The following is a 461,373-nucleotide window of genomic DNA, read 5'->3' on the forward strand; positions in this document are numbered from 1 at the left end:
CAAAGTAACAATCTGAAAGCAAAGATGATTTTACAGGTCCATGACGAACTGAATTTCAGCGTTCCCGAGGCAGAAAAAGAGATTATACAGAAAATTGTAATCGAAGAGATGGAGCGGGCATATCGCATGCTGGTACCCCTGAAAGCCGATTGCGGTTGGGGAAAGAACTGGTTGGAAGCACACTGATCTACTTAATATTAGACACATAATAGACCACTTTGCTATGCTTTAGTTTTCTATTGTGTGTCTAATCATCTTTTCAAATAATTATTTATAAGCTGAGTCACACTTTTCACTTAAGACATCCCCTAAAGAGAGATTAAATATCTTAGCCTTAACCCATGCTGTAAAATCAAATCTCCGCAAAATTTGAATTTCATACTTATCTTCATACAAAGCATGAACTTCCTCTTCTACATTTTTCCATATTTCCACTCGTTTTTTTCGATTTTTATCTGCAAAAGAGTAATTCAAAAATTTGAGTAAAAAAGATTCCACTTTCAAATTATATCCCTTATTCTTAGACATTTCCCGCTTAATAGAACGAATTTCAGATTGAATATAGTCTACATCTCCTAGCTCGTAATGAATCATAACATTTACAATTCTAATAGTACGAAATAACGGAAGAGAATATAAATGGCCTCTGCCAATGGCTGTACTTAATCGTTTTCTAGCTTTCCTATACTCTTCATTCCCCAAATGAGTTAAAGCAATATACAATGACATCTCTGCCTGTTGTTGTTCCTTCAATAATAATATTTTATCAATTAATGATACTTGATATTCATCAATCCATATTCCTGCTCTCTTAAAGTTACCTACATCAATAAATGAAAATAGTCGATAAATAAAGATCACATACGTTACATTTAACTGAAAACTGGATGATGGTGAGGACAACTTTGTTAACTTTTCAATAAAATAATCCATACCCTCGTAATTATGCATGATACGTAAGCTTTCCAGCATACCTTCTACTGTCATTAAGTAATAGACCGGAGGATTATTCCATAAGTGACTATTCTCTTCAAAAAGCTTATTTAATTCTACAAATGAATTAAACGCTGCTTTATAATCTCCTACTGTAATAAAGTAATTAGCTTGGAATAACTGATGATTCTTTTTTATCTCAAAGTTTTCAATACCTGCACTTGCTACAATACTTATTTCACTAGTTACCAAATCATCTAAATCTTGGGTTTCTTTCAAAGATCGTGACGCCCCCTTGTTTATCATCCTATATTTTAACAATTCATATAATGAAGATTGTTCATTCAACTGACGAATATTTTTTAATGTATTATTCATCTTATATTGTTTATTCAATAATTTTTGTTCATCCACATTCTCAAAATCCAATGTCAGAAGATAATTCAATTCCAACCTTTGAGCTACTAATAATGCAAAGTTATTTTCGTAATAAATCGCTTTTTCTTTTACTTTCCTCAATACATGAAAACATTCCTTATACATAGATTTCTCATACAAAACCCTCGCATGCAATAATTCATTGAATAAGAGATAATAACTATCTTGTTCTGTTCGTATACGAGTCAATATACTGATTAGCAAATCAAACAAATAGATAACAACCGTATTAAATGAAGAGGTAGGTTTAGCAGTAAGAAAAGATTTTTTCAATTCTTCAGGATCACTAATCTTTTTATCATCAATTAACCTAAAAAGAAAGATATAATCTTTTTCTGATTTATTGGAAATATACAAAGAAAACTCTTTTTTCTCTTGTTTTGTAAGATTATTAACCAACTGAATAAGTGATTTCGACTTTAACATAGTATTAGCATATTTTTTGACATACATTTTTGCGATAGCAAGGTAAAGAAAAAAATGAAAATAAGTAATATTTAAATGTAATAATATAGAGAGTATCAATATTACAAATATAATATTTTATAGTAATATACCAATATTATAAACTGTATATCAACTATTTAATTAAATAAATTTATAAATACATCTAATTTACTAGTATTAAAAATAATTATTTTTTGTTTGCTTATATACTAAGTATCATATACTTTTGAAATAGAAAAAGAAAGCACAATATTCAATTATTCAATCTTAAAACTAATAAAGTAACCATGAGCAAAGATATCATTGTAATAGGCAGTTGTAATACGGATATGGTCATCAAAGCTGACCGTCTTCCTGTACCAGGAGAAACAATCATAGGCGGTAGTTTCATGATGAATCCCGGAGGCAAAGGAGCCAACCAGGCTGTAGCCGCTGCCAGATTGAAAGGAAATGTGCATTTCATAGCCAAAACCGGAAATGACTTGTTCGGCAAACGTTCCATAGAACAGTACGAAGACGAAGGTATCCATGTTGAAAATATCTATTCAGACCCCACACTCCCCTCGGGCGTAGCATTAATTATGGTGGATATGAACGGAGAAAACAGCATTGCCATCGCTTCCGGAGCCAATGGTTCATTGAGTCCCGAAGACATCCGGAAGGCACAGCCTACCATAGAAAAAGGCGATATCCTGCTGATGCAATTGGAAATCCCTATTGAAACAGTGGAGTATGCCGCCCAGATAGCCAGCGAACAAGGCATCAAGGTGATACTGAACCCTGCACCTGCCCGTGCACTCTCCAATAAACTACTACAGAACCTGTACATGATTATCCCCAATGAAACGGAAGCTGAAATCCTCTCAGGTATCAAAGTAACCGATTGGGAAAGCGCACGCAAGGCTGCGGATATCATCAGTGCCAAAGGAGTGGACATCGTAGTTATCACCCTTGGTTCCAAAGGAGCATTGATTAAAGAAAAAGATACATTCCATGAAGTACCCGTACCCAAAGTCAAAGCCGTAGACACAACAGCAGCGGGAGATACTTTCTGTGGTGCATTGTGCGTTGCTTTATCCGAAGATGTAAATGTGTTGGATGCAGTTAAATTCGCAAATAAATGTGCGTCCATCACTGTGACCCGAATGGGAGCCCAGCCTTCCCTACCCTATCGTAAAGAAATTGATGTTTTATAAATAGTAATTTTAAAATCTAATACCATGTTTATAGTCGACAGTTATTCATTAGCAGTTATTTTCTGCGTTGTCACGATGCTCTGTTGGGGTTCGTGGGGTAATACACAGAAACTTGCCGGGAAAACCTGGCGTTACGAATTGTTCTACTGGGATTACGTAATCGGTATCCTTGCCTTCTCTCTCCTCTTAGGTTTCACCCTGGGCAGCACGGGAGATGCCGGACGCGGTTTTGTTGAAGATTTGAAGCAGATCAGTATGGAGAACTATGCAAGTGCTTTTGCAGGGGGCGTCATATTCAATCTGTCCAACATCCTTTTATCAGCTTCCGTCTCTATGGCAGGGCTTACGGTAGCATTCCCGTTAGGAGTCGGCATAGCCTTGGTATTAGGTGTTTTCGTCAATTATTTCGGTGAACCTAAAGGCGATGCAGTAATCCTGTTCAGTGGTGTGGCACTCGTCGTATTGGCTATCATATTTAATGCCATAGCTGCCGGAAAGATGAATCAGAAAGGAAGCAGCATCAATAAGAAAGGGATTATCATTGCCATTATAGCCGGTATACTGATGTCTTTCTTCTATCGGTTTGTTGCTGCCGCCATGGACTTGAACAATTTTGAGTCACCTACCCCCACAATGGCTACTCCGTATTCAGCATTCTTTATATTCGCAATAGGTATCTTCATAAGTAATTTCATTATCAATACCATCGTGATGAAAAAACCGTTTGTAGGTACTCCCGTGAGCTATAAGGAGTATTTCCAAGGCAAGTTCAGCACACACATGGTCGGAGTGCTGGGAGGAGCTATTTGGGGATTGGGTACGGCTCTCAGTTATATTGCAGCAGGAAAAGCCGGTGCAGCTATCTCTTACGCATTAGGACAAGGAGCACCCATGATCGCAGCCCTATGGGGCATATTTATCTGGAAAGAATTCAAAGGTTCTTCCCGCGCGGTAAATATTCTTCTGGCTTGTATGTTCGTTCTGTTTATATCCGGTTTAGGAGCAATTATCATCTCCGGAGCCAATTAACCGGCTCCTCACTCTTATTAATAAACGCTTTCTTTTTCTACTTCTCACGGAGTGAAAAAGGAGAAGAGAATTGCCTGAACTAAAATATATTTTTCGTTCAACCTCTAAAATTTTAATACATGAGACCGATTCAAATAATAGTATTCTGTCTATGCATGTGCTCGCTCAATTTGTACGCACAAGTCAGCGTCACAGGTACTGTAAACGATAATACCGGGGAAAGCCTTCCCGGAGTATCCATTCTGGCGAAGGACGGTAACCGTACCTTTGGAACCACCACCGACATCAACGGTAGATATGAAATAAGAGTAAATCAAGGTGCTATCCTCGAATTCAGCTTTATCGGATTTGCTATTCAGAAAGTAAAAGTAGGAACTAACCACACCATTAACATTGTGTTAGAACCTGAAAATAAAATATTGGATGAAGTAGTTGTAATTGGTTATGGTTCTGTTAAAAAGAAAGACCTCCTTGGTTCTATCTCTACTGTGAAAGAAGATGCTCTAACCGAACGTATTTCAGGCAATGTCGTAGAAGCCATGCGTGGACTTACTTCCGGCGTAAAAATTACAAGTAGCGGACAACCGGGCTCTAGTGCTACTATCAATATTCGCGGACTAGGCAGCCTCACTAACAATAATCCACTATTTATTATCGATGGCGCCTATGGTGGCAATGATTTAGGTGTCAATATAGAAGATATCGAATCTATCCAAATATTAAAAGATGCCTCTTCAGCAGCTATTTATGGCTCTCGTGCAGCCAATGGAGTTGTAATCATCACTACCAAACAAGGTAAAGAAGGTGAACTAAAAGTAAAGTTCGATTCCCAATTAACGCTGAGCTGGTTACCTCGCTATGACCTAATGGATGCGGAAACTTACAGAATTTACGATGATCGGGCCTATGATGAAGCTATTCTAGCAGGAGTTGCAGATATCACAAAACGCCAAAATCATTACGATGGAAATACAGATTGGCAAGACGAGATGTTAGATACAGGTATGTTACAGAACTATAATGTTTCACTCTCTGGTGGCTCCAAAACAATAAAGTACTACGCATCTCTAAATCGTATGGTTGATGATGGTGCTCTCTATCGTACTGGTTACGACAAATACGGTTTCCGTATCAACACTAGTGGACAAAAAGGTATTTTTTCATATGGCGAGAATTTCTATTATACTAAATCAGACCGAAAAATACTAAACGGAAATCCTTGGAGTGATTTTATCGGTATGCCCCCCACCATCCCAGTATATGACGAATCACATGCCGGAGGATACGGATATGGCGATGTAGACCATGCCAATTCTTATGGACTAAATCCTATAGCTATGCAAGATTTATATATACAAAATAATGAAGAAGAGTATCTAACTGGGAATATATACGGACAACTCTCTTTTTTCGGTATGTTTGATGCCAAACTAAATGTTGCTTACAAAAGTTATATGGGCATTACGAACTCATTACGTAAAAAAGGAAACTGGACAATGGGACAAGGAGATGATGCAGCAAGCTTGGGTTACGATAGTGCCAAGAATCATGATATACTGATTGAGCAAACCTACAATTTTAAGCATAAATTCGGTAAACATGATGTGAATGCGCTGTTTGGTATCACTTACAATAAGTTCCACGAAGAAAAGCGTTGGATTACCAAACTCGATCCATTGATGATAGGCGACAAGTACATCACATCTCTGGATGCTGCCACCGGAAATACCACCGCAGGCGGTAGCTATGGCGAATCAGCATTGATATCCTATCTCGGACGTATCAACTACTCCTATGCCGACAAATACCTGGCACAAGTAACAGCCCGTCGTGACGGTACTTCCCGCCTACCTAAGAATGACCGCTGGGGAAACTTCCTTTCCGTTTCATTGGGCTGGCGCATCAGTGGCGAGAAGTTCTTCAATGTACCCTGGATTGATGACCTGAAAATACGTGCCAATTACGGTACTCTCGGTAACAGTAGTATCGGTTATTGGGATTACCAGTCCACCATCAACACAGCTCCGCGTGCCGTATTCGGAAGCCCGGAAAACATATTGATTGGTATGACTCAATCTCAATTAACCAACAACGACCTGGTTTGGGAGAAGAAGACAACCGCTAACGTCGGTTTCGACCTGGTTGCATTCAATAACCGTTTCCGTTTAAGTGCTGAGTATTTCTATTCAAAGAGTAAAGACCTCTTGGTTTACCTCCCCATCCTGATGAGTTCGGGTAATGAAGGTGGTGCACCTGCCGTGAATGCCGGCAGCCTGGAAAATAAAGGATTCGAAATGGAAATCGGCTGGAACGATCAGATTCGCGACTTTGCTTACTCCGCTTCACTGAACATTTCGCATATTAAGAATAAAGTACTTGATTTGGGATACGGACAAACAGTCTACAATACGACTCTTGCCAAAACTGTAATTGGTGAACCGCTCGGTATGTGGTATCTCTACAAGATGAATGGTATCTTCCAGTCAGAAGAAGAAGTACGGAACTACGTAAACTCAGAAGGTAAGATCATACAACCTAATGCTTTGCCGGGTGATATTAAGTATGACGACTATAACGGCGACGGTAACATATCATCCGAAGACCGTCAGATAGTAGGCAGCCCCTGGCCCAAACTTGAATTAGGAATAAGTCTCGGTGCATCCTACAAAGGCTTCGACCTGAACATCAACGGTTACGGTCGCTTCGGACAGAAAGTATGGAACGGTTCGGCATCAGCAGCCGGTGACTTTACCAACAATCAGAACAACTTCAACGGTATTATCCCTTGGACACAAGAGCACCCGGTCAACGACCGTCCACGTATTGTATACGGAGACTCCCGCAACAGTCGAAGCGATCAGGACCGCTGGTTGGAAAACGGTTCATTCTTCCGCCTGAGCGATATTACGTTAGGCTATACAGTACCTACCCGTTACATTAAGAAGATCGGATTGGAAAGACTCCGTGCATCGGTTACTTTACAGAACCTGGTGACCTTTACCGGATACTCCGGTCTGGATCCTGAATTTGCAGACAGCGGCATCTTCACTATGGGAGCAGATTATTGTTCATTCCCTAACCCACGCGCTGTTCAGTTTGCATTATCATTCACCTTCTAAATACTGCTGAAATGAAAAAAATAGCTCTTTATATATTATGCGGTGTCACGGCATTATTTACGTCGTGCGACCCTTCTTTGCTCGATCTGCAAAATGAAAATACCCTGAGTACAGGCGTATACTGGAAGACGGAATCTGACGTTGAAGCCGGTGTAGTAGCCGTATACGGGATGTTCTACCGTCAGGGAACCTGGACACGTAATATCTATACACAGATGATAGGTATGGCGGACGAAGGCGTAAGTTATGCCGGATGGACCGAATTGAACGAGTACACCAAGTTCATCTTTACCGATTATAACTTTTCAGAAGTCAACGCCAAGATATGGCGGGAACACTATACAGCCATTTTCCGTGCCAACCAGGTACTGGACAACATTGGCAATGTACCGTTCAGCAATGAAACACACAGGGATGACCTCATTGGACAAACTAAGTTCCTACGTGCTTTCTATTACTTCTATCTTACTGCCTTGTGGGACAATGTACCTCTCGTGTTAAGCACTTCTTCAGCCGCCGATAAGCCTATGCAGGCCACTGCCGATGAAATCTTAACCCAGATAGAAGAAGACCTGGAAGATGCCATCACCAAGCTCCCTTCCACACGTGACGCCAATAACTACGGCCGCCCAACGAAAGGCGCCGCCTACGGATTATTGGCCAAAGCTTATGCACAGCATCACAAATGGGAGGATGCCAAAAGATGCCTCGAATGGCTTGTTGATGGCGAAGGAAAGAACTACTACACACTGGTACCCAATTGGGCTGACAACTTCAGCAACTATACGGAAGATAACAAAGAGTCACTGTATGAGATTCACTTCTCTCTGACCAACAAGGTGGGCTTCGACCAGACAGACAACTACCTGGATCCGAATGCACAACTGGGTACACAGATTGAAATGAACCAGGCTCCTACCGGAATTGGCTGGAACAACATTGAAGCAAGGCGCTGGCTGGTGGACTACTACAAGCGCGAACAAACAACGGATGGAAAGAACGATTCCCGCTTGTTCTACACACTATGGTATGACGGTGCAGCTTCCGACTTCCCCGAATATCCCAACCAGTTGATATACGGCTCTCCATGGAACAGCGACTGGGGTAACCGCGTCTTCATCAAGAAATATAGCACAGATGCCTCCCCACTGTATTATTGGAATGATAATAATTTCCGTTCCTTGCGTTATGCTGATATGCTGTTACTGTATGCCGAAGCACTCAACGAACTGAATGCCACACCGCCTTCAAAAGCCATTGAATGCCTCAACCGCGTACGCAACCGTGTCAATCTGCCCAAAATAGAGGATAGCAAATACTACAACGGTTCCCAGATCAGCACCAACAAGGATGCTTTCCGTGAACACCTGAAGATAGAACGCGCCCTGGAGCTTGCCATGGAGTGCGTGCGTTGGGTCGACCTGAAACGTTGGGGCATCAACGACCAGGCCACATTGGACGAATTGAAAGCACGCGACAGCGACTTCAATAACTTTATAATCGATAAATCCATCCGCATGCCAATCCCACAAAGCGAAGTGGACAACAATCCGAATTTGAACCAGAATGACCAATACTAATTGAAGACATTTGAGCTATGATCAATACAAAATACTTAATAGGAGCAGTCATTATACTGCTGACATTATGGGGATGCGGAAACGATTCCGATTATGTCATCGAAAGCAATCCCAATGAGTTCGCCATATTCCCGGTAGCCATACCTGTAAGCGCTGATGGCGGAACTTATGAACTGACGGTCAACGGCAATGAGTCGTGGACAGCCGAACTGACCAATTCCAATAGCTCAGCCCAGGGCTGGTGCACACTGAGTGAAACATCAGGAAGCGGCAGAAAAGTAATCACCGTTACTGTAAAGCCGACCACCTCTTTTGTAAAGAACCGTTCGGTTATCGTTGAAGTAAGCTCCGGTACCCGGATATTAAAATCAAAGGTATTGCAGGAAACAATGGTACTGGGTGAAGACGAAGTGCTGATAAACGGCCTTGTATGGTCTACCAAGAATGTAGGCACTCCGGGAACTTTCGCAACCTCTCCCGATGATATAGGACAACTATATCAGTTCAACCGCAAAGTAGGTTATCCGGCTGGCCCGCAGGACGATCCGGCACCGGCTAACTGGCCTTCCAGCTATACAAACGACGGCACCAACTGGACTACCGAAAACGACCCTTCTCCCGAAGGCTGGCGTGTACCTACCACGGAAGAGATGGCAGCTCTCTGGGAAAAAGGAGCAACATGGGTTACAGCAGCCCAGACCGGATTTAAAACCGACGGTATCATTATCGGTGTTGACGAGGCTACTGCCAAACGTGCCACTAAAGATAACCTGAAACAACTCGGTTGCCTCTTCCTGCCCCAAAGCGGTTGGAGAAATGAAACCGGAATGATGGACCGCACCTGGCTCTGCGCCGTTCGCAGCGGAAATTCATTAAGTCCTACCCACGGCGGCATGTCATTGGGAGATTCCGGCGGTTACCGCGACACATGGGGTTGGGGCGACGGACAAAAAGCACGTGCAGCCATGATCCGGCCCGTCAAAAACATACAAGTCGAGGATTGATTTTATTATTAACGAACTAAATCTAAGGAGATGAACAGCTATAAGACCTATATATACCTTGCCTTGCTCACACTCTTGGGTTGTAAGGGCAATGACGGCAATGAACCGCAGGCACTCACACCGCAAATCCGGTATGAATTCAGCGGCGGTGCCGGGCATTATAACTATGCTCCGAGTATCATAGAAGACCAGTACGGCATCCGGTACGGCTTTGTATGTGAGAATCGTGATCCGTTCAAGATTGTGGACTATGTTTATCTATACAAAGGAATCCCCACGGAAAAAGGCTATGTATGGCAACCCGGCACACAGATCATCGAACCTTCCGAAACAGGTTGGGATAACTGCCACATCTGCGACCCGGACGTACGTGAGTTTAAAACGACTTATAAAGGAGAAACTTACAACTGGATTATGACCTATCTGGGCGTAGACCGCTGGGACTGTAATCACAACCAGATAGGACTGGCCATTTCCAAGAACATCGAAGGCCCGTATATCAAGTTCGACCGGAATCCGCTGGTGGCTTACGAAGATACCACCAAATGGGGTGTAGGGCAAAGTACAACAATCGTCAAAGACTCTACGACCATCCTGTTATTCTATACCTCAACCACCGAAAACAGACCTTTCTGTATGCGTGAGATTAAGTTGAACGATCTGGATAACATCGTACTGGGCGAAGAGCGGAAAGTTCCATTCATCGGCGGTAACAGCTATCCTGCCATGTCCAATAAGAATATATACATGGTTTCGGAAACCCGTGTATCCCCCATCAAGGAGATACCGACCTGGGTAGGGGATGTCTGCCGGCTGGCATACAAACCAAGAACAGAAGGTTTCTTCACCGAAGAAGACGGATGGATTGAAATAGGCCATGCAGGACCGGAAGAAACAGGATTCCCGAGAAATCACAATCCGGGTATCCTGACGGATACGAAAGGTTACATGCTTAATGACGATGAACTGGTGATGTACTTCACTCCCGCCATGACAGGCGAAAACTGGCTATGGTCATACGACCTGTATTCGGCTACGTTTAATCTCAAAAACTATTTCAAATGAATAAAACAATTCTGCAAATAGTATGCATTGCTCTTATTCTTGCCTTCCCCTGTGGGAAGGCATCAGGGCAATACAAAAAGATTCCCGTAGTAGTAATCACCGACTTGTATCATCCGTATCAGGACCCGGGAGATAACATGGACCTCATTATGGGCTTCGGACTGCCCGATGTAGACCTGAAAGCCGTCTTATTGGACATCACAGACGCATTCAGGAAAGATACCGCCGACCATCCCACCCTGTGGAAAGACCCGCGTGGTCCGAGGGAAGCCGGAATTATCCCTGTGGAACAATTAAGTTATATCTTCAACAAAAGGATACCTTATGGCATTGGTCCGCTATCCATGATGAAATCGGAAGAAGACCGGATGGAGTATCTGCCAGGCTATGAGCAGGAAGCAATCGATATACTGCTGGAAGTTCTGAAAAAGAGTAAAGAACCCGTAGAAGTATTGTCATTCGGTTCGGCAAGGATACTGGCAGTTGCCTACAACCGTGCCCCAAAGCTGATGAAACAGAAGATACACAAAATTCATCTGAGTGCCGGGACAGCAAGCAAGAACCATGAATTGGGAAGCGATGCAGGGGCAAATGCTATTCCGGGCGGTGAGTGGAATGTAGCACTGGACGTGTTCGCTTTCAACAGAATATTGAAATCAGATTTACCCGTAGCCATCTATCCGTGTGCAGGCAAAGACGGAGGCTTCGTAAAAGACTGTAACAATACCTACTGGAAACTACCCGATATGGATTTTATCCGAAAGATGAATCCCCAATTGCAACGGTATCTTGATTTTGCTTTCACCCAGAAACTGCAATATGACTTCCTCCGTGCCATGAATACCGACTATCCGGTTGATATAGACCTCAACCGCTACCCCCGTCCATTCCACGTATGGGAAAGTGCCATCTGGCTGAAAGCAACACAAAGGGAGATCATTTGCACTCCCACCGGAGAATACCGCCTCGTCAAAGAAGGGAAAAGCAACAAAGGCGACCGCATTGTAGTAAACGAACTGCGCCGCTGTAACCTTGATGAGATAAGAGACGACGGACGATTCCAGTTTTCATACACCGATAAGTCCTCCGATAAAGAGATTTACTATCGTCCGGACCTTGACGAGAACGAGAAAGCACTCCAACAGGTGATTCCCGAACTCTATATATCCATTTCACCCAGTCACTAATTTTTTAAATATACCGTCATGAAAAAAAGCAAACTTTATTTGATTGGCTTGTTAGTATTGGCTCTATCAAGCTGCACTTCCAAGAAACAACAAACTGCGGAAGTCACCCCGAATGTACCCAAAATTATTCTGGAAACGGATATAGGTAACGACGTGGACGATGCACTGGCACTGGATATGCTTTACAAGTATCTGGACGCAGGAGATATCGACTTATTAGGCATCACCATCAACAAAGAAGGAATCTATCCGGCCGAATACACCGACATCATGAATACCTGGTACGGCTATCCTCAAATCCCTATCGGAATCATACACAACGGAGCCGACTGTGAGAACGATGCTACAAACTATGCCAAAGCCGTATGCCTCATCCAGAAGGATAACGGTGAACCGGCTTTCAAGCGCTCACTGAAAGGTGACTATAACCAACTGCCGGAAGCACCTGCCCTCTATCGTAAGCTATTGGTACAACAACCGGACAGTTCCGTTACCATCATCTCCGTAGGTTTCTCCACGAACCTTGCACGCCTGTTGGATACTCCGGCTGACGATGTATCTCCGCTGACCGGAAAAGAGCTTGTTGCCCAAAAAGTAAAACTGCTGTGTACCATGGCAGGTTGCTTCAACAATCCCAACCTGTTTGAATACAACGTAGTTAAAGACATTCCGGCGGCAAAGAAGATATTCTCCGAATGGCCTACCACACTGGTGACCTCTCCTTTCGAAGTAGGTATCGCCATCAACTATCCCAGCAACAGCATTGAAAACGATTTTGGATGGGCTCCTATGCACCCAATGGTAGAAGCATATAAAAGCTACCAGCAGATGCCTTACGACCGTCCTACATGGGACCTGACTTCCGTATTGTATTCTGTTGAAGGTCCGTCCTATTTCAGCGTTTCTCCGGCAGGTAAAATAAACGTAACGGACCAAGGTGCTACTGAATTTACTCCCGATGCCATAGGAAACCGTTACTACCTGACAATAGATTCCATTCAGGCTGAGAATATCAAACAACATTTCGTCCAGTTACTGACCAAGCAACCGGCTCACTTCAATAAATAATAAGCATTATGACTAAATATCTATTGGGTTTCATAAGTTTATGGCTCATGTGTTCCTGCTCGGACACCGACCCCGGAGAAACCCCTCCGATAGACCCTCCAATACCTACACCTACCGTAACCATCACAAAACCGGAATTCGTATTCGGTTTCCAAGGCCAAAGCAAGTACTCTTACTGCCCAAGTGCCTTGAAACAAGCTGATGGGACAGTTCACCTATACTTCTGCGGCAATCCGGAAAACCTGATCATGGTCGATAATATCTTCCATATCAAGATCAACCCGGATGGTACACAGACTGCTGCCAAAAGTGTATTGCAGCCTGGTGTATCAGGTTCATGGGACGATCACCATACCTGTGACCCTTCTGTTATCAAAGGTAGCTTCGCTTGGAAGAATACTACCTACAAGTATGCCATGTTCTTCCTGAGTAATATGTACGGGGTATATTACAATGAAATCGGTGTCGCGTTCAGCAACGACCTTGATGCAGATAGCTGGGTGAAGTATCCGCAACAGATTGTGAAGAAAACATGGTCGAGCGAAGGTGACCAGGAAATAGGTGGAGGCGGTAAGTCATGGGGAGTAGGCCAGCCTTCTGTCGTATCTTTGGACGGAAAAGGTAAGCTACTGCTGACATATACCGTAGGTGATATCGGTGGTACACGCATCGTCTGGGCCGAAGCAGATTTTAGTAATATGGATACATATTCCATCAGTACCCCGCAAACAATTGTACAGACAGGTTTAAAAGCCATTGACAACCAGTCACAGGATTATACCTGCAACTCGGAATTTGCAATTGACAAGGATGCGGATAAAATCGTCATGATACGTCCGGTACAGCCTATGCCCAGTGATTATCCCAATTACCTGAATTCTTCATTGGAAATAGACTACATGAACCTTTCTGACTTCACCAATCAAAGAGGTAGCTGGACACCGATTTACCGGATCACCCCGAATGATACCGGCTATCCAAGAAACCACAATGCCACTTTGCTGAGGGATAATTTCGGCCACTTACAAGACTGGGAAGAACCGGAATTCTATTTTACGGTCAGCAAGGCAGCCCCCGATGTACAACCTTCGGGCAGCAGCCATGCGGAGTGGACGTACCATATCTGGAAAAGCAAAGTAATAAAGTAACAATCTGAAAGCAAAGATGATTTTACAGGTCCATGACGAACTGAATTTCAGCGTTCCCGAGGCAGAAAAAGAGATTATACAGAAAATTGTAATCGAAGAGATGGAACGGGCATATCGCATGCTGGTACCCCTGAAAGCCGATTGCGGTTGGGGAAAGAACTGGTTGGAAGCACACTGATCCGTTCTATAACTTTATTTAACTTACAATCAGAAAGCAACAGAAGTAATCGCTTTAAAATACAGTTTGCTCACCAGAATATCCGGCATCCTCACTGCCGGATATTTTTTATTAATTAATCTTTCCAAAAAGAAAGCATATCCCCTCCGTACAATCTGACATATTGATAAAATAAATCCCTATTATTTTATTTATGTCAATTTATTACGTACATTTGCAGCGTAATCAATGACATATTGATAGAAAATAGCAAGTACAACTCTAAAAACATAAAGCCATGAAAACTTTAAAAACTTTGATTTTATTCTCTTTTCTTTTTGTGTGTGGAATGAGCGCATCGGCAGACAACAAAAGTAACCTTATTTACAATTCGGAAGAAGTGAATGGAGTGAAGGTTGCTGAAACAGTTTATAAGATGGACGGCAGCACGCTTGCCAACTATATGAAGTACAATTATAAGTATGACGACCAGAACCGCATGACAGAAAACGAGGCACTGAAATGGAATGCCGTAAAGAATACATGGACCAATGATATGTGTATCCGTTATGCTTATCAGGGTAAATCGGTTACCACCACCTATTATAAATGGAACAACAAAAAGAATACATACATCCTCATCCCTGAGATGACGGTGACAATGGACAACCCTAACATGTAATCTATTCATTCTCTCTTAAATACACTTTAGTTGCTAACAATAACCCAAAACCTTTCTATAAACTAAAGAGCCGGAATACAAATGTATTCCGGCTCTTTTTGTATTTCCGCCTTCATAAGAGAGAAACGGCAGGCTTTGTGAAATTAGGATGGTGGTGCCATAACAAGTGCATCACACTCTATAAATAAAGGATAAATTCGCCGCATACCGTCTTGTACGGCACAACGATTTTCTCCCTTTGGTTTATTTCAGATTTTCATTGAAGAAACTTTCTATCTTATCGAAAGGGATTACGCTAAGTCCATCATACAAATCTGTATGGTTTGCGCCTGCGACAACGACAAACTCCTTATTATCGCCTTTCAAAAGGGCATACGTATCTTTACCGAAATAGAACGAATGCGCTTTGTCGCCATGTACAATCATCACCGCGCTTTCCAATTCATCGGCATAGTCAAAGAATTTGAAATTAAGAAAAGGAAGATTGGAGGTGACGTTCCAGCCGTTATTTGAATTGAGCGAACGTTTGTGATAGCCACGTGGAGTTTTGTAGTAAGCGTAATAGTCTTTCACGAACCGGGGCGCATCGTCAGGGAGAGGACTGACAACTCCACCTCCCGATTTGTAAAAGCCGCTCTTATAATCTTCGGTACGCTGCGCAACCATGGCCGCACGTTTGAAATTACGTTGTTCTGCCGTGTTTTCAGAGTCAAAATATCCGTTGGCATTTACGCGTGTCATGTCATACATGGTAGATGCCACAGTAGCTTTTATGCGTGGGTCGTTGATAGCTGCCTGTATAGCTATTCCTCCCCAACCGCAGATACCTAAGATACCGATTTTTTCGGAATCTACATCCTCACGGTTCATCAGGCAATCAACGGCTGCACTAAAATCTTCCGTGTTAATATCGGGAGAAGCCACATAGCGCGGTTCTCCTCCGCTTTCTCCGGTATATGAGGGATCAAAAGCGATGGTAAGGAAACCTCTTTCGGCAAGCTGTTGGGCATACAATCCGGAAGACTGTTCTTTGACAGCTCCGAACGGTCCGCTGACAGCGATTGCCGGAAGTTTCCCTGAGGCATTTACGGGCGTGTAAAGGTCTGCCGCCAGCGTGATGCCATAACGATTATGGAAAGTTATCTTACTATGGTTTACTTTGTCGCTTTTTGGAAAAGTCTTGTCCCATTCTGAAGTCAGATTAAGTGTATTCATTTGATTGGCAGAACTTGTCTCATCGTTTGTTCTGTTACTATTACATCCCATAAGCATACAGGAACTTATGAAGGAGGTAATAACTGCCGATTTGAAGATTTTGGTATTCATTGTTAGTCGGATTTTATGTTATCAAAGCGTGTCCGAATTGCCACCACGACGGGGACTGCTGGACTTTTGAATACAAAAGTAGCGGAAAGCATATCATGGCATGGTAGATAGATTACGGATATTATAACCCAAATTACATATTCGAAGGAAAGATTACCGTAAATCTGTGGTTGAGGTTATATTATCTGCTATCCGGGTTGTGGCTGAATCCATATAAATCACTAATTTTGTATTCTTGAGCAAGAATATAGAAACATGATACCCCAGACACTTATCCGCTACATCGAAACAGAAATCATTCCCCGATATGAACACTTTGACAAGGCTCATAACCTCTCGCACGTACAGACAGTCATCGACGAAAGCCTCGCTCTCGCCAAACTCTACCCCCAAGCGGACGAACGTCTTGTCTACACCATAGCGGCCTATCACGACACAGGACTGTGCCGCGACCGTGCCACGCATCACCTCGTTTCGGGAGAAATCATAGCGGCAGACGCCAACCTTCTGCAATGGTTCGACAAAGCAGAGATAAAGATTATGCGTGAAGCCGTAGAAGACCACCGGGCATCCACCGACCATGAGCCACGCAGCATCTACGGTAAAATCGTAGCCGAAGCCGACCGCATCATCGACGCTGACATCACCCTGCGCCGTACCGTACAATACGGATTGAAACAAAATCCTACGGCGGACGAAGCATGGCACTACCAACGTTTCCACAAACATCTGATGGAGAAATACGCTCCCGGCGGCTATCTGAAGCTCTGGTTTCCCGACTCAAAGAACGCCGGACGACTGAAAGAGCTGCAAACCATCATAGCGGATGAGATACGCCTAAGAAGCATTTTTCACCAAATGTTCGAAGAAGAGAAAAGATAAAAGACTATCTTTGCAGCCAATTAGCTGAATAATAATTAAAAAACAAGATATACTTATGGCATTAAAAGCAGGTATAGTGGGACTGCCCAACGTAGGGAAATCCACTCTTTTCAACTGCCTGTCCAGCGCAAAAGCACAGGCGGCAAACTTTCCTTTTTGTACCATCGACGCCCAAATGGGACAGGTATCCGTACCCGACGAGCGACTGACCAAACTCGCCGAAATCGTTCATCCGGGACGTATCGTGCCCGCCGTATGCGATATTGTCGATATTGCCGGACTGGTGAAAGGCGCCAGCAAAGGTGAAGGACTGGGTAATCAGTTTCTGGGCAACATCCGCGAGTGCGACGCCATCATCCACGTACTGCGCTGCTTCGACAACGGCAATATCGTACACGTGGACGGTAGCGTAGACCCTGTACGCGACAAGGAAATCATCGATACCGAGCTCCAGCTGAAAGACCTCGATACGGTGGAAAACCGCATCAAGCGCGTGGAAAAGATAGCCAAAGTAGGCGGAGACAAAATGGCGAAGGTAGAGTACGAACTCCTGCTCCGCTACAAAGACGCGCTGGAACAAGGACAGAGCGCCCGCACCGTAATACCTCAGAACGACGATGAAGAACAGTGCGCCAAGCAGATGTTCCTGCTCACAACGAAACCGGTACTCTACGTCTGCAACGTAGACGACACCAGCGCCGCCGACGGCAACCAATACGTAGAGCAAGTGCGCGAAGCCATCAAAGGCGAAGACGCCGAGCTCATCATCATCTCCGCACAGACCGAGGCCGACATTGCCGAACTGGAAACTTACGAAGAAAAGCAAATGTTCCTCGAAGACCTCGGCCTGAAAGAAAGCGGCTGCAACAGACTGATTAAAGCCATCTACAGCCTGCTGAACCTCGAAACGTTCATCACCGCCGGCGAAATGGAAGTAAAAGCATGGACCTATCGCAAAGGCTGGAAAGCCCCGCAATGCGCCGGCGTTATCCACACCGACTTTGAGAAAGGTTTTATCCGCGCGGAAGTCATCAAGTACGAAGACTACATCAAATACGGCAGTGAAGCCGCCGTGCGCGAAGCCGGAAAACTGGGTGTGGAAGGCAAGGAATATGTAGTGCAGGACGGAGACATCATGCACTTCCGATTCAACGTATAAAGACATGAGCCAGACTAATACACTACAAATGACAAATAACAATCTGAAGTACCTCATCGCAGGCACAGGCGGCGTGGGCGGAAGCATTGCAGGTTTTCTCGCATTGGCAGGAAAAGACGTTACTTGCATCGCACGCGGCGAGCACCTTGCCGCTATACGCGAGTACGGCCTGCGGTTACATTCCGACTTAAAAGGCGAGCAAACCCTGAAGATACCCGCTTATACAGCGGAGGAATACGCCGCTCTCGCTTCCTCGTCAGCCGACTGCAAGGCAGACGTTATCTTCGTATGCGTCAAAGGCTATTCCGTAGACTCCATTACGGAACTAATCAAACGCGCCGCGCACAAAGATACGGTGGTAATCCCCATTCTGAACGTCTACGGCACAGGGCCTCGCATCCAGCGGCTGGTTCCCGGCGTTACGGTACTGGACGGTTGCATCTACATCGTAGGATTCGTTTCCGGCAAAGGCGAAATCACACAGATGGGAAAAATATTCCGTCTGGTTTACGGAGCCCACAAAGACACCGTTGTTTCCCGTGAAACATTGGAAGCCATTCAACAAGACTTACAGGAAAGCGGCATCAAGGCGGAAATATCTCCCGACATCAACCGCGACACTTTCGTAAAATGGTCTTTCATCTCGGCTATGGCCGTAACCGGCGCTTATTACGACGTGCCTATGGGCGAAGTACAGAAACCCGGAAAAGTACGCGACACCTTCATCGGACTTTCACAGGAAAGCGCCGCACTGGGACGGAAACTGGGCATTGACTTCAAGGAAGACATCGTAGAGTACAACCTCAAGGTCATCGACAAACTTGCCCCCGAAAGCACCGCTTCCATGCAAAAAGACATAGCGCGCGGGCATCAAAGCGAAGTGCAGGGATTACTTTTCGACATGATTACGGCAGCCGAGGAACAGGGAATTGACATCCCCACATACAGAATGGTAGCGGAGAAATTCAAATAATTTTATACCTTCGCTTAATTGTCCCATACTGTTTTTATCACCCGGAGCGTAGCGCGGAATCTCCTCTTCTGATGTAAGGGGAAACGGGAGAAAAAGAAAAAAGGTTCTTCGCTGCGCGCTGAATGACAGACAGCCTTGATATAAGCCGAATTTCAACATTTACTTACTAATTTTTACTACTTATGAATATGCTGACTCTCCTCTCCATCAACTGGAATCCCAACCCGGAACTGTTCAACCTTTTCGGCAGCCTTCCAATCCGATATTACGGCCTGTTATGGGTTGTCGGTATCGCTCTTGCCTACGTAATAGTACACCGCCAATACCGCGACCGGAAAATCGACGAAAAGACATTCGAGCCGCTGTTCTTCTACTGCTTCTTCGGCATCCTGATAGGAGCGAGATTAGGACACTGCCTGTTCTATCAGCCGGATTATTACCTGAACCATTTCTGGGAAATGATACTCCCCGTGAAGTTCCTTCCGGACGGCGGCTGGAAATGGACGGGATACGAAGGACTTGCCAGTCACGGCGGTACGCTGGGACTGATTATCGCCCTCTGGATGTACTGCCGCAAAACAAAGATGCACTATATGGACGTGCTGGACATGATAGCCGTGGCCACGCCTATCACCGCCTGCTTCATCCGCCTTGCCAACCTGATGAACTCCGAGATTATCGGCCAGCCGACCGATGTACCCTGGGCGTTCGTCTTTGAGCGGGTAGACATGCTGCCCCGCCATCCGGCGCAGCTCTACGAGGCAATCGCCTATTTCATCTTCTTCCTGGGCATGGTCTACCTATACAAGCGCGGGCAGCAGAAGCGGGAGAAAGCTTCCCTACCCTATCACCGCGGCTTCTTCTTCGGCCTTTGCCTGACAGAAATATTCGTATTCCGCTTCTTCATCGAGTTCCTGAAAGAAGACCAGGTGGATTTTGAAAGGACAATGGCGCTGAATATGGGACAGTGGCTCAGTATTCCGTTCATACTTATCGGAGTTTACTTCATGTTCTTCTACGGTAAGAAAACGGCAGGAAAATAACATCCCCGCAACACTAAAAAAGTTTCAAGGCATGAAACCGGCAGTTCCACCTGAGGAAACTGAAAGTTCCATGCCTTGAAACTTCTTGTTCCACCGGGCGAAACACTTTGTTCCCCACAGGGGAACACTTCGTTCCATCCTTTGAAACAGAATCTATATCGCAGGCTACTTTCCTTTAACTATCCGTTTAATGTCATTCAGCTTATTCAACGCTTCGAGCGGCGTCAGGTTGTTGACATCGAGATTCAGTATTTCGTCGCGTATCTGGCATAATATCGGGTCGTCAAGCTGGAAGAAGCTGAGCTGCATACCGCCGCGCGTCTCTCCCACCTCGGCCATCGGCTTGCCCGATATACCTTGCTGACGATTATCCGTCTCAAGCTGCTTCAAGATATCGTCGGCGCGTTTCACAATGCTTTTGGGCATACCGGCCATTTTGGCTACATGGATACCGAAGGAGTGCTCACTGCCGCCGCGTTCCAATTTGCGCAGGAAAATGACCTTATTGTCGACTTCCTTCACCGACACGTTATAGTTCTTGATGCGCTTGAAGGACTTTTCCATCTCATTCAGCTCATGGTAGTGCGTGGCGAAGAGCGTGCGCGCCTTGGCGCGCGGATGTTCGTGGATATACTCCACAATGGCCCACGCAATGGAAATACCGTCGTAAGTAGAAGTACCGCGCCCCAATTCGTCGAAGAGCACCAGACTCCGGGAAGAAAGGTTGTTCAATATGTCCGCCGCCTCGTTCATCTCCACCATAAACGTAGACTCGCCTACGGAGATATTGTCGCTGGCTCCCACACGGGTAAATATCTTGTCCACCAAACCGATATGCGCGCTTTCGGCCGGAACGAAGCTGCCGATTTGCGCCATAAGCGTAATCAAAGCGGTCTGACGGAGCAACGCCGACTTACCCGCCATATTGGGACCGGTGATGATGATTATCTGCTGCGTGCTGCTGTCCAGCATTACATCGTTCGCTATGTACTTCTCGCCTATCGGAAGCTGCTTCTCGATGACCGGATGACGTCCCTGGCGTATTTCCAGCACTTCGTCGTCGGAGATTACGGGACGGATATAATTGTTTTCGCGGGCCGCGGTGGCAAAGGAAAGCAGACAGTCCAGACGCGCTATCTGGTTCGCGTCAATCTGAATGGCGGAAATGAACTTGTTCAGCGATTGTACCAGCTCTGTGTAAAGCTGTGTTTCCAGTACCAGTATTTTGTCCTCAGCGCCGAGTATCTTCTCTTCGTACTCTTTCAATTCCTGCGTAATGTAGCGTTCGGCATTGACCAGCGTCTGCTTGCGAATCCATTCTTGCGGCACTTTATCTTTGTGCACGTTGCGCACTTCGATATAGTAACCGAACACATTGTTATAACCTATCTTCAAGCTGGGAATCCCCGTCTGTTCACTCTCCCGCTGCTGTACCTTCAAAAGATAGTCCTTACCGGAATAAGCTATCTGACGCAACTCGTCCAGCTCGGCATTCACGCCGGATTTTATCACGCCGCCTTTATTGATGAGCAACGGGGGATCGTTGTTGATTTCCTTATCGATGCGGTCACGAATGGCGCGGCAGATGTCCAGTTGCCCGCCAATGTGGTTCAGACTGGCGTTATCGGCACCCATACAGGCTTCCTTAATGGGCTCGATTGCCTGCAAGGCTACTTTCAAGGCAACCACCTCACGAGGAGAGACACGCCCCACGGCTACTTTGGAGATGATACGTTCCAGGTCACCTATCAAATGCAGCTGCTCTTCAATCAGTTCCTTGAAGTCGGGTTGGCGGAAGAAATACTCCACTACGTTCAATCGCTCATTAATGGGCTGCACATCTTTCAGGGGGAACACCATCCAGCGCTTCAACAGACGGGCTCCCATCGGACTGATAGTTTTGTCTATCACGTTCAACAGGCTGCTGCCGCCGTCGTTCATACTGCCCATCAGCTCCAGGCTGCGCACCGTAAACTTATCCAGGCGGACGTATTTGTCTTCTTCTATGCGTGCCAGCGAAGTGATATGCCCTATCTGCGTATGCTGCGTCAGAATGAGGTACTGCAAGACAGCCCCCGAAGCAATGATACCGTTCTTGAGGTGTTCCACGCCGAATCCTTTCAAATTCTTTACTTCAAAGTGTTTCAGCAGCTTCTCGCGGGCGGTGGTTTCCGTAAATACCCAGTCTTCCAGCTCGAATGTAAAGAACTTGCTACCGAAGTTACCCTCAAACATTCCCCGACGGCCACGTTCAAAAAGCACTTCTTTCGGAGCAAAGTTATTCAACAGCTTGTCCACATAGTCGAAAGGCCCTTCGGCGGTCAGGAACTCACCCGTAGAGATGTCCAGAAATGCCACGCCGCAAGCGCCTTTACCGAAGTGAACGGCGGCAAGGAAGTTGTTTTCCCGGTAATTCAGTACGTTGTCGTTAATGGACACACCCGGTGTTACCAACTCGGTGATACCGCGTTTCACCAGTTTCTTGGTGAGCTTCGGGTCTTCCAGCTGGTCGCAAATGGCTACGCGCTTGCCTGCACGTATCAGCTTGGGCAGATACGTATCGAGCGCATGATGAGGAAAACCGGCCATTTCAATCGTTTTCCCTTTGCCATTGGCACGCTTTGTCAGGGTAATGCCTAAAATTTCAGAAGCTACAATAGCATCGGTGGAATAAGTCTCATAGAAGTCGCCACAACGAAACAGCATGACGGCATCGGGATGTTTCGCCTTCAAATCAAGGAACTGTTTCATCATCGGGGTAAGGACAATATCTTCGTTCACAGCGGTATCTGTTTAGAGTTTTAATGTAATTTGATTAAGCAGGACAAAGATAATCCTTTTTTAGAAAATACGTATGTAGAGGGTTTAAATCCTTAGTAAGCCTTAACAAAGTGGGTATTTTTGCTAAAACGTGTTATAAAACACACTTTTTTATTTGTTTTATTTGGAGATTTCCCAAAAGTCCGTACCTTTGCAATGTGTTTTTCATAGTATTAGATTTAAGGTTAACAAAGGTTGGAGTACAGCGGTACTCCTTTTTTTATGCCTGTATGTCTCATTTCACACTTGCCAGCATCAAAGTAGCGTCATTGTGATTCAGTTCGTAAACGCTGGTTTCAATATTATCATTGTAAGCATTGTCCTTGGAGTTCCAACGAGCATAGCTCAAAGAAACCTCATCACCCGTATATTCGATATCCAGCTTGAAGTAAGGAACCCACGCTTCTTTTACACTGTCCCATTTGGAAGCTTCTTTGCTGATTACACGATTCTCATTGTCATAGCCATAAGTATAACGCAGGTGACGGAATAAATAACCATCCTCATTACGGAAGATTGTCCGGGCTGTTACCAGTTCGCCGCTCATTTCCTCGTTCTTTACGTAATCCGTAGGATTCATTGCATTCGCAGAGAAGTTTAATACGCTTGCCATTACTACCGCTACCATTACCACTGCCTTAAGAATTACATTTGTCTTCATAATCGTTATGTTTTTATTGTTATTATTAGTTTGAGTTATTCAGGCTTTCTTTGCCGAGCGCCTTCGGCTATATATAGTCAATTGCTGTGCCAAACTTATAAACAGCTGAAAATCAACGATTATCTAAAACAAAGCTGTGTTCATTTCCGAACAACTGTCCGCGCAAAAGCGAACATTATAAAAAATGCAACTGCCGAAAAATATCTTTCGACAATAGCGTATTCAAAAACAGATTTAAAGTTATCTATTCTTTCGAATAGATAACTTCAACTTTAACTCCTGTGGAGCATTTTATGGCAGGAACCTCGACCGTAGTACATCTTTTATCTTTGTCATAAACATACGATACAGCAGTATTACCGTTCACCTTTACGGATACGGGTGCGGCAGTATCAAATATCCGCAACGTATATGAACGTACAGACGCGCCACCCTTATAATTACCCCGACGTGCAGAAATAATATACTTACCTCTATTTCCATCAGCTATTTGTTTCAGAGCTGTTGTAGAGTACATAGTGGCATAATCACTATTATTTCCACTGTCTTCATATAAAGAACTTTCACCATCAGAACCGGCTACAATATTCAGGATTAGATTATCCGGACGTTCGGTAACATTCATTACAGTAGGAGGGTTGTAGGGTATGATAGCCCCTTGTCTGAAAAAATAGGGTATTTGCTCGTGTGTGAAATTCATAACCTTTTTACACGGTCCCTCAATAAGTTCATTGGTAGATACGCTCCACCATTTTCCTTCAGGAAACCAGATTTCCTTGGCACTGATACCCTCAACAGCAGCTTCAGTGATAGGAACTACAAGGATATCATCACCGAAAAAATACTCGTTCTCATAAACATAAGCTTCCTCACTCTCCGGATATTCATAATACAGAGGACGACAAACAGATATACCGGTATCATAAGCTTTACGGGCCATAGTGTAGAGATAGGGAAAAAGCGAGTAGCGAAGCCGTACCGCCTCAAGCATCGTCGGAAAATTATCAAATTTCCAAATTCGACGTTCTATGCGTGCATCGTTTGTCGCATGTGTACGGAAAATCGGTGTAAACACTCCGAATTGTATCCAACGAAGTACAAGTTCCGGATCATTTACAATACTCTCATCTGTGAATGCATGTCCGCCAAGATCGTGCCCCCAATAGCCATACCCTACATTCGAAGCTGTAGCCGTAAAATAAGGTTGGAAGCCAAGAGTCTGAAAGTTTATAAGAGCATCGCCCGAAAAACCAATCTGATAACGATGGCTGCCCAAGCCTCCCCAACGGTGGAAAATTACAGGTCTGCGGTCTGTACGTTTTCTCACCATATCGTTAAAGAATATATGATTGCACCAGAATGTTTCACTCAATCCGTAAGTATCATTGCTTGTAAGATGTTGCTGCCAGTCAATCCACCAGAAGTCAACTCCCTCACTTTCGTGATTACGGATGATATTTTTAAAGAATGATTTTGTAAAATCCGTATAGTCAATGCTCCAAGAGATATTATCTTTTTTGTCGTTAAGATACTTACCGTTAAGTTCCGAGTTCATTGCCGCGAAATAGACAGGCGATTCATTCTTGTTTATACCGTCGGCAGGATGAAGATTAAGGGCAATCTTAAAATTATTATCATGGATATCCCGGAGCAAGCCCTTAGGATTCGGAATCAGATTGGTATTCCACGACCATCCTGTCCAACCACCTTTATCTCCGGATTGTCCATTTCCTACGTTCCAGTGCCAATCCATATCCAGAATCATTACATCGGCAGGAATCTTATTATCCTTGATTTCAGACATAATCCGGCGGTAGTCATCTGCCGAATAAGCAGAGTATTTGCTATACCAATATCCGAATACATAATCGGGCGGCAATGGTATCTTACCCGCAATTTTAGTGTAGTCGGAAATAGCTTTCTTATAATCATTACCATAACCCAGATAATAGATGTCAAGAGCATCCGTATCGGAGCGTTCCGCCCACCAGTCAAACTCCATATCCGCATTGGGCCGGAGAGCATAAGAACGCCCACCGTCAGAGCGTATGGCAGCCCATGAATCGTCTATGACAGCCCATCCGGAACGTGATATCAATCCGTTCTCCATTTCGGCACGCTTATTATCTCCATTACTTCCGTCAAGAGTGCGGCAGGTACCTTTAAGATTCAACGAATCTGATTTACCGGGATACCACACAGACTCACATCCATTGTTATCGATAGTTATGGTCAGATTTTCAGGAGACGCAGGAGTTGTCACCGGATTTGTACTTTTGCGATATTTCAACCTTACCTTATCGGTAACTATATACAAATACGTATTGTCTTCCCTCTTCCTGAAACGTGGCACCTTCAGTCTACGATTGGTTACGGTAAACGTAGCTTGGTCCTCAAATATACCTTTAGCACTGTATTCAATGCGAATCATTTCCGGTGTAAGAACAGTGAAGCGCGCTTTTCCGCAAATCACCACCGCTTCAGGATTGGCAACCGGATTATTATCGGACGCTGAAGTCTTTGCGGTTGCCAGCATTAGTAGGGCAACCAAACAAATAATTGTTTTCCCCTTTTTAAAATTCAAAAGAAACCCTTGCAACAAGGGTTTCTTTTGAGAAGAAGATTTCTTAAATCCATTCATTGGGCATTCAATGTTTCAATTAAAATATTATTTCAGATTCTTCACTCCTTTCATTGCAGCCTTATCCGTAACTTCCATGATACTGATAGCATAACCGCCACCCGGCGCTGCTTTCATTTTCAATACAGATTTGGCCGACACAATTCCTTTCCGAATGGTATAAGCTTGAGGATTAGTTCGATAATGGGCATCCTTACTGTCTTCATAGACAGTGGCAATATACTTCTTATCCTTATCAAGGAAGTCCAACTTCAATGCTGAAATATGACCGTCCTCGTTACTGGTGCAGCCTACAAACCAATTATCCGTTCCCTTAGCCTTACGGGCAACCACAATATAACGTCCCGGTTCGGCTTCAAGATAACGGCTTTCATCCCAATCTACCGCTACATCCTTGATGAACTGAAAAGCATCCATAAAACGTTCGTAATTCTCCGGAAGGTCGGCAGCCATTTGCAAAGGGCTATACATAGTGACATACAATGCCAGTTGACGCGCAAGAGTGGAGTTTACATGAGAATGACTGTTGGGATTCAATTTATTCATATCCATTTCGAAAATACCAGGGGTATAATCCATCGGGCCGCCTTGCAGACGAGTAAACGGAAGCACAGTGGTATGAAAAGGTTTGTTACCGGCAAAAGCCTCGTATTCCGTACCTCTGGCAGACTCATTACCAATCAGGTTTGGATACGTGCGACAAAGTCCCGTAGGACGTACTGCCTCATGGGCATTAACCATGATACGATGCTTCGCAGCTTCAGTCACAGCATACAGATAATGATTATTAAGCCACTGTCCGTAATGATGTTCTCCGCGGGGAATCATATTCCCCACATAACCACTTTTGACCGAGTTATATCCATATTTATTCATCAGCTGATAAGCCGCTTCCATATGCCGTTCGTAATTACGTACAGAGGATGATGTTTCGTGGTGCATCATCAGTTTCACCCCTTTTGAATGAGCATATTCATTCAGCATTTTAATATCAAAATCGGGATAAGGAGTTTGGAAGTCGAAAACATAATCTTTAGAATTGCCAAACCAATCTTCCCAACCAATATTCCAGCCTTCCACCAATACTTGGTCGAAGCCATGTTCGGCGGCAAAATCAATATATTTCTTTACATTAGCATTGTTAGCCGGATGAACCCCGTTGGGTTTCACCCCGGTATAATCCGTTTCATCGAGTTTCACCGAAGGTATATCCCAAGTATACGCCCATGGCTTTCCACCGGCAATCATTTCCCACCACACACCGATGTACTTCACCGGCTTAATCCAAGAAGTATCTTCATATTTACAAGGCTCATTCAGGTTAAGAATAAGATTCGATGCCAATATCTTCCGTGCGTCGTCACTCACCATCACCGTACGCCAAGGAGTATGGCAAGGACTCTGCATATATGCTTTGTTTCCTACCGCATCCGGAGTCAGCCATGATTCGAATATTAAATTCTTATCATCCAGATTAAGATGCATGCATGAATAATCAACCAACGCAGCCTCGTGCAAATTGATATAAAGTCCTTCAGCCGTTTTCATCTGAAGGGAAGTCTGCACACCGGTAGGCGAGAAAACAGTCTGCGAAGCATTACCGCTGACAGCGCCTTGCAGCAACCCGCGGATTTCAGAAAGTTTAGACTCCGTATAATCATATTCTTGTGTATCATAATCTCCCGGAATCCACCATGCAGTATGGTCACCGCTCATGGCAAACTGCGAATGTTCCTCCCTGACAACGAAATAGACTAAATTCCTCTGCTGAGGGAATTCGTAACGAAAGCCTATCCCATCGTCGTACACGCGGAAACGAAGATTCATAAAACGGCCGGTCGATGTTTGCTTCAGTTCCACCAGCAGTTCGTTATAATGATTACGTATATCCTTATTCTCTCCCCACACCGGTTGCCAAGTTTCATCGAACGAAGATGTAGAGGTATTTACTACTTCAAATCCCTCCTGCAAGCTTTCCTGCCCGTTCAGTTCAAGGCCCAAGGTACTGGGATTGATAACCTGAGATTTCTTGTATTGTAAAGAATAAGAGGGTTTGCCTTTTTCTTGCAGTTCAAAAGAAAGATGGACATTATTGTCCGGAGAAACCTGTTGGTAAACCTTGGTAGCATTCTGCGCTTGCACCGTCAGTGCCATAAACAACGCACAAGTTACCAATACTATCATTTGAAAAGTTTGTTTCATATTCAAAAGTACCTGTTTAAGTAAATAATAAATAAATCTGTATGATTTATCTGAATTCATATCACTAACTGACAGTTTGTATAACCTATGTCTATTCCTTGATTATACCTCCCCGCCCCTTTACTATATGAGCCTTTATTAAAAGGCTTTTAATAGCACAAAAAATATCCTCATTCATAGATTATTCCGTTAATATAGACATGTATTTATGAATGAGGATATAAGCTTTTTATAAAATCCTGAAAACTGTTATTTCACCCTGTTGATTCAGTTGTTGCTGATTATAATTTCTCTGCGGTTAATGTTACATTTTCCAATTCGGAAGTATTCAGAGTGAGTTTATAAGTACCGGTTTGGGCTTCAGTTACTTGCCATTTGTAATCTCTACCATTCTCCTGACGACAATCTACATTCATGTTACTTCCTGTTACAAATGGAGTATTTGCCTCAGGAGCATAATAATCATCATTAGTATTAGTATATTCTATTTTGGAGAGTATTTTAAAGTCACCCTCATGCAAGTTGATTATCAATTCATATTTATCGTTATCTATCTTTGTAAAATAGGGAGCTCTTTTCAAATCATAACCATTGTTTTGATTTTCACCCTCTTCCACTGATAAAACACTTCCAACCAAATAAACAACATCTAACTTTTCCACTTCTACTTTCATAGTTTCCACATTAACAGTGACAGTATATGTACCTTTTTCTTTTATCACCCACTTATTATCACGTTTAATGGATTCATTATCATAATATATCACAGGATATGCATTCATTTCCACATTTAATTCTACTTTTTTATTAGTTGTTCCATTCATATTAGGCATTAATTGTACATCTCCAATAATACTTTGTTGAAGGAGAGCAAATTTCATTTCTTGGTTATCATCTTTTACATTTCCTGTCCAAGTAAAGGTTTTCCCATCTTCGCTTTTCATCATTTCATACGGCCGTCCCCAATCCGTGAAACCACTTGCCAAGTATAATCTATCAAATTTCAATGTTCCAGGAACTATTATATTATCATCACTTATATCACCATCGTCCCAATTCTTAATGCTTACTCCTGTAATACTTACATTTATATTTCCTGAAGGAGTTGTTTCAAATTTAACTTTATAAGTATACTTCTTACCAGCTTCAAATGTAGTACTGTTACTAATCGTCGCATTAAATATTTTTTCATTCAATTGAAATGTCAATTTACGATCTTCTGCACTATTGTTTTCTTCATTGGGTAACACAATAGCTTCTGTAAAACGATAATTACTCAAATTCCAATATTTCATAACTATGTCTTTTTTTTCACTCCCATCAGCAGTCAACAACTTATCATTCAAAATATCATACTGAATATCAGTATATTGATTGCCTATTGCAGCATATATACCATCGGTATTGACATCACCTTCTATTTCAAAAAAAAGTTTAGTCAAACGGTGTTTAAATCCAAGATTAATAATAGGAGTACTTTTACTTGCACCTTCTGCTTTTGCTGACATTAAATCTATACGTGGCTGCTCATCCTGATTAGCTAAATCCAACGATAATTTATTTTCAACTACATTTCCTTGCGGATAATAAGCCACTACATTCACAACATCATCACTTTCGGGAAAATAAGCCGTATTAGTTTCCCCGTCAGGAGAAAAATTACCATTGTTCTTATCAATTACTACATAACGATAATTACTTACATCACCTACTATGCTATTTTCTGCACTTACCATATACACACCGATAGCGTCCTTCTCATCCCAATGGTCATCTGCCGCACGTGTCATCAGCATATTGATATCACCATTTATTTGCAGTGGTACCCGTCTGCTATCCATTACCTGTTCGTCTATTTCATTGTTGCAACCTGCCATCATCAAAGCAGCCAGCATAACAAAACATGTATTCTTTTTCATTGCTTAAGTCTTTAAAGTTCTTAATTATTTTAACCAATCTAAATCTCCTTTTTCTTCCACAACCCAATTTATGACATTACCGTTGAACCCACCTCTTCCTTCTATATCCAACGGCGTATTACCGCCTTCGTCAAGTTTAGACAATGCTTCAGTAAGGTCGGTAGTTATTGTCTCAGTTGTTTCATCTTCTTTAGTTATCTCCACCGTCATTATCTGCCGCTGGGCTTTTTCTTGAGATACCCCCAATAGACGCACAGTACCTTTGAGCCGCATACTTGCCTCACCTTCTGCTACCGGTGACGCAGTAAAACTGACAGAAGCTTTAGCCACACTCAGCAGTTCACCGGTAGTTAGGTCTATACTCGAAACTACATTATCCAGCATACCTGTCACCGATTTAATACTCTCCACATCGGTATCCATTGTTATATTAACTTGACGTGTACGCTGTTGCATCTTTACAGTCAGCCGCAATGTATCTCCTGTCAAAGCAAGTAGTTCATCCTGTACTAAATCCTCCGAAACAGAAAACAAATCATCGGGATTACCTGTAACGACAGAACTTCTCTCACTCCTTGTAGCTACCGCATTCAGGGTAGCTATATTACCGTTAACACTAACTCCTTGCGGTTCATTATACGCCACCATGCCATAATCACTTGTGGAAAGCAATAAAAAACTATTTACATTACCGGTTACTTCCTGTGTCTCATTGCCTATACGCACCATATATTTCGCCGGTGCTGCCGAAGAGCATTCCGACCAATCTGCCGTAAGTTTTACCACAGTCCGCGCTTTCTTCATCGGTGCCGGTAATTCGTCTTCGGCACAACTGCCCATCACGCATAGTCCTGCCAAGAGAAGTAAAGCATTGAATTTACATAATCCTATTCGTCTCATTTTTCAATAAATATTAGTTGGTAAACTTTTCATTTTCCTTAACTCTGCTTTATCTTGCACTTCTATCAAACTAATGGCATAGCCTCCACCCGAAGCCGCCCTAAGTTTCAGTTTGGTTTTGGAAGTAGCAATCCCTTTGCGAATAACATAAGCCTGCGGATTTTTCTTCCAATCGGCATCTTTTGCATCGGCATAAACAGTAGCGATATACTTCTTACCAGGAATCAAAAAATCAAGTTTAAGATTGGATACATGTCCATTCTCATCGGCCGTACAGCCTACAAACCAATTATTTGTACCTTTGGCACGTCGTGCTACAGTGATATAATCACCCGGTTCGGCTTCCAAATACCTGCTTTCATCCCAATCTACCGCCACATCCTTGATAAACTGGAATGCATCTATAAAACGTTCGTAATTCTCAGGCAAATCCGCAGCCATTTGAAGCGGACTATACATAGTACAATACAAAGCCAATTGACGGGCCAATGTAGTACGTGCCTGCTGATCCTTTTTATAACCGTTCTCGTAATAACTCAAATCTCCCTGAAAGATACCCGGAGTATAATCCATCGGTCCGCCCATTAAACGGGTAAAAGGTAAAATAGTAGTGTGATCCACCGGATTACCGCCCATTGATTCAAATTCGGTTCCACGGGCAGATTCCTGCGCCAACCAGTTTGGATAAGTACGGCACAACCCCGTAGGACGTACAGCTTCGTGACTGTTTACCATAATATTAAAATCCGCTGCGCGCTTTGCCACATGGATATAATGATTATTCATCCATTGCGAAGCATGATATTCGCAACGCGGAATTATAGGGCCTACATAACCCGTTTTTACTGCATTATAACCATGATTCACCATAAAATTGAAAGCATCATCCAATTGTCGTTCATAATCAGCGGCATTGGCAGACGTTTCATGATGCATCATTACACGCACCCCCTTTTCATGAGCATACCGCTGCAATTCATCTACATCGAAATCCGGATAGGGAGAAGTAAAACTAAACTGGCGATTTTTAGTATAAGCCGTCCAGTCTTCCCAACCTTCGTTCCATCCCTCCACCAATACGGCGGCAAAACCATGTTTGGCAGCAAAGTCAATATATCTTTTTACATTATCGGTATTGGCCGCATGACGCCCATTAGGAGTCAGCTTGCTATAATCGGTCACTCCCGGTTTTGCACGATTATAACTGCTGTATGCCCAATCTTTCCCTGTCCCGATAAACATCTCCCACCATACACCGATATATTTCATCGGCTTAATCCAAGATGTATCTGCATATCCGCAAGGCTCATTCAGATTCAGAATCAGCTTACTGGCAAGGATATTCCTTGCGTCATCGCTTACTACCACTGTGCGCCAAGGCGAGAAGCAAGGGGTTTGCAAGAAACCTTTATCACCGTTTTTATCCGGTACTAAGCAGGCAGTCAAACAAAAAGACTTATCATTTACATTCAATTCCATAGCTGCGTAATCCACCAAAGCAGCTTCATGGATATTAATGTACAATCCGTTACTCCCTTTCAGCATCAGAGGCGTCTGTACTATCAAATCACCCGCCGATTTCGCTTCATACGACTTCATGGCCACGGATTGTTTAGGCATCTCTTCACGTATCTGAGAAAGAGGAGCTGTGGTGTAGGTAAACTCATTGGTGTCATAATCACCCGGCATGCAAAAAGCCGTATAATCATGCGCCAAATTGAACTGAGTTAGTTCCTCATTGATAACGAACTTATTCAAAGTAGGTTGTTCGGGAAACTCATAACGAAATCCCAAACCATCATTAAAGAGACGAAAACGTATATTCAACGTGCGCCCGCTAAAACCTTGTTCCAATGTAAGCAGCATTTCGTTATAATGGTTACGGATAAGCGATTGCTCACCCCATACCGGTTTCCACGATTCGTCCAATGAATCCGTCTGTACCGATTTCACACTGAAATCGTTCATTAATCCGCGTTCATATTTAATATCCAATCCGAGACGACTCGGTGCAAGCACAGCTTTACCTTTGTAAGAAAGCTCGTAATAGGGAATTCCCCTTTCTACTACTGTCTTCAGTAATAAATTACCGTCCGGTGAGGAAAGATTCTGCGCTTTCCCCACTGCTGCCAGAAGTAGAAATAACACTATATTAATTGTATTTTTCATATTTCTCTATCTATTCATAAGTGAGACAATCAGAGTTTGGTCAACCTCACAATCTTGCAGGCATGCGCCTCAAGTTCCACATTCAAGTTATCAGCTTCTCCTTCATCTGCATGTTTCCACAAGTCACGCACTTTCATCTTACCCTCAATACCTAAATCGGAGAATTTCACCGAACGAAACTGCTTGGAATCTTCGCGATTGAACAGGCCTATCACCCAGTCACCGTTTGTCATCTGTCCATACCATATCTGACTGTTCGTACTATTTAAAACATCGGATAAAGGTTTACCGGCAAAACCATCCTTATTCAAAGCCAGCATTTCTTCGTTCTGGCAAAACTTCAAATCTGAATTGGCAAAACTATCTCCCGGCACATCGGCAATCGCTACCGGACCGCCCGCCATGAGTTGCAGAGAAATGACACTTTCCTTTTCCGCATCGGAACCGAATGTATTCAAGCGGATAAAGTCACCGTCCATAATCATTTTACCACGTCCGGAGTATTTAGACCAGTGCGTAAAGCCATCGAACATATTGCCACAACTGGGCCAATCTTCAAATACTTTGCCGCGATCGGAATTAGACACATGATGCCAGCCACCGCTCCACGTATCACCAACGATACGCGCCATATTACCATACTCGCGCTCCAGAGCCGCGTCCTCATGCATATTGGGCATTACCAACGAAGTAAATACACCGTATTTCTTTGCAGCCTTACAAATATATTGCAGAGCAAGCTTATAATTCTCTCGTCCGTACCCTTTACCTTTTATGGCATTCATACCGCGGTCGTACCCGTTTTCATAATAACAAAGAAAGTCCATACGGATAAAGTCCACACCAAGATTCTTATAATATTTAAAGAAGCCGTCGATGTACTCCTCAGCGCCTTTATGACTTGCTACTACCCACCAGAAGCCATCGTCGGCGTCAGGATAAAGTACATTATCTTCACCTTGCTTATAACGCAAATCCTTGAAGGTAATATTATCAGTACCCTCTATAATGGTTTCTTCCGGACCATGTATCCACAAAGGATTGTCATAGACACCCAATTTCAGTCCCTTAGCCTTGCACATTTCCGAAAGTTTCTTCAGTTTTACCGATCCGTATTTCGTCATATATCCCATAGGATCGGGCTCGGAAGTACCATCCATCGCCATAAAACCATCCGTACAAATCATATTGTAACCATAAGGAAGCAGATTTTCCGCCACATAGTCGATTATATTCTGCCAGGAACCTTCAGACATATCAATAGCCTGTCCTTGCCCACCGGCATTGACCAATTCTTCATTTCTGCGCTCCAATTTCCAACAGTATTCATAGACACTCCAATAGAGAGGGGCGTTATAAGTATGTATTCCTTCCGTATCAGCGTCATCACCGGGAGTTATCACGGGATCATCGGGAATCATATCCGGTGTCCAGCCTGTACCCTTATCCTCGCATCCTCCGAAAAAGAATGTCAATGCCATCAAAAACAGTTTCATATTCAAATTCTTTATCATATCATTATTTTTACCTGAATTTCTCAAACAAGACAATACTTGTTTTATTATACTTTCATTATCACTCAGATTTTGTCAGCCGTACAATCTTGCAAGAACGCCCGGGAATCTTATAACTCAAAGAAGCTTCAGCTTCCCCCTCATCCTGATGTTTCCACAAATCACGCACTTTTACCTTGCCCTCAATACCTATTTCAGAAAAATCGAGTGTACGGTCATATTCATTATCTTCTTTATTGAAAAAACCTACGATATAGTCTCCGTCGGACATCTGTCCGTACCATATTTGATTTTTTGCATTCCACAAATCATCCGACAAAGGTTTTCCTACAAATCCGTCTTTGTTCAAAGCCAGCAATTCTTCATTCTGATAAAACTTTAAATCACCGCTGACAATCGTATTATACTGATCGGCTACGGCAATCGGACCACCCGCCATCAGTTGCAAAGAAATCACGCTCTGTTTTTCACCTTCCGTATCAAATGTATTCAAACGGGTAAAATCAGCATCCAGCACTACCTTTCCCCTTCCCGCAATGTGCGACCAACTGATAAGGCCGGTAAACATATTAGAGGTAGACGGCCATCCATCGGGATTGAACCATGTAGGGCCATTGCTTGCAAAGTGTTGCCACCCGCCTTTCATTGTATCGGCATCTACCCGAATCATATTACCATATTTCTTCTCCAACTCCGCATCATTTTTCAGATTGGGCATCACAAGCGAAGTGAATACCTGATACTTTGTGGCGGCCTCGGAAATATACTTCAGAGCGAGTTCGTATTCTTCACGTCCATATCCTCTACCGGGCATTCCGCCGGCACCATCTGCCGTTTCAAACAGACAGAGGAAGTCCATACGGATAAACTCTACTCCTATTTTCTTATAATATTTAAAAAAGCCATCAATAAACTCCTTAGCACCTTTATGGCTGGGAACTATCCAAGTAAAGACATCCCCTTTATCCGGATAAAGAACATCATCTTTGGCGGAATTGTACACTAAACTCCCCACTGTAATACCTTCCGTACCTTTTACTACCGTTTCATACGAGCAGTGTACCCATAACGGATTATCATAAACACCCAGTTTCAAACCTTTGGCCTTACATTTAGCTACTAAATCCGTCAGTTTTATACCGGCATAATGGGTCATATACCCACCCGGATCAATACCGGGATCGTTTGTCATTGACATAAAGCCGTCCGTACAAATCATACCGTAACCATAAGGCAGAAGATTCTCCGATACCCAATCAATATTCGCATCCCAAGTCACTTCAGGCATATTCGTATTACTACCGGCCTGTTCGGCTACCCAGGCATACTCATATACACTCCAATATAAAGGAGCGTTCAAACTGATAGGTGCATACACCTGTTCATCGTCATCATCATCATCAGACGGCAAATTCTCGTCAGGAATCATATCAGGCGTCCATCCGGTTCCTTCATCTTGACATCCCCCAAAAAGGGATGCCACAATCAATAAAAATTGTATAATAAATATTTTTATCATAATTACCTGGTATTACGGTAGTTTTTCAAATTTAACTGTCATATCTATCACATTCAGAGATATCTTATATTTCCCGGCTTCATCCACTCTCCACTTATAGTCGTTCTCATCTGTATTATCAGGATAATTTTTACGTACCATTTTCAGGGCATTGGTAACTGAAGTACCATTTACCTCAGGCATCAAATAATCACACTCAAAACCTTCAGTATTACTCAGGGGAAATTTTATTTCTCCTGAGTCGAGATGTCCTTCCCATACAAACGTACCTTCCTTTTCATCCGGATTATACAGGAAAGCTATTTTAAATGGTGTATTCCATTTGGTTACAGTAGCGTCACCCGTCATCCAAACAGCTTTAATAGGGAGATTATCAGGTATTTCTATTTTCGGTTTCTTTTCAAATGTTATTTCCATCAGATAAGTATCCAAAATTATTTTATAACTGCCTGCCTGAGATTCTGTAATTTTCCATTGATAATCATGAGTTTCTACTTTTTCTTTCTCTACATACTCCATAGTATTATCACCGCCAGGCTCTGTATCATGCGTCTTCGGCATCAAATAAGGTATATTCCAATCCTCACGTAATTCCAACGGAAACTTTAAATGTCCTCCATATAAATCCCCTTCATAAACAAACTGTATATTATTAATTTTCGTCAATCCAACCGCATTCATAATAGTCCAACCTGCCGGAGTAGCATCACCTATCGCCCAAACTTTTTCATATTTATTTTCCGGATATTCACTTGCAATAGTTAATTTCTCCACATCGACAGTAATGAAATAATACCCTTCCGTATCTATGTGGAACAATGTTTCCGTACCATCATCCGTTTCATTATAAACCAATGTATTGTTATCGGCGCCTCTTGTATAAGAAGGTGTCAGACTTGTCCGGCTCTTTATGAACTTAAAGTCACCTTGTTTCAAATGTCCGCCCCATTCATATTTTTGTTCGGAAAGCACCTCGTTCATTTTAAGCGCTTTAGTTGCATCCATCCCTTCAACGGCGCTACCTACAATGAAAAGATCTCTCGCCGCAATATAATAACCTGTCACCGAAAACTGTATCTTGGATATTTCCGGTTTCATATATACACTGCCTCCTGAAACTTCAGCTATGATTTCTGCCTCTAACATGGCGGTTTCTCCCGCTGTTACCTTCCACCCGCTCAATAAAGCGTTCATCTCCTTGTGCGTATAACTGATACTTTGTACACCTTCCGGAATTTCTACTTTTGCGATGGAAGTCTCAAAGTTATTATCGGCCATATCCATCTTAAAATAATATGTGAGTTTCATTCCTTCTCCTCGATTGGCAGCACTTCCCCATGTAAAGGATATTGCTTCTTCATTACCCAAATCCTGATTCAATACCACATCACTCGAAGAAACTTTCAGTCCCATCGTGTCTTGTGGGGAATCCAAAGTTATCCGCTCCGTTTCATCTTGACAGCCCATAATTACGAAGGGTAATGTCATTAGAATATTTTTTATCGCATTCTTCATAATAATCAATTGCATTTTTAACCGTTAATTCCAATAAGGGCTTTGAACAAGTTTATCATTCTTATCTATTTCCGACTGATGGATAGGGAACCAATAATAGGCTTTCTTGTATACCCGTTTTAGATAAGGCGTACGTACATAGAAAGAAGAATTATCTTTTCCGCTGAAATTCATTCCGTAGAAATCACCGTTCAATACATTTTCCGCTTCTTTCCAACGGCGAAGATCATCATAACGGATTCCTTCACAGCTCAATTCCACACGACGTTCGGCACGAATCAACTTGCGCATTTCCGCCTGGTCGTTCAAATCAACATGAATAAAATTATCATCCGTAGCACCTGTGGTATACTGACGAATGCCCGCACGTTCACGAATTTTATTCAGATAGACCAAAATGTCTCCATTACCCGGATCGGATTCGTTCAATGCTTCCGCATAATTCAGATAAGCCTCGCCCAAGCGATAGACAATACCCGGACGATACTTATAAGTACCCTGTTTTACATTTAAGTCCGGAGAGATTTTTTTACGTATCAAATAACCATTTTGCGGAGCATCATGGGTATGCGGATTGTCGGCACTTCCATTGAAAAAATTAAATACACGCTTTTCCTGTGTGAAATAAGAGTTATTATAGCTCACCGTAATATAGAAACGAGGCTCACGATGACAATACATATTATAAGTATTTTTCTTGCTTATCGCTCCTCCGTTCACTTCCGTATCCCACACTGTATTATCACGAGTTTCATCAGAAACAGAATAACCTGTTTCCACATATTCGGAATTATCATCATTGATAGGCAGACCGTTTTCCATAAAGAATGCATCCACCAACGACTGCGTAACGCCTAAGCCGCCGCTACCGCCACTGGCAGCCGGAGTAGCATGTTTTTCGTATTCCCCATATTCCGAACCACCGGGACGTGCAAATAGAATTTCAGTATTTCCTTCGTCATATCTTGTCAGGAAAAGATTTTGATAAGACATAAACGGGTCTATTGTACCATCATCATTCTTCTCCGTATACAATTTATGTCCGGCAGCTTCAGCGGCATCAATCAGTTCTTTACAAGCCTGCGCTGCATACGCCCATTTAGTCTTGTCGGCAGTAGTACTGAAAAGATTCTCGCCGTCCTTATTCTTATGATTTGCATAATCAGGATTTCCATTTACCAACGGACTGGCGGCAAAAAGTAACATACGGGCACGTACTGCAAGACACATGATAGAAGTAGTACGGCCGTATTTACGTGCTTCGGTATATTTGGCAGGAAGAATTTCGGCCACTTCCTTCAACTCTTTATCCACCCAATCCACCACTTCATAATAGGGGCGTTGTCCTTCCATTAAATCCGCCAAATTAAAGTCTGTTGGCGCTATATAGTTCGGTTTGAAAGGAACCGGACCATACGTATTTGACAGCAGATAATAATAATAAGCGATCATAAACCGCATCTCCGCTTTCATATACGTCACTTCAGTAGCACTGATTCCCTGATCGGGCAGCGGATGTACGTTTTCTATAAAAATATTAGCCTCGCGTATCAGCTGGGGCAACCGTGACCAATAGTTACCGTCCCAATCCGTAGAAGGTGTCCATTCGCCCAATAGCATCGGAATTACTTTCCAATCCCATTGCCGCCACCGTTCAGAGGCCGTCATATCATCACTGAGAATATCCCATCCTAATTTCCGCGCGTATCCCCAATAAGGATCAGGAACATGAGAATATACATTGGCAAGCCAACCCTCTGTACGGGTTTTATCTTCGAATACCATAGGGAGTGTCAGTTCCGTATCTGATTCTTTATCCAGATAATCGACGCATGAAGTCAAGAGCTGCATACCCAAAACTCCGGTTATAATATATTTAAATAGTTTCATAATATGATTGTATAGTTGGTTATCATTAAAAATTCAAGTCAAATCCCACCATCAAAGAGCGCATGGACGGATATTTCAAACCGTCGACGGTATCCAGTTCAGGATCCCAAAGTTTGAATTTGGAAAGATAGAACAGATTGTTACCGCTCACAAAGAAGCGGATGCTCTTGGCATGAATTTTACGCGTAACAGACTGAGGAATACTGTAACCCAATTCTATTGATTTCAGTCGCAAGAAACTCATATCTTTCTTCCACCAGGTAGAAGCACGGTTATTATTGGTATTCGTACTCTCTGATAGACGAGGCCAGAACACATCCTGCGAAGGATTCTTTTCTGTCCAGCAATCGGTATAATTATCGTATACATTACCCAATACGCCTTGTCCGCTCCCCGGAATAAAATAATCGGAACCACCGATAACGCGATACGCATCTGCAGAGCCCTGGAAGAAGAAGCTGAAATCCCATTGCTTGTAATTCAGGTTACCACCGAAACCGTATACCATACGCGGATCTTTTGTTCCGCCTATATATCCTTCATCCGCTTCCGTAATGACCCCATCATCATTCATATCGACATATTTGATATCTCCCGGACGTACCTCCGTTCCTAATTCAGGTTTCGGTATACCGGGTTTCAGTTCCCCGTTTATAAAATCATCTTCCGTAAAAAGGCGTTCTGCCTGCAATCCCCACAGGGTATTAATGGAGCGTCCCGTAATGGAACGGTAAGTTCCTTTGACCGATTCCGGCTCGTCTTTCTCCAATATCTCATTTTTAGCATAAGTGACAGTACCTCTCAGGCTCATTGCCCAATCATCATTGAACCGTTTGTTGTAAGTTACCGAAAGATCATATCCCTGATTATTCACTTTACCATAGTTGGCATACGGATTAGACACGAAACCTGCTTGGGTAGGGATGGTAGAACGTTGCATAAAAATACTGGTACGTTTTTCTTTAAAGAAATCCAGTTGTACATCCAACTCGTTCCACAACCCCAATTCAAGACCGATATTCATTTTAAGAGCTTTTTCCCAAGTCAGATCGGAAACCCCTACTTCACCTTCCTGAATACCTGTGTAATAGTTGCTATCGGTATATCCGAAATGATAACCGCTGGAATTACTGTTAATGGTAGTGATATATGCAAAACGACGACCGCCGATATTATCATTACCTACCGAACCGACAGAAGCTCTCAACTTCAATTTTGTAATGTCTTCCTGCAAATTCCTCATGAAGCTTTCTTCTGAAATCAACCAACCGATGGCTACGGAAGGGAAGAAACCGAAGCGCTTGCCTTTTGCAAAGTTCTCCGAACCGTTGTAACCGAAATTAAATTCACTGATATAACGGCGGTCGAAAGTATAAGAAAGACGACCGGCGATACCTTGTGTACGATTAGGTTGTACATCACCCCAGTCATAGCTACGCTGGTTGTATAAGAAAAGCGCATCGAGCGCATGTTTGTCAAAAGTACGGTTATATGTAACGGCAGCTTCCAGATAAGTACTTTGGTTTCCGTAATTGGCGTTACTTGAATGGTCTAAAAACTCACTACCATAACTCAAAATACTGTGCACCAATTCTCCTTCATCATTACGCGACTTGGCCACACTGTAATAATCAGGTTCCTTACCGCGAGTAACAAAATTCTCATTATATGTATCGAATGCAAACGTCACTTTCATTTTCAGCCCCGGAGTAATCATCTTTAAATTCTGTTCCAAAGAAAAAAGAGATTCCAGCTTACTTTTTCCACCGCGGTAATAACCGTTCTGCGTATTCATAGCCCACGGGTTTTTACGGGTATTGCTGACACGAGGAATGGTACCGTCCGAATAAACGGCAGGATGTATAAACGGCGGAGTCTCGAAAGCAGCTTGAAACAGTTCATCCGTACTACTTCTCGATTTACGAAGATTCTGTAAATAACCTCCCACATTGAAACGTAAAAGCGTTGTTTTCGTCAAATCCAAATCCACATTGGCACGAATATTATAACGGTTCAGTTTGCTTTGCGTATCGTAAGGCAGTGTTTTATCAGACCCCATAATTCCGTTTTCATGGTAAAGAGAAGCTGTCAATGAATAGCGAAGTATTTCCGTACCGCCGGATACCGTCAGATTTGCACGCGTAGAATTAGCGTAATCCTTGGTTATCGCATCTATCCAGTCTACATCAGGATATAAATCTTTATCATATCCATAATAAGTCTTCAAAATCTGGTCTTTCGTAAACAGCCTTTTGTTCGGGTCGGACTGAAGCGTATTCAGCAAACTCATATATTCGGCAGCTCCTATGAACTGAGGAAGCTTTGTAGGAGCCTGAATAGATTGCTCCACACGTAAATTTACGGAAGGAGCAGATACCGAACCGCGTTTGGTATTAATCAAAATAACACCGTTGGCACCTCGCACACCATACATGGCGCTGGCCGATGCATCTTTCAATACTGAGAACGATTCTATTTCCGCCGGATCGATATCATTCAAACTACGCTCTACGCCATCTACCAAAACCAACGGAGACGTATTTCCGCTGAATGAAGATATACCACGAATCCAAAAATTTGAGTTATCATACCCGGGCTCTCCCGAAGGCTGTACGGCAATGACACCTGCCAGTTGTCCCGCCAGATTATTACTCATGGAACGGGATGAACCTACCTGTAATTTCGCAGGCTCTAAAGTTTGTACGGAACCGATAACCGAGAGTTTCTTCTGATTACCGTATCCCACAACTACCACTTCATCCAATGCTTCTACATCTTCCAATAAAGTAATATTAAAATTGATATTATTACCAACCGGAATTTCCTGAGTTTTAAATCCTACATAGGTGATGACAAGAATACTGCTTTTATCAGGTACTTCAATATAAAAATGACCGTCAATATCGGTAATAGTCCCCCCTGAAGAACCTTTTACCATAATATTTACACCCGGTAAAGTGTTTTTTTCTTTGTCGATGACAGTACCACTGACACGGATACCTTTTTGCTGCTCGATAGTCTCACTTTCGGAATATGGAGTCTCCGCATATAACGGAAATACATATACCCCACAAAATAAAGAACCTACAAGCAGTGTTTTCTTTAAATTCATAGTAATTACATTTATTGGTTATTAAATGATATTATAATCAGTCCTTGTTATAATTCAAAGGCTGATGCAAAAATCATAAATTAATCTAATACAAATAAATATATAAGATTAAAATACAAAGACAGTTTACTATCAAATACCTGAAAATCAAATATTTGACAGTAATCTCAAGACATAAAAATATAAATGCCGTACAATACTTAAAAGGATGTAATCTGCATAATATTTTCTTCAAAATGCTCCGGATTCAGCGATTTCAGCCTTAACCGCGAGCGATAAGAATAGATGGTAGCTTTAGAATAGCGTAAAAAAGATGCAATGCGTTCACTATCGGTAATTCCCAAACGAATCAGAGCAAAGATACGCAGTTCCGTAGTCAGACGACCCTCTTGCTTAGGCACAATGGAGTCGTTTGCGGGTAACAATGAATTGAATGCTTTTACAAAAGACGGGAACAGGTGCAGGAAAGTTTCATCAAAGGTATTATAAAACGCTTCGAGTTCCTCTTCGATAATGACGGAAGATTTCAATGTTTTAAATAAATCCTCAAGTTTACCGGACGCCGCTTTTTTATTGAGCATTCTGCGGTAATTATCCATCTTGTCGATGTAAGAAGAACATTCCGTCATAAACTTGGTAATGTAAAGCTCCTTAATATTGTTAGCTTCCGAAAGCGACTGGTTCATATCCGACAATGCGTGATTGGTTTCATGGAGTTCTTTATTGGCAGATTGAAGTTGTTCGTTTACAGAATTAAGCTCCACATTCAACTGTCTTAACCGTTCATTGGCCTTGTTCAGCTCGCTTCTTGCCGCCGATAGTTTTTTTATTTGCCGCCGTACATAAATTACCAAACCGATAAGAAACACAGACAATATGCTGATACATGCCAATGCAATCATCATCTGTTTCTTTTCTTTCTTCGTTTTGACTTGATAGGCATTATCGATAATAGGCAATGTTTGTGTCACTTCAATAGTACGCAGGCGGGCATTACAGAATGTAGCATCATCCAACGAACGACGCATATAAATATATGCCCGGTTGATATCGCCTTCTTCATAGAGGATAGTGGCCAATCGGCGCAGCGAAATATATTCTTTTACCGCCCATTTCATATCAGCCATTGCAGAGACAATCAAGTATTTCTTTTCTTCTTCCCTGTTTCCTTGTCTTCTGTAAAAATCGGATATGGAGTAGGCCACATAGGCTACATCACGGTTATCAGGATCCAGTTGGCGATAAAAATCGAGTAATATCTGCAATCCTTTGCTATAATCTCCCTGTTCCAACAATCTGTCAGCACGTATATAAACATCGGTAGAATCATTTTTCTGCATAATCGAATCTTTATAAAGCATGGCTTTTGCCCGATATTCCTTGCTTTGAGACTCGATAATGGTATACTTTACCATAGCTTCATACAGTGTATTGTAAATGAGGAAATAATACCTCTCCAGATATTCTGCCAGCGTAGCCCGGTTAATATTTTGTAAAATATCCGATGCTTCTTTATACATACCGCCCTGTATCAGCACATAAGCCATATTCAATCTTGAATCGTCAATGTAATCCTGGCGATTCATCTTATAGGCAGATACCAGTTTTTCCTGCGCATAATGAAGTGCGGAATCAACCACATAAGAAGAATATTCATTGAAAAGAAAGTTCTTCAACTGATAGCGTTCTTCTTCCGATGCGGTTTTGCGTAATTTTGATTTTACGTCAGAAATACGTCCCTCGCGAATATCAACATATTTCTGTTGTTCAGCCACTACTCTATCCAAATCTTCCAAAGAGGGAAAAGCGGTGTTTTGAGCCTGTCCAGCACAGAAATGTAACAATATCGATATGAAGAAGATGATTCTTTTCATTTTTATAGGTTTTTCAGCAACAAAGATATGAAATTTATTACATTCTTGGTGTTAATACCTCTTTCTATCTTCTTCCCGCGCAATACACTCCACCTAATATCAACATCGCACCCATGAGCGAGATTACGGTAAACCGTTCGTCAAGCAGTACGGCAGACCCTATCGATGTAAAAAGCGGATTTAAATAAATGTAGTTGGAAGCCCGTACCGTACCCAATTTTTTCAAAATCATATTCCATACCACAAAACAAATTAAAGAAGCCAGCACCCCTAAAAAAAGGAGATTCATCCAAACCGCCGGTTGCAAAAATCCGGAAAGAGAAAATTGCCAGGGACGAACAAGGAATACGGGAAGTATAGTCAGTACCCCATAAAAGAAAATCTTGCGGGTTATGAAAGCCGTACGGTAACGACCTGACATTTTTTTCATTATCAAACTGTAAAATGCCCAGGAAAAAGCGGCAAGCAAAGTCAGGAAATCGCCAAGGGGTGAAATCTTCAACACAAAATGGCCGTTATACACTACTAACGCCACCCCTACTAATGCAAGCAAAGAACCGCCTATCAGCGCGGCGGTGGCTTTCTCCCTTTTATAAATCAGCAAAGACAGAATAGTGGTGAGCAACGGAGCCGTGCAAACAATGAAAGCCACATTGGTAGCCAGTGTAATTTCCAATGCCGTATTTTCCGTCAGAAAGTAGAACGAACCACCCGTAACGCCACCCGACAACAACCAAAGTTCATCTTTCCAATTATCGGCAAACAGTTTGCGCGGAGAGATAAACCAAATACCCAGATAAGCCATCAGAAAACGAAGCAAAAATATCTCTTGCGGAGAAAGTCCGTATCCTATCAATACCTTCGTAGAGATGAACGTCAGCCCCCATATTCCCACTACAAGAATGGCAATAATATGATAAATGTAATTTTTCTTCGCATTCATATACGACACGGATAAGTTGCCGGCAAAGATACGCTATTTCTATTTTCAATACAATGAAATAACACCTTTAATAAACGCCTTCGGAAATTTACTATAATTCTGAAAAAATTATAGTAAAATTCTCTCTGAATTTATTAACGGCCTATTTCTCCCCTATCAGGGTTTTTACAATAAAAATAAACAAAAAGGGATGCAATCTTCACAGATTACATCCCTTGAAATATCCTAAAAAATCTTTTTTGTAAAATCCTATTGAATTAATTCAGCCATTATTTGTATTACAAACAAAAAATTAGTTTTAAAAGCACTTTACAAATATAGTGAATAAAAAGCGTATTGTCAAGTATTTCATGCTGTTTTTTTACACTACTTCGCTACAAATCTGAAAATAAAGACTTAACTTTGCACCGTTTAATTAACAGGATATAAACCGAATTAAGCAAACTATCAACAAGTTTTCAACAATATAATAAAAACCATTATGGAATACAATTTCAGAGAGATTGAAAAGAAATGGCAGAAACGATGGGTAGAAAATAAAACCTACCAAGTGACGGAAGACGAAACAAAGCAAAAATATTATGTACTGAACATGTTCCCCTACCCCAGCGGCGCAGGTCTGCATGTGGGACATCCGTTGGGATACATCGCTTCGGACATTTATGCCCGTTACAAACGTCTGCAAGGTTTCAATGTCCTGAATCCCATGGGATATGACGCTTACGGCCTGCCCGCAGAGCAATACGCCATACAAACGGGGCAACATCCCGCAATCACTACCGTCAACAATATCAACCGCTATCGCGAGCAATTGGACAAAATAGGTTTCTCTTTCGACTGGAACCGTGAAATACGTACTTGCGATCCGGAATACTATCATTGGACACAATGGGCTTTCCAGAAGATGTTCAACAGCTATTACTGCAACGAAGAAAAGCAGGCGCGTCCCATTGAAGAACTGACAGAAGCATTCGCCAAATATGGAAACGAAGGACTGAACGCCGCATGCAGCGAAGAACTGCGCTTCACTGCCGACGAATGGAACGCCATGAGCGAAAAAGAACAGCAGGAAGTCCTGATGAACTACCGTATCGCCTATCTGGGTGAGACAATGGTAAACTGGTGTCCGCAACTCGGTACCGTGCTTGCCAATGACGAAGTGGTAGACGGCGTATCCGAACGCGGCGGTTTCCCCGTAGTTCAGAAAAAGATGCGTCAGTGGTGTCTCCGCGTGTCCGCCTATGCGCAACGCCTGCTGGACGGACTGGATACCATCGACTGGACCGAATCCCTGAAAGAAACACAAAAGAATTGGATAGGCCGCAGCGAAGGCGCCGAAATCCAATTCAAGGTAAAAGACAGTGATTTGGAATTTACCATTTTCACCACCCGTGCAGATACCATGTTCGGAGTTACCTTTATGGTGCTGGCTCCCGAAAGCGAATTGGTAGCCCAAGTAACCACCCCGGAACAAAAAGACGATGTAGACGCTTATCTGGAACGTACCAAGAAACGTACCGAACGCGAACGTATCTCCGACCGCAGCGTAACAGGCGTATTCTCTGGAAGCTACGCCGTCAATCCTTTTACGGGCGAAGCAGTACCCATCTGGATTAGCGATTATGTATTGGCAGGATACGGAACAGGCGCCATCATGGCAGTGCCTGCACACGACAGCCGCGACTACGCTTTTGCCAAACATTTCGGATTACCCATCGTTCCGTTGGTAGAAGGCTGCGATGTGAGCGAAGAAAGTTTCGATGCCAAGGAAGGTATCGTATGTAACTCACCGATTATAAATGAAGAATTAAGAATGAAGAATGAAGAATCGGGCTGCGATGTAGAGGCGAACGGTAATTCTTCATTGAATTTGAACGGGCTGACTATCAAGGAAGCTATCGCTACTACTAAAAAATACGTGAAAGAGCATAATCTGGGACGTGTAAAGGTGAACTTCCGCCTGCGCGACGCTATTTTCTCACGCCAGCGTTACTGGGGTGAACCGTTCCCCGTTTACTACAAGGATGGTATGCCTTATATGATTGATGAAAGCTGTCTGCCTCTGGAACTTCCCGAAGTAGCGAAATTCCTGCCTACCGAAACAGGTGAACCGCCGTTGGGGCACGCCACCAAATGGGCCTGGGACACAGCAAACAAATGTGTAGTGGACAACAACAAGATTGATAACATAACTGTCTTCCCGCTGGAACTGAATACAATGCCGGGATTCGCAGGTTCGAGCGCATACTATCTACGTTATATGGACCCGCGTAACCATACTGCCCTGGTAGACAAGAAAGTGGATGAATACTGGCGTAACGTCGACCTTTACGTAGGCGGTACGGAACACGCTACCGGTCACTTGATTTACTCCCGTTTCTGGAACAAATTCCTGTACGACCTCGGTATTTCCGCTGTCGAAGAACCGTTCCAGAAATTAGTGAACCAGGGTATGATTCAGGGAAGAAGCAACTTTGTATATCGCATCAAGGATACCAATACATTCGTATCGCTCAACCTGAAAGACCAATACGACACTACCCCGCTCCATGTGGATGTCAATATCGTATCCAACGACGTTCTCGATACGGAAGCGTTCAAGGCATGGCGTCCCGAATATGAAACGGCGGAGTTTATTCTGGAAGACGGAAAGTACATCTGCGGATGGGCTGTCGAGAAGATGAGCAAATCCATGTTCAACGTCGTCAATCCCGATATGATTGTGGAAAAATACGGTGCGGACACACTTCGTATGTACGAAATGTTCCTCGGTCCCGTAGAACAGTCCAAACCCTGGGATACGAACGGCATCGACGGTGTACACCGTTTCATCAAGAAATTCTGGTCTTTGTTCTACGACCGTAACGATAATTATCTGGTAACCGATGAACCCGCCAACAAAGAGGAATTGAAATCTTTGCATAAGCTCATCAAGAAGGTTACGGGAGACATCGAACAATTCTCTTACAATACAAGCATCAGCGCCTTCATGATTTGCGTAAACGAACTGTTTGCGATGAAATGCAGCAAGAAAGAGATATTGAACCGGCTCACCGTCACGTTGGCTCCTTTCGCTCCGCACGTATGCGAGGAATTGTGGGAAACATTAGGAAACACAGGTTCGGTATGCGATGCGCAATGGCCTGCATACAATGAGGAATACCTGGTGGAAAATACGGTGAACTATACCATTTCATTCAACGGAAAAGCGCGTTTCAATATGGAATTTCCCGCCGATGCCGCATCGGACGCTATTCAGGAAACGGTATTGGCAGATGAGCGTTCCATCAAGTGGATAGACGGAAAGAATATCGTCAAGGTAATCGTAGTGCCCAAGAAAATTGTAAACATTGTTATCAAATAACAAATATGCAGATTACAAAACCAACCAAAACGGAAGTGATGAGAGAGTTGAAAGACTATATTTTCATCACTTTCGGACTGATTTCTTACGCTATGGGATGGGCCGCGTTCCTTATCCCCTATCAGATTACGACCGGCGGTACCACAGGTATCGGAGCCATCATCTATTATGCCACGGGATTTCCCATCCAATGGTCGTATTTCATCATCAATGCGGTCTTAATGACGTTTGCCATTAAGATTTTAGGACCGAAATTCAGTATCAAGACCACATTCGCCATCTTCGGACTGACTTTTTTCCTATGGTTCTTTCAAATGTTGGTAAACGGACCGGATGGAGTGCCACCGCAAATTCTCGGACCCGGACAGGACTTCATGGCTTGTCTGATAGGCGCCGCCATGTGCGGTGTCGGCCTGGGTGTAGTATTCAACTGCAACGGAAGTACGGGCGGTACGGATATTATCGCCGCCATCATCCACAAATACCGTGATGTTACCTTAGGCCGTATGATTATGGCTTGCGACGTGATTATCATCAGCTCCTGCTATTTTATATTCAATGACTGGAGACGGGTTATTTTTGGTTTTGTAACGCTGTTTGTCATTGGTATCGTATTGGATTACATCGTTAACGGCGCACGACAGTCGGTGCAATTCTTTATCTTTTCCAAAGATTATGAAAAGATTGCCGACCGTATCACCAAAGAGACCCACCGGGGTGTGACAGTGCTCGACGGTATAGGCTGGTACAGCAAACGTAATGTGAAAGTATTGGTTGTATTGGCATACAAACGTCAGTCTGTCGAGATATTCCGCCTGGTTAAGGACATCGATCCGAATGCTTTTATCTCTCAAAGTTCTGTTATCGGTGTGTATGGAGAAGGTTTCGATAAATTGAAAGGAAAATGAAAAAGAAATTTGTATTTGCAACCAACAATGCTCATAAGTTGGAAGAAGTAACTGCCATTTTAGGAAATAAAATAGAGCTTCTTAGCATGAAAGACATCAATTGTCACGCAGATATTCCTGAAACTGCAGATACACTTGAAGGAAATGCCTTGCTGAAAGCAAGATATATCTTTGAAAATTATCAGCTGGATTGTTTTGCCGATGATACCGGTTTGGAGGTGGAAGCACTGAACGGAGCTCCGGGAGTATATTCCGCACGTTATGCCGGTGACGCGCACAATTCGGAAGCCAATATGAAGAAATTATTGCAGGACATGGAAGGCATAGAGAACCGTAAGGCACAATTCCGTACCGTTTTCGCCCTTATCATCAATGGAAAGGAACATCTGTTCGAAGGTATCGTAAAAGGCGAAATAACGAAGCACAGGCACGGTACTTCCGGTTTCGGATACGATCCTGTTTTTATTCCCGAAGGATATACGCAAACGTATGCCGAAATGGGTAATGAATTGAAGAATAAAATCAGCCATCGGGCACTGGCTACGAATAAACTTTGCAATTTTCTTTCAAAGTAAACAGTATTCGCCATTCAGAGCGAAGCGAAGAATCCACTCTCTCTTATATCTCAATGTATATAATACAAAGAAGGAATTCTTCGCTTCGCTCTGAATGACAGATATCTTTGAATAATATGATTATGCCTGATTATAAGGGATATAATTAATTATAATCTCAATCTACAACCCCAGTTTTGCGGAAATTTCCAACATCTTCTTGATTGGTTTCACTGCTTTTTCCGCTATTTCAGCATCTACCTTGATTTCGGGAGACTCGTCTTTTAAGCAATTATAGAGTTTTTCCAATGTGTTTAACCGCATGAAGTTACATTCATTGCAAGCGCAAGTGCTATCATTGGGCGGAGCCGGAATAAACTTAGTCTGCGGACACTTCTTTTGCATCTCGTGCAGAATACCGGATTCCGTAGCAACGATATATTCCTTTTCGGGATGAGCAACCGCATACTTCAATAAAGCTGCCGTAGAACCCACTACATCCGCCAGTTTCAAAACCGTACTCTTACATTCGGGATGAGCCAGTACTACTGCACCGGGATGATGCTGCTTTAATTCAACAATCTTTTCAACCGAGAATTGTTCGTGTACATGGCATGCGCCGTCCCATAACAACATGTCTCTACCGGTGACGGAGTTAATATAATTTCCTAAGTTTCTATCGGGACCGAATATTATTTTCTCATCTTTGGGGAAGCTTTCAACGATTTGCTTGGCGTTGGTGGACGTTACCACTACGTTTGTAACAGCCTTTACGGCAGCTGTCGTATTCACATAAGATATAACCGTGTATCCGGGATGCTCCTTGACAAACTGTGCAAATTTATCCGCCGGACAGCTGTCGGCAAGCGAACAACCTGCCGCCATATCGGGCACCAATACCTTTTTGCCGGGACAAAGTACCTTTGCCGTCTCACCCATGAAGTGAACGCCGCACATCACGATAATGTCGGCTTCCGTTTTTGCCGCCCACTGCGCCAAAGCCAGACTGTCTCCAACGTAGTCGGCTATGTCCTGTATCTCACCCTTCTGGTAGTAGTGCCCCAGAATGACCGCATTCTTCTCTTTCTTCAGCTGCTTGATAGCTTCTATCAGATTATTCATAATAATAATTTTTATTTCTCTTCTTTCTTTAAAAATCCTTTGATAGTAATGATAGGCTGTTAATAGTGTGGACAAATTAATATGATTTTTCTTGCCCATGAAGTTATTAGTATCAGATAAAATTTTATCCTAAGGTTATTAACGTAAGAAATCAAAGTTATATCTATTGATAATAAGCCCCCTACTCTCTCATAACTTCACTTCATTAACATCTTGTTGATAAACTGCAAAGTTAATAACTTTAGAGAGATTAATCAGTGAAATAGGACTTAAAAATGTGTTTATACAGCCTTTGAAAATTCAGCTTAACTTTTTTGGTTTGTTCGTTATGCCTATCTGATATGCGTTACTTTGAATAATGCAAGTATTATTTCTAAAAATCTTTCCATACACTATTGACACCTTTTCAACGGTTATTAACAGGGATGTGAACGGAAAGAAGTATCTTTGCGCAGTGTGAGTCATTACATATTACACAGATTGACATAAAGCATATGAGCATGAATAGAAAACTGAAAATAACCGAACTCAATCGTATTAGTACAGAGGAGTTTAAGGAAGCGGAGAAGTTGCCGTTGGTAGTTGTATTGGATAATATTCGCAGTTTGCATAATATAGGTTCCGTATTCCGCACTTCGGATGCTTTTCGTATCGAATGTATCTATCTGTGCGGTATAACGGCTGTTCCACCCCATCCTGAAATGCATAAAACGGCTTTGGGAGCCGAATTTACCGTTGACTGGAAATATGTTGATAACGCTGTTGAAGCTGTTGATAACCTCAGGAATGAAGGATATACGGTTTATTCCGTGGAACAGGCGGAAGGTAGTATTATGCTGAATGAGTTGACTTTGGATAGAACCGGGAAATATGCCATAGTAATGGGAAATGAGGTGAAAGGTGTTCAACAGGAAGTTATCGACCATTCTCACGGTTGTATTGAAATTCCGCAATACGGCACGAAGCATTCTTTGAATGTATCGGTTACGGCAGGTATCGTTATTTGGGATTTATTCAATAAACTGAAATAAGAATCAAGAGGGTGTCTAAAAGCATACTGTAATCAACAAATATATGCTTTGATTATTAACAGAATTATCTAATTGATTTTTATTAGTTTATACTCTTACTTGTTTACGTTGCTAACAACGTTATCAACATGATATGAACCGGATTTACAGTTGTCCGCTCTCTACCATCAGAATAACCCTTTCGGTGAGAGCATCATCTCCCGTAGGGTCATATTGTTTTTTCAGGCTGGCTCCGAACAATGCGGCAAAGGTTTGATAGAATCCGGCTTTGAAAGGTCCCATAAACGCTTTGACCAGTTCATAAGAAGTTGAATTGGTTTGCCGGTCTACCAACTTTATCAACAGCTTTCCCTGAGCAAAAGACAGTTTTTTCATGCGGGGGGTATATTGTTCTTTCAACCCTTTCTCCACAGCTTTCAAATGCTTTTGCCGTTCTTTTTCAGTAGGGATGGTTTGCAGATATTCGTAGGTTTCAATGATGGCACGGTTGATTTCTTTGGAAATGGGCAATACTTTTTTTACATCACGGATGAGTTTATAGTACTTTGCTATTTCACGCTTGTTTTTGAACTTAAGCGGTTTGAAGATATAGACGGTAGGAAGTTTTACATATGGAATCGTATCGCCGTTATAAATGCACATGGGGGTGAGGTAGATACTTTCGGACATATCGGTTTTGGGTTGTCGCTGGGCATGGCAGGTCAGGCTTCCCAATGAGAGAAACACAATGAGTATTACTATATTAAGCCGTATGTTCATGTCGCAAAAGTACACCATTCTGTGTAATGTTGTTGCATTGCTTCCGTTTTTCCTTGTTCAATTAACTAATTTAAGGTAACTTCGCTGTCCGTAAATTTGGAATATCCTATTATCAATGACAATAATCAAGGTAGGAGTTTTTATGAGTATGCTGTTAATAACTCCTATGCTTGTAGCTCAAAACGCAACTGTCTCTCTGTGGGAAGAAAATCTGGAACAGCTTTCTATGGATGAAGAAGAGAAAAATTGGGAAGATGAGTTGGAAGAACTTTCCAACCGCTTGCAAGAACCGGTTAATATCAATGTTGCCACTAAACGGCAATTGGAAGAATTTCCTTTTCTGACGGAACTTCAAATAGAAAATATTTTGGCATATGTGTATATACACGGACAGATGCAGACTATTTATGAACTGCAGATGGTGAAAACAATGGATAAGCAAACTATTGAATTGTTGTTGCCTTTTGTTTGCGTAAAAGTGGTTGAAGACGCTTCCCGTTATCCTTCTTTAAAGACGATATTGAAATACGGTAAACAGGAAGTGCTGACACGTATGGATGTTCCTTTCTATACCCGTAAAGGATATGAGAAAAACTATTTGGGACCTGCCGTTTATCATGCGTTGCGTTATGGTTTTCGTTACGGGGATTATTTGCAAGCGGGAATAGTGGGGGAGAAGGATGCGGGAGAGCCGTTCTTTGCTCTGCAGGATAAAAAAGGATATGATTACTATTCTTTTTATTGTCTGTTCAAAAATTTGGGTAGAATGAAATCGTTGGCGTTGGGTAATTATAAGTTGAGTTTCGGCCAGGGGTTGGTACTCGGTACTGATTTCGGGTTAGGAAAGACTTTTTCTATGTCTGCGTCGGAATATCGTACGGGGGGAATCCAGAAGCACGGTTCTACGGATGAATACAATTATTTTCGAGGGGCGGCGGCAACAGTGGAAATTCTTCGTTTTTTGGAGTTTTCCGCTTTCTATTCACATCGTTCTATGGATGGAGTGGTAAAAGACGGAGAAATCGCTTCTATTTATAAAACAGGGCTGCATCGTACGGAGAAAGAAGCGGATAAGATGAATGCTTTTACCCTGCAATTGACAGGCGGTAATCTGACTTATGAGAAGAATAAGTTGAAGGTGGGTATAACCGGTATTTATTACTTTTTCAATCACCCTTATGAACCGGACTTGAAGAAGTATGCAAAATATAATTTGCATGGAAACGATTTTTATAATTTAAGCGTGGATTATAAATACCGTTCGGGAAAATTGGTATGGGTAGGAGAGGGGGCGGTGGGAAAGCAAGGTTATGCTTTGCTGAACCGATTGAAATATAAACTATTAACAGGTTATCAACTATTGTTGATTCACCGTTATTATTCACATGATTATTGGTCTTTCTTCGGTCGTTCATTCGGAGAAGGCAGTATGCCTCAGAATGAGAATGGCTGGTATCTGGCTGCGGAAGCAACTCCTTTGACGCATTGGACGTTTTTCGCTTCGTTGGACTTGTTTTCTTTTCCCTGGTGGAAATATCGTATCAGTAAATCCTCAAAAGGAATGGACGGGATGTTTCAGGCGGTTTATTCTCCTCGCAGAAATTTGAGCGTATATCTTAATTATCGTTACAAACAAAAGGAGAGGGATGTGTCGGAAACAGGAGGAAAGGTTACATTACCTGTTTATCATCATAAACTCCGATGTAGGCTTATTTATATGCCGGGAGCTTTTATGCATCGTATTACAATTGATTATAATCATTTTCGGCAGCAGGACGGAAAAGGTTATAGTTTTGAGGGAAAACAAGGATGGCAATGTACACAATCTTGTGCTTATACGTTTTCCGGTTTTCCTTTGGCTGTATCTGCACAAGGTACTTATTTTTATACGGATGATTATGATTCCCGTATCTACGCTTCCGAAAAAGGGTTGCTTTATACATTTTATACTCCTTCTTATTATGGCAAAGGTTTTCGTTATTCGGCTCATGTACGCTATGATATGAACAAAACTTTTATGTTTCTCGTTAAGTTCGGGCAAACTGTTTACCGAAATCGCAAGACTATCGGTTCCGGTAACGATTTGATAGAGGGGAATAAAAAAACAGACTTGCAAATGCAGTTCCGTATTAAGTTTTGAATAATAAGTAAATACGCATAATTAGCTTATACTATCTGATATAAAATTTTCAATATTTACTTAACCGCGCTGTTTTTAGAAGTACTTATATGTTTATTTTCTATATTTGCCGCATTAATATAAATCATAGATAAGATGACTGTTATTTATCCGTCTCCCATATTCGGTCCTGTCCATTCCCGCCGTTTGGGAGTATCTTTGGGAATCAATCTGCTACCGGAAGACGGTAAGGTGTGTAGTTTCGACTGTATTTACTGTGAATGTGGATTTAACTCTGATCATCGTCCTAAAAAGCCATTGCCTACGCGTGAGGAAGTACGTATTGCATTGGAAGCCCGGTTGCAGGATATGCAAAAGAACGGACCTGTTCCCGATGTACTGACCTTTGCCGGGAACGGAGAACCGACCGCACATCCGCATTTTCCTGAAATTATAGAGGATACGCTTGCTCTGCGTGATAAATATTTTCCGAAAGCGAAGGTGAGCGTACTTACCAATTCTACTTTTATTCATCGTCCCGCTGTGTTCGAGGCTTTGAACAGGATAAATAATAATATTCTGAAATTAGATACGGTGGATGAAGCTTATATCCATGAGCTTGACCGCCCGGCGGGACACTATTCCGTGCGTGAAATAATCGAGGGGATAAAAGCTTTTAAAGGTAATTGCATTATTCAAACCATGTTCCTGAAAGGCGGTTTTCAGGACAAGGACATGGATAATACGTCTGATAAGTATGTTTTACCCTGGTTAGAGGCCGTAAAAGAGATTTCTCCCCGCCAGGTAATGATTTATACTATTGACAGGGAAACTCCCGACCATGACCTGCAAAAAGCTACACACGAGGAATTGGACCGTATTGCGGCATTAGTGAAAGAGGCGGGAATAGCGGTAAGCGTTTCTTATTGATAAAACTTATCGGATTTATGCCTTATAAAAAACAGTTAAGGGGGATATCCTTCGCAGACGTCCCCCTTATGAATTTTGTAGAGTAATTTTATGAAAAAAAAATGAAAATTTGAGTTTTAGTTTTCGTCCTCGTCAATCTTTGCTTCCGCAATGATTTCTTCGGGAACTTTATCGCAACGAATGTATTTGTTCACATCATTTTCGTCATCTTTGGCTGTCCAAATCATTGAACCGCTTTCCAATAAGTCGGTTACGATATATTTATTGTTCCAGTCACCATTACCGAAATCATAGTCACCGCTGATGATAGAGCCCAGATAAGGGTCTACTTCGATGCTGAAATTTCCGGTGATGTAACGGGCATACATACTGTCGAACTTCTGATACATCTCAAAAGTTTGTTCTTTACGGTTGAAAGTTATATAGCAGTATGTACCTTCTGCCAAAGGGGCTCCGTTCCATTCGGAGAGTTCCCACGTACCGTTCAGGTTGGCAGGGGTAACTTCCAAAGTCGGGATTACCGGTTCGTCGTCATCACAGGATGTAAGACAGAACAGGAAGGCGAATAAAGCCATCAGTTTGAAAATATTCTTCATATCGAATTTCTTATTTTTATCGTTACTTAATACAGTTTACTTTTATATTCAATGTCCGGTCTGACGGGCGCGCATCTATTCCTTCAAGGATAATCGGAAAGGTAAACGATTTACCTTTTTCTGCAGGAATCAGTGATGCGTTGATTGTTACTACAATATCGGCTTCACCGCCCGGCTGAATAACTTCCGGTTCCGTACGGAAAGTCGCGAATTTAGGGATGATGAGAGCTGACAGGCGTAGCGGCTTGTCTCCGCTGTTTCCACATAAAATCCGTTCCGAGGACTGACTGCCGCCACCCACTTCACTAAATTTCATTTGGTTTTGTTTCAATCTCAGTTTTCCCATCGCATACGGATAACGTGCCCACTCGTCTGCTCCGGGAACGACATTTCCTACCAGCGTCAGGCGTGCCACCGGAGTTTTATCCGAGGAAGACAGATAAACGAAAGCATTCGTATCTATCGTTCCGGGGTGATTTTTTGGGTGATAAGTCAGAGAGATTGTCCGTGTCTCACCCGGTAATATATCTCCGGTACGTACATCCGCTACTGCACATCCGCAAGTGGTTCTTACACGTGTAATGGTAAGTGTTTTTTTACTTATGTTCTTGCATGTAAAACGGTACGTTTGCGGAGCGTCGTCCTCAGTCAGAGTTCCAATATTCAATACAGTTTTATCGAAACGCAGGATTTGTTCCGCCTGCTTCATTAAAGGCGGGTTTATCAGCAAATCGATTTTTTCCTGTGAACGGAAAGGGAAATCCTGGGCTGTCAAAGCCCAGGATTGTCCGACTCCCGCACAGAATATCAGTAACTGTATCCAAGTAATTGGTTTCATTGGTAATCTAAATTACATCCATCCGTTATCATTAGCATTCTTACGAACAGTAACGGCAATAGTCTGTTCGCTTCCGTTGCTTACTTTCACTGCGATATGGGCAGTACCGGTCTTTACTCCGGATACTTCCATGAATGTACCGTTAACGGCTACTGTTGCAATGGCTGCATCACTCGATGTACAAGTATACGTCAGGTTTTCACCGTTTACAAAATAGTAGGCAAGGTTGATAGTGGATTTATTGCCTTCGGCTACATAAACATTAGGTACTTTCATGTCCGAACCGCTTCCTTCGATATTGTTCAGCAGTAAGGCGGCATCTGTCAAACCTGTACCCATTTTACCTATATAGCTCAGCAAATTCATTTCATCGATAGAACCGCCTGACGGAGAAAGATGATTGCGGTAATATTTCTTTGTTTTTACATTCTGATACCAGCCGTCCACATCTTTTACGGATCCCTTCATCAGTTCTATAAACTCAGGTGCTTTGAAATGACGACGTTGCTTTACGGCGTACGACAGGCCTAATGCGGCTACGCCTGATATGTGAGGACAAGCCATGGAAGTACCGTCCATATAGCCGTAAGTGGCATTACCGTTCTTTATCCAGGTAGAAAGGATAGAACCGGATTTTGTCCTATTGATTTCTGTCCATTCTTCGGGATCGTCCATCGCAGGTGTATTGTGATATTCAGTGTCACCGCCGGGGGCACAGATATCTACGTTCTCACCATAATTGGTATAAGAAGCCGGAGTGAAATCAGCAGCTACGGCAGCTACAGTAACGCATTTGGTATATCCACCCGGATAACCCGGTATACCCGCATATTCATTACCTGAGGCAAAAACAGCGATACCACCGTCAATTACTCCGTTAGGAGAGCCGGCATTGTTGAGGAAGTAATCTATTGCGTCTTTTTCCAATGGATAGGTTTCTTCCCATTCTTTCTGAGTGGCCGGACCGGGTGTATAACCGTCTACCAGATTGGCATCGCCGGAGTTGTAACCCCAACTGCATTGCAAGATAACTGCACCATTGTCGGCAGCATATTTTATGGCTTTGGCTTCACCGTCCAATGTTACGCCACCTTCACCGTCGAATACCTGGCAAGACATGAGCTTGACACCGGAGTTCGGTGTACCGTCTCCACCGGCTATTCCGGAAACACCTTCGCCATTGTTATTGACAGCGGCGATTATACCGGCTACGTGAGTTCCGTGACCGGTATCGTTGGCATCAGTCCAAGATATCAGCCCGCTGTTTTTCACGAAGTTATAACCGTATCTGTCGTCTTTATATCCGTTTCCGTCAGCATCTTTTCCGGCACGAAGCTGTTCTTTCTCATTAACCCACATGTTGGCAGCAAGGTCGGGATGTGTATACATTACGCCTTCGTCCAATACGGCAACGATAATGGAAGGATCACCTGTACATTTTTTCCATGCTTCCAGACAGTTAACGTCACATCCTGTTACCGATTTGGCATTTGAATTACCAAAATCAATGTCTCCTACGTTATTGAGATTCCATTGGGTTACAAATCCCGGGTCATTGGGCGCTGTACTAAGTGTACGTGTAGCTGCTGTTTTTTGCAGTACAGCTTCACTGGTATAAGTACGGTAATTACCGGAGTAAGCGCGTCTGATACGGCTGTTACCCTGTACTTTAGAAATTTCTCCCAATTTGGAAAGACGGTTGGCTGCTTCCTGTAAATCCGTATTTTCATCGAATTTCACCAAATACCACAGGTGTAATCCTGCGGCACGGGTACGTTCTTCGTTTTGTTGGTCTACAGGGAAGATGCGCTCAAAGTGGTATCCACCCAGAATTTCCAGAACTTCGTCGGTAGATGGGATTCCTGAGCGGGTCATTGCTCCGCCGCTTCTTGTGGCACGTGTCATTGTTTGGTCGAGGATGTCGGTCATTTCAGGTTTGAACTTAATCAGCAACTCACCTGAAGTGACATCCGCCGGAAGTTGAACTTCCGTCCCCCCGGTCGGGGTGGACGGTTGTTCAATGATTTCCTGATCCGAACAAGATGCCAGTGTCAAAGCAAACAGTGCTACGTATAAGAATTTTTTCTTCATTGTTTCTTTTTAAAAATTGTTCTTGTTAATGATATACTCATTTCGGAGCTTTTAGTTGGCTACATATCTCTTATAGTATAATGGATATGCTACACCTTCTTCGTCCTTTTCACCTGTAGTACCGTAATAATATTTATAATTAAATTTTACGTTATCTATATTATTGAATCCTACAGGTTGAGATTTTGAGTCTTTTGCTTCATCTTCTTGAGCGAAAATGAAAGTTTCCGGACTCCATTCTACAAAGTAAGGATGGAATAATATCCATTTTGGTAATGCTCCTGTCAGATAATTTAAATTGAAAGAGAATGCACGAGCGTTTGGAAGTACACGTGGAACATCTTGTCCTGTTACATTTTCAAAGACCACTGTTTCACCATTACTATAAGTTACTTCCTTAATTTCTGTACTTGGTTTTAACCAACCACAGGTATCTGCAGATATTTTAGTAAGGTAGATTGAAGGCTCAGCTTTAAGTTGATCTTCTGTGAAGAAATCTTCATCTTGGTAATGTTGAATGGTTAAAGCATTGCTCACTTCATCATCATCAGGTAACTCTCCCTCAATATAATTATAAGAAAGTGACAGTTCTCTCAGGCTATCCCAAGTCAATAACTTCATAAATGCATTCTTGTCTGCTATATTATTGAGGTTAATATGTAAACCGACTTTCTTACCATTGTATTCATTAGTTCCGCTGATTTGGCTCAATTCTTTTATTATATCTACACGGCGACATCCGGTTAAGCTTAATGCAGTTAATTTAGGGAAGTTTTCTTGATTTACTATATCGGTAACATCCGATAATTTATTGAAACCATTACTTGCCAAATTCAACGCCTCTAAACCTGCATAACTTTCGTCAACTTTACCACCTAATTTGATGAAGTCTTCAGGTAATCCATTCAGACCTAAAGCATATACAGATAGTTCTTTCAGATGTTTTAATCCACAGATTTCTTCACCTAAAGAAATGTTACGGATTTGCCAGTTTGCATTACTTTGAATAGAGAATGATTCCAGATACTTCAGATAACGAACTTCTTTAGGTAATGTTTCACCGTCCTTTAGGTCGATTAACATGAACTGTACAGAACGTACACGGCCGATGGCGTTCTTATCTCCGTTAGGAAGTTCATCGGTAGCCTCCCAAAGTTTTACGTAGCTCCAGTTCAGCATGCTTTCACTGGTATCGAATCCTACCATACTCTGAACTTTTTCATTGATGGCAAGGATAGCGATTGAGTCACCTGCGCGGTCATCTGTAATTCTCAAAGCAGGTTTCTGATTTACGGTTAAGATAACTTCACCGGTAGGATTACCTTCGTTGTCTACCAACTGTTCATCAGCATCTTGAGGAACTAAACGGATTTTTGCAACGCGTGTGTAAGGAGCAATATTCGTTTTCCATTTGAAGCGTACTTTAACGGTACGTGGACGATATCCTCTGTCTAAATCAATCTTTAAATCAGATTCTTTAGGTAGGGTAATCCAATCTTTTCTATCGGATTCCATTTCCTCTTTCTCTTCATCTGTCATTGATTCGGCAAAAGAATACTCTATGTCACTTTCTATTTTGAAAGCGACGTTGGCAGAAATCGTTACATCAAAATAACGGTCGTCATATCTGGCGGAGTTTTCTATTTCTATTGTAGGTTCTTTCAACAAGATTTGTTTGCCATAACCAAATTGAGTTACTTTAATCAATTTAGGCTCTTGCCCCTCTACAGAGAAACGTATCTGTGCTTCGCGGGATACTTCCAATAAGGTAGAGTCAATAGCCAGGCTACAGTCTGCCGAACCCAAACCATTAGCAGGAGATATAGATATCCAGGGCTGGGATGAGCTTGCTACCCAGCTGTTATTAGACGAAACAGCAATCTTTTCTGTTCCTCCTTCGGCAGCGATTGTAATTTCCTCTCTGTCTACCGCAATGCCACCGGAAATTCCTGTTTCATCATCATCTTTACACGAAGTCATAAACCCCGTGCAAAGAATCAGTCCTAATGTTATTTTACTTAAATATTTCATTAATCGAATCTTTCTTATTGTTTATCGTTTAATATCCAAAGCGTCACAACCGCGAATGTCCTGTGTTTTGTCATAAATCAGCATATACATGCCTGCTTCAATGTAAGGACATATACTGGTGAGGTCGATAGAGATATTCGGATTGTCTTTGATATCCAAAATCCAAAGTTTAGGTGTCATTTCCTCATTTACTTTACGGATATCGTTTGAACCGATTTGTAATTGAAGAAGGCTCGGACATTTTGTGATTCCGGTCGGCCAGTCACGCAAGCAGCGTTCGCCGGCGGCATTACGCTGATGGCGAATACCGAAAGCTTGTAATACACTGCTGTTCAATGGTTGGGTCGGAAACTCTGAGAAACGGTTGAAACTTACGTCCATATTGGTTAAGTAGGGCAGTGTTGTAGCGCGGAAGTCATCGGACAATTCTGTCAACTTATTGAAGCGCAGGTCGATAGTGCCTAACAGATACGTGTTCTTAAACTCTTTGCCATTCCCTTCTTTGCTTGTCAATGAATATTGGGGAATTTTCTCCATCAGATTATTGTTCAGCGTAATCGTAGTGATTGGTGAGTTTGCTTTGAACAACTCTGTAGGGAACTTGCTTATTTTATTGAACGACAATGTTACAGTAGAGGCGTTGATTCCTGTATAAGAATCGGGGTCTTTAATGTTCTTTCCATCGTTAATACCAATGTTATTGTAAGAGAAATCAACTGATCCCATTACATATACTGAATTGGCATTAAAGATGTTGGGAATATATTCCAATTCATTATGCGCAAAACTCAAAGTTTCTACTTGGTCGGTGAATCCGCAGAATTTTTCCGGAATTTCTTTGATTTTATTGTAGTTCAGATTCAACTGCGTCAATTTAATATCCGATCCGAAAGGATGTAGTGTTGTAATCTTATTAGACATACAATCCAACAATCCTAACTTTTCCATATTCTTTAAATATTCATTTTCCGGAAATACTTCCAGATTATTATAACTCATATAAAGAATCTGGATTTTCTTTGCAGATTCACTTTGGGTGGGATCGGCTAATCTTTCCCAATCCTCAGTTAATTGTGTCCCCTCAATACCTTTGGAACAAGCAATATTAAGTACTTGCATTTCTGGAATCTTATACAAGAATTCCGGTAATGTAGTTAGTTTAGAACAGTTATACAATTCGATATCTGTCAACTCTGTCATGTTCTTCCAACTCCAATTTGCAGCTTCGTCTTTATACAGTTTGGCGTATTCCGAATTTTCATCTGCCCAGTCTGTACAGATGTTTTCAGCAAGGAACGGAGAGTTACCCATATAGAATTGCTGCAATTTGGTAAGGCGCATTACAGCTTTTGATATATGTGTAATCTGATTGGTATAGTTCCCTATCTGCGTATCTTTCAAATGGATGCGGTTGTCTTTTTTGACAGCTTTCATTTTCGGATTACGGTTGACTGAACTTTGTAACAGTTCGGACATTTCGATACGCGGGTCATAATCCAGAAACATCTCTTTGTAGTTCATACGTACTTTCTGCTTCTGTGACTCTTGCATATTTTCGTTGGTAAACAGTCTGCCACCTGCAGTTTCGCTATGCGAACCAAGGGCAAGAACTCTCAACTCGGTTAATTGTCCGATAGCATCAGGTACTTTACCTTTTGCACCAAAACCTTCAATACTAAGTCCTGTTACACGGCCTTCGTCATCCAGTGATACGCCCGGTTGGTCACCCCACATATCCAGTTCTTTGTTGAAGTTCCAATTAGTACCTTCAGGACTGCCGATACCATGATATCCCCAGTTCTTACCATCCAAATTTTCCCAAATTTCTTTCAGAGCTAAATAGTCTTTAATATATTCAGCTGTTTCAGAAAGTTTAATAGGAACAATAGCTCCCTCAGTGAATTCATTATCTATAATAGTAAACTCATCACCTTTAATATTAGTAGCTGCTCCAAGAGTGGAAACTATAGCACCTTTTTTGGAATAAGTAATGTATTCGGTAACTTGGTAAGTACCTACCGGTAACCATACCGCAGAGTCACATTTTGCCGTACCGATGTCCATATACTTATCATCGGCATTGTCGGGATTTTGGTGTTCTATGGATTCTTCTTTATACTTTACTTTTAATCCTTTGATGGTAGTAGGGACACGTGTAAAAGTATTGGTTACGGTTACATCTATGATAGCAATGTTGCTAAATAGATATTCTTTTTCGTCATCTAAGCTGGCACGTGTGGTAAGCCCGTCTTTAATAAGTTTAAAAGTAACGCTTCCACGAGCTTGTACATCTGCTGTCAAATCTTTTATGGTAAGTCCTTGTGAGATAACAGAGAATGTTTCGTTATCACTGGCAGATATACTTATAACAACTTTATCCAGTTTATCCAGTAGTTTGTAGCCAATGATTTTATAGTCACCTACTAATAACTGTAATTTGTCACTTCGCATGCCATATTCAGCATTGCTTTCATTATAGGCATTCAATACTAAAGTTTGAGTAATACTCTTACCGTTGTATTGCATCTCTATTTCAACTTTTTGTACATCACCCAACTTACTCAGAGTTGTTGCACGGGTTGTCGTACTCGATTGGTTTTCCTCCTCTTGTACATAGGATGCTGACTTGTAAATCTTGAATTGTACGTAGCCATACTGACTGCCTTGCAATTCGTCTTTATCATCAGAACATCCACTCATCACCATGCCAAATAGCATGGTGAAGAGCGGTACAAGAAATAGTTTCCAATTTATAGTTCTTTTTGAATTCATGTATATTCTTTGTATTTTTCTATTAAAATACGTTTTTAATTTAGATACTTTTTTAAAAAGAAGTCTTTTCTTTTCAATTAATTAAAAAGAAGGAAATAATTAGTCATAACAACCAATAATACATTCGGCTGCTGCTGTATAACCATAATCATCTGATATACTTACCCCAACGCTCATTTGACTGTAAGGAGATGTAGTATTTATTTCATCAGTACCTGTAATGACAACATATTCTTTCTTATTGATAATTTTCTTTTCAATAGTTACATAAGTATGAGATGCGCCATCTGCCCAATGACCAATCCAATTATAACTAGATATTTGATCAAAAGTATAATTGTCAGGAATGGTTCCAACGGCTAAAAAAAGGATAGATTTTTTATTTGTTAATAATGATTTGGTGATACTGGCACTCCAAATATTGTTACTAGGATTGTTTGCTGGTTCAAGGCTACCATTTTCCGTATACATATTATAATTTACGAGCATATTCTCATCACCATCAAATTCCTTTAAATCGTTCTCTGTTATACTATTCCAATTACTAACAGGATTTTCTATATAGAAAGCTTTGAATGTAATATTTGATGTTATTTCTTCTTCTTTGGGTTCTTGAGTAAAATGAGTCCACATATAATCGAGATACTCGTCATTCAGATAATCCATCGGTGCGCCATTATCATTATCTCTAGTGAATAAGGTTGCTTGGAGATCAGTATCTTTTATTTTGTTCCAGATTACTTCAGGAATTACTAATATTGCCGCTCCTCTTAATTCAGCTCCTTCCGGAAGGGTAGCAACTGTTAAAGTCAACTTAGTACCTTCTTCTACTACTGTTACCCAATCAGGTTCTTGAGTTACATCATAAGTATAGAAATAAGTACCCATTGCAGGAGTTTTTATTTCTGTGATTTTTAATACATGGAACTTATCATCACGAACAGTTATAGTTGAACTCAATTGATTTTCATACTTAACTCCTTCAGTACCCTCCATACTTCCACTACTTGTTTCTGTGAATACTGTTCCCTCGGGATTTACAGTAAGCGCATTGATATATTCAGGTTTAAACAAAAGAACGTTTTCTTTTAATCCTTCATAAGCAACAGGAACTGAAACATTAATAAGTCCTTCATTGGTAGTTTGTACACCAAATACTAACTTGTGACCTTTTTCGGTAGAGATTGAATATTTAGGATCAATACCTTCTGTGTTATCGTTGTTGAAAGTCAAATTGAATTTACCTTCTCCTTTATTTTCAACTTTTATCCAATCCGGATTTTCAGAGGTAGAAATACCTACTTCGAATTCAGATTCGGTAAGGATTGTAGTATAGACAACATCTATTTTTTCATAGCCGCTACCTTTAATGATGATTGGGTTTTCTGTATTATAAACATTACCATTCTCATCTTTGATGGTTAAGCCATTGAATACTTTTTTAGGGCGAGTAATTTTGTAAATTACCTGCTCTTTTTCACCCAGTGTTAATGTGATTTCTGCCACATTATCATCCGAATAATTTTGTCCGTCACCGGAAATTTTAGCGGTGATAGTTTGCTCACCGGCTTTACCTGTTATACTGCTTTGCGTAAACTCACCATCAACAAATTTACACCATCCGGCATTACTTGTGAGTTTCCAGTCTACAGTTGCTTTGAAAGAAATAGTTATAGTTCCATCTGCATTACAAGTGGCTTCCTGTAATGTAGGAAATTCAATTTTTTCACCTGGAGTATTTTCTCCATCATCGTCTGAACAACCTGTGAATGACACAATAAACATCATAGCTAATGCCATGATCCAACTCATACTTTTTAAATTTAATGCTTTCATAATTGTATGATTTTAAATGTTAATATCCTTGTTCTTTTAATTTTTCGGCCTCTGCTTCACTAATCCATTCGATTACATTAATGAAAGTACCTACTGTACCATATTCCGAACCATCTTTATTATCGACACTTACTGTAACGAACTGTAAAAGGTAATTCTCGCAAGTTCTATAATAAGAAGTATAGCTTGTAGGCTGATTCAATAATAAATTGCCATTACCGTAGATAGTTCCGAAAGCTTCTCCTGTACTACCGCACACTTGCTCTTTCATTTCAATCAGTGGTTTAAGCGGGTCTTTGGTATTGAACTTTATCTTTGTATCATATCCATCGTAGTAGATGCCGTGTAGGATAATTGTATTTTCTTCTTCCGCAACGTCGGAAGTAATCAGACGCATATCCACATTTTGATTGGGTATGTCGTTACCGCCAAAGAAAGTAGAAGTAACTGTACAGTATCCTGTAAAGTTGTTGATGTCGAACGGACAAACTTTCTGCAGTACAACTTTAGTTTCGGTGCCGTACATTTCCCACTCGTTAGATTCGGGAATGATGAGGTGCAGGGCAAATCCTAATGAATCGGTAGGCTCGATACTCTCATAGTTACCTTGTACTTCCACATTGGCTGCCATTTCACCGGCTTTGATAGTCACTGTATTTGAAAGGAGTTTATAGTGCTTTCCTTCGACAGCGTTGCTCTTCTTGTCTAATATCTCGACAGCGAAAGTACGATCGTAATCGGCAGGTACAGTGGCTGAAACGGGGACATTGAATATCTCATTGCTTTCTTGCACACCATACTGGTAGAGCGTGTCGGAAAACATAAGATAATTAGGTCCGCTGTATACCACCTTGTCCTGTTCGCATCCGACAAGGGCTATCAGTGCAGCAACGGCTGTAATACATCCAAATAATAATTTTTTCATTATCGTATGTTTTTAGTCTTATTTGTTACTTTCATTAGGTTCCACTTCCGAGCCCGGAGCATCCAGTTCGTGCTGAGGTATCGGCCATACGAACATAGGATCGTCCGCTTCCACTTTCAGACTGCTGCCATTGGAAAGTGACTGGTCTTGCGGTTCACGTTTGAAACCTTTGTGCCAGCGCTTCAGGTCTTGCAGGCGGAAACCTTCCATATAGAGCTCTTTTACGCGTTCTTCCTCAATGACTTTCATTGCGTTTTCTTTGTCACCCATAGGGGTAGAACCACCATACGTAGCATAACGTGCCGCACGGATAGCGGTAATGTCTTTTCCTGCTTCAGCGGTCTTTCCTGATTGTACGTATGCCTCGGCACGTATCAGATATTGTTCCGACAAACGGAGTACTTTCGGCATGGTAACGTGAAGAATCTTGTAGTTGGTGAACTCTTCGTTACCGAAATACTTAATCAACAACGGCCAGGTAAGTCCGTGGCTGTATCCGGTAGTGAAAGACTGGAAGAAAGTGGAAGCACGCAAGTCATTTGCATCGTATAGATTGATAGCCCACTTTGCAGGAACATAATCCGGACGCAGAGTGGTGTAATCGTAGTTCGCAAAAATAGTTCCTAAACGGCCGCCATAGGAGTTGATAGTGAAACCAACTTTCCAGATAGCCTCGGTGGAGTGGTCGTTTGTCCACATATATTTATAATAGCTGATGCCGGAAGAAATCTGCTGTGTACAGCTTGACAATGTGTAATAGCCGCTTTCAATAACCTTGGTAGAGTATTTGATAGCTTCGTCCCACTTTTTCATGTAAAGGGCTACACGGGCACGCAATGCGTAGACGGTGTATTCGTTGAAGTACGGAGTATCGTATAATGCACCGCTGAAATCTTCTTCAAGTTCCAGCAAATCGGCTGCACGGTCGAGGTCGTCCAATACAAACTGATAAGAGTCTTTTAATGAAGAGCGTTTCATTTCCTCATCACCGCGATAGTGTTGACTAAGGATAACACCCAGTTGATTGGCGGCATCTTCGTCGCTTTCGTATGCCTTGCAGAACAGTTTAATCAGTTCCGAGTAGGCCAGTGCACGAGCGAAATAGGCTTCACCGCAACACTGATCCAATTTGTCGAGGGCTGTATCGTCCGTTGTGTTCTTTCTTACATTGTCTACTCTGTCGAGCAGGAAGTTACAACGGTTGATAACTTCGTACAATGAACCGTATACGGCTTCAATATCGGTATTGGTAGCCAGGATGTCTTTCCAACGCCAGATATCGCCGTAGATATTCGTATTGCCGTTTATTCCATAAACGAGGTCGGTCTGCAAATCGGGCAACAATGTAAGGTTACCGGAGTACAGGTATTTGCTTTTGTAAGCGTCGTAAATACCGATAACAGCCAGGTTTACATCGTCTACCGTCTGAATGGCCTGGTCGAAAGGCACTTCGTCTTCAGGCAGTTTGTCCAAACAGGAAGTAGCGGACAACATCACGGCAGCCAACATTATATATAATCTGAATTTTTTAATCATCTTTCTTTCTGCTTATAATATTAGAATGAAACTTCAATACCCAATGTGAACTGGCGTGATGCCGGATATTGTGCTCTGTAAATATTGCTTGCAACTTCCGGGTCGAGTCCTTTGAAACCGGTAAAGGTCAACAGATTCTGACCTTGCAGGTAGACACGTGCGGATGTGAAGAAGTTGGTTTTCTTCAGCAACGGCTGAGGAAGTGCGTAAGCCAGCGTCAGGTTCTTCAAGCGAAGGAATGAAGCGTTTTCGAGGAAACGGTCATCGAGTTGGGCAACCACTCCGTAACGGGGAATGTCTGTAATGTCACCCGGCTTTTTCCAGCGGTCGTACAACAGGCGTCTTGACTGGTTGTATGCGCTGTACAATCCGTTGCTTTCTTCGAAGAAACGGTCGTTGTTCATTACCCAACGGTCGGCCATCCAGCTGAATTGGGCAGATAATGACAAGCCTTTCCAACTGAAAGTTGTTCCGAAGCCGCCGGCCCAAGGAGAGTCGAAAGTTTTTCCGGTCATTACTTTGTCTTCTTCGCGGAACTCGGTGGTTATTTCACCGTCTTTAGTGTACCACAAGGCATCACCGTTGGCAGGATTTACTCCGGCATAGCGGTTCAGGAAGAATTCGTGTACCGGGTGGCCTACTACGTATTTCAATCCGGTAGTAGAGTTCACATATTCCTGTACACCGTTATAGAGTTCTACGAGCTTGTTCTTATTATAAGATACATTGACATTCAAATTCCAGGCAAAGTCTTTGGTACGGATTACATCACCGTCTATTGAGATTTCGACACCACGGTTTATCATTGCGCCGATGTTTTCCCAACGGGAACCTTCGCCGGTTACGGCGTATGATTCTGGAACGTACATCAACATATTGCTTGTCTTCTTATGGTAGAAGTCGATGTTCAGGTTGGCACGGTTGAAGAAGCCCAGACGCAGACCGACATTGTTTGCCCAGGTCTGTTCCCAGCCTAAATCTTCATTTCCGCTCTGTTTCGGATAGATTCCGGCTTCGTCATTGTAGTTAGGACCGCCGGCAACCAATGCCAAGTGGTCGTAATTGGGTATTTCCGAGTTACCGGAAGTACCGGTACTCAATGCGACTTGTGCGCTGGTAAGCCATTCGATGTCTTTCAGGAAAGCCTCGTGCTTAACATTCCACATGAAACCCAACGACCAGAACACACCCCAACGGTGGTCTTTACCGAAACGTGAGGAAGCATCGGTACGGGTGGCAACTTCTGCGTAATACAAATCTTTATAATTGTATTCACCACGGAAGAAGAATGACAGGTATGAATAAGAGTCATTGGAATCCGCCCATGAAGAAGCGCGTGTACCGGAAGTTACATTCGTTAATTTGTCATTGGCTTGCCCGCGGGTAATTACCTGGAAGCCTGTTGACTGATAGTCCACCGCTTCTTGTCCCAACAGGAAGTTGAGCGAGTGGTCATCGTTCAATGCCCAACGGTAATTGACGGTAGTAGTTTCACTCAATGTAAGAGCGTCTGAGGAGTTACGTCCGGCAGAACCGTTTCCGTCATTAATAATATAGCTGGGATATGACCGCATGAAAGCCGTAGAGTGAGAGTAGTCTGCACCGAATTGCGTATGAATGGTCAGGTTCTTAATCGGAGTAATGTCTGCAAATACGGTAGACAGTACTTTATACTTCTTATAATTAACCGGATTGTTGTTCATCCACTCAATAGGGTTCTGACCTGTTCCCGCCCAAGTTCCGTTGTTTTCGGAAGCTAAAGAACCGTCTGCATTGTACGGGCTCCAATAAGGCAACATAAAACGGGAACCGGAAATAGGAGTATAGAGCGCCATTTCTCCCTCTTCCGCCTGCTGAACTTCTTCGTAAGCGGCCATGGTGTTGGTTCCGATTTTCAACCAGTTGCTGGCTTTTACTTCTGCGTTGGCGCGCATATTGTAACGACGGAAGGAAGAGCTTTGGGCAATACCGTCCTGGTCGTAGAAACCTCCGGAAACGTAATAGTTCAAGCGTTCGGTAGCGCGGTTTACGGAGAGTTCGTAGTTCTGCAGCGGAGCGCGGTCGTTAAATACTTCGTTCAGCCAGTTTACATTGGTACGTGAAAGGATTTCATAATCCTGTCCGGTATCCAGACCGATTTCTTTCTCAAACTGAATACGTTCGGGAGTGTTCATCATTGTCCAGTTGTCGTTAGACGCCAACTGTGAGAAACCGTACTGAGCACGCAGCGTTACTTTAGCCTTATCCATTGCCAGACCGCGTTTGGTAGTGATTACAACCACACCGTTTGCGGCACGCGCACCGTAGATAGATGTTGAAGAAGCATCCTTCAACACGGAGATAGATTCGATATCTCCCGGGCTGATCGTGTTAAAATCCGAACTGGAAATAGGCACACCGTCCAGAATAAACAACGGGGATGTACCCGAATTGATAGAGTTGGTACCGCGAATCTGGAATACCGCCGCTTTGCTGGGCTCTCCGGAATTGGAGATAACTGACAAACCCGGCGTCTGTCCCTGCAATGCCTGGTCGAACCCGGCTGCCGGTACATTTTCCATTTTTTCCGATTTTACGGTTGATACAGAGCCGGCAATCGTCCCCTTTTTGCGGACTCCATACGCTACTACCACTACCTCGTCTATTAACGCGGCATCCGGAGCAAGACGAACATTCAGCGTACCGGTCTTGGCACTGACTTCATGTTTTTGCGATTGCATACCGATGTACGAGAACAGTAAAGTGGCTCTTGCCGTACCTTTAATCTCAAGACTGTAGTTACCGTCAACGTCGGTTACTACACCATTTGTGCTTCCCTCTTGCAAAATCGACACACCAATCAACGGTTCATTGTCCTCTTGGGAAATGACCTTACCTTTTACAAAGAATCCTTGTGCAAAAGCAGATTGAATAGTCAATAATGTAAGAAAGACAAACCAAAGAATTGATTTTCTCATCCTTGTCTTTAAATTATTATTGATTAAAATTAAAATTGATAAATATGCTGTTGTAGAATTTTTGGAATAGTCTTCTTCTTAACGTGAAATCTCATCACGCTTTTTTACGTTTCTCCAAACAAAAGATAGACTGTGTACAGTATTGTATTTCATTTTTTAGCTGAAAATAAAATCTATTATATAAACTGTTGCAAAGGTATTAAATAAAGTAACAGCATCATTAATAAAATAGCAAATAATTATGTATCGAATTGTAAGTTTATAAAGGGCTTATGTTATTAAAAAATAGAAAAAGGACAGATGATTATAGAATGTATATCGAAAAAATAAAAAAATAAGTGATATAAAGTGTGAAAAGCAAGTGGATGTGTGACAATATGTTTGTATAAATATGTAAGGTTAAAAAGTGTTTCGTTTTTATCGCTTTCCCCATAAATTCAAATTATAGGTTGCTTCTACCCGTTTTTCAATATTATCGGGTAGGGCAGGGAAGAAATCCATGCCGGTAATACGCTCTACTTCATCCACACTATTAACATAAGCATCTAAGGGATGATTTCCTGATGTATTTTTATAAATAAACCCGATAGCTTTAGGCGGATTGCTGTTTGTGCAGAGTATTACTTTGAAAAAGGCTTCAGGTACGGTGATTTTATGCTTCTTACCGATAGTACGATGCTTTTGCCGATAAAGGACAGGTCCGCAAACAATATAGATTTTTCCTTCTTTCTTCGCCCATAAGCGACAGGCTTCTTCCAACTCTTTCCAGTCGCCTCGGTTCAGATTGTGATTTTGAGGACAGATATTGGTCATGTAGAAACTTTCCTGCATGGCTTTCCAATGCCAGCGATTATCGCCTGCAGGACACATATGTCCTCTGTCCATGCCGCTGCGTTTATAGTCATCGGTGGTTACAGCCTGGCTTTCGGGCAGGTCGGGATCAGGCAGGAATTTGTCGGTACGGCTTTCACGTTCTATCAGTTTTTCGGGAGTAAGTTCCCAGGCTACCCAGTTCGGTATTTTTGTTTCTTTGTTATAAGACACTGTATAGCCTTTACGGTACAATATCTGCTCCGGTGTGTTTTTTAGGGGAGCGGGGTAGAGTACGTTCTTTACGGATATTGCTTCGGTGGAGGTTGCTTTTACCGGTGTTTTTTCACTGAGTTCCGTTACGGCAGCAGGAAGATTAATATGCAAGGCTCCCGCTATGGGCTCATAGCAGATGCAAACGATGCATATTAATATAATCAAATAGAGTAATCCTTTGGATTGCTTTTGTTTTCTTCCTTTTCTTGCCATAATGGATAGTGGTGAACAGACTTTTATAGCAATTGTTTTGCTTTTTCCAGCGCTACATTGATGTTGGGACAAATATTATCTTTTCCAAGCAATTCATAAAAACCGGATTTCTCCAGGACATTATGTACTTTTTCGTTAACGCCGGACAATACAATCGTAATTTTCTCTTTTTGAGACATCTTACAAAGGCTTTCCAGATTATGGATACCCGTAGAGTCTATGAAAGGAACTTTACGCATACGTATAATACGTACCTTGGGACGGTCACCGAGTTGCGCCATCACCTCCTCGAATTTTGTGGCGATACCGAAAAAGTAGGGACCGTTGATTTCGTATACCTCCACGCCTTTCGGTATAATCAGATGCTCTTCGCTTGTGGTAATATCCGATTCGGCGTTCGGATCTATCTCGTCTTTGATAACCGATATTTCGGTTGTCTCCATGACACGGCGCATGAAGAGTACACAGGCAATAACCAAACCTACTTCAATAGCGATTGTCAAATCGAAGATAACCGTCAGGAAGAAAGTTATCAATAATACGGTGACATCCGATTTGGGGTTCTTCATCAATGCCCTGAATACGCGCCAACCACTCATATTATAAGATACGACTACCAGTACGCCTGCCAGACATCCCATCGGAATGTATTGAGCCAGCGGCATAAGCAGCAACAGAATCAAAAGCAGCACTACCGCATGCACTATGCCGGCTACGGGCGACTTACCGCCATTATTGATATTAGCCATTGTACGGGCAATAGCGCCTGTGGCGGGAATACCTCCGAAAAGCGGAGTAGCCATGTTGGCAACACCCTGAGCTATCAATTCGGTATTGGAGTCGTGTTTGTCACCGATAACACCGTCGGCTACGGTAGCCGAAAGTAAGGATTCTATGGCTCCCAATACAGCAATCGTAATGGCAACGGGGAATAGATTCTTAATCGCTTCCCAGTTCAGTGCGGGCATCACAGCGTCGGGAAGTTCGGCTTTAATGCTGAAACGGTCGCCAATGGTGTCGATGCAGTCGATACCGCCGTACATCTTCATCAGATAAACGGCTATGGTCACTACGATAATGGCAATGAGCGAGCCGGGAATCTTCTTCGAGAATTTCGGAGTAATGGCAATGATAAAAATACTGGCAATGCTGACAACCGTATTCCACCAGTTGACAGTGTCGAAATGACGGAAGTAGATTATCCATTTTCCCACGAAGTCTCCCGGGACTTTTTCCCCGCCGAAGCTCAATCCGAATATATCCGCAATCTGAGTGGTAAAGATAGTAACGGCGATACCGCTTGTAAAACCTACGATAATGGGATAGGGGATAAATTTAATGACTGCCCCCAGCTTGAATATTCCCAGAAGAATAAGGATGACGCCCGCCATTAACGTGGCGACAATCAGCCCCGCTTCTCCATATTGCTGGATAATGCCGTAAATAATAACGATGAACGCACCGGTAGGGCCGCCAATCTGAACCTTACTTCCTCCTAACAGTGAGATGATAAAACCGGCAATGATGGCCGTAATAATACCTTTTTCGGGCGATACGCCTGATGCAATACCGAACGCAATGGCAAGCGGTAAGGCAACGATACCCACAATGATACCGGCCATCAGGTCTGCCATGAAAAGTTCTTTTGAGTAATTTTTTAAAGCCGTGTACAGTTTTGGCTTGAATTCGAACGCTTTCATTTTATTTTAGAAACTTTATTTTACCTGAAGTTGTGTCAAAATGAATTTCAGTTATTAAAAAGAGAGTGCAAAATTAGGTAAAATAATGCAAATAGCTATAACTATTCCATTCTTTTTGTTTTTATGTATCCTTTGGGGGAGACAGCCGATTGTTTTTTGTGGATATTTGAACATAAACAGGTTGTTTCTTGTTATTAACATCAGACTGCTTGTTATTAATTAGAGATTAAAAAATAGCCTCATTGGATTTATGGAACGAAATAGATTTTACCTATGAAGTGATAGACAAATCCAATGAGGCAAAGTGTGGTTTTATTAAACTAAATTCGTATTTTTGTCCGGTTGACATAAGGAAATACGAATAATCTATACGTAATTACATTAACTAATAAAAAAAGAATTTATGAGCAAGAGTATCAAAGGAACTCAGACAGAAAAGAATCTGTTGACTTCATTCGCCGGTGAATCACAAGCAAGAATGCGTTACACTTATTTTGCAAGCGTGGCAAAAAAGGAAGGTTACGAACAAATCTCAGCCATCTTTACTGAAACAGCCGATCAGGAGAAAGAGCATGCAAAACGTATGTTTAAGTTTCTGGAAGGCGGAATGGTAGAAATTACCGCTTCTTATCCTGCAGGCGTTATCGGTACTACATTGGAGAATTTGCAGGCTGCCGCTGCAGGCGAGCACGAAGAGTGGTCTTTGGACTATCCTCACTTTGCCGATGTTGCCGAGCAAGAAGGTTTCCCCGCAATCGCTGCTATGTACCGTAACATTGCCATTGCTGAAAAAGGACACGAAGAACGTTACCGCGCTTTCGTACAGAACATTGAGAATGCTACTGTTTTCGCTAAAGAAGGTGAAGTAGTATGGCAATGCCGTAACTGCGGTTTCATCTACACAGGTAAGGAAGCTCCTGAATTGTGTCCTGCTTGTTTGCACCCGCAGGCTTACTTCGAGGTAAAGAAAGAAAATTATTAATATTCGGCATACTTGTCTGAATATTAAATTCAGGCACGGATTACACGAAAGCTCACGGAATGCTTTGTCCGTTGAATTCGTATAATCCGTGCCTTTTTTTCATTTTTTCTGTGATGTATTCTTATTTCTTCAGTACTACGGAAAGCGCTTCATAGGCTTTGGAAGCGTCTTGGATTTGAAGCAGCTTTTCCCAATTGGCAACCGGTTCTACCTTATGATTATACCGTTTGAGGATATTCAATATAAGTTTGCCGTTTTCTGTAACAGCTTTTGCGGTGAAAGTGCCACACTCGTTTTCTACTTTTACGTTCAGCTTCTCTACTCCTTCGGGAGCCGCTTTGTAGCCTGCCGGAAGATTTACAGTGATATTCCATTGGAAAGTACGGGGAGCGGACATATAGATGTCGGCGGAACGTTTACGTTCCTTACCTTCAATCCGGATCTGTTCACCGATTAGTTTGCCTGCGGAAAGTACATAGTTAGGACCTGCTTTTCGGATATAGCCATCCATTGTATAGCGGACATTATAAATAAAGGCTGCGCTGTCCGGGCGATTACCCAGACATTGCATCTGATAGTCGAGCAGTTCTTTGGCGTTTTCACCGTGATAGAAATCTATTTCCCATTTATAATTTTCCTTTTCCTGTTCGCAACCTTTGCGGAATGCTTCTTGGAGGTCATCCGCATATTTCTTGCCTACTTCTTCGGCAAATTCTTTGTCAATGCTAAGCAGACGTCGGTAAGCGGCGTCCACATCTTCCATTTTTACTAACATCTCCTGCATATACTCTTTTTGTGTTCCGGTGCGATATTCGTTCCGGTTAACGGTGAGTAACGTATTATCAAGGTCGGCTTGTATGGCGGTAATGTTGCAGTTGTCATCGGCTGTACCTGCCGGCAGATTGAGGCGCTCTCTTTCTGCCTTTGTTTTCAACTTTTTGGCTTTCTCTTTATCCGGTTCCAAGATAGCTTGCCTGCCTTGGTAACGGACGGGGATTTCATGGGGAATGAGATATCCTGAAGGTGGGAGATAATATTTCTTACTTTCCGGAAGTGCAAGAAACCATGTGGTATTGCGATAGTTTGTCAATTTATCAAGAGGCTCTTTATTTTCGTGGGTAGTCATTCCGAGCAGATTGGGAACATCTACCCAATTCAGCAATCCTTGAAAATAGATAATGAACAATTCATTATTACAATTGCTCTTGAGGTCTGTCATCAGTGCAAAATGATAGTAATTGTAGATGAAGTCGGCTTTCTTCTCATCTGTCCAGTCTTTTTTCTTTATCTTTTTCACGTTACGGAGAAGCCGGATTCCTTTTTTGGTGTTACTCAATCCGCCGTATCCGGTATATTTCTTCGCTTGTTTCATAAAATCCCAGTCGTCCTCTTGCATGGCTGCCGCATCGGGATTGGCCTGTAGTCCTTTTTTCGTGGTACTTTCGGGAATATAGGTGTATTTTTTCATCTTGCTATTGGTGATGTACATCAATGTCATTGGAGTTTGCTGCATAGGGTTGTACCATAAACCAGGTTCGGTTTGTTCTATATCCTTCATTTCGGCATCGAGCAGGATGTTTCCGTCTTCGTCTTTACTTTGTTTGAAGTCCGGTGCGCCGTTCAGAGTACGGTATTGGGTAGTAAGTTTATCGTCTATCTCGCAATGCACCGTGTAAGAAAGCATCGGATGGCTTTGGCGAAACCGGAAGATGAACGGATCGAGATTATGATTTTCCAATGAAGTGTAGTTGAAGAAAAAAATATCTATCTTATCACCGATTTCCAGTCCGGGTACGGCAAGTTTCTGACGTTGTTCCCGGTCTTTCCTGCCTTCGGTGGCTGTCATATATTCATCCGTGCTTACTTCGTTTACGGTACCGTCCGGTTTGATAATTCGCACGCCCAGTACTTGCTGGTAGTTTTCGTCATACCGCCACTCTTTTTTACGTATTTCCGCTTTGTAATCAAATTCGGAGAATTCTTTCAAAGCAGCCTTATCGTTGATTTGCACAAGCATACGATACAAGTCGCGACAATTTACTTCACGGTCAATATAGTGAAATCCTCCGAGAAAGGCGCCAACGTTGAAACGGGTCTTTTTGGTGACTTCTAACCGGCTGTGCGCAGCCAGAATGACAGCTGATTCGTCCTTGTATTTTTCGGGAACAGCCGTGTTGGTAAATTCAGGCAGTTCCAGTGCCCAGACTTCTTTTCTCGTTTCCTCCGCAAAGAGTTTGTATTTCTCTTTGTCATCGGCATTGGCATTAGGGGTGATGAATAAAAGCGCCAACACCCCCATCAGGAATAACATGTTCTGTTTCATTATTATTGTTTTTTGAGGATGATTTGTTCGTTGGATGCATCGGCCCATTTCCGCAAGTATGCGTTCCAGGTTGTAATTTCGTCGCGGGGAATACGTTTTTCGGTTATCTCCATTACTTTCCGGAAAATGATTTTGTTTCCTTCTGTTTTATATGAGCAGCAGAGTATGCCTTGCGGCGTATGGATTGAGATGCCTTCGGGGCAATAAACAAGTACATAGCCTGAGGGTATTTCCAGCTCCGTATGGCGTACGATGCGGCAACGGAGCGGGAGCTCGTAATCATGAATACGTTTAGCGGTGTCTATCGGTTGGTCGAACAGGTCATTGTGGAGGTCCAGTTCTATGTAAAACTCACCATCGGCTACTTGTACCGCGCTGCTGTTTATTACTTTTCCGGTCAGTATAGCCCATTTTTGTTGAGGCTTCTGCTGTATCCAACTGACCGAATCAACCTGATAATTATGATTATTCCCTGTCAAGATACGGGGAAGATATTCTTCCTGGCTGCTTTTATCGTTTTCGTGGTAGGCCGTGAGGAAAAATTCCTTCATGTCTCCGCTCCAACTACGGGTTGCATTACCCTGCAATACTTTGTTCGTTTGTTTGTCGGATAGGGTGCAGGTATAAGACAGGCTGTCTGTAGACGCGTTACTGTTCAGTATAGGCAATATGTGTACGATACAGTCTTCTCCATTCTCTATTACGGCTTCCCTTCCTTGTATACTTCCGGGTATGAATTCCGGGTTGATATATTCGTTGGTGGCATCCAGATAATAGGTCTTTCCCCGGTAGATAAGGCTGCATATCATATGGTTGACGGACGCAAGTGTAGCTATTTCGCTCATTCGGTAGGGAATGTCTATGGTGCCTATATCGGTCAGGCGGGCATCGAAGCCTTGTGCTTTCAGCAATGTACGGAGCAGGATTGCCATTCCTTTGCAATCGCCGTACCGTTTGCGCAGCACTTCTGCCGGAGTATCTGGCTTGTGTCCCGATATACCTGCTTCAAAAGCGATATAACGGATGTTTTGTTGTACCCAGGTATATGTATTACGTATTTTTTCCATATCCGTGCGGCAACCTTCGGTAATCTCCGCTAATAGCTTGTCGAGTTCGGGTATGTCACAGTCTACCTGTGCCAGTCCGTTAGACCAACGATACATATCGTGACAATCTGTAAATGATCCTGTTATCAGTATGTGCGGATATACTTTACCTGATGCCGGCATATGTTGCTCGTCTTTCATGGCCGGCATATCCGTTACGGTATAAGTGAATAAGGAATCTCCCGAACTGTTGATACCGCGTTCGCAGTGAATAGAAGGAGTAAAGTTCTTTTCTGTCAGCCGGAAATGGGAAAGGGATTGTGGAATGATGAATGTTATTTGTTTTTCTTTGATAAAATAGTCTTCACCCAAATAGATTCGTGTAAAATAACGCAGGTCGTGAAAAGTACGTTTAAATGTTACCTCTGTCTTTTTTCCTTTACGGTCGAGATTGATGTTGAAGAAGCAGACCTTGCTGTCGTCAAAGAAAACATTTTCCGGTGTAATACTTTTATACTCAGCCTTTCCCCCGCCTTTGGCGGAAGCTCCGTCCAACGAGATGAATTCTCCGTAGTAGGTGTAAGGTTGCAATGTAGTTCCCATTCTTGTGGCTTCATAGGAAGTCTCTTTCCGGTTGCGTACGGCAGGAATACCGTCTTTTTCCATAAAGACGTAGGAATCGTTGCATTGTGTAATGACAATGTTGTCATCAAGCGTCTGTCCGTATGAGTTGTAAACGTACAAACACAAAAGTATACATGTGTAGATACAACCGCTTTTCATTTTAGCTTGCTATAAGGTTCTGTAAGAAGTACTTGCAAAGATAGCGACCGGCAATATTTTAACAAAAATAAATATATGGAAAATTTAATTTCTTGCTTTAAAGCAAGAAATTAATCCTTTTGTCCGAAAGTTATTTCCCGTCGGATACGGCTTAAGGTATATGGAGAAATATTGAGAAAAGAAGCGATTTCTTTCAGGCTTGTTTGATGAACGATGTCGGGACATCTTTTCAGCAATTCCTGGTAGCGTATTTTGGGGGAAGCCGAATACAGATTCAATAGTCGGTGGTAAGTCATACAGAACAGGTTTTCTGCAATCTTACGGCCTAATAACTGGTTCTGCCGGGTTGCCGCCCAAAATTCTTCCAGTTGGTTATAAGATAACTGATAGACGGTACTCGCCTTGATTGCTTCCGTATAGATAATGGCAGGTGTCTGCCTGGTGAATGACTCATAGTCTGCCACGAAATCCTTTTCAAAGCTATAGCCGATGATATGTTTGTTTCCTTCCGTATCAAGGTAGAAGTAGCGGAAACTTCCCTGGGAAATATAGGCAATGTTATGACACACCTCACTTGTCTGACAAAAGAACTCTCCTTTCTTATAAAGACGTTTTTTCCCGTTTTGCAGGCAATGGTTAACCAAAGGAGAAAGTTCCAACAAGTCCAGATACTCGTTGAAGTGCGCCATAACCGTTATTTTTGAGCGTGCGGATAGTCTATCGTATAGTGCAGGCCGCGGCTTTCCTTGCGTTCCATGGCCTGACGGGTAATCAGATAACCTACGTTAATCATATTGCGCAGTTCGCAAAGCTCACGGGTTGCCTTGCTGCTCTTGAACAGTTTTTCCGTCTCCTCATAAAGAATATCCAAGCGGTTCCACGCGCGGGTCAGGCGGGTATTGCTGCGGACGATGCCCACATAAGATTCCATAATCTGGTTCACCTCTTTCATACTTTGCGTAATCAATACCCGTTCTTCGTTGGAGATAGTTCCTTCATCGTTCCATTCGGGAATATCCTCATTGAAATCATAGCGTTCCAATACGCTCAGTGCATGCTTGGCGGCTGCGTCGGCATAGACCACCGCTTCAATCAGCGAGTTGGAAGCCAAACGGTTTCCGCCATGCAGGCCGGTACACGAACATTCGCCGATGGCATACAGGCGGCGGATGCTGGATTGCCCGTCCAGGTCTACTTTGATGCCGCCGCAGAGGTAGTGTGCGGCAGGGGCTACGGGGATGTAGTCTTTGGTAATATCGATACCGATGCTGAGGCATTTCTTATAAATATTCGGGAAGTGCTTCTTGGTTTCTTCAGGGTCTTTATGGGTAACGTCCAGATAGACATGCTCGTCACCGCGCTGCTTCATTTCATTGTCGATGGCACGCGCCACGATGTCGCGCGGGGCGAGTGACAGGCGAGGGTCATACTTCTGCATGAATTCCTTTCCGTCCATGGTACGGAGCACGCCGCCATATCCGCGCATGGCTTCCGTTATCAGGAAACAGGGGCGGTCGCCCGGATGATAGAGGGCGGTGGGATGGAATTGGATGAATTCCATGTCTTTTACGGCGCCTTTGGCGCGATAGACCATGGCGATGCCGTCACCTGTGGCAACCAACGGGTTGGTAGTGTTACGGTATACGGCTTCGCAGCCGCCGGTTGCCATGATAGTCATTTTTGAAAGGAATGTATCCACTTCCCCGGTATTCTCGTTCAGAACGTAAGCGCCATAGCATTTGATACCCGGAGTATAGCGGGTTACGATAATGCCCAAATGGTGTTGGGTGATGATTTCCACCGCAAAGAAATTTGTGAATACGGTGATGTTAGGATGTTGTTTTACGGCTTCAATCAGGCTGTCTTGTATCTCCGCGCCGGTATTGTCCTTGTGATGCAGGATGCGGAACTCCGAGTGCCCGCCTTCTTTATGCAGGTCGAATTCTCCGTTATCTTTCTTGTCGAAGTTCACTCCCCATTTGATAAGCTCGTTGATTTGTTCGGGAGCGTTGCGTACCACTTTTTCCACAGCTTCACGGTCGCTTATCCAGTCTCCGGCAATCATGGTGTCTTCAATATGCTTATCGAAATTGTCTACCGCCAGATTGGTGACGGAAGCGATGCCGCCTTGTGCGAAATAAGTGTTTGCTTCTTCCAGACCGGCCTTGCAGATGAGGGCTACTGTTCCTTTATGCGCCACTTTAAGCGCAAAGCTCATACCGGCAATTCCGGAGCCGATAACGAGGAAATCGAACTTTCTTACCATAGTTTCGTGTATTTAACACCGCAAAACTACAAAATAAGTACGTTCCTTGTCTCCCTTGCGGGCATTAATTCATAAAAATACCTACCTTAGCGGCAAAAACCGGATAAAATGAATCGAATTTTTCATGCGCGTATCGCTGCCGGACAGTATTTGTTTGTCATTCTGGCAGGCACAATCGCTGTTTACGGCCTTTGGGAAAAGAATATTCTTGTTGCTGTTCTTTTTATGCTCCTGCTGGTTGTCAGTATCGAGAAGCTGATTCATACTACCTATATCGTTACTACCGATAATAAACTGTCGTTGTTCTTCGGACGCTTTTCACGAGGAAAAGAAATCCCGCTGAAGGATATTACGTCGGTAGAACGCGCTTCCTCCATGCGGATAGGCAGATTTGCCGTTATGCGCTATGTACTGATAAGGTATGGAGAGGGTAAGTGCGTGGCGCTTCTTCCTGTTAAAGAGGAAGAGTTTATCCGTCTGCTCGAGCAGCGTATATCACGATAAATTATAATTATGTGAGGTATCATGCTTTTTTTCTGAATTTCTTGTTGTATCTTGCATGCAGAAATCTATAAATGTAAGAACTATGAAATATCAAATTGCCATTATCGGTGGAGGTCCGGCGGGATATACGGCTGCGGAAACAGCCGGAAAGGCCGGCCTGAATGTTGTGCTTTTTGAGAAGCGAAGCCTTGGCGGGGTGTGCCTGAATGAAGGGTGTATTCCTACCAAGACTTTATTGTATTCGGCAAAAACGTATGACAGCGCACGTCACGCGTCCAAATATGCGGTCAATGTATCGGAAGTTTCGTTCGACTTGCCCAAAATCATAGCACGTAAACAGAAAGTGGTACGTAAACTGGTGTTGGGTGTCAAAGGAAAGCTGACCGCCAATAATGTGACTATTGTAAATGGCGAGGCCTCAATCGTAGATAAGAATCATGTTCTGTGCGGTGACGAAACGTATGAATGTGATAATTTATTGCTTTGCACAGGCTCGGAAACTTTTATTCCGCCTATTCCCGGAATAGATACGGTGCCTTACTGGACGCATCGTGATGCGTTGGACAATAAAGAGCTTCCGAAATCGCTGGTTGTCATCGGCGGTGGAGTCATCGGCATGGAGTTTGCCTCATTCTTTAATAGTCTGGGGGTGGAGGTCACTGTTATCGAGATGCTGGATGAAATATTGGGCGGAATGGATAAGGAACTGTCCGCCATGCTTCGTGCGGAGTATGCCAAGCGCGGTATTAAATTCATGCTGAATACGAAGGTGGTGTCATTGGACGGAAGTGCGGGAGAAAACGGCGAAACTCAGGTACGGGTAAATTATGAAAATGCCGAAGGTACAGGTTTTTCAGTTGCGGAGAAATTATTGATGAGCGTCGGCCGTCGTCCGGTAACGAAAGGTTTCGGATTGGAAAATCTGAATCCGGAGAAAACAGAACGTGGAAACATACGGGTTGACGGGCAGATGCGGACTTCGGTTACGGGTGTGTATGCATGCGGGGATTTAACCGGATTCTCTTTGCTGGCACATACTGCTGTACGCGAGGCGGAAGTGGCGGTACATGCCGTTTTGGGCAAGAAAGACTGTATGAGTTACAGGGCTATCCCCGGCGTGGTATATACCAATCCTGAAATTGCGGGTGTGGGGGATACGGAAGAAGCCTTGCAGAAAAAGGGTATTCCCTATCGTACGGTAAAGCTGCCTATGGCTTATTCCGGTCGTTTTGTCGCGGAGAATGAAGGGGTTAACGGTATGTGCAAGTTACTATTGGCAGAAGATGATACTGTTTTGGGAGCACATGTGCTGGGTAATCCGGCTTCGGAGATTATCACGTTGGCAGGTATGGCTGTCGAACTCAAGCTGACTGCTGCGGAATGGAAAAAAATAGTATTCCCGCATCCTACGGTAGGCGAAATCTTTAAGGAAGCTCTTTAACCGGATGACGGATATTTTGTAATACTCACTTAAATGGAATACATTATATTATGAAAATCGTAAAGTTGATAACTTGCGATTCTGCAACTCAAGCCCACATTGTTCAGGGAGCGTTACAGAATGAAGGAATTGATTCCATGTTGCGGAATGAGAATATGTCCACACTACTGGCCGGATTGCAAGTAGGTGATCTGACAGGAGTGGATATATTGGTGGGTGAAAAAGACTATGAGGCGGCAATCAGCCTGTTGGAACAAAACCAGATGATTCCTGAACAATTGAAATACTGTCCTTTCTGCGGTTCCCCCGATATTAAGTTCGTATTGAGGAAAGGGCATCGGATGAGGGCTGTTGCCGCGGTTATTGCCTCTTTGTTGGCCAGTGCCGCTCCGGGCACCAACCATTGGGAGTATGTTTGTAATCAATGTAAAGGAAGATTTGAGAAACCGGTTGCCAAAAACAGTCGGACAACTGACGAACCTGAATGATAGCTTGTAAGAAGATGAGAAAGTATACCTTATTCCCGATTGTATTGGTTTTGACGTTAATTCCCAGTATATTGTCTGCACAGGGAGTATCACCTGAAACAAACTCTCTTTCTTCGCGGTTGGATACATTGATAAAGTATCGGTTACCCGTAGGTTCTAATGTATCTATTTCAGTGTATGACTTGACCGCTGATAAGGCTCTGTATAGTTATCAGGCGGATAAGCTTTCCCGTCCGGCCTCTACAATGAAGTTGCTGACTACGATTACGGCGCTTGCGCGCCCTGAAGCGGACGAGCCTTTTTGTACGGAGGTTTGGTACAAGGGCGTGATTGAGCGTGATACGCTGAAAGGAGATATATACGTTGTCGGAGGTTTCGACCCGGAATTTGATGATGAAGCGTTGGATTCTTTGGTCGGTAAGGTGTCTCGTTTGCCTTTCTCTGTGGTTCAAGGCAAGATATATGGCGATGTTTCCATGAAAGACTCTTTGTATTGGGGAAGCGGTTGGCTGTGGGATGATACGCCCTATTCTTTTCAGCCATACCTGTCGCCGCTGATGCTCGATAAAGGAGTGGTTACGGTAACAGCTTTTCCCGGTGTGCAGGGTGATACGGCACGTTTGGAATGTACTCCCGCTTCGTCTTACTATACGTTGACCAATACAACAAAAACCCGCGCTCCCTCTGCCGGACGTTTTCGTGTATCCCGCGATTGGCTGGAGAATGGCAATGACATAACGGTATCGGGTAATGTGGACGGGAAGCGTACCGGTACGGTGAATATCTATTCTTCGCAGGACTTCTTTATGCATACGTTCCTGGAGCGTTTACGGGCAAAAGGTATCCGTTGCCTGCCGGATTATTCTTTCAGCGAGTTTCAAAAAGACAGCGTTTCAGTGCGAATGGCATCTTATAACACTTCTGTACAGGCAGTAGTCAATCAAATAATGAAAGAGAGTGATAACTTGAATGCAGAAGCTATGTTATGCCGTTTAGGTGCGCAGTTTACGGGCGGGAGGCATATCTCTGCCGAAGACGGACTTTCGGCTATCCGCCGGTTGATAAAAAAGCTGGGCTATGTTCCCGACCGTTATAATCTGGCGGACGGTTGCGGACTTTCCAACTATAACTATGTCTCATCGGAACTTTTAGTTGCCTTCTTGAAATTCGCTTATTCACGTACGGATGTGTTCCAGAAATTATATAAGGCATTGCCTATCGGCGGAGTGGACGGAACACTGAAAAACCGTATGAAGAAAGGGACGCCTTCTTATAAGAAAGTGCACGCTAAAACCGGTTCTTTTACAGCTATAAATTGCCTGGCAGGTTATTTAAAGGCAAATAACGGGCATCAGATCGCTTTTGCCATAATGAATCAGAATGTGCTTTCCGGCAGGGAGGCACGTAAATTCCAAGATACTGTCTGTGATATACTTATCCGATGAATGACCGGTATCGGTTGGTATGGATTGATAAGGAGCTGTTAAAATAACGCTCTGATTAACCTGTCATTCTGCTATTCGGAACGGAGTGAATAATCTCTTCCCCTTATATAGCTAAGAGAGGAGATTCTTCGTCGCAAGCTCCTCCGAATGACAGAATGATAGGTTGATCAGAGCGTTGTCAGCCTCTTATCAAAGGCGTATTTAGCCTTTATTTGTACTGTGCCCAGTCGATATTCTTCATATCCCCGCTTTTTGCCAGTTCGGCGTGCATAGCCAGGGCGGCACGCATGGCATGAGGAGTCTGTGCCTTACCATCGGTCAGTTTCAGATAATCCCACAGGATATTCTTATAATCCGGATGAACACAGTTCTCAATGATTGCCTGAGCACGTTCTTTCGGGCTCTTGCCGCGCAGGTCGGCAACACCTTGTTCGGTAACGATGATGTTGACATCATGCTCGCTGTGGTCTACATGAGAAACCATCGGGACGATAGCGCTGATTTTGCCTTCTTTGGCGACAGACGGGCAAGTAAAGATAGAGATATAGGCGTTGCGCGTAAAATCGCCCGAACCGCCGATACCGTTCATCATCTTCGTACCGCCGATATGGGTGGAGTTTACGTTTCCGTAGAGGTCGGCTTCAATGGCTGTGTTGATAGAGATAATACCTAAACGGCGTACTACCTCGGGACTGTTGGATATTTCCGACGGACGGAGAACCAGCTTGTCGCGGAAGAAATCCATATCCTCGTATATACCGTTCAGGCAGTCGTTGGTTACGGTCAGTGAACAAGCGCTGCCAAACTTCACGCGACCTTCGCGAATCAGTCCGATAACGGAATTCTGGATGACCTCTGTGTACATCTCGAATGCCGGAATGGTCTTGTCACGTCCTAAAGCGCCTAACACCGCGTTGGCGATATTTCCTACGCCCGACTGCAACGGCAGGAAGGTGGAAGGAATAATACCGCGCTTCATATCTGCGGCAAGGAAGTCGGCTACGTTCTGTCCGATTTTGTCGGTCAGCGGGTCGGCGGCGGCAAATGAGCGTGCTTCGTCCGGCCAGTTGGTTTCTACGACACCTACAATCTTCTTCGGGTCAACCTGGATATAAGGCTGTCCGATACGGTCGCTCGGCTTGAAGATAGGTATTTCGCGGCGGTAAGGCGGGTCAAGCGGTTCGTAGACATCGTGCAGCCCCATGGCGTTTTTACTGTGTGCGGCATTCAGCTCTATGATAATCCGGTCGGCGAGGCGGCAGATGGTAGGAGCGATACCGCCGGCGGCGGTCAGGTAGATTTTACCGTCGGGTGTCACTTCGCAGGCTTCGATGATGGCGACATCTACTTTTCCCATAAAGCCGTAGCGCACTTCTTGCGCCATTTGCGACAAATGGATGTCGTTGTAGGCAATCTCGCCGTTGTTTACCGCTTTACGGAAATCGGGATTGGTTGTGTAAGGAGCACGGTAGCGGATAGCTTTGACGCGTGAAAGGATACCGTCGCAGGAGTCACCGGTAGAGGCTCCTGTAAAAATGCCTATCTGGAAAGGGTTTCCTTTGGCATGTTCCGCTTCTGCTATTTTTGCCAGTTCGGCCGTAACGGCTTTGGCTGTTCCTGCGGGAGTAAATCCGCTCAGGCCGATATTGTAGCCATGTTTAATCAGGCTCGCAGCTTCTGCTGCTGAAATGTAATTAAATGCCATAATGTATAGTTATTTTTCGTGTAAGGAATCAACTCAACTTTCAATCGCGTTAATATTTTCGTTGTAATATCTCTCCCCAGATGATAGCCTTGCGCGCTTCCTCTGCCGAGTGTATTTCAAATTCGGATGAGGCGTCGGCAGGTTCGGGAAGTGTATTGTCGGTATCTTGCTGAATGAAAGGCTGTTTCTTGGCGGGCTTATGCTTTTTTTCTGTTTTCTTGCGTATTACGGCGGTTTCGGGTTTGGGGCCTTCCGGGATGTAACCGCCGTAAGTTCCGTCGCTCCAGCTTTCAGGAAGGGGATTTTCTTCATCGAACACAGGCATGGCGGGGCTGTTGCCAGCTTTCTTTTTTGCTTCTTTCTTTGCTTGTCTGACAAAACTTATAACAATAATGCCTGCAATTAACAGAAATTTGAAGATGTCTTCCATAAGCCTTTCTTTGTTTTTTCACCGCCAAAGGTAATTATTTAATCTGATTGTAGCCAACAAATTGGCATTAAAAAAGGGCAGCTTCACAGCTCCCCTTGTTTTTTTAACCTAAACCTTAACTATGAAAAAATCTAATGTTTCTTTCATTCCACAAAATTGGAAATTTATTCCAACAATGCCAAATTAACACTCGGAAAATGTTTACTCGCTTAACATAAATTAGTAGAAACACATCAAATAGAGGGGATTATGTGTTATTTTTCCATGGTTTCATCACTTTATTGGAAGGGAAGAAGTATCTTTGCACGCTGTCATTCAGAGCATGGCGAAGAATCACTTCCCTCTGACTACATAAAGGGAGCAGGTTTTTCGCTACGCTCTGAATGACAAAATGTAACTAATGTAACTTGATTTTAAACAAACTGATTATGGAAAATGTGACGGGAGCAGACTTTAAATCTGCAACTGCCGATGAGAACAAAAAGTTGTTCATCGAAACCTATGGCTGCCAGATGAATGTGGCCGATAGTGAAGTGATAGCCTCTGTGATGCAGATGGCGGGATATTCGGTGGCCGAAACGCTGGAAGAGGCGGATGCGGTATTCATGAATACCTGCTCTATCCGTGATAATGCCGAACAAAAGATTTTAAACCGCCTGGAGTTTTTTCATTCGCTCAAGAAGAAGAAAAAGAATCTGATTGTCGGCGTATTGGGATGCATGGCGGAGCGTGTCAAAGACGACCTGATTACGAACCATCATGTCGATCTGGTGGTAGGTCCGGATGCTTACCTTACTTTGCCCGACCTGATAGCTGCCGTAGAGGCGGGCGAGAAAGCCATCAACGTGGAGCTTTCCACAACGGAAACTTATCGTGATGTGATACCTTCGCGCATTTGCGGAAATCATATTTCGGGTTTTGTTTCCATTATGCGCGGCTGCAATAACTTTTGTACCTATTGCATCGTTCCCTACACCCGCGGACGGGAACGCAGCCGGGATGTGGAAAGCATCCTGAATGAAGTTGCCGATTTGGTGGCTAAGGGTTATAAGGAAGTGACCTTGCTGGGACAGAATGTCAACTCTTACCGCTTTGAAAAGTCGGATGGGGAAGTGATAACTTTCCCCGCGTTGCTGCGTACCGTGGCCGAGTCGGCTCCGGGCGTCCGTATCCGTTTCACCACCTCTCATCCCAAAGATATGAGCGACGAGACCCTGCAAGTCATCGCGGAAGTTCCCAATGTATGCAAGCATATACACTTGCCCGTGCAGAGCGGAAGCAGCCGTATCCTGAAGCTGATGAACCGTAAATATACCCGTGAGTGGTACCTGGAACGTGTTGACGCCATTCGTCGCATCATTCCGGATTGCGGCTTGTCTACGGATATTTTCTCCGGCTTCCATTCGGAAACGGAAGAAGACCACCGGCTTTCCCTCTCCCTGATGGAGGAGTGCGGTTATGACGCCGCCTTTATGTTTAAGTATTCCGAACGTCCGGGTACGTATGCCAGCAAGCATTTGCCGGATGATGTGCCTGAGGAAGTGAAGATTCGTCGTCTGAATGAGATTATCGCTTTGCAAAACCGTCTTTCTGCAGAGGCCAACGCCCGTTGCGTAGGAAAAACTTATGAGGTGCTGGTAGAAGGCGTTTCCAAACGCTCGCGCGACCAGCTCTTCGGACGCACCGAACAGAACCGGGTAGTTGTTTTCGACCGGGGAACGCACCGGACGGGCGATTTTGTGACGGTTAAGATTACAGAAAGCAGTTCGGCGACGCTGAAAGGTGAAGAAGTTTAGTTTGATATAAAAAAGGCAGGGGAGCACGAACCTCGCGGTCTATGCTCCCCTTATTAATGTATTGTTAACTTTAATTTTTCTGTTATTCCGCCATTGCCAGCAAGTTTGCCGTATGGTCTATACGGTTGTAGCTTACCAGTGTCCAGTTGGATTTTTCACTGTTCTTTTCATAGCTTTTGTAAGCTACCGGCATGTTCTCTTCGTTCATTTCATATACGCTTTTCTTCATATCCTTGTCATAAGCCTTGTGAGCCTTGTTCCAACGTGCGTATGACATGATGATTTCATTGTTTTCGTATTGGTAAGACATCTTGAAGTAAGGTGTCCATCGGCTTTGCAGGCTGTCCCATTTGGAAGCGGTCTTGCCGGTCAGACGGTTTTCGTTGTCGTATGTAAATTCATAACGCATGTGGTTGTAGAGGTATGTGCCGTCTTGCTTGAAGATTGTTTTTGCTACTACCAAGTCATTCTTTACTTCTTCATTGGTGATGAAGTTGTCCTGAGCCCTTACTTCCGAGTTCATTACGCTTACGATAATCATTGCTACGAATGCGATTGCTTTGAATAAATTTGTAGTTTTCATAATCTTTATTTTTTTATTGTTACTATTTCCGTTTTATTTTTAGACGTTGTTTCCGATATAAAAAGTTGCCTTTTCGGTTCATCTTTTTTTCGAACGCCTTCGCCTGATAAAAGTCAAATCCTGTGCCAAAGATATAAATCGTTGATTATCAATTGTTATTATGTTTATGTGTCTGTTCGTTATCGGACACTTGTCCGCTCAAGACCGAACACAAAGGCTGTGATTAGTTTATTCTGCAGGAATAACAGGTATCTCCCCGCTCTCTGTTATCTTCTTTGTTTGCGAATTTTAATTCGTCAGACAGTTGTTATCCTTTCGTTAGACAGCCGTTGACTTTGCGTTAAACAGCTGTCTAACGAAAGGGCGACAATTGTCTGACGCAATAATAACTACCGTTTAACGGATTAATGTCTGCCTGTTTCTTGGTTGTATTCTTAATGCGCGACTCTTAATTGCGGTGAATTCCTTCCTTGTCACTTTCGGCGCAGCATTACTTTTATTAAATCTCCTTAATGAAAGCCTTGTAAATCACTTTTTATTTGTTATTTTGCACCAAATTTAGGATAAGTGCGGTCTGTTCGGTTCAGACTGCACTTCCTTATTGGTAAACGTTCGATGAATAAACTCACTATAAAAGCTTGTCCGGTATGTGGCGGAACGCATTTGGAGCGTACCCTGACCTGCATAGACCATTATGCCTCGGGTGAAGTATTCCACTTGTGCCGTTGCAGGGACTGTGGTTTTATATTGACCCAGGATTTTCCCGCAGAAGCGGAAATCGGACGCTATTATGAAACTCCCGATTATATATCCCATTCAGATACGAAGAAAGGGGTGATGAACTCCGTATACCATTGGGTGCGCAGCTATATGTTGAAGCGCAAGGCGCGCTTGGTGGCGCATGAAGCGCATCGTAAAACAGGACGTCTGCTGGACATCGGCACGGGAACCGGTTATTTTGCCGATACAATGAAGCGTTGCGGCTGGCAGGTGGAAGCCATTGAAAAGAACGCCCATGCACGCGCTTTTGCCAAGGAGCATTTCGGCTTGGAGGTAAAGCCCGATACGGCTTTGAAGGATTTTGAACCGGATAGTTTTGATGTCATTACGCTGTGGCACGTAATGGAGCACCTTGAACCGTTGAATGAGACTTGGGAAACGCTTAACTCGTTGCTGACGGAAAAAGGGGTGCTGATTGCAGCCGTACCCAACTGCTCTTCGTACGACGCCAGGAAATACGGAGCTTATTGGGCTGCCTACGATGTGCCCCGGCATTTGTGGCATTTTACTCCCGGCACTATCCAGCGGCTGGGTTCCAAGCATGGCTTTATTTTGGCGGAGCGTCATCCCATGCCGTTTGACGCGTTCTACGTATCCATGCTGACAGAGAAAAATATGCGTCGTTCATGTCCGTTCATACGGGGCATGATTACCGGTACATTGGCATGGTTCCATGCATTGGTAAGGAAAGAGCGCAGCAGTTCCATGATTTATGTGTTTCGTAAAAAAAAGGTGATTTAATGAAAGCTAAACGTAATTCGGTATCCTATTTTGATATGCAGTTCATCACATCCAGCATAAGTACTACATTGGTATTGCTGTTGTTGGGCTTGGTGGTGTTCTTTGTATTGGGGGCTCACAACCTTTCCGTATACGTAAAGGAGAATATCAACTTCTCTATTCTTATCAGTGATGATATGAAAGAGAGTGATATCCTGAAACTGCAGAAGAAACTGGATAAAGAGCCGTTTGTGAAGGAGACGGAATATATCTCCAAGAAACAGGCGCTTCGCGAACAAACCGAGGCGATGGGGACAGACCCGCAGGAGTTCCTCGGCTATAATCCTTTTACGGCGTCCATCGAGATTAAGTTGCATTCCGATTATGCCAATTCGGACAGCATTGCCAAGATAGAGAAGAAAATCAAGAGGAACACGAATATTCAGGAAGTACTTTACCAGAAAGACCTGATAGATGCGGTGAATGATAATATCCGCAATATCAGTCTGATGCTGTTGGGTTTGGCTGTCATTCTGACTTTCATTTCCTTTGCGCTGATTAACAATACAATCCGTCTGACTATCTACTCCAAACGCTTCCTTATCCATACGATGAAGCTGGTAGGGGCGAGTTGGAGCTTTATCAGGCGTCCGTTCCTGCGGCGTAATTTCTGGATAGGAGTATTGTCGGCTGTCATTGCCGATGCCGTTCTGTGGGGAGCCGCCTATTGGCTGGTTTCTTATGAACCGGAGTTAATCAGGGTGATTACGCCTGAGGTGATGTTGCTGGTTTCCGTTGCCGTACTGGTGTTCGGAGTGCTCATTACCTGGTTGTGTGCATTGCTCTCTATCAACAAGTATCTGAGGATGAAGGCGAGTACATTGTATTATATATAAGAGGTAAGAAATAGTAAATCATTAAATAGTAAATAAATAGATGAGTAAACAGAAGTTCGCTTTTGACAAGACCAATTTTATTCTGCTTGCTGTCGGTATGGCGGTGGTAATACTTGGTTTTATTCTAATGACCGGCCCTGTATCTACACCGACACACTTTGAACCGGACATTTTTAGTGTAAGACGTATTAAGGTGGCTCCATTGGTTTGCCTTTTGGGATTTGTATTTATGATATATGCCGTATTGCGTAAACCGAAAACGGAGAAGGAATAGCGGTTGTTTTTAACTTTTAATTTTATTTGAAGAAGTGGATTGGTTTGAAGCGCTTATTCTTGGGCTTATTCAAGGATTGACAGAATATTTACCGGTTAGCAGCAGCGGACATTTGGCTATCGGATCGGCATTATTTGGAATTCAGGGGGAAGATAATCTGGCTTTCACCATAGTAGTTCATGTAGCTACCGTATTCAGTACATTGGTAGTGCTTTGGAAAGAGATTGAATGGATTTTCCGCGGATTGTTTAAATGGAAAATGAATGAAGAAACCCGTTATATCATCAATATCTTGATATCTATGATACCCGTTGGTATTGTGGGAGTATTCTTTAAGGAGGAAGTAGAGATGATTTTTGGTTCGGGGTTGTTTATTGTGGGATGTTGTCTGTTGCTGACCGCTTTGTTACTGAGTTTTTCCTATTATTACAAGCCGAAACAGAAAGACAGGATTTCCATGAAAGATGCATTCATCATAGGTTTGGCGCAGGCTTGTGCTGTGTTGCCGGGGCTTTCACGTTCGGGCAGTACCATTGCCACCGGCTTGCTTTTGGGAGATAACAAGGCCAAGCTGGCGCAGTTTTCTTTCCTCATGGTGATGCCGCCTATTTTGGGTGAAGCGTTGCTGAACGGTGTCAAGATGATAAAAGGAGAAGCCGTTGCGGGAGATATTCCGGGATTCTCGTTGCTTATAGGTTTTTTGGCGGCTTTTATCTCAGGTTGTCTGGCATGTAAATGGATGATTAATATAGTGAAGAAAGGTAAGTTGATCTACTTTGCTATTTATTGTGCAATAGCCGGTATCGTTACGCTGGTAGTTTCACAAATGCAGGGATGAAGCAGATGAATTTTAAAGAAGGAGAAGTTCTGTATTTCAATAAACCGTTGGGATGGACATCGTTCAAGGTCGTAGGCCATGCGCGCTATCACATCTGCCGGCGGATGAAGGTAAAGAAACTGAAAGTAGGCCATGCGGGTACACTCGATCCTCTCGCTACGGGAGTGATGATAGTGTGTACGGGCAAGGCTACAAAACGGATTGAAGAATTTCAGTATCATACCAAGGAGTATATCGCCACCATCCGGCTGGGCGCTACCACCCCTTCCTATGATTTGGAACATGAGATAGACGCTACCTATCCTATGGAGCATATCACGAGGGAGCTGGTAGAGGAGACTTTGAAGAAGTTCATCGGCGAGATACAGCAAGTGCCGCCTGCTTTCTCGGCCTGCATGGTGAACGGTAAACGCGCCTATGACCTTGCCCGCAAGGGCGAGGAGGTGGAGCTGAAGCCCAAGTTACTGGTGATTGACGAGATTGAACTGCTGGAATGTAATCTGCCGGAAATCAAGGTTCGGGTAGTGTGCAGCAAGGGTACGTACATCCGTGCTTTGGCGCGTGACATCGGTGAGGCGTTGAATAGCGGCGCTCATCTTACGGCTTTGGAGCGCACCCGCGTAGGGGATGTCCGCATAGAGGATTGCCTTAATCCGCTTGATTTTAAGGAGTGGATAGACGGGCAGGATATAAAATACGAAGAACTATAACAGAACTGTTATTTGTTTATAGTTCTTTATTTTTCCTTTTTATATTATATGCTTTTATATAATATGTATGAACATACTCTATCTTTCTGCTTCTATTGTATATGTGAAACTTTCTGCTCTGTAATAACCAATGTTATACTCTACAGGTATGTTGTTAATATCATATACAAATCTTTTGCGAATTAGGATTGGATCATTAGCTTTAATTTCTAATTTATCAGCTATGATTTCACCTGCTAAGCGGGCGGATATTTCTTCTTTACTTGTTTTTACTATAATATGGTAATTTGTTTCCAATAACTCATAAAGTGGTTTTGTGAAGTTCTCTTCACCTGTTAAAGGAATTATTGGGTTAAAATAAGAAATGAAGTAGACAAAAGGGAATTCTTTATTTCCTCTAACCCTTTCTAACACTACACATCGTTTTATATTATTTTCATAAGGTATCTCAAAAAAACTAGCAATTTCTTTAGAGGGTTTTTTTAAACTAACATGGAGTTCAAAATTGCGGACCTCTATGCCTAACATCTTCATTTCCTGAGAGAAACTTAGCCAATTTTTTACTCCTCCTACTATTCCTTTTTTAGCCACTTTTGTACCATATCCTTTTTTTCTGGTTAAAAGGCCTTCGAATACTAATTTATTAATAGCTTGTCGTAGTGTGTTTCTAGATATGTTTAATTGTTCAGACAATTCTACTTCATTTGGAAGTAGTTTCCCATTTTTGTACTCTTCTTTGTCTATTAACTTTCTTAATACCTCTTCTGCTTGAATATGAAGTGGTTTACTGCTAGTATGATCTATTTCCATAATCGTTAATTAAGTAAATATATAGCAAAAGTAGCTTTTTTTTAAAAAATATCCAAATTTTATTTTGAAATAAAAATGTAATTTATATATTTGCACAATCATATATATGTTCATACATACAAAACAAATAAGAAGTGTCTGTAAGAAATAAAATATAGAAAGGGCGTTTCTTGAATTTTTTTAGTCATTCTAAATCAGATGTGGTTATAAAATAGAATATTAACTTATTAATTATCATACAGTATGGAAGATGCACTAATATTTTTACCTAAATTAATTTTTACGGGTAAGGAACTCATAGGTGAAAATGTAGAAAGAATAACTCGTAGGATGGGTGATTTGCGAGATGTGTTTGAGGATAAGGCAGCATTTGAGGTTATGGATCCAAATTTAATCGCTTACCATGTTTCTAGTATATTTCCCGTGAAAGAGGGAACGCCTGGTGGTCTGTTTATGGGAATAACCTATCTGATGCCTGGAAAAGTAGGAGATGAATATTTCATGACGAAAGGACATTTTCATTCTAATATTGATCGTGCTGAATTTTATTGGGGTGTGGAAGGTGAAGGTATGCTTATCCTGATGAATGAAGCACGTGATGTTTGGGCTGAGCGCATGTATCCGGGAAGTTTACATTATATCCCAGGGGGAATTGCTCATCGTGTGGCTAATGTAGGTAATAGTATATTGACTTTCGCGGCCAGTTGGCCCTCAGATGCTGGGCATAATTATGGTATAATAGCTCGTGAGGGATTTGCTCGCCGTCTGAAAGAAGTGAATGGAAAGCCAGAATTAATCTAAGTGGAGAGATAATATGCATTATATAGGAATAGACTTAGGTGGTACTATCATAAAAGTGGGATTGGTGGAAGACGGTAAGGTAGTAGATGTCAAAAAACTTGATGCAGGATCGAAATATGGTTTAATGCCCCGTTTGGATTTCATAGCGAATGCTATTGATAATTTGTTATTGGAGAATAATATTTCTTCTAATGAGTTAGGTGGAGTGTTTCTTGCATTTCCGGGTATTGTAAATGTACGTTCTAAACGGATAGTGTCAACCAATGCTAAATATGATGATGCCCCTTCTATTGATTTACAGTGTTGGTGCTGTGAACATTGGAATGTACCGTTTGCTATTGATAATGATGCTCGTGCCGCTACGGTAGGTGAATGGCAGTTTGGAGTAGCTTATGGTAAGAAGAATGTTGTAATGATGACTATTGGTACAGGAATTGGTACCGGGGTGATTCTTGAGGGGAAATTACTTTATGGGCAACATTATCGAGCCGGTTCTTTAGGTGGTCATTTGATTGTCAATTACCAGGGAAGAAAATGCAGTTGTGGTAATGTGGGATGTGTAGAAGCTCATGCATCTTCTTTCTTCTTACCACAGATAATTCAAGAAAATGAGTTTCTCAGCCAGAATTTTCGAAATGATATAGCTAACTATAATTTTAAGGAACTGTTTGCGCAGGCTGCTGCTGGTATAGTAGATGCTAAATTGGTGATCGAGAACTGTATGGATGTATGGAGTGCTGCAATCGTGAATTATATTCATGCTTATGATCCACAGGTTGTAATTTTGGGTGGAGGTATAATGAAGAGCAAGGATGTAATATTACCTTATATACGTAGAAAAGTGAATGCATTAGCTTGGTGTCCCGATGGGAAAGTGGAGATTATGGCTTCTATATTAGGTGATGATGCGGCATTGATAGCTGCCGGATATTATTTTTTTAAATAGGTTTTTCTTTTATTCAATAAAACTATGAACAAGTATTTACTAAATAATAAAAAATCGAATTATGACAAGTTTCCGGTAGTGCAAGTACCGGGAGAAGAACATAGTTGTGTAACAGGCTGGGAGAACGTAACCGCTGAGTTACGTTCTCTGTTACAACAGAAAAAAATTTTGGTAGTAGAATGTTATCAAGGAGTGCATGATGATGAAGTATTAAAGGCATTGTATGAAGGTTTTCCCGAGGCTTGCATTCTTGAATCTGTAGCAGCGATGAAAGGTCAGGACGCTTTGTATAATACAATCAAAGATGATGTGACTGATGATGAGATATTTGGCTATATGACGCGATATACAATGGAGGTTTATTTCGATAATGCCAAAGTAGAGCATATGCGTAAATTGATAACCTCTTCTTCTGCAGAATATATCATAATTTATGGTGTAGGAGCTTCTTATATTTGGCAGGAACCTGCTATCTTGGCCTATCTTGATATGGCACGTTGGGAAATCCAACTTCGTTTTCGTCGTAATGAAGTTACAAACATAGGATTTAAGAATCAGGCAGAACGTGCTTCTCTTCAGTATAAACAGGCATTTTTTGTTGATTGGCGTATCTGTGATCGTTGGAAAAAGCAGATCATGAAACAAATAGATGTTTTTATAGATACTAATAAAACCGGAGAACCTAAAATGGCGTCTGCTGCAGCTATTTTTAAAGGGTTGGATATTGCTGCATCGCGTCCATTTCGTGTCGTACCCTATTTTGACCAGGGCCCATGGGGCGGACAATGGATGAAAGAAATATGTGACCTTGATAAAGAGGCAATAAACTATGCTTGGTGTTTTGATTGTGTTCTTGAGGAAAATAGTCTTCTTTTGGGGTTTGGCGATGTGTGTTTTGAAATACCTTCTATTGATTTAGTGTTTACTCATCCCGTACAATTATTAGGCCCCAATGTATATGGACGTTTTGGTGATGAATTTCCTATCCGTTTTGACTTTCTGGATACGATGGAGGGAGGCAATCTAAGTCTTCAGGTTCATCCGTTGGTAGAGTATATCCAAGAGAAATTCGGGATGCATTATACTCAGGAGGAGAGTTATTATATTTTAGATGCAAAAGAAGATGCAAAAGTCTATTTGGGATTGAAAGAGGGAGTAAATCCGGAAGTCATGGTAGATGAATTATGCCAAGCGCAGAAAAGTGGTGTATTTGATGTTGAGAAGTATGTGGGTGTATATGAGGTAAAGAAGCATGATCATGTGCTCATTCCACCTGGTACGATACACTGTTCCGGTTCGAATAGTATGGTATTGGAAATCAGTGCTACTCCTTATATTTTTACTTTTAAACTTTGGGATTGGGGCAGATTAGGTCTGGATGGACGTCCTCGCCCTATCAATATAGAACATGGAAAACATGTGATTCAATGGGATCGCACGGAGAGTTGGGTAAAGAAGGAAGCTATCAACTGTTTTGTTACGATTGCGGAGGATGAAGGATGGCTTGAAGAACATACCGGATTACATGAACGTGAATTTATTGAAACTCGTCGTCACTGGTTTACTGGTAAGGTACTTCATAAAACTAATGGTTCTGTACAAGTTCTGAACTTGGTAGAGGGACGTGAAGTTATTGTGGAAAGCCCGGCGGGTGCTTTTACTCCTTTTGTGGTTCATTATGCTGAAACATTTATAATTCCGGCAGCGGTAGATACATATACCATTCGTCCTTATGGCGAATCGGAAGGGAAAGAATGTGCAACCATTAAAGCTTATATACGAAAATGACAAACAGTAGAGAAATGCCTTTTAATCCAGGTTTTGAAATCAACCCGACATTTTCACCAATGGGTTTTGAGTATGGAAATGATGTGTTCGGTCCAAAGGTTGAAAACAGAATGTTGAATGATATCCGAAAAAGTCTGATGAATCCCACTTGTGAAGGACCTGAAATCGTTTATTCTATTGCGATGGATGTAGGTAAGAAAGAGCATAAAGCTCTTTTGGAAAAAATGCATTTACTATATGGGGTGGTGACTTATGCTGCCGGACGTCTGGGTGATGAACCTATCCGCAGTCAGGGACATATACATAAAGTATCACCTTACAGTGGATGGTCTACTCCCGAAGTGTATGAAATCTGGTCGGGTGAAGCTATTATTTATATGCAGGAATATGCTGAGGACCATCCGGGGCGTTGTTTTGCTGTATATGCAAAAGCTGGAGAAGTAGTAATTGTACCACCCTATTGGGCACATGCCACAATTAGTGCAAATCCCAAACTTCCGCTTACGTTCGGGGCTTGGTGTGACCGTGAGTATGGGTTTGTTTATGACGGAGTGCGTGCTCATGGAGGTATTGCTTGGTTTCCTGTTTTCAATAGTGAGAATAAAATAGAATGGAGGGCAAATTCCCAATACCAAACTTCTGAATTAATCTGTAAAACACCTAATGATTATTCTGCATTGGGAATAGAGGCTGGCAAGAGTATTTATGAAATTTTTGAAAAAGACCCCGATACTTTTCTATATGTCCCTTCTCCTCAACTGAGAGAGGATGTCTGGAAGAATTTTATACCTTAATTATTAATACTTTACGAGAATGAAAAACACTAATCAACATAAAAATCCTGTTCTGGTTTACATTATAGCCATTATTGCTGCTACAGGAGGATTATTATTTGGATTTGATACTGGTGTCATTTCAGGAGCCATTCCTTTTCTGCAGAAAGACTTTGGCATTGATGACGGTGTAATTGAACTTATTACTACAGCCGGACTTGTTGGTGCTATTGCCGGAGCATTATTTTGCGGTAAAGTTACTGATTATTTGGGGCGTAAGAAGGTGATACTTGCTTCCGCTGTGATATTTGCGATAGGAGCTGTTTGGTCCGGGATTGCACCGGACTCTACGAACTTGATTCTGGCACGTCTTTTTCTGGGTATAGCCATTGGAGTATCTTCATTTGCAGTACCTCTTTATATTGCAGAGATATCACCAACCAATATTCGGGGAACTTTGGTTTCAATGTTTCAGTTGATGGTAACATTAGGAGTGCTTGTTTCTTATTTATCAGACCTGTTTTTTGCAGATGAAGTAGATGTAACTTGTTGGCGTCCGATGTTTTATGCAGGCATACTTCCGGCTCTTATCTTATTGATAGGTATGTTCTGTATGCCCGAGAGTCCCAGATGGTTAATGAGTAAAGGGCGTAAGCAGAAAGCAATGCTTATCCTGAATAAGATTGAAGGGCATGGAGCAGCTGAAGAAGTGGCACATTCTATTAATGAAGAGATAGAAAAAAGTAAGAATGAAATTTCAAAATGGAGTGAGCTTATAAAGCCTACATTGCGTACACCGCTTTTCATAGCTATTGGAATAATGTTCTTTCAACAGTTTGTAGGTATTAACACTGTGATATATTATAGCCCTAAGATTTTCTTTATGGCTGGTTTCGATGGAGCTGTTTCTGCTATTTGGGCAGCTGTCGGTGTAGGTGTTGTTAATGTGGTTGCAACTCTTGTTTCTATCTATTTTGTAGATAGGCTGGGACGTCGTAAACTCTATTTCACAGGGCTTACCGGTATTATTTTATCCTTGATAACTTTATCTTTAAGTTTTGTCTTTGTCAATGAGTTGGGTAATGCCGGACAATGGCTGACGGTTATTTTTATGTTCCTGTATGTGGCCTTCTTTGCTATTAGCATCGGTCCGTTAGGCTGGTTGATAATCTCGGAGGTATTTCCACAGAAAGTACGCGGATTGGGAGCCTCAGTAGGTTCACTTTCAGTGTGGGTATTCAATAGTATCGTATCCTTTACTTTCTTTAAAATAGTGAATGCTTTGACCATACCCGGTACTGAAATAATGGTTGATGGGGAACAAGTGGGAAATCCTGCCGGTGCATTTGGTTTCTATGGACTTATAGCTTTGCTGGCACTTATATGGGGATACTTCTATGTTCCGGAAACTAAGGGAATATCATTGGAGAAAATAGAAGATTACTGGAGGAAAGGCGGCAAGCCGCGCAATCTAAAATAATAGATATTTATTGAATTATATAAACTGTAAGAATATGAAAAAACTCATGCTTATCTCTTTACTGTTTTGTATAAGTACTATACCCATAGCTTCACAAACAGTATCTGAATGGATGTTTCATATACGTGGAACAGATGAATATATGTATGCCAATAAGCATACGCTAAAGACAGGCAAAGACCCTTATGATGATAATTTTCTGTGGGTGATAGAAGCCATGAATAATGAGGCAGTCCGTATTCGTAATAAACAGACAGGCGAATATTTACAATTGGGCGACAATGGACATGTACGACTTATGCCAATGTCAGACAGCCAGGATCAATCTTTTATCTGGTCTTATGCAGGTTTTACTCATGATCACATGACCAATTGTGGATGGTTTACTTTAAGTAATTCCGAAGGAGATAAAGATTCGTACCTTGTTGCTCAAAATGGGGGAATCTACTATTTGCCCGTAGATCGTAATACAGAGTTCAAAGCCCATTGGACACCGGTTAGGAAAAATAGTGCAGGTTTACCGTTTGTTCTTTCTCCCAATGAGGTTACAGAATCTTCGTTTTTAGGAGAACGTAAGGCAATAGCCTTGTCGGAGGGGGAAATAGTGTCAAACTATCATGGAACCAACCACTGGAAACTTTCACGTGATATTTCTGCATTTCCGCGTTTTACAGCTAAAGGAAATATGCTGGTGCCTGCTCTTTATAATATGGCACTCGAAGAAATGTTACAGGATGTTCGTACGGATTCTACTTATATGGCAGGAGCTTTATGGCCTGATACCTGGACACGTGATGCAGTATATAGTATTTATTTTTCCTATTCTTGGATCATGCCCGAGGTATCTCGTCGTACTTTGGAAAAACAGACTTTAAAGAATCCAAGTGAAGCCCTGCAAGATACGGGTAGTGGTGGCTCTTATCCTATTTCTACAGATCGTGTTGTGTGGGCTATTGCTGCCTGGGAATATTATTTGGTGACGGGTGATAAGATATGGCTGCAGGAAGCTTACGAAGGATTACGCAATACTGCATTAAAAGATTTGCACGTTGCTTTTGATTCTAATGTGAACCTCTTCAAAGGTGAGACTTGCTCTATGGATTGGCGTACCCATACCTATCCCAATTGGTTTACAAATGTAAATATAGGAGAGTCTTTCTCTTGTGGTACGAATGCATTGCACTTCTTTCTCTATCGCTTTCTTACCAATGCGGGAAGTATCCTTAAAGTGCCGGCAGAGGAACGGGAACTGTGGAGTGGTGTTAGCGAAAAGTTGAAAAAGGGAATGAATGAGCATTTCTGGAATGAAGAGAAAGGTTTATTCGAATGCTATTTGTATCCTGAGATTTTAGGATATGTTTCTTCGCAGAGAGTAGGTTGTATGTCAAATGGGCTGGCTGCTATTTTAGGAGTTGCCTCATCCGAACAAGTTGGTAAAGTCGTACAAAATTCACCGATGTATGCATACGGGGCAGCAGTTTTATATCCCAGTATTCCCGATGATTTTGCCTATCATAATAAAAGTATATGGCCGGTTTGGCAGACACCGCTAATGTATGCAGCCAAGTCTTCAGGGAATTCTGTAGTAACTGAACACCTGATGAAATCACTCATTCGCCAATCGGCTCTTTTTTTAACCCACAAAGAAAACCTAACTTACGACACAGGCTATGATCGTAACACTGCATTGAATTCTGACAGGCAACTTTGGTCGGTTGCTTCTTATATCAGCATGGTGTATCGTGTACTTTTCGGAATGGAACTGACAATGGAAGGAATACATTTCAATCCTGTATTGCCGGCATGGGTAGGAACTGAAATCAAGTTGGAGCATTTTAAGTATCGTGATGCCGTCTTAAATATTACAGTGAAGGGGGAAGGAACGAAAATTGCATCACTTATTGTAAATGGCAAGAAGAAGACCACATCCTATATATTGCCTGCCGGAGCTAAAGGCATTTATGATATAGTTATAGCTGTGACTAAAGAGAATGAAAGTAATGAAAAGATAAATAGAGTGCCTGCAGGTCCGCATAATTGTTGGTCACCTATAGAACCTGTCATCCGTTTGGAAAATAAATATATTCATTGGACTATGCAGCCTGGAGTAACTTATCGTCTGAAGGGTATGGGTGTGGATAAAGAGGTACAGTCTCCTTATAATCTGCAAAAAGAAAAGCCAGGATATTATTCTGTATGTGCAGTTGACGAACAAGGAATTGAATCCGATCTTTCCAATCCTGTACTTTATACTTCTTATGAGAGACGGTATGAGGCAGAGGATTTTACTGAGACAGTATTTATAAAAACTGATGAAAAAGGTTATTCCGGTAACGGCTATGTGAAAGACTATTCTGTTAATCCGGCCAATCTTTCAATAGCAATAGACATTCCTGAAACAGGTGATTATGTGATTCGTTTCACGGGAGCTAACGGACATGGACCTCATAATACTTTTTGTACAATTCGTTCTTTGTTTCTGGATGAAAAGGATTGTGGAACAATCATCCTGGAAGCTTATGGTGATTGGGAAGAATGGACACAATCCAATCATATTGTGTTGCGTAGCCTATCCGCCGGAAAGCATACATTGTCTTTAAAGATTAACCCGGAAGGGAAGGGATTTGATAATAACATGTCTTTCAATAAAGAAAACCTTAATGATTGGCTTATTGACTACTTAACCGTCGTACGATTATAATATTCGTACAGATAATTCATATATAAATTAAATCTTGAATACCATGAAAAGAGTTTTTTTAACTTATCTGTTTTTATGCAGCATGCTGGGCAATATACTTGCCCAGGAAATTACAGGAAAAGTTCTCGAACAGGAGACTTCAGAACCATTGATAGGTGTTAGCGTTTCGGTTGAAAATTCTACAAAAGGGACAATCACGGGTTTAGATGGTTCCTATTCGGTTCCCGCAAAAAAAGGGGATGTTCTCGTCTTTTCTTATATTGGTATGATTACTCAGAAAGTAACAGTCCAAAATGAAAAGGTGATCAATGTTCATCTGTCACAAAATGAAAATATGCTGGAAGAGCTGGTTGTTGTAGGATATGGTACCATGAGGAAAGAAGATTTGACTGGTGCTATTTCATCTCTTAAGGGGAAAGACATTGAGGCAACCACATCTTCGAATGTATTAGAAGGAATTGCAGGAAAGCTTCCGGGAGTTCAGGTAGTTCAAAACTCAGGGACTCCTGGTGGAGATGTAACCGTACGAATAAGAGGTATCGGTACTATAAATAATGCAGATCCTTTGTATGTAGTAGATGGAATGCCTGTTAATGGGGGAATCTGGTTCCTAAATTCTAATGATATCCAATCTATCGATGTCTTGAAAGACGCCTCGGCAACCGCTATTTATGGTTCAAGGGGTGCTAATGGAGTGGTTATGGTCACTACTAAAAAAGGTATTAAAGGAAAGACGCAGGTTTCGGTAGATTATAGCTATGGTTTCCAAAAGATAGCGAAGAAATATGATATGATGAATGCGGCTGATTATGCAGCTCTGCACAATGAGATGCGGAAAAATGCAGGTTTTGAACTGAATCCTGATTTTGCGAATCCCTCATCATTAGGTAATGGAACTGACTGGTTGAACCAAATATTCGAGACGGCTCCTATCCATAAAGTTTCAGCTACTATTTCCGGAGGTAATAAAACTGTCCATACTACCTCACTGGGATATTATAAGCAAGATGGTATTTTGAAAAGTACAGGATATGAGAAGGTTACTCTTCAATCCAATTTATGTTCTGAAATTAGTTCTAAGTTCAGACTGACTACCAATATTGCGTTAAGTGGAGAAAAAAGGGATAACCAAGATGCCTATACAGTAATAGCAAATGCTATGAGAATATTACCTTCTATTCCGGTTTATGATGGAGACAATAATTATGGAGGCCCGACAGGGAGTTCTGAATTGAATGGTTCGGCGATCAATCCTGTTGGAATATTGAATACACAAACCAATACGGCCAATGCATATCGCGGAATTGCAAATGTTTCCGGAGAATATGATATTGCAAGTTTTCTTCAATTTAAGACGGTAGTGGGTGTTGAAGCCGGATATAACTATAATGATAGTTATATTCCTAAATATAAATGGGGAAATGCCCAGCAAGATGAAACTAAACAAACGACTTCTTCTGCATATGAGGTTCTAACTGTATGGGATAATACTCTTACGTTTAATAAAACATTTAATAAACATGCTATTACGGCATTGGTGGGAACGTCTTTCCAAAATTATACTAAGCGTTGGTTGAGTGCATCGGGTACCGGGCGTTCCAGCGATGCTACTGTTGAATTGGATAATGCATTGGAAGCAGAATCGGTAGGTGGTAATCGTTCTGACTGGGCAATCATGTCTTATTTGGGAAGAATAAATTATTCTTATGATAATAAATACTTTCTGACTGCTTCCTTAAGGGCTGATGGTTCTTCGCGTTTCGGTCCTAAAAACAGATATGGTTATTTTCCTTCGTTTTCAGGTGCATGGACTATTTCGAATGAAGATTTTATGCAAGACAATAAAGTTTTTAGTTTCTTGAAATTGCGTGCGGGGTATGGTATGACAGGAAATCAGTTAATAGATAACTTTATTTATACAGATAGACTGGATGCTTTGGGACAATACAATTTTGGTAGTTCATCCAATTCATCTTCAAATACAGTAGGCTTAATTTATCCCGATAAATTGTCTAATCCTGATATAAAGTGGGAGAGTGTGGAACAGTATAACTTAGGAATAGATATGGCATTCTTAAATAATCGTATTTCGTTTACCGCTGATTTTTATCTCAAGAATACGAATGATATGTTAACTCAGGTACCTGTACCGCAGACCAGTGGCTCTTCATTGAATTCGGCGGATTGGCCTTATGTAAATATTGGGAAAGTAAGGAATACAGGTATGGAGTTTAGCATTAATACTGTCAATTTTGAAACAAAAGACTTTAAATGGAATAGTGGTTTTAATATTGCATTTAATAAAAATAAGGTAATTAATATAGGAGGTTCCGATATATTTGAGTATCTTTTATTGTTAAGAGAAGGAGAACCTATTAATGTCTTTTATGGATATGCAGTAGACCATATATACCAAAATTTGGATGATGTATTTACCGGTCCTGCCATGGAAATGCGGGCTTCTGATAAGAATAGCCACAATTCACAAACAAACACCTCACCGGGTGATATCGCTTTTAAAAAGTTTACTGATGGGGATGTTATAACAGAAAAAGACAGAACCATAATAGGAAATCCGCACCCTAAGTTTACAGCTGGATTAAATAATAGTATTTCTTATAAGAATATAGATATCAGCTTCTTCTTGCAAGCTGTGTATGGCAACGAAATATTTAATGAAATTCGTCGTGAACACGAAAGTATGTCAACTACTTACAATCAATTAGCTTCTACTTCAAACAGGTGGACTGGCGAAAACTCAAGTTATAGTATGCCAAGAGCAATATATGCAGACCCGAATGATAATAACAGACGTTCTGATCGCTATGTGGAAAATGGCTCTTTCTTGAAATTGAGGAATTTGAATATCGCATACCGTTTGCCGGAGAGATGGACAAAATCACTTTCATTGCAAGGTGTAAAAGTTTATGCAAATATTGATAATCTTTTTACTATTACTAAATATTCCGGTTTAGATCCGGAAGTAGGTGTTAACGGGTATGATTATGTGATTTACCCTCCTGCAAGGACCTTTATGTTTGGTGTTAATATTAACTTTTAAAATTGAGTACAATGAAAGCAATGATTAAATATAGCATCTGCAGCATTTTGTGTATATGTTTTGTCTCCCTATCAGGATGCGAAAGTTATTTGGAGAAATCTCCGACAGATAAGATTATTACGGGTAACTTTTTTACAACTGGCACTGCGGAAGAAGTTGAGAGTGCCATAAATTCTGTATATCAACCTTTACAGCGGTCATATATGTACAATCTGCGTATGTGGACTTTGGATATTATAGCAGGAGAAGGTCGTGTCGGAAATGAGGCTGGCGGTAACGGCATAGAAACGGTACAATTGTCTAATTTTATTGCAAATTCAGATAATAATGGAGCTAAAGAATTATGGCGTGGTCCTTGGGCGGGCATTAATCGTGCTAATTGGGTGATTGATAATATTGATCTTTCGAAGAAAAATATTAGTGATGATAAAATATCTCAATATAAAGGGGAAGCTCATTTTTTAAGGGCCTTATATTACTTTAATATGGTGAGGCTTTTTGGCAATGTCCCATTGATATTGCATCAACAAACAGCTAATGATAATCTGAAAGTTTCAAGAACAGATAAAAATGAAGTATATCAAGTAATTATTCAAGATCTTCAAAATGCATCTGATTATTTACCTCAAAGATATACAGGAGAAGATATTGGACGTGCTACAAGTGGGGCGGCATTGGGATTATTAGCTAAAGTATATTTAACATTAAAACAGTATAATGATGTTATTGATGTTATCGAACGACTTATGGCTACGAATGTATATTCTTTGAATGAAAATTATAAAGATAATTTTGATGATACCAAAGAAAATGGACCAGAGAGTTTATTTGAAGTTCAATATGAGAAAGGATCACCTTATGCACCATTTGATGTACTTGGACAAGGGGCATGGCATAATGAGTATCTTGCTCCATTGGCACCTGTAAATATAGGTGGTCCTTGGGGAAATTTTGGTTGGTTTCATGTCTATTCAGAATTTGCTGAAAGTTTTGAACCTAATGATAAAAGAAAAATTGTTTCTATTTTTTCTGAAGGGGATGATTATCAAGGTTGGATATATGATCCTGCTGTTTCAACAACCGGATATAATGTCAAAAAGTTTATGTGTACTAATTATGGCACTACGAATCCAATGGACAGTCCATTAAATTTTCCTGTATTACGCTACTCTGATGTGTTACTGATGTATGCTGAGGCTTTGAATGAAGTAGGAAGAACTGCAGAAGCTTGTGCAGTTGCAACTGCTCCCAACGTTGGTGGTCCATTAAATAGAGTCAGGGTACGTGCAGGGTTACCAAGCGTGTCGGGGCAACAAGCAGAAGTCCGTGAAATTATACGTCACGAACGTCGTATGGAACTAGCTTTTGAGGGGGGACATCGTTGGTTCGACCTGATAAGATATGATGAAGGGGAATATGCAAAGAACTTCTTCCATAGTATTGGAAAGACGAATTTCACACTTCCCAAACATCTTTTATTACCTGTACCTATTGATGATATCGATGCTAATCCGAATTTGCTACCTCAAAATTCAGGTTATTAACCCTAAATATTAAATAGAATTATGAGAAGTGTATATATATTAATTCTTCTTTTCGTTGCTTCATGGGCTTATTCACATGATGATGTAGCATATCGTACTTCAAAAGGATGGTTTATTGATTTCAACAATGATTCATCCATTGATAAAAGTTTGCCTAGAAATTTTTCAGAAAAAGAAATGGCTTTCTTTGCTGATTATGACGGTGATGGATTTTTAGACTTATGTGAGGTTAAAGTAAAGGGAAATAATCTGGAGTGGAGTTGGTTCATAAAAGCTCATCAAGGAGATTTTAAGAAATCTGTTACTACTGTTTTTGGTACTCCTCAAGAGCAGTGCCTTGTTGGTGACTTTAATGGAGATGGTAAAACAGATATTGCTGTAATAACCTCTAATGGAGATGGTAAATTGGAATGGAGCATTGATTATTCTCCTTGTGATGGAGTTAGCGATATTTCTGGAAGTAGTTTTGGACAGGTTGGTGATAAAGTATTGGCGGGAGATTTCAATGCTGACGGAGTGGACGATCTTTGTATATACAGACCTGGGACCTCACAGTGGTTTGTCTCATTGTCGGACTTGGCAGGGAAGCCCAGCTTCAGTTCTCCTTATGCAATCGACGGACTTATTTTTGGTACTCCGTACGATATTCCTCTTGTTGGTGATTTTAATGGAGACGGCTATGACGATATGGCTGTATATCGTCCCAAGGACAATAAAATATATATAAATTATTTTAGTCCTGATAAACCTAAAATGGAAGGCTACGGAAATATTCATGGTAAAGGGGAGGTAAATCAAAGCATTACTTGTCCGGTAAAAGACATCTTAGGATTTGCTATTGCAGATTTCAACTATTCCCGTCCACAAGTTTTGCCTCTTGCTACGAAACAAGCTTTGGGTAAAAAAGTCAATTTAAGACATGGATGGACCTGTATATTTGATGAATCTTTAGATGTAGATAAATGGATTGAAGCGTTGAAGGCTTTAGGAATAAATACTTTGGAATATCATCCATGGATGCGGGCCCATGAAGAAAATGCAATGATAGGTAGTTCTTGGAATACTTATGTCGGAGACGATCGTTTATGGACTAGTAAGGCCAAGATGTTGGAGAAGATAAGGAAGTTTCAGGCGATAGGTGGGCGTAATATCTGCTACAACGCTATATACGCTTCTTCTCCGGCTTTCGCTCACAACCATCCGGAGTGGGCCATACGTAATCCTGAAAACCAGAATTTCTTCATGTATGGAGAGAACTATCTTTACTTGATGGGTATTAATCAGAATATAAATCACTCATATACAATTAATGGCAAGAGTTTCAGGAATTTTAATGATTATTTAAAGGATCAGGCTGAAATGGCTCAATTGGAATTTAACTGGGATGGTTGGAGATGGGACTGGTATGGATTACCGGATGTATACGAGTGTAATGCATTGAGCGGAAAAGGAGATATTTCACATGAGATCTCTGTATTGACAGATACGCTGAATACACATGTAAAACAGATACGCCCTGATGTAACCACTACTACATTGCAATTACCGTATGCCAACAATAATATTCCTTTTGAAATGACGGCAGCTGTAGTAGATCATCAGTTTCTGGAAATATGGCCGGAAGCATGGGGTACGGGAGATCGGTATAGCCAGATGTATGATGTAATGTACAAAGCTAAATCCAAATATCCAGATAAGCCATTGTTTGCAAATTTCTATCCGCCAACAGCTATGAAGCTGACTGCTAGTTGGCCACAAGCTAATATCCGCTATCAGTTTGCCACTTGTCTTGCTGCTGGAACTTATCCTGCAGCTCAGGTCGTAGATGGAATTGCCGGATTTACAGACCCTGTTCCATTTCATGCAACTAAATATCCTAAAGAGGTATTGACTGAAATATCCAAATGGAATAGATTCGCTGAAGCGTATGGGGGGTATTTCTATTACTCTAATCCTGTTTATTTATTTAGGGATATCAGGGAAAGTCGTGTATCTGTAAAAGAACAATTCCCAGGGCTCGTGATAAAAGCAAAGGAACGGATAGATAAGCGTACGCGTCGGATAGATGCTTTGGTGATTAATTTAATTAATTATGGTGTTGATGAGCTTAAGTGGACGGAAGTAAATTTTGAACCACAGACAATTTCTGCAACAGTAGATTTTCAGCTTCCTCAAGGTTTGAAAGTCCATAAAGCTTATTATATTTCTCCCGAAGGAAAAATGGAAATACCTTTGAACCGGAATGGGCGATCTTATCAGGCAATAATTCCGCAACTCAGCTTGTTTGGTAGCCTCGTAGTTACTACGAATCGTAATAGGGATTTACCGGAAGTTCCTAAAGATTATGCACGTTCATTTCCCGACTATGAGTTTACATATGATAGTTCCGGAAGTACACTTTCCAAAGGTGCGAAGGAAATTATTGTACTTGATGAAGAGATCCCTCTTCCTATAGATAACTATTACAATGGTAAGCTTTCAACTTGGGAACTATCTGAAGATGCTTATAAAGGAAATACCTCAATAAAGGTTACACCGGAAAAATTGTATATAACAAGTACAAGTAAAAGTGCAATCAGGGTGCCTATTGAGATATATAAAAACTTTGAAATAGCAATTAAGAGTAATGAGGCGTCCGCTACATGGTTCGGTTTCCGGTTGTTGAAACCTTCAGAAACTTCGCCGATATGGGAAGCTAAGAATATATTTTATCGGGTGGGTACTGCACAAGCTGATACCCCTTGTATTACTCTGACTGAAAATAAACCTAAGCTTGAATGGACAGTATTTAAAAGAGATATTTATAATGATATAATTAATCATCCGGAATTTACGGGCGAATGGTCGAATGCGATTGTTACTGCTATTTTACTGGGTCCTATAGAAGGAAATAGCGCTAATTTTGATGATTTGAGGTTTATCCGGGAATAGTATTGTTTTTATTTCGGCACTGTACATAATTCAGAGTCAAATTATTATCTTGCTGCATTTAATTATTATTAACTATGAATGTCTTGACATCGCCTATCCTCAGTTTGTATCTTTGCAAACTATTGTGCGTAAAGAGCGAGAATAGAGAATAAATATAATAAATGTCTGATAATCAACTGCAATATGAAACTGTCGCAATTTAAATTTAAACTTCCTGAAGAGAAGATCGCCTTACATCCTACAAGGTATAGAGATGAGTCGCGCTTAATGGTATTACACAGAAAGACGGGCGAAATCGAACACCGTATGTTCAAGGATATTTTGGAATATTTCGATGATAAGGATGTATTTATCTTTAATGATACGAAGGTGTTTCCCGCCCGTTTGTACGGCAACAAGGAAAAAACCGGTGCGCGTATCGAGGTATTTCTGTTGCGTGAGTTGAATGAGGAGTTGCGTTTATGGGATGTGTTGGTGGATCCTGCCCGTAAAATCCGTATCGGTAACAAACTCTATTTCGGCGAAGACGATTCTATGGTGGCCGAGGTGATTGACAATACTACCTCGCGCGGACGTACCCTTCGTTTCCTTTATGACGGGCCGCATGACGAGTTCAAGAAAGCCCTGTATGCATTGGGTGAAACGCCGCTGCCGCACAGTATCATCAACCGTCCGGTGGAACCGGAGGATTCGGAACGCTTCCAGTCTATTTTTGCCCGTAACGAAGGTGCCGTAACGGCTCCGACGGCCAGTCTTCATTTCAGCCGCGAGTTGATGAAGCGCATGGAGATTAAGGGAATAGACTTTGCTTATATTACGCTGCATGCAGGTTTGGGTAACTTCCGCGATATCGATGTGGAAGACCTTACCAAGCATAAAACGGATTCCGAGCAAATGATTGTTACGGAAGATGCCGTAAAGGTTGTGAATCGCGCCAAGGATTTGAACAGGCAGGTATGCGCCGTAGGTACTACGGTGATGCGTGCGATAGAGAGCACTGTCAGCACAGACGGCCATTTGAAAGAATACGAAGGCTGGACGAATAAGTTCATCTTCCCGCCGTACGACTTTACGGTTGCCAACGCGATGGTGTCCAACTTCCATATGCCGCTTTCCACCCTGTTGATGATTGTTGCCGCTTTTGGCGGTTATGAGCAGGTAATGGAAGCCTATAATGTAGCGTTGAAAGAGGATTACCGTTTCGGTACTTATGGAGATGCAATGCTGATTACGGATAAATAAAATAAAGGTTGGTAATCCCTGTTTTTATTGATGTACGTTTACTTTAGTTTAGGGACTAATCTTGGCGATAAGGAGCATAATCTCCGTCTCGCCGTTCAGAAAATAGAAGAGCGGATAGGGAAAGTGATTTCCCTGTCCGCTTTTTATGCTACCGCTCCGTGGGGCTTTTCCTCTGAGAATACATTTTTGAATGCCGCTGTTTGTGTGGAGACGCTTCTTCCGCCGTTGTCTGTTCTGTATCTTACTCAGGAGATGGAACGTGAGATAGGACGTACTCATAAATCTGTCGGCGGGGTATATAGCGACCGGCTGATAGATATAGACTTGCTTTTGTATGATGACCGGGTGATGGATACCCCCGAACTGAAACTGCCTCACCCCTTGATGCACGAACGCCGTTTCGTGATGGAACCGTTGGTGGAGATTGCACCGGATTTAGTTCATCCGGTATTAAAGAAAAAAATGCGGGAATTGCTGTAAAAAATTGTATCTTTGTTTCCGCGCATAAATCAGTTTGCTCATGTTCAGATATTCGGCTTTCATAGTGTTTCTTCTGTGTTTTTATTCGGGCTTGACGGCCGGGGATAAAACGGATGATGATATTTTGCTTTTGAAGCTGGATAAGATGATTCAGCAGCGTGAGACATATCAGAAAAAGGTGGAAAAGGATATTGCGGAGCTTCGCAGGACGTTGGATTATGTAGGAGATGATAGAGCGAGGTTTGATATTTTGGGTGATTTGTTTGTCAAATACCGTTCCTTTAGGGTTGATACGGCGTTGATTATAGCGGAAGAAAGGCTGGAACTTGCAGACGGATTGGGTGAAGAATACGTTAATCAAGGGTTGATGAATCTGGCTGATGCTTTGAATAAAATAGGAAAGCATGAAAATGCATTAGGTATTCTGGATAAAGTAAAGAGAACTGAGGCTGTGCGAAAGGATACCTATTTTTATTATTTGTATCATACTACCTATTTGTCCTGTTACAGTGATGAAATGGAAGTGTCCAAGAAACAGTTGTTCATGCGGCAGATAAGGGCTTATAAGGATACGTTAGTGGCTATCAGCGATCCTAATACCGCCAGCTATGTGACGAATAAATGCGGCAGTCTGAGCCTGCAGGGAAAATGGGATGAGGCTATCCGGATATTGACCGGATATTATGAACGTTGTACGGATGATGATCCCGACAAGGCGAGAGTGGAATATCTGTTGGCGGAATTATATTTGGGCAAACGTGATGTACAGTTGGCAAAGCATTATCTTATCCGGGCTTCCATTACCGATATAACGAATGCCAAAAAAGTGTATATGTCGTTACAGCAATTGGCAATTTTGCTTTTTCAGGAAGGAGATATCGAAAGAGCTTATAATTATATTTCTTGTTCACTGGAAGATGTGAATTTTGGGAAAGCCCGTTATCGTATCGTGGATATAGCTGAATATCTCCCTATTATTAAAGCCGCCAATGATAGTCGTGTAAAAGCTGACAGGGACAGGGTGTTGTTTTTTCTTTTAGTTTTGTCCATTCTCGTTATTACACTGATTATCGCTTTCTTTGTTCTTCGCCAAAAGAACCGTAAACTGCTGAGGGTAAAGCAATCGTTGGCGGAACAGAATCAGCGTCTGCAGGAAATGACGGAGAATCTTACCCGGATGAACGAGGAAATTAAAGAATCCAACCATATTAAGGAAGAATATATTGGCTTGTTGTTTAATATCTGCTCTGAGTATATTTATAAACAGGAAACCGAGCGCAAGAGCTTATTGAAAATTGTCAATACCGGTTCTATGGCGGATATTTCCAAGATGCTTCATAATCAATCCTCTACTACGGAAGACTTTAAACTGTTCATCAGTAAGTTTGATACTATATTCCTGTCTATCTTTCCGGATTTTGTGGAATCTTTCAATACTTTACTGAAAGAGGACGAACGCATACAGCTAAAAGAAGGTGAATTGTTAACGCCCGAACTGCGTATCTATGCCCTTATCCGTTTGGGTATTGATGATAATTCTAAAATCGCCAATTTTCTTCATTATTCGCTTCAGACAGTATATAACTATCGTTTAAAAATGAGGAATAAAGCGATTATTCCCGGAAAAGATTTGGTTGTTCAGGTACAAAAACTGTAAAAAGCGTCTCCTTTGAATTTACTTTTATTGTGTATGACTTTTTTGTTAATTTATTGATAATAAGGGTGCTATATTTTTATTATCTTTCCTTTTACTTACTTTTTCATTCATAACCTTTGTCAAGCGAAAGTATAATATCTACTTTCGCCTACAATCTAATTTTTATACCGAATGTGGTATACTTTGTTACACTTTAATTTAAAACATTATGAAAGGCAAGAAAAATCCAGAAGCTTTTGGAAGAAAGTGGCGGTATCTGTTTATGATGCTCGCTTTGGTTTTCAGTGTAGGGGTTTCTGCACAAAAAACAGTTATTAAAGGTAATATCTCTGATAGGGAAAATTTACCCGTTATCGGAGCAAATATCTTGGAAAAAGGGACGACAAATGGAACTATCAGTGATGTGGACGGTAATTTTACAATCACCGTCAGCAGCCCCAAGGCTGTTTTACTTATTAAATATATCGGCTATAAAGATGTGGAAAAGGTCGTTTCTCCAATGATGAAAATCTTGATGGAGGAAGATAGTGAGATGCTCGAAGACGTAGTCGTTATAGGTTATGGAAGTGTGAAGAAATCTGATGCGACAGGTTCGGTAACCGCTATCAAACCGGATGATTTTAATAAAGGCTTACGTACTACCGCTCAAGATGCTTTGGTGGGTAAAGTACCGGGTGTAAATGTCGTTTCAAGCTCCGGCGCTCCGGGAGCGGGCGCCACTATCCGTATCAGAAGCGGCGCATCACTATCTGCATCCAATGATCCGCTAATTGTTGTTGACGGTGTACCGGTGGACAACTCCACTATTGAAGGTGGCGGAAATGTAATCGGAGGTATCAACCCGAACGATATTGAAACATTTACCGTATTAAAAGATGCTTCAGCCACTGCTATCTACGGTTCCCGCGCATCTAATGGCGTGATTGTAATTACTACTAAGAAAGGTTCCGATTCCAACCTGCGTTTCAACTATTCTACTAACCTTTCTGTAAGCACCATTACGGAAAAATTGGATGTACTTTCCGCTGATGAGTTCCGTGAGTTCGTTCCTACGGTATCGGGTGTTCCGGGCTCCGTGACTTTGGGTACGGTTTCTACTGATTGGCAGGATGAGATTTACCGTACGGCATTCGGACAAGAACATAACTTTTCCGTTTCCGGTAAGGTAAAGAAAAATGCACCTTACCGTTTGTCGGTAGGTTATAATAATCAGAATGGTGTGGTAAAGACAAATAACTATGAACGCTTTACCTTTAATGGAGGTATATCTCCTAAGTTTTTTGACAATCATCTTACCGTTGACCTGAACGTTAAAGTTTCGTATGAGGATAATCAGAAGGTGGATGAAAGCGTCGTTAATAATGCGCTCCGATACGATCCTACCCGTCCTGTCATGACCGGAAGTGCAACGGGAGCCGATGAGCCGGGATTGGGTTATTTTATTTGGATGAATGGAAATTCTCCTATGGCTATTCAAACCGATAACCCTGTGGCGCAACTCGAATTGCAGAATTTGCATAATAAAGTAACCCGTTCCATCGGTAATGCTGCCATCAATTATAAAGTGCACCGTTTGGAAGATTTACAGTTGAACGCCAATTTGGGTTATGATGTATTGAGAAGTAAATATACTAAGAATGTGCCCGATATGGCCGGCATGATGTATACATCTAACATGAAAGACGGTACGGGACTTATGTATGATTCTAAACAGAATAAGCGTAACTATTTGTTGGATTTATATGCCAACTACTCTCATGTGTTCAATGAAAAGCATAATTTCAGCGCAATGGCGGGATACGGTTGGCAACATTTCTGGAAAAAATTCGATGCGACCACTCTCTCTCCGGAAGGCAAAGAACTGTTCTCACCAAATCATTATGAGTCTGAATATTATCTACTTTCATTCTATGGACGTTTAAATTACTCGTATGATAATCGTTATATGATTACAGCCACTCTGCGTTCAGATGCTTCTTCACGTTTTGCCAAGGATAACCGTTGGGGCTTATTCCCTTCCGTTGCATTGGGATGGAAGATCAGTCAAGAGGCATTTTTACGCGATTCGGAAGTGTTGTCAGACTTGAAGTTGCGTTTGAGCTATGGTCAAACCGGACAGCAGGATATTCTGAATGACTATCCGTATATGACTACCTTTACGGTATCTTATCCGGAATCTTGTTATCAATTCGGTGACAAATGGTACTATACTTATCGCCCGAACGGTTATGATTCTGATATTAAATGGGAAACTACCGAAACTTATAATATCGGTTTGGATTACGGTTTTCTTAACAATCGTATTTACGGTTCTATTGATTACTATCAACGCCACACAAAAGATTTGCTGAATACTATCAATGTAATTTCAGGAACCAACTATTCCTCCGTCATTACAACCAATATCGGTGAGATGGATAATAAAGGTGTGGAATTTGCCATCAATGCGGTGCCTGTGCATACAAAAAACTGGAAATGGACAGTGGGCATGAATTATACATGGAATGATTCTGAAATAACCAAGCTGAATGTTATTGATTCGGATGCCAATTTTGTGCAGACAGGAGCTATTTCTGGTACGGGTAAGACGGTTCAGGTATTTATGGTAGGTCAACGTCCCTATACTTTCTATCTGGCAAAACAGGCTTATGATGATGGAGGTAAACCTATCGAAGGGCAATATGTGCAACCGGATGGCTCTATCTCTGCGACAGAAACAAAATATGCCACGAGCAAAAGCGCATTGCCGACATCCTATCTGGGATTCAATACCCAGCTTACTTATAAAAACTGGGATTTTGCCATTAGCGGACACGGGGCATTCGGTAACTATGTATATAATTATGTGGCTGCCGACCAGTATGTGCAATCGGTGTACAGCGATCAAGGAAATTTCTCCAATATATTACGCAGAACTAAAGACTCCGGTTTCCAGAACCAACAACTTTATTCGGATTATTTCTTGGAGAAAGGCAATTTCTTCCGCATCGACAATATTTCTTTGGGATATACGTTCCAGAAGTTATGGAATAGTTCCAGCTCTTTGCGCCTGACGTTCGGTGTGCAGAATGTTGCTACCTTTACAAGCTATTCCGGTATTGATCCGGAGATTTACAGCGGTATCGATAAAGAGGTATATCCCCGTCCGCGCGTATTTTCATTAAGTGCTAATTTAAATTTCTAACGGCTTAAAACTATACAATATGAAAAATATAATTGCTTATTCGTTTATTTTGTTTTTCGCGGGCATAAGTCTGGTCTCTTGTCTGGGTGACTTGGACACGATGCCTTTGGATGATAACCAACTGGTAAGTGAAAAGGTATATCAGACAAAAGACGGTTATACCGGTGTCTTGGCAAAGTGTTATGCCTCACTGATTTTGACGGGGCAACAAGGTGGTGATGGAGGAGATGGCGACCTTGAAGGCGCTAATGAGGGATATTCCGGTTATGTACGCCTGCTGTTCTATTTGCAGGAGTTGAGCACGGATAATTTCCTGATGCCTTCCTCTTCCAACGGATTGCGTAAATGCTTGAACTTGCAGTGGGATGCTTCCAATGCTTCAGTCATTACATGGACCTACCAGAGACTTTATATGAGTATCGCTTATTGTAATGAACTTTTGCGGGAATGCACAGAAGGCAAATTGCAAGGCAGAGGACTTTGGGAAGAGATGAAAGACGACTATATGAGTTATCGTGCAGAGGCTCGTTTCATACGTGCTTATTGCTATTCGATGCTTTGTGATTTATTTGGCGCGGTTCCTTATGTAGATGAAAATACGGGTGTGAAAGAAATTCCGGTACAATATACGCGTAAGCAGATTTTTGAGTTTGCGGAAAGTGAGTTATTGGCTATCGAGAATGAGTTGAAGGCTCCGGGAACCAATGAGTACGGACGTGTCGATAGGGTAGCCGGCTGGTTTTTACTGGCCCGCATGTATTTGAATGCACAGACATGGATTAATGAGAATAAATACCAGGAAGCATATACTTATGCTACGAAAGTCATTGCCGATGGGCATTATCCGTTGGCTTCTGACTATCGCGAAATCTTTTTGGCCGATAATAATACCTGTAAGGAGATTATTTGGCCGTTGGTACAGGATGGTCTGCGCGCACAGAGTTCTGCCGGAACGAACTTCTATGTGAGGGCTTTTGTGAATGGTCCTATGGATGAACTCTATAAAACAGGTGTTGGTTCCAGAGGTTGGGGCAATGTTCGCGCTAAAGTGTCATTGGTGGATGCGTTCGATGCGGATGATGTTATGTTCGATGGCAATGATACCTGGGGAAATAACAAGAAAGATAAAAGAGCACAGTTTATGACCGCTCTTCCTAATCAGGTAAAAGATACATGGGATGTAAATATGGATATGACGAGTACGTTTACATGCGGTTATGGTTACATTAAGTGGAGAAACGTAACGAAAGAAGATGAACTTAGCGCTTCGGGGGATGCTTATACTTCTATTGATTTCCCGTTGTTCCGTACTGCTGATGCATATTTGATGGCTGCTGAGGCTATTTTGCGCGGAGCAAGTGGCACACAAAGCGAGGCGCTGGGATATGTAAATGAAGTCAGGACAAGAGCTTATATGTCTGGAAAATATGCGAAAAGCGGTGTACGTTCCGATGTGTCCGGCGAGATTGGTGCCAATGAGCTTGATTTGGATTTTCTGCTGCTTGAGCGTCAGAAGGAATTGGCTTCCGAATTGATAAGACGTACCGACCTGATCCGGTTCGGTAAATATACGAAAGGTAATAATTGGGATTGGAAAAATGGCGTACGTTTGGGAGAGGATGTGGATGATAAATATAATCTGTTCCCTATTCCGGAGAGCGAATTGACAAATAATCCTACTTTAGTACAAAACGATGGTTATAAAGTAATAAAGTAAAGATATGATGAAGCTGAAACAAATTCTATTATGTAGTTTGATAGTAATGTGCTGTGCCCCGCTTGGGGCGCAGACATCTAAAGAAGAGATGTTTGCTACTCCTGAGAAAACGGGAGGAGTATATTGGGCGTATCCCTTGGATTTTGCTCCGCAGACCAAAGCGCCTAAGGGATATAAACCTTTTTATATCAGTCATTACGGACGGCATGGTTCTCGTTATCTGATTGCCGACCGTGATTATAAATGGTTGGTAGACCTTTTTGAGGAGGCGCATCGTGCGCAAGCGCTTACCGGTTTGGGAGAAGATACGTATCAGCGTTTGCTCACAGTTTGGGAGGAAGCGAAAGGGCATGGTGGGGATTTAACCCCATTGGGAGTAAGGCAACACCGGGGCATTGCTGAAAGAATGTATACCTCATTTCCAGAGGTGTTTAAAGGAAATCCCTTTATATCTGCCCGTTCTACCGTTGTGTTGCGCTGTGCTATGAGTATGGTGGCTTTTGGTGACCGTTTGAAAGAATTAAATCCCGGCTTGCGGATTTCTTATGAGGCGAGCGAGAAGTATATGGATTATTTGAATTATCATACAGATGAATCTAACCGTTTCACTTCTTCTCATGACGGTCCTTGGGCTGAAGAATATAGGAAATTTGAAGAAGCTCATACCAATCCGGAACGTCTGGTCGCAGCTTTATTTAAAGATAAGCATTTTATTGTAAAGAAGATAAATCCCAAAGAACTGATGTGGGGAATGTACTGGGTGGCCAGTGATATGCAGAATGCCGAAACAAAAGTTTCTTTCTATGATTTATTTGAGGCGCAGGAATTGTTTGATTTGTGGCAATGTGTCAATTATCGTTTTTATGTAGGGAATGCCAATCATGCCGATGGAAAGGGTGTTGTAGTAGCCAATGCCAAATCATTGTTAAGAAATATTTTGGATAGTGCTGATGAAGCAATCCGAAAAGGTGGTATCGCTGCCACTCTCCGTTTTGGACACGATGGTAATGTGATTCCTTTGGTGGCACTGATGCAAATAGAGAATTGTAATGTTGCAGTCAACGATCCGTATGAAGTTTATAAGGTATGGAGTGATTTCAAGGTGGTTCCTATGGCTGCCAATGTGCAGATTATCTTTTTCCGGAATGAGAAATCCGATGATATTCTGGTAAAGATTATGCATAATGAAAATGAAGTGCATATTCCGGTACAAACCGATATGTTCCCTTATTATAAATGGAGGGACGTTGAGAACTACTATCGGGGAATGTTGCAATAAGAATATTTTTTGAAGTTAACAATATAGAAACTATTGTGAGAAGTGCGACGATGGGATATCGGCGCACTTTTTTATATTATATGTCCGCTTCCTTCGTACGATATTAGTATATAATCGTTCTATTTTTATATTTGTGATAGTCTCTTCTCGCTATTTTTGCTATAAGTTGGCGCAAGATGGAAAGGAGGTTGTCTTAGTTAAACCGGCTGTTTTATTGGATATACCTCGGGAATAATTCATAAGTTTGTTTTTCGTATTAAAGGAAGTCTGTTATATGTATAAAAAATATCTTACTTTTCTCTTCTGTTTCTTCTCTTCTTTTTCGTTTGCACAGAATATACATTTTCAGGCAATCGGAGTAGAAGACGGTATCTCGCAACCGACAGTAACATCTATCTATCAAGATGAATTCGGAATTATCTGGATAGGGACTAAGGATGGATTGAACCGCTATAACGGTACCGATTTTTATGTTTTCCGTCCGGTAAAGGATGATAAGAATAGTTTGTACAATAATAATATAGGTACAATCTGCGGTGACAAGCAAGGGCACATTTATATCCGCTGCAAATATGCGGTTGTTGAGTATGATATAAAGAAAAATACTTTTCATACAATTCGTGATAATGATATTCAGGCTATCAGTTACGGTAATACGCAATTGTGGGTTTGTACGAGAGATTCCTTGTTTACTTATAATCGCGTAGAAGATAAACTTGATTATTATTATAATCTGGAAGGTACGCGTATGTCTTGTGTAAGTGAGGACAGTGATGGTAATTTATATGTGGGAACCATGAACAATGGTTTGTACATGATAGACGGTAATAAGAAATGGCTGAACTATCTTCCTAAGAAAGATATAACATGCATCTATGAAGATTCTAAAAAAAGTATTTGGGTAGGAACTAAAGATGACGGTCTTTTCCGATTAGACAGGAATGGTGGAATAACCAATTATGGGACTGCTCCTCACCAGAATATGCTATCCAGCAGTTATGTCCGTTGTATTGTGGAAGATAATTTGGGTAATTATTGGATTGGAACCATTAAAGGTTTGGATAAGCTGAATGCTGCTACCGGTACTTTCACTCATTACAGTAAAGATAATAAACCGTATAGTCTAAGTAATTCTTCTATTATCTGTATGATGAAAGACAGGCAGGGTACTTTCTGGATCGGTACGTATTATGGCGGGGTAAATCTGTTTAATCCCGACTATGAGATATATACATATTATTATCCTGATGAAGCGCAAAAGGGAAAACTGACCTCTCCTTTTGCCGGAAGGATGATAGAGGATTCTAAGGGAGGAATATGGATTGCGACCGAAGGTGGCGGAGTGAATTATCTCGACAGAAAAACAAGAACCTTTACTGAATATAAGCATGATGTAAGTAAGAACTCTCTTGCGTCTAATACGATTCAGAGTTTGTTTCTAGATGAGGATAACCAAGCTTTGTGGATAGGAACATTACGGGGCGGATTAGACCGTTTGGACCTGAAAACATATCGGTTTACCAATTACCGGTATAATGCTGAGAAAAAGAATTCATTGATTAATGATATAGTTCGTAAAATTATTCCTTATAAAGGGAACCTGTTATTGGCTACTCATAATGGGATTGGTCTTTTCAATCCTGAAACAGGAGAGTGTGTGAAGCTATTGAATGACAGTCGGCTTAATAACAGACAAATTATAGATATGCTTGTTGATAAGAAGAATAATCTGTGGTTTTCTTACTCATTGGGATTGATAAAGTATAATCTGGAGACTCAGAAACGTAATGAGTATTTTGTTCCCAATACTTCGAAACAGGCCATTGGGCCGAACTTGATTAATGTACTTTTTGAAGATAAGAAAGGTAATATCTGGGCAGGCTCTTCAGGGGATGGCATATTCCTGTACGAACAAGACTCCAATACATTCAAATCGTTTAACTCGCATAATTCGGATTTAATCAATGATTATATACTCGATATAAAAGAGTCGCTTTCCGGCTATCTCCTGATAGCCAGTAATCAAGGATTCTCACGTTTTGATATGGAGAATCAGCGTTTTTACAACTATAATAAGCAGAATGGTTTTCCTATGACGGCATTGAATCCATATGGCTTGTTTGTGGCCAGTGATAATGAGATATATCTTTCCGGTCCTAAAATGATGATTTCTTTCTTCGAGAAAGAGTTGAATTCCTATGTGAAGCCTTATCAGTTGAATTTTACTTCATTGGAAGTAAATAATCAGCAGATTTTGCCCAATGACGGTTCCGGAATTCTTACGGAATCGATTCTGTATCAGCCACAGATCACTTTAAATCATAATCACTCCATTATAACCGTTAACTTCTCATTATCCAATTATGTATCAGTATTGAAAAATAGAATCTATTACAAGTTGGAAGGGTTTGATAAAGATTGGATGAGTGCAGGTTACCGTAAAGCCATTACTTATACAAACCTTAATCCGGGTGAATATAAATTGAAGATTAAAAGTTCGGAAGAATATTCCGGTAAGGAGAGTATTTGTAAAGAAATAGATATTATAGTAAAACCACCTTTTTATAAATCTACTTGGGCATATTGTATTTATGTTGCTATTATTATCATATCGGTCTATTTGGTGGTGAGTTTCTATTCATCAAAATTGAAACTGAGGGCTTCGCTGGAGTATGAGAAGAAAGAAAAGAAACAGATTGAGGAACTGAACCAATCCAAACTTCGCTTTTTTACCAATATATCACATGAGTTCCGTACTCCGCTTACGTTGATTGTGAGCCAATTGGAAATGCTGATGGAACGAAGCGATATTCAACCTTTGGTGTATAGTAAGCTGGTGAATATCCATAGGAATACATTGCGTATGAAACGTTTGATAACCGAACTATTGGATTTTAGAAAACAGGAACAAGGCTTTGAAAAGTTTAAATACAGTAAGCAGGATATTTACGCTTTTCTGGATGAAATTTATCTGTCTTTTAAAGAGTATGCGCGGGGTAAGCAGATTAATCTTGAGTTTCTTAACAAGGATAAGAATCTTGAAGTCTGGTTCGATGTGGTACAATTGGAAAAGGTGATTTATAATTTGTTGTCCAATGCTTTTAAATATACTCCTTTGGGCGGTACGATTTCACTGTCGGTACAGGAATATGAGAACAGTGTTGTGGTTACTGTGTCGGATACGGGAGTGGGTATTGCTGAAGAGAGCCTGGATAAGATATTCGACCGTTTCTATCAAGTGGACAGTATGAATAACCAGAAAGGTACAGGCATAGGTCTGGCGCTTGCAAAGAGTATAATCGAAGCCCATAAAGGGAAAATCAGTGTCCGGAGTATGGAAGGGAAAGGAACGACTTTCGTTGTTGAACTACCTTTAGGAGACAGCCATATTACCGATGCACAGAAAATAGCTACTCCTGATATTGATTCATCGTGTATCTCTGAACTGACAGTATATGGTTCGCAGGTACCGGCGGATGTGGTGGATGATGAAAATATGGATAATCAGTCGGACGAGACAAGAAGCAAGATTCTTATTGTAGAAGATAACGAAGAACTTAGAGGTTTATTGGCGCGTTTGTTCTCTAAAATATATACTGTTTATGAAGCTCAGGATGGTGAGGAAGGATTTGAAAAGACAAAAGAAGTACAACCTGATATTGTACTGAGTGATATTATGATGCCCAAAATGTCCGGTATAGAGATGTGCAGGAAGATAAAGAGTAATTTCGAGACTTCTCATATTCCTGTGATATTGCTTACGGCACAAACAGCTGAAGAATATACCATGCAAGGGTTAAAAATGGGAGCGGATGACTATGTAACCAAACCTTTTAATGTGAAACATTTGTTTATGCGTTGTAACAACCTGGTGAACAGTAGAAAATTGTTACAGCAGAAATATGCGAAACAAATGGATAATAATGTAGATATACTGGCAACCAATAGCGCGGACTATCAGTTCATGGAACAATGTGTAGCCTGTGTTGAACAGAATCTGGATAATCCGGATTTTGATGTGAATATGTTTGCCCAAGCTATGAATACGGGACGCACCAAACTCTTCCTGAAAGTTAAAGGTATTACGGGACAGACACCGAATGACTTTATTCTGAATATCAGGTTGAAGAAGGCGCAAATGCTCCTCAAGCAAATGGATACGAAGACTGTTTCAGAAATAGCGTATGAAGTAGGCTTTAATTCCCCAAGCTATTTCATCAAGCGCTTTAGAGAATTGTTTGGAGTGACTCCTGCCCAATATCAAAAAGGTGAAGAATAAACTTACTTATTATATATACACTATGAAGACAAAATTACTATGCACGCTGTATTTTTTGTGTCCATTGGCCGTGTCGGCGGCAAATGTTCATAAACTTACTCCGATTACTACTGATAAGGATGTCAGAGTTGAAATAAGTTTGTCCGCTGAGGCAAACGAACACCTGTCTCTTGATGCAGTCATTTCTAATACCCGTAATGGTGAGGTATTGTGTAATCGTTCAAAAGAGTTTTCTTTTAAGAATAAAGTCGATACGACAATAGTATGGAAAATAGATGGTTTGAATCCGGAATTGTGGAGTCCGGTTACTCCTGTTCTTTATAACCTTGAGATAAAGACGAATACTGAGGTTTTACGCAAACGGATCGGTTTCAGGAGATTTGAGATGCGGGATGGGGTGTTCTATCTGAACGGGAAACCTATCTATTTGCGAGGTAATGCCATTAATCCGCCGGAAAGAGGGATACCTGAGCCCTTGGAAAGAAGTAAGGAGTTTGCTCGTGATTATGTCCGTTTTATGAAAAGTTTGAATATAAATATCATTCGTATTCCTGATGACCAAAACTGGATGGATGTATGCGATGAAGAAGGCATGATGATTTTTGCCGGTCGCTATGGACGTCCTAAGCATGGAACCAAGACTGCACCGCCGGCAGACTTTGATTTATCGCTTAAGACATATAAGGAAATAGATTTAGGCCCGTTTAGCCCTCACCCTTCTGTTGTCATTTATATATTGGCTAATGAAATGCCGCCTGAAGGTGAAGTTGGAGCTCGGTATCGGGAGTTTCTGACAAAAATGTGTGGTGAACTCAAGAAATGGGATGATACCAGGTTGTATATAGGTAATACTGGCTATGGACTTGGAAAATCAGGTGATATTTATGATGTACACCGGTATTGGGGGTGGTATTACAACACTTTTCTGACTTATCTAAACATGCGTGATAAAAGTATGTGGCAGAATCCGGGTAGAGTTCAGCCTATTACATTTACTGAGTGTGTGGGTAACTATACGGGGATAGACGGACGTTTTAACCTTTGTTCCCGGACTAAGCAGCCCGGTTCGCAAAAGTGTTGGACCGGCCATCTGCCAAATGAAGAACAAGCTGAGGCTGCTATGTCATATCAAGCCTTTGTCCTAAAAAATGCTACGGAACTGTTTCGTCGGTTGAGATGCCAGAATGGTAATCTTGCAGGTACTATGCCTTTTACCATAATATTCCATAATTGGGATGGAGTAAAGTCGTTTGCAGAAATGAAACCGAAACCTGTGGCATGGCAGTATCAGACAAGTTATCAACCGATATTGCTGAGTTGGGAAAACTGGCAGTCGCAGATTTATGCAGGAAATAAGTTGTCGGTCGTTGCTCATGTGGTTAATGATGATGACTATTGCAATGATTTGAATGGCGCTCGTTTGCAATGGTGGATTGAGAAAGGAAATGAGAAGTTTTTGTCAGGAGATATCGAACTGCCGTCTGTTCCTTACTATGGGACATATAAGAGTCCTCTTTCAATTGATATTCCCCGGGGTTTAACTTCGGGAGATTATGTATTGAAAGGTGAAATTTGGGTGGATGGCAGGAAGATATCCCATAATGAGAGCGAGATTTTCATTGCAGGACAGGATTGGAATAATAAGGATGCAATTGGAAAAACGATTTATGTATATGACTCTTCGGCGGGGGAACAAACCCGCAGTCGCTTGCAAAAGCTTGGTTATATGGTGAAGCCGATACGTACGGTTATGGATTTACCTCGCAATTCCATTTTAGTTTTGGGAAAGGATTCTTGGGACAATAACATAAACAATCAGGTTGAACAATTAAGGGAGTATATAAAGAAAGGAGGACGCGTTGTTTGTCTGGAGCAGGATCCGGCTAGATTCAATCAATCATGGCTACCGATTTCGGTTAAATTCTTGGAAGACAGTAATAATAATCCGGTCTACCTGTCTCCTTCTTTGGCATATAAAGACGGTATGAATATTAATCTTGAGCGTCCTTATCATCCGGTCTTTAAAGGGCTGACACCGAAACGTTTTAAACTTTGGTCTGATTATACTTCTTATGATGAGTCGCAAAAGGGATTTCCTGCTATTTATCCGGTGGATAGAGGATATGACTTGCATGCAGCTGATTTGAAAAACGTGGCAATTCTTGCTAATTATAGTCGTGCGTTATCGGCAACTGCTTTGTCGGAGATGTTTATGGGTAAAGGGTCTGTGTTATTGTCGGGTTTCGATTTGATAAATCATTGTGGAACGGATCCGGTGGCAGATAAACTTCTTTCAAATGTATTACATTATATGGCTACTGATAAAAAGCATGAACCATATGTGGCAGTGAGTGACTCTATTGTTTGGGGAGATTATGCGTCTGAGCGAGGTATTGTGAATGCTCTTTGTAATGGCTTGATGGTAAATACGGTTCCTATTATTCCGAAAGGGCAGGAGAAGGACGCCAAATATAAGTTGAAGATTGATGAGTATGGCTATCAATATGCCGGGGCATATGGTGGCTGGAATTCAAAACCGGGTGTACAATATGTACCCTATGGGAGAAGACCGATGGCTCCGTTCACGTTTTCGCGAGGAGGAAGCCCGCTTATTGAAAAATCATCTGTAACAGGCGAGGGGTATTTTTACATAACTTTACCGGAAAAGAAGAATATAATGATTACTGTATTAGAGAATCCTGTGGATGAACCTATCCGTATCAGTCTTTCCGTAAACAATGAAGCGGGAAAGGAGTATGTAATTTTGCCTAAGCAGCAATTAAGTATTGAAACGGATATTTCTCATATAAAGAATGCGATGAAGGTATCTTTGAAAGGAGATAGGCGCACGATTCTGCTGAAAACCATATTAAGTATGAAACAGACTCGGAAATAATGTTTAATCGAATAAGTTGTACTGCTTGAATGGTGCAACTTATTCTGTTTATAGGCCCTTTGTACAACTTTGCTGTACAAAAGAACGATTGTTATATGCTTTCATAGGATAAACGGACACTTTTGCAGAGGTATTTAAAATCCGAATAAAACTATGAAACGCATTTTATCTTCTTTATACTTATTACTGATAAGTATTGCTCTTTTGGCAAATGACAGATTTGCCGTTGCTGATATTTTTACAGACCATATGGTGTTGCAGCGTAATGCTAATGTAAAGGTTTGGGGTGAAGGAACGGACGGTTCGCAGATTGAAGTCCGTTTTGAAGGACAAAACCGGAAGACCGTGGTTGCAAAAGGCAAATGGAAGGTCGATTTAAAGACCGGAGAGGCCGGAGGACCATATAAGCTGGAAATTGTAAATGGTAATCATAAGATTTGTTTCAAGGATGTTTTCGTAGGTGACGTATGGCTGGCGGGTGGTCAGTCAAATATGGAATTTGCCCTACGCAGGGTAAAAGATGCGCAGGCAGAAATTTCTTTGGCTGATTATCCTCAGATACGTTATTATAAGGTACCGAGGAAATTTTACCCGGAACAAAAAGTACCCGGAACATCTTGGAAGACATGCTCGCCGGAAACAGCGACAGATTTTGCAGCTATAGCCTATTATTTTGCCAAGAACATACATAAAGAGCTGAATATTCCTATCGGTATCATTCAAGTTCCTGTGGGTGGGACGACGGTTGAGGCATGGACAAGCCGGAAATTATTGATGTCTGATAAAGATTTTCGTCCGCTGCTGGAATACTATGATAGTATTGCCAACTCTTATCGTCCTGGCGAATATGAGAAATTGTATAATAATTACCACAGTTCTTTGGCAGAATACAACAAGTTGAGCGCAGAGAAGAAACGATACATTAACAAACCGTCGGAACCTATGGGAAAATGGAATTTCCGCCGTCCGGTAGGTTTGTCCGAAACAATGTTGAGTGCAGCTTGTCCATACACATTGAAAGGATTCATTTTTTATCAGGGAGAATCGAATACTGCTAGAGGGGCGCAATACCGCAAATTATTCCCCGCTATGATTAAAGAGTGGAGGACTTCATGGGGACAGGGAGATATTCCTTTCTTATTTGTACAGCTACCTCGATTTGAAACAAAAACCCGCTATTGGAATGAATTGCGTGAGGCACAATATTTAACTTCACTTCGTGTGAAAAATACGGGAATGGCGGTCGCCTTTGATCAGGGAAACCCTAAAGATATTCATCCGATTGTAAAAGATACGGTAGGTTGGCGATTGGCGCAGTTAACCTTAGGGAAAGTATATGGTAAAAAGACTATTTACCAAGGGCCTGAATTTAAGAAATTATCAAAAGCGGGAAATGGCAGTTTACTTCTTGATTTTATAAATACAGGTACCGGGATTATTGCTAAAGATGGAGCTGCTTCACTCTCCGGATTTATGGTTGCAGGTAAGGATGGTAAGTTCTATCCTGCCGAAGCGGTCATCGTTAGTAATAGTCAGGTACGAGTAAGCAGTGAGCAGGTGCAGGCTCCTATCGATGTCCGTTACCTGTGGGTAAATAGTGCGAATACTAATTTCTTTAATAGAGAGGGATTTCCTGCATGTCCTTTTCGTACCGACAGTTATCGACTGGAAACGGAAGGTGTATATGTCAACCCTGAACCGGTGATGCCTAAATTGGATTTATTCCTTTTCATAGGACAGTCTAACATGGCAGGTCGTGGATATATTACTGATAATTATAAAAGTAGTATTAAAGATGTGTATTTGCTGACCCCTACCGGCACAATGGAACAAGCAAGGAATCCTTTGAACAAATATTCTACTATTCGCAAGCAGTTGGATTTGCAGGGTGTAGGCCCTGCCTATTCTTTTGCAAAGACAATAACAGAGAAAACCGGACATCAATTAGGGCTGGTAGTGAATGCACGTGGTGGCAGTTCTATTAACTCGTGGTTGAAAGGGGCACGGGATGATTATTATGGTGAAGCTTTATCGCGCATACGTCAAGCCATGAAATATGGTAAGTTGAAAGCTATTATTTGGCACCAGGGTGAATCGGACAGTCGGGAACCGGGACTGTATATGGAGAAACTAAAGAAGTTGGTCGCTGATTTACGGCAAGATGTGGGAAATGAGAACCTTCCTGTTATAGTAGGTGAGATTGCCGATTGGCGGGCAAATGGAACTTCGGAGGCATTTAATAAAATGTTACGTACAGTTCCTCAACATATTCCATATTCTTATTGTGTGTCATCCAGAGAACTGGTTCCTTTGATTAATGAAAGTGATCCTCACTTTAGCGCAGACAGCCAAATAATTTTAGGCAGGAGATATGCTGAGGCTGCTTATGAGGCTTGTTATTCTCAAAAGTAAATAGTTCATTAAAAAATAATTTATGAGTTTTAAGAAACAGCTGTTTTTAATATGCGGAGTTCTTGCAGTACCATTTTTAGGATTGCAAGCCGATGACGTAAATGTGGCGTTACGTAAGCCGGTGACTGCATCGTCACAACAGGAGAAATTTCCGGCATCTAATGTGACGGACGGAGTTATTTCACGTAAATCAACTTGGATGAGTGCCGAAAGTGCGCGACCTCCTCATATGTTGGATATTAATTTGGAGCGATATTATGATATCAATAAGATTGTTATCTATACTGGTATTCCGGAAAATGAGTTGACAGAATCGGAAAAAGGTAAAGCTCCGGGATTTTGGTCGATGAAGAATTTTAAGATTCAGTATTGGGATGATGCCAACTGGACGGATTTACCGGATACGGAACGTACGGAAAACCGGTTGGACAAACTTGAATTTATTTTTAAACCTACCTTACAGACTTTTCAGATTCGCCTGGTGTCCACAGATGGTGAGCCGATTCGGATTAATGAATTTGAAGTGTATGGTAAGGAAAAGGTTAATATGCCTGTACCTGTGACAATAAATGAAGTACAGACAACCGTTCAGGAGCCTTCGAAGACAGAAATGCAGGTAACAATAACCAAAGAGGTTATTGGGAAATCAATGAAGTATGTGGCTTATAACCAAGGATATTATTTCCCGGGAAGTAATATTTCCGGTTGGCTTGAATATTCCAATGTAAATAGTTTGCGAGTTTGGACATCCTTGAATGATTATGTTCCTCAGTCAGCCGTACTGAATGATGAAAGAGTGGCTACTTTGGATGATTTTGAAGTATGTAAGACTGAATTGAGAAATAATCCGGAACGTAACCGCTTTATTCGTTGGGAACCGGTTTTGGAAAATTGTCGTAAAAAACAGTTTTCTACTAATTCGATGGTTTTTGAATATGCATTGAAAGAATTGAAACGTCTGAATATAGAACCTGTTCTTCAGATAAATTCTACAGATTTCGATGGTACGTGGAGTAATAAATGGAAGCAGTGGCAACGTTTCTATGCACTTACTTTTTATGCGGCCAAGACCGGAGATGTAACCATGTATGCTATGCATAACGAACCGAACCATCGCCATGCGGGTCCCATGAAGATAACACAGTATGTGGATGCCATGAAGATTGTTTCGGATGCTGTGTATTGTGCAGTACAGGATGTGAACAGACTGTATGGGAAATGTTTGAAGTCGCGTTTTGTAAGCCCTGTTACAGCAGGCTCGAATGCGAATTGGTGGGCGGAAGTAGTGAAAAATTTGCGTATAGACTATCGTGGCTTACCCTCAGACAGAGATTTATTGGATATATTTTCCACTCATTCTTATAATCTGCCGGCTGCGGGTTATGCATCTAAGGTTTCTGATATAAGAAAAATTATCGTGGAAAACCATCCGATGAAACAATCTCTGCCAATAGTCTATACAGAGACCGGACGCTGGATGAATGCTTATCTGATAGATAAGGAAGAAACAATGGATTCTCCCTCTTTATTTACGGAATGGGCAGGTGAATATGCGAATAATACGCTTAATCAAGGCTATGGCATGTGGGCTTTTAAGTTTGCAAATACTACCAGTGGCACATATCCGCGCGGAATCAAGTCAGGGCATCATTTTATCTGGCAGGGAAAACGGATTGTAGAGGATGCTTATAATAATGTGGCATTGGGTAAGAAAACATCAGACTTGACTTCCTCTCATAGAGTAACCGTGAAAACAATAACAGATGGAGATAAAACAGATGCCTCCATGTGGGTTTCTTCAGATACGGATGAAGAAAAGTGTTTGGAAATTAATTTGGGTAAAAGTTACTCTTTGGGTGGGGCAGTCGTCTATACAGGTTCTTCCTATGGAGTTTATACTTCTCCTGACCGCGTGAAAAACTTCAGTTTACAATATTGGGATGGTACCGCTTGGACGGATATAAAGGAAACAATGGAAAAGAATGCACGTTACGCTCAGTCTTTCTTCTTGTTTGATACTCCTGTTACGACTTCTAAAGTTCGGTTTGTGTCAACCGATAAGGGAAGTATAAAGGTGAGAGAGATTAAATTATTTGATTCGGAATCAGTAAAAGATATTCCTTCTTCTTATGATATAAGCGGTATTCAGCGCACTGGTGAAGTAGTCCGTCTTTTTGCAAAAGGATTTAAGAATGAACGTCCTTTATTAAGTACGGTGAAATCTGCTGCTGATAATGATGTGGATGCCATTACCTGTTTTAATCCGGAAGAAATGAGATACTATATATGGCTTGTACAACGCAAACACTTTTCAAATAATCTGACTTTGAATATGAAGTCATTAGACCTACCCACCGGCACCAGAGTAATTGCTGAAGAAGTAAGTGCAAATGCTTATGGTGAGGTGGTTTGGTCGAAAGAAATCTCGGAGAATGGGCAACTTTCTTTTGAACTTCCGGCTCAAAGCGTAATGCTTCTTACTATTCCTGTTCGCATGAATGCGCTAAACACATTAGTAGCTGTAGATGATGCGGTGGTAAAAGCCGGTAGGAATGATAAAAAGAACTTTGGTAAAGCTAAAATGATGAATGTGGAGATGAATGCTTCCCGGATAAATGGAAACCAGGTAAGCTACGTTAAGTTTGATTTGTCTGGAGTGGATAGACAAAAAATAAATGCTGCCATATTCCAGATATATGGTAATTCTATTGTCGGACATCCTTATCGTTTCCATGTTTACGCTTTGGATAATAATAATTGGGATGAGAATACTTTAAACTGGAAAAATGCTCCTAATTTGGAAGGAAAACAGGTTCGTATAACGGACGTTGGGGGTACTGCACATGTAGCAGGTGAAATTGTAGTGGACGAAACAGTTGCTTATCATCAACTGGATGTTACAGAATTACTCCGTAATTGTAGGGAACAGGAAATAACTTTTGTATTAATAAGGGAGGTCAGACAATTGGGTGATGATTCTGATAATGGCAAAAGTTGTTCTTTTGGTACGAAAGAATCTAAAAATGGGCCGAAACTGGCTATTTGGTAGTATGAAGTGTGGGTTCGTATGATAGTGCTTTCTTTTCGTACAATCCTTTTATGATAACTTTATCTTTTTTGTGACTTTTGTTCTATCATATTTAAATAATTTTAATCTTAATGTATAAATGAAAAACAGTCGTCTAAAACTAATTGTGTCTGTCATGTTTCTATTGATCATGGTGGGCATACATGCACAAAATGTACGAGTGACAGGTGTTGTATCTGATGCACAAGGTTCATTGATCGGAGTGAATGTTCATGTGAAAGGGGGAACCACCGGTGTGATTACCGATACAAACGGTAAATATTCTATTGAGGTACCCGCTAGTGCTACACTTGTATTCTCTTATATAGGTTATGTAGAACAGGAACTCAAAGTCGGTAATAAACGAGTTATTAATGTAACTTTAGTTGAAGACTCCGAATTATTGGATGAGGTGGTAGTGGTAGGTTATGGCTACCAGCGAAAGAGTGATGTAGCAACTTCTGTGGCTTCTGTTAAGACTGATGAAATGAAGAGTTTTCCGGCAGGTAATGTTGGTGATATGCTTCGTGGACGTGTAGCAGGTGTCAATGTAACGAGTGCTTCGGGCAGACCGGGTTCTGCACCGGAAATTACTATTCGCGGTAATCGGTCTATTAGTGCACAGAATACTCCTTTATATGTAATTGATGGCTCTGTATCAGATGGAGAAGAATTTAGCACATTGAGTGCTGAAAGTATTGAGTCTATTGAGATTCTGAAAGATGCTGCTTCACAGGCTATCTATGGTGCACGTGCTAGCGATGGTGTCATTTTGGTGACTACTAAACGTGGGGCACAAGGTAAGATGGAAGTAAATTATAACGGATATGTAGGTATTCAATCCTTGTGGCGTAATTTTGATTTTTATTCTCCTGAAGAGTATGTGATGTTGAGACGTGAGGCTATGGCAAATGATAAAGGTATCATTGATGCTCGTGAGATGTCTATTTCAGAAGCGCTTAGTGATGATGTGATGAAAGAAGTATGGGCAAGCGGGCAATTTGTTGATTGGGAAGACTTAATGTTGAAGAATGCCTTATATCAAAACCATGATATAACTGTACGTGGTGGAAACGACAAACTTCGTGTTTCTGCAGGACTTAATTATTTTGATCAGGACGGTATGGTAACTACTGGTTCCGGCTATCAAAAGGCCGCTTTTCGTTTGAATGTAGACTATAAGGTTAATAAATGGATTAATTTTGGTGTAAATACTTCTTATGCTTTAACGAAGAGCGAACGTGAAGATGGGAATTTTACAGAATTTATTACCCGTACACCATTAGCCAAGGTGTATGAGGAGGATGGAACTTATACTAAGTATATTAATTCAGCCAATGACGTCAACCCTCTTTATAGAGCGCAAAATTATAATCGTGAAATAAAAAACAACAGCTATCGTGTTAATTTATTCTTGGAACTGAAACCGTTTAAGGGATTTAATTATCGTTTGAATACATCTTTTTATAATAGACAACAAGAAGATGGGGAAGCAAAAAAAACAGATTATCCCGGTGGAGGCGCTACTGCAAAATTAGCAAATAATGAGAAAAGAAGTTATTTGATAGAAAACATATTTACGTATGATGTTCCTTTCAGAGACAAAAATCATAAATTAGTTTTGACTGCTGTACAGTCTGTAGATCATACTCAATCCAAAGAGTTAGGATATTCTACAGCTTCACTACCAGTGGATATGGGGTGGGATTTTATTGCAAACGGTGAGTTTAGCGGAAAACCGGTCAGAACATTCTCTGAGAATAATTTGGTGTCGTTTATGGGACGTGCCTCGTATACGCTTATGGATAAGTATATTATGAATATAGCGGTCAGACGCGATGGCTCAAGCCGTTTTGGTAAAAACAATAAGTGGGGTACATTCCCTTCTATAGCTTTAGCATGGCGCATAAATCAGGAGGAGTTTCTTCGCAATGTGTCTTGGATTGATAATTTGAAATTGCGTTTGAGCTATGGTATTGTAGGTAATCAAAATGGTATTGGAAACTATACAACTCTTGGTTTGGCTAATGAATATCGTTATGAATTTGGCGATAATATGTATATGGGTTATCTTCCAGGAAAGGAATTGTCCAATCCTAATTTGAAATGGGAGCAATCTCGTACTACGAATGTGGGAGTTGACTTTGCTTTTTTCAAAAATAGATTATCCGGAACAATAGAATATTATCAGACTAGAACAACGGATTTACTTGTAAAACGTGAGATCAATTCAGTATTAGGCTATGAAAATATGCTTGATAATTTGGGGGAAACCAAGTCTCATGGGGTAGATATAAATATTAGTGGCGATGTTATCCGTACAAAAGATTTGACTTGGAGTTTAGGTGCCAATTTTAGTCATTATGCTAATGAAATTGTGAAGATTGATGATCAAGTTGATGAAAACGGTAAGCCATTGAGTCAGCCCGGAAATAAATGGTTTGTTGGTGAGCCTATCAATGTTTATTATAATTATGTACCGGATGGCATTTATCAGTATGAAGATTTTGATATTAAACGTAATCCTTATAATGAATTGGAGTATACTCTGAAACCCACTATTGATACGGATGGGGATGGTATTGCGGATAAAGCACTTTCACGAGAAGACGATGTAAAACCCGGTTCTGTGAAGATTAAAGATATAAATGGTGATGGTAAAATTAATGCGGATGACCGTACCCCGATATCTAAAGATCCTGATTTTACATTATCTTTGAATACATCTCTAAAATGGAAAGGTTTTGACTTTTACATGGATTGGTATGGTGTGTCCGGTCGTAAGATCCAGAATGCCTATTTGAATGAATCTAATAGTGGCGGTTCTTTGCAGGGTAAATTAAATGGTATCAAAGTTAACTATTGGACTCCATTTAATCCATCGAATGAATTTCCGCGTCCCAGCCATAATACGAATGTACCCTATCATGGTGCATTGGCTATTCAGGATGCTTCCTATATCCGTTTACGTACATTGCAGTTAGGATATACTTTCCCGACAGAGTGGATAAAACATATTTCTCTGTCACGTCTGAGAGTTTATGCCACAGCAACTAACCTATTGACATTTACAGACTTTAAGTCTTATAGTCCTGAGTTGACACCGGGAGCTTATCCTGAATCAAGACAGTATGTATTTGGAATTAATGTTTCATTCTAATCAATACGTGTAAAACATGAAAAAAATATTATATATAGCGGCTTTGGCAGTATCATCTGCCATGCTGTTGTCTTCTTGTGAAGATTTTCTGAATCCTGAGTCAAAAACAAATATAACAGTTGATTACCTGACTAACTCTCCTGATGGCTTGAATCGTGCAGCAATAGGTTTATATGCGCTGGATAGAGAAATTGCCAAAGGTGCAGATAATGGCGGAAGCGGTAATTTGTATGTTGTGAGTATGTGTGATTATACAACTGATCTTATGGCTTTTCGTGCCGGAACCAGTACTGCCATTGCTAAACTTGAAAATTTCATGCCGAATAATAGTGATGTAGAAGCTTTTTGGCAACAGCATTATTTTATTATTGGTAAAGCTAATGAGGTGATAGCGGGAGCGGAAGCGCTGGGAATAGAAGATCCAGATCCTTTGACACGTCGTGCTTATGGAGAAGCCAAATTCTTTCGTGGACGAGCATATTTTGAATTATGGAAGCGCTTTGAACGTCTGTACTTAAATACTGAGCCTACTACCGTAAGCAATTTGGAACGTGATTTTACTCCAGCCAGTAAAGAGGACATATTTACTGTGATTCGTGGCGACCTGGATGCTGCTATTGAGATGCTTGACTGGAAAGCAGAGGGCGGAGATTATGGTCGTATAACAAAAGCTACTGCTAAGCATGTGCGTGCACAGGTGGCTATGTGGGATAAAGATTATGATAGAGCCATCGAAGAGTGTGAAGATATCTTTGAGGATGGTACATACTCTATGGAAGATAAAACCGGTGATGTGTTTAATGGTCCGGACTTTCGTTCAAAAGAGGTATTGTGGGCATACCAGTTTTCAACAAACTTAGGTGGTGGCGGAAGTGGTACACCGTTGATGGGACATCGTGCGGCAATTATTACGACTACTCGTTATCAGTCTAATGCCGATTGTACTTTTGAAGCTAAGAATGGCGGATATGGTTGGGGACGTGTATATCCTAATACTTATTTATTCAGTCTTTACGACCAGGCTAAAGATAATCGTTATAAAGACCTTTTCATTCATACGTTCTATTATAATGATCCTAAATCTGCAAAATTCGGTCAAGAGATTCCAAAAGATTTGTATGGAACATCTGCCGGTTATATGGAAAAACTGCATCCTATGTCAAAAAAACATTTTGATCAATGGACTAATGCCGACCAGCCTGACCGTACTACAAGTTTCCGCGATTTGATAGTATACCGTTTGGCTGAAACCTATCTGATGTGTGCTGAAGCCTATTTCCATCGTGATGGAGGTAGTAGTCCAAAGGCTATTGAATATTACAATGAAACGTGGGAACGTGCAGGTAATGATCATGAAGACGGCCCTTTAACACTTGATATGCTTTTGGATGAATATGCTCGTGAACTTCATTTTGAAGGAGTGCGTTGGCCGTTACTGAAGCGTTTAGGTATTTTGGGTGAACGTGTTCGTTTGCATGGTGGCGATTTGAAATCGGAAGATCCTTATTTGGATAAAGATTATGCCGAGTGCCGCCGGAATTTTGTGGATGGTAAACATGAAACATGGCCTATTCCGCAGAATCAGGTGGATTTGATGGGAGCGGATGTTTTCCCTCAAAGTGACCCGTGGAAATAATGTGTGACCTATTTTATTTATAAATCTAAGAAAAGAAATTATAATATGAAAAAACTGACATGGATTTCATTCCTTCTGTGCCTAATTCTCGCCTCTTGTAAGGAGTATAATGAAGTGAGAATTATGCCGGAATTCAATAATAGTGAAACAGAAGTTACACTATATAAAAACATAGGGTCTTCAGCTACTGTAGTTATAAATACAACGGCGGATGATATAACAGCTGAATATGATGCTGATTGGCTTTCGGTAGATGTAAATAAGCGTCGTGTTATTTATACTATCACGGCTGCTAATGAGACTGGAGAACCGCGCATTGCACTTGTTAAGCTTTATTCTGGTGAATGGATGCAAGAGATAACTGTTACACAGCGTGAGTTGGAAGAGTCAGAAATCAAATTATTGAAAGTGGGTGATTTGACGGAAGACGGTTTGGGTATGATATTTTGGGTGGATCCTGAAAATCCTGAGGTCGGTAAGGCTATTTCTTTACAACGTCGGGTAGGCGCATGTGAATTACCTTATAAGATGAACGGTGCTTTTTCCACTGTAAATGGTATAGAAAACACAGCTCTTTTTGCTAGTCCTTCACCTAATGATGCAGTGGTGTTCTGTACCAGTATCGGAGAAGGATGGTATATGCCTGCATCTGAAGAGCTTGCTGAATTATTTGATGCCTATAATGGTATTGCTCATGATGATCCGGCATTTGTCGCTAATAATACAGAAGCCATTACAGATACAGAAAAATCAGCTCGTGCTAAATTTGAGAAGATGCTGGCTGACTTAGGAGGTGATCCGATTAACTCGGCAGCTACAGGAGCAGGTGAAAGTTACTGGTCTAGTACAGAGGTCTCTACAGTAGCCGATGGAAAGAACGCTATTTATGTACGTTTTGGGAAGTATTTGTCACAAGGTGGCTCTAAAGAAGGCTCAACTCGTTATGCCCGTGCTATGAAGCTAGTAGGTAACTATAAATTCCCTGAAGAACCAGCTACTTTGAAAGTGTCCCCTTCTAAGGTTGATTTGACAAGTGAAGAAGGAGCCTCAAAGGAAGTGACTGTAACTACAAACAAAGATACATATACTTATATTGTTGAAGGTGAAGATATTACTTGGATTAAAGCAGAGCAGAATGAAGATATCGTGACTTTTACTGCGCTTTCTGCTAATACAAGTGATAAAGAACGTTCTGTTACTGTTACTTTTACCACAGGTTCTGAAGATAATCAAGCTACGGTGGAAGTAATTGTTACTCAGGAAAAAATGCCGGTTGCATCAGCATTCACTATTGGTGAATATGTAGATATGGATAAGGGTGTACAGCTTGCTGAAGGTGGTATTGTTTTTTGGGCCGAGGGTAATGAGGCTAAGATACTTGCGTTGAAACGTATTGAACAGCCGTTAAGTTGGGTATCTGATGAATCTGTTAAATCTACTGCTGTTGGATGTACAGATCGTAATGATGGGGCTGTTAATACAGAGATGATGACACTATGTGGTTTTGCTGATAAAATTCCTGTGCTGAATTATTGCCATGATGGTTGGTATGTTCCTGCCATAGAGGAAATGAATGATGTATTTATAGCTTATAATGGGGGACCTGCATCAGCTCCAGGTTTGAAACCTGATGCTATTACAGATACAGAAAAATCAGCACGTGAAGCTTGGGATAAATTGTTTACGGATCGTGGTGGCGATGTGATGAACTCCAATCTTACTACTATTGATGTTTATTGGACAAGTACGGAAAGTGCTGACCCCTCAAAAGCTTTCTTTATTCGTTTGGGGCAATGGGAGGCAGACAAAACGGGTAGTAAATACCAGTCAAAACCTACTCGTTATTGGCGCTTAGTTCGTAAGGTATCAAAGTAAAATAATGTCATTAACAAGAATTGATTATGAAAATGAAATCTTTCTATATAGTAGCACTTCTAACAAGTGGAATATTCTTTGTTTCATGCACAGATTATGAAGTAAAAGATCCAAACTTTATGCCACCTGATGTGGTTCTCAATGAAGATCCTAAATATAATGAGATAATTGAAGGATTGCCTGAGCCTGGTAAGATGCAGGCATACAAGCCTTCATTGATAGGTAAGCCTTATCGTCCAATAACGGTAAATTACTCTAATGAATTTAAGCCTGTAAGTCGTTGGACACCTGGAGAGACTCGGATAGTAGCCTATATGGCTGATTATGAGCCTCAAGTAGTAACGGAAGAAGATTATAAAGCTATTACCAATAAGTATGGTAGTCTTACTACCGGGATTAAATTTGAAGCGACGGGTCGTTTCCATGTTACTAAAGGGGCTGATGGACGTTGGTGGATTGTTGATCCGGAAGGCTATCCCCGTTATGAAAGAAGCGTAACTTCGGTACGTTATGGTAGTTCTGAACGTAATCGTGCGGCATGGATGGAACGTTTTGGGTCGGATGAAAATTGGTTAGCTACTTCACAAACGGAGCTGGCATCTATTGGTTTTCATGGTACGGGAGCTTTCTGCACAGATACATATGAAAAGATACAAGCACATAATTCGGCGCATCCTGATGCGCCGATGACACTTGCACCTTCTTTTGGCTTTCTTAGTAAATTTAAATCAACGAATGGGTATGCATATCCGGGAGGCAAATCGGAAAATATATTGGGTTTGGTGCTAAATGAAGAGGCTTGGATGAAATTCTGTAAAGAGTATGTAGAAGAAGCATTAGCTCCTTATAAAGGTGATGCCAATGTCTTGGGCTTTTTCTCCGATAATGAGATTAATTTTTCTACACAAGGTAGCAATATATTAGATCAGTTTCTGAAAATTACGGATAATGATGATCTTGCTCGTAAAACAGCTGATGCTTTCATGGAAGAAAAGGGGGCTGATAAAGTTACAGCAGCATTGAATACGGAGTTTGCTGGGCGTTTAGCAGAAATTTATTATAAGGGGGTGAGAGAGGCTATTGATGCATTTGATCCTGGTATGATGTATTTGGGAACTCGTCTACATGGTACACCTAAATATATGAAAAATGTAGTAGAGGCTTGTGGTAAATATTGTGATATTGTATCTATTAACTATTATAGTCGTTGGAGCCCTGAACTAGATACTTATGTACAAGATTGGGCTACATGGGCTGGAAAGCCTTTTCTTGTGACCGAGTTCTATACTAAAGGAACAGAAGATTCTGATTTAAATAATCTTTCAGGAGCTGGTTTTTCAGTACCGAGACAAGAGGATAGGGCTTATGCTTATCAACACTTTACATTGGGGTTATTGGAAGCTAAGAACTGTGTGGGCTGGCATTGGTTTAAATATCAAGATGATGACGGTAATGATAATACCGGAAAACCGGCTAATAAGGGAGTGTACGATAATTACTATCAGATGTATCCTTATCTATCTAAGTTTATGCAAGAGGTGAATTATAATGTATATAACCTTATTGATTTTTTTGATAATTGATAAAATATTAAGTACTTAGTAATATAAGTATTCACTAATTTGATTAAAAAGTTCCCGACCTGTATTATATTCCTTTTCAGGCCGGGAACTTGTGGATAAACTGTAATGTATATCAAGCTATGAGAAATAGGCGCTATATCTTTTTATTATTTTTTATTATCCATTCTGTGTGGATGTCTGCAGGTATAGATTTTCTCGTTTTGAGTAAAGGTAATTTTCGTATGGTTGTTTCTGACGGAGAATTATCCCCCATCAAATTGGCAGTTGAAACGTTACAACGTGATTTCAAGAGTGTGATGGGCTTCTGCCCACCTATTGTTTCTACTTCAACTGATGGAGAAAAAGAATTGATTGAGTTGATTATAATCAATGAATCTATTGTTGATTCTTCTATGAATAAATCGGAGCTCCGTCCTTTGGACGGTTTTGAATCTCATCGTTTATATGCAGAGACCTCATCCAGGCGGATTTATTTGACAGGAAAAGATATGCGCGGAACGATTTATGCTATATATACCTTTAGTGAGAAATTTTTGGATGTTCCTCCTTTGTGGTTCTTTTCTTCATGGGAACCTCAAAAGAAAAAACAGATTGAGGTTCCTTGTAACCTTGATTATTTTTATAAATCTCCGCAAGTACGTTACAGAGCCTGGTTTCCTAATGATACGGAACTTTTTACACCATGGCGGCAACTTACAGTACAAAATAATGAGGTATGGTTAGAGACAATGTTACGTTTAAAATTGAATACGGTAGAGATGGAACAGACGATTACCTATCCGGATTATAAACTGGAGGAATCGGTGTCTTTACTCCGTAAATATGGTTTGATACTTTCTTCAACTCACCACACAGCTTGCAATAATAATTTAGTAACTTGGAAAGAATATTGGTACAAAGTACATGGAATTGCTCCTCCCAAGCTGTTATTGTCTGATGAAAAATCGTTGTGTGAATTTTGGCAATATAGTATTGAGACGGTATGCCGTTGTGAACAGGAAAATCTTTGGACCATTGCTTTCAGAGGTATAGGTGACCAACCTTATTGGGCGGCTTTTGAAGATGCCCCTGTGAGCGAAGAGGAACGTGCGGAAGTTATCAATCGGATGTTACATATTCAGCTTGCGATGATAAAAGAGAAGACGGGTAATCCTAATCTTTTTGTTCGTGTCACTTTTTATGATGAGCTTTCGGATCTTTTGGCTAAAGGCTATTTGAAACCGCCTGTTGGTAATAATATTTTGTGGACCTTTGTTGCGGCTCGTCGTGATCATTATCCTTATGATGATATTGTAACTTTTGATACGGCGACTCAAATTAATTTAGGCTACTATATGAATCTTCAGTTTACTTCTACCGGAGCTCATTTAGCTGCGGCAGAGGGACCTTGGAAGATGGAATTCAATTTTCGATATGCTAATAGTCGTTGTCCGTTAGCGTTATCAGTAGTTAATGCCGGAAATCTTCGTGAATTTGTAATGGAATTGGCTGCTAATGCATCTATGATGTGGGATATGGCTACTTACGATACGGATAGATTTCTTTATGATTTTTGTGTTCGCTATTTTGGAAAGGAGCATGCGGAAGAGGTAATGCAGCTTTATCGTGATTATTACTATGCGTATTGGGAACAGAAATCCGCTGATTTTCCCGGATTGGAGCGTCAGTTCATATTTCATGATTTACGTTATGCACGAGTGTTTAAACAGATTGGTGAAGGTTTCGAATGTTTCTCTTCTAATCCTTTAAAAGATATTATACGTGAGCGTGTACCGGGGCGTTCATTTCGTATCGAAGGGAACAATCAGGTAGATTCATTATTATCCGGCATGGAGCGTACTTTCGATAGATTTGATAAAGTGGCTCAACGTTGTGCTCAACTTATGCCTCAGTTACCTGAACAATATCGTTGTTTTTTTCTTGATAATTTAAGTGCACCTTGTCATTATATGGCAGCATTAAGTCATTCACTTTATCATTTTCTGAGGGCCTATAAATATACGGAGAAGAGGACCAAGAATCTGGACTTATCCATAGAGTATTTAGAAAAAGCACAAGAAGCGCTTTATTCTACTCAGCATGGTGTATTTACCGATTGGTACGCAGGAGACAAATTACATGGCAAATTTAACATTCCGGTAAAATTAAAATTGTTACATAAACTTCGTGATAAATATTGTGAAAAACAAATGTAAGAAGAGAGTTTCAGAGCTTGTACTAAATATAGAGGTCACTTTATTATTTAATCTATTATAATGTCTGTTGTATGAAAAAACTTTGCAATTTATTAATTCTGATCTTTTTGGGAATATTTCAAGCGTATTCTACAGAAAATAACCCTCGCATAACATATAGTATTAATGATTCTTGGCAGTTTCGGTTAGGTACTTCTGATATTGGTAAAGAGGGTTGGAGTACAGTTTCAATTCCACATACTTGGAATGCGGAAGACTGTGTCGATGATTTTCCGGGTTTTTATCATGGTACAGGATGGTATCGCAAGAATATACAAGTGGATAGTGCTATGTTGAGCAGACCTTTGTATATTTTCTTTGAGGGAGCAAATCAGCGCACTGAACTTTTTGTTAATCGCCATAGGGTTGGCGAACATATCGGAGGATATACTTTCTTCTGTTTTGATATCACTCCTTATATAAGAGAAGGAGAAAATCAGTTGGTTGTGTGTGTTGATAATTCTTATGATTCTGAAATTCCACCCCTTTCTGCTGATTTCACTTTTTTTGGTGGAATTTATCGTGATGTCTCCCTGATTTCTGTTTCTCCTATTCATATTTCTACTACTCACTATGCTTCTTCAGGGGTATATGTGCATACGCCGGAAATAACAGAAGAAAAAGCCTTGGTAGATATATGTACAATGTTGAGTAATACGCAGAAAGTGCGTAGCAAGATTTTTGTGGAACATAAAATTTATTCAGCTACAGGTGAATGTGTAGCTGCAAGTAGAAAGAAAGTAGCTGTAGATACTGAAAGAGAACAGGCCTTTAATACTCAGATTGTAGTAAATCATCCTGAATTGTGGGAGATAGGGCGTCCTAATTTGTATAGATTGCAAACATATCTTTGGGACAATGAGGGAAAGTTGCTTGATGAAGTTAGTAATACTTTTGGTATCAGAACTTGTTCGTTTTCTGCAGAAAAAGGTTTTGAACTGAATGGAAAAGCGGTAAAGTTATTGGGAACTAATCGTCATCAATGCCATTCAGGTATGGGAAATGCTCTAAAAGATGAAATGCACGTCCGTGATATAGAATTACTACATGAGATGGGAGGTAACTTTTTACGTATTGCCCATTATCCTCAAGATGAAATGGTATTGGCTGCTTGTAATCGGTTGGGAATTGTGACTTCTGTGGAAATTCCGGTGATTAATGCTATTACTATGAATCAGAATTTCTCAGACAATTGTGTCGAAATGATGAAAGAGATGATTTATCAATGTTTTAACTCTCCCTCTGTTTGTATTTGGACATATATGAACGAAATTATGCTACGTCCTCCTTATAATTCGGAACCTTCTATAAAAAAAGATGAGTATCTGAAATATCTGTATCATATAGCGGAACGTATAGAGAATACGGCTAAAGAGATTGACCCGGGACGGGCTACAATGCTTCCATGTCATGGAAACCTAGCTGCTTATGAAGAAGCAAATCTAATAAATTTATCTGATATATTAGGAATGAATTTATATAATGGCTGGTATGGGGGAGACTTCAGTGGATTTGAAGCGACTTTGGATAAAATACATCAAAAATATCCGGATAAGCCTATTATAGTAAGTGAATATGGTGCAGATGTTGATGCCCGGATTCACTCATTTAAACCAGAGCGTTTTGATTTTTCTGTAGATTATGGAGTTATGTATCATCGTCATTATTTACCTCAGATAATGCAGCGTAAATTTGTTGTAGGTTCGGCTGTATGGAACTTGAATGATTTCCATTCAGAGGAAAGAATGGATGCTATTCCTCATATTAATTGCAAGGGTTTGGTTACTTTGGATAGAGTACCCAAAGATACTTATCGATATTATAGGGCTATGCTTAATAAAGAACCGTATGTAGCAATAGGTGGATCGGATTGGTATAATAGGTCTGGTGTTGCCGATAATTCGGGAGTTTGTTATTATCCGGTATCTGTTTATACTAATTTAAAACAGGTCAGCTTAAAAGTAAATGGAAAAATGCTCGCAGTATCGGAGGTACAAAATGGAGCTGCTCAATTTAATGTCCCGTTTATTGATGGTATTAATCAATTGGAAGCGGAAGGAACGTTCCAGGGTCGCTATATTAAAGATTTTTGTAGAGTGAGTATGAAATTGGTTCCTGGCTCTTTTGATAATAAAGAGTCTTTTACAGAGTTGAATATGCTGTTTGGAACAGCCCGCCATTTTGAGGATAAGACTGCTTCTTTAGCTTGGCAACCAGAACGGGAATATGTATCTGGTGGTTGGGGGTATGTAGGAGGAAAAGCTTTCCGAGCGCGGACAAAAAGGGGGTCACAACCGGCTTCTAATCTAGATATCTATGGAACGGAACAAGATCCGATTTTCCAAACCCAACGGCGTGGGTTGAATAGTTTTAAAGCGGACTTACCTGATGGAAGATATGTTGTCTATTTGTATTGGGCAGAACTGTCTGGTGCGGATGTTGTCGATTTGGCCTATCAGCTGGATAATATAGTACAGAAGGAGAAAGCTACTGAACGGTTATTCCATGTAGATATCAATGGAGTGCGTGTATTATCATCACTTGATGTTGCTAAAGAAGTGGGTGTGAGAAGGCCGATGATTTGTAAGATACCGGTAACTATTTCGGATAAAAAAGGACTTACCGTTGATTTTATTCCAATAAAAGGGGAAACAATGATTACCGCTATACGGATTCTCAAAATGGATTAATCGAGTAAAATGGAATGAAGAAAGTATTTATCCTACTATATATATTTATATGTACTAATGTTTGTATACAGGGTCAGGAAAAAGATAGGGCTACGCTTTCCGATTTGCCTCCGTTACTTCCTTATTCTGAGAGTACATTAGATGCTTGGAATGCCCGAAGAACAAAAATCCTAAAATTGTTACAAGAGTATGAATATGGAGCCATTCCGAGGCATCATGGAATTTCTGTTGAATATCGGCAGAGAGGTATAGATACAATGGCGTTAAGCGGATTAGCTAAGCGTAAGGAGGTAGACATTGTTTTTTCGAAAGGAAATAATAAATGTATTTTGCATTTATTAATGTATCTTCCTAAAAAGGTAATTCGCCCTGCTGTTTTTTTGGGTGTTAATGCCATGGGAAATTATACAGTACATAAAGATGAAGGGATTTCTATGTATTATGATTCGCAAAAAGGCTTGTCCATACAACGTGGATGCGATAGTTTAAGCTGGAATATAGTAGAAACTTTACGACGCCAGTATGCATTTGTTACTTTCTGCAGTAAAGATATTTGCGATGATACTGTAACCGGTATTGAGAATAAATTAGGAGAAATGTTATATGGAGCTCAAAGAGATTCTACAAGTTGCGGGTTCATAGGTATTGTAGCCTGGGGAATGTCGCAAGCTATGCATTACTTAGAAACAGATTCTGATATTGACCCTCAAAGAGTTATAGCTATAGGTCATTCTCGCTATGGAAAAATTGCACTTTGGGCGGCAGCGCAGGATGAACGTTTTGTTGGGGTAATAGCTAATAGTTCAGGCTCGGGTGGAGCTTCTTTGTATAGAGGCAATCGTGTGGAAACTCCATATGATATTTATAAACGTTTCCCGCATTGGATGTGTAAACGGTTTTATAAATATGCAGATAGGGTGGAAAAGGTAGGATTTCCGATTGATCAGCATATGGTTTTATCTTTGCTTGCTCCTCGGCCAATGTATATTGCTAATTCCGATGAAGATGCATATGTCTGTCCTAATTTAGAGTATGCAGCTCTGTTGGAAGTTGTACCAATATATAACTTATATGGTTATTTATTGAACTATTGGAAAGAGTTACCTGCAACAGGAAGTGTCATATGTCAGAGAGTTGGTTATCATTTGAAACCGGGGGCACATTCCATGACTCCTTTTGATTGGAGATGTTTTTATGAGTTTGCAGACCGCTATATTATGGATAATAATTAATAAAATTTTAAATTCAGATATGGTTTAATATCAATTCTATTTAAAACATAAAGAATTGAATAAAAGAAACTGTTATTCTAGTTCGGTTTTGGGGTGAAATAATGTAGTAGAGCGGCTTAGAACAGGTCATGTACGATTTTTATTTAAATCAGAACTATTGTGTTATGTTAGGAATATAGATTCGGCTTCCTTTGTATCGTTCAGAAATAACAAAAAAGTAAAGTCAAACCTTAAAATGAGGGTAATGGGAAACAAGAAAAAAACTTTAATTATCAGTTTAGTCCTGTTGGTGTGTTTCGCGTCATCGGCGTGTGCAGTATCGAAAGGCATGAAAAAAGTAGTAGATGAGGCTCTTGACTTCTCTGTCAAGCAGTCAATGTCTATGTTCAGTGAGATGCAAGGTCAAGTAGGCATACTTCCTAGAACAGCAAAAGACGGTAAAATGATTACTTGTGAATCTCCTTGGTGGACAAGTGGTTTTTATCCCGGTACATTGTGGTATTGTTACGAATATAGTAATGATCCACAGGTTAGGGCTGCTGCAGAAGAAATGACATCACGTGTGGAAAGGCAGAAATATACAACAAGTAATCATGATGTCGGATTTATTATTAATTGTAGTTTTGGGAATGGTTACCGCCTTACACACAATGAGGCTTATAGAGAAGTGATAGAAACGGCTGCAAAGTCTTTATCTACACGCTTTCATCCGGTTACAGGATGTACTCGTTCATGGAACAGTAAAAAATGGCAATTCTCCGTAATCATTGATAATATGATGAATTTGGAATTGCTTACAGTAGCTTCTTCCATGACAGGGGATAATTCTTATTATAAGAAAGCGAAATCACATGCGGATCGTACGATGATTAATCATTTTCGTCCGGATGGCAGCTCTTATCATGTAGTTAGTTATGACACGATTACCGGTAAAGTATTAAATCAGGTTACTCATCAGGGAGTAAATGACCAGTCGGCTTGGTCCCGTGGACAGGCATGGGGATTATACGGATTTACTATGATGTACCGCCAGACTGGAAAAAAAGAATATTTGGACCATGCTATAAAGGTTGGTAAATTTATCATGAATCATCCACGTCTGCCAAAGGATAAAATACCTTATTGGGATTTTGATGCTCCTAATATTCCAAAAGCGGATAGAGATGCTTCTGCCGGTGCTATTATGGCATCCGCTTTCGTTGAATTGAGCACATATGTATCTGGCGAATTGGGTAAACAATTTCTTTCTATTGGAGAACAACAGATAAAATCATTGGCCTCTCCCGCATATCGGGCAAAGAAAGTGGGGGATAACAATCATTTCATCATACAGCATTGTACCGGTTTCATGGGAAAACAATATGAGATAGATGCGCCTCTTACTTATGCGGATTATTATTTTGTAGAGGCTCTTATCCGTTATAAGAATTTGTTGGAAGGCCGTCCTGTGGTACAAACTATTACGGCATTTTCAGAAAATGAGGATCGTTCGGCATGGTTGAGCGCGCTGCATCGTATTTCTTACCCATTGCTCAGTAATATGGCAAAAGGTGAACTTCGTAAGAATATGCCGGTTGAATCCATTGCTGCCGATATGCAGAAAAGAAGAGAAGTGACTCATCTTGAGGCTTTAGGACGATTGATTACGGGTATTTCCGCTTGGTTAGAATTAGGACCTGACAGTACAATAGAAGGTAGGCTACGTGCCGAATATATTGATTTGTCTTTAAAATCAATTGCTAATGGTGTAAATCCGGCTTCTCCTGATTATCTTAATTTTAACAAAGGCCGTCAACCGTTGGTAGATGCTGCATTTTTGGCTCATGGTTTATTAAGAGCACGTACGCAATTGTGGGATAAGCTTGACAAAACGACACAAGAAAGGGTAATTAAAGAACTGAAATCGTCAAGAGTAATTAAGCCTTCCGAAACCAATTGGTTGTTCTTTGCTGCCATGGTAGAAGCTGCGTTAAAGGAATTTACGGGTGAATGGGAATATGAACGAGTGAAATATGCTTGTGATCGTTTTGCTCAATGGTATAAAGGTGATGGTTGGTATGGTGATGGTGCAGATTTCCATTTGGATTATTATAATAGCTTCGTTATCCATCCGATGATGGTTGAAGTCTTGACTGTTATGAAAAAACATGGCTTGGAAGGAGCTATTCCTTATGAACTGGAACTTAGTCGTTATGCGCGTTATGCAGAACAACAGGAAAGATTGATTTCTCCTGAAGGTACTTTCCCGATAGTAGGTCGTTCATTGGCATATCGTTTTGGTGCTTTCCATGCGTTGTCTGATGTTGCATACAGAAAGTTGCTTCCTAGTAAAGTAATTCCCGCTCAAGTGAGATGTGCGTTGACAGCTGTGATTAATCGTCAGATTAATGCTCCGGGGACATTCAATCCGGAAGGATGGTTGCGGGTCGGTTTTGCCGGTTATCAGCCTCATATTGGAGAAACTTATATTTCTACAGGTAGTTTGTATTTATGTACTGCTGTATTTGTTGCCCTTGGTCTGCCGGAATCTGATGTATATTGGTCCTCCCCAGCTACAGCTTGGACTTGTAAGAAAGGTTGGGAAGGTATTGATTTGGATGTCGATAAGGCCTTGAAGAAATAATTGAATTAAATGAAATAGATATGATGAATTTAACGGAAACCATATTGTATAGCTGTGGCATTTCATTATTCTCTTTCTTTGGTATACAGAAAGTGGAAGCAAAGAGGCCGAATATTCTTTTCATTATGACCGATCAGCAGAGATATGATATGCTGAGTTGTGCAGGTAACCGTTATGTCCACACTCCTTCATTAGACCAGTTAGCAGAAAATGGTGTCCGGTTTGAGCGTAATTATTGCGCAAATCCTGTTTCTATGCCGTCACGTTTTGCAATGATAACGGGACGTTTTGCTGGTGAAATAGGTTATACGAATAATTCGACTAAACCGGATACTTTGAGAGTACTGCCTGTTGTACGTGAAAGTTCGGTTGGAAATCTTTTTCGGAATGCTGGTTATGAAACTATTTATTCCGGTTATCCGGGTTTTTATTGTGGAAGAACGAATATTGAGGATTATGGTTTTGTCCAAAACGGTACGGATTATTATGACGGTCCTGCTAACTTTGCCGAGAGTTTTTTTGCGGGTTATAAGCCGGAAGAAGATAAGCCTTTTTTTCTTTACCTTTCATTTATGAACCCTCATGACATTTGTTATGGTGCTGGTTTTGACCCGAGATTTCCTGATAAATTACGCCCTCATCAAATAGCGGCTACACAGAAATATATAGATTTTCATAAAACGTTGAGTGAAGAGGAATATCGGAACCAAATACCACCAGTGCCTGCTAATATGGAGCCTAATGGTGCATATGCCGAAATGAAAGAAATCGGTTCCGGTTCTCGAAATTGGACTGAAGAACAATGGAATTTTTATCGTTGGATGTACTGTCGGCTTGTAGAAGATGTGGAGAAGCAGATTGGACGTATCTTAACTGCATTGGCGGATGCTGGTCTGGCTGGTAATACGATTGTTGTGTTTACTTCGGATCATGGAGAAATGGGACAGTCACATGGTCTGGTGTTCAAAAGCCAATTATTGGAAGAAGCTACGCGCACACCACTCATAATTGCTGGTCCTGGAATACAAAAAGGTATTGTAGATTCAGAAAACCTGACTTGTGGTATTGACCTTGTACCTACAATGTGCGATTTAGTAGGGATTCCTATACCGAAAGGGCTGTTAGGGAAATCATTGAAACCGATTCTAACGGGACAGTCTGTTAAAATGTCTCGTAATCATATTATTGTTGAATCAAGTTCTGGGTATCAAATCCATGATGGACGTTATAAATATACGGCTTTTACACGCGGAGATAAAAAAGAAACTTTGATGGATATTTTATCTGATCCGGGGGAAATGTCGGATAAAAGTACTGATCCGGTTTATAGAGCAATAAAAAGTCATTTGCGTAATTTACTAATGAAGGATTTAAACAAAATAACCCAAAATGCTCCGGTGATAAAGTGAAATAGGAGTATTTATTAATCTTATTACTGTATATGAAAAATATATTATCTGTATTATTAGCTTCGCTTGTTTTATCTTCCTGTTCAGAGAATAAAATAGCAGAGAAACAAACGACATTTTGTAATCCGATGAATTTGGATTATGGTTGGGGGTGTTTTCAGACTAAGCAGAAGAAGGCCCGTTCTGCTGCCGACCCTGTCGTCGTTTTGTTTAAGGGTAAATATTACCTGTTTACTACAATGGATATTGGCGGATATCGTGTTTCCGACGATCTTATTACTTGGAAGAATGTATATTTCAATCCTGAAGTACATGCTTCTGCACTGGATTTGGATCATTATGTGGCTCCTGCTGTAGCTGCTGACGATAATTATGTATATTTTGTCAATTTTACCCGTGACCGTACGAAGAAAACGGTAGATGTCATTCGTTCGGCTGATCCAGAGAATGGAAAGTGGGAGAAATGCGGTGAGGTCAGACGTATGGCCGATCCGTGCCTGTTTATTGATAATGGTCGTTTCTATTTTTATTATGGTTTAGGCGGTACTCAGTCTACAACCTTTTTTGAAGTAGACCCTAATACTTTTAAAGAAATTGAGGGCTCGAAGAAAGTCCTGCGTGAGTACGTTACAGATGTCAATCAATGCAAGTCCGGTTACCAATTCGGACGTAGAGAACTTTATGATGAGATTGATGCTTCTGCTTGGCAGGGCAAGTTTGCGAAAGTGCCATGTCCTGAGGGTGCTTGGGTTGTGAAGAATAACGATAAATATTATCTTCAGTATGCTACTCCGGGAACTATCTGTAATTGGTATTGCGATGTGGTGTTGGAGAGTGATAGCGTTAATGGTGGTTTTGTAGAGCAACCGTATAATCCTGTATCTTTGAAAGTTGGCGGTTTTATTGGTGGCGCCGGACACAGTTGCGTATTTAAAGATAAGTACGAAAATTGGTGGCAGGTAACATCGATGTGGGTAGGTAATCATGATGAATTTGAAAGAAGAATAGGTTTATTCCCTGTTTCTTTTGATGAGAAGGGGAGAATGAGAACCCATACCGTGTTGGGAGATTATCCTATGCAGCTGCCGCAGAAGAAATTTGATCCTCAGGATATTTCTGCTTTTGGCTGGATGCTTCAGTCTCAGAATAAAAAGAGTATGGCGTCTTCCTCACTACCCGGTTTTGAACCGGAAAAAGCGGCAGATGAGAATGTCAGAACTTGGTGGTCTGCAGCGAGTGGTAATGCCGGTGAATATTTTGTAATGGATTTAGGTAAAAAAGTACGTATCAATTCCGTTCAGATAAATTTTGCCGAACAGGATATAAATCCGGATGCTCCTAAGGAGACGGATTATCATGCCTATAAGTTGTATGTCTCTGACAATGGTGAAGATTGGAAACAAATTGTTGATAAATCAAAGAATACAGTAGCCGTTCCGCATGAATATGTTGAACTTTCCGTACCGGTCGAGGCTTCTTTTATTAAAATAGAGAATGTACATACTCCCAAAGAAGGTAAGTTTGCTTTACTGGATTTACGTGTATTCGGTTTTGGCTATTCGGAGAAACCGGGTTTGGTTAAGAAGCTTTCAGTACAGAGGAATCAGGAAGATGAAAGATACGCTTCACTTACTTGGAATAAAGTATCAGGGGCTGACGGTTATTTGGTTCGTTTTGGTTATCAGCCTGATTTCTTAAATCAGTGTATTCAGGTGAAGGATTGTGAGACCACCGATTTACTGATTCATATTCTTACTAAAGGTGTGAAATATCATTACCGGGTAGATGCCTACAATGATAGTGGGATTACAGAAGGTGTTGTTATCTCAGAATAAAAAGATATGAATAAGAGACTGATAATTTATCCTATGCTTTTGTCTGCCGGGCTGTTACAGGCCCGGCAGAAGCCTAATGTTGTGATTATCTTTACGGATGATCAGGGTTATCAGGATTTAGGTTGCTACGGTTCTCCGTTGATACAGACCCCTTCGATTGACCGTATGGCAAAGGATGGTTTGAAATTGACAGACTTTTATGTTTCGGCTTCCGTATCAAGTGCTTCGCGTGCCGGTCTGTTAACGGGTCGGCTGAATACGAAAAATGGAGTAAAAGGTGTATTTTTTCCTGAATCTGCGGGTATGCCTTCTGAAGAAATTACTTTGGCTGAAGCATTGAAAGAGCAAGGTTATACAACAGGGTGTTTTGGTAAATGGCATTTAGGTGATTTAAAAGGACATTTACCTACAGACCAAGGGTTTGATTACTATTATGGTATCCCTTACAGTAATGATATGTATATTGCTCCTTCTCAGCAATTTGCTCCTGATGCGATTTTTAGGGAAGGATACACTTTAGTGAAAGCTAAAGAAGACCAGGAATTTGTGAGGACTTCCAGTAGGGCGGCTGTAAAAAAGAGATTGAATAATGCTTCTCCATTGTTTGAAGGAGATAGGATTATTGAATATCCATGTGATCAGTCTACCACTACCCGTCGTTATTTTGACCATGCTATTGATTTTGTAGAACAACATAATAAGCAACAGCCTTTCTTTTTATATATAACTCCGTCAATGCCTCATGTACCTTTATTTGTTTCCGAACAGTTTAGAGGTAAAAGTAAACGGGGGCTTTATGGAGATGCAGTAGAAGAAATAGACTGGAATGTAGGCCGCTTTTTAGACTATCTGGATACAAAAGGATTGGCCGAGAACACTTTGGTTATTTTTGCATCGGATAATGGACCATGGTTGTCTTTTAAAGAAGAGGGTGGCTCTGCCGATCCTTTACGTGGCGGTAAATTCTCGTATTATGAAGGTGGGGTAAGGGTACCGTGTATTATTAGGTGGAAAGGTGTTGTTCCTGCAGGAGTGACGAGTGATGCCATAATTGCCAGTATTGACCTTTTTCCAACGATTATGCATTATGCAGGCAGCCATTCTTTCAGGCAGGAGATAGATGGAATAAACGTTTCATCATTCTTTGAGAATCCTTCCTTGAGGCTGCGTGATGAATATGTTTATGTAAAGAGTGGACAAGTACATGGCATACGCAAGGGAGATTGGGTTTATCTTCCTAAAACGGGTAATAGTAAGTTTAAGGAAGGAGATGTACCTGAACTTTTTAATTTGAAACAGGATGTGGGAGAATCAGACAATCTTGCGCAGAAATATCCGGATAAAGTAAAAGAGTTACAGGAGTTAATGCAAAAATATTAGTTTCAGTGAACACATTACACATTTATATATAATAGGAAATACGAAGTAAAACGATGGTATACCGATTAATTTTTATATTCTTGGCTCTTTTCTGTCCGATGGTCTTGGGAATGTCCCCTGTTCGTGGGCAGGCTGCTGATAATAGTGATAGGCAATATTGGGTACAGACAATTATTAAGATTGCTGATCCTGTGATAAACAACCTTAGTAAAGATCAGTTGAAGGAAAAAATTCCTATAGGACGTTCGTCTTCAGCTTTGGCCAGTAGCCGGGAATTTGTTACTCACATGGAGTCTGTAGGAAGAACGATTGCCGGAATAGCACCCTGGTTGGAACTTGGTCCGGATGAAACGCCGGAGGGAAAATTACGTGAGAAATATATAAAGATGACCTGTAAGGCGCTAGCCAATTCCGTAAATCCGAAATCAAATGATTATTTTAACAGTACGGCTACTCGCCAGATATTGGTAAACAGCGCTTTCCTTATTCAAGGTTTGTTACAGGCCCCTACCCAGCTATGGGGAAATTTGGATGCCACTTCCCGTGAGAGGCTTATTGAACAATGGAAGTCTACCCGAACCATGAAGCCGGGAAATAATAACTGGTTATTGTTTTCTGCAATGGTAGAATGTGGTTTGAAGGAATTCGGTGGAGAATGGAACTTTTCAGTGGTAAAAAAAGCATTGGACTCTCATAAGGCATGGTATAAAGGAGATGGTATTTATGGAGATGGTGCAGAATTTCATCTGGACTATTATAATAGTTATGTTATACATCCTTTATTGCTTCAAGTCTTGAAAATAGCGGTGAAATATGATTCGTCTTTTCTGCCATTTTTGGATGAGGAGTGGATACGCTTTACGCGTTATGCCGAGATTCAAGAACGAATGATAGCTCCTGATGGCAGTTATCCGGTATTAGGACGTTCTGTCAGTTATCGCTCTGCGGCATTTCAGGTGTTGGGAGCATGTGCTTTATTTCAACGGCTTCCTCAGTCATTGAAACCGGGACAAGTAAGGGGAGCTATGACAGCCATGCTGAAACGTTTGTTTGAGCAACCGGGAACTTTTGATAAAGATGGTTGGCTGACAATCGGAGTGTGTGGTGAACAGAAAGAGTTGGGAGATACTTATTTGTCAACTCCTTGTGTTTATCTATGCTCGTTAGGCTTTCTTCCTTTAGGGCTTCCGGTCAATGCTCCTTTTTGGTGTGAGCCTGCAGAACCTTGGACAAGTGTAAAGGCATTCAATGGTCTGGAATTTCCGATAGATAAGTTCATAAAACCATAAAATAGAACCATGAAATATAGTATTCTGATTTTAACTTTACTGATGTTCTGTATTACCGGTCGCTCGCAGGTTGCTTCAGGACAGGAGGATAGAGCATACTGGATAAGCGTATTGTCACAAGTAGCAGATCCGTTATTAGATAATATGAGTAAAGGCGAGTTAAGAAAAAGCATGCCGGTAGAAACAGTTTCCGGTACGGTCAATCCTTCTAATGCACGCACTACTCATTTGGAAGCTTTGGGGCGTTTATTGGTAGGAATAGCTCCTTGGCTGGAACTTGGACCGGATGAAACATCAGAAGGACAATTGCGTGAGAAATATATTCAATTAATGCTCAAGTCCATTGAATATGGTTTTGACCCTGAATCTCCCGACTATTTGAATTTTACGGTTACCCGGCAACCTTTGGTGGATGCTGCTTTCTTTTGCCAGGGGGTGTTGCGTGCTCCTGTACAAGTATGGGGCAGGCTCTCTCCGGTAGTCCGGCAGAATGTTTTGAATGCCTTGCAGCAAATACGAACCATAAAACCGGTGGAAAGTAACTGGTTGCTTTTTTCGGCTATGGTAGAGGCTGCTTTATTGGAGTTGACAGGTGAATGTAATATGTATCCGATAGAGTATGCTGTCATGCGGTTTAAAGAATGGTATAAAGGTGATGCGTGGTATGGTGACGGTGTAAACTTACACATGGACTATTATAATAGTTTTGTAATACATCCGATGCTTTTAGATGTTTTGAAAGTTATGCAGAAGCATAATAAGGGCGAGTCTGATTTTTATAAGAAAGAATTACGGCGCTTTTCCAGATACGCCGAACAACAAGAGAGAATGATTTCTCCTGATGGAGCATATCCGGTGGTAGGTCGTTCTATCGCTTACCGTTTTGGAGCTTTTCATGTGCTTTCGCAAGCAGCGTTGGATGGGCTGTTACCGGCTTCAGTGACTAAAGCTCAAGTAAGGTGCGGGTTGACTGCTGTAATAAAAAGGCATATGGCCGTAAAAGGTAATTTTGATGAGCGAGGTTGGCTGACTTTGGGCTTTGCAGGGCATCAACCGCAAATTGCTGAAAGATACATTTCCACAGGTAGTCTTTATTTATGTTCTGTCGTATTTACTGCGTTAGGGCTTCCGGCTACCGATGAGTTCTGGTGTACTCCTTATGCGGAATGGACCGGAAAGAAAATTTGGAACGGTAATAAGAGTGTTAAGTTGGATAAGGCTATAAAAGATAATTAATAAACAATGTATATGAAGAAGATTCTTTTTTTATTTTTAGCAGTAATAGGTTGTGGACTACACGCGCAGCAACCTTTTTCATCAGGGATGAATAAAGAGGATATTACCAAAGTTTGTAATGCCGTAGCCGAATGGCAGATAAATCATCAAGGTGAAGTGAGGCATCATCCGTTGGATTGGACAAACGGAGCTCTGTATCGTGGAATGACGGAATGGGGTAAAGTTTCAGGAAATAAGTCTTGCTATGATTTTGTACGGGCTATCGGTGAAAAATATAATTGGAATATGTGGGACAGGGTATATCATGCAGATGATATTTGTGTAGGGCAGGCATTTATTGAGATGTATCGCAAATTTGACGATAGGCGCATGTTGCAGCCGGTATTGGAACGCGCATATTATGTCGCTTCACATCCATCGAAAGCTTTATTACAGAAAACGGATGCCATAGGAACAACGGAACGTTGGTCGTGGGCAGACGCTTTGTTTATGGCGCCACCGGTTTATGCGGCTTTATATACAATGACAGGAGATAAAATCTATTTGGATTATTTGGATAGCGAGTACAAGGCATGTGTAGATTCACTTTATGATGCAGAAGAGCACCTCTTTTATAGAGACAACAAGCGGATTCCTGTTCGTGAAAAGAATGGTAGCAAACAATTCTGGGGAAGAGGTAACGGTTGGGTTTTTGCCGGACTTCCGTTGGTTATTGATAATCTTCCGTTGGATTGCCCTTCCCGTAATTATTATATGCGATTATTTGTAGATATGGCAGAGGCTGTCCGCAACACTCAATGCAAGGATGGAGACTGGCGCACCAGCCTGCTGGACCCGGGAGCGTATACAATGCCTGAGAACAGTTGTTCTGCTTTCATGTGCTTTGGTATTGCATGGGGGCTTCGTAATGGCTATTTACCTCAGCGTACTTATAAGCCCGTACTCGAAAAGGGATGGCAATCACTGGTAAAGGCTGTTCATGCTGACGGTAAATTCGGCTATATACAGCCAGTTGGGGCAGCCCCCAAAGCTGCTGGATTTGATGCAACAGATGTCTATGGGGTAGGTGCCCTTTTGCTGGCTGGGAGTGAGCTATATAAATTAGCTAAATAGCGTTGATTTTTTATTTTATATCAAAAGTAACGAACAAACCTTTATGGTCTGTAGGCCACACTCCTTGAGGCAATAAAAAATTGTCTTTTGATTTTTCCTGTGTTCGTTGACTTTTTACTATGCTTCCTTGCGGTCCGAATACTACGGCGGCTTTCAGTTGGATGGCAGGGTGAGGATAATAAAAAACATAATCTATTCGATCACGCTCATCGGATTTAGGTGTCCAGGTTAGCTTTTCTACCGGAATTAATGGATTATCCGCGGGAAAAGTGAAGCCTGGATAGCTTAATACATCCGGATATAGAGTACGATATGTGTCAATGAAGCCATTGTTATCTAACATTAAGGGTACTGTCCAAGGAATAATCAGGCCGTTGTGGTCGTATAAGTCTTTTGTTTCCCGTATCCAATCGAGGTGTGAGGGTTCGTTGAAGTCTCCACCTAAAATGACAATGGTACCTTCCGCAATATCTTTGCGGGCGGCTGCAATAAACTCTTTAATGGCATCGTCACGTAAAGAGGCGTCATTTACTTTCAGAACTTCCAGTACGGTTTGCGGGATAGGAATCTCGTCCCATGTAGAACCATCGTATCCGCGCACATTATAATAGGCATCGTTCAGATAATCCAGGTGTGCTGTATAGACAGCTATCTTGTGTCCTTTTATTTTGCTTGTCATCTTATAAATACTTCCATGATCGTCTTTTTCGGGAAATACGGTAAGGGAATCGGTTATTGGGTGACGGCTTAACAGCCCGGAGTCGTAGCTGTAGAAAGAATAGTAAGTTTCTCCTTTCTTTTTCAGTGATTGGACGATACGATCGCAAAACCGGGTATTATTATAGTTTCTCACCTCGCTGAAAGTCACAAAGTCGGGCTTCAGACGAACAATTTCATTTACGATGGCATCGTACCCGCCGGGTACTTTAGTACCTTCCTGCCAAATGTTCCATTGCAGTACGGTAAATTCACTCTTGTTTTGGCTTTTTCCAAAGATTGACGCCATTAGCAACAGGCATATCAATAACAGTTTTTTCATGATTGATTTTAGAATTAAGTTTCTGCAAAAATAGATATTTTGCAGTAATAAGCGTGTTTTTTCGTTAATACTTTGCCTATTGTGTATCATATTCCCATAAAACCTTTATCTTTGCGCTCGAAAATGATATGTGGAAAGATTTGAGTAGCTTGCAACCACAGAAAAAAATGCTAAAACACATCCTTTTCTGACAGTACCGCGGTGTACCAAGATTTGCATGCCTACTCATTGATGAAACTTCTCCTCATTTCCATTTTTAATTGTTCATTTTTAATTTTTAATTGAAATGGGATATTTATTCACATCCGAATCGGTGTCTGAAGGACACCCCGACAAAGTGGCCGATCAAATATCGGACGCTGTGCTTGACAAACTGTTGGCTTACGACCCCAGTTCGAAAGTAGCTTGCGAAACTCTGGTTACTACCGGACAGGTAGTGCTGGCTGGAGAAGTGAAAACCAAGGCGTATGTTGATCTTCAACTTATCGCACGTGAAGTAATTAAGAAAATCGGCTATACCAAGGGTGAGTATATGTTCGAAAGTAATTCGTGCGGCGTGCTTTCCGCTATCCATGAGCAAAGCCCCGATATCAATCGTGGTGTAGAACGCCAGGACCCTATGGAGCAGGGTGCAGGCGATCAGGGTATGATGTTTGGTTATGCTACTAATGAGACGGAGAATTATATGCCGCTTTCATTGGATCTTGCCCATCGTATTCTGCAAGTATTGGCGGATATCCGTCGTGAAGGAGAGGTAATGACTTATCTTCGTCCGGATTCCAAAAGCCAGGTAACCATTGAATATGATGATAACGGTAATCCAGTCCGTATCGATACGATCGTAGTTTCTACTCAGCATGATGATTTTATTCTGCCTGCCGATGACAGTGAAGCTGCGCAATTGAAAGCGGATGAGGAAATGTTGGGTATCATCCGCAATGATGTCATTAATATTCTGATGCCTCGTGTCATCGCTTCTATCCATCATGAGAAAGTATTGTCACTGTTCAACGATAATATTAAATACCATGTCAATCCTACGGGTAAATTTGTCATCGGAGGTCCTCATGGAGATACCGGTTTGACCGGACGTAAGATTATTGTGGATACTTACGGCGGTAAAGGTGCGCATGGAGGTGGCGCTTTCTCCGGTAAAGACCCCAGTAAGGTAGACCGTAGCGCTGCGTATGCCGCCCGTCACATAGCCAAGAATTTGGTTGCTGCAGGTGTAGCGGATGAAATGTTGGTGCAGGTGTCTTACGCCATCGGTGTGGCACGTCCTATCAATATATATGTGAACACTTATGGTCGCGGTCATGTAAATATGAGCGATGGTGAGATTGCTCAAAAAATTGATGAACTTTTCGACCTTCGCCCGAAAGCTATTGAAGACCGCCTGAAGTTGCGTAATCCTATCTATCAGGAAACCGCTGCTTACGGTCATATGGGACGCGAGCCGCAGGTTATCACCAAGCATTTCAAATCCCGTTATGAGGGTGATAAGGATGTGACTGTCGAGCTCTTTACATGGGAAAAATTGGATTACGTTGATAAAGTGAAAGCGGCCTTCGGTCTCTAATTCCTTATTCTTCGTTTTTATTAAAACAGTAATCAGCATAGCTTTACAAGCTATTTATAATAGAAAGCTGCCTTTCTGCTTTCGGAATATTCCGGAGTAGAATGAGCAGCTTCTTTTTTCAAATCTCCTTAAAATCATATACCTTTGCAACAAAGTATAATTGATATAGCTAAAAGATGATGAATAAGATAAACTCTGTGTGTGTTTACAGCGCTTCCAGTACCAAAATCGATCCTGTTTATTTTGATGCGGCCCATGACTTGGGAACATTGTTGGGCCGGCAGCATATCCGTTTAATTAATGGTGCCGGTAATATGGGACTTATGTCTGCGGTTTCAGATGCGGTACTTGCGGCGGGAGGTGAAGTTACCGGTGTGATACCTCGTTTTATGGTTGAGCAGAAGTGGCATCATACTGGATTGACCAAGCTTGTAGAAGTGGAAAATATGCATGAGCGTAAGAAACTCATGGCAGATTTAAGCGATGCTGTGATAGCATTGCCCGGTGGTTGCGGTACTTTGGAAGAATTGCTTGAAATCATTACCTGGAAACAACTAGGGTTGTATCTGAATCCGATAGTTATATTGAATATCAAGGGATATTTCGATCCCTTGCTCGCCATGCTTCAGAGAGCGGTAGAGGAGAACTTTATGCGTGCGCAACACGGTGCTATCTGGCATGTGGCCGAAACAGCGCAGGAGGCTGTTGAACTAGTACATACTATTCCTTTGTGGGATGCTTCTATCCGTAAGTTTGCGGCAATATGACAAATTGGTTGATGACATGGACGGTTGGTGGAGCGGAAGGTATCCCTATTCCGTATTCTCCAAGAATGGATGATGGCATTACCATTGTTTTGTTATGCTGTTTCTTTTTGTCGGCCTATGTTCTTTCCCGTAGTCGTCGGTTTCTATTGCAGCTAGTCAAGGATTTTTTGTTACATCGTGAGCGTACCAGTATATTTGCAACTTCAACGGCCGGTGATATGCGCTATCTGCTGTTGTTGATTTTGCAGACTTGCATACTTTCCGGAGTCTGTATTTTTAATTATTGTAATGATATTCAGCCGGAATTGGTGCATCATGTTTCTCCTTTTCTGTTATTGGGTATTTATATCGGAGTAAGTCTCTTTTATTTATTTCTGAAATGGGTTCTCTATTCTGTATTAGGTTGGATTTTTTTTGACGAAAGCGCTACAACGCTTTGGCTTGAATCGTATTCTACCCTGCTTTATTACATTGGTTTTACCCTTTTCCCGTTTGCTTTATTCATAGTCTACTTCGATTTAAACCTGCAACTTACAATAATAATTGGATTGATTTTAGCCTTTTTTACTAAAATATTGATGTTATATAAGTGGTTAAAGCTTTTTTGTAACAATTTACATGGCAGTTTCCTTTTAATTTTGTACTTTTGTGCCCTTGAAATCATGCCTTGTTTTATGTTATATCAAGGGGTGATACAACTAAACGATTATTTGATAATAAAATTTTAGGACGTTGAAAATTAAGAAAGTACTTGTGTCGCAGCCGAAACCGGCATCAGAGAAATCTCCTTACTACGACATTGCCGAGAAGTACGGTGTGAAAATAGATTTTCGCCCGTTTATCAAAGTAGAGAGCCTTTCAGCGAAAGAGTTCAGACAGCAAAAAGTGTCTATATTAGACCATACTGCCGTGATTTTCACTTCGCGTCATGCAATCGATCACTTTTTTCATCTTTGTACGGAATTGCGTGTGACAATCCCCGAAACCATGAAGTATTTCTGTGTGACGGAGACGATTGCTTTGTACATCCAGAAGTATGTACAATACCGCAAGCGTAAGATTTTCTTTGGAAATACCGGGAAGTTTGACGATTTGTTGCCTTCGATTGTAAAGCATAAGACTGAAAAGTACTTAGTGCCAATGTCGGATGTGCATACAGAGGATATTAAGAATTTGCTGGATAAGAGCAAGATTCAGCATACGGAAGTAGTTATGTACCGTACGGTAAGTAATGACTTTACTCCGGACGAGAAGTTTGACTATGATATGCTGGTATTCTTTAGTCCTGCAGGTGTGTCTTCTTTGAAGAAGAATTTCCCGGATTTCGAACAGAAAGAAATTAAGATCGGAACATTCGGTTCTACAACAGCGCAAGCTGTGCGTGACGCCGGACTTCGCTTGGACTTGGAAGCTCCCAGTGTACAAGCGCCCTCTATGACGGCAGCGCTCGATATGTTCATTAAGGAGAACAACAAAGGAAAGTGAAAGGTATTATGAGTTATGAATTATAGGTTATGAGCCTGTTGGCTTGTGGCTTGTAGTTGTAACAATAGAAATTACGGGCTACAGGTGTGGTATTTCAGATGTCGCAGACCTTGTAGCTCGTTTTTTATAATTCTTCATTTTCATTCCTAATTTATAGTTCATTCATGGCAAATACCTTACATAAAGTCGAAAGGCTGGATAAAAAAAAGATAATAGAGAAGATGTTTGCGGGCGGTTCTCGTTCGTTCTCGGTTTTCCCGTTGCGTGTGGTGTATTTGCCGGTAGAGGAGTTGGAGGCGGATGCTTCTATTCTTATCAGTGTTTCAAAGCGCCGTTTCAAACGTGCGGTGAAGCGTAACCGTGTGAAGCGCCAGATACGTGAGGCCTATCGTGTAAACAAGCATGAGTTGTTGAATGTGTTGGCGGAAAAGCAGTGCCGACTGGCTATCGCCTTTATTTATCTCTCCGATCAGCTGGTGGAATCTGCCGTGATAGAGGAGAGGGTAAAGACGGCTTTGGCGCGTATCGCCGAGAAAGTGGCGGCACAAGATGCGGATGCAGCGGTAACCCCTCTGAAGCCATGAAGCGGCTGCTTTCCTATCTGTTGTTGCTTCCTATTTATTTTTACCGGAAGTGCATTTCACCCATGACGTCCCCGTCGTGCAGATTTACTCCGACCTGTTCTCAATATGCTGTTGAGGCCATTAAGAAACACGGCCCTTTTAAGGGACTTTATCTGGCGATAAAACGTATATTGCGTTGTCACCCCTGGGGTGGCTCCGGATATGATCCTGTTCCATGAAATTTCCTGTTGACATACACGCGCATCAGTTGCCGCAAATCCCCGGAACGGCTATTGTGAACCGTTATCCCGATACTTTTATTCCGGAGGCGGGGGAGTGGTATTCGGTAGGTATGCATCCTTGGCATATCCCGACGGCTGCTACTCCGGCAGTTCGGCATGAAATGGATATTTTGGCTTCTTTAGCCGGGCATCCGCAGGTTCTTGCCGTAGGAGAAGCCGGTTTGGATAAATTGGCTGACGCTCCGCAGGCTGTACAGATAGAAGTTTTTGAATATCAGGCACGGTTGTCTATGGAGCTTGGTAAGCCTTTGGTCATTCATCTGGTAAAGGCTATGGATGAGTTGCTGAAGCTAAAACGGCAGATAAAGCCGACTAATCCCTGGATTATTCATGGTTTTCGCGGGAAGGCGGCTCTGGCGGAGGAATATCTGAGACACGGGTTTTACCTCTCTTTCGGAGAAAAGTATCAGGAAGAAGCCCTGCGGATTACTCCTTCCGGCCGCTTGTTCCTGGAAACTGACGAGAGTGACGTGCCGATTGAAGATGTGTATAGCCGGGCAGCCCAAGTCCGTTGCGTATCTTTGGCTGAGCTTACGGAGGCACTGCAGGAAAATATCGCCAAAGTCTTTTTTAAACAATAAGAGTTGTTTGTTAGGATAAAGAGTCGTACTTTTGTCGCAGACAAAGTATAAATCAAATAATTAATAGTTAATCATTCGATGAATTTTGTAGAAGAATTAAAATGGCGTGGCATGCTCCACGATATGATGCCGGGTACGGAAGAACTGTTGGCAAAGGAACAAGTTACTGCATACATCGGTTTCGACCCTACGGCGGACTCTCTGCATATCGGACACCTTTGCAGTGTGATGATATTGCGCCACTTCCAGCGCTGCGGTCACAAGCCGTTGGCGCTGATTGGCGGTGCTACGGGTATGATTGGCGACCCTTCCGGTAAGTCGGCAGAACGCAATCTGCTCACTGAAGAAACACTGCAACGCAATATGGCAGGCATGAAGAAACAGTTGAGCAAGTTTCTGGATTTTGAATCGGATGCCCCTAACCGTGCGGAGTTGGTGAACAACTACGATTGGATGAAGGATTTCAGTTTCCTTGATTTCGCTCGCGAGGTAGGTAAGCATATCACCGTAAACTATATGATGGCTAAGGACTCGGTGAAGAAGCGTTTGAACGGTGAGGCCCGCGACGGTCTTTCTTTCACTGAATTCACTTACCAGCTGTTGCAAGGTTACGACTTCCTGCACTTGTATGAAACCAAAGGCTGTAAGCTGCAAATGGGCGGTTCGGACCAATGGGGTAACATCACTACGGGAGCCGAGCTGATTCGCCGTACCAATGGAGGCGAGGTATTTGCCCTGACAAGCCCTCTGATTACAAAGGCGGACGGCGGTAAATTCGGTAAGACGGAATCCGGCAATATATGGCTCGATCCCCGTTATACGTCCCCTTATAAGTTCTACCAGTTCTGGCTGAACGTGAGCGATGCCGATGCAGCCCGCTACATCAAGATATTTACTTCCCTGACTAAAGAGGAAATCGAGGCTCTGACGGCCGAGCACGAAGCGGCTCCGCATTTGCGTGTTCTGCAGAAGCGTCTGGCTAAGGAAGTTACCATTATGGTGCACTCCGAAGAGGACTACAATGCGGCTGTCGATGCTTCCAATATCCTTTTCGGCAATGCTACTTCAGAGGCGTTGAAAAAATTGGACAAAGATACGTTGCTGGCCGTATTTGAGGGTGTACCTCAGTTCGAGGTATCCCGTGATGCGTTGGCGGCGGGTGTGAAGGCGGTCGATCTGTTTGTAGACAACGCAGCTGTATTTGCGTCCAAAGGCGAGATGCGTAAGTTGGTACAAGGCGGCGGTGTCTCTTTGAACAAAGAAAAGCTGGTGGCTTTCGACCAGGTCGTTACAACTGCCGATTTGTTGGATGATAAGTATCTGCTGGTACAACGCGGCAAGAAGAATTATTATCTGATTATAGCAAAATAAGATACGGATATGAAAAAATGTCCCGAAATATTTGCATATTTCGGGACATACCTCTATCTTTGCACCGCTTTTTAACAGAAAGCGCATATGTTTGGACTATGGTGTAATGGTAGCACAACAGGTTTTGGTTCTGTTTGTCCAAGTTCGAATCTTGGTAGTCCAACGAAAAAAGCTCTGACAGTCGATGATTGTCGGAGCTTTTTTCGTTTAACTCACAATCGGAAGGTAAAGGATTGGAGAACTCTATATTGTGTTGGTGTCAATTTTTTCTTTTGAATTATTCATTAAATATGAGGACATTTCTAATGATTTTTCTTTTCTTTGTACAATATTGATAGATAATTAGGACAAAAAAGCAATGTTTTGCCGTTTTCTTTTGCTACATTTGCAATCGTGTACGTAAACGACGTACTGCACGACTATTGGTTTGATAACTTAAAAACGTAATAAAATCATGAAAACGAACTATGAAATTCGCTACGCTGCACATCCGGAAGATGCGAAAAGTTATGATACAAAAAGAATCCGTCGCGATTTCCTTATAGAGAAAGTATTCTCCCCTGATGAAGTAAATATGGTATATTCCATGTACGACCGTATGGTGGTAGGTGGCGCCATGCCGGTAGGCGAGGTGTTGCCATTGGAAGCGATTGAGCCTTTAAAAGCTCCTTATTTCCTGACCCGTCGCGAAATGGGTATTTTCAATGTAGGCGGTCCGGGTGTGGTGAGAGTCGGTAACGCCGTATTCGAAATGGATTATAAGGAAGCCCTTTACTTGGGTTCGGGCGACCGTGAAGTTACGTTTGAGAGTAAGGATGCAGCCCACCCGGCTAAGTTCTACTTTAATTCCGTAACGGCTCATCGCAACTATCCCGATAAGAAAGTGACGAAGAAAGATGCAGTTGTGGCTGAAATGGGCTCTTTGGAAGGTTCCAATCATCGCAATATCAACAAGATGCTGGTAAATCAAGTGTTGCCAACCTGTCAATTGCAGATGGGTATGACGGAACTCGCTCCGGGCAGCGTATGGAATACGATGCCCGCGCACGTTCACAGCCGTCGTATGGAAGCTTATTTCTATTTTGAGATTCCGGAAGACCACGCTATCTGCCACTTTATGGGTGAAGTGGACGAAACCCGCCACGTGTGGATGAAAGGCGACCAGGCTGTTCTTTCTCCCGAATGGTCTATTCACTCGGCCGCGGCTACGCACAATTATACCTTTATATGGGGTATGGGCGGTGAGAACCTGGATTACGGCGATCAGGACTTCTCTTTGATAACAGACTTGAAATAACACTATTTTTTCAACCTAAAATAAATAAACATCATGAATCAGTATTTGAATTTTTCTTTGGAAGGTAAAGTAGCCCTCGTTACAGGTGCTTCTTATGGTATCGGTTTTGCTATCGCTTCGGCTTTTGCAGAACAAGGTGCAAAAATCTGTTTTAACGATATCAACCAGGAATTGGTAGATAAAGGTATAGCTGCTTATGCCGAAAAGGGTATCCAAGCACATGGTTATGTATGCGACGTAACTGATGAACCTGCTGTTCAGGCTATGGTAGCCACTATTGAGAAAGAAGTAGGTTCTGTTGATATTTTGGTTAACAATGCGGGTATTATCCGTCGTATTCCTATGCACGAAATGGAAGCTGCTGATTTCCGTAAAGTTATCGACATCGACTTGAATGCTCCGTTCATCGTTTCCAAGGCAGTTCTGCCCGCAATGATGAAGAAGGGTCATGGTAAAATCATCAACATCTGTTCTATGATGTCTGAATTGGGTCGTGAGACTGTATCTGCATACGCTGCCGCTAAGGGTGGTTTGAAGATGCTGACTCGTAACATCTGCTCTGAATACGGTGAATACAACATCCAATGTAATGGTATCGGCCCGGGTTATATCGCTACTCCGCAGACTGCTCCGTTGCGTGAGAAACAAGCTGACGGCAGCCGTCACCCGTTCGATTCATTCATTTGCGCTAAGACTCCGGCCGGTCGTTGGTTGGATCCGGAAGAACTTACAGGTCCTGCTGTATTCTTGGCTTCCGAGGCTTCTAACGCGGTTAACGGACACATCCTGTACGTTGACGGCGGTATCTTGGCTTATATCGGAAAACAACCTAAATAATAAGGTGATAAGGTGGTAAGGCGGTAAGTGATAAGGAATATTACTTTACCGCCTTATTTTTTTAATCAGGCTGCTTATTACCCTATCGCATCATCGCATTACCACCCTATTACATTACCGTATTATCACATTATTTATTCAATATGAAGAAACTTCTTTTATTATGTATGACGGCTCTGTTTTGCTTCGCTTGTAACGACAGCAAGACGGTAACCGTTACGGTAACCAATCCGTTGGCCATGGAGCGCTCTAATGAAATGGTAGAGGTGTCTATGGAGACTATTACAAACCGTTTGGGTTTGGCAGACACGGCACAGATTGTGGTATTGGATGCCGACGGGCAGCAAGTGCCTTATCAGATTACGTACGACGGCAAGGTGATATTCCCGGCTACGATAGCTGCCAATGGTGCCGCTACGTATACCATCCAAACCGGTACACCCGAGGCTTTTGATGTAAAGGCTTGCGGTAAATGCTACCCCGAACGTATGGATGATATGGCTTGGGAGAATGATTTGGTGGCTTTCCGTGCTTACGGTCCCGCTTTGCAGGCCAAAGGAGAGCGTGGCTTCGGTTATGACTTGTTTACGAAGTATAATACTACCGAACCGATACTGGAAGCTATGTACGCCAAAGAACTGAACAAAGAAACCCGGGCTAAGATTGCCGAACTGAAAAAGACCGATCCGAAAGCCGCTGCCGAACTGAGCCGTGAACGTTCTTATCATATCGATCACGGTTATGGTATGGACTGCTATGCAGTAGGCCCTACGCTGGGAGCCGGTGTGGCCGCACTGATGGTAAACGACAGCATCATCTACCCATGGTGCTATAAGAATCAGGAGATTCTGGATAACGGCCCGTTGCGTTTTACGGTGAAGCTGGAGTTCACCCCTCTGACTGTAAAGGGTGACTCGACTGTGGTGGAAACACGTTTGATTACACTTGACGCAGGTTCTCATTTGAACAGGACTGCCGTATCATACAGCAACCTGAAAGAAACATTGCCTATCGTTGCAGGTATCGTACTGCATGAACCCGATGGAGCTGTTGTTGCCGATGCTGCCAACGGTTACATTACTTATGTAGACCCTACTACCGGTCCTGATAATGGTAAAATCTTTATGGGTGCCGCTGTTCCCGCTGTTGTCAAGGATGCGAAAACCGTACTTTTCTCTGAACAGGAGAAGAAGGAACGTAATAATGCCGACGGCCATGTACTTGCTGTCAGCGATTACGAACCGGGTTCGGAATATGTATATTATTGGGGATTTGCATGGGACAAAGCGGATATAAAGACTGCCGATGCCTGGAACCGGTATATGGCTGATTTCGCTCAGAAAGTACGCAATCCGTTGACGATAAAAGTAAACTGAGAAAGCAGAAAGATTTGAAAGTTAAAAGTTGAGAGTTGAAAGTCAGGATGCGCGATTATGCCGCATTAAACTTTCAGCTCTCAACTTTTAACTTTCATAACTCTATAACAGTTTAAACTCGTACCCTTCTTCTTTCAGAAATTCTATTGCCCGCGGTAGTGCGTATTGCAGATTTCCGTTGTTCCAGGACTTTAAGGAATCATGAAACGTGATGATGGAACCATTGCGTGCGTATCTCATTACGTTGGCAAGCACCTGAGGGCCGCGCAGCTTCTTACTATAATCGCGCGTTACCAAATCCCACATTATTATCTTATAGCGACGTTTCAGTATCATATACTGTGTCCATCCCATGTGTCCGTGCGGAGGACGGAATAAATCCGTTTTCATCACCTCATTGGCTTTCTCCGCATTGGCCAGATAGTCTTTGAAGTTATATTCAAATCCTCTGAGGTGGTTGAAGGTATGGTTACCGATGCGATGTCCCCGCTCCACAACCATTTGGAACTCATCAGGATGTTTACGGATATTGTCACCTACCATAAAGAAGGTGGCCTTTATACCGTATTTGTCAAGCAAATCAAGAACCCAGGGAGTAACTTCAGGGATAGGCCCATCGTCAAAAGTCAGATAAATGGCTCTCTCATTCGGGTCCATTCGCCAGACGGAGCTGGGGTATAATTTACGAATGAACTCGGGAGGCTGTTCTATAAACACGATTAATCAGTGGTTAACGGTTAGTGATTAGTGATAAGCGTGCAGTGGTGAGTAGTTGGCAAACAGTTATTTGCCAATCACCCACCGCTATCCGCTTATCACTGTTTAAGTCTTTCTACATATAAGTTGTACAACTCTTCTACTTTCGGTTCGTAGATTTCCGCCAGTTTGGAATTGTATTTCTTCATAATCTTTACTTCGGCATCAAGTACTGCCCAATGGTATTCAAACTCACGGGTAGAGATAACGAAGCGGTTGTCGTCCATGCTCAGATACCAGGTGAGGTATTCCACGGCTTTGTTGGCAAGCGCTTTCATCATTTCGTCGGCTTTTGCGGAATCGCCTAACTGGTAATACGCTTCAGCCATTTGTACGGCGCCGTTCTGCCAGTCGTATGGTACGTTGAAGGCGGGAATCATCTTCTCGGCATAGTCCAACGCGGCTTTCGCCTTATCCTTCTTGCCCTCGCGTATCAGTTGCTGCACGAGCTGGGAGAAGATACGGCGATGCGAGTGACACATACGCATCGTATTCTCGTCAATGTAGATACCCGGCTTGTCGATACCGCCGAACTTGAATTTGTTCATCAGGTTGTCGTACATCTTTTCGCTGTCAATCTTCACACCCAGTTTGTCCGTATCGAACGGAGTGAAGCGGTAGGTAAGACCTTCCTGAATGAAGTGGTTGCCCATATTCAACTGGTTCTCCGGCCCTACGCTGACTGCGATGTAGATAGGACGCTCCCAATTGGCTTCCGCCAACATCTCGAGCATCATAAGTTCGCTCTTGTAGAGGGCGCGTTTGCCTTTCAGCGAGATGTGCATATAGTCGGGGATGGAATCACCCGGTATCATCATGCCGCTGCGGCGTACGGCTTCCTTATCCACTTTCATTACGATGCTGTCGGTGGGAATCACTTTCAAGTCTTCGTTCTTGCTGCGTATCCAATATTTCAGGATGTTTTTGAGCTCGTAAGGATTGTCGCCGAATTCTTTCTTCACGTTTATCAGTGCTTCGGTATTACCGCTCAGGGCTTGTTTCTCTGCTTCGGCATACAGGGCATCGATGCTCTTCTTGTATTCGGGGCGTACCGGAACATATTCGTTGGTACCTTCCACGTACTCCATACGGTCCCACGTGATAGGCAGGGAAGGAGAGTCGTAGGCGGGACGCTTCATCTGGTCGATGTACCAGTCGGTCTGCAGGTAGCTGAGGTTACAAGTACGGGCATCGGTGCGGAAACCTTCCGTCTCTTGGTTGTACCACAGGGGGAAAGTATCGTTATCACCGTTGGTGTAGATGATGGGATTGCCCGTCTCCTGCAATGACATCAGGTAATTCTGACCGAAATCACGTGCCACATAACGGCCGCTGCGGTCGTGGTCGTCCCAGGTCTGGCTTGCCATCTGTATGGGAACAAAAAGACAGGCCACTGAAACGATGGCCGCGGCGGGAAGCTCCTTCATCTTGGCATAATGCTGCAACAGGCGGATGATGCCTGCCACACCCATGCCTATCCAGATGGCGAAAGCGTAGAACGAACCCGCATACGCGTAGTCGCGTTCACGCGGCTGGCTTGGTGTCTGGTTCAGATAGAGCACAATCGCTATACCGGTCATGAAGAAAAGGAAGAACACTACCCAGAACTGCTGGATACCTTTCTGGCCGCGGTAGGCCTGCCACAACAGACCGATAATTCCGAGCAACAGCGGCAGGCAGTAGAATACGTTATGTCCTTTATTCTCTTTCAGCTCTTTCGGCAGCAAGTCCTGATTGCCTACGAGCATGTTGTCAATGAACTTGATACCGGTAATCCAGTTGCCGTGCTCTATTTCTCCGCTGCCCTGCAAGTCGTTCTGGCGTCCGGCAAAGTTCCACATAAAGTAGCGCCAGTACATCCAGTTGAGCTGGTAGGAGAAGAAGAACTTGATGTTTTCCCACTGCGTGGGCATGGTTACCATAATCATTTCGCCGCATTTGTCGTAGGGCACATCATACCCTTTGATATCCTGCCAGGCTTGATATTGGTTGGTGTGCGCGCTGCTGTACATGCGCGGGAAGAGCATATTCTGCGCGTATTCGTATTCGATACGTCCCGGAATTTCGATATAGCTGTCCTTTTCGTCGGCAGCGGCTTTCTCCTTGCGGATATATTTGGTTCCGTTGTAGGAAATGCGCGGTTCGCAATACCCGTCTTTCACGTCCAGAGCTACCTGTGAGGAGTAGGCCGGGCCGTAGAACAGCGGGCGTGTACCGTATTGCTCGCGTCCCAGATATTCGCCCAGTGTGAAGATGTCTTCCGGTGAGTTCTGGTCCATCGGAGTATTGGCGGTGGAACGGATTACGATAAGCGCATAGGATGAATATCCGATGACAATCATCATGGTGCACAACAGAGATGTGTTCAGCGTACGCGCCGATACACGGTATTTCTCTTTAATCTTCTCCTGCGTACCCGGTTTGAGGTAGAGCCATAACAGCGCGATGACGATGATGCCGATAATCACGGAACTGCTGCCATGACCATAGAAAGGAATACCCAACATGGCTATGGTCAGTATGAACGAGAGCGCCATACGCGACTTGCTCTTTTCATTGTAGCTTTCGTATACACCCCAGATAAGGCAGGCCGCCAGCAAGATGATATATACGATGACGCCGCTGTTGAACGACATGCCGAGCGTATTGACGAAGAACAGCTCGAACCAGCCGCCCACTTTTACAATACCCGGAACGATACCGTACAGTACGGCCGCTACCAGCACCATGGATGCGAGAAGCGCCAGCAGAGAGCCTTTTGCGTTGGCATCGGGCACTTTTTTATAGTAGTATACCAGCACGATGGCAGGGAGACAGAGCAGGTTCAGCAAGTGAACACCGATACTCAGTCCGGTGAGGTAGGCGATAAGAATCAGCCAGCGGTCGGAATGCGGTTCGTCCGCTACATCTTCCCACTTCAGTATCAGCCAGAACACCACCGCCGTAAACAGTGAGGAGAAGGCGTATACCTCACCCTCTACGGCGCTGAACCAGAATGTATCACTGAATGTATATGCCAATGCACCTACCAGACCGCTGCCCATGACGGTAATCAACTGTCCTTTGGTGATGTTGTTTTCATCGGTGATGACCAGTTTGCGTACCAGGTGAGTGATACTCCAGAATAAGAACAGGATACAAGCGCCGCTCATCAGCGCGCTCATGTAGTTCACCATCTTGGCAACGGTGGTGGCATCGGAAGCGAACTGAGAAAACAGATTGGCTACTAACATAAAGAACGGTGCGCCGGGCGGGTGTCCTACTTCCAGTTTATAGCCGGTGGTAATGAACTCCGGGCAGTCCCAAAAACTTGCGGTCGGCTCGATAGTCATGCAATAAACCGTTGCTGCAATTATAAATGTAATCCAACCAATCAGGTTGTTTACGGTTTTGTACTGTTTCATTCGGATGAAATTCGTTTTTTATTATAGACGGGCGCAAAGATAATGATTTCAGTTCTAAATGAGTGACAATAAGGCGGATTATTAGGATTGGTTTAGAGATATAGGGAGAATTTTCAGAAAAAACAAAGCTTTCCGTATCGTCCGTTCAGGGCGGTTTTTCAAAAATGTCCTTGTCCGGACGGCTTTGCCGGGTATGCTGTGATGGCTGTCCCTGCTTCCGTATTTTGTCGGCTTACTGCCGACAAGTTGTTTTGTACCTTGTAACAAACTGTTTCCCGTGTGGAAACAAACTGTTCCGTACGGTGGAACAAAGTGTTCCGTTATAGGAAACAAACTGTTTGATAGGCGGAAAACAAACTGTTTTCTGCAATCGGAACAAAGTGTTCACCGCTGTGAACTAACAGTTTAACCGGATATAGGCTGCCGGAAGCCACAGCCTTTTTTACGCGCGCTTATGGCTTGTGGCGGTATGACGGTATCACGGATACTTTCTGTCTTTATGCTAATGGTGATGATGCTCGCCCAATATCCGATGCGGCAATGTGCCATGTCCCAGAAGCTCTATGGGGCAGTTGAAGTTACGTTCCAGCCATTCGCCGGTAATGCCCGTATCGGGATGGTAATCCAGCGTTTCGTTGACGCAGGCAATGGATTTTACTTGCTGCAATACCGTGCCTATGTCGTGGCTGACGAGTATGATGGCGCAATCTTTGTTGATTTCGGCCAATAACTGATACAGGCGGGCTTCAAAACGCTTGTCGATATAGGTGCTGGGTTCGTCGAGGATAACCACTTCGGGGTCGGAGATTATGGCGCGTCCCAGCAGCGCGCGTTGAAGTTGTCCGCCGCTCAGTGCGCCGATAGCACGTTCTTCCAGCCCTTCCAGCCCCATGCGGGCGATGACCTGACGGGCTTTTTCCCTGTGTTCCTTGGTGAAACGCGAGGTGAGCGATTTCTTACTGCTGAGCCCCGACAGAATAACTTCTTCGACGGTGATAGGGAACTTGCGGTCTATGCTGTTGTATTGGGGCAGGTAGCCCATAGTGAGTTGGGCATTGCCCGTTGTGCGGGGAGATGTGAAAGTTATTTCACCGGAAACGGGTTTGAGCAATCCCAGAATGCATTTGATAAGAGTGGTCTTACCGCCACCGTTCGGACCGATAATGCCCAGAAAGTCCCGGTCGTAAACGGTAAGGTTTACGTCGCGAAGCACTGTGCGACCGTCGTATCCGGCATTGAGGTTTCTTATTTCAATAATAGGTTTCATTGTTAGTTCTTCATTAAATTCAGCGCCTTCGCCGTATTCAGCATTTCCGCTTCCCAATCGTAGGACAGGGGGTTGATATCGACAATCCGGGTTCCGGTTTGTTTGGCGATGATTTCGGCGTTGCGGCGGTCGAACTCCGGCTGTACGAAGATGACATGTACTTTTTCGCTCTTGCAGGTATCGATCAGTGCTTTCAGATGTGCGGGTGACGGTTCTTTGCCGCCGGCTTCGATAGGAATCTGATGCAGGCCGTAGTCACGGGCGAAATAGGAAAGCGCCGGGTGGTAAATCATAAAGGCGTGGTCTGCGCCGGGAGCGGTGAGTGTCTGCCGTATGAGGCTGTCGGTATGCTCTATCTGGCGGCAGAGGGCATTATAGCGTTCCAGGTAAGCGCTTTCATTACTTTTATCGATGCTGCACAGCGCACTCAGAATATTGCCCGCGATGATTTGGGCGTTGGTAGCGGAGTTCCATATATGGGGTTCTACGCCGGTGGCGTGGTGGTGCTCCTTCCCGTCTTCCACATGCCGATGGCTGTGGGTATTGTCGTAAATCAAATCCACGCCTTGCGACATGTCAAAGAATTGCAGGTGCGGGGCGTTGTCTGTCAGCTTATCTGTCCATGTTTGTTCAAAGCCTATATAGCCGATGCGGAAATAGGCTTTACTGCGGGCAAGGTCTACAAGCTGCTGCGGCGTAGGGTCGTAGGTTTCCGGACTTGTACCTTTGGGAACCATGCTGACTACTGTGAACCGGTCGCCGGCAATGGCTTCGGTGAAGTATCGCAGAGGCTCGAGCGTAACGGTAATGACGGGTTTGCCGCCGGTCTTGTCGCTTTGGTCGCTTTTGGGCTTGCAGGAAGCTATGAGTATGGTTGCGAGTAGTAAAAAGTATATCTTTTTCATCTATCTTATTTATGGCTTTTATAAGTGTAATTCAGGGTAACTGTTGCTTTGTTTATCTTCTTTCTGGCGGCTTATCCCTTTGTTTTGGTGGCTCGGAGTATCTCACGTTTGCCGCCCGGCGGGCCGGGAAGCCGCTCCACCGTAAACCCGACGGCTTGTAAAAGCCGGCGGATAACTCCCTTGGCGCAGTAGGTGGTCAGTATGCCGTTGGCGTTCATGTAGGCATATATATTCCGGAAAAGCTCCTCACTCCACATCTCAGGCTGCTTTTCGGGGGCGAATGCGTCGAAATAAACAAGGTCGAAATAGGGATTAGCGATTAGTGATGAGTGATTAATGGGTGATTTATCGCTAATCCCTAATCGCTCAACACTAATCCCTAACCGCTCACCGCTAATCACTTTATTTACGTCTCCTTGTATTTTGTGTAACGTAAAATAAGGGGTAATGTTCACATCTGTATCCCATGGAGCCGTGTGCAATTCCTTAAACAAGGGATGGTCGCTATAATTCAGTACATCGACTTCTTCCCACGACAAAGGATAGAGTTCGATGCCGGTGTAGTGGACGGCTCTTTTCTCTTGTCCGGCAGTCTCCAAAGTGAGCAGGGCGTTAAGTCCCGTGCCGAATCCTATTTCCAGAATGCGGGGGCGGATGGCGGCAGATACTTTCAGCCCCATATCGATAAAGATATGTTGCGATTCGGTGCGTGCTCCTTTTACCGAATGATAATGCTCATTCAGCTCCGGCACAAACAATGTGACGCTTCCGTCTTCCGTCCGTTCTATAATCCGTTCCATACCCGCTAATCACTAAACATTAATCACTACCCGCTAAACACTTATCACCGACAATGCCCCTTGCAAGGCCAATAACATGGCGATATATCGTATCAGTTTGCCCGCAAACATGGAAGAAATGGTCAGCATGACGTTGCTACGCATAAATCCCAATGCTATGGCAATGGCCTCTCCCACGAAAGGCAGGAAGGCGAAGAAAGCCATGAGAGCCCCTTTCCCTTGCAGAAAACGCTGCATCTTGTCAATCTTCTCCTTCTTTACTTTGAAATATTTCTCTATCCAGTCTGTTTTGCCGAGCCGACCCATGTAGTAGCAGGTCATGCCGCCGACCGTATTTCCCAATGTTGCGGCAAGGACGCAAACGGCAGGGTTCAGTCCTACCTTGACGAGCGCCAGCATCACCAGTTCGGAACTGAACGGAATGATACTCCCCGCCAGTAAGGCCGAGATAAAGAGCCCTGCATATCCCCAGTCAATCAGAAGTTGTATCAGTGTGTCTGCAAAAGCGTCCATAGATTGAATCCGAATAAAGTAAATAACCCGACAAGCATAATGATAAAGAACAGGTTGGAGCTCCGGCTGTTGGTCAATACGAATAAGTGTCCTATCAGAATGCTGGTACCGATTAACAGCAGGGAGAACAGATGAGGATATAGAGCCGGTTGTAACCCTATATAGACGAAGATGCAGAAGTTCAGGAATATCAGGAAATGCAGATAACTGCGCGTACGTATCTTATCCTCATAGCCGGCAATTAAGCAGTGGCTTGAACTTACTATATATAAAAGGAGTATATACCCGATTGTCGCCAATTCCCAAGGCCGGAAGCCGAATCGGATGGAGCGGAAATTCACCAGTTCCAGAAACGGCTGATAGAATAATTCCATGTGTCCGGACAGGTAGGTGTAGCCTAATAGGAACCAATAAGGTACGCTCCAGCCGATGAGCGAAGCGAAAAAGCTTTTAGGGTGCAGGGACTGGAAGCTATACGCGCCTATCCAAAATACGGGTACGAAGAACATCAGTTGCGGGAAGAGCAGGCTTCCCATTCCCATGAATACGAATGCATGGAACAAATAGCTCGCGGGCTTGGCCTGCTGATAGCTTCTGAACAGGAAATACAGAGCTATGAGGAAAGTGACCGCCACCAAATCTCCTGCATATAATATATGCATGGCAGGGCAGACGGAAACCAGCAGAAAATAAATGGCTGTCTGTACGGACGCCCGCATACGGATGATGGCGAACGCGTTGTTCAGCCCGATAAGAAAATATCCTATGACGGAGTATAGGATAAAGCTGAAAAGGCGGGTGCCCCAGGCCGGGATACATGAATCACGGAATAGGTCCCACAGGGGATAATCGTCTTTTCGTATTTCCAAATCGGGTAATAGGATGGCGCTCAGTATCCAGCAGGTTACTGATATAAGGATGGCGGCGGGAAGCGTAAAGCGTCCCGCCGTAACCCGATTTTGGAATCTTTGGCTTCTCATTGACTGTTAAAGGTCGAATCCGATGTCGCGACGGAAGTATTTACCCTCGAAACTTAACGTTTCGGCTACTTTGTAACTCTTAGCCAAAGCCTCTTCTTTTGTTTCTCCATAGGAGCAAACGGCTATCACGCGACCGCCGTTGGTGACGGTCTGGCCGTCCTTTACGGCGGTACCGGCATGGAACAGGATGCTGTCCGTAGCCTCGGCGAGGTTGAAGCCGGTAATGGGATATCCTTTTTTGTATGCTTCGGGATAACCGCCGCTGACCAGCATTACACAAGCTGCCGTACGCGGGTCGAGCTCCATTGTCTTGGTATCGAGGTTTGCCTTGTGTACGCCTTCAAACAGTTCCACGATATCGCTCTTAATGCGCAGCATGACGCTTTCTGTCTCTGGGTCTCCCATACGGACATTGTATTCTATCACCATGGGCTCGTTCTGCACATTGATAAGTCCCAGGAAGATGAAACCTTTGTACAGGATGCCTTCTTCGCGCAAGCCGTTGATGGTGGGCTCTATAATGCGTTCGCGCACTTTTGCCATAAATTCGTCGTTGGCGAAAGGAACGGGTGTCACGCTGCCCATACCGCCGGTATTCAGCCCTTTGTCGCCTTCTCCGATGCGTTTATAGTCTTTGGCCACAGGCAATACCTTATAATGCTCGCCGTCGCTCAGCACGAAAACCGAGCACTCTATTCCGCTAAGGAATTCCTCGATGACCACTGTCGCGCTGGCATCGCCGAACATACCGCCGAGCATCTCTTTCAGCTCTTTCCGGGCTTCTTCCAGTGTCGGGAGAATCAATACGCCTTTACCTGCGCACAGGCCGTCGGCTTTCAATACGTAGGGGGCGGTGAGGGTTTCCAGAAAAGCAAGCCCTTCTTCCAGCGTTTCGGCTGTCACGCTTTTGTAGCGGGCGGTGGGAATGTTATGGCGCAGCATGAATTCTTTGGCGAATTCTTTGCTGCCTTCCAGCTGCGCGCCTTTTGCAGAAGGACCGATAATGGCGATGTGCCGGGTAGCGGCATCTTCTTTGAAACAATCGAAAATACCTTGCACCAGCGGATCTTCGGGACCCACTACAATCATGTCAATCTTATGCTCAAGGGCAAAAGCCTTGAGAGCGGGGAAATCAGTAGCTTTGATGTCTACATTCTCGCCCACTGCGCTTGTTCCCGCGTTGCCGGGAGCGATATACAGTTTTTCTATTTTGGGGCTTTGCGCAATCTTCCAAGCCAAAGCGTGTTCGCGGCCACCTGAGCCAAGCAATAATACTTTCATTTTATAGATACGTTTAATTGTTTACTGTTGAAAATGCGTCCGGTTTATAAATAATCCTCGAAATATCGGGTTATCTTCTCGTGCAGATGTACACGGTCACGTCCCAAGACGTTGTGCTTATGTCCGGGATAGATAAACAGATCGGGATAGGTGCGTGCATCCACGCAGGCTTTCATGAAAGAAAGCGTATGTTGGGGTACGCATGTATCGTCGTGGTCATCGTGGATGATAAGCAGATGTCCTTTCAGTTGCCCTGCGAGGTTCTTCAAATCGCATTGTTCATAACCTTCGGGGTTTGCCTGAGGGGTATCCATATAGCGTTCGCCATACATTATTTCATAGTACTTCCAGTCGATGACCGGTCCGCCGGCCACGCCGACTTTGAAAATTTCCGGATAACGGAGCATGAGGGCGGTAGTCATATGTCCGCCGAAGCTCCAGCCGTGCACGCCGATGCGGTTACCGTCCACATAAGGCAGGCTTTTCAGGTAGTCCACTCCTTTTACCTGGTCCTTGCCCTCTTCAACGCCTAAATGTCTGAAGGTGACGTTCTCAAATTCCAGTCCACGGTTGCTGCTGCCGCGGTTGTCGAGCGTGAACATGATATAACCTTTGTTGGCCATATAGATGTCCCAGCCGCGCGCGCCGTTCATCCAGCCGTTGGTAATCATCTGGGCATGGGGACCGCCATATACGTAGACGATTGCGGGATATTTCTTGTTCGGGTCGAAGTCGGCGGGCTTGACAAGGCGGTAATATAAGTCGGTCTTGCCGTCGGCCGCCTTTATCGTACCTGTTTCTATGGCAGGCATGGTGAAGCCTTCATAAGGATTCTTCGCGGTCAGCAGGGAGATGCTTTTCCTGTTTTGGGTGTTGACTATCTCTATCTGGCGGGGAGTATCCGGAGTGGAATACCGGTCGATGATATAATTGCCCGAAGCGGAAAGTATTCCGTTGTGTACCCCCTCGCTATTGTCCAATGGGGTACGTTTGTTCGTATTTACATTTACTTTATATAAATTACTCTGCAAGGGAGATAGCTCGGTGGAAGCGATGATGACCTCTTTCTTCTTGGCGTTGAACCCTAAAATGTCCTGCACCAGCCAGTCTCCTTTTGTCAGTTGCTTGATAAGCTTGCCGTCCGTATTGTAGAGATACAGATGGTTGTAGCCGTCTTTCTGGCTCTGATAGATAAACTGGGTATGATCCCAGGGCAGGAACAGGATAGGTTGTTGAGGCTCTACATATTTGGAGTGCGTTTCCTCGATAAGGGTGGACATCAGCTCTCCGGTTTCGCTGTTGTATCGGCAAAGTTTTGCATGGTTCTGATCGCGGTTCAGCTCTATGAGATAAAGGCTCTTTCCGTCGGGCGCCCAGCTGATGTTGGTGAAATAACGGTTGGTAGGGTCACCGGTATTCAAATAAACGGTCTTTTGAGTGTCCGGATTATAGATACCTACGGTAACCTGATGGCTGAGCATTCCTGCCATCGGGTAACGTATCTTGTCCACTAAAGCTATTCTGGGAGTAATATCCACCAGCGGATAGGGAGTTACCATGCTTTCGTTCATGCGGTAAAAGGCCAGCAGGTTTCCTTGGGGGCTCCAGAAAGTACCCTTGCCGATTCCGAATTCATTGCGGTGTACGCTTTGTCCGCACACAATGCCTTCGGGTTCTTTGGTGACGGCTTTGTTGTCCACAAAGAGATTATTCTTTACGGTATAAGCTATGTGCCCGCCTTCCGGGGTATAGTCAATGTTGGCACCGTTTCTCTCTCCGGCCTGTGGCAGGCCTTTGACGAATTCATCTTTCTCAAAGTCATAAACGATGTATCTCGCAGGCAGCTTGATAAGCATATACGGCTTGTCCGGCCACGGGAACTCGGTATTGTAGAAATGCTGTACTTTGCTTCCCTTATGGCTGGGTGTGGCGGTTGTTTCCGTAGGAGTTATCAGTGAGCCGAGCACTTGATTTACCTTTTCCCGGGTCGTGAGCAATGTCTCCTTTCCGTTTTTGGGGTTGACGGCAAACAATGAATCGATGCCGGGCTTGATACATATATCACCCCACCACTGCAAACCCGGTAAATTTTCAGCGATACGATAGGTTGCGCCCCCGGGAAGAAGGTCTTCCAGGGTAGGCTTTTTCAAGTCTTGTGCCATAAGCTCCATTGATAATAAAGCGGGTGTTGTCAGTAGCAACACCATGATTGCTTTACCGATTCTCTTTATCATAGCTTCTTGTGTTAGCGGTATCAGTCGTTGTTATGTTCGTTGTCCCGTTTCCGAAACTCTCTCGGTTTACGATCTTTATTAAACTCTCGCTCTCTGTTGAATTCCCGCTTCGGTTTCCATTCGCCGTCTGCCGGTTTTCTGTATTCACGAGGCTTGAACTCCCGTTTGTCATCCGATTTGAAGTCTCTTCGCTCTCTCGGTTTAAATTCCCTCTTCTCTCCGGGCTTAAACTCTCTTCTCTCTCTCGATGCGTAAGGTCTGTACTCTTTATCGCCTTCTTCGCTTTCCTGCTTTTTGTACTCTTTGTATTTTCCGTCGAAGATTTCATATTTGCGGAACTCACATTCCAAAGCGCCGTTGAACAAAGGTATCTTGGCGGTAGGTTTCAATCCGATTTGATCGAAACACTCTTCACGGTAAGAAAGTATCCATGCGGTGTTTCCTGTAAAGGCATGTTTCAGCCGTTCGCCAATCATGGAGTATAGGCCTAAAAGGTCGTTCGTTGATATACGCTCCCCATACGGCGGGTTGGTAATGATAACCGCCTTTTCCTTAGGCTGTTCAAACTGTTGGAAAGGTTGCAGTTTCAGTGTCACGTCTTTGGACACGCCTGCCGCTTTTATGTTGTGGGTAGCGATTTCGTTGGCTTTCGGATTATTGTCGTATCCGTATATCTTATGAACGAATTCACGTTCCTGGCTGTCGTCATTATAAATCTTATCAAACAGTTCCTGGTCGAAATCAATCCACTTTTCGAAGGCAAATTCCTTACGGAATACGCCCGGTGCGATATTTCGGGCTATCAGGGCCGCTTCAATGGGTATCGTACCCGAACCGCACATGGGGTCTATCAGGTCGCATTCTCCACGCCAACCGCTCATTAATATCATGCCGGCCGCCAGAACTTCGTTCAACGGAGCTTCTACTGCCTCCTGGCGATAGCCGCGACGATGCAAAGACTCGCCGGATGAATCGAGAGAAAGGGTACACTTGGTTTCGGCAATGTGAATGTTCAGCAGTACGTCGGGCTTGTTGATGCGTACGGACGGGCGTTTGTTATAGGCATCCCGGAAATAGTCCGCAATGGCGTCTTTTACTTTATAGGAAACAAACTTTGAATGACGGAATTCCTCGCTGAACACAACTGCGTCCACTGCGAAAGTTTTGTCAACATCCAGATAGTCTTCCCAGTGGATTGCCTTGATCTGCTCGTACACCTCATCGGCATTTTTTGCTACAAACTGTTTGATAGGCTTCAGGATGCGGATGGCTGTTCGCAGGCAGAAGTTCGCCTTATACATCATTTCCTTATCTCCACAGAATGATACCATACGACGTCCTATCTGTATCTCGTTTGCTCCTAAAGAGGTCAATTCTTGTGCCAATGTTTCTTCCAGTCCCTGGAAAGTTTTGGCAATCATTTCAAATGATTGTTCGCTCATCTATTTATTTTCTATTTTACGATTTACTATTTACAACTTTCTTTTATGCTTTGCAGCCGTTCATTTCTTTGCTTTGGTTTGTACGATTCTTGCGCCTGCAGGTACATCCTCCGTTACCCAGATGTTGCCGCCTACGGTAGCGTCTTTTCCAATGGTGATGCGCCCCAAGATAGTGGCATTGGAATACACGATGACATTATCTTCCAATATGGGGTGGCGGGGAATGCCTTTGATGGGTTTGCCGTCTTCGTCCAGCGGGAAGCTTTTGGCTCCGAGGGTTACACCCTGATATAGTTTTACGTTATTGCCGATAATGCAGGTTTCACCGATTACCACACCTGTACCATGGTCTATCGTGAAATAACCGCCTATGGCGGCTCCCGGATGAATGTCGATGCCGGTTTCGCTATGTGCCATTTCGGTGATGATACGCGGAATGAGAGGCACGCCGAGTACCAACAACTCATGCGCTATGCGGTAGTTACTGATGGCGCGGATGGCGGGATAGCAGCTGATAACCTCGCCGAACGAATGGGCGGCCGGGTCACCGTTGTAAGCGGCTTCGACGTCGGTTGCCAGTATACGGCGTAATTCCGGCAAATGGCTGATAAATTTGGCGGCGATCGATGCGGCCTCTTCACGTTGAAGCTCGGTACAACAGCTGCATTCATCATCACTGCCGAAACAAAGCCCTGCCAGTATTTGCTCTGTCAGCAAGTCGAACAGTCTTTCTACGTTGACTCCGATATGGTAAGTTACCGTACGGCTGTTGACCGTTGAATTTCCAAAATATCCGGGAAAGATAATAGCGCGCGCAAGTTCGATAATATCGCACAATGCCTTAGCTGAAGGCAATGGATTGCCGTCCGTGTGCTGGTGAAACAGTCCTTTGTAAGATTCGCTTTCCGATAGCTCATCGACTGCCTGTGTCAGGATGTGAGTAAAATTAAGTGGACTCATTATGATATCCTTTATTAATAAAGTGGCTACAAAGGTATAAAATACTCACCAATTTTCCTACATATCCCTCATTTATAGTATGGATTTACCACATTTATGGTATTTTGAATGAACGAACTTCGCCGTATTTTTGTCTTATTAATAATTCACTGTAAGATATGAAAAAAATAGCGCAACGCCTTACCGACTTAGTAGGCAATACTCCTTTGTTGGAGTTGAACAATTATAGTAAAAATAAGGGCTTGAGGGCTCATGTGATAGTCAAACTGGAATACTTTAATCCTGCGGGAAGTGTCAAGGACCGCGTTGCACTGGCTATGATAGAGGATGCGGAAACGAAAGGACTGTTGAAACCCGGTGCGACGATTATCGAACCGACCAGCGGCAATACCGGGGTTGGACTTGCTTTTGTAGCGGCGGCCAAAGGTTATAAATTGGTTTTGACTATGCCGGACACCATGAGCATGGAACGCCGCAATTTACTGAAGGCCCTTGGCGCGGAACTTGTCTTGACGCCCGGTGCCGATGGTATGAAGGGTGCTATAGCCCGTGCCGAAGAATTGCAAGCGAGTACTCCCGGCTCGTTGATTTTACAGCAGTTTGATAATCAAGCTAACCCGGCCGTTCATGAGCGCACTACCGGACAGGAAATATGGCAGGATACGGACGGAAAAGTCGATATATTCGTAGCCGGTGTTGGGACCGGTGGGACGGTGAGCGGTGTGGGTACGGCTTTGAAGAAGCATAACCCTAAAATACAAGTGGTAGCCGTAGAGCCGGAGGATTCTCCGGTATTGTCAGGCGGAAAACCGGGTTCACATAAGATTCAAGGTATCGGTGCAGGCTTTATTCCCAAAAACTATAATAGTGCGGTAGTAGACGGAATTCTGCAGGTATCCAATGATGACGCTATCCGTACCGGGCGGGAACTGGCGAAATACGAAGGCTTGTTGGTCGGGATTTCTTCGGGAGCCGCTGTCAGCGCCGCAACTCAGTTGGCGCAGTTGCCGGAAAATGAGGGTAAAAACATAGTGGTATTACTGCCTGATACGGGAGAACGCTATTTGTCGACGTTGCTTTATGCTTTTGAGGAATATCCTTTATGATTTAATATAAAAAGCCTGATTGTCAAATTGATTCTCAGGCTTTTTATAATTGATTTTTTTATGTCTAGAGGACAATTTGTTGTGTCTTAGCAAAATTTAGTACTCCTGTAAGGTGCTGACTCATAATATTACTAGCTGCTTCTGCATTGTTATTTTTAATATATTCGAAAAGGAGACGATGCTCACTTATTGGGATCTCAAAATTTGTCTTACAAACATTAAATTTAGCATAATTCACCATGATATCAGGTGTAATTGTCATCATCATAGATTTTAATACTGTATTTTTAGAGCCTTCAGCAATAGTACGGTGAAAGTATAAATCTTCTTCTAATGCAGAACCGCATTCTTTTATTTTTTTGTTATAGTTGTTCATTGCGCTTTCTATCATTTTCAGATCTTCTTCTGTACGACGAATTGCGCAAAGTTTTGCAGCATTAATTTCAATAATAGAACGTGCTTCTACTAAAGAGTGGAAGTCGCAATTGTCCATTTTTAAAATGTCACTGATTAAGCTATTTAAAGCAGTAGACTCAATGGCCGAGATTACCGAGCCACTTTGTGGCATTGTTTTAATGATATTATAAAACTCCAGTTTTTTAAATGCTTCCCTTACCTGAGAACGTGCAACTTGGAACTTTTCAGCTAATTTACGCTCTGCCGGAAGTTTGTCCCCAGGTTGTAAATCGCCAGAGTCAAGTAAAGAGCGAATTTGTCTGATGATATCATCAGTTGCATTTTCGCCAGCAGGTTCTAAAAGCTTCAATATATCAGTCATATGTTAATTTATTAAATATTTGCAAAGATACAAATTAATTCAAAATACTTCTTTTATAGATTCAACAAAATGTTAGAAAATATATTCGGTTTAGATTGGAGATAGGCTAGGTGTTTTAGTATTCTTTTTTAGCTTATATTTGGTTTTCCAATTCTGAAAACTTATTTTTGTATAAAAGTATATTAAGTTGCCATAGTAAAACATGTTTTAGTGATATATATGAAAACGATTCTTGTGACTCATCAACTTCCTAAAGTGGCTTTTGAAACAATTGTAAATGATTATAAAATTATTATGCCTGATAAAGGCTTGATTAGTAGCTGTATGCTTGATAGATGGATTGGGCGTTGTGATGCTTTGCTTCCTACTTATGCATTTAAGGTAACTAAAGAAATTATAGATCGTGCTACTAACTTGGAGATTATTGCAAACTTTGGAGCAGGTTATGATAATATAGATGTTAATTATGCTATTACAAAAGGAATTTTGGTAACCAATTCTCCGAAACCGGTTATTGAACCAACGGCTGAGCTGGCTTTTTCCTTGTTATTGAATGTGGCTAGAAGAATTTCTGAATGTGATAGGAAATTACGTTCATCAAGAGGAATAGAAATTGATGTGATGGAAAATCTTGGAATCAGTTTATATGGAAAGACTTTAGGGATAGTTGGTATGGGAGCGATAGGGCAAGCTTTGGCAAGAAGAGCTTCTGCTTGTGGTATGAGAATTATATATTATAATAGAAAAAGATTATCTCAAGAAATTGAAAATGCGTATGAGGCTGATTGGGTCAGTTTGAATGAATTGTTAGCTATATCTGATTTTATATCATTACATGCCCCAGCGACTTCAGAAACCTATCACATGATTGATATACAACAGTTTAATCTAATGAAACCTTCTGTGGTATTGATAAACACAGCTAGGGGAAATCTGATTAATGAAAGAGTATTGATACATTTTCTTCAAGAAAAAAGAATATTTGGTGCGGGGTTGGATGTATTTGAAAATGAGCCTGAAATACCTTCGGAATTATTACAGCTTGATAATGTGCTATTATCACCTCATAATGGCACAGGGACTATTGATACACGTGTAGAAAGCACTCGTTATGCCCTTCAGAATATTATAAATTACTTTGAAGGAAAAACTCTCCTCTCGCCTGTTACAAAATAGATATTTTATATTAAAATGGCAGAAGCCAATATTGGGCTCCTGCCATCTTTATATATTATTTATTTTGAATTGTTTTATGAGAAGAAACTACCACCATTAATATCTATGTTTGCACCAGTAATATAAGAGGAATCCTCGGATGAAAGGTAGATTACTAGATCTGCCACTTCTTTTGCTTCACCTTCACGACGGAGGGCATATGTGGCTTTCAGTCGTTCTCTGTTTTCTGGTGTATTGAAGCGATCGTGGAATGATGTAGCTATTGTGCCGGGCGCTAATGCGTTGACACGTATTCCTTTGGGACCAAGCTCCTTGGCCATAGCACGTGTGTAAGTCATAACAGCACCTTTGGCAGTTGCATACATAGATGCTCCAGGACCGCCACCATCACGGGCTGCAAGAGACGAAAAATTGACAATGGTAGATCCGGCACTCATGTACGGTACAGCTTCGCGGGTACATAGAAATACGCTACGCATATTTACATCCATTAAAAAGTCATACCAAGTTTCGTCTTGTTCTGTTACTAATTTGCGACCAACAATTCCACCAACAACATTAACTAATGCATCAATGTGATTTCCAAATGCTTCAATAGCTTTGTCAAATAGATTTTTGACATCAGTTGCTTTTGTCATATCACCTTGTACAATAATTCCTTCAGATCCTGCAGCCTGAATTAATTTTAAAGTTTCTGCTGCATCTTCCGGGTTGTCGAAATAGTTTACAACTACTTTAGCTCCTTCTTGAGCGAATTTGATTGAGATTGCACGTCCCAAATCACGTGCTCCACCTGTCACGATGGCTACTTTACCTTGTAATTTCATATTATTTTTTAGTTTAATGAATATGTGTAACTTTATTTTATTTGTTCTATTTTACCGACAGTCAAAAATATGGATAATAATGATAATGGAACTAATGCTGCAAGTAGTGAGAATAATAATAGCCAGTTTGTGATGTATTGGGCAAATAATATTGCTAGAATAGTTCCTAATACGGCTGATGCACCACCTAGACCTGCTAATGAGCCAACGGATTTTCCGGAGTGTAGGTCGCTGGGTATTGTTTGAATATTCGTCATGACAAATTGAAAACCTCCCAAGACGAAAGCCATAAAGATAACTGCCATAATAGAAGTTGTAGAATAAACGGCTGCAATTATAGAAGGGATGATAATAAATCCACCCAATAACATGGCAGCTTTACGTGAATAATCAACACTTTTTCCTTTTCGGATTAAAAAGCCTGACATCCATCCACCGGCAATACTACCAACCATTGCGCCTACATAAGGAACCCATGCGGAGAATGCTACTTCCTTAATATTAAGTTTGAAGACATCTGCTAGATAGAGTGGTAGATAAGTGACAAACATCCACCAAATGGGATCAAGAAAAAAACGTCCTAAAATAACAGACCAGTTTTTTTTGTTTGATAATAATTCTCTCCAGCCTTTACCTTTGTCATTGGTAATCTTGATTTCCGGTTGTCCAGTTAATATGTATTCTTTTTCTTTATCAGTAATCCATGGGTGTTCTTTAGGTCCTTTTTTGTTGATGATAATCCATGGGATTAGCCATAATAAACCGAAACCACCGACAACTACAAATGTAAGCTTCCATCCAAGTGTAATATACAGCATGAGTATAATGATGGGTGCAAAAATAGAACCCAACGAAGCTGCTGCACCAAATAAACCTTGTGCTAATGCACGTTCCTTCTGTGGAAACCATTCAGCGTTACTTTTAGTGGTTCCTGGCCATGGACCGGCTTCCCCCAATCCCAGCATCATACGAAATGTTGTTAATGAAAGGATGCCTCGTGATAGTGATGTCATGGCATCTGCGGCTCCCCATAATAATACAGAAACGAAGAATCCTTTTCTTGTACCAATTTTGTCATACATTTTTCCAGATACTAACTGGCTTATACCATAAGCTATCATAAAAAATATGGTAATCGTTCCTAGTATATCTTTAGCTTGCTTGGCAGCTTCTTCAGTAGACAAATCAGTACTGATTAGTCCTAAATCATAGGCAATCCCCTCTTTGTTTATTACCATTGTTTGGCCATTTTTCTCCTTTAGTGAGATTCTACTTGCTTCAACTTGAATCTCATGGCCTTGACCGTTGGTTAAAAGATAGGTTTGCTCATTTATCTGAGTGGCTTGGTTCACTCTAAGACTAGGATTAAAAGAGTCCGTTAGAGTGTATTCAATATTGGCTACCCACATATAATTTAGAGTACCTCTATCCAAATAGTTTATGATGGTAATGAGCATGATTAGCCCAATAATCCACCATCTTACACCTTTGATTTTCATGATAGTTATTCGTTTATAAAATCTTCACGCATTGGGCTAAAGGTATCAATTAAAATACCAGCTTCGAGACAGGTACAACCATGTAAGACATCCGGTTCCATATAGATTCCATCTCCGGCTTTTACTATTTTCTTCTCTCCGTTTACATGAAATTCGAACACTCCACTAACAACATAGGTGGATTGGGAATGAAAATGCTCATGGGCGTTTCCAATAGCCCCTTTCTGAAATTTCACTTTTACTAGCATGAGTTGTCCGTCATATCCGAGTATTTGCCTTTGAATACCTTCACCAACTTGTTCCCAACTTATTTCATTTTCTAATAGGAAAACTTTACTACATGTTTTCATAATGTTGTTTTTTTAATAGTTATTATTTACGTTATTTTATTTCGCAGACTCCTTGCCAGCTATAATCTCTTATTTTATGTACAGAATGTGGATTATTATCTGTATTCGCAAAACAGATAGTTATGGTCTGTTTGTTTTTAGTTGTAACTTTGAGGATAGTATATTCCTCTGTGTCCATTATAATTTGGATGTTTTGTACGTTTGTGTAAGGAGCTAATGTATATTCCAGACGTGGGTTGTATTCTCCGTGTGCTTCTATGAGAGATACGAATGTATGATTATCACTCTCTTTCTGGCGAAACATTAAGCAAGGATCGTTTCTCAAATTGAAGTTAGGGTCGTTACCACCAATTCTGGTTAGAAATATCTCTGTATTTTCATCGGTTACAGCGGTTAATGTATAGAATCTATTATCGTTTAACCAAGTGGTAGAAGTTGTCTCTTGCCTGGGGTTTCCTTGTGCTTCTATCCATAAATGTTGGTATCCGTTTTTGCTGCCTAACAAAGTGCGAGTTGTATCGAATGCGTTGTATTTATAATCAGTATTAATGAGATGCCCTTTATAATAATAAGGCAAATCGTATTGATGTTTTTTTTGTGAAATTATTTTGAATATATCAATAATGAGAGGATGTTCAAAAGCAGGATGGGAGATTAGCAGTAGATTTCGCTGCATAGTTACTCCGGGAACAGCGTGTTTGTCTTTTGCACTGATCATTTTTACCTGTTCGCCATTGATGAAAGCATAGAATGTGGGAGAGTATTTTGATGCTTCGTCCAATTTACCATTGAAGTGGCTGGTTTCGTCGACTATTAGGGTGTTATGCCCTATTGTTTGCTTACTAAAGCTATTATTTTCAGGTAAATAATGGCCGCCATTTTTAGGCTCTATATTTAAAAAACGTGCAGCCCCGTAGTCTTGTATTATTTCTTTATTATTGTCGTAATAGGTAAATGATAACCTATCAAAGTGTCCATGTCCCATACCCTGTGATGTGTATTTTAGAGCTACACAGCTTTCATTATTTTTATTTGGGCAGCGTAGAATTCCAATGCCACCCTCGTCGCCTTTGGCTCCATCGCTTATGACCATTGTTTGATGTATAAAAGGTTGTGCAAGTTCTATGTCAGTAGCAACTTTATATCCAGCTTCATTTAGGATAACAGTATTCTGTTCTTTTGCTATAGATAATAGTTGTTTGTTACCTGTTCTATTATAGGCGATATCAATACCCCAAACTAACTCTGTACTGTGCCAGGTCTTGTCTAAAGCGTCATTGAAATGAAAGAATTGGCCGTTGTTTTCAGACATTTGTAATAGGGTAGTGACGGCTTTTAATATTACTCCATTTTTATATTCAAATATTTTTCTTTCAGGCTCATTGTTCTCAATAGCTTGAGCAAACATAATGAATGGCTGTAATGAATATCTCTGATAATAAGGCCCTTCCTCGAAATATCCGTCGGGTGAAAAAAGTTGATCTATTTGCCTAATAAAACCACTTTTTCCGCTTTTATCTAGTCCATATAATGCTTTCTCAAGCATATCTTTATCTCCCATAACATAGGAAATCATCCCCACTCCTGTTACTGCCCAGGTAGCGTGGTTATGAATTTTTTCGAATGTGGATTTATTGTGTATAGCGATAAATTCAACCATTGGCTTAAATAAATTATTTTCAATAAACTCTCTTTCTTTGGGGTTTAAGTAATTATATATACAATCATAGGCTTGAGATGTGTATACTAACCAAACACATTCATTTAACCCTTGCCAAAAGAGCTTTCCTCTATAATTAGATTTTTGAATTGGATGTAAGGGTAGATTAGGATACATTTCAGCATATTGTATAAGCATTTCTTTTACATATTCCGCATATTCTTTTTTTTCAGTTAATTGGAAAAGCACACCTGCATTATACATGTTATTATAGTTACGCTTGTGTTGTTCGTGTGTATAGCCACCACCTGCGTCTTTAGGAAGTGGAACTTCTATCGGTTGTTTTAAGATAGGATCTATTTGATTTTTTATTTGAATTAATGTCGTATTGAATAACATAGCCGGCTTGTTTTGAGCTTTTATTTTTTCAATTCCTTTTTGAGTAAGCAATAAGCAGGGATGCTTTGGTAACTTGGCCTGGATTGTAAATGCCAGAAACAAGAAAATAGTTATTAGAATACTTTTTGTTTTCATGAGTATTTCTTTGTTTTAAATTGGTTTTCCAAAAGTAGTGGTTAATTTTATTTTGAGCAAATAAAATACTTGATATTTTTTATGTTTTTTATCATAGGTTTACCTGATATTTTTTGTATTCACTTTTTATGGTTGTTTCTTTCCGTCTTTTACTTTCTTTAATTAAATATTAATTATGTTGATTATTAGTGTTTTATATCGTTTTGTGTTTAATAATATAATAATGTACACGTACCACTTTATATGTATATCGTTATTTATAGAGCTCTTATGTGATAATATAATTTATTTTATATTTTTCTTCTTTTTACTTTGATATTATTAAAAATACTATTATTTTTGGCAAACCAATATATGAAATGTCTATTGTTTTGTTGGATTGAGTGCATTCGTAAGATGATCGACTTTTCTGTAGCGAATGGCTATGGAAGATGGTAAAACTACTGTTAGAATTATTATCTTATTGCGATATATATTTATTGTTAATCATTAATTTTATAGTTTTATGAAGAACAGACAATTATTTCAAACTGCTTCTCGGCGAACTTTTTTGTTAATCATGTTTTGCTGGATGCAACTGTATGGTATGGCGATTTTTGCCCAAACGAAAATTGTGACAGGCCAAGTTATAGATGTGACAAATTCGCCTTTGCCGGGTGTGAATATTCTTGTAAAGGGGACTACTATTGGATGTATTACTGATATTGATGGAAATTATTCAATTAGTGTACCAGATTTAGCGACAGACATTCTTGTATTTTCATACATCGGGTTTACTCAGAAAGAAGTAGCTTGCAAAGGACAGCCAAAAATAAATGTAACTTTGACTGAGGATCAACAACAGCTAGATGAAGTCGTGGTGGTTGGTTATGGTGTTCAGAAGAAATCTCATTTAACAGGTTCTATTTCAAAAATTAAAAATGAAAATCTGGGGCAATTACCCGTTTCTCGTGCAGACCAAGCGTTAGTTGGTAAATTGGCGGGTGTGCAAATTCAAAATATTTCAGCGCAATCGGGGGCTAGTCCTAAAATTCAGATACGTGGTATTGGATCTATCTCTGCAGATACGAATCCTCTGATCGTAGTAGATGGTTATCCTATCCCAGGAGATTTATCAGATGTTGATATGAATGATGTAGAATCTATTGAGGTATTGAAAGATGCTGCATCAGCTGCTATTTATGGTTCAAGAGGTGCAAATGGTATTATTATTGTGACTACACGTAGTGGTAGCTCTGAAGGCTCTAAACCTACTATTCGCATAAATAGTTATGGTGGTGTTAAAGAGCGACTGTTGAAAGGAATACAACGTACACGTCCTGAAGACTGGAAGATAAAAGCAGAACAAATATATGCAGAAATGGGTAGACCGACCAGTGGAGCTCATGCGTCTATGGTAGATGATATGAAAAAAGTTTATGTTGCTTCTGATGTTTTGGGAACTCAAACTGACTGGGTAGAAGAAACAATAAAACTGGGATATATACAGAACCATCAGATTAGTGTTTCTGGCGGTTCAAAAAACGTGAACTACTACGCATCTGGTTCTTTTTTGGATGAGAAAGGAATTGTTATAACAGATCGTTATAAAAAGTTTAATTTAAATGCTAAGGTTGATGCTAAGATTAATGATAAATTAGAATTCGGCGTCAATGTGAATGCAGTTGTTGATTCCCAACGCGCTTATCGTTCAGGATCTCAATCAAATATTAATCAGGTATTTAGAGATGCTATGTACATCCCAGTAAGGCATACTGCTGAGACAATTGAATGGGCTCGTTTGTCTGATCCTACATTAAATATAGGTGACTATGCTCATGAATATCATTTTTCGAAAGTCCCTTATAATGGAGAATATATTAGTGTAAAAAATGCTGGTGGTAATAATGGTATTTCTACTACTTTAGAGCGTAATGATAGAACTGGTTATATTAAAGCCTTAGGAAATATCTACTTACAGTATCAACCTGTTAAAGGTTTGATTTTAAAAAGTTCTTTTGGTGGATATGCTTCTATGATGGACTATAAATTTTATCAGAGTAGTTTAGCTCATAATAATGGTAAAACGAGCGGACAATATAAAACTGCAAAAGTAATAGATTGGTTGAATGAAAATATTGCGACCTATACTCCTAATTTAGGAGAAAATCATTCTTTAAGTATATTGGCTGGTTATACAGTTCAAAAGACTACAGGCTATAATAGCAATATGACAGCTTCAGACTTTCCGACTGATAATATTCAAACCTTGAATGCTGGTATCATTAACTCGGGTAATACTACTGAGTATGAGGAACTGCTATTATCGGCACTAGGACGTGTCACATATTCTTATAAAGGTAAATATCTTGCTTCTGTAAGTTCACGTTGGGATGGAAGTTCTCGTTTCGGTATTAATAATAAATGGGGGTATTTCCCTTCAGTATCTTTAGGTTGGCGTATTTCTGAGGAATCATTCTTTACTCCGGTTAAGAAGATAATTGATGAATTAAAGATTAGAGCAAGTTTTGGTGCCAGTGGTAATAAAAATATTGGTAATTACCAAGCATTTGGTCTTCTTTCACAGTCCAATGCTGTAATCAATAATAAAGTAACTCCTGGATATACACAAATTTCCAGCGAAAATAAAGACTTGGGTTGGGAGAGAACTTATCAGTATAATGGTGGTTTTGATTTGGGTATGTTTAATAATCGTTTGAGAATTAATCTTGATGCTTACTATACGATAACGGATAAACTACTTTTGGAAAGAGAGATCTCTAGTATGACGGGACAAACAAACCAGTTGGTTAATATGGGTAAAATGAGTAATACCGGTTATGAAATTGAAATTACAACCCAGAATATTCAAACAAAGGATTTCTCTTGGTCTACAAGTTTAAATATTGCACAGAACTTTAATAAGGTTTTAAACTTAGGTGGTGTAGATAAGATTATAAGCAGTCCTAAAGGAGAAGAAAAACGCCCTACATATTTTGTAACTGAGGTCGGTAAACCTTTAGTTCAATTCTATGGCTTTGTTGTTGAAAAAGAGATTCCTAACGAAGGGCTTATCAGTCCTGTATGGCCGGTTGATGTGAAACCAGAATTGGTACATGTTAAAGACTTGGACGGCAATGGAAAAATAGACGATGATGATATGGTAGCACAGGGCTCTCCATATCCGAAAGTAACTTGGGGTATGACTAATGATTTAAAATGGAAAGATTTCGATTTAAATGTAGTGGTTCAAGGGTCACATGGTAATAAAGTATTTAATATTGATGAGCATTATGCTCAGAGTCAATGGAATGGGAAATTGTTGCCTGAGTACCAGAATTCCTATAATAATATCAAACATAAAGCTTCAGCCTGCTGGTTTGTAGAGGATGCTTCTTTTATTGCAATACGCAGTATCAATTTAGGATATACATTGCCTAAAAATATTATGAAGAACTGTTCATTACGTGTTTATGCGTCTATTTATAATCCATGCTATTTCTTGTTGGGTGATTATAAAGGGTATAATCCTGAAGGTATTAAGAGCTTTGATACTCCATTGATTGATGGTTATCAGAGTGGTGCAATGCCGTTGGCTCGTACTTATACGCTTGGCTTTAATTTTCAATTTTAATTACTAATGTTGACTGATATGAAAAAAATGAAATATATAATAGGTTTGGGTTTAAGCTTATTTTTGGCTTCCTGTACGGATGCATTGGATTTACAACCTAAATCAGATTTGACACAAACAAACTTCTTTAATAAGACAAGTGATGTTGAATTGGCTTTGGTTGGTTGTTATGACGGTCTCCAACAAATGTCTTTGAATCATGATTATGTATTGATGGAAATGCGTTCAGATCTTTCTTCTTCTTATTTGGCAGAAGGTGAGTTTGGATATATTGACACTTTTGTGAAAGATATTGTTGAGAGTGGTGATGTATATAATTATTGGAAAGCCTGTTTCAATGCTCTTTCCCGTACAAACTTAGTAATAGATAATTTGGGTATAGTAAATGATGAGGCGACTCGTAACCGAATAGAAGGTGAAGCACGCTTTATACGTGCATTAGTTTACTTTAATATGGTTCGTTTATGGGGGGATTTACCTATTATTACTCGTACGATAGATGCCAATGAAACAGATATGTTTCGCCGGAAGCCTCTTTCTGAGGTTTATTCTACTGTCATTATTCCCGATTTAGAGTTTGCTATAAATAATTTGCCTGACATGACTAAGGGCAAAGCAAATGCTATGGCAGCTAAAGCGTTGCTTGCTAAAGTATATCTTACTTTAGGCCGTCATTCCGATGCAAAGACTTTGCTTGCTACTTTGATTAATATGTCAGATCCTAGCAAGAGTACAGTTTCAGGAGTAGGATTAGCTTCAGACTATAGCTCTATATTCTCAGAAAGCACTAAATGGAATAGTGAGATATTATTTGCTGTTCAATTTAATTCTACTTCGGGTGAAGGACAAACATTTAGTTATGATTTTTCTGTATTTGGTGGTAATTCAGGTTTAAATACACCTACTACTCCATTCGCTGAGGAATGTGAAAGTGATGTTGTACGTAGCCAGACCAATTTAATGGAAGAAGATAAAGCGGGTATTTGGATTGTGTGTGGTAAATACTTGAAAAGGGGAACTAAGCCTTCACAAAAGGATAATGCTGCCGATGCTCCTATTTTACGTTATGCTGATGTACTTTTAATGTATGTTGAAGCGGTATTAGGTGCTCCCTCTGAACCTTATGCGAATGATATAACTAATGATGTGAATGCTTTAGCCGTTTATAATGCAGTGAGGGCACGTGCAGGGTATCTTCCCGTAACTTCGGTTTCTAGAAATGAATTACTTCAGGAACGTAAATTTGAGTTTGCATTCGAAAACCAACGTTGGTTTGATTTACAGCGTGTAGTTGGAGTATCTGAAACGATTCGAATTATGGAAGCACACGGACAGGACTCTAGACTTTTACCAAAGCAGAAATTTACTAAGGTAGAAAGATTTCAAATGCTTTATCCTATTCCAGGACGTGAAATTCGTTTGTTAGGAAAAGAAATTTTATCTCAGAACGAGGGTTATAACTGATAAAAATGATGAAAAGAGGTTGTATATTTGTATGTTTGCAAATTTGTATCTGTTGGGGGCTCCTTTGGGGAGCCTCCACGGGTAATAATTTCCAGTTGTCTTTAGCTGAAGTTTTTGGTGAAGGAATGGTATTGCAGCAAGAAGATATAAATAATATTTGGGGAATAGGACGTCCTTTTGCTATAGTACAGGTCGAATTTCAAAATCAAAAAGTAAAGACAGAAGTTAAGCCTGACGGGCGCTGGATGTTGTCTTTGAAGAATCTGGCTGCTGGAGGGCCATATCGGTTAAAAGTAACTTCAGGAAATGAATCTGTTCTACTGTCTGAAGTGTATGTTGGAGAAGTGTGGTTAGCAACAGGACAATCAAATATGGAGCGTAAGCTGTTTATGAGTGAAAATGGAGAAGCTGTTGTTCGTTCAGCTAATAATCAGAATATTCATTTTCTAATGGTACCTCAAGTATATTATAAAGGGCATAATGTTAATAAAGAAATGAAATGGCAGACCGCAACAGCGCCACAAGTTGCGAATATGTCTGCCATCGGTTATTATTTTGCTTGTAAGCTTCAGAAAGAATTAAATGTTCCTATTGGTATCATTTGTTGTTATCGTGGTGGAACGCCTGCTGAAGCTTGGGTGAAAGAAGAGACGCTGGAAAGAGATGATAAATTACGTCCTATTTTGGATAATTATCGTAAAGTTGCTATTATGGATGATACCTTATATGAGAAAAAAATGGAGGAGTATAAGGTACTTTATAGGGTTTATAATGACTCAGTGACTATGGGATATAAAAACGTTGTTCGTCCTTTCGAACCAGTGGGCCCTAAACATCATAAACGCCCTTGTGGATTGTATCATACTATGTTGCAGCGTATTATTCCTTATACGGCTAAAGGTGTAATTTGGTATCAAGGCGAGGGTAATGCAGAGCGGGCGGAGCAGTATAGAGTACTTTTTCCAGCATTAATTAGACAATGGCGTACTGATTTTCATCAACCTGATTTACCATTTTATTTTGTTCAGTTGTCGAATTTTGATCATCCTTTTTGGCAAGATCGTCCAAATTGGGCTGAGTTACGTGATGCCCAGCTATTTACATGGAAAACAGTAAAGAATACTGCTATGGTAGTCAGTATTGATAAAGGGGAGAAAAACGATGTACACCCTATTTATAAGAAACCTATTGGTGAACGTTTAGCATCCTGTGCTTTGCATTTGCAATATGATAAAAAAGTACCATATTCAGGCCCGGTATATAAATCAATGCAAATAAAAGACAATAAAGCAGAAATTAGTTTTGATTTTGTTTATTCTGGTTTGACTGCTTTGGGCGGGGAATTGAAAGGTTTTTCTATTTGTGGGGCGGATTATAATTTTGTATCGGCAAGAGCGGAAATTAGGGATGGAAAAGTATTTGTCTGGTCTGATGTTGTAGAGCGTCCTATTGCGGTACGTTATGGTTGGTCTAATTGGACGGAAGCTAATCTTTTTAATAAAGAGGGTTTCCCAGCAACTCCTTTCCGTACAGATAATTTTTCATTAATGACGGAGGGTATTTATTATCCGATGAAAATTCGTTAACTAGTGAAACTTTAATATATAGCTTGTGATGCTTAAATCATTTATTAAACTTTGTTGGATTTTTCCTTTGTTGGCCGCATGTTCGCAAGGAAATCGGACTATTGACTTAAATTCTCTTCAAAGTACTTTGGAGAAAGCTGGTCCAGGTGATACGATTTATATTAAATCAGGTACATATACAAATATCCAGTTACAACTTGAGGGGTATGGTAAGGTAGAAGAGCCGATTGTTGTTATGGCTCAACAACCAGGCAGTGTTTTTATAGAAGGTGTATCTAATCTTCGTTTATGTGGAGAATACGTTGAAATAAACGGATTGCATTTTCGTAATGGTTACACTCCTAAAGGAGCTGTGATTGAGTTTCGTAATGGTGAAAAAGTTGCTAACAACTGCCGTATAACAGATTGTGTCATTGATTACTTCAATCCGATAGATCGTGGGGTATCTGGAAGCTGGATTCTTCTTTACGGACGAAATAACCGACTGGACCATAATTCTATTTTGGGTAAGCTTTATGCAGGAGTAACTTTGGCTGTTATTTTAAATGGTGAGGGAGACCGTAATAATAATCATAGAATTGATCACAATTATTTCGGTGAACGTCCGATATTGGGCTCAAATGGGGGCGAAACGATTCGTGTGGGAACCTCACATCATGCATTTTTTTCTTCGAATACTGTGATAGAAGACAATATGTTTCACCATTGTAATGGAGAAGTTGAAGTTGTTTCTATCAAATCAAGTGATAACATTATTCGTAATAATGTATTTTTAGAATGTCGTGGTATTTTGGCTTTACGTCATGGTAACCGTAATTTAGTTGAAGGAAATGCATTTATAGGAAATGGATTACCTTGTACAGGCGGAGTACGTGTAGTCAATGAAGGGCATACTATTAAGGGAAATTTGTTCTATGGGCTGAAAGGTGATCGTTTTTTTGCGGCTCTTGGGTTGATGAATGCGGTTCCTAATTCTTTACCTAACCGTTATCATCATGTAAAGGATGTAACGTTAGAAGATAACCGCTTTATTAATTGTGATAATATCTTATTTTGTGTAGGAAAAGATAATGAACGTACATTACCACCCTCAAATATCTCTTTTATTCGTAATCAGTTCATTAGTAAGTCGGATAAAGCGCTTTATCAGTCTTTTGATGATATTTCTGGTTTTACTTTTATTGATAATGTGGTGAATTATCCCTATACCGTAACACAAAGAGGGTTTCAGAATAATACGACTTTATCAGATAGTATTGATTTAAAGCCATATATGGAGAAAAAAAACGGTGCAAGTTGGTATACTCTTTCTGAAAATCATGAATTGGTGCTTACCGGTAATGAAATCAGTGTAAAGGCAGGACAAAATACACTATTAGAGGCTTTGAATCAAGCACAGTCCGGTGATATTTTGAATCTCTCGGAAGAGGGTGTCTATTGGTTGGATAATACTTTGTTGATAGATAAATATATTCGTATTCAAGCAGATTCCCATTTATCTAAACGCCCCGTTTTATGCTTTAATGGTATGTCTGGTAAAGCATTTGTGACCATTGTCAATGGTGGAAACTTGGAAATACAAGGTCTTGCTTTCAATGGTGAAGGTGAGGCAGGGAAAGCTTTGTCCGAAGGTGGTATAACCGTGAAATCAGGTACTATTACTCCTTATTTACTTACTGTTGATAATTGTGAATTCTATAATTTCAATGAATCTGGCTTGGCGGCCATCCGTGGTGAAAAATCTACTTTCTCACCAATGGTGATTATCCGGAATTCTTTTTTTCATGACATGTCAGGGGAAGCAATTAATTTTGCTGGAGAGAAGGATGATAAAGGTAAGTACAATGTAGAAGAGTTACATGTTGATAATTGTATATTTTATCGGTTATTAGGTAGTGCTTTGAATATTTATCGAGGTGGAAATGATGAAAGCACCAGTGGACCATTGTTGACAGTTGACCATTGTACAATTGAAAATGTGGACAATAAAGAGCAAGGTTCTGCTATGCGTTTGATAGGAGTACAAAGTGCTACTGTGACTAATTGTTCTTTTGCCAACAGTGGAAAGGGAGGAGCCAGTATTCGTTTCAATGAGATGAGTTGGGATAAATTGTCAGTGTCTTATATTAATCTGTATAATTCCGGACGTATTGCTTCTTTCTGGGGTAAATTGGGGAGTAAGAATATTACAAACTATAGACCTGAATATGTAGATGCGAATACTGGTAATTTTTATCAGATTTCAACATCACCATTATCCAATAAAGCTTCTGACAAGAAAGATTTAGGAATCACACAATGATGTTAATTAGGTTTATTAGTTAGGTTAGGAGCGTGCGGGAAAGCACGCTCTTTCTCGTTATTTCACTTCACTCGGCCTCAGCCCGAACGATTTGCAACTTATTTCATCCACCTTCACTTCCCATATTTTCACATTGCGTACAGCCGGTTCGGCATAATTGCACGCATTGTCTGTATATTGTTTCATGAGCATATCGAGTATCCGGCGTTTCTCATCCATATCTTCTATGAAGCGTACTTTGCCTTTACAGATAACGCTGCGGGATTTCATGCTGTAACTGCAAGCTATCTGTTTGTGCATATACACCAGTTCGTGCCCTTCACAAAAGTTAATGCAGACCTGCGGATGCCGTACCACCATTTCTATTTTACTTCCTTCGGGCCCCGAGTGCAGGTAGACGGTATCATTTTCCCAGGCAAAGTTCATGGGCACTACATACGGATTGCCTTCTCCGTCGGTAATCCCGACCGTACAATAAGGGCATTTACGGATAATATCTTCTATTTGCGCGCGATCTGTAATAGTAATTGTCTTCATGTATGTGTATGTAAGCTTTTATAATAATCCTGTTTTATTCAATCAGGGCAAAGTCCAGTTGCTTTTTCTCGAGGTTGGCGCGTGCCACCTTGATGGTGATAGCGTCACCGAGGCTGTACGTGCGTTTCTTCCGTCGTCCGCGCAGGCAATAGTTCTTTTCATCGAATTCGTAGTAATCATCATCGAGGTCGCGGATAGGTATCATTCCCTCACATTTATTCTCGTTCAGCTCAACGTACAGTCCCCATTCGGTAACGCCGGAAATAACACCGTCGTAAGTCTGTCCCAGACGTTCCGTCATGTATTCCACTTGTTTGTACTTGATAGAGGCGCGTTCCGCATTGGCGGCTATCTGCTCCATGCCGCTGGAATGTTCGCAGAGCGCTTCGTATTTCTGCTCGGAAACGCTTCGTCCGCCTAAATCCAGGTACTTGGTCAGCAACCGGTGCACCATCATGTCCGGATAGCGGCGGATGGGAGAGGTGAAGTGGGTGTAATAGTCGAATGCCAATCCATAGTGCCCGATGTTGTGCACGGAATAGCGTGCCTTTTGCATGGCGCGGATAGATACGGTTTCGATGAGATTCTCTTCTTTCTTCCCTTGAATATCATCCAGCAGGTGGTTGATGGATTTGGACACATCTGTTTTGGTTCCGCTGGTGCGCAGCTTATAGCCGAAGCGGGCGATGAACTGTGACAGGTTATCCAGCTTCTCCGGATCCGGCAGGTCGTGAATACGATAAGGGAATACTTTCGGCTTTTTGTTTTTGGGTACACGCCCTATCTTTTCGGCCACAGTGCGGTTGGCGAGTAGCATGAACTCCTCTACCAGCTTGTTGGCGTCTTTGGATTCTTTAAAATATACGCTGACGGGCTTGCCCTTCTCATCAATCTCGAATTTCACTTCATAGCGGTCGAAGTTGATGGCGCCGGCGGCAAACCGCTTTTCGCGCAATATCTTGGCAAGCGAATCCAGTTTGAGGATTTCCTCTTTAAAATCTCCCTCTTTGGTTTCGATAATCTGTTGCGCCTCCTCGTATGTGAAGCGGCGGTCGGACTTGATAACCGTATGTACGATGCGCGAGTTCTTTACTTCTCCCTTGTCCGTCATTTCGAAGATGGCGGAATAAGCCAGTTTCTCTTCATCGGGACGCAAGGAGCAGATGAAGTTGCACAGCCGTTCGGGCAGCATCGGAATGGTGCGGTCTACGAGATAAACGGATGTCGCCCGTTTCTCCGCTTCTTTATCGATGATGCCGCCTTCCGTTACATAATGTGTCACGTCGGCAATGTGCACGCCCACTTCCCACAGGTTGTCCTTCAGTTTGCGGACGGACAGGGCATCGTCAAAGTCTTTGGCGTCTTTGGGGTCTATGGTAAAGGTGGTTATATTGCGGAAATCTTCACGTTTGGCATACTCCTCCGCGGGAATTTCGGCGGGAATCTTGTCCGCGGCTTTTTCCACGGATGCGGGATAGACATACGGCAACCCGAATTCGGCCAGGATGGCGTGCATCTCGGTGGTGTTGTCTCCGGCTTTTCCCAGGATGTCAATGACCTGACCGATGGGGTTCTTAGCCTTGTCAGGCCATTCCACTACTTTGACGATGGCTTTGTCGCCTGTTTTTCCACCTTTCAGTTTCTCTTTGGGGATGAAGATGTCGTTGGCCAGCGTACGGTTTTCCGTGACAAGGAAAGCGTAGGATTTGGCAACTTCCAGTGTTCCTACGAAGGTATCGTTGGCGCGTTCCAGTATTTCGATGACTTCGCCTTCGGCTTCACGTCCGCGGCGTTTGGCATAAAAGGCGATGCGTACTTTGTCGCCTGCCATGGCGTGTGCCGAGTTGCGTTCGGCCACGAAAATGGGGTCACCGCCACCTTCGGGGATGAATGAGTTCTTTCCGTTGCTTTTGCGCTGGAAAGTACCGGTCATTTCCACGCCATGATTGTTCAGCTTGTATTTATGCTTGTCCACCTCGGTGATGTAATCGTCATCCGACAACTCGGACAGGATATCCATACACAGCATTTTCAGTGGATGCGTGGTGAGGTGCAGTTGTTCAAAAATGTATTTCAGGGACAGTACTTCGTCTTGTTTTATGTGGAAGAAGTCCAATAGCGTTTTGACGAGCTCTTTCTTCTTCATTCGCTTGCCGGCTTTTTTCTCTTTCTTTTCTTTCTTTGTCTTAGCCATAATTTGATATCTTTTTATCTTTCTTGCAAAGTAAACAAATAAATGTATTCACTCGTTCACTCTGCCTTCAAAATCTTTCTGTCTTACTGAAATTTATAGGGGAACGACCGGTCATAATAGATTTATGTACTATATTTGCAGCGACTTAGAAGAAAGGGCATGGAAGTACGATCTGTGGATAAGGAAGAGGTTGCGAGGGAAAAAGGTATTTACCGCGTAACGATTGTGGGGAGTGTGGTGAACTTCCTGTTGCTTCTGTTTAAGTTCTTTGCGGGAATCGCGGGGCATAGCGCCGCCATGCTGGCAGATGCCGTACACTCGCTGTCGGACTTTGTTACGGACATCATCGTCATTGTCTTTGTGCGCATCTCTTCCAAGCCGGAAGATGAGGGACACGATTACGGGCATGGCAAATATGAGACTTTGGCAACCGCCATTATCGGTATTGTATTGCTTTTTGTCGGCTTTGGAATTTTCTGGAACGGCGCTTCTTCTATCTATCGGTTTCTTCACGGCGGTTCTTTGCAGGAGCCGGGAATGCTGGCATTGATAGCAGCGTTGGTGTCCATCGCCTTTAAGGAGGCGCTCTACCGCTATACGGTGTTTCGGGGAAAGAAATTGAACTCCCGGGCAGTGGTGGCCAATGCGTGGCATCACCGGAGCGACGCTCTTTCTTCCATAGGCACAGCCATAGGTATCGGCGGAGCTATTCTTTTGGGAAATCACTGGCGGGTACTCGACCCGATAGCTGCGGTTGTCGTCAGTTTCTTCATTATGAAGGTAGCCGTAAAGCTATTGATTCCTTGTGTGGATGAGTTGTTGGAGAAATCGTTGCCTGCCGATGTGGAAAATGAAATACAGCGGATTATCCTTTCCTTCCCCGGAGTAAGTTCGCCGCATCATTTGCGTACCCGCCGCATAGGCAATCATTATGCGATAGAGGTGCACGTGCGCATGGACGGCAAAATAACACTGGAAGAAGCGCACCGTACGGCGACGGCCATTGAGAATACCTTGAAAGAACAGTTTGGCGAAGGTACTCATGTGGGTATCCATGTAGAGCCGGTGAAATAGCGGGAGCAGTAATTCGTAATCATCAAAATTTGTAATAAACAAAAGTGGAGTCGGTTTTAGTAACAGGAGCAAGCGGGTTTATCGGAAGTTTCATCGTGGAAGAAGCGTTGAGGCGGGGATTCGGTGTATGGGCAGGCGTTCGTTCGTCCAGCAGCCGGGAGTATTTGCAGGATAAGAAGATACATTTTCTTGAGCTCGACTTTGCGCATCCCAACGAATTGCGCGCGCAACTTTCCGGTCATAAAGGGACTTACAGCAAGTTCGATTATATTATCCATTGCGCCGGAGCCACCAAATGCGTGGACAAGAATGACTTCGAGCGTGTGAACTATCTGCAGACCAAATACTTTGTAGATACGTTGCGTGAGCTGAACATGATTCCCCGGCAGTTTATCTTTATCAGCACCTTGAGCGTATTCGGCCCGATACGCGAAAAGACATATACTCCGATAACGGGAGAAGACACCCCTATGCCCAATACGGCTTACGGTCTTAGCAAACTGAAAGCGGAGATTTATCTGCAAAGCATACCGGGCTTCCCTTACGTCATCTATCGCCCTACGGGTGTCTACGGTCCGCGCGAGAAGGATTATTTCCTGATGGCAAAGTCCATCCGGCAGCACACGGACTTCTCCGTAGGCTTCCGCCGTCAGGATTTGACGTTTGTCTACGTCAAGGATATTGTGCAGGCCGTTTTCTTGGGAATAGAGAAACAAATATCCTGCCGCGCCTATTTTCTGGCGGACGGCAAGGTGTATCAAAGCCGTGCCTTTTCCGACTTGATACGGAAAGAATTGGGGAATCCGTTTGTAATTCGTCTGAGATGTCCGTTAATTATATTGAAAGTTGTATCTTTGCTCGCCGAATATTGGGCGAAGCGCCGGAACACTACCAGTACGCTCAATTCGGACAAGTATAGAATAATGAAACAACGCAACTGGCAGTGCGACATTACTCCGGCCGTTAAGGAACTGGGTTACAGCCCCGGATACGATTTGGAACGGGGAGTAAAGGAGACCATTGCCTGGTATAAAGATAAAGGATGGCTTTAGACTTATTCAAGAGAGTAGAAACCCGTAAAGGGCTTTTTGCGGTAGAGAAGATCACACTGATATATAATCTGTTGACTTCCATTCTCATACTGTTTCTTTTCCAAGAAATGGATCATCCGGCGCAGATGCTTGCCGACCGCGCTATGATTGCGGGCATGACGTTTCTGCTGATGTATCTTTATCGGCTTGCCCCTTGCAAGTTTTCCGCCTTTATCCGTATAGCCATCCAGATGTCGCTGCTTTCTTACTGGTATCCCGATACATTTGAGTTCAACCGTATCTTTCCCAATCTGGACCATGTTTTCGCATCGGCCGAACAATGGATATTCGGGGGGCAGCCTGCCGTATGGTTTTCTTTGCGGTTCCCTCAGATGTGGGTCAGCGAGCCGTTCAACATGGGTTACTTCTTCTATTATCCGATGATTCTTCTGGTAGTGGTGTGGTACTTCCTCTACCGTTTTGAGCTTTTTGAGAAAGTATCGTTCGTGATAGTCACCGCTTTCTTTATCTACTACCTGTTTTATATTTTCGTACCGGTGGCAGGACCGCAATTCTATTTTCCCGCTATCGGCAACGATAATGTGGCGCAGGGAATATTCCCTTCCATCGGCGATTATTTCAATCATAATCAGGAATTACTGCCCGGGCCGGGATACGAGCATGGATTTTTCTACAATCTGGTGGAGAGTTCGCAACAAGTGGGAGAGCGTCCGACGGCGGCTTTCCCCAGTTCCCATGTCGGTATGTCCACTATTCTGATGATTATGGCATGGCGGGGCAGCAGATGCCTGTTTGCTTGCCTGCTTCCTTTCTATTTGTTGCTGTGCGGAGCTACGGTGTATATTCAGGCGCATTACCTGATTGATGCTATCGTCGGCTTTTTCTCTGCCCTTGTTCTTTATGTGGCGGTAACGCGGATGTTCAAGCGGTGGTTTGCGCAGCCGATGTTCAGGTAAAAGAGGGATGAATCTTCTTGTCTCCATACATCGGCATCCTTAAATCCTGCATTCTTTTTTTCTCTAATCATCCTCTTTGGGTTTATGTATGGCCGGAGTTCTCCGGTTCATGCTACGGAACGGTTTGTTTTGTTATGGGAAACAGTTTGTTTCACCGTACGGAACAGTTTGTTTCCATACGTCAAAACAGTTTGTTTTCCATAGGGAAACAGTTTGTTACATGCGCGTTTGAACACATTACAGCCACGAATATAAGCTGAAATGGACGTACTAAATTGCGTTCTGACTGCTGCTGGTTTATGTAACGGACGACTGCCGGCTTGTCAGAGAAAACAAGCCGGCTCTTTGCGTCGCTTTACAGGGATAATATCGGATTATATCAACTTCTCTATCTCTTTAAAGATACGGTACAGCTCCTCTTTGGTCTCTGCCCGCAACATGGCGATGCGTGTATCCCGGAAGTTGGGAATACCTTTGAACAAAGGGCTGGCCGCCAGGTGACGGCGCACGTGCAGGATGCCCCGCCGTTCGTCCAACAGTTTTACGCTGTCTTCTACTTCCCGGCGGAGCACATTGAGCTTCCACTCCGTGCTGAGGGGCGGCATTTCTTCGCCCGTTTCCAGATAATGTTTCACTTCCTTGAATATCCAGGGACGGCCAAAGCTGGCACGGCCTATCATAATGGCATCCACTCCATAGCGGTCAAAGCACTCTTTGGCTCTTTGGGGAGTGGTGACATCGCCGTTGCCGATGACGGGAATATGCATACGGGGATTGTTCTTGACCTCACCGATCAGAGTCCAGTCCGCCTCGCCCGTATACATTTGGGCGCGGGTACGGCCGTGAATGGTAAGGGCGGCAATACCGCAGTCTTGCAGTTGCTCCGCCAAATCTACGATAATCTTGTTGCCGGCATCCCAGCCGAGACGGGTTTTTACGGTGACGGGAATCTTTACGGCATCTGCCACGGCACGGGTTATCTCCAGCATTTTGGGGATATTCTGCAACATTCCCGCTCCGGCTCCTTTGCCGGCTACACGTTTTACGGGGCAGCCGAAGTTGATGTCCAGTATGTCCGGACGCGCCTGTTCCACAATACGTGCCGCTTCTACCATTGTATCCGTATCTTTACCGTATATCTGTATGGCTACGGGGCGTTCTTCGTCACTGATGTTCAGTTTCTGCTCGGTCTTGCTGACGGAGCGTATCAGTGCGTCGCTCGACACGAACTCGGTGTATACCATATCCGCTCCGAAACCTTTGCACATCAGGCGGAAAGCCGGGTCGGTCACGTCCTCCATGGGGGCAAGCAATACGGGGTACTTGCCGAGGTCTATATCTTTAATCTTCATAATCTAACTGAATTTACCTGCAAAAGTACGGAAAAAAGCCTACCTTTGCGACAAAGTTTATAGTCTTAATTCTTAATTAATACTTATGCCCTCTATCAGTGATTTTGAAATTATGGCGCCGGTAGGCTCGCGCGAATCTCTGGCGGCCGCTATCCAGGCAGGTGCGGACTCTGTTTATTTCGGTATCGAGAATCTGAATATGCGTGCCCGTTCGGCGAATACGTTTACAATAGATGACCTGCGCGAGATAGCCCGTACCTGCGACGAGCACGGTATGAAAAGCTATCTTACGGTGAATACCATTATCTATGATAATGACATTCCTCTGATGCGTACCATTGTGGATGCGGCCAAAGCGGCGGGTATTTCGGCGGTGATTGCGGCCGATGTGGCGGTGATGAGCTATGCCCGGCAGATAGGTCAGGAAGTGCATTTGTCTACGCAGCTGAATATCTCAAATGTGGAGGCTTTGCGTTTCTATGCCCAGTTTGCCGATGTAGTGGTGCTGGCACGTGAGCTGAACCTGGAACAGGTGGCGGAAATCTACCGCCATATCTGCGAAGAGAATATCTGCGGTCCGGGCGGTGAACGGATACGTATCGAGATGTTCTGTCATGGCGCTTTGTGCATGGCGGTATCGGGCAAGTGCTACCTCTCGCTGCACGAGATGAACCATTCTGCCAACCGGGGAGCGTGTATGCAGGTGTGCCGCCGTTCCTATACGGTGCGCGATAAGGAGACGGATGTGGAGCTGGATATTGACAACCAATACATTATGTCTCCTAAAGACCTGAAAACCATCCATTTCATGAACAAGATGCTGGATGCGGGCGTGCGTGTGTTTAAGATTGAGGGACGTGCCCGGGGGCCCGAGTATGTGCGCACCGTGGTGGAATGTTATAAAGAAGCTATTCGCTCTTATGTGGACGGTACGTTCACCGATGAGAAGATAGTAGTTTGGGATGAGCGTTTGAAAACCGTCTTTAACCGCGGCTTCTGGGATGGCTATTACTTGGGGCAACGCTTGGGCGAATGGACCCGGAATTATGGTTCCGCAGCTACCGAACGTAAGATTTATGTCGGCAAGGGTATCCGGTATTTCTCAAATATCGGTGTGGCGGAGTTCTTGGTGGAAGCTGCCGAAATCAGCGTTGGCGACAAGCTGCTGATAACGGGACCGACCACGGGAGCCGTCTTTACCACGTTGGAAGAAGCGCGTGTGGATTTGAAACCCGTACAGACCGTGAAGAAAGGACAGCACTTCTCGATGAAAGCGGATAAAATACGTCCCAGTGACAAACTCTACAAACTGGTTTCCGTGGAAGAGCTCAAGAGGTTTAAAGGCTTGGACATAGAGAATAAACGCGGTTGACCCTTAAACGGCGAATCGTAAATTATTAAATAGTAAATACCATAATGGACTATATTTATGAACTGAAGATGAAGGTACGCGACTATGAATGCGATCTTCAGGGTATTGTCAACAACGCCAACTATCAGCACTATCTGGAACATACGCGGCACGAGTTCTTGTCGAGCACGGGTGTCAGCTTTGCCGCACTCCACGAACAGGGAGTAGACCCGGTGGTGGCACGAATCAATATGGCATTCAAAACGCCGTTGAAGAGCGGTGACGAATTCGTGTCGAAACTGGCGATGAAGAAGGAAGGCATCAAGTATGTGTTCTATCAGGATATCTTCAGGGCAAGTGATAATAAGGTAGCCATTAAGGCGGTGGTTGAAACGGTATGTGTGGTGAACGGACGTTTAAGCGACAGCGAATTATTCGACAACGTCTTTGCCCCTTACCTCGACCATGAATAATGACGAACGTCTTTGCTGTATAGCTCTTACGCTTTGCCCCGGTATAGGACATATCGGGGCAAAGCGTTTAATGGACGGCATAGGCAGTGCCGTTGATGTTTTCGGGCGGCGTAAAGAGTTGCCGGAGCTCCTGCCCGGTGTGAATCCTTCCATCATTACGGCTCTTGATTGTCCTGCCGCTTTTCTTCGCGCCGAGCGCGAAATGGAATTTGTGGAAAAGAACCGCCTGACCTGCCTTACTTTGCAGGATGAGGCCTACCCTTCCCGCCTGCGGGAGTGTGAGGATGCTCCGATTGTTCTGTTCTTCAAGGGAAACGTTGATTTTAATCGTTTACATGTCATCAATATGGTAGGTACGCGTCGTGCAACGGAGTACGGCAAACAGTTTTGTGCGGACTTCGTACACGATTTGTCTGTACTTCTTCCCGATGTTCTGATAGTGAGCGGCCTTGCTTACGGCATTGATATTCATGCGCATCGTGCCGCACTTGCCGATAATATTTCCACTGTTGCCGTTCTGGCGCATGGCCTGGACCGTATTTACCCCTTTGTACATCGTAAAACGGCTGTCGATATGCTGGCAAATGGCGGTTTACTTACCGAGTTTCTCACAGAAACTAATCCGGGCAAGCATAACTTCGTCAGCCGTAACCGCATTGTGGCAGGTATGTGCGACGCGACGATTGTAGTGGAATCCGCCGCTAAAGGCGGTTCTTTGATTACGGCGGATTTAGCCGACGGTTACCATCGCGATTGCTTTGCCGTACCCGGACGGGTGACGGATGCCGCTTCCATCGGCTGTAACTGGTTGATACGGGATAATAAGGCGGCGCTTGTGCAAACTGCCGAGGAATTTGTAAAAACAATGGGGTGGGGCGGTACGGAGCCGTCATCCAAGGCGGAGGGTATTCAGCGCAATCTGTTTCCGGAATTGACGGACGAAGAGGGGACGATAGTGCGTATACTGGCTCGTCAAGGAGATTTGCATATCAATGCGCTTGTAGTAGAAGCGGATATACCTGTGAACCGTATGAGTGCGCTGCTTTTTGAACTGGAGATGAAAGGAGTGGTAAAGACGCTGGTCGGAGGGATGTATCACTTATTGGCATAAAAAAAGGAGTACCGCTGTACTCCAACCTTTGTTAACCTTAAATCTAATACTATGAAAAAAATCACATGACAAATGTATGGTTTCTTCATATATCTTCCAAACATTTACTCTTTTCCTGAATTTCTTTTAGTTTTCTTTTACGAATATTTACTGTTTTCGTACACGCTTGGACATCTTGACTTAAATAGAGTATATATACTGACTATATGATAACAATCCGATAGGCGGCGCTTGTTGCTTTTACCCTTCGTGGAATATTCCGGACGTTTGCCTGTATCGGGGGGTACATAAGTTGCAAAAAGTTTCCAATCGTTTCACAGAACCTTCCAGCGTGTTCAATGAACTGGCCTTTCTATATTTTCTTTAATTTTAATGCTTTACTTTTGGCTTTATACAACGCAAAGTTATGGTGAACCGTATCAATATAGTTATTCTTATCATGCTCTTTTTTTTACCGGTGGGAAGAGTGTTTGCGCGGGCTGATACTTTGAAAGTTGTAAGTAATGCAGTACGGGAACCGGTTATGCTGCCGGGCGAGTGGGGAGAGGTTTATCGGTGGGTGATTGCCGATGAGAATGTGCCGGATAAGGAAGAGGTGTTGATGCTGATTCGATATCATTATGGAAGTTTTGACAGATTGGCGGAACTATTGCGCTATTTGAACGGCGGCAAGGCCTATACATATTTATTGCAGTTTGTTTTTCCACGGATAGGCAGATATACGATAAAGCCTGAGGAGCTTCCCGTCGCTGCGATGCGGGTGCCGGAGCGGATATTGCCGATGGCATATATTGATGCCGGAGTACTTGTTCCGGCTGTGTTGATGGAGAAAGAGGGAAGAGCGGATTCATCGCGTAGGGTTATCGTGGCTCTGAAGAATAATATATTATACGATTTGGCTTTGGCTCCTAATATAGAGGTAGAGCTTTCGATAGGAAAGAGGTGGTCTTTGAATACTGAATATAAATGCCCGTGGTGGTTGAACAGCCGACATGACTTCTGCTATCAACTTCTTTCGGGAGGTATGGAAGCACGCTATTGGTTGGGTGACAGAAAGATGTGTGATAGGCTGACGGGGCATTTCTTAGGTATATATACCGAAGGTGGCGTATATGACTTTCAACTGAAAGAGGAGAATGGTATTCGTGGCAGGTATTATACGGCTTCGGGGCTGACTTACGGATATGCGCGCCGACTGACCGGGCATCTTGCCATCGAGTGTAGTTTGGGAATAGGCTGTTTAGCAACCGGGTATCGTAAATATACCTCTTATAAAGGAGATTTGGTCTGGACTAATGGCGGGTACTATCATTTCATCGGCCCTACAAAGGCGAAAGTGTCTTTGGTGTGGCGTATAACGGCAGGACAATGAAAGTGGTAGGCGGTATCAGATATAGTGCGCTCATGCTTCTGTCCTGTCTGTTGACAATGCTGTCGGGATGTGGTTTTAGGGAGGTTCTGGATGATTATCCTGTCAGCGGTGTACGGATAGTATTGGATTGGGTGGATGTGGCGGAGAACTTGCCGAAGACCATGCGGGTAATATTTTATCCGAAAGATACCGAAGGACGGAAAGTAGAGGGTTATCTGCCGACTGCCGGAGGAGAAATGAAAGTGCCGCCCGGCAATTATGCGGTGGTAGTTTACAATTATAATACGGAAAGTGTCTGTATAGAGAACGATGAAAGTTACGAGACTATCGAAGCGTATACGGAACAGTGCATTGGTATGGATGTCGGGGAGGATATGGTTTGGTCACCGGATGATTTTTATGTTGTGGCGTTGGATGATGTGGAGATAGTGAAGAGTGAAACGGCTATTGTGATGAATTTGAAACCGGAACGAGTGGTAAGCAGTTATTCGTTTGCCATCAAAGTGGATGGTGTGGAAAATATTTCGGCTATTGTGTGCCATGTTAGCGGATTGAATGGCGGTTATTTTCTTGGTAAAAGAATGTGCATACCCGCGGAAGCTCCCGTTTGTGTGGAGACTGATTGTAAAAATGGAGTGTTATGGGGACATTTCTCGCATTTCATGCTTCCGAAAAGTGCCGATACACGTGCCGATAACCCGGTGGTGCTGACCATTAGGATTATCAAGGTGGATAAACAGTTACAAGAGGTGCGGGTTGATATCGAAGACCTGATAGAGACTGCGGCTCCCGATGAGGGGGAGGAAGCACCGCCTGCTCCTGATAGGGAAGTATATATTGAAGTGCCTGTTCCCGACGGACAGATTACGGTGGAAGTGGATAAGGACGAAAATGGAAATGGCGGTATTGACGGTGATATAGGCAATTGGGATGATGAAACCAATGTGGATATTATTGTGTAGAAACAAGATAAGCAATTAATATATTAACTAAAAACAAATGGTTATGAGAAAGATTTTATTGGTGGCCTTAGCCGCAGCAGCAATGGTAAGTTGCTCTGAAAATGAAGAGTTTGAGAATGGAAGTACGGCAAACCGGATTCAATTCGGGACAGTAGTGAAGACCGGAACAAAAGCGTTGGTAGCTACTACGGAGAATTTCAGCGCGTTTACCGTAAGCGCTTATAAAACAACAGATGTAATGGGGCCGACCGTACAGCTGAGTACAGGTTTTATGGATGATGTAGAAGTAACTAAACCGTCTGCGGAATGGCAATATGCCGGAAATTACTATTGGCCGATTTCCGGTAAATTGCAATTCTTCGCTACTTCACCGGCACAAACCTTGGATATTACTACCGCTGCGGGTTATCCGAATTTTGACTATACGGTAAAAGCCGTTGCCGACCAAGAAGATTTGGTTGCCGCCAATGTCATAGACCAAGTAAAGTCTGAATCGGCTATTTCTCTCCCTTTCCAGCATCTTTTGACGCAGGTGAATTTCACAATTAAAGGAGAGGTCGCCGATTTTATTTATACCGTATCGAAATTGGTGATTAAAGGTGCGAAGGATAAGGCTACCTTTACTTTTGACGGAAGCAGTACCGTAGGTGCTTGGAGTAATTTGGCTGCGTCTGCTTCAGGTGTGACATACGAATATGCAGGCAGCCCCGTATCGGTTACTCCGACTACTGCCGAGCCTGATGCATCTGCGGCTTTTGAGACTTCCGGCAATGCCTTGTTTATGTTGATGCCTCAAGACGACTTAACGGGCGTGACCTTAGATGTTTCCTACACTGCCGCACCGAAAGACAAATCAAGTGAATATACCTGGAATGATACTAAGGTCGTTACCCTTACAGGCAGCTGGGGAATGGGTAAGAACATTCGTTATACGTTAACATTGACAAATAACGCTACTCCTATCAAGTTTACTCCGAAGGTTGATACATGGACGGATGCAACCGGTACATTCACCGGGTTATAAAGCCTTGATATAAAAGTTCTGTTTTATTTTCATCATACTTTAGTTTTTCCCCGAAAGCTTCTTTCAAAGTTTTCGGGGAATATTTTTTTTGTTGGCTGGTTATGGTTATTTTTGCCAAAGCAAACAAACCAAACATCCTACCTGTCATGTATGACTCTTCCGCTTGTGGAGCGGGTAACGCTGACTGTCTGAAATGTCCTAAGGCCGTGGACAATCTCATTCTATATGCTTCTCACAGTAGAGGATTTCACTTTATTGTGCCCAGATGCGACAACAATATCATTATGTTTCTTTTGAAGGGAGAAGCCCTTATCAATAGTAAAGAATACGCAGGTGTGACATTGCATGCGGGTGAATTTATTCTTCAAGCTGTCGGTTCGAAGTACGAGGTGCTTGCTATGACGGATGTTGAGTGTGTATGCTATCGTTTTTCCCGGCCGGAGTCCTTTTGTGAGGGACGCTATCGGCATATCGTAAAGGACGTGGTTCCACCTCTTATCTTCTTTCCGTTGAAAATCTGTTCCGAACTGAACTTCTTCTTGGAGGCTTCGAAGTCTTATTTGGCCGGGGAGAAGATTTGCAGGGAGTTACTGCAATTTAAGCAGAAAGAACTTGCTTTCATTTTGTGGCATTACTATTCGGATTATGAACTTTCCATGTTGGTGCACTCGTTATCGGAATACACTGATAGTTTTCAGTATTTTGTGCTTAAGAATTATGATAAGGTCAAGACTGTTGAAGAATTTGCCGAATTAGGCGGATATACGGCTACGACTTTCCGCCGTATATTTACTTCTGTATTCCACCGGCCTGTGTATGAGTGGATGCAGGAACGGAGAAAAGAAGGTATTCTTTATGAACTTCGGTATACGGACTTTACGATTTCTGAGATTTGTTATAAGTATGGCTTTGAATCTTTGCCTCATTTCTCTAATTTCTGTAAGAAGAATTTTGGATTGTCTCCTCGCAGCTTAAGGAAAGAGGCTGGGAGTTCATCGCTCTCTGCGGTTCAAAGTTCTGAGCCTCTTTCTGTTTAGACTTGCTTTTCTGCCTGGATATAAACTGCTTCCGTTAATTCTTAAATAAAAGAACTCCTCTACCGGTTGCCTGATAGAAGAGTTCTTTGTGATATTAATCAAATGTAGAAAGTACGGTTAGTCTTTCAGTTTTGCGATGATGAAGTCGCGGTTCAGACGTGCGATGTTGCTGATAGAGACGTTCTTCGGACATTCGGCTTCACAAGCACGAGTGTTTGTACAGTTACCGAAACCGAGTTCATCCATTTTGCTCAACATGGCTTTGGCACGGCGCAATGCTTCCGGTTTGCCTTGAGGCAGCAGGTTCAACTGGCTTACCTTGGCAGAAACGAACAGCATGGCGGAACCGTTCTTACAAGCAGCTACACAAGCACCGCAACCGATACAGGAAGCGGCATCCATAGCTTCGTCAGCGATGGGCTTCGGAATCAGGATAGCGTTGGCATCCTGAGGAGCGCCCGTGCGTACACTCACGTAACCGCCGGCTTGCATAATCTTGTCGTATGCCGTACGGTCTACCATTAAGTCTTTGATAACCGGGAAACCGGCAGAACGCCAAGGCTCTACGGTGATAGTGTCGCCGTCGTTGAAGCGGCGCATATAGATCTGGCAGGTGGTGGCACCTGTTGCAGGTCCGTGCGGATGTCCGTTGATGTAAAGAGAGCACATACCGCAGATACCTTCGCGGCAGTCATGGTCGAATACAACCGGTTCTTTGCCTTCACTGATGAGCTGTTCATTCAGAATATCCAGCATTTCGAGGAATGAAGTGTCGCCCGGAATATCTTTCATTTGGTATGTTTCAAAAGCGCCTTTTGCTTTCGGACCCTTCTGGCGCCATACCTTGAGCGTAAATGATATATTTTTATCCATTTTCTTTAATTCTTTAAATGTTCAACTTCCCGATTAGCTCTTATAGTTACGAGTCTGTACCTTGATTGCTTCGTAAACCAGCGGTTCTTTCAGCAATACCGGAGCTTTTTCGTCAGAGCCTTGGTATTCCCAGCAAGCAACGTAGAAGAAGTTTTCGTCATCACGTTTAGCTTCGCCTTCCTCAGTCTGGTATTCTTCGCGGAAGTGACCGCCACAGCTTTCGTCACGGTTCAGGGCATCGTAAGCTACCAATTCACCCATTGTGATGAAGTCATACAGACGGATAGCCTTGTCGAGTTCTACGTTCATACCTTCTTTGTCGCCCGGGATGAAGAGATTGGTTTCGAATTCCTTGCGGATTTCTTTCATCTTCTTCAATCCTTCTTTCAATCCTTCGGCGGTACGTCCCATACCGACATATTCCCACATTACGTGACCCAGTTCCTTGTGGATGGAATCTACTGATTTCTTACCCTTGATGTTCATCATCCAGTCAATCTTGTCTTGGATGGCTTTTTCAGCAGCGGCAAATTCAGGCAGGTCGGTAGAGAAGCGGGGAACGGTAATCTGATCGGCCAGATAGTTCTGGATAGTGTAAGGCAATACGAAATAACCGTCGGCCAGACCTTGCATCAATGCAGAAGCACCGAGGCGGTTTGCACCGTGGTCGGAGAAGTTACATTCACCGATAGCGAACAGACCCTTGATGGAAGTTTGCAGCTCGTAGTCAACCCAGATACCGCCCATTGTATAGTGGATGGCAGGATAAATCATCATCGGGTTGTCGTACGGGCTCACGTCTGTGATTTCTTCGTACATATCGAAGAGGTTACCGTAACGTTGAGCTACCACATCTTTGCCCAGACGGTTGATTGCATCGCTGAAGTCGAGGAATACGGCCAGGCCGGTATTGTTTACACCGAAGCCCTTGTCGCAACGTTCTTTGGCTGCACGGCTGGCAACGTCGCGTGGAACGAGGTTACCAAATGCCGGGTAACGGCGTTCCAAGTAGTAGTCGCGGTCTTCTTCGGGGATGTCTTTTCCTTGCAGAGTGCCTTCTTGCAGTTTCTTGGCATCTTCCAGTTTCTTCGGAACCCAGATGCGACCGTCGTTACGCAGTGATTCGGACATCAAAGTCAGTTTAGACTGTTTGTCACCGTGTACAGGAATACAAGTCGGGTGAATCTGTACGTAAGCGGGGTTAGCCATCCACGCACCCTTGCGGTAGCAGGATATAGCTGCCGTACAGTTACAGGTCATGGCGTTGGTAGAGAGGAAGTATGCGTTTCCGTAACCGCCGGTAGCGATGACCACCGCATGAGCGGCGAAGCGTTCCAGCTTACCGGTTACGAGGTTCTTTGCGATGATACCGCGGGCGCGTCCTTCAACGAGTACAACGTCCTGCATTTCATAGCGGGTAAACAGTTTTACAGTACCTACGTTTACCTGACGGCTCAATGCGGAGTATGCACCCAGCAACAACTGCTGGCCTGTCTGGCCTTTAGCGTAGAATGTACGTGAAACCTGTGCTCCACCGAAAGAACGGTTGTCGAGCAGACCGCCGTATTCGCGGGCGAAAGGAACGCCTTGCGCAACGCATTGGTCGATGATGGCGTTTGATACTTCAGCCAAACGGTAAACGTTTGCTTCGCGGGCACGGTAATCACCACCCTTTACAGTATCGTAGAACAAACGGTAAACGGAGTCACCGTCGTTTTGATAATTCTTTGCAGCATTGATACCGCCTTGCGCAGCGATAGAGTGTGCGCGGCGCGGAGAGTCTTGAATGCAGAAATTGAATACTCTGAAACCCATTTCACCGAGAGAAGCGGCAGCAGAAGCGCCGGCAAGTCCGGTTCCCACTACGATGATGTCCAAACGGCGTTTGTTGGCAGGGTTCACTAATTTTTGGTGAGCTTTATAGTTAGTCCATTTCTCAGCTACCGGTCCTTCCGGTATTTTAGAATCTATCTTAGTCATAATGCTATTACAATTTAATCATTTACAATAATTTATTAGCAAGCGCCGCTACACATCATTGATTTGATGAAGAATACGACAACTACCAGAGCGAAGCATACAACAACGATAGTGGAATAGATGTTGGAGATGCATTTCCAACGGTTGATCCATACTTTGTTGTTCCAGCCCAAAGACTGCATGGAGCTCCAGAAACCGTGAGTCAGGTGGAACCACAATGCACCCAGCCAAATGAGGTAAAGCACTACGAATACCGGATTAGAGAAGGTGTTCTGGATGTGATAAACACCGTTGGCCGCATAAGCCAAAGTAAGTGTGTCGGCATGCATACCCATGTTGTGCATTAACTCGGGAAGCTGCATTTTAGCCCAAAAGTTTACCAAGTGCAGACCGAGACCTACAATTACGATGATACCCAGTACAAGCATGTTTTGAGAAGCCCATTCCACGGTTTTAGGTTTGTCTACTACGGCATAACGTTCGTTACCACGTGCTTTGCGGTTCTGCATAGTCAGCCAGAAAGCGTAAATGATGTGGATGATGAACAAAGCAGCTAAACCCGCGGTAGCTACCAATGCATACCAGTTTGCTCCCAGGAACTCACAAACCATGTTGTAGCCGTTGGCCGAAACCAATGCAACAAGGTTCATCGCCATGTGAAATGTCAGAAACAGGACAAGGGCGATACCGGTAACGCTCATCACCACTTTCCTTCCTACAGATGAATTACTTAACCACATAAATGATTGAATTTAAATTATTTAATAGTTAGAAAATATATTCTTTTAAATACAGTTTTACTAATTTCTCGCAAAAATAGAGGAAATACCTTGATTAAACAAGGAATTAAAGAAATAATTCCGTAATCGGTGGACAATGAAGCTGACGGGCAAGCAGGCCGTTTTACTCGTCCTCTTGCTCTTTGTTGTGTTCTTTACAGATAATAGTGATGGTTTCACCGTTGGCGGCACGTTTGCGCAAGGCACGGGGAGTGTCGCCAAAAGAGTCTTTACAGAAGTGGGCGAAGTGTGATAATGAATCGAATCCATAGCGGGTACTGATTGCAGAAATACGCTGTTTGGTATATTGCAGGTCGTTTAAGATGCCTTCACGTTTCTTATCCAGAATCCATTCGTATACAGGTACGCCATACATATTCTTGAATAACCGCCGGAAAGTGGTTGTGGTATATCCGCCAAGGTGGGCAAACTCTTCTACATTTTTTACTTTATCGTAGTTTTGCATGACGAAATAGTGGAAACTTTCCGTATACGTACTAATTGGATAAAAGAAAGTGGAGATTTGCTGAATCGGATAGTAGCAACTCAGGATATAAATTATTTCCTGACATTTAATGTCGAGATACTTGCTGCATGTCGCCGGTTGTTCCTTGAAATATTCTGTTAAATCGTCAAGTAATCTTTCCAATTTGGGAATGACTGTCAGAGGAATATAGGTTAGTGGGGCATGCGCTGTTTCAAGTATTTCTTTGTAGCGTTCTTCGCAAAGGAGAGGAAGTTCCGTGAACCAATAGATAAGATATTCAACATCAGTCAGCGCCAGTAGTTCTACCTTAGAGCCGATAGCCTGTAAAATACATTGGCGGGTTTGTAAAGTAGTGCCGGGATATTCTTCACTATTCACAAGCAATTCACCCTTCAACATGAATATTATACAGTTTTGCGTACACTTTTCGGCAGAGAAATGCTGTCCCTTAGGATATTGGCTATATATCAATGCTCCTTGAGATGTTTTAGGACATAGCGCACAATCAATTTGCCGAGAGCAACAACTATTTAACGTCATGAATAGATATGTGAATTGTATTAATATGTAAATTGTGGCAACAAAGATAAGATAATTTTGCGAATACTCTAAGGATTTCGGCTATCTTTGCGTCAAACTAATAGGCAGGTTTTATGAAAAGAACCATTTTTTTTGTATTTTTTGTTTCCTTTGTTGTATCAAATCTCTCTGCGCAGAATTGGGATATAAATACATTACATCGAGTTAATAGTTGGGATAATAAATTTGTCCGTAATTATAATAAATTTATTTCACGTTCGGAGCCCTATGTAGCCATTGGTGTTCCAGTAGCGATGGCGCTGACGGCATGGGCTAAAAAGGATAAGGATTTATTGAAGGATGCTGTATATGTCGGAACAAGTGTGGCGGGTGCATTTGTAGTGACATATGGCATGAAATATCTTGTTGACCGCGAACGTCCGTATGACCGTTACCCGGATAGGGTACATCCGTATAGTTATGAAAGTAGTCCTTCATTCCCATCGGGACATACTGCGTCGGCTTTCGCTCTAGCCACTTCTTTATGTATAAAATATCCCAAATGGTATGTGATAGCTCCTTCCGCCTTGTGGGCCTGCTCCGTCGGAGTGTCCCGTATGAATGAGGGCGTACATTATCCATCGGATGTATTGGCCGGTGCGGCTATCGGCGCGGGTTGTGCGATTGTGAATATCTACGTAAACCGCTGGCTGAATCAATGGTTGTTTGGAAAATGATAAGGTGATTACCTTACCACTTTCTCATACGCTCCTTCATTTAGAACTTTCAAAGCTTGCAGTACGCTGTTGTTCGTGGTATTCATTATTTGGAAGTATTCGTTCATATCCCATAGGTCACGGGCGATTAGGGCTTTTAATTGGGTTTTGATGAGCGGCAGGGACTTTTGATATTGCTTTTCATCGAACTTAATCTTTTCCTGGTCTGCAAGGGAACGCATATTTGCCAATACTTCATCGCTGATTTCGAACTTATCATTGAATGTCTCGAACTTTTTGTATTTGTTCTGCAATTCTTTTCGATTCTTTTCTATAAACTTCATCGTTGTCTTGATAACTACGCCTTTAGCTACAAGGTTCCGGTGGTAATCAGTGTATTGAGTCGTATCTATCGGTACGAAAAAGTCGGGCATGATACCGCCGCCGCCATACACGGTACGCGCTAATTTCTTTGTCTGATATTTCAGGGAGTCGGGGAAATGTATGCTGTCGGCATGCATTAATTCGCCATGATTAAAGCGGTCTATCAATTCCTGATTATACTTTTCCTGATTGTTCTCTCCGTTGAGTGTACCGTCCAAGTTGGCAGTCTTGTCATAAGGCTTTTGTATGCAGCGGCCGGAAGGAGTATAGTAACGGGCAATGGTCAGGCGTATCATAGAGCCGTCCGGCAGGTCGATAGGACGTTGCACCAATCCTTTGCCGAAAGTGCGGCGGCCTACAATCACTCCTCTGTCCCAATCCTGAATGGCTCCGGTTACGATTTCACTGGCGGATGCGGAATATTCATCCACTAAAACGATGAGGCGGCCGTCTTTAAACTTCCCATTTCCTTTTGCATAGAAGTTACTGCGGCGCGCAGTCCTGCCTTCGGTATAGACAATAAGGTCTTTTTGTTGTAGGAATTCATTGGCGAGGTCGATAGCGGCATTCAGATAACCACCGCCATTTCCTTGTAAATCAAGTATCAGGTCTTGCATTCCCTTTTTCTGCAGCTCCTTTAAGGCTTTAAGAAATTCCTCGGCAGTAGTTGCTCCAAAGCGGTTGATACGGATATAACCTGTCCGGGGTTGTATCATATATGCGGCATCCAGACTAAGAATAGGTATCTTATCTCGCTTCACAGTGAAGAACAGAGGCTCATTTACTCCGCGGCGTACGATTGTCAACTTAACTTCCGAACCTTTTGCTCCACGCAGTCGGCTCATAATATCTTCCGTGTTCATTTTCACTCCGGCAATAGCGGAATCGTTAACGGCTATAATACGGTCACCGGCAAGAATACCCACTTTCTCCGAGGGGCCGTTGCTAACGGGTTGCACCACAAGCAGTGTATCTTCTATCATTTGGAACTGTACGCCGATACCTTCGAAGTTACCTTGCAGAGGTTCATTCATTTTCTTTACTTCTTCGGCATCATTGTAGGTAGAGTGCGGATCGAGTTGCGCCAGCATCTTAATGATAGCCTCTTCCACCAATTTATTCTCATCAACGGAGTCCACGTAGAGGTTGGCTATGGCAAACTCTGCCATTTGCAACTTACGAAGAGCCTCGTTACCCATTTTCTGAGCCTGTACCGTTACGGCACATATACATAATATAATAGTAAAAATTTTCTTCATTATCCTTATCACTCACCACTAATCACTAATCATTTCATCACTCATTTCCATTCCTTCCGGCAGGAACATGCTTATATCTTTTCCGAATTGCAACAGTTCGCGTACGGTGGTCGAACTTACGCAGGTCAACTCCGGTTCCGTAAAGAGCAGGATGGTTTCAATACCTGTCAGTTTGCGATTTATATCGGCAATGGTTTCTTCGTACTCGAAGTCCTTTACCGTACGTATTCCGCGTATAATCAGATTGGCATCCACTTCCTTGGCGAAGTCGATGGTCAGGCAGTCGTATGATTGTACTTTGATGCGCGGTTCGTCCCGATAGTAATCCCGTATCATCTTTTCGCGCTTCTCGATAGGGAAATGCGTATTCTTATTCTCGTTGATACCTATTCCTATGACGATTTCGTCTATGAAAGTCAGCGCGCGGCGCACTACCGAGGAGTGCCCGATGGTAAACGGGTCGAATGTACCCGGAAAGATTGCTCTTCTCATGATGCTAAATCTTCTTCTATAACCAAGTTGTCGATGATAAAGTTTTGCCGTTCCATGGTGTTTTTTCCCATGTAAAACTCCAATAACTCTTTTACTAAGTCTGTTTTACGTAATGATACCTGTTCCAAACGCATATCTTTACCGATGAAATGTTTGAACTCATCCGGTGAAATCTCTCCCAAACCTTTGAATCGGGTTATTTCAGGATTCGGGCCTAACTCTTCAATCGCTTTCACCCGTTCGTCCTCTGTGTAGCAATAGTTTGTTTTCTTTTTGTTGCGTACACGGAATAGCGGGGTCTGCAAGATATATACGTGTCCTTTCTTTATCAGGTCGGGGAAGAACTGCAGGAAGAACGTGATGATAAGCAGGCGGATGTGCATACCGTCTACATCGGCATCGGTGGCAACAATCACTTTGTTGTAGCGCAATCCTTCGATGCCGTCTTCGATGTTCAGCGCGGCTTGCAACAGGTTGAACTCTTCGTTTTCATAAACTACTTTCTTGGTCAGTCCGTAGGAGTTGAGAGGTTTACCGCGTAGGCTGAATACCGCTTGCGTGTTTACATCGCGACTTTTGGTGATAGAACCGCTGGCGGAATCACCCTCGGTGATGAAGATACATGATTCGGCCTCTTGGTCTTTACCTTTTCCATCACTCAGGTGGAAGCGGCAGTCGCGTAACTTGCGGTTATGCAGATTGGCCTTCTTAGCTCGTTCGCGGGCTAACTTGGTAACTCCGGCAATAGCCTTACGCTCTTTTTCGGAATCCTGTATCTTTTGTAACATGACCTCGGATACCAACGGGTTTTTGTGGAGATAATTGTCCACTTCCGTTTTGATGAAGTCGCCCACATATTTGTTTACTGTAGGGCCCTCAGGCCACATATTGTTAGAACCTAACTTCGTTTTGGTCTGGCTCTCGAACATCGGCTCCTCCACGTCAATGGCAATGGCGGCTACCAATCCGTTACGGATGTCGGCATAATCCTGATTCTTATTAAAGAACTCTTTGATGGTACGGGCAATATGCTCCTTTAAAGCCGTTTGATGCGTACCGCCCTGTGTGGTGTGCTGTCCGTTTACGAAAGAATAGTATTCTTCTCCATACTGATTGGTATGCGTAAAGGCAATTTCGATGTCTTCTCCTTTCAGGTGGACGATGTCATAAAGTCCCTCACTGGTCATATTATCTTTCAGGAGGTCCTCCAGACCATGACGGGAGATAATTCGTTGTCCGTTATAGATGAAAGTCAGTCCTGTATTAAGATAAGTATAATTGCGTAGCAGCGTTTCTACAAACTGGTTCTGAAAAGAGTAATTGAGGAAGAGGGTATTGTCCGGTTCAAAGAAAATGTAAGTTCCGTTTTCTTCCGTACTATCCTGTGTGATATCGCTTTGCAGCACACCTTTCTCGAAAATTGCCGCACGTACTTTCCCGTCACGATAGCTGCGTACCTCGAAACGGCTGCTGAGCGCGTTGACGGCTTTGATGCCGACACCGTTCAGACCGACACTCTTTTTGAAGGCCTTACTATCGTATTTACCGCCGGTATTCAGCTTGCTGACAGCTTCCACCAGCTTTCCTTGCGGAATACCCCGTCCGTAGTCACGTACACTTACGCGGAGATTTTCTTCTATATTGACTTCAATACGTTTGCCGGCTCCCATTTTGAATTCATCGATGCTGTTGTCCATCACTTCTTTCAGCAATACGTAAATACCGTCATCGTTTTGCGAACCGTCGCCAAGACGGCCTATGTACATACCAGAACGGACACGAATGTGCTCCATGTCGTCCAAATGGCGAATATTATCTTCATTGTATTCAACCTCACTGTTACCGGTATTTGCACCGGTTGTCTTTTCCTCGTAATCGGCGGAACCTTCCAATGGCAAAGTCATATTATTATCTTCCATAGAAAACATCTTGTATTGTAAGCACTGATATTTCGCAAAGTTAATAAGAAAATCAATATAAAACACCTATGTAAACAAATATATGTCCTGAAACTTTTCTCGGTTTACCGGATATTTAATAGGGAAAAGTTCGGTTGAAAAGGGTACTTTTTATGGGCTGCTGTTAGTTTTTGAACCTTTTTCATTAATTAGTCCACATCCGTATTATAATGTGTTGCTACTTTTGTTGCGCTATTATATCAATAAGGCGATGTATTTAAATCTAATACATTATTAATTTTATATATATGAATCTAATACTATTACTATGGAGCATTTCAAGGGGTACTCCTATGGTGTTTGGAAATGATGTCACACCGAATTGATATTTAAATAATATACTAATACTAAAAATAAAAACATTTATGAATCAAAAATTCCAGAGGACTTGCTTGGTTGTTCTATTAAGTTTTGTCTGCTTGTTTGCTTTAGCTCAAGGGAAACAGGTGTCCGGTATCGTTAAGGATACTTCAGGTGAGCCGGTGATTGGAGCCAATGTCATTGTGAAAGGTACTACAAACGGCACTATCACGGGTATTGACGGTGATTTTACATTGTCTAATGTGAAGAAGTCAGATGTTATTGTCTTTACTTTTATCGGTTATAAAACGGAAGAGGTTAAATATACCGGACAGTCTTCCGTTAATGTGACCCTGAAAGATGATACCGAATTGCTGGACGAGGTTGTGGTTATCGGTTACGGTACTGTCAACAAGCGTGACCTTACAGGTTCCGTAGCTTCCGTCAAAGCGGAGGATATTGCGGCAGTTCCGGTATCGAGCGCTGTAGAGGCCTTGACCGGAAAGTTGGCAGGTGTGAATATTACTACTACGGAGGGCTCGCCCGATGCGGAAATGAAGATACGTGTTCGTGGCGGTGGTTCGTTGTCGCAGGATAATTCACCTTTGTACATTGTAGATGGATTTCCTGTGTCGAGCATCAGCGATATCGCCCCTTCCGAGATTCAGAGCATCGATGTGTTGAAAGATGCCTCTTCTACCGCTATTTATGGTGCACGTGGCGCCAACGGAGTTATCATCATTACGACCAAAAGCGGTAAAGAGGGAAAAGTGCAGGTGGATTTTGGAGCTTCGTTCGGCGTGAAGCAGGTAACCCGCCTTACCAAAGTACTTGACCCTTATAATTATGTGGCTTATCAGAATGAGATAGATATGGGCAAACATGGCAATTACAGCGATATGGACATTTGGCGTTCGGTGGACGGGTTCGATTATCAGGATGAGATGTTTGGACGTACCGGTAACCAACAGCAATATAATATCAATGTAAGCGGTGGTAGCAAGGAGTTGCAATACAGTGTCAGCTATGCGCATAACGAGGAGAAGAGCATCATGTTGAATTCCGGTTTTAAGAAGGACAACATTAATGCTAAAATTAAATCGGAGCTGAATAAATGGCTTTCTTTGGATTTTAATGCCCGTTTGAGCCATACCGCAGTAGAAGGCTTGGGCGGCGGTGCAGATACGAACGAATCGAATGCGGCTAATTCTACGGTAGCCAATTCGGTTATTTTCCGTCCGATAGACCCTTTGCAAACCAGTACGGATGACGAGGAGAACTCTACAGCAACTCAGAAGACTCCGTTGGAGCGTTTACTTGCCACAGAGAAGGAGCGCGGTACTTTTAATCAGAATTATAATGTCGGTATCAATTGGAAACCGTTTAAGGGTTGGACGTTCCGTTCGGAGTTCGGCTATGGCTGGAAATATGATGATACGGAGCAATACTGGGGAGTGGATGCCGTTTCTAACTCAAAATACGGAAATAACGGTAAACCGCAGGCTTATCTGTTGCGTGAGAAGACCAATAGCTGGCGTAATGCCAATACGCTGACTTATGAAAACAAGGATTTGTTCGATGGACGTGATCGCCTGAATGTCCTCATCGGTCATGAAGTGAGTAGCAGTTTCAAGAAGTCCGTTGAGAATGTATCGGTTGCTTTTCCGAATACGATGAACATCTCGGAAATTAAAGCAAATATGGGTACAGGCACTGCACTTCCTACGCAGTCCACCCTTGGAGCAAAGGAAAACATGCTCTCTTTCTTCGGTCGTGCCAACTATACTTTGATGGATCGTTATTTACTGACCTTTACACTGCGTGGCGATGGTTCCAGTAAGTTTGGTAAAGGTAATCAATGGGGATTGTTTCCATCGGCTGCATTGGCATGGCGTATCTCGGATGAGACGTTCATGGAAAGCGCTAAAGACTGGCTCTCTTCGTTAAAACTCCGTTTGAGTTTTGGTACGGCAGGTAACAACCGCATTAATTCCGGATTGCTTAATACTACTTATTCCCTTTCGGGTAACGACGCCCGCTATCCGGCTTTCGGCGATGCCATGTCTTCCATGCTGGAACATGGTACGAATTTATATAATCCTGATTTGAAGTGGGAAACTACCGTAACCCGTAACCTTGGTATCGACTATGGCTTTTGGAATAATCGTATTTCCGGTTCTATCGACCTTTATTGGAACACTACCAAAGATTTGTTGATGAAAACGGAAATTCCGTCTACTACCGGATACAACTATCAGTACCGTAACTTCGGGCAGACTTCCAATAAGGGTGTGGAATTTTCGATGAGCGCCGTTCTGCTGGATACGAAGAAATACGGTTTGAACTTTACGTTCAATCTGGCATATAACCGCAATAAGATTGATAAACTGACTACGGATACTCCATGGCAGAGTAGCAACTGGGCGGGAAGTACGATTTCCAAGTATGAGGATTTCCGTGTAGAAGAAGGTGGCCGTTTAGGTGAAGTATGGGGATTCAAAACTAACGGATATTATACGGTGTACGACCCTGTTTCCAATCCCAATGGTGATTTGATTTGGGGTGACGGTGAATGGACATTGCGTGACGGACTGAAAGATAATAGTCAGACCATTACCGGCGGTGCTTACTCTCCGGGAGGATTGAAACTCCAGTGCGATGAAAACGGTAACCCCATCAAACAACGGTTAGGTAATACTGTGGCTCCTTTGACAGGTGGTTTTGGCTTTAACGGTAATGTCGGTAATTTCGATTTCAATCTGTTCTTCAACTACTCGTTGGGAAATGTAATTATCAATGGTACAAAGTTGGCTTCTTCGTTCCGTTCCGGCTCAAGGACAGGTTACAATTTGAATAACGACTTTGCATTGGGTAACCGTTACACGTGGATTGACCCGGAAACAGGTTTGAATCTTGCCAGCAGCAGTAGCGCTGTACTCGAAACGTACGGTTCTATGACTGAGGCCGGACTGCGTTTGAACCAACTCAATCGTAACGCTTCAATCTTCCACCCGGCTGCGGTTACGACCATGCAGTTGATAGATTATGCTGTGGAAGATGCTTCTTTCTTACGTATCAACAATATTACCGTGGGTTATACACTCCCCAAAACTTGGGTGAAGAAAGCGTTCCTGCAGAATGTGCGTATATATCTGACCGGATATAACTTGTTCTGCTGGACCAACTATACCGGTGCAGACCCTGAGGTCGATACCAGCAGTAAGCGCAATGCGTTGACACCAGGTGTCGATTATGCGGCTTATCCGAAAAGCCGTTCGTTTGTCGGTGGTATCAATATTACGTTCTAACTCTAAATATATAAATGTATATGAAAGCAATCTATAAAACCTTGATATTGTCGGCGGGAGTCATTTATTTTACTTCTTGCTCCGATTTCCTTGACCAAAGTTCACCGTCAGAGATGAATGACGAAACGGTGTTTAATAATACGTATTATACTAATCTCGCTTTGAATAAGGTGTATGGCGATTTGACACAGGACCAGACCTATTCGAGCTTTCTCCCTATTGTTTGCGGACTGAATACGGACTGCGAATTGGTGGACGGTTTAGGGGTGGATGCAAGCAATACGTCGAATGAGCGTGGATGTATGAACTATAATTGCAGTCCCGGTTGGTCGAGACTGGCAAATGTGTGGGATGCCATGTATAAGCTGATAGAGAATACCAATTTGGTGATTGAAGGCGTAGAGGCAAGTCCTTTGCTGAATCCCTCGGAAGATACGAGTGAAGCGCGGGCTCTTAAGAAAACAATGTTGTGCTATCGTGCTGAGGCGAAAACATTGCGTGCAATGGTTTATCTCGATTTGATACGTTTGTTCGGTGATATTCCTTTTAAGATGGAGCGTTCTCAATCGGATTTGAGCAATGCTTATCTTGGCAAGACAGACCGTGATGAGATTATGGACTCGTTGATTACAGATTTGGAAGAGATTATCCCGGACCTTCCGTGGGCAGGTGAGGACGGATATACTACGGAACACGTTACACGCGGATACGCTCACGGATTATTGGCCAATATCGCGCTGACACGTGCCGGCTTTGCTATCCGGGAGAAAGCGAAAGAGGGGTATATTGAAGGAGAGAACAGCGATCCTGTCTATCCGACCCAACGTTGTGACGACGAGACGCGTGCCAAAATGTACAAGTTGGCGGAGCAACATCTGGCTGCTGTCATCAACTCCATGAAGCATTCCCTGACCACTTCGGTAGAGGAGTATTGGCGACAAATGAATGTGTGTGAGTTGCAGACCGTACAACCGGAAAACTTGTTTGAAATCCCGATGATGCTGAATAAAAGCGGTGAGTTAGGATATACGGTAGGTTTCCGTGTAAGCGGAGCAAGCAGCTACTTCGGGCTGAAAGGTAATTCTTCCGGCAAGCTGAAATTGACGGCTCCTTATTTCTGGTCGTTTGACCACAGTGGAAAAGATACGCGGCGTAATATTACCTGCGCACTGTCGGAGTTTTCTACAGATAAAGATACGAAGGCGTTTCGTGAAACCCTTTCCGGTAACAAGCCGTTCTCTATCTACTGCGGCAAGTGGGATTACCGCATGATGGCGGGTAATACGTCATGGCTGGAAGCCGTACGTGCGGGAGATGCGTCCGCCAAGATTTGTTCGGGTATCAATGTGGTGAAGATGCGTTATCCGCATGTTTTGCTTATGTATGCAGAAGCGGTTTATGAAAATTACAAGACGGAATCGGCTCAAGGAGTGGATGCGGATGGAAATGTATGTGTGATGACTGCTAAAGATGCTCTGCTGGCTGTTCATAAACGGGCTTATGCCGATGCGGACAAGGCTGTCGGAGAAGCTTTCATTGAGAAGGTTATTGCCGATAAAGGTTTCATGGGTGCCATTATGGACGAGAACGCATGGGAACTTGCCGGTGAAGGTGTACGTAAATTCGACTTGATTCGTTGGAACGAACTCAGTAACAAAATCGATGAGTTCAAAGAGGCTTATAAGGAATGTGTAAATCTTGCCGACCAGGCGGGGGGCTATCCTTCAAAGGTATATTACAAGTACAAAACCACTGCCGTATATGCCGACCAGGAGATAGACATGAATAGTATCAATTGGTATGAAAAACCGTCGAGTACAAGTGGCTTCGAGAGTAAGGATTTCTGGGGTAAGGAATTGAATGACAGTAAGGGACAGGAACAGTTGACGATTAACCTGCCGAGCATTTCATCCGGTTTGAACAAGGAGGTGAAGAACCGCTATTTATTGCCCATCGCTTCTACTACCATTTCTACATCGAATGGAAATTTGTATAACTCTTATGGCTACGCCAATTAATTTGCAGAACCTATAACAATGAGAAACATTATGAGAGATTTTAGATATATTATCGGTTTGGGAGCATTGCTGCTCTCGGTCGTTCTTAGTACGAGTTCTTGTACCGACGGCAATGATTGGGAGGCGGATTCGGCTTATGCTCGTCTTTTCGGTACGAAGACGTCCAGTTTCACGGTTACTCCCGCGGAAGATATTGCACAGGCTGAAGTTTCTTGGCAAGGTACTCCGGAAACGAAAAATTATATTATAGAAATCAGTACTGCTCTTTTGACGGACGAAGTGGAGCCGGGAACCTCTGAGGGGAGTATTGTTTTCGGTAATGGGGATGAGCAGATAACGAAGACTGCTTATACGCTAAAGGAATTGAGCCCGAATACGGAATATTATGCACGTATCAAGTCGGTGAACGGAGATAAAGAGTCCGATTGGGTTTATCTGGAAGATGGGACTTTTAAGACTTGTAAAGAAGAACAAGTATTGGTGACTCCTTCCACCGATAACGGTGACATTGAAGAAAAATCCATCCGTATCTCTTGGCAACCTTGCAAAGTTGACCGTATCCGCATTTATACGGAAGACGCTTCTTATGATGAAACTATTGAACTTTCGGAAGCTGATATAGCGTTTGGTTCGTGTATTATTTCCGGCCTTACCCAAGGAACACGCTATACGGTTGAAATCTATAATGGAGAGACAATGCGCGGAAGCATTGAAGTAATGACCGGTGAAGGCGAGATGTTGCCGATTACAATCGGTAATGTCCAAACAAACAGCGCTACTCTTGACTGGAATTATGTTGGCAATGTCAGAGCCAATGCATATACTCTGGTGGAAGGTACGGAATATTCTACTGCCAATCCGGTTTCCTTTGATGGTAACAGCGGCCTTATGCTGAATAGTCTCAATGATTATACTACTTATACATTTGCTTTGCTGAATGGTACGGCTGTGATGGGATATAAGACATTTACAACAAAACGCGCTATTCCTGCCGGGTACGCGGTGATTGAGATAGGTTCAGAGGATGACTTTATCACTGAAGTAACAAAGAGCATCACTCGGAATACGGTATTTAAGCTGGCTTCCAATGCTGATTTTACATTGAAGAAAATGAAGGATAATGGCAGCGGGGTGGATGACATAAAGATACCGAGTACTTCCGGTATAAATGTAATTGTTTGGGGTGAGGAAAGTGATGATAGTAAAGCTGTGTTGAGGTTGGCCAGTGCATTGGGAATCAAGGGAAGTTTCCATACGATAGAGCTCTTTAATTTGGAGATTACTACTACTGTCGAGAACGCCAATGGTCGTATATTTAATATTCAGGATGATTCCAACACATTCACGGAAATGAAGATAGAAGCCTGTGATATTTTAGATGGACAAGTCTTGTTTAGAGTGAAACATGGAGAAGGTAAGCCTAGCTTAGGTATACTGACAATTAGTAATTGTATAATCGGCAATTTTACAAAGGATGGAAGCTTGCTTAATCTGTCAGAAGAAAAGAGTGGTACATTGAAGAATATCAATATAAAGAACTCCACTATCTGGAATATGGCTGGTAAGGTTATTTATGCCAAGAATGCTTCAGACCGTACGTATACAATTAGTGGATGTACTTTCTACGATGCTCCTAACGATGGCAAAGCTTTCTTCGATGATAATGTCAATTCTGAATCTACGACTATTAAAATCTCGAATACGTTGTTTGGTGGTAACCAAAATATTGATTCGGCAATAAGAAATAAAAATACAGTAACAGCCGAGAATGTTTATTCCGCCAGTGACTTTACTTACGGTAAAAACGGGTGGCCTGCTTCTTCCACAGTTATGAACATTGATAAAACCAGTGCGGAGCTATTCCCGAATGCAGCGACTGGAGACTTTACCGTAGCTCCGAAAGATTATAAGAAATTCGGTGACCCGCGTTGGAATAATTAAAATCAGAATCAAATAATAAAGATAGAATTATGAAAATAAAATATTTGTTGAGTTGCAGCCTTTTGGCGGGAAGTGCATTGTTTGCGTCATGTACTTCCATTGAGCCCAAATTGGATAATGATTATAAGCCTCTCCTTCCGGAAGAAATTCCGGAAGGTACCATTACCCAATTGAATTACGGTGAGTTACGTGCTTTTCCCGGAGCTGAAGGACATGGACGTGACGTTACAGGCGGACGTGGTGGTAAAGTCTACCATGTAACGTCATTGGAAGACGGCGGTGACGGTGACCAAGGTACATTCCGCTGGGCGGTCCGCCAAAGCGGTGCACGTACTATCGTGTTCGATGTAGCGGGTACTATCCACTTGAAAAAAGCGTTGAAGATAGAAGCTGATAACATAACCATTGCCGGACAGACCTCACCGGGTGGAATCTGTATAGCGGATCAAGCCTTTACCATTGCCGCTAATAATGTTATTATACGCTTCATGCGTTTCCGTCCGGGTAATCCGGCGGATGATGTGGACGGTCTTGGCGGTATGGATAGAAAGAACATCATCGTAGACCACTGTTCTGTAAGCTGGAGTTCGGATGAGACTCTTTCGGTTTACGGTATGGAGAACTCTACCGTACAGTGGTGTATTGCTTCGCAGGCACTTTACTTCACACAGGCAAAGGATGGTAAAGCGCATGGCTTTGCCGGTAACTGGGGTGGGCACAATGCTACTTATCACCATAATCTGATAGCACACTGTGACAGCCGTACACCGCGTCTTGGCCCTCGTCCCTCTACTTTGGAATTGGGCGAACAGGTTGATATACGTAATAATGTTTTCTACAACTGGGGTGGCGAAGGATGTTACGGTGGTGAAACACAGCATGCCAATCTGGTGAACAATTATTATAAGCCGGGACCTACCACTGACTTGTTAAAAGACAGAAGATGTTATCGTATCGCACGCATTGGCATTTACGGTCAGAATTATGATAACGGTGAGGGATTCGAGCCTTTTAAAGGAATATGGGGACGATTCTATATTGACGGCAATTATATGTTTGGCAATGAGGATGTGACTGCTGATAACTGGACAGACGGTGTTTATGCACAACAGGAAGACAATGACGGTAATGATTATACTTGGGAGTCCGAGGGTAAATCGGTCATCAATAACGGCAGCCAGGTAGTAGATGTTAAAGGAGTTACTACTCATACGGCTGAAGCAGCCTACGATCAGGTATTGAAGTATGTAGGTGCTTGTAACTATCGGGACACTTATGACAAATTCATCATGGATGAAGTAGCTGAGCGTAAGGCAACGTGCAATATTCAAGGGAGTAACCATAAGTTGGGTTATATTAACCATCCGAGTGAGCTGGTAGGTATTGTAGAAGGAGTGGATGAAAATGGCTATCCTGTATTGGTACAGGTGGCGGATAACGATTTGACCGATACCGACGGTGACGGTATTCCCGATTATTGGGAAACTCAGTACGGATTGAACAAGGATTATGCTGCCGATGGCAATTTAAAGACTGTTGATGAAAATGGTGAATATACCAATCTGGAAATGTATCTGAACAGTTTGGTACAAGACATTATGGATAAGTGTCGCGAGGGTGGCACGGTAGTCGAGTAATGGTTGTACCGGATGAACGACACGGAATATTTATTAATATCAAAATAACGGATAGTACTATGAAACTTTTTAAACTATTTACTTTAATGGCGGCCGGAACAATGATTACGGCTTGCAATAACGAGATTGAGAATCTTTCCCGGAGTGCGGATAACCGAGTGATGTCTTTGCAGACAGCCGGGAAAGCGTATACACGTTTCAATGATGTGACTAATACATGGGAAAATAATGATAAAATAGGTGTGTATATGTATGGTGCGGGTGCCGGGAGTACTGATATTCTGAATGGTGCCGAGAACGTCTTGTTTACTACACAGGGCGGAGAAAGCCCTGTGAATTTTACTTCAGAGACCGGTATCCAGATTGCGGGTGAGAATGCCAAGTTTACAGCTTATTATCCGCAAAATGGAGATATTACCGGCAGTATTTATAAAGTTGCATTGGGAAACCAGGCAGATGGCTATGCTGCTCACGATTTAATGTGGGCTGTGAATGATGATGTAAGTAGTGAGGATGCCAAGAGTTTGTCTATGACGTTCAAGCATCAGTTGGCAAAACTTGCCATTGAGATTACTTCTAATAGCGGTGAGACTGTACAGAGCGTATCTATTCAGGGAATATCTATAAGTGCCGATTTCAATATCGCTACCGGTGAGTTTTCTAATGAAGCAAAAGGTTATATCACCCCCTGCAAGACTGCCGGCAATAAATATAGTGCATTGGTTTTACCTACTAACCCGGCTACAGCTCTCAGTATGATTATTACTACTGATGCAGCAGAGGATAATACGTATGAGTATACTTTCAATTCCGGTACTATTTCTGAATTGGAGGCAGGTTACATATACACTATCAAAATCGGTTTAGATGAATCCGTATTGGGCAGTGTAGACCAGATTGAAGGCGGTAACTCTCCGTATGAACCGGGTGGTAATGTGGACGGTAATGCTGAAGCTGTGACACCGGAAATACCCGGATATATGGTCGTAGAAGCACCTGCTGATGATGCGGATGCATTGGCCGGTTGCCTTGATGGAAAACGAGATGCTATTGCCTTGAAGTTTGTTGCTGGAAAGACTTATAAGGCAGATATGATTACCGTACCTGCAGGAATTACGGATTTGTTATTGATTGGAAAAGAGGGACAGGCAAAGGTTACGATGAAAGGGTTGGACTTTGAGTCCGCAACATTGGAAAAACTGACAATACAGAACCTGGAAATAGCCGGTGATGCGAATGCTAGATTTTGTAATAAACAGTTGGCTACTGGCGCAGTTATAACCGTTTCTGGTTGTTATATTCATGATGTAAAAGCTCTTTATGGGGAAGGCGCAGAGATTGGTGGACAAAATATTGTATCATCTATGACTATTGATGATTGCATGATATATAATTCTGCTACAATATTGGATAAAGGCACTTGTGAATCTGTCATACTTACCAATTCAACATTATATAACTTTAACGGACAAGCGTTCCATGCTTATAAAGGTGACAGTGATTTGGCTGAAATAACAACCTTCGAAATTGAAAATTGTACATTAGTGGATATGGGAGATGCAACAATTTTCCAGAATACAGGTGGAAAGGCGGGAGCTCTTTTCTCGACTTTCAAGAATACAATCGTATTGGCTACATGTAAGAATATTAATTGGAATGTGAAACAAGATTCAGAAACAATCTTTGTAAATAATTATGCAGCTTCGGATGGAGCTTGTATCAGTTCGTTAAAATCATATGACGGTGGTGAGTATATAATGGATGTAACTAATACAAGAATAATGCTTTTCCCGAATGAAAGTAACAGTACTGTTCTAGGTGGAAAAGATTTTTCAACTTCTGTAGATGCAGGTGACCCGCGTTGGAAGAAATAACTAAAATCAACAAGCAGTTATTGATATGAAATTTACATCTTATATATACACTCTTTTAGGTGTTCTTTGCCTTTATGCATGTTCTGATGAAGACAACAACGGAGTAGCTTCATCGGACAGCAACGGCGTGGTGTTCTCCGCTAATATCGGAGAATACCAAACCCGTATCGCGACCGATGGCGGAAGCTGGGCTAAGGGAGACCGTATAGGCACTTATATGTACGCTGCAGGGACGGAGAATTTGATGACATTCTCCAATAATGTTCCGTACACCTGCCAGAATGAGGAGCAACTTGCCACCTTTAAAGCCGATAAACCTTTGATGTTTCCTGCGGATGGGCAGGAAGTTTCTTTCAAAGCATATTATCCTTATGTAGAAAACATCAATGAATATCTTTATCCGTTGGTGTTGGATAATCAGCAACAAGGTACCGCTCCTTATGATTTGATGTATGCCGTATCGGACGGCACACGCGCTCGTACCCGCGAAGAGGCTTCTTCGATGGTGCCGCTTAACTTTTCCCATTGTTTGGCGAAGGTTATTTTGAAGCTGACCGATAAAGAGGAAAAACCGCTGCAAGCGGATGGAGAACCGATATTTCAGGGTATGAAAACACATGTGACATTAAATCTGAAGAGTGGAAATCTTTCTGCGCAAACGGCTACCGCACCTATTCAGGCTTTTCTGAATACAGATGAAAACAGTATCGAAGCGATTGTCTTTCCCGGCGAACTGACTGATAACTGTGTGGCCGAATTCTCGATTGACGGCAAAGCTTATAGCTGGATGTTCAAAGATAATACTGCCGGATTGACTTCTCTGGAAGCAGGGTATAAGTATGTCTTTTCTTTGAAAATTCTTACCGAATCGGGTACAATAGACGGCGCGGCGGATGTGGAACAGAGCGGCAGTTCTTCCACTCCGTGGCAGAATGAGACGACCACCGGAATAGCCACAGCTTCCCAATACAAACTTTATCCCTGCGATAAGGGAGCTTTTGCCGATACTGAACTGAAAATTACGTTTACAGGAGAAACGCCTCAGTTAGGCACAAGCGGTTCTATCCGTATTTATCGGGCGGATAACCCTGCGGAACCGATAGATGAAATCCGCATGGATGAACGTCAGGAGCCTATTTCGGAAAATGGCGGTACTAAGTTTAATACCTGGATGGACGTTATCGGTTCGAGCGATCGTAAACTGATTGTGAACTACCATGCTGTAAAAGTGGATGGCAAGGAGGTTATTATTAAACCTCACAGTCGTAAATTGGACTTCGATACCGACTATTTTGTACTTATAGACAAGGAAGCGATACAGCATGACGGATTCAAAGGTATCACTACTTCCAAATGGTTTTTCACTACCCGTCCGGAACCGGAAGTGAAAACTACAGTCAGTGTAAGTCATACGGATGCGAATGCGGACTTTTATACTTTGCAAGGCGCCGTGGATTTCTTTACAAGAAATGCAGTAGAAGGTGAAAAGACCATTATGCTGGATGAAGGAAAGTTTGAAGAAATTGTCAATATCCGTAATTTGAGCAACCTTACCGTTAAGGGAGCCGGAGCGGATAAGACCGAGATACAGTCGGACAATAACAACAACTGGAATCCAGGTATCAAAGACGGTTGCGACAGCGGCCTTGCCGATGCTCTGAAACTGGGAATGGATATTCCCTATGTCGACGGACGTAATCAGGGCGGCGGAAGAGCCGGTGTATTGATAGCCGGAAAAGCGGATAAAATTCGTTTTGAGGATGTCAGTATGCGTTGCCTGTATCCAACGAAGACGCAGGCGGAAGTGTTGTGCATTCGTAACAAGAGCGATAATGCCACGGCATTTGTACGCTGCAGATTTTATAGTCAGCAGGATACATTATTGCCGGGTGGCGGTTATAACTGGTTTTATGATTGCTATGTAGAGGGTGATACCGATTTTATCTGGGGAGGAAACTCCGCATGCCTGTTTGAAAGCTGCGAAGTCGAAATGATAACCTCCGGTGGGCGTGGCTTCAATGCGCGTGTTAAGGCAAATAATATCGGTTATGTATTTTCAGAGTGTAGTTTGACCGTTGCAGAGGGAGTGACAAAGTGCCGTTTGTTGGAAGGGTCTGATGGCACCGGAATGGTTGATAATATAACATTTGTCAATACTACGATTGATAAGGAGTTTTTCAGCGGCGGTATTAATTCTGAGGATAAGTCGATGGTTCCTATTGCAGGCTATGATGATATTCGATATAATGATGGAAATAATGTTGTATCACTCGGTGAAGACACCGGCATCAAAGACGGTTGTAAAATGTATAACTGTACGTACTATGATGGCGAAAATAAGAAGTCTGTACAGGAAAGCGGTGTTTATGGAGCAGATAGAATACATACGCTTACCCTTGAAGAGTACAATCGATACTTTAAAGACCGCTCTACCGTTTTAGGTGGTTACGCAGACACAACATGGTTCACTGAATAGTTTGCCGACACTTGTTCCTACTCTCTTCCCTGCAGTGATTTACTATTATAAGCCTTTTAATTGCATATTAAAAGGCTTATAATATCACATTAAAAGGCTTTTAATCATATCTCACTCGTAATGCCTGTCCGATATCACGGTTATGGCTGCTTCTTTTCTTTGTATTCCGAAGGGGTTACCCCTACAATCTTCTTGAAACAACGGCTGAAGTATTTCGGGTCATTGAATCCCGTCATATAAGCAATCTGCGAAATATTATATTCACCGCTGTCGAATAACTGTGCCGCTCGTTTGATGCGTATCTGGCATATAAAATTCACAGGCGACAGTCCTACTATTGATTTTAGCTTCTGATAGAAGATAGTTCGGCTCAACAGGAGTTTTTCTGCGAATTGTTCGATGGTCAGATCCGGATTGTCCATCTGTTCTTCCATGAACTCCATAACTTTTTCCATAAACAGTTTGTCGTGCGGGGTTATTTGCGGCTGTGACGGTTCCGGAATGTCATCCGCCAAAGCTACGTCCTTGCCTGCGGTTAGCTTGGCCATGTACATCTCTTGCAGTTCTTTGCGCTGGCGTAAAAGAGAGGTGATACGGATTTTCAGGTAAGTGGAACTGAAAGGTTTGGTGATGTAATCGTCGATTCCGTGTTCCAATCCGGCGATACGGTCGTCCAAAGAAGCCTTGGCGGACAACACGATGATAGGAATGTGGCAGATATTATTGTTTGCCTTAATCTGCCCTATCATCTCCAGACCATCCATTATCGGCATCATAACGTCGCTGATAATGAGATCCGGCACATTGTCGATGGCACGTTGCAATCCTTCTTTTCCATTGGAAGCGGTTATCACATTATAGCTGCCGGACAGACTGCTCTTGAGGAAATGCCTTAATTCATTGTTATCCTCCACCACTAATATGGAATTACAGTCGGAATCAGTCATCTCCGTTTCTTCCATGTATGCGTTTTCTCCGTCTAAGCCGTTGGCTGCGGAAACGGTTTCCTGTTTGTCGTCATCCAATATGAACTCGGCTTGCATGTCTTCTTCGAACACTTTCTGTTGCAGGGGTAAGGTTACGGTGAAAGTACTGCCGACGCCCGGCTGGCTGCTTACCTGAATGCTTCCGTGGTGCATTTCCACCATTTCCTTTGCCAATGACAGGCCGATACCGGAAGAGGGCTGTAGAATGTTCTGTTTCACCAAAGACTCGAAACGTTGGAATAACACACGCTGCTTGTCGGGCACAATGCCTATTCCCTCGTCTTTCACTTCTATATCGACCGATTCTTCTTTCGGGATAACCTTTATGGTAATCGCTTTGCCGGGAGACGTATATTTGAATGCATTGGATAGCAGATTAAAGAATATTTTTTCAAATTTGTCCTTATCTACCCATCCGTAAACAGACTGTACGGGTGTCACCAGCCGGTAATCCATATTTTTCTCTTTGGCGATTAGTTTGAAGTTGTCCATTGATTTCCGTAACAATGAAATCAAGTCTTTCTTTTCTACCAACAGCTTCATTTTCTGGTTTTGTATCTTACGGAAATCCAGTATTTGGTTCATCAGGTGAAGCATGTGCTCGGTGTTTTGATGCACTACGGTAAGATATTCGCGCGCGGTGGGCGAGAGCGGTTCATTCTCCAGTACTTCTGCGACGGGACTGCTGATTAGGGTTAAAGGTGTGCGCAGCTCATGAGAGATGTCGGTGAAGAAACGCAGTTTGATGTCGGTGAGCTGTTTTTCCATATCTACCCGGTGACGCAGGCGGTATATGTAGAATAGCACATAAATAATTGTTGCCGTGAAAAGGATGAATAGCATGGAATAGAACACCCATGCCCAGTAAGTTTCCCAGAAAGTGGGGAGCACTCGTACGGGAAGGGAATATATGTTGTCCGTCCATACACCGTCGCTATTGGTGGATTTGACCTGGAGACGGTATTCTCCGGCCGGTAGGTTGATGTAGCTTGCCGAACGGTTGTTGCCGGCTTCATTCCACTCTTTCTCCAATCCTTCCAGACGATAAGCATATTGAATGTGCTCGGGAGCGACATAATCAAGGGCGGCAAACTGAAAAGTGACGTTTCTTTGCGATGCTTTTAACTCCAGCTCGGCCAGATTGTCAATCGACTGCTCAACCGGATGCCCCTGTATCCTGAGGTTGGTAAAGATGATTGGCGGTACATAACTGCTTTTTTTCATCTTGTCGGGCATTACTTCCAAGAAACCTTTATCGGTTCCTAAAACAATTTGGTGACGGGCGTTTATTACGGGTAAGGCTTCCGAGAAATTGAAGTCTTGATAAGTTGAATTTAGCTGATAGTTCTCGAACGTTTCTTTATCATGGTTGAACTTGGACAATGCTATCTCGGACACGAACCATAGCTGACCGGAGTTATCTTCTATCATGGAAAGCATTAAATCCGAAGCCAATCCGTCCTTCTTGTCATATCCTTTGAATTGGATATCCTCTCCAAGCAGTGGTCCGGATATGATTTTATTGACTCCTCCGGTAAAGCTCATTACGTACGTCGTATTATGCCTGTCTGTGTAAATCTGCATAATATCGTTTGCGTTCAGACTGTGAGTATCACCCGTCCGGTGATTGTTCCTGTAAAATTTGATTTCTTCGGGACGCTTGAAGTCGCTCGCAAACGTAATTAATCCACTGGTGGTTCCTACAAAAATAACTCCTTCGGGGCCACCTGCGATGTTACGTATTTTTGTTCCATAGGTTGTGGGGTAATTTTTCAGTTCGTTATTGCAGTTGATAAATTGTATCTCTCCATTTCCGGTTTGTTTTATCAGGTTCAGGCCGCCGCCGAAACATCCTACCCAGATACGTTTACGGGTGTCCTGGAAAATGGTGTAAACGTCGTTGCCGCTAATGCTGTAAGGCTCTTCGGGGTTGTACTGATAGTGATGAACGGAGTATTTGCCGGTATCTTGTTTTTTTAGCAAATAGAGACCGGAACCTTTGCTTCCCATCCATATGTGGTGCTCTTGGTCTTCCATGAAATCATAGATATCTTCAAAAAAATGCGCCTGTTCCTTGATGATATCGCCTTGTTTGGAAAGATAGCCTTCCAAGTTCCCGTCGGGAGCATATATGCGGACATGGTTTGATTTTGATGCGCTCCAGAGCCGCCCGCCGCTGTCGCGCAGGAAAGCGCGTGTTTCGGCTTCATGATCGGTTTGATTGAAATGGAAACTTTGCGGTGAGAAACTTAATTTGTAGACGCCGCGCGCACTGGCCATCCAGGCATTGCCTTGATTGTCGATGGTGTGAACTCGGACTAACGGGCTGAAGATGGATTTGGGATGATTTATATCTATTACCAATGGTTTGAGTTTCTTTTCTTTTCTGTCATAATAGGAGAAATTTCCTTCGGTGGGTAACATCCATAAGGTGTTTGTGTTGTCTTCAAAGATTATTTTACGGCTTTTGCGTTCATGTTTAACCAACTCGTCCCGGGGAGTAACCAGATGCTCTTTTTCATTGGCGGCCATGTTGAGGCGGATAATGCCCGGCGTATTCGAGAATACCCAGATATCTCCATGTCGGTCTTGGTAGACGGATTCTACGTAGTTGGAGTGTTGAGTGGGAGTTTGGATGTTTATCTGACGGAACTTGTTGTTGCCGGGGGTATAGAGTATGAGTCCGTTATCTGTTGCCAATGCCAGCGTATCTTTTCCGATGATTGTCAGATTGGCGATGTTCCGGTACGGATAGGGGACATCTATGAATTTCAGTTGGCGGGTTTTGAAATCATAGCCGGCCAGTTTGCCGTGTTCGGCGGCAAGATAGATGTTTTCTTTCCATTGGATGATGTGACGGAACGGGAAGTCTGTGTCCAATGTCTTTTTCCCGACGATAGTGATGCCTTTGTCGGTCAGTACCCATTCGTCTTCTTCGGAGTCCTGAAAGACCGTATAGACTTGATTGCCTTTCAGGTTGCCATTGAAGATGGAATAAGGCGAGATGCCTTTTCCGTCCTTGCACTGTTGCTCGTCGGCACGGTAAGTATATCCGTCTTTACAAAGTATCCAGGCAATTCCCTTTTTCAGCGAGAGAATACGTATGACATGGTTCGAATGATTGAGAGACCGGGTAAGCGGTTGGAGGACGTCTATGAATTTCTCGGTTTTGACATCGAACAGGCATGCTTGTCCGTCATACGTAGTACACCAGATATCGCCGTATTTACTTTCTACAATGTTGCCTATACGGTTACTTTCGAAAGAGTAGGTCGTTTCTTGGAATATTTTGTAGTTTTTGAACGTGTAACCGTCAAACTTGTTTATCCCATTCCAGGTACTGAACCACATAAGCCCTTTTTGGTCTTGCAGAATACTCATCACGTTGCCTTGTGCAAGGCCGTTACTGACTGAGAAGTATTTAATCTGGCATACCGGTTGGGAAACAACGGATAACACGACTGACAGAAAGAAGAAGAAAAAGCTAAGCCGCTTCATAGTCATTATTTTAAAGTTTAAGCAAAAATAATGAAATGCGTTCAGAAGAAAAACAGAAGGGTGGATTTTACATAAAAAATCCACCCTTTCCCTTATTTTGTCCTCTATCTTACTATGTTGCGCCTTACTTTATAGCTTTGACAAACGCTCTTCTACGCTTATGCTGTTCGGTCTTGAAGTATTCCCATTGTGCCTGTACCTTGCCGTTCAGTTCCAGTTCCGGATTGCTTTCCGCAAACACGAAGCCCAATTTCTGATAGACAGGGATTAAATCGGAGAATAGCAATGCGTTTACGCCCTTGTTCTGATACTCGGGCTTCACGGCTACCAGCAGCAAATCCAGCATTTTGGCGCGACGTTTCATAAACAGGGCTTTCAGCAGGTGATACCAACCGAAGGGCAGCAGACGTCCATGAGACTTCTGCAAAGCTTCTGACAGGGAAGGCATGGAGATGCCTACCGCCACCAGTTTGTCTTCGGCATCTGTAACCAGCGTCACCATACGAAGGTCCAGAATAGGCAGATACATTTTTACGTATTGATCAATCTGGCGTTGTGACAAGGCGGAATAGCCATACAGCGGACTGTATGCTTCATTCATCAGTTCAAAAATAGCCTGTCCGTAGTCGCGGGCAATCTTCTTGGCGGAAGAATACTTTTTGATTTTGAGGTTATATTTGCGCTGGATGAGTTCTGAAATGCGCTTATGCTTGTCGGGTATGGCATCCGGAATATAAATCTTGTATTCTACCCAGTCGGCGTCTTTCTCGAAGCCCATGCGTTCCATGTGTTGCGGGTAGTAGGGGTAGTTATAAGTGGTTGCCATTGTGCTGAGCTGGTCGTAACCTTCGATAAGCATACCTTCCGCATCAAAATCGGTAAAGCCTAACGGACCCTGTATGTGGGTCATACCCCGCTCTTTACCCCACTCTTCGACGGTACGTATAAGGGCTTCTGATACTTCGGGGTCGTCGATAAAGTCAATCCAGCCGAAACGTACTTCTTTCTTATTCCAGGTCTGATTGGCTTTATTGTTGACAATGGCTGCTACGCGTCCTACGATTCTATCATCCTTATAAGCAAGAAAATAGTCGGCTTCGCAAAACTCGAAAGCGGCGTTTTTCTTCTTGTTGAAGGTGTTGAGCATATCATCGTAGAGGTCGGGTACTGAATACGGATTGTTTTTGTATAGTTTGTAATTGAAGCGGATAAACTGTTTCAGCTCCTTTTTCGTAGAGACCTTTTTAATTGTAATTGCCATAGTTGTATGTTGTTATGAGTGGGCAAAGATACATGAAAATCTTTAAACTACGCTGCCTTACAGGCTATAAATGAGGAATGCCGTATATGCAATGTAGCAAAGTACCATAATGCTTCCCTCGATACGGGTAATGGTGCGTTTGGCAAAGAACAGTCCGAAGAGCCAAAGCAGAATGCCCGACCCTACCAGTACCCATAAGTCCGAGTTGGTAATGCCCGTCAGGTGTAAAGGTGTGATGGATGCGCTACAACCTAATACGAAGAATACGTTGAACAGGTTACTGCCCACTACGTTGCCAATGGCTATTTCCGGGTTCTTCTTCAAGGCTGCTACAATGGATGTGGCGAGCTCGGGCAGTGACGTTCCGCCAGCCACAAGCGTCAGTCCGATAACGGACTCGCTTACTCCCAGACTGCGTGCAATGCCGCTTGCGCCGTCTACGAAGAAGCTGCCGCCGGCAATAAGCGCACCGAGGCCACCCAAAATGTAGAGAGTGGATTTCCAGAGCGGCAATTGCTTGATATTCCCGTCATTACCTGCCGTTTCTTCGGGGGTACGCGAGGCAATGGCAAAAGTGTAACTCAGGAAGATGGCGAAGAAACAGAGTAACAGCAGTCCGTCGGTAATGCTGAGGATGTTGGCTTCGTCTCCATTCAGAAATACGTCGTTGGCACAAACCAGCAAAGCTATGGAAGAGAGGATGCACAAAGGAATTTCTTTTTGCAGCGTATTCCGGGTCACGGCAATCGGGGCGAACAGTGCGGTACAGCCTACAATCATCAGTGTATTGAAAATGTTGCTTCCTACGACATTGCCGATAGCTATATCCGCGCTTCCTTTCAAGGCGGAAGATACGCTGACCGTCAGTTCCGGGGCAGACGTTCCGAAAGCGACGATTGTCAGTCCGATAACGATGTTGGGTATACGGAAACGTTGGGCTACGGACGCAGCTCCGTCCGTCAGTCCGTTGGCACCTAATAGAATGAGGAGAAGTCCTCCTACGAGTAACAGAATGTTCATGGAATCTATTTTTGCGGGCAAAGATAATGTAAAATTCCGATTAAGAGAGTTTAAGAGGGAGTCCGTTTTACTTCTGCGGGAATGAAGAATTTGTTTAAACCGATAGCGGAATGGAATGAACAGGCTCATTTTTTATGAAATATGAAAAACATTCTGTATGTTTGACGTTTTATTTAAAGTAACCATATTATAACAACCAATAAAATATTTTGAGATGAGAGGGATTCGCGCCTTGTGGCTGATGCTGATGTTACTGACAGCCGACGGAGTTTCTGCCCAATTGGTAGAGAAAGTGCTTCGCGCCATAGAAGGAGACAGCTTGGCTCCGGTTACAACGATAAAGGCAGACTCGGATTCTGCGGTATCACTGTCGGCAATCAAGCAGGAGTTGGAAGCAGCCCGGCTGAATGAAGCCAACCTGCGTATGGAAATGGAGCAACTGAGGCTTGCCAGCTATGCGGCCGACTCCGTAAAACACTTGCAGCAGAAACAGCGCATCGACTCCCTGCGTAAGGTGACTCCCGGCGTTCCGGTGGTGGTAGAGGGAGATACGCTGTTCTATCTCTATGCCAAGCGTGGCGGCCATACTCCCCAGCAACGTGCCGAGATGGATGCCGCTGCCATATTGGAGTTGGGCAAACGCTTTAATCTGCGTCCCGATTCACTGTATATGGAAAGCAGCGATATCGTTACCGACCTTATGTATGACAATAAAGTCATCGCTTCCTTTATCGACCAGGACGGATTGTGGGAGAACTGTACCCGTGACCGGTTGGCTGCCCACAACCGTAAAGTGATTGTCGATAAGTTGAAAGAAATGAAAGATGAGCACGGTCTGTGGCAGTTGGGCAAGCGTATCCTGTATTTTGTCTTGGTGCTTGTAGGGCAATATTTCCTTTTCAGACTTACCATCTGGTTGTTTAAGAAACTGAAAGTGCGGATACAGAGGTTGAAAGATACTAAGTTAAAACCTTTCTCCATTCAGGATTACGAATTGCTGGACACGCAGAAACAGGTTAATCTGCTTATTTTCCTCTCGAATCTGCTGCGTTATATCATCATGTTCCTTCAATTACTATTGACGGTTCCGTTGTTGTTTTCCATCTTTCCGCAGACCAAGAGCCTGGCATACCAGCTGTTTTCTTATATTTGGATTCCGGTAAAGAGTATCTTTACTTCGGTTGTGGAGTATATACCCAATCTGTTCACTATCTTTGTGATATGGTATGCGGTGAAGTATTTGGTGCGTTTTGTCCATTACCTTGCCAATGAGGTGAAATCCGAGCGGTTGAAGATACGCGGCTTTTATTCCGATTGGGCTGAACCTACTTTCCACATCATCCGTTTTCTGCTCTATGCTTTTATGATTGCGATGATTTATCCCTACCTGCCCGGTTCCAAGTCCGGAGTATTTCAGGGCATTTCGGTTTTTGTAGGATTGATAGTTTCGCTTGGGTCAAGTACTGTTATCGGGAATATTATTGCCGGTTTGGTGATTACTTATATGCGTCCTTTCAAGTTGGGCGACCGTATTCAGCTGAATGAAACGACGGGTAACGTTATCGAAAAGACTCCGCTTGTCACCCGTATCCGAACGCCGAAGAACGAGGTGGTAACTATTCCGAATTCTTTCATCATGTCCTCGCATACCGTCAATTACAGCACTTCTGCCCGTGAATACGGTTTAATTATTCATTCAGAGGTAAGTATCGGTTATGATATCCCTTGGCGGCAGACGCATCAACTGTTGATAGAGGCTGCACTGAATACGCCCGGTGTGATAGACGATCCGCGTCCTTTTGTGCTGGAAACCTCGCTTAGCGATTGGTATCCGGTGTATCAGGTGAATGCATATATCAAAGAGGCCGACCGTTTGGCGGATATTTATTCTGATTTGCATCAGAATATCCAGGACAAATTTAATGAAGCGGGTATCGAGATTATGTCTCCGCATTATGTGGCTACACGTGATGGAAGCCAGAGTACGATTCCGAAGGACGACTTGCGAGGGAAGAAATAATTAATATGCTATAAAACAAAGGCTCGTTTACTATTTATTTCTTTCAGGCACGGGATTACACGGAAAAACACGGATAAAATTAAAGGGGAACCGTGAAAATCTGTGTAATCCGTACCTGAAAAGAAAGCATTAAATGTTTTGCCTCTTATAAATGGAACTTATTTCTAAAAAGAATTATTTGCTGCGTGTCACGGTGTGCAGCACATTGCCTTTCTTGTCAATCATGCGCAACTCCAATGTCTTTTTATTGGCGGACACAATGGAAAAACCGGGTTCGGGACTGCAAAACACAGTACCTTCAATGGGACTGACTTTACGGCTGAGCGAACCGGCGGAGTTGGTGATGTAATCTATATCGCTGCCCGGTACGCGGACGTGCTGGAAGTTATGGATGTGTCCGCAGATATACATATCTACTTTGTGTTTGCGGAGTATCGGGTCGAGCCGTGATTGCATATCCCGGCGTTCGCTTCCGTCTTTCGGCGTTTCGGCATAAATGGGGTGATGTCCGGCAACGATTACCCAGTCTTCTTTAGCGGTGGTCAGAACAGAATCGATCCATGCGAGCTGTTGTTTGTAATCCTGTTTGCAGGCGTCGGGATAGGTTTCTTTTTCATTGCGGTATTTGTCTATCATCGGAGCGGTATCTACCCATACCACCCGGATAGTCATGCCTTTATCTTCAAAGACTTTGGTATAGTAACGTGCGGGCATCGCCCAGCGGCGACTGATATTCGAATAATCCAGTACAGCCTGTGTATTGCCGCGATATTCATGGTTGCCCAGCAGGGGGAACCAGTCTATCATCAGTTCGGGATGGCTGTAAATCAATTCGTAATTAGTCATCCATAACGGGTCGCTGACGGACCGTACGCCTTCAAAGTGGTGTACATCGCCCGTAGCGAGTACAAATTCCGGGTCTGTACCGTTTTCCGCCATTACTCCCATGAGTTCGGCAATGGTTTTTTGGTCATAGTAGCCGTTACGTCCCAAGTCGTTGGCTACGTAGAAGTTGAACTTCTTGTCGAATATGGAATAATCGGTGATTTGAGCGATTGCCGGGTTGCCCAGCAAGGTAATGAATAATAAAAGGAATATTTTCTTCATTGTTGTTTCTTGTGTTAGATATTATTGAATGATAGTATAAGGTCAGAAGTTAATCTTTACTCCGGCATTCACCTTTACACCGTAGTATTCGGCTTGCATGGTGCGGTCTTTCGTACCTTGGTAGTAGCGGAGGGGCTGGTTCAGCAGGTTATTGGCTTCGGCGTAGAATGTTGTCTTGATTTTCTTTCCGAAGGTATAGCTCGCGTTGGCATCCATATAATTCACTTTGTCGTAGTAACGGTCGTAGAAGGCGCTTTCACCCATTTCATCAATAAAGTCGGAAGCGAAATTATAGCTTAAACGGATATTTAGTCCGGCTTTCTCGAAATAGAGCGAGGCATTGGCGGTATGTGTCGGTGATCCCGGCATGCTGAGGCCTTCTTCATTCTCGCGGCCTTCGAAGTTGAAATCCTCTACACGGGAGTGTGTATAAGTATAGGTTCCGTAGAAACCGATACACTTCAAGGCAGGGGCGATAAAGCCGAAATCGCGTTGGTAAGAGAGCTCTACACCGAGCAGGTTGGCGTTACCCGCATTCTTGGGTTGCGTGAAGCGAGTATATACATTACCCTGGTATTCGTAGTTGGTACTGATTTGGTCTACGATGAAGTCATCGATTTTCTTGTAGAAAATACCGGCACTGACCAGACCGATGCTACGGAAATAATAGTCGGCGCTCAGGTCGAAGTTGTAAGACATGGTCGGTTTCAGTTCGGGATTTCCGATAGTGATTTCATTGTCGGAGCGCTTGATGTTTACGCTCGGTACAAGAGCCGAATATTTGGGACGTGACAATGTCTGGGTGAATGAACCGCGTACTTTGAAGTCTTCGTTTACGTTCCATTTTACGAGCAGTGAGGGTAAGAAGTTGATGTAACTGTTGTGTTGGCGTTCGGTTTTACCGGTGATATCCTCGTCCGCATCATATGTACGTCCGGTATAGGCTAAGTCGGTGTTTTCGATGCGCAGACCGGACATCAACTCTACGCGGTCTGTTATTTTCTGGTCGAAGCGGATATAACCGGAACTGACGGTTTCGCGAGCTTCGAAGTTACCTGCCAGCTCTTCCTGTACTTGTTCCTTTTCAAACAATGAGGCGTTGTTCAGGTCTAATGACCCGGTGTATTCCTTGCCGGCATAGATTCCTGTCTGGTATTTGCTATTGGGCATGAAGTGCTTGTTGGATTGGTCAACAGTATTTTTAAGGCTGTTTTCCATAAAGGCGTCTTCGTCCAGCGGAGAGTATTCATAGAAATCCACCTCCTTGTCTTTGGTTTTACGAACCACCTTTGCGCCGAATTTCAGTTTATTGCCGTTCTTGAACGGAAGTTTGAAGTTGGCGGAGAATTTCAGGTCTTGTTCTTTGATGTCTTCTTGTTGTTCGGTCAGTTCTTTCAGACTGAATTCGTCATTCAAGGTCATTGTAGAACCGTCTTTGGGAGAAGCAAAAGGTTGACGTTCGTTGCTCAAGTCCATATTGAATTTCTGTTTCTTGAGCTGGAAGTCGATGTAGCGTTCGTTGGGGCGTTCTTCGCTGGCTTTGGCGTAACTTGCGTGCCAATCCATGGCGAGAGGTCCGAAGAGATGTTCGCCGCCGAGGGCGAAGTCCATCGTGCGCTGGCGTTCCAGACGGGCATTGCGGTTATCGGGTGTTCCGGCTTTGGTTTGTATGCGTACGGTGGCACTGCCATCCGGCTCAAGGTCTTTCAGGTTGGTGCGGTAACGGTTTTCCCAGTCGTTGCGGTTGTTGAAAATACCCTTGAAAGTAAGTTTGTGGTTGGTGTCGATGTCCCAGTCCAAAGCAGCGGAGTAGCTTTGGCGTTCGCGGGTTACATAATACTGGCGTATCTGATAGTCGTTGACATACACCTTTCCGTCTTCATCCTGCTCCCATGTAAATTCGGTGTCGTAGGAACCGGAAGGGGAATTCTGATAAGAGGCTGATACCATCAATCCTAATTTGTCGTTGAAGAAACGGTCGCCGTAGGTAAATCCCAGATTCAGTTGCGCCTTTTCGCTAATCCAGTTGTAGCCTGTTCCTGCGGTGGCTGCAATGGTGCGCTTGTAAGGCGAGTTCTTGGTAACCAGATTGATAGAGCCGCCAATGGCATCGGCATCCATATCCGGGGTGACTACCTTGTTTACCTCGATAGTCTGAATCATGTCTGCCGGAATCAGGTCGAGCTGTACGTTGCGGGTTTCACCTTCGGCAGAGGGTACGCGGTTGCCGTTGATAGTTACGGAACTTAAGTCGGCGCTTGTTCCGCGAACTTGTCCGAAACGGGCTTCCCCCTGGTCGTACTGTACGTTGATACCGGAGATACGTTTCAAGGCATCGCCGATGTTGGAGTCGGGGAATTTACCTACCTGGTCGGCGGATACTACATTGGTAATTCCCAGATTGCTCTTTTGGGCGTTGATGGCACGGCGCTGTCCCTGAAATGCGCCGCCCACAACCACTTCCTGAAGTTCGACCCCTTCGTTCAGTACCACGTCTTTCTCTAAAGTACGTCCGGCGGGAATCGTGATTTTCAGCTCTACGGGCGAGTAACCTACGTAGCTTACTTTCACCGTATAAGTTCCCGGGTCGAGGTTGGGGAATGTGTAGAAACCGTTGACGTCGCTCGTCACGCCGGTGTGTAGTTTCTCGATATAGATTGAAGCGCCCGGGAGAGTTTGCTTTGTTACATCGATGATACGGCCGCGTATCGTACCTTGTTTAACGATATTTGCTTTTTCATCGGCCATTGTCGTGTTACTGGCCGTTGCGAATAGGAGCAGGAATAAGAATGCTCTTACAATTTGTTTCATACCTGTTATTATCTGTTAATAATTTGCGGCAAAAGTACAGGTATGGAGTTACGTCTGTTTTACGGGATTTTGAAGAACCGATAACAATAATATTACAATTAAGTTGCAAATCGGATATACCGGTTCCACGTCTTTATGTTTTACTGCTTTTTGACTATATATCAGGGTTGTTTACAGGCAATCAATAGTTTTTTTTCATCGGCAAGGGTAGTTGCAAACAGATAGATATTTCCACCGTCCGCCAGTTTCAGGCGCTTTCGCAGTTCGGCCACGCTGGTGGGGAAGTTACGTACTGTGAGGTTGGCTTTTTTTTCCGTACCTATCAGTTCTTTAAGCCCTTTCTTGTTGAGGCTGCTACTGCCGGTAATGCGGAACCTGCGTCCGGGAAAGTCCGGTATATATGCGTCGGAAGTGTAAAGGTGGCTGTTGGGATGCAGTTTCTCTACATTATATATGGATGAAATGCTGCGGAACGCTCCGGCTTTTAGGATGGATGCATTGGGCTCGTACAAGTATGCTTTCAATATGGAGGTATACGGGCATGGATGCTCTTTCTCCTGTTGGCGGGTGAACAGAAGGTTTTGAGCCTTTTGCGATGCTGTGAGATTGGTGCAGTGAATAGGAATTTCCTCGGAGGATAAATTTATTTCGTGCCCTAATACGAGGAGAAGCTCTTTGCATTCGTTGTTGACAGAAACGACATGGGCTGCCTGTACATGTTTCAAATCGTGCAATGCGAGAGTTAGATCCAACATAGGAGACAACTTAACCAATACGTGTGACGCTTTCTCAAGCAGTAAGTCTTCCAAAGCGGACACATCAGGTTCGCACTCGCTGATAGCTATCGTTTTACCTCCATGCCCGTCACGTCGGGCGGGGTCTATGAATATCCAATCTACGGGTTTCATCTCTTGCAGATGGTGAATGCTGTCTTCATGGCAGACGGAAATGTGGTTCAACCCTAAGGCGGGAAAATTGTGCCGGGCAATCTCGCAAAGTGTTTGCTGGCGTTCCACGTAAGTAGCTTTCCGGAAGCAGGAAGATAAAAAGGCGCAGTCAATGCCGAATCCGCCTGTGAGGTCGGTGACGGAATTTCCCGATACGGGAGTGGCATTTTCTTCGGAGCTCTGTTGTTCAGGTTTCAGCAGACGGTTTATAATCTCCGCTTTATATCGTGCAGTCACCTCGGAGGAGCATTGCTCCAGAGAAAGGTGAACCGGATAGAGTATCTTCTCGTTTTCGGCCCATGCAGGTATCTTCTCTCTGGCAATCTGCCAGCCGGAAATTTGTGTGATGGCGGCAGGCATATCTACCGAGGGGTAACGGTGTGCCTGCAAAGCAAGGAGTCTTACGTCTTCCCGGCGGTGTGTACGGATGAAGTGGAGAGTGTCTTGGCTGTGTATTTCGGTCATTCGTGTCTTTTCCATTCTCGGTAAATTTTTCAAGATAAGGAACTGTATTGTCAAATATATCTTTTTATATCTCCTTTCTAAACGTGAAAATGTCCATTGTTCTTGTTATCATTGGGGAATAATTTGGTATTTTATTACAAAGATAACCAAAACAAACAGTTCTGCACTATATGAGGAGACTTCAATTCTTGGTTTGTATCATTTGCAAAGTTATAGTGAGGAAACAAAGTAAGACGCAGGCTGTCCGTTTTTTGCAGATAGAGGTTGCTTGGGTTAAGGGATTATTGGGTACTTTTCTTTAGCTGTCTGCCGGCTGACACGGTTAAAGTGCCACCATTCGCTGGGTAACGGGCGGAAACCGGCCTCTCTCATTACTTTACGCAAGAGACGGCGGTTCTTCATTTCTTGTTTGGTAATCTTGTTTGCTTGTACTAATTGCTCTTCTCCGGTAATATGGGCTTCTTTACCGAGATAATCTACGGGGGTACCCATTGGTAACGGCTGTCCTTGGGCATCGATGATGCTGATGTCGACCGCCAGGCCATAGTTGTGCAGGCCACCGCCCCGTGCGGGGTTGGATACGTATATATATTTGGGTGTTCCCTTTACCACGTTCCACATCTTCTGCTGGACAGACATAGGACGTGCTGCGTCGTAGACGATGAGGCTGTAATCAGGACATATCTCTTTCAAGAGTTTTTGGGCTTGCAACAGGCTTTCCATTGCTTCCGGGTGAAGATAGGCTTCATGCAAGTCTTCGTATAATACCTGCCCTGTGAAATTGTCTGCACGGGTGTACATCAGGTCTATGGCAATACTGTTATCCGCCTCGGCAATATTGATGAAGCCGAGTGAATCCAGATAAGCCGCCATTTTGCTCTTGGCAGGGAGTACGGAGCATATGGTGTCTGTATAAATATCTTCAGTCGTAGCGGTTTGTATGGAAGGATGTTGCCGGCATCCGCCCCCAATAATAGCCGATATGCAGATGAAGAACAGGTATCTTGCAGATTTTATCATATTTCAATTCTCCTTGTGACGGACAAAGATAATCGAAATATGATAAAGCAGGTCTTATTACAGCTAAGGATTTATGGTGATGTAAATAGCTGTGGCGGTAGCAGAGGGGATGGTTACCGAAACTCCGGTTCGTATTTGATTTATATACCCAGACGATCTTTCAGTAATCGGTAACCGGTAAGGCTTACCCGTAGCTTTACTCCGTTCTTTAGTATCAGCTGATATGTTTCTTTGCCAAAAAGTTCAAGACGGGATATTTGCGTTATATTCACAATACTTGAACGATGAATACGAACAAAGTTGTCTGCGGGTAAATGTGTTTCAAGATATTTCATGGTTTGCTCCTTAATATATTCTCCCGTGGAGGTTACCAATGTGGTATAATCTCCGCAGGCCTGTATATATAGCAGTTCTTCTACTTTGATGATATGTATCCGGGAACCGTCTTTTACAGTAATGCGGTCGATGGGTTCATCTCGTACTTGTTCTTCTGTGGATATCTCTTCGTGTTCGGGGATGGGAAAGTTTGCCTCTTCCGAAGGTACGTTTCCTGCCTGTTGGAGATGATACCATAAAAGTATGGCTATCCAGGCGGGGATACCGAACAAAAGGCGAAAAGGTATGGTATAGGCAAATGGTATGTATGGCATACCTGCAATTCTTACCATGATGTCGCAAATCATGAAACTTCCTGCCAGCCATAATAAAATGACTGTTACACCGGTTATGATGTTCGTTCTGCACATGGAAACGGTGCCTACTATAAACCATGACAGATAGGATAGTATTGTGAACCATCCAATTGTGGTAATTCCGTCTATTAGGGCGGGTATCCAGTCTGTGTCGGTATAACATCGGAGCAATGCGGTTTGAGCAATCACCAGAAAGAGTGAAAGTCCCAGTGCCGGAGTCCAGCGATAAGGGTAATCTGTTATCGGATGTGCTTCCATACGTCAATCTTTTATTTCTATGCCGCCGAATGATATATTGCCCCGGATGACGAGTACAGACCATTCTTGTTTGGTTTCCGCTCCTTTCCAACGTTTGTCCTCGCAACCGCCGCAGAAGCAGTTACACTCTATTTGTACTTTCCAGTCTGAAGGGATGAACAACTCGATTCCGCCCCAGTTGCAGTTCAGGTCTATGTAGGTTTCGCCGGAGGCTATGTGTGTATGGCGTAAGTCGATTGTTGTACCGCCGAAGTAGGTGCGTATATTGGCTCCTCTAAACAGCTCATCCAATACTACATGGCGTACGGCGCTGAGCGAGTTGTTTGAGTATAGAAAACCGTCTTCCGATTGGTATTTTTGTTCTCCTTGTGTTCCCGTTCTTGCATTTGCCATTTGTTGCATCATTCTGGCATGTTGCATTCTACGGTTTTTCCAATGTTTGCTTCGATGGGGGCTGATGACAAAGATTCCGGTAAGGATAAGAATCAAAGGCCAAAGCATTGCTTGGGAGTTATCGGGGAATAACATGAGTTTGTTGCCTAAAAGATAGATGCCTGCCAATAGTAAAGTACCGCCCAAAAGATAGCGTTGGCGTATGATGGTGTATGTACCTACTATAATAAAAAGGGAGTGCCACGCTACCAGAAGGTTGAAATATTCTTCGGTTATCATCCCCGAATTGCGGGCAAAGAGTAATAATCCGGTAAGGATAAGGAGTGAGGCTGTCAGCATTTTGCCATAACCTTTGTGAAACGGGAATTTCTGTTTGTCTTCCATTGTTTTTGGTTTTTATGATTGTCGGCTCAAAAGTAGATTAATTCTTTATGCTGCTGAATACTTTTCGGGTGATTACGGTTGGAAAACCGATGAAAACCGGATAGAAATCGATGAATTGGGAGTACTGAATGAGCGTGTTTTCCGGTAACTCGAATAGTTTATAACTAAAAAAGGCTCTATTCCTTTCGGAATGAGCCTCTTTCTTGTGGACCAGCCTGGGCTTGAACCAGGGACCTCCAGATTATGAGTCTGTTGCTCTAACCAACTGAGCTACAAGTCCGGTGTATCCTTATCTCGGATAGCGGGGACAAAAGTAGTATTTTCTCTTGAAATATGCAAGCGTTTCAGATAAAAATGCGAATGTATTTTGTTTAGAATTTGTATGTTCGTTTAGGATTCTTGGGAAACCATCCCTTTTTTACCCGGTCTTCCTGTTCAAAGACTTCTTTGATAGTCCAGAATGATGAGAATGCGAATACGCCAAGAAGTGAGGCTACCAGAATGTTCTCGGTACATAATGAGGCTATGACGCCACCGATCCCTAACAGTAGGAAAATCCACCAGCATTTAGTTCCCCAATAATATTCGGCTTTTACTACTATGGGGTGAAAGATACCTATGATAAGGAAAGTACAGATACCGATTACAAGTCCTGACAGGTGATATTCGTTTAAGAAATCCATATTTATAAGTGATAAGGTGGTAAAATTATAGAGTGATAAAATAACAATTTTATCACTCTATTGTTTTATTTATCTTACTTTTCCGGGCAAATAGGAATTTCTTTCTTGATACTCTGTTCCAGTGAAATTAAAGTTTCTGTTGCGGTGACACCGGGAATCTCCTGCATCTTGTTATTCAGCAAATCCATTAAATGTTCGTTATCGCGTGCATACACTTTGGTCAGCATAGTGTACGGACCGGTGGTAAAATGACATTCCACGATTTCGGGAATCTTTTGCATCTCGGCGACAACAGCCTTATACATGGAACCTTTTTCCAATTTGATTCCTACATAAGTACAAGTTCTGTAACCCAAAGACTTGGGATTTACATGGTAGCCGGATCCGACAATGACACCCAAATCAATCAAGCGCTGTACACGTTGGTGAATGGCAGCACGTGATACGCCACACTCGGCAGCTACATCCTTAAAAGGAATACGGGCATTTTGGGAAATAATCTCCAGAATCTGCCGATCAAGATTGTCTATTTTTTCCATAATAGTAAATAAGTAAAGTTCTTGTTCTTATCAAATAGTAAGCAAATATAGGACTTTATTTTAATTTATCTATAAAATGGGAAGAAAAAAAGAATAAAAGTGATAATACGATAAAGTGATAGGTTAATAAGGTGATAAAGTGATAAGGGATGGAGAGGTGATAAAGTGGTAGGGTGATAATTGAATAGGGCGGTAAAGTATCATCACTTTACCGCCCTACCGCTTTATTGCGTTATCGTATTATTTTTCGATACCTACCAGTTCTACTTCAAAAATCAAGGTAGAGAACGGTTTGATTTGACCACCGGTTTCTCTTGCACCGTAAGCCAGGTCTTGCGGGATGTAGAGTTCCCACTTAGAGCCTACAGGCATCATGGTGAGAGCTTCTGTCCAACCTTTGATAACTTGGTTGGCACGGAATGTAGCAGGTTCTTTACGCTTGTATGAGCTGTCGAATTCTGTTCCGTCAATCAATGTACCTTTGTAGTTTACTTTCACTTTGCTGGTATCGGCAGGAATTGCACCGGTTCCTTTGGTGATAACTTTATATTGCAGACCGCTCGGAGTAGTTACAACACCTTCCTTAGTCTTGTTTTCTGCGAGGAATTTCTCACCGGCAGCTTTGTTGTCAGCGTATTTCTTCTCTAAAGCTTTAGATTTTACGGCATCCATTTGGGTCTGCATAAAAGTCTGAGCTTCTTCTTTGGTCATGATGCCCTTGCCGATAACTCCGGCAACGAAACCAGCCAACAGGTTCTCACGACTGATAGTTTGTGTAGAGTCTCCACCGAAAATCTGTTGGTTGAAACCTTCTACCCATTGCTTGCTTACCATTTGTCCGATTTGCAGACCTGCCATGTAAGCGGCATCTTTCTTATCTGTTTTTGTTGCACCTTCGTTGAAACCTTTCAGGAAGTCTGTCATCTGAGTGGAATCGATACCTTGTTGTGCAAGATATTGGTCCAGGCCTTCAGTACGTGCCATACCGATAGCGTAAGATAATGAGTCGATGTCCGTTTTCAGATTTGCTTTCGGACTTTGTGCAGTACAAGAAGCCAAACCGGCAGCTGCTGCAAGAGCCATGATAAATGTTACTTTTTTCATTTTGCTTTTAAAATTATTTATTTAATACTTTAAGTAGTTCCACTTCAAAAACGAGGGTACTGTGCGGCGGAATCATTTCACCTGCACCTTGTGCTCCGTAAGCCAATTCGCTGGGGATGTAAAGCTTCCACTTGGCGCCTTCGGGCATCAGTTGCAAGGCTTCCACCCATCCCGGAATTACCTGGTTCACACCGAATGTGGCGGGTTGGCCGCGTTTGATGGAGCTGTCGAACAATGTTCCGTCAATCAATGTACCTTCGTAGTGGCATTGTACCTGGTCGGTAGCTTTTGCGTATGTGCCTACGTTACCTTCGTTGATTACTTCGTACTGGAGTCCGCTGGGCAGGGTAACTACGCCCGGACGTTTTTTGTTTTCTTCAAGGAACTTCTTGCCGGCTTCAATGTTGGCGGCATTCATTTTCTGTTCCAGTTCTTCGAAGTACTTATTTACTATTTCGCGGGCTTCCGTGTGGCTGATAGCCGTTTGGTTGCCATCCAAGACGTCTTTGATTGCTTGTGCAAAGTCATCTACTGCGATGCCCTTAGCACCCATACTTAAAAGATTCTGACCTATTCCAAGGCCGATAGCATAACTGAATTTATCCATAAAGTGATTTTGTTGACGGCTGAAATGATTTCTTTTCCAGCCTATTGCAAATTAACGAATGGCAAAAGTACGTCTTTTATTTGAATGATTTTGTTTTTTTCAGATTAAAAAATCTTAGCAAGTGAAAATAACTTCCCTCTTTTCGGGTATTATTCATACATTTGTATGACTATATGAACTTTAAGGAGATATAAAGATGAAGAACTTGGTTGTTTTGTCCGGTGCGGGTATGAGCGCCGAGAGTGGCATCAGTACTTTTCGTGATGCAGGCGGGTTGTGGGATAAGTATCCGGTAGAACAGGTGGCTACTCCCGAAGGTTATGCCCGTAATCCGGAACTGGTCATCAACTTTTATAACGAGCGCCGCAAGCAATTACTGGATGTAGAGCCGAATGCCGGGCACATCGGGCTTGCCGGACTGGAGAAGGATTTCAATGTGACGGTTGTTACACAGAACGTTGACAATCTGCACGAGCGTGCCGGAAGTAAACGGGTTATTCATCTTCATGGCGAACTGACAAAAGTTTGTTCCAGTCGCGCCCCTTATAATCCGCATTACATAAAAGAACTGAAACCGGATGAATACGAAGTGAAGTTGGGAGATAAGGCCGGTGACGGTACTCAGCTTCGTCCCTTTATCGTCTGGTTCGGGGAGGCGGTTCCTGAGATTGAAACGGCCGTCAACTATGTGGAAAAAGCGGATATATTCGTTATTATCGGTACCTCGATGAATGTATATCCGGCTGCCGGATTGCTGAACTACGTGCCTCGTGAGGCCGAAGTGTATCTGATAGATCCTAAACCGGTAGATGTACATTCCACGCGGCGGATACATATAATCCAAAAGGGAGCATCGGAAGGTGTACAAGAGTTGCGTTCGCTGCTTAAACCCTAAGTACGCTTGTCCGTAGCCTATATGTACGTGTCACTTCATTGGCAATGTTGTGCCACTATGATGGCAGGCCTGTGCCTGCTCGATGGCATAAGTGTGCCAATAAGGCGGCACATCCGATTTTATAAACCGTATAGATTATTTTTTCAGTACTGCCCTCAGTACGAACCAGGCATGATAGGCTGCGGTGCTTATCCAGCCGTAATGTTGCGCCATGATGCGGAAGCGCTCCTTGAGCGAGGCTTTCCGGTTCCGGGTAGTCATACCCTCGTCCAGATAGTCTATTATCGTGAGATGAGTATTGTGTAGCGTTTGCGCTTTCTTCATGATACGGATACACCAGTCGAAGTCGGCGGAGAAACGGTACTTCAAATTATATGGTTCTGCTAAAGCGCGCTTGGCAAAAAATGCCTGATGGCAGACAAGCATTCCTTGTTTGAAGCTTTTCCACGTCAGCGTTTCCGGGGCGGACAGACGGCGCATACGGACAAAGTGCCCTTCTTTATCTACCAGAGCCGTTTCGCCATACAGCACATCAGGCAATTCGCTTCCTGTCAATGTATGTACCATTTGTTGTAGCGTATCATCCTCATGGAAACTGTCTCCGGCATTGAGGAAACAAAGGTAATCGCCCGTAGCCAGCCGGATGCCTTTGTTCATGGCGTCGTACAAGCCTTTATCGAGTTCGCTTACTACCTGTGCGATGTGATTCTTGTAGCGGTCTGTGATAGAAAGTGTTTTGTCTTTCGAGGCCCCGTCCACAATGATATACTCCACATGGCGGTAAGTTTGCGAGATAACGCTCTGGATAGTGTCTTCCAATACCGCTTCGGCATTGTAGGTCACGGTAATGACGCTGAACTTGGGGGTGGGATGATTATGCATTTTTTCCGGTGACTTTGTTGTACAGGTCGATATATTTTTTAGCGATAGTACCTTCCGAATAGTGGGTGACGGCTTTCCGACAGGCTTGTTCGGAGAGGCTGGAATAATCCGGGTCGGTAAGCGTCCAGTAGATGCCGTTGGCAAAATCTTCGGACGATTTATATTGCGCCACATATCCGTTGTGCAGATGGTCTATCATTTCGGGGATACCGCCTACGTTGAAACCGACACAGGGAATACCGCACGCCATGGCTTCCATAATCATATTGGGCAGGTTTTCTTCCAGTGAGGGAGTGACAAAAAGGTCTACCGCATTATAAATGTCCACTAACTGATGTTCGTTGCTGACGAAATCCAGCGGATAGACTTTGAAAGGCAGTAAGTTCGCCAATTGCTGCGACTCCTTGCCGAAAACGACGACGCCGAGCTTTTCTTTCAGTTCGGGATGCTTTTCCGCCAGCAGTTTGCACGATTCTACCAGATAGTCGATTCCTTTCCGCTTATCCGTTATCTTTACAGAGCCGAACAGAGCGAGCTTGGCATCCTGAGGCAGTTTACATCTGCTGCGCGCTTCTTGCTTGTTGTGCGGCTTGAACAAGTTGGTATTGATGGGATTGGGAATACAGGTAATCGTGTGTCCGGCGAGCAAGGCGCTTTTCTTTGCCAAGCCTTCCAGCCAGTGGCTGCACGTTACGAAGTTGATGTGCCGTCCTTTGTACAAATTCTGTTTTTTGTAGAAAGTCCGGTAGGAGAGGTCTTTCTTGCCGCCATTGCCATGAATGAAAGGACAGTTACGGCACTCCTGCTGATAGCGGGTACACTCGCGGGCATGATGGCAGATACCGGTGCACGGCCACATGTCGTGCATGGTCCACACTACGGGTTTGCCCGATGCGAGGATATTCTCGATGTTTCTCAGAGACAACATCCCCTGATTTATCCAATGAAGATGAATTACATCCGCTTGCTGAAATTCCGGGAGCGAGGTGATGTCCGTACCCGTATTGGCAATATCGACGGCAAAGATATTATCCCGTTTGAAATGGTTGGCTTTCCATATAACGATACGTTCCCAGACAAATTTCCATACCATGCGCCAGTTGCGGCTCAATGAAACTACGGTGATTTGGTCGGTTTGCTTGTCACGTACCAAAAGCTTGGCCTTGATGCCGTTATTCTTGAGCGACTCCATTAGTCTGCTGGCCGCCACGGCTGCTCCGCCGATGCGTTCGGATGTATTGATTAATAGTACTCTCATTTTTGCGGAATGTTTGGACAAAAGTACTGCTTTTGCCGCTTTCTGCTCCATAAATCTTTTATTTTTTTAGTCTGTAACCGCTAAACTCCCTATCTTTGCCGGAGTTAAAAGCCCGTGATGTCGTAAGCAATGAAAATATTGAGGTGGAAAGCGGATTTATCATCGGAGGAAACGGGCTTTTCGTCGTAAGAAACCTATGGCTCATCGGTAGAAAATAAATGTAAGTATGGGAGATAAAGGAATGAAAAGACTGGAGCAACTGTGGCAGACTTTCCTGAGCGTGGTGAAGATACTGTTGCAATCCAAGTGGCGTACGCATTTGCCGTCGTCGTTCAGTAATCCGGAAGAGTTGTTGATACTGGCTAACGGCCCTTCATTGAACCGTACGGTTCAGGAAACTCCGGATTTTATAAAAGGCAAGACGTTGCTGGCGGTGAATTTCTGCGTTACCTCCCCTATGTTCGAGCAGCTTCGCCCGGAGATATATCTGATAGCCGACCCTCTCTTTTGGATTGTTCCCGAAAAGCGTGTGCAGTTGTTTCAGACGCTTGCCGAAAAGACCGCCTGGCCGATGAACCTGTTTATTCCTGCCCGTGCTTTGAAGAATAAAGAGTGGCAGCCTATGCTGGCCGGTAACCGGAATATCCGCCTCTGCATTTATAATACCACTCCGATAGAAGGTGTACAGGGATTCTGCAACTGGGTGTTCGGTAAAGGTTGGGGGGTACCCCGCCCTCACAATGTGCTGATTCCCTCTATCGCCATCGGATTGCGCCTGCCGTTTAAGAAGATTTATCTGGCAGGTGCCGACCATTCCTGGTTGCCGGAAATCACGGTGACGGACGATAATGTGGTACTGATGCACCAAAAGCATTTCTATGACCGTGACAAGTCGCAGGCGGCGACGGTGACGCAGGAGAACCTGCATAGCGCACGGCTTTATACGATACTTTACCACATGTATGTGGCCTTTAAGTCCTATTTCGTGCTCGAAGCCTATGCTCGACGGTTGGGCAAGGAAGTGATTAACGTTACGCCGGGCAGTTATATAGACGCTTTTAAACGAATGAAGTTATGAAAGACGGAATCATCATTCAGGCACGTACCGGTTCTACCCGGTTGCATAATAAGATACTGCTCCCTTTCTATGGCAAGCAGCGCATTATCGACATCTTAATCGGCAATATCAAGCAGGCTTGTATTGGTAGGACGATTGTCCTTGCCACTACCAACCGCCCTCAGGATGACATATTGGCGGAGGTTGCCCGTGAAGCAGGTATCTGTTGCTACCGGGGCGATGAGGATAATGTGCTCGACCGCTTTATCCGGGCGGCCGCAACGTTCGGCTTAGACCGCTTTATCCGTGTTTGTTCGGATAATCCTTTCCTGCGTCCCGACAGTTTCCTGACGTTTTTCGCGGAACATGACGCCCGGCCGGCGGATTATATTGCCTACGGCTTTGCAGACGGCCGCCCTACCATCAAATCGCATTTAGGCTTGTTTGCCGAGCTGACAACCGCCGACGCATTGCGCCGTGCAGCTGCCGCTACACAGGAGAAGCTGTATATAGAGCACGTTACGATTTACCTCTATACGCATCCCGAAGCGTTCAGTATTCGTCTGCTTCCGTTGCCCGATGAATTGGAAGGCCGGTTAGACCTTCGCTTTACGCTCGATACGATGGAAGATTTTACCTTGCTGCAAGAGCTTTACGCTACTTTCTATGAACAGACCGACCGAAGCGTCCACGCATTGCTCCGGTTGGTGGAAGCGCATCCGGAATATCGTGCCAAGATGCTGGAGAATATTGCAAGGAACGAGAAATGATAAATTTATTATATAAATGAAGAGTACATATATTATCGGAGAAATCGGACAGAACCATAACGGCTCCGTCGATATAGCCAAATTGATTGTCGATTTGGTGTCACGTCCCGTACGCGAAGAAGTCTTTAATCTCGAACTTCGTCCTATGGATGCGGTAAAGATGACCAAACGGGATTTGAATGAAGAGTTGACCGATTCGCAGATGAACCGTCCGTACGACTCTCCCCACTCTTTTGGACGCACTTATGGCGAGCACCGCGCCTGTTTGGAGCTGACGGATGAAGAACATTTTGAAGTTTACAGGCATGCCAAGTCATTGGGAATGGATTTCGTGGAAACTCTGTGCTCAAAAGGTTGTATGTCTTTATTGAAACTCTTTACGCCCGACCGCCTGAAAGTGGCCAGCCGTGATCTTACCAACCTGCCGTTGCTGGAAGTCATGGCCGAAACCAAGATACCTATCATCCTTTCTACCGGTATGGCGGGTAAGAAGGAGCTGGATGACGCATTGGATGTTATCACCCGTTATCACAGCGATATATCCATACTGCACTGCGTATCGCAGTATCCCACCCGGCCCGACAATCTGAATCTGAAAACGATAACCTATCTGAAACGGCATTACGGACAGTATCATATCGGCTTTTCCGACCATACCATTGGCATCGCAGCCCCGGTGGTTGCCGTAGGAATGGGTGCGGAGATTATAGAGAAGCACGTCACCATCGACCGTCGCATGAAAGGAACAGACCAGCAAGGTTCTTTAGGGCCGGATGGCGTAAACCGCATGATTCGTGATATTCGTATCGCCGAGCACTGGTTGGGCAGGGAGGAACTGTATATCGACTCCGCCGTCTCTGCAGCCAAAGTGAAACTGGAACGTTCCATCGCCACGAATAAGGCGCTGCATCCCGGAGATATTATTACGGAAGAGGATATCCACCTGCTTAGTCCGGGCGATGGCTTTAAGTGGGCGGAGCGTGATAAGGTGGTAGGCCGCCGGGTACGGAAAGAGATACCGCGTAACGAGATTATTTATTCTTCATTGATTGAGGAATGAGACTGCTGGCTGTTGTTGTTCTCTATCATCCCGGTAAAGATTTAGCCGGGAATATCGACAGCTATCTGTCACAGGTGGATAAATTGCTGTTATGGGATAATACGCCCGGAGACGGGCAAGAGCGGCTGCCTTTGCCGGATATCAGTCATCCGGAACGCTTGGAGTACAGGGGATGCGGCCGGAATGTAGGCATCGGTGCTGCGTTGAATGATGCCGTGGCTTATGCCCGTGAGTATGGATATACGCATCTGCTGACGCTGGATCAGGATAGTTTTTTTCTGCAAGGCGATTTCCGGCGTTATATAACAGCCATTCAAGAGTATGGAGAGAATAAGCGGATTATTTTCTCCGTGAATTATTTTATAAAATCCCGGCAGTCCTCTCTTTATCCCGTGACGGATACTGTCGATGAGGTTTCTTCAGCCATGACTTCCGGTACTGTTTATCCCGTCGGCCTGTTTGAAGAGCTGGGTGTTTTTATGGAAGAACTATTTGTGTGGGGCATTGATTGTGAGTATTGCTGGCGTGCGGCACGCAGAGGCGTGCGGACGGTTTGTTTCAAAAGTATCCTGTTGCAGCACGATTTGGGATATCAGAAGAAGAAACACCGCTTATTGGGTAAGGAGGTTTTCCCGAACGAATATCCTCCGGCACGTACTTATTATAATGTGCGTAATGGTATGGTGCTTCACAAACTCTATCCTGAAAGTTTGAACCTGAAAGCCCATTTGCGTTATCATTTATATAAACGGATTATCTTTGTGCTTTTGTATGAAAAGCGGAAGATTGCTAAATGGAAAGCGCTTTGGGACGGTTATCGTGATGGGAAACGCGGTAGGCTGGGGGAGCGCGGTTGATGGATATTCTTATTTCTTAATCTTAAATATGATAGGTATGCTACCGAAATTAGTGATTACTGATATTGACGGTGTCTGGACTGACGGCGGAATGTATTATACTGCCGAAGGAGACGTTATGAAACGTTTTTCCGTGAAAGATGGTTGGGGAGTGATTTTTCTGCGCGAATTGGATATACCTGTGGCTATTATGACCGGTGAGGATACGCAAATTGTCCGGAAACGTGCCGATAAGTTGAAAATCAACTATTGCTATCTGGGAGTCAAGGATAAAGTGGCACAGGCTGAGGAACTGTGTCGCGAGTTAGGTATTTCATTGGGTGAAGTTGCCTTTATCGGTGATGACTTGAATGATTTGCCGCTGTTGCGCTTGGTGGGTTACAGCGCTTCTCCCGGCAATACGCCTGAATATATAAAACGCGAAGTAAAGTATGTAACGACCGCACACGGCGGTTATGGAGCTTTTCGCGAGTTTGTGGAGAAACTGCTGGCGGACAACGGACGCTTGCAGACTGTCATAGAGCGTTTCTTATAACCGGAATATGTATGTCATATCTCTGTGTTGACGCGGGGAAGCGGTATGTATCGTGAAACGGTTTCTCTTCCCCATGTCAGCATTTTCCCGATTTGCGCTTTTATTCTCTTTCCGGCTTGCCGGGGGCGTAATGTCTCCTGCCGTTTCACATCGTTCAACGTCCATTGCGGCTGGTATTTCAGCAGGCGCTGTTCCGCTTCCTCTATTCGTTGCGGTTGTCCGGAACTGATATAATAACGGATGAGATTCAGGCATATATTGGCATGTGCCTGCCGTAGTCCGTTGTATACATCCGTACGTCTGTCTTTGAAGTAGTCCAAAAGGAACTCTCTGGTGGTAAGTGCGATGTCCAGTCTCCTGTCCATGCCGGTTTCGCTCCATATCCCTTTGCTGTGTTTGCGGTATACGGCCATGGGTTTGCCGAAATAATAGATATTCCCATGTTGTGCATTCAGCAGATGCAGGGCGTAGTCGCATGAAGTGAACTTGGCAAACCATTCGGGCATTTCCGGATAGTAACATCTTCGGAATACGGATGAAGAGTTGGTAATATAATTGCTTTCGGCAAGGTCGGAGATGGTGGTGATTTTCCTTTGATGTCCGTTGGACAGGCTCTTGCTTCCGTCCTCCTCATAGTAGTTGACTACCCTGTGGAAACATATTGCGAACTGACTGTGGGTGTCCAGAAAATCGGTAGCACGCTGTAACTTGCGTCTGTCAAACCAATAATCGTCACCGTCGCAAACGGCGACGTATTCACCGCGGCAATGTTTGTAGGTCTCCATATAATTGCGCTGGTAGCCCAGGTTCTTTTCGTGCCGTATCACGGTGATGAGCTCCGGATACTTTTCCTGGTATCGCTTGCATATTTCGTAGGTACGGTCGGTACTGCGGTCCTCACCTATGATTAGCTCAACGGGGTAGTCGGTCTTTTGGCTTAATACGCCTTTGATGGCAATCTCTATATAATTCTCAATATTATATGCCAGCATAATGACGCTGACTTTCACGGTCTTTTCCATAATCAGTCGCTTTTTCGTTTTAATACTAACCGGATGGCTTCATCCAAGATTGCGGAGCCTAATATCCGGTTGATTCCATAATAGAACAGAATACCGATAACGATTTTCACAGGAAGCAGCAGATAATTTTCCGTCAGGAAGCAGTCCGGTATCAGCAGTATTCCCCACATGATTACGGAGAGAACGGCGTAAGGGGTAATATCCTTTATCTGTTTCAGCCAGCTATACCCTACGGCCTTTCCGATGACAACGATACTGATCAGGTAAATCAATATCTGGGTAAGTGCCAGACAAGCTACCATGATAAGCGCGCTTTGCTTCAGGCTGGCTGCCAGGCAGGCTATAATCAGCAGGGTACGTGCTATTTCCAGTTTGAAGATAAGGTCCGAGCGCCCCTGCACTTTGGCAAAGTTTTGGTTGACGGTACTCAGAATGGTGAAGATTCCTGCCAGGCAGGTCAGTTGAAAAAAAGGCACACAACCCATCCATTCCGCTTTCAGTATCAGTGCGATAAACGGATAGGCTACGGATACCATGCCTGTCATAAGGGGGAACGTGAGGAAAGCGGTAAAGCGTATCGTCTTGCGATAAGAACGCAGACTTCTTTCTTTGTCGTTCTGGATATGCGAGAATATGGGGTAAGTAGCTGTCTGCAGGCTGGAGTAGACCGAGCTGATTACCATCAGGCTGAACTTGTTTCCTTGTGAATAATATCCTAATTGAACGGGCGGATATAATTTACCGATAGCTACCGAATAGATATTGGTAAAAATGGAGTTTACCAGACCGGCAAGCAGCAGATTGGAAGAAAAGCCGAATAATTCCTTGATGTGACTTATACTGAACAATAGTTGAGGCCGCCATTTATTGAAGAACCATAAAAGGACGGTACGCAGGAAGGCCAGTATAACGGGTTGCCACGCCAGCGTCCATACTCCCATACCGCCATATGCCATGGCAAGCGAACCGATGCCGGATGCCGTAAGGGCGATGAGATTAATCTTGGTTAGAATTTTAAAGCTGACTTGCTTGTTGAGTAAAGTGGTTTGTATAAGACTTAGCGAGTTAAAGGGAAGCGCAAGGAAAATAACCCTGGCAAGGTCTGTCAGTAAAGGCTGGTTGAAGAATCCGGCGATGAGCGGAGAGCAGACGAATAACAGCAGATAAAGGCAGGCACTGATGAAGATGTTGAAATAGAATACAGAATTATAGTCTGTTTCGGTAGCGTCCTGCTTGCGGATTAAAGCGGCGCTGAACCCGCTGTCCAGTACGATATTGGCAATTGCGCTGAAAATGGCGAGCATTCCTACCAATGCATAGTCTTCAACGGAGAGTATGTTGGCTACGAGGACACCGACAATAAACAACAAAACTTGCTGGCCCATACGGTCCAGCAAGTTCCAGAGCAATGCTCCTATTGTTCGTTGTTTCAGTGAAGGCTCACTCATATGGATTATTTTACTTCACTACCGGGCTTTACTTCGCGTAACAATGAGGTTACAGCCAGTGAGCCGTCATAGTTTTCGGCAGAAAGTATCATACCTTCACTCACCAGTCCGTTCTTGAATTGACGGGGAGCCAGGTTGGCGATGAACAGTACCTGCTTGCCTACCAGCTCTTCCGGTCGGTAGTGCTGGGCAATACCGCTGACGATAGTACGGTTTTCCAGTCCGTCGGCAATCTTGAACTTCAACAGTTTCTTCATCTTAGGTACGGCTTCGCATTCCAATACGGTTCCTACGCGGATATCCAATTTCTCAAAGTCTTCGAATGAGATGACGGGTTTGATAGGATTTGCCTTGTAGCCGGCTGCTTCGTTCGCTTTCTTGGTAGCGAGCAGTTTGTCTACCTGTGCCTGGATAACATCGTCCTCAATCTTCTCGAACAACAGCTCGGGGGTTGCCAGTCGGTGTCCGGCGGGCAGCAGGTCTGTATGGCCGAGTTCTGCCCAGTCGAAACTGTCCATGTTCAACATCTTACGGAGCTTTTCGCTGCTGAACGGCAGGAACGGTTCGAAAGCGATGGCAAGGTTGGCAACCAGTTGCAGGGAGATATTCAGAATGGTAGCTACGCGCGGCATGTCTGTCTTGGCAAGTTTCCAAGGTTCTGTATCTGCCAGGTACTTATTACCGATACGCGCCAGGTTCATGGCTTCCTTCTGTGCGTCACGGAATTTGAATACGTCAAGCAGCTTTTCCACTTCTTCTTTTACGTCAGCAAACTCTTTCAGCGTTTCGCGGTCGTAATCGTTCAGTTCGCCGGCAGCAGGTACTACACCGTCGAAGTACTTCTTGGTGAGTTGCAGGGCGCGGTTTACGAAGTTACCGTATACGGCTACCAATTCGTTGTTATTGCGTGCCTGGAAGTCTTTCCAGGTAAAGTCGTTGTCTTTTGTTTCCGGAGCATTGGCGGTGAGCACGTAGCGCAGCACGTCCTGCTTGCCGGGGAATTCTGCTAGATATTCATGCAACCATACGGCCCAGTTGCGGGAAGTGGAAATCTTATCTCCTTCCAGATTCAGGAATTCGTTGCTGGGCACGTTGTCGGGTAGGATATAACTGCCTTCCGCTTTCAACATGGCGGGGAATACGATGCAGTGGAATACGATATTGTCTTTTCCGATGAAATGAACCAGACGTGTTTCAGGGTCTTTCCACCATTTTTCCCAAGAATCGGGCAGCAATTCTTTGGTATTGCTGATGTAGCCGATGGGAGCGTCGAACCATACGTAAAGCACTTTGCCTTCGGCGCCTTCCACCGGAACGGGAATACCCCAGTCCAGGTCGCGGCTTACGGCACGCGGCTGCAAGCCCATGTCGAGCCAGCTTTTACATTGGCCGTACACGTTGGGACGCCATTCTTTATGGTCTTCCAATATCCACTGGCGCAGCCATGCTTCATGTTTGTCGAGGGGCAGATACCAGTGTTTGGTTTCGCGCATTACGGGTTGGCTGCCGCTGATGGCGCTTTTCGGATTAATCAGGTCGGTAGGGCTGAGGCTTGTACCGCACTTTTCGCATTGGTCGCCGTAAGCGCCTTCTGCGTGGCAGTGAGGGCATTCGCCGGTGATGTAACGGTCGGCAAGGAAAGTCTTGGCTTCCTCATCGTAGTACTGCATGCTGGTCTTTTCAATGAATTCGCCTTTGTCGTACAGTTTGCGGAAAAACTCGGAAGCAGTGTCGTGATGTGTCTTTGAGGTGGTACGGCTGTACACATCGAACGAAATGCCGAATTCTTCAAAAGACTTCTTGATAAGCGTATGATAGCGGTCTACTACATCTTGCGGTGTAATTCCTTCTTTCTTGGCGCGGATGGTGATGGGCACTCCGTGTTCGTCGGAGCCGCCGATAAAGACCACATCTTCTTTTTTCAGTCTCAGGTAGCGGACATAGATGTCGGCAGGTACATAAACCCCTGCCAGATGTCCGATATGAACGGGGCCGTTGGCATAGGGCAGTGCCGATGTCACGGTGGTACGCTTGAATTTCTTTTCCATTGTATATATGTATCTCTTTTGTTATGAACGCTTTTAAGATGTGCAAAGATAACGGTTTTCTCTCAAACCTACAAAAAGAGGAATATATACTTCTTGCCCGGAACCTTCCGTCTTTGAAAGAGTAAAGAAGAAGTAATATTAAAAGATTATCTTCTTGCCGTTATGCATATAAATTGTATATTTGTACGATTGTCGTACTATACTAATATGAACAGACTATGATAACAAGCCAATTGCTGCATCCTGCCAGTATTGTGGTGGTGGGAGCTTCCAACAATGTACATAAACCCGGCGGGGCTATCTTGAAGAATTTGATTCATGGCGGTTATACCGGAGAACTGCGGGCGGTGAATCCGAAAGAGACTGAAGTGCAAGGCGTACAGGCCTATGCCGATGTAAAGGATATTCCCGATACGGACCTTGCTATCCTTGCTATTCCCGCCGTTCTTTGTCCCGATGCGGTAGAGTTGCTTGCTTCTGAGAAGCGGGTACGTGCGTTCATTATCCTTTCGGCCGGATTTGGTGAGGAAACGCATGAGGGCGCGCTTTTGGAAGACCGTATTCTGGAAACGGCGAATCGGTACGGCGCTTCGCTGATAGGTCCCAATTGTATCGGATTGATGAATACGTGGCATCATAGCGTGTTCAGTCAACCCATCCCCAATCTGCATCCGCAAGGCGTCGATTTGATATCCAGCTCCGGAGCGACTGCGGTGTTTATTCTGGAGAGTGCGGTTACAAAAGGGCTGCAGTTCAATTCCGTATGGTCTGTGGGCAATGCCAAGCAGATCGGAGTAGAAGATGTGCTGCAATATATGGACGAGCATTTCGATTCGGAAAAAGACTCCAAGATAAAACTGCTTTATATCGAAAGTATAAGCGATCCTGACAGATTGCTGTTCCATGCTTCTTCGCTGATAAAGAAGGGATGCAAGATTGCGGCCATTAAATCCGGCAGCAGTGAGAGCGGCAGTCGTGCGGCATCCTCGCATACGGGAGCTATCGCCAGTTCCGATTCGGCGGTGGAGGCTCTGTTCCGTAAAGCGGGTATCGTACGTTGCTATTCTCGGGAGGAACTGACTACGGTAGGGTGTATTTTCACTTTGCCGGAACTGAAAGGAAAGAACTTTGCCATTATTACCCATGCGGGCGGACCGGGTGTGATGTTGACCGATGCCTTGAGTAAAGGCGGGTTGAATGTGCCGAAGTTGGAAGGCGAGCTTGCCGAAGAGTTGAAAAGCAAGCTCTTTCCGGGGGCTGCCGTTGGAAATCCGATAGACATTCTGGCTACGGGTACGCCTGAGCATTTGCGCCTTTGTCTGGAATACTGTGAGGAAAAGTTTGATAATGTGGATGCGGTAATGGCTATTTTCGGCACTCCGGGTCTGGTTACCATGTTCGAAATGTATGATGTGCTGCATGAGAAGATGCAGACCTGCAAGAAACCGATATTCCCTATTCTCCCGTCTATTAATACGGCAGGAGCCGAGGTTGCCGCTTTCCTCGCTAAAGGCCATGTGAACTTTGCCGATGAAGTAACGTTGGGTACGGCATTGTCGCGCATTGTGAATGCGTCGAAGCCGGCGAATAATGAAATAGAGCTTTTTGGAGTGGATGTTCCGCGCATCCGCCGTATCATAGATTCTATTCCGGGAGACGGCTATATCGAACCGCATTATGTGCAGGCATTGTTACATTCTGCAGGTATTCCTGTGGTAGAGGAGTTTGTATCCGCTAATAAGGAAGAAGCGCTGGCCTTTGCCCGCCGTGCCGGATTCCCGGTGGTGGCGAAAGTGGTGGGGCCTGTGCATAAATCCGATGTAGGCGGAGTGGTATTGAATATAAAGAGCGAACAGCATCTGGCATTGGAGTTTGAACGCATGATGCAGATTCCTGAAGTAACGGGTATTATGGTGCAGCCGATGCTGAAAGGAACGGAACTCTTTATCGGTGCGAAGTACGAAGAGAAATTCGGCCATGTAGTGCTTTGCGGTTTAGGCGGTATCTTTGTGGAGGTGCTGAAAGACGTATCTTCCGGTCTGGCTCCTTTGTCTTACGAGGAAGCCTACTCTATGATTCGTTCGTTGCGCGCCTATAAGATTATAAAAGGCACGCGCGGGCAGGAAGGAGTGAATGAGGATAAGTTCGCCGAAATCATTGTGCGCTTGTCTACCCTGTTGCGTTTTGCTACGGAGATTAAGGAAATGGATATTAATCCGCTGTTGGCAACAGAAAAGTATGTAATAGCGGTAGACGCCCGTATCAGAATAGAAAAGAACTAACTTTTTGTTAAAAGTAGGGGTTGTTGTGCAGTATTCTGTTCGGATAGACGTTTATAGTACATAACTTAGACTATGACACGCTATGAAGAAAAGAAAAAAGCAATGGCTCCGGATGTGCAACGGCATGATGTCCGGTGCGTTGGTTCTGCTGGGTTTCACGTCTTGCGATGAAAACAGTACAGGTACGGGGAGATGTGAGTACGGTACTCCTTATGCCAAATATGAAATCAAAGGAAAGGTGATGGGAGAAGACAGGCAGGTTGTATCCGACGCCAGGATTCTCGTGAAGAATATGGTTCCCCAAACCGATAACTCTCGTACCCGTGTTGTTTCATCCGATACGGTCTATACGAAAGAAAACGGAGAATATCTTTATCAGAACACCATAACGGGCTATCAAAACTTCCGTGTTGTTTGCGAAGACCTTACGGGAGCATACGAAGCCGACTCGATGGATATTAAGATGAATCCGACAGGCGGGAGCGGCTGGTATGAAGGAAAAGATAATAAAGAAGTAAACTTTGAATTGAAGAAGAAAGAAAAATAAAACCGGTGGGAGTCCTTTCTGTTCGTAAACGTTTGGCGCTGGAAATCGCGCGTAAGATGCGTAATAACCTGAAAGAGCTGCATCCGTTGAGGCAGCTCTTTTGGGAATGCACCTTACGTTGTAATTTGCACTGTAAGCATTGCGGCAGCGATTGCAGGCGGATGCCGGATATAAAGGATATGCCGGCTGCCGATTTTTTACGGGCTGTCGATTCCATCACTCCGCATATCAATCCGAACGAAGTAAGCATTATCATGACCGGTGGAGAACCGCTGATGAGGGAAGACCTGGAAGAAGTAGGGTTGGAGCTCTACAGACGCGGCTATCCCTGGGGAATTGTTTCCAACGGCCTTTACCTTACCGGCAGACGTTTGGAGCGGTTGATGGCTGCCGGGCTCCATTCCATAACCATCAGTTTGGACGGTTTTGAGCAGGAGCATAATTGGTTGCGCGGTCATCCGGAAAGTTACGGAAGGGCTGTGGAGGCGATTAAGATGTTGGTGCATGAGCCCGAGCTGGTGTGGGATGTGGTGACATGTGTCAATCACCGTAACTATCCGTATCTGGATGAATTGAAAACATCTCTTTATCATATAGGTGTCCGGCAATGGCGTTTGTTTACCATTTTTCCGATGGGACGTGCCGCATCACATCCGGAGTTTCAGTTGAGCAATGATGAGTTTACAGGTATTATGGAGTTCATCAAGCGTATCCGGAAAGAGGGTAAGATGCACGCAAGCTATGGTTGTGAGGGTTTCTTAGGCAGATATGAAGGTGAGGTTCGTGACGGTTTCTTTTCTTGCAATGCCGGAATCAGTGTCGGCTCTATATTGGCGGACGGAGCCATATCCGCCTGTCCGAGCATCCGTAGCGACTATCATCAGGGTAACATTTATCGCGATGACTTTATGGATGTGTGGGAGAATCGTTTTCAATCTTTCCGTAACCGGGAATGGATGAAGAAAGGCCTATGCGCCGATTGCAGCCTTTTCCGCTATTGCGAGGGCAATGGCATGCATTTGCGTGATAATAAAGGCGAGCTGCTTTTCTGCCATCTCGACAGGCTTCATCCTTAATGGAGTTGTCTGTTACCCGGCTTTTCTCTTGGGGAGTTATCCCGCCCAATCTTCCCTATCCAGGTTTCTGTATCCGATCGCTTCGGCCAGATGCGACGGTTGTATCAGTTCACATCCTTCAAGGTCGGCAATAGTGCGTGAGACTTTTAGAATACGGTCGTACGCACGTGCCGAGAGATTGAAGCGGTTCATGGCTGTTTTTAGCAGGGCAAGACCATTATCGTCAGGACGGGCATAGCGGGCGAGTAATTTACTGTTCATCTGTGCATTGCAATATATGCCGGGAACTTCGGAATATCTTTCGGATTGAAGTTGCCGTGCACGCACTACGCGTTCACGGATATCGGCACTTGACTCGCCGGGGCGTGCATCGGACATTTTCTCAAAGGGCACGGGAATAACTTCGATTTGCAGGTCGATACGGTCGAGCAAAGGTCCTGAGATACGGTTAAGATATTTCTGTACCTGCCCCGGACTACACACACAGGCTTTGGTGGGATGATTGTAATATCCGCAGGGACAGGGATTCATGGATGCTGCGAGCGTAAAGCTGGCGGGAAATTCCACATTGCATTTTACGCGGGAAATGGTAATTTTCCGGTCTTCCAGAGGTTGTCGTAATACTTCGAGCACATTCCGGTTGAACTCCGGAAGCTCGTCGAGGAACAAGACGCCGTTATGCGCCAGGCTGATTTCTCCCGGTTGCGGGAAACTTCCGCCGCCTGTCATGGCTACCGTGGAGATGGTATGGTGCGGATCACGAAACGGACGTTTGGAAATAAGCCCGCCTTCCTGTCCCAACTTTCCTGCAACAGAGTGTATCTTGGTCGTTTCAAGGCTTTCGCCTAATGATAATGGCGGCAGTATAGAGGGGAGACGTTTGGCAAGCATGGACTTTCCGCTGCCCGGAGCGCCTACCAGAAGAATATTGTGTCCGCCTGCGGCGGCTACCTCTAATGCGCGTTTCGCGTTCTCCTGTCCTTTTACATCGGAGAAATCCAGGTCGAAGCTGTTCTGCCGGGTATAAAACTCTTTACGGGTGTCGATATGTACCGGTTTTAATTCCTGTTTACCATTGAAGAATTCGATAACCTCTTTCAGGTTCTCCGCTCCATAAACCTGCAGATTGTTTACAACAGCGGCTTCCCGCGTGTTTTGTTTTGGAATAATGATTCCCTCGAAGCCGAGTTCTCTCGCTTTTATGGCAATGGGAAGCGCTCCTTTAATGGGTTGCAGACTACCGTCCAGGCTTAGTTCTCCCATTATCAGATAACGGTCTGTTTTATCCGATTGAATAACTTCACTGGCGCCCAGCATGCCGATAGCCAATGGTAAGTCATAAGCGGAACCCTCTTTACGGATATCCGCCGGAGCCATGTTAATGACGATATTGCTTGTCGGCATCCGGTAGCCGTTTACTTGCAATGCGGAGATAATGCGTTGGTGGCTTTCCTTGACAGCGGAGTCCGGTAAACCTACAAGATAGAACATACAGCCTCTGGAACTGTTGACTTCGATAGTGATGAGGGTTGCATCAATACCTTGAACAGCCGCTCCAAAAACTTTGATGAGCACGTAATTAAGTGTTTAGTGATTAGCGTTTAGTGATTACTAATGGAAAAGTTATCGCTTTCTTTTCCTTTCTTTCTCTTTCTTCTCTTGTTCTTCTATGTCTTTCAGTTTCTTCTCGATAGCCGTTCCGCTCAGGTTCTTTCCTTCTATTCTTCCGGAGGGGCTGAGCAGTATATTGGCAGGCAGAGCTTTTATGGCGAGTTGTTTCACAAACTCGGTATTCCAGCCGGAAAGGTCACATGTCTGCTCCCATTTCAGGGTGTCTGTTTCAATCGCTTTTTGCCAATTGTCTTTATTGATGTCTAAGGAAACTCCTAAGAGGGCAAACTTCTTGTTCTTTTGTTCTTTCTTATAGATTCTGCGGTAAACGGCATTACTGTCACGGCTCACGGTATCCCAGGAAGCCCAGAAATGTATTAACAGGTATTGGTCTTTGAAGTTAGAACGGGTTATCTGTTTTCCTTTGGCATTGGGCAGGCGGAAGTAAGCGGTTGTTTTTCCGATACCGGCTTTCTCTTCTTCCTGAATGCGGTCGAGCAATTCATCGATATAGGGACGATCTTTCAATTCTCCCGTCATGTGCTCGGTCAACTTCTTAATTTGGGTATAGTCCGGCTTTTCTTTCTGTACGAAATACTTATCCAGCAGGTAGATGCTGGCTAAAGAGGAATGATGCTCATTAATAAACTTGCCGGCTTTCTCTTCCAATACCTTTTCAGAGGGTTTGCCTAATCCTTTCAACTCTTTTTGAAAAGCGCTTAACTCTTCGTTGGGCGTGTTTCCGCTTATCTCCAAGCTGTTGAGTTCGGCGGCAGAACCTTTGACATGTATCGTATTCCCCTTATCCATAAAGAAAGGGTATCGACTGCCGTCGTTAAACAATAGCCAGGCAGCTACTAAAGTATCCGGAGAGAGCGTTGCCGAGAATTTATCATTCTCAACGAGCAGGGTATCCATGCGGTCGTACATTTCGTCTGCACCATATATATATAAGGTGTCATTTCCCAACCCTTTGATTTCTCCGCTCAGACTGGCAGTGTCGGAGCTCTTGCCACCGCAAGCGGATAGTATGATAATCAGGAAATATGCAAGATAAATATTCTTCATACGGCTTTCTTCTTCTGATACGTTGCTGCGAAAGTAGTTCTTTTTGGTGTGAATAAAAAAAAATGCCCGACATATTTCTATGCCGGGCACTTCTTTTCATCTTATAACCTTTATTATTTGATGATATTCATAAAGTCTGCATTCGTGAAGTATTTGGAGAATTCCAAGTCAGAAGCAGCTTTCTTAGCTAATGAAGAATCTTTAGCAACAGCTTTCTTCAGGTTATCGGTTACCATAGAAGTGTTGTTGGTTCTTGCGCCTACAACAGCCATCAGGTAGTCGGTGTAAGCGTCCGGTTTAGCAATGCTTGACAATGTGCTCTTAGCCTTGTTGTAATCCTTAGCGAGGATTTGTGCCAAAGCTGCACTGTTAGTCTTAGTATCGCCAAATGCGTTAACGGCTCTGTCATATTGACCTTGAGCTACATACAGGTTACCCAAAGCTTCGTTCAGTTCTTTAGCGCCTGCAGCTTTACCCAGGTAAGACTCGGCAGCGGCTTTGTCACCCTTAGTCAGAGCGATAAGACCCATGTTCATGTTAGCTTCGGCAGAATTCTTGATAGAAAGAGATTTCTTGAAATATCCTTCAGCTTTGTCAAGGTTGCCGGCTTGGTAAGCCAACTTACCGAGGTTATTGTATGCACGGTAGTCGTTCGGGTAGATTTGAGTAGCTTTGATGAAGATAGCTTCTTGCTTGGCGGGATCGTTAGTCAAAGTAGTTGCATACAGCAATTCTTCGATGTTCAGTTGCTTAGCGTCGCTATCAGCCAAAGATGCGATTTCTTCGTCAGACTTACCGATTACGTCGTAGTTCAAAGTCAGACGAGAACGACGCAGTTGCGGAAGGATTTCTTCAGCCAAAGTCTTGTATACAGAAGAGATGTTTTTGATTTCCTGTTCTCTTTGTTCGGGATCAGAGTACATTGACAATACGCGGAGAATCAACTCTTTGTCTTGGATGTTGGATTTGCTTACCAATTCCTGGAAGCCTTCCCAGTCTTGCGCAGTGTATTTAGTATCTACGGCAGCTTCGATTTTGCCTTTCTTCAAGTCTCTGTTGATGATTTTAGCAGTGTTGTCCTGACGATTTTCAGCCAGACCCGTATTCAGCTTAACACCACCATCGGGAGAAGCGTATGCGGAAATTTCGATGTTACTGATTTTCTTGTTAGCTGCATCGTTTACATTCTTAACTTCTTCGTTGAATGCTTTAGCGGTTTTCAATTCGCTTGCACGAACGTTAGCCTGTTGAATCAAGAACATGATGTTTGCATCATATTTTTCTTTGATTATACGTTGGAAAGCGTCGTCGCCGTTAGCGGGGTTAGCGCTGCCCAAAGTCTGGCCGATCAATTCGGAAGTAGAGATAACACCGTCAGCTACTTTTACGGCAGGGATGGTAACTTCTTTCTTTCCGACTTTGGCTTTGAATTCCAGGTACAGCTCGGATTTAGCCATTTCAGGAACATAGTCGAAAGAAGTCTTCATTGTGTAGCTACCGCCGGCTTTGTAAGAGATAGTCTGGTCGTTGCCTTCCACTTTTTCGCCTTGGAATACGGCAGGCTGACCTTTAGCTTCGCCACCTTCCCATTTCAAAACCGGAGTAACCTCTACTACGGCATTTTTCTTGAAATACTTTTCAGGGAACTTACCGTTAATTGTAGCAGGTACCTTGCCACCCACGGCTTCCAATACTTGCGGAGTCACTGTGAAATAGTCAGAAGACAGTTCACCCATTTTGCTGCTGCATGATGTCAAAACAGCAACAAGTGCCACTAACAAAGGCAGATACAATTTTTTAGTCATTTTAGATATAAATTAATTGTTTGTAATTGAAATTTGTCCATTCACAATTAGTTGCTATACTCCTATATATATAGCTTTGCAAAGATATTAATTCTCTTGGCAATTTGTTAATAATACTATCACATTTATTATAATTTAATAAACGCCATGCTCTTTCCGGTATTTAATATTGCGGGGATGATGCTCGATAATTTCACTTCGGAGCATGTTCCGGTCGATATGCGTATAAATTTCCGTGGTGGCGATGGATTCATGTCCCAACATGCACTGAATTGCCCGCAGATTGGCGCCGCCTTCCAGCAAATGGGTGGCAAAGGAATGGCGGAACGTGTGCGGGCTGATATTCTTGGTGATGCCGGCCTTTTCCGCCAGTTCTTTAATCATGTGAAACACCATGATGCGGGAGATACGATTGCCCCATCGTGCCAGAAATACGTAATCTTCGTATCCTTTCTTGATTTTTCCCAGGTTACGGTCTGCAAACCAATACTTTATTTCTTTGATGGCGCGGGGGGAGATAGGTACCAGGCGTTGTTTGCTGCCTTTGCCTTCCACCTTGATGAATCCTTCCTCGAAGTAAAGGTCGGAGATTTTCAGGTTACACAGTTCCGACACGCGTAACCCGCAGCTGTACAGCGTCTCCAGAATGGCACGGTTGCGTTGTCCCTCTTTCTTCTCCATGTCCACGGTGGAGATGATTCTGTCGATTTCTTCTATGGTGAGTACTTCCGGTATCTTGAATCCTATTTTGGGGCCTTCCAGCAGTTCGCTCGGGTCGGCTTCCAGATAGTCGGCAATCACCAGAAAGTGGAAGAAGGACTTGATTCCGGAGAGTATCCGGGCTTGGGAGCGGGGATGTATGCCGATGTCGTGGAGTCCTGCGGCGAAGCGTTGCAAATCATCCGGCGTAACATCCGGAATGTCTATGTTCTCCCCGTCCAGAAAGTGCAGAAGTTTCTGTAAGTCCGTCATATAGGCATCGAACGTATTGGATGAAAGCGCCTTCTCCAGCCTGATATATTGCTGATACTTCCTGATTATCACCGCTCGTTTTTCCTTATTCGCTGATTTCTCTTCTACTTTCATTACTTTTTCCTATCTTTGCACCTTGAAAGAATGTTCTCTGTGGACAAAGGTATAAAAAAATGTGTTATGAGAATACAGATTATTAACGGCCCCAATATAAATCTGTTGGGAAAACGTGAACCTTCCATTTATGGCAGTGTTACTTTTGAAGACTACCTTGCCGAACTCCGTAAAAAGTATGCGGATGTACAGATAGACTATTTTCAATCCAACATCGAAGGAGAGTTGATAGACAAGATACAGCAGGCGGGTTTCGATGCGGACGGTATCATCCTGAACGCGGGTGCCTACACCCATACGTCCATTGCTCTGCAAGATGCGATCCGGTCGGTCACCGCTCCGGTGATTGAGGTTCATATCTCTAATGTACATGCCCGAGAGGCGTTTCGCCACGTATCCATGATAGCTTGTGCCTGCCGGGGTGTTATTTGCGGCTTCGGGCTGAACTCCTACCGTCTGGCATTGGAAGCGTTAAAGGAATTATGAATTATTAATTATGAATGACGGGGCGGACGGCGTTTCTGCGAGGCAATCCGTAATTCTTCATTCATAACCCCATCATTAATATAAAATTAGGTACAAGATTATGTTATTAAAACAGACAAAAATCGTTGCGACGATTTCCGATCAGCGCTGCGATGTTGATTTTATAAAACAGTTGTTCGACGCAGGTCTGAACGTAGTACGTATGAATACGGCTCATGCGGGCCGCGAAGGCTTCGAGAAGCTGATAGCCAATGTACGTACGGTTTCCAACCGCATCGCCATCCTCATGGATACGAAAGGTCCCGAAGTGCGTACGACTGTCCTCGCCGAGCCTGTTCCCTTCAAGGTAGGCGACCGTGTAAAGGTAGTAGGCAATCCCGACCTGCAGACCACCCGCGAATGTATCTCCGTTTCCTACCCTAATTTTGTAAACGACCTGAATATCGGCGGCCATATCCTCATCGACGACGGCGACCTGGAACTGGTGGTTATAGAAAAGAATGCGGACTATCTCCTGTGCGAGGTACAGAATGAGGCTACCTTAGGCAGCCGTAAGAGCGTCAACGTGCCGGGAGTACGCATCAACCTGCCTTCACTGACGGAAAAAGACCGCAACAATATCCTCTACGCCATCGAGAAAGACATCGACTTCATTGCCCACTCTTTCGTACGCAACAGACAGGATATTCTTGATATAAAAGCCATCCTCGACGCTCACAACAGCGACATCAGAATCATCGCCAAGATTGAGAACCAGGAAGGTGTAGACAATATCGACGAGATTCTCGAAGTGGCCGACGGCGTTATGATAGCCCGCGGCGACCTGGGTATCGAAGTTCCGCAGGAACGCATTCCGGGCATCCAGCGTTTGCTGATCCGCAAGTGTATCCTGGCCAAGAAGCCGGTGATTGTCGCTACGCAGATGCTCCACACCATGATTTCCAATCCGCGTCCTACCCGTGCGGAAGTTACGGACATCGCCAACGCCATCTACTACCGCACGGATGCCTTGATGCTGAGCGGCGAGACCGCTTATGGCAAATATCCCGTTGAAGCCGTCAAGACCATGACGAAAGTTGCCGCCCAAGCCGAAAAGGACAAGCTGGCGGATAACGACATCCGTATTCCTTTGGACGAAAACAGCAATGACGTAACAGCCTTCCTCGCCAAGCAAGCGGTAAAAGCCACTACGAAATTAAAGATCCGCGCCATCATCACCGACAGTTACAGCGGCCGTACCGCCCGTAACCTTGCCGCGTTCCGTGGCAAATACCCGGTGCTCGCCATCTGTTATAAGGAAAAGACCATGCGTCACCTGGCGCTTTCATACGGCGTGGAAGCCATCTACATGCCCGAACTTGCCAACGGACAGGAATACTACTTCGCCGCTCTCCGCCGCCTGCTTCAGGAAGGCCGTCTGCAACCCACCGATATGGTAGGTTACCTGAGTAGCGGTAAAGCCGGCACGCAAACTTCCTTCCTCGAAATCAACGTAGTGGAAGACGCTCTGAAACACGCTCAAGACAGTGTGCTGCCGAACAGTAACAGATACTTGTAAAATTATAAATTGAGAATTGAGAATTAAAAAATGATAGCCCGCTGACAGGCATTTATTTTTTAATTCTCAATTCTCAATTCTCAATTTATATGACATTAGACGAATACATCCTGCGCCACATTGACGACGAGGGCGACTATCTGAAGGCTCTTTATCGCGATACGCACCTTAAATTGCTTTATCCCCGTATGGCTTCGGGACATTTGCAGGGGCGTATGCTCAAGATGTTTGTCAGGATGATACGTCCCCGCCAAATATTGGAAATCGGGACATATAGCGGATATTCCGCGCTTTGCATGGCGGAGGGACTGCCGGACGATGGGATGTTGCACACGTTCGAAATCAATGACGAGCAGGAAGACTTCACCCGTCCCTGGTTGGAGAACTCGCCCTATGCCGGTAAGATAAAGTTCTATATAGGCGACGCCTTGGAGCTTGTGCCCCGGTTGGGAATCACTTTCGACCTTACTTTTATCGACGGCGATAAGCGCCGTTACATCGATTATTATGAAATGGTGCTGGCGCGTCTTTCGGAAGGAGGCTATATCATAGCCGACAATACCTTGTGGGACGGACACGTACTCGAAGAACAACCGCACCGCACAGACTTGCAGACTATCGGCATAAAAGCTTTCAATGATTTGGTGGCCGCAGACAATCGTGTGGAGAAAGTTATACTCCCGTTGCGGGACGGACTGACGATTATACGTAAGAAATAATAAGTTTGCATCATCCCCCTTCACTTTCACAATCCCTTTGTATCATACTGTTCATGGGGATTCGCGGGTGAAGGGGGATGATGCTTTTATTTTTTAAGCAGCCGCTTGCTCAGGTACCGCACCGGATACCATACCGAAAGGAATCCGACGGTGATAACCGTTATAAATACCAGTATGATGTCCGTCGCATGCACGCTCACCGGATAGGCGTCCACAACAAAACTTCCGTTACCGCCGCCCAGGGATATCAGTCCGAAACGCTGTTGCAGGAAGCACAGCAGCAGTCCCAGCGCAATTCCGGCAATGGCTCCGAATACTGAAATCAACCGCCCTTCAAAAAGGAAGATACGGGCAATCAGCCGGTCGTCGGCGCCCAGATTACGCAGTGTTTCCGCATCCTCGCGCTTGTCCAGTATCAGCATGGACAGCGAGCCGATGACATTGAAACAGGCAATCGTAAGGATAAAGGTAAGGAACAGGTACGAGATGAGTTTCTCAATCTCCATGATGCGGAATACATCGGCTTGCTGCTCGTAGCGGTTCTGCACAGTGAAACGGTCGCCCAGCATGCGTTCCATTTTCTTTTGTACGGCATTGGTGTTGCTGCCCGGTTTCAGTTTCAGTTCGATGGCGGAAACTTCCGTATCATAGTTGAACAGGCGTCGCGCAAAGCTCAGCGATGTAAGGATATAACGCGCGTCGTACTTCTGCTGGTTGACGACAAACACCGCTCCCGGTGAAAACAGATAGTCCTGATTGAAAGCCGCCGACGGATTGGCGATGTTGACGCGTACGTTCCTTTTGGGCGCGTACACCCGCAGCGGGTCGACAAACTGAATCCCCGTACCCAGTTCGGACACCAGTTCCACCCCCATAAACCCGTAGTCCACGACGGAATCGTTCAGTATAAACTCCCCCGTACCGTACAGCAGGCTGTCTATGGACGTCAGTTGCTCGAAGTTGTCCTCTACGCCTTTGATAACCGCCATTGCCTGACGGTCTTTGTACTGTACCATCGCGTTTTCTTCCAGCGTTTCCGTCCAGATATCTATTTCGGGCAGGGCGCGTACTTGCTGCACGCGCGATTCGAGCGGGTCGAACACCTTTCCCTCCCGAACGGTGATTTTCAGTTCCGGGTCGAAAGCCGTGAAGAATCCCGCCACCATATCCTGAAACCCGTTGAATACGGACAGCGTGCACACCAGCGCCAATGTAGCTAACGCCACCCCGCATACCGATATGCCGGATATGATGTTGATAGCATTGTGCTTCTTCTTGGAGAAGAGATAGCGGCGGGCTATAAAAAAAGGAAGGTTCATGGGGAGTGATTAGCGGTTAGTGATTAGTGGTTAGCGGTTAGTGGTTAGTGGTTAGCGGTTAGTGGTTAGTGATAAAAGCCACTCATTTACATTAATCACTAATCACTAACCACTAATCGCTATCTACTGGTTCCCAAGCAATTCGTCGATTCTTTCCAGATAATCCAGTGAGTCGTCCACGAAGAACTTCAGTTCGGGAATGATGCGAAGCTGGTGACGTACACGGGTTCCCAACTCAAAGCGGATGGACTTCATGTTCGCATTGACGTTCTTGATGATTTCCTCGCTCTTTTCCGAGGGGAAAACACTGAGGTAGGCGCGTGCCACGCTCATATCGGGACTGATGCGTACGGCGCTGACCGAAATCAGTATGCCGGGCATGGATTTGGTCTGCAACAAGAAGATGTCGCTCAACTCCTTTTGGAGCAGGCGGGCTATTTTGTTCTGTCTGGTAGTTTCCATACTATATCGTTTTTTTGATTTGAAGAGCAAAGTTACTGAAATATATCGTTCTGCCGGTGATTTATACCATTTTTTTCATTCTTTTCCTTATAGTGTAATCTGATTTATGACGCTGTATGGCTGTGTTTTCATCTATGCGGCATTCGCTTTGGCTGCGAGGAAAACAGGGTATTGACTATTGTCAACAGGTCTGTTTACTGTTGTCAACGGTTCGAGCGGCTGTTGTCAACCGGGCTGTTGACAGTAGTCAACACCCTGTTTTCGTCGTGAGAAAAAACAATTCTCCCTATGGCAAAACAGCCTTTTCCCGGCAGCTTATAAAGAAGAAGCACAGGGGAAAACGAAGTTTTACCATAGGGAGACAGCTATATCGCCCCGTTCCGTCGATGAAATCGGCCGGTTCGTAGATTTTATTTGCGGTTGCTTGCGCTACGTTCTACTTTTGATGTGGATAGAAGTTTGCAGAGACTCTCTCTAAATAGCGTTTTTTCATGTATTATTGACGTAGAACCGCCTTTACCCGTGAGGGGCAGAGGCGGTTTCCTTATTCAGACGATGTCTGTGTCTCCTGCTGCTGTTCTTAATCTTGCGCGGCTTTCTTGCGTGCAATCAGCACAACTGCCGCAACTCCGATAATCAGCAGCGCCAATGCTCCGTAGGCGATGCTTTCCGTTACATGCAGGCTCTTGGGGTCGAAGCGCATCTCGATGGTATGTTTGCCGGCAGGCACATACAGGGTGCGCAGCACGTAATCCGCACGTCCCAGTCCGGCCGGTTGCCCGTCGATGGTTACCTGCCAGCCGTCCGGATAGTATATCTCGGAGAATACGGCGATACCGTCGCCCGCATTGTCCGTTTCGTAAACCAGGCGGTTGGGCTCATAGCTTGTCAGGCGGATGGAGGAAAGGCTGTCTTTGTAGGCTTCGGCAGTACCTTTCAGCACATCTTTGAAACGGGCGTCGACAACGGCGGTTTCAGTGGGAAGAATGGTTTTGAGCGCATCGATTTCCTCATTGGCGTTGTTTACGTATTGCACGTTCTTTACAAACCAGGCGTTGCCGTTGGCATAGGGGTTGAGGATGGGAACGGTCTGCCCCTGCTGTCCGGCGGGGAAGATGAAGTACTTGGTGTTCAGCATGTTCAGTACGCGGAATTTGGAAGCGTCCACGCTGTCCATTTCTCCGCCTGCGGCGGCTATCGCTTGGTAGGCGGCCTGCATCTCGGGAGAGATATGACGCTCTATCAGTTCTTGGTAGCGGCGCAGTTTGGCGGCATGATACCCGCCTATGTTCTTGTGCCAGTAGGAAGTATTGTTCTCGTTGAACGCGTCGGTGGCAAAGTTCAGCACACGGTAGTCGGGAGCTTTGTCTTGCAGAATGAGCTCGTCGGTTTTGGTTTTGGTGAATGTTTCCGTCCGGATGGAACGGGGCACGAACTGGTCGTCGTGCAGGTAACGTTTGTTTACGGTCCACATGTCGGCAAGGCAGAGCGCCGTAATGCCTGCAACGGTCAGTGACCGGCGCAGCTTGCCGGCCGAGTGGAGCCAAAGCAGTGCGCATCCGATGCCTATAATGATGAAGCTCCGCAATGCGTCGGCGCTGACAAGCGCGCCCCGCATTTCCGCAAGGTTGGCGAGGATGCCGGACAGCTCGTTGGCGGGTATCATCTGCTGGTCGACGGCATTTTGCAGCATCTGCGCCTCTTGTGCGGGCACGAAGCCTGAGCCGAGGCTGCCCGGCGCAATGACAAGCAGCAGGGCTACGCCGGCGGTGAGCGCAAAGCTGATGCCGAAGGCTTTCTTGTTCGTTTTCCATATGCCGGGCTCTTCCAATACACGCTTCAGGGCGAAAATCGCGAGCAGGGGAATGGTAAACTCAGCTATGACGAGGATGGACGATACGGCGCGGAACTTGTTGTACATCGGGATGTAGTCGATGAAGAAGTCCGTCAGCGGCATGAAGTTCTTACCCCATGCCAAAACGATGGAGAAGAAGGTTGCTCCCAGCAACGCCCACTTCAGAGGGCCTTTGACGATGAAGCAGCCCAGCACGAAGAGGAACAGGACGAATGCACCCACATAGACGGGGCCGGCCGTCCAGGGCTGGCTGCCGAAGTACTGCGGGAACGAGTTGTAGAGGCTGCCGTACATCGGATTGGCCTTTTCCATGGCGGTTTCGCTCTGGCTGAGGGGGGCGGCGGAAGAGCCGCCTTTGAAGTTGGGGACGAGGAGTGTCCAGGTTTCGCCGATGCCGTAGCTCCAGTTGGTGATGTAGTCGCGGTCCAGTCCGCTGCTGGTTTGCTTGGCGGCATTGCCGGTCTGCACGAGCTCGCTCTTGCCGCGCATGGTTTCCTTGCTGTACGTGTAGGTGTGGTAGAGGTTGGAGAGGTTGGCGGCCACGCCGATAAGGGCGGCGACGAGCAGTACGGCGCTTGCCTTGAAAAACCCGGGCAGCGTCTTGTTGCGCCATGCGTCTTCAAAGTATGCGCCTGCGATGAACAGAATGACGAACAGGAAATAGTAGGACATCTGCACATGGTTCGACATGATTTGCAGGGCGATGAAAAAAGCCGTCAGGATACCGCCCGCCAGCAGCCTGCCCCGGTAGGCGAGTACGATACCCGCTATTGTGGGCGGGATATAGGCGAGGGTGATGAACTTCCAGATGTGTCCCGCCGAAATCAGAATGAAGAAGTAGGACGAGAAGGCCCACATGATGCCGCCCAACCCTGCCAGCCATGCCGGTATGCCGAATACCCGCAACAGGATGTAGAAGCCCAGCATCAGGATGAACGTCAGGTTGACGTAGGTGGGCAGGAAGAGCTGGTATATTTTCTGTGTCCATTGCAACGGCACGGTAGAGTCGTAAGACGGCGCTATCTGGTAAGTCGGCATTCCGCCGAAAAGGGAATTGGTCCAGCGGGTGCGTTCGCCTGTCTGTTCGTAATACTCTTTGGCTTCTTGTCCGGCGCCGGCTCCGGCAGCGGTGTCGTGCTGGAACAGGATGCGTCCTTCCATATCCGCCGGGAAAAAGTAGGCGAAAGAAATCAGGACGAATGCCAGAACGGCAATTAAGTCGGGAAGAATCTTCTTTATCATCTTGCAGGGTTATGGTTTATGTGGGGGAGTTAAAGGGGTAGAGGAGCTAACTCCCTTAACTCCTAATCTGAATTTCAGCGGCAAACTTATACATAAATATTGATTTATGCACCAGTTGGATAGAGAAATCTGCCGAAATATCGTACCTTTGCCTTTCCGAAAATCATAATTCATAAATCTGAAATCATAAATCAGCAGGCATGACGATAGGTGTTATCAGCGCAATGGATAGCGAACACCGCCAGTTGGCGGAGCGTTTGCAGGAGAAGAAAGTGACGGGCGACGGCAATTTCCGCTATGCGGAGGGCATGCTCGGCGGTAACCGTTTGGTACTTACGCAGTGCGGCATCGGCAAAGTAAGCGCGGCGGTGGGAGCCGCGGAGCTGATACGCCGTTTTGCTCCGGATTGCGTTGTCAGTACCGGTGTGGCGGGTGGCATCGATGCCTGTCTCAAGGTGACGGATGTGGTGGTGAGCGAATCGCTGGCGTACCATGACGTGTGGTGCGGCGAGGGTAACGAATACGGTCAGGTGCAGGGATTTCCCGCGGCGTACAAAGGTTGCGTCCCGTTGTTGGAGCATGCCTTGTCTCTGAACAATACCGGATTGGAAAGCCGTATTCACGGCGGACTGGTTTGCACCGGCGACCGCTTCATAACGGACCGTACCGAACTGGATGTCATCAAACACCGTTTCCCGGCGGGACTGGCTGTCGATATGGAATCCGCTGCCATTGCGCAGACCTGCTATCTGTACGGCATTCCTTTCCTCAGCTTCCGTATCGTCAGCGATACGCCGGGCGTGGAAGACCACTCTTCGCAATATGCCGATTTCTGGGGTACGATGGCGGAACGTTCCTTCCTTACGACATGGACTTTCCTTTCCACCCTGCCCGACAAATTATAACTCATAACTCACAACTTATAACTTATGAAGAAGATTCCCAGCTTTACCATCGATCACATCCGTTTGCTGCGCGGCATTTACGTATCACGCAAGGATGAAGTGAACGGAGAAGTTATCACTACTTTTGATATCCGTATGAAGGAGCCCAACCGCGAACCGGCTTTGGGACAAGGCGCCCTGCACACTATCGAGCATCTGGCTGCCACCTACCTGCGTAATGAACCGCAATGGCAGGACAAGATTATTTATTGGGGGCCTATGGGCTGCCTTACCGGTAACTATCTGCTGATGAAAGGCGACTTGCAGCCGCAGGACATCGTGAAGCTGATGCAGGACACTTTCCGCTTTGTCGCCGAATATGAGGGCGAAGTACCCGGCGCAGCTCCGCAGGATTGCGGCAATTATCTGCTCCACGACTTGCCGATGGCAAAATGGGAGTCCGCCAAATATCTGCATGAAGTGCTGGAACAAATGACGGAAGGCAATATGAACTACCCCGAGAAAGTGGAGTGAGTGGTTGGTTGAATAAATGCTGAAATTTAGTTTATAGCAGTAACGGTGCCATAGAGTAACCTAAGGCTGGAAGTAAGGCCGAAAGCCTTTTCATGGCACTGTCCATAATTTTGTGTAAATGTAAACTACGGAACTCATTCTGAATCCCGTAGTTTACATTTACACAAAATATTTTATAGTGCCAACTCATACTGAATCCCGTTTACATTTACACAAAAATATGGACAGTGCCCTTTCCATCTTTACGCCTGAAAGCCTCTTATCTTTAAGCCTGAAAGGCTTTTATCTTATAGCCCGGGGTAACACCCTGGGAATGCGAATATGAATAACATTGCGCCCTGAAAGGGCAAAAGATGAATCTGCAAATGTTTTGCCCTTACAGGGCGCAGAGCTCCGGGAACATTTATTCCCGGGGTGTTACCCCGGGCTATACGATAAGAAGGCTTTCAGCCTTAAGTTACTCTATGGCACCGTTACTGATATAAACTAAATTTCAATATTTACTTATTTACTTACTTATTTAGTTGGTTGCTTGCTTGGTTAGTTGGTTGGTTACTTATTTATTTATTTATTTGGTTGGTTACTTATTTATTTATTTAGCTAGTTAGTTACTTACTTATTTAGTTGGTTATTTACTTCTTTACTTAGTTTACTCCTAACTGCTTAAATAATTTCTATTCCTTGCTCCTTGCAAAGTTGCAGCCCTACGTCTTTCAGTTTGAATTTCTGTATCTTGCCGCTTCCTGTCATCGGGAACTCTTTTACAAAGAAAATATATTTGGGAATCTTGTAGCGGGAAATCTTGCCGATGCAGAAGTCGCGTACATCCGATTCGTGCAAGTCGGCTCCTTCGTGCTGGATGATGAACGCGCCGACCGCTTCGCCGTACTTCTTGGAAGGGATACCGGCCACTTGTACATCTTTGACACCTTCCAATTGATAGAGGAACTCCTCGATTTCACGCGGGTAGATGTTCTCGCCGCCGCGGATAATCATATCTTTGATACGTCCGGTGATACGGTAGTTGCCATCCTCGTCTTTTACGCCCAAGTCTCCGGAGTGCAGGAAACCGTTCTTGTCGATGACCTCGGCTGTGGCTTGCGGATTCTTATAGTAACCTTTCATGGTGTTGTAACCGCGGTTGCACATTTCGCCTTGCACGCCTACCGGACATTCCTCGCCGGTTTCCGGGTCGATAACTTTCACTTCGGTATGCTCAAAGTCGCGTCCTACGGTGTTGCAACGCACGTCGAACGAGTCGTCGATTCGTGTGGCGGTCATGCCGGGAGCGGCTTCCGTCAGGCCGTAAACGCTGGTTACTTTCATGTACATCTTTTCCTCTACCTGCTTCATCAGTTCGACGGGGCAGAGAGAGCCGGCCATGATGCCCGTACGCAGACTGGACATATCAAACAGGTCGAACATCGGATGATGCAGCTCGGCGATGAACATCGTGGGTACGCCGTAGAGTGCGGTACATCGCTCTTTGTGGACGGACGCAAGCACCACGAGCGGGTTGAAGCGCTCTACCATGACTTGCGTACAGCCGTGAGTGAGGCAGTTCATCGTGGCGAGCACCACGCCGAAGCAGTGGAACAGGGGCACGCAACAACAGAGCTTGTCATCGGAGGTAAACTTCATGTGCTCACCGGTGAGGAAACCGTTGTTGGCGATGTTGTAGTGGGTAAGCATTACCCCTTTCGGGAATCCGGTTGTGCCCGAAGTGTATTGCATGTTTACCACATCGTGGCAGCTTACCTGGCTTTTGAGCTCATCCAGACGGGTATCTTCCACGTTATTGCCTAAGAGCAGAATCTCGGACGTGTTGTACATTCCTCTGTGTTTTTCCTGCCCTACGTAGATGACATTCTTCATATAAGGAAAACGCTCGCTTTTCAGATGTCCGCGCTGGCAGTTCTTCAGTTCCGGCAGCATGGTGTAGGTCATCTGCACGAAGTCGCTGTCTTTTTCGCCGTTGACGATACAGAGCGTGTGCATATCCGAGTTCTCGCACAGATATTCCAGCTCTGCCTGTTTGTAGTTGGTATTTACCGTTACGTAGACGGCGCCTATCTTGGCGCAGGCATACAGCAGCGTCAACCAGTCGGGTACGTTTGCCGCCCAGATGCCGACGTGCGTTCCCCGCTCCACGCCGATAGCGATAAGTCCTTTTGCCATGTCGTCCACCCTGCGGTTGAACTGACTCCATGTGAAGCGTAAATTACGGTCGGAGTAAACAATATATTCTTTGTCAGGTGTATTTGTGGCCCAATGCTCCAGCCATTGGCCAAGCGTTCTTTCGTATAACATAGTAGAATTGAAAGTTGAGAGTTGAAAGTTGAGAGTTATGAGTCTGAAGTTAGGTTTCGCCGTCATGCCGTATAGTAACCTCCAACTCTTAACTTTCAACTTTCAACTGTTTAAATCGGTGTATAAATTACTGCCAGTATTTTGGCTGCCTGTCCTTCGTAGGCATGTACATGGTGCGGTACGATGGAATCGTAGTAGATGCTGTCTCCTTCTTCGAGAAGGTAGGTGTTCTTGCCGTAGCTGATTTCCATGGTTCCTTCCATGACCATGATGAATTCTTCGCCTTCGTGTGATGAGAGTACGAAGTCGCTGTCGTCCGTAGGGGCTACGTCGATGATAAACGGCTCCATGTGGCGGTCGGCCTTGGACTTGGAAAGGGAATGGTACTCCATGTGCTTGCGCGAGTGGATGGCATTGTTGGAGAAACTGATGCTGTCCTTCGCTTCCGACTTGCGGCATACCACAGGGCCGTTTTCGTCCTGGTCGTCGAGGAACGTGCCGAGGCGTACGCCCAGTACACGGGCTATTTTGATAAGCGGCGCCAATGAAGGCAGGTCGATATTGTTTTCAATGCGTTCGATTTGTTCGATGGCGAGCCCCGAACGTTGCGCCAACTCTTCCATACTGATGGACTGGCTTTCGCGGAGTGACTTAATCTTTTCTCCTACAATCTTACTTGTATCCATAATTTGATAGTATTTTCAGTCTAAAAGGTTATGATTAATAGCTGTAAGCTGCAAAAATAAGATATTCTTTTACTTGGTGCAACATTCTGTGACGAAAAGTTTGTTTATGGTCTTTGCGAGTGTACGGGAGATTTCGTTTGTACGCTATCGTTGTTCCAAATGTCATGTTGCAGTATCTGCGTAAACTTTATGGCGCCGATATCGGCGGACAGGTGGTTGCCGCTGTGGAAATCGTCGTCGCCGAAGCGGTTGTCGTTGAAATAACTGTATAGGCGGACGTTGTCCCATTTGGCGGCTATCTCCTCCAATGCGGTATGCATTTGCGCGACTTGCGCCGGATAGGTGAGCTCGTAATATAGCTTGTGCACCGGCGGAATGACGAGGTACAGATTGATGCCTTTGCTCCGGCACAATCCGGCGACGTCATTCAGCCGCCGGATATTATCTCTGAATGTCTGCTCCGCCGCGGGCTCTTGGGACGCGGAGTGCCCTTTTATCAATCGGGGAATGTCTTGCAGCCAGGCATGGCTTCTCTCGGTCGAATCGAATCCGTGGTCTAAGCCCAAAGAATCGCATGCCATGGTTTTTTTATGGAGAAGGTAGTACTTCGACCATTTTCTGAAGGAGATGGAGCCTGTGGCAATCAACTCGATGTTGTAAAGCGGGTCTTTGTCTGTCTCGATACCCATATAGATTTTATGGTTGGCTATGCTTATCTTGTCCTGGCTGATACAGTCGTCAATCCACAGCGTCTGATAGGATATTCCCCAGATGACGTTTTGCAGATGGGGCAGTTGTCCGATGTATCTCTCCAGCAATATCCGATTGTAGCGCAACCATTGTCCGGAGAGTGAAATGTTGTATGTACTGTCGGCAAGGTATGCCGGGTTGATGCTGCAATTGGTTACCGAGCTGCCTATAATCAGGTTCTTGACTTTATCACTGTTCTTCTCTATGATTTCCTGCTTGAACTTATAAGAGTTGGGAATACGGCGGAGCATAACCTCGAAGCCGATACCCAATACGAGCAGGAGTGACGAGAACAGACAGATGTATGTTAGGAATTTCTTCATATCCTCAGAATTGGAAATAAATGAACTCTTCCTGCTGACCGGCCAGCAGGAGAGTCGTTATAAACAGAACATAGTAGAGCGTCCAACGGACTGCCTGATAACGGAAAATGCCTTTTTCCTCTATTTGCAGGCCGAACTGTTTCTCGCGTTGGAACCACTCTACCACCAATAATATCGCGATATAGATAAGCGGGTCTTTGCCATGCGCGGGAAGTACGAAATCAAACCGGGTCACCATGCGCATTATATAACCCCATGCCTGGTGAATGTTCTCCGCGCGGAAGATAATCCATCCGATAACAACCAGCAGGAAGGTGATAAACATTTGGCATACCTCTTTTATATCAGGAAACAGGCGGCCTTGGGCTACCACGTCTTTGTTCTTACGATTCTTGCCCATGATGAACAAAGGCAGGAACAGCAAAGCGTGAAAAGCTCCCCAGCAGATGAAAGTCCAGTTGGCTCCGTGCCAAAAGCCGCTGACCAGGAATATAATCAGTGTGTTGCGCATCGCTTTCCATTTGCCGCATCGGCTTCCGCCCAGAGGAATGTAAATATAATCGCGGAACCAGGTTGTGAGCGATATGTGCCAGCGCCGCCAGAACTCGGCTATATCCCTTGAGAAGTAGGGGAAGTTGAAGTTGCGCATCAGGTTGACGCCGAACAGGCGTGCCGTACCGATGGCAATGTCCGAATAACCGGAGAAATCACCGTATATCTGGAATGTGAAGAAGAGCGCTCCCAAAAACAGATGCGTCCCGCCGAGCGTCTGATATTCATCGAAGATCAGATTGACGGCGGCGGCGCAGTTATCGGCCACCACCATTTTCTTGAACAGTCCCCATAAAATCTGTCTCATGCCGTCTACCGCCTTGTCGTAACTGAAGCCGCGCGGTACAAGGAACTGCGGCAGAAGATTGGTAGCCCGTTCGATAGGGCCGGCTACGAGCTGCGGGAAGAAACTGATGAAAGCGAAGAAAGCGACTATGTCGTGCGTGGGCTTTATTTTATGTTGGTACACATCGATGGTATAGCTGAGCGCTTGGAAGGTGTAAAAGCTGATGCCCACCGGCAGCAATATATCTATCGTCACCCAGTCCGCTTCTACGCCGAAGAGTTGGAACAGTTCGGCCAGGTTCTCTCCGAAGAAGTTGAAGTACTTGAAGATGCAGAGAATTAGCAGGTTGAGGGTGATATTCGCTGCGCTGACCCATTTTTGTTTGGTTCGCTGCCCTTCCAGTCTCTCCAAAACTATGCCGCTGGCAAAACTGCAGAGCGTGGTAAACGCAATCAGAATGAGGAAACGCCAGTCCCACCAGCCGTAGAAGATGTAGCTTACCGCCACTATAAAGAGGTTTTGCCAACGCAGCGGCTTGAAAACAAACCAATAGAGCAGGAATACTATTGGCAGGAATATTAGAAACTCAAAAGAATTGAATAGCACAGACCGTTTGTTTTTTGCTCCAGTTCCCTAATAGCGATTTATAAAAGGGGAAGTGTTGGAACTGTTGTTCTCCTTATGTCAGTGAAAGCACTTCCCGTCTGAATTTCAGATTTATATAATATTGACCGGGCGCAAAAATAAACAAAATTTAAAACAAATCAATCTTTCTCAAAGAAGAAATGATATTTGCAGGCGTGTATTTTATGATTGCAGGAGCCTTGATTGGGGTTTCTTACTCTTTTACATCCAGCTCTCCGGAGTATGAGATGGCTTGTTTGTTCATCGGTTGGATATGTATGTTGGCGGAACCGTCGGAATAGATAGTCAGGCTGTACTCATACTTATCCTCTTCATTGCCGGTCTTGAAGTCGATCCGGGTCTTTCCTTTTTTGAGGCTTTCTTTTTTGTATCCGGTAAGCGGGGCGTTAAAAATCAGTCCTTTCCCGCCGCCGTAAGGCACATTGTAGGCTACTCCGAAATAGGGCAGGTAGGAAAAGACGGAGTCATTCCTGATTTCTATGGAGTAGTCGGAGGTCAGGGCCCGGCTGCGACCTCTCATGGGTTGCATATAGTCTACCTTGATTTTGTACTGACCGGCGTTTATCGCTTCCCTGACGCTGCGTTCGGTTTGCGCTTTCTTTTCGCTCCGGCTCTGTGCTGTTGCGGGTTGCATGGCAAGCATCCCCGACAAACATAATAGGATAAGTTTAGCTGTTTTCATCGTTGCCCGGTTTTCGATATCGACAAAGATAAAGATAATGTTTTTGAGAAGTAAAACAGATTCAATATTTTTGTGCGAGAATAAAGATTATTAAGTATGGTATATATTGAAACTCCCCGTTTGCTGTTGCGCGGTTGGAAAGAAGAAGACTTCGTTCCTTTTGCGGAGATGAACAGGAATCCGTCTGTCATGGAATTCTTTCTGCATCCTTTGTCAGAGGAAGAGTCCCGCAGCCTTTTTGATACTGTCAGAAATGAGTTCCTCCGGTGCGGGTATGGGGGATATGCCCTCGAGCGGAAGTCGGATGGGGCTTTTGTCGGTTTTACGGGCTTCCATAACTTTGCGTTTGATGTGGATTTCGCTCCGGGCATTGAGATACTGTGGCGGTTGAGGCGGGAATATTGGGGACAGGGCTATGCCACTGAAGCGGCGAAGGCATGTCTGGCTTATGCCGAAGAGAATCTTCCGTTTTCTACGGTTCGGGCTTTCACCTCGTTGCCCAATAAGCGTTCGCAAAGGGTGATGCGGAAGATAGGAATGGAATTTGAAAAGAATTTTCTGCATCCTGCCGTACCCGACGGGCATCTGCTGAAAGAGCACGTACTTTATAAGATACAACTGTAACATTTTCCTGCGCTCTCCTGTTTATGGGGGAGCGGGGAACAAGGATATGATATGAAAGTAAAGCGGTGGTACTCTCCAATGAAAGTACCACCGCTTTAATAAGTTTACCGCAAGTAAATTACTTACGCAAGCCGAGTTCCTGAACAATAGCACGATATCTGTTGATGTCGCGGTCTTTCAGGTAGTTCAACAGCGCACGGCGCTTACCTACCAACATTGTCAAGGCTCTTTCTGTACTATAATCTTTTCTGTTGAGCTTCATGTGCTCAGTCAGACGAGCAATACGGTATGAAAACAATGCTATCTGAGATTCAGCTGATCCCGTATCAGAGTTAGACTTTCCGTATTTGCCGAAGATTTCTTGCTTTTTAGCAGCGTCTAAATACATAGTGTTTAATTAAAAAGTTGATAATTCTTTTCTCTTTCGAGGGCGCAAAGATAGGGATTATCTTTTATATTGCAATGATTTCCAGCAAAAAAATCTTTTCCCTATGAGGTATATACTGTAAAATTCGTACCTTTGCACGCAAATAATAGGTATTATATGCAAAATATTAGAAACATTGCAATTATTGCCCATGTCGACCATGGGAAAACGACGCTTGTCGATAAGATGCTTCTGGCAGGAAATCTCTTCCGCAGTAACCAGAGCACAGGTGAATTAATGTTGGATAACAATGATTTGGAACGTGAACGAGGGATAACAATCCTTTCAAAGAACGTTTCCATCAGCTATAAAGACACGAAGATTAATATTATCGATACTCCGGGACACAGCGACTTCGGTGGCGAGGTGGAACGTGTATTGAATATGGCCGACGGATGTATCTTGCTGGTGGACGCTTTTGAAGGTCCGATGCCGCAGACCCGTTTTGTACTGCAGAAAGCTTTGCAGATAGGTTTGAAGCCTATCGTCGTTGTCAACAAGGTGGACAAGCCCAACTGCCGTCCCGAAGAAGTTTATGAGATGGTATTCGATTTGATGTTCAGTCTGGAAGCCACGGAAGACCAACTGGATTTCCCCGTTATCTACGGCTCCGCAAAAAACAACTGGATGAGCACAGACTGGCAACAGCCGACGGACAATATCTATCCGTTGCTGGACTGTATTCTGGAAAACATCCCGGCTCCTACGCAGTTGGAAGGTACGCCGCAAATGCTCGTTACTTCATTGGATTACTCTTCTTATACCGGTCGTATCGCCGTAGGCCGTGTACATCGCGGTACTTTAAGAGAAGGCATGAATGTGTCTTTGGCTAAGCGTGACGGTTCAATCGTCAAATCGAAGATTAAAGAACTGCATACTTTTGAAGGTATGGGCCGTGTGAAAGTTGCGGAAGTTTCTTCCGGCGACATCTGCGCATTGGTAGGTATCGAAGGATTTGAAATCGGAGATACGATTTGTGATTACGAAAATCCCGAAGCATTGCCGCCTATCGCCATTGACGAGCCGACCATGAGCATGTTGTTCACTATCAACGACTCTCCGTTCTTCGGTAAGGAAGGCAAGTTCGTTACTTCCCGCCATATCCACGACCGCCTGATGAAGGAATTGGATAAGAACCTTGCGCTCCGTGTGCGCAAGAGCGAGGAAGATGGAAAATGGGTGGTTTCCGGCCGTGGCGTGCTTCACCTCTCCGTATTGATTGAGACGATGCGTCGCGAGGGATACGAATTGCAGGTAGGACAGCCGCAGGTAATCTTCAAGGAAATAGACGGCGTGAAGAATGAGCCTATCGAGGAACTCACAGTCAACGTTCCCGAAGAATATGCCAGCAAGATTATCGATATGGTAACCCGCCGTAAGGGTGAGATGGTGAAAATGGAAAGCGCCGGTGAACGTGTGAATCTCGAGTTCAATATGCCGTCACGCGGTATCATCGGTCTGCGTACCAATGTGTTGACAGCTTCCGCAGGCGAGGCCATCATGGCGCACCGCTTTAGAGAATACCAGCCTTACAAGGGTGAAATCGAACGCCGTACCAATGGTTCTATCATCGCCATGGAGTCGGGTACCGCTTTCGCTTATGCCATCGACAAGTTGCAGGACCGGGGTAAGTTCTTTATTTTCCCGCAGGAAGAAGTGTATGCCGGACAGGTTGTAGGCGAGCACTCCCACGACAACGACCTTGTGGTGAACGTAACCAAATCCAAGAAGCTGACCAATATGCGTGCTTCAGGTTCTGACGAAAAGGCGCGTCTGATTCCGCCGGTACAGTTCTCTTTGGAAGAAGCGTTGGAATACATCAAGGAAGACGAGTACGTGGAAGTTACTCCCAAGTCTATGCGTATGCGTAAGGTTATCCTGGACGAGACAGAGCGTAAACGTGCGAATAAGAACTGATTATTTTAGTTGTTGTATATAGAAAGGAGCGCTTCACTGTAAGGTGGAGCGCTCCTTTTTTCGTCATAGGATAATCCGTTATCCTACGAGCTTCCTCTTTTATCGTACGGTCAGTCTATGTATTTCACTTTAGCCGCATCTCTCGGCTTGGCGGCGGGCGCTTCGTCCGGATAGCCGAAAGCGATGCAATAAAGCAATTTGTAACCTTCGGGAAGCTCCAGCCTTTTAAGGTACTCGGCGGCTTCGGGCGTATCGGCCATAAAGCGCGTGGGGCTTGCCAGACAGCAGGAACCTATTCCCATAGACCAAGCGGCCAATACCATGTTTTCACCCAGCAGGCCGCAGTCTATTTGTGAGCAGTCGTACGAAGTGTCGTTTCCGATGAATACCACCGTAGGCGCATTGCGGAACATATTCTTGAAGTCGGGGTCTTCAGCCGCTTTCGGGTTCTTCTGTTTGAAGATTTCGCTAACTCCGTTCAGGAATTCCGGGTTGTCCACCACGCGCACCGCCCAAGACTGTTTGTTCTGCCCGTTGGGGGCGTTGATGCCGCAATCCAAAATAACTTTCATCGTATCCCGGTTCACCGCTTCCGGTTTGTACTTACGGATGCTGCGGCGCGACATAATCGTTTCGATTACCGCTTCCGAATCGCTTTTCTCCGTAGCCGTGCTTTCACTCTCTCTTTGTACCTGCGGCCCGCAACCGGACAGCATCAATAGGCCTGCGCCTAACAGCATTAACTTTAAACTCTTCATATTCTGTGCTATATTAGTAATTCGCTTCTTCGCAAATCTAACAAAAAAAGCGGCTCCCGAAAACGGAAGCCGCCTTAAAAATATGTAATCCTGTTCTATTAGAGTTTCGGACCAGCAGCAACCAAAGCTTTACCGGCTTCGTTACCAGTGAACTTAGCGAAGTTCTTGATGAAACGTCCGGCCAAGTCTTTTGCTTTTTCTTCCCACTTGCAAGCACATTCATAAGTGTCGCGAGGATCGAGAATCTTCGGATCAACACCCGGCAATTCTGTCGGAACAACGAAGTCGAAGTAAGGAATAACCTTTGTCGGAGCCTTGTCGATAGAACCGTCGAGGATAGCGTCGATGATACCGCGAGTATCTTTGATGGAGATACGCTTGCCGCTACCGTTCCAACCGGTGTTAACCAAGTAAGCCTTAGCGCCTACCTTATTCATCTTCTTAACCAGCTCTTCTGCGTATTTAGTAGGATGCAAGCTCAAGAAAGCGGCACCGAAGCAAGCAGAGAATGTCGGAGTCGGTTCAGTGATACCGCGTTCCGTACCGGCCAACTTAGCAGTGAAACCGGAGAGGAAGTAGTACTGAGCCTGTTCCGGGTTCAGGATAGATACCGGAGGCAATACACCGAAGGCGTCAGCTGACAGGAAGATTACCTGATGAGCGTGAGGACCTTTGGATACCGGCTTCACGATGTTGTTGATATGATAGATAGGATAAGAAACACGAGTGTTCTCGGTTGTGCTCTTATCAGCGAAGTCAATCTTGCCGTTAGCGTCAACAGTTACGTTCTCCAACAGAGCGTCACGTTTGATAGCGTTGTAGATATCGGGTTCGCTTTCTTTGTCAAGGTTGATAACCTTAGCGTAGCAACCGCCTTCGTAGTTGAATACACCTTCGTCATCCCATCCGTGTTCGTCGTCACCAATCAACAGACGTTTCGGGTCGGTAGACAAAGTAGTCTTACCTGTACCTGACAGACCGAAGAAGATAGCAGAATCGGTACCTTCCATGTTGGTGTTGGCGGAGCAGTGCATGGAAGCGATGCCGCGAAGCGGGTTCTTGTAGTTCATGATAGAGAACATACCCTTCTTCATTTCACCGCCGTACCAAGTATTCAGGATAACTTGTTCGTTAGTCTTCAGGTTGAATACAGTAGCTGTTTCAGAGTTCAGACCCAGTTCCTTGTAGTTGTCAACTTTTGCTTTGGAAGCGTTGAATGATACGAAATCGGGTTCTCCGTAGTTAGCTAGCTCTTCAGCAGTGGGGCGGATGAACATGTTAGTTACGAAGTGAGCCTGCCAAGCTACTTCCATGATGAAACGTACTTTCATGCGGGTAGCTTCGTTAGCGCCACAGAAAGTATCGACAACGAACAGACGCTTGCCGCTCAACTGCTTAACAGCTTTAGCTTTCAGGTCGGCCCATGCTTCTTCGGAGCAAGGCTTGTTGTCGTTTTTGTATTCTTCGGAAGTCCACCATACAGAATCCTTGCTGGCTTCGTTCATTACAAAGAATTTATCTTTAGGAGAACGTCCGGTATAGATACCGGTCATTACGTTCACAGCACCCAGTTCAGTTACTTGACCTTTTTCGAAGCCTTCCAGACCCGGTTTGGTCTCTTCAGCGAACAATACATCATAAGACGGGTTGTGGATGATTTCCTTCACGTCTTTGATACCGTACTTGCTTAAATCTAAATTTGCCATTTCTTTTAAGATTTTTAAAATTGGTATTTGGTTTATAATCTCTTTTCGTACTTTTTAGCCTTATTGCAAGGGGGCGAATCTATGAAAAACCGCACTTTTCAGTAAGACCCTTGTTTTTGCGACTACAAAAGTAATACTTTATTTTAAAAGAAACATCCAATTAGAGAAATTTTTCTGTAATAGGAAATCTTTTATAAAACCGTAACAATATCTGCAAACTGAATGTTGCAAATTGAGTGGAAATCGTTTACTTTGCATTTATATTCTATCAATATACGGAATAACCAATACATATTAATCTGATAATACACTAATGAAAGTTATCAACTTTGCCGAGACTAACTCGGTCTTGAATCAATACGTGGCGGAAATACGCGACGTGCAAGTGCAGTCCGACCGCATGCGTTTCCGCCGGAACATCGAACGCATCGGTGAAATCATGGCGTATGAAATGAGTAAGGAACTTACCTACTCCGAAAAGCAAGTGCAAACGCCGCTGGGGATAGCTCCTGTCAGCACTTTCGATGATGATGTGGTGATTGCCACCGTCTTCCGTGCGGGGCTTCCTTTGCATACCGGCTTCTTGAACGTGTTCGACCGCGCGGGCAATGCTTTCGTTTCGGCCTACCGCTATTATAAGGATAAGGAGTGCCGTACGGTGGATGTGCATATCGAGTATATCGCCACTCCCGACCTTTCCGGCAAGACGCTGTTACTGGTTGACCCGATGCTTGCTACGGGAGAAAGCATGGAGCTTGCATGGAAGGCTTTCCTTACCAAAGGCACACCTGCTAAATTGCAGATTGCCTGTGTGATTGCCAGCCAACAGGGGGTAGACCATTTGCAAAGACTATTCCCGGGGGATGAAGTTTCTTTGTGGTGCGGCGCTATCGATCCGGATATGAACGAACACTCTTATATCGTTCCGGGATTGGGTGATGCCGGAGACCTGGCTTTCGGAGATAAGCTGTAATCCGTATCGCCTTATTTAGCCCAGAACAGTTTCTCCGTATAGGTATCCTTGGCCGCTATATCTTTATAGTACGGATTATAATTCACTTCCGTACTTGGGTATCTCCAGCGGTTCGGCACATTGGGAATAGTACCCGAAACTTCCGGGAATACCAGCCCCGAAGGATAGCCTGTACGGCGAATATCGCTCCACGCTTCGCGGCTGACAAGGAAACCGAAGTGCAGCCATTTCTGCGTTATGATGGCGTCTAATTTGTCCGTATACGCCGTGTCGTTCCATTTGGCGTCGGCAAAGTCCGCAATCTCTTCATCGGTAGGAGCGTCGTAACGGCGGCAATTTTCTCCGGAACCTATTGAGTCGTAATAGTAATACAGTGCGATGGATTGGCTGACGGCCATCTTGAATTCTTCTTCCGCTTTTGCCATATCCTGTGCCACGCCATACCCCATGGCATAAGCTTCCGCTTTCAGAAAGTGTATTTCGGGTGAGGCCATTATCAGCATATCGAATTTATCGTTTTCCCAGAAAAATCCCCTTTGGGTAATCTGTGAGAAGCCTTTGTTGGCGGTATTCACTTCATCCTGCGCTTGAGAATTGTAATACTCCGTCAGTTCGTCTGCCACAGTGAGGTCTGTGCCGAGATAGCGGTGCTCGTCCACTTCTCCGGTTTCACGGTTGGTGATGGTGACGGGGTTGTAGTTCAGCAGGATGCGGGGGTCGTCTTCGCCTTTGATGTAAACGCCGCTTAGCGGATCACTGCCGGTCATGTCATAGTTGCCGTGACCGAGCATGCGGTCTATGATGGCGCCTGAAGCAAGGCGGTTTGTAACCCAGTCACCCAATCCGCTGCCGGCGGTGAAGTTTAGTTGTCCGGACTTTTGGTTGATGATGAAGATATTGTTTTCCTGTTCTTCTACCAACGGATAGTCGGCGGGATTCTCCAATATCTCTTTGATGGCTGCGCGTCCTTCCGCCTGCAAAGCCCCCTGTGCCGCTACGCGCATGGCAAGGCGCAGGCGCAGGGAGTTTGCATAGCGTTCCCATTTTTTCATATCTCCCAGGTTGATGAAGTCCTGAGTGCTGAAATTCTTCGGTGTAGTTACCGAACGGAAACGCGGGGCTATTTCTTTCAGCTCGTCAAGTATCGTTTTATAAATATCTTCCGCTTTGTCATAAGGAGCGTAAGAGCCGTTTACATCATTAGTCAGCGGCAGGGTGCACGCTTTGGAGAAAGGCATATCTCCGAAAATATCCACCGTTGCGGCAAAAAAGTCGTACAGTTGCACTTTGCCTGCCAGCATAAAGGCTTCGTCCTGTGCTTTCTGGTTGTCATTCTCTTCATTGTACAGCGATTCCATCTTGCGGTATTGCATCAGTGCCGAGTACAGATTATCCCATTGCCCGTCTATGGCGGGGGTATATCCGGGACTGTACATGCCGCCGGAGTTACTGTAACCGAATGTCTGCGCATACTTGCCTACAAACTGCGAGTCGAAACCGAAGAACCGTCCGTACTCATAGACATCATAATCTTTCACTTTCTGGAAAACTCCCACCATCAGATTGCTGATAGTGACTTGATTGACCTTGGAAGGATCTTCATATTTGCTGTCGAAGTCAGCATCCGTACAACCGGAAGTAGCTAGCAGCATAGCTCCCGATAGAATGAACGCTCCTATATTTATTTTTTTCATACCCATTGTCATTAACTCTCAATTCTTAATATTCATTTCTCTATTTCCTAAAAACTTGCCCGTAACGAGATACCGAAATTACGTGTTGCCGTAGTGGAACCGCCCACTACCGCCTGGCTTGCCCAGGATGTCCCTACGGAAGATTCTGCATCGTAATTCTTCAGCGCTTTGTAGAAGTAGAACAGGTTACGGCCGAATACCGAGACACTCAGTCGTGTCATGCCCAGTTTGGAGATCAGTTTCTCCGGGAATTGGTAGCCGATGGTCAATTCGCGCAGCTTTACGTATGTATTGTCGAATACCGAGTGACGGTACGTATATTGCTCGGGTTGAGTACCCCAGTTGTATGTCTGGTTGTAGTAGTATCCGGCAGGGATGATGCGGGTGTTCTTCTCGCCGGTAGAAGCCACTACGCCCGGCAGAATAACACCGTCGTGGTAAATAACCTCTCCGTTAGGGCCTGCACCCAATGAAGGGTCTACCTGTACAGGTACGCCGCTGGCATTGTTGTTACCCGGATAGTAGTAAGATAAACCGCCATGTTCCGTATCGCGGTATTGCAGCGATTCCGGTGTCAGACCCGATGCAGTGGAGTACTGGTACATCTCGTTGATGACATCGCCGCCTATGCGGAAGTCGATGCTGAAATCCAGGAATATGTTTTTGTAGGAGAATGAACTGAACAAGCCGCCTACACCGTCGGGATTGATGTTACCCACTCTTTGCAGGTCTGTCTGGTTCAGGTACAGGCCTTTGTCCGATATCAGATAATCGCCGTTCTCGTTCACCTGCGGCACTTGCACGTAGATGTCGCCCATCGGACGTCCCTCTACGGCCTGTATCTTGGCTCCGCCACCGCCTATATTGGATATTTCGAGGTACGGCACGCCTTCGGCGAGTTTCACGACCTTATTACGATAGATACCGTAGTTGGCTGTCAGGTCCCAGCGGAAATCTTTGGTCAGTATCGGAGTGGCGCTAACGGAGATGTCCCAGCCCTCATTGGCTACTTCTCCCACATTCATCAGTACGTACTTCACGCCCGAAGAAGACGGTTGGGGAGTGGAAAGTATCTGGTCTTTCACACGGTTGTTGTAGTACGATACGTCGAAACCCAGACGGTTGTTGAAGAACTTGCTTTCGAGTCCTATTTCGTACTCATACTTTTTTTCGGGGCGGATGTTGGCGTTACCCCATGAAGAAGGCACATAGTTCCATGTGAAGCCATTGTCCGAACCTTGCTCGTAGATGATGTTGGCGGCATACGTCTCCGGCGCATTACCTACGATACCGTATGAGAGACGGAGTTTACCGTGATTCCACCATGCCGGCATGCGGAAAGCGTTTGAGAACAGGAAGCTGAGGTTGGCGGATGGATAGAAGAAGCTTTGGTCTTTCAGGGTGGACGAACGTTCCTGCCGTCCCGTCAGTTCGAGGAACAGGTAGTTGTCCCAACCCAGGCTTAGCGTACCCATATATCCTGTTTTCAACAGTTCCATGCGCTGCAATGTGCTGCTGGCGGTGTAGCGGCTGGCATTAAGGTCGAACCAGTTTTCCGTAACCAGACCGCCGTTGGTGGAAACACGCATGTTGTTCATGTTTTCGTAACGCCCCGTCCAACCCAATGTGGCGGCGATGTCGAAGCGGCGGATGTTGTAGTTGAAGTTCAGCATTACATCACCGTACACGATGTCGTAGCGGCGGTTGATATTTTGGAAACTGCCGCTGGGGTCGTATAAAGAGTTGGGACGCTCCGTTTCATATTCCAAGGTCTGCTTGGTATCCGTTATGTCCGTAGAGAGTTGTGCGCGAAGGCTCAACCAATTGGTTATCTGCCAGGTGGGACGTATCATACCGATGAGACGGTTTTCCGTTTCCTCGCTGTGGTGATGATACATATTCCAAAGCATATTCGATACGCCGCTCAGATATCCGGGGTCGTATGCCCATGACTCATCCGGAGTGAGTGTGGCGTCACCGCCTATGGCATATGTGTTGCGATAGCCCAGGCTGGTGACATAACTCTGCTTCAGATAAGGAATATCCATGAAAGACGAGAACATATTGCCGAAGCTGCCGTACAGGTTCAAAGAGGTTTGAGGGCGGTCTTTCACATCCTGTATGATGTAGTTCAGCGAGTATTCCAGTGTCAAGGGCTTGGCCAGTTTGTAGGACCCCGTCAGTTTGAAGTTGTGCTTCGTGAAGCTGCCTGTCAGCGAATTCGGTATTTCGTCCATAAAGGTATAGGAGAAACGGTTGCTGCTTGTTTCCGTTCCTTGTGAAATGGCGAGGTTGTACGTCTGGTTCCATCCCGTGCGGAACAACTCTTTCCACGGATTGTCCGTAGCCGGCAGGTAAGGACGAACCTTGCCGTCCCAGTACAGTACGTCGCTTCCATCGTATTTCGGGCCGAAGGACATGGTGGTGTTATACAAGCTTTTGTAATTTTCACCGTTCATGGTGCGCTGGTAGAAACCTCCTGTCTGTTTTTCGTAATCGCTATAGTCGGTGTTGTAGCGTCCCGGGCCGTACAGTGTCTGTACTTTCGGCAGATAGGCGGGCAGGTTGGCGGTAACCTGCGCTGTGAAATCCACCGTCAGTTTGCCGCTTTTAGCACGCTTGCTGGTGATAACCACTGCGCCGTTTGCGGCTTCCGAACCATAAAGCGCCGTAGCCGAAGCGCCTTTCAGCACGCTTATACTTTCAATATCTTCCGGATTGATATCCACCAGGCCGTTGGAGCGTATCTGTCCGTCGTTGCCGAACTCGGCAAAGTCGGTGCTTTTACCTGTTCCGCCGTTACGGATGGGCACGCCGTCCAGAATAATAAGCGGTTGGTTGTTTCCTGTGATGGAGGTCAGTCCGCGTACGTTGATAGATACCGCGCCGGCCGAACCGCCCTGTGTCTGCGTGATGCGGATGCCCGGCGCTTTGCCGTACATGGCAGATGCAAAATTGGTCGCTCCCGCCTTTACTATTTCGTCCGATTCGATAGTGCTGACGGCGTAGCCCAACCGTTTGGTATCTTTTTTGATACCCATAGCTGTAACGACCACTTCTTTCAGTTGTTGCGAGTCCTCTCTCAGTGTCACTCGTAAATCGCCTTGTTTCTTGCGTCTTGCCAATTTGATTTCACGGGTGGCATAGCCCATATAGGCAATGGAGAGTGTTGCATCGGCGGGAACTTTCAAGGTGAAGTTTCCGTCCACATCTGTAATAACACCGTTGTTAGTGCCTTTTTCTATGACGCTGGCTCCGATAAGCGGTTCGCCTGTCACATCTCTTACCATACCTTTAATTGTCTGGGAGTCTTGCGCATAGATATTTTCTGCGAAAAGGAACGCCAATACCATACCCATAATACCTAATCCCTTTTGAAGATGCAACTTCCTATAAGAAGCCTCGCCCCATTCTTTCTTAATAAACTTCATATTTCTACAATGATTATTGCCTTGTATAATTAAATCCGTTGGAATTTTTGCAGATATTATGGGGCAATCAGTATGCCAAAAACGGTAGGTAGGATGCGGATGATAGTTTATATATATGATATTCAGTTCTTTATTTTTTATAAATACTTGTAATATATGTGTGCGTGGTGTGGAATGTTGTGGAAAAAATCCACAGTGGTGTGTTGCAATTCCACAGTTGCGGTGCTTGCTCGCTACATTTGAAATGAAGTATATTGATATTCAGTCTGTGCCTTTAGAACGGTGATATTGCCGGGTCTTTAAATTCAAATAGAGCGAAAAAAATCCCCTTCACCCGCTATCCTTCTTGAATAAAGGGATGTGGCGGGTGAAGGGGAGTAAGTCTAAACAGATTTTTTGTTCGGTGAAAGGTTATTTCACTTCCCAGGTATCATTTGTCATAAGCAGCTCTTCGAAGTTGTGGTATTTCTTCTTGGCGGATACTTCTTCGATTTGCGCATGTACGGCATCGTCATAAGTCGGGGCTTCCACATCGCGGATTACACCGAGGGCGATCGGGAAGTCGGGACCTTCCATCAGGGCGAGTTTCAGTTGCAGGGTGTTGTCCTCGCAATGAGCGTCGTGAATAAGGATGTCCTTTTCCGTAATACCGTTTTCACCGAGTTTCACCACTTTCAGTCCGAAACCTTCCTGCATCAGTCCGTATTCGTTGTTCTCGCCGAAGAGCATGGGCTTGCCGTGTTCCAGATAGATGGCGTTCTTGGCACGGTCTTCTTTCTTGGCAACTGAGTCGTGCGTACCGTTATTGAAGATAACACAGTTCTGGAGAATTTCGCAGACACTTGTGCCTTTATGATTGTAGGCGGCTTTCAGAACCTCTATTGTTCTGGCTGCATCCGTGGCTACGGCACGTGCAAAAAAGTGACCGCGTGCACCGAAGCAGAGTTCTGCCGGTTGGAATGGGTCTTCTACCGTACCGTAAGGGGATGACTTGCTGACGAAGCCGCGGGGAGACGTTGGGGAGTATTGCCCTTTCGTCAAACCGTAGATGCGGTTGTTCAGCAGAATCATGTTCAGGTTGATGTTACGACGGTTGGCATGGATGAAGTGGTTACCACCGATGGCAAGTCCGTCACCGTCTCCGCTCACTTGCCATACGGCGAGTTCCGGATTGGTTACCTTACAACCGGTGGCGATGGCTGCGGCGCGCCCGTGGATGGTGTTCATACCATACGTATTCATATAGTGGGGCAGACGGCTGGAGCAACCGATACCTGAAATTACCGCTGTCTGATGAGGCGGTACGCCGATTTCGGCCATAGCCTTATGCAGAGATGCGAGGAAAAAGTGGTCACCGCAACCCGGACACCAGCGGGGTTGCCCTTTCTTGAAGTCTTTTGCTGTATATTCGCACATAGTTCTTTTCGTTTTTAGTTTTTGATAATCTCCTCAAATGCTTGTACTAACTCGTTTACCAAGAAAGGCTGGCCTTTCACTTGGTTGAACTGATAGGGAACGAATCCGTCTACTTTCATACGCAGGTATCCGGCAAACTGTCCCATGTTCTGTTCTGCCACCACTACTTTCTTGTAACGTTTCATCACCTCCGCCGTATTCTTGGGCAGCGGGTTGATGAACTTGAAGTGAGCGAGAGCTACCTTCTTACCGGTTGCACGAAGTTCGTCCATCGCAGCGTGCAAGTGGCCGTAAGTACCGCCGAAACCGACAATCAACAGGTTGGCATCGTTCTTATCGCCTTCTATATCTACGTCGGGTATTTCGATTTTGGCAATCTTCTCGGCACGCAGGCGCGTCATCAAGTCGTGGTTTTCCGGGTCGGTGGAGATGGCGCCTGTCTTATTGTCCTTTTCCAGTCCGCCGAGGATATGAGTGAAACCCTCTGTTCCGGGGATGGCCCAATAGCGGCTGCCGGTCTTTTCGTCACGTTGGTAGGGTGTCCATGAGCCCTGCATTTCGGAACGTACATAAGGTGGAACGATAACGGGGTAGTCGGCAAGTTTGGGCAGTTTCCATGCCGCCGATCCGTTGGCAACGAAAGCGTCTGTAAGTAATACGACGGGAGTCATGTGCTCCAAAGCTATTTTGGATGCCATATAGGCACATTCAAAGCAATCTGTCGGTGAGGTGGCGGCAAGTACAGGCATGGGGCTTTCGCCGTTGCGTCCGAAGAGTACTTGCAGCAGGTCGGTTTGTTCGGACTTGGTGGGCAGGCCTGTTGCAGGACCGCCACGCTGTACGTCGAGTACTACCAACGGTAACTCCATGATAACAGCCAAGTTCATGGCTTCCGATTTCAGACAGATACCCGGTCCGGAAGTGGAAGTAACCGCCAATGCTCCGGCAAAGGATGCTCCGACAGCAGAGGCGCAACCGGAAATCTCGTCTTCGCACTGTACGGTCATAACACCGAGTGACTTGTGTTTGGAGAGTTCGTGCAGCACATCGGTGGCGGGAGTGATGGGGTAAGAACCCAAATACAGCTTCAAGCCGGCCTTCTCGGCAGCGGCGATGAAACCGTAGGCTGTGGCTTTGTTACCCGTAATGTCCATATAGCGTCCGGGGGTCTTTACCTTACTTTCTATCTTGTAAGTGTGGGCAACGGATGCGTGGGTATTATGTCCGTAGTCGTATCCGGCGCGGATAACCTTGATATTGGCTTCCGCAATTTCGGGCTTCTTGGCGAATTTCTCACGGATGAAGTCTTCGGCTATTGTCAGGTCGCGGTTGAAGAGCCAGCATACCAGTCCCACTGCAAACATATTACGGCACTTCAGCATGGATTTGTTATCCATACCTGTGTCGGCAAGGCAGTCCTTCACCATTTTGGAGATAGGAGCGGCAATGACATCCTGTTTGATGCCCATTTCCTCGATGGGATCATCTGTCTTGAAAGCCGCTTTTTCCAAATCCGACTTTTGGAATGCATCCGTATCGATAATGATACATGCGGTAGATTTGGCAAACTTATATTGGGTTTTCAATGCAGCGGCATTCATTGCTACCAGTACATCGCATTTGTCACCGGGGGTATAGACTTTGTTCGCACCGATATGTACTTGAAAACCGGATACACCTGTCAGCGAGCCTTGCGGGGCGCGGATGTCTGCCGGATAGTCAGGGAATGTGCTGATGTCATTACCTACCGTAGCCGAAACTGTTGAAAAGATGTTGCCGGCGAGCTGCATACCGTCGCCGGAGTCTCCGGAGAAGCGGACTACCACCTGCTCCAGTTCTTTGACCATCATGTCGTTTGCCATAACTTACGAATTACTATATATTATATTAGAAAAGTTACATTGTTATTTTGTTGACGGACAAATTTCGTAAAGTTAATCGGATTAACAAAACTTTTTTCGGAAAATCAGCAGAATACATTATCTTTGTGCCCACATTCTATTGCTATATGCAGAATGTATGCAAAAAGGCTCTGTAGTTCAACGGATAGAATAGAAGTTTCCTAAACGTATGTTCTTCCAAACAAGGGCAAAGGTAGTAAAATTTAGATTTATAGTAAATAAGAAAAGGAAGTTATAACGATAACTATTACATAAGGCTCTGTAGTTCAACGGATAGAACAAGAATTTCCTAAATTTTAGATAGGGGTTCGATTCCCCTCGGAGCTACTTTTCAAGTCCATTCCATTACGGGGTGGACTTCTTTTTTACAGCATTTACAGCAAAAAAGAGGTATATTTGCGGACAAAAGTTCTACTATAGTTCTACAAAGATTATGGCTACATTCAAAGCAGAGGTGTACGCTCACCAAAAGAGGGCTGACGGCACATATAATATAAAGATAAGGGTTATACACCAAAAGAGGAAAAAGTACATCCCGACCACTTACTACGTGACAAAGGATGATTTGACACGCACGACTTTCAAGCTGAAAAACCAAAAGTACATAGATGCCACCGATGATATGATAAAGAAATACCGTTCCATTTGTGACCGCATGGGGGAACGGCTTAAATCCATGACCGTTGAGCAGGTGGTAGATGCAATCACTAACGACAATGGGGAACACTTCGATTTGGATATAGTGGCTTATGCCCGTCAATACATATTGCACTTAAAGGAAACCGGGCATACAGGCAATGCGCTTTCTTACCAAGTAGCCATTAATAACCTTGTACGCTTTGTTGGCAGGGATAGCGTGAGCATAAAAGAAATCACGGTTAAGTTTATCAATGATTGGATAAAGTGGATAAAGGAGAATCCGGCACGTTCCAACCCCGAAGCCAATCACGGAGAAAGGGCACAGAGCCTATATATATCCCAGCTAAGAGCCATACACAACCGGGCAAAGAAAGAGTTTAACGATGAGGATGCCGGGCTGATACGCATTCCCTATTCTCCTTTTAAGAGGGTGGAAATTCCCAAAGTTCCAGTTACAAGGAAAAGGGCTATTTCTACGGATTTACTTCGTAAATTTTCGGAGTTGCCTTATTCTTTGATTATGCAACCGGGGACAAACAGGTACAATCTCGCAAAGGATGTCTTTCTTTTGAGCTTCTGCCTAATTGGAATGAATGCGGTAGATTTGTACACTTGTACGGATTTGAAGAAAGGACGGATTATATACCAACGGACAAAAACCAAGAATCGGAGAGCCGACAAAGCGGAAATGTCTGTGAGGATAGAGCCGGAGCTAAAAGCCCTTATGAAAAAATATAAAGACCAGACCGGGCAAAGGGTCTTTAATTTCTACAAGTTGTATTCAAGCGTGGATAGCTTTACGGCTGCAATTAACAAGGGCTTGAAAAAGATTGGTGATGATTTGGGGATAGATGATTTGGAATTTTACGCAGCACGCCATACATGGGCAACCATTGCAAGCAATGAAGCCGGAGTAGATAAGTACACCGTTCACACAGCCCTTAACCACGTGGACGAAAATATGAGGGTGACGGATATTTATATTGCGAAATCATGGGACAGCATAGATGCTGCCAATCGTAAGGTATTGGATTATGTCAAGCTATCTTTGGATGATGTAACAGAAAAGAAGTATATACCCAAAAATAAGCGTGTTTTGCCTAAGCAAAATTTGTAAGCCGTTATAGTTCAGCAATTTACAAGCCTATTTTTGCTTAGGCAAAATTTTAATAGGTGTTTATCTATCCTCTAAATCTGTATTGTCTTTGATAATCAGATAGTTACAAATTTTGCCTAAGCAAATTGCCTAAGCAAAATGATTTTGCCTAAGCAAAAATTATAATACACTGATAGTCAGTAAAATAGTTGTTTTTAAGCCTAAAAATAGCGTTTTGCCTAAGCAAAATTTGCAAATAATTGAAATACAGAGTATTACAAGCGTTATTTTGCCTAAGCAAAAATATAGCCTTTTTGCGTTTGCCTAAGCAAAATTTGTAAGCCGTTATAGTTCAGTAATTTACAAGCCTATTTTTGCTTAGGCAAAATTTTACGCAAGTTACAAAGGATAATATATATACTATATATAATATTATATAGTTAATTAAGAGTAAATATATGAAATAGGGGTGTGGGGGAAGAACAAAAAAAGGCACTTATGGAAGTGCCGTAATTTTACTTTGGTAGATTCTATTTTGTTTCTACGCTAATTATGTCCGATATATCTTTGTTGAAATGATAAGTGCAATTAGTAATTGCATATCCCCCATAGGAGTTTTTGGCTCTATATCTATGGGAAATCTCCCAAGCTAAAGTATCGTATGGATTTATACCCTTGTTTTCAAACATAGCTTTGATTTGTTCTAATTTTGAGTTAATGCTATCTGTTGGGAACTCTCCATCCGTTGCTCTTTTAACGGTTTCCACTAATGCTTTAGACATAGGTGTGACTATTCCTATTTTCCCCATATCCATACACTCATAACTATCAGGGTCTTTTAAATTATTCTCCAAATACCTATTTATTAGTTTCTCAGCTTTACGTTGCGGAGTGTCGCTATTACATCCTGTTATCAAAGCTATCAGGCAAAGCATTAGCAAAGTTTTCATAAGTGTGTATTTAACAGTTGTACTTAGCAAGCTACTGTAATACACACGAAAGCGTGGGATTACTCCGAGGATTAAGAGGTACGACCAAGCACCTAACAGCCCATACAAGAGTAATGCCCACGCAAAGCGCAGGCATTAGCAAATTGTCTGAGGGCTGTTTCTGAAATTTGGTCGTTTTCTTAATCCCTACAACAATAGCCAATGCTATTTAGTGATATTTTAATTCAGCAGCAAATATAGTGTATTATTTGTTATAAAAATAGTCTTGCAGTGTTATATTTATAATGACGTATCAAAAATATATAGGTTTTTGTTTCCAAATAAGCGGGGATTTTGTACCTTTGTAGAAAATAGTAGTTTATATGGGTAATTGGAGCGTACAACAAGAAGCTAAGAAAGAAGTCAAGGAGAAAGATAAAGTGAGGCGTGAAAAACTTGCTGGATTCTTTTTTAACTTGGCGCAACTCACATTTGCGGGTTTGGTTCTTGGTGGAATAACTCCGATATATGCCAATGTGGAAGCTGGTATAAACTGGTATGTTTTGACAGCAGGGAGTGTTTGGACTATAATGCTTGCTAAAGTAGGAAATACAATTTTAAAATAATAGATATGGAAATGTTAGGAGCTATCTTTACCGTTGGAATAGTTGTGACGGGTGCATTTATGATTTGGCTAAGAACAAAATCTGGCAAGAAATGGCTTGCTAATTTGTGATATGGAATATTTGTAAGAAATAGCCCCATGCAGACTAATAATGTTTGCATGGGGCTATTTTTGTTCTTCAAACATTCTTCCAAATCCAGTAAGCAGCCATTTGGCACTTACCCCATACTCCTTAACCATAGGATACAACCAAGATAATTGAAACCATCCACGCTCCAAGTCTTTTCTTTGCGCAATAAAATTTCTTCTATCTATGTTGTTGAGCCTACAGTATGTATTTACTCCTCTTATTTTCTTCATGGCTATAATGGCATCCAGCGCACTATAGAACCTTTCCATTATTTGCTTGCTTATAACGGTATTCATTGCGATATATGGCTCTTCAAGTTCTCTATATCGGATTTTAGCAACTCCAATTCACCTGTAGGCTCATTGGTTATTATAGCCGTAGTAATAGCGTTGGATATTTCCCTTTGCGCATCTAATACCCTATCAGGGTTTACCCGGTTAATTAAAAGGACTTCTTTGTAGAGGTCTATAACCATTCTATAATACTTTTCCATATCAATACTTCCTTTGCTTTAAACCAAACACTATACGGCATTGGCACATTCGACAGGATTCTCCGTTTGGGCACTTCCCTTTTTAAGTTCCTCTATTTCGTTTTGCAATCTGCCTATCAATCTATTCAACCGTTCTATTTCCTTATCTTTTTCTACTAACATTCCATAAGGTGCAATCAGCTTGTCATTCATCATCTTTACGACTTGTCTTGAAAAAGCGTCAGCACCAGCAAACATGAAATCTTCGGGAGTGACTTCTTTTAATACCGTATTTTGTTTTGGTGATATATCCGAATAATATTTTGAAATATCACCGAATTTAGACTGCAATATATCCAATTTCTCTTTTGAAATAGGTTTTATTCCGTTTTCTATATTTGAAATATAGTTTTGTTTACACATTAATATCTCTGCCAACTCCTTTTGAGTAAGTTTTCTATCAAGCCTAAACCTCTTTAAATCAAATCGTTGCATATAAATAGAATATTTTTAATAGAAAATATATCCAAAAAGTTTTGTTATATTCGGATATATAGCCTATATTTGTTGCGTAATTAAATAAATGACATTACAAATATAGCCAAAAAGCGTGTTTGTAGAACATATAAATTAGAGAAAATGAAAAAAGTAACCCAAAAAGACTATCAGTCTTTTATTCAGATTTACAAAGGATTGCCTGAAAGGAGTGCTGTAAAAGCTCCAAAAACTGAGTTCGTGGAGGAAATAGCGGCTCTGTGTATGTGTAGTACCAAGACGGTACGAATGTGGATTCATGGCGTACAAAAGCCGGATGCCCTCAAACAAAAGATGATTAGTGATAAACTGGGCGTTCCAGCCGATATTTTATTTCCTGTTACAGAATGAAAGCTATAGAGTTCTACACAACCCCGGAGGGTGAAGTTACTATGCGCCCTATCGGAGAAGCCGAAAGGCAGTTGAAAGAAACTGATACCGACTTTATCCAAGCTTTCTTGGCTATACTGAGGGAGTTTTATCCCGAAGCATACGATGCGCTTATGGATATATACTCTAAAAATTCAAACAACAAGAGGTATCGGGATTTCATAGCGGTGCGTAGATTCATTAAATGCAACTTCGGTCTGTATGACAACATGATTGATGTAGATGAGAATTGGAACTTTAATTTTGAGTTTGTAGGTTGTCCATTACGTGGAGAATGCAAACATGATAAAGTTATTTGCGCTCCTAAATTCAACTCTAAGTTGTCCGATAGGCAAATAGAAGTTATGCGAATGCTCTATGATGGGAAAAACGATTCAGAAATAGCCGAAAAGCTGTTTATCTCTTTAAATACCGTGAACAACCATAGAAAAAACAGTTTCCGAAAGGTTGGAGTACATTCAATGGCTGAATTTATGCGGTATGCTATGACTAACAATCTTTTCAAATAACAAATGCAACACCGATGAAAGGAGAAACTTTAGCAAACCTTATCCAATGTGGCGTTACGCTACTTCTTGGCATTATTGCCCTTGCTGGGGCATTGTTCTGTAATGCCTCATTTCACTTCTTTACCGCTATGGCTTGTTTTTGGCTGGCATGGGTTTTCTATACCGACAATGAGTATGGGATAGTAAGTGTTAGAGAATATTTTAAGAACCGCTACAAAAAGGACTGACTTATGGCAATTCAGATGGAACTATACGAGTTAAAGAATCTCTGTATGGAAATGGCTTCTTTGGGTGCTGCCAACTATGTAAAACAGACTATCCCGGCAAAAGACCTCATTTCACAACGTGAAGCATACAGATTGTTTCAAGAGTGCCGGGTGAAACGCTGGCAAAAAGACGGCAGAGTTTCTACTATCCGTGGCGGTAGCTCTATACATTCCAAAGTATTGTATTCACGTGCCGAACTTATGGCAGTGGATAAATCAGAGAAAATCAACTCTATAATTAATAAGTGATATGCGAACAATCAAATTAAAATCATTATCCCTTGTGAATTTTAAGGGAATCAGAAGCCTAAATATCGGTTTCTCCGATGCGGAAACGCTGGTTGCTGGAGAAAATGGTACGGGCAAAACAACTGTGTTCGATTCATTCCTTTGGCTTCTTTTTGGAAAAGACAGTACGGGACGGTCGGATAGTAATTTCAACATTAAAACGTTGGATTCGGACGGCAAGCCTATTTTGCACCTTGAACACTCCGTTACTGGTGTACTATCAGTGGATGGCAAGACGGTAACACTGCAACGCTGCTATGTGGAAAACTGGGTCAAGCCACGTGGAACTACGGAAGAAAGCCTAAAGAATCATGCAACAGAGTTCTATTTGAACGGTGTTAAGTTGGCTACCAAAAAGGAGTATGATAGTGAAGTAGCTGCCATCATCCCGGAAGATGTTTTCCGAATGATAACCAACCCTTTCTACTTTACATCAATGAAGCCGGAAGCGCAAAAAGAAATCCTTTTGGATATGGTAGGAACGCTTACCGACCAAGACGTAGCGCAGACCAAGCCCGAATATTTGGAGTTGCTGGCTCAGTTGTCCGGCAGGAGCATCGCCCAATACGCCAAAGAGGTAGCCGCCAAGAAAAAGGCTTGCAAAGATGAATTGTCAGTTATTCCCTCTCAGATAGAAACGGCTCGTAAACTTATGCCGGAGGAAGAGGATTGGGTAGCCATTGATAGTGAGATTGAGGATAAAAATGCCCGTATTCAGCAGATAGAGGAACAAATTGCCGACAAATCAAAGCTGAATGAGCAGGAATATCAACGTAAGGCTTTTATCCAAAAGCAAATAGGTGAAAAACGCCTACAACTCAATAGTAGAATGAATGAAATCGCTACAGAAGCTAACAAAGGGCGCAATGAGGCATCTTTGAAGCTGAACGAATTGGAATATTCGTTGCGTACTGAAAAAGCCTCTTTAGACAGAAAAAGGCAATCGGTTGCGGATATGGATATTGAGATAGAAAAGCTTAATACCAAATTGTCCGCATTGCGTGGTGAATTTTCATTTATCAGCAAGGAGGAACTTACCTATAATGAGGGTGAATTTATTTGCCCCACTTGCAAACGTCCTTTGGAAATTGAGGATATAGAAGCCAAGCAGCGTGAAATGCAAGCCAACTTTAACGCTAATAAGGCGGCACGTCTGAAAGCGAATAAAGAGGCTGGCATGGCTAAAAAGCAACGGCTTGAAGAAATGCAAGGGCTTAAAGACCGTACCAATGCCGAAATCGAGGAGCTGGAACAAAAGATAGAGAGTATCAATGCCGATATTCAACAAGCAAAGGCTTCTATCCCCGAGGCGCAAAACGTGGAAGCAATGATAGCATCCGACCGAACTTGCATTGACATCAAGAACGAGATTGTCGAACTTGAAAATCAGCTCAAAGTGGATGCAAAGATTGTGGACGTGTCGGAACTGCAATCGGAGAAAAGAACTTTGAATGAAGCCGTGCAAGGCTTATACAAGCGTTTGGCAAACCGTGAACAAATCGGCAGGGCTGAAAAGGAAATCGCTTCTTTGGAAGAAAAGCGCATTGCCAACAATCAAAAGTTGGCAGACCTTGAAAAATGGGAGTTTACGGCACTCCAATTCCAAAAGGATAAGGATGCGGAGCTGTTGAAACGCATTAACGGAATGTTCAGATATGTATCATTCTCCTTTGTGAACGAACAACTGAACGGAGGCGAAAAACTGACGTGTGTATGCACCGTGAACGGTACACCTTTCCTTGACGTGAACAATGCCGGACAAATCAATGCCGGAATAGATATAATCAATGCCATTTGCACGGCAAAGGGGGTATCTGCACCGATTTTCGTTGATAATGCGGAAAGCGTGAATCAAATAATCCCATCACTCAGTCAGATTATCCGGCTGGTGGTAACTACGGACAAAGAACTAACCATTAAATAATTGCGATTATGACACAGCAAGCGACTACAACCATACAACAGGCTGCAAATGGTGGGCAGGTAGCTACTCAAAGAAAGCCTGTAGATATTCTTAAAAGCATGATGAATGCCGAAAGCGTACAAGAACAATTCAAAAATGCGCTTGGTAAAAATTCGGCAACATTCGTAGCCTCTGTAATTGACCTATACAACGGAGATAGCAATCTGCAACTCTGTAATCCTAAACAGGTGGTAATGGAAGCACTCAAAGCTGCCACGTTACATTTGCCAATAAACAAGGCTTTGGGCTATGCTTTCATTATCCCGTTCAAAAACTCCAAAAAGGATGAAAAGGGCAACTGGATTAAAGTGTATGAGCCGACTTTTCAAATGGGCTATAAGGGTTATATTCAGCTTGCCATGCGCACGGGACAATACCGTACCATCAATGCGGATGTGGTGTATGATGGTGAGTTGCGCAAGGTAAACAAACTGACCGGGGAAATAGCCTTTGACGGTGAAAGGAAAAGCGATAAGGTGATAGGCTATTTCTGTTACTTTGAACTTATGAACGGCTTTAGCAAGACTTTGTACATGACAGTGGAGCAAATGGCAAACCATGCAAAGCGATACAGTAAAGCCATCACAAGCGATAAGGATGTAACGGTTGAAAAGTTGCTGAATTTGGCTAATTTGCCCGTTTCTCCCGATAGCAACAAGGTTGGTTGGATGGGTAACTTTCACGGAATGGCACAAAAAACCGTTATCCGTAATTTACTGAGTAAATACGGCTATTTGTCCGTAGAAATGCAAAATGCCATCACCAATGACTACGAGGGTGACGAAACTTCACAGCGTGAAATATTGACCGACAATTACGCAAACAAACAGTTGATTGATGCGGAAGATGTGAGCTTTGAAAGCGTGTCAAGCGAGCAACAAGCGGAAACTATTGACCCCGGATATTGATAGCGTATGAAACTGATAGTTCTTGGTTCAAGTAGTAGTGGCAACTGTTACATTTTGGATAACGGTAATGAAGCTCTGATTATAGAGGCTGGAATCCGTTTCCAAGAAGTCAAGAAAGCGTTGGATTTCAATCTGAGAAAGGTTGTAGGGTGTGTGGTAACGCACGCCCACAACGACCACGCCAAATATATTAAGGCAATGGTGGATAGTGGATTTCACACGTTGGCATTACGGGAGGTATGGACTGCAAAGGGCGTTTGGGATTCCCGTTCTTTGGTGGTTAAAGAGGGCAAAGGCTATAAGATGGGTAATTTTAAGGTACTTCCTTTTCCTGCTTGCCATGATGTGCCATGTGTCGGCTATCTGATAGACCATCCCGATATGGGAAAGATGGTATTTCTTACCGATAGCTGTATGTGCGAATATCAGTTCAAGGGGCTTAACCATGTGCTGATAGAGTGCAATTACTCTGATAAGAAGCTCATCGAGGCGATTACAGCCGGGCGCACGTTGCCCTCACAGCGTGAACGTCTGCTTACCTCACACATGGAGCTTACTACGTGCAAGGGTTTTTTGGAAGCAAACGACTTATCCCATGTTTCGGAAATCGTGCTTTTACACCTTTCCGAGAATAATAGCGATGAGCCTTATTTCATATCGGAAGTGGAAAGGCATACGGGGAAAGTGGTTTATGCGGCAAAGCCGGGTTTAACGATTGATTTAGATAGAACATAAGGATATGGCTAAACTCCAAGTAGAAAAGAGAAACGGGTTATTTGATTTGAAGCCTCTGTACGAATGGATGCGTAACGCTTTGGATGGTATCTATAGGATAGAGGTTAAGAAAGTCAGAAAACCACGTTCTTTAGACCAAAACGGGTGGTTGTTCGGGTGTATTTACCCTATCCTTTTAGATGCTCTTTTGGAAGCTGGTTGGGAGTTCGTTTCAGTGGAACAAGTGCATGAGTTTTTTAAGGCTCAAATGACGGCTGACAAAGTGGTAAACAAGCACACGGGGGAGATTGTAGAGTTCCCATGTTCTACAGCCACTATGGACACGGTGACATTTTCCACCTATTGCGAAAAACTGAGGGAGTACGCCAAAGAGTTTCTGAATGTGGATATTCCCGACCCGGATAAATATTGGAGAAGCCATGAAAAGAATACCTAACAGCGTGGTATCTGAGCTGATACGCTTAGTGCCCATTTTGATAGCAAATATTCCACCCGGACAAAGTACGAGAGTGGATAACGCAATAAGATTAACAAAGAAGATTATCAACAAATTAAAAACATTGAAAGATGAAAGTAGAAATTGAAGAAAGCAAGTTGCAAACAGCTTATGCAAATGCTTGTGATGGAGTTAAGGATTTTATGGAAAGCCTGTTTGGAAAGAAGGTGTTTGAGGCTGCAAAGCCCACGTTGGACGATTACAAGACTATCCGCACGTATGAGGATGCTTGTAAGGCACTTGGTGAGCCTATTTTTGAAGACCCTAATAATTTGCCCAATCATATCATAGCCCTTATGAAGTTGGAAACTATTAGCCGGGCTTTGTGGGGTAGAAATTTCCAACCAAAGCCGGATGGAGAGGGAAGCAAAGTGTATTGGTATCCGTGGTTTGCCTTATGGACTAAAAAAGAGGTTGAGGATATGAATCCCGAACAAAGAGGTGCCCTTTTGTCTGCTTATGCGGTTGGTGGTGCGGGTGCGGGTTTCGGTTGTCTGGGTGCGATTGGTCGTTCCTCGGGTGCGCTTGCGCACTTTGGGTTCCGCTTGTGCCAAGAAACGGAAGAAAAGGCAAAGTATTTCGGGCAGCAATTCATTGAACTTTGGGCTGAATATTTGAAATTCAACTTTACCGTTGGAAATCGTTTGAAATAAAAGTGTGTTTATTAAACATATTATTAACTAAAAACAAGGTGAAATGAAAGACATCATGTTAGCCGACACCCCGGTGGAACAAAGGGCACAGATTCTACGTGATAGCTGCGACCAAATTGTAGAGCGTAGCTATACACGCAAATTCGACCAAGAAGAAATCAACGAAAGGAGGGCAGACCTCGCTAACGTGGCGATTCAAAAGGCAGATTTGGAACAATCATTAGCGGAAATCAGAGCCGATTACAAAGGCAAAATCAAGCCTTTGGAGGAACGCATAGTTAAACTTCGTGATGAACTGAAAGCCGGGGGCGATTGGATTAAGGGCGAATGTTACAAGTTCGTTGATGAGGAAGAGAAGATGGTAGGCTTCTATTCCCCGGAGGGTTACTTGCTGGAACAAAGAACCATGACACAAGAAGAAAGACAGCGTAACGTATTCCGTGCTATCCGTGGCAATGCTATGGATAAGACAGGTACGGACGATTAAGTATTAACATCAAAAACATTAGTAAAATGGAAAATCAAGAAAAAGGATTAACCGTGAACATCGGTGAGTACAAGGGTGAAAAACCTATCGAAGTAGTGTACAGAATTGGTAATGCTCCTAAAGCATTGGACGAATTGCCCATTAAGCAACCGGAAAGTATTTCTGTATCAGGTGTTATCAGAACTCCGTTAGATTGGTTGGAAAAGCGTATTGACACCATCGACCAAAAGCGTGCGAATATTAAGGTAAACCGTGAGAAAATGAGTATCACGCTTACCGTGAATGAGGATGATTATTACACCAAAAACACCTTTGTAGGTACGGTGGAATTATCGGAAGTCTTTTCAAAGTTCGGTATCAATGACGGAGAATGTGGCTGGATTCCGGCTAAACTGGGGCAGTTCCTGCGTTTGAATCGTGGCGTATTCATGCAAAAAGAGGATTGTATGAAGCTCGTTTCGGTATTAAAGAACTTCACGGCTAACGCCAAGACTGAAATTCAGAAACAGCGTGACCCGTCCGGCTCTATGGCTGAGGTGTACCGTTCACAAGTAGAAAGTAATTTGCCCAAGAGTTTCACGATTAACATCGCCATTTTCAAGGGAACTGCAAAAACACCTATTGAAGTTGAGTTCGACCACTATCTTTCTAATGGTGATGTGTTGTTGCAACTTGTTTCGCCCGGTGCTAACGAACTGGCAGAGGACTATAGAGATAAGTGTATTGACGAGGTGTTAGACGGCATTCGTGCCATTGCCCCGGACATTGCTATTCTTGAAATCTAAATACTATATCGTGGGGGAGAAATCCCCCACTTATAACAGCTCATAATATGGCTAATAAAAAAATCATACCGCCTATGCCTTTCGATGCCACCGCTTGGTTATCCAACAATGCGGCTATGAGGTTGTCATTTGCTTGTAAGGGCTTGTGGCTGGATATGCTTTGCTGTATGTGGGTGAGTATAGAGCGTGGGGTTATGATGAAACCTATTGGCGGTGCGTACACGGTTGATGAATTAGAAGCCCTCTACGGAAGTGGAACAAAGGAGCTGATAGAATCATTGATTAACGCTGAATTATTGTCTGTAAGGAATGATGGGGCTTTGTACAACACTGATATGGTTAAGATGGAATCAATACGGGTAAAACGGTCTGAGGCTGGGAAAAAAGGTGGTGTAACTATGGGTAAACGGATATTAGCCAAAGTTGATGCGCTTGTGGAAACGCCACCGACAGAAATGCCACATACACCTTCCCCAACGGCTGAAACGCAACACGGGGCGCAAGCAGACCTATTTCCCGATGATTTGCCGGAGAATCCACCGCCACTGACTGATGAACAACAGCGGAAGATTGCAAAAGCCAAGAAGTACAATTATGCTGATTACGTTACTTTGACACGTGATGAATACGCAAAATTATGTACCGAATATGGCGAAGAAGCCGCTAAAGCGATGATTGATATTCTCAACAATTACAAAGGTTCTAAGGGTAAGAAGTATAAATCCGATTACCTGACTATTAGGGGCTGGGTAAAAGATAAGTATTACGAAAATATGAATAGATATGGACAACAAACTGGTACAACGGCTGCAACAGATATTGGCAAACCAAGCGCAAAGAGGACTTTTAGGGACACGCTTTAAGATTGAGAAGTTTCCCGAACAGGACATAGCGGAAATGCTAAGGATGTGTTATCAGTCAGAAGTTGAGCGCAGAAACATGAAGTATGTTTCGGATGAAGCCACGTTGGAAAAGATAGGCAAAGCGGCTAAGTTCCTTTGCGGAAACGGAAAGTTCGGCTTGCTTCTGTATGGTACGGTAGGAAGTGGTAAAACCACGCTTGCAAAGGCGATATGCAACATTATAGGTATCTTGTACAATAGTGATTTATCTTCCGAAAGAAAGGGAGTGTACCGCATATCAGCTTTGAACCTTGCCAAGTCAATAGCCGATGACCCGACTTATTTCAACAAGCTAAAGAATCAAGAACTTTTGTTTATTGATGATGTGGGCACTGAACCAGCAAGCGTGAAAAGTTGGGGCAACGAGTTTTCCCCGGTTACTGAATTAATCTATGCCCGATATGACAGGCAGCTATTCACTATAGCCACTTCCAATTTGGCAGATGAGGAATTTGGCGACAGGTACGGAGAGCGTATTGCTGATAGAATGGAAGAAATGTTTGAACGGCTGCACTACAGCCAAAAAAGCTATCGAAAATGAGATTTGCGCTCAGAAACAAAACAAAGCTCATTAATGCTTTCGGTGAAGCGTATTACAACGAACTTATTGCAAGCATTAATAGCTTTCAATCTAACTACACGCCCGATTGCCATTATTGGAACGAGGCGATACAAAAAGAAATGCTGGATATGCCAAGTAGTACCCACCCGGATAAGACATTTTCGTTTGCCATTGTGAGCGAAATGTGGGATGTGATAACGCTTGCTTATTATTCAGAAAGTAATACACCAAGTAAATAATAAAGCTATGCAACACCAAAAATCAGAAAAGAAAAAAGTGGTTGTGACCTTATGCCGTGTATTCCCAGTTACACATTCTTTGGCTGGAAAGCCTACAGAGTTTGAGGGCAAACTAAAAGAGCATAAGAAGATACATACTATACGCTACAATAAGAATGGCGTGTGGGATAAGAGATATAAAGATATTGCATCCGGCAAAAAATATCTTTCAGTGCGTGAATGGACGGGCAGACCGTACAACTCTGAGCAGAGAGAGTTTGCCCAGTATGATAAAATAGGTCTACAGCACATTACTATGACCTATGGTGTTGATGATGCCGTTCCTCAGATATGGATTGATGGTAAACAAATTCCCATTGAAATAGTGGCAAAGAATGATGGTCTGACAGTTGAGCAATTTGTGGAATGGTTCTTTGGTGAATCAAAAAGTAACGTGTTTGAGGGCGTTGTGTTACACTTCACTTCATTTAGGTACTGATATGGGAAAAGATGATATAAAGCATTGTAGTGAGTGCAAATATTACTGGTGCGAGCCTAAGTCAATGCAGATGTATTGCTATAAACTGGCGAAGCGGATAACGGCAAGAAAGAAGTTTTGTAAGCACTATGAACTAAATAAATGACAGTAGTATGGAAACGAATAAAACGAAGAATACAGACCTATTTTTGATTGACCCCCGTAATATCGTGGTTGTGGACGGTTTCAATGTAAGACGTGATTTTGACCTTGACGAACTGAAAGAGCAAATAAAGGCAAAGGGTGTCTTAAATCCTCTGACGGTTATAGCCTTTAAGGATGATGAGGGCAACGAGAAATATAAATTGGTGGATGGTGAACGCAGGTATAGGGCTACCATGTTGGCTATATCCGAGGGTGCGGATATTCCTTATGTTCGTGCCATGAAAGCCCGAAAGGACGCTTCTACTGAAGAATTGTATATTCAACAGATGATGCGTAACGAGGGTAAGAAATTTACCGAATACGAGTGCGCTATCATGTTCAGACGTTTCAAAGAAGAATTTGGATATAGCCAAGTTGAGATAGCGGATAAGTTCAAGAAAAGCCCGGCTTTCATAAGCAAATGCCTTTCCTTGTTGGATTTGCCCCCGTACATTCAAGAAAGGATTATGAAAGGGGAATTGTCGGTTAAGGCGGCTAAGGAGATTGCCGCCAATTATGGAAGTGAGAAAGAACAAGTAAAGGCTGCAAAGTCGGCTGTGGATAACGCCAAAGAAAACGGTAGGGTTACAGCTACCAATAAGGAGGTTCTTAATTCTCTGAAAGATTCTAAAGAAGCAAAAGCCATTGCGGAAGCTCTGAGAAAGGTTTGGGCTTATTTGGATGGTGAGGTTATCGTGGACGTGGATAAGCTGGCAAGGCTATTGGATAAGACGGAAAGCCTTAGCCAAGCGATGAGAGAATACAAGAAAGGGGGCATAAAATGAAACTGAGAAAAGAAAAGGAACAAATACCTGCGGATTTCCGCAAACAAATGTATGAGAACTACAAAGCCAATATGACTTTATACGGTAAACCAATTCTCCCGTACAAGCAATGGCTGAAAGACGTGTTTAACACTAAATTACCTTGTTGTGGTAAATAGATGGCATGAAAACGCTGATGATTGATATAATGCTGAATGACCGCTTTTATGCGGCTTTCAGATATAAGTATTGCCCAGCTTTCAAATTCGACATTGAGGATATGACTAACAAGGTTTATGAGCGATACCCCACCCTGCGAAAAAGGGCTATGAATGGCGAAAAAGTAGTATTTGCATTTTAATGATTTGAAGATATGGAAATTAAAAAGAAGATAGTAGTGCCTACGGGCGAAATATATACCGCTATAGGTGAAAAGGGAATGTTGGAGTTCCTTACGGTTGGAGATTATGGTAAGAACGCTAATATCAAAGCGGACTTTTTGGGGATTACCCGTGATTTGAACGGTGTACCCAATGGCGAGCCGATGCCTCTTACTGAAAAATGGGTGATTACCATTTCCACACAGTACGGTTGCTCTATGGGCTGCAAGTTCTGCGATGTTCCAAAAGTGGGTATTGGGAGAAATGCCACTTTTAATGATTTGAAAGGAGAAGTGCTAACGGCTATCAAGCAACACCCGGAAGTGAAGCACACGAAACGTCTAAACATACATTATGCACGTATGGGAAAGCCTACATGGAACGCAAATGTGTTACTTCATGCAATCAGTGTAAAGAAGGACATAGAGCCGTTTATAGGCGATTCTTTGGTACACCCGGTTATAAGTACAATGCTGCCAAAGAGAAATAAGAAGCTGGTTGAGTTCTTACATAAGTGGTGTTACTACATAAAGAACGAGCTTTATAAGGGTGATGCCGGACTTCAATTCTCCATCAATACAACGAATGATGAAGAAAGAAATTATCTGTTTTCGGGTAGTTCGCTTTCACTTGGTGAAATATCAGAAATTGGAAAATCGCTGCCTATGCCTGTTGGCAGGAAATATGCCTTAAACTTTGCTTTGGCAGATGATACACATATAGACGGTAAGCGTTTGAGAGAGCTTTTCAACCCCGATAAATTTATGTGTAAGATTACCCCATTGCACCGAACAAATAGCTGTGATGAGAACGATTTGCACACAAGTGGAGGCTATGAGCTGTTTACCCCATATAAAGCCGTGGAGGAAGATTTGAAAGGCAACGGATTCGATGTTATTGTGTTTGTCCCCTCTTATGATGAAGATAACGGGCTTATCACGTGTGGAAACGCTATCCTATCCGGGAAAGTTCCTACTTCAAGTTACCAAGAAACAATATACTGATATGGCTAAAATAGTAGATAACCCCAAAAGGTTTAAGGTGATTGAGTTGAGCCGAAACGAGTTGGCTAAAATTGGCGGTATTGGTATTTGCGATAGATGTAACGGTACTTCTAATACTGGCTATTATGTAGCCGTGCTAAATTGCTGGTTTTGTCCTAAATGCTACAATGAATGGTACGTATGCGCCACTCATTACCCGGAAGATATAAAGATAGAAAACAAAAATTTTGAGTTTTATAAAAATTTATTTGACCTATGAGCAAAGAAGAATTGCAAGCAAAATTGGCGAAAGCCAACGCAGAGAACAAAGGTATGGTGGTTTACCCTGAATACTTCAAGAAGAAAAAGAAGCGTATGCGCCCCGACTTCATAAAGAAGCTGGAAGAAACTGCAAAAGCGGATTTTACCGATGTGGATGATTACGGAGTGTATAAAGTTGGTTCTTTCCTCTATAGGAATGCCTTTGTAACCATATCTAAAGAGGATGGGCTATGGACGTTGCACGTGATAAGTGAAGCCCCGATAGGTTTGCCGCTCATTAAAGAGGTGAGGTACAAGTATCTGCCTAATAACCTTATGATGGCTCAGATTTTCGGAGATAGAGCCGAAGCAAACGAGATTAAGGGCGTTATTCTGTATCAGATTCCCAACGGAGAAATGGAGGCTGAATAATGATTTATGTAGGGATTGATACGGGTGTAAATACCGGGTTCGCTGTTTGGGATAGCAAGCAGCGTTCCCTACTTCAAGTATGCTCTTTGCCTATACATAAAGCGATGGAGCGTGTACGTTCCTTGTATGATGAGTATAAGGCTGGTATAGGTGACAAAGTGATTGTAAGGGTGGAAGACCCCCGGCAAAGAACGTGGTTCGGAACGGAGCGTATGAGCCGTGAAATGGAACGTAAGAAGTTGCAAGGTGTAGGCTCTGTGAAACGGGATGCCTCTATATGGGATGATTATCTAAAAGAGTTGGGCGTGGAGTATGAAATGGTTGCCCCGAAACGCAATGTAACCAAGCTGACACAAGAACGGTTTAAGGCTTTGACTGGATGGCAAAAACAGACAAATGAGCATGGACGTGATGGTGCAATGTTGGTTTATGGCTTTTAGTATTCTTTTTACGGTTAAATATGTGTTTAGTAAACGCATATTTAGTATATTTGCAATATGATTCACCAAGTAAACAAATAAGCTATGGGTATGTATATTCTTATCGGATTAACGCTGTTTTTTTTAGCCTTGTTGCTCATGACCGAGTATATAGGTAGGAACTTTTGGAGGTTTGCCCCAAAAGAGCATTTGAAGCAAGGGGAAAAGATACACGTTTATATCAATGGCAAATACGATAGGCACGCAACCATTACGAGCGTGTCCGATGATTCGGTTAGTATCTATGGTGCGGTGTCATTGCCCGTTGATTACCGGGGTTCTTTCTATGCCATTGGCAAAGATTCCGTAGGTGCAAAGCTGGTATATGTGAAGTACCGCAGGCGTTACCGCTTTGTGAAGTTCTGTGAACTTTTTAGAAAGGGCTTCTGTGTAGAAGATGATGAGGAACAATTAATGCCGGATTCCCATTCTTCGGAGAATGACGAAACCAAAGACGAAACGGAGGTTGAGAATGAAATGTAGTGAGATTACATACAAGAAAGTTTCGGAGCTGGTTTTGTTGCCTGAAAATCCACGTACCATTACGAAGAATGACTTTGAAAGGCTGGTGGATTCCATAAAGATAAACGGCTTTTGGAAACACCGACCTTTGGCGGTTATGGAGCGTGACGGTAAACTGGTGGTATTGGCAGGAAACCAACGCTTGAAGGCTGCAAGAAAGCTGAAACTTGCCGATGTGCCCGTTATTCTTTATTCGGAACTGACCCCGGATGAGGAAAAGGATATTATTCTGAGGGATAATATCAACAATGGCGATTGGGCTTACAATGCCTTACAAATGGATGAGTTTTGGAAAGATGTAGATTTCGGCTTTATTGGGCTTGATTTTCCATCCGATGATGAGAAGCCCGGAAAGAGTAAGAAGAAAGCGGCTAAAGAGGCAGAGGAAACGGAAGCCGACCAAAGCGCAGAGGAAGAAATGGACGATGAGGAACAAAGCGAGGAAGAAGCCGAAAAGGAATCTTTCTACCGTTCCATGTTTAAGGACGTTCTTTATGAAAGCGATAACGTCTTTGAAATTCCCAATCTCTTATTGGATATGCAAGCTGGAAAGGTAGAATTGCCTTTATCTCCGTGGGGTGCTAACAGCCGTTTGCGTAAAGATGTGGCGACATATCATTTCTATGTGGACGATTATCGCTTTGAGGCTCTTTTCAAAGACCCGATAAATTTACTCACAAGCGGATGCAAGGCGGTGGTAGAGCCGAATTGTAGTTGCCACGACCAAACGCCTGTAGCGTGGGGCATTCAGCTTATTTACAAGAAACGTTGGCTTTCTCGTTACTTCCAGGAATGCGGAATCAAAGTTTATGCTGACTTGAATGTTTCTCACAAGTTTATTGAGTACAACAAAATGGGTATTCCCAAAGGATATAATGCTTTCTTTACCCGTGGGCTGGACGGTTGGATGGAAAGCCTTAAATCTGATTTGCAAGTAGCCCAAGAAATAAGCGGGCTTGAAAAACCAAACCTTATCGTTTATGGTGGGGGTACGGAAATTCAGAAGTTCTGCCGTGAACATGGGCTGTTGTACGTCACAGATTTTATTAACGCAAAAAAGAAGTAAAGTATTATGGGACGAAATTCAAGTGGAACACGTGGAGGACTGCAACCGGGTGATGCAACATATAAAGGCTCTGTTGGTAAGCCTGAGCCTTTGGTAAACATGAAAGACCCGGCTCTGTATAAGGCAACCAAAGAAGCTATTTCACGCTATCATTCCGTACTTGGTGTAAGGCAAAAGAATGTAAAGTTGGCAGAACTATCGGCTGGCACTTATGGCGTACACGTTACGGCTAATGGGAAGTCAGAGGGTGTTTACCTTAACAAAAAGCATTTCATGCAAACGAAAAAAGCTGTGGAAGCCTCACACAAGAGAGGCTATGCGAGTGGGTGGAGTACGAAAACCAACAAAGCGGTAGCCCATACCGTAACGCATGAGCTGGCGCACGCTACATGGAATGCAAATATGACAGGGGCAAACCAAAAAGCGGCTGGAAAGGAAGTGAATAAATTATTTAAGTCTTGGAAGAAAGACAATAAGAAATCCGGGTATGGAAAGTATGCGGAAACCAATGTGTCGGAGTTCTGGGCTGAAACCGTTACTAAAGCGATACATGGTAAAAGTGATAAATATACCAAGAAAGTAAAGGAAATCTGCAAGAAATACAAACTATAGAGGTATTTTTGCTTAAATTAATTCAATGCAACATGGAGAAGATAGAATTAACCGCTGATGAGATTAAGGTAATCAAGCAGCAATTAAATGGTGAAATCGAGGTTTGGAATGCTGATGATTATCAGCAAAAGCATCTCACTTCGGTAATTGACAAGGCGAACGCCCTTTTGGAGGAATTGGATGCCTACGATGAAATGATAGACGAAAAGGGCGGTGATACCATCCTTTGGTTTTGGGATAAGTACAAGGCACAAGAGAGTATCATAGAATAATTAACCGGGTAAAGGGAATCGGACGGTATCACGCTATCCGATTTTCTTTACTTCATAAATGTGTTTGCAGAACACATAAACCAACGATAAATCAACGGATGGCACTTTTTGAGAAAGGAAATAAAATAGGGAATAGATTTTCATCTGATAACCAACCCCAAAATTCGGGTAGGAAGCCGTCCGTGTATAAATACATCAAAGATATTACGGGCAAAAAGGTAGCTCCGGAAATGAGCAAAGAGGACTACTATAAGGTTATCCGTTTCTTGATGGAGAGTACGCCCGAAACTTTGGAGGGGTTGGTTAAGAACAAAGACGGAACGCCCAACAAGAAAACGCCCGTGTGGGTGCTAAATGTGGTGTCTGCCATTAACGCAGATATTCGCTATGGTAGGACTTATACGGTAGATAGTCTGTTTGATAGGGTTTTCGGTAAGCCCACCCAACAGATAGAGAGCGAAGTAAACGCACAAGTAACCAACAACAGCATGGATTTGTCGGCTCTTACTACGGATGAGTTGCTACAATACAATTCCTTGCTGGAAAAAATAAAGGCAGGCAATGGCACGAAGTAAGGTTACAGACGTGCCGATGGCACTTGCAGTGAAGATTGAGCTTTTCAAGCGTGGTTGTTTCGACTTCATCACCGTAAAGGATGGTTTGAAGCATGAGAAGCAAGAACACGCTTTGAAGATACTTACCGACAATGAACACGTTGAACTTTTGTACGGAGGTGCTGCCGGGGGTGCAAAATCATGGACGGGTGCGGTGTGGCTTCTGTTTATGTGCCTCTGTTATCTCGGTTCAAAGTGGTTTATCGGACGTGCCGAGTTAAAGCGTATCACACAATCTACACTTATCACATTTTACAAGGTTTGCAATCAATACGGGGTTGATGATACCTTGTACAAGTATAACGGGCAATACAATTATATCGAATTTTTCAACGGTTCACGCATTGACTTGTTGGACTTGCAATATAAGCCGGGCGACCCTCTGTATGAGCGTTACGGCTCAATCGAATATACAGGCGGCTGGATTGAAGAGGGTGGCGAGGTGAATTTTGGAGCTTATGATACATTGAAAACACGTATCGGGCGACACCTTAACAATGAACTGGGGTTGAGGCGAAAGTTATTCATTACGTGCAACCCTAAAAAGAATTGGATGTATGATACATTCTACAAGCCGGATAAGAAAGGGGAATTGCCCGAATATATGTACTACCTTGCTTGCCTTGTACAAGAAAATCCATTCATAGACCCCGATTATATAGAGGGCTTGAAAACCACAAAGGATAAAGTAAAGCGTGAACGTCTTTTGAAAGGTAATTGGGAATATGACGATAACCCCAACGCCCTTTGTTCACATGATGCAATCTGTGAGATATTCGGGAATAAGATTTCAATCAAGACAGGTACAAACTATATTACAGGTGATATTGCACGCTTCGGAGCTGACTATGCCCGTCTTGCCGTTTGGGACGGTTGGCATATCATAGAGCTACAATGTTTTCCCGTGTCTAAGACTACCGATATTCAGACGTGGATAATCAACAAGCAAAAGAAGTATAGAATACCCAACCATAAATGTATCGTTGATGAGGACGGTGTAGGCGGTGGAGTGGTGGATAATTGCGACATTCAGGGATTCGTGAACAACTCTACCCCTTTCAATGGTGAAAACTACCAAAACCTACAGACCCAATGCGGCTACAAGCTGGCAGACCACATAAACGCTACGGAAGTGGGGATAGATGAGGATTTGATAAGCACTGCCGATAAGGAAGAAATCATAAGGGAACTGGAACAACTGCAAACATGGAAAGCTGATTCGGACGGGAAACTAAAATTGAAACCCAAAGAAGAAATCAAGATGGATATTGGTTGTTCCCCGGACTGGAGGGATATGTTTCTGATGCGAGCATGGTTTGACTATAACGAGTATGATATACCCGATGATATAGAACGCAGATTAGGTATAACCGCTTAAAAACAATAAAGCAAAATGGGATTATTAAACATTATTTCTAACGAGGTAAAGGCGGCTATTGGCTACCAACAAAACTTTGCCGACCTTTTGACGGCTAAGGATGTGACCCGTGCTCTTTCCATGATGAAAGCCCATGCGGAAGAAGCCGCCAATAATTTACGTGAGTATAAGATTGACACTCACAAAGTGATGGAGCGTAAGGATAGAGCCGTTTACGATAAGAAAGGCAACTTTCTACGTTGGAGTAAACGGTGGAAAATCCCCATTCCTTACCCTCAATTCATCAATGAAATTTCTTTGGTGTTTCTCTATGGCAGACCCGTAAAATGGCAACAGCTTTCAACGGGTACGGATTATGCTTTTCAGAACTACAAAGATTGGCTGAATGAAATACATTTCAATGCCAAAGTTAGAGAGGCTAAACGTTTGGCTGGTGCGGAGGGCATTTCTGCCATTCTTTACCATGTGTACCGGGATAGTGATAATAAACCATCCCTTTTGCTGAATGTGTTGAGCCGGGAAAACAACGATGATATTTATACCATTCGTGACCAATACAAACGGATTACCGCTTTTGCGTGGGGTTACTATCTGACAGAGGCAGGCAACAATACCGTTTACCATGTGGATATATACACTAAAGAGACTGTATATCGTGCCAAACGTGGCAAAATGGGTTGGGAGGTTGAGATAAAGGATAATCCAATAGGGAAAATTCCCGTGCTGATATTTGAGCAAACGCCCGAACATAAGGAGGTGCAACCCATGATTGAACGCTCTGAAATAATGGAAAGCACCGATGCAGATACTAATGACCGCTTTTCTAACCCGGCAATGGTGGCTACTTCTGAAATCCTCAATAGCTTGCCAAAGTCGGAAGAAGAAGCCAAACTGTTTATTCTCAAAAATGGCGGTGATGTACGCTACCTTACATGGAATGAGGCGAGCGAAAGCAAAAAGAATGAGTTTGAAAGATTGGATAAACACATTCTTTCAAAGTCTTTCACGCCCAACATTGATTTTGACAATATGAAATCATTAGGCAACCTTTCGGCAAAGGCTATACGCAAAGTGATGTTGCTTGCCGTTATCAAGGCAGAACGCCACAAGGAAAAGCACGATGATTATATGAAACGCCACGCTAATCTTATGATAGCTATTTTAGGTAATGTGCTTGACTATCGGCATAAGGCTGAATATGATGCCTTGCTGTTAAGGCATGAGTTCCAAGAGCCTTTCGGGGAAGATGTGAGCGAATTGCTTGCCGACCTATCTAAGCAATACAATGATGGGGCATTGAGCCGTGAAACCTATGTAGAATTGTCCTACCTTGTAAAAGATGCGAAACAAGAAATAGAGCGGCTAAAACAAGAAGAAGCGGAACGGATGGAGCAACAAATGGAGTTAAACAAAATGGACGTTTTCGGAGGGGCTGAATAATGGAAATAAAGACAAAATACAATGTTGGCGATAAGGTTTGGATTATGCGCAATAATAAGCCGGAGAAAATCCAAATTAGCAATATTGAAGTGGAGGTAATAGGTGATGTACCTGTAGGTACTTGTTCCCTTTCGGGGGAGTATTATACCAAAATTATATATGTAGAGGTGCAAAGAAGTGAATATAGAAGTTTTGGTGATAAAGACCCAATTTGTAAGCATAATGAATGTAATTGCTTCAATACTAAAAAAGATTTGTTATACAGTTTCTTAGATGATAGCGACTATGGCAAAGAAGAAACAGACATCAACGCAGAACTACCATTGTAGGGACTGTAAACACGCTTTCGACTTCCACGAATTGAACTGGAAAGGTGAGCCGTTCTTATGCAAATGCCCTTTCCATAAATACAGCAAGTTTTTAGATAAGGACTATTGCACCAACTTTAAACTAAAGTAGTGGCATGGCAAAGAAGAAGTACATAGACTATAAGAAGATGCAAGCGGAGCTTTTCAAGAGAACGGAGGGTTACGCTGCCAATGTCCGTATCATCTACCAACAAGTATTTGAGCGAATAATTAACTTGGTAAAGGGTACGGAGTTGGAGGATGGGAAGCCTTTCTCTTTTGCCGACTATGGGTATAGTGAGGAAGTTACGCCCATTCTTAGGGATATGTACAGCCGTGTTTACCAAATTATCCGGGGCGGTGTAGAAAAGGAATGGCTTGCATCTAACGAGAATAACGATGCTTTGGTTAAAAGTGTGTTCGGTGAACAATCAATAAAAGATAATCACTTTGCCCGTTTCTTCAAGCGCAACAAAGAGGCTATGGATGCTTTCTTTGCCCGTAAGAGTGGTGACGGTGGTTTGAATCTCTCTCAAAAGGTTTGGCGATATACGGGTATGTTCCGTGATGAGCTGGAAAATACTTTGGATTTGGCGATTGGTGAGGGTGTTCCGGCTAATCGTTTGGCGGCTCAGATAAAGAAGTATCTACAAGACCCCGATAAGTTTTACAGGCGTTTCCGTATCAAGGTAGGGGAAGATGAGAACGGGCAACCTATCTATGGTAGAAAGTGGAAACGCAGGGTTTGGGACAAAGAAGCCAACTCCTACAAATGGGTGGATGATAGCCCGAAACATTTTCATCCGGGGCGGGGCGTGTACCGTTCATCCGCACGTAACGCCCAAAGGCTTGCACGGACTGAAACCAACATTGCGTATCGTACAGCCGATTTTGAGCGTTGGGCGCAACTCGACTTTGTGGTAGGAATTGAAATCAAGTTATCCAACAATCATCCCGTATCTGACATTTGCGATGATTTGAAAGGTGTGTACCCTAAAACATTCTGTTGGAAAGGGTGGCACCCGAATTGCCGTTGCTATCAAGTACCCGTACTGGCAAAACAAGAAGAATTGGACGAAATGCTGGATAAGATTTTGGACGGGGATAATCCGGCAACGGTGGAATGTGAGGAAAAGGTAAAAGAGCTGCCATCTCAATTTACCGGGTGGATGCAAGACAATGAGCAACGCATCAAGGATGCAACGGAGAAAGGGACTTTGCCCTACTTCCTACGGGACAATGAAAAGGTTATCTATCCACCGACTGCAAAAGAGATAGCGAAAGCCCGGCACGAAGCCCGGACGGAAGCGGAAGCAAATGCCATCCGGCAACGGTGGAATGTGAGAAAAAGGTAAAAGAGCTGCCATCTCAATTTACCGGGTGGATGCAAGACAATGAGCAACGCATCAAGGATGCAACGGAGAAAGGGACTTTGCCCTACTTCCTACGGGACAATGAAAAGGTTATCTATCCACCGACTGCAAAAGAGATAGCGAAAGCCCGGCACGAAGCCCGGACGGAAGCGGAAGCAAATGCCATCCGGCAACGGTGGAATGTGAGAAAAGCGACCTATCACTATGGTAATAATATACTCCGTGTTATGGGTGGTATTTCTGACGTTGATACTACGGCTTTAGCTGAGGCTCTAAAACACCCTGATTTGTCCGCTATCATGTTGGAAGCCCGTAAACTGAAAGTTATAGGCAAGGAGATTTATTCACTGGGTTACATAGATAGCCCTATGGAGGTGGCTAAAAAGTTCTCTTTAGCCGATGCAAAAGCCGTAAACAAGGCGGTTGCTGATAAGCTGGCACAATGGGATAGCCTTTCTTTGGAACAACAATTAAAGAAACTGAATTTTGAAGCATACGACTTCTTAGGTGGTAACTATCACAATGTACAACAGAAGTACCCAACGTGGCAGGTGTCACAACAAGCCTATGTTAAACAGATTGGCATTGTTCAAGATAAGATAGATTGGAAAGCCATTAAGGATAGCTATGCCGACCTATCTAAGTTCTCTACCAAGTCCAAGCCTTACCAATCGCTCATTGCACAGCTTGAAAATGCAATCAACGGCAATGATAAAGCAATGGCACAACAAACCATTACGGAACTTAATGCAAGGAAAGAAAGCATTGAAAAAGCCGCTGCCAAGCGTAAATCAAAAGTCAAGGATGTTAAGTTTAAGGATTCCGATTTTACGCAGGAAAGAAAGGATGAGGCGAAATGGTTTATTCATAGTTCGGATGCAAACGATTATTTCTTTGATAATGCCGTGGATATGTGGAAACTTGCAAGCACCAATGAAAAGGCGGCTATGTATCAATATACGGCTGGTAGTAGTTACATAACAGAGCCTTTGCGTGCTATCAAGGGATATTATCACTACTATGGTAGTAGATTGTCCGAAGCTGAAAAGCATATTGCCGATATGACCCAATATATAGCCCGAAGCACACTTAAAGATGATGTTTGGGTAAAGCGTGACGAAATCAGTGCTTTTGTAAACTATCGGTTTGGGCTGTCTGATTTGGATGCTTACATATCTGACCCGTCTAAGCTTGTTGGCAAGGTTGGTACGGATGATTCCTTTATGTCGTGTGGTAATTGCCGGAATACGAACTTTGGAAGTAAGCCCGTTTGTCTGAATATCTATTGTCCGAAAGGTACACAAATGACCTACGCAGAGCCTTTTTCTGCATTTGGTTCAAGCCATGACAATGGGGACTATTGTCCGGGTAAGAAGTGGAACGGAACTTCTAAGCCTACAACAACGGGGGAAAATGAAATCATCCTACAGCGTGGCACTAAATTCAGAATCACTAAAGCCGAATACACAAATGGCAAATGGTATATAGATATGGAAGTTTTGGAACAAAGCCCGAAAGTGATAAAGGATATGGTTTCTACTCCAATGGGATTCTATTGCAAGTATTGACAACAAAAGAAAGGCGCATCAATTACGGTGCGCCTTTACTTTAATCTTTTATGTATGTAGTCCGATACAGCTTTCTAAAATCCTCTATATCCACCCTTTCAGCATATTTGCAGTACCGATTGAAAAGCACCGCTTTCAATGTGATAGGCACACCATCGTACAATTCAAAGCTGGATAGTCCGGCATCGGTGTACTCCTTTAGAATAGGGGCAATGAGTTTACACCCGGCATCGGTGGCAGGTATAGTTTGTTCAGTCCACCATTTTTCACAAAGCCAAAACATTTGCTTATCGCCATCTTTGAACGGGCATACCGTTTCGCCTTTGTAGAAGCGGCAAAATGATTGTAAATCGTTTTTATACATATTGTTTTCTATTTAAGTTTCCGAAAAAATCACCAACTACATTGAGCATATCAGTAGGCAACAAGTCAAATGCCTTGTCTGAAATTTCTTTGGGGACACCCCAAAGGGCTTCTGCCATTGAGCCGACTATTGCCCCTATCGTGTCGCTATCTCCACCCCATGAAATAGCCCGTCTGATTGCATCCTCAAAAGAGGTGCTTACACGAATAATTTTCAAACAAAGCGGCACAGTGCCTTGACACGTTTCATCAAATACTCCGGCATAATAATCGTTTACCATGAATTGAGGATAGTACGATTGCATTATATTCTCAAATGCTTTCTGATTGTGGGTTGTCCTCAGATAATAAATAGCGTGTGCGACTGCTACGGCTCCTTTAATTCCCTCCGGGTGATTATGGGTTACTATAGCCGTTTTCTCTGCCTCCATCAAAACCTTATCCAAGTTGTCATAAGCCCATGCAACCGGGGAAACACGCATTGCAGAGCCATTGCCGAAGCTGTTATATGGTTGTGGGTTGTCTGAGGCTATCCAGCGGGCAAAGCTGCCACCGTATGCCCCTTTCGGATTGGGGTATGCTCTACACCATTGGAGAAACTTATCTTTGTAATTTGCGCCCGTATTGATTGCATCCGCTACCGCTATAGTACAAATGGTATCGTCTGTAAACGTGCTATCCTTTGTGAATAGTTCAAAGTTGTAGTTATCTGTATTGTTGAACTCAAAGCGTGAGCCTACAATATCGCCTATAATTGCTCCTAACATATTATACCTCCTTTTCTTTTCTGATACCCCTATTTGATTGTTTTGTATGGAGTGTGCCATATCGTATAATGGCTTTTCTACCCTTATGTTCGTCATTCCTTAGAACATTCCAAAGGGTTTCTTTCGAGCATCCTACTACTTCGGTGGGCAACAGCTCATATATAGCGGTAATGCTGCCAAAGTAGTAGTGACGTTTGCCCTTGTATGGCTCTTTCAATTCTACATGAATGACCTTTCTTTGCTGTTTCATTACTATATGTGTTCTATAAACGCAAAATTACTATATTATATTTAATAAAACAAATATTTACCCAGTTTATTTCATTATACAAGGTTATTGTGTTCTTACAAATAAGCCTCACTATATGCAGAAACTATTGTATCTCCTTTCTGTTACAAGTCTTTTTTCTCTTGATGTTTATCAAACGCCCCCATTTCATGCCTGTTTGATGATTTCTTACATAGGAACACATATATTCCGTATATCCTTTGATAGTCCTGATATAAAACCATTTGCAACCATGACAATTTTCAAGTTTCATTCTTCAACTCCTTTCGGCTTGTTTATGGGTTTCCAGTGAGTGATAGTAACTTCAAATTCGGACTTATCGAAATTGTCGAGATAATCTTCCGTCCATCCATATTCATTCCAAACAGATGTAAGATACCCTATTTCTACAATGCCAGTAGCTATTTCCTTGTACTCAACTCTTAGCAAGCATGGGGTATTTCGTTTCGGTACATCATTCGTATTTTCTTTACACTCATGCCATTCCTCAAATTCGTTCCAACGCCTTGCTATTTCTTCACAAAGGATATTTGAACTTTCCACATCGCCCAAATGTATTTTGGCTATTGATAAGTTCCATTGGTCTTTAATGCACAATTCGGCATCCATTTCATCCTCTCCGAATATTCGTTTGCCCCTTGCTGGAATGCAAAGCATTTTCAATGTACCAGTTTCTAATTCACCTTTGGCATACTGCCAATTCAATTTTATTTTTGTCATTTCACTTTCTTCTTTATAGTTTTGATAGCCATTGTTCATAAACCCGTGTAGCCACTTGCGCCATCATAACAGGCGGCACACTCATACCACAAATGTAATGCGGTGAAAAGCCGCAAAAATCATAGTCTTGTGGAAACGTGGAAATATTGCACACTTCGGCAGTTGATAGATAAACAGGCTTCTTAAATGGAATTGCACTATCAGAATGAGCCGTAAGCGTGTTGCAAATTTCATCCTCATACAAATAACATTGATTGAAAAATCCTCTTTTGCCTGTCAGCTTCCGATAAGCATTTGACATATCAATATCCCCATGTGTTCTATTATCAAACATTTCTTTCATGCGCTTGCCGTATGGTTTGCCCATGTAATCCGCAAATTCTCCGTAGCAAATCCCCGGCTCGTTGAAGTCCATGCTAATATGTGGCTCAACATTGAAGAGGTCAGACACTTTCAAGAAATTCACGCCCAAATCATGCCTAATACATACAAAGAACACCCGGTTTCGCATTTGTGGAACACCCATCTTTGACGCATCCAGCAAGAAATGTTGGCAATAATATCCGGCATCTTCAAAGTCCTTGTAAATGCGCCTTACATAATCTATGGCATTACCCATAAGCAAGCCTTTCACATTTTCCGCTATCACAACCTTTGGTTGCAGTGCCTTTGCCAAAGCTATGAAGTCGAAGAAAAGTGTATCAAGAACTTGTGCCGTTTGCCCCTCTCTGAACACCTTTTCTTTGCCCCAATCCTTTTCACGGTTGCCAGATAAGGAGAAAGTGGAACATGGGGGTGAGCCGTCCAAAATATCCAAGTTGTAAAGTTCGGGCGGTAGCTCTCTCTCTCTCTCTCTCTCTCTCTCAATTCTCTTATATCCCCTAAAAAATTGAACCGTGGTGCATGGTTGGTTACATACACCTGATTCACTTTAGGGTCTATTTCATTGCAACCTATCACATCAAACCCTGCCAACTTGTAGCCCATAGTTGAACCGCCACCACACGCAAAACAAGAAAACACCTTGCCTTTGTCTTTAGTGAAATTGGCTTCTGCCAGCTTCCAGTTATAAGGGAATTTATGAATTTCCATTATTGCACCTCCTCATCTTTACACATAACGACATCGCCACAAATATAATCCCAACCAAAAATAGCATTGTGTTTATGCGCTATTTCTGTGGCTGTTTCGTTGGAATCTAAAACGTCTTTCCCATTATCATTGATTACGAGAATATCCCCATTGTGTAGGTTTATAATATCAATGTAACCATCTACGAACTTTTGCAGTTCATCCAGTTGGAAGTCCAGCCCGTTTTGAGGTTGGATTTCCAATTTACTTCCGTCTGTCTTTATCAGTGTTGCCATCTTATTTTGCCTCCTTTCGTTTTAGTTGAAGTTTTACCTTTTCGGCATCAAACTCATAGTTCATACACTCAGTAAAGTTTCCCATTATAAGCATTAGAGGGAAGAGCATACCATGCTTACATCCTCTTCCAAATTCGTCTGATGCTGCCTTGCATGAATCACATCTATAAATGTCTTGTACTGTTACTATTGCCATTGTGAGCCTTCTTTCTTGCCTTGTGAACGCCTTTAGTATAATTGCGTTCAACACGTCTAACGTCATTGTATTTTGCTTGCGCTGTAGATTCTATCATGTGGGGCTTTTCGTTTCCCACCCAATGAGCATCCGGGTGTTCCTGCTGTATTGCCGCTAAAATTGCATCTTTCAATATTCCCATATCCTAAAATTTTATTGGTTGATACACACGCTTGTTGGAACGAGTAGTTTATAAGTCGTCCCGTTGGGAAAACCATCTTTAATGGCTTCTTTTATCTCTTTTGCGGATGGAACGCTGTTGCGCACTCCAAACTCAATCTTTCCCAAACGTCTGCCGTTATGGTCGAAAATGATGTAAGTGTATTCATTCATAATTCTGAAATTTACTTGGTTACTACTGTTACAAATTGGCACTTTGCCCAAAGCGTAAAATCATTGCTGCTTATGTACTTCTGATTTTTGGCTTCAATGGCTTTTGCTTGTTTTTCGCTAATCTCTTTGCCTTGTAAATAATATTTTTTCATACGGTGTTGCATTGTGGTAGCCAGTAGGCTACCTGATTATTATATAGTAAATTCACGTTTGAAGTCTTCATCATCTTTAATGTATTCACTCAATGCAGATAATAGCCCACGTTTACTTCCACATTTTGCAATACTGAATAACCCGTTATTCTTCTGTTCGTCTGTTGCGATGAAGATGTAGCCATCTTTAACCTCCGGCTTGAATGACTTAATTTGCGATTTTAATTTTCTGAAATTGATAGCCATATCTTATTTTCTTAGAATTTCATCAAGTATTTTTTTATCAGCATCCCAAAGATTGTACCCTTTGGCAATTTTTCTTCTGATATATTCTTTTTCTCCAATCATAGCGATTGCTTTTTCTCTTAAATCTGATGCACTCCACTTTTCGGCTTGTTCTATAAGAAAGTTTGCAAGACATTTGCGTTCTTCGTAAAGTTCACGAACTAACACCGTTTTTTGCTCTATTTCTTTCAGAGCTGCCGGGTTTTTCATCCACAATTTGCAAAACGCATCTTTATCAAGGTCTGTATTCATGTAGCAAGTTTCAACCTCTGTATAGTTGTCCGCTGTTAGCTTCAACTCGGTTCTTTCTTCAAATTCTTTCTGTGTCATGGCGATATGTATTATAGTATTGATATTTCTTTTTGAGCTAATTTGCTGTCTGTGAGGCACAGCACTTCATATTTCATTTTTTTGTAGTTGTAAACTACTTCTAATGTGTTTTGCCCTCTGCCGTCTGCCCTTTCGTCATAAATGGTTTTGATATGCTGGTACATGATATTACCCATCATAAAGTTTACACATCCCGAATCATAGAAGTAAAATGCTACCGCATATTCCAATGTTTTCTTTTTATCAATACTCTTAGTTGCCATAATCTGAAAATTTAGTGTTGCATTATTATTTTTGTACTTTGTATATTTCAACGTCAGGTACTACTTTCTCTACTCTGTTGCGTATGAAATCGGTAATAATATCTTCGTGGCTCCACTCTTTAGAATAAGACATTGTATCATGGTAGCCATCACAGATTACGCTTCCATTGCTGGTTACGGACAAGCTAAAATAGATAGCCATTTCTGCTAAACTGTGGCACTTAAAATGCTTGTTTCCTTTTATTAGAATATAATTCACATCCATATCACATATATTTTAAACGTTATCAATCTTATTACGATGCAAATATAGGCTATATATTTAATATAACAAAGTATTTGGATATATTTTTGGATATATTTTCAAAATACCTATGTGATAGTTGGTTTTGATAGTCTTTTAGTGGTGATTTCCTTTATTTAAGATGGACGGAAATGCCTAAATGGATATATTTACTGCAAAATAGGATATATTTTGCGTTTTTATGAGGATATATTTTCGTTGAGTGAAAAATATTATTCCTATTGTGTTAATCAAACACATATTTGTTATATTGAATATAGTAAATGAAAAATCGCTTTTACGTCTTGTTTTTAAGCGTAAGATGCTAATAGGCAAGTAATTTACCGAGTAAAATATGTGTGTTTATAGAACGCATATATGATTTTATTTCATATCTTTGCTCTGTAGAAGTTCAACTTACTAAATAACAAAAGCAACAATGAATAAGAAACTCTTTGAGAAAGTCAAAGGCTTGTGTAAAGACACTGGTCTTTCGGAGAAGTACCTTAAAGCGATAACCGAAAAAATGGGTGGCAGCATTGAGGATGATTCTACCGATGATGAGGCAATAGAAAGTACGGCAAATCTGATTGCGGAAGTGGCTAAGGAAAGTCAAGGTGAAGCAACCCGATGGGCAAACAAAAAGAAACCAACCCAAACCGAGGATGAGGAAGAGGAAGAAAGAAAGCGTAAGGAAGAAGAATCTAAACGTAAGGGCAAGGTGGCTTTGGACGAAGCGACTGAAAAGAGGTTAAAGGAAATGGAGGAAAAGATTGCTAACTACGAAGCCAAAGAAAGCAAAGAAGCCCGTGCGAAGGAAGTAGTTAAGGCTATGGAAAAGCACAAAATCCCGGCTTATCTCCGTGACCGTTTGGCAAAATCAATCTCCGATGATGAAGATATTGAGGATGCCGTTTCCGCTTACAAACAGGAGCTTATTACAAATGGGCTTGATGATGAACACTCAGGGGGTTCTAAGGCGGCAAGTGAAAAGCAAATTGATGAAGCTGCTGATAGCTTGCTGGAATCAATAACCGTAAAATAAAAGATGAAATGAAAAGAAAGACTGCTTCATTTACCGGGATGCGACCCATTTTCACGGGTTCGCCCTCTATCGTGCAAGGCGGCTTCAATCTGGACGTGGAAAACCAACATTTCGCTGTTGGCGATACCGTGCCTGCCGGAACGCTTGCTATCAAGGATGAGGTGAAAAGGACGGTGCAAGTCATCAAGACTGCAAAAGTGGTGGAAGTGGATGCGGAAAACACCAAGAAAGTAAGCCTGTACGTGGATGAGTTCTACGAGCCTTGCTTTGCCGTTGGTGATTTGGTGCTGAAAGACGGCACAGCCGCTACAGCCATTGCCGATGTTCCCACAATCGAAAAGATTGAGCGAAACGGAAACAATTACATTGTCACTCTCTCCAAAGCCATTGCCGGGCTTGTAAAGGATGATGTATTGGTAGAGGTTGTTTCGGACGGACAAACTGCCGCAAAATCAAAGGAGCGTGGCACTTCCAACTCCGTACTGATTGCCGATGTGGAAGTAGGCGAGTTTGAAACCTCTGTAGATGTTTCTGCCGACACCATGCAATACGCAATGTACGAAAGACGTGTGCCGCCTATCCCTGCCGGGCAAAAGGACACTACGGGCGATTACTTGAAAGGGAATCCCCACGTGAAATTAACGAAATCACACTAACTAAAATTAGCGTAACGACATGAAATCTATTTTTTCAACATTCAAAGGGCTTCACAAGGACGGCAAACCGCTTGACTTTTTGGCAACGTGGAAAAAGACTTTTGATAAGGCTTCCGAACGTGAAACAACCCTTTTTCAGAAGATGTACTGTGATAGTTGGTTTACTACCAACACGCCCCAAATGTCATTGACTGCCGAGGCACTTGTAGGTAAGTACAACTTGCGTATCATGGCTACATTGATTGGTGATGAATCACCTACACCTATGAGGCGTTCTGACGGCTTCGATGTGTGGACTAAGGAAATCCCCCGTGTGGGTCACAAGTTCCCCATGTATGCACGTGATTACCGTAAACTGATGGAGGTTTACGAAAATCCCCGTTTGAGTGAATCCGCTAAGGTGAAGCAAATTGAAAAGACCCTTACCCACGACATGAAAGATGCTTATTTGGGCTGTAAGGACGTGATGGACTTTATTGCTTTGATGGCATTCTCTAATTGGGGTGTGGCTCAGTTCGTGCCGGAAATCAACAATCCGGGTGGACGTAAGTACGAGGTGGATTATCAAATGCCGGAAACAAACAAGCTGGTATCAGCTTTCTTGTGGAACTCTGCCAATACCAAAGCTGGCAAGTTGTCCCCCGTCCTGATGTTGTCGGCTATCTGTAGTGACCTGCGTAACCGTGGCATTGAGCCGGGCGAAATCCTTATGAGCCAAGACCTCTATTTTTGGTTGCGTATGGACGAAACGACCCGTTTGTTGGTACATGGTAACGATAAAAAGGCTCAGACCGTAACAACGGCTCAGATGGCAGATTTGCTTGCTGGTAATGAAATCCCCCCTGTAACGGTGATTACCCGTAAAATGGGTATGGATATGGACGGTAAGCGTAAATCGCTTGAACCGTGGAATCACAACTTTATCTGTATCAAGCCTGCCGGGGTTATCGGTGAAATTCAGCCCGCCATTGAAGATAGCGAGTTGATAGAGGAAGAAAACGTGGACTACATGAACGCTGGCGGTGGTATTCGTATCGCCAAGTGGCGTACCGGGGAATCCACTGGTCAAGTTGCAGCCGAATATACACAAGGCTCTGGACGTTTGTTGCCTCTTATCACTGAAATTGGTGCTATCATCTGTTTACAGGTGCGTGGCTTTGAGGAAAAGGAAGTACCAGCCGATGCAAATGGTGTGGCACGTACCTATTGGACTAAATCCGAATTTGAGAGTGCAACAGCTCTTGAAGTAGGCTAAATCTTTTGCTTATGGAACTGGCAGTAAAGAAAGCGTTTATAGACAAAAACGACAAAGGCAAAATCTACAAGGTAGGTGAAACCTTGCATACCGATGAGCTTAACCGAGTTAATGATTTGGTTGCAAGGGGCATTTGTGTGATTAAGTCTTTGGAAAGTAAACAGGCTGAAAAGGTCACTTTCCAAGACAATGAATATGATTTGAATGTGGTAAAGGATGCTTTGGAATCCATCAATGCCCCCGTTGCCAAAAATGCCGGGGTTAAGAGTGTAACCAAAGCGATTGAAGCCCTTTCAGATGAGAGTGTAACGGCTTTGAAAGAAGCCCTTGAAAAATAGTAGTGATGGGAACTTTGACAAAATACAATGCGTTGGTGGGTGAGCTTGAACCCTATACCCCAAGCCGCCTTGCTTTGCAAAAGGCACTTGCTGATGTGAAGATAAGCGACTGGGATAGTGAGTACAATGCCGACACAGACCAACGCACGATAGCCATAGCCGCTATAAAGGTGCTAAAGCGGATGATTGTGCTTACCAATGACACGTTAGGTAAGTCCTCACAAGGCTACAGCGTGGAGAAATTGGAGAAGCGCATTAAAGACCTTTGCAACGAGAACGGTTTGGACGTTTCGGATTTTGTCGAAGTTTCTTCCATTACGGACGGCTCTAATTTGTGGTGATATGGCACGGAATAACGGAACTTTCAGATACACCGCTTTGCCCCTTGAAGCAACGAGGGATGAAGCAACGGGATTTTACACGGACGATGATGCGCCCGTGTGGGTGAAAGGCTGTGAGTGTCAAGTGGAGAAATTCATACCTGCCAAGCAACGATTGGGAACGGACGGGCAAATGTATTCATACACCTTTGATGTGTTTTTACCATCCTACTTTGAGGGTGATTTGAGTATAGGCGCACGTGTGGAAGTGACTTTGGAGCGTGGAGGTGTGGATGAGTTCACCATTTCGGGAATAGATGATACAAACCCTAAATACATAGAGATATGGGGATAATGCCGATGTTTGACAAAGGGGCTATCTTAAACCCCGTGGCTGCTTTCCAAAAGCAACTTGAATTGGCTTTCGTAACCTTGTTAAAATACATGGGCGAAAAGCTGGCTAAGTATGCTAAGGATAGCCACAACTACCAAGACCAAACGGGCAATTTAACCAACTCTATAGGCTATGCCGTGGTACAGAATAAGGAAATCGTTTACTATGGTGGGTCAGACCAGCCCGGAGAGGGTGCGAAAGCCATGTTGGAGGCTGCAATGAAGTATGCCGCCACGCTGCCAAACACTTTTTCCCTCATTATAGTAGCCGGAATGAATTATGCCGCCTACGTGGAAGCCAAAGGGTACAACGTGATTCTACCTGCCGAACTGAAAGCCAAAAGCGAACTTCCTGCCGAGATTAACAAGTTGGTGATGAAAGCTAATAAGAAAGCAATCGAATTATTCGGGAACGCAGCATGATAACGACTGAGGAAATAGCAACAAAGGTTTACGCCATGCTTCAAGCAAGCGAGGTGAAAAACTTCATTTCGGGTGTGATTGATTACGAGCGTAACGACTACACCAAAGAGGATGTGATAATTGTCCCTCATACGATAGACGGTGAAGCATCCGTGCGCTACGGTCAGATAAACGTGAATATTCATGTGCCGGATAAGGTGATAGCCAAAGGCAAGGGGCAAGCCGTTTACAGGACACATTTTAAGAGGCTCATAGAGATAAGGGCAAAGGTGGTTGAGGTGTTGAAAAACCATTATGAAAGTGGGAAAGGCTATAACTGGAACATAGGGCGGTTTAACCCACCGATTAAGGAGAAAGACCAAAACGAACATTTTGTTTCCCTTGCTTTGGAGCTTACAGTAAGAGAAAAGAGTATCAACTAATAAAAAATTAAGATTATGCCGATTTTAGCAACAATGGGGTTGAAAAAGATTTATATCGCCCCTGTCATGACCGATGGAAGTATGCCCGCAAAAGGCAACCAATGGCTTGATTTGGGCGATGTGTATCAAGACACTTGCAACTTGAAAGATGATTCTCCCGAAATCACGGAACATAAGTCGGAAACGTCAAGCAAGGTTATTACGTTGGTGGGTGAAACACCTACAAATGTGGAGCTTTCTTTGATGGACCCGGATTTGGAATTGCTTGCACGTTATTTCGGTGGTACTATTGCTGGAGAAAAGGGCAAGCGCACTTGGATTCGTCCACGAAAATTGGAATACAAGGAGTGGGCGTTATGGATTCAACCGGAAGAGGGCTTGTTTATCGGGTGTGCCAATGTGCGTATCATCCCGACATTCGAGATTACCTATTCTTCAAAGGGTATCTGCCTTGTGCCTATGACTATCAAGTTTCAATCAAACTTGCAAGCAAGCGAGGAAATGAGCGACCCAACAGTAGCATGACACTGAAAAAGTCTGAGAACCGATAGCCTCCTATCCCCGGATGGGGGGCTTTTTAACTTTTAAGACAAATGGAACAACTGAATAATGAACGTGAATTGACCCGTGAAGAACGCTTGGAAATCGAAGAAAAGGCGATACAGGCACTTGTGAACATGGGAGTGAAATTCAATGTACCGCTTAAAATTAACCCGGTAAAACCGCCACGCTTCATCCGTTGGTGGAATAAGCATTTTCCGAACCATGTAAGGATGTGGCGTGACAAACGTATTCCCAAAGGCTGGGATGTGTCCGAAACAGAAGTACCCAATGCCGCTTTGCAAACTATGGAGCGTGTATATATGCGCCACTTCCATTTGAAGCCTCTTTATTTGGGTACGATGGATTGTTTGAGGCGGTTGTATCTGAATATAGAATACGATGAGGAAAAGATACAAGCCGAACCCATACAGGAAAGCAAACGCCTTTTCAAGTATATTCCTCTGATGGCTGAGATTGCAGCCGTAGCCGTGCTTAACAATCCCGTGGTAGCAGACCCCTCTAAAGACAAAGAGGTGAAAGCCTTGAAAGCGTTTTTCATGGAACACCTTACATCTACCCGGCTTGAAAAGCTGGCAGACGTGATAAGCCAAATGATGAATCCCGGGGGTTTTACGTCCTCTATTCGGTCAATACGGGAGATAGGAACGACCAATCCGAAGAAACTCAAAGCAAACCGAGTAGAGTAATCGGGCTAAATAGCCCGTGGGGTAATCGTGGGGAAATTATCAAGTCCTTTGGCTGGACTTACGATTATCTGCTTTGGGGTATCAGTTGGCTAAACGTACAAATCATGCTGGCAGATGCGGCACGTGTGGAACAAGAGCCGGAGCAAACGGACGGAAACAAAGATGGTGGGAAGCCGCCTGTACAGCTAAAGACAAAGGATGATATTAAGAATTATCTGAAAGGAATAATATAATGGATAATATAAACGGAGCGTTGGCGTTCAAAGCCACCCTTGATATAAATGATTTCAACGTGTCGGCACAAGCGATGGAAAGGAGTATCAAACAGGTTTCATCCACAGCCGTATCGGAATCGTCTGTGATGGATAATTCCATTCAGAGCTTTGCGCAAAATGGGGCGAAATACATTGTTTCCTACCTCGTTGGGCAGGGTATGGGGACTTTGCTTCAAAGTATCGTGCAAACACGTGGGCAGTTTCAACAGTTGGAAATTGCCTTTACAACCATGCTCAAAAGTGGTACGCAAGCAAAGGGCTTGATGGATAGGCTTATTGATACAGCCGCCAAAACTCCGTTTGACCTTTCGGGCATTGCGAGTAGTGCCAAACAGATGCTTGCTTACGGCTCAACCGTGGATAATGTGGTGGATGAGCTGGTAATGCTTGGTAACGTGGCTTCGGGCGTGGGTGCGCCACTACAGGATATTGCCTACCTCTATGGAACGCTACGGACACAAGGCAGGGCATTTACCGTGGATATTAGGCAGTTTGCCGGGCGTGGTATTCCCATCTATGAGGAACTGGCTAAAGTGCTTGGCGTAACCAAAGATGAAGTTTCCAACCTTGTAACGGAGGGTAAGGTTGGCTTTGCGGAAGTAGAAAAGGCTTTCCAAAACATGACGGGTAAAGCCGGGACTTACTACAACCTCATGCAAGAACAAAGCAAGTCCCTAACGGGTATGATTTCCAACATGGGTGATGCGTGGGAACAATCGTTAAACAAGTTGGGTGCGGATAACCAAGATGTTTTTGCCGGAGCTATTGAAAGTGCTACCTATATGGCAGAGCATTTGGATGATATTTTGCGTATTTTGAAAGCCGTTGCTATAGGCTATGGAAGCGTGAAAGCCGCTATTGTACTGAATACATTAGCCACAAAGGGATATACGGGCGTTGCTCTTTTGGATAACACGGCAAGGCAGGCTAAGATTTCCTTAATGAAGTTGGAAGCCGTTGCTACTGGGCAGATGGTAGCTCAGACAAAAGCGATGGTTGCAGCCCAAAACAGCCATGTCGCAGCATTGCAAGCGCAACTGACGGTAGAGGAACACGCCAACATGGTAAAGCAGTTACGCATTGCCACCATTCAACAAATGCTTACCATCCAACAAGCAGAATACCTTTCCAATTTGAATCTAACGGCTTCTTCTGCCAATTATGAGGCGGTGGCTCTGAGTGTTCTTACCGTTGAACAAAAGCAAGCTCTAAGCAAGTTAGACTTGTCGGCTAAAAGTGCCGTGTATCGTGCCGCTTTAGAAAATGAGGTTGCCGTTAAGACACAAAACAGTGCGGCTACCTTAAATGCCATGCGTACCGATGTCAAGGCAGCAGCCGTAAAGATGGAATCGGCACGGGCTGATGCACTGGCGGCAAAGGCGGCTGTAGAACGTGCCTATTTGGAAGTGTACAGGGCACAACAGACTGGGAACGCTGAAAAGATAGCCATTGCCACTAAGAAGATGGAGGCAGCGGAGGATAACGCAGCTATCGCACGAAAGACGGCTTTAGCCACCCAATCCGATTTTTACGCAAAGAAAAAACTACTTGAAGCTACAGCCACCAAGCAATCCACAGCCGCTTCCGTGGCAGATACTACGGCAAAGACAACACAAGGGGCTGTAACTTCCGTACTGACTGCAATCACGACAAAAGCAACGGTAGCGGTGAAAGCTCTTTGGGCTTCCATGATGAGCAATCCTATCGGCTGGGTAATGGGATTGATAGGTGCATTAGTCAGTATAATTACTCTTTTTACGGGCAAACAAAAAGAAGCGACCACGGCAACGGGTGAATTTCAAGATACCACGAAAAAAGAGATTGACGATTTGAATTTACTTTTTGCCGTATTGCAAAATACGGAGAAAGGAACTCAAACACATAAAAATACGATTGAAAAAATCAATGCCGTATGTAAACAATATAATAAGACATTGCTTGATGAAAACGCTACACTTGATTTACAGCGTCTTAAATATGAGGAATTGACTACAGCCATTCAGCAAACTACAGCCGAAAAAATCAAGGCTAAATATACCGAACAAGCTATGCAAGAACTGGTACAAAGCCAAACGGATGCACTTGATAAGCTGAAAGAGAATGCCGAAGATGCAACCTACAAAGAAATTCAAGAAGTTATGGAAACCACCACGGAGGGTGTAACCGTTATGATGAATAAGGTTGTTGATGTGGCTTCAAGTTCTATTCGTGGAGCTTCGGGGGCTGTATGGGATGCGGTAGAATCTATGGCGGTAGAATCCGCAAACCAATTGAAAGGGCTAACAGGTCAAGCCTATACCGATGCGTTCAACAACTCATTGGATAGCATTGTTTTTGCCGTACAAAAGTCCACCGGGGCTACAGGTAAAGAAATGGATGCTTTCAAGGAAAATATAAAAACTTATCTTGAAAGTGTCGCACAATCAGCAAAAAAGGCAGATGAAACCATAGGCAAGGTAGATAGGCAACTTGAAAAATTCTATGGTAAAAAAGATACGACTTCTGTAACAGAGAGTACCGACTATGTGGCTATGTCGTTTAACGAGATGGATAAGAAAATAGGTGAAACTCAGAAAAGTATTGATACCCTCAATGCCAAAAAGGTAAAGGTGGAAGCCGATAATACCCAACTGAAAGAGCTGAAAGACTTGTTGGATAAATTGAATGGTGCTGTAAACACCAAGACTACAAACCTTAACACGGAAAAGGGAATATCAGACCGTATCAAGCAGCTTAAAGAATTGCGTGAAGCTGCCATTATCGGTAGTTCTGACTATAAGAGTTATGATACGCAAATAAAGAAGTTGGAAGCCCGTTTACCCAAGCATACCACGGGGGATAAAGCGGATAGTGCCGCCAAGCAACTACGTGAAAGGCAACTTGAAGCTGACCGCAAATTGGAGGCTGACCGTATTGCAGTCTTGGAAGAGGGCTACGAAAAACGCAAGCGCACCCTTTCGCTCCAACACAAGGAGGCATTGGATAATATAGACAAAGAGGAAAAGGCTTTGGCTAAAGCTCGTAAGGATGCCGGAAAAGGTGGCTTATCTAAGTCTGAAAAGGACGGCTTCGATGAAAGGCGAACACTTGAAAACAAGAAATATGACAAAGCCCAAAACAAACTCTTTGACGGTGAAATAGAGTACAAGAAACAGCAATATGCCTTGTATTTCCGTTGGGTGCGTAACATGGGCGAAGATGTAGCCAATACCCAATTTGCCACGCTTTTAAAAGGCGGTAAATCGTACAAGGAGTATGTGGAAAATGAAATCAAGGCTCTAAAGGATAAACAACAAGCCGGAACACTCACAGAGGGAGAAAGTAACCAACTTATTTCCCTTAATATGCAATACAATGAAATCACGGGGGCAAAGTCCGCTATGGATTCTTTCAAGGAATCTGTATCTAAGACCATTCAGCAAGCCCAAACACTTGCCGAGAAGTTGGAAGCCATAGCCGATGCAAAAGAGAAGCTGGCTAATGGAAGTTCCGGGCTTGTGGGTGCTGATGAAAAAGCGGAAGCCACTTTGTTTGTTTCAGAAGAAGATGAAAAGTTACAGGAAGAAGTACAGCAAAAGATACTTTCCTCTTACAGAACCTTTGAGGAACAAAGAAATGACATCCAAAAGGAATACGCCTTGCTGCGTGCTGCCGCTCAAAAGACGGGCGACCAAGAACGGATTAACCAAGTAAACAAGTCGGAGGCAGAAGCGTTAAGCACCCTTACCGCCAATATGTTAAAGCAATCGGATAGTTGGAAGAAGTTATTTGGCGATTTGGATAGCCTTTCTGTAGCTGAAATAGATAAGTTGGTGGCTGATATTGAAACAAAGCTAAAAGATGCGGATTTGAAACTGAATCCCGTAGATTACCGTGCTTTGATTGATAGTTTGAATCAAGCAAAGGAAACGCTTATTTCAAAGAATCCCTTTAAGGCTTTAGGCACGTTCTATGATGATTACATTGAAGCCAAAAAGAAGCTGGCAGAAGCCAAAGCGAATGTTGCTGCTGGGAAGGGTACGGATGAGGATGTGAAAAAGGCAGAGGCTGACATGAAGAAAGCCGCCAAAGGCGTAACCAAGTCCATTGAAACGATTACCGATACGGCTACCACGTGCGGCAATGCCATTGCATCCATGTTTTCTGATTTGGGACAGGATGATTTGGCAAACGGCTTAGGTACTGCAATGGAGTTGTTCGGGCAGTTGGGAAATGCCGCCGCCTCTGTAGGTAAAATGATGAGCGGTGACATATTGGGAGGCGTTACGGGTATGGTAAGTGCCGTTACTTCTGTAGTGGGCATATTTGCCAAATTGCATGATTCCAAGTATGAGAAGAAAATTCAAAATCTGCAAAAGGAAATAGATGCGCTGGAACAATCCTACAGCCGTTTGGAACGAGCCTACAATAATACTTATTGGGTGTTCAATGATAGCCAACGTGAAGCCTACGAAAAGAATATCCAACTGATTAACGACCAAATACGGGCTTTGGAACAAGAAGCCAACGTAGCAAAGAAGAATTGGGATTTTGCCCGTTACGCTCAACTCAACAAGGAGATTAAGGAACTCAACAAGCAGTTGAAGAATGCGGAAGAAAACGGAGATATGTTTTCCATCTATGAGGCTCAGAAAAAGAACCTCAAACAGCAACAAGAGGATTTGAGAAAGCAAATTCAAGCTGAAAAGGATAAGAAGAAAACCGATAACGGAAAAATCCAACAGTGGAACGAGCAAATAGAATCCATTACCCAACAGATAGAGGATTTGGATAGGTCAATGATGGAAACGCTTGCCGGAACGGATGTAAAAACCGCCATTGATGAATTTGCCGATGCGTTGGTAGATGCTTATTGCAAAGGTGAGGATGCAGCGGAAGCATTGGGCGAAAAGACAAAAGAAGTCCTTAAAAAAGCGGTTGTGGAAGCGTTGAAACGTGAGTTTTTGGCAAAGGGAATCAATGATGCCGTTCTCTATTTGGGAGAATCCATGAAAGACGGGAAACTAACCGATGTAGAGAAGCGAGAATTTGAAAGGATGGTGAACGCTGCCGGGGATTTGTTCAATTCCGCATTGGAGGGTATTGGTGATTGGATTAAGGATGTGGAGGAAGAAACCGTACAGCAAGACCCCCTTACGGGTGCGGTTACTTCCATGAGTGAGGAAACGGGCGGTGTGATAGCCGGGCGGTTGAATGCCTTTGTCATAAACCAAAGCGACCAAACCTCTATTATGAGGCAGGCACTTGTTTACCAAGCCGAAATAGCCGCCAACACGAAGTTGAGTGCATCAGAGCTGACGGAGATTAAAACTACTTTGAAGCGCATTGAAAATAAAGATAGTTCACTTTTATCACAAGGAATAGCATAGTTATGGAACTGGTACAACAACTTAAAGAGGATGGCAAGGCAAAGGGGCTTTGCCGGATGTGGCAAATGAAGCTAAGAACGGGGCTTGACTATGAGCAACTGATACAGCTTTACATTAAGGGCATAGATTTCTGTATATCGGAGAATTACCCCACGCTTGACTTTATACGGGAACACTTCAAAGGCAAATGCGAGGTTTACGGGGTGTTTGTGGATGATGAGGTTACGGATAAGGTGAATTTACCCGATGTGGTGCTGAATGGTGACTGCAAAGCTATGTTGGAGTATGACGGCTATTCTGTTTCACGGGTATATGCACGGCATGATTCCCATAGTGCCGTAAACGTGTCGGACAATGCGATTGTTACCATAGACGCTTTCGATAACTCGTATCTGTATGTGGCGGTAGCCGGAACGGATGCAAAGGTGCTTGTGAATCTGTATGGCAATGCCAAAGCGGATATAGAGGGAGTGGGGATAGAAGTTAGACAAATGAATAAAAATACTTACTGATATGGATAAGAACATGATTTTACACCTGCCTTTCGATGACCCGGACGGTAGTATAGCTTACGACTTTTCACAGTATCGCAACGATGCCACCTTATCGGATGGTGCGGATTTTTCTAAGAAATCTAAAGTGGGTAAATCACTTGCTTTGAATGGTACGGGCGAATGCGAAACAGCTCGTTCCATACCCTTTAGCGGTAATTTTACACTTTGTTTTTGGGTGCTGCCTGTTTCTCAAAAGTTAGGCTGGGTGCTGAATATGCCCGGTATAGACAATTATAAAGAGCAATGGCTTGATGTAATGCCCGATGGCTGGATTTTCTTTGCTTTCGTTAAGTCCGGCAATATGTTTACCGTCTATGAGAACACGACCCGGATATTCAGCGAAATATTACCAAAGACACCAACGGGGCTTTCCATCAACGACCAATCACTTTTTGGGACGAAAGCCTTGCTGGACGAAGTGAAACTGTTTGACGTGGCGAAAGAACCCCGTGAAATATTCGAGTTGCAGAAAGATACGGATGTGGAATATTTCATAGACGGAAAGAACTTCAAGGAGTTTGGGGTATTCGTTTCCAAAAGTGCCGGATTGGTTGGACGGTTGGAGCGCAAAGAAGCCTTGCAAGTGAACTGGGACAATTACCACGGTATTGTAAGGGATAAGAAGCGACCACGCTACAAGGAACGCAACATTACACTGGATTGCTTTATTGAGGCTTCGGGACGTGCCGCCTATGTGGAATGGGTAAACCTTTTCTTTTCCCAATTCGATGCGGAGGGGAACCACCGTTTGCGTGTGGACTATGACGGAAAGGCAAAGCCTTTGGTATATGAAGTGGAATTGCTGGATGAGGCAGACCCGGAAAAGAGCTGGGGACAATATAGCAACGATTTGATGGTGGGAACATTCCGTTTAAAGATGGTGGAAGATGAACCTGTGAAAAAGGTGCTTAGATATATAGGTGGAACTGCAAACGGCAAGGCTACGATTACCGTCACTTCGTCCAAGCTGCTTAATATCTATTGGGGTGACGGCACGCACACTTACGATGTGTCCGGCAGCGAACAAACGATAGAACACACTTACGTTACACCCGGTGAATACGAGATAATCGTTTCGGGCGTGATTGAAGACATTGAAAAATTTGAAACCAATGCTATTGTGATATGGGAACTCTTGAAATAATCAGGCGCAACGGTGAAAAGGTACGCTTGTTTTCCAAAGAGCCGTTTTGTACGCTGAAATCAGCCGCTCAAAACAGTTCCTTAATGGGGGATGATAACGTACAGCTTTCCATTGTTTCCTCTGAGTTGCTTAATTTAGGCAAGGGAGATAAAATCATAGTGGAGGGTGAAGAATACACCATCCGTACTAAGGTGAACCGTGAAATGCTTTCGGACAACCATTATGTGCATGATGCCACTTTCTACGGAGTGATGTACGAGCTGATGAAAAGCCTGTACCGAAACACCGATGCAAACGGGAAATCCAGCAAAAGCACGTTTGACCTCACTTATAATATCCGGGACTTTGTAAAGGTGCTTATCTACAACGTGAGCCGTGACTATCCGGGCTTATGGGCTTTCGATGAAGCTAATTGCCCGGACACAGAACCCCGTACCATTTCCTTTGCCCGTAACAATTGCCTACAGGTTTTGCAAATGCTTTGCAGTGACCGTGAATTTGATTTGGAGTTTCTCATTACCCAAAAGGACGGGGTGCGTACCATCCACATAGGAAAGTTCGGTGCAAAAGTTGTGCCCCCGGGTGGCAACGCTTTCTTTGAGTGGGGCAAAGGCAACGGCTTGTACAAGCTCAAAGAGCAAAAGGTAGATGATAAGACCATTATCACAAGACTTTGGGTGGAGGGTGGCACGACCAACATTCGGAGTGATTACAGGGACTATTCAGAACGCCTACAGCTTCCGTTTCCAGTGCGTTTGAACAAAAAGGAACACAAACTATGGGACGGTACAATAGTACCGCCTCAGAGCGAATATATAGGCATATCCGATGATAACAAGCGTTATTTGGAGGATGGCGATTTGAGGGATGCACTGGGTAGTGATGAGGATGCTGTGACGTATGATAATATTTTCCCGAAACGGACGGGTACGGTTACTGCTTTGGTGGTTGATGATATAAACAGCTTCATTGATGATACAATGGACTTTGACCTGAACGAGAAAGACGATAAAGGTACAAAGTATCTGATTAACGAGGTATCGGCAAAGATTACTTTCATTTCGGGTAAATTAGCCGGACAACAATTTGAATTGGCGCAAAAGGGAGGATACGACCATGCAACAAAAAGGTTTACGCTCATTCCATTTACGGACAACAGGGGGCTAACTATTCCTACCACTGAAAGCGAGGCTTACCGAATAACGGAGGGTGACACGTATAAGATTACGGATATTCACCTGCCTAAATCTTATGAAGATGATGCAGAGGAAGATTTATGGTATGCCGGATATAACGAGTTCAAGCCACGCACACAGGCACGGGCGCAATATCAGCTTACCTTTGAACGTTCCTATTTTTTGAACGCTTTGCCAAGCGATAGCGAAACAACCGTCTTTCATGTGGGTAACTATGTACCCGTGAAAGATGAGCGTTTCGGTATTGAAAAGAATATCCGCATCCAAAAGGTGACAAAGAACCTGCTTGTGGAGCATGACTATACACTGACCCTTTCGGACATTACAGCCATTTCCCCAATCACTCAAACGGTTGTGGATGTTGGACGGCACGAAACAATCATAGAAAACAATCGGCTTCGGGACTTGACTAAGGCACGGAGGGGATGGCGTACAACAGAGGAACTGCGTACAATGGTGTATGATACGGATGGTTATTTTGACCCCGAAAACATCAAGCCCAATTCCATTGACACCAATATGCTTACGGTGGGGTCTAAGAGCCAACAATTTGTTTTGATAGATGTGATACTGCAAGCCAACGTAAACGGAATATCCAATCGTTTTGATGCTTCTGCCGGGGTATTGGCTCACTTGACTATTGATGATGAGATAATCAAGCATTGGAACATGGCGGCTGGCTCATTCACTCTATCAAGCCCAAAGGGGTACTATGTGTTTGCCAAGTGCTCCAAGAAAAGCACGGATGGCATTTGGTATGTGACACAGGAACAACTAAAGGTTGAACCAACCGAAGACCCGAACAACTATTATTTCCAAGTGGGTATATTGGGGTCGGTGCATTCGGATGATGATTTCAGGGACTTTACCACTACCTACGGATTTACCCGTATCAACGGAAACACTATCACTACGGGTAAGATTATAACAAGCGATAAGGAGTGCTATTTGGATTTGGACGGCAACAAGTTCCGTATCGGTGATTCTTCAAGTTCTATTGATTGGAACGTAACGGCAAAACGCCAATTAACGTTGCACAACGTCCGTTTGCTTTCTGATAGTGGGGACACCTCACATATCGGGGTGTTCCGTGGCACATATAATCCGAAGTACGTGTACTATGCTGGGGATGAGGTGACTTACACGGCGAATGGTGAAACGTGTACCTACCGATACACCAACCCCACGCCAAGCATGGGCAACTTGCCTACCAATTCCGTATATTGGTCGGTTGTGGCGAAAGGTTCTACTGGGGATAAGGGAGAAAGCGGTTTATCCGTATTCTATACCTATAATGACAGTGAAACCAAGCCTGCCACCCCTACGGGGGATGGCTCTACGGGAGGTTGGCACAGAACTTCGTCCGAAAACGTGGTTTGGATGAGTATAAAGAACGCCAAGACCGATACGGAGGGTGCGTGGGGTATTCCTTTCCGTGTGCGTGGTGCTGATGGTACTTCAATCAATATCAAAGGTTCTAAGGATAATGTTTCACAACTGCCTACCGTTGGAAATTCAGAGGGCGATGCTTATCTAATCGGGGGCAACCTCTATATTTGGGATGGTACGAACTGGAAAGATGTTGGAGTTATTAAGGGGGAAGATGGAAAGAGTAGCTATCTTCACAAGAAGTATTCCGATGATGGCGGCAAAACGTTCACAGCTGGGAACGGTGAAACACCCGGAAGATGGTTGGGTTTGTACGTGGATATGATACCTACCGATAGCGACAAACCAAGTGCTTACAAGTGGAGCGACACGAAAGGACAAGACGGAACGCCCGGTTTACCCGGTGAAGATGGGCGTACTCCATACTTCCATATCAAGTATTCGGACAACGGGGGAATGTCGTTCACTGCAAACAATGGTGAAGAGCCGGGCGACTACATAGGGCAATACACCGACTACGTGCAGAAAGACAGTGATAATCCGATGGATTACACTTGGGCTTTGATTAAAGGTGAATCGGGTACAGGTGGAACGGATGCCGGAGCTGGCGAATATTACGAGTATCGTTACGCTAAAAATGGCTCGACTTTAGTACCGCCCGATTTGGATGTTAATTCTTCCAACCCTACAGGGTGGAGTACGGAAATGCCGAAAGTAGGAGCGTTGGAATATATTTGGTGTACAATGGCTAAGAAGTCCGGGCTTGCAGACCGTACCAAATTTCATTTGCCCATTGAAGCTAACGACACTTCAAGCATTGCCGATATTTCGGGTAACGGTTATAATGGTGTGCTGGGCGGTGGGACGGTAGTAAAAGACGGAACGAGATATGCCCTCAATCTGAGTGGTGGAATGGAGAGCCGTATTCCTTATGATTTACCCTTTGGGGAAAGTTTTACACTCTGTTTTTGGATGAAGTCAGACCAAAATCAAGTCAAGTGGATGTTGAACGGATATAACGGTAGGCACTATGTGGAAAAGAGTATTGCAATCACGCCTAATACGTGGTTTCACCTTGCATTCCGTTTTAATGACCGTACCGTTACGGTATTCAAAAACGGAGAGCAATTACATAGTGGTAGCGTTAATATCATGGCTGTAGGCTTTGCTATTTACGATGATGATGTATTCGGCTCTGCCGTGTATTTCGATGATATACGTTTGTTGATGGGGGCTTTACCTGTGAATGACATTGCTTCCGTAATGAATGGCAAAGCAGACCTGATGATACAGAAATGGAGTACCCCTATTCGTGTAAATCCTTATGATGGTGAAGATGGAAAGCCGGGTGTTAGTGTGACATTGGCAGATGTGGAATATGCACAAAGCACGTCAAATTCAGTTGCGCCTACTACGGGGTGGCAGACAACCGCCCCGACATGGATAAATGGGAGGTATATATGGAGTAGAACGAAAGTATCTTATTCAGACAACACGACTACCTACACTAAGGCGGTTTGTATTACAGGCGGCAAAGGCTCTACGGGTGATAGCGGTGTTGGCGTAAGTTCTATTATTGAACAATACTACCTATCCAGTTCGGCAACCTCATTACTTAATGGCTCATGGAGTACAACACGCCCAACTTGGAAAGACAAATGGTATATATGGACACGCTCGGTTATCACTTATACGAATGGAACGAGCGACACTACGGCTGCAATATGTGTAACGGGGTCGAAAGGTGATAAAGGTGAAGATGGAAAGCCGGGTGATAAGGGGGAGAAAGGTGATAGCCCCGTACTTGTTTACAGGGGTATTTATGATTCATCCAAGACTTATTACGGGAATAGCAAGCGGTTGGATGCTGTAAAATACAACAATCAATACTATATAGCCCGTATAGATGCTGGAACTTTCACTGGGTTCGTACCGACTAATACAGGCAAATGGAATACTTTTGGAGCGCAATTTGAAACTATTGCCACAAACTTATTATTGGCTGAGGGGGCAAATATTGGAGATTGGTTTATTAAGGGTGGTAAGATTGTTTCCACTATGGGTGATGGCAATAGGATAGAGTTGGATGCTTCAATGGCTCGTATTTATATTGAATCTTCAAGTGGTGGTGGTGATTATGCGCTTGTTGATTTTGGTGCAAAAATGACAATAGATGCCAACCGTGGAATTTTTGAAACAAGGGCTAAAAATGCTCCTAACTATTCTAATGCGGTTTCCTATATGTCACCAACGGGAATATTCTCAAATATGGCAGGTACGGACGGTATGCCAGCAAGTAGCGGATATACGCACCGTGGGGCTATTGTTGGGCTTGGTTTTGCAAATGTTCCGGCAAGAACATGGGATATAAATGCGGTAGATACAATCGTGGCAGGTGTTTATGGTCGGGCTTCTAATTCGGGGACTGCACCAGCCTTTGGCGGTTTCTTCTATGATTTATTTGCCGGAGGCTTGATTTTTGGTCGAAAGTGTATTACAGGAACGTCGAATAACACATGGTATTTGAATAGAGAAGATACCGTGGTAATAGGGTACACGTCTGCCGCATCAGTAGTGTATCTTCCGGCTTCTCCTAAAGAAGGGCAGGTTATATTTGTAAAGCAGTGGTGGAGAGGCTATATGAGATTCAGACCAAGAAGCGGCTACCTAATCTATGATGATACTTCGGTAAATGACTACTACGATTTTGTAGAGGGTCAAGGTGGTATGTTTGTATATACCGTAGGATATGTAGATGGAGTTAAAAAACAAGCATGGTTAGTAAGTAGATGGAAATACTAAAAATATGGAAGAAAGAGTATTATACGGATATATGGATGGCGACTATCTACAATGTATAGAAATAGCCCCTATTCCTCAAAAAATCAGAAATGAGAAAACGGGGGAAATAACAACACGCATGGTATCGGTTATTGAACAGGTGGCTGAACTGCCAACCATATATAAGCCAGTGGATGCAATAGATGAAAGTAAACAAAACACAGATAAGGAGGGCTATGTTGTGCGCATTGTGCCATACGATGCCGGGGACAGGATTTCATTCAGATACATAGAAGTCCCCGACTTTCAAAAGGTGGCACATGAGATTGAACGCTCAAAGGAGGTGTTGGCAAGTAGCGATTATAAGATAATCAAATGCTACGAAGCCGCCCTAATGGGGTCTGCAATGCCGTATGAAATAAAGGAATTGCATAATGAAAGGCAGTTGCTAAGAGATAAAATCAATGAACTTGAAGCACGTTATACCTCATTATCTGATGATATACTTTAATTATAATCATAAATGTGTTTATTGAACACATTTATGATTATATTTGCAGTTAAATAAACTTGATTTACTCAGTGAATTATGGAAACAACGATGTACAGCCTACGGATTCTTTCCAAAGGTAAGGTTACAGACCTTTCCAATGGTTTTGCTTTGGGTGGTGTTCCGTTTACCGTCTTTGTACGACCTAAAGAGGTTACGATGGAAACAAGTACGCTGCTTAAATGCAAGCTCATTTGTGATAAGGAATTTGGTATGTTCCCCGTACCTATCGGGGATTGGACGCCCGGAGCGATAACCGTAATATCCCCAAACGGTATCGACCTTTCGGTATATGATGTGTATTGGGGTGCTGGTGAAACTATTAAATAACTTATAGCTATGGGATTATTATTGGGAAGCGGAAACACGAAACCGCAATATCCTTACGACCAATGGTATGGGGTGCAAGGTGATTTCAACTCACAGGACTACAAACTAAAGCGTGTGGGTAATTTGGATTTGCACCGTACATTACCCATTCAAGCGAAGCTGAAACGCTTTGTGGAAAACCCTGACGGCTCGGTTAAGTATTACCTTAACCAAAATGACAGCCGTAAAAAGGATTCGGGTGCAACGGCTGTGATTGACAGCACGGACGGTAATGTAATGCTTGAAAAGCCGGAATATTACTTCAAGTTGGAGATAGAGGGGACGAAATGGATTCGTGCCTATTCCGAATATCCGTTGCCCGGCTTTATCAAGATGGAACGAAAGACGGTAAGCCCGTGGTATGCAACGGTGGATATTACCAACTCTGTAGCCGTTTCGGGATGTTGGCTCACTTGGAATGGCGATGAAATTGCAAGGGATTCAGACGGATTTGTTATACTCAAAGCGAATGCCGCACAATTCAGAGGTGGTTCGGGTGCTGGTGATGCCGCTAAGGATGGTACTTACAACTCCATGTTGGGTATGCCTCGTACTTCCATTTCAAAGGCTGGTGTTCGTCCTCTTTGCAAGAACGGAACACACCACGGGGCGTACAGGGTGTACAATGAAATTGCTTGGTTGCAACGTGTGGAATATGCCTCATTGCACTGCCAAGATGCTTACACCGAAACGCTGACTGCTGACGGATTCCATCAAGGAGGCTTAGGGAGTGGTCCGGTTGTTAATGGTACGGAGTGGAATACATGGGGAGGTTACAAACCCTTTGTGCCTTGCGGTGTTACTGCAACGCTGGGAAACAACACGGGTAAGGTGTCCTACACCATCAAGGGATGGACTGGTGGCGATAAGGTGGTACAAGTAACCTCTTACCGTGGCTTGGAAACTCCTTATGAATACTTGTGGATGCTTGCTGATGATGTACTAATTTGGCATAAAGCGGATGTATCTATTGCCTATGTATGCGAAGACCCGACAAAATTCACCTCTCATTCAGATAGTGCTACTACCGTACCTATCGGATATGAAGCCATTACGGAGCTTCCACGAACTGAGGGCTATGTGCTTTCTATGGCTCATTCCACTAAAGGCTATTCCTTTGCCGAAAAAGTAGGAGGTTCAAGTAATAAAGGCTATTGCGATTACTATTGGACTCCCACAGGTGGTAGTACGTGGTCTGCTGTAGGCTGGTATGGTGCCCTTTTGTCTGCTGATGCGCTTGGTGGTGCGGCTGCGGGTTTCGGTTGTCTGCATGCGTATAATCGTTCCTCGTATGCGCGTGCGCACATTGGGTTCCGCTTGTGCCGTTTTTGACGGACTGCAAAACTCGGTGAACGGAGCAACGAAAATGGCGTTGGATTGAAAAAAATAAAAACATAACAGGGTTGTGGCGGCTGGTGCCCTTTTGTCTGCTAATGCGAATAATGGTGCGAATGCGGGTTTCGGTTATCTGAATGCGAATAATCGTTCCTCGAATGCGAATGCGAACATTGGGTTCCGCTTTTACCGTGGTTTCAACTTATAACTGTTGCTGCCACGCCCTTACCTCACAGGGACTATCGGCACGTCTGATAGTTGGTAAAATAATATGGATTAGGACGGTGCAAGTAAGTAATTGAAAGCTCTGTTTTAGAACAACGGCACAAATGGGTGTAGTAAAGACTGAATACGGGTTATGTTATACGGCTGATACCTGCTTTAATCAATACTCGGATTTTGAGGATTGCGGTTTATATGTCGGTGATACAGGAAAGATATTCATTTCCCAAGCTAAGAAAATTAAGAATGTTTATCACTTGATATATGAATGCTCCAACCTCATACGGGCGCAATATAAGGCACAGCAAGGCAAAGGAGAGCGTACCGAAATATCCAAGTTCAATGAGAACATTTTGGAGAATTTGGATAGCTTGTACTGGGACTTGCGCAATGAAACTTATACCCCCGGTGAATATCGGATTAAGGTTATATATGAGCCGAAAGAAAGGGTGATTATGATTGCCCCGTTCTTCCCGGACAGGATAGTACACCATTGCATTATCAATGTGTTGGGGCGTTACTGGACTAACTTCTTCATTGCGAATACATACGCTTGTATCAAAGGGCGTGGTATTCATAAATGTATGGAGGATGTGCATACGGCTTTAATCATAGACAGAAAAGGTACAAGGTTCTGTTTGAAGATTGACATCAAGAAGTTCTATGATAACATAGACCACGCAGCATTGAAAAGGATAATCCGCTACACTATAGCGGATGAACAACTGTTAAGGCTGTTGGATAAGATAATAGATAGTAACGGTAAAGACAAGGGGCTGCCAATAGGCAATTTCACAAGTCAATATTTGGCTAATCTCTATTTAGCATATTTCGACCATTGGGTTAAAGAAGAACTGGCTAAGATAGTGATGAAGCGTTTTGGGGTGAAAATCTACTACTATCGCTATATGGATGATATGGTGATACTATGCGCTGACAAAGAGGCACTGCATTTCGTACTCGACATGATGGGGCTTTACTTGGGTGGCGAATTGAAAGTAGAGATTAAAAGCAACTGGCAGATATTCCCGGTTGATGCTCGTAGCATTGATTATGTGGGATTCAAACAAAACCATTACGGCATATTGCTAAGAAGCGGTATTCTGAAAAGGTTTTATAAGAAATTCCACCGCACCATCAATAAATACGAAATCAAAGATGAAACGGATATTAAACACTTCTTCCCATCTGAATATGGCTGGATAATCAGATGCTCGGAGGAACACAGTAAATTCATTTTTAATAATTGTTTGAACGATGGAAGCAAATGTTTTGACTACAGGGCTGCTGGCTAAGACTAAGCCGGAGGTGATAGATTCTCTTAATAACGGGCAGGGAACGTTCCTTTATAACCATAACATCAAAGAGGTTAAGGTTATTGCAGACAAAGAGGGTGGCATTGAGATTACGACTGATGCGGAACGTGCCACAGGCACGATGTTCCAATATGACAGCGTGAGGGTGGAATATCCAAAAACGGCTGATAATATTTTCAGCACGTTGCTTACTGCAAGATACCCGGCTAAGACAGAAAGTAAGCTGGTAAACGAATATCAGTCTGCCATGCTGGGCTTGCTTGCCGAAAGTGCGAAATCCCCCTATGAGAACTTTTTGAAAGACCGTTTGGCTATCCGTGAAATGGTGGATGCCGATTGTGAAACCTATAATATACCGATGGACTTATGAACGAGGTAATGGACTTTGAGGAAACCGAATCCTTGAATGAAGATATTTTCGATTGTGAATACACCTCAGTAGATGCCGTGATTAATGAGGTCACGGTGTTTACGGGATGTAAGGAAAGACAGACAGAGAACGGAACGAGAACACTAATCGCCTATGGCGAGGGTATCGGTGCATCCGCTTTCTATACTGATAGTAAGAAGTTGAAAGATGTTGTTTTAGACCCGAAGCGCAAATATCCATTTCGTGCCGTAATCAAAGTGGTACGCTATGGAACGATGTACGGGTTTAAGTTCTTTCCACCGAATACTCCAATCACGCAGGAGGATAGGGATAACTTTGAGTATTACAAGCGAAACAAGTATAAGAAAAACCGATGATGGAAGAAAGTTTGAAAGTAGCACAAGGCATAAGCGATTTTGGCTTTATGGTGATAGTGTGCGCTGTGTTTCTCTGTTTGGCGGCTGCACTTATGGTAGCTTGTTTCAAGTGGTTCAAGTCTATCATTAACGACATGATTAAAAGCAATCAGTCTATGGTAGCCGAACTTCTGACGGAAACCAAAACCCAAAATGATATGCTCACTGACATTGCAGAGGGGTTAAGACCCGAAACGCAGTTGCGGATAAAAAACATATCAAGCATTTACTTTGACCTTGCCGTTGAGAGGGTTTGCCGTATAATAAAGAAAGTGCGTGAAGAAAACCACATCGCAGACCGTGAAGCCACGAAAGCGAAAGTACACACCTTGATTATGAATATGCACGAGGACAGAAACAGCCGATTTGATGCATATTCGTATCGAGGGAAACGATTGTCAAGCTACACTTCGCCCGAATGGATTGAATGGGTAGAGCAATGTGTGTTGTCAGAGGTTTATGCGGAAACGGTGAACAATGGCAGAGCTTATACCAATGTACAAATGGTATATGACAGAATTAAAATAGATTTTTACCATAAATTGAATCAAGAATGAAGATACTTATAGACAATGGGCATGGAGAAAATACACCGGGTAAACGCAGCCCGGATGGAACTTTCAGGGAGTATGCCTATACAAGAGAAATTGCGGATGAAGTCGTGCGTGAACTGGCTAAACGTGGCTATGTAGCGGAACGCATTGTTAAGGAGAACTTGGACGTGCCTTTGGCTGAACGTGCAAGGCGTGTGAACGAGATTTGCGCCCGATATGGAGCTAATAACGTGTTGCTTGTTTCCATCCACTGCAATGCTGCCGGGAATGGCGAATGGATGAATGCCCGTGGATGGTCTGCCTATACCACTAAGGGCAAAACGAAAGCTGACGAACTGGCAAACCGAATGTATGATGCTGCCGCTTGCTTTATTACCGGGCAAAAGATTAGGCGTGACTATTCGGATGGCGACCCGGATTGGGAGGAAAATTTTTACATCCTTTCCAAGACGAAATGCCCGGCTGTATTGACGGAAAATTTCTTCATGGATAACAAGGAAGATATTGCTTACCTTACATCTATGGAGGGGAAACAAAACATTGTGAACACCCACGTAGAGGGTATAATCCAATACATCAAGGAATATGAGAAATAAAGCGTTTTTGATATTAATCGCCCTCTGTGGGCTTTTGATGGCGGCTACCTTTGGGCTATGGGCTTATTGTTCCAAGTTGAAATCAGAAAAGGAAAGATTGGATGGCAACCAAACCGCCTTGTTGGAGAAAATAAAATTTTACCAAACAGAATCCGGAAAATCCGCTGCTTCTGTACAGGCATTGACTTTATCCAAGTCTGAGGTGGAAAAGCATTGTGCCGACTTGACGAATACCGTTAAGGAACTTGACTTGAAAGTAAAGAGGTTACAAGCGGCTTCCACGAATGCAACAAAAACGGAGGTGGAGGTACAAACCATAGTTAAGGATAGCATTATATACCGTGATACATCCTATCTTAAAGTCCAAGCAATACGATGGAAAGACCCGTGGATAAATGTTGATGGCTTAATCATGCCCGATAAGAAACTGGATTTACGCATACAATCTGTAGATACCCTATTTCAAGTAGTGCATAGAGTGCCTAAGCAATGGTTGTTTTTCCGATGGGGAACAAAGGCTATTAGGCAAGAAGTTGTAAGTAGCAATCCCCATACCAAAATAGTGTATTCGGAATATATAGAATTGAAGAAACGGAAAAAGAAATGATTAGGTGTTAGTAATAGAGTAGAACTTTTGTTCTGAGCCGGGTTCGCTGTGAAGTGCGCCCGGTTTTTCTTTGTCCTTTGAAATAAAAGTCATATCTTTGCAGTACCGATTCTGAAAATCGGTGTTGCATTGTACCCCTGTATTCTTCTTTTGGAGAGGCAGGGGTATTCAACAAAAATGCAAAAGTTCTACTATAGTTCTACGAAAAATTGAAATAGTCTCGCAAGTGACTGATACTCAAAGTTGGATTAGAAGTTTCCTAAACTTTAGATAGGGGTTCGATTCCCCTCGGAGCTACGAAGAAGGGAATATCAGTTTTAACTGGTATTCCTTTTTTTATTCTTTATAAATATCTGATTTTTAGATATATATACTAGTAGGACTTCTTCGTTAGCTTTGAGTGTTATTTCTTTGTGAATAATCCATTATCAACTATTCGTCTGTGATAACGCACCAAAGAACCAAAATAAAGAACCGTAAAAAAGAACCGAAATGAATAACGGACAGGTATTCTTTAGCGAAGTTAGAGCCTATTTCAATTTGAGAAAGCCAAAAGGGAACAAGCCAACTAATATTTATTTAGTTATACGCATTGGCAACGTGCAGAAAAAATATGCAACAGGGGTAAAGGTATATCCTACCCAATGGAATACGATTAAACAAGAAGCTATCTTAAATCATCGACTAACAGCACTGGACTTATATAATAATGTAATAGTGAATAATAGACTAGATGAGTTAAGACTTCGTTTCCTGGATTTTAAATACTATATTTGTAATAATCCTAAATTGCTCGATAAAGCACATATAATAATGAAAGAATACTTATATAGGGATGAGATTATGAAGAAAAAAGAAAATGCACTTATTTGGTATAGAAAAGCTATGGATGCTCCTAGTTGCAATATAGCCAATGCTACAAAGCAAAACTACATTGCAAAGTTGAAAATATTGGAAGGTTATGTTAAAACATTGAATGTAGATTATCTAACTTTTGATATGATTACTGCAAGGTTTCTGAAAGAATTTCAAGATTGGCTGTTTATACCTTATGATGATAAAGGCAATATAAGGTCAACAAGAACTATTCATAATACAATCGTGGCAATTAAAACAATTCTTTGTTGGGCTGATGAAAAAATTGGTAAAGAAGTGTGTCGTGAGATAAAGGAATTTAAGCCAACCAAAGTTAGGCAAGAAAAAACAAAGGTTGTTCTTACTGATGAGGAAATAACACAGTTATATAAAGCGAAGTTAACGGGTAGGCAAAAGGAGATAAGGGATGTATTTATATTGCAATGCGAAATGGGGCAACGCTTTTCTGATATGTGCAATTTGAATAATGGAAAACTAAGTGAGGACGGTAACACATATACTATTGTTCAGCAAAAGACAATGCAGCAAGTAACCATACCTTTATCTGATGTTGCTAAACAAATATTGTCTAGCTATAATTATAGTATACCTGTTTATTTGCTTGATATAACAGATAAAGAGTTGAAGAAGATAGCAAAAGAAGCTGGTTTAAATAGGGAGGTTTTGATTACAAAAGAAGAAAAGGGACGACCTGTAACTAATCGTGAACCTTTGTGGAAACATGTTTCATCGCATTTAGCTAGACGTAGCTTTGTTACTAATTGGCTAAAGGCAGGTTTGGATTCTCATATTATCAAAGGTGTAACAGGGCATAGAACGGAAGAGGCTTTTAAACGATATGATAAGGTTTCAAGTGAAGATGCAGCTCAAGTAATGTTGAAAGCACAAAAAAAGAATGTTGAAAGTTCTTTGCTGTTGAAGGAACATGAATTGACGATTCAAGAAGCTGATGTATTTGCTACTACCATTTCTACACTACAGAAAACATATAAGCAAGATGTAGAGAAAGTGAAAGAACAGAGATTAGACGATACTCTAAATATAGTGGCAAGTTTAATGGAAGATGATGTAGATACTCATTCGATAGCTAAAGCTATAGAGAAGGCTGATTTTAGGGTTTCTATTGATAATGGTAGTATGGGTAGCATTATCATGAGGAAAGATACTAAGAAAAGGCAAGTGAAATTTGAAAAGACTGATGAAGTAGAGTAATATTACTATTCTTCTATAATTCTATAGCATTGGCAAATGCTTTTATGAGTTAATCTGCACTTCCAGTCGATTTTTCCAGTTTGTGGTACTATCTTTTGGTGGGTTGTCGGAAGTTCTGTATCTTTGTATCAGCTACTTACGAATAGACCGACAGATATACCCACTTCAAAGATTCCTCTTTTTTTACACCTTTTTATCCATAAATTCATCATGCGGCTACTCACTTACGAAGAAATCAGAGAAAAAGCGTTATCACAGGGCGTTTCAGACAATAAGGTCAGCATTGGCATGTGGGCAAGTCTGAACGGGTACATTAAAACCAGAAAACAGATAAGGAAGAAAGTGCACACAGTTTATTATCATCCAAACTGTATGGACTGTTGAACAGGTATACAGCTTCCATAAAAAATGAAGACTATCCGTTTATAAAGTCGAATTTCACCAGTGTTTCATCCAGGTGGTGTATGGGTGTTTCATCCAGGTGGGCTACTTATAAATACCTATGGAAAATAAATACACTACCTGCTTCATTTTTGCTATCGCAAAAATTCAGTGGCTATATTTTACAGCAGATTTATCATTCCGTTATTAAAACTACACTCTTATGATTGTTCATCTTTCCACAGGATTGCAGTTCAACACACAAAAAGAAGCCAAAATATTCTTTGGCAATCACAGATACAGGAGATTAGTAAGAAAAGGAGATATTCATTTCACCAATTATCAAAGTCCTGTTGCTAATGACAGAAGCAAAACTATCCTATCGCAGAATAACTGAAAGAATTGCGGGAAAATTGGATTTACTTGAAGCCTACTTGTTTTATTGTTTAGCCTTATGCTCTGATTGCTATACTGCTATATCCCATATAAGACAGGAGAAACTGGCAGCTTTCTACGGTATAACCAAAGAGGAACAGATAGGCAAGTGGCTGCACAAATTTGAAGATATGGGATTGATAAAGATACATAGTAACCTTGTTAAGGGAAAATACGGTACTTTTTCCAGATATGAATACGAGTTAGATACGGAACATTATGTACTAATAGGAAATACACTATATGACGAGCCTATTTCCAGAGAATTGAAAGGTTTTCTCGTTTTGTTGAAATGCAAATGTCTGAATGGTACGAATACATGCAAGTATTCCCAGAATATGTTAGCGAAAGAATTAGGTTTAAGTACATCCACTATATCAAGATACATAAGACAAGCGACAGAACTCAGATATGTAAAGAAAGATAAGAAAGGTATTCATTTACTTGACAAAGATATATTCTTGATAACGAGTGAGACGCAAATAGCTGTTCTGAAAAACGTATATCCGGAAATTTTAACGGATGAGGATATAGCCAGAGGATTTTGCTGTTAATATCCTTATTCTTATTATATACTACTGCAAGATAGCTGGATATACTATTTTCCCTTTATGAGAATGTACGGTTAAAAGCTCCTTCTTTCAGGAGCTTTTCTTTTATTGTATTTGTACTTATAGTAGAAGGGTAATTCCAATTTGGCTATTTTCTCATATAATTTCATGAGTTTACTCCTATCTATCTTTATAGTACGGGTATTGTAGATGATATGCTCCACCGTATTGTCTGTAATGGTTATATTGGCATCGGGTGTGGAAATGTTTGTTTCGTCCATAGTTGGTTATGATTTAGTGATTAAAAGATAAGATTATCTGATTTTTATTTGGATACAGTTTTTGGAGAGATAATAAAAAGCCGCACAGGAGTAGACGCCTAATCATACTCAAATGCGGCTTTTTTCGTGTAAAGTCCATAATGCCTATCAATACATTGCATATAGCACCATTGATTTTTACACAGTTGGCAGATTTTTTATCAGCAGTGAAACGGACAGGTCAGACTACAAATAAAACTATCAATAATAAATAGGAAGATTATACTATGAATAGAAAAATATCGTCCGTTTCATGGGGATACACAAAGGTACACATCTTTAACAAGGTAAAAAAACAAACGTCGGCTATCCTTTGAAATCCGCATATACACAAAAACGGGATTTACACAATATATCCGTTTCTTCCACAGTCTTGAAAATACAGGGAAATACGTATACTAAAGTACAGGTACTTATATAAATCACCCCCCGCCCTCTTTTCTTGAAGCTGGAATATATATCAGACTGACTATCCACAGGTTTACCGATTGGTAACTACGAATGCGAAAGTAGAGTACATCTCTAACGCCCCCCGAGAGTATTTGAAGATAAACGAAATGTTTACCACTTCATTCTATCAATTTATAAACCATTTAAAAGTAATTCATTATGAACAATTTAGTAATTGGCAGTCTGCCACAGGAAAGAAGAACGTTAAATTTGGGTGAATATGCGGAAGAAGCCGTTTTAATAACGGAAGAACAACCAGCAAAACAGAAAAGACCGTTATTCATTGAAGCCAATACGGTTGACGTTACCATGGAGCATTTAAAGAATGACTGTATCATTCCCGTATTTGCAAAGGACAATGAAGCCACCTTGTCACACCCTGCATTTATAGAGACGGTACAGGATGCCGCAAGCACATTCTTTCAAGGTGAAAGGATTGAGATACCCGATATAAGGGTGTCCCATGTTATCAAAGGGCGTATTCCCGAAGCAATACACAAGCCCGCTAATCAGTTATTAGAAACAGACAAGACCATTTATTACGAAAGATGCGCCTTTGTGATAGAGATACCAACCGTTTATGAGACGGTAAACGGTAACAAACTTACTTTGACTGTTGGCGGTGTCCGTGCCTACAATCACACCAACCTGTACAGCAAAAAAGGTATGGAGCGGTTTAAGGTGTTTGTAGGCTTTACCTGTAAGGTCTGCACTAACCTGTGTGTCTCCACTGATGGCTATTTAAGCAATTTGGAAGTAACCAATACCAAAGACCTGTATAGGGGTGTATTGGAAATGCTTCATGGCTACAATCCCGCAAAGCACATACATCTGATGCAGGGTTTGGGCGATACCTTTATGAATGAACACCAGTTCGCCACATTATTGGGTAAGATGCGTTTGTACCAGTGCCTGCCGCAAGGCTATCAAAAGCGGTTGCCACGTATGCTACTTACGGATACGCAGATTAATGCAGTGGCTAAGGCATATATCAGCGATAATGATTTTGGCGGTTTTGGCGGTGAACTCTCCATGTGGAAATTCTATAATCTGTTGACGGGAAGTAACAAAAGCAGTTATATAGACAGCTTTTTGGATAGGGCTTATAACGCTACGGAACTTGCAACGGGAATAAATGCCGCCTTGCATGGTGACGAACGTTACAGGTGGTTTATTGATTGAGTGAACGGGAGAATATTCTTTAAAGGGTATTCTCCTTTTTGTATGACTGTTTAATATTGAAAATTATGTCTTATAAACAATTATTTGTATGGCTGTTCTGTTTGATTGTCTCGATTTTTACGGGCTGTGTGCCTCTTATTCTTCTTATAGCTTCTATTCCAAAAATGATATTGACGGAAAGAGAGCCAAAGGTAAAAATGAAAGATTACAGCAGACCTGTAAAGGGAAGACACCCTGATGCCCTTGAAAAGAGCCACCGCAGGGAATGGATAGACAGTAAGTATTCCAAAATGTAATCAAAAGGGAGTTGTGTTCAAATAAATCTGAAAAGGTGGTTTGAACACGACCCTTTCCGTTATCAATTAATTCAAAGAATAATATGAAGACAAAAGCAGTAATTTATGCACGTGTTTCGTCTGTGAATGACAGGCAGGACACTACAAGGCAGATAGAGGATTTAAAGAAGTATGCCGTTTTGCAGGATATAGAAATAGTACGGATATTTCAAGAACACATAAGCGGAGCAAAGAAGATTGAGGAAAGGCAGGTTCTTGCGGAATGTTTGGAATACTGTACGGAAAAGGGTGTTGACTATCTGTTATTATCAGAACTTTCAAGATTGGGAAGAAGTACGTTACAGGTGCTTCGCTCTTTGGATATACTGCATGATGCAAAGGTATCCGTTTATATACAGAATTTAGGGTTATACACATTGCAGCCAAACGGAGAGGCAAATCCGATTGCTTCGATTATGGTTACTGTACTTGCTGAAATGGCTAACATAGAACGGGCAAACATACAATACCGTTTGAACAGTGGCAGGGCAAACTACATTGCCAAAGGTGGGAAATTAGGTCGTAAGGCTGGAAGTATCAAGACAGAGGAAAGGAAAAAGGAAGAATACAGGGAAACGATAGCTTTACTAAAGAAAGGCTATTCAGTGAGGAATATCGCCAAATTACAGGGTATAGGCGTTTCAACGGTTCAAAGGGTTAAAAATCAGTTTATAAGAATGTAAATATCAATAGTAATCCGCTTTTAATAAACAATAGTTCTTGTTAATCAGACGTAAAATAGTAACTTTGCAGCAATTTCAGATACTTAATGAGTTAAGGCTGAAAGGACATAGTTAACAAAGAGCGTTTGACATATTATCCTATCGTGAAATCTCGACAATTTCAAAGGCATAAGGATAATAAGCAAGGACGCTCACGTCAATGTTATATACCTATCCCGCAAGGATAGTCTATATATCGTTTGGCGTGGGCTATTGTTTATTACTTATGCTGGGCAGTCGAGAGCCTCACGATAGTAATATTCGATAGTTCCCACGCTTCTTTTTTGTATAACAGCCAGTAGGGAACACTGACTACAATACATATCGCCAAGAAACAGACAGTATTATCCTCTAATGTAGCCATTTATTAAAACGGTGTGCAGCTATTGCTGTGTTCCTCGCACTGTATAGCTATTTACTAACTGCTTTCTATAGGAACGTGAAAGAAAAAGTTACCGAATACAAAAAGGCATAACATTATGACCTTGAATGAATTTAAACTAACCATTGCTGAATTAAAGCATGAGTGGAATAATGAAGCACACTCATATATAGATGAGAACTATTTCATTTATATCAAAGGAAATTTGAGGAGTTCCTATGTAGAAAGGACTTTAGGTACAAAGCCATTGATAGGTATACGATATATTATTTCCGTAGGGGCATATCGTTATATGTTCAAGGCAAGTGAAAACACCTCTCTTAATACTATTGGCTTCTTCAACAATGAGTATGAACCTTGTGAAATCATATTCGGTGGCTGGGAACTTTACAAACTAACGTTCTCGCATCGCTATTATGATGGAACAAACCACTACTTTCCCGAACTACATATTAGGGAGATTGGGAAACCTACAAATAAGCAAGTATTTAGTACAGGGCACTTGATTGAAGAGTTTGACGAAATACTTGCCGAAGTTTGGAATTTTATAGAATAAAAAATGAATTAACTACTTAAAAGAAAGACAATGAAAACTTTAAGATTAATCGGAATGGCAATGATTGCCATAATTATGAGTGTTAACTTTGTAGCTTGTGATGATGATGATGAAGATAGCAATACAATAGATACAAGTTCTTTAGAGGGAACTTGGGGACTTGTACGTAGTGCAGGTTGGGAATTTTCTACAAGTAATATTGCTGGAGAAAAAGATACTTGGGACAAAACTTACGACCCATATAATCCTAATACTTATAGAGAAAAACTTGTTATAAAAAAACTTACAGATAATACTTATTCAATAGTTTATTATGAATGCGAACATAATTCAAATTGGCAGGAATATCGTGGTCAAACTGGTACTTTAAATGAAAATACTATCGTATATAAAGAACAAGACGGTCAATATGATTATGCTATAATAGAAACTTTGACCGCTGACAAATTGGTACTTCATAATAAATACCATATATTGGTTAATCCCGATTTACCAACTAATGCTCAACATTACACGAGTGGAGATTATACAGAGACATATACGAGAATGAAAGAATAATAGTATCTACACAAATAAGACAGCATTTGAAGCAATTCATTTGCTGTTTTTTTATTATCATTGCAAATAAAAAGCAATGGTAAAGCCAATAGAAAATTTCTCATTTCAATATAACGAGGAAGAATATAGCCTTCTTGATTATATCTATCCAGTGGCGCAAGAGTATGCACCAGACTTTGACTATAATGAAGATACAGGTGAATCCTACATGGCAGTTTCGCAAGCTCCGGATATTTTTAAAGGAAGGTATAATACACGTAAATTACGGCATAAATTCACAGTAGAGGAATATATGCAGGATAAAGAACTGCAAGGCTATCTGCAAGCATTGGAATTGGATAGTGAGAAGTTCTGGTATCTGTTGCTCTTTTGCTATGACTATAGTTGGGGGATTTGCATGAAAGGGATTGAAATAAACAAATTTCCAGTTGAGCACATAAGAGACTTTGTAGACACAATCTATAGCAATTATGCAGGCAGTGGCATGCTTGGGGCTATTTTCAATGAGCCAATAAGCCTAACTTTGAAAATAGGCAGGAAAAATATCGTGATTGATAACAATAATGCCATAGCCTGTATTGCCAAATTCTGTGACGACGGATTGGAAAATAACGATTTGACTGATTTATCCAGCGGGCACTTCGTGGATTTAACCCGTCAAAGTTCTGATTCCGTTTCCGTATTGGCTTACTATTTTTCTAAGATGATAATTTCCGCCTTTAACCATCAGGAGCATTTGAAAGATAAAAGGAAGAAAGGGGCAAACCTTTCGGATAAGGAAAAAATAGTTATCTCCCATTCCCTGTACCTTACTGGCATTATAAACAATGAAAGCGTGAGGGAAAGCGATGAATATCTAAAGGCTATCTTAAAGAGATATAAGGATACAGAGATAAAGAAGCTGAACTCATTCTATCTTTAAGGAATAATTTCCCACATTAGGAACAATCCTGTTTGTCTGTTTTTATCGGATTTTAGTCCATAAACAGATAAACAGGATTTTTTCTTGTCTGGTTTTCTGATTTTACGACATGGAAAACATTGATTGATAGATGTTTCTTGTAGGGGAACAGTATTTGTGTGTTTTTTTGTTCCTGTTATCTCTCCGATTAAAGGGTAATCTTTGCAGTATAAAAAAAATCGGTGAGCCAGATACCCAAATAAGTCCGCAGGGCAGCGGCAGAGAACATGAGAAATAATGTAATTATGACATTGGATTTATTGAAAAATGAAAGTAAGAAGATTGCACGTTTAAGCGGTAATCGTGATTTGAATGAAAAGATTGTGAAGGCTAAGATGAAGTCACTGGAACAATACGGACAGCTAATGCCTGCCGTAGTGGTAGACGCTACTGATGCTATAAATCAAGGGCTGGAAGTCGTTGATTTTGTCACAGGCAATGTTGTAGGAAAGGAAGAAGCAGTGAATTATTTGGTGTTAGTTGACGCTAACCACCGCTATGAAGCACATTGCAGACTTTTAAAAGAGAATGAAAAATTGGACGAACCGAAATACAGGGGTGAGTTCTATTTGATGTACGCTTTGAATACAGAATTGGAAATAGCTAAGATGTTATCAGAAATCAATATCTCTACCAATCCGTGGAGGGGTGGAGATTATGCAAAAGGAGCAAAAATGAGTAATCTGAAAAAAGAACTGCCTTTGTTGGATGCTATAAATGATTTAGTAAATGAAGGATATAATTTGTCCGTAGCATCGAAGTGGCTGACCTTTACTGCAAATATTGATAAAAAGGTTATGAATTGCGCTATGGACAATATTATTCTCCCACAGTTAGAGAATACCGTAGGTTTGGAAAGAGGGCAAAGATTAATAGAAGCGGCAAAAGAACATTTCACAGAGAAAAACATAAAAAGTAGATATTTAATTGACTGGATAATATCCAAGTATAACACTACTGGCGATGATGGAAAACCCGATTTCACTGACAAAATGGAACGTTTCCTTAGAAGTATCAGCAAAGAGGATGCAGATTATATCAAAAAAGCTAAGGGTAAAACAGGCGGAGATACAAAGGAAAATCTTATCAATCAGAAATTGACTGAATTATGGGGTAATTTTGAAGGATAACCCTTTGAGAAAAAGCCAGTGGGTATTACCTGCTGGCTTCCCTAACAAGAGTAATAACTATTAAATGATATATATTATGATTAAAGAGAGTAAAGGCAATATGTATGAGTTCGTGACACACACATGGAATCCTATTAAAGGTAAATGTTTTCATGGTTGCACCTATTGTTATATGAAAAAGATGTGTACCCGTTTGAAAGCTCCCAGACTGGATGCGGCTGAATTAACCAGCTATCTTGAATGCTCGAACTTTATTTTTGTAGGAAGCAGTATTGATATGTGGGCAAAAGACATACCAAGCCACTGGATAAAAATCGTTTTGGACTATTGCGATAAGTCTGCCAACAAATATCTGTTTCAGAGTAAGAATCCTTCCAGAATATTGGATTTTATAACTCACCCTGTATTTCACCATTCAGTGGTTTGTACGACCATAGAAACTAATAGGTCTTATCCAGATGTGATGTGCAATTCACCAGAGATAGAGGAAAGGGTACGGGCAATGAAAAAGATTGCGGATTCGGGTATAGATACCTATGTTACGGCAGAACCGTTGATGCAGTTTGATTTGGATAAAATGGTAGAGTACATAAGGCGATGTAATCCGAAGCAAGTCAATATAGGACGGAATACCAACAGAAAAGTAGAGTTACCAGAACCAACAGCAGATGAAGTGAAAGCACTTGTGAAGGAACTGGAAAAATTCACAAAGGTGGAGATAAAGAAAAACGCGAGAATATGGTTTAAGTGAGAAGATATAACCTAGAACTGAAAAGTAACTATCTACATGATAGTTGCTTTTTCCGATTTATTGAGTATCTTTGTTTCCAAGTTAAAACGACAATAGTTACCAATTTGAAATACTGTGTTTGTAAAGCTTTGTTTTTCAGAGCGAAACATGGTATTCCTAAACTTTAGATAGGGGTTCGATTCCCCTCGGAGCTACGAAAGGAATATCGGTTACGATCGATATTCCTTTTTTGTTTTAAAAATATCTTTCTTACTACCGATTATCTTTGTTACTCTTCTTTCATTCCATACTTTCCTTAAGGGGATGATATTGAACATATTCCGTGCCCTTATTGTTTCTTTATAAAAAGAAATTATGAGAAAAACTATTTTATCGATAACTTTATTGGCGCTTGTCGGTGTATTGGCGGTTCCGCTTTCTGCGGATGCTTGTACGGGCATTACTTTGAGGAGTAAGGATGGAACTACGGTTGTGGCACGTACCATAGAGTGGGCGGGCAGTAATTTGAATAGCCAGTATGTAGTTGTGCCGCGCGGATATACTCAACAGTCCTATACACCCGACGGTGGTATGAACGGCATGCGCTTTACGGCTCGTCACGGTTATGTCGGCTTTGCCGTAGAACAGAAGGAATTTATAGCCGAGGGGCTGAATGAAACCGGACTTTCAGCCGGACTGTTTTATTTCCCTAATTCCGGCGGATATCAAAAGTATGACTCTGCTGAAAAGAATAGAAGTATTGCAGACCTGCAGCTTGTGTCTTTTATACTGGGTGAGTGCGGCACTGTGGATGAAGCGAAAGCGAAAGTAAACGAAGTGCGCATTACGAACATAGACCCTCGGGCTTCTACTGTTCATTGGCGTTTTGCGGATACTTCGGGGCGACAGCTGGTGCTTGAGATAGTAGGAGGAGTGCCTCGCTTCTATGAAAATAAGTTGGGTGTGCTTACCAATTCTCCCGGCTTTGAATGGCATCTGACAAATCTTAATAATTACGTCAACCTATTTCCTGGTAGTGCTTCCGAGCATTTATTCGGCAATATAGAATTAGCTCCTTTGGGTGGAGGAAACGGATTTCTGGGATTACCTGGAGATTTTACACCACCGTCACGTTTTGTCCGTGCCGCTTTCTTACAGGTTACAGCTCCTCAGCGTACTACTGCTTTCGAAAGTATCTTGCAGTGCTTTCATATTCTGAATAATTTCGATATTCCGATTGGAGCACAATTTTCGGAGGGGGAGATTCCTGCCGATATACCGAGTGCTACCCAATGGACGGCTGCTACGGATATGACGCATAGAATACTGTACTACCGCACGATGTACAACAGTGTTATTCGGAGTATAGACTTGCATGCAATAGATTTCTCAAAGGTACAATACCGGGCAAAGCCGCTGGATGTAGTAAAGTCGCAGACGATAGAAATTATAACAGTGGAATAAATAATAATGTAAGGCGTGCGTAGCCTGTATATAGAAAAAGGGGCTAAGTCATTGACTTAGCCCCTTTTTCTATGTTTAATCTGAATAAGTTCAGGATCATTTTACTTCTTCAACGGCCGCTACGGCTTGTTCTGTTCCCTTTTTGTTCTTCATCAGCATGTAAGCGATAGGAGATGCAACGAACAGAGAAGACAATGTACCGAATACAACACCCAGAATCATTGCGAATGCGAAGCTGCGAATAGAATCACCACCGAGGATGAAGATACACAGCAATACGATCAATGTACTCAATGAAGTATTGATGGTACGTGCCAAAGTTGTGTTCAGTGAGTCGTTGAACAGTACTTTCTTGTTGCGTTTCGGATACAGACCGAAGAATTCGCGTACACGGTCGAAGATTACCACCTTATCATTGATTGAGTAACCGATAGCCGTCAGGATAGCGCCGATAAATGTCTGGTCGATTTCCAGAGAGAACGGAAGAATACCCCAGAACATGGAATATGCACCCAAAATGATAATCGTGTCGCAAGCCAATGCGCATACGGAACCGATAGAGTAGGCAATATTACGGAAACGAAGCAAGATGTACAGGCCGATAGCAATCAATGCCAGTACGACAGACCAGATGGCCGATACCTTGATATCGTCCGCAATACTCGGACCTACTTTCTGTGAACTGATGATACTACCGCCCGTATGGTTCTCACGGTCGATGAATGTTTCCAGTGTGATATTCTGAGTCAGCAACGGCTTCAGCGTTTCATACAGGTATGCTTCGATTTCAGAATCGATGTTGTTGCCTTCTTCTTCAATACGGTAGTTGGTACTGATACGTACAGTTTTGCCGTCTGCACCGATAGCGATAACGCTTACGTTAGCGTCACCAAACTTGCTTGCGATGAGTTCACGCACTTGTTCGGGCTCTACCTTATTTTCAAATTGTACCTTGAAGTTACGTCCACCGGTGAAGTCGATACTCTGGCTCAAACCACGGATGCTGAGGAAACCGATGCAGATTACAATTGCCGCACCTGTCAGTGTCATCCAGATTTTGTTTCTACCCATGAAGTCGAAGTGTACATTGGTCATCAAGTTCTTAGAGATACTTGTAGAGAATGTCAGGTTCAGTAACTTGTCTTTACTCATGAAGTGTTCGTAGAACAAACGTGTCATGAACACGGCGGTAAAGAATGAAATCAAGATACCGATAATCAATGTGGTGGCGAAACCGCGGATAGGACCGGTACCGAAGTTAAACAGGATGATACCTGTGATAATAGATGTCAAGTTGGAGTCGAAGATTGCGGAGAAAGCGTTGGAGTAACCGTCGGCAAGCGCCTTTTTAACCCCTTTACCTGCACGCAATTCTTCTTTGGTACGTTCGTAAATCAGTACGTTGGCATCCACAGCCATACCGAGCGTCAATACCATACCGGCAATACCGGACATTGTCAGTGCGGCTTGGAAAGATGAAAGGATACCTAATGTGAAGAACATGTTCAATACCAGAGCGCCGTTGGCGACCATACCCGGAATGAAACCGTACATAATGCACATGTAAACCATCAACAGAATCAATGCCACAACGAATGACATGATACCGGCGTTGATAGATGCTTGTCCCAAAGACGGGCCTACGATGTCTTCCTGTACGATGTGGGCGGGAGCCGGCATCTTACCTGATTTCAATACGTTCGCCAAGTCTTTCGCCTGTTCGGGAGTGAAGTGGCCGGTGATTTGTGAATTACCGCCGGTAATTTCCTGGTTTACGTTCGGTGCGGAGTACACATAACCGTCCAATACAATAGCGATGGCTTTACCTACATTTTGTTTGGTAAGTTGCGCCCAACGTCGTGCACCATCCGTATTCATGGACATACTTACGGCAGGTTTGCCATAGTGGTCGTATTCGTCTTTGGCGTTTACAACTACATCGCCTTCCAACGGGGCGCGTCCGCTACGTTCGGTAGACTTGATTGCATACAATTCAAAAGTCTGGGCTTTCGGGTCGTATTCATAAGGAGAAACACCCCACTTCAAGCGCAGGTCTTTCGGCATTTCAGCCTGAACCTCCGGCATGGAGAGGTATTTGTTGATGTCAGCTGTATCCTTGTAGTTTGCATAACCTACAACAGGGCCTTGGCCGCTGGGATTTACCTGAAGAACTGCCAGCAACGGATGTTCTTTCTTAATTTGCTCCAGATCGGCAGCTTGTGCTTTGCTTTCACCTTTCAGTGCTGCGGCAAGGCTGTCGGCTGTACTGGTAGCTTGCGCTACGGCAGGAGCTTCGGCTGCTACGCTGTCTGTAACTTCTTCAGCGTCTTCTGTAGTTGCCAAAATTGCACGCAACTTGGCGTCGGCTGATTGCAAATACGGAGCAACGTCTTTTGCATTGTATGTTTCCCAGAATTCCAGATTGGCGGAACCTTGTAACAATTTTCTTACACGTTCCGGCTCTTTGATACCCGGAAGCTCCACCATGATACGTCCCATTTTGTCTTCCAGACTCTGGATGTTGGGCTGAACCACACCGAAACGGTCGATACGGGTACGGAGTACGTTGAATGAGTTGTCAACGGCTGCCTTTACTTCTTCGCGCAATACTTTCTCGACTTCTGCGTCGGAAGATTTCTGGTTTACCTTGTCCTTTAATTGCTGGGTAGCGAACAGTTGTGAGAGTGAAGCGCCCGGAGCTATTTTGTGATACTCTCTGATGAACAGCGTGATAACGTCGTCCTGGCTGGTAGTAGCCTGTTTGGCGGCAGTTGCCAACGCTTGGTTGAATGCTTCGTCAGACTTGTTGTCCGCCAATGCTTTGATAACATCGGGTACTGACACTTCAAGAATGACGTTCATACCGCCCTTCAAGTCCAAACCTAAACTGATCTCCATTTCACGACATTGTTTCAGCGTCCAATTGCCGAACCACACCTTCTCGTTTGACAGAGAATCGAGGTAGTCTTGTTCCACTTTCACATCGCCTTTTGCGAACTCTTTTGCCTTATTTGTATAGTGGCGAGTCACAAAAGAGAAGGAGAGATAGAACACACATACCAATGTGAGCAATATCGCAAAAACCCTTACAAATCCTTTGTTTTGCATGTTACTTTTAGTTTATTATGATTACTTTTTAATTGATTTCTATCGTATATAAGGCTGCAAATATAGCTTTTTTTTCACAATTCTTACTTCATACCGCGATTTTTTAACATCGGCTCTAATTGAGGCTCTGCCCCTCTGAAATTCTTGTAGAGCGTCATCGGATCTTCGCTGTCTCCTTTTTCCAAAACATTATGGCGGAAAAGGTTGGCGGTCGTCTTGTCAAAAATACCATGTTCTTTGAATGCTTCAAAAGCGTCATTATCCAGTACGTTCGCCCACAGATAGCTGTAATAGCCTGCTGCATAACCGCCTATGATATGATTGAAGTAGGTGGTACGGTAGCGGGGAGCTATTTCGGAAATTAATCCGAGTTTATCCATGGCTTCTTTTTCATAGGCCACAACATCTATGTCTTTCGTGTCTGTCAGGTTATGCAGATTCATATCGAGAATGGCGGCAGCCAGCAACTCGGTGGTCATGAAACCTTGGTTGAAAGTTTTTTGTTTCAGAATCTTTTCGATGAGATTGTCGGGAATGACTTCACCGGTTTGGTAATGTTTGGCGTACATTTTCAGAACTTCGGGTTCGGTAGCCCAGTGTTCGTTGATTTGTGACGGAAGTTCTACAAAGTCGCGCACTACATTTGTACCGGAAACGCCCAGATAGTTACATTTGGTCAACAGTCCGTGCAGCCCATGGCCGAATTCATGAAAAAGGGTTTCCACTTCATCCATTGTGAGCAGAGAAGGGGTGTCACCAACGGGTTTGGTGAAGCTGGCTACGTTGCATACTAACGGACGGATGCCGCCTTTTTGCTCACGATAGTTGCTCATCCATGCTCCGCCACTTTTGCCGGGACGCGGGAAGTAGTCTACATAGAAGATACCCAGCTGCGATCCGTCTGCATCTTTTACTTCAAATACTTCTACATCGGGGTGATAGACAGGGATATCGTTGAGTTTCGTCAGTGTGATTCCGTATAGTTTGTTGGCAACGGCAAAGGCTCCCTCGCGTACGTTCTCTAATTTAAAATAAGGCTTGATTTGGTCTTCTTCAAGGTCGTATTTTTCTTTACGTAGTTTTTCGGTGTAATACCACCAGTCCCAGGCTTCCAGTTTTTCGCCCTTACCCTCTTTATCCATTAATTTCTGGAGTTCGGCAGCTTCGGCTTTGGCTTTAGGCAGGGCATACCCCCACAGGTTGTTCAGGAATTCCATTACTGTGGTCGAGTTTTTAGCCATGGTATTGTCCAATACGAAGTTGGAGTAACAGTCGAAACCTAACAGACGGGCTTTTTCCAAACGCAGGCTGACGATGTCGGTAATGATTTTTTTATTGTCGTTTTTGTCGTTATTATTGCCTCGGTTGATGTAAGCTTTATATATCTTCTCGCGTAACGGGCGGTTAGCGGAATATTGCAGGAACGGGATACGGCTGGCGTTATGCAATGTGAACAACCATTTACCCTCCTGACCGGCAGCTTTTGCTTCTTCGGCGGCGCTTTGGCAGAACCATTCGGGAAGTCCGGCAAGGTCTTCTTGCTTGTCTACAAAGAGCATAAACTCGTTGTTTTCATTCAGAATATTGTTGCTGAAAGTGATACCCAGTGTAGAAAGTAGTTTATTTACTTCGCGTAGGCGGGCTTGCTTTTCGGCAGAAAGATTGGCACCGGAGCGTACAAAGCCTTTATACGTTTTGTCCAAAAGTCTTTGTTGCTCGCTTGTCAGGCTTAAAGAATCTTTCTTCTGATAAACAGCTTTTACTTTATTGAATAACTCTTGGTTAAGCGAAATATTGTCTCCATGCTCGGACAGTACCGGAGCGAGCTTTATAGAAAGTTCGTTCAGGGCATCACTGGTTTCGGCATCCGTCATGTTGAAGAAAATGGCGCTTACCCGGTTGAGTATGGGAGAACTGTTGTCCAAAGCAACGATTACATTTTCAAAGTTCGGTACTTCGGTATTGTCGATAATAGCCTGGATATTGGTATTTTGTTCTTCTATTCCTTTAAGGAATGCAGGCTCGTAGTGCTCCAGTTTGATTTTATCAAAGGGTGGAACACCGTTCGGGGTTTGAAACTCGGTGAGGAACGGATTACTTTCCGTTTGGGTAGCACAGGAGTACATCATACAACTTGCAGCTAAAATTAGAATACTTCTTTTAAACATAAAGTCAGAGTATTAGATATTGAGTAGTTTATTAATAATTTCATTTTGTAAAGAAACTCATTGCCGTTTGGCTATATAACACCATATCGGATAGTGATCGGATTCCTTTATGGAACGGTCTACGGTACAGTTATAGGACTGTAGGTTTTTGCTGATTAATATATTGTCTATCCGAAAATAGAACTTATTCTGGTTGTAGGAAATTCCCAGTCCGCGCCCTGATTGGGTGAAAACATCATCCAGATTTTGCGCTATGACACGGTGAGCGTACGAAATGGGGGTATCATTGAAATCTCCGCAGACGATGACGGACGGATACCGGGAAGATGCAATTTCCCGTGCGATGGTATCTGCCTGTGGAGCGCGGATAGCAGAGGCTTCTGCCAGTTTATGCACCAACAATCGCGCGCCGCTTTTCACTTTCTCCTTTTCGGGAGCTTTCAATATGTCTTCATAAATGTCTTTGTCGGCTTTTGTCAGTTTGTTGGACTCCAAGTGATTGTTGATAAGGGTAATCGTGTCTTCATTCAGTTTGAGTTCGTACAGTACGGAACCATTATAACCGCTCGGGTAGTTTAAAACACGTGCGGATAGAATAGGGAATTTGGAATAGCAGGCTATCTTGTTGGTATAACCGCTGCCGCTGCCTACAACACTGATGCGATGGTAAGGGTAATCTTTTAATTCTCGTTCTATATCCTTCTGTGTGAGGCGACGGGGAGATTCATCGGATGCATACTCCTGCAGGCAGAGGATGTCGGCGTTGCTCTCTTTCAGATATGTCAGTATCGGATTCTTTCCGTCTTTTTTAACGGCGCCGTTGAACCCCATGATGTTGTAAGAGAGGAATTTTATACTTTCTTCGGGTGGATTGGCGGTATGAAAATTGAGGGGAAGATATGTCCGTAGTTGCGAATAACACAATAAAAAACCGATTAACGGCAATAAAGCCGTTTTGTATCGTTGTATAACCAACCAAAAAATCAGGAAAGCGCCGTTGATAAGTGCAAAAATGGGAAAAGTCAGCCCCAAACAAGATTGTACCGGATGAGCTACCGGTTGGATGTAAGGACTGTATGCTACTAATAGCAAAAGGCCTGTGAATAAAGCATTGATCGCTAAAATCAGGAGAGCGATAAAATTACCGAAATGCTTCATACGTACATTATCGTTTACTTGCATCGAACAAGCTCTTCTTTTCTTCTGTTGTCAGACTTTCATATCCGGACTTTTTCAGTTTGTCGAGGATCCGGTCTATTTCATCGGATTGAGCTTTTTTTCGGGCATTATAGTTATAATCTTTCTGTTTGTCAGTTCCATAGTGAACTTTCATCTTAGGTTTGCGGGGTTTGGAGCTGAACAAAGAACTGATGGCATCCAGAGACTTGTTAATCCATGCGGTGATATCTGCGCCTTTGCTAAGGCTGGCTGCAAACCACAGCCCCGCCAACGCTCCGCCTAAATGAGCGATGTGTCCGCCGGCGTTACTGGATGTGATGAATAATAAGTCCGTTCCGATAACAATCAATGCCAGATATTTCAAGCGTATTGTTCCAAAAAGGAAAAGACGTATCGGATAGTTAGGTTCCCGATAGGCGGTAGCTGCCACGACAGCGAGTACGGATGCCGATGCTCCCAGCATGAAGGAGTATTCCGTCATCGGACGGAAGTAGGGGAAGATATTGTAGGCTGCCATATAAAGCAGTCCGCCACAGATTCCGCCCAAGATATATACGCCCCGTAAATGTTTCGCGGAGAAGAAACTTAGGAACAAAGCACCGAACCAGTACAGCCAAAGCATATTGAAAAGGATATGCATTACTCCCGCGTGCATAAACATATACGTCAGGATAGACCAAGGCTGGGTTATGAAGCGGGGTAGTGAAGCAGGCAGTTCCAGCCATTCAAACGCTCCGCCGAGGCTCCGGTTGAAAAGTTGCAATATAACTTCTGTCAATGTAGTAAGGATGAATACTCCCACATTGATATAAATCAGCTGTATGTAGATGGTTCCTCTACGGAATGAATCTTTTAAATCAGTTATAATAGTAGCCATTTCCTCTGTTCTTTTTTCTCCAATACATTATTAGTATGAAGCCGAATATCATACCGCCCAAGTGTGCAAAGTGCGCCACATTATCGCCCGGATTGTTGGCAAGTCCCGAGAACAGTTCTATCAAGGCGTATCCGATAACGAAATATTTGGCTTTGATGGGGAACGGTAACGGAAAGATGAATAAGGGCTGGTTGGGGAACAGCATACCGAATCCCAGCAAGATGGCATAGACGGCTCCGGAAGCTCCGACGGTAGTCATCATATTGAGATATTCTTCCATGGGAATGACGGAATATCCGGTGTTGACACTGTCGTATGCGGAAAGTACCGTTTCGTAATGAATGTACTGTACGAGCTCTTGAATAATTCCTGCGCCGATACCGCATGCGAGGTAATAGAACAGGAAACGCTTCGGTCCCCATACCTGTTCGAGTATACGGCCGAACATCCATACTGCAAACATATTGAAGAACAAATGGGTAAATCCGCCGTGCATGAACATGTAAGTAATCAGTTGCGCTGCGTTAAAATCTCCGGCAAGGAAGAAATGCAGGCCTAAGTACTTATTTAAATCGATGCCGTAACTTTGGGCTACAAGCGTGCCGAGAAACATCAGCACATTGATAATTAAAAGGTTTTTGGTTACTGTCGGTATAGTATTCATAATCTGTTTTTTTCGCTTTATTTGGCAAAAATACGAATTAATTCTGTTCTATAACAGAAAAAGGAACTCCTATTCCTTTTTTTTCTCTATTTTTCCGGCCTTTTTTAATGTTTTTATTTGATATTCAGAATTTTTGCTCTATTTCTGTAGGAAGTAGCATTGGAATTTTTCTTTTGTGTAACAATTAATTAATCATTTGTATTATGAATAAGTCAGAACTTATTAGCGCAATGGCAGCTGAAGCCGGTTTGTCAAAGGCCGATTCAAAAAGAGCATTGGATGCATTCATCGCATCAGTAACAAAAGCATTAAAGGCAGGTGATAAAGTAGCATTGGTTGGCTTTGGTACTTTTTCTGTAATGGAGAGAGCCGGACGCGTTGGTATCAATCCGGCAACAAAGAAGCCTATTCAGATTGCGGCGAAGAAAGTTGCTAAATTTAAAGCAGGTTCGGAATTGACTATCGAATAAATAGATCATAAATAAAACTTGAGAAAAGGAGACGCATACAACGTCTCCTTTTTTATGGAATTAAAAATAGTTCGTATCTTTGCACACAGAAAATACATTTGAATCATGAATATAGAACAGAAATTGGTAACGTCCGTAATTAGCGGATTGAAAGCGTTGTACGGACAGGATGTTCCTGCTGCACAGGTGCAGTTGCAGAAAACCAAGAAAGAATTTGAGGGACACCTTACGTTGGTTGTTTTCCCTTTTCTCCGCATGTCTAAGAAAGGACCGGAGCAGACGGCACAAGAGATTGGCGAATATCTGCAGGCAAACGAGCCTTCGGTTTCGGCATTCAATGTTATCAAAGGGTTCCTGAACCTGACTATCGCTTCTTCGGCATGGATTGAATTGCTGAATGGCATCCATGCGGATGTACAGTATGGCATTGCCACTGTTACCGACAAGTCCCCGTTGGTGATGATTGAATATTCTTCGCCCAATACGAATAAGCCGCTCCATTTAGGCCATGTCCGCAATAACCTGTTGGGTAATGCATTGGCAAATATCATTTTGGCCAATGGCAACAGAGTGGTAAAGACAAATATTGTGAATGACCGTGGTATTCATATCTGTAAGTCGATGTTGGCGTGGCAGAAGTATGGCAACGGTGAAACTCCCGAGTCTTCCGGAAAGAAAGGTGATCATCTGATTGGTGATTATTATGTGGCTTTTGATAAGCATTACAAGGCTGAAGTCAAAGAGTTGATGGCGAAGTTCCAAAGTGAAGGTCTGAGCGAAGAAGAGGCCAAGACCAGAGCGGAAGCTGAATCACCTTTGATGAAAGAGGCGCGTGAAATGCTGGTGAAGTGGGAAGCCAATGATCCTGAAGTACGTGCTTTGTGGAAAAAGATGAATGACTGGGTATACGCAGGATTTGATGAGACTTACCGCATGATGGGAGTTACTTTCGACAAGATTTACTATGAGTCGGAAACCTACCTGGAAGGTAAGGAGAAAGTTATGGAGGGCTTGGAGAAAGGTTTCTTCTATCGCAAAGAGGACGGTTCCGTATGGGCCGACCTGACCGGAGAAGGACTTGACCATAAATTGCTTCTCCGTGCCGACGGAACTTCTGTTTATATGACACAGGATATTGGTACGGCCAAATTGCGTTTTGCCGATTTTCCCATTGACAAGATGGTTTACGTGGTAGGTAATGAACAAAATTATCATTTTCAGGTACTCTCTATTTTGCTCGATAAGTTGGGCTTTGAGTGGGGTAAGGGGCTGGTTCACTTCTCCTACGGTATGGTGGAACTGCCTGAAGGTAAGATGAAGAGCCGTGAGGGTACGGTTGTGGATGCTGACGATTTAATGGCTGAAATGATTAATACCGCTAAGGAGACTTCCGGAGAATTGGGTAAGCTGGACGGCCTGACCAAGGAAGAGGCTGATAATATTGCCCGTATTGTCGGTTTGGGCGCTTTGAAATATTTTATATTGAAAGTGGACGCCCGCAAGAACATGACGTTCAATCCTAAGGAATCCATTGACTTCAACGGTAATACAGGACCGTTCATCCAGTATACATATGCACGTATACAATCCGTTCTTCGCAAGGCGAAAGAGGCAGGCATCACCGTTCCTGCACAACTTCCCGCGGGTATTGAATTGAGTGAGAAAGAGGAAGGTCTGATACAGATGGTTGCAGATTTTGCAACTGTTGTGAAACAAGCAGGCGAGGATTACAGTCCATCTCTGATTGCGAACTATACTTATGATCTTGTGAAAGAATATAATCAGTTCTATCATGATTTCAGCATCTTGCGTGAGGAGAATGAAGCGGTGAAGATATTCCGTCTTGCCTTATCCGAGAACGTAGCCAAGGTGGTACGTTTGGGAATGGGATTGCTTGGCATTGAAGTACCCGACAGAATGTAGTTGAAAGTACTCTATATGAAAAGCCCTCTCTACGAATCCGTAGAGAGGGCTTTTCTTTTTTTAATATAACCTCATTATTTTTTCTTCTTGGCATATTTACCTCGTTTGGCTTTCGGCGCGTCCGGGTCACTTTGCAGTTTGATGATTTCTCTGCATGCGTCCAGGCTTAAATCCTGCGGAATAATATCTTTCGGAATTTTATAATTGTTTCCTTTATAGGATATATAGGGTCCATAGCGGCCATTTAGAATCTCCAACTCCGGTTCTTCATCAAATTTCTTGAGATGTTTTTGAGCTTCGGCGTCTTTTTTGTTCTGGATAAGTTGGATTGCTTCGTCCAGTGTAATTTCCATAGGGTCTATGGTCTTCGGAAGTGAAGTGTACATTCCGTTATTGTACACATAAGGTCCGAAGCGACCGGTTCCTATGGTAACCGCCTTACCTTCATACTCACCTAAAGTACGAGGCAGTTTAAACAGGTCTAGCGCTTCTTCCAGCGTGATTGTTTCAATGGACATTTCTTTCTTGAGTTGTGCGAAACGCGGCTTCTCATTGTCACCGGCAGTGCCAATCTGTACAACAGGACCGAAGCGGCCGATTTTTACAGATACCTGCTTACCGCTGCCCGGTTCTTCGCCTAAGATGCGTTCACCGGCTTTATGGGCATTCTTGGTGGCGAGCGTATTTTCTACGGACGGGTGGAAGCCCTTATAGAAGTCGCCCAAAATAGTTGTCCACTTCTTTTCTCCCTCGGCTATCTCGTCAAATTGTTTTTCAACACTGGCGGTAAAGTTATAGTCAAGGATATTGGGAAAATATTCCATCAGGAAGTCATTGACTACGGTACCCGTATCGGTAGGCATCAATTTAGCTTTCTCGGCTCCTGTTATTTCTGTTTGGGTAACGTCTGTAATCTTGCTGTCTTGTAATGAAAGTATATTATAAGAACGTTCTTCTCCGGTTTTTTCGCCTTTCTCCACATAGCCGCGTTGCTGTATGGTAGAAATGGTAGGAGCGTATGTGGAAGGACGGCCGATGCCCAACTCCTCTAATTTGCGTACAAGACTGGCTTCTGTGTAGCGGGGAGGATGCTGCGTGAAGCGTTCCGTAGCAGTAATGCTTTGGCTCTGTAAAATCTGTCCTTTCTTCAAAGGTGGCAACAAGTGTGTTTCATCTTCTTGTTCCGCATCGTCGTCAATGGATTCGCGATATACATGGAGAAAACCGTCAAATTTCACAACTTCTCCTGTGGCATTGAACGTATCCGACTCGTTACTGATGCTGATATTTACGGTAGTCTTCTCAACTTCCGCATCCGCCATTTGGGAGGCTATGGTACGTTTCCATATCAAGTCATACAGTTTTCGTTCCTGTGGACTACCTTCTATTTTAGCATTTTCCATGTCGGTAGGACGAATGGCTTCGTGAGCCTCTTGAGCGCCTTTGGTCTTCGTGGCGAAATGACGCGGATATACGTAACGTTCTCCCATCATGCTGGCAATGACTGATTTGCTGCTGTTTACAGCCAGCTCGGACAGATTGACGGAGTCGGTACGCATATAGGTAATCTTTCCCGACTCGTACAACCGTTGGGCAACCATCATGGTTTGTGCAACTGTAAATCCTAATTTACGGGCGGCCTCTTGTTGCAAGGTAGATGTCGTAAAAGGAGCCGCAGGGCTTTTCTTCAGCGGGCGGGTGGAAATATCATTGATGGTGAAAGTGGCTGATCGGCAACTTTCCAGGAGTTTTTGAGCTTCGGCTTTTGTTTTGATACGGCGTGCCAATTCGGCTTTCATTTCAACCAGCTTGCCATCGGCATCGGGTACGAGGAATATGGCGGTAACCCGATAAGATGCTTCCGATTGAAAAGCTTGTATCTCCCGCTCACGTTCTACGATGAGGCGAACGGATACTGATTGTACACGACCGGCGGAAAGTGCCGGTTTCACTTTTTTCCATAGCACGGGCGAAAGTTCAAACCCTACGATACGGTCTAAAATACGGCGTGCTTGTTGTGCATCTACGAGATTGATGTCAATATTACGTGGTTGCTCGATGGCCTTTAAGATAGCGCTTTTTGTGATTTCATGGAAGACGATGCGCTTGGTATGTTCCGGTTGCAGTTTCAGCACTTCGTATAAATGCCATGCAATCGCTTCTCCCTCACGGTCCTCATCGGATGCCAACCATACGGTTTCCGCTTCTTTGGCTTCGGCTTTCAATTCTTCCACAACCTTTTTCTTATCTTCCGGAATTTCATAATGCGGTTTGAAATCTTTATCAATATCAATACTGAACTCTTTTTTCTTCAAATCGCGTATATGACCATAGCTGGAAAGGACTTTATAGTCTTTTCCTAGGAACTTTTCAATGGTTTTTGCTTTTGCCGGAGACTCGACAATGACAAGGTTTTTCTGCATAAATTTCTGTTTTATAGTGGTTCCAACCACTAATTTACCCGCAAAAGTAGGAAAAAACAAACTTTCCACCTTATAATATAAGGAGAATTTAGCAAAAATGTCCTTTTTTGCTCGTAATGTTTTTAATCCGGAGATTAGAATTTGAGACTTACACCTCCGATAAAGTTGGTGCCTTCGGTCGGGTATCCCCAGTAATATTGATAATTCCGGTTTAATAAATTGTTTATGCGGGCATAAACGGATATTCCTTTAAAAAACTCGTAACTACCGCCTAAATAAAGGTTATTGACTGCATTAACCTTGCCTTCCTCTACCTTCTCGCGCAAAATATGCCGATAGCCAAGATTAAGGAGTAAAGCGGATATAGGATGTACGTCTATATGCAGATTGGCTTCAAAGGCCGGCTTGTAAGTGAGCACATAGTCTTTGACACCGAATTGACTGTTATCCTTTGTATCCCAACTGCGGTAAGTTCCGGTAGCGACGAATGAGAATATGTTTTTATAGTCGTAGCGTACCTCTGCACCGGCATAGATGTTGCTGGTGTTCCATTGGCTGATGGCGAGCGTCCGGTAGTGTCCCTCTGTAGTTTCATCGAAACCTGCCGGATGGAAAAACAAATCATCTTTCAAGTTCTGGTATCCGGCATACAGGTTCAACCATAAACCGGTTGCCGGGCTGGCCTTGAAGCCGAGGGCGGCGTTCACTTGCTCGTATGTGGCATCCGGTTGCGAAGTTACCAGCCCGTATGGGCAGAATGCCTCTAAACGGCGAAAATCATTTTGCACTCTTCCTCCTTTGGCCTGCGCATATAGGATGTAGCTATCCGCGAAGTTATACTCTACCGCCACATCAGGAGCTGCCCGGAATTTCTTTCCGAAACCGAAAGCCATGTCAACCTGTGCGCCGATACGTATTTTCCAATCATCGTTTTCCAAACGGTAATGCGGGTTCAGGTTGAGTGAGGTGTAGTTCTCAAAATTATTATTCTTGTACAGTACATTGTCCATTGCTAAACCGATACCGACAATCTGTTCCTCGGATATGCCGCCTGCAACCAGTGCTTTGGTACGGATAATATTCTCTTGATTATTCAGTGAACCGAAATCGTATTGGCGTTCATAGAGCATTAGGTTGGTTTCTGCGCTGAATTGGAGAGGCAGTTCCTCATCCGTGGATTTCACTCCGAAATGAATGTCGCCTGAAGTGAATTTCTGTTTTCTGACGGCTGCATCAGGCAGGAAATTAAAATTGCTTAATCCAAAGTTACCCGCAACATCCAAGTCTACTTTCTTGAAGCGATGTAAATAACCGATGTTGGCATGAGTACGATAGTAATAAGAATTCCATTTGCCGTCATTGTCAGGTAATTCGAGTTTGCCATCCATACCGTTCATATGGAAATTCAGGTTGATACGATCACTGTTGGATAGCGTGAACAGATAGCTGGCACGTGCGTCCAGATTCCCGTAATTACCATAGCCCAGTCTGATATATCCGGGCTGTGTCTTGGCTTGCGTCTCTTTTCCGGTATATGCCTGCATGACAGTTGCAGGAATTGTATTGGCGGGCATAAGGGTTACATCATACTCCACTGTCCTCTTATTGGCGGTCGGCGGCTCTACTTTAGGAAGCACGTTTATTTTGGACGCGTCCAGAATATCGGGATTATACTCCTGTTCCACAACAACTGTCCGGTTCACAGTGGAGTCTTGAGGCTGTTGTTGGGCATGGGTACCCAAAGGTAGCGTCATCAGCGTTATTCCGCTGAGAATATATTGTATCTTTCTCATATTCATTGTGTTCTTTTATTTCAGCTTTTCCAGTCTTTCTTGAATCATTCCTTCAATATCATCGTCAGCATGATAATTTTGTTGCAGGCTTAGCAGATATTGGCGTGCATCCAGTTTCTTGTCCATGGCAACATATACGTCGGACAGAAGGATGAAGCTGCGTGCCAGCCAGTAGGCGTGCGGTGTGCTTTGGTCGATGAAGTTCAATATTTCCTTTTCGGCGGCAGCGTAGTCGCCGGCGTTGTACATCAGTTGTGCTGCCAGATACTTGGCTTCCGCACCGTATAATGTACGGGTATCTTGTGCCAGGATTTTCAAGTCATCCGCCGCTTTCTTCACCGCTTTTTGGTTCAGATAGGCTTTGGCTCGATAGTATAAAGCCTCATGCTGCAATTCGGGGGACAGCTTGGCTTCGGCCAGTAAGGCGGTCGCAGCCTGTATCACTTCAATATCATCCTTCAATAACACACCACAGCGCAGTACGCCTGTGAGGCCCAGTTGTCGGCGCTCGGCGGTTGTGGCACGGGCTTGCAGCTGTTTGTAGTCTGCCAGGGCCCGTTCGTACTCTTTGTGGTTGAACAGGATTTCCCCTCGCATCAACAAGGCTTCTTCCGAATACGGACTGTCCGGATACTCCAGCAGTTTGCTTGTATGCTCCAGTACGGCGGTTTCGTCTTTCTGCTCTTTTCCGATAAGACTCAGATAATAGTGTGCATTCAAGCTGAACGCTCCGTTTGGATAGCTTTGCAGATAGCGGATGAAACTTTCTCTTGCAGGGGAGATTTCCCCTTTCATATACACTTTTTCTGCGGCGATATAAGTCAGCGAATCTTGCTCGCTGGGTTCAAAGCGGATGACGCCCGGCATTTGGGCGGCAAGCGCTGCGAATTCATCCACACGGTTGGCTTCCACATAGATGGATTTCAAATCGCGCATGGCAAGCCGTGCTTCTTCGCTGCCCGGATATTTGGAGATGACGTATTTGTAAGCTTCGATAGCGTGGTTGTAATCATCGTTCTGATAATATAACAGTCCGATTTCCGTGGCAGCCTTACGACTGACGGGGCTTTCGGGATATTTGTTCAGCAGCTCCCGGAAAGTAGCGATGGCTTGGTTACTGTTACGGCTTTGCACGTACGAACGGCCTTTCTCATAAAGCGCATTGACGGCATAGGGTGAATTCGGGTACTTGCTGGCCAATTGGTTGAGCAACGTAATTTTTCCGTCATAGTTCTTTTGCAGGCCCGACACCAAAGCCAGTTGGTAGTAGGAGTAATCACCGGCAGGCGTACCCAGGTTTTCCGCCCGGGTGTAGTATTGTCTGGCTTCGTCGAAACGGCGGACATGCATGTAGCAGTCGCCGATACGGTTATACGCATCGGCAAGGACAGTGGCGTTTCCGTTTTTTTGCAGTTGGATGAATTTCAAGAAACGGTCTTGTGCCGTTGCATAATCTTTTTTGTGGAAAGCTATGTATGCCAAGTTGTAGTAGGCAAGGGCATACATTTCCGTATTTTTCTGCAGGGCAAGTGACAGATACTCGTTGAAGTTACGGGCAGCTTCCTGCATACGGTTCAGCCGATAATACGATTCGCCCCGCCAGTAAAGGGCGTCGGCTTTTGTCTGCAGATTATATTGGCCTAAGGCAATACTTTGGTTGAAGTAATTGATGGCCTGTTCGAACTGCGTATTGGCAAAGGATTGGGTTCCCAATTGGAACAGGATTTTCTGCTTGGCTTCCAAGATAGCCTTTCCGGGACGTGCAATGCGTTCAATGGATTTGAGGGCGGCATCATAACTGCGGGTGTTCATATAGACCTCTACCAGATAGTTACTTACTTTATCGGCATATACGGAGTTGGGAAACTCATTCAGGAAATGCTCAAAGACTGTCACTGACTCGCCGAATGCGGAATAAGACGTTTCGTGAATGCAGAGGGCATAGTTGTAGGATGCCTGTTCCTTTATTTTCTGGTCAGCGTCGGATGCGGCGGCCTGTTCAAATGCCATACGGGCTTTATTCCTGTCGGCAAGCTGCAGGTAGGCCAATCCCATATGCAGGTAAGCGTTTTGCGTAAGCGCGTCGTTATCGGTAGTCACTTCACCCAGAATGACAGGAACCTGCGAATAGACTCCCGTCTGATAATAGGACATTCCCAACATATAGAGCGCGTCTCTTCTTCGGGTGGATTCCACATTGTCTTTCAGGTATCGGTTGAAAGCTTCTGCGGCTTCGTGGTATTTGCCGGAATGATAGTCGGCCGTACCTTGTATGCGGTACATCTCTCCCGTATATTTTTGGTTGGGATAGGCAGAGAGATAGTTTTGCGCGACTATTTCCGCTTTGTCATAATTCTTTTTAATCAGATATATTTCCGCAATGTAATAGGGGACGAGCGTCTTGTATTTCGTATTGTCCTGCAGACTGAGAAAACCGCTGAGAGCGTCTTCATACCGTTGTTGTGAGTAGCGGATATACGAAAGGTAATACGTGCAATCCGCTGCATATTTGGAGCCGGTACTGCGTAATGTCTCAAACCAGATAGCGGCTTCTTTCACATTGCCCGTTTTCAGAAAACAGGTTGCCAAACGATAGGTCATGTCATCCCGCTCTTCATTACTTAGGAGGTCGAGCCGGGCGGAATTGAACATGGCGAGTGCTTCATCATATTTTCCCTCGAAGAAATAGGCAGATGCTATAAGGGCGTAAATACGATTGGCATGGGGAGTGTCGGGATACACATCGAGGTAACTCCGCAACAGTTCTATACTATTGGGACTTCTCAGTTCGTATTCGGCACATACCAGCATATATTCGGCTTCTTCTTTGTCTCCGGCGGCAGACAACGGGTTGCCTTCCGCATTGATTTGTTTTACAAAAGTATGTAAAGGAGACATGGCTGCGGCAAATGCCTTTTGTTGGAACAGATTCCGTCCTTCTTCATACAGTCGTTGCGGAGAAGTGATTTTCTCGCTCGTCTGTGCTGTCGCGAGCAATGGTGCGCAGCAAAGCGCAGTGTATACTATGCGGTAAATTTTATGTTTCATCTTCGGTTATAGAATGGATGCTTTTACAAAAATACGGGTTTTGGTTTGAAAATGTTCCGGTTATTTGGCTTTTTTAGGATATGCCGGACAGGAACATTTGCAGACCTTTACGAATGGAGGCCAGTCCGAAATCATCCGGATGCACGTCTTGTAAAGGAAGAAAGAAAACCTCCTCCGCATCGTCCATTGCTTCGAAATGCAGAGTATCGGCTACCGTACAGCGGAAAAACATATCCAGCGTATGTACGGGAAATCCTGAATAAATATAGATGTTCGGCAATGAAAACAGATATTCGGCTTGTGTCACTGTCATACCAGTCTCTTCTTTCACCTCACGCGCTACTCCTTCTTCGCCGGTTTCCGCCATGTCAATGAAACCGCCCGGCAAGTCCAGTGTTCCTTTGGCCGGTTCTTTAGCGCGGCGGCACACTAACAGTTCGTTCCGCTCATTCAGTATCAGGGCAACGGTAGCGGAAGAGGAATTGAAATAATAGACAAAGCCGCAATCCTTGCAGAATTTTGATTTTTCATTATGAATTTCGAAATGTTCCGAACCGCATTTCGGACAATATTTGAATTGAGAAAGAGGATGTTCCATATTATTTATAGTTTTAGTGGTTGCAGTAAGCAAAGATAGGAAATAAAATTGGTCACTTTCTATTGTTAATTATTATTTTATTTTTAATAGCATGGTGAGTATCTTATTTATTATTCATCTCTTTTTACAATAAGAGATGTTATAAAATGTGGCTCTTAGGTTTCTATTGCTGCTTAATGTTCTGTTACTATGAGAATATATTTTCTGCTTATTGTACTTATCTTTTTCTAAACTCAAATAAATTTTAATATTATGAAGAAAGTTTTTTTAATTATTTTAGTCTTATGCTCGACTTTTTCTGTCGTAGCGCAACAGTATGACACAGCTGTATCACCTTTGAAAGGTGAAAAATGGTGGGGTGGTTTGGTTGCGTTGGGTAGCCAAATGCCTTTTAGTTCAACAACAGAGTGGTATGATTTGGGAAGGAAGAACTTGAATAATCAGGTTGTTCCGTTGCTATTATCTTCTGAAGGACGTTATATCTGGAGCGAACAACCTTTTCGTTTTCGATTGCAGAATGATACATTGCTTCTTCATTCTGATTATGAAAAATTGAATGTCATTTCAGCAGGAAAAACATTAAAGGATGCTTATCTCAATGCTTCTGCCAATTATTTTCCGCCTTCGGGGAAGCTACCTGAAGAAATATTTTTTTCTAAACCACAGTATAACACATGGATTGAACTGATGTACAATCAAAATCAAGTTGATATAGAGAGATATGCTCAGGATATATTAGCAAATAATTTTCCGACAGGTATCTTTATGATAGATGATAATTGGCAAAAATATTATGGAAATTTTGATTTTAAGCAGGAAAAGTTTCCAGATCCGGCTGGTATGATTGAACGTCTGCATAAGCAAGGTTTTAAAGTTATGGTATGGATTTCTCCTTTTGTTTCTGCTGATAGTCCTGAATACAGATTTTTGGCTCAAAAAGGGTATCTGGTGAAAGAAAAAGATGGAGTTACTCCGGCTATGATATATTGGTGGAATGGTGTAAGCGCCTGTTATGATATGACAAATCCGGAAGCATCGGCTTATTTGGAAACACAGTTATGCAATGCTCAAAAGAAATATGGGATTGATGGCTATAAATTTGATGCAGGTGATGTCGCTCATTTTACAGATGAATATACTTTTTATGATTCGAATGCTAATGCGTGTACATTTTCTCAAAAATGGGCGGAATTAGGATTGAAATTCTCATATAATGAATTTAGAACGTCATATAAACTTGGTGGGCAACCTCTTGTACAACGTTTGGGAGATAAATCTTATTCGTGGAGTGCTTCTGCATTATTAATACCTGATATGGTGGCAGCGGGTCTATTAGGACATGCGTACACTTGTCCCGACATGATTGGCGGCGGTGAGTTTGGTTCATTCTTAGATATTGATACTGACAATTTCGATCAAGAGTTAATAGTTCGCTCGTGTCAGATTCATGCTTTTATGCCTATGATGCAATTTTCTGTTGCTCCTTGGCGCATACTGGACAGAGAGCATTTAGATATTTGTTGCAAGTTTGCCCGGTTTCACGAGCAAATGGGAAATTATCTTTTGCAAATGGCTGTTCATGCCTCTCAAACGGGTGAACCTATTGTAAGACATTTGGAATATGCATTTCCTCATCAGGGATTTACAGATTGTCATGACCAGTTTATGGTAGGAGATAAATATTTGGTGGCCCCGATGGTAACAAAAGGAACTTATCGAAAGGTGAAATTACCCAAAGGTGAATGGCGGGATGATATGGGTAAAAAGTTTAGAGGCCCGAAAACTATTGAAATAGAAGTTCCATTGGAACGTTTGCCATATTTTGAGAGGATCAAATAAGGTGTTTTTGTAAAACGGATAGAGCTATAAAACAAGCACAGTTTGTACTATTTTGATGGTACAAACTGTGCAACTAAATAGATTTATAAAAGGTTAGAGGAATTTGTAAAGAGAGTCTGTTTTTAATTTCTTTCAGCCTTGACAAATGCATGCCGATAACCCTGCACCTTATTCCAGTTACCTCGTGTAAAATCGGGGATTTCTACAGGAACTGAACCATTTTCTATAGAAAGTTTGGTTAAAGGGATAAGTGAACACCATTCGGCAAGGTCATAAACGTCCATGTCTAACGGTAATCCGTGATGTAGGCAATAAATTAATCTTGAGTCCATAATGAAGTCCATACCGCCGTGTCCACCTACTTCTTTAGCCTGTTCTTCCATTGTTTTAATAATAGGATCTTTATATTGATTCATTAACTGGCTTTTTATTTCTTCAGGCATATATTCATGGGCTGTAAATACTTGTTCTTTTGTAATTTCTTGAGGAAGATCTTTACTGTTCAGCGCATAACCCTCTACCGGATATTTGTCGGCAAATCCTTTGGTTCCTGTAAGTTGATATAGACGGCTATAAGGGCGTGGAGAGGCTACATTATGTTCTATTTGGATTGTTTTTCCTTTCTCTGTACGTATTAATGTCAGGGTGATTTCTCCATTTTGTAGTTTTTGAGCTTCTGTTCCTTTTCCATGTTCTTTTAGATATTCGGGTAGCGAAATAGGATCACTGTCCATTGCCACTAAGTATTTCATCCGGTCACCACGGTGAATATTTAATAACTGACAAGCTGGTCCCATGCCGTGGGTCGGGTATACATCTCCTCTGTTGTTGATGTTGTATTGCATACGCCAATCTGCATTGTAATCATCCCAATATTCTTGTAGACAGTGATTATAAGCTCCTTTTACGTGAGTGATTTCTCCAAATAAGCCTTGTTGTGCCATATTTAAAGTTGTGATCTCGAAAAAGTCGTATACACAGTTCTCAAGCATCATACAATGTTTGCGAGTACGTTCAGCTGTATCTATAGTTTTCCATATCTCTTCCATGTTCATGGCTGCAGGTACTTCGCATGCTACATGTTTTCCGTGTTCCATGGCATAGACCATCATGGGGGTATGGTGCAGCCAATCTGTAGCTATATAAATAAGGTCGATATCCGGTTGTTCACATACTTGTTTCCAAGCGTCTTCGCTTCCATAATATTCTGTCGCTTTGGGCATATTAGCGCGTAGTAACATTTGCTGGCAGGTGTCTACGTTCGCTTGGTGTAAATCACATAATGCTTTTACTTCGATCCCTTTTTGATAGGTGAAGCGTCGAATGGCTTCACTACCTCGTGAACCTAATCCGATAAACCCAATACGTACAGTTTCAATAGGTGGACAACTCAACCCGATAACATCTCGTTGGCCTGCAGGACGTTCGGGAGTAGATACAGTGACACATTGTGTATATGTGTCCTCATTATGCGTATCCATTGCGAGGAACAGACCTGCCACTATACAAGCGATAGCTAATATAATTAGCGGAATGTTTTTTTTCATGATAATAGAATTTGAGGATTAATGGTTAATAAATTTTGTTTTTTCTTCTTTAATATGCTCTAAGGTTCTTTTTTAAAAGAGCCTGTTGGCTGTTGGAATACTCACATATATATGAAAATAAAGTAATAATTAACAATTTGGTTTATATTCGTTGTTTAAGAGAATCCAAAAAGATATAGATTAGGAGATAAAAAGGCTTTTTTGCTTGGTAGATAATGTAGAATTATCTATATTTGAAAACTTCTTTTTCTAATGCTCCGGTTCTATATCCCCTGTTATTAAATTTACACAACTCACTATGTCTATTATAAAGCAGCTATTTCAGGAAGGAGGAAAGTATGGAAGAACACATGTTTTTCTCTAAGATACAACAAGGAGACACGGCTTCTTTTGAATGGTTGTACAAAAGGTATCACCCTAGAATGTATATGTTCTGCAAAGGAATTTTGCATGATGAGGATAAGGCGAAGGATCTTGTTCAGGAATGCTTTATCGCTTTTTGGGAGCATCGTACTCAAATTAACGCTCCGGAAGCAATAAGTGTTTATCTATTCCGTATTATGAAACACCTCTGTTTAAAACAAATTCGACGGGATTCACTACTCAATAATTTTTCTAATATGAATGAGGTGGCATTGAGAGAACTGGAACTCTCTCATTATACGCCGGAATGTAACATCTTGAATGACCTGTATTTCAAAGATCTAAGTGAAAAGTATCAAGAGGCACTTGATAAATTGCCTAGACAATGTCAGAATATTTTCAGAATGAACCGTAATGAAGGTATGAGAAGTGAAGAAATTGCCATAGCTTTGAACTTGTCTGTTCGTACTGTTGAAAATCAGTTATATAGAGGATTAAAACAAATCAAGAAGTCTATGCGGGATTATCTTCCAGTATTACTCCTCTTGTTAGTAAAGAACTTTTTAAAATAATGCTATGATGAACAGTATCAATAAAGATTATTTTATGAAATACTTGAAGAATGAACTTACTGATGATGAAACACGCCAGTTGGTTGCCTGGTTGCGTGAGAATAAAGAGAATCAGGAGTTTCTTTTTTCATTGAAAGACTCTTATCTATACTTAAATTACGAAAAAGATAAGAAAGAGGCTGATACAGAACATGAGTGGAAGCTGTTTTCGGAAAGAGTAGGCCTCTCTAAAAAAACTGTATCCTCAGGTAAACATTTCTCATTGAAATATATATGGACTTCTGCTGCTGTTATTCTTTTGTGTATTGTCGGTGGTTGGACGGCAGGGATGATATATGCGGGACTGGATGTACCACGAGGATTAGTTACTTTGGAAACAGAGATCGGACAACAAGCAAAAACAATCTTACCGGATGGTACCGCGGTGCTTTTGAATGCTTGTTCCAAACTGACTTATTCTTTAGAAGGTTGGAATGATACGCGTGATGTACGGTTGGAAGGTGAAGCGATTTTTGATGTAGTGCATAAAAAAGATCAACCCTTTTATGTGCATACCCGTAATTATAATGTTCGTGTATTAGGTACGAATTTTAATGTAATGGCGTATGGAAACGATCCGGAGGGAGTTGTTACATTGAAACATGGTAAAGTAGAAATAGGTGTCGCCGGAAGTAATAAGAATACGTTTCTTCAGCCGGGAGAGAGTTTTGTGTACGATAATCAGACCGGAACATATCAAGTGGAACAACGTTCATTGAAACATGTTTATGCCTGGGAGCATAAAGAGATTATTTTCGAAGGACATACATTGGAAGAAAAGAAAGAAGAACTTTCAAGGCATTTCGGATATAAATTTGAGATAGCTCCTGAATTACAAAAAATGAGTTATAAGGCTACATTACGTGATGAAAGTTTGAATGAATTTCTTGCCGCGTTAGACAGCATCACTCCACAAATGTCTTACTGTATTGATGTAAATCGAAAGATTGTAAAAGTAAAGAAGTTGAATTATGGAGAAGATTAAGACAGCTTTTATTGGTGTTGGATATAGAGGTAAACAGTTGTTACAACTTCTACAAACTTTTCCCGTTTTTGAAGTTGTGGCAGTTGCTGATCCGGGTATTGAAGGTGTTGATATATCAGGAGCTACCTGCTATAATGATGGAGACGATGATTATCTGAATATGCTTGATCGGCATAAGCCGGAGTTAGTGTTTGTTACCTCTCCTTGGCAATTTCATGTCCGCCATGCGGTACAGTGTGTGAAAAGACAGTGCCATGTTGCCTTGGAAATAAAAGGCGGACTGTATTTAGGCGAATACCAACCTCTGGTTGAGTTGGCAGAGCAAGGAAAATGTCGTGTTTATCCTTTGGAGAATACACTTTTTCGGAGAGATATATTGGCTATCTGTAATATGGTAAATGCCGGTCTGTTCGGAGAAATTATATATATGCGTGGCGGCTATCGGCATGACTTACGTGCTTTGCTGTTAGATGATGCTGGAAATATCGGGCACCGTGGGAAAACGGAGAGTGTTTGGAGAAGTAAGTTTTATCAGTGTGAAAATGGAGATCTTTATCCTACACATGGGTTGGCGCCTCTGTGTATGATTGCAGGCATTAATCGAACGGATTATTTTCAATCACTGATTTCTTTTGCTTCCAAGCCGGCCGGTTTATTGCAGCGGATCAAAGATTTACATGGGGATACGAGTGTGCGAATTACGATGGGAGATATTATTTCTACCCAGATAAAAACAGAAAAGGGTATTCTTATTTCACTGATTCATGATACGACTTTACCTCGTCCTCGTAGTTTGGATTTTGAAATACAAGGGACGAAGGCTATATGGCAGGGGGATAATTGCAGGATTTATGTGGAAAATGTCAGTCCGGATGAAACTTGGGAATCTGATTGTACTTATATTGAACATTATGAAAGCCTCTATTGGCAACAATGGGGTAAAGACGCTCTGCTGCACGACGCTCATCATCAGGGTATGGATTATATCATGTTGAGAGTGTTGGCAGAAGACTTACTGGGGAATCTTGTATATCCGGCTACACTGAATGATCTCGCTTTTTGGACTTCGGTATCTCCTTGGTCAAAGAAATCAATTGCTGAGAATCAAACGATTTTCTTTTAGTAAGAGCCTGGAAGTCTTGTGTACTAACTCATTAACTTAAAAAGGTCTGTCATCACTGACAGACCTTTTTAATGGTGCTATTTAAAGCATTGCTTATCATTAAAATACCTATTGAAGGGTATATCTTAGAGTAAATTTACTGCTACCGTTGGGAGTCACTATGCTTGGCTCACCTTCTGAAATGGTGATTCCCTCTTTTAAATCGACACTTATTTTGTAATAGCCTTCAGTGGTCGGTAAACTGAAGTGGGTTGGGTTTCCACTTAAGACGCTTGAATTGGCATCGAAGTTTTCATTGGGTAATTCCACTTTCGTATTACCGGTAGGATTGGTTAGAATAAATGCTATATCTCCCGCCCAGCTGAACACATAACAGGTTCCTTCATAAACGAAACTATCTCCTATGCGTACTAAAGGAAGTGCACTTTCTGGTTGCCAGCTTTGAGCGGTTCCACTTGCTGAGTGTGCCCAACTCCAACCGTACATATAGATTGCATCGGGGTATCCATTTGCCGGACGGGCATAAGAACTACCACTAAAAGCATCGATTTGGATAAAATATTTTCCGGTAGTGGCTGTTAGAGTCCAATTTGTATTACCGCCACCTGCAAATAGATCTTTATTCGGAGTACAAAGTGATAAATCTACAGTGTTAGATGTTATAGATTCTCCTTTGGTTAATTCCACTTCACCTTCATAGATATAATTTGTTCCACTCTTTAATTGTAATTGTGCCCCGACAAAGTCTATTCCGTTACTCATGACTACACCGTTTGCTTTTACTTGCTCATTGGTGAACTCAAGAGTCCGTTCGTTACTCATAACAGTAACTTTAGTGCATTCATCTTCTTCGAAATAAACACGAATCTCAAAGGCACCACCTGCAGTAACCGGGAAACTTTTACTGGCATCGTATGCAGAACCGCTTGCAATTTGATTTCCGTCCCATAATACAAATCTGTCTTCTCCGGCTTTCTTCAGCTGGAAAGTTCCTGCAGCTGTGGAACCCCACATTCCGGTTTCTACCTCTTCACCTTCAGGCGGGAACCAAGTGTAGTAGCGTAAATTTCCGCTTTCATATCCTTGCATACGCATTTTGGCTTTTTCCTCTTTGATTTCTCCATCTTGCCAATGGCCGGAAATTGTACCGAGGATATAATAACTATCTGTAGCAGGGAGAGCTGTCCAACCATGTCTGTCACCGAAAGTTAGTTCAAATGTCTTGGGGTTAAATGTAATTTTGCAAGAGGCTTCAATGTCGCCGCCTATTAGAATGGAGTCTTTTGCCATTGTTTGAATTTCTCCGTTGCTTGTACCCCAGTATAGCCCTGTGTTGGCAGGGGTAGGAGAGATAATACCCTTTACGTTGGCAGGAAAAGTTTCTTCAACCTCAAATACATCTCCGTTAGGCAATAACTCGACAACTGACTTATTGCCCAATAAGAGATACAATTTGTTGAAAGTCGGAACTTGTAATGAGGTTAAATCAAAACTTTGTATGGCCTTTCCGTCCCGGCTGTTTTCCAAAATCATTTCCACTTTGAAGTCTCCTATTTCAGCGTTTTTCGGAAGAGGAATGGAAAATGTTTCGTTCATCTGAAAACTTTGTCCAAGTAACATTTGCTCTTTACGATAAAGTTCTGTTTCATTTCCATCTTTTAAAAGGATAGTGTACATTTTGAGATTCTTTTCATCTGTTAATGTACCTGTAAGAGATACTTTATCTCCGTATGAGAGTCCGCTTTGCGGAGAAATCATAATATCCATTTCCGGTTTGGGTGCATTGTCTGCATTAGCCGGATTGTCGTCATCACAACCGTAAAAGAATAGCGGTAGAATACCTAATGATAATATAAAAAATCTTTTTAAAGACATAGTCATAATTTTTTAAAGGTTAAGCTTTAAGGAATATTTTATGGTCGTACATCCATTTGACAATCAATAGTACAATGGCTGATTGAAAACAAATGCCAACCAACGGATAATACACTCCGAGCCACTGTTCCAGTCCGAAAAACAGAGAATCGGATATACAGCGGAAATTTACAACTTCAAATAAGCAGTATGCAGCTATGGAATTCATTCCATAATATTTGAGCCAGCCTATTCCGTACTTCCAGCCTTTGATGTCTATTAAATAATAAAAGATACCCATAAGCAAGAAGCAAACACCACCATAAAAGAGTGTCATGGAACTACTCCATATATGTTTGATAATTGGGAATATAGGATCCATCAGCAGAGCTGTGATTACAAGTGCTGTACCTGTTATGAGTAGTATTTTCAGACGTTGGATAGGCTCTTTCTGAAGTCTTAGTATATGACCGGCAAAGCTTCCGAGCATTACAGTCACAATGAAGTTTAAGCTACTTAATATCCATGTGTAGTGATAAGATGCAGTAAAACTCCATGTGTCGTCTGTCCAGATAACTCCATCACGTAGTGCTCCTAATACATATCGGTCTATTTCTTCTGCAATATTGGTTCCCGGTTCATAATTCATCTTACCTGCTGTGGCAAAAATCAGCAGGTAAGTGACGAAACACAGAATCGTAATACCAATTTGTGTACGGAAAGAACACCAGATATAGAGCAAGGCTGCCACTACGTAACCTACGGCAATGGCCTGAAGTGTATTTGCAAAAATATGAAACTGCCTGATGTCTAATGCTAATAAATTACCTTGCACCACCCAGCCTAATAAAAACAAAATAAAGAAACGTTTGAGGAGTCGTAAATAGAAATGATGGTCTACTATATCTCCTTGTTTGTATCTTGACATGGCAAATGGAATAGTAATGCCGGACATAAACATGAACAGAGGCATAATCAAATCCCAAAATGCAACACCTTGCCATTCTACATGAGTGAATTGATTAGTAATAGGAGCCAATGCCGGACTATTTTCTATTTCTAACCAAGTTATGAGGATGGGTTGAAACATCAAGAGGCAAAATAGGTCGAAGCCTCTTAGAAGGTCTAGGGAAGCCAGACGTTTATTAGCAGTTGCCATAAGGTTATTTCTTTAAAGTAAATTTAATGGATGATTGGCTTGCCGGCAGATCGGAAGATGCGCTTACCTGAATATCTATATTCAAGTCATTATATCCGGTTTCTGCTTCCCAACAATCCTTGTTTCCTAATCTGATTGCGTATTCCGGGCGGTCATGTATGCTGTCCTCCGGATCCGGAAGATATAGATACAGTTTGTAATCACCGACTGCCAAATCTGTCGGTAATGCGACTTTTGCATTTATAGTTGCACTTTTGTAAGGTTGCCATTTGCGGGGATCATCCGGTAAAGAAGCTACATAAGTGGTCTTTCCGTCTTTAGAGCGTAAGATTAATTCAACTTTTCTTGGATTGAACGGAGGAGCATAACCTAAGTTTTGTAGTGTGATGTTTGCATATAGTTCACTACCCGGAGCATGTTTTTCGGAGAATTCCCCTTTTTGCAGAACAAGCCGATAGCCCATTTCACGGATGATTCCGTCCATACATCCACCTGTAATCCAGGTATCATTAACTCCTTTATAATAATCTTCATTAAGATAAGACCAGCGGAGGTTACGCATTTCAGCTTGTGCTTTTTCACAGTCGGCGGGATCTACACCGTCAGGCGGACAAGTTTCTCCACCTATAGGTACATACAGTCCTTCTGTATTTAAATAGCTTTTGTCAACGGCTGCGTCTGTATAAGTTCCGTAATCATCTGCGCTTGCCATAAAACAATCATTATGGTGTCCGATGCGGGCCACAGCTTTGTTGCTGAATGCGTCTTCTGCTTGGATGGCTGTTTTTACTCCTACATAGTTGCGTTTGTAATTAGGAGTTCTTACTTGTACGGTACGTTCTGCCGGTAATACTTCCAATATTTTGTCTATAATGGTTTTGCGGGCGGCATCGTTATTCAAATTATTGGTTGTATAGTACCATTCTCCCCATGAACCGATAAAACCGGCTTGCAGTACAGCTATCACATCTTTATTCTCTTGGAGAATGGGTTTAAGTTGGTCAAGATGTTGCAAAATGACAGAAAGCGGTGCATCCGGTTCATCCATGGCTATTGAATAGGCAAAACGAAGAATTATCTTTATTCCTGCTTTACGGGCTACTCCCATGTCTTGCTTAATTTGCGAGAGGAATGCGTCGCTGATCGGTACATTCTTAAAATCTTTCAAATAGTAAAGACGATAAATAAGTGAGGCATTATTCTGTCTGTATTCACGTAATGCCTGTTCGGAAAGAGCAGGCGTACCTTTACTGTCAGTGTATTTATAAAAACCACGTTCCGGATTCGGAAACAAATCATTCGCAGATATGTAACTTACTGTTTTTACAGGACCAATCACGGTTTCATTACCGTCACTGTCGGAACCGTTGTCATCGGTGTTCGAATGGTTATCACCACCGCATGCCGTCATGCCTAAAATAAATAGAAAAGGCAATAAGGCTATTAAACTGCTTTTTTTCAGGATTCTATTTGTCATAGCCGGGGTTTTGTTTAACTTGTCCTTTACCGTCTGTTATTACGGAAAGAGGCAATGGGTATAGTTCTTTATATTTGTTAGCATAAGGAGTTTGAGTAACGTCAATGGCGCGTTGTACAAACTTGTCGTGACGAATCAGATCGGCACGGTATTGACCGTTCTCACACCAGAATTCATGGCTTCTTTCCGTAAGAATACAGTCTATAAACTTTTCTTGAGTATTGACATCATCCATTTTTAAGTCTTTAAGTTTGGCACGTGCACGCACTTTATTAACGTAGCTCAGCGCTTCAGTATAATCACTTGCACTTGCCCCAGGTTTCATAACAAGAGCTTCTGCCAATGAAAGATAAACGTCTGCATAGCGATAAATGATAACATCAATATCAGAGTAGCCGCCAGAACCTAGAACAGCCGGGTCATATCCTATCTTCAACGGAATAGGACCGGTTGCAAGAGGAGAGTTAGGTGTATTTCTGTCTATCACTTCTCCGGCTGCATTGGTGTAATGGTCTAATAGGTAAGTTTTCCGGGTGTCACTTGGTTCAAATGTATCATAAAACCACCATGTACTGGTGCAAATACCCCAACCGGCTCCCATACCATTTTGATTGAAATCTGTGGGAAGGGCTCCCATATGCCATTGATTCATATTAGGGCCTTCGCCGGAAGAAGGAATTGCCCATATAATTTCTTTATTGGCACTGCCTTGTCCGCCAAGCTCAAACATGGCAGGATAGTCGCTCATTAATTGATAGCCATATTTGGAATCCATTAATTCACGAGCCAAGGTCTCTACTTTAGTATAATATTCTTTATTATTCACTGTTTCATGCAGGTAAAGGCGAATAAGCAACATTTTCGCTAATCCTTTACTGAACTTACCGTACTCCGTAGCTCCGGGATAAGGAAGATAGTCTGCTGCAAATAGCAAGTCATCTTCAATGAATTTAATCATTTCGTCATGAGACAGACGTGGCAGAGGAGCTTCTTCCAGCGGATTTAGTAAGACCTCAATCGGTGCAATTACCAAAGGGCCGTACATATCGAATAGAATGTAAGAAAGCATACCGCGTGCACATCTTACTTCTGCTCCATATCTGGCTTTTAGCTCGTCAGACAATGCGCTTTTTTCAATTTGGTCAAGAACAAGTGTACAACGGCTGATTTTGTTGGCAAATCCGTAGGGTTCTTTGTTCTCGTAATAAAAGAATGTTACTCCTTCGGTTTCCGGAAAGAAGTTTAGCAACGAACAATCATAGGCTGTTCCCCATGTCTGGGTCAGGATTTCTGTAGTCGCATCATTAACGAACATGACTCCGCGTTCTGAAGGAGAATGTATACCATCCCACCAGTTACCACGGAGCGGATAGTAACAGGACAGTACTAAGGCTTTTAGATCTTCCTCGCTTTGGGGGAAGTTAGAAGGATTGATCTCGGAATAATCTACAGGATCGAGATCAACACAACTGCTCAGACATGTACATATAAATACAATGGCTGCAAGATATGTTTTAATGTATCGTTTCATAATATTGTGTTTTGACGTTAGGAATATCAGAATGAGATATCAACTCCAAAGCTGAATGTTCTCGCATTAGGATATGAAGCGGTGTAATAATCCGTTTCAGGATCTAAACCATCATATGGAGTGATGGTAAAAGCATTGTTGACACTGGCATGTATGCGGAGGTTGGAGATAACTTTGGTTTTTGCCAGTAAATGTTTTGGCAGTGTATACCCTAAAGTGATGTTTTGCATACGAATAAACCATGCTTTTTGGTAGTAGAAGTCACCGGAACTATAAGTGTTTTCCCAGCCTTGGAACGTACTAGGATTGGTTGTGGATGGATTGTCCCAAGTCCAGCGGTCTTTAACAGAGCGGAGAGCATTCAAGCCATATCGTGCAATACCGTCACCGGATATTCCATATTCCATGGCGGTAGGGTCTTCCATTATACGGTCGAACATTCCATTTAGATGGAAGCTGAGGTCGAAATCTTTATATTTAAAAGTATTTGTCATACCTGCTAACCAGCCGGGGTCACTGGTACCGATTAATTCCATATCGGCATCATCAATGATATTATCGGGGTGCCCTAATAGTTGGAAACGGCCGTTTTCATCCACTACCGGGTCACCGTTTGCATCACGTACATAACCATTGATATCTTTGATTACCAATTGTCCCGGAACCAACAGAGGTTGTGCATCAGGTACTTTTTCGCCTATTTGCAGAATGTGGTCGGCGCGGCGAGAGTAGATGGCTCTGATGGGCGCATCATATTGTTCGTATACGGCTGGTTTCCAATCCGGAGTACGTTCTTTCCAGCGGTCTTTGTATTTTGTAAAAGTAAGGTCGGTAGACCAGAAGAAGTCTTTCGTAACAATATTTTTAGTATTCAATGTTACTTCTACACCGGTGCTTTGTGTTTTTCCGATATTTGCAATAACTTGGGTTATGGTTTGATAGGAATTCAAAGGTTTATAGTTCAGAAGGTCTGAGATAACCTTATAATAATATTCTACCGAACCACTGATACGGCTGTTGAAGAAACCGAAATCAAGTCCTACGTTCCATTCGGTGGTAGTTTCCCATTTTAGGTCAGGATTTTCAAGACGGCCTTGGAATACACCTATTTGCTTGGACTTATCTTCCTTGTTATAAGCCTCTTGAGCATAATAGCTTGCAAAAGCATTAGTGCTGATGTCTGCATTACCGGTTTGTCCCCAACTGAGTCTCAGTTTCAGCATACTCAACCAATCGGTAGTTTTCTTCATGAAGTTTTCTTCACTGATAGTCCATCCTAAAGCAACAGAAGGAAAATATCCCCATTTGTGGTTTTTTGCGAATACACTGGCGCCGTCAGAGCGCAAAGTGGCTGTTAACAAATAGCGGTCTTTTAAAATGTAATTGGCACGGAAGAAGTAAGAAAGCATCTTATTTTCCGAGCTGCCTGAGCCTACAATTTTGTTTCCTGCACCGGCGCCGAGATTATTGTAAATAAATCCGTCTGTCAGAAAGTTATTGTTGCCGGCATTCACTCCTTCATAATTGAACTGCTCATAAGAAGTTCCTGCCAGTAAATTGACTTTATGGATTTTTGCGAAAGTTTTCAGATAAGTTGCTGTGGCTTCAAGCAAATACTGATTGTTGTCCATGCTGTATACGCTGGCTACTCCTTGCAGGTTATATCCGTTTAATGTACTTTTGGGTTGATACGTTTTTCTGCTTTGTGCTGCACGGTCTATACCCGCATTAACGCGTAATGTCAGTCCGTCCAACGGGCGGGCTTCAATGAAGATATTCCCTAATAAGCGATCTGTATTACCCCGGTCGACATTATTCAATAATGAATAAGGATTAGGACGTGTACCAACCAGCGGGTTGGTCGGATATTTACCGGTTGCAGGGTCATAGGCTTGGATTTGAGGACCCATTTCGACTGCAGAACGAATCAGACCTGAGTTTTCCCATTTGTCCGAACCAAGCTGCGTATTGTCATTGATAATTCGGGTCATGGTAAGATTTAATCCGGCTTTAAATATGTTCAGGAACTCTTGGTCAATATTGGCTTTCATTGTGTAGCGGGTCATTCCCGAGTTACGTATGATACCTTCATGGTTGAAATAGTTGAATGACAACATATATTGGGTACCCTGACTTCCACCTTGCAGATTGATGTTATGTTCTTGGATGTGCCCGTTGCGGGTGACTAATCCTAACCAATCTGTACCAGCTCCGGCATTGGCTATTTCCTGTTCCGTATATGGGCGGCTGTATTTGATACCGTTGACAGGCGACGCTAATGCTTCTTCCAAAGATTTACTACCCCAGGGAGCTACTTTGTTATTCCACACCCATAGTTCCCAAGTCGTTCTGTTTTTTTCTTCCATCCATTCCGGCAGTGAAAGCAAATCATAGGTATCTGAATACTTCTGGTAAGAATAGTTATAAGAGTAGCTGACCTTTGCTTTTCCTTCCTTTCCTCGTTTGGTAGTAATGATTACTACACCGTTGGCCGCACGTGCTCCATAGATAGATGTCGCACTGGCGTCTTTCAGGACTTCGATGGACTCTACGTCATTAGGGTTCAGAAAGTTGAGTACACCTTGCGTACCCGGATCCATTTTGCGGTCCGAAGAAGCTATTTGGTCTAATTTGGCTATTGGAAATCCGTCTACAATATATAGCGGGTCGTTATTGGCATTGATGGAACCGGCACCACGTACAAGAATATCAAGACCGCCACCAGGCTGAGCGCTGTTTTGACGAACATATAAACCTGCTGCTTTTCCCTCCAAGGCATGACCGATAGAAGATACGCCGGTAAGACCCATTTCGTCTGCTTTTACAGTTGAAATGGCTCCTGTTAAGTCTCTCTTCTTTACGGTACCATAACCAACCACCACAACAGCGTCAAGCATATTGGCATCCTCTTTAAGGACTATTCTTTGCCAGTTATTATTTTTCAATGAAATTTCTTGTGGCACGTAGCCTACATAGGTAACAACAATAGCATCGCTATTATTGGGAAGCACTAAACGGTAGTTACCGTCTATATTGGTTACGGTACCTACGGCTTTTCCTTTAACCTGAATGCTGACTCCTATCATAGGACTCCCGTCTTCTCCTATCACGTTTCCGCTGATTTCATGAGGAAGCGCTTTCCCTTTTTGAGGCTTTTGGCTTTCATGCTTTTTCAGAAGGATTTTCTTGTTAGCGATTGTGTAGGTAAGGTTTGTACCGCCCAAGACTCTATCCAGCACTACTTTTATATCTTGATTCTGCGCTTTCACATTGACAAGCCGATCTACGTCTACGCTTTGTTCTTCGAAGAAGAATTTGTAGTCTGTTTGTTGTTCTACCTGTTTGATAAAGGTAGAGAAAGGCTGATTCGTTAGATTGAGAGTAACTGCTTTTTGGGCATACATAGGTAAGGATGCCCATCCACCAAATAGAAGCAATAGGCTTAAACATAGTCTTCGTATCAGACTTGTTGATATAAGCCGCTCCTTTCGTGCTCTTTTCATACACATAGAATTTTAATTGTTTAACTAAGGTTTTAAAGTAATCTCGTTATATTATTTAAAGAGGCGGTTGAACAAAAAAATACTCATATTTTTTTTGTGTTGTAAAACATATAGTAGCGATTGGGGATGTTGAGGTATGTTAAAATGGCGATTGGATAATAGAGCCTGCACCCAATGTGATTTTATACATCGGATACAGGCTTTTTTACAGAAATCTTAATTTATGTACATCTGTAATTTCACGGATTTTTATCCCAACGGATTTTCTTCTTCTCCGCTATTGCCACCGCCGCCATTGTTGCCGTTGCCCGCCGTAATGTCCTCGCCGTTAGTTGAGATACGTGTCACGCCGGAACCCTTTATCATATCTTTCAGTCTTTTCCCCGGAGTGAGAATAAGTTTCTGTCGGTAAATGCTGTCGGCGGTTACGTTTTTGGCTTCAGTCTGGCTTTTACAGTTCAGTCCCGGACGGATAGTGCCGAAATCTCCTAATTTTACGGTTGCTCCAAGACTGACGTAAGTGCTGAGCGCATCAATCAGTCCGTCCATAACCATTTTTACTACGCCGCGCGGAGCCATACCTTCTTTCGTAACTTGGTCGCACAATTTATCGTAGCTGATTTCTCCCACAGAGAACGAAGCGGCTACATACTTTTCAGACTTGGTTTCATCAAAACCGAAAACTCTTTTTTTAATTACATAACGGAATGCCATAATCTTTTTTGTTTTTAATGGTTGTTACTTCGAAATTCTATATCTTTGTGATCACAGTGCGAAGTTACAACATGCCAAAACGGACAGGTGCTTTAAATGTACTTAGATAGTCGCATTTGTATTCATAAAGTCTTATAAAAGTCTGTATAGCACTTTAATTACCAACTGATTATAACTTTCTGAAAAATAATTTAGGAGATAGCATAAATAAATCGCTTCATGGAGAATTTTGCCGCTATAGATTTTGAAACGGCCAATGAGCAACGTACCAGTGTATGCAGTGTCGGTGTCGTCATTGTGCGGGATGGAGAAATTGTAGACAACTATTACAGTCTGATTCGTCCCGAACCGGAATATTATACTTATTGGAATACGCGTGTACATGGTCTGACTCTGGCAGATACGGCCTGTGCACCTATTTTCCCGACAGTATGGCAGGAAATCGCGCCTCGTATCGAGGGACTGACATTAGTGGCACATAACAAAGCGTTCGATGAAAGTTGCCTGAAAGCGGTATTTCGTACTTATGGCATGGATTATCCCGACTATGATTTCCGTTGCACTTTACAGGCGTCACGCCGTGCCATTAAAGGACTTCCCGATTATCAACTGCATACGGTAGCGGCATGGTGCGGTTACCGGTTAGAGCAACACCACCATGCGCTGGCCGATGCGGAAGCCTGTGCCTGGATAGCCAGGCAGGTAATATCTGTTTAGCGCAGAAACTCGTAATGACCGGCGGTACCTTCAAAAGAAAGAATACCGTCGTCCGAACGAACCTCCATGGCGGGGATATACACTTTCCCGTCTTTCTTTATTTGCCATGTTCCCGGAATGAGGTCGGTGATGACGAATTTCATGGTAGCGTTTCCGTCCACTGTCATATCGACTTTGCCGGACAAAGGCCGGCTGTCTTTGCTGAAGGTAACGACCCGGTCGGCTATCTGTACGCCTACCACTTTCTCCGCGTCAATGCGTTTCACGTTATTCATCTGTTTGCAAGTGTTGTCCGCAACCTGTATTACGTTCAAGAAGTAGTTTTCGGTGGCGGGAGCGGCCGGAGATACTTCCACACGCCATGCTCCTCGTTCGTTGGCGTCATCGGGGCGGTTGGGCAGTGCGTCATTCGGATAGTTGGTCCCGAATACCCAGAACTCTTTTCCTTTGCCGCCGACTTTTTCTATTTGGGCATTTCCCGTTTCGGGCAACAATACGTGGTTTTGCAACATTCCCGTATCGCCGTTCTTCGTGCGCCGAACAGTGAAGCGGTTTCCTTCTATTACAGGTTCTTCAATACTGTGCAATAGCCAGAACTTCTTGAATTGCGGGTCGGAAGATACTACCTTGTCAAATACGATCAGCGCGCCGGGGACCTCGGCAGCGTGCAGATTCAGGAAAACGAAAGAGCGTTTGGCCTCTTTTACTTTCTCTGTATAGGCTTGAGTGATGTCGCCTTTCAGATAGGAATAGTCGGGCTTATAGGCGTCGGGTCCGAATCCGTGTCCCAGGACTTTACCGGTAGTATATTCCTTGCTTAACAGTTGCTTGAATGAGCGGCAGGTTTCCCAACGGTCGCCGGGCATACGTTGTCCGCCGTCATTGGCTGCAAATTCGGTCTTGCCGCCTCCGCCATAGTTCCAGCAGGCGAATTTCTCGTCGGGATTATATACCAGCAGAGAATTATGCGCGATGGTACGTTTGAAGAAATTCTTGTTGTGCGGGCTGTTATATCCGCCGGAGCTTCCCTGATAGGCTCCCGCATCGATAGCCAGAGGGCCTCTGTAATACAATTGGAAAGAACCGCCGTCCATATGCTGGTGGTTACCGACAAACTGTTCGTTTATTTTCATTTCGGCAATCACACTGTTCTTGTCCCATGCCGTACGGGCTATCATCCAGCCGAACGGACTTCCCGAGTAGCGTGTCAGCGGTAAGTCATCGGGTGCTTTGGCTTTCAAATCGAAGTCTCTCCACAGGATGTCGAAGATGAGACAGTGGCGTTCGATGTTGGGCTTGCGTTCGTATTCGTATGCCAGATAGCTGTCTTTGTAGAAACTGGACGCCAGCATGGCGGGCAGCGAATAGGACGGTGTGTTTTTCCTGATGGGATTGGTGTCGCCGGCCGGCATTACTTGTCCGTCGGGACGGCGGCGATAGAGGAAGTCATACAGAACGAACTGCTGTGCCGGGCTGTATATGGCCCCTGCACCCATACGCTGCAGAATCCAGAGAGAGAAGAGGTCATTGCTGAAACGTACGTTTACGTAGCTTGTTCCCTGATGATAGTTGTGTCCGGAGTAGATGTAGTTTCTTACCGGCAGATAATCCTTGAACATCATCTTTATTACGTAGTTGTACATATCCGGATATTCGTCGTAGATGGCTATGCCGGCGGAAAGCATATCCCGCAGTATCATCCATTCGCTGGAATGTCCGGCAATCGGTTCGTTATTGCGGGGCGGATAACCGCATTCCATTGTTTTGGCTATGCGGATGAACGATTCGATATAAGCTTTTTTCTCAGACTCTTTCATTTGGTCGTAGCACCAGTCGTATACCATTGCGCCGCAGGTCAGCATCACACCGCTGGCGCGTGACAGGTCTCCCTTTGTTCCATAATTGACGTTCTGAAGTGTGTCCAGCATGGCGGTAATGGCGCTTCTGGCTTGTTTCTTATCACCGTATACCAGGTAGTCGAGCGCTTGCACCTGTACGCGGCTGGTTACGCCACGCATTTCGAAATAGTAACGGAAACCTCTGTCCTTAACTTTCGCTTCTTCTTCGGGCGTACGGTCTTTGCCTAATTTTGTCAGGGTAGCCAGAACTTCCTTTACGTGCGGATGGTTCATCCGTTTCTTTAAATCCGGCAAATCGGCGGAACGTACATAAAGCCGGGGATGTACTTGCGGTGGAACGGGCACTGTGACATCTTCCATCTTCTCCCAGGTGACTTCTGTCCGGCTTTGTTGGGCATTGCTTTTCAGACAGAAAATGCAGAGGAAAAGACTCGTGATAAATAGAATACTTTTTTTCATGTTTTTTCGTTTGGTATATTAATAAGTAGTTGTTTGTCTATCCGTTTCAGTGGGGCAGACTGCACTTAATCCTCTGTAAATGTAAAGCAAAAATAATTATTTATATAGCCTTTGAATGAACAAAACGCCTTTGGTCTTTCATTTTTAGACATAAGTGATATAGGATGGAACATTATTGATATCACGTGCTTTCCGGTTTGGACATCATGTTGAATAAATTAAATCTCGGATTCGCGGGATTTATGCATTCCTATCGGATTTATTAGTATCTTTGACACCGAATGCTAATTCGTTAAACAGCCGTTGCCCGTTCGTTAGACAACTGTCTAACGAACGGGCAACGGCTGTTTAACGCAAGGATGACATCTGTCTGACGAATTATGGTTGGCGATGCGGTTTCTTGCTGTTTATAAACGTATTGGCTGATAATGCCAATCTAACACCTTATTATATATGAGCGCTTATTATGATTTGTATCAAACCCCCAATCCTTCGAGTGAGAACCGCGATGATGTCCGCCTGCACGCCCGTATCCTGCCGAGGGGAACTATCTCCGCCGACAAATTCCGTGAACTGGTGGCTAAGGCTACCGGCTTCAGTCCCGCCATACTTGACGGAGCTTTGCAGGCTGTTACGGACGAGCTGCACAGTTGGTTGTCCGAGGGTTGGACTGTGGAAGTGGGAGAGCTGGGCTATTTTTCCGTTTCGTTGAAATGTGCCCGTCCGGTTACCGACAAAAAAGAAATCCGTTCCCCGTCCGTACACTTTCAGAACGTGAATCTGCGGCTGGGCAGTAAGTTCCGCAGCCGTTTCGATACGATGGAGTTGGAGCGTAAGGCTTCTCCGTATGTGTCCCGCTCCTCGATGAGTGAGGAGGAACGGAAAGAAAAGTTGTTGCGGCATCTGGATAAATATGGATGTATCACGCGTACGGATTATGAATCGGCAACGGGATTGGTGAAGCATCGGGCAATGACGGACTTGAACCGGTATCTTGAGGAGGGCGTGATACGTAAGTATGGCAGCGGTAAGACGGTGGTCTATTTGAAACCGTGATATCGGGAGAGAAACTTTTTTTATTAGTGATTTGTTTCTACCTTTGGCATGCGTATAAAATTTTAAAAGCCGATAACTATGAATGTAACAATGATGTCTGTTTGCCTGGCATGCGCCGGAGCGCTTCTGGCGGGCTGTGGAAATAGTCGTGAAAAAAATGCTGCCGCTGCCGCTGAAACGGAGAAAACGGAAATAGTAGGGGACGATAAGGATGAGCATGGATGTATCGCTTCGGCAGGGTATACATGGAGCGAGGTGCAGAAAGATTGTATCCGTCTGTGGGAGAAAGGGGTTCGCCTGGCTTCTGTTGACGATGCGGAGAATACACTGTTTATTGTGTTCAGTCCCGACTCCACTCAAGTAGAACTGTTTTTCTCGGAAGAGGACGCTCCGAACGAAATTCTTGACCGTCGTAGCTTGCCTGCCGGGGGATATGCCTGGAATATGGAAGATGACGATACGAAGAACGTGCGCTTGGAGAATGGCAAGTGGACCGTAGGCCAACGTGGAAAGCTCATTTATAAACAGGTGGCGGACAAATAATTTCTTGAATGATGGATGATTTGAAAACTCTGACTGGTAAGGTCTGTGACATAGCCCGTGCGGCAGGACATTTCCTAAAGGAAGAACGGAAAAGTTTCCGCAGGGAAGCGGTAGAGGAAAAGCATGCCCATGACTATGTTTCCTATGTGGATAAAGAGTCTGAAAAGCGTGTTGTCGCCGCATTGAAAGCTCTTTTGCCCGAAGCCGGTTTCATTGTGGAGGAAGGTTCGGCAGTCTACCGGGATGAACCTTATTGCTGGGTGGCGGATCCGCTGGACGGCACTACCAACTATATTCATGACAATGCGCCTTACTGTGTCAGCATCGCTTTGCGCAATAAGCGCGAGTTGCTGCTGGGAGTGGTTTATGACCCTTGTCTGGACGAGTGCTTCTATGCTTGGAAAGGCGGTGGCGCGTATCTTAACGAACAGCCCATACAGGTGTCTTCCGTCCGCAGGTTGGAGGACGCTTTTGTAGTAACGGAGCTTCCTTATAATTCGGAGCAGTATGCCCGTACGGGAGAGTATCTGATACATGAACTGTATGGCAAGGTGGCAGGTATTCGTATGAATGGTTCCGCTGCAATGGCCATCTGTTATGTGGCTGCCGGACGTTTCGATGCCTGGCTGGAGGCTTTTCTTGGAAAATGGGATTTTTCGGCGGCAGCCTTGATTGTACAGGAAGCCGGCGGGCAGGTGACTGATTTTTATGGTAACGCCTGTTTTATCGACGGGCATCATGTGGTTGCTACCAACGGACGGTTGCATCCGTTCCTGTTGCAGCTGGTAGAGGAAGCCATGCCTTCGGGCATGTAGCGCTCCGGCATGCGGTTATGGACGTTGCGCTGATTTTTTGAATTGGCAGTATTATGGAAAACACGCTTAAAACCTGGTTTTTATCTTTTCTTCATTTGTTCTTTTCCCGTCAGTGTGCTGTGTGTGGCACACCCTTGCAGGAAGGAGAGGAGGCTATTTGTCTGAAATGTAATATGAATCTGCCCCGTACGGATTATCATCTTCGTACGGACAATCCGGTGGAACGTATGTTCTGGGGAAAACTTCCTTTGGAACGTGCTACCTCCTATTTCTTTTACCATAAGGGCAGTGATTTCCGCCGGATACTGCATCAATTGAAATATGGCGGCCGTAAGGACTTGGGAGAGACAATGGGGCGTTTTATGGCGGCGGAACTGACTGTTTCGGGGTTCTTTCATAGTGTGGACGTCATTGTGCCCATCCCTTTACATCCCCGCAAGCAACGGATGCGGGGATACAATCAGAGTGAATGTATCGCCAAAGGTGTGGCTGCGGTTACGGGTATTCCTTTGGATGCTGCTTCCGTGATGCGCAGGAAGCATACGGAGACGCAGACAAGTAAGTCTGCCTATGAGCGGTGGGAGAATGTGGACGGCATCTTTCATCTCCGCCATCCCGAACGTTTCGTCGGAAAACATATCCTGCTGGTAGATGATGTACTTACTACCGGAGCTACCACCACTGCGTGCGCCGATGTATTTCGGGACGTAGAGGGCGTGCGTATCAGTGTGCTGACACTTGCCGTAGCGAATTTTTGATAAATACCGGTATTTCGGAAGAAAGACAAACTTCCGGATGTGTATTAAAGTTTGTAATCTGTGTACTTTTTTAACAGAATCGTCACTTGAACTAATCTGTTTTTTAGGCATTTATATGGCTCACTTTTAAAGTAGAAGCTATATGAGTAAAACAAATCTGTCGGCCTATATGGCCATGACTATCTCTCAGTTGAGAGGAGAACGGCGCATGGGTACGGCGCACGTGTATCAAAGTACATTGAATCGCATCAAGGACTTTATGGAGCGGGATTCCATAAGTTTTGAAGAAGTCACTCCCGTGTGGCTGAAAGCGTTTCAAGAGTATCTGCTGGGACGTCAGCTCCATTGGAATACGATTTCCACTTATATGAGAATGTTGCGTGCCACTTATTTTCGCGCTGTGGATGAAGGGATGGCGCCTTATCAACCCAGACTTTTCAAAGGGGTGTATACGGGAACAAAGGTTACCGTGAAACGTGCTGTGGATGAAGATGTGTTCCGCCGGCTCGATACACCTGTGGCGGATGAAAGTCTGGAGTCCGCACGCTTGCTTTTTCTATTGCTTTTTATGCTTCGTGGAATGCCGTTTGTGGATATTGCTTATCTGCGGCATTGTGATTTACATGATAATGTGATAGTATATCGTCGTAAAAAGACGGGCGCATGGCTTACTGTACGCGTTGAGGCTAAAGCAATGGAGATTATCCGCATTCTCAAGAATGCCGACGGGGCTTCTCCCTATTTATTTCCTCTTATTCATCATCCGGGAAAGGATGAGTACCGGCAATACCAAAACGCCCTGCGCGGTTTTAATTACCGCTTAAAGAAATTAGGGGAATATATAAACGGCATTACGGGATTGACGAGCTATACGGCAAGGCATAGCTGGGCTACTATTGCCAATTATCGGAATTATCAACAAGAGCTTATCAGTAATGCAATGGGACATTCTTCTGTTAAGGTAACAGAAACTTACTTTAAGAGACACTCGGATGATAAAATATGGGATATGAATAAAGAAATAGTGTCTTATGTATTTAGTAAAAAGTGATTTATAAATGTTTAGGCGTGTGCGATTTATAGTGTTGACTTTCTGATAATACTACAAGCATTCTCCGTTACTTTGTAGGTAACGGGAATTATTTGTTTATCGCAAATATCAACAATACATTTGTATCAAACAAGAAAAAAAAGGATTTTTTTTGAAAAATAAGTAAAAACCGCCTTTCTATATACTTATAAGGTGCATTACTTTGAATAACAGTATTTTCCCTTAACGGGAAATGCATAATACTCCCATAGCCGTGTTATGTAAAATTAACACGGGAAGATCTGCTCGTACTCTCTCGATTCATCCGATAATCCGTAACAGTTGGTTATGTCGGTACAAGAATGCCTCTTGCAGCGTGTTTCTCCTTGCTTTCCGTTACCTACAAAGTAACGGGAATGTTAAAACGACAAAGCATATAAACAGATAACTTATATCATATAAAAACGGAGAGTATGAAAAAGAGCTTTTGCATTATTTTCCTATTTGTCGGCATCTCTTTGTCAGCACAGGATATGGCTGTCAAAACGAACCTGCTGTATGATGCTACAACGACCTTTAATCTAGGTGCCGAATTCCGTCTGGCTCCAAAATGGACGCTGGATCTTTCTGCCAACTATAATCCTTTTACATTTTCAGACAATAAGAAGTGGAAGCACTGGATGGTACAACCTGAAGCACGATATTGGCTGTGTGAGGCGTTTAACGGTCACTTCTTGGGTCTTCATAGCGGATATGCCTTTTATAATGCCGGTGGTGTAAGGTTTCCGTTTCAAGATAAGTCCACCCGTGATTATCGTTATCAGGGTTGGGCTACAGGTGTGGGGTTCTCTTATGGATATTCGTGGATTTTAGGTAAACGTTGGAATCTGGAAGCTACACTCGGTTTCGGTTATATTTATTCGAGCTATGACAAATATGAGTGCGCTACCTGTGGTGACTTTAAGAATAGTGACAAGAAACACTATTTCAGTCCTACCAAGGCAGGCATATCCATTATTTATATGATAGACTAAGGCTTTGCAACTAAAAAACGAAGAATAATGAAAAATATACTGTCAATCGGAATCCTCTTTCTGTTTGGGTGCTCTGCATCTGCCCAGATAGTGGTGGAAAATGCAAGTGTGAAAAAGGTGAAGCGTAATGTGGAAGTACGTTTCGAGGTGCACGAACGCCCCGAAGGAATGCATAGCCGGCAGAAAATGGTGTTGCTTCCTTATTTGTACGGTGGCAGGGACACGTTGTGGTTAGCACCTGCCCGGATATATGGTAAAATAAGATACAAACGTGAACGCCAGGAAGCGGCATTGAATGGTGAACGTCATTGGATGCTGAAAGAGAATGAGGCATTATGGAAGAAAGACACACTTTGCTACGCATCGACTGCCGTCTACGAACGTTGGATGAAACGTGCTTCGTTGGGAGTGGCTTACTATCTGGAAGGATGCGGTTGCGATTGTTGCAACGGTAATCAAAGCCTGCTGAATAATGCAGAGGTATATACGCCACCGGTGATTTCGGTGACGGAAGTGACTCCGCAATCAAGGAAATTCGAGGTTGTTGAAGCCAAGAAACAATGGAGCTTCCGGGATGAAATGAGAATATATTTTCCATTGTCGGTCACGGTATTACACTTGGATAGATACAATAACCGGAGAACTTTGGATGAGATAGTAACTACTATACGCAAAATCAATGATATGGATAAACTGCGGCTCCAAGGTGTGGAGATAACAGGATTTGCCTCCCCCGAAGGCGGGTTGGAATTGAATACCCGCCTGGGTGCCAAACGTGCGGAGTCTTTGAAAGGCTATATACAAGAAGCGGAACCTTCTTTGAAAGATGATGATTTCCATCTGATAAACGGTGTGGAGAATTGGGAAGGCCTGCGTGCTTTGGTAGGGGCATCCGATATGGAATTTAGGGAAGAAGTACTGGCAATTCTGGATAATGAGAGGGGGAAGGCAAATTGGAAAACAATTCTGATGAAACTGGCAGGCGGCAAGCCCTACCGTTATATGTTGGATAACTTCTATCCGCAATTACGTAATGCCTGCTATGTGTCTGTTTACTATGACATGCTGGGCGACAAGGCGGCCGATGCGGTGAACACGGCGAACGGGTTGATTCGGGAAGGTAAGTATGCGGAGGCTTTGCAAATATTGTTGGAATATCAGAAAGACGATCGCGCGTTCAACAGTATCGGTGTATGTCACATGATGTTGGAAAATGAGGAGGAAGCCATCGGGTGGTTTGAACGTGCTTTGCTGACGGGACACGAAGAAGCGCGAAAGAACCTGGAGCAACTGAAATAATGGAATTTTGCAAAAACAGAATAGAGTGTTAATAAATTAATTATTCATCTTTTTTAAATTAGTGTTATGAAATTAAACAATTGGATTTTGATGGCGGCAATGACAATGGGTCTTGTTGCTTGTAACAACGATGATGCTCCGGAAAGTACGCTTCCGGAAGGCAAGGGAAAAACGGTAACGGTGACTATCAAGGGAAACAAGGTTGATTCAAGAGCGGCAAATGAAGGGGACGCTTTTACTGACAACAGCACACAAGCAACATTAACTACTGCCACCATCTTCTTTTTGACGGATGCTGCTACTACTGGAACCGTTTGCGATTATAGAGAGTTGACTGTAACGGAGAGCCCCCAACAGTTACATAATGTAAATCCTGCAGCCAAGGCTGCCTATGTAGTGGGTAATATTAATTTGTCGGGAAAACATTTCAATACGTTGGCAGACTTACTAAACTTGCCAGCTGACTTGTCGGGGTATACGACTTTGGCAAGTGTACCGGTGACCAGCGGCGCTACTGCCACTGAGCTGACTGCAGGAGGAACCCATGACGCAAATGCTACAGATCATACAAACGATAAGATGTACACTGTTGCCTTTACTGTGAATCCGATTTTGTCTCGTATTGAAATAGGTGGAACCGTAACACTAACCATGAGTGATGGTGCGGATACATTCACTTTCTCTTCTTTGAAACCGACTCATGTTGGTTTGAATAATGTAGCACCTTCTTTCACTTTGGCAGGTGCTCCTTCAGGGACTCCACTTGAAGCAGGTGACAATGCAACAGGTTATCCCGGAGATCTTGCCACGACTGGAAGTTGGATGTTTGATGAATTAACTCCTGAGGAGATGATTACTGATGAAACTACGGCTAAGTCTTTTACATTGCCGGTACATGGCTATAACTTGGCTGCCGGTAGCCAACCGATAGTTATGCTTGCTTTTGACAGTAAAAAAGCTGATAATGCTGTGACTATTCCTCCGGTTCCGCGCGCATACCTCAAAATTATAAATTTCACGGATCAAGCAACAAGCGCTAATAAAAAAGTACTTGCAGCTGGTAAAATTTATAGAATCGAAAGTTTGAGTATCAAAAACGGCGAGTTGACCAACTTGGACAATACGGTTATTTGTGTGGAAGCCACAGTTACAGTTGGAAACTGGGGGGTTGAAACAATCACCACTCCGGAATACGGGAAATAATCACCATTCTAATTTTAGGGGAACCGGGTACAGAGCCCGGCTCCCTTTTAATAGTAAACATTATATTAACATACATTCACGATGAACAGACTGATGAAATATGTTTTGCTCTTATCGGGCATTTTTTTCCTTGTCGGTTGTGTCAAGGAGAATTTAGATGGATGCCGTAAGAATTTCACGCTTAAGCTGAGTTATACGGGGGATAGTTCGCTTGAAATTATCGGAGATAAGATCCGTAACATCCGGATGTATGTTTTCCGCCCCGACGACAGCCACGTCACTTCTTTTTTAGTACCGGAAGAAGAATTGAAAGCACGGGAAGTTGTACTTCCGGAGTTGTCGAAAGGGAGCTATCGCATCGTCAGCGTTGCAAACACGGACAATACGGGTATAACCGATCCGACAGTAGGCGACTGCGATGAAATCAGTTTTGCCTGTTCTCGTCATCTGGCAGGTGGCCGGACAACATCAAACGATTCACTCTATTATGCTTCGACGTGGATCGAGGTGAGTGATAAGCTGGCGGAAGATGCAATGGTAAATTTTGCCAGTTCGCATTATAAGATTTATACAGAAGTGGTGGGCATGGATCCTGCTCTCCTTACACGCAGCAACGGTGGATTTAGGCTGGAGCTGTGCGGCTTGTTACCCGAAACAAACTTTGAGAACCAGGTTGGTGGTGAGCCCGTTACTTATTATCCTGAATTGGGGAATTACGACCCCGCAACGAAATCGTGCGAGGCACGTTTTAACATTATGCGCCATATCGACAGTTCGGTGGTGCTGACTCTTTTCAATCGAGACAACGAAATTGTTGTACAAATAAATCTAGCTGAATTTTTGGCGGACCATCCGGATATAGACCTCACAATGAATGAGGTTCTAATACCGATCTCCATTCGCTTTAAGGAAGTGGGCGTGACGATAACCGTACCGGAATGGTTTATTGAAGAAATTGACCCGGAAATATAATAGGGCATAAAAGAGATATAATTGGTTATAATGGAGACGGATTAATTATGAAGAGACATTTATATAACATATTTTTCACTGTCGTTGCAGGCATGGCAGTGCTTTGTGGAAGTTGTACGCATGAAGATACGGACATCTCTCCCGTGTCGTCCGGCATTGCCGTCAATATGAGCATTGAAACGGAAGCGAATGACGGCATACAGTCCGGTACCGATAGCGAGAATGCCATTGAGCGTCTGCGGGTATATGCTTACCGGAGTGAGAAACAGGTAGGATATTATTATAGCTCAAACTCATCCGCTATATCCAACTTTTGGATGGATTTGGAAATACCCGCTGGTACGGGTAATGTGGATGTTGACTTTTATGTGATTGCCAATGAGCATGTTTGCTGGAACAGCCCAGGTGGTGAAATGGCAAGCGGGTCTGCTTACTTTAGGGAAAAAATGACTAAAAAAGAACTGGAAGATTTCCATTTTGCGGAACGCCGCCTTGCTGCAACGGGAGGAACAACACTACTGTTACCCATGTCTGTGAAAGTGACAAGGAATTTGAACACCGATAATGTGAATTTTGCGGCGGGAACCGGTACTCACGACGGGCATCATCAGTTACAAGAAAATGCATTGAAGTTCGAATTGATACGTTGTGTGAGCAAATTGGAAATGTATTTTGCCAAAGGAGCAGAGTGCGGGTTGACGGTGAACAGCATTGCTTTGCAGAAAGAGGGTATTTGTGACTGGGCCTATGTAACAGAACCTACGGAAGAGATGTTGAAAAACATTCCCCATACTTTTACGAACGAATTGACGTTGCTGGAGGAACCTGCGGTGATAGAGAAGATTCTTTTGGAAGGCGAGATGTCGGGAGCAGAATTGGACAGGTATGTAAATGTGCTGGAGACTACACCCTTCTATTTGTTTGAGAATTACTACGGGGCGGATGATACTAATACCCCGGGAGATGCGAATGGTTACAAACTGACTGTCAGTTATACGCTGGACGGAGCACCCGGTACAAAAGATATTTACCTGCCTCCAACGAAGCGAAATACCATTTACCGTGTATTGAACTGGGTACCAAGAGATGGAGTGGTATCGGTGGTGTACACGGTAGTCGATTGGGATGATTCGGCAGGAGATGCGGTGGTGGACTTTGTGTACCCGGAGGGATATTCTTTTACCTCTTTCTTTGCAGGAGATGATCCGGGCAGATTCAGTACGGAAGTTTGTTTTTCTGATGATTCCTCAAAAGAGATTACCACTCGGTTTAAATTCAGGATGCCGAGCGGTACTATGTCATGGACTCCTTCTTTGGGTAATGGAGATTCAAACCAGTTTGAAGTAAAGGTTTATAAAAACTATAATACGCCCCAACAGGAAGAAGTAAGTTACCCGGTACCAACGGGAGATACGGAATACGTGATCGAGATACGGGCAAAACAATCCTTGTCGCAAGCGGGTGTTGAACATCCGGAAGTGGAATTCTGCATACGTACAAGATTGTGGGGGCTGGAAAATATTGCATTGCCTATCAACAGGAATGGAGACTGGCCTTGGATGACGGAAACGAAGAAGGATTCTCACATTAAAATAACTCAGGGATTAGACTTATAATTTAAAAACAGGGATGATGAAACGAATACATATGTTGTTTGCGGCGTTGATGCTATTGGTGTTGGCGGGCTGCATCAGGGATTCTTTGGAAGTACCTTGTGCTATCGGAGGAAAGGATAATATCCTGTTGGTTGTAGGAAAGGACGATGGTATGCTTACGCGTGCTGCAAATGCGGATACGGAGAGCAAAGTAACTCATTTGGATGTGCTGATTTTCGATAAAGAGGGAAATAAGGTACATCATGAACTTTTTCAGAATCTGTCGGATGACAATACATTACTTCTGAGTAAACGTAAATCTGCTTTTAAGATAGATGAAGAATATACTGTTTTTCTGATTGCCAATTATCCAGTGGATAATGAGAATAGTCTGTCAGCTATTGAAAAACAGACAGGGCTGCAAGATTTGAAGCTTCGCACGGCGAATGTACACGCAACGGGGCTGGATGATGCCAATGCGAATGTACCGGGGAGTTTCCTGATGGACGGCCACACATCGATGGTTTTGAATCCGGAGGGAACGTCGCAGGATGCAATAGAGGTACCTGTATCGTTGAAGCGCGCGGCGGCGAAGATTGTCATTACGTTGAAACAAGGAGAGAAGGTGAAATTCATTCATGATGAAACCAGCCCTGAACCCTTGAAGAACAGGACGTCACGTAAGCCGGTGAACTTCCCGATGTCGACTTTCGTGGTGGAACCTTCAGAAGGGGAGATGAAAGCTTTCAGACCTGTATTGTACAGTGGCGCGTCTACTACTATTTTTGGTACGGATGTTTCCGGAATGGGTACGAGCAATGCGACTATGACTATGACGCTTTATGCCTATCCGAATGATTGGAGAGAGGATGCACTTGCCGATAATGAGCCGAGTGTGTTGATGCGCGTACCGTTGGTAGAAAATGAGGAGACAGTAGATGAGAATTATTATAAGATTCCGGTGAACCTCAGTCCGAAGAAGGATGAGAAAGGACAGTTGAAGCGTAATCATATATATAATATAACGGTGACCATCAATGGACGAGGAGGAGAAAACGAAGCGGTGCCGGTGGAACTGACTGATGTGCTACTCGAGGTGGAACCTTGGCGGAGCAAGGATATTGTTGTAGGCGGTGAAGATAGTCCGGAATTCCTCTTTTTGAGCGATAAAAAGGTACGTATGGATAATGCGAGAGAAAATCACTCGGTAAGTTATTCTTCATCTTCCCCAATTGAGAAGGTAGAAGTGGTAGAGGTATATTATTATGATAAATTTGGCTTAAAACAGACATTGGAGGATTCTCAAATTTTGGGATTACCAATTACGGTTTCGGCTTCCACAGAAAGCGGAGAAGGGGTGATTGATATTAGTAGCCCTGTACCGACCAACCTTGCCGTACGGTATATTGTAGTGAAAGTGACGAATGAAGAAGGAAAAGCAGAGGAATTAACGTTTGAACAGTATCCTCTGGAGTATGTAACTTCGCAGTTGGGGTATTTTTCGTATAGGACGGATTTTACAGCTAATAATAGAGAGGATAATGTAACGACGTGGGTGAGCCATTATGGATTTAACTTAGATTTCGTGGTTCCTAGAGAAACTAATGACAGAGTTAATGTTCAATTAAATAATGGTACTGACGAGAATAAATGGAAGTGGAATTTTGACCGATGGAATATGTCTTCTTATAGTGAATCAGATTGGGTGAGCGGAGAGAATACAGTATTTATATCTAAAGTATTGCAAGATTATTCAGTCGAGACAGGATTAGGAAAAATTTTCAGTTATGGCTGGAGCCTTTCTCTGTCTAGTAGGTGGGGATGTTATTATCTGAACTCTGGACGTGAAAATTCTAATGTCTATCATATTCGTATTGCAGCTACTTCGGATGAAAATCATATAGGTATTCCTCGCAGAATACCTTATACAGGTAGTAATGTTACTTTTGATGAAGACATGACCGATCCTGCAGATGATAATGCAAAAGTAGTTTCTCCTTCTTTCATGGTTAGTTCTCATTTAAGTATATTAAAAGGAGAAGCGGATATTCTTAAAAATGAATATCAGGCAGCCAGCCATTGTGACAAGTATGTAGAGGTGGTTTTCAGAAACCGTCCTGTTACTTGGAGTAATACATTGGCACAGATTTCTAATCCCGGTACTTATGCCAGTGTGAAAAAGCAGTTGGAGGATGACGGTTTTATCGTGTATGACGATTGGCGTTTGCCTACAAGAGCAGAATTGGAGATTATTGATGGTTTTCAAGCGAATATAGATGCTCATGAATTGGGAGGCTCATTGTCAAATTCTGGTACGTATGCGATGGACTGGTTGTTAGATCGTAAGCAATATTGGTCGGCAAATGGTGCTGTCACGATAACAAATAATCCTGCCAATAGCAGGTCTGGTATCGGTATCCGTTGCGTGCGTGACCATTTCAAGGACAAGTAATAACCTTTATTATTCAGGATTATGAAGAAGAGTATTTTATTATATTGTTTATTTACCGTTTTTTGTTTGTTGGGCGGATGTAGGCAAGATGATTTTGCTTCTCCGGAGAGGAATATTGGAGAAAGGGAGTTGGTATTCAGATTGGAAGTCCCTGATATGCGTGAAGTCTCCACCCGTAATGTGGATTCGGACGGCTACGGGATACAGTCTCTGACGTTGCTCTGCTTCGACCGTGACGGTAGTTATCTTTCGCGCGTGGAAGTGAAACCGGAGGAATTGAAGATAGAAGGAGACATGCTTTCCGGAACTTTAAAGAAAAGCGTTGTTCCGGGACAGACGCAAATCGTTCATTTTGTGGTAAACCAGAATTTCAGCAGTTTCAGCGATGGTGAAAATATTTCACGTCATGAAAGTACCATTTTGCAGGGCTTACTTTCTACTTCGGCCAAAGTGGTTTATTGGGGACGTGTGAGTAGCGTGGTGAAGAAGGAAGACGGTACGGTGAGTGATGGTGACCTTTCGGTAAAATTGAACAATCAGACGGTGACTTTATGTCGGAACATGGCGAAAATTACGGTGGAGCAAGGTACGGTGAATTATAATAACGGTACGGAAGATATTAATGGTTTTGTGGTGCCTTTTGAGGTGACAGGTATGGCGTTCTGCAACGGTTATGCTTACGGTACGGTGGCTCCTTACAATCGGGACACCAGAACTTTCGATTGGACGCCCGATAATTTTACGGTTACGCTGCCGTCCGATTTGCGCCGGGCTTCGGTAGACGGGATTTACAGTAACCAAAATGTGGAGTACGTTTTTGAGAATGAAAACCCAGAGGCCAATCAGGCGTATGTGGTGATACGGGGACGGAATACGGGTAACGGTGCTACGGAAACGGACAATTTGTATTATCGGATACTGTTGCTGGATCCGAAAACGCAGGATCCCTATCCTATCGTACGCAATTATAACTATCGTATAATTATTACGGGTGAGTTGCGTGGCGGTGTTTCTACCTTTGAGGAAGTGCAGGATGCGTCGTTTGTGAACAATGTATGGATTTCCATCGACCAGAAGATTCCTTCTGTGTACGACGGTAAGGTGACGCTTTCGGTAGAGAAGACGTTTGTTGTCAACAAGTTCTCCGAAGGCGCGCCGGGACGGATGGCGACAGTGAATTTTACTTGTACAGGCATTCCTACGGGCGAGCATCCTGTGGTGTCGTGGGTGACGAATAATGTGTCTTCTACACAGAATTTTACTTATGCTGACGGGGGAACCGCGATAGGAACTTTTACATTGGATACAGCAGGGAATGGAAAAGTTACCATGCAGCTGCTACCATTGGGAAGCGGTAGGACCCAACGTTCGGGTGAGCTGATGATTAAGTACGGCAAGTTGCAGCGGACGATCAAGCTTTTGACGGTGACGGATTTTAATTTTGACCCTTGCTGGGCATCAACGAATGTGGATGCCGGACATGCCGGTACTGACGAGGGTGAAGAGGTGATCCTGATGTTCAGTATTCCGGAAGATTTTCCAGAAGAATTACTACCGCTCGATGTATTGATTTCCGCCGATCATCTGGATGCCAATTCTACTCAGGGCTTGCGTGTAATCTATCAGCAAGACTATGTGGACGAAAACGGTTATCCCATGGCGGCGTGGGGAGAAGATAATGGATTGGGATACAAATATGTTTATAAGGTTACGAAAGAAGCGGTGGAGCAGGCCCGAATGCAGCGTCTCTACTTACGTACCATGTTGACACCGGAAGCGAAAATAGGAGAAATAATGATTGAAAACCAGTATTTTAAGCCATTAACGAAGACTTTTACTTTTGCGGAGAATCCGAAGGGTACGATTAAGGTGGAGAATGTATTGCATCATGACGAGTATAATGTGGATTATGTGCTTGTGCCTGCAAAGAAAAATGAACAGTTCTTTATTGAATTTACGTTAGAGGGAGGAATCAATGAATACAACCGTTTTTTGATATTTACAGAGTACCTGGACCCCTATACAAATGATGAGTTGACCGAATTGGGTATACAACCTGACGGGAAGATTTCGGAATATACTGGTGAAACGGGTTCGAGCGGACGTGTGTTACTTTATGAGCCGATTAAAGATAGGGGAACACAAAATCCGGACGGTTCGCTGACATTGAAAGCTTATATGAAGACAAATACGTCACGTTTTGACGAGACGATTCGGTTGGCTACTGCCAATGGACAGGATGTAGGCGGTGAACCGTATAATTACCGTGGAACAACGTTCAATTTGGCTCCATATGCACCTTTTGCATTTGATTTGAAAATAGAAGGACAGAAAAGTCTGGCTGAATTGGAGTATAACCGTGTGGGTACGGTAGTGAAGTTGAGTTTTGACCTTCAGTCGTTTGAAGCGAGTGATAGTGAGATAGTGTCTCCTGTCGGCAGAGAATTTCAATGTTATATCAATGCACCGATGCTGGACTTACCGGAAAATTACAATAATCCGCAATTACGGAAAGAAGGGGAACGTTTTGTTTATACGGTGAAGAAAGACCAAGAATTGGGAATGGTGACACTGAATTTTGTAACGTCGGCTATTGTGACGGAAGGAGAAATAATGATTTCATCGGACGACAATGTACGTTTTAACAGTGAAACGGTACTTGTCAGAAATAAACATATTGCAGGTATATTGCGAACGGATAATGGGTCTAATATACCGACAGATGCTTTCGTCATCTTTGAAAATAAGGATGATGGTACTCGTATCGGAACGATAACCATGGGGCCGAACGGTAACTATACTCTACGTCTTCGGGGTGAATATAGTTATTCATGGACTGGGACCAAAATGATTATGCGCTGGAATGCTACAGATGGAGAATATTGCAGCGATGAATTGACTCTGGCGCAAATTGTGGCTGATCCGGATGTAATATTGAAAAAGAAATAGGAATAATACTAAAATCACTTTGACTAAGTAATCATATACAATGGTCGTCTGTGACAGATAGCTTTGTTGTTTGTTTTGTTTGTAGCATCCCATTCTTGTGCCTGGTGAGGTGAAGAATGGGATACTTTTTTTATGAAAACAAAAAAGGTTCGCCGCAATGACGAACCTTTTCGCTCTTCCTCTTGGACTTGAACCAAGGACCCTCTGATTAACAGTCAGATGCTCTAACCGACTGAGCTAAGGAAGAATGTTGCATTCAAGTTTTTCTTTCGCTCTTCCTCTTGGACTTGAACCAAGGACCCTCTGATTAACAGTCAGATGCTCTAACCGACTGAGCTAAGGAAGAATGTTGTTTTTTCTCAAATGCGCTGCAAAAGTAATAGGATATTTTGAAATATGCAATATCTTTGCAAAAAAAATATCAGGAATGGACAAAATAATTGGATTGGGAAACGCATTGGTCGATGTGTTAGCAACCCTTGACAGTGATGAAATCTTAGCGGAAATGGAGTTGCCTAAGGGTAGTATGACTCTGATTGATGAAGATAAATTGCTGAAAATCAATAAATACTTTAGCCGGGTGAAGACTCATTTGGCGACCGGTGGCTCTGCGGGGAATGCCATTCGAGGTATGGCGCAGCTTGGAGCGGGTACCGGATTTATCGGAAAGGTAAATAATGATTCTTATGGTAACTTTTATCGGGAAAGTTTGTTAAAACGCGGAACGGAAGCTAATTTGTTACTTTCCGATACCCTGCCTTCGGGGGTAGCTTCTACTTTTATATCTCCCGACGGGGAGCGTACTTTCGGTACATATCTGGGGGCGGCGTCTACATTGAAAGCGGAAGATTTGTCGCTGGAGATGTTCAAAGGATATACTTACCTGTTTATAGAAGGCTATTTGGTACAGGAACACGATATGATTCTTCGTGCCATCGAACTGGCCAAAGAGGCCGGTCTGCAGGTTTGCCTGGATATGGCAAGCTATAATATTGTGGCGGGTGATCATGAATTTTTCTCTCTGTTGGTAAATAAATATGTGGATATTGTCTTTGCCAATGAAGAAGAGGCGAAAGTGTTTACCGGTAAAGAACCCGAGGAAGCGTTGGATGTTATCGCTAAAATGTGTAGTATTGCCATTGTAAAAGTGGGAGCACGCGGCTCGCTGATTCGTAAAGGAACGGAGGAAGTACGTGTTGAGGCTGTACCGGTGGCAAAGGTGGTTGACACTACCGGTGCCGGAGATTTTTTTGCAGCTGGTTTTCTTTACGGACTGACCTGCGGATATTCTTTGGAGAAGTGCGGAAAGATAGGGTCTATTCTGTCGGGTGAGGTAATACAGGTGATTGGAACGGAACTGCCGGATTCAAAGTGGGAGAAGATAAAGGAAGATATAATAATGATAAATTAGGATATTATGAAATATTTAAAGATACGTTGGATAGCCGTCCTATTGTCGGTAGTAGGTACAAGCTTCTTTTTCGGATTTAAGAGTGGAGACAGCCGTAGTTTCCAGGTGGCAAAAAATCTGGATATATTCAATTCTATTGTGAAAGAGTTGGATATGTTCTATGTGGATACGATAGACCCGAACAAGACTATTCGTACCGGTATCGAGTCCATGTTGTATTCACTCGACCCTTATACGCAATATTTTCCGGAAGACGACCAGAGCGAACTGGAACAAATGTTGAAGAATACGTATGGCGGTATCGGCTCTATCATAACTTGGAATACCAAGCTGAAACGTTCCATGATAGCCGAGCCTTATGAAAATATGCCGGCGGCTACCGTGGGTTTGAAAGCCGGTGATATTCTTCTGGAAATAGACGGTAAAGACCTTGCGGGAAAGAATAATCAGGAAGTAAGCGAAATGCTTCGCGGGCAGGTAGGTACAAGTTTCAAATTGAAGGTACAACGCCCCGGAACGGAGCAGCCGTTGGAATTCGATATTGTTCGCCGTTCTATTCAGTTGCCTTTTATTCCGTATTATGCAATGCTGGATAACAATATCGGTTATATCAATTTGAGCACTTTCTCCGGTAATCCTTCCAAAGAGTTCAAACAGGCATTTCTCGATTTGAAAAAACAGGGAATAACTTCTTTGGTTATCGACCTGCGTAATAACGGCGGCGGCTTGTTGGACGAAGCTGTGGAAATAGCCAACTTCTTTCTGCCGCGCGGCAAAACGCTGGTGACGACGAAAGGAAAGACCAAGCAGGCAAGCAATACGTACAAGACGTTGCGCGAGCCGCTGGATTTGGAAATCCCGCTGGCTGTGCTGGTGAATAGCGCTACGGCGTCCGCGTCGGAAATCTTGGCAGGCGCATTGCAGGATTACGACCGTGCAGTGGTGGTGGGTAACCGTACGTTTGGAAAAGGGCTTGTGCAGACCACTCGTCCGCTGCCTTATGGAGGTACAATGAAGCTGACGACTTCCAAATACTATATTCCGAGCGGGCGTTGTGTGCAGGCTATCGACTATAAACACCGTAATGAGGACGGCAGTGTGGGGCGTATTCCGGATAGCCTGACTACCGTATTCCACACTGCTGCCGGACGTGAGGTGCGTGACGGCGGCGGGGTTACTCCCGATATTACCGTCAAGCAGGATAAATTGCCTAATATCTTGTTTTATTTGGTGAATGACAACTTGATATTTAATTATGCTACGGAATACTGTTTGAAGCATCCGACAATTCCGGCTCCTAAAGATTTTAAGATAACGGATGCCGACTATGCCGACTTCAAGGCGATGGTACAGAAAGCTGATTTCAAGTACGACCAGCAGACCGAGAAGATTTTGAAGAACTTGAAAGAAATGGCGGAGTTTGAGGGATACCTGACGGATGCGTCGGATGAATTCAAGGCTTTGGAGAAGAAACTGTCTCATAACTTGGACCGTGATCTTGATCATTTCTCAAAGGATATAAAGGAGATGATTGCGGTGGAAATTATCAAACGTTATTACTATCAGCGGGGAAGTATCATCCAACAGTTGAAAGATGATAAAGACTTGAAGGAGGCCGTCGGAATATTGACCGCTCCGGAAAAATATAAAGAAATGCTCAGTGTCCCGCCGGTTAAGCCGGATGAGAGCAAAAAGGGAAAATAAAAAACATCATCATAATCCTTATTTTAACCGAAATAGTTCGCTATTTCGGTTTTTTAGTTTCTATCTCGTTTTTGTCCCGTTGTGCGTATGTGTGCAATCCTTTATTTTTGTAAAAATAAAACGAATAAGCGTTAAAGGGAGTTTCCTTTAGTGTTCCTGCGCTTTCCTAAGATTACTGGTATGCTGAACGAAGGAACCATAAGCAAAACACAGACAAGTTATGATGAAAAAACTATTTTGGTTGGTGCTGTCAACCGTGATTTTGACAGGACAAAGCGTTTTTGCTCAAGAAACTAATTCCGAAACCCAATCTTCTCAAAGAGAGGATTCTTTACTGCAAGTGGTAAACGAACTCTCCGGCAGAGTGAAGAAAACCGAAGATGCGGCACGTAATGAGAGAATATGGAAAAAAAGAGCCAAGTATTTTAATATCGGTTATATCACAAACCAGACTTTGACAGATAAAGTAGATGCCGAAGCGGAATGGAAAAGCGATTTCGGCGTTTCTCTGGCTTTTGGAAAAACGTATTACCTGCATAAGAAGCCACTGCTGAATATGATAAAGTTCGGTATCGATGCAACTTGGTTTGATATTTCTTATGCCAAGTATTCCGAACCGGATGCGTATGCAAATGATGGAGCCTACACACGCGCTTATGGCGATTATGGAGGTTATGACTATGACGATGAAGAAGATATTGACCTGGGTATTCATCAGATAGACGCGTCTATGCACGTAGGTCCTTCTATCACAGTCAATCCGATAGGTGACTTAAAGGTTGCCGCATATTTCCATTATGTACCTACCTACTCCATGTTGGTGATTGACGATAGTTTCGGACACGGATATGTTTCCAATTTCGCGTTTGGAGCGTCTGTCGCGTATAAGGCTATCTCATTCGGTATAGAGCATCGTTGGGCAAAGAAAGCTACTTATAACGGACTTTCCTTTGATGATGAAGGCATAGATTATGAAGATCCTGCTTTTGATGATGTGATTCAAAGCGATAAGTGGAAAATGAAATCAAAATCTTTCCGTATATTCCTTAGCTTTAGATATTAAGAATAAAGGTGCGTCAGAATCATAACTTCTGGCGCACCTTTACTGTCTGAGAGGAAATATTACTTTTCAATATAATCCCCGTTTCTCTTGATTAGCTCGATTAGCTTTTCTACCGCTTCCTCTTCGGGAATGTTTTTCTCGATGCATTCTTTCTTTTTGTATAAGCTGATTTTGCCTCGTCCTGCGCCTACGTATCCGTAGTCGGCATCGGCCATTTCACCGGGACCATTGACAATACAACCCATAATACCGATTTTAAGTCCCTTCAGATGCGATGTCGCTTGTTTGATACGGGCGATGGTACTCTCAAGGTCATAGAGTGTACGACCGCAGCCCGGACAGGAAATGTACTCGGTTTTACTGGTACGGATGCGTCCTGCCTGCAGAATACCGAAAGCTGTGGCATCTGTCACTTTATCGTTTATCGCTTTATCACCCTTTTCGCCGCTTTGGTTGAAAAGGAAAATACCGTCGCATAATCCGTCGATAATAAGCGCTCCCATATCTGCGGCCGATTTGATTTGCAGGTCTTCCGTTTCCGTTTCAGCATAATGTTGGAAGAATACAAGAGGATTCTTTAATCCTTCATTCATCAGCTGGTGCGCTAAACCGCGATATTCACCCAATCTGTTGGGGTGGTTGCTTTGTGCCACCAACACTACTTCCGGATGGTATTTCAGGCCGGCAATCACTTCGTCATTCAGTCCCATGTAGGTGACAAACAGAAATTTCAGCGATGCGTTGCATCCGCTGATAAACGGCAGCTGTTCTCCTTTGAAGGCAGGCCATACATTGGTTTGTCCTTCCCAAAGGTCGGCATCGATGATGTATTGTACGCCTTCAGCGGGATGTTCGGGTAGCTGACGACCGACGTATACATAATCGGGCATGAACTGCGGATTAAAATCCATATTTCCATCCAGGCGTGCCGCAATAACCACGGGGAGGTTCTCTCCGCCTATATTGTGCACGGCTGCCGTGGCTCTTCGGTCGGGAGAGAGATAATTGAAATCAGGAGCTGCCGCGCCCGGTATATACGGATGGTCATGATGTTGTGCGATATAATCCGCTAGTTTTCGGGCGACAGGGATTTCTGCTTCGGGAGCTTCGCTTAAAGATACGCGGATGGTATCGCCCAATCCGTCTGCCAATAAAGCGCCTATGCCTAAGGCGGACTTGATGCGCCCGTCCTCGCCGTCTCCGGCTTCCGTCACACCGAGATGCAAGGGAAAGTGCATTCCTTCTTTTTCCATTATGTCGGCAAGCAAACGCACGGTTTTTACCATGATTACGGTGTTGGATGCTTTGATGGAGATAACGACATCCGTGAATTCTTCCGCGACACAAATTCGCAGAAATTCCATGCACGATTCTACCATGCCTTCAGGGGTGTCGCCGTAACGTGACATGATGCGGTCGGATAACGACCCGTGGTTTACGCCGATACGGATAGCGGTATGATTGGCTTTACAGATGTTCAGAAACGGAACGAAACGGTCGCGTATCTTTCGGACTTCCTGCGCATATTCTTCATCGGTATATTCCAGATGTTTGAAGGTACGCGCGGCATCTACGTAGTTACCCGGATTGATACGGACTTTCTCCGCATATTGCGCTGCGACGTCTGCCACTTTCGGATTGAAATGAACATCGGCTACGAGCGGCACCATATAACCGTCCCGGCGCAGGGCGGCATTGATGTTCATCAGGTTTTCCGCTTCCTTGATGCCCTGGGTGGTGAGACGTACGTATTCTCCACCGGCATCCACAATACGCTTGGCCTGCGCCACACACGCATCGGTATCCTGCGTGGACGTGTTGGCCATGCTTTGTATGCGGATAGGATTGGAGCCGCCCATAGGGGTGGCTCCGATATTCACTTCTGATGTTTCTCGTCGGGAATAATTGAATATATCCACGTTGTTGGTGTTTAGTGATTAGTTTACTTTATACTCGTATTTCACTTCTTTCAGGTCTTCGTTCGCTTTCACGATTTTCTTTTTCAGACCTTCTTTGTAAGCGGTAAAGGCTTCTGCCAGTCCGGTATCGCTTAATGCGAGCATTTGTACGGCGAGAATGGCGGCATTCATTGCTCCATTGATGGCTACGGTGGCTACGGGGATACCCGGAGGCATCTGAATGATGGAATAAAGCGCATCTACGCCATCAAGCACGGAACCCTTTACGGGTACGCCGATTACAGGCAGCGTTGTATTGGCTGCAATGACACCGGGCAGGGCGGCAGCCATACCGGCTGCGGCGATGATTACTTTGATACCGCGTTTACGGGCGCCTTTGGCAAATTCTTCTACGGCTTCCGGAGTACGGTGAGCGGAGAGAGCGTTCATTTCGAACGGTACATGTAAATCATTGAGCAGTTGCGCGGCCTTTTCCATGACAGGAAGGTCGGAGGTACTGCCCATGATGATACTTACAATTGGAGACATATTATTTAGTTATAAGTTATAAGTGATTAGTGATTAGGGGTTAGTGATTAGGGGTTAGCGTTTGGTGATTAGGGGGAATGATGGGCGTTGATGATTTGTTTTGAAGCCTTTCCTCATCAATCGCTAATCGCTAATCGCTAATCACTAATCACTAAACGCTAATCCCTAATTCCTAATCGTTAATTAATGCTTTGTATGCTTCTGCGTCCAGCAGACTGTCGAAATCCGCATCGGCGGCAGGTTTGATTTTAATGAGCCAGCCTTCGCCGTAAGGGTCTTTATTAACCAGTTCGGGCTGTTCTTCCAAAGTCTCATTTTGTTCCAGTACTTCTCCTGCAACAGGCAAGAAAAGGTCGGAAATGGTTTTCACTACTTCGATGGTACCGAATACTTCGTCGGCGGCCAATGTTTCGCCTAGCGTTTGAATATCGACAAATACGATGTCTCCCAATTGTTCTTGGGCGTAATCGGTAATTCCTACATAAGCTACATCGCCTTCCAGGCGAATCCATTCATGTTCTTTCGTGTACTTTACATCATTAGGAAAATTCATAATCGTTAGTTTTAAGCGTTAATATTTAAAATAAGAATATGCTGAACAGGCGAAATACTAGTTTGCTGAGCGGGTGCAGCACCAACAAGGAGCAAATCAATCCTACGGCAAACCCACCCATTACCTCGCCAAGCGTATGGTGCTGCAAGATAATTCGTGCCGTACCCAATACGCCTGCAATAAGAATGAATATGCATAGCCAGCTTATCGGATTATACCCGAATAGGGCGCTGAAAGCAACCAGGCCGCCTATTATGGCGCCGGCGCCGGCCATGTGTTCGCTGAGTTTCCATTTCAAATTGACAATCACGCAGATAATCATCATGATGAGGGCGGCAAGGATAATTCCCGTCATGTACCAGGGGATATTCAACCGGTGCATCATGAGCAGGCAGAATACATAGGAGGTAATGGTCAGAATGAAAGGTATGTATCTTCGTTTCCGCTCCGTCAGGTCTTCGGGACTGAACCCGTTGATTTTACGAAAGAGGAAGATGGTAAGAGTAGGCATAAGGATTGTAAAGCAATACACCACTCCCAGTACAATCAGTTTGTATTGCAGGGGCATGATTCGCAGGTACGAGAATACGAATAGAATCAGGAACGCCATGAAAGGTATGGAAAACGGTGTGAACATCACCGAAATTACCTTGGCTGTCCTGATAAGGGTCTTGTCAGTTATAATATGTTGTTCTACGGCCATTTCTTTATTTTTGCATTATCACTCCGTCACTTTATCATCTTTTGTTTCTACTTTCTCAGTCTTGCTACCGGAATATTCAATTGCTGGCGGTATTTGGCTACGGTACGGCGGGCAATCGGGTATCCTTTTTCTTTCAGGATTTCGGTCAGTTCGTCATCGGTATAAGGCTTCTTCTTATTCTCGTTGTCAATGCATTCCTTAAGGATTTTCCGTATTTCCCGTACGGACATCTCTTCGCCGTCTTCCGTAACATATCCGTCGTTGAAGAAGAACTTCAGCGGATAGATGCCGTAGTTGGTCTGTACATATTTACTGTTGCTGACGCGGGAGATCGTTGAAATATCGAGTCCCGTACGTTCGGCCACATCTTTCAGTATCATGGGGCGAAGCAGTGACTCGTCACCGTCCAGAAAGAAAGGACGTTGCAGGTCGATGATGGCCTGCATGGTAGTCATCAAGGTGTTCTGACGTTGTTTGACGGCATCGATAAACCCCTGTGCCGCATCCATTTTCTGTTTCAGAAACATCATGGCCTCTTTGGATTCTTTAGACTGGTTCGCCTTGTTTTTGGTATGTTCCTCTACCATTTCGGTGAAATCGCGGCTCATACGCAGTTCGGGAACATTCCGGTTGTTGAGCGACAGGTTGATTGTGCCGTCGTCATAGGTATCTACAATAAAGTCCGGCACGATTTGTTGCAGGTTTTTGCCGATGGCTTCACCTAATGATGCGCCCGGACGCGGGTTCAGTTTGCAGATTTCTTTGATGGCTTGCTGAAAGGCTTCTTCTTCCAATCCGAGTTTCTGTTGTATTTTGTCCCAGTGCTTGCGGGTGAACTCTTCGTAACATTCGGCGATAATGGCTTCTTCGATATAAAGCAGCGGATTGGGTGTGAAATGTTGCTGCTCTATCTTGCGCCGTATCTGGATGAGGAGACACTCCTGCAAATCGCGGGCTCCCAATCCGGCGGGGTCGAAGTCCTGAATGATTTTTAATACTTCTTCCAGTTCTTCGGTGGTAGCTTCGATGCCTGCATAAATGGCAAGCTCGTCGCTGATACTTTCCAAAGACTTGCGCAACAGGCCGTCGTCGTCCAATGAGCCGATAAGATATTCGGCCAATTCACGCTGGTGCTCGGTGAGGTTACGTTCACCCAGCTGCTCTTTCAGGGTTTCATAGAAAGAAGTAGCGTCGGAGAAAGGAATCTCTTCGGCTTGCTCTCCTTTGCTTCGGTTGTTTTCCTGCAATTTATAGTCGGGTATGTCGTCTTCGTTGAGATAGTCGCTTAAAGAATCATAATCGGTGTCTCCGCCGTCTTCTGCGTTGGAGTCTGCGTCGGAAGTATCGGAATATTCATCACTGGCGGCATCATCCTTCCCCTCTTCCAGTGCAGGGTTTTCCAGAAGTTCGGCACGTACACGGTCTTCCAGCTCTATTGCCGGAAGCTCCAACAGCTTTACCACCAGAATCTGTTGTGGTGATAGCGTCTGTATCTGCTGTTGCGCTTGGGTCTGTATCTGTCGGGAACCTTGTGCCATACTTTACTTTATTTACTCGCTGCAAAGATAAGTTTTATCTTCGCACTTTTTGCAAAAATAGTGAATAGTTCGGGAACGAGAAATCTTCTCTTATTATATTTAACAAGAAAGACGCAGCTTGGTTGTGTTTTGCACTGTATGAGTAGAGGTCGCTTCACGGGTGAGATAGTATTAAAAGGCTTATAATATGATATTAAAAGCCTTTCAATACTATATTATAAGCCTTTTAATACTATCTTACCATAGGGAAGACAGGGGTAGGGCATTGGACACGGGTTCGGCTACTGAATGGTTCTTCTTCATACATGTTCGGGTTTTATCTTATCCTTTCAAATTTTCTTCTTATCTTTGTGGTATAACTATTAAAATTACGGAATATCATGTTTGCTAAAGAAACGTATATACAGCGTCGGGCCCTGCTGAAGAAAAACATAGGCTCAGGAGTGTTGCTGTTCTTAGGTAATGACGAGCAAGGACTGCATTATGAAGATAATACCTTCCGTTATCGCCAGGATTCTACATTTTTATATTATTTCGGCTTGTCGTTTGCCGGTTTGTCGGCGATTATCGACCTTGACGGGGACAAGGAGATTATATTTGGAGATGAGCTCACGATTGACCATATCGTCTGGATGGGCACCCAGCCTACCCTGAAAGAGAAAAGTGAGCGTGTGGGCATTACGGATGTGATGCCTTCTTCCGACATCGCGGACTATCTTCACAAAGCGGTGCGCAAAGGACAGACCGTGCATTATCTCCCCCCTTACCGGGCGGAACATAAGTTGAAACTGATGGACTGGCTGGGCATTCCGCCTGCACGCCAGGAAGGTTCTGTCCCTTTTATCCGTGCGATTGTGGCGCAGCGCAGCTATAAGTCCGCCGAAGAAATAGAAGAAATAGAAAAGGCGTGTAATGTGACGGCCGATATGCATATTACGGCAATGAAAGTACTCCGTCCGGGCATGTGCGAATACGAAGTCGTAGCGGAGATGAACCGGGTGGCCGAGTCCAATAATTGCGAGCTTTCTTTTGCGACGATTGCTACGGTCAACGGACAGACTTTGCACAATCATTACCATGGCAATAGAGTGAAGCCGGGAGATTTATTCCTGATTGATGCCGGTGCGGAAGTTGAGTCGGGTTATGCGGGTGATATGTCTTCCACGATTCCTGCCGATAAAACATTTACCCCTCGCCAGCGAGCCGTTTACGAGATTCAGAATGCGATGCATCTGGAGTCTGTCAAGGCGCTTCGTCCGGGTATTTCTTATATGGATGTTTATGACCTTTCCGCCCGTGTTATGGTAGAGGGCATGAAAAGCCTCGGCCTGATGAAAGGTAATGCCGAAGATGCCGTGCGCGAAGGCGCGCATGCCTTGTTCTATCCTCATGGATTGGGACATATGATGGGGCTGGATGTGCATGATATGGAAAACCTCGGAGAGATTTGGGTGGGTTACAACGGTCAGCCCAAGAGTACGCAGTTCGGCCGTAAGAGCCAGCGTCTTGCCATTCCTCTGGAACCGGGCTTTGTACATACCGTTGAACCGGGCATTTACTTTATTCCCGAACTGATAGACCTGTGGAAAGGTGAGAAGAAGTTTAAGGACTTCATCAACTATGATAAAGTGGAAGAATACCGCAACTTCGGCGGTATCCGCAATGAAGAAGATTATCTGATAACGGAAACCGGTGCACGTCGCTTAGGCAAAAAAATTCCGTTGACACCGGAAGAGGTGGAAGCGTTGAGATAATTGAAAGTTGGGAGTTGAGAGTTGGCTGCGCTATTATGCTGCATGGTAACTCTCAACTCCCAACTTTCAACTGCCTAAGCGTGTAGTTCCAATACAAACCGTGCCCCTTTTGTGTAGCTGCCGTCCAGTGTCAGGCTGCCATTCATTTTGGCGGCAATCAATGAACAGATGGGCAATCCCAAGCCATCGCCCTTTGTCAGGTCTTTTACTTCGGTAAAGGGTTTGAATATGTCTTCCCGTTGCTCTTCGGGGATGCCGCAACCCGTATCGCTGATAATGAACTGATGCGTATGGGCGCCGCGTTTCTTGAAATCCAACCATATTTTTCCGCCTGCGGGAGTATATTCGGCGGCGTTCTCCAATAAATGTAGCAAGATGCGTTCCAAGTGTTCCGGGTTAATTTTCACATTCAGTTTGGGAGCGTTGACGGTGAGGGTGACGTCTTCTTGTACCTTGCCCCTTACTTTGTCCATGATGCTTTCGCAGAAAGTCGAGATATTTTTCTCCTGTACTTCGTAAGGCTCCGACAGGCTGTTCTCCAGTTCGGACAGCTCTTGAATGTGACCGGAGAAAGTACGCAACGCTTGTACACCGGGCAGCTTCGGGTCGAGGGTATCCAAAGTAGGCTCCATCTGGGAGGAGATATTCTGAATGAATTCGGTCTTTAGCTCATTGTGCTCGTTGGCGATGCTGATGGCTTTCTTTTGTTTGCGTGTCAGCATGATGAAGCGTAATAATATGACGGCTCCTATCGCTAATGCCGCAGCTAAAATGGCTGCCAGGATGCAGAGGCCGATGATGATATACTGCTTGGCGGAGAGGGAATCGTCTTTCTCCTGAATGGTGGCCAGACTTTCATCATATTTCTTTTTCACTATATTCAGCTCGTCTTGTGCGGTAAGCGCCTTAACGGAATCTGTCCAGATGATATATTTGTCGTAGGTACGCGCTACCAGCCCCGCATTGTTCGCTTTGCGGGCAATGCTTATGAGGGTCTTGTAACATTCGTCTACTTTGGCGTAATTCTTTTGCTGCTTGTATTGCTCTATCAGCTTCTTGAAGGCCGCATCCCCCTGTGAGTTCATGCCGAAAGTATAGTAATAATCGGCTTGGGTGTACAGGAAATCATTGCTTAAAGAATCATTCCCGGCTGCTTTGGCGGTCTCTTCCAGCTTGTTCAACTGTTCTTTGGCGCGGGCGGGATTTTTGGTGTTGATGTACATCTGTAACCGTTCTTTGTTGATACGGAAACGCAGGTCGGGGAGCTTCTTTTTAAGCTTTTGTTCACCGGTTCCCACCAACTGCTCGGCGCCGCGCAGAAGCTCGAACGCTTCTTTATAATAGTTTTCCCGATGATAGAGGGCGCTGGCATTGACACCGCATTCTACCGCTTGCGTATATTCTTCCTGCGAGGCAAAGGAATTGTAGGCTTGAAGAAAGAGATAGCGGGCTTTGATATATTCTTTTTTGGCAAGGCTTTCTTGCGCTTGTTTCATCAGTTCATCGGCGCGGCTTTGCGCATAGGTTTGGGTACACAGGCAGAAAAATGCCGCCAAAAGTATTGTAATGATTCTTTTCATTATAGGTGAGTTTGTTTTATTTGCATACAAAGTTAGAACTTTCTTTGCTATATTGTATGCGGAAATTTAAAAAGGTTGTTTTCGCAGCCGGCTTAGTACTTGAAACTGCTGCCACCCAAGAACTCCCTGAGCAGGGATGTCGGTGGAATTTCCTTGTCCTGTACCGGTGTGAAGTACTTGATGAACTTCATGAGCCGGTAGGCTTCGGCGTATTCGGGACAATTGCGCGGCACGCCGGTAAGTATGGGCTCTGCATGGCAACGCAGTACGGCAAACTCGAATAACAAGGCGGAGTTGAACATGACATCGGCATTCTCTTGATAAGGGAATATCCATTTGTCTTCGCCTGCACGCACGCTGGGCCAGCGTGAGATGGTTTCCTGAGCCGAATATCCCCGATAGTTGAAGTCGCGGATGATGCGGCGCAACAAGCGGTTGTCCGTTGTGGGAATCCAGTTGTGGTCGTCCAGCGAGATGGTTGTCAGTGCGGATACGTAAATCTTGTATTTACTTTCAGCGGGAATTTGCGGGGTAAGCTCCGGATTCAGGGCATGAATTCCTTCCAATATAAGAATGGTGTGCTCGTCGATACGCAGCTTGTCTCCTTTATATTCTTTTTTGCCCAGCGTAAAGTTGAACCGGGGAAGCTCCACCTCTTCTCCCCGCAGTAAGGCTTGCAACTGGTTGTTGAACAGCTCGAGGTCGAGGGCGTAAAGGGATTCGTAATCGTAATCGCCGTTTTCATCGCGTGGGGTGTCTTCGCGGTCTACGAAGTAATTATCTAATGAGATGGGATAGGGGCGCAGGCCGTTGGTCATCAACTGTACCGAGAGCCGTTTGCTAAAGGTCGTTTTCCCGGACGAGGAAGGACCGGAGATCAGTACGAGCTTTACGCGGTTGCCGTTTTCTCCCCGGTGGTAGATTTCATCGGCAATCTGGGCTATCTTCTTTTCTTGCAGGGCTTCGGCCACATTAATCAAATCGGTGGCATGCCCTTCTTCGCAGGCAAGGTTGAAGTCGCCTACGTTGCTTAATCCCATGATATAGTTCCAACGCAGGTGTTCTTTGAATACATCGAGCATCTTTTCCTGTTTTACCACTTCTTCCAGTACGGTCGGGTTTTCCTTGTTCGGGATGCGCAGCAGGAGGCCGTCGTAATATTTTACGATGTCGAACAGTTTGATAAAGCCTGTGCTGGGTAACAGGTTACCGTAATAGTAATCCACCGTATCTCCCAGCGTATAATAATAGGTATATAGGGAACCGGATGTTTCCAGCAGCTTTACTTTGTCGTTCATTCCCCGTTCGCTGAATACCCGCACGGCTTCGGTGGTATGGCATTCGGTACGGCGGAAAGGGATGTCTTCGGCTATGATTTCCTGCATCCGTTTCTTTATGGCCGACACGTCTTCCAGCTCGATAGGCCGTCCGATGCGGAGATTGCAGAAATAGCCTTTGGATACGGGGTGTTCCACAAACAGCTTTCCTTCCGGAAATAATTCACTGACAGCCTTATATAGGATAAAGCAGAGTGAGCGGACATACGTACGCATGCCGGAAGAATCCCGTACATCCAGAAATTCCACGTCTTTATTATTATATACCCGGAAATTCAGTCCTTCGGAACGGTTATTTACTTTGGCGCTGACTACCGGATAAGGAAAATTAAGATTAAAACCGTAATAAATATCCAAAAGTGAGCTTCCTATAGGGAATTCTTTAGAAATATTATTATTTTTGCAACAAATTTGTAACATGTGTTTCATGATGTCTTTTTTTGGGGTGATTAATACGTTAAATATAAGACATAATAACAAATGGCACAACGAAACACTTTAACTAATTAAAGATGGAATATTCTTTTTATGATTTTTTAAAGCTGCTTGGCTCATTGGCATTGTTCCTCTACGGAATGAAAATTATGAGTGAGGGACTTCAAAAATTCGCCGGCGACCGCTTGCGGAAGATTTTAACCGCTATGACGACCAACCGGGTGACCGGCGTTCTGACAGGTGTGCTTATCACGGCGCTCATCCAGTCTTCCTCGGCAACTACCGTCATGGTAGTGAGTTTTGTCAATGCCGGGCTGCTGACCTTGTCACAATCTATCGGTGTTATCATGGGTGCCAATATCGGTACTACCGTTACGGCCTGGATTATCTCCGCATTGGGATTTAAGGTCGACATCGCTGCTTTTGCCCTTCCTCTTTTAGCCTTTGGCATTCCTCTTATGTTTTCTCAAAAAAGCGCCCGCAAGTCCATAGGTGAGTTTATCTTTGGCTTCTCTTTCCTTTTCATGGGGCTTTCTTTGCTGCAATCCAATGCCCCCGACTTGAGCCATAACCCGGATATGCTGGCTTTTGTGCAGGACTATACGGACATGGGATATCTGTCCATTCTGTTATTTGTCTTGATAGGAACGGTATTGACCATGATTGTGCAGGCTTCCGCGGCGACAATGGCGATAACTCTTATTATGTGTGCCAATGGCTGGATTAGTTTTGAATTGGGAGCGGCGCTTGTGCTCGGTGAGAATATCGGTACGACCATAACGGCCAATCTTGCGGCGCTTACCGCCAATACGCAGGCAAGGAGGGCTGCGTTGGCGCATCTGGCGTTCAATGTCTTCGGTGTTATATGGGTATTGTGCTTGTTTGTGCCTTTTACGCAAGGAGTATCTTGGTTTGTGGAAAATGTAATGGGTACTAACGATCCCGCCGTTGCCGTTTCATTCAAGCTGTCGGCTTTCCATACTTGTTTTAATATCTGCAATGTGTTGATATTGATATGGTTCGTGAAGTTTATAGAGCGTACGGTTTGTGCCATTATCCCGCAGAAGGAGCAGGACGAGGAATATCGCCTGCGCTTTATCACGGGTGGTATGCTTTCTACGGCCGAGCTTTCCATTTTGCAGGCGAGCAAGGAGATTCATCTGTTTGCGGAACGTACGCATCGTATGTTCGGCATGGTGCGCGACTTGCTGCATACCGATAAAGATGATGATTTCAATAAACTGTTCAGCCGGATAGAGAAGTACGAGAATATCAGCGACAGTATGGAACTGGAGATTGCCAACTATCTGAACCAGGTGTCGGAAGGCCGTTTAAGTTCTGAGAGTAAGTTGCAAATCCGGGCTATGCTACGCGAGGTGACGGAGATAGAGAGTATCGGTGACAGTTGTTACAACTTGGCGCGTACTATCAATCGCAAGCGTCAGGCGAATCTGGAATTTACGGAGAAGCAATACGAGCATATCCATTTTATGATGAAGCTGACCGATGATGCTCTCGGACAAATGATTGTGGTGGTAGAACGTACGGAACATCAAGGTATCGATGTGAACAAGTCGTTTAACCTTGAAAATGAAATCAACAATTACCGCAACCAGTTGAAGAATCAGAATATCCTTGACGTCAACAACAAGGAATATGATTATCAGATGGGTGTCTATTATATGGATATCATTGCGGAATGTGAAAAGCTGGGCGATTACGTTGTCAACGTGGTGGAAGCCAGCAGTGATATAAAAGAAAAGAAAGCGTCTTAGGACGCTTTCTCAAATTCATCTTTGCCTACTCCACACAAGGGGCAAACCCAATCATCGGGAAGGTCTTCAAAGGATGTTCCCGGTTCTATTCCGTTTTCAGGATCTCCCAGTTCCGGGTCATAAACGTATTCGCAAATAGTGCAGATGTACTTTTCCATAACTTTCTTTTATTTAAAATTCTTCTTTAATAACAATTGAAGTCTCCTTTTTGTTTACCGTTCAGGTAAAAAAAGTGCATTTGTTATCCCAACCTCCAAAACGCATCTTTATGGAGATGACCGGTGGGAGCGGAAGCCGGAATAATTAAAAAAGGAGCACCGGATTTGTAAAACCTATAAAAAGATTTAATAACATTCTCTATACAAATTATTGTTGTATTTTTGCAATTCAATTTAAACCTAACGATTTGCATGACTGCAACAAAGGATGATTTTTATCACGTCGGACTTACCGACGATGAAGTACGGAAGAGCCGTACCGAGCATGGTGTAAACCTGTTGACACCCCCGAAGCGCCCGTCTTTGTGGAAACTCTATCTGGAAAAGTTTGAAGACCCGGTAGTAAGAGTACTGTTGGTGGCCGCTTTCTTCTCTTTGATTATCTCCGTAGTAGAGAACGAGTATGCCGAAACAATCGGTATCATAGCTGCTATCTTGCTGGCTACGGGTATCGGTTTCTTTTTTGAATACGATGCCAATAAAAAGTTCGATTTGCTGAATGCGGTGAACGAGGAAACACTGGTAAAGGTTATCCGTAACGGGCGCGTACAGGAAATTCCCCGTAAGGATGTGGTGGTCGGCGATGTTATTATTCTGGAAACCGGCGAGGAAATCCCTGCTGACGGTGAATTGCTGGAAGCCATTTCCCTGCAAGTAAACGAATCCAATCTTACAGGTGAGCCTGTGATAACCAAAACTACCGTGGAAGCCGATTTCGATGAAGAAGCCACTTATGCTTCCAATCGTGTGCTGCGCGGTACAACGGTAGTCGACGGGCATGGAGTTATGCGCGTGGAGTCCGTAGGCGATGCTACGGAGATTGGAAAAGTGGCTCGCCAGAGTACGGAACAAAGTACCGAGCCTACTCCGTTGAATATCCAACTTACAAAACTTGCCAACCTCATAGGAAAAATCGGTTTCTCGGTAGCCGGTCTTGCATTCGCCATCTTCTTTATAAAGGATGTGGTTCTGGTGTATGATTTTGCCTCATTCCATACCTTTGAGCAATGGCTGCCCGCACTGAAGGCCACTTTGCAGTACTTTATGATGGCGGTAACGTTGATTGTTGTTGCCGTTCCCGAAGGTCTGCCCATGAGTGTGACGCTCAGTCTGGCGCTGAATATGCGCCGTATGCTTTCCACCAATAACCTGGTGCGGAAGATGCACGCTTGCGAAACGATGGGGGCGATAACCGTTATCTGCACGGACAAGACGGGGACGCTGACACAAAACCTGATGCAGGTGTACGAACCGAATTTCTACGGATTGAAGAACGGGCGGGAAATAGGAGAAGATGATTTAAGCAAACTGGTAATAGAGGGTATCAGCGCCAATTCCACTGCTTTTCTGGAAGAGATAACTCCGGGAGAGAAGCCCAAGGGGGTAGGGAATCCTACCGAGGTGGCTTTACTTCTGTGGCTCGATAGCCAAAAACGTAATTATCTGGAGTTGAGAGAGGCTGTCAAGGTACTTGACCAGTTGACTTTCTCTACCGAACGGAAGTTTATGGCAACACTGGTACACTCTCCTCTGATTGGGAAGAAGGTACTTTATGTAAAGGGCGCTCCCGAAATCGTATTGGGAAAATGTAAGGACGTTCTTTTGGACGGTAAGCGGGTGGATGCGGCAGAATATCGTTCTACGGTAGAGGCTCAGTTGCTGAACTACCAGAACATGGCGATGCGTACGCTCGGTTTTGCCTATAAGATAGTAGACGACACGGAACCGGCCGACTGTGTGGCATTGGTCGCAGAGAATGATTTGTCTTTCCTCGGCGTTGTAGCTATCAGCGACCCTATACGTCCGGATGTGCCTGCGGCGGTCGCAAAATGCCAGTCGGCAGGTATCGGCGTCAAGATAGTAACGGGAGATACGCCGGGTACGGCAACCGAAATCGCACGGCAAATCGGTTTATGGCAACCGGAAGATACGGAGCGCAACCGTATTACGGGTGCTGCCTTTGCAGACCTGACGGACGAGGAAGCGCTCGACCGGGTGTTGGATTTGAAGATTATGTCGCGCGCCCGTCCTACCGATAAGCAACGTCTCGTTCAGCTATTGCAACAGAAAGGTGCGGTGGTAGCCGTGACAGGTGACGGAACCAATGACGCTCCGGCCTTGAACCATGCGCAGGTGGGATTGTCTATGGGAACGGGAACGTCTGTCGCCAAAGAAGCAAGCGATATCACATTGTTGGACGACTCTTTCAACAGTATCGGTACGGCCGTAATGTGGGGACGTTCTTTATATAAGAATATACAGCGTTTCATCGTATTCCAACTGACGATTAACTTCGTGGCATTGTTCATCGTATTGCTTGGCTCGTTGGTGGGTACAGAATTGCCGTTGACCGTAACGCAGATGTTGTGGGTGAACCTGATTATGGATACCTTTGCAGCTTTGGCTTTGGCGTCTATTCCGCCCAGTGAAAGCGTGATGAAAGAGAAACCCCGCAAAAGTACCGATTTCATTATAACCGGGTCCATGAGAAATTACATTCTCGGTATGGGCACTACTTTCCTTGTATTGCTTATGGGCATGTTGTTCTGGTTTAATAACGAAGAGGGAGGTATGACTGTACAGCGCTTGACTGTCTTTTTTACCTTCTTTGTTATGCTGCAATTCTGGAACCTGTTCAATGCGAGAGTATTCGGTACATCGGACTCCGCTTTTAAGGGAATGTCCAAATCTTACGGTATGGAGCTGGTGGTACTTGCCATTTTGGGCGGTCAGTTTGTCATCGTACAGTTCGGCGGGGCGGTATTCCGTACGGAGCCGCTTGATTTCACGACATGGGCGATAATCATTGCTTCTACTTCTTTGGTATTATGGGTGGGCGAAGGGATTCGTCTTGTCCGACGTCTAATGCAAAAATGAGAGGATGAAAAGAAAAGGAATTAAAAACCTTATAGTGGACTTTGGCGGCGTACTGATTGATTTAGACCGCCAACGCTGTTTGGAAAACTTCAGAGAGTTGGGATTGCAGGATGTAGAGCATACCCTCGACATATATCATCAACAGGATTTCTTCCAGCAATATGAGAAAGGCCTTATCTCCAGTGCCGATTTTCGGAATGTGATACGGGAAAAGATAGGAAGAGACGTTGCCGATGCCCGTATTGATGCCGCATGGAACAGTTTTCTGGTGAGCATACCGACCTATAAACTGGACTTGTTATTGGCTTTGCGTAAGGATTATGTGGTATACCTGTTGAGCAATACCAATGAAATCCATTGGGAGTGGTCTTGTGAGCACGCCTTTCCCTATAAGGCATTCCGCGTAGAAGATTATTTCGAGCATATTTTCCTGTCTTATGAGATGAAGATGGCAAAGCCCGACGAGGAAATCTTCCGGAAAGTGCTGGATGATGCAGGCTTAGACCCGAAAGAAACTTTCTTTATCGATGATTCGGAAACTAATTGTCTGACTGCCCGGTCATTGGGAATTTCCACCTACACCCCGAAAGCCGGTGAGGACTGGGGGCATTTATTTAAATAAACCAATCGTATAAGGTGAGTATGCAGCTATGTTCCGGAATATCCGGCAAAGAACTCCTGCCCAGTGTAGCCACCATCGGCTTTTTTGACGGAGTGCATCGGGGACATCGGTTTCTGATAGAACAGGTGTGCAAGGCTGCGGCTGCACGTGGACTTGCTTCGTCGGTCATTACCTTTCCCGTACATCCCCGCAAGGTCATGCAACCCGGTTTTCATCCCGAGCTGCTCACTACTTGCGATGAGAAAGTTGCCCTGCTTGCCGGTACAGGTGTGGATTACTGCGTCATGCTTGATTTTACGCTTGACTTGGCTCGTCTTTCGGCCAAGCAATTTATGGCTGCCTTGAAGCAAGACTATCAGGTACAGGCTTTGGTAATCGGTTATGACCACCGTTTCGGGCATAATCGCAGTGAGGGATTTGATGATTATGTACGTTACGGGCGGGAACTGGGAATGGAAGTGATATTGGCGCAGGCCTATTCAACTGACGCGATGACGGTCAGTTCCTCGGCTGTCCGCCGTCTTTTGCTGGAAGGAAACGTTTCGGAAGCGGCAGACTGCCTGGGGTATCATTTCTTTTTGAACGGTACGGTTGTGAACGGTTATCACGTCGGACGCAAGATAGGCTTTCCGACCGCCAATCTATGTGTCAACGATTCTGAAAAACTGGTTCCGGCTGACGGAGTATACGCCGTTTATGTCTTTCTCGGTGAGAAGAAGCATACGGGAATGTTGAGTATCGGTTACCGCCCGACGTTGAATAATGGCATAGACCGTAGCATCGAGGTGCATATCTTCAATTTTGACGCTGATATTTACGATCAACCTATGCGGCTGTCTTTCGTCCGCCGTACCCGCCCGGAGCTGAAGTTCGATTCCATAGACGAATTGATAGCGCAACTCCATAAAGACGAGGCGGAAATCACCGCTATCCTTTCATAATACCGCTTTCTGCGTTGCCGTTATTGGGTCTCTTCTTGCATATTTATTGAAAAACATATCTTTTTTATCGTTTTTCGATAAAAAGATACTGTTTCTTTTTGTCTTTTCAGAAAAAGCTCCTTTATTTGCATATCGAAAAACGATAAATTCTTATTGAAAAACAGAATTTGAGGTAAGAATAAGTACTGATTATAAAAAGTCCATGGTTATGAAAAGAGCCTTTATGAGTATTACGTTGCTGGTACTGTCACTGTCTATGGTGATGATGTTATTAATGGGAGTTGTTACCACTGCTTGACGAGTTCACGGGAAAATGTGTATCTTTACACGCTTTTAAAAAAGAAGAGAACGATGAAAACAGCGATAAAACTGGTTTTGATTTATTTTGTGATGCAGATTTTGGCCGCATTGTTGGTGATGCCTTTCACAATGCTTTATTCTTACGCGGTCAACGGTACGATAGATGATACGAGTACCGCGGCTTTGGCTCCGAGCATGTTGCTGGGATTTGTAGGTATGGGAGCTTATCTGTGGAGAAAGGGGTATCTGAAGGGAGATAAAAGGATATGGTCTCCGGTGTCGGTCGCTTATCTGGGATGGAGCGTCGTTATAGGTCTTGCCACTATTTTCCTGATAGACTTTGTGATGTCCAAACTGTCTTTCCTGCCTGATTGGATGGGAGCTACATTCGATGTGCTGCAATCGGGTTGGCTGGGTATTATCTGTATCTCGGTGTTAGGGCCTGTTTTAGAGGAGATGCTGTTTCGCGGGGCGATTACCAAAGTGCTGTTGCAAAAGTACAGTCCGGTGAAGGCTATTATCCTTTCCGCCCTTATTTTCGGAATTTTCCATATTAATCCGGCACAGGTGGTGGGCGCTGTATTGTCGGGTGTCTTGTTTGCCTGGCTTTATTATAAAACGGGCAGCCTCGTTCCCGGAATTCTGATACATATCCTGAACAACAGCCTGTCGGTATTCCTCAGTTTGCATTATCCGGATGTGGAGTATACGTCCGATTTGTTGGGAGAACCGGCGTATTGGATATGTCTGGCGGTAGCGGTGGCGTTACTTGCCGTTTCTTATAAAGTGATGAATGCTTATCGTTCTCCGGATTCTAATACGCTTAAAGTATGAAAAGAAGACTGAACATTCTTTGTATAATTGTAGTGCTCGTACTGGGTTATTCGGTTCTTGAAACCGGTTACTATTTCATTGTGGGAGTAAAAGCCGGGGTAGAAGCCGGCGCCGAAAACGCTGTTTCTGCCGAAAACAGGAAAGAACTGATAAATATGAAGTATATCAGTCTGCTGCCGGAGCACCTTTCCAAAGTAGGTAATAACGGTCTTTTCCAGGATTCCGTTTATAATGAGAAGAGCGGCGAGTATGTGCCGGTGTCTTTCAATTCGATGATGGTCAGCGTCGATACGAAGTCCGCGACTATGGAGCAGGCGGCCTTTTCTTTACTGAATTTGCTTCACATGGCTATATGTATATGGGCCATCGTCCTTTTTGTCCGTTTGGTGATTTCCATCAATAAGTCCGATATCTTCAACTGGAAGAACGTCCGCCGTCTGCGTCTGTTGGGGACGACACTGATTATCAGTTTTTGTACGGCGCTTCTTCCGGCGTATCTTACTTTCAGAAGCGTAGAAAAGGTATTCTCCGTCCGCGGTTATGAACTGGACCTTTCGGATATGGTGAATACCACTACCCTGGTATTGGGAATCTCCACTCTGATTGTAGCCGAGGTATTCGCTATCGGGTTGAAGATGAAAGAGGAACAGGACTTGACGATTTAACGGAATATTGAGAAAAAGATAATGATTATAGTAAACCTTGACATAATGATGGCCCGAAGGAAAATATCTTTGGGGGAGTTGGCGGAGAAGATTGACATTACGCCGGCAAATCTTTCTATTCTGAAAACCGGTAAGGCGAAGGCTATTCGCTTTTCTACGTTAGAGGCTATCTGTAAGGTATTGGATTGCCAGCCGGGAGATATACTGGAATATGTGGAGGGAGAAGAAAAGTAAAGTAAAGCGGTATTTATATAGAGGTTGTGTCAAAATGCACTTGATGATTTCTTTCAGGGAAGGATTACACGGATTTCACAGATTTACTTTATCCTTTTTCCGTGAAATCCGTGTAATCCTTCCCTGAAAAACAAACAGTAAACGTTCTTTTGTTCTTCCGTCCGGAACTACACGCTACTCAGGCATTCGTTCCTTTTGCCTTGAATGCCAACGCATACATCCGCATCTGCTTCACCATGGAGAGCAATCCGTTGCTGCGTGTAGGAGAAAGGTGCTCCTTCAGTCCTATCTTATCTATAAAGTAAAGGTCGGCATTCAGAATCTCGTCCGGTGTATGTCCGGAGAGCACTTTGATGAGCAGTGAAATAATCCCTTTCACGATTAAAGCGTCGCTTTCCGCCTGGAAAACGATTTTACCGTTTTCCTCGTCCGCTTGCAGCCACACACGGCTTTGGCAACCTTCAATTAGATTTTGTTCCGTCTTATATTTGTCGTCCAGCGGTTCCTGTTCGTTTCCTAAGTCGATGAGGAGTTGGTAGCGATCCATCCAATCGTCGAAATCGTTGAATTCGGCGATTACTTCATCTTGTACTTCGTTGATACTCATAATAATTTATCTTTAGTATTTATTTCTCTTTGTAGATAACTTCCATCACCGTTTGGCCTACTGCCTTCAGGGTGTTGCGGTCGATGCCGTCCATATCATCCTTCAGGGTATGCCAGTTCTCGTAGAATCCGGTTTCCTCGCTGTATTGAATGATGTCGATGGTAGGAATCCGTGCATTCCGGTATACAAAAAGGTGGTCGTCCGTTACGGTACTCCCTTTTTCTTTTACGAAATAACGGCCGTAGCCTAAGTTGTTGGCGGCGTTCCATACTTTCCGGTTGATGTCTTTGGCAAATTCCTCGGAATATCTTTCGTAGAAGAAAGTGGCGTCTTTGGCGCCCACCATGTCCAGAAGAATGCCGAAACGTGCGTTGTATCCCTGCACATGAGGGTTCTGCGCCCAGTATTGCGAGCCGAGCCCCCAGTATTCCTCTTTATGATTACCCGTATAGGATTGGTGAGGCCCGTAGTCTTCGGCGTCCACCAATACGATGTCGATACCCAGTTCCGGCAGTTGCTTATGGAGTTGGCGGGCAATTTCGAGCAGTACGCCTACACCGCTTGCCCCGTCGTTGGCACCGAGAATGGGTGTATGCCGTTTCGTTTCATCAGGGTCGGCATCCGCCCAGGGACGGCTGTCCCAATGAGAGAGAAGCACGATGCGTTTCTTTGTTTCGGGCTTGTAGCTGCCGATGATATTGCGTGCTTTCAGCAGAGTGCCGTCGTAGGCGATTAAATCCGCTTGCTGGTTGTATACCGTGGCGCCGAATTGTTCCAGCTTCTTTGCGAGATACTCCCCGCAGGCTTTATGCGCCGCGGTATTGGGTACGCGAGGCCCAAAGCCCACTTGCGCCTTGACATACCGGTAAGCGCTGTCCGCATCGAATTGGGGCACGCTGACCGTACTCCCGGGTTGTTTTTCCTCACTGTCCGTAGTACCTTTGCTTTTATTGCTGCACGCTACCATTGCTATGAGCAGCAGTAGGGATAGGGGGATGATTGTATAATTCCGTTTCATTCTTTGTGGGTATTAAAACTTAGTTTCACTTCTTTCTTTCCGACTTCCAGCGTGACCCGCGCACCGTTAATCATCGGTACGTTCATCGTGACGTGCCCCACTGGAAAGCCGAAGCATATGGGGTAATCGTATTCTTTGACCAAATCGGCCAACGCGCCGTACAGGTCTTTGCCTAAAGACATGTTCTCCTCGTATTCGGTGAATTGCCCGATGACGAGCCCGGACAGCTTTTCGAGTACGCCGCCCAGCTTTAGATTGTACATCATGCGTTCCACCGCATGGGGACGCTCGCCTATGTCCTCAATGAAGAGCACCGTACCTTCTGCCGGAATATCGTAGGGCGTTCCGCGCAGTCCGTAGAACACGGATATGTTGCCGCCCCGGAGGATGCCCGTACCCTCGCCTTTGTGATTGAACTTATGTGCCGGGCAGGTATAGCCGAACGAGGCTTCTTCTTGCAGTTTATTGCCGAACAGGATGTCTTTCAAGGCCTGGGTACAAAAGTCGTCTTCCGGCTCCACGGTGAGATGCCGCGCCATGGGAGCGTGCAGCGAAGCGAAGCCGTTTTGCTGGAGCACATTGTGCAGGGCGGTGATATCACTGAAACCGATAAGCCATTTGGGATGTTGGCGGAACTTGGTAAAGTCAAGCTGTCCCACCAGATGCACAGCGCCGTATCCGCCGCGACTGCAAAGGATAACTTTGGCTTTCTCGTCGTCCATGGCTTCTTGCAGGTCTTTCAAGCGTTGCTGTATGCTTCCTGCGTAAGTGCCGTGCGCGCTGCCTGCATGTTTGGCGACGACCACGTCCAGTCCCCACGACTTCAGCCGCTTTTTGGCTCCTTTCAGGAAGGACTTGTCAATCTTGCTGGAAGGGGAGAGAATAATCACCCGGTCGCCCTCGTGCACGTATGGCGGAAAAATAAGGCTGTTCATATTGTATATCTCTCTGTATTTGTGACAAAAGTACATAATTCACCACAGAGGGCACAGCGTTTCACGGAGTTTTTTTTATTTCTTTAGGGGTGTTGCGGTAAATCACGGCCTGTTTCGGCTTGTAACATAGCATGCTTTTTCAGGCTGCCCTCTGTGGTGAATCTGTCAAAATGATATAAAACATAGAAAATAAAATAAGGTGTAACGTTTATTTTCTCGGCATTTTTTTAGATATTTGCTAAAAAACTAACGTTATGGAACCGATTCGGAACTTTGATCAGTTGACTTCTCATCTGAAAACCCTAAATAAAAGGAAGCGCATTGCCGTAGTTTGTGCCAATGACCCCAATACTGAATATGCTATCGCCCGCGCTTTGGATGAAGGCATTGCGGAGTTTCTGATGATTGGCGATTCGGCCATCTTGGAGAAATACCCTACTTTGAAGAAATATCCCGAATACGTGCAGACACTGCATATCGAAGATAAAGACGAGGCGGCGCGCGAGGCTGTCCGCATCGTGCGCGAGGGCGGTGCGGATATTCTGATGAAAGGTATCATCAATACGGATAATCTGCTCCGTGCCATTCTCGACAAGGAGAAAGGGCTGCTGCCCAAAGGCAGGATACTGACGCATCTGGCCGTCATGCAGATTCCCACCTATGATAAACTGCTGTTCTTCTCGGATGCCGCTGTCATCCCCCGGCCTACCCTGCAACAGCGCATAGAGATGATTTGGTATGCCATCCATACCTGCCGCCATTTCGGTATCGGGCAGCCGCGCATCGCGCTTATCCATTGCACGGAAAAGGTGAGCGCCAAGTTTCCCCATTCGTTGGATTACGTCAATATCGTAGAACTTGCCGAGGCGGGCGAGTTCGGAAACGTCATTATCGACGGCCCGCTGGATGTAAAGACTTCCTGCGAAAAGACGAGCGGCGACATCAAAGGTATCGTATCCCCCATCAACGGTGAGGCCGATGTCTTGATTTTCCCGAACATCGAATCGGGCAATGCCTTTTATAAAGCCGTCTCCCTCTTCTCCCATGCCGATATGGCGGGATTGCTTCAAGGCCCCGTCTGCCCCGTTGTGTTACCTTCGCGCAGCGACTCCGGCTTGTCCAAATATTACAGTATCGCCATGGCATGCCTGACCAGTTGTGGCTCGGAAACGGCAAATGATACCTCGCGACTGTCAAATAGTAAATCGTAAATAATACCCGCATCGATGAATCTACTCGTCATCAACCCCGGTTCCACTTCGACAAAGATTGCCGTATACGAAAACGACGTGCCCCGCCTGGTGCGCAACATCCGTCATACAGTAGACGAACTGTCTTCGTTCTCCCATATCATCGACCAGTTTGAATTCCGCAAGAAT

At 43.4% G+C, this 461,373-nt stretch carries 362 protein-coding genes, 5 tRNA genes and 2 pseudogenes (1 of these 369 cut by a window edge); 221 read left to right on the forward strand and 148 right to left on the reverse strand.

What is annotated here, in order from left to right:
• The coding region (locus I2F54_RS00155; protein ID WP_195500257.1) for a DNA polymerase at positions 1-186 on the forward strand (186 nt) is incomplete at its 5' end.
• 81 nt (positions 187-267) lie between these two features.
• On the opposite strand, the gene I2F54_RS00160 is transcribed toward I2F54_RS00155, so the two are convergent.
• Positions 268-1,797: a hypothetical protein gene (locus I2F54_RS00160; protein WP_195500258.1), complete on the reverse strand. Its 1,530-nt coding sequence runs from the start codon at positions 1,795-1,797 to the stop codon at positions 268-270.
• A 308-nt stretch (positions 1,798-2,105) separates the two neighbouring features.
• Between I2F54_RS00160 and rbsK the strand changes: the two genes are divergently transcribed.
• The 11 genes and pseudogenes from rbsK (at position 2,106) to I2F54_RS00215 (ending at position 15,053) form a co-directional block, all read left to right on the forward strand.
• Complete coding sequence (gene rbsK, locus I2F54_RS00165) at positions 2,106-3,014, forward strand: ribokinase (protein WP_195500259.1); 909 nt, start codon at positions 2,106-2,108, stop codon at positions 3,012-3,014.
• A 24-nt stretch (positions 3,015-3,038) separates the two neighbouring features.
• Complete coding sequence (locus I2F54_RS00170) at positions 3,039-4,043, forward strand: GRP family sugar transporter (protein ID WP_087412230.1); 1,005 nt, start codon at positions 3,039-3,041, stop codon at positions 4,041-4,043.
• A gap of 119 nt (positions 4,044-4,162) precedes the next feature.
• The gene (locus I2F54_RS00175; protein ID WP_195500260.1) at positions 4,163-7,162 is read left to right on the forward strand and encodes a SusC/RagA family TonB-linked outer membrane protein; all 3,000 of its coding nucleotides are present in this window, start codon (positions 4,163-4,165) and stop codon (positions 7,160-7,162) included.
• An 11-nt stretch (positions 7,163-7,173) separates the two neighbouring features.
• Positions 7,174-8,742 carry a RagB/SusD family nutrient uptake outer membrane protein gene (locus tag I2F54_RS00180; protein ID WP_118466863.1) on the forward strand — a complete coding sequence of 523 codons (1,569 nt, stop codon included), beginning with the start codon at positions 7,174-7,176 and terminating at the stop codon, positions 8,740-8,742.
• A 17-nt stretch (positions 8,743-8,759) separates the two neighbouring features.
• Positions 8,760-9,746 carry a BACON domain-containing protein gene (locus I2F54_RS00185; protein ID WP_087412227.1) on the forward strand — a complete coding sequence of 329 codons (987 nt, stop codon included), beginning with the start codon at positions 8,760-8,762 and terminating at the stop codon, positions 9,744-9,746.
• A 30-nt stretch (positions 9,747-9,776) separates the two neighbouring features.
• Entirely contained in the window at positions 9,777-10,811 is a 1,035-nt protein-coding gene (locus I2F54_RS00190) for a glycoside hydrolase family protein (RefSeq protein WP_195500261.1), read from the forward strand.
• A complete protein-coding gene (locus I2F54_RS00195) occupies positions 10,808-11,998 on the forward strand; it encodes a nucleoside hydrolase (RefSeq protein ID WP_195500262.1) in 1,191 nt (396 codons plus the stop codon). The genes I2F54_RS00190 and I2F54_RS00195 overlap by 4 nt, the downstream gene beginning before the upstream one ends.
• A gap of 18 nt (positions 11,999-12,016) precedes the next feature.
• Positions 12,017-13,066 (forward strand): nucleoside hydrolase, encoded by a 1,050-nt coding sequence (locus I2F54_RS00200; protein WP_195500263.1) that lies wholly within the window; start codon positions 12,017-12,019, stop codon positions 13,064-13,066.
• Positions 13,067-13,074: 8 nt separating this feature from the next.
• A complete protein-coding gene (locus I2F54_RS00205) occupies positions 13,075-14,214 on the forward strand; it encodes a glycoside hydrolase family protein (protein WP_195500264.1) in 1,140 nt (379 codons plus the stop codon).
• A pseudogene (locus I2F54_RS00210) lies at positions 14,210-14,392 on the forward strand (DNA polymerase); the annotation flags it as partial. The gene I2F54_RS00205 and the pseudogene I2F54_RS00210, both read left to right, overlap by 5 nt.
• 277 nt (positions 14,393-14,669) lie before the next feature.
• Entirely contained in the window at positions 14,670-15,053 is a 384-nt protein-coding gene (locus tag I2F54_RS00215; protein ID WP_009121953.1) for a DUF3836 domain-containing protein, read from the forward strand.
• 243 nt (positions 15,054-15,296) lie between these two features.
• Here the strand turns inward: I2F54_RS00215 and I2F54_RS00220 are convergent, their stop codons facing one another.
• Entirely contained in the window at positions 15,297-16,268 is a 972-nt protein-coding gene (locus I2F54_RS00220) for an alpha/beta hydrolase (RefSeq protein WP_229097105.1), read from the reverse strand.
• Between the two features lie 366 nt (positions 16,269-16,634).
• Between I2F54_RS00220 and I2F54_RS00225 the strand changes: the two genes are divergently transcribed.
• The 4 genes from I2F54_RS00225 (at position 16,635) to lgt (ending at position 20,436) form a co-directional block, all read left to right on the forward strand.
• Entirely contained in the window at positions 16,635-17,261 is a 627-nt protein-coding gene (locus I2F54_RS00225) for an HD domain-containing protein (protein WP_009121955.1), read from the forward strand.
• 55 nt (positions 17,262-17,316) lie between these two features.
• Positions 17,317-18,420, forward strand: a complete 1,104-nt coding sequence (ychF, locus tag I2F54_RS00230; protein WP_009121956.1) for a redox-regulated ATPase YchF — start codon at positions 17,317-17,319, stop codon at positions 18,418-18,420.
• Positions 18,421-18,448: 28 nt separating this feature from the next.
• A complete protein-coding gene (locus I2F54_RS00235; protein WP_195500265.1) occupies positions 18,449-19,393 on the forward strand; it encodes a ketopantoate reductase family protein in 945 nt (314 codons plus the stop codon).
• A gap of 188 nt (positions 19,394-19,581) precedes the next feature.
• Positions 19,582-20,436 carry a prolipoprotein diacylglyceryl transferase gene (lgt, locus tag I2F54_RS00240; protein ID WP_039950833.1) on the forward strand — a complete coding sequence of 285 codons (855 nt, stop codon included), beginning with the start codon at positions 19,582-19,584 and terminating at the stop codon, positions 20,434-20,436.
• Positions 20,437-20,601: 165 nt separating this feature from the next.
• On the opposite strand, the gene mutS is transcribed toward lgt, so the two are convergent.
• From mutS to I2F54_RS00310, 14 genes are all read right to left on the reverse strand, one after another.
• On the reverse strand, positions 20,602-23,217 hold the full coding sequence (gene mutS, locus I2F54_RS00245) for a DNA mismatch repair protein MutS (RefSeq protein ID WP_338083433.1): 2,616 nt from the start codon (positions 23,215-23,217) through the stop codon (positions 20,602-20,604).
• 274 nt (positions 23,218-23,491) lie between these two features.
• Positions 23,492-23,917 carry a DUF3836 domain-containing protein gene (locus I2F54_RS00250; protein WP_009121961.1) on the reverse strand — a complete coding sequence of 142 codons (426 nt, stop codon included), beginning with the start codon at positions 23,915-23,917 and terminating at the stop codon, positions 23,492-23,494.
• A 244-nt stretch (positions 23,918-24,161) separates the two neighbouring features.
• Positions 24,162-26,468 (reverse strand): glycoside hydrolase family 31 protein, encoded by a 2,307-nt coding sequence (locus I2F54_RS00255; RefSeq protein ID WP_229028144.1) that lies wholly within the window; start codon positions 26,466-26,468, stop codon positions 24,162-24,164.
• 117 nt (positions 26,469-26,585) lie between these two features.
• Positions 26,586-28,760: a glycoside hydrolase family 97 protein gene (locus I2F54_RS00260; RefSeq protein ID WP_181986664.1), complete on the reverse strand. Its 2,175-nt coding sequence runs from the start codon at positions 28,758-28,760 to the stop codon at positions 26,586-26,588.
• 281 nt (positions 28,761-29,041) lie between these two features.
• Entirely contained in the window at positions 29,042-30,679 is a 1,638-nt protein-coding gene (locus I2F54_RS00265; RefSeq protein ID WP_118047050.1) for a fimbrillin family protein, read from the reverse strand.
• Between the two features lie 24 nt (positions 30,680-30,703).
• Positions 30,704-31,579 (reverse strand): FimB/Mfa2 family fimbrial subunit, encoded by an 876-nt coding sequence (locus tag I2F54_RS00270; protein ID WP_195500267.1) that lies wholly within the window; start codon positions 31,577-31,579, stop codon positions 30,704-30,706.
• Positions 31,580-31,582: 3 nt separating this feature from the next.
• Complete coding sequence (locus I2F54_RS00275) at positions 31,583-33,748, reverse strand: glycoside hydrolase family 97 protein (RefSeq protein WP_195500268.1); 2,166 nt, start codon at positions 33,746-33,748, stop codon at positions 31,583-31,585.
• Between the two features lie 29 nt (positions 33,749-33,777).
• Positions 33,778-35,262 (reverse strand): alpha-galactosidase, encoded by a 1,485-nt coding sequence (locus I2F54_RS00280; protein ID WP_087425301.1) that lies wholly within the window; start codon positions 35,260-35,262, stop codon positions 33,778-33,780.
• Between the two features lie 61 nt (positions 35,263-35,323).
• The gene (locus I2F54_RS00285) at positions 35,324-36,781 is read right to left on the reverse strand and encodes a glucan 1,6-alpha-isomaltosidase (protein WP_195500269.1); all 1,458 of its coding nucleotides are present in this window, start codon (positions 36,779-36,781) and stop codon (positions 35,324-35,326) included.
• 12 nt (positions 36,782-36,793) lie between these two features.
• On the reverse strand, positions 36,794-38,269 hold the full coding sequence (locus tag I2F54_RS00290; RefSeq protein ID WP_195500270.1) for a SusE domain-containing protein: 1,476 nt from the start codon (positions 38,267-38,269) through the stop codon (positions 36,794-36,796).
• A 51-nt stretch (positions 38,270-38,320) separates the two neighbouring features.
• Entirely contained in the window at positions 38,321-40,186 is a 1,866-nt protein-coding gene (locus I2F54_RS00295; protein WP_195500271.1) for a RagB/SusD family nutrient uptake outer membrane protein, read from the reverse strand.
• Positions 40,187-40,211: 25 nt separating this feature from the next.
• The gene (locus tag I2F54_RS00300; RefSeq protein WP_195500272.1) at positions 40,212-43,298 is read right to left on the reverse strand and encodes a SusC/RagA family TonB-linked outer membrane protein; all 3,087 of its coding nucleotides are present in this window, start codon (positions 43,296-43,298) and stop codon (positions 40,212-40,214) included.
• A gap of 200 nt (positions 43,299-43,498) precedes the next feature.
• Positions 43,499-45,172, reverse strand: coding sequence for a DUF6377 domain-containing protein (locus tag I2F54_RS00305; RefSeq protein WP_195500273.1), 1,674 nt, complete (start codon positions 45,170-45,172; stop codon positions 43,499-43,501).
• A gap of 64 nt (positions 45,173-45,236) precedes the next feature.
• A complete protein-coding gene (locus tag I2F54_RS00310) occupies positions 45,237-46,115 on the reverse strand; it encodes a DMT family transporter (RefSeq protein ID WP_022218602.1) in 879 nt (292 codons plus the stop codon).
• A 481-nt stretch (positions 46,116-46,596) separates the two neighbouring features.
• Here I2F54_RS00310 and leuS point away from each other — a divergent pair, with 481 nt between their 5' ends.
• Genes leuS through I2F54_RS00325 form a run of 3 tightly spaced genes read left to right on the forward strand, consistent with a single transcriptional unit; the run spans position 46,597 to position 50,962 of the window.
• Positions 46,597-49,479 carry a leucine--tRNA ligase gene (gene leuS, locus I2F54_RS00315; protein ID WP_195500274.1) on the forward strand — a complete coding sequence of 961 codons (2,883 nt, stop codon included), beginning with the start codon at positions 46,597-46,599 and terminating at the stop codon, positions 49,477-49,479.
• Between the two features lie 5 nt (positions 49,480-49,484).
• Positions 49,485-50,387, forward strand: coding sequence for a YitT family protein (locus I2F54_RS00320; protein WP_009121976.1), 903 nt, complete (start codon positions 49,485-49,487; stop codon positions 50,385-50,387).
• Positions 50,384-50,962, forward strand: coding sequence for a non-canonical purine NTP diphosphatase (locus tag I2F54_RS00325; protein WP_022218604.1), 579 nt, complete (start codon positions 50,384-50,386; stop codon positions 50,960-50,962). The genes I2F54_RS00320 and I2F54_RS00325 overlap by 4 nt, the downstream gene beginning before the upstream one ends.
• A 162-nt stretch (positions 50,963-51,124) precedes the next feature.
• Here I2F54_RS00325 and nadA read toward each other — a convergent pair whose 3' ends face one another.
• Complete coding sequence (gene nadA / locus I2F54_RS00330) at positions 51,125-52,063, reverse strand: quinolinate synthase NadA (RefSeq protein ID WP_195500275.1); 939 nt, start codon at positions 52,061-52,063, stop codon at positions 51,125-51,127.
• 500 nt (positions 52,064-52,563) lie between these two features.
• On the opposite strand from nadA, the gene I2F54_RS00335 reads away from it, so the two are divergent.
• The gene (locus tag I2F54_RS00335) at positions 52,564-53,094 is read left to right on the forward strand and encodes an RNA methyltransferase (protein ID WP_087425502.1); all 531 of its coding nucleotides are present in this window, start codon (positions 52,564-52,566) and stop codon (positions 53,092-53,094) included.
• Between the two features lie 144 nt (positions 53,095-53,238).
• On the opposite strand, the gene I2F54_RS00340 is transcribed toward I2F54_RS00335, so the two are convergent.
• Positions 53,239-53,871, reverse strand: a complete 633-nt coding sequence (locus tag I2F54_RS00340) for a DUF4294 domain-containing protein (protein ID WP_195500276.1) — start codon at positions 53,869-53,871, stop codon at positions 53,239-53,241.
• 97 nt (positions 53,872-53,968) lie between these two features.
• On the opposite strand from I2F54_RS00340, the gene I2F54_RS00345 reads away from it, so the two are divergent.
• Together I2F54_RS00345 and I2F54_RS00350 are read left to right on the forward strand one after the other, a co-directional pair.
• Positions 53,969-55,993, forward strand: a complete 2,025-nt coding sequence (locus I2F54_RS00345) for a helix-hairpin-helix domain-containing protein (RefSeq protein WP_195500277.1) — start codon at positions 53,969-53,971, stop codon at positions 55,991-55,993.
• A 135-nt stretch (positions 55,994-56,128) separates the two neighbouring features.
• Positions 56,129-56,902 (forward strand): radical SAM protein, encoded by a 774-nt coding sequence (locus I2F54_RS00350; protein WP_195500278.1) that lies wholly within the window; start codon positions 56,129-56,131, stop codon positions 56,900-56,902.
• A gap of 116 nt (positions 56,903-57,018) precedes the next feature.
• Here the strand turns inward: I2F54_RS00350 and I2F54_RS00355 are convergent, their stop codons facing one another.
• The 11 genes from I2F54_RS00355 to I2F54_RS00405 form a co-directional block, all read right to left on the reverse strand.
• Complete coding sequence (locus tag I2F54_RS00355) at positions 57,019-57,498, reverse strand: lipocalin family protein (protein WP_009121983.1); 480 nt, start codon at positions 57,496-57,498, stop codon at positions 57,019-57,021.
• Between the two features lie 22 nt (positions 57,499-57,520).
• Positions 57,521-58,336: a DUF1573 domain-containing protein gene (locus I2F54_RS00360; protein WP_195500279.1), complete on the reverse strand. Its 816-nt coding sequence runs from the start codon at positions 58,334-58,336 to the stop codon at positions 57,521-57,523.
• Between the two features lie 12 nt (positions 58,337-58,348).
• The gene (locus tag I2F54_RS00365; RefSeq protein ID WP_195500280.1) at positions 58,349-60,427 is read right to left on the reverse strand and encodes a S8 family serine peptidase; all 2,079 of its coding nucleotides are present in this window, start codon (positions 60,425-60,427) and stop codon (positions 58,349-58,351) included.
• A 51-nt stretch (positions 60,428-60,478) separates the two neighbouring features.
• Positions 60,479-62,458 carry a BACON domain-containing protein gene (locus I2F54_RS00370; RefSeq protein WP_195500281.1) on the reverse strand — a complete coding sequence of 660 codons (1,980 nt, stop codon included), beginning with the start codon at positions 62,456-62,458 and terminating at the stop codon, positions 60,479-60,481.
• Positions 62,459-62,479: 21 nt separating this feature from the next.
• Positions 62,480-65,230, reverse strand: a complete 2,751-nt coding sequence (locus I2F54_RS00375) for a DUF4458 domain-containing protein (protein ID WP_195500282.1) — start codon at positions 65,228-65,230, stop codon at positions 62,480-62,482.
• 99 nt (positions 65,231-65,329) lie between these two features.
• Positions 65,330-67,066, reverse strand: a complete 1,737-nt coding sequence (locus I2F54_RS00380) for a hypothetical protein (RefSeq protein WP_195500283.1) — start codon at positions 67,064-67,066, stop codon at positions 65,330-65,332.
• Between the two features lie 19 nt (positions 67,067-67,085).
• Positions 67,086-67,991 carry a DUF4984 domain-containing protein gene (locus tag I2F54_RS00385; RefSeq protein WP_009121989.1) on the reverse strand — a complete coding sequence of 302 codons (906 nt, stop codon included), beginning with the start codon at positions 67,989-67,991 and terminating at the stop codon, positions 67,086-67,088.
• A gap of 18 nt (positions 67,992-68,009) precedes the next feature.
• Positions 68,010-69,527, reverse strand: a complete 1,518-nt coding sequence (locus I2F54_RS00390) for a RagB/SusD family nutrient uptake outer membrane protein (RefSeq protein ID WP_022218616.1) — start codon at positions 69,525-69,527, stop codon at positions 68,010-68,012.
• A gap of 20 nt (positions 69,528-69,547) precedes the next feature.
• Positions 69,548-72,484 carry a SusC/RagA family TonB-linked outer membrane protein gene (locus tag I2F54_RS00395; protein WP_195500284.1) on the reverse strand — a complete coding sequence of 979 codons (2,937 nt, stop codon included), beginning with the start codon at positions 72,482-72,484 and terminating at the stop codon, positions 69,548-69,550.
• A 417-nt stretch (positions 72,485-72,901) separates the two neighbouring features.
• Positions 72,902-73,783, reverse strand: a complete 882-nt coding sequence (locus I2F54_RS00400; protein WP_195500285.1) for a DNA/RNA non-specific endonuclease — start codon at positions 73,781-73,783, stop codon at positions 72,902-72,904.
• Positions 73,784-73,806: 23 nt separating this feature from the next.
• Positions 73,807-75,483 (reverse strand): SulP family inorganic anion transporter, encoded by a 1,677-nt coding sequence (locus tag I2F54_RS00405; protein ID WP_129618546.1) that lies wholly within the window; start codon positions 75,481-75,483, stop codon positions 73,807-73,809.
• A gap of 403 nt (positions 75,484-75,886) precedes the next feature.
• Between I2F54_RS00405 and rbr the strand changes: the two genes are divergently transcribed.
• Complete coding sequence (rbr, locus tag I2F54_RS00410; RefSeq protein ID WP_009121994.1) at positions 75,887-76,465, forward strand: rubrerythrin; 579 nt, start codon at positions 75,887-75,889, stop codon at positions 76,463-76,465.
• Positions 76,466-76,586: 121 nt separating this feature from the next.
• On the opposite strand, the gene I2F54_RS00415 is transcribed toward rbr, so the two are convergent.
• The 4 genes from I2F54_RS00415 to nadB all read right to left on the reverse strand — a co-directional run bounded on the left by I2F54_RS00415 (position 76,587) and on the right by nadB (position 82,883).
• Positions 76,587-78,788, reverse strand: a complete 2,202-nt coding sequence (locus I2F54_RS00415; RefSeq protein ID WP_195500286.1) for a DUF3857 domain-containing protein — start codon at positions 78,786-78,788, stop codon at positions 76,587-76,589.
• Between the two features lie 2 nt (positions 78,789-78,790).
• Positions 78,791-80,617 (reverse strand): transglutaminase-like domain-containing protein, encoded by a 1,827-nt coding sequence (locus I2F54_RS00420; RefSeq protein WP_195500287.1) that lies wholly within the window; start codon positions 80,615-80,617, stop codon positions 78,791-78,793.
• A gap of 110 nt (positions 80,618-80,727) precedes the next feature.
• On the reverse strand, positions 80,728-81,306 hold the full coding sequence (locus I2F54_RS00425; RefSeq protein ID WP_087412199.1) for a Crp/Fnr family transcriptional regulator: 579 nt from the start codon (positions 81,304-81,306) through the stop codon (positions 80,728-80,730).
• Between the two features lie 5 nt (positions 81,307-81,311).
• Positions 81,312-82,883: an L-aspartate oxidase gene (gene nadB, locus I2F54_RS00430; RefSeq protein WP_195500288.1), complete on the reverse strand. Its 1,572-nt coding sequence runs from the start codon at positions 82,881-82,883 to the stop codon at positions 81,312-81,314.
• Positions 82,884-82,991: 108 nt separating this feature from the next.
• Here nadB and I2F54_RS00435 point away from each other — a divergent pair, with 108 nt between their 5' ends.
• The 4 genes from I2F54_RS00435 (at position 82,992) to dacB (ending at position 86,761) form a co-directional block, all read left to right on the forward strand.
• Complete coding sequence (locus I2F54_RS00435; protein ID WP_195500289.1) at positions 82,992-83,387, forward strand: PH domain-containing protein; 396 nt, start codon at positions 82,992-82,994, stop codon at positions 83,385-83,387.
• 82 nt (positions 83,388-83,469) lie between these two features.
• Entirely contained in the window at positions 83,470-84,828 is a 1,359-nt protein-coding gene (gene lpdA, locus I2F54_RS00440) for a dihydrolipoyl dehydrogenase (protein WP_195500290.1), read from the forward strand.
• A gap of 50 nt (positions 84,829-84,878) precedes the next feature.
• Positions 84,879-85,316 carry a putative signal transducing protein gene (locus tag I2F54_RS00445; RefSeq protein WP_087412195.1) on the forward strand — a complete coding sequence of 146 codons (438 nt, stop codon included), beginning with the start codon at positions 84,879-84,881 and terminating at the stop codon, positions 85,314-85,316.
• Between the two features lie 14 nt (positions 85,317-85,330).
• On the forward strand, positions 85,331-86,761 hold the full coding sequence (dacB, locus tag I2F54_RS00450) for a D-alanyl-D-alanine carboxypeptidase/D-alanyl-D-alanine endopeptidase (RefSeq protein ID WP_195500291.1): 1,431 nt from the start codon (positions 85,331-85,333) through the stop codon (positions 86,759-86,761).
• A 208-nt stretch (positions 86,762-86,969) separates the two neighbouring features.
• Here dacB and I2F54_RS00455 read toward each other — a convergent pair whose 3' ends face one another.
• Both I2F54_RS00455 and I2F54_RS00460 read right to left on the reverse strand, forming a co-directional pair.
• The gene (locus tag I2F54_RS00455) at positions 86,970-88,466 is read right to left on the reverse strand and encodes an acetyl-CoA hydrolase/transferase family protein (protein ID WP_009122000.1); all 1,497 of its coding nucleotides are present in this window, start codon (positions 88,464-88,466) and stop codon (positions 86,970-86,972) included.
• Between the two features lie 49 nt (positions 88,467-88,515).
• Positions 88,516-88,896: a hypothetical protein gene (locus I2F54_RS00460; RefSeq protein ID WP_118045412.1), complete on the reverse strand. Its 381-nt coding sequence runs from the start codon at positions 88,894-88,896 to the stop codon at positions 88,516-88,518.
• 428 nt (positions 88,897-89,324) lie between these two features.
• On the opposite strand from I2F54_RS00460, the gene miaB reads away from it, so the two are divergent.
• Positions 89,325-90,692 carry a tRNA (N6-isopentenyl adenosine(37)-C2)-methylthiotransferase MiaB gene (miaB, locus tag I2F54_RS00465; RefSeq protein ID WP_195500292.1) on the forward strand — a complete coding sequence of 456 codons (1,368 nt, stop codon included), beginning with the start codon at positions 89,325-89,327 and terminating at the stop codon, positions 90,690-90,692.
• Between the two features lie 82 nt (positions 90,693-90,774).
• Here miaB and I2F54_RS00470 read toward each other — a convergent pair whose 3' ends face one another.
• Positions 90,775-91,275 carry a DUF3836 domain-containing protein gene (locus I2F54_RS00470; protein WP_195500293.1) on the reverse strand — a complete coding sequence of 167 codons (501 nt, stop codon included), beginning with the start codon at positions 91,273-91,275 and terminating at the stop codon, positions 90,775-90,777.
• Positions 91,276-91,890: 615 nt separating this feature from the next.
• On the opposite strand from I2F54_RS00470, the gene I2F54_RS00475 reads away from it, so the two are divergent.
• Genes I2F54_RS00475 through truB form a run of 5 tightly spaced genes read left to right on the forward strand, consistent with a single transcriptional unit; the run spans position 91,891 to position 95,493 of the window.
• Positions 91,891-92,796 carry a class I SAM-dependent methyltransferase gene (locus I2F54_RS00475; protein ID WP_129618551.1) on the forward strand — a complete coding sequence of 302 codons (906 nt, stop codon included), beginning with the start codon at positions 91,891-91,893 and terminating at the stop codon, positions 92,794-92,796.
• Positions 92,796-93,671 (forward strand): cell division protein FtsX, encoded by an 876-nt coding sequence (locus I2F54_RS00480; RefSeq protein ID WP_009122006.1) that lies wholly within the window; start codon positions 92,796-92,798, stop codon positions 93,669-93,671. The genes I2F54_RS00475 and I2F54_RS00480 overlap by 1 nt, the downstream gene beginning before the upstream one ends.
• Positions 93,672-93,711: 40 nt before the next feature.
• Positions 93,712-93,945: a DUF3098 domain-containing protein gene (locus I2F54_RS00485; protein WP_009122007.1), complete on the forward strand. Its 234-nt coding sequence runs from the start codon at positions 93,712-93,714 to the stop codon at positions 93,943-93,945.
• 34 nt (positions 93,946-93,979) lie between these two features.
• A complete protein-coding gene (locus I2F54_RS00490; RefSeq protein ID WP_195500294.1) occupies positions 93,980-94,783 on the forward strand; it encodes an undecaprenyl-diphosphate phosphatase in 804 nt (267 codons plus the stop codon).
• 5 nt (positions 94,784-94,788) lie between these two features.
• Positions 94,789-95,493, forward strand: a complete 705-nt coding sequence (truB, locus tag I2F54_RS00495) for a tRNA pseudouridine(55) synthase TruB (RefSeq protein WP_195500295.1) — start codon at positions 94,789-94,791, stop codon at positions 95,491-95,493.
• Between the two features lie 78 nt (positions 95,494-95,571).
• Here truB and I2F54_RS00500 read toward each other — a convergent pair whose 3' ends face one another.
• Complete coding sequence (locus I2F54_RS00500) at positions 95,572-96,303, reverse strand: GntR family transcriptional regulator (RefSeq protein WP_009122010.1); 732 nt, start codon at positions 96,301-96,303, stop codon at positions 95,572-95,574.
• Positions 96,304-96,546: 243 nt separating this feature from the next.
• On the opposite strand from I2F54_RS00500, the gene I2F54_RS00505 reads away from it, so the two are divergent.
• From I2F54_RS00505 to I2F54_RS00665, 33 genes are all read left to right on the forward strand, one after another.
• On the forward strand, positions 96,547-97,104 hold the full coding sequence (locus I2F54_RS00505; RefSeq protein WP_009122011.1) for a glucose-6-phosphate isomerase family protein: 558 nt from the start codon (positions 96,547-96,549) through the stop codon (positions 97,102-97,104).
• A gap of 13 nt (positions 97,105-97,117) precedes the next feature.
• On the forward strand, positions 97,118-98,050 hold the full coding sequence (locus tag I2F54_RS00510; RefSeq protein WP_009122012.1) for an ROK family protein: 933 nt from the start codon (positions 97,118-97,120) through the stop codon (positions 98,048-98,050).
• A 24-nt stretch (positions 98,051-98,074) separates the two neighbouring features.
• Entirely contained in the window at positions 98,075-99,838 is a 1,764-nt protein-coding gene (locus I2F54_RS00515) for a class I mannose-6-phosphate isomerase (protein ID WP_009122013.1), read from the forward strand.
• A gap of 14 nt (positions 99,839-99,852) precedes the next feature.
• Positions 99,853-100,632, forward strand: coding sequence for a glucose-6-phosphate isomerase family protein (locus tag I2F54_RS00520; protein ID WP_195500449.1), 780 nt, complete (start codon positions 99,853-99,855; stop codon positions 100,630-100,632).
• A 19-nt stretch (positions 100,633-100,651) separates the two neighbouring features.
• Positions 100,652-102,091 (forward strand): sugar porter family MFS transporter, encoded by a 1,440-nt coding sequence (locus tag I2F54_RS00525; protein WP_195500296.1) that lies wholly within the window; start codon positions 100,652-100,654, stop codon positions 102,089-102,091.
• A gap of 34 nt (positions 102,092-102,125) precedes the next feature.
• A complete protein-coding gene (locus I2F54_RS00530) occupies positions 102,126-104,792 on the forward strand; it encodes a carbohydrate-binding protein (protein WP_195500297.1) in 2,667 nt (888 codons plus the stop codon).
• A 43-nt stretch (positions 104,793-104,835) separates the two neighbouring features.
• Complete coding sequence (locus tag I2F54_RS00535; protein ID WP_229097106.1) at positions 104,836-107,853, forward strand: SusC/RagA family TonB-linked outer membrane protein; 3,018 nt, start codon at positions 104,836-104,838, stop codon at positions 107,851-107,853.
• Between the two features lie 11 nt (positions 107,854-107,864).
• Positions 107,865-109,397 (forward strand): RagB/SusD family nutrient uptake outer membrane protein, encoded by a 1,533-nt coding sequence (locus tag I2F54_RS00540; protein ID WP_009122018.1) that lies wholly within the window; start codon positions 107,865-107,867, stop codon positions 109,395-109,397.
• 21 nt (positions 109,398-109,418) lie between these two features.
• Positions 109,419-112,328 (forward strand): FG-GAP-like repeat-containing protein, encoded by a 2,910-nt coding sequence (locus I2F54_RS00545; protein WP_195500298.1) that lies wholly within the window; start codon positions 109,419-109,421, stop codon positions 112,326-112,328.
• Between the two features lie 183 nt (positions 112,329-112,511).
• Positions 112,512-113,570, forward strand: coding sequence for a tRNA preQ1(34) S-adenosylmethionine ribosyltransferase-isomerase QueA (gene queA, locus I2F54_RS00550; protein WP_022218630.1), 1,059 nt, complete (start codon positions 112,512-112,514; stop codon positions 113,568-113,570).
• Between the two features lie 30 nt (positions 113,571-113,600).
• On the forward strand, positions 113,601-114,050 hold the full coding sequence (gene folK, locus I2F54_RS00555; protein ID WP_009122021.1) for a 2-amino-4-hydroxy-6-hydroxymethyldihydropteridine diphosphokinase: 450 nt from the start codon (positions 113,601-113,603) through the stop codon (positions 114,048-114,050).
• A gap of 40 nt (positions 114,051-114,090) precedes the next feature.
• The gene (locus I2F54_RS00560) at positions 114,091-115,707 is read left to right on the forward strand and encodes a DUF6377 domain-containing protein (protein ID WP_195500299.1); all 1,617 of its coding nucleotides are present in this window, start codon (positions 114,091-114,093) and stop codon (positions 115,705-115,707) included.
• A gap of 208 nt (positions 115,708-115,915) precedes the next feature.
• Positions 115,916-118,891 (forward strand): SusC/RagA family TonB-linked outer membrane protein, encoded by a 2,976-nt coding sequence (locus I2F54_RS00565; protein WP_195500300.1) that lies wholly within the window; start codon positions 115,916-115,918, stop codon positions 118,889-118,891.
• A 19-nt stretch (positions 118,892-118,910) separates the two neighbouring features.
• Positions 118,911-120,608, forward strand: coding sequence for a RagB/SusD family nutrient uptake outer membrane protein (locus I2F54_RS00570; RefSeq protein ID WP_195500301.1), 1,698 nt, complete (start codon positions 118,911-118,913; stop codon positions 120,606-120,608).
• Positions 120,609-120,612: 4 nt separating this feature from the next.
• Positions 120,613-121,887, forward strand: coding sequence for a histidine-type phosphatase (locus I2F54_RS00575; RefSeq protein ID WP_195500302.1), 1,275 nt, complete (start codon positions 120,613-120,615; stop codon positions 121,885-121,887).
• A 274-nt stretch (positions 121,888-122,161) separates the two neighbouring features.
• Positions 122,162-126,166, forward strand: a complete 4,005-nt coding sequence (locus tag I2F54_RS00580; RefSeq protein ID WP_195500303.1) for a hybrid sensor histidine kinase/response regulator transcription factor — start codon at positions 122,162-122,164, stop codon at positions 126,164-126,166.
• Between the two features lie 22 nt (positions 126,167-126,188).
• Entirely contained in the window at positions 126,189-129,062 is a 2,874-nt protein-coding gene (locus I2F54_RS00585) for a glycoside hydrolase family 2 TIM barrel-domain containing protein (protein WP_195500304.1), read from the forward strand.
• 153 nt (positions 129,063-129,215) lie between these two features.
• A complete protein-coding gene (locus tag I2F54_RS00590) occupies positions 129,216-131,474 on the forward strand; it encodes a sialate O-acetylesterase (RefSeq protein WP_195500305.1) in 2,259 nt (752 codons plus the stop codon).
• Between the two features lie 22 nt (positions 131,475-131,496).
• On the forward strand, positions 131,497-134,523 hold the full coding sequence (locus I2F54_RS00595) for a DNRLRE domain-containing protein (protein WP_195500306.1): 3,027 nt from the start codon (positions 131,497-131,499) through the stop codon (positions 134,521-134,523).
• 118 nt (positions 134,524-134,641) lie between these two features.
• Entirely contained in the window at positions 134,642-137,701 is a 3,060-nt protein-coding gene (locus I2F54_RS00600) for a SusC/RagA family TonB-linked outer membrane protein (protein ID WP_009122030.1), read from the forward strand.
• A gap of 16 nt (positions 137,702-137,717) precedes the next feature.
• A complete protein-coding gene (locus tag I2F54_RS00605) occupies positions 137,718-139,337 on the forward strand; it encodes a RagB/SusD family nutrient uptake outer membrane protein (RefSeq protein WP_009122031.1) in 1,620 nt (539 codons plus the stop codon).
• A 45-nt stretch (positions 139,338-139,382) separates the two neighbouring features.
• A complete protein-coding gene (locus I2F54_RS00610) occupies positions 139,383-141,212 on the forward strand; it encodes a BACON domain-containing protein (protein ID WP_195500307.1) in 1,830 nt (609 codons plus the stop codon).
• 26 nt (positions 141,213-141,238) lie between these two features.
• Positions 141,239-142,795 carry a hypothetical protein gene (locus tag I2F54_RS00615; RefSeq protein ID WP_087412182.1) on the forward strand — a complete coding sequence of 519 codons (1,557 nt, stop codon included), beginning with the start codon at positions 141,239-141,241 and terminating at the stop codon, positions 142,793-142,795.
• A 119-nt stretch (positions 142,796-142,914) separates the two neighbouring features.
• A complete protein-coding gene (locus I2F54_RS00620) occupies positions 142,915-144,990 on the forward strand; it encodes a glycosyl hydrolase 115 family protein (RefSeq protein ID WP_410518258.1) in 2,076 nt (691 codons plus the stop codon).
• Between the two features lie 71 nt (positions 144,991-145,061).
• Entirely contained in the window at positions 145,062-147,719 is a 2,658-nt protein-coding gene (locus I2F54_RS00625; RefSeq protein ID WP_009122035.1) for a glycoside hydrolase family 2, read from the forward strand.
• Between the two features lie 14 nt (positions 147,720-147,733).
• Complete coding sequence (locus I2F54_RS00630) at positions 147,734-148,951, forward strand: alpha/beta hydrolase family protein (protein ID WP_009122036.1); 1,218 nt, start codon at positions 147,734-147,736, stop codon at positions 148,949-148,951.
• 235 nt (positions 148,952-149,186) lie between these two features.
• On the forward strand, positions 149,187-151,574 hold the full coding sequence (locus I2F54_RS00635; protein ID WP_174263179.1) for a DUF2264 domain-containing protein: 2,388 nt from the start codon (positions 149,187-149,189) through the stop codon (positions 151,572-151,574).
• Between the two features lie 20 nt (positions 151,575-151,594).
• Positions 151,595-152,983, forward strand: coding sequence for a sulfatase family protein (locus tag I2F54_RS00640; protein WP_087412180.1), 1,389 nt, complete (start codon positions 151,595-151,597; stop codon positions 152,981-152,983).
• A gap of 32 nt (positions 152,984-153,015) precedes the next feature.
• Positions 153,016-154,818, forward strand: a complete 1,803-nt coding sequence (locus I2F54_RS00645; RefSeq protein ID WP_022218646.1) for a family 43 glycosylhydrolase — start codon at positions 153,016-153,018, stop codon at positions 154,816-154,818.
• Between the two features lie 6 nt (positions 154,819-154,824).
• Positions 154,825-156,198, forward strand: a complete 1,374-nt coding sequence (locus tag I2F54_RS00650) for a sulfatase family protein (protein WP_118045386.1) — start codon at positions 154,825-154,827, stop codon at positions 156,196-156,198.
• 98 nt (positions 156,199-156,296) lie between these two features.
• Positions 156,297-157,487 (forward strand): DUF2264 domain-containing protein, encoded by a 1,191-nt coding sequence (locus tag I2F54_RS00655; RefSeq protein ID WP_195500452.1) that lies wholly within the window; start codon positions 156,297-156,299, stop codon positions 157,485-157,487.
• Positions 157,488-157,496: 9 nt separating this feature from the next.
• Positions 157,497-158,723 carry a DUF2264 domain-containing protein gene (locus tag I2F54_RS00660; RefSeq protein ID WP_195500308.1) on the forward strand — a complete coding sequence of 409 codons (1,227 nt, stop codon included), beginning with the start codon at positions 157,497-157,499 and terminating at the stop codon, positions 158,721-158,723.
• A 12-nt stretch (positions 158,724-158,735) separates the two neighbouring features.
• Positions 158,736-159,836 (forward strand): glycoside hydrolase family 88/105 protein, encoded by a 1,101-nt coding sequence (locus I2F54_RS00665; RefSeq protein WP_022218650.1) that lies wholly within the window; start codon positions 158,736-158,738, stop codon positions 159,834-159,836.
• 10 nt (positions 159,837-159,846) lie between these two features.
• On the opposite strand, the gene I2F54_RS00670 is transcribed toward I2F54_RS00665, so the two are convergent.
• Positions 159,847-160,875 carry an endonuclease/exonuclease/phosphatase family protein gene (locus tag I2F54_RS00670; protein WP_195500309.1) on the reverse strand — a complete coding sequence of 343 codons (1,029 nt, stop codon included), beginning with the start codon at positions 160,873-160,875 and terminating at the stop codon, positions 159,847-159,849.
• Between the two features lie 286 nt (positions 160,876-161,161).
• Between I2F54_RS00670 and metK the strand changes: the two genes are divergently transcribed.
• From metK to I2F54_RS00730, 12 genes are all read left to right on the forward strand, one after another.
• Positions 161,162-162,454, forward strand: coding sequence for a methionine adenosyltransferase (gene metK / locus I2F54_RS00675; protein WP_118466894.1), 1,293 nt, complete (start codon positions 161,162-161,164; stop codon positions 162,452-162,454).
• Between the two features lie 179 nt (positions 162,455-162,633).
• A complete protein-coding gene (locus I2F54_RS00680; RefSeq protein ID WP_195500310.1) occupies positions 162,634-163,221 on the forward strand; it encodes an LOG family protein in 588 nt (195 codons plus the stop codon).
• On the forward strand, positions 163,218-163,949 hold the full coding sequence (locus tag I2F54_RS00685) for a DUF4271 domain-containing protein (protein ID WP_195500311.1): 732 nt from the start codon (positions 163,218-163,220) through the stop codon (positions 163,947-163,949). The genes I2F54_RS00680 and I2F54_RS00685 overlap by 4 nt, the downstream gene beginning before the upstream one ends.
• 4 nt (positions 163,950-163,953) lie before the next feature.
• Positions 163,954-164,706 carry a uroporphyrinogen-III synthase gene (locus I2F54_RS00690; RefSeq protein ID WP_009122049.1) on the forward strand — a complete coding sequence of 251 codons (753 nt, stop codon included), beginning with the start codon at positions 163,954-163,956 and terminating at the stop codon, positions 164,704-164,706.
• 164 nt (positions 164,707-164,870) lie between these two features.
• The gene (gene rnpA / locus I2F54_RS00695) at positions 164,871-165,290 is read left to right on the forward strand and encodes a ribonuclease P protein component (RefSeq protein ID WP_022218656.1); all 420 of its coding nucleotides are present in this window, start codon (positions 164,871-164,873) and stop codon (positions 165,288-165,290) included.
• A complete protein-coding gene (yidD, locus tag I2F54_RS00700; protein WP_009122051.1) occupies positions 165,287-165,508 on the forward strand; it encodes a membrane protein insertion efficiency factor YidD in 222 nt (73 codons plus the stop codon). The genes rnpA and yidD overlap by 4 nt, the downstream gene beginning before the upstream one ends.
• Positions 165,505-166,152, forward strand: coding sequence for a TatD family hydrolase (locus tag I2F54_RS00705; RefSeq protein WP_195500312.1), 648 nt, complete (start codon positions 165,505-165,507; stop codon positions 166,150-166,152). Before yidD ends, I2F54_RS00705 begins: the two co-directional genes overlap by 4 nt.
• Positions 166,153-166,230: 78 nt before the next feature.
• Positions 166,231-167,523 (forward strand): tyrosine--tRNA ligase, encoded by a 1,293-nt coding sequence (gene tyrS / locus I2F54_RS00710; protein ID WP_195500313.1) that lies wholly within the window; start codon positions 166,231-166,233, stop codon positions 167,521-167,523.
• A 92-nt stretch (positions 167,524-167,615) separates the two neighbouring features.
• A tRNA-Gln gene (locus tag I2F54_RS00715) sits at positions 167,616-167,686 on the forward strand.
• Positions 167,687-167,977: 291 nt separating this feature from the next.
• Entirely contained in the window at positions 167,978-168,820 is an 843-nt protein-coding gene (gene kduI / locus I2F54_RS00720) for a 5-dehydro-4-deoxy-D-glucuronate isomerase (protein ID WP_195500314.1), read from the forward strand.
• Between the two features lie 33 nt (positions 168,821-168,853).
• Positions 168,854-169,657: a gluconate 5-dehydrogenase gene (locus tag I2F54_RS00725; RefSeq protein ID WP_009122055.1), complete on the forward strand. Its 804-nt coding sequence runs from the start codon at positions 168,854-168,856 to the stop codon at positions 169,655-169,657.
• A 143-nt stretch (positions 169,658-169,800) separates the two neighbouring features.
• Complete coding sequence (locus tag I2F54_RS00730) at positions 169,801-171,033, forward strand: DUF4861 domain-containing protein (RefSeq protein ID WP_087425346.1); 1,233 nt, start codon at positions 169,801-169,803, stop codon at positions 171,031-171,033.
• Positions 171,034-171,135: 102 nt separating this feature from the next.
• On the opposite strand, the gene I2F54_RS00735 is transcribed toward I2F54_RS00730, so the two are convergent.
• From I2F54_RS00735 to I2F54_RS00785, 11 genes are all read right to left on the reverse strand, one after another.
• Positions 171,136-171,750, reverse strand: a complete 615-nt coding sequence (locus tag I2F54_RS00735; RefSeq protein WP_195500315.1) for a polysaccharide deacetylase family protein — start codon at positions 171,748-171,750, stop codon at positions 171,136-171,138.
• A gap of 98 nt (positions 171,751-171,848) precedes the next feature.
• Positions 171,849-175,193, reverse strand: coding sequence for a glycosyltransferase family 117 protein (locus I2F54_RS00740; RefSeq protein WP_195500316.1), 3,345 nt, complete (start codon positions 175,191-175,193; stop codon positions 171,849-171,851).
• Between the two features lie 502 nt (positions 175,194-175,695).
• Positions 175,696-176,460 (reverse strand): metal ABC transporter ATP-binding protein, encoded by a 765-nt coding sequence (locus tag I2F54_RS00745; RefSeq protein WP_009122060.1) that lies wholly within the window; start codon positions 176,458-176,460, stop codon positions 175,696-175,698.
• 2 nt (positions 176,461-176,462) lie between these two features.
• Positions 176,463-177,365: a metal ABC transporter solute-binding protein, Zn/Mn family gene (locus I2F54_RS00750; RefSeq protein WP_118466898.1), complete on the reverse strand. Its 903-nt coding sequence runs from the start codon at positions 177,363-177,365 to the stop codon at positions 176,463-176,465.
• Between the two features lie 71 nt (positions 177,366-177,436).
• Positions 177,437-178,165 (reverse strand): tRNA (5-methylaminomethyl-2-thiouridine)(34)-methyltransferase MnmD, encoded by a 729-nt coding sequence (gene mnmD, locus I2F54_RS00755; RefSeq protein ID WP_195500317.1) that lies wholly within the window; start codon positions 178,163-178,165, stop codon positions 177,437-177,439.
• A 33-nt stretch (positions 178,166-178,198) separates the two neighbouring features.
• Positions 178,199-178,678, reverse strand: a complete 480-nt coding sequence (locus tag I2F54_RS00760) for a YqaA family protein (protein ID WP_195500318.1) — start codon at positions 178,676-178,678, stop codon at positions 178,199-178,201.
• Positions 178,654-179,658, reverse strand: a complete 1,005-nt coding sequence (locus I2F54_RS00765) for a hypothetical protein (protein WP_009122064.1) — start codon at positions 179,656-179,658, stop codon at positions 178,654-178,656. The genes I2F54_RS00760 and I2F54_RS00765 overlap by 25 nt, the downstream gene beginning before the upstream one ends.
• Before the next feature lie 6 nt (positions 179,659-179,664).
• Complete coding sequence (purD, locus tag I2F54_RS00770) at positions 179,665-180,939, reverse strand: phosphoribosylamine--glycine ligase (RefSeq protein ID WP_022218666.1); 1,275 nt, start codon at positions 180,937-180,939, stop codon at positions 179,665-179,667.
• A gap of 44 nt (positions 180,940-180,983) precedes the next feature.
• Positions 180,984-183,173, reverse strand: a complete 2,190-nt coding sequence (locus I2F54_RS00775; RefSeq protein WP_195500319.1) for a S9 family peptidase — start codon at positions 183,171-183,173, stop codon at positions 180,984-180,986.
• A gap of 20 nt (positions 183,174-183,193) precedes the next feature.
• On the reverse strand, positions 183,194-184,615 hold the full coding sequence (locus I2F54_RS00780; protein WP_195500320.1) for a THUMP domain-containing class I SAM-dependent RNA methyltransferase: 1,422 nt from the start codon (positions 184,613-184,615) through the stop codon (positions 183,194-183,196).
• 60 nt (positions 184,616-184,675) lie between these two features.
• Positions 184,676-185,575 carry a serine O-acetyltransferase gene (locus I2F54_RS00785; RefSeq protein ID WP_009122068.1) on the reverse strand — a complete coding sequence of 300 codons (900 nt, stop codon included), beginning with the start codon at positions 185,573-185,575 and terminating at the stop codon, positions 184,676-184,678.
• A gap of 158 nt (positions 185,576-185,733) precedes the next feature.
• Here I2F54_RS00785 and cysK point away from each other — a divergent pair, with 158 nt between their 5' ends.
• On the forward strand, positions 185,734-186,681 hold the full coding sequence (gene cysK, locus I2F54_RS00790; protein WP_022218669.1) for a cysteine synthase A: 948 nt from the start codon (positions 185,734-185,736) through the stop codon (positions 186,679-186,681).
• Between the two features lie 64 nt (positions 186,682-186,745).
• Here cysK and I2F54_RS00795 read toward each other — a convergent pair whose 3' ends face one another.
• Positions 186,746-187,459 (reverse strand): FadR/GntR family transcriptional regulator, encoded by a 714-nt coding sequence (locus tag I2F54_RS00795; RefSeq protein ID WP_009122070.1) that lies wholly within the window; start codon positions 187,457-187,459, stop codon positions 186,746-186,748.
• A 219-nt stretch (positions 187,460-187,678) separates the two neighbouring features.
• Between I2F54_RS00795 and I2F54_RS00800 the strand changes: the two genes are divergently transcribed.
• The gene (locus tag I2F54_RS00800) at positions 187,679-188,635 is read left to right on the forward strand and encodes a 2-hydroxyacid dehydrogenase family protein (protein WP_195500321.1); all 957 of its coding nucleotides are present in this window, start codon (positions 187,679-187,681) and stop codon (positions 188,633-188,635) included.
• Positions 188,636-188,709: 74 nt separating this feature from the next.
• Here I2F54_RS00800 and I2F54_RS00805 read toward each other — a convergent pair whose 3' ends face one another.
• The 4 genes from I2F54_RS00805 to I2F54_RS00820 are packed head-to-tail and all read right to left on the reverse strand — an operon-like array spanning position 188,710 to position 193,505.
• Positions 188,710-189,462 (reverse strand): SDR family NAD(P)-dependent oxidoreductase, encoded by a 753-nt coding sequence (locus I2F54_RS00805; protein WP_009122072.1) that lies wholly within the window; start codon positions 189,460-189,462, stop codon positions 188,710-188,712.
• A gap of 32 nt (positions 189,463-189,494) precedes the next feature.
• The gene (locus I2F54_RS00810; RefSeq protein WP_004291742.1) at positions 189,495-190,961 is read right to left on the reverse strand and encodes an MFS transporter; all 1,467 of its coding nucleotides are present in this window, start codon (positions 190,959-190,961) and stop codon (positions 189,495-189,497) included.
• A 5-nt stretch (positions 190,962-190,966) separates the two neighbouring features.
• Positions 190,967-191,311: a cupin domain-containing protein gene (locus tag I2F54_RS00815; protein ID WP_004291739.1), complete on the reverse strand. Its 345-nt coding sequence runs from the start codon at positions 191,309-191,311 to the stop codon at positions 190,967-190,969.
• Between the two features lie 31 nt (positions 191,312-191,342).
• A complete protein-coding gene (locus tag I2F54_RS00820) occupies positions 191,343-193,505 on the reverse strand; it encodes an alginate lyase family protein (RefSeq protein ID WP_009122073.1) in 2,163 nt (720 codons plus the stop codon).
• A 505-nt stretch (positions 193,506-194,010) separates the two neighbouring features.
• Between I2F54_RS00820 and I2F54_RS00825 the strand changes: the two genes are divergently transcribed.
• From I2F54_RS00825 to I2F54_RS00840, 4 genes are read left to right on the forward strand one after another with little or no spacing between them, the layout of a single operon-like run.
• Positions 194,011-197,118, forward strand: a complete 3,108-nt coding sequence (locus tag I2F54_RS00825; RefSeq protein WP_229097107.1) for a SusC/RagA family TonB-linked outer membrane protein — start codon at positions 194,011-194,013, stop codon at positions 197,116-197,118.
• Between the two features lie 18 nt (positions 197,119-197,136).
• Positions 197,137-198,582 carry a RagB/SusD family nutrient uptake outer membrane protein gene (locus I2F54_RS00830; RefSeq protein WP_229097108.1) on the forward strand — a complete coding sequence of 482 codons (1,446 nt, stop codon included), beginning with the start codon at positions 197,137-197,139 and terminating at the stop codon, positions 198,580-198,582.
• 5 nt (positions 198,583-198,587) lie between these two features.
• Positions 198,588-200,168 (forward strand): sialate O-acetylesterase, encoded by a 1,581-nt coding sequence (locus tag I2F54_RS00835; RefSeq protein ID WP_195500323.1) that lies wholly within the window; start codon positions 198,588-198,590, stop codon positions 200,166-200,168.
• Between the two features lie 28 nt (positions 200,169-200,196).
• Entirely contained in the window at positions 200,197-202,470 is a 2,274-nt protein-coding gene (locus I2F54_RS00840; protein WP_195500324.1) for a chondroitinase-B domain-containing protein, read from the forward strand.
• A gap of 57 nt (positions 202,471-202,527) precedes the next feature.
• Here I2F54_RS00840 and I2F54_RS00845 read toward each other — a convergent pair whose 3' ends face one another.
• Both I2F54_RS00845 and rnr read right to left on the reverse strand, forming a co-directional pair.
• Positions 202,528-203,007, reverse strand: a complete 480-nt coding sequence (locus I2F54_RS00845; RefSeq protein WP_009122078.1) for a pyridoxamine 5'-phosphate oxidase family protein — start codon at positions 203,005-203,007, stop codon at positions 202,528-202,530.
• A gap of 34 nt (positions 203,008-203,041) precedes the next feature.
• Positions 203,042-205,201, reverse strand: coding sequence for a ribonuclease R (gene rnr, locus I2F54_RS00850; protein WP_009122079.1), 2,160 nt, complete (start codon positions 205,199-205,201; stop codon positions 203,042-203,044).
• A gap of 159 nt (positions 205,202-205,360) precedes the next feature.
• On the opposite strand from rnr, the gene I2F54_RS00855 reads away from it, so the two are divergent.
• From I2F54_RS00855 to I2F54_RS00865, 3 genes are read left to right on the forward strand one after another with little or no spacing between them, the layout of a single operon-like run.
• Complete coding sequence (locus tag I2F54_RS00855) at positions 205,361-206,275, forward strand: cation diffusion facilitator family transporter (protein WP_181986669.1); 915 nt, start codon at positions 205,361-205,363, stop codon at positions 206,273-206,275.
• A 44-nt stretch (positions 206,276-206,319) separates the two neighbouring features.
• Positions 206,320-207,327, forward strand: coding sequence for an NAD-dependent epimerase/dehydratase family protein (locus I2F54_RS00860; protein WP_022218671.1), 1,008 nt, complete (start codon positions 206,320-206,322; stop codon positions 207,325-207,327).
• Positions 207,318-208,283, forward strand: a complete 966-nt coding sequence (locus I2F54_RS00865; RefSeq protein ID WP_022218672.1) for a phosphatase PAP2 family protein — start codon at positions 207,318-207,320, stop codon at positions 208,281-208,283. Before I2F54_RS00860 ends, I2F54_RS00865 begins: the two co-directional genes overlap by 10 nt.
• Before the next feature lie 374 nt (positions 208,284-208,657).
• Here I2F54_RS00865 and dusB read toward each other — a convergent pair whose 3' ends face one another.
• Positions 208,658-209,635: a tRNA dihydrouridine synthase DusB gene (dusB, locus tag I2F54_RS00870; protein WP_118045355.1), complete on the reverse strand. Its 978-nt coding sequence runs from the start codon at positions 209,633-209,635 to the stop codon at positions 208,658-208,660.
• A gap of 85 nt (positions 209,636-209,720) precedes the next feature.
• On the opposite strand from dusB, the gene I2F54_RS00875 reads away from it, so the two are divergent.
• The 7 genes from I2F54_RS00875 (at position 209,721) to I2F54_RS00910 (ending at position 216,965) form a co-directional block, all read left to right on the forward strand.
• The gene (locus I2F54_RS00875; RefSeq protein ID WP_118045352.1) at positions 209,721-211,007 is read left to right on the forward strand and encodes a peptidase U32 family protein; all 1,287 of its coding nucleotides are present in this window, start codon (positions 209,721-209,723) and stop codon (positions 211,005-211,007) included.
• 44 nt (positions 211,008-211,051) lie between these two features.
• Entirely contained in the window at positions 211,052-211,459 is a 408-nt protein-coding gene (locus I2F54_RS00880) for an acyl-CoA thioesterase (protein WP_009122085.1), read from the forward strand.
• The gene (gene dprA / locus I2F54_RS00885; protein WP_195500325.1) at positions 211,452-212,570 is read left to right on the forward strand and encodes a DNA-processing protein DprA; all 1,119 of its coding nucleotides are present in this window, start codon (positions 211,452-211,454) and stop codon (positions 212,568-212,570) included. The genes I2F54_RS00880 and dprA overlap by 8 nt, the downstream gene beginning before the upstream one ends.
• A 406-nt stretch (positions 212,571-212,976) precedes the next feature.
• A complete protein-coding gene (locus tag I2F54_RS00890; protein WP_195500326.1) occupies positions 212,977-213,942 on the forward strand; it encodes a DUF3575 domain-containing protein in 966 nt (321 codons plus the stop codon).
• Positions 213,939-214,904, forward strand: coding sequence for a DUF5119 domain-containing protein (locus tag I2F54_RS00895; RefSeq protein WP_195500327.1), 966 nt, complete (start codon positions 213,939-213,941; stop codon positions 214,902-214,904). Before I2F54_RS00890 ends, I2F54_RS00895 begins: the two co-directional genes overlap by 4 nt.
• 43 nt (positions 214,905-214,947) lie before the next feature.
• A complete protein-coding gene (locus tag I2F54_RS00900; protein ID WP_229097109.1) occupies positions 214,948-215,928 on the forward strand; it encodes a fimbrillin family protein in 981 nt (326 codons plus the stop codon).
• Positions 215,929-216,074: 146 nt separating this feature from the next.
• Positions 216,075-216,965 carry a helix-turn-helix transcriptional regulator gene (locus I2F54_RS00910; protein WP_195500329.1) on the forward strand — a complete coding sequence of 297 codons (891 nt, stop codon included), beginning with the start codon at positions 216,075-216,077 and terminating at the stop codon, positions 216,963-216,965.
• Between the two features lie 117 nt (positions 216,966-217,082).
• On the opposite strand, the gene I2F54_RS00915 is transcribed toward I2F54_RS00910, so the two are convergent.
• The 4 genes from I2F54_RS00915 to I2F54_RS00930 all read right to left on the reverse strand — a co-directional run bounded on the left by I2F54_RS00915 (position 217,083) and on the right by I2F54_RS00930 (position 221,624).
• Positions 217,083-217,838 (reverse strand): succinate dehydrogenase/fumarate reductase iron-sulfur subunit, encoded by a 756-nt coding sequence (locus tag I2F54_RS00915; protein WP_005830925.1) that lies wholly within the window; start codon positions 217,836-217,838, stop codon positions 217,083-217,085.
• Positions 217,839-217,871: 33 nt separating this feature from the next.
• A complete protein-coding gene (locus I2F54_RS00920) occupies positions 217,872-219,818 on the reverse strand; it encodes a fumarate reductase/succinate dehydrogenase flavoprotein subunit (protein WP_009122093.1) in 1,947 nt (648 codons plus the stop codon).
• Positions 219,819-219,853: 35 nt separating this feature from the next.
• Positions 219,854-220,558 (reverse strand): fumarate reductase, encoded by a 705-nt coding sequence (locus I2F54_RS00925; protein ID WP_039950777.1) that lies wholly within the window; start codon positions 220,556-220,558, stop codon positions 219,854-219,856.
• Positions 220,559-220,721: 163 nt separating this feature from the next.
• Positions 220,722-221,624 carry a helix-turn-helix domain-containing protein gene (locus I2F54_RS00930; RefSeq protein WP_195500330.1) on the reverse strand — a complete coding sequence of 301 codons (903 nt, stop codon included), beginning with the start codon at positions 221,622-221,624 and terminating at the stop codon, positions 220,722-220,724.
• A 113-nt stretch (positions 221,625-221,737) separates the two neighbouring features.
• Here I2F54_RS00930 and I2F54_RS00935 point away from each other — a divergent pair, with 113 nt between their 5' ends.
• Positions 221,738-222,340 carry a phosphatase PAP2 family protein gene (locus I2F54_RS00935; RefSeq protein ID WP_009122096.1) on the forward strand — a complete coding sequence of 201 codons (603 nt, stop codon included), beginning with the start codon at positions 221,738-221,740 and terminating at the stop codon, positions 222,338-222,340.
• Between the two features lie 8 nt (positions 222,341-222,348).
• Here I2F54_RS00935 and I2F54_RS00940 read toward each other — a convergent pair whose 3' ends face one another.
• Genes I2F54_RS00940 through I2F54_RS00950 form a run of 3 tightly spaced genes read right to left on the reverse strand, consistent with a single transcriptional unit; the run spans position 222,349 to position 226,373 of the window.
• Positions 222,349-223,962 carry a S41 family peptidase gene (locus I2F54_RS00940; RefSeq protein WP_195500331.1) on the reverse strand — a complete coding sequence of 538 codons (1,614 nt, stop codon included), beginning with the start codon at positions 223,960-223,962 and terminating at the stop codon, positions 222,349-222,351.
• Between the two features lie 18 nt (positions 223,963-223,980).
• Positions 223,981-224,454 (reverse strand): pantetheine-phosphate adenylyltransferase, encoded by a 474-nt coding sequence (gene coaD / locus I2F54_RS00945; RefSeq protein WP_009122098.1) that lies wholly within the window; start codon positions 224,452-224,454, stop codon positions 223,981-223,983.
• Positions 224,451-226,373, reverse strand: a complete 1,923-nt coding sequence (locus I2F54_RS00950; protein ID WP_087412265.1) for a DNA topoisomerase IV subunit B — start codon at positions 226,371-226,373, stop codon at positions 224,451-224,453. Before I2F54_RS00950 ends, coaD begins: the two co-directional genes overlap by 4 nt.
• A 404-nt stretch (positions 226,374-226,777) precedes the next feature.
• Here I2F54_RS00950 and I2F54_RS00955 point away from each other — a divergent pair, with 404 nt between their 5' ends.
• The 6 genes from I2F54_RS00955 to I2F54_RS00980 are packed head-to-tail and all read left to right on the forward strand — an operon-like array spanning position 226,778 to position 239,966.
• Positions 226,778-230,020 (forward strand): SusC/RagA family TonB-linked outer membrane protein, encoded by a 3,243-nt coding sequence (locus I2F54_RS00955; RefSeq protein ID WP_195500332.1) that lies wholly within the window; start codon positions 226,778-226,780, stop codon positions 230,018-230,020.
• Between the two features lie 20 nt (positions 230,021-230,040).
• A complete protein-coding gene (locus I2F54_RS00960; protein ID WP_039950856.1) occupies positions 230,041-232,038 on the forward strand; it encodes a RagB/SusD family nutrient uptake outer membrane protein in 1,998 nt (665 codons plus the stop codon).
• Between the two features lie 30 nt (positions 232,039-232,068).
• Positions 232,069-233,979: a DUF5123 domain-containing protein gene (locus I2F54_RS00965; protein ID WP_195500333.1), complete on the forward strand. Its 1,911-nt coding sequence runs from the start codon at positions 232,069-232,071 to the stop codon at positions 233,977-233,979.
• A 29-nt stretch (positions 233,980-234,008) separates the two neighbouring features.
• On the forward strand, positions 234,009-235,616 hold the full coding sequence (locus tag I2F54_RS00970; protein ID WP_195500334.1) for a pectate lyase family protein: 1,608 nt from the start codon (positions 234,009-234,011) through the stop codon (positions 235,614-235,616).
• A gap of 59 nt (positions 235,617-235,675) precedes the next feature.
• Entirely contained in the window at positions 235,676-237,490 is a 1,815-nt protein-coding gene (locus I2F54_RS00975) for a fimbrillin family protein (protein WP_195500335.1), read from the forward strand.
• A 25-nt stretch (positions 237,491-237,515) separates the two neighbouring features.
• A complete protein-coding gene (locus tag I2F54_RS00980) occupies positions 237,516-239,966 on the forward strand; it encodes a pectinesterase family protein (RefSeq protein ID WP_195500336.1) in 2,451 nt (816 codons plus the stop codon).
• 140 nt (positions 239,967-240,106) lie between these two features.
• Here the strand turns inward: I2F54_RS00980 and I2F54_RS00985 are convergent, their stop codons facing one another.
• From I2F54_RS00985 to I2F54_RS00995, 3 genes are all read right to left on the reverse strand, one after another.
• Positions 240,107-244,450 (reverse strand): hybrid sensor histidine kinase/response regulator transcription factor, encoded by a 4,344-nt coding sequence (locus tag I2F54_RS00985; RefSeq protein ID WP_195500337.1) that lies wholly within the window; start codon positions 244,448-244,450, stop codon positions 240,107-240,109.
• A 124-nt stretch (positions 244,451-244,574) separates the two neighbouring features.
• Positions 244,575-245,711 (reverse strand): hypothetical protein, encoded by a 1,137-nt coding sequence (locus tag I2F54_RS00990; RefSeq protein ID WP_009122107.1) that lies wholly within the window; start codon positions 245,709-245,711, stop codon positions 244,575-244,577.
• A gap of 57 nt (positions 245,712-245,768) precedes the next feature.
• Positions 245,769-246,731, reverse strand: a complete 963-nt coding sequence (locus I2F54_RS00995) for a calcium/sodium antiporter (protein ID WP_009122108.1) — start codon at positions 246,729-246,731, stop codon at positions 245,769-245,771.
• 214 nt (positions 246,732-246,945) lie between these two features.
• Between I2F54_RS00995 and I2F54_RS01000 the strand changes: the two genes are divergently transcribed.
• Positions 246,946-248,751, forward strand: a complete 1,806-nt coding sequence (locus I2F54_RS01000) for a mechanosensitive ion channel family protein (RefSeq protein WP_195500338.1) — start codon at positions 246,946-246,948, stop codon at positions 248,749-248,751.
• A 174-nt stretch (positions 248,752-248,925) separates the two neighbouring features.
• Here I2F54_RS01000 and I2F54_RS01005 read toward each other — a convergent pair whose 3' ends face one another.
• From I2F54_RS01005 to I2F54_RS01055, 11 genes are all read right to left on the reverse strand, one after another.
• Positions 248,926-249,858 carry a metallophosphoesterase gene (locus tag I2F54_RS01005; RefSeq protein WP_118045322.1) on the reverse strand — a complete coding sequence of 311 codons (933 nt, stop codon included), beginning with the start codon at positions 249,856-249,858 and terminating at the stop codon, positions 248,926-248,928.
• A 42-nt stretch (positions 249,859-249,900) separates the two neighbouring features.
• Positions 249,901-252,669, reverse strand: a complete 2,769-nt coding sequence (locus I2F54_RS01010) for a TonB-dependent receptor (RefSeq protein WP_195500339.1) — start codon at positions 252,667-252,669, stop codon at positions 249,901-249,903.
• 161 nt (positions 252,670-252,830) lie between these two features.
• Positions 252,831-254,096, reverse strand: coding sequence for a class I SAM-dependent methyltransferase (locus I2F54_RS01015; RefSeq protein ID WP_195500340.1), 1,266 nt, complete (start codon positions 254,094-254,096; stop codon positions 252,831-252,833).
• A gap of 258 nt (positions 254,097-254,354) precedes the next feature.
• The gene (locus I2F54_RS01020) at positions 254,355-255,101 is read right to left on the reverse strand and encodes a M15 family metallopeptidase (RefSeq protein ID WP_118466919.1); all 747 of its coding nucleotides are present in this window, start codon (positions 255,099-255,101) and stop codon (positions 254,355-254,357) included.
• A 140-nt stretch (positions 255,102-255,241) separates the two neighbouring features.
• Positions 255,242-256,051 (reverse strand): LytTR family DNA-binding domain-containing protein, encoded by an 810-nt coding sequence (locus I2F54_RS01025; protein ID WP_195500341.1) that lies wholly within the window; start codon positions 256,049-256,051, stop codon positions 255,242-255,244.
• 3 nt (positions 256,052-256,054) lie between these two features.
• On the reverse strand, positions 256,055-256,828 hold the full coding sequence (locus I2F54_RS01030) for a LiaF transmembrane domain-containing protein (protein ID WP_195500342.1): 774 nt from the start codon (positions 256,826-256,828) through the stop codon (positions 256,055-256,057).
• A gap of 206 nt (positions 256,829-257,034) precedes the next feature.
• Positions 257,035-257,108 (reverse strand) — tRNA-Ile (locus tag I2F54_RS01035).
• Between the two features lie 91 nt (positions 257,109-257,199).
• A complete protein-coding gene (locus I2F54_RS01040; protein WP_009122118.1) occupies positions 257,200-257,511 on the reverse strand; it encodes a DUF4491 family protein in 312 nt (103 codons plus the stop codon).
• Between the two features lie 74 nt (positions 257,512-257,585).
• Positions 257,586-258,050, reverse strand: coding sequence for an Lrp/AsnC family transcriptional regulator (locus I2F54_RS01045; RefSeq protein WP_004291634.1), 465 nt, complete (start codon positions 258,048-258,050; stop codon positions 257,586-257,588).
• 240 nt (positions 258,051-258,290) lie between these two features.
• On the reverse strand, positions 258,291-259,154 hold the full coding sequence (locus tag I2F54_RS01050) for an FKBP-type peptidyl-prolyl cis-trans isomerase (protein WP_022218535.1): 864 nt from the start codon (positions 259,152-259,154) through the stop codon (positions 258,291-258,293).
• Between the two features lie 13 nt (positions 259,155-259,167).
• The gene (locus I2F54_RS01055) at positions 259,168-259,761 is read right to left on the reverse strand and encodes an FKBP-type peptidyl-prolyl cis-trans isomerase (RefSeq protein WP_195500343.1); all 594 of its coding nucleotides are present in this window, start codon (positions 259,759-259,761) and stop codon (positions 259,168-259,170) included.
• Positions 259,762-259,957: 196 nt separating this feature from the next.
• Here I2F54_RS01055 and I2F54_RS01060 point away from each other — a divergent pair, with 196 nt between their 5' ends.
• Positions 259,958-260,656 (forward strand): SIR2 family NAD-dependent protein deacylase, encoded by a 699-nt coding sequence (locus I2F54_RS01060; protein ID WP_009122121.1) that lies wholly within the window; start codon positions 259,958-259,960, stop codon positions 260,654-260,656.
• A gap of 135 nt (positions 260,657-260,791) precedes the next feature.
• Here the strand turns inward: I2F54_RS01060 and I2F54_RS01065 are convergent, their stop codons facing one another.
• Entirely contained in the window at positions 260,792-261,538 is a 747-nt protein-coding gene (locus I2F54_RS01065; protein ID WP_195500344.1) for a glycosyltransferase family 2 protein, read from the reverse strand.
• A complete protein-coding gene (locus tag I2F54_RS01070) occupies positions 261,531-262,796 on the reverse strand; it encodes a glycosyltransferase family 4 protein (protein ID WP_087425514.1) in 1,266 nt (421 codons plus the stop codon). The genes I2F54_RS01065 and I2F54_RS01070 overlap by 8 nt, the downstream gene beginning before the upstream one ends.
• Before the next feature lie 226 nt (positions 262,797-263,022).
• On the opposite strand from I2F54_RS01070, the gene I2F54_RS01075 reads away from it, so the two are divergent.
• The 5 genes from I2F54_RS01075 to I2F54_RS01095 are packed head-to-tail and all read left to right on the forward strand — an operon-like array spanning position 263,023 to position 267,075.
• Positions 263,023-263,874, forward strand: a complete 852-nt coding sequence (locus I2F54_RS01075) for a hypothetical protein (protein ID WP_022218532.1) — start codon at positions 263,023-263,025, stop codon at positions 263,872-263,874.
• Positions 263,871-264,623 (forward strand): cytidylyltransferase domain-containing protein, encoded by a 753-nt coding sequence (locus I2F54_RS01080; RefSeq protein ID WP_087425393.1) that lies wholly within the window; start codon positions 263,871-263,873, stop codon positions 264,621-264,623. The genes I2F54_RS01075 and I2F54_RS01080 overlap by 4 nt, the downstream gene beginning before the upstream one ends.
• A 16-nt stretch (positions 264,624-264,639) precedes the next feature.
• Complete coding sequence (locus I2F54_RS01085; protein ID WP_118045307.1) at positions 264,640-265,683, forward strand: N-acetylneuraminate synthase family protein; 1,044 nt, start codon at positions 264,640-264,642, stop codon at positions 265,681-265,683.
• The gene (locus I2F54_RS01090) at positions 265,680-266,540 is read left to right on the forward strand and encodes a glycosyltransferase family protein (protein ID WP_087425395.1); all 861 of its coding nucleotides are present in this window, start codon (positions 265,680-265,682) and stop codon (positions 266,538-266,540) included. Before I2F54_RS01085 ends, I2F54_RS01090 begins: the two co-directional genes overlap by 4 nt.
• A 37-nt stretch (positions 266,541-266,577) precedes the next feature.
• Positions 266,578-267,075, forward strand: coding sequence for a KdsC family phosphatase (locus I2F54_RS01095; protein WP_022218528.1), 498 nt, complete (start codon positions 266,578-266,580; stop codon positions 267,073-267,075).
• A 14-nt stretch (positions 267,076-267,089) separates the two neighbouring features.
• Here I2F54_RS01095 and I2F54_RS01100 read toward each other — a convergent pair whose 3' ends face one another.
• The 3 genes from I2F54_RS01100 to metG are packed head-to-tail and all read right to left on the reverse strand — an operon-like array spanning position 267,090 to position 271,593.
• The gene (locus I2F54_RS01100) at positions 267,090-268,097 is read right to left on the reverse strand and encodes a glycosyltransferase (protein WP_009122130.1); all 1,008 of its coding nucleotides are present in this window, start codon (positions 268,095-268,097) and stop codon (positions 267,090-267,092) included.
• Positions 268,098-268,099: 2 nt separating this feature from the next.
• Positions 268,100-269,545, reverse strand: coding sequence for a lipopolysaccharide biosynthesis protein (locus tag I2F54_RS01105; RefSeq protein WP_087425397.1), 1,446 nt, complete (start codon positions 269,543-269,545; stop codon positions 268,100-268,102).
• 5 nt (positions 269,546-269,550) lie between these two features.
• Positions 269,551-271,593, reverse strand: coding sequence for a methionine--tRNA ligase (gene metG / locus I2F54_RS01110; RefSeq protein ID WP_087425398.1), 2,043 nt, complete (start codon positions 271,591-271,593; stop codon positions 269,551-269,553).
• 218 nt (positions 271,594-271,811) lie between these two features.
• Here metG and I2F54_RS01115 point away from each other — a divergent pair, with 218 nt between their 5' ends.
• The 3 genes from I2F54_RS01115 to I2F54_RS01125 all read left to right on the forward strand — a co-directional run bounded on the left by I2F54_RS01115 (position 271,812) and on the right by I2F54_RS01125 (position 275,498).
• Positions 271,812-273,875, forward strand: coding sequence for an acetate--CoA ligase family protein (locus tag I2F54_RS01115; protein ID WP_195500345.1), 2,064 nt, complete (start codon positions 271,812-271,814; stop codon positions 273,873-273,875).
• An 82-nt stretch (positions 273,876-273,957) separates the two neighbouring features.
• Entirely contained in the window at positions 273,958-274,422 is a 465-nt protein-coding gene (locus I2F54_RS01120; protein WP_195500346.1) for a radical SAM-associated putative lipoprotein, read from the forward strand.
• Between the two features lie 5 nt (positions 274,423-274,427).
• Complete coding sequence (locus I2F54_RS01125) at positions 274,428-275,498, forward strand: TIGR04133 family radical SAM/SPASM protein (protein WP_195500347.1); 1,071 nt, start codon at positions 274,428-274,430, stop codon at positions 275,496-275,498.
• Between the two features lie 36 nt (positions 275,499-275,534).
• On the opposite strand, the gene I2F54_RS01130 is transcribed toward I2F54_RS01125, so the two are convergent.
• The 4 genes from I2F54_RS01130 to xerD all read right to left on the reverse strand — a co-directional run bounded on the left by I2F54_RS01130 (position 275,535) and on the right by xerD (position 281,068).
• The gene (locus I2F54_RS01130) at positions 275,535-277,073 is read right to left on the reverse strand and encodes a YifB family Mg chelatase-like AAA ATPase (protein ID WP_195500348.1); all 1,539 of its coding nucleotides are present in this window, start codon (positions 277,071-277,073) and stop codon (positions 275,535-275,537) included.
• A 48-nt stretch (positions 277,074-277,121) separates the two neighbouring features.
• Entirely contained in the window at positions 277,122-278,177 is a 1,056-nt protein-coding gene (locus I2F54_RS01135) for a TlpA disulfide reductase family protein (RefSeq protein WP_195500349.1), read from the reverse strand.
• Between the two features lie 113 nt (positions 278,178-278,290).
• Positions 278,291-279,982, reverse strand: coding sequence for a tetratricopeptide repeat protein (locus I2F54_RS01140; RefSeq protein WP_022218520.1), 1,692 nt, complete (start codon positions 279,980-279,982; stop codon positions 278,291-278,293).
• A gap of 135 nt (positions 279,983-280,117) precedes the next feature.
• Positions 280,118-281,068 carry a site-specific tyrosine recombinase XerD gene (gene xerD, locus I2F54_RS01145; RefSeq protein WP_009122140.1) on the reverse strand — a complete coding sequence of 317 codons (951 nt, stop codon included), beginning with the start codon at positions 281,066-281,068 and terminating at the stop codon, positions 280,118-280,120.
• Between the two features lie 66 nt (positions 281,069-281,134).
• Here xerD and aroQ point away from each other — a divergent pair, with 66 nt between their 5' ends.
• The 3 genes from aroQ to I2F54_RS01160 all read left to right on the forward strand — a co-directional run bounded on the left by aroQ (position 281,135) and on the right by I2F54_RS01160 (position 283,831).
• Positions 281,135-281,554, forward strand: a complete 420-nt coding sequence (aroQ, locus tag I2F54_RS01150) for a type II 3-dehydroquinate dehydratase (RefSeq protein ID WP_022218518.1) — start codon at positions 281,135-281,137, stop codon at positions 281,552-281,554.
• Positions 281,555-281,654: 100 nt separating this feature from the next.
• Positions 281,655-283,112, forward strand: a complete 1,458-nt coding sequence (pyk, locus tag I2F54_RS01155) for a pyruvate kinase (protein ID WP_087412126.1) — start codon at positions 281,655-281,657, stop codon at positions 283,110-283,112.
• Positions 283,113-283,201: 89 nt separating this feature from the next.
• On the forward strand, positions 283,202-283,831 hold the full coding sequence (locus I2F54_RS01160; protein ID WP_195500350.1) for an O-methyltransferase: 630 nt from the start codon (positions 283,202-283,204) through the stop codon (positions 283,829-283,831).
• 86 nt (positions 283,832-283,917) lie between these two features.
• Here the strand turns inward: I2F54_RS01160 and I2F54_RS01165 are convergent, their stop codons facing one another.
• From I2F54_RS01165 to I2F54_RS01175, 3 genes are all read right to left on the reverse strand, one after another.
• Complete coding sequence (locus I2F54_RS01165; RefSeq protein ID WP_009122144.1) at positions 283,918-285,150, reverse strand: FtsX-like permease family protein; 1,233 nt, start codon at positions 285,148-285,150, stop codon at positions 283,918-283,920.
• A gap of 123 nt (positions 285,151-285,273) precedes the next feature.
• A complete protein-coding gene (rbfA, locus tag I2F54_RS01170; RefSeq protein ID WP_009122145.1) occupies positions 285,274-285,612 on the reverse strand; it encodes a 30S ribosome-binding factor RbfA in 339 nt (112 codons plus the stop codon).
• Positions 285,613-286,192: 580 nt separating this feature from the next.
• Complete coding sequence (locus I2F54_RS01175) at positions 286,193-288,709, reverse strand: YfhO family protein (protein ID WP_195500351.1); 2,517 nt, start codon at positions 288,707-288,709, stop codon at positions 286,193-286,195.
• 200 nt (positions 288,710-288,909) lie between these two features.
• Here I2F54_RS01175 and I2F54_RS01180 point away from each other — a divergent pair, with 200 nt between their 5' ends.
• Together I2F54_RS01180 and I2F54_RS01185 are read left to right on the forward strand one after the other, a co-directional pair.
• Positions 288,910-289,614, forward strand: coding sequence for a 5'-methylthioadenosine/adenosylhomocysteine nucleosidase (locus I2F54_RS01180; protein ID WP_195500352.1), 705 nt, complete (start codon positions 288,910-288,912; stop codon positions 289,612-289,614).
• A 24-nt stretch (positions 289,615-289,638) separates the two neighbouring features.
• Complete coding sequence (locus tag I2F54_RS01185; RefSeq protein ID WP_022218514.1) at positions 289,639-290,127, forward strand: S-ribosylhomocysteine lyase; 489 nt, start codon at positions 289,639-289,641, stop codon at positions 290,125-290,127.
• 663 nt (positions 290,128-290,790) lie between these two features.
• Here the strand turns inward: I2F54_RS01185 and I2F54_RS01190 are convergent.
• From I2F54_RS01190 to I2F54_RS01210, 5 genes are all read right to left on the reverse strand, one after another.
• The gene (locus I2F54_RS01190; RefSeq protein ID WP_039950785.1) at positions 290,791-292,437 is read right to left on the reverse strand and encodes an AMP-binding protein; all 1,647 of its coding nucleotides are present in this window, start codon (positions 292,435-292,437) and stop codon (positions 290,791-290,793) included.
• A gap of 110 nt (positions 292,438-292,547) precedes the next feature.
• Positions 292,548-293,123 (reverse strand): helix-turn-helix domain-containing protein, encoded by a 576-nt coding sequence (locus I2F54_RS01195; RefSeq protein ID WP_004291603.1) that lies wholly within the window; start codon positions 293,121-293,123, stop codon positions 292,548-292,550.
• Positions 293,124-293,227: 104 nt separating this feature from the next.
• Positions 293,228-294,196, reverse strand: coding sequence for a hypothetical protein (locus I2F54_RS01200; RefSeq protein WP_009122152.1), 969 nt, complete (start codon positions 294,194-294,196; stop codon positions 293,228-293,230).
• A gap of 4 nt (positions 294,197-294,200) precedes the next feature.
• Positions 294,201-295,640 (reverse strand): MBOAT family protein, encoded by a 1,440-nt coding sequence (locus I2F54_RS01205; protein ID WP_195500353.1) that lies wholly within the window; start codon positions 295,638-295,640, stop codon positions 294,201-294,203.
• Between the two features lie 232 nt (positions 295,641-295,872).
• Entirely contained in the window at positions 295,873-296,361 is a 489-nt protein-coding gene (locus I2F54_RS01210; RefSeq protein ID WP_129618593.1) for a DUF4251 domain-containing protein, read from the reverse strand.
• Between the two features lie 96 nt (positions 296,362-296,457).
• On the opposite strand from I2F54_RS01210, the gene I2F54_RS01215 reads away from it, so the two are divergent.
• Positions 296,458-296,985 carry a GNAT family N-acetyltransferase gene (locus I2F54_RS01215; RefSeq protein WP_195500354.1) on the forward strand — a complete coding sequence of 176 codons (528 nt, stop codon included), beginning with the start codon at positions 296,458-296,460 and terminating at the stop codon, positions 296,983-296,985.
• Positions 296,986-297,103: 118 nt separating this feature from the next.
• On the opposite strand, the gene rpsO is transcribed toward I2F54_RS01215, so the two are convergent.
• Positions 297,104-297,373 (reverse strand): 30S ribosomal protein S15, encoded by a 270-nt coding sequence (gene rpsO / locus I2F54_RS01220; protein WP_009122156.1) that lies wholly within the window; start codon positions 297,371-297,373, stop codon positions 297,104-297,106.
• 156 nt (positions 297,374-297,529) lie between these two features.
• Between rpsO and typA the strand changes: the two genes are divergently transcribed.
• The gene (gene typA / locus I2F54_RS01225) at positions 297,530-299,329 is read left to right on the forward strand and encodes a translational GTPase TypA (RefSeq protein WP_009122157.1); all 1,800 of its coding nucleotides are present in this window, start codon (positions 297,530-297,532) and stop codon (positions 299,327-299,329) included.
• Positions 299,330-299,439: 110 nt separating this feature from the next.
• Here typA and I2F54_RS01230 read toward each other — a convergent pair whose 3' ends face one another.
• Both I2F54_RS01230 and pckA read right to left on the reverse strand, forming a co-directional pair.
• Positions 299,440-300,087, reverse strand: a complete 648-nt coding sequence (locus I2F54_RS01230; RefSeq protein ID WP_087425406.1) for a nitroreductase family protein — start codon at positions 300,085-300,087, stop codon at positions 299,440-299,442.
• A 98-nt stretch (positions 300,088-300,185) separates the two neighbouring features.
• A complete protein-coding gene (gene pckA / locus I2F54_RS01235) occupies positions 300,186-301,793 on the reverse strand; it encodes a phosphoenolpyruvate carboxykinase (ATP) (protein ID WP_087412117.1) in 1,608 nt (535 codons plus the stop codon).
• 313 nt (positions 301,794-302,106) lie between these two features.
• On the opposite strand from pckA, the gene upp reads away from it, so the two are divergent.
• Positions 302,107-302,766: a uracil phosphoribosyltransferase gene (gene upp / locus I2F54_RS01240; RefSeq protein ID WP_009122161.1), complete on the forward strand. Its 660-nt coding sequence runs from the start codon at positions 302,107-302,109 to the stop codon at positions 302,764-302,766.
• An 11-nt stretch (positions 302,767-302,777) separates the two neighbouring features.
• Here upp and I2F54_RS01245 read toward each other — a convergent pair whose 3' ends face one another.
• The 4 genes from I2F54_RS01245 to I2F54_RS01260 form a co-directional block, all read right to left on the reverse strand.
• On the reverse strand, positions 302,778-304,472 hold the full coding sequence (locus I2F54_RS01245) for a SusD/RagB family nutrient-binding outer membrane lipoprotein (protein ID WP_195500355.1): 1,695 nt from the start codon (positions 304,470-304,472) through the stop codon (positions 302,778-302,780).
• 35 nt (positions 304,473-304,507) lie between these two features.
• Positions 304,508-307,891: a SusC/RagA family TonB-linked outer membrane protein gene (locus I2F54_RS01250; RefSeq protein WP_195500356.1), complete on the reverse strand. Its 3,384-nt coding sequence runs from the start codon at positions 307,889-307,891 to the stop codon at positions 304,508-304,510.
• Between the two features lie 411 nt (positions 307,892-308,302).
• Complete coding sequence (locus tag I2F54_RS01255; RefSeq protein WP_195500357.1) at positions 308,303-309,307, reverse strand: 2-oxoacid:ferredoxin oxidoreductase subunit beta; 1,005 nt, start codon at positions 309,305-309,307, stop codon at positions 308,303-308,305.
• Between the two features lie 14 nt (positions 309,308-309,321).
• Positions 309,322-311,169, reverse strand: a complete 1,848-nt coding sequence (locus I2F54_RS01260) for a 2-oxoacid:acceptor oxidoreductase subunit alpha (RefSeq protein WP_195500358.1) — start codon at positions 311,167-311,169, stop codon at positions 309,322-309,324.
• 294 nt (positions 311,170-311,463) lie between these two features.
• Between I2F54_RS01260 and I2F54_RS01265 the strand changes: the two genes are divergently transcribed.
• A tRNA-Arg gene (locus I2F54_RS01265) sits at positions 311,464-311,535 on the forward strand.
• Between the two features lie 106 nt (positions 311,536-311,641).
• Positions 311,642-312,964 carry a phage integrase SAM-like domain-containing protein gene (locus I2F54_RS01270; protein ID WP_005650581.1) on the forward strand — a complete coding sequence of 441 codons (1,323 nt, stop codon included), beginning with the start codon at positions 311,642-311,644 and terminating at the stop codon, positions 312,962-312,964.
• A 509-nt stretch (positions 312,965-313,473) separates the two neighbouring features.
• On the opposite strand, the gene I2F54_RS01275 is transcribed toward I2F54_RS01270, so the two are convergent.
• Complete coding sequence (locus I2F54_RS01275; RefSeq protein WP_008642475.1) at positions 313,474-313,893, reverse strand: hypothetical protein; 420 nt, start codon at positions 313,891-313,893, stop codon at positions 313,474-313,476.
• Between the two features lie 362 nt (positions 313,894-314,255).
• Between I2F54_RS01275 and I2F54_RS01280 the strand changes: the two genes are divergently transcribed.
• Positions 314,256-314,498: a hypothetical protein gene (locus I2F54_RS01280; protein WP_005655492.1), complete on the forward strand. Its 243-nt coding sequence runs from the start codon at positions 314,256-314,258 to the stop codon at positions 314,496-314,498.
• 164 nt (positions 314,499-314,662) lie between these two features.
• On the opposite strand, the gene I2F54_RS01285 is transcribed toward I2F54_RS01280, so the two are convergent.
• Together I2F54_RS01285 and I2F54_RS01290 are read right to left on the reverse strand one after the other, a co-directional pair.
• Positions 314,663-314,857 (reverse strand): hypothetical protein, encoded by a 195-nt coding sequence (locus tag I2F54_RS01285; RefSeq protein ID WP_225982644.1) that lies wholly within the window; start codon positions 314,855-314,857, stop codon positions 314,663-314,665.
• 293 nt (positions 314,858-315,150) lie between these two features.
• On the reverse strand, positions 315,151-315,594 hold the full coding sequence (locus I2F54_RS01290; RefSeq protein WP_044300339.1) for a helix-turn-helix domain-containing protein: 444 nt from the start codon (positions 315,592-315,594) through the stop codon (positions 315,151-315,153).
• Positions 315,595-315,738: 144 nt separating this feature from the next.
• Between I2F54_RS01290 and I2F54_RS01295 the strand changes: the two genes are divergently transcribed.
• From I2F54_RS01295 to I2F54_RS16280, 32 genes are all read left to right on the forward strand, one after another.
• Positions 315,739-315,984: a hypothetical protein gene (locus I2F54_RS01295; protein WP_005655486.1), complete on the forward strand. Its 246-nt coding sequence runs from the start codon at positions 315,739-315,741 to the stop codon at positions 315,982-315,984.
• A complete protein-coding gene (locus I2F54_RS01300) occupies positions 315,981-316,532 on the forward strand; it encodes a helix-turn-helix domain-containing protein (RefSeq protein WP_005655483.1) in 552 nt (183 codons plus the stop codon). The genes I2F54_RS01295 and I2F54_RS01300 overlap by 4 nt, the downstream gene beginning before the upstream one ends.
• A 14-nt stretch (positions 316,533-316,546) precedes the next feature.
• A complete protein-coding gene (locus I2F54_RS01305) occupies positions 316,547-316,759 on the forward strand; it encodes a hypothetical protein (RefSeq protein WP_008642482.1) in 213 nt (70 codons plus the stop codon).
• A gap of 3 nt (positions 316,760-316,762) precedes the next feature.
• On the forward strand, positions 316,763-317,047 hold the full coding sequence (locus I2F54_RS01310) for a hypothetical protein (protein ID WP_005655479.1): 285 nt from the start codon (positions 316,763-316,765) through the stop codon (positions 317,045-317,047).
• A 1-nt stretch (position 317,048) separates the two neighbouring features.
• On the forward strand, positions 317,049-319,010 hold the full coding sequence (locus I2F54_RS01315) for a coiled-coil domain-containing protein (RefSeq protein WP_044300337.1): 1,962 nt from the start codon (positions 317,049-317,051) through the stop codon (positions 319,008-319,010).
• Between the two features lie 8 nt (positions 319,011-319,018).
• Positions 319,019-319,957, forward strand: a complete 939-nt coding sequence (locus tag I2F54_RS01320) for a recombinase RecT (RefSeq protein ID WP_008642484.1) — start codon at positions 319,019-319,021, stop codon at positions 319,955-319,957.
• A 6-nt stretch (positions 319,958-319,963) separates the two neighbouring features.
• Positions 319,964-320,692, forward strand: a complete 729-nt coding sequence (locus I2F54_RS01325; RefSeq protein ID WP_008642485.1) for an MBL fold metallo-hydrolase — start codon at positions 319,964-319,966, stop codon at positions 320,690-320,692.
• Between the two features lie 4 nt (positions 320,693-320,696).
• A complete protein-coding gene (locus tag I2F54_RS01330) occupies positions 320,697-321,128 on the forward strand; it encodes a NinB/YbcN family protein (RefSeq protein WP_005655471.1) in 432 nt (143 codons plus the stop codon).
• Positions 321,129-321,259: 131 nt separating this feature from the next.
• The gene (locus I2F54_RS01335) at positions 321,260-321,841 is read left to right on the forward strand and encodes a hypothetical protein (RefSeq protein ID WP_195500359.1); all 582 of its coding nucleotides are present in this window, start codon (positions 321,260-321,262) and stop codon (positions 321,839-321,841) included.
• A 43-nt stretch (positions 321,842-321,884) separates the two neighbouring features.
• Positions 321,885-322,328: a hypothetical protein gene (locus I2F54_RS01340; protein WP_044300330.1), complete on the forward strand. Its 444-nt coding sequence runs from the start codon at positions 321,885-321,887 to the stop codon at positions 322,326-322,328.
• Between the two features lie 26 nt (positions 322,329-322,354).
• Positions 322,355-323,113, forward strand: coding sequence for a hypothetical protein (locus I2F54_RS01345; protein WP_005655464.1), 759 nt, complete (start codon positions 322,355-322,357; stop codon positions 323,111-323,113).
• A 47-nt stretch (positions 323,114-323,160) separates the two neighbouring features.
• Entirely contained in the window at positions 323,161-323,976 is an 816-nt protein-coding gene (locus I2F54_RS01350; protein ID WP_044300329.1) for a hypothetical protein, read from the forward strand.
• The gene (locus I2F54_RS01355) at positions 323,897-324,556 is read left to right on the forward strand and encodes an AAA family ATPase (protein WP_225665232.1); all 660 of its coding nucleotides are present in this window, start codon (positions 323,897-323,899) and stop codon (positions 324,554-324,556) included. The genes I2F54_RS01350 and I2F54_RS01355 overlap by 80 nt, the downstream gene beginning before the upstream one ends.
• A complete protein-coding gene (locus I2F54_RS01360) occupies positions 324,553-324,816 on the forward strand; it encodes a hypothetical protein (RefSeq protein ID WP_005655461.1) in 264 nt (87 codons plus the stop codon). The genes I2F54_RS01355 and I2F54_RS01360 overlap by 4 nt, the downstream gene beginning before the upstream one ends.
• 7 nt (positions 324,817-324,823) lie before the next feature.
• Positions 324,824-325,294 (forward strand): hypothetical protein, encoded by a 471-nt coding sequence (locus tag I2F54_RS01365; RefSeq protein ID WP_005655459.1) that lies wholly within the window; start codon positions 324,824-324,826, stop codon positions 325,292-325,294.
• A 152-nt stretch (positions 325,295-325,446) separates the two neighbouring features.
• Positions 325,447-326,262 carry a ParB/RepB/Spo0J family partition protein gene (locus I2F54_RS01370; RefSeq protein WP_005655458.1) on the forward strand — a complete coding sequence of 272 codons (816 nt, stop codon included), beginning with the start codon at positions 325,447-325,449 and terminating at the stop codon, positions 326,260-326,262.
• Positions 326,259-326,420, forward strand: a complete 162-nt coding sequence (locus I2F54_RS01375) for a hypothetical protein (RefSeq protein WP_005655457.1) — start codon at positions 326,259-326,261, stop codon at positions 326,418-326,420. Before I2F54_RS01370 ends, I2F54_RS01375 begins: the two co-directional genes overlap by 4 nt.
• A gap of 5 nt (positions 326,421-326,425) precedes the next feature.
• On the forward strand, positions 326,426-326,602 hold the full coding sequence (locus I2F54_RS01380; RefSeq protein ID WP_005655456.1) for a hypothetical protein: 177 nt from the start codon (positions 326,426-326,428) through the stop codon (positions 326,600-326,602).
• Between the two features lie 12 nt (positions 326,603-326,614).
• Positions 326,615-327,625 (forward strand): Fe-S-oxidoreductase, encoded by a 1,011-nt coding sequence (locus tag I2F54_RS01385; RefSeq protein ID WP_195500360.1) that lies wholly within the window; start codon positions 326,615-326,617, stop codon positions 327,623-327,625.
• Between the two features lies 1 nt (position 327,626).
• Positions 327,627-327,884, forward strand: coding sequence for a hypothetical protein (locus tag I2F54_RS01390; RefSeq protein ID WP_044300328.1), 258 nt, complete (start codon positions 327,627-327,629; stop codon positions 327,882-327,884).
• Positions 327,881-328,297, forward strand: a complete 417-nt coding sequence (locus tag I2F54_RS01395) for a hypothetical protein (protein WP_005655452.1) — start codon at positions 327,881-327,883, stop codon at positions 328,295-328,297. Before I2F54_RS01390 ends, I2F54_RS01395 begins: the two co-directional genes overlap by 4 nt.
• Positions 328,297-328,737 (forward strand): hypothetical protein, encoded by a 441-nt coding sequence (locus I2F54_RS01400; RefSeq protein WP_005655451.1) that lies wholly within the window; start codon positions 328,297-328,299, stop codon positions 328,735-328,737. Before I2F54_RS01395 ends, I2F54_RS01400 begins: the two co-directional genes overlap by 1 nt.
• A gap of 84 nt (positions 328,738-328,821) precedes the next feature.
• Positions 328,822-329,259, forward strand: a complete 438-nt coding sequence (locus tag I2F54_RS01405) for a hypothetical protein (RefSeq protein WP_005655450.1) — start codon at positions 328,822-328,824, stop codon at positions 329,257-329,259.
• Entirely contained in the window at positions 329,249-330,364 is a 1,116-nt protein-coding gene (locus I2F54_RS01410) for a DUF4417 domain-containing protein (protein ID WP_044300327.1), read from the forward strand. The genes I2F54_RS01405 and I2F54_RS01410 overlap by 11 nt, the downstream gene beginning before the upstream one ends.
• Positions 330,365-330,370: 6 nt before the next feature.
• Positions 330,371-330,976 (forward strand): hypothetical protein, encoded by a 606-nt coding sequence (locus I2F54_RS01415; protein ID WP_005655448.1) that lies wholly within the window; start codon positions 330,371-330,373, stop codon positions 330,974-330,976.
• A 32-nt stretch (positions 330,977-331,008) separates the two neighbouring features.
• The gene (locus tag I2F54_RS01420) at positions 331,009-331,248 is read left to right on the forward strand and encodes a hypothetical protein (protein ID WP_005655447.1); all 240 of its coding nucleotides are present in this window, start codon (positions 331,009-331,011) and stop codon (positions 331,246-331,248) included.
• Between the two features lie 182 nt (positions 331,249-331,430).
• The gene (locus I2F54_RS01425) at positions 331,431-331,823 is read left to right on the forward strand and encodes a hypothetical protein (RefSeq protein WP_226766595.1); all 393 of its coding nucleotides are present in this window, start codon (positions 331,431-331,433) and stop codon (positions 331,821-331,823) included.
• Positions 331,810-333,240: a phage terminase large subunit gene (locus I2F54_RS01430; protein WP_195288668.1), complete on the forward strand. Its 1,431-nt coding sequence runs from the start codon at positions 331,810-331,812 to the stop codon at positions 333,238-333,240. Before I2F54_RS01425 ends, I2F54_RS01430 begins: the two co-directional genes overlap by 14 nt.
• Positions 333,241-333,255: 15 nt before the next feature.
• Positions 333,256-334,680 (forward strand): phage portal protein, encoded by a 1,425-nt coding sequence (locus I2F54_RS01435; protein ID WP_005655441.1) that lies wholly within the window; start codon positions 333,256-333,258, stop codon positions 334,678-334,680.
• A complete protein-coding gene (locus tag I2F54_RS01440; protein ID WP_005655439.1) occupies positions 334,680-335,009 on the forward strand; it encodes a hypothetical protein in 330 nt (109 codons plus the stop codon). The genes I2F54_RS01435 and I2F54_RS01440 overlap by 1 nt, the downstream gene beginning before the upstream one ends.
• Positions 335,010-335,143: 134 nt before the next feature.
• Positions 335,144-336,382, forward strand: coding sequence for a structural protein (locus tag I2F54_RS01445; protein ID WP_195500361.1), 1,239 nt, complete (start codon positions 335,144-335,146; stop codon positions 336,380-336,382).
• Entirely contained in the window at positions 336,361-337,968 is a 1,608-nt protein-coding gene (locus I2F54_RS16280) for an ADP-ribosyltransferase (RefSeq protein ID WP_338083434.1), read from the forward strand. The genes I2F54_RS01445 and I2F54_RS16280 overlap by 22 nt, the downstream gene beginning before the upstream one ends.
• Before the next feature lie 40 nt (positions 337,969-338,008).
• Here I2F54_RS16280 and I2F54_RS01455 read toward each other — a convergent pair whose 3' ends face one another.
• The 12 genes and pseudogenes from I2F54_RS01455 to I2F54_RS01515 form a co-directional block, all read right to left on the reverse strand.
• Positions 338,009-338,332 (reverse strand): hypothetical protein, encoded by a 324-nt coding sequence (locus I2F54_RS01455; RefSeq protein ID WP_044300325.1) that lies wholly within the window; start codon positions 338,330-338,332, stop codon positions 338,009-338,011.
• Complete coding sequence (locus tag I2F54_RS01460; RefSeq protein ID WP_044300323.1) at positions 338,325-339,098, reverse strand: ADP-ribosylglycohydrolase family protein; 774 nt, start codon at positions 339,096-339,098, stop codon at positions 338,325-338,327. The genes I2F54_RS01455 and I2F54_RS01460 overlap by 8 nt, the downstream gene beginning before the upstream one ends.
• A gap of 538 nt (positions 339,099-339,636) precedes the next feature.
• Entirely contained in the window at positions 339,637-340,107 is a 471-nt protein-coding gene (locus I2F54_RS01465) for a hypothetical protein (RefSeq protein WP_055234523.1), read from the reverse strand.
• 13 nt (positions 340,108-340,120) lie between these two features.
• A pseudogene (locus I2F54_RS01470) lies at positions 340,121-341,199 on the reverse strand (DNA cytosine methyltransferase).
• A complete protein-coding gene (locus tag I2F54_RS01480) occupies positions 341,199-341,474 on the reverse strand; it encodes a DUF3846 domain-containing protein (RefSeq protein WP_024986357.1) in 276 nt (91 codons plus the stop codon). Before I2F54_RS01480 ends, I2F54_RS01470 begins: the two are co-directional and overlap by 1 nt.
• 1 nt (position 341,475) lies before the next feature.
• On the reverse strand, positions 341,476-341,670 hold the full coding sequence (locus I2F54_RS01485; RefSeq protein WP_226766601.1) for a hypothetical protein: 195 nt from the start codon (positions 341,668-341,670) through the stop codon (positions 341,476-341,478).
• Positions 341,671-341,862: 192 nt separating this feature from the next.
• Entirely contained in the window at positions 341,863-342,042 is a 180-nt protein-coding gene (locus tag I2F54_RS01490) for a hypothetical protein (protein WP_055234357.1), read from the reverse strand.
• 11 nt (positions 342,043-342,053) lie between these two features.
• A complete protein-coding gene (locus I2F54_RS01495) occupies positions 342,054-342,194 on the reverse strand; it encodes a hypothetical protein (protein ID WP_162487773.1) in 141 nt (46 codons plus the stop codon).
• Positions 342,195-342,233: 39 nt separating this feature from the next.
• On the reverse strand, positions 342,234-342,440 hold the full coding sequence (locus I2F54_RS01500; RefSeq protein ID WP_044300318.1) for a hypothetical protein: 207 nt from the start codon (positions 342,438-342,440) through the stop codon (positions 342,234-342,236).
• 3 nt (positions 342,441-342,443) lie between these two features.
• Entirely contained in the window at positions 342,444-342,809 is a 366-nt protein-coding gene (locus tag I2F54_RS01505; protein WP_044300317.1) for a hypothetical protein, read from the reverse strand.
• 11 nt (positions 342,810-342,820) lie between these two features.
• Entirely contained in the window at positions 342,821-343,072 is a 252-nt protein-coding gene (locus I2F54_RS01510; RefSeq protein WP_007219348.1) for a hypothetical protein, read from the reverse strand.
• 25 nt (positions 343,073-343,097) lie between these two features.
• Positions 343,098-343,274: a hypothetical protein gene (locus I2F54_RS01515; RefSeq protein WP_225665235.1), complete on the reverse strand. Its 177-nt coding sequence runs from the start codon at positions 343,272-343,274 to the stop codon at positions 343,098-343,100.
• A gap of 520 nt (positions 343,275-343,794) precedes the next feature.
• On the opposite strand from I2F54_RS01515, the gene I2F54_RS01520 reads away from it, so the two are divergent.
• The 26 genes from I2F54_RS01520 (at position 343,795) to I2F54_RS01640 (ending at position 371,958) form a co-directional block, all read left to right on the forward strand.
• A complete protein-coding gene (locus I2F54_RS01520; RefSeq protein WP_005655418.1) occupies positions 343,795-344,400 on the forward strand; it encodes a hypothetical protein in 606 nt (201 codons plus the stop codon).
• Positions 344,401-344,408: 8 nt separating this feature from the next.
• Positions 344,409-345,056: a hypothetical protein gene (locus I2F54_RS01525; RefSeq protein WP_008642519.1), complete on the forward strand. Its 648-nt coding sequence runs from the start codon at positions 344,409-344,411 to the stop codon at positions 345,054-345,056.
• 19 nt (positions 345,057-345,075) lie between these two features.
• Positions 345,076-346,311 (forward strand): hypothetical protein, encoded by a 1,236-nt coding sequence (locus tag I2F54_RS01530; RefSeq protein WP_044300313.1) that lies wholly within the window; start codon positions 345,076-345,078, stop codon positions 346,309-346,311.
• Positions 346,312-346,322: 11 nt separating this feature from the next.
• Positions 346,323-346,649 carry a hypothetical protein gene (locus tag I2F54_RS01535; RefSeq protein ID WP_044300312.1) on the forward strand — a complete coding sequence of 109 codons (327 nt, stop codon included), beginning with the start codon at positions 346,323-346,325 and terminating at the stop codon, positions 346,647-346,649.
• Positions 346,650-346,654: 5 nt separating this feature from the next.
• Complete coding sequence (locus tag I2F54_RS01540; protein ID WP_005655413.1) at positions 346,655-346,990, forward strand: DUF6706 family protein; 336 nt, start codon at positions 346,655-346,657, stop codon at positions 346,988-346,990.
• Position 346,991: 1 nt separating this feature from the next.
• Positions 346,992-347,324 (forward strand): hypothetical protein, encoded by a 333-nt coding sequence (locus I2F54_RS01545; protein ID WP_005655412.1) that lies wholly within the window; start codon positions 346,992-346,994, stop codon positions 347,322-347,324.
• The gene (locus I2F54_RS01550; RefSeq protein ID WP_005655410.1) at positions 347,315-347,785 is read left to right on the forward strand and encodes a hypothetical protein; all 471 of its coding nucleotides are present in this window, start codon (positions 347,315-347,317) and stop codon (positions 347,783-347,785) included. The genes I2F54_RS01545 and I2F54_RS01550 overlap by 10 nt, the downstream gene beginning before the upstream one ends.
• Positions 347,782-348,207 (forward strand): hypothetical protein, encoded by a 426-nt coding sequence (locus tag I2F54_RS01555; protein ID WP_005655409.1) that lies wholly within the window; start codon positions 347,782-347,784, stop codon positions 348,205-348,207. The genes I2F54_RS01550 and I2F54_RS01555 overlap by 4 nt, the downstream gene beginning before the upstream one ends.
• 15 nt (positions 348,208-348,222) lie before the next feature.
• Positions 348,223-348,732, forward strand: coding sequence for a hypothetical protein (locus I2F54_RS01560; protein ID WP_195382015.1), 510 nt, complete (start codon positions 348,223-348,225; stop codon positions 348,730-348,732).
• Between the two features lie 68 nt (positions 348,733-348,800).
• Entirely contained in the window at positions 348,801-349,457 is a 657-nt protein-coding gene (locus tag I2F54_RS01565; RefSeq protein WP_032592241.1) for a hypothetical protein, read from the forward strand.
• 104 nt (positions 349,458-349,561) lie between these two features.
• Positions 349,562-349,690 carry a hypothetical protein gene (locus I2F54_RS16250; protein WP_256317553.1) on the forward strand — a complete coding sequence of 43 codons (129 nt, stop codon included), beginning with the start codon at positions 349,562-349,564 and terminating at the stop codon, positions 349,688-349,690.
• Positions 349,690-355,101: a tape measure protein gene (locus I2F54_RS01570; protein ID WP_044300311.1), complete on the forward strand. Its 5,412-nt coding sequence runs from the start codon at positions 349,690-349,692 to the stop codon at positions 355,099-355,101. The genes I2F54_RS16250 and I2F54_RS01570 overlap by 1 nt, the downstream gene beginning before the upstream one ends.
• 2 nt (positions 355,102-355,103) lie before the next feature.
• Positions 355,104-355,613 (forward strand): hypothetical protein, encoded by a 510-nt coding sequence (locus I2F54_RS01575; RefSeq protein WP_005655404.1) that lies wholly within the window; start codon positions 355,104-355,106, stop codon positions 355,611-355,613.
• A gap of 1 nt (position 355,614) precedes the next feature.
• Positions 355,615-356,799, forward strand: a complete 1,185-nt coding sequence (locus tag I2F54_RS01580) for a hypothetical protein (RefSeq protein WP_044300309.1) — start codon at positions 355,615-355,617, stop codon at positions 356,797-356,799.
• Complete coding sequence (locus tag I2F54_RS01585) at positions 356,781-362,186, forward strand: LamG domain-containing protein (RefSeq protein WP_044300307.1); 5,406 nt, start codon at positions 356,781-356,783, stop codon at positions 362,184-362,186. Before I2F54_RS01580 ends, I2F54_RS01585 begins: the two co-directional genes overlap by 19 nt.
• Positions 362,187-362,190: 4 nt before the next feature.
• Positions 362,191-362,676, forward strand: a complete 486-nt coding sequence (locus tag I2F54_RS01590) for a hypothetical protein (protein WP_044300306.1) — start codon at positions 362,191-362,193, stop codon at positions 362,674-362,676.
• Positions 362,677-362,754: 78 nt separating this feature from the next.
• The gene (locus I2F54_RS01595) at positions 362,755-363,045 is read left to right on the forward strand and encodes a hypothetical protein (RefSeq protein WP_226766605.1); all 291 of its coding nucleotides are present in this window, start codon (positions 362,755-362,757) and stop codon (positions 363,043-363,045) included.
• Positions 363,046-363,054: 9 nt separating this feature from the next.
• Entirely contained in the window at positions 363,055-364,416 is a 1,362-nt protein-coding gene (locus I2F54_RS01600) for a hypothetical protein (protein ID WP_195500362.1), read from the forward strand.
• A 332-nt stretch (positions 364,417-364,748) separates the two neighbouring features.
• A complete protein-coding gene (locus tag I2F54_RS01605) occupies positions 364,749-365,936 on the forward strand; it encodes a reverse transcriptase/maturase family protein (protein ID WP_008642534.1) in 1,188 nt (395 codons plus the stop codon).
• On the forward strand, positions 365,899-366,327 hold the full coding sequence (locus tag I2F54_RS01610) for a hypothetical protein (protein WP_005650561.1): 429 nt from the start codon (positions 365,899-365,901) through the stop codon (positions 366,325-366,327). The genes I2F54_RS01605 and I2F54_RS01610 overlap by 38 nt, the downstream gene beginning before the upstream one ends.
• Positions 366,324-366,704, forward strand: a complete 381-nt coding sequence (locus tag I2F54_RS01615) for a hypothetical protein (RefSeq protein WP_005650559.1) — start codon at positions 366,324-366,326, stop codon at positions 366,702-366,704. Before I2F54_RS01610 ends, I2F54_RS01615 begins: the two co-directional genes overlap by 4 nt.
• Entirely contained in the window at positions 366,701-367,300 is a 600-nt protein-coding gene (locus I2F54_RS01620) for a hypothetical protein (RefSeq protein WP_226766607.1), read from the forward strand. Before I2F54_RS01615 ends, I2F54_RS01620 begins: the two co-directional genes overlap by 4 nt.
• Positions 367,297-367,893 (forward strand): N-acetylmuramoyl-L-alanine amidase, encoded by a 597-nt coding sequence (locus I2F54_RS01625; RefSeq protein WP_005650556.1) that lies wholly within the window; start codon positions 367,297-367,299, stop codon positions 367,891-367,893. Before I2F54_RS01620 ends, I2F54_RS01625 begins: the two co-directional genes overlap by 4 nt.
• On the forward strand, positions 367,883-368,500 hold the full coding sequence (locus tag I2F54_RS01630) for a DUF6549 family protein (protein ID WP_044300298.1): 618 nt from the start codon (positions 367,883-367,885) through the stop codon (positions 368,498-368,500). Before I2F54_RS01625 ends, I2F54_RS01630 begins: the two co-directional genes overlap by 11 nt.
• 492 nt (positions 368,501-368,992) lie before the next feature.
• Positions 368,993-370,588, forward strand: a complete 1,596-nt coding sequence (locus tag I2F54_RS01635) for a tyrosine-type recombinase/integrase (protein WP_195500363.1) — start codon at positions 368,993-368,995, stop codon at positions 370,586-370,588.
• A 740-nt stretch (positions 370,589-371,328) separates the two neighbouring features.
• Entirely contained in the window at positions 371,329-371,958 is a 630-nt protein-coding gene (locus I2F54_RS01640; protein WP_195500364.1) for a MarR family transcriptional regulator, read from the forward strand.
• Positions 371,959-372,029: 71 nt separating this feature from the next.
• Here I2F54_RS01640 and I2F54_RS01645 read toward each other — a convergent pair whose 3' ends face one another.
• A complete protein-coding gene (locus tag I2F54_RS01645; RefSeq protein ID WP_118399678.1) occupies positions 372,030-372,236 on the reverse strand; it encodes a hypothetical protein in 207 nt (68 codons plus the stop codon).
• A 648-nt stretch (positions 372,237-372,884) separates the two neighbouring features.
• Between I2F54_RS01645 and I2F54_RS01650 the strand changes: the two genes are divergently transcribed.
• The 9 genes from I2F54_RS01650 to I2F54_RS01685 all read left to right on the forward strand — a co-directional run bounded on the left by I2F54_RS01650 (position 372,885) and on the right by I2F54_RS01685 (position 380,745).
• Positions 372,885-373,907, forward strand: coding sequence for a DUF3871 family protein (locus I2F54_RS01650; protein ID WP_195500365.1), 1,023 nt, complete (start codon positions 372,885-372,887; stop codon positions 373,905-373,907).
• Positions 373,908-373,972: 65 nt separating this feature from the next.
• Positions 373,973-374,203 carry a hypothetical protein gene (locus I2F54_RS16150; RefSeq protein WP_195658698.1) on the forward strand — a complete coding sequence of 77 codons (231 nt, stop codon included), beginning with the start codon at positions 373,973-373,975 and terminating at the stop codon, positions 374,201-374,203.
• An 83-nt stretch (positions 374,204-374,286) separates the two neighbouring features.
• Positions 374,287-374,925, forward strand: a complete 639-nt coding sequence (locus tag I2F54_RS01655) for a recombinase family protein (protein ID WP_195500366.1) — start codon at positions 374,287-374,289, stop codon at positions 374,923-374,925.
• 518 nt (positions 374,926-375,443) lie between these two features.
• Positions 375,444-375,902, forward strand: a complete 459-nt coding sequence (locus I2F54_RS01660) for a hypothetical protein (RefSeq protein WP_195500367.1) — start codon at positions 375,444-375,446, stop codon at positions 375,900-375,902.
• 30 nt (positions 375,903-375,932) lie between these two features.
• Positions 375,933-376,460, forward strand: coding sequence for a hypothetical protein (locus I2F54_RS01665; RefSeq protein ID WP_195500368.1), 528 nt, complete (start codon positions 375,933-375,935; stop codon positions 376,458-376,460).
• 76 nt (positions 376,461-376,536) lie between these two features.
• Positions 376,537-377,382, forward strand: a complete 846-nt coding sequence (locus tag I2F54_RS01670) for a hypothetical protein (protein WP_195500369.1) — start codon at positions 376,537-376,539, stop codon at positions 377,380-377,382.
• A 284-nt stretch (positions 377,383-377,666) separates the two neighbouring features.
• The gene (locus tag I2F54_RS01675) at positions 377,667-378,551 is read left to right on the forward strand and encodes a hypothetical protein (RefSeq protein ID WP_229097111.1); all 885 of its coding nucleotides are present in this window, start codon (positions 377,667-377,669) and stop codon (positions 378,549-378,551) included.
• A gap of 76 nt (positions 378,552-378,627) precedes the next feature.
• A complete protein-coding gene (locus tag I2F54_RS01680) occupies positions 378,628-379,302 on the forward strand; it encodes a DUF5131 family protein (protein ID WP_195500371.1) in 675 nt (224 codons plus the stop codon).
• 354 nt (positions 379,303-379,656) lie between these two features.
• A complete protein-coding gene (locus I2F54_RS01685; RefSeq protein WP_195500372.1) occupies positions 379,657-380,745 on the forward strand; it encodes a linear amide C-N hydrolase in 1,089 nt (362 codons plus the stop codon).
• Positions 380,746-380,841: 96 nt separating this feature from the next.
• Here I2F54_RS01685 and secDF read toward each other — a convergent pair whose 3' ends face one another.
• From secDF to I2F54_RS01710, 5 genes are all read right to left on the reverse strand, one after another.
• Positions 380,842-383,853, reverse strand: coding sequence for a protein translocase subunit SecDF (secDF, locus tag I2F54_RS01690; protein WP_087412111.1), 3,012 nt, complete (start codon positions 383,851-383,853; stop codon positions 380,842-380,844).
• An 83-nt stretch (positions 383,854-383,936) separates the two neighbouring features.
• On the reverse strand, positions 383,937-386,021 hold the full coding sequence (locus tag I2F54_RS01695) for a M3 family metallopeptidase (RefSeq protein ID WP_195500373.1): 2,085 nt from the start codon (positions 386,019-386,021) through the stop codon (positions 383,937-383,939).
• A gap of 57 nt (positions 386,022-386,078) precedes the next feature.
• Positions 386,079-387,179: an endonuclease/exonuclease/phosphatase family protein gene (locus tag I2F54_RS01700; protein ID WP_195500454.1), complete on the reverse strand. Its 1,101-nt coding sequence runs from the start codon at positions 387,177-387,179 to the stop codon at positions 386,079-386,081.
• Positions 387,180-387,186: 7 nt separating this feature from the next.
• A complete protein-coding gene (locus tag I2F54_RS01705) occupies positions 387,187-388,077 on the reverse strand; it encodes a rhomboid family protein (RefSeq protein ID WP_195500374.1) in 891 nt (296 codons plus the stop codon).
• Positions 388,058-388,741: a rhomboid family intramembrane serine protease gene (locus I2F54_RS01710; RefSeq protein ID WP_022217581.1), complete on the reverse strand. Its 684-nt coding sequence runs from the start codon at positions 388,739-388,741 to the stop codon at positions 388,058-388,060. The genes I2F54_RS01705 and I2F54_RS01710 overlap by 20 nt, the downstream gene beginning before the upstream one ends.
• Positions 388,742-388,944: 203 nt before the next feature.
• Between I2F54_RS01710 and I2F54_RS01715 the strand changes: the two genes are divergently transcribed.
• Positions 388,945-389,211, forward strand: coding sequence for an HU family DNA-binding protein (locus I2F54_RS01715; RefSeq protein WP_009122172.1), 267 nt, complete (start codon positions 388,945-388,947; stop codon positions 389,209-389,211).
• 105 nt (positions 389,212-389,316) lie between these two features.
• The gene (gene argS, locus I2F54_RS01720) at positions 389,317-391,134 is read left to right on the forward strand and encodes an arginine--tRNA ligase (protein WP_195500375.1); all 1,818 of its coding nucleotides are present in this window, start codon (positions 389,317-389,319) and stop codon (positions 391,132-391,134) included.
• A 74-nt stretch (positions 391,135-391,208) separates the two neighbouring features.
• Here argS and topA read toward each other — a convergent pair whose 3' ends face one another.
• From topA to I2F54_RS01740, 4 genes are all read right to left on the reverse strand, one after another.
• Positions 391,209-393,557, reverse strand: a complete 2,349-nt coding sequence (gene topA, locus I2F54_RS01725; RefSeq protein WP_087425520.1) for a type I DNA topoisomerase — start codon at positions 393,555-393,557, stop codon at positions 391,209-391,211.
• A gap of 134 nt (positions 393,558-393,691) precedes the next feature.
• Positions 393,692-395,356, reverse strand: a complete 1,665-nt coding sequence (locus tag I2F54_RS01730; RefSeq protein WP_195500376.1) for a TonB-dependent receptor — start codon at positions 395,354-395,356, stop codon at positions 393,692-393,694.
• Between the two features lie 9 nt (positions 395,357-395,365).
• Positions 395,366-398,398, reverse strand: a complete 3,033-nt coding sequence (locus tag I2F54_RS01735) for a tetratricopeptide repeat protein (RefSeq protein ID WP_195500377.1) — start codon at positions 398,396-398,398, stop codon at positions 395,366-395,368.
• A 73-nt stretch (positions 398,399-398,471) separates the two neighbouring features.
• Positions 398,472-398,996 (reverse strand): NUDIX hydrolase, encoded by a 525-nt coding sequence (locus I2F54_RS01740; RefSeq protein ID WP_195500378.1) that lies wholly within the window; start codon positions 398,994-398,996, stop codon positions 398,472-398,474.
• A 252-nt stretch (positions 398,997-399,248) separates the two neighbouring features.
• Here I2F54_RS01740 and I2F54_RS01745 point away from each other — a divergent pair, with 252 nt between their 5' ends.
• Positions 399,249-400,835, forward strand: a complete 1,587-nt coding sequence (locus I2F54_RS01745; protein ID WP_087412104.1) for a glycoside hydrolase family 31 protein — start codon at positions 399,249-399,251, stop codon at positions 400,833-400,835.
• 122 nt (positions 400,836-400,957) lie between these two features.
• Here I2F54_RS01745 and I2F54_RS01750 read toward each other — a convergent pair whose 3' ends face one another.
• Entirely contained in the window at positions 400,958-402,382 is a 1,425-nt protein-coding gene (locus I2F54_RS01750; protein ID WP_195500379.1) for a Gfo/Idh/MocA family protein, read from the reverse strand.
• Between the two features lie 338 nt (positions 402,383-402,720).
• Here I2F54_RS01750 and I2F54_RS01755 point away from each other — a divergent pair, with 338 nt between their 5' ends.
• Genes I2F54_RS01755 through I2F54_RS01765 form a run of 3 tightly spaced genes read left to right on the forward strand, consistent with a single transcriptional unit; the run spans position 402,721 to position 405,464 of the window.
• Complete coding sequence (locus tag I2F54_RS01755) at positions 402,721-403,317, forward strand: RNA polymerase sigma-70 factor (protein WP_087412102.1); 597 nt, start codon at positions 402,721-402,723, stop codon at positions 403,315-403,317.
• Between the two features lie 34 nt (positions 403,318-403,351).
• Entirely contained in the window at positions 403,352-404,341 is a 990-nt protein-coding gene (locus I2F54_RS01760) for a FecR family protein (RefSeq protein WP_229097112.1), read from the forward strand.
• Positions 404,328-405,464, forward strand: coding sequence for a Gfo/Idh/MocA family protein (locus I2F54_RS01765; RefSeq protein WP_195500380.1), 1,137 nt, complete (start codon positions 404,328-404,330; stop codon positions 405,462-405,464). Before I2F54_RS01760 ends, I2F54_RS01765 begins: the two co-directional genes overlap by 14 nt.
• A gap of 108 nt (positions 405,465-405,572) precedes the next feature.
• Here I2F54_RS01765 and I2F54_RS01770 read toward each other — a convergent pair whose 3' ends face one another.
• The 6 genes from I2F54_RS01770 to I2F54_RS01795 all read right to left on the reverse strand — a co-directional run bounded on the left by I2F54_RS01770 (position 405,573) and on the right by I2F54_RS01795 (position 415,702).
• Positions 405,573-407,339, reverse strand: a complete 1,767-nt coding sequence (locus tag I2F54_RS01770) for a cadherin repeat domain-containing protein (protein ID WP_195500381.1) — start codon at positions 407,337-407,339, stop codon at positions 405,573-405,575.
• A 19-nt stretch (positions 407,340-407,358) separates the two neighbouring features.
• Positions 407,359-408,477 (reverse strand): acyltransferase family protein, encoded by a 1,119-nt coding sequence (locus tag I2F54_RS01775; RefSeq protein WP_195500382.1) that lies wholly within the window; start codon positions 408,475-408,477, stop codon positions 407,359-407,361.
• A 4-nt stretch (positions 408,478-408,481) separates the two neighbouring features.
• Entirely contained in the window at positions 408,482-409,954 is a 1,473-nt protein-coding gene (locus tag I2F54_RS01780) for a DUF4832 domain-containing protein (protein ID WP_229097113.1), read from the reverse strand.
• Positions 409,944-411,485: a RagB/SusD family nutrient uptake outer membrane protein gene (locus I2F54_RS01785; protein ID WP_195500383.1), complete on the reverse strand. Its 1,542-nt coding sequence runs from the start codon at positions 411,483-411,485 to the stop codon at positions 409,944-409,946. Before I2F54_RS01785 ends, I2F54_RS01780 begins: the two co-directional genes overlap by 11 nt.
• 26 nt (positions 411,486-411,511) lie before the next feature.
• Positions 411,512-414,988 (reverse strand): TonB-dependent receptor, encoded by a 3,477-nt coding sequence (locus I2F54_RS01790; protein ID WP_087412098.1) that lies wholly within the window; start codon positions 414,986-414,988, stop codon positions 411,512-411,514.
• A gap of 249 nt (positions 414,989-415,237) precedes the next feature.
• A complete protein-coding gene (locus I2F54_RS01795) occupies positions 415,238-415,702 on the reverse strand; it encodes an HU family DNA-binding protein (RefSeq protein ID WP_009122178.1) in 465 nt (154 codons plus the stop codon).
• 219 nt (positions 415,703-415,921) lie between these two features.
• Here I2F54_RS01795 and I2F54_RS01800 point away from each other — a divergent pair, with 219 nt between their 5' ends.
• On the forward strand, positions 415,922-416,419 hold the full coding sequence (locus tag I2F54_RS01800) for a 3'-5' exonuclease (protein WP_195500384.1): 498 nt from the start codon (positions 415,922-415,924) through the stop codon (positions 416,417-416,419).
• Here I2F54_RS01800 and hepB read toward each other — a convergent pair.
• Positions 416,416-418,737: a heparin/heparin-sulfate lyase HepB gene (gene hepB / locus I2F54_RS01805; RefSeq protein WP_195500385.1), complete on the reverse strand. Its 2,322-nt coding sequence runs from the start codon at positions 418,735-418,737 to the stop codon at positions 416,416-416,418. The two genes, I2F54_RS01800 and hepB, sit on opposite strands and share 4 nt — an antisense overlap.
• A gap of 453 nt (positions 418,738-419,190) precedes the next feature.
• Here hepB and I2F54_RS01810 point away from each other — a divergent pair, with 453 nt between their 5' ends.
• The 12 genes from I2F54_RS01810 to I2F54_RS01865 all read left to right on the forward strand — a co-directional run bounded on the left by I2F54_RS01810 (position 419,191) and on the right by I2F54_RS01865 (position 434,443).
• Complete coding sequence (locus I2F54_RS01810; RefSeq protein WP_195500386.1) at positions 419,191-419,793, forward strand: HU family DNA-binding protein; 603 nt, start codon at positions 419,191-419,193, stop codon at positions 419,791-419,793.
• 78 nt (positions 419,794-419,871) lie between these two features.
• A complete protein-coding gene (locus I2F54_RS01815) occupies positions 419,872-420,336 on the forward strand; it encodes a hypothetical protein (RefSeq protein WP_195500387.1) in 465 nt (154 codons plus the stop codon).
• 11 nt (positions 420,337-420,347) lie between these two features.
• Entirely contained in the window at positions 420,348-421,151 is an 804-nt protein-coding gene (locus I2F54_RS01820) for an inositol monophosphatase family protein (protein ID WP_087425524.1), read from the forward strand.
• 53 nt (positions 421,152-421,204) lie between these two features.
• On the forward strand, positions 421,205-421,909 hold the full coding sequence (locus I2F54_RS01825) for a ComF family protein (RefSeq protein ID WP_087425438.1): 705 nt from the start codon (positions 421,205-421,207) through the stop codon (positions 421,907-421,909).
• A gap of 142 nt (positions 421,910-422,051) precedes the next feature.
• Positions 422,052-422,960, forward strand: a complete 909-nt coding sequence (locus tag I2F54_RS01830; protein ID WP_195500388.1) for a tyrosine-type recombinase/integrase — start codon at positions 422,052-422,054, stop codon at positions 422,958-422,960.
• A gap of 452 nt (positions 422,961-423,412) precedes the next feature.
• A complete protein-coding gene (locus I2F54_RS01835) occupies positions 423,413-423,973 on the forward strand; it encodes a DUF3575 domain-containing protein (protein WP_118046142.1) in 561 nt (186 codons plus the stop codon).
• 27 nt (positions 423,974-424,000) lie between these two features.
• Positions 424,001-425,272 (forward strand): OmpA family protein, encoded by a 1,272-nt coding sequence (locus tag I2F54_RS01840; protein ID WP_195500389.1) that lies wholly within the window; start codon positions 424,001-424,003, stop codon positions 425,270-425,272.
• A 66-nt stretch (positions 425,273-425,338) separates the two neighbouring features.
• Positions 425,339-426,475, forward strand: coding sequence for a hypothetical protein (locus tag I2F54_RS01845; RefSeq protein ID WP_195500390.1), 1,137 nt, complete (start codon positions 425,339-425,341; stop codon positions 426,473-426,475).
• 81 nt (positions 426,476-426,556) lie between these two features.
• Positions 426,557-427,447 (forward strand): FimB/Mfa2 family fimbrial subunit, encoded by an 891-nt coding sequence (locus I2F54_RS01850; RefSeq protein ID WP_195500391.1) that lies wholly within the window; start codon positions 426,557-426,559, stop codon positions 427,445-427,447.
• Between the two features lie 47 nt (positions 427,448-427,494).
• Positions 427,495-429,063, forward strand: coding sequence for a fimbrial protein (locus I2F54_RS01855; protein ID WP_195500392.1), 1,569 nt, complete (start codon positions 427,495-427,497; stop codon positions 429,061-429,063).
• Between the two features lie 16 nt (positions 429,064-429,079).
• On the forward strand, positions 429,080-431,494 hold the full coding sequence (gene fimD / locus I2F54_RS01860) for a fimbrial tip adhesin FimD (protein WP_195500393.1): 2,415 nt from the start codon (positions 429,080-429,082) through the stop codon (positions 431,492-431,494).
• 21 nt (positions 431,495-431,515) lie between these two features.
• Complete coding sequence (locus I2F54_RS01865) at positions 431,516-434,443, forward strand: hypothetical protein (RefSeq protein WP_195500394.1); 2,928 nt, start codon at positions 431,516-431,518, stop codon at positions 434,441-434,443.
• 173 nt (positions 434,444-434,616) lie between these two features.
• Here I2F54_RS01865 and I2F54_RS01870 read toward each other — a convergent pair.
• Positions 434,617-434,690, reverse strand: a tRNA-Asn gene (locus I2F54_RS01870).
• Between the two features lie 25 nt (positions 434,691-434,715).
• Positions 434,716-434,789: transfer RNA gene (locus I2F54_RS01875), tRNA-Asn, on the reverse strand.
• A gap of 81 nt (positions 434,790-434,870) precedes the next feature.
• Here I2F54_RS01875 and I2F54_RS01880 point away from each other — a divergent pair.
• From I2F54_RS01880 to I2F54_RS01890, 3 genes are all read left to right on the forward strand, one after another.
• Positions 434,871-435,854, forward strand: coding sequence for an adenosine kinase (locus I2F54_RS01880; RefSeq protein ID WP_195500395.1), 984 nt, complete (start codon positions 434,871-434,873; stop codon positions 435,852-435,854).
• Positions 435,855-435,860: 6 nt separating this feature from the next.
• Positions 435,861-437,558, forward strand: coding sequence for a S41 family peptidase (locus tag I2F54_RS01885; RefSeq protein ID WP_022219247.1), 1,698 nt, complete (start codon positions 435,861-435,863; stop codon positions 437,556-437,558).
• A 220-nt stretch (positions 437,559-437,778) separates the two neighbouring features.
• Positions 437,779-438,621 (forward strand): hypothetical protein, encoded by an 843-nt coding sequence (locus I2F54_RS01890; RefSeq protein WP_009122188.1) that lies wholly within the window; start codon positions 437,779-437,781, stop codon positions 438,619-438,621.
• A gap of 59 nt (positions 438,622-438,680) precedes the next feature.
• On the opposite strand, the gene I2F54_RS01895 is transcribed toward I2F54_RS01890, so the two are convergent.
• The 5 genes from I2F54_RS01895 to rpoN form a co-directional block, all read right to left on the reverse strand.
• Positions 438,681-440,540: a 4-hydroxy-3-methylbut-2-en-1-yl diphosphate synthase gene (locus I2F54_RS01895; protein WP_195500396.1), complete on the reverse strand. Its 1,860-nt coding sequence runs from the start codon at positions 440,538-440,540 to the stop codon at positions 438,681-438,683.
• Between the two features lie 18 nt (positions 440,541-440,558).
• The gene (gene purE / locus I2F54_RS01900; protein ID WP_009122190.1) at positions 440,559-441,068 is read right to left on the reverse strand and encodes a 5-(carboxyamino)imidazole ribonucleotide mutase; all 510 of its coding nucleotides are present in this window, start codon (positions 441,066-441,068) and stop codon (positions 440,559-440,561) included.
• Positions 441,069-441,240: 172 nt separating this feature from the next.
• Entirely contained in the window at positions 441,241-441,621 is a 381-nt protein-coding gene (gcvH, locus tag I2F54_RS01905; RefSeq protein ID WP_009122191.1) for a glycine cleavage system protein GcvH, read from the reverse strand.
• 25 nt (positions 441,622-441,646) lie between these two features.
• Positions 441,647-442,324 (reverse strand): membrane protein, encoded by a 678-nt coding sequence (locus tag I2F54_RS01910; protein WP_009122192.1) that lies wholly within the window; start codon positions 442,322-442,324, stop codon positions 441,647-441,649.
• 47 nt (positions 442,325-442,371) lie between these two features.
• Positions 442,372-443,862 (reverse strand): RNA polymerase factor sigma-54, encoded by a 1,491-nt coding sequence (rpoN, locus tag I2F54_RS01915; RefSeq protein ID WP_009122193.1) that lies wholly within the window; start codon positions 443,860-443,862, stop codon positions 442,372-442,374.
• 380 nt (positions 443,863-444,242) lie between these two features.
• On the opposite strand from rpoN, the gene I2F54_RS01920 reads away from it, so the two are divergent.
• The gene (locus I2F54_RS01920) at positions 444,243-445,616 is read left to right on the forward strand and encodes an aminopeptidase P family protein (RefSeq protein ID WP_195500397.1); all 1,374 of its coding nucleotides are present in this window, start codon (positions 444,243-444,245) and stop codon (positions 445,614-445,616) included.
• A gap of 74 nt (positions 445,617-445,690) precedes the next feature.
• Here the strand turns inward: I2F54_RS01920 and I2F54_RS01925 are convergent, their stop codons facing one another.
• Both I2F54_RS01925 and I2F54_RS01930 read right to left on the reverse strand, forming a co-directional pair.
• On the reverse strand, positions 445,691-447,196 hold the full coding sequence (locus I2F54_RS01925) for a sensor histidine kinase (RefSeq protein WP_195500398.1): 1,506 nt from the start codon (positions 447,194-447,196) through the stop codon (positions 445,691-445,693).
• 92 nt (positions 447,197-447,288) lie between these two features.
• Positions 447,289-448,962 carry a nucleoside kinase gene (locus I2F54_RS01930; RefSeq protein WP_087412088.1) on the reverse strand — a complete coding sequence of 558 codons (1,674 nt, stop codon included), beginning with the start codon at positions 448,960-448,962 and terminating at the stop codon, positions 447,289-447,291.
• Between the two features lie 83 nt (positions 448,963-449,045).
• Here I2F54_RS01930 and I2F54_RS01935 point away from each other — a divergent pair, with 83 nt between their 5' ends.
• Entirely contained in the window at positions 449,046-450,743 is a 1,698-nt protein-coding gene (locus I2F54_RS01935) for a Na/Pi cotransporter family protein (protein WP_009122197.1), read from the forward strand.
• Here the strand turns inward: I2F54_RS01935 and rd are convergent.
• Positions 450,740-450,901, reverse strand: a complete 162-nt coding sequence (rd, locus tag I2F54_RS01940; protein WP_009122198.1) for a rubredoxin — start codon at positions 450,899-450,901, stop codon at positions 450,740-450,742. The genes I2F54_RS01935 and rd overlap by 4 nt on opposite strands.
• Before the next feature lie 252 nt (positions 450,902-451,153).
• Here rd and I2F54_RS01945 point away from each other — a divergent pair, with 252 nt between their 5' ends.
• The 6 genes from I2F54_RS01945 to I2F54_RS01970 all read left to right on the forward strand — a co-directional run bounded on the left by I2F54_RS01945 (position 451,154) and on the right by I2F54_RS01970 (position 457,434).
• Positions 451,154-453,838, forward strand: a complete 2,685-nt coding sequence (locus I2F54_RS01945) for a calcium-translocating P-type ATPase, PMCA-type (protein WP_087425454.1) — start codon at positions 451,154-451,156, stop codon at positions 453,836-453,838.
• 4 nt (positions 453,839-453,842) lie between these two features.
• On the forward strand, positions 453,843-454,460 hold the full coding sequence (locus I2F54_RS01950) for an HAD family hydrolase (protein WP_118466961.1): 618 nt from the start codon (positions 453,843-453,845) through the stop codon (positions 454,458-454,460).
• A gap of 20 nt (positions 454,461-454,480) precedes the next feature.
• Positions 454,481-455,401, forward strand: a complete 921-nt coding sequence (locus I2F54_RS01955; protein WP_195500456.1) for a bifunctional riboflavin kinase/FAD synthetase — start codon at positions 454,481-454,483, stop codon at positions 455,399-455,401.
• Positions 455,402-455,752: 351 nt separating this feature from the next.
• On the forward strand, positions 455,753-456,535 hold the full coding sequence (locus I2F54_RS01960) for a CPBP family intramembrane glutamic endopeptidase (protein WP_195500399.1): 783 nt from the start codon (positions 455,753-455,755) through the stop codon (positions 456,533-456,535).
• Entirely contained in the window at positions 456,532-457,200 is a 669-nt protein-coding gene (locus I2F54_RS01965) for a DUF2975 domain-containing protein (protein ID WP_087425458.1), read from the forward strand. The genes I2F54_RS01960 and I2F54_RS01965 overlap by 4 nt, the downstream gene beginning before the upstream one ends.
• A gap of 21 nt (positions 457,201-457,221) precedes the next feature.
• Positions 457,222-457,434: a helix-turn-helix domain-containing protein gene (locus I2F54_RS01970; protein ID WP_009122204.1), complete on the forward strand. Its 213-nt coding sequence runs from the start codon at positions 457,222-457,224 to the stop codon at positions 457,432-457,434.
• Between the two features lie 178 nt (positions 457,435-457,612).
• Here the strand turns inward: I2F54_RS01970 and I2F54_RS01975 are convergent, their stop codons facing one another.
• Genes I2F54_RS01975 through I2F54_RS01985 form a run of 3 tightly spaced genes read right to left on the reverse strand, consistent with a single transcriptional unit; the run spans position 457,613 to position 459,994 of the window.
• A complete protein-coding gene (locus I2F54_RS01975; RefSeq protein ID WP_009122205.1) occupies positions 457,613-458,041 on the reverse strand; it encodes a SufE family protein in 429 nt (142 codons plus the stop codon).
• Between the two features lie 19 nt (positions 458,042-458,060).
• Positions 458,061-459,059: a M20 family metallopeptidase gene (locus I2F54_RS01980; RefSeq protein WP_195500400.1), complete on the reverse strand. Its 999-nt coding sequence runs from the start codon at positions 459,057-459,059 to the stop codon at positions 458,061-458,063.
• Positions 459,056-459,994 (reverse strand): S66 peptidase family protein, encoded by a 939-nt coding sequence (locus I2F54_RS01985; protein WP_195500401.1) that lies wholly within the window; start codon positions 459,992-459,994, stop codon positions 459,056-459,058. The genes I2F54_RS01980 and I2F54_RS01985 overlap by 4 nt, the downstream gene beginning before the upstream one ends.
• 254 nt (positions 459,995-460,248) lie before the next feature.
• Here I2F54_RS01985 and I2F54_RS01990 point away from each other — a divergent pair, with 254 nt between their 5' ends.
• Positions 460,249-461,205 (forward strand): phosphate acyltransferase, encoded by a 957-nt coding sequence (locus I2F54_RS01990; RefSeq protein ID WP_009122209.1) that lies wholly within the window; start codon positions 460,249-460,251, stop codon positions 461,203-461,205.
• Between the two features lie 15 nt (positions 461,206-461,220).
• Positions 461,221-461,373, forward strand: partial view of a butyrate kinase gene (buk, locus tag I2F54_RS01995; protein WP_009122210.1) — the beginning only. 909 nt of this gene lie beyond the right edge of the window; 153 of the gene's 1,062 nt are visible here — the first part of the coding sequence; it begins with the start codon at positions 461,221-461,223; the stop codon falls past the right edge of the window.

Source organism: Bacteroides clarus (assembly GCF_015555825.1).
Taxonomy (GTDB): Bacteria; Bacteroidota; Bacteroidia; order Bacteroidales; family Bacteroidaceae; genus Bacteroides; species Bacteroides clarus.

Excerpts from the sequence above, each read along its gene's own strand:
- I2F54_RS00160 (WP_195500258.1), bottom strand. The coding sequence starts at position 1,797 with ATGTTAAAGTCGAAATCACTTATTCAGTTGGTTAATAATCTTACAAAA.
- rbsK (WP_195500259.1), top strand. The coding sequence starts at position 2,106 with ATGAGCAAAGATATCATTGTAATAGGCAGTTGTAATACGGATATGGTC.
- I2F54_RS00170 (WP_087412230.1), top strand. The coding sequence starts at position 3,039 with ATGTTTATAGTCGACAGTTATTCATTAGCAGTTATTTTCTGCGTTGTC.
- I2F54_RS00175 (WP_195500260.1), top strand. The coding sequence starts at position 4,163 with ATGAGACCGATTCAAATAATAGTATTCTGTCTATGCATGTGCTCGCTC.
- I2F54_RS00180 (WP_118466863.1), top strand. The coding sequence starts at position 7,174 with ATGAAAAAAATAGCTCTTTATATATTATGCGGTGTCACGGCATTATTT.
- I2F54_RS00185 (WP_087412227.1), top strand. The coding sequence starts at position 8,760 with ATGATCAATACAAAATACTTAATAGGAGCAGTCATTATACTGCTGACA.
- I2F54_RS00190 (WP_195500261.1), top strand. The coding sequence starts at position 9,777 with ATGAACAGCTATAAGACCTATATATACCTTGCCTTGCTCACACTCTTG.
- I2F54_RS00195 (WP_195500262.1), top strand. The coding sequence starts at position 10,808 with ATGAATAAAACAATTCTGCAAATAGTATGCATTGCTCTTATTCTTGCC.
- I2F54_RS00200 (WP_195500263.1), top strand. The coding sequence starts at position 12,017 with ATGAAAAAAAGCAAACTTTATTTGATTGGCTTGTTAGTATTGGCTCTA.
- I2F54_RS00205 (WP_195500264.1), top strand. The coding sequence starts at position 13,075 with ATGACTAAATATCTATTGGGTTTCATAAGTTTATGGCTCATGTGTTCC.
- I2F54_RS00215 (WP_009121953.1), top strand. The coding sequence starts at position 14,670 with ATGAAAACTTTAAAAACTTTGATTTTATTCTCTTTTCTTTTTGTGTGT.
- I2F54_RS00220 (WP_229097105.1), bottom strand. The coding sequence starts at position 16,268 with ATGAATACACTTAATCTGACTTCAGAATGGGACAAGACTTTTCCAAAA.
- I2F54_RS00225 (WP_009121955.1), top strand. The coding sequence starts at position 16,635 with ATGATACCCCAGACACTTATCCGCTACATCGAAACAGAAATCATTCCC.
- ychF (WP_009121956.1), top strand. The coding sequence starts at position 17,317 with ATGGCATTAAAAGCAGGTATAGTGGGACTGCCCAACGTAGGGAAATCC.
- I2F54_RS00235 (WP_195500265.1), top strand. The coding sequence starts at position 18,449 with ATGACAAATAACAATCTGAAGTACCTCATCGCAGGCACAGGCGGCGTG.
- lgt (WP_039950833.1), top strand. The coding sequence starts at position 19,582 with ATGCTGACTCTCCTCTCCATCAACTGGAATCCCAACCCGGAACTGTTC.
- I2F54_RS00250 (WP_009121961.1), bottom strand. The coding sequence starts at position 23,917 with ATGAAGACAAATGTAATTCTTAAGGCAGTGGTAATGGTAGCGGTAGTA.
- I2F54_RS00260 (WP_181986664.1), bottom strand. The coding sequence starts at position 28,760 with ATGAAACAAACTTTTCAAATGATAGTATTGGTAACTTGTGCGTTGTTT.
- I2F54_RS00265 (WP_118047050.1), bottom strand. The coding sequence starts at position 30,679 with ATGAAAAAGAATACATGTTTTGTTATGCTGGCTGCTTTGATGATGGCA.
- I2F54_RS00270 (WP_195500267.1), bottom strand. The coding sequence starts at position 31,579 with ATGAGACGAATAGGATTATGTAAATTCAATGCTTTACTTCTCTTGGCA.
- I2F54_RS00275 (WP_195500268.1), bottom strand. The coding sequence starts at position 33,748 with ATGAAAAATACAATTAATATAGTGTTATTTCTACTTCTGGCAGCAGTG.
- I2F54_RS00280 (WP_087425301.1), bottom strand. The coding sequence starts at position 35,262 with ATGATAAAGAATTTGAATATGAAACTGTTTTTGATGGCATTGACATTC.
- I2F54_RS00285 (WP_195500269.1), bottom strand. The coding sequence starts at position 36,781 with ATGATAAAAATATTTATTATACAATTTTTATTGATTGTGGCATCCCTT.
- I2F54_RS00290 (WP_195500270.1), bottom strand. The coding sequence starts at position 38,269 with ATGACATTACCCTTCGTAATTATGGGCTGTCAAGATGAAACGGAGCGG.
- I2F54_RS00295 (WP_195500271.1), bottom strand. The coding sequence starts at position 40,186 with ATGAAACTATTTAAATATATTATAACCGGAGTTTTGGGTATGCAGCTC.
- I2F54_RS00300 (WP_195500272.1), bottom strand. The coding sequence starts at position 43,298 with ATGAATTTAAAGAAAACACTGCTTGTAGGTTCTTTATTTTGTGGGGTA.
- I2F54_RS00305 (WP_195500273.1), bottom strand. The coding sequence starts at position 45,172 with ATGAAAAGAATCATCTTCTTCATATCGATATTGTTACATTTCTGTGCT.
- I2F54_RS00310 (WP_022218602.1), bottom strand. The coding sequence starts at position 46,115 with ATGAATGCGAAGAAAAATTACATTTATCATATTATTGCCATTCTTGTA.
- leuS (WP_195500274.1), top strand. The coding sequence starts at position 46,597 with ATGGAATACAATTTCAGAGAGATTGAAAAGAAATGGCAGAAACGATGG.
- I2F54_RS00320 (WP_009121976.1), top strand. The coding sequence starts at position 49,485 with ATGCAGATTACAAAACCAACCAAAACGGAAGTGATGAGAGAGTTGAAA.
- I2F54_RS00325 (WP_022218604.1), top strand. The coding sequence starts at position 50,384 with ATGAAAAAGAAATTTGTATTTGCAACCAACAATGCTCATAAGTTGGAA.
- nadA (WP_195500275.1), bottom strand. The coding sequence starts at position 52,063 with ATGAATAATCTGATAGAAGCTATCAAGCAGCTGAAGAAAGAGAAGAAT.
- I2F54_RS00335 (WP_087425502.1), top strand. The coding sequence starts at position 52,564 with ATGAATAGAAAACTGAAAATAACCGAACTCAATCGTATTAGTACAGAG.
- I2F54_RS00340 (WP_195500276.1), bottom strand. The coding sequence starts at position 53,871 with ATGGTGTACTTTTGCGACATGAACATACGGCTTAATATAGTAATACTC.
- I2F54_RS00345 (WP_195500277.1), top strand. The coding sequence starts at position 53,969 with ATGACAATAATCAAGGTAGGAGTTTTTATGAGTATGCTGTTAATAACT.
- I2F54_RS00350 (WP_195500278.1), top strand. The coding sequence starts at position 56,129 with ATGACTGTTATTTATCCGTCTCCCATATTCGGTCCTGTCCATTCCCGC.
- I2F54_RS00355 (WP_009121983.1), bottom strand. The coding sequence starts at position 57,498 with ATGAAGAATATTTTCAAACTGATGGCTTTATTCGCCTTCCTGTTCTGT.
- I2F54_RS00360 (WP_195500279.1), bottom strand. The coding sequence starts at position 58,336 with ATGAAACCAATTACTTGGATACAGTTACTGATATTCTGTGCGGGAGTC.
- I2F54_RS00365 (WP_195500280.1), bottom strand. The coding sequence starts at position 60,427 with ATGAAGAAAAAATTCTTATACGTAGCACTGTTTGCTTTGACACTGGCA.
- I2F54_RS00370 (WP_195500281.1), bottom strand. The coding sequence starts at position 62,458 with ATGAAATATTTAAGTAAAATAACATTAGGACTGATTCTTTGCACGGGG.
- I2F54_RS00375 (WP_195500282.1), bottom strand. The coding sequence starts at position 65,230 with ATGAATTCAAAAAGAACTATAAATTGGAAACTATTTCTTGTACCGCTC.
- I2F54_RS00380 (WP_195500283.1), bottom strand. The coding sequence starts at position 67,066 with ATGAAAGCATTAAATTTAAAAAGTATGAGTTGGATCATGGCATTAGCT.
- I2F54_RS00385 (WP_009121989.1), bottom strand. The coding sequence starts at position 67,991 with ATGAAAAAATTATTATTTGGATGTATTACAGCCGTTGCTGCACTGATA.
- I2F54_RS00390 (WP_022218616.1), bottom strand. The coding sequence starts at position 69,527 with ATGATTAAAAAATTCAGATTATATATAATGTTGGCTGCCGTGATGTTG.
- I2F54_RS00395 (WP_195500284.1), bottom strand. The coding sequence starts at position 72,484 with ATGAGAAAATCAATTCTTTGGTTTGTCTTTCTTACATTATTGACTATT.
- I2F54_RS00400 (WP_195500285.1), bottom strand. The coding sequence starts at position 73,783 with ATGGCAAGAAAAGGAAGAAAACAAAAGCAATCCAAAGGATTACTCTAT.
- I2F54_RS00405 (WP_129618546.1), bottom strand. The coding sequence starts at position 75,483 with ATGAAAGCGTTCGAATTCAAGCCAAAACTGTACACGGCTTTAAAAAAT.
- rbr (WP_009121994.1), top strand. The coding sequence starts at position 75,887 with ATGAGCAAGAGTATCAAAGGAACTCAGACAGAAAAGAATCTGTTGACT.
- I2F54_RS00415 (WP_195500286.1), bottom strand. The coding sequence starts at position 78,788 with ATGAAACAGAACATGTTATTCCTGATGGGGGTGTTGGCGCTTTTATTC.
- I2F54_RS00420 (WP_195500287.1), bottom strand. The coding sequence starts at position 80,617 with ATGAAAAGCGGTTGTATCTACACATGTATACTTTTGTGTTTGTACGTT.
- I2F54_RS00425 (WP_087412199.1), bottom strand. The coding sequence starts at position 81,306 with ATGGCGCACTTCAACGAGTATCTGGACTTGTTGGAACTTTCTCCTTTG.
- nadB (WP_195500288.1), bottom strand. The coding sequence starts at position 82,883 with ATGGTAAGAAAGTTCGATTTCCTCGTTATCGGCTCCGGAATTGCCGGT.
- I2F54_RS00435 (WP_195500289.1), top strand. The coding sequence starts at position 82,992 with ATGAATCGAATTTTTCATGCGCGTATCGCTGCCGGACAGTATTTGTTT.
- lpdA (WP_195500290.1), top strand. The coding sequence starts at position 83,470 with ATGAAATATCAAATTGCCATTATCGGTGGAGGTCCGGCGGGATATACG.
- I2F54_RS00445 (WP_087412195.1), top strand. The coding sequence starts at position 84,879 with ATGAAAATCGTAAAGTTGATAACTTGCGATTCTGCAACTCAAGCCCAC.
- dacB (WP_195500291.1), top strand. The coding sequence starts at position 85,331 with ATGAGAAAGTATACCTTATTCCCGATTGTATTGGTTTTGACGTTAATT.
- I2F54_RS00455 (WP_009122000.1), bottom strand. The coding sequence starts at position 88,466 with ATGGCATTTAATTACATTTCAGCAGCAGAAGCTGCGAGCCTGATTAAA.
- I2F54_RS00460 (WP_118045412.1), bottom strand. The coding sequence starts at position 88,896 with ATGGAAGACATCTTCAAATTTCTGTTAATTGCAGGCATTATTGTTATA.
- miaB (WP_195500292.1), top strand. The coding sequence starts at position 89,325 with ATGGAAAATGTGACGGGAGCAGACTTTAAATCTGCAACTGCCGATGAG.
- I2F54_RS00470 (WP_195500293.1), bottom strand. The coding sequence starts at position 91,275 with ATGAAAACTACAAATTTATTCAAAGCAATCGCATTCGTAGCAATGATT.
- I2F54_RS00475 (WP_129618551.1), top strand. The coding sequence starts at position 91,891 with ATGAATAAACTCACTATAAAAGCTTGTCCGGTATGTGGCGGAACGCAT.
- I2F54_RS00480 (WP_009122006.1), top strand. The coding sequence starts at position 92,796 with ATGAAAGCTAAACGTAATTCGGTATCCTATTTTGATATGCAGTTCATC.
- I2F54_RS00485 (WP_009122007.1), top strand. The coding sequence starts at position 93,712 with ATGAGTAAACAGAAGTTCGCTTTTGACAAGACCAATTTTATTCTGCTT.
- truB (WP_195500295.1), top strand. The coding sequence starts at position 94,789 with ATGAATTTTAAAGAAGGAGAAGTTCTGTATTTCAATAAACCGTTGGGA.
- I2F54_RS00500 (WP_009122010.1), bottom strand. The coding sequence starts at position 96,303 with ATGGAAATAGATCATACTAGCAGTAAACCACTTCATATTCAAGCAGAA.
- I2F54_RS00505 (WP_009122011.1), top strand. The coding sequence starts at position 96,547 with ATGGAAGATGCACTAATATTTTTACCTAAATTAATTTTTACGGGTAAG.
- I2F54_RS00510 (WP_009122012.1), top strand. The coding sequence starts at position 97,118 with ATGCATTATATAGGAATAGACTTAGGTGGTACTATCATAAAAGTGGGA.
- I2F54_RS00515 (WP_009122013.1), top strand. The coding sequence starts at position 98,075 with ATGAACAAGTATTTACTAAATAATAAAAAATCGAATTATGACAAGTTT.
- I2F54_RS00520 (WP_195500449.1), top strand. The coding sequence starts at position 99,853 with ATGCCTTTTAATCCAGGTTTTGAAATCAACCCGACATTTTCACCAATG.
- I2F54_RS00525 (WP_195500296.1), top strand. The coding sequence starts at position 100,652 with ATGAAAAACACTAATCAACATAAAAATCCTGTTCTGGTTTACATTATA.
- I2F54_RS00530 (WP_195500297.1), top strand. The coding sequence starts at position 102,126 with ATGAAAAAACTCATGCTTATCTCTTTACTGTTTTGTATAAGTACTATA.
- I2F54_RS00535 (WP_229097106.1), top strand. The coding sequence starts at position 104,836 with ATGAAAAGAGTTTTTTTAACTTATCTGTTTTTATGCAGCATGCTGGGC.
- I2F54_RS00540 (WP_009122018.1), top strand. The coding sequence starts at position 107,865 with ATGAAAGCAATGATTAAATATAGCATCTGCAGCATTTTGTGTATATGT.
- I2F54_RS00545 (WP_195500298.1), top strand. The coding sequence starts at position 109,419 with ATGAGAAGTGTATATATATTAATTCTTCTTTTCGTTGCTTCATGGGCT.
- queA (WP_022218630.1), top strand. The coding sequence starts at position 112,512 with ATGAAACTGTCGCAATTTAAATTTAAACTTCCTGAAGAGAAGATCGCC.
- folK (WP_009122021.1), top strand. The coding sequence starts at position 113,601 with ATGTACGTTTACTTTAGTTTAGGGACTAATCTTGGCGATAAGGAGCAT.
- I2F54_RS00560 (WP_195500299.1), top strand. The coding sequence starts at position 114,091 with ATGTTCAGATATTCGGCTTTCATAGTGTTTCTTCTGTGTTTTTATTCG.
- I2F54_RS00565 (WP_195500300.1), top strand. The coding sequence starts at position 115,916 with ATGAAAGGCAAGAAAAATCCAGAAGCTTTTGGAAGAAAGTGGCGGTAT.
- I2F54_RS00570 (WP_195500301.1), top strand. The coding sequence starts at position 118,911 with ATGAAAAATATAATTGCTTATTCGTTTATTTTGTTTTTCGCGGGCATA.
- I2F54_RS00575 (WP_195500302.1), top strand. The coding sequence starts at position 120,613 with ATGATGAAGCTGAAACAAATTCTATTATGTAGTTTGATAGTAATGTGC.
- I2F54_RS00580 (WP_195500303.1), top strand. The coding sequence starts at position 122,162 with ATGTATAAAAAATATCTTACTTTTCTCTTCTGTTTCTTCTCTTCTTTT.
- I2F54_RS00585 (WP_195500304.1), top strand. The coding sequence starts at position 126,189 with ATGAAGACAAAATTACTATGCACGCTGTATTTTTTGTGTCCATTGGCC.
- I2F54_RS00590 (WP_195500305.1), top strand. The coding sequence starts at position 129,216 with ATGAAACGCATTTTATCTTCTTTATACTTATTACTGATAAGTATTGCT.
- I2F54_RS00595 (WP_195500306.1), top strand. The coding sequence starts at position 131,497 with ATGAGTTTTAAGAAACAGCTGTTTTTAATATGCGGAGTTCTTGCAGTA.
- I2F54_RS00600 (WP_009122030.1), top strand. The coding sequence starts at position 134,642 with ATGAAAAACAGTCGTCTAAAACTAATTGTGTCTGTCATGTTTCTATTG.
- I2F54_RS00605 (WP_009122031.1), top strand. The coding sequence starts at position 137,718 with ATGAAAAAAATATTATATATAGCGGCTTTGGCAGTATCATCTGCCATG.
- I2F54_RS00610 (WP_195500307.1), top strand. The coding sequence starts at position 139,383 with ATGAAAAAACTGACATGGATTTCATTCCTTCTGTGCCTAATTCTCGCC.
- I2F54_RS00615 (WP_087412182.1), top strand. The coding sequence starts at position 141,239 with ATGAAAATGAAATCTTTCTATATAGTAGCACTTCTAACAAGTGGAATA.
- I2F54_RS00620 (WP_410518258.1), top strand. The coding sequence starts at position 142,915 with ATGAGAAATAGGCGCTATATCTTTTTATTATTTTTTATTATCCATTCT.
- I2F54_RS00625 (WP_009122035.1), top strand. The coding sequence starts at position 145,062 with ATGAAAAAACTTTGCAATTTATTAATTCTGATCTTTTTGGGAATATTT.
- I2F54_RS00630 (WP_009122036.1), top strand. The coding sequence starts at position 147,734 with ATGAAGAAAGTATTTATCCTACTATATATATTTATATGTACTAATGTT.
- I2F54_RS00635 (WP_174263179.1), top strand. The coding sequence starts at position 149,187 with ATGAGGGTAATGGGAAACAAGAAAAAAACTTTAATTATCAGTTTAGTC.
- I2F54_RS00640 (WP_087412180.1), top strand. The coding sequence starts at position 151,595 with ATGATGAATTTAACGGAAACCATATTGTATAGCTGTGGCATTTCATTA.
- I2F54_RS00645 (WP_022218646.1), top strand. The coding sequence starts at position 153,016 with ATGAAAAATATATTATCTGTATTATTAGCTTCGCTTGTTTTATCTTCC.
- I2F54_RS00650 (WP_118045386.1), top strand. The coding sequence starts at position 154,825 with ATGAATAAGAGACTGATAATTTATCCTATGCTTTTGTCTGCCGGGCTG.
- I2F54_RS00655 (WP_195500452.1), top strand. The coding sequence starts at position 156,297 with ATGGTCTTGGGAATGTCCCCTGTTCGTGGGCAGGCTGCTGATAATAGT.
- I2F54_RS00660 (WP_195500308.1), top strand. The coding sequence starts at position 157,497 with ATGAAATATAGTATTCTGATTTTAACTTTACTGATGTTCTGTATTACC.
- I2F54_RS00665 (WP_022218650.1), top strand. The coding sequence starts at position 158,736 with ATGAAGAAGATTCTTTTTTTATTTTTAGCAGTAATAGGTTGTGGACTA.
- I2F54_RS00670 (WP_195500309.1), bottom strand. The coding sequence starts at position 160,875 with ATGAAAAAACTGTTATTGATATGCCTGTTGCTAATGGCGTCAATCTTT.
- metK (WP_118466894.1), top strand. The coding sequence starts at position 161,162 with ATGGGATATTTATTCACATCCGAATCGGTGTCTGAAGGACACCCCGAC.
- I2F54_RS00680 (WP_195500310.1), top strand. The coding sequence starts at position 162,634 with ATGAATAAGATAAACTCTGTGTGTGTTTACAGCGCTTCCAGTACCAAA.
- I2F54_RS00685 (WP_195500311.1), top strand. The coding sequence starts at position 163,218 with ATGACAAATTGGTTGATGACATGGACGGTTGGTGGAGCGGAAGGTATC.
- rnpA (WP_022218656.1), top strand. The coding sequence starts at position 164,871 with ATGGCAAATACCTTACATAAAGTCGAAAGGCTGGATAAAAAAAAGATA.
- yidD (WP_009122051.1), top strand. The coding sequence starts at position 165,287 with ATGAAGCGGCTGCTTTCCTATCTGTTGTTGCTTCCTATTTATTTTTAC.
- I2F54_RS00705 (WP_195500312.1), top strand. The coding sequence starts at position 165,505 with ATGAAATTTCCTGTTGACATACACGCGCATCAGTTGCCGCAAATCCCC.
- tyrS (WP_195500313.1), top strand. The coding sequence starts at position 166,231 with ATGAATTTTGTAGAAGAATTAAAATGGCGTGGCATGCTCCACGATATG.
- kduI (WP_195500314.1), top strand. The coding sequence starts at position 167,978 with ATGAAAACGAACTATGAAATTCGCTACGCTGCACATCCGGAAGATGCG.
- I2F54_RS00725 (WP_009122055.1), top strand. The coding sequence starts at position 168,854 with ATGAATCAGTATTTGAATTTTTCTTTGGAAGGTAAAGTAGCCCTCGTT.
- I2F54_RS00730 (WP_087425346.1), top strand. The coding sequence starts at position 169,801 with ATGAAGAAACTTCTTTTATTATGTATGACGGCTCTGTTTTGCTTCGCT.
- I2F54_RS00740 (WP_195500316.1), bottom strand. The coding sequence starts at position 175,193 with ATGAAACAGTACAAAACCGTAAACAACCTGATTGGTTGGATTACATTT.
- I2F54_RS00745 (WP_009122060.1), bottom strand. The coding sequence starts at position 176,460 with ATGAAACCTATTATTGAAATAAGAAACCTCAATGCCGGATACGACGGT.
- I2F54_RS00750 (WP_118466898.1), bottom strand. The coding sequence starts at position 177,365 with ATGAAAAAGATATACTTTTTACTACTCGCAACCATACTCATAGCTTCC.
- mnmD (WP_195500317.1), bottom strand. The coding sequence starts at position 178,165 with ATGGAACGGATTATAGAACGGACGGAAGACGGAAGCGTCACATTGTTT.
- I2F54_RS00760 (WP_195500318.1), bottom strand. The coding sequence starts at position 178,678 with ATGGACGCTTTTGCAGACACACTGATACAACTTCTGATTGACTGGGGA.
- I2F54_RS00765 (WP_009122064.1), bottom strand. The coding sequence starts at position 179,658 with ATGAGAAGCCAAAGATTCCAAAATCGGGTTACGGCGGGACGCTTTACG.
- purD (WP_022218666.1), bottom strand. The coding sequence starts at position 180,939 with ATGAAAGTATTATTGCTTGGCTCAGGTGGCCGCGAACACGCTTTGGCT.
- I2F54_RS00775 (WP_195500319.1), bottom strand. The coding sequence starts at position 183,173 with ATGATAAAGAGAATCGGTAAAGCAATCATGGTGTTGCTACTGACAACA.
- I2F54_RS00780 (WP_195500320.1), bottom strand. The coding sequence starts at position 184,615 with ATGAGCGAACAATCATTTGAAATGATTGCCAAAACTTTCCAGGGACTG.
- I2F54_RS00785 (WP_009122068.1), bottom strand. The coding sequence starts at position 185,575 with ATGAGTCCACTTAATTTTACTCACATCCTGACACAGGCAGTCGATGAG.
- cysK (WP_022218669.1), top strand. The coding sequence starts at position 185,734 with ATGAAAAAAATAGCGCAACGCCTTACCGACTTAGTAGGCAATACTCCT.
- I2F54_RS00795 (WP_009122070.1), bottom strand. The coding sequence starts at position 187,459 with ATGACTGATATATTGAAGCTTTTAGAACCTGCTGGCGAAAATGCAACT.
- I2F54_RS00800 (WP_195500321.1), top strand. The coding sequence starts at position 187,679 with ATGAAAACGATTCTTGTGACTCATCAACTTCCTAAAGTGGCTTTTGAA.
- I2F54_RS00805 (WP_009122072.1), bottom strand. The coding sequence starts at position 189,462 with ATGAAATTACAAGGTAAAGTAGCCATCGTGACAGGTGGAGCACGTGAT.
- I2F54_RS00810 (WP_004291742.1), bottom strand. The coding sequence starts at position 190,961 with ATGAAAATCAAAGGTGTAAGATGGTGGATTATTGGGCTAATCATGCTC.
- I2F54_RS00815 (WP_004291739.1), bottom strand. The coding sequence starts at position 191,311 with ATGAAAACATGTAGTAAAGTTTTCCTATTAGAAAATGAAATAAGTTGG.
- I2F54_RS00820 (WP_009122073.1), bottom strand. The coding sequence starts at position 193,505 with ATGAAAACAAAAAGTATTCTAATAACTATTTTCTTGTTTCTGGCATTT.
- I2F54_RS00825 (WP_229097107.1), top strand. The coding sequence starts at position 194,011 with ATGAAGAACAGACAATTATTTCAAACTGCTTCTCGGCGAACTTTTTTG.
- I2F54_RS00830 (WP_229097108.1), top strand. The coding sequence starts at position 197,137 with ATGAAAAAAATGAAATATATAATAGGTTTGGGTTTAAGCTTATTTTTG.
- I2F54_RS00835 (WP_195500323.1), top strand. The coding sequence starts at position 198,588 with ATGATGAAAAGAGGTTGTATATTTGTATGTTTGCAAATTTGTATCTGT.
- I2F54_RS00840 (WP_195500324.1), top strand. The coding sequence starts at position 200,197 with ATGCTTAAATCATTTATTAAACTTTGTTGGATTTTTCCTTTGTTGGCC.
- I2F54_RS00845 (WP_009122078.1), bottom strand. The coding sequence starts at position 203,007 with ATGAAGACAATTACTATTACAGATCGCGCGCAAATAGAAGATATTATC.
- rnr (WP_009122079.1), bottom strand. The coding sequence starts at position 205,201 with ATGGCTAAGACAAAGAAAGAAAAGAAAGAGAAAAAAGCCGGCAAGCGA.
- I2F54_RS00855 (WP_181986669.1), top strand. The coding sequence starts at position 205,361 with ATGGAAGTACGATCTGTGGATAAGGAAGAGGTTGCGAGGGAAAAAGGT.
- I2F54_RS00865 (WP_022218672.1), top strand. The coding sequence starts at position 207,318 with ATGGCTTTAGACTTATTCAAGAGAGTAGAAACCCGTAAAGGGCTTTTT.
- dusB (WP_118045355.1), bottom strand. The coding sequence starts at position 209,635 with ATGAAGATTAAAGATATAGACCTCGGCAAGTACCCCGTATTGCTTGCC.
- I2F54_RS00875 (WP_118045352.1), top strand. The coding sequence starts at position 209,721 with ATGCCCTCTATCAGTGATTTTGAAATTATGGCGCCGGTAGGCTCGCGC.
- I2F54_RS00880 (WP_009122085.1), top strand. The coding sequence starts at position 211,052 with ATGGACTATATTTATGAACTGAAGATGAAGGTACGCGACTATGAATGC.
- dprA (WP_195500325.1), top strand. The coding sequence starts at position 211,452 with ATGAATAATGACGAACGTCTTTGCTGTATAGCTCTTACGCTTTGCCCC.
- I2F54_RS00890 (WP_195500326.1), top strand. The coding sequence starts at position 212,977 with ATGGTGAACCGTATCAATATAGTTATTCTTATCATGCTCTTTTTTTTA.
- I2F54_RS00895 (WP_195500327.1), top strand. The coding sequence starts at position 213,939 with ATGAAAGTGGTAGGCGGTATCAGATATAGTGCGCTCATGCTTCTGTCC.
- I2F54_RS00900 (WP_229097109.1), top strand. The coding sequence starts at position 214,948 with ATGAGAAAGATTTTATTGGTGGCCTTAGCCGCAGCAGCAATGGTAAGT.
- I2F54_RS00910 (WP_195500329.1), top strand. The coding sequence starts at position 216,075 with ATGTATGACTCTTCCGCTTGTGGAGCGGGTAACGCTGACTGTCTGAAA.
- I2F54_RS00915 (WP_005830925.1), bottom strand. The coding sequence starts at position 217,838 with ATGGATAAAAATATATCATTTACGCTCAAGGTATGGCGCCAGAAGGGT.
- I2F54_RS00920 (WP_009122093.1), bottom strand. The coding sequence starts at position 219,818 with ATGACTAAGATAGATTCTAAAATACCGGAAGGACCGGTAGCTGAGAAA.
- I2F54_RS00925 (WP_039950777.1), bottom strand. The coding sequence starts at position 220,558 with ATGTGGTTAAGTAATTCATCTGTAGGAAGGAAAGTGGTGATGAGCGTT.
- I2F54_RS00930 (WP_195500330.1), bottom strand. The coding sequence starts at position 221,624 with ATGACGTTAAATAGTTGTTGCTCTCGGCAAATTGATTGTGCGCTATGT.
- I2F54_RS00935 (WP_009122096.1), top strand. The coding sequence starts at position 221,738 with ATGAAAAGAACCATTTTTTTTGTATTTTTTGTTTCCTTTGTTGTATCA.
- I2F54_RS00940 (WP_195500331.1), bottom strand. The coding sequence starts at position 223,962 with ATGAAGAAAATTTTTACTATTATATTATGTATATGTGCCGTAACGGTA.
- coaD (WP_009122098.1), bottom strand. The coding sequence starts at position 224,454 with ATGAGAAGAGCAATCTTTCCGGGTACATTCGACCCGTTTACCATCGGG.
- I2F54_RS00950 (WP_087412265.1), bottom strand. The coding sequence starts at position 226,373 with ATGGAAGATAATAATATGACTTTGCCATTGGAAGGTTCCGCCGATTAC.
- I2F54_RS00955 (WP_195500332.1), top strand. The coding sequence starts at position 226,778 with ATGAATCAAAAATTCCAGAGGACTTGCTTGGTTGTTCTATTAAGTTTT.
- I2F54_RS00960 (WP_039950856.1), top strand. The coding sequence starts at position 230,041 with ATGAAAGCAATCTATAAAACCTTGATATTGTCGGCGGGAGTCATTTAT.
- I2F54_RS00965 (WP_195500333.1), top strand. The coding sequence starts at position 232,069 with ATGAGAGATTTTAGATATATTATCGGTTTGGGAGCATTGCTGCTCTCG.
- I2F54_RS00970 (WP_195500334.1), top strand. The coding sequence starts at position 234,009 with ATGAAAATAAAATATTTGTTGAGTTGCAGCCTTTTGGCGGGAAGTGCA.
- I2F54_RS00975 (WP_195500335.1), top strand. The coding sequence starts at position 235,676 with ATGAAACTTTTTAAACTATTTACTTTAATGGCGGCCGGAACAATGATT.
- I2F54_RS00980 (WP_195500336.1), top strand. The coding sequence starts at position 237,516 with ATGAAATTTACATCTTATATATACACTCTTTTAGGTGTTCTTTGCCTT.
- I2F54_RS00985 (WP_195500337.1), bottom strand. The coding sequence starts at position 244,450 with ATGAAGCGGCTTAGCTTTTTCTTCTTCTTTCTGTCAGTCGTGTTATCC.
- I2F54_RS00990 (WP_009122107.1), bottom strand. The coding sequence starts at position 245,711 with ATGGCAATTACAATTAAAAAGGTCTCTACGAAAAAGGAGCTGAAACAG.
- I2F54_RS00995 (WP_009122108.1), bottom strand. The coding sequence starts at position 246,731 with ATGAACATTCTGTTACTCGTAGGAGGACTTCTCCTCATTCTATTAGGT.
- I2F54_RS01000 (WP_195500338.1), top strand. The coding sequence starts at position 246,946 with ATGAGAGGGATTCGCGCCTTGTGGCTGATGCTGATGTTACTGACAGCC.
- I2F54_RS01005 (WP_118045322.1), bottom strand. The coding sequence starts at position 249,858 with ATGAAGAAAATATTCCTTTTATTATTCATTACCTTGCTGGGCAACCCG.
- I2F54_RS01010 (WP_195500339.1), bottom strand. The coding sequence starts at position 252,669 with ATGAAACAAATTGTAAGAGCATTCTTATTCCTGCTCCTATTCGCAACG.
- I2F54_RS01015 (WP_195500340.1), bottom strand. The coding sequence starts at position 254,096 with ATGGAAAAGACACGAATGACCGAAATACACAGCCAAGACACTCTCCAC.
- I2F54_RS01020 (WP_118466919.1), bottom strand. The coding sequence starts at position 255,101 with ATGATAAAATCTGCAAGATACCTGTTCTTCATCTGCATATCGGCTATT.
- I2F54_RS01025 (WP_195500341.1), bottom strand. The coding sequence starts at position 256,051 with ATGGAAGCACATCCGATAACAGATTACCCTTATCGCTGGACTCCGGCA.
- I2F54_RS01030 (WP_195500342.1), bottom strand. The coding sequence starts at position 256,828 with ATGGAAGACAAACAGAAATTCCCGTTTCACAAAGGTTATGGCAAAATG.
- I2F54_RS01040 (WP_009122118.1), bottom strand. The coding sequence starts at position 257,511 with ATGGATTTCTTAAACGAATATCACCTGTCAGGACTTGTAATCGGTATC.
- I2F54_RS01045 (WP_004291634.1), bottom strand. The coding sequence starts at position 258,050 with ATGGAAAAAATAGACAATCTTGATCGGCAGATTCTGGAGATTATTTCC.
- I2F54_RS01050 (WP_022218535.1), bottom strand. The coding sequence starts at position 259,154 with ATGAAAAAAGTAACATTTATCATGGCTCTTGCAGCAGCTGCCGGTTTG.
- I2F54_RS01055 (WP_195500343.1), bottom strand. The coding sequence starts at position 259,761 with ATGGATAAATTCAGTTATGCTATCGGCCTTGGAATAGGTCAGAATCTT.
- I2F54_RS01060 (WP_009122121.1), top strand. The coding sequence starts at position 259,958 with ATGAAGAACTTGGTTGTTTTGTCCGGTGCGGGTATGAGCGCCGAGAGT.
- I2F54_RS01065 (WP_195500344.1), bottom strand. The coding sequence starts at position 261,538 with ATGCATAATCATCCCACCCCCAAGTTCAGCGTCATTACCGTGACCTAC.
- I2F54_RS01070 (WP_087425514.1), bottom strand. The coding sequence starts at position 262,796 with ATGAGAGTACTATTAATCAATACATCCGAACGCATCGGCGGAGCAGCC.
- I2F54_RS01075 (WP_022218532.1), top strand. The coding sequence starts at position 263,023 with ATGGGAGATAAAGGAATGAAAAGACTGGAGCAACTGTGGCAGACTTTC.
- I2F54_RS01080 (WP_087425393.1), top strand. The coding sequence starts at position 263,871 with ATGAAAGACGGAATCATCATTCAGGCACGTACCGGTTCTACCCGGTTG.
- I2F54_RS01085 (WP_118045307.1), top strand. The coding sequence starts at position 264,640 with ATGAAGAGTACATATATTATCGGAGAAATCGGACAGAACCATAACGGC.
- I2F54_RS01090 (WP_087425395.1), top strand. The coding sequence starts at position 265,680 with ATGAGACTGCTGGCTGTTGTTGTTCTCTATCATCCCGGTAAAGATTTA.
- I2F54_RS01095 (WP_022218528.1), top strand. The coding sequence starts at position 266,578 with ATGCTACCGAAATTAGTGATTACTGATATTGACGGTGTCTGGACTGAC.
- I2F54_RS01100 (WP_009122130.1), bottom strand. The coding sequence starts at position 268,097 with ATGGAAAAGACCGTGAAAGTCAGCGTCATTATGCTGGCATATAATATT.
- I2F54_RS01105 (WP_087425397.1), bottom strand. The coding sequence starts at position 269,545 with ATGAGTGAGCCTTCACTGAAACAACGAACAATAGGAGCATTGCTCTGG.
- metG (WP_087425398.1), bottom strand. The coding sequence starts at position 271,593 with ATGGAAAAGAAATTCAAGCGTACCACCGTGACATCGGCACTGCCCTAT.
- I2F54_RS01115 (WP_195500345.1), top strand. The coding sequence starts at position 271,812 with ATGATAACAAGCCAATTGCTGCATCCTGCCAGTATTGTGGTGGTGGGA.
- I2F54_RS01120 (WP_195500346.1), top strand. The coding sequence starts at position 273,958 with ATGAAGAAAAGAAAAAAGCAATGGCTCCGGATGTGCAACGGCATGATG.
- I2F54_RS01135 (WP_195500349.1), bottom strand. The coding sequence starts at position 278,177 with ATGAAGAATATTTATCTTGCATATTTCCTGATTATCATACTATCCGCT.
- I2F54_RS01140 (WP_022218520.1), bottom strand. The coding sequence starts at position 279,982 with ATGACTAAAAAATTGTATCTGCCTTTGTTAGTGGCACTTGTTGCTGTT.
- xerD (WP_009122140.1), bottom strand. The coding sequence starts at position 281,068 with ATGAAAGTAGAAGAGAAATCAGCGAATAAGGAAAAACGAGCGGTGATA.
- aroQ (WP_022218518.1), top strand. The coding sequence starts at position 281,135 with ATGAGAATACAGATTATTAACGGCCCCAATATAAATCTGTTGGGAAAA.
- pyk (WP_087412126.1), top strand. The coding sequence starts at position 281,655 with ATGTTATTAAAACAGACAAAAATCGTTGCGACGATTTCCGATCAGCGC.
- I2F54_RS01160 (WP_195500350.1), top strand. The coding sequence starts at position 283,202 with ATGACATTAGACGAATACATCCTGCGCCACATTGACGACGAGGGCGAC.
- I2F54_RS01165 (WP_009122144.1), bottom strand. The coding sequence starts at position 285,150 with ATGAACCTTCCTTTTTTTATAGCCCGCCGCTATCTCTTCTCCAAGAAG.
- rbfA (WP_009122145.1), bottom strand. The coding sequence starts at position 285,612 with ATGGAAACTACCAGACAGAACAAAATAGCCCGCCTGCTCCAAAAGGAG.
- I2F54_RS01175 (WP_195500351.1), bottom strand. The coding sequence starts at position 288,709 with ATGATAAAGAAGATTCTTCCCGACTTAATTGCCGTTCTGGCATTCGTC.
- I2F54_RS01180 (WP_195500352.1), top strand. The coding sequence starts at position 288,910 with ATGACGATAGGTGTTATCAGCGCAATGGATAGCGAACACCGCCAGTTG.
- I2F54_RS01185 (WP_022218514.1), top strand. The coding sequence starts at position 289,639 with ATGAAGAAGATTCCCAGCTTTACCATCGATCACATCCGTTTGCTGCGC.
- I2F54_RS01190 (WP_039950785.1), bottom strand. The coding sequence starts at position 292,437 with ATGTTATACGAAAGAACGCTTGGCCAATGGCTGGAGCATTGGGCCACA.
- I2F54_RS01195 (WP_004291603.1), bottom strand. The coding sequence starts at position 293,123 with ATGGATACAAGTAAGATTGTAGGAGAAAAGATTAAGTCACTCCGCGAA.
- I2F54_RS01200 (WP_009122152.1), bottom strand. The coding sequence starts at position 294,196 with ATGAAGAAATTCCTAACATACATCTGTCTGTTCTCGTCACTCCTGCTC.
- I2F54_RS01210 (WP_129618593.1), bottom strand. The coding sequence starts at position 296,361 with ATGAAAACAGCTAAACTTATCCTATTATGTTTGTCGGGGATGCTTGCC.
- I2F54_RS01215 (WP_195500354.1), top strand. The coding sequence starts at position 296,458 with ATGGTATATATTGAAACTCCCCGTTTGCTGTTGCGCGGTTGGAAAGAA.
- rpsO (WP_009122156.1), bottom strand. The coding sequence starts at position 297,373 with ATGTATTTAGACGCTGCTAAAAAGCAAGAAATCTTCGGCAAATACGGA.
- typA (WP_009122157.1), top strand. The coding sequence starts at position 297,530 with ATGCAAAATATTAGAAACATTGCAATTATTGCCCATGTCGACCATGGG.
- I2F54_RS01230 (WP_087425406.1), bottom strand. The coding sequence starts at position 300,087 with ATGAAGAGTTTAAAGTTAATGCTGTTAGGCGCAGGCCTATTGATGCTG.
- pckA (WP_087412117.1), bottom strand. The coding sequence starts at position 301,793 with ATGGCAAATTTAGATTTAAGCAAGTACGGTATCAAAGACGTGAAGGAA.
- upp (WP_009122161.1), top strand. The coding sequence starts at position 302,107 with ATGAAAGTTATCAACTTTGCCGAGACTAACTCGGTCTTGAATCAATAC.
- I2F54_RS01245 (WP_195500355.1), bottom strand. The coding sequence starts at position 304,472 with ATGACAATGGGTATGAAAAAAATAAATATAGGAGCGTTCATTCTATCG.
- I2F54_RS01250 (WP_195500356.1), bottom strand. The coding sequence starts at position 307,891 with ATGAAGTTTATTAAGAAAGAATGGGGCGAGGCTTCTTATAGGAAGTTG.
- I2F54_RS01255 (WP_195500357.1), bottom strand. The coding sequence starts at position 309,307 with ATGTGCGAATATACAGCAAAAGACTTCAAGAAAGGGCAACCCCGCTGG.
- I2F54_RS01260 (WP_195500358.1), bottom strand. The coding sequence starts at position 311,169 with ATGGCAAACGACATGATGGTCAAAGAACTGGAGCAGGTGGTAGTCCGC.
- I2F54_RS01270 (WP_005650581.1), top strand. The coding sequence starts at position 311,642 with ATGGCTACATTCAAAGCAGAGGTGTACGCTCACCAAAAGAGGGCTGAC.
- I2F54_RS01275 (WP_008642475.1), bottom strand. The coding sequence starts at position 313,893 with ATGAAAACTTTGCTAATGCTTTGCCTGATAGCTTTGATAACAGGATGT.
- I2F54_RS01280 (WP_005655492.1), top strand. The coding sequence starts at position 314,256 with ATGGGTAATTGGAGCGTACAACAAGAAGCTAAGAAAGAAGTCAAGGAG.
- I2F54_RS01285 (WP_225982644.1), bottom strand. The coding sequence starts at position 314,857 with ATGAAGAAAATAAGAGGAGTAAATACATACTGTAGGCTCAACAACATA.
- I2F54_RS01290 (WP_044300339.1), bottom strand. The coding sequence starts at position 315,594 with ATGCAACGATTTGATTTAAAGAGGTTTAGGCTTGATAGAAAACTTACT.
- I2F54_RS01295 (WP_005655486.1), top strand. The coding sequence starts at position 315,739 with ATGAAAAAAGTAACCCAAAAAGACTATCAGTCTTTTATTCAGATTTAC.
- I2F54_RS01300 (WP_005655483.1), top strand. The coding sequence starts at position 315,981 with ATGAAAGCTATAGAGTTCTACACAACCCCGGAGGGTGAAGTTACTATG.
- I2F54_RS01305 (WP_008642482.1), top strand. The coding sequence starts at position 316,547 with ATGAAAGGAGAAACTTTAGCAAACCTTATCCAATGTGGCGTTACGCTA.
- I2F54_RS01310 (WP_005655479.1), top strand. The coding sequence starts at position 316,763 with ATGGCAATTCAGATGGAACTATACGAGTTAAAGAATCTCTGTATGGAA.
- I2F54_RS01315 (WP_044300337.1), top strand. The coding sequence starts at position 317,049 with ATGCGAACAATCAAATTAAAATCATTATCCCTTGTGAATTTTAAGGGA.
- I2F54_RS01320 (WP_008642484.1), top strand. The coding sequence starts at position 319,019 with ATGACACAGCAAGCGACTACAACCATACAACAGGCTGCAAATGGTGGG.
- I2F54_RS01325 (WP_008642485.1), top strand. The coding sequence starts at position 319,964 with ATGAAACTGATAGTTCTTGGTTCAAGTAGTAGTGGCAACTGTTACATT.
- I2F54_RS01330 (WP_005655471.1), top strand. The coding sequence starts at position 320,697 with ATGGCTAAACTCCAAGTAGAAAAGAGAAACGGGTTATTTGATTTGAAG.
- I2F54_RS01335 (WP_195500359.1), top strand. The coding sequence starts at position 321,260 with ATGAAAGTAGAAATTGAAGAAAGCAAGTTGCAAACAGCTTATGCAAAT.
- I2F54_RS01340 (WP_044300330.1), top strand. The coding sequence starts at position 321,885 with ATGAAAGACATCATGTTAGCCGACACCCCGGTGGAACAAAGGGCACAG.
- I2F54_RS01345 (WP_005655464.1), top strand. The coding sequence starts at position 322,355 with ATGGAAAATCAAGAAAAAGGATTAACCGTGAACATCGGTGAGTACAAG.
- I2F54_RS01350 (WP_044300329.1), top strand. The coding sequence starts at position 323,161 with ATGGCTAATAAAAAAATCATACCGCCTATGCCTTTCGATGCCACCGCT.
- I2F54_RS01355 (WP_225665232.1), top strand. The coding sequence starts at position 323,897 with ATGGACAACAAACTGGTACAACGGCTGCAACAGATATTGGCAAACCAA.
- I2F54_RS01360 (WP_005655461.1), top strand. The coding sequence starts at position 324,553 with ATGAGATTTGCGCTCAGAAACAAAACAAAGCTCATTAATGCTTTCGGT.
- I2F54_RS01365 (WP_005655459.1), top strand. The coding sequence starts at position 324,824 with ATGCAACACCAAAAATCAGAAAAGAAAAAAGTGGTTGTGACCTTATGC.
- I2F54_RS01370 (WP_005655458.1), top strand. The coding sequence starts at position 325,447 with ATGGAAACGAATAAAACGAAGAATACAGACCTATTTTTGATTGACCCC.
- I2F54_RS01375 (WP_005655457.1), top strand. The coding sequence starts at position 326,259 with ATGAAACTGAGAAAAGAAAAGGAACAAATACCTGCGGATTTCCGCAAA.
- I2F54_RS01380 (WP_005655456.1), top strand. The coding sequence starts at position 326,426 with ATGAAAACGCTGATGATTGATATAATGCTGAATGACCGCTTTTATGCG.
- I2F54_RS01385 (WP_195500360.1), top strand. The coding sequence starts at position 326,615 with ATGGAAATTAAAAAGAAGATAGTAGTGCCTACGGGCGAAATATATACC.
- I2F54_RS01390 (WP_044300328.1), top strand. The coding sequence starts at position 327,627 with ATGGCTAAAATAGTAGATAACCCCAAAAGGTTTAAGGTGATTGAGTTG.
- I2F54_RS01395 (WP_005655452.1), top strand. The coding sequence starts at position 327,881 with ATGAGCAAAGAAGAATTGCAAGCAAAATTGGCGAAAGCCAACGCAGAG.
- I2F54_RS01400 (WP_005655451.1), top strand. The coding sequence starts at position 328,297 with ATGATTTATGTAGGGATTGATACGGGTGTAAATACCGGGTTCGCTGTT.
- I2F54_RS01405 (WP_005655450.1), top strand. The coding sequence starts at position 328,822 with ATGGGTATGTATATTCTTATCGGATTAACGCTGTTTTTTTTAGCCTTG.
- I2F54_RS01410 (WP_044300327.1), top strand. The coding sequence starts at position 329,249 with ATGAAATGTAGTGAGATTACATACAAGAAAGTTTCGGAGCTGGTTTTG.
- I2F54_RS01415 (WP_005655448.1), top strand. The coding sequence starts at position 330,371 with ATGGGACGAAATTCAAGTGGAACACGTGGAGGACTGCAACCGGGTGAT.
- I2F54_RS01420 (WP_005655447.1), top strand. The coding sequence starts at position 331,009 with ATGGAGAAGATAGAATTAACCGCTGATGAGATTAAGGTAATCAAGCAG.
- I2F54_RS01430 (WP_195288668.1), top strand. The coding sequence starts at position 331,810 with ATGGCACGAAGTAAGGTTACAGACGTGCCGATGGCACTTGCAGTGAAG.
- I2F54_RS01435 (WP_005655441.1), top strand. The coding sequence starts at position 333,256 with ATGGGATTATTAAACATTATTTCTAACGAGGTAAAGGCGGCTATTGGC.
- I2F54_RS01440 (WP_005655439.1), top strand. The coding sequence starts at position 334,680 with ATGGAAATAAAGACAAAATACAATGTTGGCGATAAGGTTTGGATTATG.
- I2F54_RS01445 (WP_195500361.1), top strand. The coding sequence starts at position 335,144 with ATGGCAAAGAAGAAGTACATAGACTATAAGAAGATGCAAGCGGAGCTT.
- I2F54_RS01455 (WP_044300325.1), bottom strand. The coding sequence starts at position 338,332 with ATGTATAAAAACGATTTACAATCATTTTGCCGCTTCTACAAAGGCGAA.
- I2F54_RS01460 (WP_044300323.1), bottom strand. The coding sequence starts at position 339,098 with ATGTTAGGAGCAATTATAGGCGATATTGTAGGCTCACGCTTTGAGTTC.
- I2F54_RS01465 (WP_055234523.1), bottom strand. The coding sequence starts at position 340,107 with ATGACAAAAATAAAATTGAATTGGCAGTATGCCAAAGGTGAATTAGAA.
- I2F54_RS01480 (WP_024986357.1), bottom strand. The coding sequence starts at position 341,474 with ATGGCAACACTGATAAAGACAGACGGAAGTAAATTGGAAATCCAACCT.
- I2F54_RS01485 (WP_226766601.1), bottom strand. The coding sequence starts at position 341,670 with ATGGCAATAGTAACAGTACAAGACATTTATAGATGTGATTCATGCAAG.
- I2F54_RS01490 (WP_055234357.1), bottom strand. The coding sequence starts at position 342,042 with ATGAATGAATACACTTACATCATTTTCGACCATAACGGCAGACGTTTG.
- I2F54_RS01495 (WP_162487773.1), bottom strand. The coding sequence starts at position 342,194 with ATGAAAAAATATTATTTACAAGGCAAAGAGATTAGCGAAAAACAAGCA.
- I2F54_RS01500 (WP_044300318.1), bottom strand. The coding sequence starts at position 342,440 with ATGGCTATCAATTTCAGAAAATTAAAATCGCAAATTAAGTCATTCAAG.
- I2F54_RS01505 (WP_044300317.1), bottom strand. The coding sequence starts at position 342,809 with ATGACACAGAAAGAATTTGAAGAAAGAACCGAGTTGAAGCTAACAGCG.
- I2F54_RS01510 (WP_007219348.1), bottom strand. The coding sequence starts at position 343,072 with ATGGCAACTAAGAGTATTGATAAAAAGAAAACATTGGAATATGCGGTA.
- I2F54_RS01515 (WP_225665235.1), bottom strand. The coding sequence starts at position 343,274 with ATGGCTATCTATTTTAGCTTGTCCGTAACCAGCAATGGAAGCGTAATC.
- I2F54_RS01520 (WP_005655418.1), top strand. The coding sequence starts at position 343,795 with ATGAATAAGAAACTCTTTGAGAAAGTCAAAGGCTTGTGTAAAGACACT.
- I2F54_RS01525 (WP_008642519.1), top strand. The coding sequence starts at position 344,409 with ATGAAAAGAAAGACTGCTTCATTTACCGGGATGCGACCCATTTTCACG.
- I2F54_RS01530 (WP_044300313.1), top strand. The coding sequence starts at position 345,076 with ATGAAATCTATTTTTTCAACATTCAAAGGGCTTCACAAGGACGGCAAA.
- I2F54_RS01535 (WP_044300312.1), top strand. The coding sequence starts at position 346,323 with ATGGAACTGGCAGTAAAGAAAGCGTTTATAGACAAAAACGACAAAGGC.
- I2F54_RS01540 (WP_005655413.1), top strand. The coding sequence starts at position 346,655 with ATGGGAACTTTGACAAAATACAATGCGTTGGTGGGTGAGCTTGAACCC.
- I2F54_RS01545 (WP_005655412.1), top strand. The coding sequence starts at position 346,992 with ATGGCACGGAATAACGGAACTTTCAGATACACCGCTTTGCCCCTTGAA.
- I2F54_RS01550 (WP_005655410.1), top strand. The coding sequence starts at position 347,315 with ATGGGGATAATGCCGATGTTTGACAAAGGGGCTATCTTAAACCCCGTG.
- I2F54_RS01555 (WP_005655409.1), top strand. The coding sequence starts at position 347,782 with ATGATAACGACTGAGGAAATAGCAACAAAGGTTTACGCCATGCTTCAA.
- I2F54_RS01560 (WP_195382015.1), top strand. The coding sequence starts at position 348,223 with ATGCCGATTTTAGCAACAATGGGGTTGAAAAAGATTTATATCGCCCCT.
- I2F54_RS01565 (WP_032592241.1), top strand. The coding sequence starts at position 348,801 with ATGGAACAACTGAATAATGAACGTGAATTGACCCGTGAAGAACGCTTG.
- I2F54_RS16250 (WP_256317553.1), top strand. The coding sequence starts at position 349,562 with ATGCTGGCAGATGCGGCACGTGTGGAACAAGAGCCGGAGCAAACGGAC.
- I2F54_RS01570 (WP_044300311.1), top strand. The coding sequence starts at position 349,690 with ATGGATAATATAAACGGAGCGTTGGCGTTCAAAGCCACCCTTGATATA.
- I2F54_RS01575 (WP_005655404.1), top strand. The coding sequence starts at position 355,104 with ATGGAACTGGTACAACAACTTAAAGAGGATGGCAAGGCAAAGGGGCTT.
- I2F54_RS01580 (WP_044300309.1), top strand. The coding sequence starts at position 355,615 with ATGGATAAGAACATGATTTTACACCTGCCTTTCGATGACCCGGACGGT.
- I2F54_RS01585 (WP_044300307.1), top strand. The coding sequence starts at position 356,781 with ATGGGAACTCTTGAAATAATCAGGCGCAACGGTGAAAAGGTACGCTTG.
- I2F54_RS01590 (WP_044300306.1), top strand. The coding sequence starts at position 362,191 with ATGGAAGAAAGAGTATTATACGGATATATGGATGGCGACTATCTACAA.
- I2F54_RS01595 (WP_226766605.1), top strand. The coding sequence starts at position 362,755 with ATGGAAACAACGATGTACAGCCTACGGATTCTTTCCAAAGGTAAGGTT.
- I2F54_RS01600 (WP_195500362.1), top strand. The coding sequence starts at position 363,055 with ATGGGATTATTATTGGGAAGCGGAAACACGAAACCGCAATATCCTTAC.
- I2F54_RS01605 (WP_008642534.1), top strand. The coding sequence starts at position 364,749 with ATGGGTGTAGTAAAGACTGAATACGGGTTATGTTATACGGCTGATACC.
- I2F54_RS01610 (WP_005650561.1), top strand. The coding sequence starts at position 365,899 with ATGGAAGCAAATGTTTTGACTACAGGGCTGCTGGCTAAGACTAAGCCG.
- I2F54_RS01615 (WP_005650559.1), top strand. The coding sequence starts at position 366,324 with ATGAACGAGGTAATGGACTTTGAGGAAACCGAATCCTTGAATGAAGAT.
- I2F54_RS01620 (WP_226766607.1), top strand. The coding sequence starts at position 366,701 with ATGATGGAAGAAAGTTTGAAAGTAGCACAAGGCATAAGCGATTTTGGC.
- I2F54_RS01625 (WP_005650556.1), top strand. The coding sequence starts at position 367,297 with ATGAAGATACTTATAGACAATGGGCATGGAGAAAATACACCGGGTAAA.
- I2F54_RS01630 (WP_044300298.1), top strand. The coding sequence starts at position 367,883 with ATGAGAAATAAAGCGTTTTTGATATTAATCGCCCTCTGTGGGCTTTTG.
- I2F54_RS01635 (WP_195500363.1), top strand. The coding sequence starts at position 368,993 with ATGAATAACGGACAGGTATTCTTTAGCGAAGTTAGAGCCTATTTCAAT.
- I2F54_RS01640 (WP_195500364.1), top strand. The coding sequence starts at position 371,329 with ATGACAGAAGCAAAACTATCCTATCGCAGAATAACTGAAAGAATTGCG.
- I2F54_RS01645 (WP_118399678.1), bottom strand. The coding sequence starts at position 372,236 with ATGGACGAAACAAACATTTCCACACCCGATGCCAATATAACCATTACA.
- I2F54_RS01650 (WP_195500365.1), top strand. The coding sequence starts at position 372,885 with ATGAACAATTTAGTAATTGGCAGTCTGCCACAGGAAAGAAGAACGTTA.
- I2F54_RS16150 (WP_195658698.1), top strand. The coding sequence starts at position 373,973 with ATGTCTTATAAACAATTATTTGTATGGCTGTTCTGTTTGATTGTCTCG.
- I2F54_RS01655 (WP_195500366.1), top strand. The coding sequence starts at position 374,287 with ATGAAGACAAAAGCAGTAATTTATGCACGTGTTTCGTCTGTGAATGAC.
- I2F54_RS01660 (WP_195500367.1), top strand. The coding sequence starts at position 375,444 with ATGACCTTGAATGAATTTAAACTAACCATTGCTGAATTAAAGCATGAG.
- I2F54_RS01665 (WP_195500368.1), top strand. The coding sequence starts at position 375,933 with ATGAAAACTTTAAGATTAATCGGAATGGCAATGATTGCCATAATTATG.
- I2F54_RS01670 (WP_195500369.1), top strand. The coding sequence starts at position 376,537 with ATGGTAAAGCCAATAGAAAATTTCTCATTTCAATATAACGAGGAAGAA.
- I2F54_RS01675 (WP_229097111.1), top strand. The coding sequence starts at position 377,667 with ATGACATTGGATTTATTGAAAAATGAAAGTAAGAAGATTGCACGTTTA.
- I2F54_RS01680 (WP_195500371.1), top strand. The coding sequence starts at position 378,628 with ATGATTAAAGAGAGTAAAGGCAATATGTATGAGTTCGTGACACACACA.
- I2F54_RS01685 (WP_195500372.1), top strand. The coding sequence starts at position 379,657 with ATGAGAAAAACTATTTTATCGATAACTTTATTGGCGCTTGTCGGTGTA.
- secDF (WP_087412111.1), bottom strand. The coding sequence starts at position 383,853 with ATGCAAAACAAAGGATTTGTAAGGGTTTTTGCGATATTGCTCACATTG.
- I2F54_RS01695 (WP_195500373.1), bottom strand. The coding sequence starts at position 386,021 with ATGTTTAAAAGAAGTATTCTAATTTTAGCTGCAAGTTGTATGATGTAC.
- I2F54_RS01700 (WP_195500454.1), bottom strand. The coding sequence starts at position 387,179 with ATGAAGCATTTCGGTAATTTTATCGCTCTCCTGATTTTAGCGATCAAT.
- I2F54_RS01705 (WP_195500374.1), bottom strand. The coding sequence starts at position 388,077 with ATGGCTACTATTATAACTGATTTAAAAGATTCATTCCGTAGAGGAACC.
- I2F54_RS01710 (WP_022217581.1), bottom strand. The coding sequence starts at position 388,741 with ATGAATACTATACCGACAGTAACCAAAAACCTTTTAATTATCAATGTG.
- I2F54_RS01715 (WP_009122172.1), top strand. The coding sequence starts at position 388,945 with ATGAATAAGTCAGAACTTATTAGCGCAATGGCAGCTGAAGCCGGTTTG.
- argS (WP_195500375.1), top strand. The coding sequence starts at position 389,317 with ATGAATATAGAACAGAAATTGGTAACGTCCGTAATTAGCGGATTGAAA.
- topA (WP_087425520.1), bottom strand. The coding sequence starts at position 393,557 with ATGCAGAAAAACCTTGTCATTGTCGAGTCTCCGGCAAAAGCAAAAACC.
- I2F54_RS01730 (WP_195500376.1), bottom strand. The coding sequence starts at position 395,356 with ATGAATATGAGAAAGATACAATATATTCTCAGCGGAATAACGCTGATG.
- I2F54_RS01735 (WP_195500377.1), bottom strand. The coding sequence starts at position 398,398 with ATGAAACATAAAATTTACCGCATAGTATACACTGCGCTTTGCTGCGCA.
- I2F54_RS01740 (WP_195500378.1), bottom strand. The coding sequence starts at position 398,996 with ATGGAACATCCTCTTTCTCAATTCAAATATTGTCCGAAATGCGGTTCG.
- I2F54_RS01745 (WP_087412104.1), top strand. The coding sequence starts at position 399,249 with ATGAAGAAAGTTTTTTTAATTATTTTAGTCTTATGCTCGACTTTTTCT.
- I2F54_RS01750 (WP_195500379.1), bottom strand. The coding sequence starts at position 402,382 with ATGAAAAAAAACATTCCGCTAATTATATTAGCTATCGCTTGTATAGTG.
- I2F54_RS01755 (WP_087412102.1), top strand. The coding sequence starts at position 402,721 with ATGGAAGAACACATGTTTTTCTCTAAGATACAACAAGGAGACACGGCT.
- I2F54_RS01760 (WP_229097112.1), top strand. The coding sequence starts at position 403,352 with ATGAAATACTTGAAGAATGAACTTACTGATGATGAAACACGCCAGTTG.
- I2F54_RS01765 (WP_195500380.1), top strand. The coding sequence starts at position 404,328 with ATGGAGAAGATTAAGACAGCTTTTATTGGTGTTGGATATAGAGGTAAA.
- I2F54_RS01770 (WP_195500381.1), bottom strand. The coding sequence starts at position 407,339 with ATGTCTTTAAAAAGATTTTTTATATTATCATTAGGTATTCTACCGCTA.
- I2F54_RS01775 (WP_195500382.1), bottom strand. The coding sequence starts at position 408,477 with ATGGCAACTGCTAATAAACGTCTGGCTTCCCTAGACCTTCTAAGAGGC.
- I2F54_RS01780 (WP_229097113.1), bottom strand. The coding sequence starts at position 409,954 with ATGACAAATAGAATCCTGAAAAAAAGCAGTTTAATAGCCTTATTGCCT.
- I2F54_RS01785 (WP_195500383.1), bottom strand. The coding sequence starts at position 411,485 with ATGAAACGATACATTAAAACATATCTTGCAGCCATTGTATTTATATGT.
- I2F54_RS01790 (WP_087412098.1), bottom strand. The coding sequence starts at position 414,988 with ATGAAAAGAGCACGAAAGGAGCGGCTTATATCAACAAGTCTGATACGA.
- I2F54_RS01795 (WP_009122178.1), bottom strand. The coding sequence starts at position 415,702 with ATGGCATTCCGTTATGTAATTAAAAAAAGAGTTTTCGGTTTTGATGAA.
- I2F54_RS01800 (WP_195500384.1), top strand. The coding sequence starts at position 415,922 with ATGGAGAATTTTGCCGCTATAGATTTTGAAACGGCCAATGAGCAACGT.
- hepB (WP_195500385.1), bottom strand. The coding sequence starts at position 418,737 with ATGAAAAAAAGTATTCTATTTATCACGAGTCTTTTCCTCTGCATTTTC.
- I2F54_RS01810 (WP_195500386.1), top strand. The coding sequence starts at position 419,191 with ATGAGCGCTTATTATGATTTGTATCAAACCCCCAATCCTTCGAGTGAG.
- I2F54_RS01815 (WP_195500387.1), top strand. The coding sequence starts at position 419,872 with ATGAATGTAACAATGATGTCTGTTTGCCTGGCATGCGCCGGAGCGCTT.
- I2F54_RS01820 (WP_087425524.1), top strand. The coding sequence starts at position 420,348 with ATGGATGATTTGAAAACTCTGACTGGTAAGGTCTGTGACATAGCCCGT.
- I2F54_RS01825 (WP_087425438.1), top strand. The coding sequence starts at position 421,205 with ATGGAAAACACGCTTAAAACCTGGTTTTTATCTTTTCTTCATTTGTTC.
- I2F54_RS01830 (WP_195500388.1), top strand. The coding sequence starts at position 422,052 with ATGAGTAAAACAAATCTGTCGGCCTATATGGCCATGACTATCTCTCAG.
- I2F54_RS01835 (WP_118046142.1), top strand. The coding sequence starts at position 423,413 with ATGAAAAAGAGCTTTTGCATTATTTTCCTATTTGTCGGCATCTCTTTG.
- I2F54_RS01840 (WP_195500389.1), top strand. The coding sequence starts at position 424,001 with ATGAAAAATATACTGTCAATCGGAATCCTCTTTCTGTTTGGGTGCTCT.
- I2F54_RS01845 (WP_195500390.1), top strand. The coding sequence starts at position 425,339 with ATGAAATTAAACAATTGGATTTTGATGGCGGCAATGACAATGGGTCTT.
- I2F54_RS01850 (WP_195500391.1), top strand. The coding sequence starts at position 426,557 with ATGAACAGACTGATGAAATATGTTTTGCTCTTATCGGGCATTTTTTTC.
- I2F54_RS01855 (WP_195500392.1), top strand. The coding sequence starts at position 427,495 with ATGAAGAGACATTTATATAACATATTTTTCACTGTCGTTGCAGGCATG.
- fimD (WP_195500393.1), top strand. The coding sequence starts at position 429,080 with ATGAAACGAATACATATGTTGTTTGCGGCGTTGATGCTATTGGTGTTG.
- I2F54_RS01865 (WP_195500394.1), top strand. The coding sequence starts at position 431,516 with ATGAAGAAGAGTATTTTATTATATTGTTTATTTACCGTTTTTTGTTTG.
- I2F54_RS01880 (WP_195500395.1), top strand. The coding sequence starts at position 434,871 with ATGGACAAAATAATTGGATTGGGAAACGCATTGGTCGATGTGTTAGCA.
- I2F54_RS01885 (WP_022219247.1), top strand. The coding sequence starts at position 435,861 with ATGAAATATTTAAAGATACGTTGGATAGCCGTCCTATTGTCGGTAGTA.
- I2F54_RS01890 (WP_009122188.1), top strand. The coding sequence starts at position 437,779 with ATGATGAAAAAACTATTTTGGTTGGTGCTGTCAACCGTGATTTTGACA.
- purE (WP_009122190.1), bottom strand. The coding sequence starts at position 441,068 with ATGTCTCCAATTGTAAGTATCATCATGGGCAGTACCTCCGACCTTCCT.
- gcvH (WP_009122191.1), bottom strand. The coding sequence starts at position 441,621 with ATGAATTTTCCTAATGATGTAAAGTACACGAAAGAACATGAATGGATT.
- I2F54_RS01910 (WP_009122192.1), bottom strand. The coding sequence starts at position 442,324 with ATGGCCGTAGAACAACATATTATAACTGACAAGACCCTTATCAGGACA.
- rpoN (WP_009122193.1), bottom strand. The coding sequence starts at position 443,862 with ATGGCACAAGGTTCCCGACAGATACAGACCCAAGCGCAACAGCAGATA.
- I2F54_RS01920 (WP_195500397.1), top strand. The coding sequence starts at position 444,243 with ATGTTTGCTAAAGAAACGTATATACAGCGTCGGGCCCTGCTGAAGAAA.
- I2F54_RS01925 (WP_195500398.1), bottom strand. The coding sequence starts at position 447,196 with ATGAAAAGAATCATTACAATACTTTTGGCGGCATTTTTCTGCCTGTGT.
- I2F54_RS01930 (WP_087412088.1), bottom strand. The coding sequence starts at position 448,962 with ATGAAACACATGTTACAAATTTGTTGCAAAAATAATAATATTTCTAAA.
- I2F54_RS01935 (WP_009122197.1), top strand. The coding sequence starts at position 449,046 with ATGGAATATTCTTTTTATGATTTTTTAAAGCTGCTTGGCTCATTGGCA.
- rd (WP_009122198.1), bottom strand. The coding sequence starts at position 450,901 with ATGGAAAAGTACATCTGCACTATTTGCGAATACGTTTATGACCCGGAA.
- I2F54_RS01945 (WP_087425454.1), top strand. The coding sequence starts at position 451,154 with ATGACTGCAACAAAGGATGATTTTTATCACGTCGGACTTACCGACGAT.
- I2F54_RS01950 (WP_118466961.1), top strand. The coding sequence starts at position 453,843 with ATGAAAAGAAAAGGAATTAAAAACCTTATAGTGGACTTTGGCGGCGTA.
- I2F54_RS01955 (WP_195500456.1), top strand. The coding sequence starts at position 454,481 with ATGCAGCTATGTTCCGGAATATCCGGCAAAGAACTCCTGCCCAGTGTA.
- I2F54_RS01960 (WP_195500399.1), top strand. The coding sequence starts at position 455,753 with ATGAAAACAGCGATAAAACTGGTTTTGATTTATTTTGTGATGCAGATT.
- I2F54_RS01965 (WP_087425458.1), top strand. The coding sequence starts at position 456,532 with ATGAAAAGAAGACTGAACATTCTTTGTATAATTGTAGTGCTCGTACTG.
- I2F54_RS01970 (WP_009122204.1), top strand. The coding sequence starts at position 457,222 with ATGATTATAGTAAACCTTGACATAATGATGGCCCGAAGGAAAATATCT.
- I2F54_RS01975 (WP_009122205.1), bottom strand. The coding sequence starts at position 458,041 with ATGAGTATCAACGAAGTACAAGATGAAGTAATCGCCGAATTCAACGAT.
- I2F54_RS01980 (WP_195500400.1), bottom strand. The coding sequence starts at position 459,059 with ATGAAACGGAATTATACAATCATCCCCCTATCCCTACTGCTGCTCATA.
- I2F54_RS01985 (WP_195500401.1), bottom strand. The coding sequence starts at position 459,994 with ATGAACAGCCTTATTTTTCCGCCATACGTGCACGAGGGCGACCGGGTG.
- I2F54_RS01990 (WP_009122209.1), top strand. The coding sequence starts at position 460,249 with ATGGAACCGATTCGGAACTTTGATCAGTTGACTTCTCATCTGAAAACC.